Consider the following 461,373-nt stretch of genomic DNA (forward strand, 5'->3'; position numbering starts at 1 on the left):
TCGTGGCTTTCCGCAACATTTAAGCGGTGGTCCACAACAATGACGACATCCACAAGCACCTGATTGCCATGAACACGTGCTCTGAGGTCTTCAATGGATTCGACACCGGGCGTCTCGGCTACCGTGTTCTTGAACGATTCCAGTTTGGTATCGTCAAATCCGTCCGTAAGTGCATGGGAGGCATCAATAAAAATACCCCAGGCCGTCTTGCAGATCAGGATAGCGACAAGCAGAGCGGTACAAGGATCCAGCCACGGCAGACCCATTTGCGCACCGAGTATTCCAGCGAATGCGGCTAGACTTACATAAGCATCGGAACGATTGTCATAAGCGGCGGCTGTTAACGCTTTGTTGTTGATTTTTCGTGCCAGACGGATATTGTAAAGGTAGACGCCGTACATAACGGCTGCACAAGCAAGGGCTGTCCATGCGGCGATCATATCCGGCGTCTCAATCACCGGTGCGCCGAAGGACCTGACCGCTCCAATAAATACTTGTATGCCGACGGCAAACATAATGAAGGATGCGACGAGTGCGGCGACTGTTTCTGCACGGAAATGACCATAGGGATGGTCCTTGTCGGGGGGCCTTCTGGATATGCGTAAGCCGATTAATACGGCTATAGATGCGACAAGATCCGTTGTGTTGTTTAACCCGTCCGCTGTCAGCGCACTTGAGCCGGCGGTGTAGCCGATCCATAATTTGAGCGCGGACAGCGCGATATAAGCGATAATCGACGTCCAGGCGCCTCGCTCGCCTTCTTTAAGTTCGTTATAAGCTTCCAATCCGTCTTCCTCCAAGTGCAGCAGTATTCGGTGAATTCTATCGTAACGGACAGAACCCGTGTGGGTCTAGAGAAACAGTGTTGACCTTTTCCCGAAAACATGGAGAGGGTATAAGAAGTTGGGGAGAGACAACTTTCTTAGTATGGGGCGTTTTGCCGGATTATAGCCGCCTGAAGACGGATAAGGTGGAAGCTGCCGGCAAAATTCATTACAATAAGAAAAGAAAGAAGCCCGGATGCGCTTGGAAATGACATGGCAGAAACGCCGGAAGCGTCCGGTTGAACGCACGGCAGGAGGTACAAACATGAGAAGCAGAACTATTCTAATCTTAACCAGCCTCATACTGGCAGGTATGCTGTTTGGATGCACGGATACAGAGAGGCAGGCGGTTCCGACCCTGACACCGCCGCCGAGCCAGACTCCAACTCCGCCGCCGAGTACTTCACCCGGCGTCGATACGAAGAAAGAAACACCGTCGGAATTCCAAATCCAGACCCGATTGCTGGATTTTCATCTGATTGACGAAAGAAACGGCTACGCATGGGGGGTGACCAAGGAAGCGCTGCGCATGTACCGGACGGAGGACGGCGGCCAGAGCTGGCAGAATGTATCCCCGCCCACAGCGAATGATTTCAAGTTCGCCCCCGGTTACGGCCAGTCCGTCTCTTTTCTGGATAAGCAGCGGGGCTGGGTAGTACGCAGTGACCTTGATAATAAACACGCGACGATCTTTCATACGGAGGACGGCGGCGCGAGTTGGAAAGCTGCCGAGCTGGGGGAAGGGATGAACCCGGTCGTGCTTGATTTCCGGACGCCGCAAAGCGGCTGGCTGCTCAGTATAGCGGACCCGCAGCAAGCCGATTCGGGTCATATCCTCTATGCTACTTCCAATGCAGGCACTACCTGGCGGCGTATAGCGGACTCATCGCTTCCGCAGGGGGGGACAGTCACCGGAATGACGTTCCAGAATGATAAGAACGGCTGGTTATCCATGGAAGTTAAAGGACAGCCGAAGCTCTACCGGACGGATGACGGAGGAATGAGCTGGAACGCCGGTCAAGTCCTGGATGAGAACAAACAAATGCAGGCTTGTGAGGTCGTAGACGTTCTGCAGCCGGTGTTCTTCGGAACGGATCGTTCCAATGGCTGGATTCCGCTGACTTGCCCGAACAGTGATACCGATCAATTCCATGGCTTGTTTACGGAAGACGGAGGGGCAAGCTGGACGTATACGCCTTTTAAAATCCGGACGGAGAAAGCTTCCAACGCGTTTACTCTTCCGTTTTTTCTGAACGATACGAACGGCTGGTATTTGAATAAGAATCTGGTTTATCATTCTTCTGACAAAGGTTTGACATGGACGCCTCTTAACGAGGATAAAATTTTATCGAAGACGTGGAGTAAATATCCGCAACTGACCCAAATGCAGTTTATTTCGGAGAACGTAGGCTGGATTCTGCTGGAAACCAAAGATCAGAAACGCTCGGTTCTCGTCCAGACCAAAGATGGCGGCAAATCGTGGTCTGTTCTCTGATAGATATACATGCAGTTGGATCTCTTCTTCTCAACAAAGAGTCAGTGCCTGCCTGATCTTCGGGTTGTTTTGTTTGACTCCCTGCCGATCAAGGGTAATGAAGCATTAGAAAAGGGAGTGAATCAGTATGAAATATAACCGGCAAAAGCGAGGATTCTACAGCATTCCCCTGACTGCCGCTTTACTAGTTCCTTTATCCCTGTCTGCCTGCAGTTCGAATGCCAGCCCGCCGCCTGAGGCAAGCCCTACACCTGCGGTAAGCGCGACACCGGCACCGACATCGGCACCGGCACCGACTGCATCTCCTTCAGAGACAGCGCCAGCTCCATCGACAACGCCTGATGGAACAGGAAATACGGAGAGCAAGGCTTCATCTGAATTGAAAAGCATCCTGGCTCTGGCCCGTAAGGGTGAGGTTAAGGGTTCGGAGTTTGCAGCCCACATCGACTTATTCGATGAAGTCGAGCGGAAATGGGGCAAACCCGATAAGCAGGAAAGTGCGGGTAAGGGCATGTACGCCACCTATTCTAAAGAGAAGATTACTTTCGGCTTCAATAAGGGCATGAAGATTTTTGATGTGCGTTCCTATGCCGCATCGTTGAATCAATATAATGTAACAGCAGTCAAGCAGGCTCTCGGCGAACCGGCGGATACGACAGTCAACGGTGAAGATACGATCTATACGTATCCGGCAGGTGACTTTCAACTGAAGGTCGTCATTCCTAAGTCTACCGGTCTCGTTGATCATATCTCCGTCTATAGTCCGCAGGATGCCAAGAATAATATGGCCGGTTAAAGATCGAACAGCTTTCACGGGGAGCTGTTTTTTATTTGCGCTGCGGCAGGGGATTTGTCCCTCAAAGGCGAAATAGCTAGAGGCAGGTCATAAGGAGGGCGTCTAACACATGAGATTCGAGAAACGTGACAAATTGGTTATGATTGGTGATTCGATTACCGATTGCGGCCGTGCGCGGCCGTATGGGGAAGGCAGAGTGGAAGCGCGCGGAAGCGGTTATGTGATGCAGACGGATTCGCTGCTTCAATCCGCATATCCTTCGCTGGGAATCCGCGTCATCAATATGGGGATAAGCGGCAATACGGTCCGCGATCTTCAAGAACGCTGGAAGAGCGATGTTCTGGATCTTAAGCCGGATTGGCTGTCGATCCTGATTGGAATAAATGATGTATGGAGGCAGTACGACGCTCCGCTAATGACGGAGAAACATGTATACTTGGAAGAGTACGCAGAAGTGCTGGAGAAGCTTGTATTCGAGACTAGATCACAGCTAAAAGGTCTCGTACTGATGACTCCTTTCTATTTGGAGCCGAACGAGCAGGACCCGATGAGAGCTACGATGGATGCATACGGGGCAGTTGTCCGGCGCATCGCCGAGAAGTATGATACGGTATTTGTAGATACTCAGGCGGCGATGGACCAACTCCTGAAGCACAACTATGCGGCAGCCCTCGCCTGGGACCGCGTTCATCCTAACCAGTCCGGGCATATGGCGATTGCCCGCGCTTTTCTTAACGCAGTCGGGTTTGACTGGCGGGGAGAAGAAGCCTGACGCTGCGTTTGAAGAGAGCGATAGAAATTTGAAGCAACTATAATACCGGAGGTGTAACACATGTCTACTTATTTGGCCCATTCAGAACGTTACAGCACGATGCCTTATAACCGTGCAGGCCGCTCTGGCTTGAAGCTGCCTGCTATTTCGCTCGGCTTGTGGCATAATTTCGGAGGTGCGGATGCTTTTGAGAACAGCCGGGCTATGATCCGTACCGCCTTTGATCTGGGCATCACCCATTTTGATCTTGCGAACAACTATGGACCGCCGCCAGGATCAGCGGAAGAGAATTTTGGTCGCATTCTCAAAAGCGATCTGGCCTCCTACCGCGATGAACTGATTATTTCTTCAAAAGCGGGCTATCTGATGTGGGAAGGGCCTTATGGTGAATGGGGTTCCCGCAAGAACCTGACTGCCAGTCTGGATCAGAGCCTGAAGCGGATGGGACTGGATTATGTGGATATTTTTTATTCACACCGGTTCGATCCCGAAACGCCGCTGGAAGAAACGATGATGGCGCTGGATTCGTTCGTGCGTCAAGGTAAAGCTTTGTATGTGGGCGTCTCGAACTACGATGCGCAGCAAACCGCAGAAGCTGTGCGCATTCTCAAAGAGCTCGGTACACCCCTGCTCATTAACCAGCCCGCCTATTCTATGTTTAACCGCTGGATCGAGAACGGGCTGCAGGATGTGCTGAGCGAAGAGGGGGTTGGAAGTATCGCTTATGTTCCTCTGGCTCAGGGATTACTGACGAACAAATACCTGGACGGTATTCCGGCGGATTCCCGCGTGGCCAAGCCGTCTATCTTCTTGAACGAACAAGACGTCACGGAGGAGAAACTCCGGCAGATCCGGCAGCTGGGTGAGATCGCGGCGCAGCGTGAACAATCTCTCGCGCAAATGGCCCTGGCCTGGGTGCTTCGAGAAGGTCGCGTGACATCCGCTCTGATAGGAGCAAGCAGGCCGTCACAAATTGTGGAGAATGCGGCCGCTGTCCGTAATCTGGCATTTAGTTCGGATGAACTGGAAGCTATCGAATCCATTCTTAAAAAATCATAACGAGTAAACCGGCTATCCTGGGAGGGAAGGCCGGTTTTTTGTTGTCCAGCATAAGTAAACTTTGATCTTACTAGGCTTTGTTAGTAATCTGCTAATAAACAAATAAAAGGCACATTTTAGATTAAAACATTATACAAACATTGAACAAAGTATGCTAAACTAGATCCAAAGAACTAGTTGAAACTAAATTAGGGTTGGAGTGATAGCAGATGAGCCGTTGTCCTTTTCATTTTTTCTCAAAAAAATCCGGCGGGACTGCAACTGGCAGCAGTGAATTGTTAAGTCAGGCGAAGCAGAAAGGGACAGGTGTTCTGGATGTCGGTGCGGATCTGGAGATGGGTCAGCAGGTCCGGATGATCGGGCTTACGCAGGAAGACATGTTGGTCCTTCGTGCCGTGCAGCCTCTTATAGCGGAACACATTGATGTCATCGTGGAAGCTTTCTATCAATCGGTGCTTAACGTGCAGAGTCTCAAGAAGATTATTGAAGATCAAAGTACGGTAGAACGACTCAGACAAACGCTGAGAGAGCATTTGATCGAAATGTTCTCCGGGCGAGTGGATGCCGATTTTATTGCCAAAAGACTTCGGATTGCAGAGGTTCACCAGCGGATTGGACTTGCTCCGAAGTGGTATATGGGCGCTTTTCAGAATCTGCAGAACGCCTTTCTTCAACTCATACATAATTTATTCCCGCATGGCCAGGATAGTCTGCAGCTGATCACCGTTGTATCCAAACTTCTGAATTTTGAGCAGCAGCTTGTGCTGGAGGCTTACGAACAGGAGAATGAGCGTCAGAAGCAAATGCAGTATCAAAGGATCAAGAATGAGGTTAAAAGCAAAATTTCGGACGTAAGCGAAGAATTATCGGCCCTGACACAGCAGACCAGTACCTCCGTACGTGAACTGATCTCAAGCAGCGGAGAAGTGCAGAATTCGTTTCGTCACAGCTTTGATAAATCAAGAGAAACTCAGCAGATGGCGCTTAGGGGTCATGCCAAAATCCGTGATTTGGAGCAGCGTATGGAAACCATTACGTCAGGCGCCCAAATGATGGAGAAATCCGTCGGGCAGTTGAGTGAATCGGCCAGACAAATTCAAACCATTGCCGTGAGCGTGCAGGAAATAGCCAATCAGACGAAGCTGTTGTCTTTGAACGCATCTATTGAAGCGGCGCGGGCCGGCGAGCAGGGAAGAGGATTCGCCGTCGTAGCGGGGGAAGTGCAGAAGCTTTCCGATGATACGAAGCATACGGTCAGCCGTATTTCCGATCTTATCGCGCATTCTAACCGGATTACCGGAACTGTCGCCGGTGCGATCCATGAAGTAAGGGCGCTTGTGGAGAGCGGGCAGAAGGAGGCTTCTGAAGCCCGGCAAGTGTTCGATGGGATCACGGAATCCATGCGGAGCAGTCTCAATGAGACGGAGCGTGTGAAATCCGAAATGGGTTCTCTTGGGGAGATCATTGATCTCATAGGCTCATCTACCGTCAAAGTGACGGAGTCGGCGGACGCCTTGAACAAGGCCGCAAATCATTTGTAAATCTCAGAATCCTGTTAGAGCGTTCAGGTTTACGGTCCAGCTGATTTGAAATCTCTCATTTCTTCCTGTAAAAAATGCGCACGAGTGGTGGAAGGACCCGCTCCTAAGTGTTATGATGGTATTTGACTATTTTAGGCTGTGCCGATTTACAGGAGGGGGAGAAATGATGGGCCGACGCTTTGTCATCGAGTCCGTCCTGGTTGCCATATACGGACAACTGATGGTGCCGAGCCGTCCGGTAGAATATATTCTGCCGTACTCAACACTAGCGGAGTTGTACGAATTGAAGGATAGCCCGGAGCCCGTAATGCCGGATGAGCAGGAAGATGCGCACGTTAAGAGCATGATCGGGGAACTCATTCAATTTTTCGAGGATTCACTCAATAAGAAGAAAATCGAGCGGGCGCTTGCCGTTCCCTGGCGTAAAAGTCCGCCGATTCTGGTCAACGAGATGGTATCGTTTACGATTATTAACTCCGTAGATAACGCTCATTACGGTGAAATATTCGATCCGATTGAAACAGAATTGATTCTTACGGCTATCCACGAGAAGGTGCCGATGCTTACGGATCAGATTGAACTTGTGGACAAAATGATCCAGGGGGAAGTTCCCGTCCAGGTGTTCGATGTTGAAGATTTTGAATTTGCTTTGGAGGATGAGCGTTCATCCGATGATTTTAAGACACTGCTCTAGAACAGGGTCTTCGAGAATCCGAAACAGCTCTTGCAGCCCGGCATGACCGGCTTGCAGGAGCTTTTTTTGATAGGTGCAAGAAATAAAGATTATCCGATCGGAAATGTATGTTTAATGAATAGTTGGATATTGCGAAATTGCAGAGTCTGGCGTAGGATAGAAAGATGAATATCTGTCGGACGAGTCTTATCGATTAGGCATGACGACAATCAACTTGGGGTTTTATAGCAAGGAGGACGCAGCTATGTACAAAGCATTAACGATTGCCGGATCGGATACCAGCGGGGGAGCCGGTATCCAGGCCGATCTCAAAACATTCCAGGAGCGCGGCGTGTACGGAATGACAGCATTAACGACTATCGTAACGATGGACCCTTATAACGGCTGGGCGCACCTGGTATTCCCGATTTCCACGGATGTGCTGGCTCCGCAGCTTGATACGGTCCTGCACGGTGTGGGTGTCGATGCCATGAAGACGGGCATGCTCGGCTCAGTGGAAATCATTGAACTCGTCGCCCAGACGATCGACCGCGAGAAGGTCGGCAATGTGGTTATTGATCCCGTGATGGTCTGCAAGGGCAATGACGAGGTCCTGCATCCGGAGACGGCTGTCAGTTTGCGTGATGTACTCGTGCCGCGGGCGACAATTGTTACGCCGAACCTGTTCGAGGCGGCACAGCTTAGCGGCCGTGAGCCGTTGCGCACAGTCGATGATATGAAAGAAGCGGCTGCTGTTATCAAGAAGCTCGGCGCGGGGTACGTCTTGATCAAAGGCGGCGGTAAACTGCAGCATGAAAAAGCCGTAGATGTGCTCTACGACGGAGAGACATTCGAGCTGCTGGAATCCGACCGGATCGAGACCACGAATACTCATGGAGCCGGCTGCACATATTCCGCGGCGATTACGGCTGAACTTGCCAAAGGCAGATCAGTCCGTGAAGCGGTACTCACAGCCAAGGCATTTATTACCGAGGCTATCCGGTATTCCTTCCCTCTGAACCAGTACGTAGGGCCAACGCGTCATTCCGCGTACCGTGAGCATGTTCTGAATCAAGAATAATTCCAGGAGGGCTGAACATCCGGTGCCGCAGGTTATACCGGATCTGCCCGAAGTGAGATGAATAAGAAAAAATGCCTTGATCCTATAGGATTAAGGCATTTTTCTTATACTTTACGTTTACTTCCGCTTTGGCAATAGTTTGACATACTCATCATTCAGTTCCATAAAGTCCATGATGTAGTCGTAGTCTTTCTTATACTTGCTGAAATCGGCGACTGGTTCCAGTGTCTTGAGATCGACTGCACGTCCGTCCTCAAAACCCTCTCCCGGTACGAACATAATCTCGTTATTAAAGAAAGAGCCGGTCGGCAGGTAGTAACGCATACCGATAATGTTATTCGTTACATTCAACAGATCATGCCCAAACGGTACAAAGGCATTATTGTCGAGTCTAATTCCAAGCAGGTTAGCGACTGTAGGCAGAATATCCACCTGGCCGCCGGTTGTCTCGACTGTCTTGCCTTCCGGCAGAGAAGGCGAATGAATAATGAGTGGAATATTAAACCGTGAAATCTGCGGATCATATTTGATTCCCAGCAAATTATTAACTTCTTCGGGGCTGTTGTCTTGAGGCTGCAAGCCGAAGTGATCCCCGTATATCACAAGCACGGTGTTCTCCCACATGCCATTTGCTTTCAGATTATCAATCAGCGTACCGAGTGCGTAATCCGCGTAATGTACAGTTTCAATATAATCGCCGAGCTGCTTGCCTTTGAGCGAATCAGGCAGCTTAAACTTGTTCTTATCCGCCGGAACTTTAAAAGGATGATGGCCGGAAGTAGCGACGAACTGCGCATAGAACGGTTTCTGCTGTTTATTCAGCTCCACCAGCTGCTCCATACCTGCCCGGTACATTTCTTCGTCCGAAGCTCCGAAGGCGTTAAACTGGTCGTTATTAAAGAATGGCTTGTCGAAATATCGGTCAAAGCCTAATGCCGGATACATCTTGTTACGGTCCCAGAACTTCACGTCGTTGACATGAAACGTATTCGATTCATATTTTAGCGAATGAAGAAGACGGGGCATACTCGGCAGCTCACGGTCGCTGAATCCGGCGGACATGGCAACCGTGCCCGTAGGATAAATCGAAGTGTTGGAGATAAATTCAGCATCCGACGTATTCCCTTGTCCAACCTGCTGGAACACGTTCGGGAAGTAGAAGCTTGAAGAAGTGAGCTCATTAAGAACAGGTGTGACCATCTGATCGTTCACTTCAAGGTTGATCGGGAAGTTCTGCATCGCTTCCATCTGGACGACGATGACATTCTTGCCTTGCTCCGATCCGAAGTAAGCAGGCGCTGCGCCTGAACCCGCTGCGGAACCGTACGGATAGGCAGCTTCTATCTCTTTCAGTTTCTGTGCCACTTCTGTCGTGTTCGCGTAGGTACGTGAATTCTTATCCTTGAGTCCATCCCACAAAGAGATAGCCTGATAGGCAAAGAATCCGAGCTCTTCGCCTTTCTTCAGTTCGTTCTTAGTGCTGGATGCTGCAGCAATCGAACTTGAAGTCAGCAGTACGCTGACGAAGATCAGCGCATAGGCGATAGGTGAAGGCAGTTTGAATTTGGGCTCTGAGAACCGGGCTTTTCTTCTCATCAGGAAGGAAAGGGCTAGTATAACCACAATATCCGCGATGAACAGCAAGTCGATCGGCTTCAGAATAGAACGGACGGACGAAGAAACTTGTCCGACTTGATTTAGCTGCATTAGCGTTGTGTATATAGGTACTGTTCCAAAGTTTTGAAAATAAATGGTGGATGCAAGCAATGCCAAACTGACTAAACCGTTATAAGTCCAGAACAACGTTGTTTTAAGGCGCCCGGGCTTGAACAGCTCGATTAAGCTAGCGACAATAATAACATCAAAGGCGTCTACAAATATTTTATCAAGAGTCAGTTTGTCATAGACCAAGATCCGGAACAGTGCCATTTTGGCAATCAGCATCACGATTGTCCATAGAAACAGACTTTTGTACCAATCTTTCCATCGATTGCTCATGCAATGACTCCTCTCCTAATCGATCTATACCGTTATACTAAAAAAATATTAAGGAATTATGAACGCGGGCAGGCTCGTGCGGTTCCAAAAAGTGGAGAACTTCTTTAAAGGCACGTGAGACGTGCTTTTGTTCTTATCCAAAAAGAGAGATACTAATTTTGTGTAATAGCAATCCTGTTTGACCTTCGTAGCTCGGCCCGTCCATAAAACTCCTCTGCCTATTGTACCTGAAAAGAGGGGGTGATCCAAATAATTCGTGTCGAATTTTGTCGCAAAAAATTTAAGAGACTCGGAACTTTTGTATATTATTCCTTTTTGAGCGAACAATAACCCCCATAGGAAAGGGGTGCTTTGAAGCGTGTGCAGACAATATTCCTTATCAGCCGATTTACAGGAAATTCAAACTTATTTCGGGATTGATCATGTGCCAAGTATGTACAAAGCCCGCTACAATATCTCGCCAAGACAGCATGTACCTGTTGTGCTGCATGCCAACGGACGGCGTATTCTGGATGAATACCGCTGGGGATTGGTTCCATTCTGGGCGAAGGATGCGGTGAACGCCGACGGGATGTCCGCACATCTTAATCCGGCTTACCGCAAAATATTCAGAAGACAGCGGTGCGTCATTCCGTGCTCGGGATTATATTATTGGCAAAGCGAGGGCAAGAAGAAATTGCCAATGAGAGTGGTGCTGCGAAGCCGCAAAGTTTTTGGCGTCGCGGGTCTATATGATATTTGGACCGATCCGCGGGGGAATGAACTGCGGACCTGCACCTTTCTGATGACCGAATCCAATCGTCTGATTACCTCATTCCATAACCAGATGCCGGTTATCTTGAATCAGGATTCTTTTGAGGATTGGCTGCTGAACAAGGAAATCGGGACGGACGAGCTCATACCTCTCTTGAAACCTTACGAAGCGTCCCAGATGGAGGCTTACCCGGTTACCCCCCTGATTTCCAATCTCCAAATGGACCATTCAGGCTGCATTGAGGAAATGAACGTGAAGCTTGCCTGGATAAAAGAATAAGAACAAGCCCGTGCCTTCTCGGACGGGCTTGCTTGGTTTATGAGCCGGCAGCCGGCTGATCCACATCTGTTCGGGGGTGAATAGCGAACAGGGCAAGAGCGGCCGCGATCAGACAAGCAGCAGCCATTACATAGAATATCCAGCCGGGCACCCGGGTCAAGAGCAGGGATATAACGGGAGGACCCGCTGCAACTCCGATAAACCTCATGCTGCTGTAGAAAGAGGAGATCGTACCGCGCTGAGATTTGTCGATACCCGCCGTAATAAAAGCATCCAGACACGGTAGTGCGAGTCCGATGCCGATTCCGAGTAAAGACAGCATGAAAATCAGCATAGGCAGAGATGAAATCATGACATTACTGCCGAGTGTCGCACCCAATGCCAGAACACAGCCTGCGAATGTTAACCACTTCATCCGCTTTTTATGCTGGCCGATGATTTTGCCGGTGATAAACGAGGTGATACAAAGAAGCGATAGCGGAATGGCAAGGACACAACCCTTTAGTATGCCGCTTAGCTTGTATTTGTCTTCAAGCAGCTCCGATAAATAGAAGAGCGAGCCGAATAAGAGGAACATTGCAATGCCGCCGATTGTGAAGATGGCGTAAAGCCAGCGGCCGTTTTTAGAGAAAATCCACTTTAATTCTTTGATAAACACAGGCAACGATACCGGAGGTTGTTCTTGTTCTTTGGATTTTGGCCGGGTTACAAGTGCGGATGGTTGTTTTCCCTGCTCTTTATCAGCCGGATTTGCTGAGGCTTCCTGCTTGGATTTTGTGGCTTTAGCCGGGTTTTTGACCAGGAATGCAACCATCAGGATTGAAATCAGGCTAAAGACCGGAATCGCCAGAAAGGGCAGGAACCAGATAATGGACGCGAGTGCGGAGCCCAGGATGGGGCTGAGTACTTTCCCGCCCGTATTGGCGGTTTCGACAAGACCAAGCCCGCTGCTGACATCGCTCTCACTTGTGAACATGTCGCCCACCAGCGGCATTGCGACCGGAGCAGCTCCGGCTGCTCCTATACCTTGAAGCAGCCTGCCCGCCAAAATAATCGTATAGGGATGGGGCATAAACCAAGCCGCGAGTCCGCAGACTGCTCCCCCGATTCCGGCAATTATCAGGCTGGGAATGATGACAATTTTGCGGCCGTACCGGTCGGAGAGGAAACCCGCAACGGGAATCAGCAGAATGGCAGCAAGCGAATAAGCCGTTATTAGTAGACTGACCTGAAATGATGTAACGGCCAGCTTTTCGCGAATTAATGGCAGAATGGGGATAAGCATTGAATTTCCGAGCGTCATGATTAGAGGAATCGATGCCACGGAAATGAGGTCCCATTTTTTCTTCGCCTCCATACGGCGATCCACGCTCCTCGAGTTGACTTGCTTTGGAACTCCGGTTATCCGGTAGCCGCGAGCTAGAACTACTTTGCTCAAAGGAGAAGGATTTTATGCTTTTCTCAAACCGATTAATCCGGTCGGAATTATGAAGACTTAACTTGATGGCTGCGCACGAAAAAACGTTCCCCGCTGCTTAAAGAAAGAAGCAGCAGAGGAACGTTTTTGCAAGCAAGGCGGCACCCTGCGAATGCCTGGTGTTTGCCGATCCGCTATATTTGCCCGTGTCCGGATGCTTTATCCGGTTCTTCCGGACTTGCCCCCTGTTCAAGCGTTTGTGTACTCAAGCGCTCCAGAATTCTGCGCTTGCGGTACAGCATTTTGCCCGCTTCCGCCACGTCTTTAATGGTGCCGCGGTTGAAATACGCCCCGAACAGCATTCCGGCAATGGGAATCATCTGAAACAGCTTCTTCCATCCGAAGTTATCCCGGTAGGTGGCGATGACTTCCCGCCAGCCCTGGATTTGAGCCGCGGCCTGATTCTGGCGCTCGGGTGCATCATACAGGGCGAGCTTCTCCAGAATGGCTTTTTTACCGACAATGTCGGACGATGAGAACTGGAGGCAATTGATGATAAAAATCCGTTCCTTCTTGTCATTAGGATCATATCCGTAGCAGACGGCTATTTCCTGAAGCACCTTAAGAGAGAGTCCCAGCAGGGACGGGATATCGATTGCCAGTGTGAAAATACCCCCGAAACCGGTAGTAGCCCCTTGAACGGTTGCCATTGCGGAGCGGGATTCCGATAAAGCGTCCGCTGCGCGGTCCATTGCGGCAAGAGGGAGTCTGGACGCTTCCTCGATAGACGCAACCGCAGATTTGTCCCCGTCCCCTTTAATCCGTGTATGCTTGCTGAGGTGTTCCAGACTTCCCCGCTGAGAAACCAGATAGCGTCCGCCAGTTTGAAGATAGCTTCCCATTTCATCAATAAGTTGTCCGATCCGGTCCTGCAAAAATTTTGGTGTTAGTCTGTCCAGCAGCACAAACGGAAGCCGTCCGAGCTTTTCCCAGAAAAATAAGCCTTTCTGATCGTCTTCCCATTTTTCAATCATTTTTAATTCATGAAGGAGCTGTTCCTTAGATTCTTGTTCATTCATATATTGTCTGCCTCCTGTATGTTCACTGATCCATTCTTTTTACTACGCAGAGCGGCAGCTTTTAGATTCATTGCGCAGCGATTTAACTCCGGTACAGATTCATTTTTTGAAAAAAGGGGCGGAAAAGGGGAAGAATTAAAACGATTCTTTCCCTATTTCAGAGCAGAGCTGTCTGGTAAACTGTAGAAACTTAATCCAACAGCTGCAGCTAGAAAAAGAGGAATGACGCATGAAGTTTACAGATTTTCACCCTAACGTACAAATTAGAATCGGAATGCATTTCATGACGGGAATGCTTAGCAACATGGTGCTGCCGTTCATGGCCGTTTATTTTGCCAAAACGCTTGGAACGACGGCCGCGGGTCTTGCCGTTATGGCGAGCATTAGCGCAGGTGTCGTTACCACCTTCATGGGCGGATATTACGCCGACCGGATCGGACGCAAGAAGCTGATGCTGACAGCTGAACTGATCTGCGCCGCAGCCTATATGACGATGGCGCTCGCCAACTCCCCCTGGCTGCAGTCCCCCTATCTGACACTCATCATGAGCGTAGTTGTCGGGGCGGGCTGGGGATTGAGCAGGCCCGCGTCAGATGCCATGCTTATTGATGTAACGGAACCGGACTCGCGGAAGTTCATGTACAGGATTACATACTGGCTGAATAATTTATCGATTTCGATAGCAAGCCTGGCAGGGGCGTTTTTATTCAGTTCTTATTTATTCGAGCTGCTGATAGCGGTAACGGTCATCACGGTCATTTCTTTTCTGTTTACGTGGCTGTACTTATCAGAGACGCTCCAGCCCTATCAGCAGGAACACGCAGTTCGATATTCATCTGCCGTCGGGAGTCCGCTTGCTGTACTCAAAAGTTACCGCCAGGTATTCCGTGACCGCACATTTATGATCTATGTATCGGCCAGCCTGCTGATGGTTTCGGTGGAATTCAATCTGACGGAATACATTGCAATCCGGATGGAGAAAGAGATAGATTCCGTATCGCTTCTTCCCGGCTTGTGGCAGGAAATCAGCGGCCTGGAACTGCTCGGCATACTCCGGACTGAGAATACGATAGCGATTGTCGTGCTGTCCCTCTTTACCGGCTATCTGCTCAAAAAGCGGGCCGATACCAAAACGATGTTTATCGGCCTGTTTCTGAATATTGCCGGTTACAGCTATCTCGTATTCGGCAGCTCGCCATGGGCATTGATCCTTCTGATGTTAGTAGCCACAATCGGAGAATTAATCTACGTGCCGATCAAGCAGGCGTTTCTCGTGAACATCGTGCCGGACCATGCCCGCAGTTCATATATGGCCATTAACGGTATGCTTTACAGCGGGGCACATTTTGTATGTGCGATCAATGTCATTATCGGCGGCTTTCTTCCCGCCTGGGGAATGGGAATTCTTATTTTCTTCACCGGCTGTACCGGGATGCTGCTTCTCGCGACAATTCTTCCGCAATTGTCGCAAAGCTCTGAGCAAGCATCAGCGGGCAAGCTGGTGTCGACAACCTAGCAGCTGTCTACCTCAAGATGATTATCCATACAGCGTCTTTCGACTAGTGTCGGGGGACGCTGTTCTATTTTATTCGTTTACAAAAAAAGGATGAAGCTGTTTAGATGAAGGCCAAGTTATGCCGGGCAATACGGCCCGGGCAGCTGCATAGACTTTCAATAGCGAAGAGAGGAGGGTATGCTGTGCACTATAAGAAGAGGTTCTCGGCACAGGTTAACGGCGCGGCTAGTATCATCGGCGGTACAGATTATCATATTCTTGCGTCATCCGCCGAGCTGGTGCTGCCGGAGCAGAGCACGGTTCTCTATGCAGAACTGATCTGGGGAGGATACAGTCCTTCATACACGGGGGAAGAAGGAATCCCCGCCGAGGACAGCCCGATAATCTTAACGAATCAGGCGGATACGTTCCGTTTAACGGCGGCAGGAAGTATAGACCCCGCGGCTATTGCAGCTTCAAAAGAGGTAAATGAACCGGGAGCAGATGCTGACACCAAGCATTCGTCTATCATCTGTTATGCCGAGGTTACTTCTGTGATCCAGGCTGGTGGTGCAGGTATTTATACGATCGGCGGATTACCTGGTACCGGTGACCGTGCAGAGGATAGGGCCGGTATTACAAACTGGGTGCTGGCGGTGCTTTATCAGCATGATACAAAACCGTTTGGGGAGATATCGCTTCTTGTGAGGGATGAGGAGGGAGTACAGCCGCCGGAGAATCCTTGGACCGCCATCAGCGGATTATGTGCGCCCGCCAGCAGCCTTCTCCAGGGGGCATGGTTAGTGAGTGCAGCAGATATGACACTTAGCTTCGAGGAGAATTTGCCGGTCAGCGGCCGGTTCATGGCGGTAGGCGCAGAGACAGAGGGGCGGGTCCGGTCTTACAGCCTCACAGAAGCACCTTCTAGCGGCACGGTCGTCTTAGGCTCTACGGGGGAGTTTGGATATAGGCCGTACAGCGGTTTTACGGGAACGGATGCGTTTATTTATTCGGTTACAGATAATAATGGAGTGTCTTATTCAGGTTCTGTTACAATCCGGGCAGCCGCCCTCCAAGATGTTCAGCCTGTTAAGGCTCATATTTCATCGAGTGCAGTACAAATTCATAGACCTGTGAATGCGGCGCCCGTCTGCGAACAGGCACCTAAGGACGATTCGGATGTGGAGAGCCCGCCTTGCAGCCTTAATACTCCTCCCGGTAACGGAACCGCAGTTGTAGCTTCTGACGGGTCCTACACGTACACGCCGAATCCGCATTTTAAAGGGATGGACAGCTTTACGGTCAAAATCCGCGATCCGGAAAAAGGAACGCAAACGGCTACCGTCATCGTTCATGTGTCAGCGGAAGCAGACCGTGCCGATCCAGATGAGGCATGGACTGCCGAAGAGGTAGAGGAGAGGCCTTCCGATGAATAGTTCGGAAGTCCCGCCTCGATCTTTTCTGTCGCAAGCAGTAACGCTATTGCCGCTCTTAAGGTAACGCATCCAGTCTAAATAACTTTAATCGTCTGCCGGGATGGTATCGGCAACCATTCTTTCGGGTACACCTTTTCCTGTATGACTTTCGATGGCAACTTATGCAGCTGATCCCGGCAGTATGATTACATAGGAATCTTAAACTAAAGAACGATTTTGTTTAGCCAAATGATGCCCGCCCTACCAAAGAACTAGAAGAAGACCGATCCTAAATATTTTTCCGGTTGATGATATTCATTCCCTGCGGGCTAGAGAGAAATAAACAGGGAGTAAGGAGTCAGCCGGTCCGGTTGCGCGGATAGACGAAAAGCAGTACCTTGGTTTATGCTGTTAAGAGGGTTGTTAAGCTTGGGGATAAACACATTCGGAGGTATTACTTGTGCCATTACCTATTGAAACTATACTTCCGGAGTTGAAAAAAACGCTTCAGGAACGATCATGCGCTGTTCTGACCGCTGAGCCTGGAGCAGGCAAAACTACGCTTGTACCGTTAGCCTTATTGGACGAGCCTTGGCTTATGAATAAACGAATTGTGATGCTGGAGCCCAGGAGACTCGCTGCACGATCTGCCGCCGGATACATGTCTTCCTCTCTGGGTGACAAGGTTGGCGGGATCGTCGGGTACCGGATGCGTTCGGATACCCGAGTCGGCCCGGATACGCGGATTGAAGTCATCACCGAAGGAATTCTGACGAGAATGCTGCAGCATGATCCGGGGCTTGAACAGGTCGGAATCGTCATCTTTGATGAATTTCACGAGCGCAGTCTGCATGCCGATTTGGGGCTGGCGCTCTGTCTTCAGGCACAGTCTTTGCTCCGGGATGATTTAAGAATTCTGATCATGTCTGCGACGCTGGATGCGGATGCGGTATCCATACTGCTGGAAGATGCTCCTGTTCTAAGCAGCACAGGACGCAGCTATCCGGTTGAAACCCGTTATTTGACGCAGCCGGCCAAAGGTCGCATTGAGAATGAAGCGGTTAAGGCTATTTTGTCCGCATGGGCGGACGAAGAAGGGGATATGCTCGTCTTCCTTCCGGGTGCTCCGGAAATCCGGAGAGCGGCAAGAGAACTTAAAGCTAATCTCAGTGAGGCGGATGCAGCTGTCCTGCCGCTCTATGGCAGTCTCTCTCAGGAGGCCCAAGATAAAGCTATCGAGCCTGACCGCGCAGGAAGGCGCAAGATTGTGCTTGCCACCACGATTGCGGAGACCAGCCTGACGGTCGGGGGAATCCGCATCGTTATTGACTGCGGGCTGACCCGTGTGTCGAAGTTCTCTCCGCGCACCGGGATGAGCAGACTGGAGACTGTCCCGGTGTCACGGGCGTCGGCCGATCAGCGGCGGGGCCGGGCAGGACGCCTGCAGCCGGGCGTCTGTTATCGGCTGTGGACGGAGCTGGAAGAAAGCCGTCTGGCGCCGTCTTCCAGCCCTGAGATTGCCGAGGCCGACCTAGCGCCGCTGGCGCTGGAGCTGGCGGCCTGGGGCGCGCAGCCGGAGGAGCTGCGCTGGCTGGACCTCCCGCCGAAGGCGGCTTACCAGCAGGCCTGCAGCCTGCTGAGGCAGCTCGGCGCGCTGGATGCGTGCGGCGCGATCACGCCGCACGGCCGGCGTATGGCCGAGCTCGGGCTGCACCCGCGTCTCGCGCATATGGCGCTGCGGGCGCTGGAGCTCGGCGCAGGCGGGCTGGCCTGCGAGGTGGCGGTGCTTCTCGGCGAGCGTGATATTCTCCGCTCCACGCCCGAAGGACGGGACGCGGATCTGCGGCTGCGCGTCGAAGCGCTCCGCAGTGCGGGTGGGGCGCAAAGGGAGTCCCGCCCTGCTGAGAGCGGCGACCAGCCGGGCAGGAACCGCCTGCCGGGTTTGACCGCTGGCGGCGGGGGCGCGCAGGACGAAGCCGCAGAAGAGCGGACAGCGGGCACAAGCAGAGCGGATGCCGCGTCCGTAAGCCGCCTTCACGCCGAAGCTGCTCGCTGGAAGCGAGAGCTCGGTGTACCCCGCAGCGAGGTTGCGGACGCGGCGCTCACCGGCCTGCTACTCGCTTTTGCCTTCCCGGACCGGATAGCACGGCAGCGCTCGACGGGCCGTTATCTGCTGAGCAGCGGCAGGGGGGCAGCGTTCCCCGATATGCAGCGGCTATCGGCCGCTCCTTGGCTTGTCTGCGCAGAGCTCGACGATCAAGGTGCGGAAAGCCGGATTTATCTTGCTGCTCCCGTAGAGCTGGAAGAGCTGGAAAATCATTTGGCCGAGGCGATAGAGACCGAGATTCGTACCGTCTGGGACCGGGAGGCACAAGCCGTACGCAGCAGAAGGAAGGTCATGCTGGGGTCAGTAACGCTGCGCGAAGGGATGCTTACCCGGCAGGATCCTGAACAGGTTCTGACCGCGCTTCTGCAAGGCATCCGGCTGGAGGGGCTCGCGATTCTCCCTTGGAGCCGTACATCCCGCCAGCTTCAGCAGCGGCTCCAATTTATGGCTTCGGCAGATAAGGAGTGGCCTGAAGTTAGGGATGACCGGTTGCTCTGCACCCTGCAAGACTGGCTGGCTCCGCATCTTTACGGGATGAAAAGCAAGAACGATCTCCAGCGGCTTAATCTCACCGACATTCTCGGCTCCATGCTTTCTTGGGAGAAGCGCAGAAGACTCGATGAGGAAGCGCCGACGCATTACACGGTTCCGAGCGGATCACGCATTCCAATCGACTATTCCAATGCCGCAGCGCCATTCGCATCCGTGCGTCTTCAGGAATTGTTCGGGCTAAGCAGGACGCCGGGGCTATGCGGCGGAAGAGTTCCGCTTACGCTTCACCTGCTCTCGCCGGCGCAAAGACCCGTCCAGATTACGCGGGATTTGGAAAGCTTCTGGCAGAATACCTACTTTGAAGTAAAAAAAGATCTCAAAGGGCGTTACCCGAAGCATTACTGGCCGGACAATCCGCTTGAAGCGGCCCCGACAAACCGGGTCAAACCCAGAAAACCGAGCCCTTAGCCGGGATTCCTGACAAAATAGCGAGGTGTATTTATGAGTACAAATGCGATTGTTCGATTAATTAAGCCCAGTGAACTGGATCAACTGCTTGAGCTGTATCAGCAGTTGAATCCGGATGATCCGGTTATTCCCGCGAGTGATGAACTTACGAAATTGTGGGATGACATGATCCAAGATCCCAAAATGGATTTTGTCGTGGTAGAAGACGGCGGCAGACTTGCAGCCGTATGTGTGCTGGTGAGGGTCAATAATCTGACAAGAGGCGGACGCCCATACGGAGTCATTGAGAATGTGGTGACTCATGAAGATCATCGCCGGAAGGGCTATGGGGGGCTTGTTTTACAGAAAGCGCTTGAACTGGCGAGAGAGGCTGATTGTTACAAAGTCATGCTGATGACAAGTTCCAAAGAAGAGGCTACCCTGCGTTTCTACGAGCAGAATGGCTTTGAGAAAGGGACTAAAACAGCTTTTATTGCTTACATGTGGTAGGAAGCTGAGAACAATAAACGCCTAGAGGACCCGGTCCGGTTGGATACAGAAGGGGAACGAATGCCGGACTGCCAGTAAGGAAATTTGCAAAGGGGTAAGATGTATGACTGTTTTACGTGCCATGCGGAGCCTGCTCTGGGTACTGCTATTGATTCTGGGAGCCTGCTCCAGCGCGAATTCGGCAGCAGAAGAGCAGAGTTCTCCGGTTACCAGAGAACAGACTCCAGTCCCGAAGGTCGAATTAATCGTATCGGCAGCTGCGAGCTTGCGGGATAGCATGGAGGAAATTGGCACTTTGTATGAGAACCAGCATAGCCCTATCAAAATTTTGTTCAATTTTGCTTCTACGGGCTCACTGCAAAAACAAATCGAACAGGGTGCACCGGTGGATATATTCCTGGCAGCGGGAACGTCACAAATGGAGGCGCTGCTCGATAAGAAATACATAGAATCGTCTCAATCCAAGGTCCTGCTGACTAATGAACTGGTTCTCATCACTCCCCGGACCGGACCTGCTAAGCTGAGTCTTCTGGAAGATCTGACGAATCCGGCGGTTACCCGGATCGCCATCGGTGATCCAAAAACCGTCCCGGCTGGAAGTTACGCTCAGCGCGTGATGACCGGAGCGGGTTTGTGGGAGCCTGCAATGGCCAAGCTGGTCTTGGCTAAGGATGTGAGGCAGGTGCTTTCCTATGTGGAGACAGGTAATGCGGATGCCGGCTTCGTGTATAAGACCGACGCGCTTTATTCGGATAAGGTAAATCTTATCGAGCTGAAAGGCCCGGCAGCCAAGGATATCAAAATTGAATATCCGGCTGGAATCGTCGCAAATTCGAGCCACCGCGAGGAAGCGGCAAGATTTTATTCATTTCTGCAGGGTAAAGAGGCGGAAGCTGTCTTTGTGAAGAATGGCTTCACACTGCCGGATGAGTAATATAGCGTTGTCATGGGGAGATTTTTTGGCGCCGCTGTGGCTTTCGGTAAAAATTGCGGGCACGGCCAGTTTGCTTGTTTTTATTCTGGGAACCGGGGCCGCCTATTGGATGAGGCAGTATCGTTTTGCCGGTAAAACGGTCGTGGAGACGCTGTTCATGCTGCCGCTTGTGCTGCCTCCGACGGTAATCGGCTTTGTTCTGCTGATCGTATTCGGAAGAAAAAGCGTCATCGGCCGGATCACAGAATGGTTATGGCAGCAGCCGATTGTATTTACTTGGGGAGCGGGTGTACTGGCAGCTGTCGTAGTGGCGTTCCCCCTCGTCTATCAAACCGCCAAATCGGGCTTTGCTTCCGTCGATCCTAGTCTGGAAGAAGCCGCGAGGTCTATGGGGGGCAGTGAATTCCAAGTTCTCAGGTGGATCACGCTGCCGCTTTCTTCGCATTTTCTTATGACGGGCTATATCCTGGGGTTTGCCCGGGCTTTGGGTGAGTTTGGAGCCACCATCATGATTGCGGGCAATATTCCTCATCGCACGCAGACGGCACCCACGGCAATTTATAGCGCGGTCGATGCGGGAGAGTATGGATACGCCTGGTCGTGGACGGCTGCGGTCCTGCTGTTCTCATTTGCGCTGCTGTGGATCGCGAATCGTCAAGGGCGTGTTGATTAGAACAGGGCTGACTTTGAATGGTTAGAAAAGCCCGCCGAGCTAACCGGACAATGATGAATGAACAACAAAAAGAGTCCTTCCTCTGGCCAGGACTCTGAGCATCTTACGTCGTACGGCTAATCGTTTAATTCGCAGGATCTTTGCGCTGAGGCACTTTCCACTCCGTTCTATCGAGTTTGCGGTGGAGAATAAAGTTGCCCAGTGCCAGCAACAGATTGCTGATGACCGGGATAATTCCTTTGATAAGCTCCGTCATATCTCGCACCCCTCAATAAACATTTCTTAATCTTAGTATACCGAATTTTTACATTTTATGCGATGGGGCAGCTGTGCTCCCTGGAATTGGACCGGTTGCTGCGCGTAAAAGGGAAGGCAGCTGTTTTCCTGACCTGATCCCATAACCTCCCGGACCCTTCAGTTGGCCGGGAGGTTTTCATTTTGATAACAAGGGATGTTCTTAGTCGGGCAGTCAAATCTGGTAGAATCGCACTCGTGAGGTATGGGCTTAGCTCTCTTTCTTTAACTGCGAATCCAGAATGAATGTACCGAACGGCAGGAACGAAGCGATAACCGCCCAGATTACCTTCATAATCGACCAGCGGTGTACGAACGTTACATGCGCCACCGCGGCAAGGAATAGAACAAACAGGAAGCCATGCATTCCGCCTACAATCGTAACCGGAGCGGGCATGTCAGCAAAATATTTGAGCGGCATAGCGATAAACAGAAGGAGGAGATATGAAATTCCTTCTATAAAACCGACTACGCGAAGACGCCCGATGGGTGTCTTGAGCATGTGTATGAAGCACCACCTATATACGAGATATTAGGAAGAATCATTCCCGGTCTATCGTACCATAAGTGGATTGCGGGTTCACTATTCTCAGGAGCAATTGTAGATAAATTGTCTTAAAGTCAATCAAATGCCGGCGCACCTAAAAAGCTTTGTCAGGTATGGATGGGGTGAAGCTCGTAAGCAGACGGGTCAAGAGCTGTCACGAAAGGGCTCAGCGGACCTGCTGAATAGAGATAGAGCCGGTGCATCGCTCTCGTACAAGCGGTGTAAAACAGCTTCCTGTGGCTTTCACGGCTGTAATTGGCTGCTGATGCATCGTATAACAGCACCGCGTCAAACTCGACACCTTTGGCCAAATAAGCCGGTATTACGAGTACGCCTTTCTCAAAAGAAGGCGTATCCTTACGGATCAGCCTCAGGTCGGCGGTACCCATAAGCTGATCATATGCCTGCTCGCTTTCAGCGGCGGTCTTGCAAATGATTCCGATGGAGAGATGTCCCTCCGCACGCAAGGCCGCAATGTCGCCGGTCATCCTCCGGACTAGATCAGCCGATGCAGGAGCCGTAATTACCTGCGGTTTACCGCCTTCACGCTGAAACGGCTCAATCTCCATGCCATCCTGAAGCATGCCGCGCGTGAACTCTACGATTTCCTTGGTAGAGCGGTAACTGCGGTGAAGCACGATTCTCTCGGTCTCTTCTTCGCCGTACAAACCTGCCACGGGTGTCTCGCCCTGGAGAGTCGTGGAGTGGGCGAAGATCGCCTGGTTGAAATCGCCAAGCACGGTCATGCGTGCGCGCGGGAAGAGTCTTTTGAGAAATTCAAACTGAAAAGGAGAGTAGTCCTGCGCTTCATCGACAAGTACATGCCGAACGACCGTATTCGTCCGGAAGCCCTCAATCGTTTCTTGCAGATATAAGTAAGGTGTGGCGTCCTCATAAGGAAGCTCGGTACGGCTGAGTCGCTCAAGCGTGTAAGCGCATATCCCTTCCCACTGCCGGGGCAGCGGCGCACTTTCCGCCAGCCGCTGCATGAGTACCCGGTCTTCGAACAGCCTGCGGTACAAAGCGGGAACATCCACGAAACGCAAGTTTCTCGTTCTTGACCGCAGCGGTTTGAACTTTTCTTTGATGATCATGGCTTTCAGTATTTCTTCTTCCTGCTCTGCATCGTCAAATCCCGCTTCGTCATCCTGCTGTTGGTTACGCAGCTTGGTGTAGGCTTGATGGTAATGTTCGTTGTCCAGAAAGTTCAGCTCTTCCCTGACCCAGTCTGCCTTACGTTCTGCCTGCTCAAGAGCTTTCAGTTCCCGGAGAATCCATTCTTTGAGAAGAACAACCTTATTCGGGAGGCGGATGGAGGGATCATAAGAATAAAACTGGGCAAGTATCTGCTCGTGTGAAATCAGGATGCGGCCTCTGAAGCGGTAATCGCGGAATACCATGTCTTCCTGACGCAAATGATCTCTATAGCGCTGAATGAGATGAAGGAAACCGGCAGAAGCTTTGTATCGGATTCCTTCCATGCGAGCGAGATAATCCGGTTTGTCGGCTTCATCCTGGAGCACATACTCGATCTGCTCGAACGGATCTTCGATGTCGAATTTTCTTCCAAGACGGTGATGCAAGTAATCCTGGAATGTGGTCTGCTGCATGTTCTCTTCACCAAGCTCGGGAAGAACGGTGGATACATAGCTGTTGAACAGCGGATTAGGTGAAAACAACACCATCTGATCTGCTTTTAATGTTGTCCGGTGTTTATAGAGAAGATAGGCGACCCGCTGCAAGGCTGCCGACGTCTTGCCGCTTCCTGCGGCGCCCTGTACGATCAGCATACGGGTGCGGTCGTTGCGGATGATCCGGTTCTGCTCTTTTTGGATCGTGGCTACAATAGTTTTCATCTGAGAACCGGCGCCTTTGCTGAGTACCTCCTGGAGCAGCTCATCGCCGATCATCATGCCCGTATCGAACAGGAACTCGATGCGTCCATTGCGGATGATAAACTGTCTTTTCAGTTCAATATCGCCGCGGATCAATCCTCCCGGTGTATCGTACTCCCCCGGTCCCGGCGGGTAATCATAATACAAGCTGGCAATCGGGGTCCGCCAGTCATAGACAAGAAATGTCTCGCCATCTTCATCCAGAAAGGAGGATACGCCGACATATACACGTTCCGAGCTGCCGGAGCCGTCTTCTTTGAAGTCGATGCGCCCGAAGTAGGGAGTAGGGAGCAGCCGGTTCATCCGGTCCGCAAGCTTCTTCAAATGCCGGTGGGAGCGCTCACGCTCGGACAGAATCTCAGCTTGCTGCTTCATGCTGAGGAAGGTCTCGAGCACATCATCGTCATTCGCAATGTTGACCGTTACTTCGTCCCAGAAGTGCTTCCGGATATCGACGACTTGGTCTTTCAATTGGCCTACATCAGGCTCCAGTTGAAGGAGCTGCCGGTTGAGTTTATCCCGGATCAGATCTACGCGGGCTTGTTCCTTCTTCCATTCTTCAGGGGTGATAGACAAGGTATAATCCTCCTTAATTAGTGTTGAGAAGTATGAGCATGTATGTAAATGCGAGTAGGCCAAGATAATAAGTTGACAAGAGATGGTTGGAGTGGTATACTATATTTGAGATGATTTGTTCGTTTTACTTAAATGAACCAATAGTCTTTTTATTCTAGCATTTAAGATTTGAAAAATCAATCGAAAACCAACAATCGGCCCCAAAGGCCGGTTTTTTTGTGTGGAATAAGGGTAAAAGTAAGTATAGTAATTCCGGTAACCTCTCCATGCAGCGATTTCTCCAGAAGTTGTAATCTGCTGCCGCAAGTCGCTTCAAAGCTGCTTTTTTTGGGGTAAGCAAAGTTAGCAAGGGAATACTGGAGGGTGAGCAGGATGGAGAAGAACCGTTTGCAGCATATTCGCAAAGAAGAAAAGGAATATCACGAGCAATACTATGAAGAGCATGAGCTCTATGAGGAAGATAGCTGGATAGAAGAACCGGATCAAAGGATGCTTGAATATATAGCCAAGCTGAAGACCGGCCGTCCTCTCAAAGCGCTGGATCTGGGGTGCGGCAACGGTCGGAACAGCATTCCGCTGGCGCGTGAATTAAAAGGGGACGGCGGTCGCGTCACTTGTGTCGATTTGCTGGAAAAAGCGCTGGATCAGCTCAAAGATTACAGCGTAGAATACCGGGTGGAGGATGTAATCCGGACGGAGCAGGCCGATATCAGTGTCTATGAAGTTCGTCCGGGTGAATATGATTTCATTCTGGCCGCTTCCTCTCTGGAGCATGTCCGTTCGGAAACCGATCTGGATAATTTGCTTGTCCGGTTAAGAGAAGGTACACGTGACTGCGGGATTAACTATATCAATATGAATACGGGAATAGAGGAGTATGACCTTACAACCGGTGAGAAGAGGGAGACTTTGATCGAGCTGGTGCTCACCAAGGAACAGGCGCTGCAGAAGCTGCGCGGCAGCTACGAGGGGTGGGAAGAGCTGCATGCATCTCACAAACCCATCGAATTTGAAATCAACCGCGGGGAAGCGCCCGTCATGATGAAAGCTGACTGCGTCAGCTTTGCGGTACGCAAACCGGGAGCAAAGAAGAAGCAAGCCTAAGCAAGCTGTGAGCACAAGAGAGTATCAGATAGAAAGGGCCGTTTTCCGGGATAACCGGAAAACGGCTTTTTTGCTTGTTACTATACATCCTCTTCCGATGCACGAACATGGTACTGCGCTTGGGTTATGAATTTGATGAAGAAGAGTCCTGTGCCTGCCTTTCTTGCTCTTGCAGCTGTTCTTGCACGATTAGAAGCGCAGCTTCAAGAAGCGACCCGGCAGTCAGATCCGCGTTCGTATCCGGGTCTGTCTGTTCGCCGGAAAAAATGCGGATCGTACGGGTCCCCGCTAAGCGCCCTGCGGCTGTGTCCGGGGCTCTATCGCCGATGGTATAGCATTGCGGCAAGTGAACCCGGTGCTTCTGCGCTAAGTCGAGAATCATGCCGGGCTCGGGTTTGCGGCACAGGCACCCGGCTCCCGGGCGGTGCGGACAATAGGCAATATCATCAATGACCGCGCCGTCTTTTTCAAGCAGCAGGAGAAGCTGCCGGTGAACCGCATGGAGCTGTGCTGTCGTCATATAGCCGAGCCCGATTCCTCCTTGATTGGTGACGATAAACACCATGTACCCGGCTTCCTTAAGCGCTTGGACCGCTTGGGCCACTCCCGGCAGCAAGAATACATCATCTGCATTATTCACATAATGGACTCTTGGGGACCGGACTTCGTTGATGACCCCGTCTCTATCCAGAAAAACAGCTTTTCGCATATCATTTTGTCCCTCCCGTTCTCCTACTGTAGGATGCTGATCTTTTTCTTTACCCTTCCCACCTGTTTTTTACCACAAGTAAATCTGATTTGCGGTCTTCTCAGAGGGTTAATAGGCTACATAACACGTACCAGCAAAGGAAACGGAGGAACCAAGCATGCAAACGATCTGGAAAGGCGCGATCAGCTTCGGTCTGGTCAATGTCCCCGTCAAAATGTACACAGCTACGGAAGACAATGATATTTCCATGCGAATGCTGCATAAGGAGTATAATGTCCCGATCCAGTATCACCGGACTTGCCCTAAGTGTGAAGAAGATGTGAACTGGAGCGACATTGTCAAAGGATACGAGTATGAACCCGGTCATTTTGTGACTTTTGATAAAAAAGAACTGGAAGCTCTTGCCGATGAAAAGTCAAGGGAAATCCGGATTCTGGATTTCGTGCACCTGGAAGAAATTGATCCGATTTACTTTCAGAAAACGTACTATCTCGCACCGGATGAATCGGGTTCGCATGCCTATAATCTGCTCGTGTCGGCACTGGAGAAATCGGAGAAGATCGGAATCGCCAACGTGACGATCCGCTCCAAAAGCAGTCTCGCCGCAATCCGTGTCATTGACGGTGTGCTGTCTATGGTGACCATGTGGTATGCGGAAGAAATTCGTCCCAAAGAACAGGTCCCGAATCTTCCCAAACAGCAAAAAGCCGACAAGCGTGAGCTGGATATGGCTCTGATGCTGATTGACCAGCTGACGGGGAGTTTTGAACCGGATAAATACGAGGATGATTACCGGGAAAGGCTGCTCGATGCCATCGAAGATAAGGTGGAGGGCAAAGAAGTGAAGGCAGCGCCGGAAGAGAAGAAAACGAATGTGATCGATCTGATGGATGCCCTGCAGCAAAGTCTGAAGCAGATGAAGGGCAATCCGGGAGAAGAAGATGAAGACGAAGGTGAGAAGAAATCCGCCGGCAGTAAAACGAAACGTTCCACCAAGAGCCGTTCCGGTTCTGCTTCCGGTTCTGGAGCCAGGAGTTCCTCCAAGAGCAAAGCGAAGAGTCCCTCCAAGAAAGCGGCTGAAGGAGCAGGCAAAGCGAAGCGCCGAAGCAAAACTGCGGCTAAGAAGACAGGGAGCTGACGCATGGAACGATTCATACCGATGTCCCCGATTCTTTCAACGGACATACCCGAAGGAGATGACTGGGTGTACCAGCTGAAATGGGACGGATTCCGGATCATCGCCCTGGTGGATCAGGGCCGCGTGGAGCTGTTCTCCAAGAAAATGCTGCCTAAAAATCTCAACTATCCCGATCTGGTAAAAGCGCTGCAAAAGCTGGAAGGGAGCTATGTACTGGATGGAGAGGCTGTTATTCTTGATCCAGCAACAGGTAAACCCAGCTTCCAGAAAATGCAGCAGCGCGATAAACTGACGGATATTGGGCTTATTAATAGGTCTGCGCAGCGAGAACCGGTGCATTACATGTTATTTGACTTGATTCAGCTGGGACAGCAGGATCTTCGGCGGGTTTCTTTTCAAGAGAGATTCAAGCTTCTTCAGGAAGCAGCGGCTGGCTGGGAACCTCCGCTCTATGTGACGGATCTGTATGACGACGGGCAAGCTCTCTGGGACTGGGCAGAAGCGAACGCGTGGGAAGGAATAATATCGAAGCGGTTGAACAGCCTGTACCGTTCCGGGAAAGATCACCATGATTGGTATAAGCGTAAAACAGCGCTCCGGCTAGAGGTTCAAGGCGTCGGCGTGCTGGTAAAGGAAGGCCGGGCGGCAAGCCTGGTCATGCGCAGCAGCGGCCGTTATTTGGGCCGTGTCTCTTCGGGTCTGAGCCAGCACTCCAAGCGGAAACTGCTTAGCTTAGAGACCGGGCGCAGTCTGGAGGATTACTTCCAGGCTGTTCCGGAAGGCTTGAAGGGTATGGACGTGCGATGGCTGGAGGAGCCGCTTTCCCTGCTCGTGACCGGACGTGAAATGACGGAGAACGGAATTCTGCGGCATCCTAAACTGCTATCCATCGGAGGGATTCCCTTATGAGTCCGCAACAAGTCGGCACAGTCGAAGTGGACGGCAACGAAATAAGAGTAACGAATCCGGATAAGCTGCTGTGGCCGGAAGCAGGTATTACCAAAGGGATGTATCTGCAGAAATTGGTTCTGCTTGCTCCTTATCTGCTGAGGTACTGCCGGAATCGTTATTTGACGACCATCCGCTATCCGGACGGAGTAGGCGGGAAATCCTTTTACCAGAAAAATGCGCCTTCTCCGCTGCCATCCTACGTACAGACCTCTCAGAAAGAAGGAATTCACTACATCAATCTGGACTCGGTATCCACTTTGCTGTGGCTCGGTAATTTGGCTGCTTTGGAATTTCATCCGTCCTTTGAATACATCGGAGGCGAAGAGCCGGCGGAGTGGGTCCTGGACATAGACCCGAGTACGGAGGATGAGCCCAGGTTGATGGAAGCCGTCGCGATTATCGGCGAGACTTTAACGGGGATGGGTATTGCATCGGTACCCAAAACATCCGGGGCCACCGGCGTGCAGATTATAGTTCCGATTAATTCCGGTTATACGTTCGGTGAGTTGAGGCGGGTCGGTAAATTTCTAGGTGAATATTTGTCGGAGAAATATCCGGCTTTGTTCACGATAGAGCGGCTGCTGAAGGACCGCGGGAAACGGATTTACGTGGATTATGTGCAGCATGCGGCGGGTAAAAGTTTGGCAGCGCCTTACACACCGCGTGGCAGATCGCAGGCGACCGTTTCTACACCGCTTACATGGGATGAAGTCCGGCAGGGTGTGGATTTGAAGCAGTTTACTTTGCTTACCATCCATGAACGCCTGCATAAATACGGAGATTTAATTGCCAAGCAGAAGAAGCAGTCGTTGGATACGATCTTAGAATTCGTCCGTTAAAGACGGTTATAAGAGTCCGGGCTTAAACAGGAAGAACTGCCCTGTTTGTGATGTGTAGAAATACCGGGCAAAGGGTAATACAACTTAATTCAAAAGGGAAGGTGATTAGCATGTCCGAACATAACTCCGCATCTGTGCATACAACCCCGAATCCGGAAGGAGGCTGGGATAACCAGAAAGATGGCAGGAAAGTTAGTCATCACGACAAGAAAGAAGAAGCGCAGGCACGCGGCCGTGAAGAAGCAAAGCGGGATGAAACGGAGCATAAAATCCATAACCGGGATGGTAAAATAGCGGAATCCAACAGCTACGGGAATGATCCTTTCCCCCCAAAGGGTTAATATCCTGTGTTATGAATAGCACGATTAATAGGAACATTCTTTCTTCTAATAAATAGAAGAAGGAATGTTTTTTTGCAATTACAAGTAAGGATGGATGCATTGAAAATTGAAGAGGTCTGTATCGCTTAAATGCAGGACCTAAAAAAAGCTTTGCATATCCGAAAAATCAACGGTAAGTTAGAGTAGAAGGACACAAATCGTGAGGAGTGACAACAAGGATGACAGAGACAAATAAAATGAATGCAGCCCGTCTGGACAGCAATATGAATGTAGTGTGCCAAGCGGACCAGATGGTTAAATGGTGGGATCCACGGCAAGCCCCTTTCCACGTGGCAGGTTTCCCTTGGATGGAGAAGGAAGGAAAGTATCGCCGTCTTCCCGTAGAACCTGCTTGTGAGATTCCGGTCGCTGTGGAGGTTCTTGCGAATTGCACATCAGGCGGACAGGTCCGCTTTTACTCGGACACGAAAGAGCTGCACGTGCGCGTTAAACTTAGCGGTGCGGCTTACCTGAACAACATGACGCCTATGGGCCAGTGCGGGTTTGATCTGTATGTGGGTGAGCCCGGAAATCAACAATACTGCGCCACGGCATCCGTAGGAAGCAGCGTGACGGAGTACACCAGCCGGATATTTACATTTGCGGATAGAGAGCGACGCTTTCACACACTTAATTTTCCGCTTTACCAGGGAGTAGAAGAGCTGTGGATTGGTACGGACCAGGATGCTTCTATATGGGAAGTGCCAGGGTATGACCGGACGGATAAAGTTGTAATTTACGGTACTTCGATTACTCAGGGCGGCTGTGCGAGCAGACCGGGCATGAGTTACCCGAATATTTTGAGCAGGCAGCTTAATATGGAATTTATAAATTTGGGTTTTTCCGGTAATGGCAAAGGAGAGCCTAACGTGGCCAAGGTAATCCGTGAAATTCCCGATCCGGCGCTTTTTGTGATGGATTACGAGGCTAACTCGGGTACTGTGGATATGATGGAGTCTACTTTGTCGGTTTTTCTGGATCTGTACCGTGAAAAGCATCCTGAGGTACCTATTCTTCTCGTATCGGCCATTAATTTTGCTTGGGAATCGTTCGATCCGGAAGTTAAGCAAAGAAAGCTTGATCGTAAGCGGCTTCAGAAGGAAGAAGTGGAGAAGCGGATCGCTGCCGGGGATCGTTATATTACGTTTTATGACGGATCAGAGATGCTTCGGGAGAACTGGGCAGAATGTACCGTAGACGGCATTCATCCGACGGATTACGGATTTATGCAGATGGCGCAGCAGCTTCTTCCGGTCATCAAACAATGTCTGAAATCCTAACAGCGGATGCGATATTATGATCAACATTTGTAATACAAGCCTTAGTCAGGTGCTGAAGTGTGTTTGTGTGACGGCACTGCTTCTTCTGCCTGCCGGATGTATAAATACGGGCGGTTTGTTCCAATCCGAGAAGCCTGGGACGGAGGAGCGTACGGATGCCGGATCACGTATTTCGATTGTGATTAATGATCTGGGAATGACGTTCCCCGCAGGACTGGACGAGAACAATAATCCTTATCTGTCGTACATTGAAGAACATACCAAGCTCGACGTACAGGTGACGATTCCTCCGAAGGATGTCTATGAGGAAAAGTTAAACGTAATCATGGCATCCGGAAGTACGCCCGATATGATTAATTATTCGGAGCAGGTATGGATGAATAATTACGCCAAGCAGGACAAGCTTATGCCTCTTGACGATCTGATCGACCGGTTCGGACCTGATTTGAAGAAGAATATTCCCAAGGAAGCTTGGGACCGGGTTACCGTGGACGGTAAAATTTATGCCATACCAAGCCTGAATACCGTCAAAGGGCTGGAGCTTATGTATGTGCGTAAAGATTGGTTGGATCGGCTTGGTCTGAAACCGCCTGTCACGCTGGATGAATATTATGAGGTTATCCGCGCCTTTACCCAGGATGATCCCGACGGGAACGGGGTCGATGATACGATTGGTCTGACCTTCTCCGATTCCTTAGGGCGCACCGCCCCATTCTTCGGAGCATTCGGAGTCCAGCTTGACCAGTGGATGGACCGGTATGGAGATCTGGTTTACAGCAGTATCCTGCCTGAAACAAAGGAAGCGCTTGCTTTTCTGAATAAGCTTTACAAAGAAAAACTGCTGGATACGGAATTTCCATTAAACCGCTACAACAGCATGATCGATAAAATCATCTCCGGCAAAGTCGGCCTGTTCTCAGCCACTTGGTATGATACGCGCGGTCCGATTGCAGCGAATAAGAAAAGAGATCCGCGGGCCGTGTGGATTCCTCTTGAATATCCAGTCGGCCCTTACGGGGATAAAGGCGTCTATGCGACCGAACTGATCCGTTCCTATAACGTAATTCCGGCTCAAAGCAAACAGGCGGCGGGTGTGATCCGGTTTCTCAATTTCATGGCGGAGGATGGGTATAGAGACCTTAAACTCGGGTTTGAGAATGAAGTGTGGCGGATGGAAAACGGCAAGATGATAACGGATTTTGTCGAGCACGACAAACATTTGTACCGGGGCATGTATCAGTCTCTCATAGACCTGGAGAAACCGGATATATCCAAACAACGGCTGGATTCGCTCGGTGATTTTCAACTCTATGAGAACTTAATGCGGATTGAAGACAATCTAATCCCGAATGCCTTCTACGGATCACCGACTCCCGCTATGAGCAAATACGTGCAGAAGCAGAAGGAACTGAGGGAAAAATTCGTACTTATGATTATGGGTGTCAAGCCGCTGGATCAGTTCGATGGGGTCGTAGAACAGTGGATGAAAGAAGGCGGCGATGAAATGACACAAGAAGTCAATGAGTGGTACCGTGCGCCGGGAAGAGCGCAGGGGGATTAACATGAGCAGAGTGCTGACATGGATAGTCAACCGGTTCCGTCATAACATACAGGTACGTCTGACCTGCTACTTCCTGCTGATTCTGCTTCCGCTTGTTCTAGTCAGTTTGTTTGCCAATGAGCGCTCTCAGGAGATCTTGGTAGAGCAGGCAACTGAGCGCTCCAGACTGGCACTGGACTCCGCAATGGATTATATTGATTTAACGCTCCAGAGTGCGGAGGAACTTTCCACCCTTATATCGACGGATGCCGATATGGTTACCTTACTTGAGCGTAACGGCAAGGAATTGACGCCGGAAGCTATCGTTGATTTTGCGCAGCTGATGAAACAGCTTTCGAATCTCAATTCCATTAATAATATTGCTACGCAAATCTCGGTCTATCACCATTCTTCCAATATGCTTCTATCCAACTATTATGGAGGCAGGAAACTCGCCAGTCTTCCTGAACAAGATTTCATGACCAGAACGGCGCAGTCTAACGGGACAGGCATTCTGTATATGCTGCCGAGTGAAATTGTGGACGGGCAGATTACACTAGGCAAGATGGTGGTTTCGGACAGTGTGACACTGATTCGGTCCATGGATCTGTACAATCCGGACAGGCAGCCGAACGTTCTGCTTATTTCTTTAAATAAGTCCAAACTGCTGAATTTGATTAAACCCTTGCTGCCCTCGGATAACACCCGGATTTTTCTGACCAATAGCGACGGGGACATGATTGTGGGGGTGAGCAAGAACGGTGAAACGAAGGATATCGTCGTGCCCTACGAGCCGGATATGCTGTCTGTCACGACACATTCCCAATCATCCAAATGGAAGCTGACGATGATGCAGCCTGAAAGCGAATTGTACCGCGATACCGAACAGGTGGCCATGTATACCTATGGGATTATCGGGATCAGCATCCTGCTGGCACTATGGATCTCATGGGTGGTTTATTCCGGAATCGCTGCACCCCTGCAGAAATTATCCCATGGTATCAAAAGATTCGGCAGCGGCAAACTGAATATCCAGCTGGAGAATAAACGCAAGGATGAGTTCGGGTATTTGACGGATTCTTTTAATAAAATGGCGCAGCAGCAAAAGCACTTGATTGAAGATCATTATGAGCAGAATTTAAGACTGGCCAGGACTGAACTCAAGTTCCTCCAATCGCAGATTAATCCGCATTTCTTATACAACACGCTGGATTCCATTTATTGGACGGCGAAAAATTACGAGGCAGACGAGATCAGCGAGATGGTGCTCAATTTGTCTAAATTTTTCAGACTTAGCCTGAACAAAGGAAGAGATGTTTTCCCGATCGGAGAGAGTGTATCGCATTTGCACTTCTATATCCGGATTCAGCAAATTCGTTTTCTGGAAAATTTCGAGGTCGAATACCGCATAGACGAGCTAACCCGGGACGTGCCCATTCTGAAGCTGCTGCTGCAGCCGCTTGTTGAGAATGCGATCCTGCACGGGATGGACGGGAAGGAAGACGGCGGTCGGCTCATTATCGAAACCCGGATCGAAGACGGGCTGCTGCTCCTGATCGTCCGAGACAACGGAAGCGGAATTAAAGAGGAAAGGCTGCGCTATATTCAAGGAGAACTGGAACGCCTGAATGGACGCAATTACAAACTGTATTCGCTGGAAGAAGACCAGATAGAAGATCTATTCGGACTCCGGAATGTCATAACGAGGGTTAAGCTGTATTATGGGAAGGAAGCATCCCTATTGATCGATAGTTCAGAAGGAGAGGGGACTCAGACGACATTGAAGCTCCCGCTCAGCAAATGCAAGGACGTCTTCCGGCAGAGTGAACAAACAGAGGATGAAGAGGAGGCGGGAGCATGAATCTAATGATCGTGGAAGATGAGGTAAGACTTCGTAACTCACTAGTCAATAACATTCCGTGGGAAGAGAACGGGATTGAGGTTATTGCGCAGGCGGCAAGCGGGGCGGAGGCTTTGTATCTGTTTGAACGAAAGAAGCCGGATATCGTGCTTCTGGATGTGCAGATGCCGGAAATGGACGGGCTTACCCTTGCCAAAAAGCTGCGCGAGAAAGATGCTTTTATCAAAATGATCATTCTGAGCGGACATGACAATTTCGGATTTGCGCAGCTTGCGATGGAAGCGGGTGTATCCAATTATCTGCTCAAACCGGCAGGCGATGAGGAAATACTGGCCACGGTTCTAAGCGCGGCCGAGTCCCTGCGGCAGGAGCTGGACCGGTGGCACAGCCAGGCGGAGCTGCAGGAGAAGTGGTCGGAGCATCTGCCGCAGCTGCAGACGACTTTCTTCCAGAACCTGATCAGCGGCAAATATGACTTGTGGGAAATCCGCAAGATCAGCCGGGACTATCTGCTGAATCTGGATGAAACCATGCAGTACACGGTGGCGCTGGCCGATGTTGATCCGCTGGCGCTGGATGAGCCGCGCTACAAGAGCGGGGATATGCCTCTGCTGCGATTTTCCTTGCAGTGTGTAGCGCGCGAGTTCCTGCAGAATCACGGCTGCTGGGTCTTCACGGACAGCAACGGGTTCACGCTGATCCTGTTCGCCATGCCGGGCGACGACAAAGCCAACGATGTGATGCTGCGTGTGAATGCGGCCATCGTCAAGCTGCTGTCACAGGTAAAGGAATGCCTGAAAATTACGTGCAGCGCAGGCATCAGCGGGGGAACGGGCAGCCTGGATGAGGTCAGCAAGCTGTACAGCCAGGCTTATCAGGCGCTGCAGGACCGCATCGTGTATGGATCTGATATCGCGATACCTTATCAGGACAAGCCTGCCGGGAGCACGGGTGTACCTCTGGCTAACAATTCGGAGAAGACACTGGAGATTGCGCTGGAGACGAGCGATGAGAATAAGGCACTGGAGGCTCTGGCCGAGCTATGGTCGCAGGGAATGGAGCAATCAGGGACAGTGGCTGAAATGCACGAAGGACTCATGTACTGGTCCAGTCTTATCATCCGGATCATACACAAACAAGGCTGGCGGGTTCAGGATGTCGTGCGTGAGGATTACGTCTATTATCAGGATGTGACCAAGCTGACAACCAAGCAGCAGATCCATTCGTGGCTGGAGCGTACCGTCCGTAAATTCATCGCGCATATGCAGGAGCAGCGCAAAACAACCAGCCATCAGGTTGTCAAAACGATTCTGTCGATTGTAGAAGCGGAAATCGACAGCGACATTACTCTGCACAGTGTTGCGGACCGGCTGTACGTGAATTCCTCTTATCTGAGCCGTTTGTTCAAACAGGAAACAGGCGTCGCTTTCTCGGCTTATGTGCTGGATCGTAAAATGGACCGGGCGAAAGCAGCCCTGCTTGATGGGGCAAAAGTATACGATGCAGCGCGTATTGTCGGTTACCGGGATGTCAGTTATTTCACGAAGGTGTTCCGCAAATATTGGGGCGTGACACCGGGCGAGATGAAGCACTGAGTAGTTACTAGCTAAGTAGTATAAATAAATAATCAGATCTGAGGATTGATTTTGTTCAGTTCAAAAAACTCATAGTGGTACCCTGTAGATGATTTGTGATAACTCATTCATTTACAGAGTATCATCTTGAGTTTTTTTTGCTTAGATATGTATCGCATATATTTTTTTGTTGCATTCTACCAATAAATGCAACTTTTCTCGGAACAAATTCGTTTAGAAGGGGAGTTTACTTAATAGTGATAACTGTACGGGCGAAGTTGAATTTTCTTGTTGCGATCTATTTACTATAAATGGATTATGTTCTACAATGTGTTTTGTATTAATATGTAATTTATTAAATTTAAACAAATCATCGTTTTATATCCCATAACAGTTATGTAGGTGGTGATTTAAATGTTATTTCTAAGAAAAAGATGGTTCAAGACCGCTCTTCTGTTTTCACTTATTATTTGTTCGATTGTATATTGGAATAAGGATTACATAAAAGATTGGATGAATTGGTCTACAGTTAGCAGTGAGATTGAAAATTATGATGTCAACAAAATTACTATTAATCCACTTATGAAATCTAGTATTACTATTAATGAGGAAGACAAGCTTGAGATAGTTAATTTACTTAAAAAGGCTAAGTACGTTAGTAGTAACAGGCAGGGACATGGTTCCACTCCTGACGGGAGTTTAACACTATATTTTCATAAAAAAATACTTTCTTTTGCTTACTATAAAGATTCCCGTGGTCATGTATCTTCTTCTTTTGAACTAAGTCCAAAGTATATTGAAGAAAATTCGCAATTTTGGATAAAAAGCGATGAGCTAGCGGAATTTTTAAATAGAAGTCTTTATGGAAAATAATTATATGTTTTAGTATTATTAAGTTTTATTCAATAGTTGTAAGGAGCTTATTAATGATGAAAAAGGAAAAAATAATATGTATAATTTTGTTATTAATTATTATTTTGACTATATTTAATTTTGAAAAAAAACAAACTATACGTAGTGTTGGTGGAGAGAAAATACCAGATTTGTCGTTGCATAGTTTAGAAGGGCAGGAGAAAAAAATTGTGTTAGGGACGGGTGAGCCAGCAATTATTAATTTTTGGGCATCTTGGTGTCAACCTTGTAAGGAAGAATCATTAATTCTGAACAGATTGTTTTTTAACCACAGAGATAAGATAAACATATATGCTATTAATTTAACTAAACAAGATGATTTAACAAATATCAAAAAGTTTGTTATTCAAAATCAAATTATGTATCCTGTTTATTTGGATAAAGAAGGTTTGAATCAAGAGGGATTTGATGTAAGAAATTTTCCGACAACTTTTTTAATAGATCAGAAAGGCTATATATCTAAAATTTATGTAGGCGTATTTGGTGAAAAAACCATCCTAGAAGATGTCAACGATTTACTGAATATAGGTAAATAAAGCGTATAAGATACACTTGATAACAGGTTATCTATATGTTAAAATTTGTATAAAATAAAAATAAAAGGAAGTGTTTAAAAATATGTATCGATATTCTAACATGAAGATTTTTAAGGTGGTAATTGCGGTGGCGCTGTTAACCTCCTCTGTTTCTTTATTTAACTCAGACATTGCTTCTGCAAAGTGGACGCATGGGTATGTTGGTGTTAGTACTTATTCAAATGGAAATTGCACTGCGGATACTAATCCAAATAGAGCAGGCGGTGCTTATGTACAAAACTTAAAAGATGGGATGGTAGGTAATAATTTAGTAGTAGATACAGGTACGGCATATAAAGATAATTCAGCTTGGGAATCGGATTTAACAGGAAGTTTTGCGAACTCTGTGCAGTTCTTTGCATTTTCGGGTCATGGATATCGTGCCTCTAGTTTTAGTTCGAATGAAGGAGCAGCTGCTCATTTATATACGTTAAATTCAAGTACTTCTTTTCATACAAGTGAATTTCAAGATGCAGCAAACGCAAGTTGGGACGAAATTAGATGGGGATCTAATCAATTAAGATGGGCTACGATGCACCAATGTTATTTTTTAAGTGATGAAGGATCAACAATAAATGATCAAAAGATGTGGGCTATGTTTAATGGTATTCATTTAATAATGGGTTATGGTACACGAATGTATTTAGACTCTAGAGAAGGAAGCCATTATGCTGCTAGATTAGGAGCTGGATGGACCATTAAAGATTCATTCTTTGATGCCGCGGCAAAGTACCAACCCCAATTACCTACTGATCAAACCACAAGTAACCCTTCAGGGAGTGTAGTCGCTAGAGTAAAAGGACATATTAATTTCATTAACGATAAATGGGACAGTTCAACTGTAGCAGCACCAGCATATTCATCAAATAATGCCGGTAGTTTTAGTACGTGGAGTAAAACTATTACAGCTACAGGCAATAAAATACCAGGATGTCCTGCATATTGCTAGTAATGTGTATGATCGTATAATAAAAAAATTTATTGTCTAGGTGTATCATTAGTTAAAATTTTTGTGAAATTAGGAGGTTTTAATTAGAATGAAAAATAAATTGAAATTGTTTATTTGCACATCACTTTTTCTTGGAGCGTCTTTTGGAGTTGTCAAGTATAGTACAAATGCGGAAAACAGCTCTTTGGTGGGTTCAGAAGAGGTTACATCTTATGAAAAATTACCTGAACTGATATTTCCATTACCAGGTGAAGAATTGGCATCAAAAGTAAACTTTAAAACAAGCAATATGAAATTTGCGTCCTCTCAAGAAGCAAAAGTTTTTAAATTCATTAAGAAAAACATTACAGTTAAAGATCTTATGGTTGAAGCAGATAAACTTAAGATTAATGAAGTGGTAAAAAATAAAAGTGATAAATCTTTAGGTGATTTACTCGTAGCTGAGGATGAAAACAAATATTTAGAAATTGAAAAAGATACTGGGGCTATTACTTATCTAAATAAGAAAGCAAAAGAGTCAAAGGTGAGAGGCAATATTAAAGTACCAAGTGATGAAGAATCTATAAAGTTAGCCAAAGAATTTTTAGATAATTTAGGTTGGCTTCCAAATAATTTCAAAGTTGTTGAGGTGACGGAAGATACTGAAAGACCTGCTAATGTTGATGTGACAGAAAAAGGATTCGTGACTAATAAGACAGTTCATTTTTATAAGTTTATTGACGGGAATGTACCAGTGTATGGTGTATCAAGAATACTTGTTGAGATTGGGGATAGTGGTGTAATTGAAGCAGTAAGAAAGTTTCATAAAGATGAGGTAGACCAATCTTCGTACCAACTTAAGACTCCAGAAGCAGCAGTTGAAGAATTAAAACATGGCAATGCCGTCCATAATATTGAACCTGGTGCCGTTGATGCAAACATCGAACAAATTGACCTTGCTTATTGGGAAGATGCGGGAAGCATTGATAATCAGCCATTCTTACAGCCTGTTTACGTGATTAAAGGAAATTATAATAAATTAAATAAGACTAATACAGAATCCTTTAATGCACTAGTTCCTGCTGTTGCCGGCAAATATATTAAAGAAAATATCTCGAGTGTCCAGTCCCCGAGTGATACTAAAAAATAAATGATTGTCTATGGACTAGCCCTTTGAGCATAAGAATGTTCTAGTCATCTATTGGTCACCCCTTGATAGCAGCAGCGGTACGTTCGCAGATCTGATTGATAAGGCAGTCAAGAAGCTTTAATCATTACGCGGGTTATGCAATGACATTCCCTGCACATATATCTACAAGAGGCAGCTCGTCAGCAAATGACGGGCTGTCTTTGTGTTGCGCTTCGTTAAGGCAACATCAAAGTACCACAAATAGTAATGAGAGTCCTCTACTAAGAAAGTCCGGCAAGTTCTAAACTAGATCTATACAAAGCTAGATGAGGGGGAATTCGATGAGACAGTCGGCTTCCGAGGTGAAAGTCTCCAATTCAAAACGCAGCTACGGCCAGCAGCTGAGGTCGGACATTCTGAAAGACTGGGATCTGTATCTGCTGCTTATTCCGGGCATCCTGTTCGTTCTCCTGTTCAAATACACCCCGATGTACGGCCTGATTATCGCATTTAAGGATTTCAATATTTTTGATGGAATGGCGGCAAGTCCTTGGGTAGGTATGGACAATTTCAAGAGATTATTTACTTCCGATGAATTCGGGGTGGTGTTCGTCAATACGCTCATCATCTCTTTGCTCAAAATTTTGATTTTGTTCCCGCTGCCGATCTTGGTCGCTATTCTCATGAACGAAATGAAAAATATGATGTTCAAGCGTACCATACAAACGGTCATTTATTTGCCGCATTTTTTGTCGTGGGTCATCGTTGCGGGTATTTTCATCGATATCCTGTCTGTGAATGGCGGGATGGTGAATAAAGCGCTGGTATGGCTCGGCATGGAGCCGATCGCTTTCTTCATGGAAAGCAGCGTGTTCAGAAGTGTCCTGATCAGTTCGGCGGGCTGGAAAGAAACGGGATGGGGCATCATCGTGTATCTTGCGGCTTTCTCCACGATTGATCCGCAGCTGTATGAAGCCGCCAAAATGGACGGCGCTGGGCGGATGAAACAAATTTGGCACATTACCCTGCCGGGTATTCTGCCGACTATCCTGCTTATGTTTATTCTACGACTCGGATCTGTGCTCGAAGCGGGTACCGAACAAATTATGGTGATGTATAACCCGACGGTATACAACGTGTCAGATGTCATTGGTACCTTCGTATACCGGATGGGTCTTGGCAACCAAGATTACAGCTTCACCACAGCTGTCGGTATGTTTGAATCTGTGATTGCTTTCACGTTAGTCGTCACAGGAAACAGCTTGAGCCGCAGATATCTGCAGCGCGGAATTTGGTAAGAGGGGGTAGAGGATATGAGTAACGGAGCAGCTTATGCCAGCACCAAACCGGTCAAAAGAAAAAAACAGACGCCTTGGCCGGAACAGCTATTTCACTTCGTCAATTATATGGTGTTTATTCTGATCGGCCTGACTACACTTCTGCCGTTTGTGAATCTGATTTCCAAATCACTCAGCAGTGAGTCAGCCGTCATATCTGGACAAGTTAATCTGTTCCCCGTGGGCTTTCAATTAGAAACCTATGCGTATGTACTAAAGAACGAGATGTTCCTGAACTCGTTCAAAATCTCGATCATACTAACCATCGTGGGAACGTTCCTAAGCTTGTTTCTAACGACCATTACCGCCTATCCGCTGTCCAAGCCCAGGCTGCGCGGACGGAAATGGCTGCTTCTCATCTTTATCTTCACGATGCTCTTCAGCGGCGGGTTAATCCCGATGTACCTGCTGATGCAGAATCTGAACTTGATCAACACGTTACCGGTCCTCTTCTTGCCGGCTCTGGTTAATGTGTACAACATGCTCATTATTAAGAACTATTTCGAGGGGCTTCCAGAAAGTCTTGAAGAATCCGCAAAGATCGACGGTGCGAGCAATCTGCGCATTCTGTTCTATGTCATTCTTCCTTTGTCTTTGCCCGTGCTGGCTACGATTGCCTTATTCTTCGCGGTATATTTCTGGAACGATTATTTTGCGGCGATGATCTACATCACCAATCCGAGTCTTAAGCCGATGCAGCTTTTCCTGAAAGAGCTTCTGGTTTCTTCCAGCGGGGAGTTTCTCAAGCAGGGCAATGTGGACGCAGCGATGAACACGACACCACAATCCATTCAGGCCGCTTCTATTTTACTGGCAACGCTTCCGATTCTGGTCGTGTACCCGTTCCTGCAAAAGTATTTCGTCAAAGGTGTCCTGGTAGGTTCAGTCAAAGGTTAACCGGATGAGGGCTGCCGGATGCAGCCTTCTCCTAGATTTTCAGCTTGAAAGGCGGTGAGGCCCCTTTTGTGAGTCTTTCGATTGACCGCGTGATTGGCTTAACTATTAAAGGGAGGTACGACCATGATTAAAAAAGCAGCTTTATTACTTACGGTCGCTGCACTTGGTGTTACAACTGCGGCATGTGGAGGCGGAGGAAAAGACCCGCAAGCGGGCACAGCAACTTCTGCACCAGGAAATGCAAGCGCAACCAAACCGGTTATCCGGCAGTTGCTGCAGTACAGTAACTTTGATCCGAGCAAAGAATATACAGCTAAAGCCATTACAGAAAAAACTGGCTATGAAGTGAAATACGAAATGCTCCCGGCTGAGAATCCGGACGAGAAGCTGAATCTGCTTATGGCAAACAAAGAAGAATACGATGTCATGAAGCTGGGTGCTCCGCAGTTTGAGAAGTTAGCGTCTCAAGGCGCGCTGGAACCGCTCGATGATTTAATCGAGAAATTCGGTCCGAATATCAAAAGCGCCATTGATCCTGCGGCATGGGATAGCGCCAAAGTAAACGGCAAAATCTATGCCATTCCTGAGACGGGTTCCGGTCTTGCCATTGGTGAAGAAACGGTAGTCCGCCAGGACATCATGGATGAGCTCGGGCTGAAAATCCCGACGAACACCGATGAATTCTATACTGTCCTCAAGACCATTAAAGAAAAGAAAAATATTGCGCCTTACACGGGCTCCAAAGATACTAAAGAATCGATTTTCGGCGATATCGGCCCTGCATTCGGCATCACAACCGATTGGGTTGTGCAGGATGGCAAGCTGATTCACCAGATCGAGACCCCCGCTATGAAAGAATTTCTTACTTACATGAACAAGCTTTACAAAGAAGGTCTGATCGATCAGGAAATGCCAATTAACACAAGCGCTAAAGCCATTGAGAAATTTACAAGCGGCAAAGCGGCCGTGTACAGATTGGCTTACTGGAATGCGGGTACAACCGATAAGGCTTTGAAGAAGAATCTTCCTGACGCCAAAACTACAATCGTTCCTTTCATGAAGGATAAGAACGGTAAAACGGCCGTGTTTGCAAAGGCGAACATTTCGTGGTATATCTCTGTGCCAAAAGCATCCAAGAACAAGGAAGAAGCGATTAAATTCCTGAATGCCAAGCTGGACCCGGCTACTCATAAAGAGCTGTCCATCGGTAAAGAAGGCACGCACCATGAAGTGAAAGACGGCAAGTACTATCCGATTCTGCCTATCTTCAACGATGAGCTCAACAACGGAAGTTCTTTCTTGACAGGCGTTGATTACAAGAAATATCCTGATTACTGGAAAGCACGCGTACGTAAAGAACCTGTTCTCCAGAAGTTCTTTGAAGATATTCAAGTAAATGCAAAAGATATTATGGTTACCGATCCGCTAGCAAAAGCTCCTCCAATTGCCGATGTCTCCAAGAACAAGCAAAAGCTCGACAAATTCCAGACAGACAGCATGCTGAAGTTCATCAGCGGATCCGATCCGCTTACGAACTATGATGCATTCGTTTCCAAATGGAAAGCCGACGGCGGGGAAGCTATGACGAAGGCCGCTAATGAGTGGTATAAAACAGCCAAAAAATAATAGTGCTCAGCAGGTGCTTGTTTAGTTAATTCAGCTAAAAAAGAACTCCGCTCGCTCAGCAGCTGCATTGTTGCAGCTGCTGTTTTTTTTGACCGGCAAGCCCGAATTGAATTCTAAATGGGGAAAAAGAAAGGGGATAAAATTTTGAACGCAGGTAATTTTAAGGATTCTGATCCGGATTTAAAGACTCAGACCGCTTCCGGCTCCACGGTGATTTCACCTGTTCTTGCCGCTTATAACAATTCCGAGCAGCCTGCCGATTTAATTGAAGTCGAAGCGGCTCCGGTCGATATCACCATCTCTCTTGAAGGACCACGCCACCGGATTAATTATATTGATCAGGATATTACGGGTCTGGATGATGTATTGGCGCTGTATACCTCTAACTGGGGGGGAGATCTGGTCATTCCGGCAAACAGTGTTGCCGTACAGATAGATACGGCCAGCAGCGTAACGGCTGTCATCAATCCGTCGGTTAACGGCAAGCCTCCCCTATGGGCAGGGCCGGCAACACTGTCTATTCCGGCAGGAGGATATGTACTCGTTGCCCAGGACAGCGGCTATGCCAGTAAAACATTTAAAAAATATTTGGCTGCGAATTTTGAACTCGGAGATACGGTCAAATTACGCAAAAATAATCTTGTGGTCACCGTCAAAGACCTGGTGGACCTATTCGGACCGACTTCGCGTATATCGCTGAATAATTATGCCATGTATACGGAAACCAAGCCGGAAGCGGTTCTATCCGGTACGATCAGCAATATTGAAGACCTGGCAGAAATTGAACTGACTGTGAATGGGACCGTGGTTCCTGTCGAAGCGGACGGTGGATTCCGTTATTCTTATGTCTTGAACCAAGGGATCAATTACGTGGACCTGATCGTTAAGAAAAACGGCGAGGAACAAGATTCGAAGGATCTCGTAATTTTCGGCAGACCCGGGTTCACCTCGGACAAAGAGGTCATTCTGTGGGTGGATCAGGCGGCTAATGCCCGCAAACTGCAGAGCAGCGAGAATGTACGTGATTTTATCAAAAAAGCTGCTGATAACGGTGTGACTTCCATTGTTTTTGATGTTAAAGGTGTGGAAGGATTTGCTTCGTACAAGAAGAATACACTGACAGGCCGGCCTTATGTAAGTGAGATCAAAGCGCCTATGAAAGCCGGCTCAAATCCGGATTTGGATTTGTTGGAAGAATTCGTCCGCTATTCCCGCGAATTCGGTCTGGACATCCATGCGGCTGTTAATATTTTTGCGGAGGGCTCGATTGCGTTCAATGAATTTGCGATCCTGAATGATCATCTGGACTGGGAAGAACGCGTATACAATTCTGCCGATAACGGGCAAATCAAGCGTCAGCGTGAATCGACAAAGCAGGGTGCCGTTGCGTTTATCAATCCTTCCAATGTGGAGGCAAGACAATTCCAGCTCCATACGATTGAAGAAGTTATTCAAAACTACGATATCGATGGTGTTGTTCTTGACCGTGCCAGATATGATAACGAAACCTCGGATTTTAGTGATCTGACGAAGGGTAAATTCGAATCTTTTTTACAAGAAAAAGGAAAGACCCTTGAGAACTGGCCGGGGGATGTGCTGCGTTACGAGAACAAAGTCCGTGTAAACGGTCCGCTTATTTATGAGTGGTGGGAATTCCGTTCCAAGACGATCAAGAGTTTCACGACGGAGGTAAAAGCACTGGCTGACAGCTACGAAGGAAGCAAAGGCAAACCCGTTCAAGTGTCCGCGTATGTTGGTTCCTGGTTTGAACTTTATTACCTGAACGGTGTTCATTGGGGGAGCACGGAATTCCGTTACGATTCCCGCCTCGGCATGAAGGATGAGGATGTGTACACGCCGGGCTATTATGAGAGCGGTTATATCGAGAACCTGGATTTTATCATGATCGGTGCGTACCAGACGACAGGACCTGAGGTTGAGCGTCATATTACACTTGGTAACATCGTAATTAACGGTGAAAAACCGCTTTACACAGGGATTGCCCTGACGAATGTATCGGAGCCGGCTCTTCAGCGCGAAATACTCCAGGCAGGTCTGGATAACACGCACGGCCTGATGCTCTTTGACGCGTCTCAGGTGAATTGGCCTATAACGAATGCGGCTCTGCGTAATCTTCCCTACGTGAAAGATTATCAGCTTGGCGTATCACTGCCGGATCAGCCGGAATCGTTCCTGGAAGGCTCTTACTACGATGTCAATGTCATTGAGAACAATATTAATGTCGTAACGGATTCGTTCGGTTATTCTACCGGCAACAGCCGGTTTGGCGTAGAGGCTGTTATTGACAGCAGCGGTAAAGTAATCAGCGTGCCGAATAAAACCAGAGCCATGAACATGGACTGGTCGAAACCGGAAGAAACGAACAGTGTCATCCCTGAGGGCGGATTCGTACTTACGGCTAAGGACCCCTCGGGTGCCGGTACGAAACGTCAGCTAATCGCGAATTGTTACGAGGTGGGTGATTCTGCGAGGTCGGCAATCCTTAGCGGTCTCTTGGCCTACGAAGGCGTCAGAACCGGGGATGACAATTTCGATATCGAAGGACAAGTGAAAGTGCTTGGTCCCGGTAAAGCGGAAGTTTATGTGAATGGCCGCACAGCGAAAATTAAAAAAGACGGCAGCTTTTCCAGCGAAGTGGATTTGAAAGTTGGCGTTAATGCAATTACGGTGACGGTAAAAGTAGATGGCTTTAAGACCAATGAGAAGAAGTTTGACATTACCCGAGACTAGAATGCGACCAAATCATCTGCACCGATTCCCAGGAGCTTTGTGTCAATGGAAGATTATAATTATCTAAGCAAAAACAGATACCTCTACAGGTATCTGTTTTTGCTTGTAAACACTAGAGCGGTTCTGGACTTTTCCATCTATAGAGCGACAGCCGTTTGATGTTTTATTTCAGGTATGAGATTACGATGGAAATTACCATGCCTAGAAAACCGAATACGAAGAAAAAGGAGCCATAAAACACTTTAAAATTGAACTGGAGCTTTTTCTTATGTTCCTGCATGAGCGCTTCCTGCATTTCCCTGCCTTCATCCCTGTAGTTGATATTTGTATGATTGATTCGAAAGAAATTAGCACCTTTAAGAGATGCAGCCCAAATGATTAGGGAGACGAGAGAAACCAAGAACAAAATATCAGATAGGTTTTGCATCGTGTACACCCCTTTTGAATTCATTATACAGGATGATTATCCAAAAGTTACCTGTTAAGGGAAATAGAAATTATTTTATTGAATTTAATTTCCAAAAAATTATAGGGCAAAGCAAAAAGCTTCCGGTGAACCGGAAGCCTTGTGATAGATAATTATTCTATACCAATAGAGAAGCGTTTCTTATATCTAGTCAAAATAAATTTCTTTGCCCAGTCTGCTTGATTCATAGACGCCGCAGAGGATTTTCATCATTTCTACGCCGTCCTGGACGGGACTGAGCGTCTCTTTCGTGCCTTGGCACACTTCGATGAAATAATCGATCTCATCCTGGAATCCTGCCGCAAAGTCGAACGACAGGTTGTTGATTTGCGGCGTGGTGTTCAGGATCGTGTTGTGCTGCTCCGTGATGAGCGTGAGCTTGGGCTCGAGTTCAGCGCCGCCTTTATCGCCATAGAGCTTCACGGTCAATTCGTCTTCTTTGGCATGCAGGGTGAAGGAAACATCGACAAGCAGCGACGCTCCATTCTCGAAGCGGATCATCGCGTTAGCCATATCTTCGACTGTATTATGCTCCGCATCATAGTCGGCTGCTTTGTAGTAAGCGAGGTTCTCCACGTTGGACCGGTTGCCGAGCTTGGTGTAGGTGTTGCCGCTGATGGATTTTACCTTGGGACGGCCCATGAGGTACCAGCAGAGATCAATGACGTGAACGCCCACATCTATCAGCGGCCCGCCGCCGGAACGTTCGATGTCGGAGAACCAGCCGCCGGGATTACCGAGTTTGCGGATGCAAGAAGCTTTGGCATAATAAACCTCGCCGATACTGCCGTTGTCCATAAAAGAACGGATGATACGCGTATTGGAAGCGTACCTGCGTACGAAGCCTACTTGGAGCGTCTTGCCGCTTTCCTCTACGGCTTTCTCGACCGCAAGGGCTTCCTCCACGGTTTTGCAAAGCGGCTTCTCCACAAGTACGTTCTTCCCGGCCCGCAGAGCCGCTATGCTGATCTCGGCATGAGTATTGTTCCAGGTGCAAATCGAAACCGCGTCGATTTCGGGATCGGCGAGGAGCTCCTTGTAGTCGGTATAGACTTTGGCTGCCTGGTAAATATCTGCTTTTTCGCGAGCACGTTCTTCGTTAAGATCGCATACGGCGACAATGATGGCGCCGGGGTTCTTCTGATAAGAATTGAAATGCATGCGGGAGATGGTACCCGCTCCAATAACACCGATACGGATTTTACTCATACGAGCAGTCCTTCTTCCTGTAAGTAATCAGAGTATGTCAGAGTATGTGTTTAATCGTCTACACAGGGCGGGTGGCAGGCCACTCCAGCTCCACACCCGCCTGAACGAGCATTTGCTGAAATTGTTTCAATTCAGCCTTGCTGTTGCGCAGCTCGCGGGGAGTGATCCCCTTATCGATGCAATAGCTTGCGCAGTAAGCCGCAGCCTCCCCGATGTTCCATTCCACCGGGTGAAGACGGTAGCAGCCGTTGGTAATGTGCGTGACGCCAAGATTCTTGCAGGCGGCCAGCAGGTTGTTCACCCGTACCGGAATGAGACTGCCGAGCGGGATCTGGAACGGCACGGTCGAGACGTCGATATAGGGACGGTTCTCCGTACTCGGGTGAAGATCGATCCGGTAACAGCCGATTCCAACGCTGTCCGGGAAATGCTCTGCTTTGCCGTCCGGGCGGCACTCGGTCGCGACATGCTGCTCCAGTACGGTGAACTCCGCCTTTATGCGCCGGGATTCACGAATATAAGGATACATGGCCAGACCGTCTTCCGTACCGACGACATCCTTGCGCAGTCTCATGCCGGGATAGCCTTGGCCGCCGCCCGGGCGGGGACATTCCGTCTGCATCCAGTAGAGCAGAGAGAGGCTGAGCTGCTTGGCTTCATAAAGGTGGCGTTCTTTCTCTTCCTCCGTCACCTCTATGATCGATCCGAGCCAGTAGTCGTTCTGGGGCCAATTCACCAGGGAAATATTGCTTCTGTAGGTTCCTTCCTCGAACAGTCCGCGATCCGCAATCTGCCGGTATTTGAAGAGGGAGAAGCGTTCCGTTCCCGGGAAAATTTCATAGTGGACAGGCTCCATGGTGGCGGGTCTGACGCCGAGCAGGCTGAGCAGATGATCCGGCCAGAAGTCCGCCCGGTAGGATTTCCAGAAATCATACAATGCAGGCTTCTCGATCGTATGGTCTTCACCTTCGATGTAATCGATGGCAAAGCAGTAGGTGAAACCTTGCCAGTCGTTAGGCAGCGCTTCGCCGGAGACGGCATGCGGTTCGCCTGTCTGTGCTTGAGACTCGGCCCCTGTCACATACTCGACACCTGCCAGAGGCAGAACATCGCCGCATTCTGTAGCATCCAGGAAGTAAGGCGCACTCAGGCGGTATTGTTCACCGGACTCCAGATTCTTGACTGTAACTGAAGTGATGGAGTCTCCTGAAGTTTCGGCTTGCACGGGCACATGACGAGTCCATAAGGATAGCAGACCGCTGTGGATATAAGGAGCCAGCATTTGCTGCAATACAGCTAGAGCTGTTCTCGGCTCATGACACAGACGGCTTACTGACCCGCTGCCGGGATTAAGCTCAGGGTTAGATCTCGCCTCGGAGGTCATTGGAAAATGGTCCCGGTAATAGTCCCGCACGCCATCCCGGAATTGCCGGTAAGTACGCGTACAGCCGAAAGATTCGATCCACGGATGCTCGTCGGGCGGTACAGCCTGGCTTGTCAGCTGGCCTCCGATCCAGGTCGTTTCCTCCGTCATGATCACGGTTTTACCGGACTTACATGCAGCCAGAGCTGCGGCGCAGCCCCCGGTTCCGCCCCCGATAATGATTAAATCAGCCTGCTGAACACGTATCATAGTTATAAGTTCTCCTTTGGAATAGAGTCAATGTTAAAGCGTTTGGACAAGTGCGTTGAAATTATGGATGCTTCTGCGGATGCCTTCCGCTTCATCGCCAAGCCCTTCATATTCGAGTACACAAGCTCCCTTATAGCCGGCTTCTTGAAGCTTGGCAAGAATGACAGGCAGATGAACCTGACCCTCTCCGGCAAAGACACCTTCATAAGCTTTTCCGCTAAGCGCCTTATATCTTCCATCCACTGTTTCTTCGAAATCTTTAATATGTACATGCCCGATAGAAGGAAGCAGAACTTCCAGAGCATGCAGCGGGTTCTCATCAACGAGAAGGAAGTTCCCCGTATCAAAGGTAGCCTTCAGAGCCGGAGAGTTGACACGCTCCAGAATGGCAAGCACCTGATCGCCTTTTCCAGCCAGTTTGCCGTGATTTTCCAGACATAGTGTAATTCCGGATTGTTCTGCGACTCTGGCGGCATCGCCAAGTCCTTCTACAATCCAGTCCAGCGCCATATCAAAAGTATACGCATCGGACAAATTACCGGAGAATACACGCACGACTGATGTGCCTAACTGCCGAGCTACAGCAATTCCATCTGTAATGACGCGGAGCGCTTCGGCGCGTTCTTCCGCTGTGCTTTTGACAAGATCGTTGCCGACGGCATAGCTGGTGATGGTTATTCCGCTCTCCCGGACGTATTCCAGTACTTGAGGAATTTCGTTCTCAGGGTCCTTCCAGAAAACATCGAGCAGTTCAACGCTGCCGATTCCTTCTTTGGAGCAGAAGGCCAGAAAATCGAGTACACTCCATTTCTCAGCCCTGCTTACCCGGTGCAAACTCCACATACTCAAGGAAAGATTCATTTGTGTAGACCTCCAGCGGTGTTTTCTCCATATTTTTAACTTATTAAGATAAGATAGTTCCATTTTAAAAGGAGGCGAGAAGCAAAAGTAGGTCATAGTCATGACCATTTCTGGTACTTTGATGCGGACCTCCGCAGGAAGAGTCCCTTGGCAATTTCAGGCTTGTCAAAGATTAGGAGAGAAGGTGATCGTCTATAATTTTGATCAAGCCGCTGCATAAGATAGGACATCCCAAATAAGAAAGGGTGTTGAGAATGGGTTATGCAGGTATTGGAACTAGCACAGGAGTGATTCTGGTTCTGTTTATTCTGTTAGTTATTATTACGCGTTCTTTCTGGGCTTAATTAAGCATCAGCAATAAGGAAGAAACTCCTGCCGCATGGCAGGATTTTTTATTTTGAAGGGGGAAACGGAGTAGCGTTTTCATACAATAGACTGTGAAAATTTAAAAAGTTGTAAATCCTGTGACAATCGTTTGGTTGTCTCATATAAAGGTTATTTACTAAACAGGAGCGCAACGAACTGTTGAAATTATGCGCTGGCAGGAAGGATTGGCCAAGCTGATTTCCTCATAAACAGAAAGCTCTACATAATTAGCGAACATAATGAAGGAGGCCATAAGAATGAATAAAGACGATCAACGCGAGCCTGTAAATGAGCAAAGCAAGGATAAGCAGCTAGAGCAGTTCCGAGTGGATGACACCGGGCAGAAAATGACGACAAATCATGGTTTGCGAGTAAGCGAAGACGAGCATTCTTTGAAAGCGGGAGTTCGCGGGCCTACCTTGATGGAAGATTTTCAGTTCCGTGAGAAAATGACTCATTTTGACCATGAGCGTATTCCAGAGCGGATTGTCCATGCACGCGGTTTTGGTGCACATGGTTATTTCCAGGTCTATGAACCGATGTCGGAGTTTACAAAGGCGAAATTCCTTCAAGACCCTTCGGTTAAGACGCCTGTTTTTGTCCGTTTCTCGACAGTGGCAGGATCAAGGGGCAGTGCCGATACCGTACGTGATGTACGCGGTTTTGCCACCAAGTTCTATACGGAAGAGGGGAACTACGATCTTGTCGGCAACAACATGCCGGTGTTCTTTATACAAGATGCGATGAAGTTCCCGGATTTCATCCACGCCGTGAAGCCGGAACCGCATAATGAAATTCCGCAGGCCGCCTCGGCGCACGATACATTCTGGGATTTCGTCATAAGCAACACAGAAACGGCACATATGGTGATGTGGGCAATGTCGGACCGTTCGCTTCCGCGGAGCTTCCGCATGATGGAAGGTTTCGGTGTCAATACCTTCCGTTTTGTCAATGACCGCGGTGAAGCTCATTTCGTCAAGTTCCACTGGAAGCCTCTGCTTGGCATGCATTCCCTGGTATGGGACGAGACCCAGAAAATCGCAGGAAAAGACCCGGATTTTAACCGCCGCGATCTGTGGGATGCGATTGAATCAGGCAACTATCCGGAGTATGAGTTTGGCGTCCAGCTGATTAAGGAAGAGGACGAATTTAATTTCGATTTCGATATTCTCGATCCTACGAAACTTTGGCCGGAAGAATTGGTTCCCGTCAAAATTATCGGCAAAATGACTTTGACTCAGAACACGGACAACTTCTTCGCCGAAACGGAGCAGATCGCTTTTCATCCGGGACATGTCGTACCGGGCATTGATTTCTCTAACGATCCGCTGCTGCAGGGAAGATTGTTCTCTTATACCGATACGCAGCTGTCCCGTCTAGGCGGCCCGAATTTCCATGAGATCCCGATTAATCGTTCGATTGCACCGGTGCATAACAATCAGCGGGACGGTATGCATCGTATGGCGATTAACCGCGGACCTGTCAGCTACCACAAGAACTCTCTTGCGGGAAATGCCCCTGAACCGGCTTCCGAGCAAGAAGGCGGCTACGTACATTATGCGGAGAAAGTGGAAGGCCGCAAAATTCAGGCGCGCAGCGACAGCTTCAAGGATCACTTCAGCCAAGCGACCTTGTTCTGGAACAGCATGTCTCCGGTGGAGAAGCAGCATATTATCAACGCGTTCCGTTTCGAACTGGGCAAAGTGAAAACCAAAGAAATCCGTGAGAAGGCTGTTGAAATGTTCAGCCAAGTAGACCCGGAATTGGGCGCGCAGATTGCGGCTGGCATAGGTGTGAAGGCTCCCCAGTTTACCGGTCAACCGGCGGGTGAGAGCGGGAACAAAGCGACGTCTCCTGCACTCAGTATGATGAACACCATTAAGTCTGCCAAAACCCGTAAAGTCGCTGTACTGGCAGGTACAGGCGTAAACGGAGCTGAACTGAATTCAGTCCTGACGGCTTTGAAAGCAGCAGGCGTGACCCCGGAAATTGTCAGCACGCAGCTTGGTCCAATCTCAACAGAGGGCGGCGCTATGTTTGAGGCGGTTCATACGCTTCTCACCAGCGATTCTCTGCTGTTCGATGCCGTATACGTGGCAGGAGGAGCGCAAAGTGTAGATGAGCTCAAAACCGACCCGAAAGCGGCCAATTTTATCCGTGAAGCGTATCAGCATTATAAAACGATTGCCGTCGTCGGTGAAGGGTCTGAGCTGCTTATTGCAGCAGGTGTAGCAGCACCTGAAAGTGCAGCTGCCGTTGCAAGCGGGACCCCGACTGCCGGAGTGCCCGGGATTATTACGGCTTCGGACCCAAGCGATATGAATGCTTTCAACGAAGCATTTATAGCGGCCATTGCCGAACACCGCCACTGGGCAAGACCGATGCATATCTAAATAAGGTTAAATAGCAGGCACCATTTACCCCCGATCAGGGGTAAATGGTGTTTTTTTGTTGGAATGGGAGAGGGAATATTTAAACGGTGTAATACTTATCGGCAGACTGACTATAGACCCTGAACACGAATGGAAATAAGAGATTGACAAAAACTAATGGCATTAGTTATATTGAAACTAATGATATTAGTTTTTGTGAAGGAGAATGATTTATGAGAACGATTCGGGAAGATAAGCTGCTTCAACTCACTTTTATGCCGCGATTATTTCCAGTAAATTGTTACCTGGTGGAGGAGGAGAACGGCCTGACACTGATCGATGCGGGAATGCCTTACAGTGCGGCAGGTATTTTGAAGGCTGCTAGCCGTTTAGGGAAGGAAATAACCTCCATCATCATTTCTCATGCACATGATGATCATGTAGGGGCACTGGACGCGCTCAAGAACAAGCTGCCGGACGTCCCGGTCTATATACCGCAGCGGGAGGCCCGCATTCTTACGGGTGACCGTTCACTACAGCCCGGAGAGCCGGACCTGCCGCTTCGAGGCGGTATTCCGCGAGGGATCGTCACCCGGCCTGACGTCCTGCTGAAGGAAGGCGACCGGATCGGGTCGCTTCTAGCGATTTCAACTCCCGGACACTCACCGGGATTGATGAGTTTCTTCGATACCCGTACCCGGGCACTCCTGGCATCGGATGCAATGCAAACCCGCGGAGGAATTGCCGTGTCCGGTCAGATGCGGGTCTGGTTTCCTTTCCCGGCGATGTCGACATGGAACAAACAAGCGGCCTTGGAGAGTGTAAAGAAACTGCGGGAGTATTCGCCCTCCCTGCTTGCAGTAGGACACGGCCGAATGCTGCATAGCCCGGCTGCAGCCATCGAGCAAGCGATTACGGCAGCAGAGCGTAATCTGGAAGCTGCCGCTGGGAAAGAGGGCCGCGCCGATGTCTCCTAGAATAGGACTTCATGAAGAGTTGCTGCTGCAGACAGCGGCGGAGCTAGCGGATGAGCACGGTTTCGAGGCGGTGACCCTCGCTATGCTGGCGCAAAAGCTGGGTATCCGTCCGCCATCTCTTTATAATCATGTGGACGGTTTGAGCGGACTCCGGTACAAACTCGCACTGCACGGCCTCAGTCTGCTGTATGATTGTATGTCCGAAGGAGTTGCAGGTCTGAAGGGCGATGCCGCGCTATACTCTCTTGGCCGGGCTTATGTGGAATTTGCCCGCCGACACCCGGGATTGTATGAGGCGACGCTTCGGGCGCCTCGTCAAGAGGACACGCATGCGGCCCGCAAAGCGGGGGAAATTGTAGGACTGGTCGTGGGCGTGCTTGGGGCTTACGGACTCAAAGGGGACGATGCGCTGCACGCGACCCGCGGTCTGCACAGTCTCATCCACGGATTTGCATCGCTGGAACAGCACGGGGGATTCGGGCTGCCGCTGGACATTAATGAAAGTTTGCAATTGCTGCTCGCGGCCTTTATTGCCGGAATCCATCGTTATCATCGCTAAAATTTAACAAAATCCGTTATAATGAGAGCGGAACGCGATTTTACAAATTCAAATAAATGGTGGAGATTATAATGGTCATTTACATTGCTTTACTAAGAGGCATCAATGTAGGGCGGCATAACAGAATGAGCATGACCGCTCTCAAGGGCGTATTGGAGGAATCGGGCCTGCGCAGCGTCCAAACGTACATTCAAAGCGGCAACATAGTCTTCGAAGCTGACGAAACGGAGGACAAGGCAGCACTGCAGCTTCGTATGGAAGAATCGATTCATGCGGCATTCGGCTTCTCTATTCCGGTTGTGTTAAGAACAGCAGAAGAATTTGACCGGATTATCCGCTCCTGCCCGTATCCGGTGGACATGTTGCCGGAAGTGGAAGGCGTACATATTTCATATCTGGTCGAAGCCCCCAAGCAGGAGAAAATCCAGGCTCTCCGGGATTGTAAGAACGGGGAAGATGAGTTCCATGTCTCAAGACATGAGGTCTACCTGCTGATCCGCAAGGGACTTAGAGACTCCAAGCTTGCTGTTAATCTTCAAAAATTGGGTGTCGCCGGGACGCTGCGGAACTGGAATACGATAACCAAGCTGGACCAGATGGCTAAAGCTTTGATTTCTCGATAAAAAAGGAGAATTGCAGAACGGACCTATAAGTAGAATTGTGTATTTAGAGGAGTTGTTCTATAAATGAAGGATAACACAGGAATTCATTCAATTGCACCGCAGCCTGAAAAGCAGTCCGAGCAGTCAACAGTGCCAGGAGCGGAGGCCGGGGGGACGCGTGAGCGCTGGCAACGAATAAGAGAGATTGCCGCGGTCTCAACCCGGCTCGGGCTGACATCCTTTGGAGGCCCGGTTGCGCATCTCGGTTATTTTCATGAGGAGTATGTGCGCCGCAGGAAATGGCTTGATTCGGACACTTATACCGATCTGGTGGCGCTGTGCCAGTTTCTTCCCGGTCCTGCTTCCAGCCAGGTCGGCATTGGTATTGGCATCTACCGCGCAGGACTGCTCGGCGGCCTGGCCGCATGGCTCTGCTTTACCTTGCCGTCTGCGCTCGCGCTTGTGTTGTTCGCTTACTTCCTGGAGGGAAGCGGCCTGGCTGGGGCCGGGTGGGTCCATGGCCTTAAAGTCACTGCGGTTGCCGTTGTGGCGCACGCGGTACTTGGCATGGGGCAGAAGCTGGCCTCAGACCGGATACTAGCGGCAGCCGCCGTTGCCGCGATGGCTGCCGCGCTGCTGTGGCCGGCAGCGCTTACGCAGATTATGATCATTGCGGTGTCCGGCGGAGCCGGTTATTTCCTGTACCGCAAGGATCAGGCGGAGCAGCGGACAACGAGCCCGATGCTTGTCGGCAGGCGAGCTGCCGTCGCCAGCCTCATTGCATTCGGTGTCCTGCTGGCGGGTCTGCCTCTGCTCCGTTTTGCAACCGGAGCGGATTGGATCGCCGCTGCCGATACGTTCTACCGTGCCGGAGCCCTGGTATTCGGAGGCGGTCACGTTGTGCTTCCCCTGCTCGAAAGCGAGTTTGCGGCCAGCGGCTGGATCAGCCACGAGAATTTCCTGGCCGGTTATGGTGCCGCGCAAGCCGTGCCGGGCCCGCTGTTCACCTTCGCTTCGTACCTGGGAGCGATGTGGAATGGGGCAGGCGGCGCGCTGCTCGCTACGATCGCTATCTTCCTGCCGGCTTTTCTGCTTGTAGCAGGTGTGCTCCCATTCTGGAGTTCTCTACGGACGAACCCGAACATGTACGGAGCACTCCAAGTTGTTCATGCAGCCGTTGTAGGCATATTGCTTGCGGCTTTATATGATCCGCTGTGGACTTCGGCTATCGTGGGAACAAGTGAATTTATAGTAGCCGTCTGCTTGTTTGTCATGCTTGCACACTGGAAGCTTCCGCCCTGGCTTGTTGTTGCAGCGGGAATTTTAAGCGGTGCTGCTTTTTTTTAATACTTACTGTTTTTCGAAAAAAAGGTTGACCCTCACGTTACGTGATCCCTTATCCTGGGGTTGAAGGGGGAATGAACGTGAAACTTATCGTGGAGAACACACTGGAGCAGTATGAAAAGCTGTTTACTATGCCTGAGCGGCAGAGAACCGATTATTTCCGTTATACGATGATGAAGCCTTTTGAGCCCATGTGGAATTTGATGAACATTCCTTTGAAGGCTAAGCAGCCGGGTGGCTATGATGTGTTAATGGCATGTCAAATGCTTGGTTTCCTGGACGTGGATAAGACAGCAGACGGACTTCGATCCCTGCAAGAGCTGCAGAACCGGCACATTACGCAGGTGGTTTTAAAGACGCTCCATACGTGTGTTGAAGTCATGCACAAACATGACCTTCTTATCGCTGCAAAGGAGCTTAGATTCGGACTTTATTTGGCGGATGAGCAGAAGCTGGAGCTTCAGAAGGGCTACTGCGGATTCGGCGGCATACCCGGTTTTATTCAGGTCACTATTCATCCTAATGCCTATAATGTACCTAGAATACCGGCTGTAATCGCGCATGAATTTCACCATAACATCCGATTTTCTTACATGGACTGGGATTATGGAAATGTGACGGTCGGCGATTACCTGGTTATTGAAGGACTGGCCGAATCTTTTGCGAGAGAATTGTACGGAGATGATTTGTTAGGGCCGTGGGTAAGCTCGATGAGTGAAGCGGATGTAGGGCGGTCTATGGAATTGATTGGAAAGGCGTTGGATGTAAAAGGATTCGGCGAGGTCAGCAGTTATATGTTCGGTGACGAGATCGCCATATCGCAGGGATACCAGCCCGCAGGCTTGGCACCCTTCGCGGGTTATACGGTCGGTTACCGGACGGTTCAATCCTTCATGAAGGAACAAGGATGCACCATTTATGATGCCACCCGGTGCTCTACAGAAGAAATTTTGAAAGGCTCTCGATTGTTTTGACGCTCGAACGGTTCTTCGGGCGGCTGAGAATAAGAATACTTCTGGAGAGCACGGGAGAATCCGACAGTTAGACTTATGTTCATCTTCTGTAGGATGCGGATGAACGCGGGCAGTTTCTGCCCTGCCCGTACCCTTCAGGAGGAGCCATGCCGGCAAGCTTAATCTATGTCCTGCCGCATACTTAGTAAAAAAAGTATTGACTTCCTTATTTTGGGCTGTTAGAATCATTCCAACAAGCACTGACTGACTAGTCAGTTATTTATTTAAATTTTATTCCGACTAATTTGATGCGTTTTAAAGGATATATAATCTTTATGACCGACCAGATAACTGGAGGCACCTTGCATGGCTCGCTTAGCGCGCTGTCGGGTGTCTTTTTTATAGCCAGATTAGTTGCAAAGGGGAACGAGCGATGAAGATATTCAGAGTATCAGTCATTACACTCATCCTGGCTGCCGGGATAGTCAATCTGACGGGCTGCGGCGCTCAGACTGCCGCTGATTCCGATTCCGGTCCAAGCGGGGAGAAAGCGAAATATATTGTGAATTTGGCTAATAACGGCAGTACGGGTCTGATTTTGCTCGCCAAGGAGAAAGGTTGGTTCGAGGAAGAATTCAGCAAAATCGGGGGCGAAGTGAAATGGTCCGAGTTCCCCAGCGGCCCTGCTCTTGTGGAATCACTGGCTGCCGGCCGCGTGGATTTCTCCTGGCTGGGAGACGGCGCAGCCATCTCCGCACAGGCGAATAACTTGCCGGTGACCACGCTGTCTCTGCTTTCCGAAGGCTTGAAGGGGCTGAACATTATCATTGTTCCTGCCACAAGCACCGCCGAAAGCCTAGCTGATCTGAAGGGGAAGAGGATCGCGATCGCGAAAGGGACCACTCTTCATGTCTTCTTCATCAAGGCGATCAAGCAAGCGGGTCTCAAGGAGTCCGATTTCCAGCTTATTCAGCTTCAATCGGATGAGGCGATTGCAGCGTTCGAATCGGGGGCGGTGGATGCCTGGGTAGGCCTGGACCCGTATACGAGCATTCAAATCGCGAAGAACGGGGCACGGGTACTAACCAGCGGTGAAGCGCTGAGGATTCAAGCCCCGGTTCTGACTATAGGGCGTACCGCATTTATCCATGAGCATCCGGAGGCGGCAGCCGCTTATCTCAGAGGGTTCCAGAAAGCGATTGACTATCAGAAGGAACACCGGGAAGAGGTAGTCGCCTTTATTGCCAACACTAAGAAGGCGGACAAGTCAACGATTGAGCTGGTTGTTCAAAATTCCGAATATACGAATTTGCCTATAACGAAAGAAATTTTGGCAATCCAGCAAGCTTCGGCTGACATTCTTCTGGAGTCCGGCTTTATCAAGAAGAAAATCGACGTGACGCAGAATACGGACAGCACAGCAATCGAAACATTGAAACCAACGAAATAACGAAATAAGGAGGGCATTTATGTCTGCATTAGGTCAGTTGAACCCGTCTTCGCCGGCAGCGAAAGCGAAAGGACTGGAAGAGGATATCCATAGACAAGCTGCGCTGCGTAAAGCCTCCTTTAAACGGGGAGAGAAATGGAAAATCGCCCTATGGGGACTCGTGCTGCCGCTTCTCGCACTGGTAATCTGGCAGACGCTAAGCGGACTTGAGCTCGTGTCTCAGACGCTGTTTCCTTCACCGCTGAGCATTGCTAAGGAGTTTGCGGCAATGGTGCAGTCCGGTGAGCTCCTGGGCCATCTGCAGGTAAGCGTGAAGCGTGCCGCATATGGATTTCTGCTCGGGGGCTCGCTGGGGCTTCTGGCCGGACTTCTGGTCGGGCTCAGGAATAAAGCCGAATATATGCTTGATCCTACTTTGCAGATGCTCCGAACCGTTCCTCATTTGGCCATTACGCCTCTGTTTATCTTGTGGTTCGGATTCGGAGAGATGTCCAAGATATTGCTAATATCGCTGGGAGCCTTCTTCCCGTTATATGTAAATACGTTTCTGGGTGTCCGTAACGTGGACTCTAAGCTGTTCGATGTATCCAAAGTGCTGGAATTCAGCCGTTTTCAGCAGATTACGAAGCTGGTGCTTCCTTCCGCACTGCCTAATGTCCTGCTCGGTCTCCGGTTATCTCTCGGCGTCTCCTGGCTGGGGCTGGTTGTTGCCGAGCTGATGGGCTCCAGCGAAGGCATAGGCTATATGATCCAGGATGCCAGGCAATTCTCCCGGACTACCGCCGTATTCGTAGGCATCATTATTTTTGCGGTTGTCGGTAAGCTGGCGGATTCGGTTGTCCGTCAATTGGAAGAGCGGCTGCTGAGATGGCGCGATAATTACAAAGGTTAACTCTCTTCAGCGCCGCTGCCGCTTTCATGCTTACTGTTAACGATACTGTTATCCAAATCAAAGGAGGAGAAGAACATGAGTGAACAAGAACAAGTGAAGGTCACCCCGGCTGCAGGCAGAATCGGTGCTATCATTGAAGGCATTACATTATCCGGTGATTTGGATGCCGGTACAGTGAGTTTTATCCGGGAGCAGCTGCTGAAGCACAAAGTTATTTTTTTCCGGGGACAAAATCATTTGGACAATGCGGGTCAGGAAGAGTTCGCGAAGCTGCTGGGGAGCCCCGTTGCCCATCCGACCGTTAAATCGAAGGAAGGTACGTCTTATGTGCTGGAGCTGGATTCGACTCATGGGGGCCGGGCAAACGTCTGGCACACGGATGTTACTTTCGTAGATGCTTACCCGGCTGCCTCGATTCTCAGAGGTATCGTGATTCCGGAAGCAGGCGGCGATACGGTATGGGCGAACACCGCAGCCGCTTATGAACTCCTTCCGCAAGAGCTGCGCGAGCTGGCCGACAAGCTATGGGTTCTGCACAGCAATGAATTTGATTATGCCGCCAGCAGCAGAGCAGTAAACACGCTCGGCAAAGAAGGAGCGAAGAAGTATCGGGAAAGCTTCACTTCAACGATTTACGAAACGGAGCATCCGCTTGTGCGCGTACATCCGGAGACTTGGGAGAGAACGCTTGTGCTGGGCGGTTTCGCCAAACGAATCATTGGCTTCTCGGTAGCGGATTCCGTTCGTTTAATTTCTCTGCTGCAGGAACACATTACAAGCCTGGAAAACACCGTCCGCTGGCGCTGGGCGGAAGGCGATGTGGCGGTCTGGGACAATCGCGCCACGCAGCATTACGCCGTGAACGACTATGGCGAACAGCACCGGGTTGTCCGCCGCGTGACGATTGCCGGCGAGGTTCCGGTGAGTATCGATGGCCGCAAGAGTGAAACGCGCGTCATTCCCGGTGAGGTGCCGGCTGCGGCTGTGAGTGCGAAATAGGTCTAGCAATGAGTGAGGCTTGTATACAGGCTATGCTTCTGACATGTGCACGAGTCGTATAAAACAAGGTCTGCCGGATTGTAACTTATCCGGCAGACCTTGTTTTACTGTGCTGATAACCAGAGGGAGAGACTTTCGTTCTTATCCAGACTCTCGAAGTGACTAATAGTCGGATTTAATCGATTACCGCCGAATATAATGTAAACGGGATAATCGATTTCAGAGCCGTGATTAGTTAAGGTCAAGGTTGCTTTTCCCGTCATCCATCCATCATCTGCTTCTATATGTACGTCCCTAAATCGGGTAAGATGTACTCCAGTTTGTTTCAGCGATTGAAAGTTGTGATCTGTTGTGGAGTTATTTTTACTCGGCTTAACGTATTGCGAAGCTTCCAGGTAGTTTTCTTGCACTATATCATTCAAATAGTTGTCAGCAATAGATTTTCCTCTGATTAAAGGAAAGACATTGAAAAATACACTATACAGAATAAATAGGAAAACACCAATTCCTACAAACAATGAACGCTTCATTCACTGCCCTCCAATGTAACAGTTGAACTTAAAGGAAGAATATTATTTCCGTTAAGAGTAAATTTACATCAGTCGTGAACTTTTTGTCAAATAAAGGTAATTAATTGCAGGTGAATTCTTAATAAGCATCTTTAACTTTAACAGATCTCTTTCGTAATCAGGTCGATCACCACTCGAAATAATATTTTACTTAAAATAAAGATATTGAAGTATTATTTCATCAGAAATATAATACAAATAACAGTTGTAGTGAAAACGCTTTCTGGAGGAGTATTTCCTTCCTGAATCCATACGCCGAACTCAAATGTAACAGGAGGGGTTAGATTGCGCCGTTCCTTTCTTTATCATCCTCCTCGAACTGGTCTTCTAACCCGTAATTGTCCTGTGTGTAACAGTCTAATAAAAGGTGGTGGCCAACATGTTTCCTTTCCCCAAAATGACCTCAATCCGCGCTAGTTTATTCTGGCGGCATTATGCCAGCTATTTTGTCCTCATCCTGATTCCGGTCATTGTTGCCTGCACCCTTGCTCATTTTCTTGTTGTCCGGCTGATTGAAGACGATGCCCGTAAGTTAAATAGCGTCATTATGGACCGTTTTACCGAGCAGACGGATACGGAATTGGGCGCTCTCAAAACCAATATGATCAACATGCTCAGCACCTCAAATATCCGCAGTTTATTGAAAGAAGCCGGAGATTCCTCGCCGGACAATTATCAGCGTACCGAGCTGATTCATGCTCTGCGGGAGCAGTTGATCAAACTTCAATCGGATGAACTCGTATCGAAAGCCTATTTATATTTTGTCCATTATGATCTGGTGATCGATGCGGATACGCATACAGACAAAGCCTACTATTTTAATTCCCGCTACCCATTGAATGAGGAGGAGAAGACTGCCTTTATTTCCCGTCTGACTCATAAACAAATGATGAATTTCACGGAACCGCAGGGAGCCAGCATTCCCTCTCTGATGAGTTATCCGTTCAATACAAATACACCAGACGTATACCTGGTGGTCAATGTCCAGCAGGATAAACTGCATAATCTCATCGATGTTCAGCAGAACTGGGTGGCGGGTACGGCGATTGTCGGCAATCAGGGGCAGGTTCTCAGCCAGGCGGGATTGACCATGAATGAAATGAACGTGCTTCCGCAGCAGATTATATCCGGCTCCAAGGACTCCGAATTCTGGGTCAGAGGGGAGAAGGCGCTCTCTCTCGTTCCTTCGAAGTTCGATGATTCCTGGTCGTACCTCAATATTATTGACCTGCAGACTCTAATGAAGCCGGCGGAAATTACGCGTATGATCAGCTGGGGCTTCCTGATCTTCTTCTTAATTCTAGGAAGCGTCGTTTCGTATTATTTAAGCCGGCGTATTTATAAACCGATCATGGAGATCAAGGAAGGGCTTGGATCGCACCGGGTTGCAGGAGGACATTTACACAGCGGCGGCAATGATTTTGACGTCATCAAACGCTACTCCCGGCTGATTATGTCAGAGAATGAGCAATTATCGCAGCTTGTAAACGGGATGATGCCGATTGTGCACGAGCATTTTATTACGAAGATTCTGAAAGGGCAGTACCGGGATGCTCTGTCGATCGCGACCTATGCGCAGGAGATTGAATTTACATACAGTCCCAAAGCGTCCCGTACGGTACTGTGCATCAGCTTTCATTATGAGACGGAATTCGAACTGCTCTCCGAATCGTCCAAATCATTCCTTATGGCGGAGCTCAAAGAACGTATTCATCAGCTTGTGCCGTCTACCTTGTGGCTGTGCCAGACCAAACCGGATCAGCTTGCTTGTATTGTCCACCAGGATCCTTTTCTTCACATGAGTCCGGACGAAGATGCCAACATCATCAAGCTGGCGCTGCAGCTGTACGGCAAATATTTTAAAGCAACGATCGGGATCGGGAAAACCGTTCATGCCATTGAAGAGTTGCATATGTCCTACGAACATGCTGCAACAGTCCTGCAGCTCAGAAGGCTTCATTCCGATGTGGAAATTTGCAGCGGGGATAGCATGCCGGACTCCGCGCATTGCGACAGCTTTTTGTCGGTTCAAGAGGTGAACCGCATCCTAAACCAGTATAAGACGAAGGAATACGCCAAGATTCTGCAATCCGCGGTTCATACTCTGGAAGAAGGCATCCGGATGAACGCTACCGCTGTACAGGTGAAATCCTTGTGCTCGGATATTCTGAACACGTGGATTCGAGCGGTAGAAACCGAACGCAAAGATTTTAATGTCCCTTTCTATGCAAGCCTGTTCCAGAAGCTGAACCGGTGCATGACCGCAGAGGAAATGAAAAGCTGTTTTCAGAATATTCATGGGCTCTTATTCCCGGTGAGTGAGAACGAGGACAAGAAAAATAAATTCGCGGATATTCTGACCTATATTCACGAGCATTATGATGAAGAATTATCCATTGAACATTTCGCAAGTACCCTGAATATGTCGATTGGTCATTTCAGCCGGACATTTAAAGAGGAGGTCGGTGAGAAGTATGTGGAATATATTGCCCGGTACCGGCTCAAGAAGGCCAAAGAAATGCTTCTGGAAACCGATATGAAAATCGATGATATTGCCGAGAAAGTCGGGTATTGGGGACGGAATTCATTTATCCGCATGTTTCGTAAATACGAAGGAATTACGCCTGCTAAATTCCGTACGATTCATCAGTAACCCCAATTTTCCGGCGTCTCTTTATTTTCCTGGTAGAGCCGGATTTTCCCGTAACGGCGCGGGTTGCAAAAAAAGAAACAGCCCACAAATATGACCGCTTTACGCCCTGGCAGCGGGTGCATATAGTTAGACCTACGGTGGTCAAACTTTTATGAAAACGCTACCAAAAAAGACAGGGGTGGAGGCTGTGTCCAAAAGTTCTCATCTATGGTTCATGCTCAAGAAACATAAAGCCTTGTATCTGCTGATGCTTCCCGGAATTCTATACTACATCATCTTTAAATACGTGCCGATGTACGGGATCATCATTGCCTTTCAGGATTTTTCGGTAGGCAGAGGAATTATGGACAGCAAGTTTGTCGGCTTGAAGCACTTCATCGAATTCTTCTATGTAACACCGGATTCCTGGAAGCTGATCCGTAACACCGTTATGCTCAACGTGTATGATCTTATTTTCCACTTTCCGGCACCGATTGTTCTGGCGATTCTCTTTCACGAGATCCGCAACAAGTTTTTCAAAGGATTGGTACAGAGCATCAGCTACATGCCGCATTTCTTATCCACGGTCGTAATTGCCGGTATTCTCGTTACCTTCTTATCGCCGACAACCGGGGTTGTGAACCATTTTCTGGTGAAAATTTTCGGGATGGACCCCATTATGTTCCTTGGTATTCCGGAATGGTTCCGGACGATTTACGTCGGTTCGGAAATTTGGCAGAAAGTCGGCTGGGGCACGATTCTGTACCTGGCAGCGATTGCAGGGATCGATCCCACATTATACGAGGCTGCCAAAATGGACGGGGCTAACCGGTTTCAGCAGATGCGCCATATTACACTCATCGGTATGCTGCCGGTCATGATCATCTTGTTCGTTCTGAATCTGGGCCACTTTATGGAAACAGGTTTCCAGAAAATTTTGCTCCTCTACAATTCCATGAACTATGAAACCTCGGATGTCATCAATACGTTCGTGTACCGGCGCGGAATCCTGGATGCCGATTTCAGCTTTGCCACCGCGGTAGGGTTGTTCCAATCGGTGATCGGACTGGTTCTGGTCGTTACCGCTAACCGCATCGTCCGCAAGTATTCCGAGACTAGTCTGTGGTAGGAGGGGAGGAAGCTCGATGAAAATCAAAGAAAGCCTGGGCTCCAGAATGTTTGATATCTGCAACAATATCTTTATGGTGCTGCTTATCCTGGTCATGGTCTATCCGATGGTGTACGTATTCTCGGCCTCTATCTCTAACAATGCGCTCGTAGCAAGCGGAGAAGTACTGCTCTGGCCCAAGGAAATAACACTGATCGCCTACAATAATCTGATCTACAATCCCGATTTGTGGATGAGCTACTGGAATACAATCCGCTACACGTTCGTGCATGTGGTTCTTACCCTTATTGTAACAGCCGCCATGGCTTATCCTTTATCCAAAAAGTGGCTTCCCGGACGCCGTTTTATCCTGCTCATGGCCGCATTTACCCTGTTGTTCAGCGGGGGGATGATTCCAACCTTCCTCGTGGTTCAGAAACTGGGGATGCTGGATACGATTTGGGCCATTGTTCTGCCGACGCTGATCAGTACCTGGTATTTGTTCATCATGAGAACGTTCTTTGAAGCGCTGCCCGAAGAATTGGAAGATGCGGCTACGATTGACGGGTGCGGATCGTTCCAGGTTCTGCTGCGGATCGTGCTGCCGCTGTCGATGCCTGTCCTGGTAACGATAGGCCTCTTCACAGCGGTGAACCAGTGGAATGCGTTCTTCGATGCGCTGATCTATCTGAATGACCGCGATTTGTATCCGCTGCAAATTATGCTTCGCAATATTCTCATTGCAGGAACCAACGTGCAGGGAGAAGGCGATCTGAGCCATCTGGAGACGCTGAAATACGCGATGATTATCATTGCGACGCTGCCGATCCTGTGTGTGTATCCGTTTATCCAGAAGTATTTTATCCAGGGTACGATGATTGGCGGAATCAAAGGGTAGTTACAGATTAGAAGAATCTGTTGCTATAGACAGACGCGTGTGGTTCTCAATCAAAAGGGAGGTAGGAACATGAAAAAGAGACAATTAAGTGTGATCCTGACTGCGTGTATGTTAACGGGGGTGCTGGCAGGCTGTTCCGATAAGGAAGCCGGCGCCGGCGAAGGAGGAGGGACGGATTCCAAGAAACCGGTTACGTTCTCCTGGCTGGCTTATGACAGAGTAGAGGGCAAAATACGTACGGATTGGGAAATTTTCAAAGAAATCGAAGCCAAGACGGGTGTGAAGGTGAATTTTCAGATCGTAAGTCAGGAGGGCCTGACGGAGAAAAAGCAGATTATGATCGCGACCAACTCTACGACGGATTTCATCCAGGTCAGCACCCAAGAAGGGCGGGAACATGGACCGGACAAGATTTTTCTCAATCTGAACGATTATCTGGATAAAGCGCCTAATCTGAAAAGCTTCTTCGACAAATATCCGGAAGCCAAAGCGGTAGCCACCGGTGCCGACGGCGGAATTTATACGGTTCCGGTAATCGAAGGCGATGCGGAAGGCAAAGGCTTTAACTTCATCTGGTATACACGCAAAGACCTTCTGGACAAATATGCTCTCAAGGCGCCGACTACGATGGATGAGTTCTACCAGTTCCTGAAAGCGTTTAAGGAAAAGGAGCCGAACTCCTATCCGCTGATTCCTAATGCAATCGTGGGAGATACGGGACTGTATACCGTGTTCGGTAGAGCCTTTACCGGCATTCACGGCTTCTATAACATCGACCCGGCTACCGATAAATATGCTTTCGCCCCTTATCACAAAGGCTACAAAGATTCCTTGACGTTCTTGAATAAACTATATACCGAGAAACTGCTAGATCCCGAATATTCGCTGCTCACTCAAGCTCAGTGGGAAGAGCGTATCTTGACAGGCAAATCGCTTGTGACTTATTTCTGGAAAGCGGATCTGGAATCCTTGACTGAAAAAGCCCGTAAAGCGGGAAAGGCAGACTACGAACTCGATGCGATTCCCCAAATTGCCGCAGACGGCGTAAAAAATTATCAATTCTCCCGTCCGGTAATCGGTGCGGTCGGTCGGGCTATTTCAGCCAAGGTGAAAGACAAAGACAGAGCGGTCCAGTTCTTGGATTATCTGGTGAGCGAAGAAGGCTCTAATTACCTTTCCCTGGGAATTGAGGGCAAGACTTATACGAAGGAAAACGGTCAACCGATGTTTATGAAGGAGTTCGGCGCTTCTCCTTTCAATACGCTGCGTAAAGACTGGGGCGTCTGGTATGACCTCATTACGCTCGATAATGCCAAATCGCGTGAAGTATGGGAACGCGGGTTAAGCGATAAGAGCAAAGATATTAACAAAAGATACGAGCCATTCATTATTCCGGCTCCCAAGCAAATCGTCAAGACCCAGGAAGAGCTTGAACTGGAGAAATCAAAGCTGAATAACCTTAACAAATTCCTGGAGCAGAAACTGACGGAGTTCGTAACCGGCAAGACGCCGATTAATGATACGACTTATCAGCAGTTTATCGATCAGGCCAAGAAGCTCGGTTCGGATGACCTGCTGAACATGTATAACACCGCCTATACCCGTACCTACGGCAAAAAATAATCCATCTATGGAACGGAGGGAATCCCGTTGACTGAAAGCTTCAAGGTCATTGATGCGGACGTTCACAACGAACAGGACGATGCTGCCCTGGTGCCTTACCTGCCTGAGCCTTGGCGCTCCCGGGTAGCCAGATCCGGTATCGGAATGGCTGGCTCCGGCTACTATTCACCTGTCGGGGTCATGAAGAAAGACGCCATACCGCCCGGAGGCGGGAAAGCAGGCTCGGACCCCGATCTGATGGTGAAGCAGCTCGTAGAGCGGTACGACCTGGAGTATGCCGTCCTGACAGGTGTCATCTACAATATCTCGGCGACACACGACCCGGATTTTGCAGCCGCGATCTGCTCAGCTTACAATGATTTTCTGATCGCCGAGTGGCTGGGCAAACACCGTGCCTTCAAAGGCGCGATGGCCGTCTCTACACTCGACCCTGTGCTGGCGGCACGGGAGATTGACCGCGTCGGCGGGCATCCGGATATCGTAGAGGTGATTATCTCCAGTGCAGCCAGATCGCCGCTCGGGCACCGCTACTATCATCCGATCTACGAGGCAGCGGAGCGTAATGGTCTGCCCGTAGCTATCCACCCGGGCGCCGAGGGTGCGGGCAGCTCGACTGCCCCGACTTCGGTCGGATACCCGGCGAGGTATATCGAATGGCATACGAACCTGTCGCAGACGTTCATGGCTCATCTGGTGAGCATCGTAACCGAAGGCGTGTTCGTGAAGTACCCCGGACTGAGGCTGGTATTGGTCGAGGGAGGGATTGCCTGGCTCCCGCCTCTGATGTGGCGGCTGGATAAGAACTATAAGGCGCTGCGCTCGACCGTGCCCTGGCTGACCAAGATGCCGAGCGAATATATCCGCGACCACTGCTTTCTGACGACGCAGCCTATCGAGGAGCCGGATAATCCGCAGCATCTCATCGACCTGTTCAACATGTTCGACGCGGAGAACATTATTCTGTATTCCAGCGATTATCCGCACTGGGATTTCGATGCGCCCGACATGATCCTGCGCAAACTCAAACCGGAAGCAAGGCGCAAGATTTTTTATGAAAATGCCAAAAAACTATACAACTTATAACAACGGAGGATCCTCATGGCGGTTCACATTGTGCTGGATGCGGCTGATGTTCCGGAAGGCGGACACGTAGTCGTTGAGCTGGAAGGGCGGGAAATCGGCATATACCGGATCGGCGGACACTATTATGCGCTGAACAATTATTGTCCGCATCAGGGTGCGCCCATGTGTGCGGGGTATGTGTCGGGGACCACGATGCCCTCGGATGTATACGAATACGAATATGCGAAAAAAGGTGAAATCGTCCGCTGCCCTTGGCACGGCTGGGAATTCGACATCAAGACGGGCAAATCTTTATTCAGTGACAAGGTAAGAGTAAAATCGTATGAGGTCCAGGTGATGGACGGGAAGATCGGGATTGTAATGGGCAAGTAAACGAAAGTCAGGCTTATGCCGGCCTAACCGAATAAGCGACAAGATGGTTCCTGAATTAGGCGGAACCATCTTTTTTAATATCTGGGACTAGAATCCTTCAAACTTCCATAAAGAAAGGCGAGATCTTTCGCAAACTTTTGCGGTATAATGAAGGAATGTGTTTATGAACGATTTGGAGGCCGCGCACAATTGACAACTTATCCATTTAATTTCGACCCTTCCCGCCCTTTTGTCGAGCAAGCCAGCGACTGGATTACCGATGTTTTTTATGAACATTTACCCGAAGCGGGATTTGAAGTAAGAGATGAACAAATTTTTATGGCCTTTCAGCTGGAACGTGCCTACAAAGAGAAGAAAACGATATTTGCCGAGGCTGGTGTCGGTACGGGCAAAACGCTCGTTTATTTACTGTACGCACTCACCTATGCCAGATATACACGAAAGCCGGCTATCATCGCCTGTGCGGATGAGTCTTTGATTGAACAGCTTGTCAAGCCGGAAGGCGATATCGCCAAATTAGCCCGGCACCTGAACTTTACGATCGACGCAAGACTCGGTAAATCTCCCGATCAATATATTTGCCTGAACAAACTGGATGAAGCGCGTATCGGTGAGGAGGAAGCCGCAGGCTACCGGGATATCTACGAAAGTCTGCCGGAATTCGTCCATTTCACGAACACTCTGCAGTCATTCCATCCGTACGGGAACCGCAAAGAGTATCCGGATCTAACGGACGAGCAGTGGAACCGGATGGGCTGGGATGTGTTCCAGGATTGCCTGGTGTGCAGCCAGAGACACCGCTGCGGACAGACGCTGTCACGGGAGCATTACCGGAAATCAGCCGACCTCATTATCTGCTCGCATGATTTCTATATGGAGCATGTCTGGACCTATGAGGCCCGCAAACGTGAAGGCCAGCTTCCTTTGCTGCCGGATCACAGTTCCGTCGTCTTCGATGAAGGGCACTTGCTGGAGACAGCCGCCCAGAACGCATTGACGTATAAACTGAAGCATACGCTTTTTGAGAACATCGTAACGCGTCTCTTGCAGGGTGAAATCCGTGAATCATTGGCGGTTGCGATTGAAGAAGCCATTGATCAAAGCGACAATCTGTTTGCGCTTCTCGACAAGTGCAGCCACCCGGTAGAGGCATCGGACCGTAAAGATTTCGTGCTGAGTGAGGAACTGATGCGCGAAGTGAACCGGTTCCGCGATGTGATTGATACGATAGAGGAAGAACTTGTCTTCGAGAGCGGCTTATCGACCTTGGACGATTATCAGCTGAAAATCGTGGAAGAGCATCTGGAAATGATCCAGATCGCCCTGGAGCTGTTTAAGCGTCCGGATCATTTGATCTCCTGGGTTACCGAGGACGTGGACGGACTTACCTTGGTTATTATGCCTAAGCGAGTGAAGGAAGTTCTGAAAGAGCGGGTTTTCTCGCAAAAAATGCCGGTGGTCTTCTCTTCCGCAACTTTATCTGTCGGAGGTACTTTTGATTTTATCGCGCAAAATCTCGGAGTGGACCAATATTTGTCCTTCTCGGTACCGTCTCCGTATGATTACAAGGAACAGATGCAGGCGAGCTTGATCCCGGACCCGCTAGCTGCGGAGGATAAGTTAAAGCGGGCGATGGAGCTGCTTAAGCAAACCGGGGGCAGAGCCCTGATTCTGTTCCCGTCTCGTGAGGAATTGTCCCGCTTCAGGAAGCAGATTGAGAGCAGCGGGCAATCCGCCGCATACCGTTTCCTGTATGAAGGTTCCGCCGAAATCAGCCACCTGATATCCGCTTTCCAGAACGATGAACAAAGCGTGCTCTGCGCCGTGACCTTGTGGGAGGGACTCGATATTCCCGGCCCGTCACTGTCCCATGTGATCATCTGGGAACTGCCGTTCCCGCCGAATGATCCCTTATTCGCTGCCAAACGGAAGGATGCCGAGCATCCATTTGAAGAGGTGGATATGCCCTACATGCTGCTGCGTCTCAAGCAAGGGATCGGCCGCTTGATCCGCTCGCGTGAGGACAAGGGCTCCATCTCTATATTCGGCACTAAGCTCAGCCAGGATGCCGTGAAGGAGCAGGTGCAGGCATTCCTGCCTTAGGATGGCTTGAATAACTTGTATTTTTCCTCCAAATGAAACCAAACTTCATGAAATCAGTATAGTAAAAGGTATTCATGATAAGAAGGTAAATCATTAGGGAGGTTCAAAAATGAAAATCAGGTTTTTTCTGACTGCCGCCGCCATTTTTCTACTTCCGGGATGTTCCCTGGTGGACAATCTTGATCAATCTCTGAACTATACGCAAGAAACGTCAGCTTATATCCAGGATGCGGTCCAATTTGCCCAGACCCTTCCGGCCGCAGCGGAACAAGCGGTAACGAACCCGGAGACGGAAGAAGCGATCAAGAAAGATCTTCAAGAAATGAAAGACAATATCGCGAATTTTAACGGAATGGAAGCACCCGGATTTGCCAAAGATATTCATCAGCAGCTGGTCGGATATAATGAGACCTTGATGACGAACATTAACGGTACACTTGAGAACTTGAACAATCCTTCGTTTGATCTGAAGTCACTTACGGATTCTCCTATGATTCAGCAGATTAACGAGATGTCCAAACTGCTCGAGCCGCTTAAACAATTGGGTCAATAAAAAGCATCCGGATAGCTTGCCCGTTATAAGCCTCCGGTATCGCAGGGTATCGATATACGCCGAAAAGCCTGAGAAATCCAAGTTCTACTGGATCTTTCTCAGGCTTTTCTATATTAGCTTACAGAAAATTAATGGAAGATAAACGCTCATGACAGATTCGTCCGCAATCATTGTTTAAGGTTCATAACAGAACTAGTATAAAATGGTAGGATAAGTCTTTAATGAAATGGAGGGAGAAGGAATACGCTACTGAGATTCAAGTAATCCTTTTCGCACCATGATCTGTAACATCTTGACGATATACCCCGTCTGTAGTTAGAGGTGATACGATGAAGAAACTACTCTTTGCCGCATGGATGACTGCGGTCATGTTAAACGCCGCCGCTTGTTCGACTGAACCGGAGTCGAACGCCGAGCCTGTGGGTGTTCCTTCCGCCAGCCCTGCTGCCGAGCAGGATTTCCCGGACCATTTCCCGGACCCGCCTAAGAAATATCCATCCGAAACTGCTGTCCAGAATGGAGACGTTGTATACAACCGGTCCCGGTTAGCCAACCTGGACAAATGGGATCGTTTTCTAAATAATTTGAAGAATAAGAAAGAGGACCATATCCGGCTCGTTAGTTATACCATAGAGGGAGATGCGATTCTGGATGAGCTGAATTTTAACGGGACACGGATTAAGTATACACATGATTCGACAAGAGATAACTTTGGCAGCGGGATTAAAGAAACTACCTTTTGCAGGAGCATGGATATAAAGGCAAAAGAGTTAAAGGATGTTGGGTTGGTTTACGTGCTGAACAACTGCGAATCCGAGGAAATCGGTTCATCTTTTAGATTTTATGCTGCCTCAGACGATAAGAAATGACTCGCGATTGCAGACACTGGAATAGGGAAGAGAGGCGAAGAGCCCCTCTTCCCGGTTACGAGGTTGCTGTCTTATCATGGACAGTGTTCATAACTCGATACCAATACTTGTAAATCTCCGAGTAACCGATTTTTGAATAAAGTCTCAACGCGGGTTCATTATTTGAAACAACCGCTAAATAACTGTACGATGCTCCATTTTCTTTGCCCCATTTTAACAGATGTAGTATCATCTGTTCCGCAAATCCACGGTTTCTGAAATGAATATCTGTCACGATATCGTACAACCCTATGTATTCTCTTTCAATAACGCCAAGACCACACGCTACCACTTGTTCTTCGTAGTAAAGCGATACAAAACCTTTCTTGGTCTTGATACTCGAAAGCATGCGTTCCATAACGTTCTTATTCTCTACATTCACTGTATTGAGCCTGCAAAAATTGTCTAACCAATCGGAAGTCATGAGTTCATTTATGGTGACTGAAGTTAGTTTGGGCTCGTTCAGGTTATCTAACTTCAGACTCTGGACACTTGTGGTGTCAATCAATGAATAACCTCTTGTTTCTAATGTGTCGTCTAGATCTGCCGGGTGAACAAAGGGTGTAATTTTATAGGTAGTTGGTAAATGATTTGCCGAATACAACTTCTCACACTCTTCAATTTTACGATCCAAATTGTTAGTGGAATAATGAATCGGATTGATGGAGTTGGCCCGCTTGGTATATCCATCCGCGAAGCGCAGCACCCATCCATCGTATAGCAGGGTAGATAAGGATTGCCAGTGGTTTAAAGATAGTTCTTCAATTAATTTGTTATCCATAAGTTCCTCCACATCATTTTTGTATAATAATACGTTAATATGAATAAAAATACAATCGAGTGTTGGAGAAACTATGCGAACACGGTTGTTATTTCCTATGGTTTCGTTCTTTGGTATAAGCGGAAGGCGTTTTTCCCGTCATTTTTTTGAATACGCGCTGAAAATAAGATACATCCTGGTAGCCTAGAAATTCCGCAATTTCACTAACTGTGAGCAAAGAATCTATGAGCATATACACGGCTTTCTTTATCCGGACCGAATGGACGTAGTCGCTGATCGTTTGCCCGGTCACACGCCGGAAGAGCATAGCTGCATAATTCGGACTTGTGGAAATACAAGCCCCCAGCTCTTCTTTGGTCACTTTCTCCCGGTAATTCGTTTGAATATAAAGCTTCATCCGCTGAGCGTGCTTTTCAATCTGCGGCGTTACCGGGCCGTTGTCGTGCTCTCTATTTAACAAAGCTATCACTTCTGTCACAATAGCGCTGCTGCGGATGTCGGCATAAGCATCCTTTTCCAGCCATTCGGTGTATGCCCGGCGAACTCGTTCCAGTACAAATTCAAGCATGCCTGTCTTCATAGTGATCCAGGATGTCAGGTTTAAGAGCGGAAGAGCAAGCGGCTGATCCAGCCGTAAAGTAAGCACATATTTATCGTGAAGTATGGTTGGAATACTTTTGGCATAAAAGGCAAGGGACGATGGCAGGAGGAGCAGATCTCCTTTTTCCAGAATCACCTTGTCACCTTCGATCCAGTATATGCATTTACCGTAAGTAACCAGAATGAGCGCTACTTCCTGCTCGGCAACGGAGGTGTTGTCCACATACCAGTCTGTGCCGCGATCGTGCCGGATGTCTCGTATTGTCAGCATCGAATCCACTTCCTAAGAGAGTACTAGAGTACATAGAGTGTATTATAGTTTATTTTCTCCCGTTTCATAACGAATTACAATAGGAGCATCACAACCATTTTAATTGCCAAAGGATGGATACGTACAATGCGCAGAACAAAAATTGTTTGCACCATGGGACCTTCCAGCAGTTCTGTTGATGTTTTGAAAAGTATGATTGCAGCAGGCATGAATGTAGCGAGGCTTAACATGGCCCACGGGGAACTGGAACAGCACAGCGAGCAAATCAAACGGATCCGGCAGGCGGAGAAAGAGACAGGGAGTATCGTTCCCGTTCTGATGGATATCAAAGGGCCGGAGATTCGCATTGGCCTATTGAAAGAGGCATCCTGCGAATTAGCGGCCGGGGATACATTAACATTGACTAGTGACGAAATACAAGGCGATGCGGCAAGAATTTCAGTAAACTACAAAGACCTGCCCGAGGTGGTTAAGCCGGGGGACAAAATACTGATCGATGATGGTTTGATTGAATTATGTGTAACTAACGTAAACGGTACGGAAATCCACTGTCTGATTATTAACGGCGGTACACTTAAGCCGAGAAAAGGCGTCAATCTCCCGGGTATACGGACGACCCTGCCGGGAGTAACGGACCGGGATATCCGGCATATCGAATTCGGGATCGAAGAGAATATTGATATCATTGCAATGTCTTTCGTAAGAAAAGCGGAGGATGTGCTTACCGTGCGGCGGCTGTTGGAAGAGCGCGGCTGCGGGCACATCCAGATCATATCCAAAATCGAGAACCAGGAAGGCGTCGATGAACTGGAAGCCATCGTGGAAGCCTCGGACGGCATTATGGTTGCCCGTGGAGATCTTGGCGTGGAGATTCCGGTGGAGGACGTGCCGGTTATCCAGAAGTGGATGATCGAGACGTGCAGCAAAGCGGGCAAGCCTGTTATTGTGGCTACGCAGATGCTGGATTCGATGCAGCAGAATCCCCGGCCTACCCGCGCTGAAGTAAGCGACGTGGCGAATGCGGTGCTGGAGGGAGCGGACGCCGTGATGCTGTCCGGCGAAACAGCAGCCGGCAGATATCCGGTTGAGTCCGTGCTCATGATGGCAACGGTTGCGGTGAAAGCGGAATCGCTGTATCTCCAGAATGAGCAAAGGATCTCCGTCATGCCTCCTTCCGAGCAGACGATCACCGAAATCATCAGTAGCGCAGCAGTCGGAGCAGCGGCCGCGCTTCAGGCGAAAGCGATCCTGATTCCGACGGAGAGCGGTTTTACACCGCGGATGGTATCCAAGCACCGGCCCAAATCGCCGATCCTGGCGGTAACGCGGAGCGAGCAGGTACTGCGCCGGATGTGCCTGCTGTGGGGAGTCACTCCGCTCAAGGGCGAGACCGTGCAGTCTACCGATGATATGTTTGAGCAGGCGGTTAACAGCGGCCTGCAAAGCGGCTTTCTTGTACAGGGAGACTACACAGTTATTACAGCAGGAGTTCCGATCGGGGAGTCGGGTTCGACTAACTTGATCAAAATCAAGCAGGTATAAAGGGAGCAAACTAGTAGACGATACAGAATCGTCTCAGCAAAAGTTGCGCGACATGAAGCCGCCTTATTTTCCGGGCGGCTCTTTCTTTTGCCTTTTATGCTTCTTCTTTTTATGCTTCTTCTGTATCCGCCCATTCAAAATTATCATTTGCCGGTCGAATTCTCATAATTTCGCCTCACTTTCTTTTATGAGAGTTTTATCTTAATCTTATACACAGGAGTATGGATAATCATTAGAATCAGATGGAGTCGATCATTCTAAAACAGAGCTGGAGTCGGGGACAGATATGAGAATTGAAATCGAAGATACGAGTATAGAGATGAATATAGAATACGGTAATAGAACGAAGATAGCTATTCACATAGATTCGGTAGGTCTGCTGACAGTTAAAGTTCCAAATGGTACAAGTAAAGAGGTCATCGTAAGCACAGTGCAGCGTCACGGGAAACAGATTTTAAAGAAATTGCAGGGTATTGCGGAGGCCAGGGAAACACCTAAAACGAGAGAATATGAGGATAAAGGAAAATTTCTTTATTTAGGGAAAGAATATTTTCTTCATGAGCTGATCGATACGGGTGAGTTAAGTGAAGATGAACTTAAAAAAAATCTTAAGAAGTTTTATTATACAAGCTGCAAGAACATCGTAGAGAAACGAATCCATCAGTATCAAGGGCTTCTGAAAGTGAAGCCTAAATCGATTGAGGTGATAGATTCCAAAACCAAGTGGGGAAGCTGCAGTTCGGGCAAAAAGGTGTGTTTTAATTACCGTTTGGCGATGGCCCCTCTTGAAGTGATCGATTATGTGGTCATTCATGAATTATGCCACCTGATTCATATGAATCATGATCGCTCATTTTGGAGACGCGTGGGAAGTATTATGCCTGATTATAAAGAGAAAGAGGTTTACCTGGCTAGACATGGGCAATTTATGACACTTTAAGGGACTGTCTCAAAAGCCCTCTGAATTTAATACGAAACGCTGAAATTAAGCCGAAATAGCCAAACGGGACGACGCAGAGAAATTTCCATCCAGAATGGCAAAAGAAGTCTGCAAGACCTTTTTTGCCATTCTGGATCAGGCTGTACATGCTCTTTTACCTGGTGATCGAATAGACCGTACCACACAATCTGCCTGTTATCCGGAAAACATCTCCTACCGAGACAGCAGCAACAGGCGCTTCACGGATCAGAATTTCCTGCTGCAGGGCTTCAACATACAGGGGGAAATTCTTTTCTCCGTTATTGAATTGAAATAATCTTGTAACCTGCCCGATGACAACATGTTCGGATCGTTCCCCAATAAGTTTCACAGGTTCATTGGAATTGGATTGTTTCGTTCCTTCGATTTTCTCGACTGCTAAAGGACTATAGTTAACATGCTTCATATACAAAGAAATGATGAGGTTATCGTTTATTTGCGTTAGCTCGGAATAACCGCCTTCGCGGGCAAAATCATTCGGGCAGAAGAATTCAAACTGAAAGCGATAGTCGGTATGAGCGTGTATGACTTCTAAATCTCTTACATTTCCGCCTAGTTTTATGTTTGTTATCGAGCATTCAAACTTATCATTCTGTTCCAAATAGGCTGACTGTTCCACAATTTTGCGATCCAACCATTCCAGATAATGCTCTTCAAATGAAGGACTGATTTCATAGGCTCCTTGTCCGCTGCAAGTATCTATATAGAATATTTTCCCGGCATGTTCACCGCTTACGATAAGAACCTTATAGTACCCGCAGCCATCGTGGTATAAAGTTACGGTGCCTTGCAGAGCTTTCAATACGAGACGTTCATATTCTTCATCTGTAACATCATCATCGATGGCATCCAAGGTATTGTCAAAGCACTTATTGCAGTTGTCCAAACTAAAAGGAAGACTTCTATAGTTATAATCAGTCTCACCGGGCATACAAGATTCCAGACAGTCATTAGCATTCGTTAAGGATAGAGGGAAGGGCTTGGTGCCTGCGGCGCCATTGCCTATGTGGAGAAGGAAGTCCTTATAGCCGGAAGGCAGAATAATGCCGGCTTGCGATTCGAACTGATTCACTTGTTTCTCGGACAGCGCCGGATTCAGCACATAAGGACAATCTCCTTGGAAAAGTTCCCTATACTGCTCCAGCAAGGCAGTTACTTTCAGAATAAATTCGTTTGCTGCAGGGGCTGGTTTTGTTGTGAAAAGTCGTTTGAATTTAGCTATTGATTTTTTTATGTCGAACACCTCACTGAAGAATTTCGCTGTACGAGCATCTTACCATATTCTTCCGAGCGGGGACGATGGCTTTTTCAAGATGGAATGATCTAGTCACAAACTATTGCCTTTTGGTGTGATTGTAATCACTCAGAGCCAATTTGGGGACCTCTATACTTGATTTGTAGGATCTATTCTGCTTGTCGAAAGGGGAAAACCAACCATGCTAAGTGAAAAAACGATCGCTATTATAAAATCGACAGTACCCGTATTAGAAATTCATGGGGAAGCCATTACAAGGCGTTTTTATAACCTTCTGTTTGCTAATCATCCCGAATTGCTGAATGTATTCAATCATGCCAACCAACTGCAGGGCAGACAACAGGCAGCCCTTGCCAATGCGGTTTATGCCGCCGCTGCTCATATTGATCATTTAGAGGCAATTCTTCCTGCCGTTAAGCAAATTGCCCATAAACACCGCAGTCTGGGTATTAAACCGGAAAGTTATCCGATTGTCGGAGAAAACTTACTTGCTGCTATTAAGGATGTTCTGGGTGATTCCGCTACGGAAGAAATTTTGCGAGCGTGGGAAGAGGCTTACGGAGTGATCGCAGCGGCTTTTATCGGCGTTGAGTCAGATCTTTATCAGGAATCCGCACAGCAACCCGGTGGATGGAGTGATTATCGTGCTTTTCTGATTGACCGGAAGGTACAGGAAAGCGATGTAATTACGTCCTTTTATCTCGTTCCACAAGACGGGAAGGCGATTGCAACCTTTGAACCGGGACAATACGTCAGTGTCCGGATGAACATTCCAGGGGAACCCTATACACATATTCGGCAGTACAGTCTCTCTGATGCTCCTGGTAAACCTTACTATCGGATTTCTGTAAAAAGAGAGGATGGGCAGGGAACGGTTCCCGCCGGCAAACTATCGGTTTACCTGCATGACAAAATGCAGGAAGGAGATACTGTCTGGTTGTCTGCGCCAGCCGGTGATTTTACTCTCAGGCAAAATGATGAAAGACCCGTCGTATTAATTAGCGGAGGTGTAGGACTGACGCCGATGTTAAGTATGCTGAATACACTTGTCGAATCAGAGCGCCCAAGGCACATTACGTTCATTCATGCGGCACAGAACGGTACCCTCCATGCAATGAAGGAACATGTAAACAGTCTTTGTAGAGCATATCCGATGTTGTCTGTATTCTATTGTTATGAGAAGCCGACTAGTGAAGATATAGAATCAAACGCATTTGCCAAAGAAGGCTATATAGACTCCGCTTGGCTGAAAACAGTAATTCCCACGGCCGATGCAAACTTTTATTTCTGCGGACCGCGGCCTTTTATGAAAACCGTGCATCATGCCCTTCGTTCCATGAATGTAGCGGCGTCGGATGCCCATTATGAATTTTTCGGTCCAGCCGGAAGTCTTGAGGATTGAGAACGAAGAATCCGGTTTACGGTTTCGCGCCGGAGGCCGACTAACTGGCCGATCTCATCTTGGGTGAGCACATCTGTCAATAAAGCGGGAAAGATCAGCTTCTCAAGCCACTGCTGCAGCTTCATTATTTTGTCCAAGGGAGTAATTTGCGTTAACTGGTCGATCCGCTGCTGCATCATACGCAGCTTGTCCTGTAGCAGAAGAGCAATTTCCCGGGATTTCTCCGGATCCTGCCCTACCGCCTGGTACCACTCATTAGGAGGAATAACATCGATCTCGCATGTTACCAGGGCAATGGCTGTTCCATGATAAGCATTTGGACTTACGAGAGAGTGATGAGGAATGATTTCGTCAGAGACAATTATATTCATAAGAAAAGGATTGCCATCTTCGTGAACCCGGACAATTTTAAGTAAACCTTTCCTGACATGATAGAGCGGTCCGCTTTCTCCTTGGCGGAACAACGTTTCGCCCTTATGCAGCAACATGGCTAACACCTCGGTAATATGGTTTTTTCTGAAAATTACGTGACACTGGCAGTGTAATCGTATCAAATGAAGGACCGGGAAGCAATTTGCAGGAAGACAACCTGTACATGGGTTCCCGGTCCTTTTCGAATTTTACAAGGTAGATAGAGCTGTATGTTTTTGTTTAAAAGGCGTGAAATAAAATATTATATTTTAAGAAAAGCATGAAATAATATTTCATGTTTTTTTATTTTGACGTATAATAGGAAGAGGCCGTTTTAAAAAAAGCTAGATTGTAATCGTTTCCAATACAACTAATGACAAGCGGGGTGACCTGAAATGAACACGATTGAATACAGGCATTACATGCCGGGCGATGAGCAGGAACTTGTATCTCTTTGGAATGTATGCCTGAGTCAAGACCCGATTACTGAGGTGCGATTTCGCAAGCTGGTGCTGCTTGACCCTAACTTTGATCCGCAGGGAATGCGGATTGCGGCTATAGGTGACACCATAGTGGGCTGCTTCTACGCAATCCGGAGACTGCTTCCGATGATAGGCACAGAACTGGAGCCGGACAAAGGCTGGATTCCTTTCTTCTTCGTCCATCCTGAGTTTGGCAGACAAGGAATAGCTGCGAGGTTATTGGCGGATGCGGAAGATTACCTCCGGCAGCATAACCGGGAGAAGATGTACTTCTCAGGCTATGCACCTAACTATATTGTGCCGGGAATCGATCCCGAGGCCTATTCTTCGGGTGCAGCCTTTCTCCAAAAGTCCGCATTCGGACGCTTATATACCGCTGTTGCGATGGATTATTCGCTTGTGGGCTTCGAATATCCCAAGGAAATACGCAGCCTTAAGCAGCAGCGCATCAGCGAAGGGTATTCCTTCTCGGCGCTGACAGACCGCGATCTCGTAGAGTTGATCGAATTTACAACGAAAGAATTTAATCCTGATTGGGGACGCGCTATCCGCGAGGGGCTCCTTCAGAGCTTAAGCATGTCTCAGATTCTGATAGCCAAACAGAATGATAAAATAGTGGGTTTCTGCCTGCACGGTGCTTATGAAGGTGTCCGAGAACGCTTTGGTCCGTTTGGGGTCGATGAAAGCCAGCGCGGTAAAGGCATAGGCAAGATTTTATTGTACGATTGTCTTCATAACATGAGGGCTCAGGGGCTGCATGGAGCCTGGTTCCTGTGGACAGGGGAGCAAAGTCCGGCCGGACAGCTGTACAAAAAAGTCGGATTCAGCGTGACGCGCAGTTTTGATGTTGTCTGCAAGACGCTGTAACGGCAAACATGCACGAATCCTAACTACCCTAAATGAAGCTGAGACAGGAGAGAACAACTATGAATGATACCAATCAGAAGCAGCATATTCTGGCAATCGGAGCACACGCAGGAGATCAGGAGCTGACAGCCGGGGCCGTCCTGGCCAAGTATGTGATGAATGGACATAAGGCGACACTTCTTCATTTGACGCCCGGAGAAAAAGGCCATAAAATTCTGTCCGCAGAAGATTATGCGAAGCAAAAAATCGAAGAAGCGCACACATTCGGAGATACGATCGGCGCCGATGTCCGCTTCCTGGATTACAAAGATGCAGAACTGCCGCTCGACGAAACCGTCAAGTATCAGGTTGCCGATATTATCCGGGAGCTGAAGCCAAGCATCGTGATTACCCATTGGTCGAGAAGCATGCACAAAGACCATGAGAATACGCATCATATTGTACAGGATGCCCGCCTGTATGCAGCGTTAGAGGCTATCAAACGCGATCTGCCCAACCACCGGATTAAGCAGCTTTACTATTCCGAGAACTGGGAAGACATGTACGGGTTTAATCCGGAGGTCTTCATTGATATACCGGAGGATGCTTTTGAGAAATGGATCGCCGGCCTGAACTGTTACGCATTTGCCAGAGGCGAGACCGGCTTCCCTTATATCGACTATTATAAAGCGCTTACGGTCGTACGCGGAGTGGTCAACGGGTTCAAACGCGCTCAGGCTTTTGCCGTAGGTCCGGCGGGCGTGCATCAGCGCCTGCAATATTTTAACTAACAGGCCATCAGATCCTCTAACCGCAGACTAAAGGCCTGTTGCACAGAAGACATAGAGCATATCCTGAGCTAACAAAGACCAGCTTGACAACTGGTCTTCTTTCTCATACGATCTGAGCTGTTGGTGTGTGATAGACAAAAGAAGGAGTTGATGACCGTGGAATTGGATATGCTTTGCACCAAGATGAATCTTGACGCGGTACGTATCCGCAGCGCACTTCAATTGTTAGACAAAGAAGTGGAAGAAGGCAATATACCGGGGGCTGTTATAGCAATAGGCAGGCAGGGACATCTGCTGGAATACGTTACAGGGAAGGCCATGGATAATCAGGTCAGCAAACACGGTGATCTGCCGGCCGCTGCAGATACTTTATACGATACGGCCTCTCTCACGAAAGTTGTGGTTACGCTTCCACTGATCCTTTTTCTCCTGGAAGAAGGAAAGCTGCGGCTGGATGACAAGCTGAGTCTGTTCTTTGAAGAATTCAAAGAAGGGGTCAAAGCGGATATAAACGTGCGGCACCTATTGACCCATACGGCGGGTTTCGTTTCGGCTCCGGATATGTACTCTCACGGATGGACGCGGGAGGAGATCATTCAATTTGTGCTCCGGCAGCAGCCGGTAACAGCTCCGGGAACTAAGGTCGAATACAGTGATGTGGGATATATCATCCTTGGTCACCTGATCGAACGGTTATTCGGGCAGCCGCTTGAACAGCTCGCTTACTCCAGGATATTCTCGCCTCTAGGTATGACGGATTCGATGTTCTGTCCTCCGGAGGAGATCCGGGATCGCATTGCGGCTACCGAACATTATGCTAACGAGGATGAGCCGCGCTGGGGCGTTGTGCACGATGAGAATGCTTATGTTATGGGGGGAATCGGCGGGCATGCCGGGTTATTCTCAACCGCCCGTGATCTTCACCGCTATGCACAGCTGTGGCTGGAGGACGGAGTTTTTGATGGGCACAGGCTGCTCTCCAAGGCTTCGTTAAGAGCATCAATTTACAATTTAACTCCAGGTACCCTAGGTGGAAGCAGGGGACTCGGCTGGGCACTTAAGGGAGATAAGCTGGATGCTTCTGGCGATCTTCTTTCTGCGGCAACTTATGGCCATACCGGCTATACGGGTACCAGCCTTTATGTCGATCCTGAATCCAAACTGACCATCGTACTGCTGACGAACCGGGTGCATTACGGCAGAACCAAATCCGTTGTCCGTCTTCGGGCACTTATACATAATTGTATAGCGAGTGCCGTATTAGACTAACGGCCGCTGCATCGAAGGATTACAATAAAACAACCTCCTGACAAGTCTCAGGAGGTTGTTTTACAGTTTTAGAAGAAACATTTCCCGTTTTATTATCCTTTGGTGCCGGTCATCGCAATCCCTTCAATAAAGTAGCGCTGGAAGAAGATGAACATGAGAATCATCGGCAGGGTAGCCAGAAGTGCGCCGGCCATGAGAAGCGGATAGTCGGTCCCGTACTGGCCTTGGAACGTAGCGATTCCTACGGGCAGCACACGCATACTGTCCGAACTGGTCATAATCAGAGGAAAGAAGAAATCGTTCCATGCCGCAAGAATCGTAAAGATGGCAAGTGCGACTAAAGCTGGCTTAGAGAGCGGCAGATAAATCCGCCAGTAGATACCGAATAAGCTGCAGCCGTCGATTTTGGCCGCCTCATCCAAATCTTTGGGCAGTCCCATAAAGAACTGTCTCAGCAGGAAAGTGCCGAATGCGCTGAAAATCCCCGGTACGATCAAGGCATAGAAGGTATCCAGCCATCTGAACTGCTGCATCAGAATGAAGTTAGGAATGAGCACGACCTGCGAAGGGACCATGAGTACGCTCAGAATGGCAAAGAACAGGATGTTCTTACCCGGAAAGCGAAGACGGGCGAATGCAAAGGCCGCCAGTGAGCACAAGATCAGCTGGCCTGCGGTCCTGCCGGTGGTGACAAGGATAGAGTTCAGGTAGTACCGCCCGAAGTTATTTTTACTCCACACTTTGGTGAAGTTTTCGAACTGCCATGTGCCGGGAAATATTTCCGGTGGAACTTTTAAAGATTCCGGCAGTGTTTTGAGCGAAGTCAGCACCATCCATAAGAATGGGAGAATCATAACCGCGGACCCTAGAATAAGCAGAATATGAACGGCCGCATGGCTGGATTTTACTTTTGCACGGGTAGTAGGGGTCACAGGTATGCCTCCTTATTCGTAATGAACCCATTTTTTCTGAAAATACATCTGGACAAGCGTAATGGTCATCAGTACGACGGAAAGTACCCATGCCTGAGCAGAAGCATAGCCCAAATGGAAAAACTTGAAACCCTGTTCCCATATACTGAAAACGGCGGTGCGTGTATAAGTCAGCATGGATTGGTCTTTGCCCATCATCATGTAGATCAGATCAAAAACCTGAAGCGAATTAATAAATGAAATGATGAGAACGAAGAACAGACTGGGAGAAAGCAGCGGAACCGTAATATGTATGAATTTACGCCAGCTTCCGGCGCCGTCCAGGGATGAGGCTTCATAATATGTTCTTGAAATTCCTTGCAGACCCGAGAGCAGAATAATCGCATTATACCCGATGCCCGACCACACACTGACCAGAATAATGCTAAAAAGAGCGAGTTTGGGATCGAACAGCCAGTTAGGCTGCGGTAAATGAAAGAAGCCCAATAGTTGATTGAAGAGCCCGAAATCCGAGTTATAGAGCCAGCGCCAGACCATACCGATGGCAACCGGCATCGTGACGACAGGGATAAAGAATAACGTCCGATAAATGGGCAGGCCGCGGATCGGCTGGTTAAGCAGAACGGCCACAATTGTCGCACAGACTATGGATAGGGGTACGGAGCCGATTGTAAACAAGAAAGTATTCCACATGGACCGCAGGAAGTCTTCATCCTTTACTAGCGCTGCAAAGTTATCTAAACCGACAAAGCTTGCCCTGGAGAGACCGTCCCAGTCAAAGAACGACAGCACCAGAGAACCGATTGCGGGCACCATGTAGAAGATAGCCAGACCGAGTACGACGGGCGATATAAAAACATAAGCCCATAGAGCTTCTTGTTTGGACATGCTGAAACGTCTTGATTTCGGTAGTGTTTTGGGTTTCATCTTGGTGTCCGGGCCGGTTGCTTGCCTCATTTCGCCACCTCCTTTTCCTTATCCAGAAGGGTGTTCATTTTCTCAGCGATTTTGTCCGTAGCAGCTTCAATAGATTTCATGCCCCGCATGGCTTCCTGTATTTCTTTGGTTTCAACGCTTTGCCATTCCGCAGTATATTTGGAAATAGGATAGGGAGCTGCAAACTCAATACTGTCTACAAACACTTTGAGATTTAAAGATGGAATGGATTTTAACCATTCTTCCTGGGCGCCTTCATAGGCTGGAATACTGAAACCGGATTGGGCCAATTTCATGGAGCCTTCCTCGCCGGCCAGTGTTGTAATGAGATCCCAGGCGGCTTTCTCGTGTGCGGTATTCTCATTAATGGCCCAGCTTAAGCCGTGGACAATACCGGCTTTCTCTTTTCCTTTCGGAAGCGGAGCGATTCCGAGTTTATCCCCGAGCATCTGATGCAATTCCGGCGCTTTAACTGATATAGCCTGTGTCATCGCGGCTTTGCCGGAACCGAACATTTCGACATGTCCTGTCTCCAGCTGCTGGCGGGCATCCGGCGAAATTCTTTCGTCCATAAGCTGTTTCATCCACTTCAAGCCCGCTTGGGATTCAGGAAGATTGAACCCGGATTTGCTTTTGTCTTCATTAATAACATAGCCGCCAGCCTGGTGAATAACGTTATAATATCCGTCCTGATTGGAAATCGGCGCAATAAATCCATAAATTCCTTTATCTTGCTGAGTTAAATCAACCGCGGTTGCTTTCAGTTTATCCCAATCCCAGGTTTCGTCCGGATAAGGAATACCAGCCTGATCGAAAATCTCTTTATTATAAAAGAGACCGACATTATCCAGGAAATAGGGGAGTCCGTACAGTTTATTGTCATACGAATACATATCGGTTAATGTTTGTGTGTAATTATCTTTACTAAGCCCGTCGGCTTCCATAAAAGGACCGAGGTCTTTCAATAAATTAGCGCTTACATATTGATAGAAATTCGGCCCGTTCATCCAGAAAACATCGGGTCCGCTTTTACCGGCCAAGCTCGTTCTAAGCTTACTCCAATAGTCGGTAAACGGCGTATACGTCACTTTGACTTGGACATTGGGGTGTTCTTTCTTGTACCGGATTAAGGCTTCATTCACGACTTCGGACAGATTCTCGTCCCAAAGCGCGAGATCAAGCGTAATTTTACCGGATTCATTGGGATCAGCTTCAGAACTGCAGCCGGCTAATGGCAGTAAGATCAAATGGGCGGACAACAGGAACGTTACAGCCCGTTTGTATGGGATCATATGTGTTCCCCCTTCTGGATGGATGTGATGGTTGAAACTGTTCAATAAATGAATTTTTAGCAAAAAAATTCATCAAAAATATAAATTTAGAATATTTAAACCAAAACATACAAAATGAAACGCTTACATTAAATAAAATATGCCATTCTATCAAAAAAATCGGATTTCAGCAGAGACTTGGAGTATGAAGATTCTAGAGAGAAGAAGCCACGATAGGGGGGAATTATTTGAACAATTAGCTCAGCATTAAAAAAAGCATAGACAAAGTGATAGACAGGCAGTATCATAAAGTCGATTTGAGTAACCAATAATTTCATATTCGTAAGAACGGGTGCAAGCATAAGTATGCTTGCTTAAAAGGGAAGTCCGGTGAGAATCCGGCACGGTCCCGCCACTGTAAATGATGAGCGACTCAACCGAGGCCACTGTGCGTCCAGCATGGGAAGGCAATGAGAAGCGATGACTCATAAGTCAGGAGACCTGCCCGCTCTAGTGAGCTTCGAATCCTTCGGGGAGTGGGGATTTGAAGCACAACGCTGCGCAGTGTACAGGCGATTCTTTATGCAATCGTGCCTTACGGGCGCAGAATCTATTGAACGCATGCAGCCAGCCACCTTCCCAAGGTGGCTTTTCTTATTCACTCTCCACTATACATAGAAAGGGCAGTGAGGAGAACTTTGAGTAAACTTGTCAGGAACAAAAGACTTGTAGCCATTTGGATGACCGTCATGATGGTGTTGTCCCTAGCGGGAATACCTGTTAACGGAGAGGGCCGTGCATACGCCGATGCCGCTTCCGGGACATCCGTTACAGTATCGGTATATGAGGCGGTATATGAGGCCGGGAATCAGATTATTCGGGGCGGCGTGGACAGCGACTGGGAAGCGATGGGGCTTGGACGTGCAGGCCGCGAGATTCCAGCCAGTTATGTGTCCAAATTAACCGATCAGGTTACAAAGGCAAACGGAACTTACAGCAGAGTGACGGATTATGCGCGCACCTCTCTGGCCATAACCGGAATAGGACTTCGCGCTACGGAATTTGCCGGTTATAACCTTATTGAGAAAATTTATACCAGTACGAACATGACCAATCAAGGGAATAACGGGCCGATCTACTCACTCCTTGCCTTGGATGCAGGCCAATATACAATTCCGGCCGGAGCAGCCTGGGATCGGGAGAAATTAGTTAATGAAATTGTGTCCAAACAAAATGCGGATGGCGGTTACGGCCTTGGCGCAGGCAAAAGTGACCCGGATATGACCGCAGTGGCTCTGACCGCGCTTTCCCGTTATACGGATAAGGCGGAAGTGAAAACAGCCGGTGACCGTGCGGTAGAATGGCTGGCTGTCAATCAGAATGCCAAAGGCGGGTATGCTTCCTGGGGGACGGAGAACAGCGAAAGCGTATCGCAAGCTATTATCGGTCTCACTTCTTACGGGATAGACCCGACAAGCGACCGATTTAAGAAGAACGGCATTAGCCTGCTGGATAACCTGATATCCTATCGTCAATCCGATGGCGGATTTGCCCACACTCTTTCGGGTAAAACCAATGGCATGGCGACCGAGCAAGCCTACATGGCCTTGATTGCTTATGATTTATTTACCAAAGGAGAAGGCGGATTCTACACTTTTGTTCCTGCATCTTCACCCGAACCTGAACCGGCAACTCCGGTTCAGGCTCACATTCAAGTAGAAGGGCCTCAAGGGACGATTGCCGGAGGCGAGACGGAGGCCCTTACGGCACTGGAAGGGCTCGAGAATGTACTGACCGCCGATCAGATTCCTTATGTGGTAGATAATACCGCTTACGGGCCTTATTTAAGCTCGGTTAGCGGAATAAATGCAGGGCAGTACGGCGGCTGGGATGGCTGGATGTTTGCTGTTCAAAGAGGAAGCGGCTGGATCTATCCGAGTGTAGGTATGTCGGAATTCAGTCTTGAGGAAGCCGACAAAGTCGTCGTTTATTACGGAGATTCCGACACTCAATTCATCCACTCCGTACAAAGTAATCCTGCCGTTCCGCAGGAGAATCAGTCCTTTACCTTACAAGTTTCTAAAGAAACCCTTAACTGGGTGAGCGGACAAGTAGATATTACTCCTGCAGCGAATGTTGTTGTAACCGTCGGAGGAACTTCCGTCACCACGGACGCGCAGGGAAATGCGGCTTTCGCGGCTGGACTGGCAGCAGGCTCATATGACGGTACGGTTACGGCATACAGGGCTAACCAAAGCCCTGCTGTAGTCGCCGGTAAGTTTAAGCTGACCGTAACAGAGAACCCGGTTACGCCTCCGGTCGGTGGCGGCAACAGCGGCAACAGCGGCGGAGGCGGAGGTGGAACGCCAGTTCCATCCGTTGTGTCGGTCACGTTATCGGTAACGGGCGACAGTGGCACAGGTACCATTCTGCCGTCTCAAACGGTTGAATTATTGGCCAATGATCACGTTTCGGATGTGCTGCTGCGTCAAATCGGCAGTCTGGTTCAATATGTAGGCTCAGGACCGACTTTCTATGTCCAGGCCATCGACGGGCTTGGTGAATTTGACCGTGGTCCTTTAAGCGGCTGGATGTACTCAGTAAATGGTACATTCCCGCAAGTAAGTGCGGGCGATTATCCATTATCGAGCGGCGATGTTATCGCCTGGAGGTACACGACCGATGGAGGGAAGGATATCGGCGCGGGAGACTGGACGAGTAAACCTCCGGCTGGAGGCGGAGGCGGTGCGCCAGGTGGAGCATCGGTTCCTTCAGAAATGACGGATATCTCCAAGCAAATCGACGCGGTCGGGCTGTCTCCCGACAACAAACAGCCAATCGGTCAAGTACGCCAGGCCGCATCCGTCCAGAATGCTTCGCAAATGATGAGCCCGGCTTCCGCTGAGCAGCTGCGTAAGGAATTGGCAGTGAACAAAGTAAATTTAAGTCAACAAATGTCAGCTTCAGGACAGGCGACGATGTCAGATCAGGCAGGGGAGATTTCTCTGCTCGTTCCTTCCGGTTCATTAGCAACTACGCTTACACTGACGGCGCAGAAGATAGAGTCCAGCCGTCCAGAACTTCTATCGGGATTGTACGAATTCGGTCCCGCCAATACCCGATTTGAAAGTCCGGTTTACTTGTCTATCAAAGTGCCGGTCCACGAAGCTAATGTGAACCAGCTGGCGCTTGTATGGCTGGACGAAGTGGCAAATCAGTGGATCCCGGTACCCGCCGTTGTAGATGCCCGTACTGGGATCGTTACAGGCAAAGTAGCTCATTTTACGAAATTTGCCGTCATTGATCGCAGTAAACTCGCTGTTGCACCGACAACCCCGGAAAATCCGGTTACCGAACCTGCGAATAAATATTCAGACGACGCGCAAATATCATCTTGGGCCAGGTCGCATGTATACCAGGCCAGACAACTCAAACTGATGGATGGAGTCGCTGATGATGTTTTTGCTCCGCAGGAATCCATGACGCGGGCGCAGCTGGCGGCGATTCTTGTCAGACTGTTGAAAGATGCTGGCACAAGTAAACTTCCGGCCGCATCAAACAATGTTACATCGTTTCTAGATGTAAGTCCGGGGAGCTGGTATGCGGACATCATTAAGCAGGCGAACGAAATGGGCATCGTCCAAGGTGTTACGGATACCTTATTTATGCCGGATGCGCCAGTAAACCGACAAGATATGGCCATTATGATTGCTAGAGCGTATGGATTGCAGGATCAAGCCTCCAAGGCAGCGTTTGCCGATGAAACGGAGATTCGTTCCGATGCGGCGTCCTCCGTAAATGCCGTAGCGGCAGCCGGTATCATGGAAGGGTACAATGACCGTTTCTATCCGGAAGGTACGGTAAACCGTGAGATGGCGGCGGTTGTTGCTGTCAGACTTTATGAGAAGGCATTGAAATAACAAGAATACGATGAAGGAACGGCGGGGAACTTACCCCGCCGTTCTTTTTTATGATTGGGAAGGAAGAAACAGAATTTACTGAGGAAAAATGCAGCTTATCAGATACGCACACATAAATCCGGGCTTCGCACCATAATCTTTAAGAGAAGTTATAGGGTTATAAATGAACTATATATGCATCATATAAATGGTGTTTAAGCGCTTCCATAAATTATATATAACTCATATTAAAATTATATGATATACTATATACACAACATTAAGGGAGGGAATAATCATTAAAGGCATTGGGATAAGCGGCACAGGCAGAATTGGACGATTGTTAATAAGAAGAATGCTCTCCACGGAATCTTTCACTGGACGTTTAGCGGCAATCAATAGCATTTATCCGGTCGAAACGGTAGCTCATTTACTTAAATATGACACTGTGCACGGGAAATGGGATGCTGCAATCTCCATTCAGGACGGAAAATTAGTCATTAACGGTCAATCGATAGAAATTGCATCTGAGCGCGATCCTGAGAATATTCCTTGGTCCCGGATGGGTGCAGAGATTGTGTTAGATGCAACGGGGAAGTTCAATGAACGTTCAGGTGCCGGCAAACATTTAAAGGCAGGCGCCTCCAAGGTCATAATTACCGCACCCGGCAAAGAGATGGATTTTACCATTGTAATGGGTGTGAATGATCGGCTTTATGATCCTTCCGGCCAGCACCTGTTATCCGCCGCTTCCTGTACAACCAATTGTGTAGCGCCTGTTCTGCAAATTTTAGATGATAAATACGGAGTGAGAAGCGGCTGGATGACAACCGTCCATGCTTTTACTTCGGACCAGAATCATTTGGATAATCCGCATCAAGATTTACGGAGGGCAAGAGCTTGTACGCAATCCATTGTCCCGACCAGTACAGGCGTCGGTACAGCGCTTATGGATGTCCTGCCGCATCTTGCCTCTTCCCTGCAGGGTATTTCGTTGCGAGTGCCGACCCAAGATGTCTCCTTAATTGACTTAACTGTTCAAGTACAACAATCTGCTCAACTGGAAGATGTAAGAAACCTATTCAGACAAGCGGTAAACGGATCCTATCGCCCTTATGTCGCCTATTCGGAGGAACCTCTCGTATCTGCCGATTTTATCGGATGTTCCAAATCAGCAGTCATAGATGGTCAGACACTTGCGGTACAAGGAGATCAGATCAAAGTGCTGGCCTGGTATGACAATGAATGGGCTTACGCTTGCCGGGTTGTAGAACTAGCTAATCTTGTGGGAGAAAGGATGATGGCAGGATGCAAAGTACTGGCCTAATGGAGTGGGGAACTTTAATTTGTAAGCATTGCGGCAGCATCGTCGGATCGATGGATACGGTCAAAATCACGAAATATTACGTGGAATGTAAGGATGAAGCTTGCGTTACGAGCCGTTCCTGTAAGGTACATTCGGGAAAGAAATAATCGTCTTCTATTATTCGACTTGTCCACTGTCGTACTTGGGTACGGCAGTTTTTTTATTGTTAACTATAAAGCGCTTACAACCCTCGGGAATCTGCATTTTTTTATTCCATTTTTTCACTGTGTGTTCTATTATTAAGAGATAGAGGGCATAGTCATTTTATGTCGAAAAGGAGAGTCGGGAATGAGATTCCGCAGCTTGTCCGGGCCTGCAGCCATCGTTTTGCTGCCTTATCTTTTATTTGTTTTTTTGAAAAGTCAGCCAGGCTTGGATGCTGTTTTCGTCATGCCCCGGGGACATTTTTATATTGTAAGCTCCGTTGCCTTGCTCGCCTTTGTCATCGCTCTTGCAGTGGGTGCAGCAGGCCGCAGAATGCGTAACATAAAGGTCATTTTTCTGGCCTTGTCTTTTATATCGCTCGCGGGAATATTTATGGTCCACGGCTTGTCCACTCCGGAACTTCTTCTACATGCTACCCATGTTCCCGGGGTTACGGCCACACTCAGTGTAATTATGGCAACCTTCTGGCTTTGGCTTTCCTCCTATCCTTCCGATAACCGCTTTATCGTATTTTTATCCCGGCATGATAACATGCTCATACCTGTGTGGACGCTTATTTTGGCCCTCTTCGGTGTAACCGTGCTAAGCTACCCTGAGCTGCTGGATTCAGTGCAGACCGGTATCGACTCCTTGAATTGGCTTCTTATAGCGGTGACAGCCCTGTTTAATTTCATTACCATCTATCGATATTATCACTCTTACCTCTATTCCAGGTTCCCGCTTCAAATCGCGATTGTCTATAGTGCAGGCTGTCTTGTTGTATCTCAGTTAATTATGGTCCAGGGGCAGGCCTGGAAGAGCAGCTGGTGGATGTATCATTTTCTGCTGCTGGCATCCATGATTATTATGCTGACGGGTCTGTACAAACAATATGCGGCCAATCAATCGCTAGCCGGTGCGTTGCGCGCGTTATTTACAACAGATCCGATTGAAAGAATTACAAATTCTCTGTCACCCAGTGTCAGAGCGCTTATGAATGCGACCGAGAATAAAGACGTGTATACGGCCGGACATAATTTCAGAGTTACGTTCTATGCACTCAAACTGGCTGAAGAGATGCAGCTCAGCCCGGATAAGCTGAGAGCGCTGGCTCACGGAACGATCGTACATGATGTAGGCAAAATCGATATTCCGGATGAAATTCTTAACAAACCCGGCAAACTGACGGACAGTGAACGTGAAATCATTAACCAGCACACGGTCAGCGGCTATGAGATTTGCCGAAGCCTCGGTTTTATGGAAGAGGAACTAGGCATAATCCGTTCACACCATGAGAAGTGGAACGGTGAAGGGTACCCGGATCGGTTAAAGGCGGATCAAATCCCCTTGATGGCAAGGATCGTATCCGTAACGGACGTATATGATGCGCTGACTTCTAACCGGGCTTACCGGAAGGCTTTATCCCATGAAGCGGCAATGGTTTATCTCCGGAACAATAAGGGCATATTTTTTGATCCGGTTTGTGTAGAAGCGTGGGAACGCGCTTGCCATAAAGATTCTTCCATTTATCTGTAGAACCGGGTCCATATACATAGCACGTACGTTAAGCGATATTCATATAATAAGACAGCAGTTCGTCATAGGACGAACTGCTGTCTTATTGCCGTACAAGACTCTGCAAGATACTGTTCCAGATTTTAATCATCTTCTATCCGACTAACAGAGGCGATTAGAGGGTATGTATGTCTAGGAAGCGGCTGTTCCTGTCAAAGGCAGGACCGTTTATGAAAGCGAGGATTCATACCATGGATAAAACAATTCGGAATAAAGCTTATCATCCTACTAAAAAAGCCGTGCAACACGGAAAAAAAGCTGTTCGTGAGAAGGCTTCATGGATTGATAAATTAGCAAGGATAGGCTATGCGGCCAAAGGTACCGTTTATTCGGCGATAGGTTTGCTGGCTCTATTGGCAGCAGCTGGATACGGCGGCGAGGTGACAGATAAGCAGGGGGCACTGGCAGCAATAGGCTCACAGCCTCTGGGCGGATTATTTTTGTTTATACTCACCGTTGGCTTGACCGGGTATCTGCTCTGGTGCATCGTCCAGGCCTTTGTAGATACAGACGGTGAGGGGAACAGCTGGAAGGGGATTGCCGCAAGGATCGGCACATTGGCAGGAGGTGTCGTATACGGCGCACTCGCTTTTACTGCCTTTCAGACAATGAATCACTCGGCGCAGTCTGCCGGAGGCAAAGAACAAAGCATGACCGCTATGCTGCTGCAGAAGCCTTTTGGGGCTACACTCGTAGCCGCTGCAGGCGCTGCCGTAGCAGGCTATGGTCTCTACCAGATTATCAAAGCTTATAAAGTTTCTTTTACGAAAAGATTCAAGAAGAACGAAATGAGCGCGGCTGTATACCGGAATGCGGTTCGCATTTCTAGATTCGGGATTGCCGCTAGAGGTGTCGTATTCGGACTGGTTGCATTTTTTCTGATCCGTACAGCAGTGCTGTCTGACCCCAGCCAGACAAAAGGTGTGGACGAAGCCCTAGCTGAACTGGCGAAGCAGCCTTTCGGAAATTGGCTTCTGGGCGCTGCTGCGCTCGGGCTGTTGGCCTATGGTTTGTACCTGTTTGTGCTGGCACGTTATCGTAAGACGATAGCTAATCACAGATAAGAGAGATAAAGTGACATGTCTTTTAATGCGGCCGTGAGCTGCCAGTCTGACAAACAAGGACCGTGGAGGTAATTCTCCACGGTCCTTTGCTAGTCAGGCAGGTTTGTTTCTTCTTCTATATTTGTACTGATTCCATTGGTAGTGGACAAAGCAGCCTACACAGAACCCGAGGATAGCTACACAAGCGGCGAGCCCCACCATAACTGAGAATATGAAAGCTAGTGTATTCCAGCCCAGCATATACCCTATTAATGCAGTAAGCAGGAATATAATTGCCAGAAGCTGATTGAATAATTGTTGTCCTTTGTCTTCAGGAATATAGGAGGAAGGCTCTTTTCTTAAAAAGATTTTAGCTGTGCGCATTACAGGATTAAAATTAAAGAAAACACCCATAACACCAGAGATCAGAGGAATAGCTAGAATCCAGTACAAACCTGTAAGTAAGGCGGCAAGAACGGATATAACAATCACCCATTGATTCGCGCGCACCAGTGGCCGGGGAATCGATTGAGAAGCTTCGTGCATATAAACCACCCTGTTCCTATCGGAATATTTTATACATTTATTATAATTCTCATTGCTCTCAATATCCAGACTCTTTTCAAAAAGCGCAAAAGCTCTTGGATAGAATAGGCAACAGATGTTATTATGTACTCTAGCTGACATAGAAAGAGGTTATGAGATGATTGATCATATTGTGCTAGTGAAATTTGGCGAAACAACTACTCAGGAACAGCTTCAAGAAGTGGTTCAAAGATTTAAAGCGTTGAAGGGGCGTTTAAGCGGAATCGTAGATCTTCAAGCAGGCATTAACTTTTCCGACAAGAATCAAGGTTACCAAATTGTCTTGTCTGTCCGTTTTGAGAACCGAGATGCGCTGCAGGCATACGGGCCGAATCCGGATCACCAGGCCGTAGCGGCCTACATTAGAGAAGTGGGCCGTGTAGACAGCATTGTCGTAGATATCGAGTTATAATAATCAAAACGTGGTATTCCAGAGAACCGGCTTCCTAAGAAGAAGCCGGTTTTTTAGTGGGTGCTTAGCGCATTGGTAAAAATTATTTTACAGCTAAGGAATATCATTCCTTTTTTAAATTTCTGTGTTATTATAGAATGTATGTTCTGAAAGGGCTTTCGTGAGAATACAACGTCAAAAGAGGAAAGAGGTGCAGGGTATGAATTTTGTAAGTCGGCTGAGTTGGTTTTTTAAATGGAGGTGGGGGTATTACACGCTGGCTATTGTATTGATGACATCTGTCAGTTTACTTACAACGATCCCGCCCAAGCTTATCGGCAACACCGTTGACCATATCCGTAACGGGAATTTAACGGCTGCCGGATTAAATGAGACGGTTCTTCTGCTAGTGGGGTTGTCTCTGCTTCAATACGTGCTGGCGTATATTTGGATTACAACCTTATTCGGCAATTCCGCGCTTTTAGAAAAGCTTCTGAGAGGGAAACTCCTGAATCACTTAACAAGAATGACACCGGGTTTTTTTCAAAAGAACAGTACAGGCCAGTTAATGGCACTGGCAACCAATGATGTTCTGTCCATTGGACAGACGGCAGGTTATGGAGTAATGACACTGGTCAATACCTTGGTGGGCGCATCTGTGGTCATTATAACCATGATCTCTTTAATCAGCTTTAAGCTTATGATTGCGGCTTTAATTCCGCTTCCTTTCCTGGCACTCGTGATCAGCAAGCTGGGCACCCGGGTAAGGACTCGTTTCCTGTCCGCGCAAGCAGCTTTCGGGCAAATGAACGACCATGCACTGGAATCTATTTCAGGAATCCGCGTGATCCGTTCCTATGTTCAGGAGGAAGAGGACCTTCGTGCTTTTGACAGAGTGACTTCTGAAGTGATGGTTAAGAATAGGCAGGTCTCGTTCTTAAATGCGCTCTTCCAGCCACTTATTTCTTTGATTGTCGGAGTCAGCTATACGATAGGCATCGGGTACGGATCGTATCTCGTCATTCAAGGGGAAATAACACTCGGTAATCTTATTTCCTTTAACATTTACTTGGGTATGTTGATCTGGCCGATGATTTCATTCGGGGAATTCATTAATGTGCTCCAGCGCGGCAGCGCTTCGGCCGACCGCCTGGATACAGCGCTAACCCAAGAGCCCGAGCTGAAAGATGCAGATTCACCGGTCTTCGTCAAGGAGCCCGCATCCATTGAGATGAAGCGGTTAACGTTTACATATCCCACAGCCAAGCAACCGAGTCTCACGGGTATTTCATTCTTTCTCGAACAAGGGCAGACGCTTGGTATTGTCGGTAAAACAGGCAGCGGCAAGAGCACTCTGCTTAAACAACTGCTCCGTCAGTACTCCGTTGCGCCAGATCAGCTATTTATTGCGGGAGTTCCCATTGAGAGCATTGCAATGGATCAGATGAAGAGCTGGGTCGCTTATGTGCCTCAAGAGCACATGCTTTTATCCAAGTCGATCCGGGATAATATCGCTTTAGGCAAACCGGGAGCATCACAGGATGAAATTGCAAGAGCCGTGCAAATGGCTTCATTCGCACAAGATATCGAGCAGATGCCTGAAGGACTCGGGACGATTGTCGGGGAGAACGGCGTGATGCTTTCCGGCGGACAAAAACAGCGGCTTGCGATATCGAGAGCACTGCTCATTGATTCAGAAATTCTACTGCTTGACGATTCTTTGTCAGCCGTGGATGCCCGGACAGAAAGCCGTATTCTTCATCAGCTCAGACTGGAGCGTGAAGGAAAGACGACGCTTATCACGACGCATAGACTATCCGCAGTGAGCCATGCGAACTGGATTCTGGTGCTGGATGAGGGACGGATCATCGAGGAAGGCACCCACGAGGAACTTATGCTGCTGGGGGGCTGGTACAAGAGCCAGTGGGACCGCCAGCAGATGGAAGCGAGTCTTGCCGACTAAGGACAGATCGGAAGGAGGTTTCATTTTGAATAAACAATCTACGGCGAGAAGACTACTCGGGTATGCTCTTGCTTACAAATTCAGGATCATAGGCGCTCTGCTGATTCTATGCTTTGCAGTAGGGGCCGAACTTACAGGTCCGTTTATTACCAAAACCATTATTGACCAGCACTTGTCTGTGAATACGAAGGATCTTATACCCGTTCTGTGGCTTTTGGCTATATATATGGGACTTTTATTGACTGCAAGTGTCAGCAACTTCATTCAATCTTATCTTCTTCAATCTACGGCTCTGCGTATCATTAAGAATATGCGTATGGACCTGATGAAGCATATTCAGCGGATTCCCCTTCGTTATTTTGACAACACGCCAATCGGGCAGGTGGTTTCAAGAATAGCGAACGATACTGAAGCAATCCGGGATTTGTTTATAAGCTTTATGGCGACCTTTGTGGTAAGTACGGTACAGATCATCGGTATCTTCATAGCGTTGTACATTCTTGATGTTCGTCTGGCACTTCTATGCTTACTTCTTCTGCCGCTGTTCATCGTTATTATTCTTATTCATCTCAAATTCTCCAAGAGATATATTACAATTATGCGGGCTCGCCTTAGTGATATGAATGCGATGATTAATGAATCCATTATGGTGATGCCGATTATCCAGGCTTTCCGGCGTGAGAAAGTGACACAGGATGAATTCGAGACGCTTAATAAAGACCGTTATGTGAACCAGATCAAGCAGTTTCGTGTGTTTTCTTTGTCGTCGCGCAACATTGTGGGTACGATCGGCAGTCTGGTTACGGCTGCAGTCCTCTGGTATTTCGGCAGAGAATCACTGCTGACCGCGATCTCGTTCGGAGCTTTTTATGCTTTTATTGATTACTTGGGACGAATCTTTCAACCTATCATTGGATTTTTCGACCAGCTTACTAATGCCCAAAGAGCTTTCGTATCGGCCGATAAAGTATTTGCTATTCTGGATAAAGAAGGCATTGGAATTGAGAAAACCGAACATGTTGAACGTCCGGCCGGCGTAGTCAAATTTGATCACGTTACTTTCGCTTACAAAGCTGGGGAACCGGTACTTAAGAACATTTCCTTTGAAGCACGAAAAGGTGAAACGATTGCACTTGTCGGGCACACCGGCTCCGGTAAAAGTTCAATTATGAACCTGCTGCTTGGTTTCTACGAACCGGATTCAGGAACGATTACCATCGACGGGCACGATATTTCCCGGATATCTAAACAGGCTTTGCGCAAACATATGGCCATTGTCCTGCAAGATCCTTATTTGTTCGCGGGAGATATTAAATTCAATGTAAGCCTGTACAACAAAGATATTACACTCGACCGTGTAAAAAGCGCTGTAGAAGCTGTGGGCGCCGCTTCTTTCATTGAACAGCTTCCGGAAGGTTACGACGAACAGGTTGTTGAGCGCGGGAGTACATTGTCATCGGGTCAGAGGCAATTAATCTCTTTTGCCAGAGCCTTAGCATTCGATCCCTCTATTCTCATATTAGATGAAGCAACGGCCAGCATCGACAGTGAGACAGAAGGACTTATACAGAAGGCTTTGAAGGTAGTCAGTGAAGGACGTACTACACTGGTAATCGCGCATAGATTATCCACGATACGCGAAGCGGATCAGATCATTGTCCTGCATCGGGGAGAGATTGTAGAGCACGGCAACCATCAAGAGCTGATGGCACTTGAAGGCAGATACTTTAAGATGTATCAGCTCCAAAGCGGCCGTAAGGATCCGAATGCAGCGAACAATGTGTCCGGCTCCCAATTATTCGCTTAATCTACACGACTCTTCTATGCTACAATGGCTTATGATCACAAGAAGGAGTGGACAGATGATGAGCGAAGCATTGAATGAGCAAGAGCTTGTGGACTACATAGCGTTGAAAACAAATGCAGCCCCGGCGGCGATTCGACTCGTTTTAAAACACGAGCAAGTATTTCTGAATAGCGCCAAGGCAAATGCAAAAGGCGAAGTGGATATCGATAGCGATGATATCGTGGATTATGTACTAAGCCGGCGGGACGTCAAATTAGACGAATTGACCGTAGAGAGTATTTTGGACACCGAGATGGATTTCTTGATGGACAAAGGCATTGCCGGGTATGTGGATTAAGCTCAGGGTACTGGAATTGACTATCAGAGGGAACAGGATCAAAAGATATCTTTTAGGAAGACTGCCAGTTATTCTGGCAGTCTTTCTTTATGTAGCGTTATGGATAGGTTTTCAAAGTCCGTGAGTACTCATTGTTGGTTTTACAAAGAAATGTAATTAATAAATGTGACGGAGATCAATCTCAAGTGTGTTATGTAGGGAAGGGGGCTGAACAAGCCATCTTGTAACGCAGCGATTATGAAATGATCGGGTATGAAGTTGGAACGTTAACCCTATCCGGTATGAAGATACCTGCAATGAAAAATATGCAGAGAGAGCGACGAGGACTAGGGAATTATATTTACATTTTTTACAAATTATGTAATAATTGAAATGAGTGATGGCCATCCTCCAATAATATTAAAGGAGAGTATTCTGAATGAAAATTTCAAGATTCCTTTCAGCACTTCTCATTACCGCCAGTCTTCTAGGTACTGCTCAATCTGCATCTGCAGCCGAAGAAGTGATAAAGTCTGGCTTTGGAGGAACAGCTCAGCCTGTTGCAGTAGAGTCACTGTCAAAAAGTGTACAGTCACAATTGCACGGCTGGTTTTACCACTATAATTTATCTCCGCAGGCAGGTCTTCAAACAACATATAATTTCTATAAATTCACGGTAACTTATGGCTCTTCATATTATATCGATATCAATCAAACAGCGGCCGGCGACGGTAGCACTCCCAATGTGACTTATCTTGTGTTTAAAGAAAACGGCAGCAATAATGTGGGTTGGCCCAACCTCACAGGTAACGGTTATTTGCCAAGACAATACTTTTACCTTGAACCTGGAACCTATTATTTTGGATACATAAATAACGGTCCAGGCTTGGTCAACATCAATGCAAATGTGTATTATAACTAAACGACTGATGAAACTTGCATGCACTTGATTCATCTAAATCCGTTTTAATCATTTGATCAACCGCAACATCTGCAACATCTTAATCAACGGGATGCCTCTAAAATTCAGACGAGACATCCCGTTGATTATTAAGCTGGTACAATTGAGAAGTGAATGTTTAAATTACTAAAAAGGTCTGGCTTATTAAATAAGCAGACCTTTTTGACATACTGTGGAACAATAACGATGTGAATAACAATCAAAGAGAAAGTACACTCGGATGCGACTAAATGGAATCTTTTTTTATAATCATTTTTTGCCCTACGTATGGTGAATGGTATGTGTTAGGGTGAAAAGAAAAGATGTGACAGATTCGATTGTTTCTTAGCAGGATAACATTTTGTCGCTAGAAAGAGGAATTCCTTAATGAAGCAGAAGTTAGAGGAATGGATCATTGAAGCGGATCTGATTGGTATGCAATCCGTAATGGAAGCGGGCTGGCTAACCTCGGAAGATTTGGTCGCGGTCTATTTGGAGAGGATTCAGCTTATAGATTCTCAGATTAATTCTATCCTGGAAATAAATCCGGATGCTCTGGAAATTGCAAGAGCTCTGGATCATGAACGTCACGAACATGGGAGCCGTGGAAGCCTCCATGGGATTCCAATTCTTCTCAAAGATAACATAGACACAGGTGATCGGATGCATACGAGTGCCGGGTCTATTGCATTGGAGCATTCGTTTGCTGCTCAAGATTCTTTCGTTGCTGCCAGGCTGCGTGCTGCCGGTGCTGTTCTACTTGGTAAGACCAACATGACAGAATGGGCCAACTACATGTCCAATACGATGTGGGCGGGTTACAGTTCACGCGGCGGACAAACGTTAAATCCTTATGGCCCCGGTGAATTGTTCGTTGGGGGGTCAAGCTCTGGCTCCGGCGCCGCGATAGCAGCTAATTTAGCTGCTGCTTCGGTAGGGACCGAAACGTCCGGTTCTATTGTGAATCCAGCCAGTTATAACGCTCTGGTAGGGATAAAGCCAACAGTCGGGCTGGTTTCTCGGACAGGAATTATTCCCATCACTAACAGCCAAGACACGGCCGGACCAATAGCAAGAACCGTTGCTGATGCAGCTATTCTATTAGGAGCTATGGCGGGCGCTGACCCTGCAGACACTGCAACGGAATCAAATCGGGGGAAGACTCACACCGATTACTCACAATTCCTGGATACGAATTTCTTGAAGCAGGCTCGCATTGGTGTGCCCAGAGCCTATTATGAAGTTCTCGACGAAGCGCGCATTGCGATAATGGAAAGAGCAATCGATGTTTTGAGAGAACGGGGCGCTACAATTATCGATCCGGTAACGCTGCCAATGCGAACAGACAGACTGGGAACCGCATGTTATGCGTTACGAGTTCAAGAAATATCTTAATGATTATTTATCGGACTTAAGCGAATCCGTTCCCGTGCATTCCCTTCAAGAAGTCATCGCTTATAATATGAAACATTCCAACCGTGCTTTGAAATACGGGCAGGATGTGTTGATATGGTCGGAAGAAACAAGCGGGACCCTTACCGAAGAGGAATACCTGAACAGTCTCGCTAAAGATCGCCTTCATTCTCGTGAATTAGGCATTGATCACGTTCTCTCCGAGCATCAACTGGATGCGCTGTTGTTCCCAGGAGATGAAGGATATGATCTCGCAGCCAGAGCGGGATACCCGATCATTACGGTGCCGGCAGGATTCGCGGAGACTGGCGTAATTGCCCCAGGCGGGTATATAACGAAAGGACCCTTTGGAGTAAATTTCTCAGGCCCCGCCTATAGTGAGCCTACATTAATCAAACTTGCATACGGATTTGAGCAAGCGACAAAATACCGTTTTCCGCCTGAAATTTAGAGAGTGGGAATAGACCTCGACAATCAATCATATCAGCCATCTGTCCTGCTGAATATCCAAAAGAAGAGTCCTGTTATACAAACAGGACTCTTCTCTACTGCGCGTTTTATGCATTGTCTGGTCGTTTTACTTGAAGAGGCGGTGGTATGAGCCAGCCTTTATCCTTATTCAATTTAAGAATTTTCACACCTATAGCCGTTTTAGTTGCATGATATTTAGCAAACAATGCCCCAATATCTTCTCTGATTGATTGGCCCATTACTTGACTGCATGCGACCAAACTTACAGCCGTATCAGCCGAAATTTTAGCAGCTATTTCAGGATCAGTAAATCTTGCTCCAGCTGGAATGTCTTCCAGTTTAACGGGAGGCCTTTCGGGCAATAGAGGGGCAGGAGAAATTCCATTCTCCGTAAGCAGCTTATCGCACTCTTTACTTTCCAACTCTGCCTGATCAATAAGATCTTCAATTATTTTTTTCAGATCTTTATCGCCAGCATGGTTTAAATAAGCCTGATAGCAGGATATGGCACCTTTTGCTGCCGTCGAAGCTAGCCATACATTACTGATTTCTCCATAATGCATCGGTTCATCTTTTGGATTTCCACTTAAAATTCCCATTGTAGTCTGGCTCCTTTACTTGATTTATATAACAGGGTTACTGTGTCCTAAAATTCTAGATTTCATGCATAGAAACATCTGATCTTCAAAATTCGGTTGTCTTTTGCGAACCAGTGGGGAGTGGGAATTCGTAGAAACTGGATTTAATGCGTCCATATGAGTCGAATGGTATTCGACGCAAGTCCCAAATAGCTGAATCTGGATATGTACGAATTTTACAGTCGGGGAAAAATAAAAACGCTGCCCAATTCCAGGCATCGTTTAAAAGTCATTTCAAACCTATCTACTGATCCATTGGTACCCTTAGGACGTCCAAACCCATCCGCAAGTGGTAGGTGGGAACGGGGAGTAATATCAGGTACAACTGTTCGCTGAACATTCAATATGTGCGCACTCTGAATTGTATTTTTATAAGGAACTCCATTCACATATTTTAAATAAGTAACCTCAGATTCAAACGGGTCTCCGGTTACTGGCGTAACTTCATACTCAAAATTAAAAAGAAAACCATCTATAAAAGCTGGTTTTCTATATAGTCTAATCTTTTATGAATATGCCGTATTCAGGATCTATAATTTGTTTGGTACCTCTTTTAATGATATCCACACTCAAAGATGTTTCTGAATCAGGTAAATCTTTAGTCGAAGAAACCTTTACAAATTTACCGAACTCTGTATAAATAGCGCCTGTATTTTGCTTCGAATAATTCAATTCTTCTTCAGTTATTTTTCTAGGGGCGGTAACACTCTGATTTAAAGCAAAGTTAGTCCTACTAACTGAAACAACACTAATTACCGCAATAGTAACGGATGAGAGAATGAATGATCTTAAAAGCTCTGGTCATCCTAACTGCACCCTCCCTGTATATACAGTACGTCTTAAAAATTCGTTCTAATGTAATCATAGATGAAAAATTAACTTCAAACCCATTATACATTAAATGGTATATTGAGAGGGGGAATTTCGCACAAAACTAGAAGGACGGGAAAGATGTTTTTACTTTGAAGATGAGAAAGAACTGGCAAAAGACCGATTGGACCCGCGGCGCATACTGTTTTGGTATTGAGGATAGACTGTTCCCACGACTCATGCTAGTATATGATTTAACGGCAGGAGGTTTCATTATGGCAAAAACGAAAGTACCAAAGCGCCCAACACGAGATGAATTTGTTCTTGAAGAACTCGGGAATCAGCTCTCAGAAGCTTATCAAGAGAAATCAATAATTGTTCTGACAGTTTGGGGCTGTGAAGAGACAGTCAAAGGTTTGATAACGAAAATGGATTCGAGAACAGGTAAAGTACATATGGAGACCACGGAGGGAACGAATAAGGTTCCTTTTATGGATATAATGCGAATTGATTATCCAAGAGATTAATCTTAACTAATGATGAAATTTGAGCCAGGTGTTATTTATTCATTAGATAAATCCATACCTGTATATAATTATATCAGCCTGGTTAGTTCATACTAATCAGGCTTTAAATTTAATTAAGAGATACATACCATGAGTATATCTGTATTAGTTATCCTGGCAAATATATATTAATAGATAAGAAGAAAAGACTGGCAATTAGCCAGCCTGGATTATACTAATTTTGATAATTCTGAACCCAAACAGTTCCTAATCCTACTCCACTACCAATAATCTGCGCATGATAATCACAAGCGACGCTCATCCAATAATCAGTACCCCCATTAGAGGTAACCGTATAAGAGAGACTTTTTGTTGGTTTATTTGGGCAAGTTTCATAAAGAGTTACTTTTGCTTTGCCTGAAGTAATTTTCCAACCAAAATGTCCATATTGGTTCTGACCCGTAATGAATAATGTATTATCATTTTGCCATCCGGTAATTTGAGTAGATCTAAAATCGTCTGCAGCAAATGCTAAAGATGCTCCAATTAAACTAAAAAACATGGTCAGGATAACAACTTTCTTTTTCATAAAAACCTCCTAAAATTAATTTATTTAAATACTTATGATTTAATGGTAGCATTATGTTTATATGTAATGAATAGGTAATAATGCCCGAATGAAATTAAAGAAATGTAGATTTATATCAAATTATATCAAATTATGATGGTTTATCTGAAATGGTTGGATATATATCAAGAAAAACAGCAGATGAGGATAGAGAACGGAGATTTCCTTCGAAAGTTAGTAGAATTACCAGATGATGAATAAAACAATAATTTAAGTGATTTGAAGTTCTAATGTAGAGTTCCTAGAGAAGCGAATAAAAAAGAAAAATAGAATAGAGATAATGGAATTGTAACTAATGAACAAATGGATGGTATTGCAAGTTATTATCATAAGTTCACAACATTGGATGCGTGTAGTACATAGTCGAATATGTCAAAGAAACAAAGAGGACCGTTCTATTAAAGTTAATTAAAAAATATCCACAGATTACTACTTTGAAAAAATCACTAGAATACTTAGGATTTAAAAAAGATTTAAAAGATAGGGAATTTGAATAAAAAATCCCTTACACTAAAGACGAAATTTGTAATACAGGCTTGAGTTAATTGAGCACATGAACGGGGAAATCAGGTTAGCAACAAATGTATAAGCCTTATGTACAAAGCGCTTATGAGTAATAACCAATTTGAATAAGGGGCGAAATTTATGGCTTTTAAAAGAGAATACGAGTTTGAATTACCGAGAGGATTTGTAGATAGTAATGGGAATATTCATAGAAAAGGAGTAATGAGACTTGCAACAGCCGCTGATGAAATTTTACCAATGAGAGATCCGCGTGTTCAAGGAAATCCGTCCTATTTATCTATAATTCTACTTACAAGGGTGATCACTAGATTGGGCGAACTTCCAATAATTGATGCCAAAGTAATTGAAAATTTATTTACAGCTGACCTTGCATTTTTGCAGGATTTTTATAAGAGAATTAATGAAGGTGGAGATCCGGTATTAACTGCTACTTGTCCAAACTGTGAACATGAATTTATTGTTCCGATTCCAGGTATGTAAAAAAGAGAGGGCTAATTTTCTTAGCTACTTCCTGTGGATCTTAATTTTAGGAGGATTTGATAAACTAACAAGCATTCAGCTATCGAATCGATCTATGTCTAGCTTAGAAAATTGAGAAAGCAGCCCAAGTAACATGTAAATTTGCTTTTCTAGGGTTTTATCAGATTCTTTTATTGCAGCATTGCCGAGTAGAAAGCTTTTAAATCTGGTGTTAAAACGGTTCTATATGTTATTTTTCCCTTACGTATGTAAATACTATCTTTAGCAACAACCCTACCAATTTCTTGTCCATTATTAAATAAACGAATCGCTACGCTACCGGCTGATGTATCGGGGATAAATGGTACAAATAAAGCATCAGAGATTTCACTGTTAAGCTTTTTGATTATATCCTGATTCTTTGTCGAAAACGAACCGTCATGATTGTTAATCTGTATTTCCTGAATTTGATCAAGGGCTATAAGTTCGTCGCCAGTGTTGATATTGCTTGCTATAAAGATAGACATTAGTAGGACAGTGGTTATTAAAAAGATGGTTTTCTTCTTTTTCATATCTTAACCTCCAAAAATCAGGTGAGCGAGGCAGAGCCTCGCACTTATGTTATCTCAGTTCAAAAACAGTCATTATAACGTGGTTATAGTTTCTTCCATAAGCAATTGTGTTAATACCTTTTTGTGCTGCATATTCCTTCAAACCACTTGTCATATTTAAGATATTCGTATTACCAGTACCCGATGCATCTTGGGTGGTTTTCATTGTAGTTCGTATTGCCATTACTACACTTTTTTGGTTTGCAGGCATAAGGTTTCGATAGGCGCTGAAATTATTGGCATATTAAGCAATTATATCAGAGGCTGCGAAAGTAGAGCATCCAGTTGAATTTATGCCGCTATACCTCCATTGATTTATATCAGGAACATTATAAATGTAATTCCTGTTTACGGAGCTATAACCGGATTCCCAAGTTGATGGGTCAACGTCAGTAATTCCATCAGATTCGGAACCAACTTCCTGGATAGTTATTTTCGTTTCATTCCATAAGCCCTTAATATTCTCTGAATCTTCATAATATTGTGTCTCCACTGAATCCAAGCATTAAAAAATCCTTAACAATAGAATGGCAGGTATTTCCTGTCCAAAATCCACTGAAAAGGATCAGCTCATGGACAAGGAGAAATAGCAGTTTATGTTTTATCGGAAAAATTTCAAAAGGAACTTGGGCTTGAATCGATCTCAGCTGCGCTATTCGAGTTTTATGCAACGCTAGTGAAAATAAATATAAAATATAATAATATATAAATTATATCGAATCAATAGATACAGAGAAGCAATTAAAATTTATTGCGATGAGGTATGACCATGAAAGATACAGATATTAAATACCCAATTAATAAAGAGGATCTACCTATGGTATTAACGGCGGATGAGATTAGCAAAGTTTTAGGTTTAGGAAGAAGAGTTGGATATGAACTCTTAAAGGAACCGCCATTTACGGTAAGGAGAATTGGGGAAATAAGTAGAATAAAAGCATCGTAAGATGTAGTTTTCAATTGGTTAAAAGGCACAGTAAGCGGGGCATAAAGCCCTTGCTTTTTTTATTTTAGAGTGTTAATATTTCAATTACAGTTGAGTGTTCCTTGTCAGGAAACTTACAAAAATCGAATATGAACCTTCGGGGTTGGAAAGTCCACTTATCCGAAGTTTAAAGGCTGAATCCCTTATGTATCAAAGGATTCAGCCTTTTTGTTTTGTTTAAAATAGGGATTCGGTAGGAATTTCGGTAGGAAATCATAAATAACAAAAGGTTACTAAACACGGCTAGTTTAGCATCTTCTCAAGAGACATTACGGCCTCGGCTTGAAGATTCGGTACCATGTGAGAGTAACGATCTAGAGTGATTTTTATTGATGAATGCCCCAGTAGTTCCTGGACAACTTTTGGATGTGCCCCAGTGCTCAATAAAAGCGAAGCACAAGTATGTCGTAAATCATGAAAACGTATTGGTCTTGATTCAGTCTTTTCTAATATTCTCAACCAGAACTTGTGAAAATTGCTCCAGCTAACAGGCTGCCCGTTGGATCTGCAAACAATCAAATCATTGTCAATGTAACTCTCTTTTAATTTCCACTTTTCTAATGTAAGTAGTTTCTTATGCTTCTTTAACTCGCCAATAACATAGGGAGGTATTGAAATTGAACGGTATCCTGCATCAGTCTTTGTACCATTTTTTACTTTAGTTTTATAATCTAATATTTTGCTAATTCTAACTTGACCCTTATCAAGATCGACATCCTTCCATTGTAAAGCAAGAATTTCACCGCGGCGCATCCCTGTATAAATTGCTAACACGAAGAGTATCCTTAAACGGTGGTTCATTTTGCTTAAAAACTCTATAACTTCTTCTTTTGTCCAAAAATCGGTTTTACCTTTTTTTGTTCTTGGTTTCGAATCCATGAGATCAATTGGGTTACGTATTATAAGTTCTTTCTTAACAGCAGCTTTGAGTGAAGTGTTAACCAGATTGAATACTTTCTTAATGGTACCATCGGCAAGATGTTTTTCCTTTAATTTTTTAATCATGGACTCTATGTGCGTGGGCTGTATTTTTTGTAGAGGTACATCTCCAAAAACAGGAAAGATGTGATTTGTAAACTGCCCTTCATTAATCTCACGAGTTCTTTCGGAAACATCATGCTTGTGTTTGTACCATTCTAAAGCATACTCGGCATAAGTGATTTTCTTTGGATCAATATGCTGCCCCTTGGCCCACTTCACTCTCGCATCTGCCTCAGCAAGTCGAGCCTCAGTTTTACCAGTAAATCCGTTTTGTTTAATAGTTTTTCTTTTGCCGTTACTGTCCTTGACCTCGAAAGCATAGTAATAATGAACTTTCTTACTTTTTATATACTCGTAAATAGGCATTATCATTCACCGGCTTTCTTAGTAGATTCAAGGTATTTCTTTAATAAACCAGTTCTATTGTCAGAAATAAACATGTTGCAAAGAAATTTTATTGCGTGATCATCACTTTTAAATTGAAAGTCTTCCTTTACTTGATTGAGTAGTTCCCTAGTGTCTTCATAAATGTTAGCGGCTTTTCTTTCCATAAAATCCCTCCAATTGAAATCATTATAGAAGGATTTGATGTTAAATATCAACTTTATGACTTCATTTTAGAAATTTTTGTTTAAAAAACTTTTCTGTTTTATTGCAATAACCTATCAACCATTTGGCTTTAGAGGTGATATATTTATAGCATAGGAAATAAAGAGAGCAGCCCGAGTAAGTGTGGGGCTGCTTTTGTTTGTCGGAAAATAAAGGAAATTAGATCAGCCCCAAGAACTTAACTGTATAAATTACTTGGGGTGAATTAAGCATGCCATTGCAGGAGATTGTAATTTCTTCATTAGCTTCAACCGGCATTGTGGGAATAGGTGCAAAGTTTTTTGTGGATTATCGTTTTAAGAAAAGGTTGTAAGAAGATAAGCAGGTTCTAAATAAGGAATTGGAAAGCCATAAGAAGGAGCTCAATGTGGAGTTGGAAAGTCACAAACAGGTTTTGTCAATCATGACTGAAAGTAGCAAATTTGAGTATCAGAGAATGATGCATGATTTTAGTTTGTACAGAAATAAGAAGCATGAGATTTATCCTGAATTATTTCAAAAAATTATGTTAGGCTATAACAATATACATGAATTACATTATGTGTGGAGTTGGCTAAACTTTAGGAAGTTTAATAAGGAGAAATTAAAGTCAGTATTACTTGCTATGGAATTTGCATCAAGTGAGAAGATTGACATGATTATAGCCGATTGGGAAACAAGTAAAGATGAAATAGTGCAGGATATTAAATTTCATAGTAAATTAAAAGAATTATTGGATTGTAGAGATCTCTTTATGTCTGCCTACGCGTATTATTCTTATAATGAAGTTTTTCTATCTGAAGAATTTATAGCAGCTTATCTTGATTTTTCTTTTCATACCGACAACTACTTCTACTGTATGAGAAAACTCATTATAAAGAGGTGTCTTGGTTTAGATGAAGATGAGAGGGAACCTGAGACTAGAAGCGAAATTGAAAGTAAGGTGAATGAACATTTATCTGCTATTGAAGATATAATCGTTGAATTAAAGAAACTCATTAAAAGAGAACTATCTATAGCAGACTATGATTCCATAAATAAGAAAAAGAATTAATAAGGATGCAGGTGAGCAGTTTGTTGAAGTGGTGGAGAACACAAGATTGGTTCTGGTCAATGGCCTTTTTGGTTTATGCGTTGGGATTTGGCTTTGCTTATAGAGAAATGTTCATGGATTTTATTTCATATGTGTCAACTTTTGTTTCATTCGCTCTAGGTGCTGTTGCAATTTTTATATCAGTCAGAGAAGCGACCAAAACGGATGCGGTTAAGGATGAAATTTATGCTGCTTTAGGAGAACTACGCGAAAGAACGAGCCAAATGGACAATAAGTTAAGTAAGTTTGATCCTACAGTCTTCAATGAAAAGAAGGATCTTGAAATTGATAAAATAACTTCCCAAGTGAAGCAGGAAATAACCGAAAGCTTATCTAAAGAAAAAGGTTTAAGTCTGAGTAATGTAAATGAATTGGTAGCTAAGAAAATAAGTGAAGCAACAAAAGAATTAAAGGAATCTCTTCATTATCAAGATCAGGCACCTTTAGTCCAGGAATTGAGAAAATATCAATATCAAATAAACAAATTGGAAAAAATAATTCTTATATTCTTTCGTGAATCAGGTAAAGTTGTAGATCAAGATAAAACTTGGCGGTACATAACTGAAAATCATGGCTTACAAATATCCAAACACCAATTTACTACAGCATATGTCGGAGCAGTTACCTCTTTCAAAAATATTGATGCAAGGATGATAGAAGGAGGATATTAAGGTTGAAAGCAGTAGTTACTAAAGGTTATTTTTATGGGGGCATTTTCCCAATATACTTTTGCTAGTTTGATATTGGAGGGAAATGTATGTGGGGGAAGTTGAGAGATAAGCTGTTCGTAAATGAATCAGACAGCGAGCCAACAGGTAAATTGATTAGGTTCGGGGTATTGATGATAATACCCGTGATACTGTGGTTCGTTGCTGGTATTGTTACTATGGTTTCTTACCGTAGCGTGCCGGATGGTCCTGGTACGTTTGGTGACATGTTTGGATCGGTCAATGCTCTGTTTTCTGGAATGGCTTTAGCAGGGATTGTATACACCATTTTTATTCAGAAGAAGGAGTTTCAGCTTCAACGTGAAGAATTAAAATTACAGCGTGAGGAGTCTAAATTAACGCGTGAAGTTTTTGTGACCCAGAGGTTTGAAACTACTTTCTTTAATTTAATAAATTTACATCATGATTTAGTGAAGGGGCTTTCATATCAAAAATTAAATGATGGAAATTTTGTATCTGGTCGGGAAATATTTTTGGTTCTTTTAGAAGAGATCACGGATGATTTTGAGAATTATAGCGTTGAGTTAAAAAAAGATCTTATAGAGAACTTTTATAATCGGGTTTTTAAACATTTGGAACATTATCTCAGAAATCTATTTAGAATTATCGACCAGATTGAGGAGGATGGGGAATTAGCGGAGGAAAAAAAGCAACAATATTATTACTCCTTGAATGCACAGATTACAAGTTCTGAAAAGATAATAATTTTTTATATTATATTGTTCATCAATAGGAGTGATTTTGCTATTTCATTTGATAAAGTTGTAAAACTAGAAGAATACCATGATTTATTGTTTTATGAAAATGATAAGAGTGATTTTTTAAAAATAATCTATAGCTAGAATGAGAAGTCAAAAAAGAATCAGTTACTGCTGACATTAACTACACTTGAACCGGCATTAATGAGTACATTAACTACACAAAGAAAAGAAATTAAATTAAATAAAACATACATAGTCATGTCCTCTCGGATCATGACTTTTTGTGTATTCGCTGTAACCATATAAAATCGTTTCTAAGACACTTTTGTTTGCTGACATATAAATACTCAATCTCATAATAAAAATCCGAAAATGAGCATGTTCTATTCGTCTGATGATGGATGTATAGGTATACTTTGGGAAAGGAGTAACAATATGCCTCTAAAATCGAAAAAACCATGTAATACTCCTTTATGCAGAGAGTTAACAACGGAGAGGTATTGCAGTAAGCATAAAAAGACGCCGCAGCAGTTTCAAGACCGTGAGAGAGGGAGCGCACATCAGAGGGGATGCAGTCGAGCTTGGCAAAAGTACAGCAGAGCATTCCTCCAGCTTAATCCGATATGTGTGTGCGAGGGATGGCAGAGATGGGGGTTATAAACTAAATTGATCGAGTTTTTACTAGATCAATAATTGCTAGTAAAAGGTATAAAGTATAAATGATTTCCATTTTTGATAATTTCCTGATATAGTAAGATATGTAAAAAATCATATCAGGAGGTTTTAAATGAAAAGATCACTTGCTCTGTTGCTCTCTATTTGTTTGTTGGCCGTCTTTATTGTTCCTTTTTCTGCTGCTGCCGAAGGAAATGAAAAATCCTCGCCTGTACTTAATGAAAGGATTATCAGTATTTTAAAGAAAAATGATATTGACTTTCAAGTTGTAAATGGTAATTTAAAGTTAGTCGAAACATCATCTAAATCAATTGCTGAAGTCAATAAATTACTTGTCTCTGAATCCAAAACAAGTCTTAATGCAATTGCTGCTACATATTATCCAACACCCTATACACACATGAAAATTTACGATATTTATAGATCCAAGAAGTTCGTTGCAGCAACAAAAACAGCTTTAGCGGCTGGTGTAATCGAATGGGCAAAAGGCGGTTTATTACCTAACCCATACAAAATTAGCATTGCCGCTGCTGGAGGATTTGCCGCTTATTATTTCATCAACACAGATACTGAAAACTTGTACTTTTCTATAAAATACTACTACAGGGAACTCGGTCCAGGTTTTTTTGATCATAATGGTACTTTCATTGGAGACTATGAAATCCTAAAAGAAATCAGAGTTACGAACAGTTCAAGTTATGCAGGAGGAAATCTTGAAACAGATGCAAGAAGATCTTCTATAGTAGAACCTTGGTTCTGAGATGAGGGGATTAAATTTTGAGGTATTTTATTACTTTTACGCTTAACTTTATAGTAGCTTACTTTATCTATGAAGAATCCAGTTATGTTAAACCTCTAATACAATCTGTTTTTATATTAGCTTTGGTTGTTGTAATGGATGTAATTTCGAAAAAGAAAGGGAAAGACTCAAAAAGGTCACTCTAACGAGTGGCCTTTTTTATTTGGACAAGGAGGAATGAACACTGACAAGAGAAGAGCTGGAGAAAGAATTCAAAAGCAGGCTGGATGGGAATCTAGAAGATAATTCCCTACGTATGCAATGGCCTGCAGCGATGATTGAATATCAAGGTGAGAAGGGTATTGCTCTAATGATTGGCGAGAATCTGGCCACCGGAACATGGCTCAGCAGGGATATCATTGTTCACTGGGAAGGTGGAGAACATACTGTCCTCCCAGATGATTTTACACTTGTTAGAGCGGATCTATGGGCCAATCATAATTGATTTTGTTCGTGAAACTTAAATAAGAGGTAAATACTTCCTGATGTCGAAATGTGACATTGGGAGGTGATTACCATTAAAACGAAGACTGTAAGAAATGCAGAGTTAAAAGTTTGTCCAGAGTGTCAGGGGCAGTTGGAGTATCAGAAGATGTGGGATCAGTTATTCGATAGGTATGATAGCAACACCCCATCAATGGACATGGTCATTCAGAGGCTTTACAACGAGGGAGAACCTAAGTATGTTTGTAAGGAATGCGGCTTAGAAATTCTCGTTACCCCGTAAGATCAAATTGGCAGAGAGAAGGATCCGGCACAAAAACAGTGTACGGGTCCCTCTGGCGATTTTTTTTGAGTGCGGGTGCGCGTGAGCCCGAAATAGCGCTAGATTTTATTTTCAAAAATTACTTTCGCTTTCGCTTGGTAGGCAGCCGAACGAGGGCTTTTTTATTTTTCCCTTCGAATTAAGGGGTCAAAAATCAAAGTGGCAGAATAATGGCCGCAAACGAAACGGAGGCGGGGATATTGGCGAAACCCAGGGCGAAAGCCGAAGCGCTACAAGAAAAAGAGATTATCACCTCGGAATTGGCTGCGATCATCGGAAAAACGCCGCAATGGATACGCCAATTGACCCGTGACGGAGTACTGAAACAATCCGGCCGCGGAAAATATGTGCTTGGTGAGGCGGTCCAAGCCTATTGCGAGCATGTGGCCGGGGGGCGGGAAGACGACAAACGGCCTCGTTTTATCGACGAAAAGACTGAGCATGAGCGCATCAAGAAGGAAAAGGCGGCTATGGAACTGGCCGAAATGAAGGGGAAATTGCATCAGGCCGAGGACGTGGAGGCCGTTATGAACGATATGCTGGGCGCCTTCCGGCAGCGGATCAGGGCAATTCCGAAGCGCTTGGCTCCTGAGTTGGCTCTGATCACTGAACAGAAGCAAATTCAGGCCCGAATTGCTGATGTGACGGATGAGGCGTTGGCGGAACTGGCGGATTACAATCCGGATAAGTTTTTGGAGGAACGGCAGAGGGTTGATGGCGATGAGGACAGCTAAAAAGACCAGGGACCTATTCAGGAAGATTGCCCGCGTCGTAGCGCCTCCGCCAAAACTGACAGTTTCACAATGGGCCGACCAACACCGGCGCCTTTCTTCCGAAGCATCGGACGAACCCGGCCAGTGGAGGACAGATCGTGCTCCATATCAACGCGAGCCAATGGACGCTTTAACGGATGACGAGGTCGAAACAATTATTCTCATGTGGTCTTCGCAAGTTGGGAAGACGGAAAACATTCTGAATGTTATTGGTTACTTTGTGCATCACGATCCGTGCCCAATTATGCTCGTCCAACCTACCCTTGAACTTGCTTTAGCCTTTTCCAAGGATCGACTTTACCCAATGACACGAGATACACCGGCTTTAAAACAGCGAATAGGGACGGGGAAAAGTCGAGATAGCGGAAATACCATGTTGCACAAGACGTATCCTGGCGGGCATATCACAATGGCCGGCGCCAACTCGCCGGCCTCTTTAGCATCCCGTCCCATACGCGTGGTGTTGCTCGATGAGGTGGACAGATATCCAACTTCAGCGGGCACGGAAGGGGACCCTGTAACTCTCGTTTCCAAACGTTCTACGACATTCAGCAACCGGAAGCGGGTCATGGTCAGTACACCCACTATTAAGGGAGCCTCCCGCATCGAGAAAGCCTACAATGACAGCAGCATGGAACAGTGGTGCCTTCCTTGCCCTGATTGTGGGGAGTATCAGTCCTTGTCTTGGAAACAAATACGCTTTGAGGATGCAACAATGGCCTGCAAATTTTGCGGGGCTCTTAACGGTGAGTTTCACTGGAAATCTGGAGAAGGAAGATGGATTGCACGGAAGCCAAACCGAAAGGTCCGCGGATTCCATCTGAACGAACTGGCGAGCCCTTGGAAACTCTGGGAAAAGATTATCGAGGAGTTTAAGGAAGCGAAGCGTGGCGGCCCGGAGACGTTGAAGGCCTGGGTCAATACGTCACTGGGCGAATCATGGGAAGAAAAAGGCGAGCAGCTGGACGAAGACGTTCTTTACAACCGGCGGGAAATGTACCATGCCGACGTTCCTGACGGCGTGAAGATCCTGACGGCTGCCGTGGATACCCAGGATAACCGGTTCGAGGTGGAAGTCCAGGGTTGGGGAGAAGGCCACGAGAATTGGCGCATTCAATATCACGTTATTTACGGCGATCTTAAGCAACCGCAGATTTGGAAGGACCTCGACGAGTTTCTAACTCGAACGTGGGTAGATGCCGGCGGCAGAAAGTTTCCGATCGCCATGACGTGTATGGACTCCGGGGGCCATTTTACCAACGAAGTGTACAAGTTCTGCAAGGCGCGGATGTCGCGCCGGATATTCCCTATTAAGGGTGAATCTCCAGGAGACGGGACCTACCTTCCGCTCTACGCGGGGACTTCGACCAACAATATCTATAAGGCTACTGTGTTCCGTCTGGGCGTCAACGAAGGCAAAACCAAAGTCACGAGCGCATTAAAAATTCCAATGGTGAATGAATTTGGTGAAAAGTGCCGTGGATACTGTCATTTTCCTATGGATACTCCAGATAAACAGCGAGGCTTTGACCGGCGGGAATACTTCGAGGGACTGACGGCCGAAGCCCTCCACACCCGCATGAAGATGGGCGTACCATATCAGGTTTGGGTGCAGGTCCGGGCCCGGAACGAACCGCTGGATTTAGCGGTTTATAATCGTGCCGCGATTGAAATCCTGCAGCCGGATCTCGACAACATGGAGCCATTTTGTATGAGAGAGGACACGATCGTTTCCGTGGAGGCGCAGCGGCGTAAACGCGTCGGTGTTGCGAGTCGTGGTATCGAAGTTTGATGAAAGGAGTGATCTATTTGTGACCAGGCTTGAAGGCTTAGAAACTCGTTTGGGATTGTATATCGAAGCAGAAGCAGCCGTTTTAGACGGAGCCCAGACTTACTCAATTGCTGGTAGAACTATCACCCGCGCCAATCTAGCTGAGATTTCAGAAATGATTCAATACCTGGAAAAAGAAATTGCTGCGGAAAAGGCAAAAGACTGCGGCAAAGGAAGGAATAAAGTTATTGGAGTTATTCCACGAGACTTTTAACTCAATACATCTGAGGGGAGGTGAAGAAGATTAATATCGTTGATCACGTTGTTTCGTTTTTTAATCCGGAAGCCGGCATGCGGCGTACAGCTGCCCGGGAAGTGACCAAAGTATTAAACGGATATGAGCAGGGCGGCGCCAGCCATCAGAAAAAGAGCATGCGGGGCTGGATAGCAAGTGCTCTCAGTCCAAAAGATGATATAGATCCTTCCTTGGATACCCTTCGCGGGCGGTCAAGGGATCTGTATATGAACGGTCCCATCGGTACGGCTGCAATAAGAACAACCCGGACAAATGTAATCGGATTGGGACTCAGGCTAAAATCTCGCATTGACGCGGAAACATTGGGCTTAACTCCGGAACAGGCTGACGAGTGGAGCGGGATCACCGAAAAGGAATTTGGATTGTGGGCGGAATCAAAGCATTCGGACGCACTCAGGATGAATGATTTTTATGATCAGCAAGGCGTTGCTTTCCAAGGCATGCTGCTGAACGGCGATTCTTTCGCGGCGTTCAGACAGGGGAAGCGTACACCCTGGATGCCCTATTCCTTAAGGCTGCATTTGTTCGTGGCAGATCGCATTTGTACACCGTTCTCTTCCGGGACTCTAGGGGATGCAGTCGAAGGGACATACAAGAACGGTAACAGGATCATTTCAGGGGTGGAAGTCGATGAAACAGGGGCGTTAGTCGCCTATCATGTCGCGAACTCCTACGCCCGGGAGTATAACACCGGGAAACTTCGTGAATGGGTCAGAATTGAAGCGTATGGTGAGCAAACAGGGCGGCCCAATATTCTGCACCTGATGGATACGGAGCGGGCAGAACAGCGGCGCGGGGTCCCTATGCTGGCGCCAGTCATTGAAACGTTGAAGCAGATCACGCGCTATACAGAGGCGGAGCTGCAGGCCGCGGTTGTGGCGGGGTTGTTCACCGTCTTTGTCAAAACAAAAGGGGCAACGAATGAAAATCCGCTCGGTAGTATGATTCCGCTGGAGCAGCAAGTCGCGTCAACCGATCCGACCTCCTATGAAATGGGCGCCGGCGCTATTAATGTCTTGGAGCCAGGGGAAGAAATCGAGATCGCCAACCCGGGACGGCCAAACGCGAATTTCGATCCGTTCGTCAGCGCGCTTTGCCGGTACATTGGCGCGGCGCTAGAAATTCCGGTCGAATTGCTCCTGAAATCCTTTCAGTCATCCTACTCCGCGTCGAGAGCCGCGCTACTGGAAGCATGGAAGATGTTCCGCATGCGCCGTCAATGGACGGCCAAAGAATTTTGTCAGCCCATCTATGAAGAATGGCTCGCGGAAGCGATCGCACTCGGCCGCATTAAGGCGCCCGGGTTCTTTAGCGACCCTATTATTCGAAAAGCCTGGTCACAAGCAGAATGGAACGGGCCGGCTCCGGGGCAGCTTGATCCTGTTAAAGAAGTGGAGGCTTCCGAACGCAAGATAGCACTGGGATTAAGTACTCGGGAGCGTGAAGCAATTGAAACTAACGGGAGTGATTATTGGACGAACCTTCAGCACTTGGAGATTGAGGAACGCGCCATGCGCAAAGCTGGCCTTTCATCCAATGCAAACATTCCGAAAACGTTAGACCCTGAGAAGGAGGTGAAAAAAGAAGATGAAGAAGACCAATAACTTCTGGCAGTTCAACAGCTTAAGCCCTTCAGAGGGCGAACTGATTTTATACGGCGATATTCGTTCTGAAAAGCCCTGGTGGAGTGAAGGCGATGACGGGGTTTATCCACGCCAATTCAGCAGCGATTTGAACAGTCTAGGAGACGTAGCAAAAATCACCGTTCGTGTGAATTCACGAGGTGGCGACGTTTCCGCAGCAACAGCCATTTATACAAGACTGAAAAGTCATGCGGCCGTTGTAACCATTATCGTCGAAGGCATGGCCGCAAGCGCAGCAACCATCATTATGATGGCCGGCGATGTCGTGAAGGCTCCGGCGGCGGCGCAGGTCATGATTCATGATCCCCTGCTCATGCTGTACGGCATGTACAACGCGGAGGACATGGACAAGATGAAGGCGATTCTAGAGACCTCCAAGAACAGCATCATGAACGCCTACATCAACAAGACCGGGCGGGATCGAGAAGAACTTTCCGCCATGATGACACAAGAAAAATGGATGACCGCGGAAGAGGCGAAGGGCGAGGGATTTGTCGATGAAATTTTGTTTGAGGAGAAGGTCGAGGCATCGCTGACTAATGATAACCGGTTCATGGTGGTCAACTCCGTTGCTCATGACATGACCCAGTTTTCAAGCCGTCCGGACCTGAATAAATCGCCGGCAGTTTCCTTTCCGACAATTCCGCTATTATCCAATAAATCAAAGGAGCGTGTACCGACCTTGGAAATTAAAAATATTGATGACTTCAAAACTGCTTATCCGGATATCTTCAATCAAGTTGTGGCAGCAGCGAAGAAAGATGAGCGCGAGCGTATGAAGTCAATTGACGAAATCTCGAATAGCATCGCGGATGAACTGGTTGCTTCAGCTAAATATGACGAGCCAATGTCTGCCGCTGAACTAGCGCTGAAAGCGATGAAAGCAGATGGCAACAATGGCATTAAGCATTTGGAAAATCGTCAGCGTGAGCTGCAAAACAACGCGCATATTAACCCTGAATCGAATAAGACGAAGGATGATTTGCAGAAGGAACAAGAAGCTCAAAACATCGATTTGATTGCGGCAGCAGCTAATGCAGGCCGCGGAACGGAGGCGAGATAGCATGGCTAATTTGTTCAATGATGATTTTGGATCGACAGAGCCCAGAAACCTGTTTTTTGACACGACCCACCCGAAAGACGTCAAGTCCGTCACGCTCAAAGCCGGACAAGGTATTTTAGAGTGGGGTACGGTGGTCGGCGTAATTACTGCGACCGGCCTGGCGGTCCCCGTTAACAGCACAGCTACGGACGGAAGCGAGCTGGCGGACTCTATCCTCACCGATAGCATCGACACAGGCACAGGCGGGGCAGCTCAGAATACCGTTACTACCGCATATTCGAGCGGATCATTCAATCGCCAGGCTCTAAAGTTCGGCGGAGCAGACACAGCGGAGAAGCACGAAACACGTTTGCGTTCGCTTGGAATTTTCATGAAAGATGTCCAAGAATATTAATCGGGGGTAGATGACTAGATGAATCTGGATCTATATAAAACAATAACAATGCTGCAGGCAGTACGAAAAATGCTGCCACTTCGAAAGTTTTTCACAAGCACGTTCTTCCCGGGGGTTGAAACCTTCGTAACGGAGGATGTGCTTTTTGATTATAAAAAAGGCAAGCGCCCAATGGCTCCTTTTGTAGCGCCTCGTGTCGGCGGTATTACAGTAGCTCGTGACGGACATAAAGCAAAAAAGTATACGGCTCCTAAGATTGCACCGCAGCGGATTTTAACAATTGATGATCTTGTTACACGCGGCATGGGCGAGAATGTTTACAGTCAGCAGACTCCCGCACAACGGCAGGCTCAGCTATTAGGGACGGATTTGTCAGAAATGGACGATATGATTGCACGCCGTATCGAATGGATGGCAAGGGAACTGCTGCTTGGCAAACCTATTTTGGTAAAAGGGTTTATCGATAGGCTGGATCAAGATTATGTTGAGGATGTAATCGACTTTGGCTTTACTAATAAAATTAAACTTGTTGGGGACGCAAGTTGGAAAAGCCCTAATTCCGCTGGTAAAAAATTCGCTCAGTTGAAGCAATGGCGGCTTGAAGTAATCAAAAGTTCGGGTTCGGCTCCTACTATGGCTATTTTTGGACAATCTGCATGGGGAGATTTTTATTCAGATCCGGAAGTGCAAAAAATGCTGAACCAGCAGAATGCAACCTTGGCGCTTATGAATCCAAGCGTAGTCGATGAAGCTCTTACGTACTGCGGTAAACTTCCGGGCCTTGGTCTGGAGCTGTACACGTATGATGATTGGTTTATTGACGATGACAACGTTGAACAACCATATATTCCGGATAATGTTGTAATCTTAGCGCGTCCGAGTTTGGGCAGGTTTGCTTTCGGTGCTGTAACTCAGCTCGAAGCAGACGGCCAGTTCCACACGTACCAAGGCACACGGGTGCCGAAACAGTGGGCTGATCAAAATGCAGATGCGCGCATGATCCGTTTAACCTCGCGACCTATTCCAATCCCTTCAGACGTTGACGGCTGGTTCGTCGCGGAAGTTTCTTAAGGAGGCCATCATATGAACGTAATAGTAAAATACGGTCGAGTCGATGACGGGAATAAAGTTTATCGACCGGGCGAAACGGTTCCGGGTCTTTCGAAAGAAGAAGTGCAGCAGCTAATCGAAGCGGGCATCTGCCAGTATGGCCCGAGTGGGGAAGTCGTAACGTCAGACGAACTCGATGGAGCCAAGGCAGCCGCCGCGGCCATCATGACCGGAGACCTGGGAAATACGCAGGACAATGCTGGTGCCGATAACGATCCCGTTGGACTCGATATCATGTCCCCTGACGAATTTTCCGCGTTGAAACCCGATGGTCAGAAGGAAACTCTGGAGTCCATCGGCATCGAGCCTGCATCTAAGGAAGCGGAAAGGGTCAAGCAATATAATGAGTGGTTCAAGATCCAGGCGGATGATTTAAATGTCTAGGTTTAAGGACAGAATGGCCGCCGACATTCGCGTGTTTATGAACCAGGACGAATTTGCCGAGGTACATGTCCTGGATGACCGTGCCCTTTGGATGATCGTAGAAAATGATGCGCGTGATGGCAAACCTCTTCCTTATGCAGAAGGGGTTTCTTTGCATCAAAAAACGATTCATGTTGACCTGATCGAGCTGAAATACATTCCGCCAGTAGGACAAACAGGTAATTTTGACGGACTGCCATACGTGGTTACAGCCGTATCAGTTGAAGCAACCGAGAGGGATCTTCAGGGCGTGCCGGTGGCTGGCATTATCAAAATCATCCTGGAGACAAACGTCGATGATTGAGATTGACGGAGATATGCAGGCTGCTCAAAAAGCCATCGAGGACATTCAGCGGTTGGCGCCAAAGGCTGTACGCGCTGCACTTACACGGGCGGGCCAGGGCGTCAAGACGGAGGCCGGGCGAAAGATCCGGGAAACGTACACGATCAAGGCCAAAGACGTCACGCAGACCATTAAAGTCACCCGGTTGGGTGATATGGGCCTTCGTTTGTCTTCGAAGGGGTCGAATATCCCATTGATCCGTTTTAAAACGACACCAAATAGCCCACAGTCCGAGCAGCCAAAGGTGCTAAAGGCTGCGGTTAAGAAAGGCAAAAAGAAGCCCGTTTCTGGTGCTTTTGTAGCCCAACTAGGTGGCCATGTTGGCGTTGTAACGAGGGTCGGAAAGCAGAGACTGCCGATCAAAGAACTATACGGCCCGGCCGTGCCAGTCATGCTCGGCAGCGATGGGGTTCGGGAACATCTGGAGGACGAAGCTATCCGCCGAATCTCGGAAAGAATGAATCACGAGCTCAACCGTGTGTTAGGAAGGTGATTACTTGAGTGCGCTTTTACTTCACGAGCTGAAGAAGTTTGTTGAGAGGGCAACGGATCATTTACAGTTCGGGGAGCCTGCCAAAAAAGTAAATATTCATCTTGGCTGGCTGCCGATCAAGGAGGCGCCGAAGGGGGAAATATCTCCGAGTAAGCCCCCACGCATTCCCGATAGCGAATTTCCATATGTCATCATCCGGGTAATGGACGGCGAGGACCGGATGGAGAGCGGGAGCGTTCAAGTGAAGTTTCTTCTCGGCGTTAAGTCACAAGACGGAAACGCCTATATGGATATTTTGCATCTGAAAGAAACGATCCGGCAAGCGTTGCTCCGGACGGAGATCGTCGGGGATAAATTTGAACTGCAGCGACCGCTGAAATGGACGCTGTTCGAAGAACAACCTTACCCCGAGTGGTTCGGGGAGATTATAACAACGTGGACCGTCCCAACGGTTCTCAGGGAGGTGCGATATGAGTAAAAAGGACAGAAACCTGCAGGAAAGCGAGAGAATGGAGATTCCTTCGGACGAAACGGTAATACCTGCGAAAATGGCAGCCGAACAATCAAAAATAGAAGAATTATGGATTTATATCGGTCCAGACTTGCCGATCGGACTCACAAAATACGCGTCCTATCGTGGCGGGAAGCCCACACATATCAAAGATTACCTGACAAGCGTCCCGGATCTGGACGCTTTATTTGTTCCTATTAAAGATTTCAGTCTCATGGCTATTGAGGCCAAACGACAGGGATCATACCTTAACGCGGCCTACACGGCCGTAGAAAACAGATTCGCGAAAGGAGTGTAGACAAAAATGGCAGAACGCCACGGAATTCATACCCGGGAGGTCCCGGCGTCGGTTATCTCGGCAATCTCACCAATTGCTACCATCCCGGTAGTTTTTGGCACCGCGCCGGTGCATCTGAGCAAGCTGGCGGCCGCGCCCGTAAACGTCCCGATTCTCTGCAAGAGTTGGGAGGAAGCTTGCGATGCTCTCGGCTACTCGGATGATTGGGGGGCCTTTACTCTCTGCGAGGCGATGTATTCGCACTATAAGCTTTACAAGCAGGGCCCGGCCGTTTTTATCAACGTTTTGGACCCGGAGACACACAAAACTTCTGTCACTCCAAGCGCGATCACATTGAATACCGGCTTGGCTACCCTACCGGCTAGCGGGATCATCAAAAACAGCGTGATTGTGCAGTCTCAGGACGGTGCGACAACATACAAGCGCGATAAAGATTATACGCTGACCTATGACAAGATCGGCAAGCTTATACTAGCCGTCAAACCTGGGGGCGGGATTACCAATGCAACGCCGACGCTACTGGTAGGATACGACATGCTAAACGGCGCTGCTGTGACGACGATGGATATCATTGGCGGCACCGATCCGGCTACGGGCGCAGTTACGGGTCTGGAGCTTATCAAGCAGGTGTTCCCACGTTTTCAGGCAGTTCCTGGGTTACTACTGGCTCCGGGATTTTCTCATGACCCTACAGTCGGCACTGTGCTTAAAGCTAAGGCCGAGGGAATCAACGGTCATTTCAAGGCAACAGCGCTCACGGATCTACCGGCATCTCTGCAATATACGGAGCTGGCCGCATGGAAACGAGATAACCTATACACGTCCGAGCGGCAAATCAATGCCTTTCCCAAGGTCACAAAAGGTGGCCGCGTGTATCACTATTCAACGCATCTGGCGGGAGCTATCTGCCAGACGGATGCAGAAAAAGAGGGTGTTCCGTATCGGTCACCATCCAACAAAACGATTCAGGTGGATGGCGCTGTTAAGGCCGACGGAACTACAGTCGCGCTCGGCCCGGATGAAGCGGCATATCTCAACAGCCAGGGCATCAGTACCGCACTAAATTTTGTTGGCGGATGGAAAACCTGGGGCAACCGAACAGCTGCCTTCCCGGAGGTCATTGACCCGCAGAATGCTTTTATTGCGGTGCGCAGGATGTTTGATTGGATTCAAAACACGGTCATTCTCACGTATTGGAAGTACGTGGACGATCCTGCAAACAAGCGGATGATCGAAACAGTGACGGACTCGTTGAACATTTGGTTCAACGGCTTGCAGGCGAGCGGGTACATTCTCGGTGGGCGTGTTGAGTTCTTGGCTGCGGAAAATCCGGTGGAAAGCATGATGGACGGTAAGCTTAAATTTCACATTTACGTCACGCCGCCGAGCCCGGCACAAGAAATCGAATTTGCAGTCGAATATGACGCTCAGTACCTGGGCGCGATAGCCGCATAAGGAGGGATAGACGTTGTCTAAAAAAATAAGAGATAAGATCGTAGGTTATACGGTCTATCGTAACGGCAGCCAATACTTGGGCGTCGCAACCGTCGAACTTCCAAGCTTGGAATACATGTCGGAGACAATCAAGGGAGCTGGAATCGCCGGTGAGGTCGAAAGTCCCACCATCGGGCAGTTTGGCTCTATGACGTGCTCCCTTACTTGGAGCACGATGGACCCGGCGGCGCTGGAACTGCTTGCGCCGGAAGCCCATGCGCTTGACTTCCGGGCCTCACAGCAATCGTATAACACTGCTACGGGCGTATATGCGACGGAAGGTGCGAAGATTACTGTGCGCGCCATCCCGAAGACGGCAGAGCTTGGCAGTCTGGAAGTCGGCGCGCCGATGGATGGCTCCACGGAGTTTGAAGTCGTTTATATGAAAATATCCGTTGGGGAAAAGGTAATGCTGGAGTTGGACAAATTCAACTATATATTCATCGTAAATGGCGTGGACAGATTAAAACAGGTCCGGGAACAACTCGGGCTTTAAAAAGGAGAATGAGTGAAAATGAAAAATGAACAAAATAATGTTGAAGAGGCCGATGAGCGGATTTACAAGCTTAGTCGGCCTTTTACTTTCGAGGGAAATGAGTATACAGAACTAACCCTCGATTTTGAAAAGCTTACTGGTAATGATCTGCTTTCATGTGAACGACAAATGCAATTAATTACGGGCGCTTCTGAATATGTGCCGATGAAGCAAATATCGCAGGCATATCAAGCGGTTGTAACAGCACGCGCAGCTGCTGTTCCGGTTGAGTTGATTCAAGCACTCCCAGCGAAAGACTTTTCTAAGGTCACGTTGAGGGCTTCAACTTTTTTGCTCGCTTAGGGATCGTAAACGATGGGGGGGGGACCTTACGTAAGTTGGTCGCCTCTTTTTCGATTGCGACCAAAACGCCTATTCCGTATTGGCTCAACCTCCCGATTGCGGAGCTTTTGGACTGGGCCGAACCGATTCAGGAAGCGCGAGGGGTGAAGTGATTGGCGAAGGAATATGAAATAGCGTTTAAGCTTGGGGCGCAGCTACAGGCCACATTTTCGAAGACATTTGGCAATGCTTCAAAAGCCGTCGAGGTGCTTCAAAAAAATATGAAGGATCTCAGAAAAGAAAAGCCCCCAGACGGCGGATTTGACAAGATGCAGAAGGAAGCTAAATCGACCCAATCTCAAGTTTCCAAACTTGATAAGGAGATGCAGGGCTTAAACGGCACGCTCAAAACGGTTGGTGCTGCTGCTGGCGCGTTTGTTTTGGTGCAGGGAGCATCCGGGGCTATATCCGGCATGACGGGCGCTATCGGTGGATTTGACAGTGCGATGACCAAAGTCCAGATGTCCACCGGTGCGAGCGCCGCAGAGATGGCTGAGCTTAAAGCAGCAAGCAAAAACCTATATAACCAGGGGCTTGGGGAAGATTGGAACGATCTGGCCGAATCCATGAGTAAGGCTAAGCAGGTCACCGGTGAGCAGGGTGCGGCGCTGGAGAGTAGCACTAAAAATGCAGTTATGTATCGGGACGTGTTTGGAGAGGATATAGCTGCATCTGTAAAAACTGCTGATACAATGGTTAAAAATTTCGGAGTGACAAATGATCAAGCGTTTAATCTGCTGGCTCAAGGAGCCCAAAAAGGATTAGACAAGTCTGGTGAGCTTCTTGATTCGGCGAATGAGTATTCACCTCATTTTCAATCACTCGGCTTTTCTGCTAATCAGATGTTCGATACATTTAGTGCAGGTTTGGAAACAGGGGCATTTAATTTAGATAAAGTGGGTTATTCGGCTCACTATAAACTCCTCTTATTGCTGGGACGTCTTAAGTTGATCATAGGTGATGCCGTCAAAGAATTTATTTGGTACACTATGATAAACAAGATAATCAGCAGGGAAGCTGAATGCTGAGAGGGGCATAATTCCATGTTCGATATTTATGTCATCACTAATAAAATTAACGGGAAACGATACGTAGGATATACATCCATTGGATATAAAAAGCGACTATTGAAACATTTGAATGAGTCTGAAAGAGGAAGTTCCAGGTACCTATGCAAAGCCATTCGCAAATATGGGAAAGAAAGTTTTTCGATTGAGAAAATTGATGTAGCCGAATCTCACGGAGAAGCAGTTAAAAAAGAGATTCACTATATTCATTTTTACAATTCATTTGCTCATGCTAAGGACGGTCATGGATATAATGCAACCTTGGGCGGTGAAGGGACAAATGGTATGAACGTCCCTAAAAGTCTTCGGATGAAAATGAGCAGAGTAAAGAAAGAACAAAAAGCATGGGTGGGGGATCGAAACCCTAAGTATAGAAAAGGCTATCTTATCCAAGGGGAAAAACACCCATTGTATGGCAAAACGCACTCCATAGAAAGTAAAGAGAAAATAAGCATTTCTAACAAAGGCAGATTTGCGGGTACTAGGAACCCTGCATCAAATCTCAAGGAATGCTTTTCTCTTGAATGCAAAACTGGAGCGATTGAGCATTTTGCTAGTTTCTTTGAAATGCGAATGTCATTCCAAGACAGAGGGATAAAACTCAATCGTAGTTCAATTCTCGGAATAATGCGCGGCGATGTGGGGTATAGAAGCTATAAAGGCTTCATTTTTTATCGGGAAGACGTAACCGATCCGTTAATTTATTGTGATATAAAGCGTAAATATCAGATGAGAATTACTGAGCCTATTGAACTTCAAGATCATAGACAAGGCAACTCACATCCAAATGCTAAGTCTGTCCTTTGTTTCGCCAAAGAAATATGCAATGGTAGGGTATTAAAATTCGATTCCTGGTACGAACTTAAGCATGGCTTGGAAAAAATCACAGGGAAACAGATAACATACTCTAGTATGTATAAATGTCTCGTAGGTAAGTATAAGCAAACTGCGGGATATAAGGTTTTTAGAAAGGGCGAGACAGATGATGTGATTTTGACTGCTCTATGGGACGAACTTACTCAGCAATCAGAACCTTCAACGACTAGCCGCAAGGCGTAGGGCGCAAGCGATAGGCGCTCGAAACGGGGAGCATCCGAAGCTCTCTTTTTTTTATGCTCGGATGAAGATATAGTCTGGTCTGCACGGAAACATGCAGCAGCTTAAAAGCGGTGCAGGCTTAGCGCGCCTGTATGAACAATACGGACGCTGTAAAAGAATTTAACATCCGATCGAAGGACGGCAGCAAGTCTTCAGGGGAAGCTTTTAAAGCGCTAGGTATGGATGGGGCTAAGATGTCCCAAATCTTCGCGAAAGGCGGACCAGAGGCTCAGGCTTCATTCAAAAAAGTCGTCGCCGCCATTTCGAGCATCAAAGATCCTGTGAAAAAAAATGCAGTTGGTGTGGGCCTCTTTGGTACGCAATTTGAAGACTTGGAAAAAGACGTTGTTGCAGCAATGGGCACTGCTCGAAGTCAATTTGACATGAGCAAGGACACAATGGGCGAAATGTCTAAGATCAAGTTTAACTCTGTGGGCGAGGGATTCAAGCAGATAGGTCGGCAGTTGCTGACCGGTTTTGTCCTTCCAATTGGCGATTTTGCAATTCCGGCCATGCAAAAGTTCAGCGGCTTCGCTTCGAAAGCCATTCCAGCCATTCAAAACGGGTTTGCTAAGATTGGAAGCACCGTTGGTCCTGTAATCAGTCAAATAGGCGGGGATATTGCATGGCTATTCGAAAATGGTTTTGACGGCGAGATGGAGGGCGTCACAGTCAACTATGCTAAGGCTCTGGGGATGAGCGACGGTGATGCTGAAGCGATTGCCATAAAAGTGCGCAACGTTTTTGAGCAAATGACCGGTTTTAAGGATCAGCTAATCGAGGGATGGAAGACCATACTGCCGCATGTGCAAAGCATTTTTGGCTCAATCGGCAGCGTCATTAAACAGGTGGTTCCGGTGGTTGCTAAAATCGGAGTCACTTTTTTTAATGCTGCCTCAAAAATAGTACAGGCGCTTATACCGGTTGTCACTTACCTTACGGGCAAGATTTGGCCGGTAATCTCTCAAATATTTAATTTTCTATCAACTCAAGTTTTCCCAAAACTCATGAGTATCATTTCGAGTTTATTAACTAAGATTTCAGGTATAGCGACATCCATCGGACAGGCATTCACGGCTATATTCAACTTTGTGAAGCCTATTTTGGACGCTCTCTTTATTGCCTTCCAGGTAGCATTTCCAGCGATCAAGGCCGTTGTCATGGCCGCTGTCAGTGCCATAGGCGGCGTTATTAGTGGTCTGCTGACAACCATAGGCGGCGTAATCGACTTTGTAACCGGCGTATTTAGTGGGAATTGGAGTAAAGCGTGGCAAGGAGTCCGGGACATCTTCAGCGGAATTTTTTCCTCATTAGGCTCAATTCTGGCCGCGCCGATTAATGCCGTTATCAACCTCATTAATGAGGCAATCCGAAAGATAAACGGAATTAGCGTTGAAATTCCAGATTGGGTACCGGGCATGGGCGGAGAAAAGTTTGGGGTTAATATTCCCGAGATTCCGAACATCGGAGGATATGCGGACGGCGGCATTGTCAGTAGTCCGGAAATTGCGTGGGTTGGTGAAGGCGGGGACAAAGAGGTCATTATCCCGATCAATAACTCTAAACGCAGCCAAGGACTATATGAGACTGCCGGGCGTATGCTTGGACAAACGCCTGCAACCCCTACAGTACAGGCTTCTGGAGGTGGGGACTTTATATACAGACCCACCTTTATCATCCAAGGAAACGCTGACCAGACTGCACTGCAGCAGATGGATGAGAGGAACCGCAGCGACTTCTCTCGGGAATTTAAAGAGTATAAACGTCAAATACAGCGGGTGAGTTTTGCATGATATATAGCACGATACAAGGAGATACCTGGGATGGTATCTCCTTTAAAATTTACGGGAGTGAGCGTTTTATGACGCTACTTATGGGTACCAATCCTGCACAAACCGGTACAGTGATCTTCTCAGCCGGAGAGCAGCTGACAGTTCCGGACAGACCGGCTGAAGCAGCCGACACGCTGCCACCCTGGAAGCAGGTGGGGCATTGAATGCACGCCGAGCTGAACTGGTGATTGAGTATAACGGCAAAAACGTGTCAAAAGCTTTAGCGGAATCACTTCTTGATTTTTCGTACACCGATGCCGCGCCGGGCTCGCTCGATGACCTTCAGATAAACCTGGAGGACCGTGACAGGAAGTGGCAGGGGGCCTGGTCACCTGCTGAGGGGGACCAGATAAAGGCAGAAATACTCGTAAAAAATTGGAACAAAGATGGTGAGTTACTGCGGCTTCCGTGCGGTACATTCGAAGTTGACTCATTTGAATTCTCCGGACCCCCGGATACCGTTAGTATTAAAGCCGTATCTCTCCCGGTGGGGTCAAACATCCGCCAAGAGAAACGGAGCAAGGCGTGGGAAAAGGTGACTCTCAAGACAATAGCAGCGGATATAGCCAAAAAAGCGAATCTGAAGCTGCTGTATTCGGCACCTTTCAATCCGACCTATGAACGTCTTGACCAAACTGAGCAGGCGGACCTCGCATTTTTAAATGATACAGCCACAAAAGAAGGCATTGCGATTAAGGTTTCCGCTGGGCAGCTCGTGCTTTTTGACGAGAGAGAATATGAGCGGAAGGCATCAGTATTGACAATCAAGCCAGGCATTTCAGATTTGATTAGCTATAAATTTTCTTGGAGCATAACCAATGCTGCATATAGAGCTTGTGAGGTCTCATACACAAGCGGCAAAAGCGACAAGCCTATCAAAACAACATTTGTTCCGCCGGGCGCCCCTGCTTCTGGACCCGTTCTTAAAATTAACGAAGAGGTTAAGGGCCAAGCGGAAGCGTTGCGATTGGCCGAAAAGAGCCTCCGAGACAAAAACAAGGAAGTGGGCCGGGCAAGTTTATCTTTAGCAGGAGACATTCGTCTTGCTGCGGGCACAACTATTACTATCACGGGATTCTATCGTTTTGACGGAAAATACTTGGTTGAGAGTGCCGGCCATAAAGTCGGTAGCAGTGGATTTACAACTGATATCGAGATTCGGAAAGTACTGGGGTGGTAGCGTGAACGTAATAAAAAATTTGATTAAATCTGGAATCGTTTCTTCTGTCAATGAAACCTCCGGATCTGTTCGGGTGATATTTACCGATCAGGATGATCTCGTATCGGATGAGTTGCCTGTCCTATCTTTACATGGAGGTTGGTCATCCGGTGCTGCCCTTCCTGCTCCTGGTGAGCGGGTGCTATGTGTGTTTCCAGGGAATGGCCGTTCAACGGGGTATTGTTTGGGAACCTTTTATACCAAAGACAAGATGCCCCCAGGGAATTCAGATCAGCGCGGAACCTGGTTTGAGGACGGTAGTTACGTCTACTATGATCGGTCTTCCAGCGTGCTGCAAGTTAAAGCGAACGGGCGCGTCCGGATCGAGGGCGACTTAGAAGTAACCGGCAGCATTACCAGGGGAGGAACCGTCTTATGATCGGATCGTTAGGTGAAATGGTCTTCGTGGCGAATGCAGAGACCATTCGAACATTTGATGATTTTAAACGCAGCATCGCAGGACGGTGGGCCAAGCATGACATCCTTAGTAAAAAACCTAAGTCTCAACGCATCGGGCCGGGGCTGGATACGATCTCGTTCACCATGCGCTTTGATGTGCGGTATGGTATCAATCCCCGCAAGGAAATGGATAGGCTTGTGGGGCTGGAGCGAGACGGAAAGGCGATGGCCCTGACCATAGGCGGCAAAGGGGTAGGCGTGGGTCTATGGATAATAACCTCAATCGAGCAGCCGTGGGAAATTATAGACAATCAAGGAAACGTATTAAAAGCCTCGGTAAATATATCACTGGAGGAATACGTATGATTTTCACGGTTGATATGTGGCAGGAGCCCCCTATAAACTTCGCGCCGACCCTGGCCGAAGAGGTCGAACAAAATATTCGGACCATTCTTTCCACGCCTGCGGGGTCAGCACCGTTTGCGCGGGACATTGGAATTCCGACGGAGGTCCTGGACGAGCCTATCCCCATTGCAAAGGCAAGGCTGACAGGGCTTATCATTAGCTCCCTTACAGTGCAGGAGCCCCGGACACAGATAGAAGAGGTTACATTTTTTGAAGATGCTTCAGCCGGCCGCCTGGTGCCGGTAATACGTTACACCATAAAGGAGGGCAGCACATGAGCCTCTACGATTTACCAGATTTAAAGTTTGTAGATGACGACCCCACCGCAACGGTCAACAACATAATAGCCATGTACGAGGCGCTTACTGAGAGCCAGCTTATGCCGGGCGATCCCAGGCGCCTCTTTTTAAATACGCTGGGGAATATCATTGTGCAGCAGCGGGTGCTGATAAACCAGACGGCCAAGCAAAATTATCTACGTTATGCTTCCCGGCCTGTTTTGCAGCACATGGGGGCTATGGTAGGAGTGACTGACCTGCCCGCAGCGGCAGCCCGTACAACGATTAAAATAACACTGTCTACACCGCTGACATCGGCAACCATCATTCCAGCCGGGACCCGGATAGGGCCTCAAGGCGGGGGCGGATCATTATTTTTTACAACTCAGGAGGTCGCAGAGATCAAGTCCGCGCAAGTGAGCACGACAGTAACCGCTCTCTGCTCTCTGCCTGGTATTGCTGGCAATGGGTTTTTGCCCGGGCAGCTCAATGTCCTGATTGATCCGCTGCCCTTTGTGCAGGCCGTGACCAACTTGACGGAGAGCGCAGGCGGAGCAGAGGCGGAGTCCGATGATTCGTTTCGTGAGCGCATTCGCGCCGCGCCGGAATCCTTCTCAACCGCAGGTCCGGAGGGTGCATACGAGTTTTGGGCCAAGTCCGCAAGCTCCGCGATTATTGACGTCGGCGTTGATTCGCCGTTAGAAGGGCGTGTTACAGTGATTCCCCTCCTGGCAGGCGGCGAGTTGCCAACACAGGAAGTCCTGGATGCAGTCAAGGAGGCCGTTAATGATCGACGGGTTAGACCATTAACAGACCATGTGACAGTTGTAGAGCCAGAGACCGTGAGCTATAACATTGAGCTAACTTACTGGGTATCTCAGAGCCGTGCGGCTGACTCTAGCCATATTCAGACGGCCGTCATGAATGCGGTGGATGATTACCGGGTATGGCAAAAATCGAAGCTTGGCCGGGATATCAACCCGTCAGTATTAATCTCGCGCGTTATGGCTGCTGGAGCACTCAGGGTCAATGTGGTTAGCCCAACATATACGGAGTTGACGACATTGAAAGTCGCCCAGGATGCTCAGGTTTCTGTCACATATGGGGGGCTGTCAGATGATTGATATACAGCACGTCAGCCTCCTTGATCTCTTACCGCCAAATCTAAGGCGTGACGAGTCAGTACATGCGGCTGCTCTGGCGCTTGACAGTGAGCTGCAGGTGATAAGTGCGCGGATACGTGAATTATCCATTCTGGACCGGCTGGATATCTTAAGCAATGAAGAAGCGGACGAACTTGCTTGGCAGTTTCATATTGATTTCTACGACCCGAATCTACCGATTGAACAAAAGCGTGAACTGGTCAAGAACGCAATATCCTGGCACAAGCGAAAGGGCACTCCATCGGCGGTGGAAGAGCTGATCACGGCATTATTCGGCGAGGGTCGCGTCGAGGAATGGTTCGAGTACGGCGGGCAGCCGTTCCGCTTTCAAGTGATAACGAACAACCCCGAAGTGACCCAGGCGCGGGCACAGGAGTTTTACAGAGCGGTTGAATCCGTTAAGCGACTCAGTGCCAAGCTTGAACGGGTGATTATCTCTCAGACTGAAAACCTATCGCTCTATTATGGAGCAGTGATTCTTGTTAGCGAAAAAATATCAATCAAGTAGGTGGTTTTGTGTCCACATTCGGGGGCAACGGATTGACTAATAAAGGTATTTCCTTACAAGCGAAGGCGCAAGCGGGAAAGCCGCTAAAGTATACAAGATTTGTGCTAGGTGACGGACAACTAGCCGGGCAATCTATTGCCGCATTAGCAAAAGTAATCAGCGCAAAAATGACCATTGAAGTTAGTAGATTGAAGATGAATCCTCCTAAACAAGCAATAATTGGATTTGTTTTGTCAAATCAAGATGTTGCAAATGGCTTTTATTTTAGAGAGCTTGGCTTATACGCCTTAGATCCTGATGAAGGAGAGATTCTGTACTGGTATGCTAACGCTGGAGAGACTGCGGATTATATACCGCCTGCAAACGGAAGCGACGTAATAGCGAAAAACTTCGATGTTTCAGTGTTCGTGGGCCAAGCTGCTAATGTTTCGGCTATTATTAATAATTCTCTGGTTTATGCAACACAGGACGATTTATCCGACGCGGAACTGCGGATCAAGCAATACACCGATCAGCAAATCGCCGGTCTTGATTTGACCATGACAGGCCAACAGATTTTAGCGGAGCTCACGAAGGTAGACGGGGCTGGAAGCAAACTTGATGCTGATCTGCTGCAGGGGAAAGATCCTTCTGCTTTTTTGGAGAAAGCAACAGGCGGAACAGTAAGAGGTCCAATTGTCATGGACACGACGGGTAACAATGGAAAGCAGCTCTCCGTCAATATGTGGGGCGACCTGAGCGCAAGCAGCGGCGGTCAGACCGTGTGGGGCAATAACTGCTATGTAGACCAGGGCGGCAAGCACCGGTATTCTAATACGCACGCTACCCTTGGTGCGGCTGGAATACGGATCAATTACGGCAACATCGAATTTTTTAACACTGGCCGGATCGCGACGACAGCAGGCGCGGAATTTACACCGGATTGGAAGCCTCTGGTGGCTGCCGGCAAGGTGTTTGCTGACTATTTGGGGGGGCAGCTTGCCTCTAAATACGTTCGGAATAACTATGGCTATTGGCCGGGCAATGATGCAAACACCTGTACAACCCCGGGCTCCTATATGTTTACCAACGGATCAGCAAACACGCCAAATGGAGACTGGTGTACGGTCCTAGTTTTTGGCGAGGGTGCTATGGGAAGGGTTGTCCAGATGGCAAATGTATGGAATTTGGGCAATGACATATTTGTACGTAGATATAACAACGGATGGAGCCAATGGACAAGAATCCAGACGGATGAAAATACTCCTATGACTCGTGTGAGTAACGGAAAATTTGAATTTTGGGATGGGGGAGGATGGAAACGAGTGGGTGCTAATAAAAAATTGCTTTTACCAATTCCCTCTGGGTCTGTTTATTTAGCGTCTAATCCGAATTTTGTGGATGTTTTTAATTATCAGGGTAATTGCCGGATTCGGGATCTGAAATTACAGATAACGGGTGGATCAACGGAGAAATCCACCCGTATTAATTTTTACATTGATGAACAGCTAATGGTAGATACATTTGTAGTAGCAAATAACACTGTCGCTTTTTTGAATACTGTTGGAGATGCCTTTAACTATTTTCGATCTGAAAATCTTGAGTTACCTGTCGGATTTAGTTTCCGTATCGCTATTAAATATAACGTAATAAATGCCACGGGCGCCAGGGTAACCGTAGATCCATTGCTCGAAGTAGATGTATAGAGGGAGGCCATATGAACGTCACCTATTATGAAAGAGATGGGCTGGAGTATCGTAGAGTTGAGTATGAGAACGGATCAGTTGTGGAAAGTGGCGTAGCCGATCGTATTGAGACCATAAGGCTAGACTCAGAAAATGTAGAGGACATATTATTTAAATTCGACAAGGAAACGGATCAATATATAGAACATAGCCGATCTGTTCGCCATTCAGTTCTTCTGCCCGGTCCTAAAAGTAATGAAGAATTGGAAGCAGAAAATAAAGAACTTTCATCGCGACTATCGGACATCGAGCTTGCGCTTGCCGAACTATTTGCAGTTTAACGAAAGGGATCTCACAGAGGTCTCTTTTTTACATCATAAGGAGGGCTACATCATGGCATTAGCAGATTTTAAAATCCGTATTATCGCGAACGCTTGCATAACTCGGTACACCAACGGTGAGGGCGGAATCATAGCCATCGTAAACAGTTACAACCTGGCAAGTGATGACAAGGAAAGCACGCTTGCACACGTATATTCCAAGCGTCCGGATATTAACCCGGAAACTGTAGAAGAAAGTTTGTCAACACCAGCTAAAACAGATGTCGAAGGGCATGAGAAAGGGTAATGATATATAGAAGGAGCTGAAGACCAAATGACTCCTGAAGCGATGGACTACGGGGTACAGATTGACAGGTTGAACCGGGAAAGCCTTCAATATCGGGCGGAGCTTGATTCTCTTAAACAAAGTTCTATTCAAACTGATATGCAAGTACAGTTAATGGCCGCAAATTTAAAAAGCACCGATAATCTAGTCGATCAGGTGCTTAAGAAGTTTGACGGTTTCGAGCAGCGGGTTTTCAGCACATTGAGCGACATTACGCGCAACAATGCGGAGCTGCTGCAGTTTGTGACCCGGGAGAACATTAAGGAGCGCGTTGCCGGCACGAAGGAACGGACAAGCTCTCAAGCAGCTTGGATGAACTTTGCCAAGTATGTGATTGGGGTAACGATTGGTATCATTGTCACTTATCTTTTCAGTAAATAAATATCACGTATAGGGCTTTCCGGCTGCGGTCGGAGAGCCTCTTTATTTTCGAAGGAGGGAAGCCCATGAAAAAGGTTCTGATTGTACTCGAATGTGACCCAGGACACGGCGGCACTGATTCGGGCGCGGTTGCTAATGGATTAAGAGAGAAGGATCTAACGCTAAAAATGGCCCAGTTGATCGGTAAGTATCTTTCGGGGCGTGTAGATGTGCGTTTCACGCGTACCGCGGATAAATACGTGGGACTTTCAGAGCGCGCAAATAAGGCGAACAAGGAGGGAGTTGATTACTTCCTGTCCATCCACTTTAACAAAGGTGGTGGCACCGGCTTTGAATCGTTTGTTTATTTGGGTGCGGACAAGGGGCGGACCGCAGCAGTTCGTTCTAAAATCCACGACAAGGTGGCCGCTGTTTTCAAACGGTACGGTTTGAGGGACCGTGGAAAGAAAGAAGCAGACTTTGCCGTCCTGCGCGAAACCACAATGCCGGCGGTGCTGCTTGAATATGGATTCCTGGACAGTGCCAAAGATTCCGCCCTATTCAAAGATGATAATTTCCTGGACGAATTGGCCCGCGCAACGGCTGATGGTCTGGCGGAAGCGTTTGACCTGCCCGCAGCTGAACCTGCAAACGATCCGCTGCAGGACGCTCTGAGCAAGCTGCAAAAGGCTGGCGTAATTGACTCGCCGGATTACTGGACAGCCAATGCCCGCGCGGGGGGGACGGTCAAAGGGGACTATGCGGCGCTGCTTATCAAACGTTTGGCTGATAAATTATAGGCCTCTTTTAAAAGACAAATAAAAACGCTGTCCAAAATGTATTTTTAGGCAGCGTTTTAATATATAGGTAATATACTGATGAATACAATTTAGTGTGTATGATATACTAAATCAAAAAGGGGGGATGCAAATGTTTAATCGAAAATCTATAGGTGCTTTTATTTCCCGTGGCTTTCGGGAAACAGAAGAAAAAAAGCAAGATTTCGATAATAAATATCAGCAAACCTCAGATCGGATAAGTAATGCTCGTCAAAAGATGATGGAACGGTCAGAAAAACGCAATATCACTCGAAATAAATAGCTACCGGGGAGACAATTATGTCTCCCTTTTCCATTAAATTGACTTCATCAACAAAGCTGTCCATCATTTGGTTTGTAAGTGTTGAGAGCTCCCTAAAATTCCCGTTTTCTTTAAACATATTTAAATCAAAGTCTATAAATTCCCTCGTTAATTTTCCAAGCACCGTGATTTCAATTTTTGAACTTGTCCCATATTTAAAAATTAAATCTTCTGATGTATTTCTTAAAAATTCGGACTTCAGTGGTGAAAAGAATTTTCCTTGTTTCAGGCAGACTTCGGAAGGTAAGGCATTTTGTAGATAACTGGTAAAAAAATCAAATGCTTCAAAAGCTGTTTGTATGCCAGGATCATTTGTCAGGCTTTCATCCGGAGTATCGTTTAGCTTCTCGGTTAAAGACATTAGTTTTGTCATAATATCTTTGTTTACCATTTTACGGATATAGGATACATCAAAGATGCTAAATGTGGCTTTGATTTTAATATACTTGCCTAATTTGTATTTTGAGTATTCACCGTCTGTGCAACAAAGCATATCTGGCCTTGAATCAATATATGACTCAAAGTCATTAAGAGCATTATCATGCAGTTGCGTTGAGATAATTTCTTTTCCGATATCTAATTGGCTTAAGCTATAAGACTCATCTATTTTCTGTTTATTAGTATATTTATAAGTTACCTCTCCAGAAGGAGTAACGAAAAGGAAAGGGATATTAACACTCCCTGTGGAGAACTTTCCACTCACATCATGAGTAGATTCTTCCTGTTTCATGTCTGTGGTGGTCGATGTTTGTTGGTCCGTTATTTCTCTAGTAAAATTTACTGGAAGTCCTTGGTTCACTTGAGCCATGAAAGAGTGCAAAAAAGAAGTATCCAAATATACGATTTCTTTCATATAATCAATCCCCTTTACAATTTAATATTTTTACATCATACATTTTTTAGAACAATTTTCCAACTATATTATAGGAGGGATGCAGATGTCAGAACAGATAACAGAGATTCTAACGCCTCTTGTGCTTGCACTAGTGACCGCCTTGGTGAGCGTTTTAACCGTGGCGATTACCGCAGGCAAGACCCTCGCTATCAACTGGCTACAGGCGCGTACCAGCGCCGCGCAACAGGAGGTAATTGGCCGGATCGCCCGGGAAGCGATGGCCTACGCCGAAAAATATGCCATCCCGAAGGGTGTAGCCAAGCTTGATGAGGCGATGGATTACGCCGCCCAGGAGCTACGGCAGCGAGGGATAAACGTGGACAGTAAAAAGCTGCGTGGCGTGATCGAGGCCGCATGGATGGAGCATAACAAGACCATTGCGCCCAAGACTACCTTAGAGATAACCACAGATATAGCAAAGGTAGAGACAACCTAAATACATCAAACCCCCGTGCCAATGGCCGGGGGTTTCTTTTTATTCAGTAAGAGCCAGCATCTATTAGTTCTAAATTTTACAAACTATCAATGACTTTTTTGTATTTTTCAAAATTGGATTTTTCCATTTTGCCTGGCATCATTATTAATACATCACCCTTAGCGGCCGTGTGAGAAAAAAACATGGCAGATGTCTTGCCGAGTTCATCATAATGTTTTTTGAGCTCTTCTAAATCCTTCTGCTTTTCAAAAATAAATATGCGTCCTGCTGACTTCTCTCCCAGTGAAGGTAAAAAGATACGCTTACCTTCCTTAAATTTCATTGGAGCAAGGCCCATATCTTCAGAAACGATATCCGCTGGGTTCTCTGCTTCTAATCCCGCTTCCTTAAATTTGGACACTACATCATCCGATTTCACAGACGGTTCACTTGAACAAGCAGACCCAAAAACCAACAACATAGCAACAACCAGTAATAACCCGAAACTTTTTTTAAACAACGTGGTGCCCCCTAAATCTGATTTAAATAGCAAAATTAGTCTATCAGATACAGGAAAATAAAACCATACAATATGTAACATTTAATTACCCGTTAATAATTCTAGATAGATAATCAGAGTTAGGTATAAACCACCAAAAATATAAATGAAAAAAAACAGAGCCAATAATAGCTCGCCTAATTCTCCATTCACTTTTCTTCTTTTCATATTAATAGCCTCACTCATTTAGTTTACAGTAATTGTAAACTATTTAACCCTATAAGGTCAAAACGTCCGTTGGAGAGAGAGCATAGTTTGCTCACCACCGCTTACCTGCTTCATCTACCCATTCATACAAATCATCTATACTACAATCAAAGATTATTGCAGCTTCCTTTGATTTGGTCAAAGATAGTTGCCGTTCTCCCTTGATGACTTTGTGAATAAAGGAATCTGAAAGCTTGAGTCGTCGGGCTAGTTGGGCTTGTGTCATTCCGGCTTGCGCCAGAAGTATAGGTAAGCGGCTCCTCTCAATACGGAGCGCCAAAGATGTACCTCCCTGCTGCTGATTATCTGACTTAAATTATACCACGCTTAAGATTTGTTTGACATCGAAGCACTTGGATACACAGAGAAAAAGCCGGACCGAAGAGGGACCGACTGAAGAGAACTATACACGCGAGTATATATTCAGAGAGCGCCTGGTACATTCGTGGATACGGGATTTATTTCTTTGACTTTTTGGTTATTTGGATTTCTCCACTGTGAATTCTATCCAATAATATGGCATCTAGGTATCTTATGAGCTCTTTAATTTTAGTAATATCTCGGTAAAAAATATCTCTAAATATAAATTTAATGCTCGAAACGATCAAGATAAGCCCTGCTGCTGAAATTAAAAACAAAATAGATCTAGAAAAGACAACAGGCATTAGTTGGTCTTTAAAAGAACTTGATATAAGATTATTCCACAACGGAATTAACAATGCTAACCCCAATCCACTGATTAAAAATTTGTAATTGCTTTTGTATTCAATCTCATTTTTAAGATTGTGAATTAATTTTTCCAACTGCTCATTTGAGCCTATTCTTTGCTTTATGTATGACTCTAGCTTTTTAAATCTTTGTCTTTCAAATTCCTTACCGCCCCATATTAACTCTTGCTTACTAATACCATAAACTTTTTTTATGATCCTTTTATTATGTTGGTTTATGATTACAAGGATTATTAAGCAAATTGCTAAACAAATATAGGCATAAATTTGTTGATTTGAAAAAAATGTTAAATACAAACCTATGAAAACTGATGCCATGTAAAAAATAAAATAGGACAATAGTACAAATCTATTCATGTGTTTATAGACTAGTTTCCCCATTCCCAACTCATCTTTATAATATTGAATGACTTCTTCTTGAATCAAGAATTTCGCCCCTATCATGATTTTATAAAATGTAACAAAAAAATTTTATCAAAAAGAGTTAATATAATCCATAACTTTATGAACATTTTGTTATGGTAGAAGATGCCATCTTAACAAAAATTATTTTGAGATCATACAAAATGTGAAATATGATCGGAAGCATGAGGTTCCCCGTTATAAAGTAAAGCCACACCATGACAGCACCGAATCCGAGAGAAGATACGACTCCTGATAGCCCTTGAGAAAAGTGCCCAAGAGCAAAAATTGTTGTGACTATGATAACTGCGATAATCGGAGACAGGCTTAATTTTTCAATGGCTAGATTATACATATACCCTCTGAATATAATTTCCTCCGAAATCCCTATAGATACTGCGACAGGAATATATAGCTTCAACTCAGTAGGAGTAATAGGCAACAAATAATTTTTTTCATTTACTTGATCGCTGACTAAATTTCTAAATTTTGCATTGTACTTTATCAAAAAAAACGGAATGATGGAAGTAATTAGGTAATACAAAAATGTTACTCCTAACAGAATGTCGAAGAGCAAGTTGAAGCTGATGCTATGCTTAACAGTAAAGGGTGCTTGTAGCAAAAAAATGAAAGTAGTTATAAGCAAATTGCAAGTAAGGATTATGAAGTAATACCGCTGCTTATTAAGTGTGGATGGATTCCGCTTAAGTTTACCAAGCTGCACATGACTGGTTAATGGAATAAGTATTAAAACAAGTGTGAGCATAAGCGTATGGAATAACAAAATTACACCACCTTAATTTTTGATAAAGACCCATCAAGTATATTGACTGTAAATATTTTCTTCGTTATGATAAATGTAACATTAATCAAATGAAATTAACAACCATTTTTAGGAGGGAAAGGATAATGCCTAGAGGAGGTAAACGCGAAGGTGCTGGACGGAAGGTACTTGGCGCAACACGAAGGGTATCATTAACTCTCCCGGCAGAATTGTGGGAAGTAATAGACGAAACGGGACAGCCACTCTCCACAGTTCTAAGGCAGATAATAATTGAATCGAAATCATTAAAGAAGAAAATGAATTTGAAATCAATTGAGGAGTCGTGAGGGCTGTGAACTTCGTAATGCTCTTAGAATTTATATCTATAACTATCTTTGTATCATCTTTCATAGCAATGAACTATGCTATTTTCAAAATTCCAATACGAAAAAATATTGAACAAATTTTATTTATCGGTTTAATAGTTGGATCGACTAATTTTATATTTAAAGTGGCGTTGGATAATGAATATTTTATCTTTGCACAGACTCTAATCTACATAATTTTGTTAGTAATATTAAGGAAATATCCTATATATTACGCTTTTGCAGTAGCTACAATCGGATCGTTAATTGTATCCTTCATGGATGCTATCGTTACAATTACAGCACTCCAATTGGAAGTTAGTTCTCTTGAGTCAATGAAAGATAACCTTGCACATGCTATAAGTTTCAACCTGATACTTACCGCTTTTTGTATATTGACTGCATACATAGTAGTTAAATTCAGAATCAGCTTTTCTTTCATGGTCAGTAGATTCAAGTCACTGGATATCGTTTGGAATATACTTTTTGTTGTTGGTAATGTTGTCTTGCAGATCACAGCTAAAGGGCTCCGAGTGAATTCGACACCAGGGTTGCTCATTATTTTTATTGGCGTCATTACGTTAGTTGTTCTTATATATAGCTACCTAAAAAACAAAAAAACATTAATAGATAGACATGGTGGTGACAAATGAATTACGTAAACAAGTATGCAGATTCATTGGCTAACAAGATAAAATCTGCTTATCCAGAAGGATCTTCGGTTGAAGTTAATAGGTTGGGCTTAATCGTAATTTTGAACCAATTAATAGTGATGAGCCTGGTGTTATTAATTTGCTTGTTTACGGGTCATTTTTGGAGCGCGTTTCTATGCTCCATAGTTTATCCGATCCTTAGAGATAACAGCGGCGGATTTCACTTTCGATCATCCACTATTTGTAATATCATTACAGCTACTTTTGTTATTATTGCAGTGCATTCATCCTTCCCATTTTGGAATGCAGGGTTTATTTTGAATTTAGGAGCAGCAATAATATTATTCATTTATGCTCCCAGCGGGATCAAGCAAAGTCGCCTTGATAAAAAATATTATCCTTTAATCAAGCTTTTGGCGGTACTAATCGTAAGTATTAATTTCTTTTTGCAGTGGGAAGTTCTTTCTGTACTTTTTTTTATTCAAGCGTGCACGACTATCACTTTTTTTCAAAAGGTGCTAGATAAATATAATTTATGATATGAGAGGAGGATACGATATGAAGCGAATCGTAGCTATGTTAGCAGATAAACTACTAACCAGGACTGCAAGACAAGTGACGCATAAAGCATGTTGGTGGGGATGTCATCGCCCTGAGGATGTACCACAAGAACTTTTTCAAAAATGATTTTAGAGTCCCTGCCTGAAAATGGCGGGGATTTTTTTGTTTACTCCGAAGTGCAAAGGGAACTATAATTGAGAACGAATGTTCGAAAAGGGGCGATGCGCGTGGAGGAAAAGGAATTAGTTATAAGGCATTCAATTTTACTTATTACGCGAGATGTTGTTGAGCAGAGCCTAGCGAAAATACAACTTGAGAACCTTTTACTAAGACAGTTATACGTAGGAGCTTCGAGGATCGCTTTGAACGAGGTGATCCAAGACATACAGGAGGTACGGAAGGAGTTGGGAAAACGGGGCATCAGAGTATATGAAAATGAAAATTTAAATGGTTCGATGCGCGTTAAATATACTTCTGAGAGCCAGCAAAATGATTTGACATTGAACCGTGATGAGGTCAAGTCGATGGTTAGTTTAAACATACAAAATTATATAGGTGATGTAAAAGAGAAATTTGAAAAGGCCACTGCTTGGTGAAAATGATAGAGTAAAACAAAAAAGACCAGGGATGCTTTCCCATGGTCTTTTTGCACCGATGCTTTCGGGTGACTAAATTATACCAAATGTGTCATTAATGTCAATCAATTTGTGACTTGTAATTCCAAAGTTTTATAAGAGCAAGGCGATGCAGCTTGTTCGCCAATGGTTTCACTTCATTTGTGAGTAGAATATACTGTGTGCCCGGATGAGTAAGATGTCTATTAACGAGCTGCGCGCAGGCGAGGTCTTGAAGTTCTAATTCAATGTTAGCGTTCAGCATGATTCTATAGGTTTTTTCGCCGCTAACGTTGTAAAATCCAGCATAATCCCCTAAATCTTCATAGTGCATTATTTTAATTCCCAAATGCCTAGCAGCAGCAAATGGACTATGTATACCTATTTCTTGGTAAACTCTCTCAATGGACATCCACTGTCCCTCCCTTTATTTCTTTATATTCCATGATAGAGTGGCAAGACCTCCTGTGGGCTGAGTTGTTGAGAGAGCAGAGTTAATCCAGGGATTAGTCAACCACGTATGTACGATCAAAAATAGGCGTTAACATCTATGACAGTTTGTGAAGGTAATATATCACACGTTAATTAGAATTTCTTCCTTTTTTTTCTTCCTCAATATCTTGTAAGAAGATAAATTCCATAAATTTCATAACCTGCTTCATTTTCTCTTCGTTTAGCCCATCCTTAGACCGCAGCATTTCCTCTGTTGATTTCATAAATTTGTTGTACAATAACAATTCCTCTTGAGTGCGACCTTCCAAATCATAGTTATCACCGTAAGGATTTTCTGTTCTGCCGAGCAAGTAGTCAGCGGATACTTTTAATATGTCAGCGATTTTGGCGAGAATATTACTGGGAGGGATATTACGATTGTGTTCGTAACTCGAAAAACTGGCACGTTTGATGCCAAGTTTATCAGCCATATCATCTTGGGTGTAACCCCGGATTAGTCTATATTCTTGTATACGTTCGCCTGTTGTTTTTTTCATGAGTATAATTGACCTCCTCGATATGATACTATAAATATCGTTATTTATACTTGCGTGATTTTAAATGTCGTGTTATATTCGTTTTACCGATAACTGGAAGGAGGTGAAACAAGATGCGTAAGACGAAAAGAAATGTCTCCAGAGTGCCTGTACTGCGCCAACAGTTTAGGGCAAAAAGGAAATTGAGTCACCGTGAGCTGGGTGAAAAGGTCGGGGTCACGGAGGCGACTGTTCGATCTACGGAGAATGGGAGGATTGACCCAAGTATCTTTATGGCTTTTGTATATTCGGTTTATTTAGATACTAAAGTGGAAGACTTGTTCTCCGATATTTTAGAAAGGGCAAAAGCCCATTTGGATATGACCTCATGACAATCTGAAATTAATGCGTATTATCAATACCGTTATTCTTAATCTACTATCAGTATAAAGCGATATTCTGAGTATCGCAATACGGAACGTTTGTTTGTAAAAGTCTTCCTTTTTCAAAGGGGCTTATATCGTTATGCCTATGATGATATTTTAAATGTCGATATATCAATAAACGACACTCCAAGATGCGGAGGTGCAGCGTTTTGAACAAACCTTATGCGCTGAGTTTGATACGAGCTTTGCTGCACGAAATACAGTTTGATGAATCGCTAGAGCCGGAATTTCAAGCAGAGTGCGCCCAAATGCTGAAAGGGTTGGAATCTAAAATATCAACGGACAGGGGATAGAAAAATGACTCTATTGAGATTAAATCAACGTTTAGAGATTCATCAGCATTTGATTAAGCTTTACAGGCTGCTGAGCGCAAACATCCTGCCTGCGGGCGAAGACTGGGTGCTTGGAGAAATTGCAGAATTGGAGGTTGAGTTGGATGCCTAACCTTGATCGTTTTGGAGTAGGCCGCCGTGATCCTCAAGATGTCCCGGAGTCGGCTTATCACTGCCAAGATTGCGATGAAGTTATGGAAATCGGGGCAGCTGCTTGGGAACTATGTGGTGGGATTTGGTGTTCGGATAGATGCTTCGCACGTTCGGTCGGAACCCTTATTAAAGTCGGGGAGCATGACGTATGAACGAAGAAACTGGTGACTTCGGTCTCTTTGTCGGAATGCTCTGGGCGTTGTCTATATACGGATGGGCTGCCCTGATTGGATGGTGGGTGTGGTGTTAGCTAAACGTCTGGTTAGCACGACCAATATGACGCATGACGATTGGCTGCAATGGAGAAGAAGGGGGATAGGTGGGTCAGACGTTGCGCCTATTTGCAACATGAGCCGTTATAGGTCACCAATGGAGGTGTACTTGGACAAAATCGGTGAGATACCTCCTATACCAGATAACCCAAGGATGGAGGCAGGACACAAGCTAGAGCCGCTTATAGCCGAATGGTTTGCTGAGAAAACAGGCTATAAGGTATGGCGTAAAAATTGTATCTTCCAGCACCCGGATCATGATTTTATGTTAGCCAATATAGACCGCTGGCTTCCCGGTCTTAACGCTGGCTTGGAGTGTAAAAACACTTCGGAGTACAGCCGGGATGATTGGTCAGGCACACAAGCACCTGTTGAGTACATCCTTCAATGTAACCATTATATGGCTGTAACAGGCGCAGATCGTTGGTTCTTAGCTGTGTTGATTGGTGGATGGGATCTTCACTGGTGCGTAGTTGAGAGAGACGAGAGCCTAATCGAAAACCTGATCACAATTGAAAGAGACTTCTGGTTTAACGTAATTCTAACCCAGACTCCACCTGAATTCTCACATCAAGATACCTCACGATTAAACGAAATGTACCCCACCTCAGTTTCTACATCAATCGACTTAGAAGAGTCGGCGTATCCTATCATTCAGCAACTACACGAAGCAAGGAAAATAAAAGCCAATGTCCTAGAGCAAGAAGAGACTGCAAAGAACCGGCTTAAAGCAATGATGGGTGAAGCAGATAAAGCTTATTGGCAAGGTGAACTCGCCTTTACTTGGAAGACTACCGCGAGAGGAAGAACATTCAAAGTAATCGGAGGTCGGGGAAATGAGTAAACAAGTTGATCAAAGCGACATTTCTAAGCAGCTTGCCACTAAGGTAAATAACCCTCCTGCAGAAAAGTCAAAGACCGTTTTTGATCTTATTAAGTCGATGGGAGATGGATTCAAGCGCGCGTTACCTGAACACATCGGTCATGAAAGGTTTGTTCGCATAGCTTTAACAATCGTAAAAACAAACCCTAAGTTGATGAAATGTGATGCTATGAGCATCATAGCTGCCTTAATGCAATCTGCTCAATTGGGGCTTGAGCCTAATACTCCAACAAAGGAAGCCCATCTTATCCCGAGATCAAATAAACGAATTGTTGACGGGAAGGAAATATGGGTGGATGAAGCTCAATTTCAAATCGGCTACAGAGGATTGGTGAAATTGGTATGGCAATCGGGGATAGTTTCTGAAATTGATTGCGACATGATTTGTGAAGGAGACAAAATAGTCTACGAAAAAGGGAAAGACGGGACATTTAATCATATTCCTCTTATTGATGGCGAACGTGGTGAGCCTTATGCCTACTATGCCTATGCTGTAACCAAAGATGGTGGCTTTGTCTGCACGGTGATGTCAAAGAAAGAAATTATAAAACACGCACATAAATTCACGAAATCTAAAGATAAAAAGAGCGGAGAACTATACGGTCCGTGGAAAGATGATTTTGATAGCATGGCACTAAAAACAGTATTGATTGCGCTAAGTGATAAGAAGCTTCCTAAGAGTTCAGCACTTCAACAAATGATTGCTCAAGACGGCACTATCAAAAGAGAAGTTAGTGATGACATGTCCGAAGTTGTCGATGTAACGGATTATACCGTGGTGTTAGAGGATGGTGAAGGCGATGTTCCGGCTGAATCCGGCTCCGAAACCAAAGCATAGACGGATTAAGCCAAAGCGTGGCGACCTTACACGGATTACGGATAAGGTCCGTAAAGAAGTTGAGAGGCGCAGCAAGGGACGGTGCGAACGCTGCGGCTGCACAAGGGCTAAACATTGGTTTGAACATGCTCATTTAATTAACGCTTCACAACTCGGCAGCGGCGGTGAGCCTTGGAATATAGCGAAGCTCTGCGGACCGAGAACGGCAACAGGGACATGTCATCAGTTTGCGGACGATACCGCAACCGGACGCGAATGGTGTATGGATTATCGTTTTGAATTGATTGCTTATTACACCGATGGGGCAGGATCCGAAATATGGCCCTATGACGGTCCAAGCGAGAGAAAGTAGGTGGTGGGATGTCTGAGCCCATTATCCCAGGTGGGTGCATCCTCATTGCCCGGCAGATTATCGAAAGTGAGATATGGGAAAAGCCCCCGTTATACATCAAGGTTTGGATCTATCTACTCGTTCAAGCACAGCATAAAAAATACAAGGGATTAGAGCGGGGGCAACTCTCAACTTCCATTCCTGACATTATAGAAGGAGTGTCATGGAAGGTGGGTGCAAGAAGAGAAAGGCCCACAAAAGACCAGGTTTATCAGGTAATTGACTGGATGAGAAAGGCTTCAACGAAACCTCAACGAAGCCCTGACGAAGCCCCTATGAAAGCAACGATGATCACGACAACGAAAGCAACGCAGTCCATGCTCATAACTATTGATAACTACGCGGTTTTTCAAGACATGAGCAGCTACGAAAGCAACGCCGAAAGCAACGATGAAAGCGATGCGAAAGCAACGCGAAAGCAACGGGAACCCAACAATATAAACAAGAATGTAAAGAATGTGAAGAATGAAGATAAAAAACCTTCTTCTCGCAATACGAAAATCACGTATTCCGAGGACAGCACTTATTTTAAAATGGCGGTCTATTTCCATGAGAAAGTTTCTGCTGTTGCCAAGGAAGCTGGACTCCCAGGATTAAGAAGCAATCTGCAGAGTTGGGCAGATGACTTTCGGAAACTTGTTGAGATTGATGAGACTGACAAGCGACTCGCCCAAAAGGTCATGGATTGGGTTGTACAGGATTCCTTTTGGCGAACGAACATCATGTCAGCTAAGAAGCTCCGAGAGAAGTTTCCCCAGTTGGTTCTTAAAATGAACTCCAGCAAACCAGCTGGGAAATCAGATAAAGAGATTGATGCGAGGAATAAGCAAATTGAATATAACAATGCTTTTAGAGAATGGGTGAATGCTGGCAATGACGCAGACAAGTTCGTATTCGAGTATTGAAGAGATTTATGCAGAACAGTCAGTTTTAGGGGCTATTCTCCTAGATCAAACTAAACTTGACGACATTCGTTTCTTGGAGGTCAGGGATTTTTCCCAAGAGCGACACAGATTGATTTACGAAGTTATGCACTATTTGGATGAAAACGATAAGATAGTGGACTTTGTAACAATTACTGAGCGTTTTCAAATGAGGAAGAGATTAGACGATCTTGGCGGGGTATCTTACCTTTCTGAATTAGCGAGTGCTTGCCCTTCAAGCGAGAACATTAAACATTACGCGGAGATTGTCCGAAGCCGCGCTCATCGGCGCCGGGGTTTGGAGCTAGCAGAAAATATAAAGGAAGTAGCTAATGCTGAATATGAAAATGATGAAGATTACTTCTCTGCAGTAGAAGAACTTTTCGATGGTATCCGACCACAAGATGCCAACGAAATGAGAAGCTTTGCTCAGACTAGAGACAAATATTTTAAACATCTTAATAGCAAGGCTGAAAAGATTCTCACAGGGGATAAAAAGGTTGATTCATGGGCGCAGGCATGGCGAGGATGGCTCTGGATCTTAGCCGGGAGGCCATCGGTTGGTAAAACGGCAAGAGCCTTGCAATACGCGTATGGAATGGTAGCTCAAGAGCGAGATGGGAAGATACATGCTGATGCAGGATGTGTCTTGATATGGTCCCAAGAGATGGATGAAAACGAGCTAAAAGACCGTATAGTTTCAAACATAACAGGCGTCAATTACAACAGGCTTATTAATAAGGGTTTCGAGGACGGGTTTACACCAGGAGAGAGAAAGCGAATAGATGAAGCTTACTGCAATGTGGAAAAATTGCCGCTTTATATCTGTGATTCCTCTGGTGTGACGATTGATGAAATCCGGGCTACAGTAAGACGCTTCAAAAAGAAACACGGCAAAATAGCTGCCGTAATCGTAGATTATCTTCAAATTATGAATATCCCTACCCGCAAAGGTGAACGGCAGGATCAAGCTATAGGACGGGTCACTAAGACAGCGAAGCAACTCGCAAGAACCTATAAATTTGTTTTTATTATGCTCTCGCAGTTAAGCCGTAAAAGCGAGGATCGAGACGAACCGAAAATGTCCGATCTTAAGGAATCAGGGGCTATAGAACAAGATGCGGACGTGATCGAGTTCCTTTGGACTAATGGAGAATCCGAACAGGGCCAAACCGTAGTACAGTCCATTTTTGCAAAGGGAAGAAATGTAGGTGTAAACCGGTTCCGGTATCTCTTCAAGTGGTGGGAACAGAAATATGTAGAAGCTCCAGAAAAAGCATCAGGTGATAAGAATGGCAAAAGAAATTATAAATGATGAGCAGTATTTTAAAACGTGCAACTGGCTTATACGCAAGGCAGTTGAGTCAGGGGACCCGCTTATGAGCGAGGCTGAAAAAACTCAGCTGCTTGCCAAGTATGACGATTGGTACGCAGAGGCCCGGAAGTATCGCACACGCACCTAGCCATAACGACACTATGAATAACGGATGTGATCGAATGGACATTGAGAGCACCGTGAAGCAGGCAAATAAGGCGCAGTTATATCAGATAGCCCTAGACATTAGGGAATGTCTTCCAGTTCGTTAAGCGGCCGCCAGAGAGCTTCAGCGGCGCAGATGGTCGCCGACTATGGTTACGGATCTTGTGAGGCTATATCCGAAAATGTTCCCGGAAGAAATTGCTGAGAAGCTTGGGACTTCAACACAGATGGTAGCTTATCAGGCTGAACGCCTTGGTCTTAAACAATGCTTAGAGAGGAGTGCATGGACATGAATTGTTCGGTTCCCGCTTGCGGTGAGATAGCTTCTAAAGCGTTCGCTCTTGCGCCGGTCTGCGAAAAATGCAGGCATAAGCTTCAAGCCGAAGCAGAGAAGTATTACCGGCTTAATTTTAAATGCACAAGCGCGGTAGGTCGCCCAATCTACGAATCTATCATAGATAAAACCGTTTGGGGGTCAAAAAATTGAGATACGTGGGAATTGATCCGAGTACCAAGACGGGGTTCGTGGCGTTAGGAAAGGATGGCGTAGAGGTACTTCGCGCCAAGGAACTAACAGGCGTTGGAAGTGAAGATCCTAAACGGATGGTTTACCTCGTTGATGAAATTATGGACCATCTCCAGCCCGAAGACCAAATTTGCATCGAAGGATTTTCTCACGCTTCTAAAGGGGCATTTGTCGGGCAGCAATACGGAATTGGATGGTTGATACGCGCAGCACTATTTCGGCGGGGCCTTAAGTATATTGAGGTATCCCCAGGACAACTTAAAAAGTTTGCCAGCGGTAAAGGGAATGACAGCAAGGAACACCTGATCCTGCCTATTTATAAATCTTGGGGCTTTCAGCATAAAAGCGACAATGTTCGAGATGGTTACGTTTTGGGAAAGATTTCTTACCACTTAGCTCATCAAACAGAGTCATTGCAGAAATACCGGCGCGAAGTTATAAATGCCATTTTAAAAACCGAAGGAGCGATTATCTAATGAAAACAACCGTGAAAATTAACTTTACTGACTTCAATACCAATAATAAAAATGAACAGGTAATCAAGCTTACGGTTCGTGGCGAATTGTCTGACGAGCAGATATTGACTATTTATAAATTGAAGAAACAGGGTGTTGGCTTCGTGGATCTTTTTTCCGCTCAAACCGACATTGATGATTTCGAGGTAGAGGAAGAGGAAGAAGATCATGATGGGATCGAGTATACGATAAACGGTAATGGGACGGTGGATGCGGATTCGGATCAGGTGAGCATTGATGATGTGCCGGACGAAGCCGCAGCAAAGGTGGAGGAGCAAGCAGACATCATTCTGCCGGACGATATCGACCCGATTGAGCGATTGATTATTATGGGCGAAGCTCCTGAAATAGAGCAGAGCAATGAGATTAATTTTTATGCAGTTCTTCGGCGTAAACATAGCGGCGAGAAGATGGCTGACATCGCAGGGAGCCTTGGCATAGCACCTATCACGCTGCACAGCAAGCTAAACGCACACAAAAACGCCGTAGCCAAGGCGGTTGAGCCAGCAGCTACGGGCAAGAGTGAGGAGCTTCCATTTTAAAAATAAGGAGCCTCTGCTAGTTGTAGGCAGGGGCTCCAAGAAAAATTAATTTGTTCTTACTACAGTGAAAGATGATGTAAACCATTCACCTAAAGGACCATTTGGATTTGCATATTGAAATAATCTGAGCTGTATTCTAAATGTACCCTGTGTATTAACTGATAATAGACTACTTATCGGTATTGAGTGACTGGCTGAATTTGCTATTGTTCCGTGAATTTGAGCACTCCCAGAATGCACCCAGGTACCACTGCTCGTTTGCTTATGAACGTCAATGATGTAGTCAGCCGCACCAGTAGTGGATTTTTCTACTGTTACATTAACATTCTTCGTACCAGGGCCATAGCTAGTAGCATCCGTATAAACCCTTGCCCTGATGTTATTTTTTGTTTGCCATCCAGAATCAGCGCCGATTGCCTGAGGAGTAATTAGTCCTTGCGGTGATACCGTATTTTGTTCCGCAAGAACAACTGAGGATGCCGAAAGCAACAAGGCAGCAGATAAAAATGAGACAAGTGATTTTTTCATATTAACCCTCCTTTTAATGTAAGTCTCTTATATCATTCTTCATATTTACAGAATTACCTTTATTTAGTTATAAAAATTCTCAATACATGGAGGGATAAACAATGAAATACAGAGTAATCAAAAGTTTCGATGGCTGGGAGACTAAAGCTGGCATAGGGGATATCCTTTATCTGGCGATGTGGGAAGGTCATCCGACCCTAATGTTGTACGGGAAGGCTGTGTGTGATGTCGATAGTCCATATGCAGAAAAACACTGTGAAATCATTCCGGAGGGATAAACAATATACCGGCAATCCAGCGGTTATTGAGGGGACGGTGTACGACTAATGAATTGGAAATGTCTGCTTATCGGTCATGATTACGTGTGGAGCATGACCCGGAAAACCAGTTACAAGTGTCGTCGTTGTGGGAAAACCAAACGCTAGTTGGATACAACATAATGAATACGAGGTGTTCGTAGGGTGAAGTTAACAGAGCATGAACAAGCACTTATTCTCGGTTGGATTTACATGATACAGAAGCTTCCAAACTATAAATTTAGCGTTGAAGAAAATGCTATTATCGACAAATTTACCAGCATTGATCAAGCGCCTGAACGTGAAGTTAAACCAAGTTGCCCCAAATGCGGAAATACAGGAATACACTATTGTCGCCCGAAAGCAGTTAGCGATACATCTCAATGAATATTTTGATACCTAACAAGGGAGGCGGCCATGAGAGCACTTAGTTTGTTTAGCGGTGGTGGCGGTCTTGATCTGGCCGCCGAGTGGGCTGGAATCCACACCGTTGCAATGTGCGAAAGGGAACCTTATCCACGAGCTGTGCTCCGGAAACATTGGCCCGATGTTCCAATATACGATGATGTGTGTTCCTTGACGGCATCCAGATTAAAGGAGGATGGGATCATTGGCCCAAGCGGAACAATTGACGTTATTCACGGAGGCTTCCCATGCCAGCCATTCAGCCATGCCGGGAAGCGAGGAGGCACGGAAGATGACCGTTACCTCTGGCCTGAAATGTTTAGAATTATATCGGAAATCCGGCCCACTTGGGTCGTTGCTGAAAATGTTGATGGGCTCCTCTCAATGGAGCAATCCGATAGTCAAGTTGTCATGGAAGACGAAACAACTTTATGCGAAGAGGCGGAAATGGTCCTCGAAACAATCCGGGGAGATTTTGCGAACGAAGGCTATGAGACCATCACAATTGTGCTTCCAGCTGCAGGTGTCGGCGCCCCGCACAGGAGATACCGAATCCTCATTGTGGGCCACACCGAACGCGGCGGATGCGGTAGGGAGTCATGGGGGCGGTCAGGGTCGCAGTCTGCGAACGGACATTTCAAACATGAAGAAGGGTCTATGGCCAACGCCTCGGGCTCAGAGCGCGAACGGTCCGGCGAATCACGGGAATGGTGGGGCGGACCTACAGACCACGGTTCTAGAGCAAACAGGGTTATGGACAACACCCCGGGCAAACGATGCGGAGAAGCGAGGGAACATCGATCCGACGGAACCAAGGAATGGACTCCCGGCAGCGGTCAAGCTTTGGCCGACTCCGGTAGCATCCGATGTTTTCACGGGTGCAATGAAGAGCAGCCAGCAAAAAGAGGGCAGCAAGCACAGTGTAACTTTGGCGCAGGCCGTCAAGATGTGGCCGACTCCAGCAGCTCAAGACGGCAAGAATGCAACACTTCCACCGAGCCAGATCAATCGAGATACAGTGCCCGGGGCGATGATCCGGGCAGGACACGAGGGGCAACTCAATCCGGAATGGGTGGAATGCTTGATGGGCTTTCCGATTGGATGGACCGATATCGACCAAGAAATATCCGATTGCGATCAAACGGAGGAATAGAAGTTCTTTGGCCGGCGGCGATGGGACAACCGCAGTATAGCTGGGAACCGCCACGCGTAGCATCCGGCATTAAGAATCGGCAAGGCCGGTTGAAATTGTTGGGGAACGCTGTATCTCCAGCGCAAGGATATCCGGTCTTTGCATTTATAAGAAAAATTCATGACGAACGATCGTGAATAACGAAGAACATGGAGGGTTTGAAGTGGTAAATAGAACATTAGCCAGGGATTACATTCGCCGCTGGGGAGCAATTAATTTCTGCAAATCTTGTCACCATGTTTCCCCGGTTAGTGATACTCAAAGAAACAGATTTATGCGTTCGGGTTGGCCTGCATGTTGCGGTGAAACGATGGTTTTTATCAATAAGATCGACGATCCTACGCTGGCCGAGCATATGAGCACCGACTGAATACGGAAATACATGGGAGGTTTGAACTTGAACAACGACACTAAATTCACTTATTCCGAAAAATCCATGAGGAAGCATTTTCGGTATTGGTACTTGAAAAATCGATGCGTGTCTCGTAAGACAAAGAAGGCTGTTCTGGGGAAAAAAATAAGCAAGAAGAAGCTTAGGGAACTCATTGGCAATGTCCGAATTGTAGAGAATGCGTATCCCAATCAGGCCGATATCCTGCCATATGAATTTTGCCCGAAATGTGGTTGTACTAATACTAGATCGAGCGGCAACATGGCCTGTTATCCTGAAAGATGGGAACGAGTTTACTGCGCAAGATGCGGTTACCTGGTCATGGAGTCTGATAATAGCCCATATGTGCATGTATTGGAACTAATGTGCGGACCGAATAAATCAGAATTTGACCCGAAGTACTGGGACTGAATATCGAAATACATGGGAGGGATCAGAGTGAAGCCAAATCGAAGCGATAAATATCGCACACTGATCGAAGGAGAAGAACAGTATTTCCGTTACGTGGACGAAGTGATTGATCACGTAGAAACGAATACATGTTTTGAAGTTGACTCACATGATTTGCGAGTTAACTTGAAAGCTCTGAACAAGCACGAGGTATGGGTTCTCAGGGATGATTGCAGTATCCAGCGTGTGTAAAAACCGTTTGAATACGGAAGGACATGGAGGGGAAAGCATGCCTGAATTTGTGATATATCTATCGACAGAATCTATCTCTTATCCGTGTAATGATTATGGATATAGGAGAGGTAAGACATACAATCATGGCGGGGAAACATTTCCGATCACTGACCTGCAAATAACCGACTCTACTAAGAGATATTCGAGTAAAAGACGTGCTGAAAGCATGGCGCGCAAGTTGTTTGACAGATGTGAGCATATCAGTCAGTGGCATGTAAAAGAAACTCAAAAATGAACGAACATTCGTGAATACGGAAATATATGAGGGAGGGAGGTTTATAGATGCAAGAAGCACGTATTTTAGACGCATGCTGTGGCAGCCGAATGTTTTGGTTCGACAAGCAAAATAACGATGTCGTCTACATGGACAATCGTCAGTTACAAGATCAATTATGCGATGGGCGCACGTTAACCGTTAACCCGGACGTGATTGCCGATTTCAGAGATATGCCTTTCGAAGATAACTCGTTTTACATGGTAGTATTTGATCCGCCGCATCTGCTTAAGGCGGGTACCGATTCGTGGTTGGCCAAGAAATACGGACGGTTGGGTCCTGGTTGGAAAGACGACATAAAGCAAGGATTTAATGAGTGCATGCGTGTCCTTAAACCAAACGGGACGCTTATATTCAAGTGGAACGAAGATCAAATCTCAATTACGGAAATTCTCAAGTCAATTGACCACAAGCCACTATTTGGGAACCGTAGGAGTAAAACGCACTGGGTCGTGTTTATGAAAGCTGACGGACAGGACTGAATACGGAGGAACATGACATGTATGGACTGCGGCTAAAAGATGGAACAAAGGTAGCTGGGTTACATTACAAGCCGGCACTTAATGACATCATCCTAATTGACGAAACATGGAAGTGGTACAAGGTGACGGAGATCGTGGGCAGGGTAGCTTATGCTAGGCAGACGATTGACCCTGAATACGGAAGGAAATAGGAGGGCTTAGAGTGCCAGCGAGGATTCGAGCAATAGAAAAAGCATATCTGGATCGAGATGCGAAAAAGACTTTTAAGGTATGGCATCCACAAGTGAAAGTCGAAGGTAAATGGTGTTTCCTTCCTGATGATTCGAGTCGAACAAAATTGCAGGAGGCCGCAGACGAAGTAGCTGCTTTTGAAATGGCGATTAAGGCGATAAAGGAAATTGATGTAAGTATGAATCCCGGTTGAATATTGAAGAACTTGGAGGTGCGGAATGGCGCGGTTGAAGTTTGAAATGTGGAAAGATCGGGATGGAAACATCATGTCACGCTTTACAGACGAAAAGGGCCATAGCACAGATTCTTATTGGAGCAGCCCGCCGGAGTCAATCGACCATGTTGGGCCGGAATACCTGCGGTACAACTATCGGCATCCGAACGTGAGAAACGCCAGGCATCAAGCGTTTGTAAAACGTGAGTTCAAGGAGCAAGTGGTAAAGTTACGGGGCTGAATATCGAGGAACATGAGGTGAAGAAAGTGGAATTGCAGATCGGAGATACCGTTACTCACCCTAATTATCCATATGTTTACGGAAAAGTAGATAAAATTGTTAACCAGTTTGCTTATGTGATTTTCGCATACCCGCATCGTACTTTTCGAGAACGTTTCAAAACCAAAAATCTTCGTAAGATCATGAACACCGACTGAATACGGAAATACATGGGAGGGTTTACCGCTATGAAGACAGCCACTAAACGCGTTCGGAAAAAATTCCTTGCTCGTGCTGCCAAATTACTTGCAAAAGGCAAAATAAGCAGGTTCTACATTCTCCGGGCAAAGAATGAAATAGGCCTGATGTTTGATCGAAGTTATCTGAATATCTTCCGGCCGTGGTGGTATGACCAGTTCGACCGGTGGAGCGAATTGAACTTTAGGGAGGAACACGAGAAGTTTTTTGAAAATGCTGCTGTTGAAATCGAGAAAGAAACGAGAATCAGTCTCGAAAGTCTACAAGAGGCTTATAATCGGCTGCCAAAACGGCCGGAACGCGTACGTAAGTACCGGGAGCCGAAGCCCCAGCCGATCCGCAAGCTGAAGAACCCAGAAGAGTTCAAAATAAGAGTACATGAAAATGGCGTTAAAAAGTTTCTTTCGGTAATCGGGGAAAAGGTCTTCGTTATTCGAGACTATGATTTTTTCATCCGTCATGACGGCACGTTTTGGGTGGTGTCAGATGTTAAGACAGGCGGTGCAGTCTCTAAGTCATGGAGCTATAAGGATGCAGTGGCCGAGGCAAAAAAGCGAATCGAAGAAAATTTCGATCAATATCTGAAAATTTTAGAGAAGCATGGCTAAACATCAAATAGGGGAGGGTTTATATGTACTTTAACAAGGAACAATTGATTCTAATTTGGAAGGCATTTGCTTCAGATAATCGTGAGTACCCATCCGAGGAAGAAGCGCTAATAGCAGATGAAATTCACGATAAAGCAAAGAAAGAGCTTTACAAGCGATATGGGATCATTTGTGAAACGGCTTAAGCAAGCATTTGTAAACATCAAATAGGGGAGGATATCCCTCCCCGCTCTACAACCTATCACCAACTTATCAACTGAGCTATTGCCATGTTTCCTTGTCCTTTTTCGTAATATTGACGTGGGATTTCAAATAAACCAAGCATGTATTCATATGGGTTTTTTTGTAAGGTGTCGTATAATTTACCGAAACTTTCTCGATGTAAGTATATGTACCAACTCTCTGAGTAACCTTCAGGAAAGTCAGGTGTTAGTCTTACCACAAAATATTTCCTTTCTAGATCTGTAAAGCCATAATTATAGTAATCATCCAATTCAATTTTTCCTGACATCGCAAATTTCTGATCTAAGCTATTAGGCATGTTATACTGAACATCTTTTGCTGTTAATACAACATTTTTATCTTTCATTATACCTTCTAGTTTTTCTCTGTTTTTTTGCTTATTTGTTTTCTCGGTTTGCTGTGGTGTTGCTGCCGTTTGCTCCGTTACATTAGCAGAAGCGCATCCAGAACAAATGATCAAAGAACATAAGAACAACTTTTTGTACAATGATTTTTTCATTTACATCCCACCATTTCTATAATTATATAAATATAACTTAATCTGATTCAATTACCGAAAATAAATATAACACCTGGATAATTTTAGGTCTATAGTATTAATTTAAAAATGATGATTAGGTAAAAATATCTATGAAACGTAGCGTTATCAGGCAATAAATGGATCGAAGGTTACCAGGCGAGCGGGGGAGCAAAGATGAAATGGAACAGTTAGCGAATGTAAGCTGGGAGTTATTGTATTATCGCGGGTTTAATGATACTTTTAGTTACGTAATCAGATAGATTGTTACGGAGAATAACAAAGAACGGGGGAGGCAGCTTGCAACAGGCTTTCGACTTGCCCGAATTGGACCGAAAATTAACAAAATTAGCCGTAGAAGATGCTCTTATGAAATATCGGATTTGCAAGTATGTGACATTTGAAGAACGTGAAGCTTCTATTACCGCGGGATATACAGAGCGCCCCTCCGGTCCTACTAACGTCACAAGTGATCAGACGGCTAATATTGCCATATACAACGCAGATGAACCGGAGCGCAGGAGAAGGTATTGTGAGCGCATTGAAAGAGCGGTGAGACGTTTACCCCAACAAGAAAGGTTCTTGGTAGAAGAAAGATATATGACTAATGAAAGTGACTATATCACAGATCAGTCCGTATACAGTTTTAAGTTTGATCCACCTATAAGTCATCCTAAATATGGGGATATACGCTGGAGAGCTTTCTACGCTCTTGCTATGCTGCTTAATATCGCTGTTAAAAAAGATGTTGTTGAAGGAGATGAAATCATTGGAAGAAGTTAAAACGAACTTCGCGATAAAAAAAGAAGATTTGCCACTTGTTCTTAGTGGGGAAATGATTATAAAACTTTTAAATATGGGTCGTAGATCGGGATATGAGTTTTTGCAAAATCCACCATTTGTAGTACAGCGCATGGGCAAGAGGGGGATTATAAAGGCTTCAAGGGACGCTGTATTTGATTGGCTTGAAGGCAAAGAAAGCAGGGGTTAAAACCCTTGCTTTTTTTATTTCTTAATGTTAACATTCCAATTACAGTTAAGTGTTCCTTGGTAGGTTTTTCGGTAGGTTTTTGGTAGGAAACTTAAGGATATCAAATGGATAGGTTGAGACACCATAGGAAATATGGAATTCTCATATACCCAGTGTTATCAAGGGTTTTGGTAACTAAAAGCAAACTAAAAGACACCAAAGAAACTTACAAAAATCGAATATGAACCTTCGGGGTTGGGTGAAATTCCCTACCGGCGGTGAGGATGCTCATGTGTACATGGATGTCTAAGCCCGCGACTCCCGGCTTGTATAGGCCGGGACTGATCTGGTGAAATTCCAGGGCCGACGGTAAAGTCCGGATGGGAGAAGGTGAAGAGCAGCTTGTTAAAATCTAATTTTAACAAGTCTGTTTGGTAATGCCCCTGTTGATTAAATATGACGGGGGCATTACCTCTTTTCAGAAGGTTCAATTCAAGACACCCTTAGGAGGTTTTTGAATTGGAAGATGCGTTAAGATTGAGGAATGAGGAACTAAACGGCAAGTCGTCAGGCAAGGTGAAAGGAATTTGGTATGTGGCTCTGGGAGCCACGCTATGGGGTCTGGATCCGCTATTCCGGATTCTGCTATTACAAAGCTTCACTTCAGCCCAGATTGTATTTATCGAGCATCTGCTTCTCATGCTTTATGCCCTGCCGGTGCTAATCAAATACCGTCATGCTTTGACCGGTAAAATTACTATGGGAGTGGTCGGAGCCCTGTTGTTCGTTTCATGGGGAGGTTCGGCCGTCGCGACCATCTTATTCACATCGGCGTTTGCACACGGAAGTGCGAATGCTGTCCTGCTTTTACAGAAGCTCCAGCCTTTATTTGCTATTATTCTCGCTCGTTTTCTGCTAAAAGAAGCACTGCCATCACGCTTTTTCGGATTTATCTTATTTGCTCTTGCGGGTACTTATCTGCTTACCTTCGGATTTGCTCTGCCCTCGCTCAGTTTGCAGGATTTAAGCGTGCTGGGAAGTCTGCTATCCATCCTCGCGGCTGCCTTGTGGGGAGGTTCGACCGTAATGGGGAAATACTTGCTTCAGAAAGATTTGGATTTCCCTATCGTCACTTCACTGAGGTTTTTACTGGCCGTCCCTTTGCTGTTCGTTATTCTGATAGCAAGCGGAGACGCTTGGACAGGGAATAGGACTGCGGGAGAATGGACATTAATTATAGTCAACTTGCTTTTCCAAGCTTTTCTGCCGGGATTAGTAAGCATGCTGCTTTATTATAAAGGGTTATCCTCAACCAAGGCCTTCTTTGCCGCTATTGCAGAACTTGCCTTTCCGGCGATTGGGGTGCTGATTAACTGGCTAGTTTTTGATAAGCCCCTCACATTCGGTCAACTGATTGGCTTCGTACTCATCTGGTCTACTCTTTGGTTCATGAACCGCAGCCAGCAAGACGAGTCCACAAAAACGGCCAATTCATTAAAAACTGCCCACTGACCCAGAACATCTATTTATAAGATCCATAAGAGGCTGCTGAGCAGTCTCTTTTTTGTTATAAAATGATTGATACTATTTGGAAAAAATGTAAAAATAAAAGTGGTGCCAGAAGGGGGAGATAAAATGGATTTGCCGGCCGGTTCTCTAAAAAGAATCGTAGCTGCTTTACTTGATGCCACGATACTGGCAATTAGCGCTTCCTTAGTACAGGGATTAACAGGATTTGACCTTCACAACGCTTTAAACGGGTATCCCGCCTATATAGTTATGGGATTGTATCAATTCTTATTTCCGCTTTTCTGGGAGGGGTATACTCCGGGTAAGAGAATGATGGGGATCCAAATTGTTGCAATGGACGGGTCACGCGTAAATGTAAAAACGATGTTCATTCGAGCGGTTATTTTCCAGGCGATTCTATACTCATTCACTTATGGAATATTTACGATTATAGGTCTGGCGATGATTTTGATTAGAAGCGACCGGAGAACTCTTCATGATCTGGCTGCGGGTACATATGTCCGGATACCCGATTCGAACTTGACTTTCAGCGATATCCCGCACCAAAGCTAATTAAACGAGCATACAAAAAGCGGTTCTTGCACAGCAAGAACCGTTTTTTTGTATGCAGCAACCCCGTGTTGCATTTCAATTTCACTATGAATCGATGGGGAGTATAACCGTAAATTGAATTTTATTTATTTCAGGGACCTGGACGCTGATACTGCCTTTATAACGCTGAACGAGCTGGCTGACAATAGCCAGTCCAAGCCCTTTATGATTGCCGGATGTTTTGGTGGAATAACCACTTTTAAACATGGCATTAAGGGTGTCCTCCGAGATAGGTTCCGCGGTTGTGTTGGAAATATGAAAAATGAGATGATTTTCTTTTAGCTGACAAGCCAAGTGGACCTCGCGTTTCTCGACATCAAGATGACTCACTTCATCAAAGGCATTGTCGATCAGATTGCCGAGAATTTTTACAATATCGACGGATTTCAAGCCCGAAATACTTTCCAGATCGCCTCCGAGATGATCCAGATCGTACGTGAAATGGATTTTACGCATAAAAGATTGAGTGAGCTTCGAACTGATTAACGATGCCAAAGCGGGATGCCCGACATGGACCATTTCGTTAACTAATCGGGTTTCTTCAACAAGCTCATGAATATATTTCTTGGTTTCATCGAATTTTTTCAATTGCACCATGCAGCTGATCGTCGTGAGATGATTGGCGAAATCATGATTTTGTCCTTTGATGGCTACCATCAGATTGTTCATTTCGTTCGTATAGTTGTCTTGAATCGTTTGTGCTATGGAATCTTTGGAACGATTGATGGCTTTATATAGAGACACAATAAGCAGAAAACTTGCAAGCGAAACGAGTAGAATGATCAGGAAAAAATTAAAGAGTTGTTTATTCAGCGACTCATGGATATGTTCCATATCAGTAACTAACCCAATGACATACGGGAATTGAACCTTCTCGCTTTTAACGGGATAGAACATTTTGAGTACATTCCGGTCGTCAATCTTGGTTGTGTAAGAAACGGGCTTGTTAGAGGATACCGCTTTTTCGATAAAAGCTATATCCTCTGGCGATTTCTTCGTGTATTGCCCGAATAGTATTTTCCGTTCCGAATATCTGAGATTACGCGATTGATTCGTATACGTGTAGAAACTGGGATCATCGTCAGGTTTAGAGAAAGTACGGGGATTAAATCCAGTAATCTCAAGCAAACGGCTGTTGTTTTTGAGCGTTTCTTCCACAATTAATTCTGTTCCGCCGCTGGAATCCAGTTCCTGCAAGGCGCTGCTATTGATCATAGGATTGATAATATAATTGGTGGTGCCATCATAATAGTAGGCGAATTTGTTCTTGGGAGAATCGGGATTGGATGCGGAACCGGACAATTTACCTGTCCAGAAATTTTGGGAAGCCGTCCCTTCCGGCACGGTAACCAGCTCCCCGTTCAGCAGCTGGCTGAGTGCGGTGTGGTAATTACCCCATTCCCTGGTGTTCATGTTGAGTTCTTTGGGTTCAGACGAACGGACGCTGATGATATCGTTTCCTTGCCTCGCAAACAAAGTGATATTGCTTACATGATACAGACGGCTTAATTGGAGAAGCTTCTCATTAGTAATCTCTTCATACCGGGCGGGAAGTGAATTTCTAGCAGCGATCGCGACTTTTTTTAAGGAGTCGGACATTAAGCGGTCTGTCGTTTCATAAGAATATTCGACATGATCTATACTTAATTGGATTTGCTGCGAAACTGTGAAAAGCTCTGATTCCATATTAGTAACCAAGGAATTTTTGGTGGAATAAAAAAATACAGTATTATTGATAACAAGAACAGCCAATACCACGGTTAAAAAAACGATCGACAGATTTTTAATAGACATGTTCAGGTTCCCCTCAAACGAGTATTTCCTACACAATTCTATGATATTCGACGAAATTCTACAATACTCAATATGAGTTTTAGTCATGTAATAATAAGTAATAACCGATTTCAGAAGGATAAAAATGGGTGTGGAGTTAAACTTAATCTGTTTAAAGACCCCGCTGGTATTATTTTACTTTCGCTAAAAATAAGTATATCAGAAATTAGGTATGAACATCGTAAGACTTCTGTTTCCGGTATCGATCAAATGAAGAATAAAAAAAGTGACAAGAATTCTGTCACTTTTCCCAATTGAGTGTAATTTACTTTTTTGCTGTATAAGGTGACCATTGTTTAAGTACCCGCTCCACATGAGGAGCATATACAGGCTTACTGATAAAGTCTTGCATGCCGGCTCTGAGACACATTTCTTTATCCTCTTCTTGCGCAAATGCCGTGACGGCGATAATGGAAGGTCCTTGCTTGTCTGAATGAGAGTAAAGCTGGCTGATTATCGCCGTGGCTTCTAGTCCGTCCATTTCTGGCATTTGAAGGTCCATAAAAATAATATCGTAAACTTTCTTTTTCACGGCGCGCACGGCCTCAGCACCATTCTCGACACTATCAGCCTCATAGCCGAGCTTCCTGAGCAGAGTATGGAGGAGAAGGCGGTTTACAGCATGATCATCCGCTACCAGAATCCTAAGAGGGCCGTATTGCTGGTGCTGTGAAGGCAAACTTGATCTAACACTCAATGACTTATCTTCAAGCTCCAAGTTATTCAGTTCCGATGACGAGTATAGGGAGAAGGGAAGCGCAAAGCGAAAGGTTGAACCTATATTTTCTACGCTCTCGACACCAATGGCCCCGCCCATTAATTCCACCAGCTTTTTGCAGATTGCAAGTCCTAAGCCAGTTCCTCCATATTTACGGTTAATGGTAGGATGAAGCTGTGAGAAGGACTGGAAAAGCTGGCTTTGCTTATCCTCAGCTATACCGATTCCCGTATCCTGAACTAAGAATTCGATAACAATCTCATTTCTATTCGTTTCCGCGGTCAAGTTGACGATTACGGTTATTTGTCCTTGTTCTGTAAACTTAATCGCATTACCGACTAAATTGACTAGCACTTGGCGCAGGATACCGGGGTCCCCTACGATCATATCAGGAATCCGCTCGTCGATCCTACAAGCGATCGGGATGCCGCGTTCAATGGCCCGGGGTGTGAAAAGTTCCAGTACACTATCCAAAACGTGACGGATCTGGAACGCTTCATAGTTTATTTCCATTTTACCCGCTTCTATTTTACTGAAATCGAGAATTTCATTAAGAATTTTGATCAGGGCATAACTGCTTTGGAGAACGATATCGAGATAACTTTGTTGTTCTTCGGAGAGCTCTGTCTCCGCAAGCAGATCGGCCATGCCGACAATTCCGTTCATGGGTGTCCGGATTTCATGGCTCATGATGGCCAGAAACTCGGATTTGGCTTTGTCGGCTTTTTCCGCGGACTCCTTGGCACGAATAATTTCTTTTTCCCCTGTAATATCACGGAAGACGACAACGGCTCCTTTGTGTATGCCTTTATCAACGATAGTTGTCACTGTATATTCCGCTAAGAAGCTGGAGCCGTCCTTTCGCCAGAACACCGCTTCTTTACTATGATAGGAGTGGCCATCCCGGATCGCCCGGAAGATTGCATTCTCTTCTGTAGGCAGCTGAGAATCACATGGGAAAGTCTGCTGCAACATGCCGAGATAGGACTGGCCTATCAACTCTTCAGCTTCAAATCCAAGCATAGCGGCTCCGGCCGGATTAATGAACATGGCATTACCCTCTGCATCAAGTCCGAAGATACCTTCCGATACGGCATTAAGAATGAGGGTATATTCTTGACTGAGCTTTTCGATTTCTTCTATATACTTCTGCCGTTCGGTTATATCACTTGTAATCCCATAAACTCCGACAATCTCGTTGTCCACGATAATAGGAATATTGGTTGAATTGATTTCCACAAGATGGCCTTCTTTATGGATGATGGTCAAATCATAGCTCTGTGGATATCCTTCCTTGGCAAGTCCGAAATGGTACAGCGTCTTTGGAAGATCCTTGGGATGAACGAGAGGTCCCCAATACATACCGATTAATTCATCCAAAGTGAAGCCGGTCAGCTTGTGAAGATTCGGATTGGCCGTTAAATAATCTCCATCGAGATTCATCGAATAAACAGCCGCGGGATTGTGATCAAATAGGGACTTATACCGCTGTTCGCTTTCTTTTAAAAGCTTCTCGGCATGTCGTTGTTCGGTAATATCCCGCGAAATAGAGATAATTTCTTCGATTTGTCCATTCTGGTTATACATGTAGCGGTTCGTTGATTCGAGCCAGATGTACTCACCGTCTTTACGGCGGATGCGGAAAGTGATTGCTTCGCTTTGTGTATCCGCCCTGCCGGACCAGTATCGTTCCACGCTTTTATAATCATCGGGATGAACCAAGGCAAGCTTGTTTAAGCCGATCATTTCGCCTGGTTCGTAACCTAGAATGGACCGGCAGCAGGGTGAGGAGTACGCGATGGTCGTTTGCGAATCCGGTTTGTGCGTACATATCCAGTCTAGCGAAGCTTCTAAGAGAGTCATGTACTTGCGTTCGCTGTCTCGGAGTCTTTCCTCTTCCTTGCGCTGGGCGGTGACGTCAAGAGCCTGCACGAGCAACAGGGTAGAAGCTTGACCGGTGTGCCCGGCCAATAACGATACGTGCAGAGATAACTGGACGACGGCTCCATTTTTGTGTATATATCTGTTCTCCAGATGATAAGGAGAAACATCCGGCTGAGCTAACGCAGCAGCAGTCAGCGGATGAGTTGCAATCGGGTAATCTTCCCGATGGACGAGGTTCTGATCCGCCATCCCGGTTAATTCATCTTGAGAGTAACCAAGCGTTTTACAGAAAAATGGATTACACTTAAGCCAGCAGGCTTCGTCAAGACTGTAAACACCAATGCCGAAAGGGGCACTTTCGTACGCTTGAATGAATAAATTGTCGGAAATGTCATATTTCATAGTATGGAAAGCCTCCTAGGCTAGCTTCTGAACCTTATCATGGTACGCTCAGTATACCTTAATTTCCTGTTCTTTTAATACCTTCCTCATAGGATATTAGGTATAAAAAAAGTGATGAAGCCCAATTAGGGTTTCATCACTTTATTTACCCAGTATCTATCTCCATAATCAGAGTAGAAAAAGGTTAATCAAGCAAATTTAAGTTATGTTGATTGTATTTACTTTAATCATATGGAAGTCAAGATTTTGTCTATGATTCCATATTCCAAAGCTTCTTCCGCTGACAAGAAATAATCGCGGTCCATGTCATTCTGCACTTTCTCTTCGGATTGTCCGGTCCGTTCGGACGTAATCTTGACGAGGCGGTCACGGATACGAAGAATGCGGTTAGCCGATATGGCAATATCGCTTGCCTGCCCCTGCGCACCTCCATGCGGCTGGTGAATCATAATTTCACTGTTCGGCAGTGCGAATCGTTTGCCATGAGTCCCGGCCAGCAGTAGAATAGCGGCGAAGGAGGCCGCGAATCCCGTGCAAATGGTGTGTACGGGCGGCTTCAGAAACTGAATCGTATCATAGATGGCAAAACCGGCTGATGTAGAGCCGCCGGGACTGTTGATATACAAATTTATCTCCTTCTCAGGATCTTCTGCAGCGAGGAACAGAAGCTGGGCAATGATATTGTTAGCTGCGTGGTCATTAATTTCCGAACCGAGAAAAACGATCCGGTCCTTGAGCAGACGCGAATAAATATCATACGATCTTTCTCCTCTTCCGGTCTGCTCTACTACATAAGGGATGGGAATACTCATTTAATCTCCTCCGATTTCGTTGTGTGTACCCGGGTTCGTCTGGTAAACGAATAAGAAACTCTGGAAGATACGCGGGACGAGGCGGAGAAAGGAATATTTATTTCCGGCATCTGCGTATCTTTTTGACTTCTTCATTCGTTAGTTATGTAGAGACTTTTTATGGGTCTTTTGTTAAAAGGGAAGGTTCTGTCTGAATGAAATTACATGCGTATATATAGAGGGATTCAGTAAAAGGAGGGTTCTTAGTGTTCTCAACTAAATGGAATGAAGACGGGTTGACTGGAACCGGCACAAATGGAGGTAAAAGTCTGGAGCAGATGTATGGAGCGTTGACCCGCTATTGCCTTTCAATGACAAGGTCCCACTGGGAAGCAGAGGATTTGGCGCAGGAAACTTGGCTCAAAGCTATGCAAATCGCAGAGGGACCGGGGTTTTCGAACAAGGAAGCGCTTTTGCTGCGCATCGCTAAGAACACCTGGATCGATCAGCTGCGCAGAAAAACGGTACTACAGCGGATCTTAAAGCAGGAAGAAGCCGAGATGACGCTTCCCGATAGTGATTCCCTGGAGATTGAGATGGCCATGCAAGCACTCCTGATTCATCTTTCCCCTCTGCAGAGGACCGTGTTCATGCTCCGTGATGTTTTTGCCCTCTCCATTATGGAGACGGCCCGCCAGCTTCAAACGACGGAAGGGGCAGTCAAAGCGGCATTGCATCGCGCACGGCAATCTCTTGCTTCCGTCAGGGAAGATCTACTTCAGGGGGAACTGGCTCTTCCGCAAGATGTAGGGTTGAGGGAATACCTGAGAGTATGTGCAGGCGTGTATCTATCCGGCGATGCAGCGGCACTTGTGAAGCTGATGCAGCTCGATCTTGCCGAGCCTGCTGTCTCGTGGGGATTTATTCAGTCGCAGAGCCGCCGCACAACGATTCAATTGCAGAGCGGGATATCTTCGCCGCGGGATACTTTCAGTTTGGCGGCCTGATACAGCTTGTAAGCTGTTGACGACAAAACAAACGGACCTTTAATTAAGATCGCCGGCAGGCGGTCTTTTTTCGTATAACATGACATTTGTCATACTCCTATACTGACACTTATGACTACAATGCAAGGGATACTTTCTTTATAATTTGAAATATACTAGACTGTTACATCTGTTCGGTGATATTCCCCGGACATCAGATCGATCGAGGAGGAAACATTCACGATGACTCAATCCAAAGTAACGAATTTGAAAAAAAATGTAGCTCCTTATGAAAAAACAGACACAAAATCAAGTATCCGCCAACTTTTCAATACACTAGTTCCGCTAGTGCTTCTCTGGTATGGTGCCTATCTGAGCTTGTCTGTTTCTTATTGGCTGACGCTTCCTATCGCTTTAGTGACAGCCGGATTTGTCATCCGTACCTTCATTATTTTCCACGACTGCTGCCATCAATCGTTCTTTAAGAGCCGTTTGGCTAACGAAATAATCGGCACGATTACAGGTGTACTCACTCTCTGCCCTTATCAGCAGTGGAAATATAGTCATTCCGTACATCACGCGACAAGCAGCAATCTCGATAAAAGGGGTACCGGTGACATGTGGGTACTTACTGTGGACGAGTATGCAGCTTCTCCGCTGTGGCGCCGAATCGCGTATCGTTTCTACCGGAATCCCATCGTTATGCTTGGTCTCGGACCGGTTGCTATCTTCTTGTTCCAATATCGTTTCAACCGTAAAGGCGCAAAGCGCAAGGAACGCGTAAATACTTATGTTACTAATTTTTCGATCGTGGCTCTGTATGCGCTTCTGTGCTGGGCGATTGGCTGGCAGGCATTCTTAATGGTACAAGGCCCCGTGTTTTTTGTATCCGGCCTTCTGGGCATCTGGTTGTTCTACGTACAGCACCAGTTCGAAGATTCTTATTTCGAGAACGAAGAAGAGTGGAGTTATGTGAAGGCGGCTGTCGAAGGCAGCTCTTACTATAAGCTTCCTAAGCTGCTGCAGTGGATCACCGGTAACATCGGATTCCATCACGTGCATCATCTGAGTCCCAGAGTTCCGAACTATTATCTGGAGAAAGCCCATAACGAAACGCCGCCGCTTCAGAAAGCGACTACCATTACACTACGTAAGAGTCTCCAGTCGCTGCGCTTCCGGTTATGGGATGAGGAAGGCAAGACGTTCGTCGGCTTCAAAGATGTTAAAAAAGTGCTGCACAAAAACAATGCAGCGGCCAAAACGATTAAGAGCAATCCGAGTCTTCAAGGGAAATAATTGCCGGGAGATTGGTTTATGCTAAAATAAAGATAAAACTTACCGGTATAGAAAAAAGGGATGTAGGCCATGCGGAAATGGTTTCAAGTGTTTCAAAAGAAAACGGGCCTGAGTCCATTTGTATGGGTTGTCTTCTTTATTCTTCCGTTTTACTTTATCTTAAGTTCTTCTATGACGGAGATCATAATCGGCATCACGCTCATTATTGTTTTCTTTGTCAGCTACGTACTGTCTGTTATGACGAGAGGCTGGCAGGTCTATTTCTGGACAAGTGTGCAGATTATTATCTCTATCGCGATGACCGTGTTGTTCGGATACTTATATTTCTCTTTATTCCTGGCTTTCTTTATAGGGAATATCCAGAACAAGATCGGATTTATTACGTTCTATACGATCCATCTTGTCAGCACGATCGTATCGATCAATCTAGGGTTTGTTACCAAAAATCCGGTGTTTATCACACAGCTTCCCTTTGTTCTTATCAGTCTGATCGGAGTAATTCTTCTTCCGGTTAATACCTATAACAAGAACAAACAAGAGAAGCTCGAAGGCCAGCTGCAGGATGCGAACAAGAGGATCTCGGATCTGGTTAAGCTGGAAGAACGGCAGCGAATTGCCCGTGATCTGCATGATACACTGGGCCAGAAACTTTCGCTGATTGGGCTCAAGAGTGATCTGGCGAACAAGCTTATGAGCAAGAATCCTAATCAGGCCCGGGCCGAAATTAATGATGTCCGGCAGACTGCCAGGAGTGCTCTCAAAGAAGTCCGGGAAATGGTTACCGAAATGCGGGGAGCCAGAGTAGAGGATGAAGTAGTGCGGGTCAAGCAGATTCTGAAGGCGGCTGATATTGAATTTCAACTGGCCGGGGACCCCAAACTGACAGAGACTTCTCTCATTACAGAGAATGTGATCAGCATGTGTTTGAAAGAAGCGGTAACGAATATTGTCAAGCACAGCCGGGCTACTTCCTGTACGGTTGAGATAGAGCCTTCGCATACGGAGCTTATCGTAAGAGTCCGGGACAATGGTGTGGGAATCTCTACACCTATCGATTATTCCAGGGGGAACGGGATTCGGGGAATGAAGGAACGGCTTGAATTCGTGAACGGAAGTCTGGAGGTTACCTCGAGTCAAGGCACGAATGTGATAATCAAGGTTCCGAATGTCTTTAAACCCGTTGTAAAGGAGGCTCAGGTATGATTCGAATCGTGATTGCCGAGGACCAGCGCATGCTGCTCGGCGCTCTTGCTTCGCTGCTTGAACTTGAAGAAGATATGACCGTGGTCGGCAAAGCAAGCAATGGAGAGGATGCACTTAAGCTGGTGCACCTTCATCAGCCTGATGTCTGCATTATGGACATTGAGATGCCGGCCAAGAGCGGCCTTGACGCGGCCGAAGAATTAAAGGGATTGGGCTGCAAGGTCATGATCTTGACCACATTTGCCCGTTCCGGTTACTTTGAGCGTGCGCTCAAAGCAGGTGTACACGGCTATCTGCTGAAGGATAGCCCCAGCGAGGAGCTGGCAGCATCAATCCGGAGCGTTATGGCCGGACGTCGCATTTACGCGCCTGAGCTGGTGGACGAGAGCTATGTTCAGGAAGCGAATCCGCTGACAGAGCGGGAGAAGGCAGTCCTCGCACTGATTGCCGACGGCAAGAATACAAAGGAGATCGCCAGCGAACTTTATCTGACTACCGGAACTGTCCGGAATTATGTCTCCGTAATACTGGATAAGCTGGGTGTCAGTAATAGAATCGAAGCGATCATGCGTTTTAAAGAAAAAGGCTGGTTTAAATAGTATGGAGATAAAGGACCCAAGGAAGAAACGGGTTCTTTTTTGTGCGTAAATGCGTCTTTCAACTGTTCCGGCTGGAATCACCCCGTTGGATTATCCTATTATTCTATGATTAGCTAGCCTTTACCATAGTATCTTGTATAGGAAGTGATATAATAAATAAGTTATAAACGATACGAACATCTAAAGAAGATTCGACACAGATAAAGAAAGGGAGTTTAGCGCATTATGGCAATTAGAAGCAGACAGGAAGTGCTTGATTTCTTGGCGCGATCCGAAGTAGGCGCAGTCGGTACATCGAATATGGGTTCACCGAGGCAGAGAATGATGCATTTTGCCGCGGACGAAGACTTTAACATATACGTGACCAGTATGAAAGGCGATCCCAAAGTCATCCAATGGAGCAACATCCCGGAGACGGCGATCCTGATTCATCAAGGTGCTACGTTCATGGAGATGGAGGAAACCGAGATTATCGGGAGGGCCGAAGTTCTCAAAGACCGGGAAGACCGGGAGAAAGCAGCCGGGCTGCTGGTCAGCCGGTCGCCGATTGTAGCTCAGATGAAGCAAGGCGATGCACTCGACAAGCTGGAGTTTATCCGGATTCGGCCGTTTACTGTGAAATATCGTTTTGTTCCAGAAATTCTCCAAGGTGAACCGCCGACGGTCTTTGAATTCGAGAACAACCGCATCTCATTCAGTACATGGGACGATGTCAGATCCAGAGCACGTGCGTGGAAAGAAGCCCTACGGCCGTTGTCGCTTACAGCTGCGCTTGTACCGGTCCTGCTGGGGGGAGCGCTGGCGCTTTCGGCAGTTCATGAACTGAACGTGCTTCATTTCATTCTGACATTGATTGGCGCTCTGATGATCCAGGCTGGGACCAACATGATTAACGACTGGAAAGACGCGGATCGTGATGCGGATAATACGACGGGAATGCGTCCGTTTACAGGCGGTTCGCGAATGATCCAGCTCGGATTAATATCGAGGGCCGATATGGGTTTCTTCGGCTTGATGCTCTCGGGCACAGCCGCTTTGATCGGTATTTATCTGGTTGCCGTCAGCGGCTGGGGCCTTATTCCGCTCATCTTGTACGGCATTATGGCGGGACTCTTCTATACAGGTGCCAAAGGCAAGTTTTCCTTTATTAACATGGCTCCCGGTATAGCGGAGCTGCTCATTGCCACGACTTACGGGGTCTTCATGACCCTAGGCGCTTTTTATGTGCAGACCGGCTATTATTCGCTGCAGGCGTTTCTAATCTCTCTACCGGTTGCCTTGTTCATTTCGAACGTCTTATTGATCAACCAGTTCCCGGATGCGGAATCGGATGCCAAGACAGGGAAGAATACGCTGGTAGTCCGTTTAGGAAAACGGAAAGCTAAAAACGTTCTCCTTGCAAGTTTTGTTGCGGGCTATGCGTTAATTGCTCTGCTTCCGATCCTTGATTTCGCTCCTTACACCCTGTACTTTGCCTTCTTATCCCTGCCGTTTGCCCTGCAGGCTATCCGATACGCACAGCGTAACTATGATCTGAATGCAGCTGATCTTATACCGAGCAATGCTCACACGGCGATTAATCATTTGTTCAGCGGGCTTCTTCTTGTCTTTGCTTTTTTATTAACCGAGCTCAGTTTGCTGGTTCCGCTTATTTATTTGGCCGCTTCGCTTCTCCTTATCTTCTGGGTATGGCAATATATTGAGCGGCAGAGAAAAGTAATGAATGATTTCCGTCTTGCGTTCCGCAAATAATCGGTTTCTCAAAAGCACAGCTTCGCTCAAGCAGCGATTGTTGTGCTTTTTTGATTTTTTTCTTATGAATGGTTAGCATGACGATAGGAACTTCCTTGACTTTAGCTATCCAAGTAAGCTATATTGTGGGTAGTCTAACTTATTTATACAACCGTTTAAACTGAGGGAGAGATTTTGATGTCGGTGAGCGTTCTTAACTAACCAAATTCCATAGAAGAGGTTTTGACTTCCATCACAAAATAGTTGTTTAACAACGTTTTTTTGTTGTGGAATTGTAGATGCCTCGGAATTAGTTAAGAACAAACAACGGATATCATGCTACGCCTTAGGTTTACGCCTATTCTTGCGCCCGCATCCGTGCTGTAGTTCAGCATGGATTTTTTATTTGACGGGGGTTTGGTAGGCTGTACACGAAAGAGCGCAGAATGACGATTGTTCATTCTGTGCTCTTTTTATTTTATCCAAAAAAGGAGCGATCCACGTGAATGAGAAAGCATTGCAGCGTCTGGATTACGGTAAAGTGAAAGAAGCGTTGATGGGTTATGCGGTATCGTATCTCGGCAAAAGGCAAATCGAGCAGCTGGTCCCGATGACCGTCACCAAAACGATCCGCAAGAAACTGGATGAAACGGCAGAAGCGAAAACGCTGCTTCAGCAGGGAGCCAGTGTACCGATACCATCCTTGGAAGGTGTTGAGCAGATTCTTGCTTTAATGGGAACCGGTTATGTGTTCAGTGAAAAAGACTTTGTTCATATGCTCCAATTTTTGAACAGCTGCGCACAGCTTATGAAATATATGAGAGCAAAGTCAGAAGCTGCACCCCACGTCAGTGCGTACGCTGCTTCTATGGACGAAATAGCCAAGCTGAAAGCGGAAATTGAACGGACTATACGCAGCGGCAAAATAGTGGATGCTGCCAGTAAGGAACTGATGAAGGTCCGCAAAAGAATAATCCTTATCGAAGATCGCTTAAAGTTGAAGCTGGACTCGTTGATGAGCAAGCACCGCAGCATCCTTCAAGAGAATTTGCTCAGTACGCGCGGTGGTAGATACGTGCTTCCGGTGAAGAAAGAACATCGTAAACTTGTGAAAGGGAGTGTTCTGGATGAATCGGCGAGCGGGCAAACGGTCTATATAGAACCGGCTGACATTGTGAGTTTTCAGTTCGAGCTTGCCGGATTAAAAGCGGAAGAATCACGTGAAGAGATGAAGGTGCTCAGTGATCTGACCGCTTTAGCTGAGCAGTATACGCATGAATTCGGAGTGAATGTGGAAACGGTTGGCATCTACGATTTTCTGTTCGCTAAGGCCAAATACGCCCTGGCGATCGGCGGCTTTAATGTCGAATTAAACGAGAATGGAGTTATCGATCTCCGCGAGGCCAGGCATCCTTTAGTAGGGAAACAGATGATTCCGCTTGATTTTATTATAGGGCGCAGGTACAAATCACTGGTGATCACGGGACCTAATACAGGTGGGAAAACCCTGGCGACGAAGACAGTCGGTTTGCTCACTGTGCTGGTGCAATCCGGTTTGCTCGTCCCGGTAAAGGAAGGAAGCTTGTTCTCTGTCTTTCATCATGTAGCAGTCGATATCGGCGATGGACAGAGTATAGAACATGCGCTGAGCACTTTTTCGGCTCATATCCATAATGTGATCGATATTCTAAAAGTTGCGGATTCCTCGACGCTCGTGCTGATCGATGAAATGGCGTCCGGCACGGACCCCGGGGAAGGCGTCGGATTATCGGTTGCGATTCTGGAGGAACTGCACAGGAGAGGGGCTACTGTCGTCGCGACCACACACTTTACCGAGATCAAAAATTTTGCTGCCGCCACCCCCGGCTTTGAGAATGCCCGGATGGAATTTGACAGAGACACACTTCAGCCATTGTACCGGCTGCGGATAGGGGAGGCGGGACAAAGCTATGCTTTCCTGATTGCACTGAAGCTCGGGATTCCAGAGGAGATTATCGGGCGCTCGCGCGAAATCTCTACGGAAGGTTATTCTCAAGGGGTTAAAGCGAATGATCCTCTGGAGGATACGGGGGGTGAAGGTGGAGGACAAAGTGAGGATAGAGCTGAATCCGATGCTTATTGGAAAAAGATAGCCGCGCGGGTTGCAGTAGTCGAGGAAACATCCCAATCCTCAGAAGATGAGTCAGCAGCAGCTCAAGTTGCAGAGACAGAGATAAGTCACAGCCGGAGCCTGAAAATCGGAGACTGTGTCTACGTATCTGCCCTTGGCCGGACCGGGATTGTATGCGAGACAGAGGATTCGAAGGGTGTTGTCGGTGTCATGATAGAGCGGCAAAAATTTAAAACGAATAAAAACAGCCTTAATTTGCATATCGAGGGATAAGAGCCGTATCCGGAAGAGCAGGACAAGGATATCGTCATGGAATCCAAGATAAACCGGAAAGAACGCAAATAAAGAGCCGTAAAGCATGGAAGTGGCCATACAATGGGAAGAAGCCGAAGGAGTGACAAGGACTTTGTCATTCTTCCGGCTTCTTCCTCCCTAATCTCAAGATCCGAACGTATTCTCTGGGCTCAAAGGATGATGTCGGAAGTAAGCTTGTTTCGGAGCGATAGGACTGTATGGTAATTTGATTAGGGTCAAGCTGGTTCGGGCCCGGAATTGTCGGCTGCCTTCCTGCCCGATCATTCAGAATTCCCCCAGCCGCAATCAGCAGCAGGAAAATTGCTGCACACCAGGCTATTTTACGGTCGGTCATGGGATCACTCCTTTACTGAACAGAGTTTCCCGTATTCTCCCGTTTCATTCCGGAGCTCGTTCCTGCGCCTCATCATTTGTGCTCCGTCTGAGATGAATTAAGATGATTTTCTTTTGACAAAGCATGAGGCAGAGGCTATACTGTTTTTAGCTTGAAAACTTATCAACTCAATATCTTATTTATCGGAGGAGCCTGCCAACAGCGGGCTCTTTTTGTGTTTTTTCAGAAATCCCCCATTCGTTTCGTCCAAGATCAAGTAGTTTTGAAGAAAATTGGAAAAGCTAATACAAAAAAATCTTGCAATAAGGAGGGAGAAAATTGTCTTTGCTGCACATAGCTGTTATCCTGCCTTTCCTGCTGGCAGCAGGTATATGTCTGTTCTATCGTATCCGGCATAATATCCATACAGGGTGGCTGGTTCTTCCGCTGCCCGTGATTTTATTCAGCTATTTCATTACCCGGATTCCTGTTCTGCAGAGTGAGGGAAGCATGACTTCTTCTTTGCCATGGATCCCATCTTTAGGTGTTGAATTCACCGTGTATCTGGATGGTCTCAGTCTGCTGTTTGCATTACTGATCACAGGAATTGGAAGCTTAGTCGTACTTTATTCCATCTATTATTTGGATAAAAGGAAAGAAGCGGTCCATACCTTCTATCTGTATCTGCTCTTATTCATGGGCGCCATGCTTGGTGTTGTGCTATCGGACAACTTAATGGTGCTCTACGGTTTCTGGGAGTTAACGAGTATTTCTTCTTTTCTGCTTATAGCTTTCTGGAATCACCGCGCGAAATCCACCTATGGAGCACTGAAATCCATGCTGATTACCGTGTTCGGAGGTCTTGCGATGTTTGCCGGTTTTATCCTGCTCTACCTGATGACAGGAACCTTCAGCATCCGCGCTATTCTGGAACAAGTGAGTTCTATAACGGAGCATGCGCTGTTCTTGCCTTCCATGCTGCTCATTTTGCTGGGGGCCTTTACGAAGTCGGCTCAATTCCCGTTCCATATCTGGCTTCCCGATGCCATGGAAGCCCCGACACCCGTTAGTGCCTACTTACATTCGGCTACCATGGTCAAAGCGGGCATTTACTTAGTCGCGCGGTTCAGTCCTCTTTATTCCGGTCAGGCGCAGTGGTTCTGGCTTATCTCTTTCATCGGCGTGCTGACGCTGATGTACGGAGCATTCCGGGCCATTAAGCAGACGGATTTAAAGGCGCTTCTTGCTTTCTCTACGATCAGCCAGTTAGGGCTGATTATGTGTTTGCTCGGTCTTGGCTCGGCATCGGCCTATTTCTCGGGCGCGGCGGAATCGCTTTTCTACACGAAGGCGACGATGGCAGCGATCTTTCATCTGATCAACCATGCAACCTTCAAGGGTGCCTTGTTCATGGTAGTCGGCATTGTAGACCATGAGACGGGCACTAGAGATATCCGCAAGCTCGGCGGATTGATGTCTCTCATGCCGGTGACATTCTCTATCGCTGTCATCGGCGCATTCTCGATGGCGGGTCTGCCGCCTTTCAACGGTTTTCTAAGTAAAGAAATGTTCTTTACGGCGGCCTTGAATATCTTGCAGCTCAACATCTGGAACATGGAGAGTCTAAGCATCCTGTTCCCGGTAATCGCCTGGGTAGCCAGTATTTTCACCTTCTTGTACAGCATGCTGCTGGTATTCAAGACATTTACCGGCCCCAAACAGCTGGATCAGCTGCCCCGAAAGCCGCACGAAGCGCCGCTGGGCATGCTGCTGCCGCCCGTTGTGCTGGCATCACTTGCCGTAGTGTTCGGATTCTTCCCGAATCTGCTGTCCTATTCGTTAATCGAGCCTGCTATGGCGGCCATTTATCCGGCGCTGCTGGATCAGGGGGACCGATTCCTTGTCTCGATCAGTTTCTGGCACGGGTGGACGCCTGAAATTTTTATGACCATCGGAGTTATTATCGCGGGCACGGTCCTGTACCAAAGCTATCACCGTCTTCGTCTGCTGAACCGGCCATTATTCGAACGCGTCTCCCTGAATCGGATTTACGACGGGGGTCTGCGTCTTCTTGATCAGGGTTCTCACCGGATTACCCGTACGTATATGACCGGCTCCATCCGGCATTATTTAATTTACATTTTCGTTTTTTTTACAGGTTCGCTCGGATATACCCTGTACCGCTCGAAAGGCCTCAGCTTTGATACGACGAATTATGCGCCGGTTTCGATCTACGAGGCCGTCATTATCATTGTGCTGATCTTATCTGTACTCGCTGTACCTTTTGCAACTTCACGTCTGATGCTTATTATACTGACAGGCGCTGCAGGTTATATGGTCACCTTGTTCTTTGTCCTATTCCGCGCCCCCGATCTGGCTTTGACCCAAATGATCGTAGAGACGGTATCCGTTACGCTGTTCCTGCTCTGTTTCTATCATCTGCCCAAATTGAGAAAAGAAGAGGTTAAGGTGCCGTTTAAGGCTGTCAACTTGGTGATTGCAGCCGGTGTGGGCATTATAGTGACCCTGATCGCACTGAGTGCAAGCAGCAGCCGGTCCTTTGAATCGATTTCGGATTATTTCCTGGACAACAGCTACATCCTGGCCGGAGGCAAGAATGTCGTAAATGTTATCCTGGTTGATTTCCGAGGATTCGATACGATGCTGGAGATTGTCGTGCTGTCGATTGCCTCACTTGGCATCTATGCACTGATCAAGATAAAACCTGAACCCGGGGAACTGTTGGCTGAAAGTCCGATTCCAGACCCTGATCGTGATAAGCATTCCAGGATGTATACGCCTAGAAGCAACGATGTTATTTTGAGAACAGCCTCCAAAGTGGTTGTGTTCATTATTTTAACGTTCTCGTGGTATTTGTTCTTTGCAGGTCACAATGATCCAGGCGGCGGTTTTATTGGAGCCCTGATGACTTCAGCTGCGCTGGTTCTGCTGTCGATTGCTTTCGGGATGAGAATGATCCGCACGATCCTGCCGGTTGATTTCCGCAAACTTACCGCAGTCGGCCTGCTGCTTGCTTTACTTACGGGGATTGGATCGCTCGTATTGGATGTCCCTTTCCTCAGCCATTCATTCGGTTATTTTGATCTGCCGCTGCTTGGCAAAACAGAGCTGGCTACGGCATTATTGTTCGACCTGGGCGTTTACTTAACAGTCGTCGGCATTACGATGACCATCATTTTCACGATAGGGAGGGACAATTAGCATGGAGTTGTACATGTCTTTAGCCATTGGCGTGTTGTTTGCGGTAGGAGTCTATCTGATTTTATCCAAAAGCCTGCTGCGCATCATTCTAGGCACGTCCCTGCTTACGCATGGTATTCATTTATTACTGCTTACGATGTCCCGCTTAAAAACAGGTGCCGCACCTTTGCTTGGAGAAAAAGCGGACAGCTATGTAGATCCTTTGCCCCAGGCTTTGATTCTGACTTCCATTGTTATCAGCTTCGGAGTGACTTCTTTATTCTTTGTGATGGCCTATAAGGCTTATCAAAAACTGGGGACCGATAATATGGAAGAGCTAAGGGGGAATGAGGATGAATAACTTGCTGATTTATCCGCTGCTGATTCCTCTGTGCACGGCTGTTCTTCTCATTTTTCTTCCTACAAGAATAAAGCTCCAGCGCTGGATAAGTTCCATTAGCATTGTCGCTAATATAGCCGCTTCCGGGATGATCGTGGAACAGGTTCGCGCACAAGGCATCCAGACCCTGCAGATGGGAGGCTGGCTTCCTTCCTATGGGATTGTGTTTGTAGCCGACATGTTCGCCGCGCTTCTTGTTCTAACGACTGTGATCGTCAGTGCCGCTTGTCTGTTTTTTGCTTTCCGTACAATCGGTGAGCAGAGAGAGAAGCATTACTTTTATCCCTTTTTTCAGTTCTTGCTCGCAGGTGTATGCGGTTCGTTTCTGACTGGCGATCTGTTCAACCTGTTCGTTTGTTTTGAGGTGATGCTGATTTCCTCCTATGCGCTGATCGTTCTCGGAAGCACAAAGCGGCAGCTGAGAGAAACGCTGAAATACATGCTGATAAATATTTTGTCCTCGACGTTGTTTGTTGCCGCTGTCGCTTACTTATATGGTGTCGTCGGAACACTGAATATGGCCGATCTGTCCAGCCGGGTGGCTGAAGCGGGGCAGGGCGGAGTCATTAATGTGATCGCGATTCTGTTCCTGATCGTATTTTCTCTAAAAGCCGGTTTATTCCTGTTCTTCTGGCTTCCAGGCTCCTACAGCGTGCCGCCGGCTGCCGTGGGCGCCTTGTTCGGCGCGTTATTAACCAAAGTCGGCCTCTATGCACTCATTCGCACCTTTACACTGATCTTCTATCATGATCCCGCAATTACGCATATGTGGATCGGCTGGATGGCAGGAGCGACGATGATTCTGGGCGCCGTTGGCGCGCTGGCATATTCCGACATTTACCGGGTCGTTAATTATAATGTAGTGATCAGCGTCGGGTTTATTGCCCTAGGATTAGCGGCAGCCAACAAGGATTCCTTGGATGGAGCTGTTTTCTACCTGATGCACGATATGATCGCCAAAGCTCTCTTGTTTATGTTAGCGGGGATACTGATTGCGGCAGCCGGAACAAACTTGACGAGAGAGATGGGCGGAATGATAAAACGAATTCCGCTGATCGGATGGATGTTCTTCGTCCTAGCTCTGGCTCTTACAGGCATACCACCGCTCAGCGGCTTCGCCGGTAAACTGCTGATTGTCCGCGGCGGGTTCGGGGAAGGTTTATACTGGCTTACAGGCATCGGTGTTGCTTCCAGCCTAATCGTGCTCTATTCCCTGATAAGGGTATTTATCAAATCATTCTGGGGTGAAGAAAAAGCATCCGCCAAACCGCTGCCCTCGAATATGCGGGCGATGACCCTTCCGGCAGCCGGGTTGTTCATCCTGATAATTTGTATCGGTGCCGGTTCTGAGTGGATATATTCATTGGTCTCGGAAGCGGGAAATACACTGGTAAATCCTGCGATTTATATCGACGCGGTAGTAGGGGAGGAGAAGTGAGATGTCCCTGCAGATTCTGCTTAATCTGATAATCGCTTTTGTGTGGATGTTCTTGAATAATGAATGGTCCTTCCTTTCCTTTACGGTCGGCTATATCATCGGGATTATTCTGATTGGTCTGCTGCGCCGCTTCTGGCCTTACGATTTTTATATGCTAAAAGTGTGGGCCGTTATTAAGCTTCTCCTTTTGTTTCTGAAGGAACTGATGATTTCCAGTTTTACGGTCATCGGTCAAATTATAAGACCCAAACTGGCGATCCGCCCGGGAATCTTTGCTTATACGACGGAACTGGAATCCGACTGGGAAATCACGGTGCTATCCTGTCTGATCTGTCTTACGCCGGGAACACTTACCTTGGATATAGCCAAGAATGGCCGGACGCTGTATATTCATGCGATGGATATCGAGGATGCGGAAATCATTTCCCTGCAAATCAAGCAAACGTTTGAAAAAGCGATTATGGAGGTGACGAGGTAAATGCTGACCAATCTTCTTCTGCTCTCACTCGCTCTTCTGTCCTCAGCTGTACTGGGCTGTATGTACAGGCTCCTTAAAGGTCCTTCGATGGCCGACCGGATTGCGGCACTGGATACCATCGGCATTATTCTCTTGTCAATGATCGCCGTTATCTGTATGCTGCTCCGGACTCAAGCGTACATGGACATTATCCTCCTGATCGGCATTCTGAGTTTTATCGGGACGACGGCCTTTGCCAGATATATTGAAAGAGGCGCGGTCATTGAGAATGGAGATGATACCCTTGATCGGTGAACTGCTGATAGGCATTATCATTCTGGCCGGTGCACTATTAGGCGTACTGAGCGCATTTGGCCTCATCCGTTTGCCGGATGTGTACCTGCGTTCGCATGCAGCCACGAAGAGTGCGACGTTAGGTGTCCTTCTGATTCTGACTGGCGCGTTCTTATACTTCGCGTTCTATCTGGACCATATCAGTGCCAAGCTTCTTCTTGGAATCGTGTTCGTATTTATTACAGGTCCCGTGGCGGGACATTTGAATGCGAGGGCCGCTTACCGGTCTGGAGTGGCTTTATGGGAACGAAGCGTGCAGGATGATCTGAAGCCGGCTCTCAAAAAGTCGCGCAAGGAAAAACACTAAATCATTGTTAAAACCGCTCGCGAGTCTTTATCGCAGCGGTTTTTTTGTGCAGCAAGAAAGAGGGGGAAAGGGACCCGCGCACTCACGATTATTTAAAATGGAGGGTAGACAGGCGGTGAAAGCGGTTTTTTCTAAGAAACTAGGTTTGTAATGATTCTGCAAATATATCGACTATATTTTTAATAGAATCAAAAATGAAGGCTGATTTTGTAAAAACATAAGCCTATTTTCCTATATATTTAGTCGCATATGACTATATGTAATTTTAAACAATGTTCCTATAATTAGGAATAGTAAGAAAATTTTATACAAGGGAGATTACAACAGATGTCACAATCTAACTATCCTTTCTCGAAGAAATTTATGATTCGCACGATCAGCCTGACTTTGGGTGCGGCTTTGCTTGCAGCTCCGATTAGTGCATATGCGGCACAAACCAAGTCTATAACGGAAGCGGTTCCTCTAACGGATTACGAATTTGAAAGCGCTTACCACACAGGGAGTTATCTGGATGTAGGGGAAAGCCGTCTTTTGAGCGATAAACAGATCCGCAAACAGTGGAAAGGAATTGATAAGCAATACTCACCCGAGCGCGCAGTTGAAGCTGTAAAGGAAGCGCTTCCAGAGGCGGAATATGAAGCATTGTTCCCGATGAGACTAGGCTCCAAGGAGTGGCATGAGTTTAACAAAGACAAAAAGAACTATGACCCGAATCAGGTTGACTATTATTCCTATGAGAATTTGATTCAAGCCGTTACCGAAGTAGCCAACATTAAGTACAAAGTCAGCTACCGCAAAGGAAGCCTGACGGCTCAAGAAGTGTTCCGGCTGGATAAGGACAACAAATCGGAGACGCTCGTATCGAGGTCGAGTGACTTCAATGCGCCTGAGAACCGCCGCAAGAAGATTGAATCGCAGGTAGTTGACTTCGGCACGTTCCTGAAGGAAGGAAGCGATACGGACCGCAAGCGTGAATTGGCGGCGTTACTAGCCAACCTGGCTCATGAGACAGGCGGAGGCTGGGATGCGGCACCGGGCGGTCCTCTGCGCTGGGGCTTGTATTATAATGAGAACATCGCGGGCAGAACCGGAGCCAATATGTCCACCTTCGTGGATCCGGACAGCAGCGGGCTGTACCCGGGTGTAGAAGGCAAAAGATACTACGGACGCGGACCGATTATGATGAGCTGGAATTTTAACTATGGCTTGTTCAGTTCAATTATCTACGGCGATAAAAGCGTGCTTCTCAAAAACCCCGAGAAGCTGGCCGCAGACGGTAAACTCGGTTTTATGACCGCCATCTTGTTCTGGATGACGCCGCAGGCGCCTAAACCTTCCGCTCATGATGTAATGGTCGGAAGATGGGAGCCGACGAAAGAACAGGAAGAGAAAGGTCTGAAGCCATCGGGCTTTGGAATTACCGTTATGGTCCTGAACGGCCTGGAAGCCAATTTGGGTGAGACGGACGGCAGTCCGATTAAGCGCCGTGCAGGTCATTACCGGGATATAACCAAAAGAATGGGTGTAGATGTTTCTGCTGAGAAAATCGATACCTTGGGTATGAAGCCGTTTTAATTGTACATAGAATCGCATCGATTCTATAATGGAGAACCCCTTGCACTAAGCCTTTTTGGCTCAGCGCAAGGGGTTTTTGAGTGAGCTAGCGGCAAGAAGATCCGTCTTGACTGCAAGCTGCCGCTCGGCTAATTCAATAAAAGCCTTCAGAGGCGGCGATATCCATTTATCTTTGTGCCAGGCCAATTGAATAAAGAGCGGAGCCACGCGGTTGTTCCACGGAAGTTCTTTCATCCGCTCTTCCTCCAGTTCTTTTCGGACCGCCATAGCCGGTAGTAAAGCTATACCAAGATTTGCAATTACGCATTGCTTGATCGCTTCGATGCTGACGAATTCCAACTTATTTGCCGGATGCACACCCTCTTCACGGAAGTACTCTTCCAGAAGAGTACGGTAAGAGCAGCCGTTCTCTGTAAGCAGCAGCGTTTCGCGGGCAAAATGCAGCGGGGTTAATTCATCTTGAGCAAGCAGCGGATGCTGAGGCGAAGCTACCATCTTTAACTGTTCCTGAGTCAACAGTTTTATAGTCAGAGATTCAGGCGGCCGGGAACCATCCAGAATGAATGCTGCATCGAGCTGTCCGCTGTGCAGCTGCTCTCTTGCACTTGCATCCGAATGAGCCGGTTTGAAGATCAGCTTAACACGGGGAAACCGGGCTCTGAATTCTTGGAGAAGAGGGGGAAGCCGGTAGGTGCACATACTTTCCTGAGCCCCTATGATCAGGGTTCCTGACTGGAAGTCGTGACCCTGTACGGCGATCTTGGCTTCTTCGCTCAACTGGATCATTCTGGCGGCATATTCTCTGAATTGTCTTCCCGCTTCCGTGAGTGCCAGCCGTTTCCCGAGGCGTTCGAACAAGGGGGCTCCAAGCTCTGCTTCGAGTGTCTTTATTTGCGCAGTGACGCTGGATTGGGCGAAGTTTAACTCATGGGCGGTTTGGGTGAAATTCAAAAGATCCGCTGCCCGTATAAAAGTAATCAATTGTTTGATCTCCAGAATAAGACCTCCTGTAATCGTTAAAACCGATTGATTCCATTGAAATAATCATTTCAAACGATTTCTGATTCTATTGTAAAATAAACGGGAACCCGCAACAACCTGAATGCTTACAGAAAGGCAGTGAAGAACGTATGACAGTAGCGGTTATTTATGGAAGCACCCGAACGGATGGCAATACGGAAATTTTGACCCGGCAAGCTGTTCAAGGTTTGCAGACGGAAGTTATTTATCTGAAGGATTATGACATACAACCTATCGCAGACCAGCGGCATGCTGACGGGGGATTTCAGGATGTAGACGATGATTATCCGGCGGTGCTTGAACGTTTACTTCCTCATGACACCGTAGTGTTTGCAACACCTATTTACTGGTACAGCATGTCGGGCAGGATGAAAAATTTTGTGGATCGCTGGTCGCAGACATTAAGAGATCAGCGGTATCCGGAATTTCACAGTGACATGGCCGGCAAAATTGCTTATGTCATAGCGGTGGGCGGCGACGAACCCCGGATAAAAGGACTTCCGATGATCCAGCAGTTTCAGTTCATCTTTGATTTTATGGGGATGCGAATGGACGGATATGTACTAGGACAAGGAAACAAGCCGGGAGAGGTGCTTCAAGACCTGCCAGCCTTAGCTGCCGCCAGGGTGATTCGTGATACGTTGAAGAACAGAGAGGGAGGATAACCCCCTACCGCTTGTTCTGCTGCATGTCATTCGTCTGGAATCGCGAATTAAAGCTGCACAGGCTGCGGATTTTTGCGTGCCTATGGATTTTGCAGTTGTCATCAGCCTGAAGATGGACAATAATGGAGTAGTTAACTAACGATGAAGAGTGAGCATACATAATGAAAAAAAGAAAAAAATATTCGAAGCTTCTAACCCTGTTTACTGTTGTTTTGCTGGCTGTTTTATATGCCATTAATCCGGGCATGTTTCATAACGAACCGGACACAAGCGCAGATATCCAACTCTTTTTCCCGAGCGACAAATATCCTGAGACAGCGAAGCATATCAAGTCGGCCATTTCCAAAGGCTCCTCCAAAATTTGCACTATTGACCGGAAAGGAGCGGAGGAAAACAGAAGGGAGTCCCTTGCCGGTATTGCTACAAAGAAAAATTATGACCGGGATGAATGGCCTATGGCTATGTGCGCTGAGGGAGGGAAGGGAGCGGATATTGAGTACATCTCTCCCAAAGATAACCGCGGAGCCGGCTCTTGGATAGGAAACCAGCTGGATAAGCTGGAGGATGGGACCAGAGTTGAAATCATCGTTAAGTAGTCAGGTAAGGTAAGGAGGCCGATGTGTGAAAAACCGGAATTTTAATTATTATCAGACGTTTATAACGGTGGCCCCTGACAGCACGGCATTAGAAAGCATAACTCCGCCATCCAGGAAGGACGGAAAAACGAAAGCGCTCATTGAGTACGAACTGCTTATCCATCATCCTTATACGTTCACTCAAGAGGACCTGGTCTACGAAGTTCACATCCGGCATAAGGAAATCCCGGAAGAGATTTTACAAATAATAGGGACGGAAATTCGGTACGAGCTGTTCCAGAAATCCCATGCGTGCCTTCGTGCATCCATGCTTGCCAAAAAATATGGATGGGGAATCCATTTTGACGATGCAGGTAAGATTGCTATATATCCGGTTGAATCCTCGGAATACCAGCGCTTTCTGGCCAATGAATCTGGTCATGTTAAAGTTCTTGCCGCTATGAGGAGCAGCCGGGCGAAGACAGATAAATAAAGCAAAAACAGCTTCCAAACCATAGGTTTGTGAAGCTGTTTTTTTGATGATAGGCGGGCTCTGCATTTAAGCTTTCAAGGAAGGCTCGGCTTGGCTGGTGATGGAGGTCTGACGTGTGACAGCGAACAAGGAGCAGATCAGCCCAAGCAGAACAAAGATAGACCCGGCCCAACCGTTATAGAGCACCGAGGAGCCTTGAATGATTAAGCCGCCGACGTAGGAACCGATGCTGATGCCCAGATGGGTAACCGCAGAATTGGTACTGATCAGAATCTCGGAGTTTTCCGGGGAACTGTGAATAATCAGGTTGTTCTGTACAGGAGACAACGCCCAACTGAGGGCACTCCACATAATCATCAACACGAGGAAGGCGGCAAACGGAAGGTTAACCGCAAGCGGCAGAACCAACATCGAGATCAGGAACAGGGAAATGACCGCAATGACTGCGCCGGCAGGGTTCCATTTGTCGGAAATAACCCCACCGAGGCCTCCTCCTGCAACTGCTGCGATTCCGAAGATGCCGTAAACGAGCATCACCATATTAGAGCTGAGACCGAACGTTTCTTGAAGAAACGGGGTGAAGTAGGCGTACAAAGTCAAATGACCTGCCAGAACAAACAAAGTGGCCAGATGAATGGCGACCATTTTGGAGCCTCTGATAGCTTTCAACTGCTGTTTGAGCGGCAGAGGCGGGGAAGGCTGCATCCGGTCCATCGTGAACCACATGGCCGCGATAATAATGCCGGTCAGAATGGCAATGACTGCGAAAACTTCTCGCCAGCCAAAGCTGTTGCCGATGTAAATGCCAAGCGGAATTCCCAGTACAAGCGAAGCGGATATCCCCATAAACACAACCCCGATAGCGCGTCCCTGGTATTCCGGCTTGACGATTCGGGCAGCCAGCGTAGTCGATAAAATAATGATCGCCGAGCCGCTTGCAGCCGCCAGGATTCGTGACAGGAACAGCATGGTGTAATTCATGCTTGCAGCCGCCAGGATATTGCTGAGCAGGAACACAACCAGGGACCACATGTACACCTTCTTACGCTCCACTTTGGCAGTGGCCGTAAGTACAACGGGGGCTGACACCGCATAGACTAAAGAAAATATAGAGATAAGCAAACCGGCTTTGGATAGAGGCACTTTCAGGGCATCGGCAATTAGATCCAGAATGCCTCCCAGAATGAGCTCAGCGGCGCCGACAACAAATGAAGCAATAGCAAACAAATACACTTTTTTATTCATGGTGAAAGTTCTCCTCTATGAAAGTTACAACTATGATAGTAACCTTATTCCGTATTCATTTCAAGAGGAAAATAAAAAGACTGATTTCCTGGACGGAATCAGTTCTTAAACGAGGATATCCTTTTATGGTCTTGAGCGGCTGATTAGTAACGGAGGCGTTTGAGCAATCGATTCAAATAGTCGTGGTGAATAAGCTCCTCATGAAATTGTTTGGTGATGTAAGCCAGAGCCACGTCATGGAAGAAATAATCTGTGAAGACATTCACAAGCTGCGGAGACATCGTCTTAATAGCTTTCCATGCGGTTGCATCCATCTGTGCAAAAATCAGACAGGCTTGATCAACGACAACGAGCTGAGAGGGTTCGAGTTGATCGTGATCCTCCGACGGCTGCAGGATATGAACATTGCGGAGCGTAGTGGACAAGCTTCCAATGGATAATGCTTCGACTTCGACGCCCTCTTGCTCTTTCTTTTCTAATAGAGGAAGATATTGCTCCATCTGATTGTTCCAGGCAGAGATGCGTACGGATACGGCTGCCCCTTCGATCAGCTGCGCGATATTCGCAAGAATAGATATGTCGTCTTTTAAGTTCCAGACATAATCATTAGTCGGGGGAGTCTTGGTCTCATGAGTTTTTAACAACGCAATATCCCGTTCAAACTCAGCGGTTAGTTTTTTAATGACCGTCTCCAGAGGGACCGCGGAGTAGAGCTTTTTTTTGCCGGACATCGTATTGAGAACAAGACCTTTATCCGCCAAACGGTTCAGAACTTCATAAATTTTGGCCTTCGGCACACTGGAGTAATTGACAATGGACGTAGCATCCAGCGAAGCATGTCCAATAAGAGATTCATACACTTGACTTTCATATTGAGAAAAGCCGAACTTCTGTAACATGACAGCCTCCTGAGAGCGAATAAATGATATTTATTAGTATAGCATCTAGCCGACGGAAGTGCTTCGTTATCGCTTGCATACATGTGGAGATAGAGCAAAAGAAAAAATCCGTTACATCCTTGTTTATCAGGATGTAACGGATTTATGAAAGCAAGTGCTGAGACATGGCACGGACTAAATTGGCGCTGCCGTCTTATTGAGCTTTAATCTCAAGCAATTCATATTGAATAATACCCACTGGGGCATCAACTTTGACAATTGTCCCTACCGATTTGCCCATGAGGGATTTGCCCAGCGGGCTTTCGTAAGAAATTTTGTTGTTGGGCACATCTGCTTCAGCAGGCCCGACGATTTTATATTGGAGTTTCTCGGCAAATTCAATATCGTTTAAGACCACAGTGGAACCAACTTTGACACTGGAGGTATCCAAACTGTCGACGTCCGCGACACGGGCCTTTTTGAGCATATTGGTCAAGGTAAGGATTCTTGTTTCCATAAAAGCTTGATCATCCTTGGCCGAATGGTACTCGCTATTTTCCTTCAAGTCGCCGTAGCTGATCGCCAGCTTAATCCGTTCCGCCATTTCTCTGCGTTTGACGGTCTTCAGAAATTCCAGTTCTTCCTCTAATTTATTCATTCCCTCGCGGGTTAAAACCAGTTCATCGTTAGACATTCAGGCAGCTCCTAATTCACGATTTGAATTTCTGTAAAACATTCATACCTCATTGTACACTAAATCGCTTGGTTATGGCGAAAAGTATGCTGGAAGAATCGGCCCGCTTATTGCAGCATAAGAATCTCGCGTATATCTTGCTCGGATAAGGAAGACAAGGCTTCATGGCCGGGCTGGATGACTTCGTCTATCAAATTCTTCTTCCTCTGCTGCAGCTCGTACATTTTGTCTTCTACGGTTCCTTCCGCTACAAGACGGATCACCTGAACCACTTTTTGCTGACCCATACGATGGGCCCGGTCTGCGGCCTGCTGTTCGACGGCAGGGTTCCACCACAGATCGTATAGGATAACTGTATCCGCCCCGGTAAGATTCAGTCCTGTGCCGCCTGCTTTCAAGGAAATAAGGAACAGGTCCCGCTCGCCGTCATTAAAACGGCTGCACAGTTCAACTCTTTGCGGAGCCGGTGTCTGACCGTCCAAGTAGAAGAACGGAATGCCGCGCAAACCGAGTTCCCGTCCGATGAGTCCTAGCATGTCGGTGAATTGGGAGAAAACCAGCACACGTTTGCCGGCGCTTCGGCATTCTTCGACAATTTCAAGCAGCTGTTCGAATTTGGAGGAGCTGCCTTCATAATTGTGTACGAATAGGGCCGGATGACAGCACAGCTGGCGCAGGCGGGTTAGACCGGCCAGGATTCGGATCCGGTTTCTCTGGAAACCTTTCTCGTGCAAATGCTTCAAAGTTTCCTGCTGCAGTTTAGCCAGATAGCTTACATAGAGCTTCTTCTGCTCGGGCAGCAGCTGGGAAGCCTGCAGAGATTCGATTTTCTCAGGCAATTCTTTGAGTACATCCGACTTCAACCGGCGCAGCAGGAAGGGACGAATGCGCTGAGCAACGGATTCTCTGGACAGTTCGGTAAATAATCTTCGTTCAGGGAACAGCTCAGGGAAGACAATGTCAAAAATAGACCACAGTTCCTCAAGCGAGTTCTCCACAGGGGTTCCGGTCAGCGCGAAACGGTGAACAGCCTGAATCTCTTTGACGACTTGAGCCGTCTGCGTGTAGTGATTTTTGAAAGCCTGAGCCTCATCCAGAATGAGCGTATGAAAAGAATGCTTGGCATACCATTCTACATCGCGGCGCAGGAGAGGGTATGACGTAATCACAACATCCGCTTGAGAAGCATTCCTCAAAATTCTGCTTCTTTCCGTCTTGCTTCCGTCCGCAATAACCGCTCGAACTTCCGGCGCGAATTTCGTTAATTCATTGCGCCAGTTATATAGGAGAGAGGCCGGCGAGACAATGATCGCCGGCTGCTGCCGCTCCCGGATCTCTGGCAGCACAGACACCAGGAAGGCAATACTCTGCAGGGTTTTACCGAGTCCCATGTCATCCGCCAGGATACCGCCGAAGCGATAATGCGCAAGTGTCTTCATCCATTGGTATCCGAAAGTCTGGTAGTCGCGAAGTACAGATGAGAGATGTGCGGGCACCGGAAATTCAAGATTGTCCGGATTTCGCATATTTTCCAGGAGCTGCCGGAATGAATGGCCCAGCTTAACGACATTGCGCCTCTCGGGCGCATCGGTCAAGTGGAGTCCGCGCCATACAGGCAGACGAAGCCCTGCTCCCTGCAGATCATCCGGCCGTATGCCTACTTCGTTCAGCAGGCGGACGATTTCTTGAAATTCTGCGCTTTCAAGCGGCAGTAAAGCTCCATCCGGCATCCGGTAGTACCGGCGTTTTTCCTGGACGGATTTCATTAAGCTGCGGATCTCATTCTCCGGAATGCCGGCAATCTCAAACCGGAAATCCAGCCAATCTGTCCGCTCATCCACATTGACCCGTACTTTAGGAGGAGCAGGACTGTTATAGATCCGGGATTTGACGGCCGAGGTCGCGTAAATCCGGACGAGCTTCTCCAGTTGGGGGACGATGTGATAGAGGAAATCATATTCCTCCTCTTCGCCATTTAAGAAATACCCGGCTTCCGTTTTGGCAAACGAGGCTTTTTCCATCAGCTCCAGAATATGTGCTTCCTGATCTCCGTCGCGCATTAGAATGCGTCCTTCGCCGCGCCTTTGTCCCGGGCTCTCAAGCGGGTTAATTACGATATCTCCATATTGAAATTCGAGTGACGCCAGCAGTCTGTCCCTGACCCGGTCCAGATACAGTTTCGCTGTGAGCTGAGTGTGCAGAATACGGTTGGACACCGCAGGCGCGATGCGGACACTTCCAAGCTTCATGAGACCGGGGATAACTTTCTCCATGAAAGGTTCCATCTGCTGCGGCTCTATGCGGATGATATTCTTGCCGGAATGATCCAGCATTTTCTTCAATTCCCCCAGCCTGCTGCAAGCTTCCGTCTGCATCTGGTGCAGCATGCCGTCTGAAACTGCGATGCCGTATGATTCCAGCACCAGAATGGTATCCAGTCCTTGGATTTCCATTTCGTAGCCTGCCGCCTGGGATTCATCAAATTGGAATTGGAGTGGAACCGGTTCCTGGGTTAACTGGATTTCCTCGTATTTCTTATCCTCCTGCTCCAGCTTTACGGAAGGAGCTTCCATGAGCAGGGGAAGAAGAGGTTCCCAGGCATAAGGCGGAATAAGAAGAAGACGGTCCGGAATGGCGCTTTTCGCATGTCCCGTATAGAGACTGGAAGTTTCCCGGTAGATCTGTTCATTGCGGTATATTTGCAGGAGCTGCTGAATAACGGCATCGTCTTCTTTTCTAAAGCTGTGGAGCTTCGGATCGTAAGTGAAATTCTTGGAAAAAATAAATGGTTTTTTTCTTTCGCAGCTTTCCAGGAATTCTTTGATTCTTTGTACGATATACAGCCGCCTGGTGCCGAGTTTGAGCTCTAATCCGAACATAGCCTTCCGGAAACCGTAGGAGAACGTCTTGAGAGTAAACTCCACCTCCAGAGCTTCTCTTGTTTCAAAAAGAGCACGGATACTGCCTGAACGAAGTGGCTTCTCTCCGAAAAGGCCGAGCATATGATCCGTGAGCTGGCGGTCAGAATCCGATGCAGTACCGGATTCAAGTGCGGCAGATGTGAAACGGCTTGTCGCGCTTGCCGCTGAAAGGTCAGGTGCTGCGGCACGAGATTGTAACAGGGACACACCTGCACGGACAGGCGGTTTGCCTGCATGCTGGATCGTCCCTATATTTAGGAGCACGGCGGCGATATGTTCACAGTAATGGTCATAGGAATAAAAAGCAGGGCAAGTACACGTCGCGGTTACATCAGAATGGGAATCGATCCGGACCGTAACCTGGTAGCTTTCTTTTCCTTTGACCGTTCCATTATAGACGCAAGCTTCGGGATCGTAGAGGGTTAGCTCTACTTTTCTCGCTTTGTAATAAGATTCTCCGATCTCAAAAGCGATCCGTCCGCATAACAATTTAATAATTCGCGGGGTTAATACAGCACTCATGGACTTGGATCCTTTCTTGAGTTTCCGATAGGAAGTATATACTCATGATACCAGATAGGGAGGGGGAAAAGAAAAACAGCTCCAGTTTTCAGGGGACAACAAAATATGTAAATTTACAAGTAAGGCCCGGATCGGTATGTAAATACATACGAAGACAGGAAGGGAAATGAGCGGCGGTGTCGAAGAGTAGGTAGGTTGACTGGATTAATTAGAAACAAATGGAATTCGCCTATGGAAAGGAATCACACTATGACTGAAGCACAAAGGAATAAGTGGGGAATTCTTCAGGTTGTTAACATGGGGACCCTTATCTCGACCCTGGATGTAGGAATCGTCAATGTCTCGCTCCCGATTATGGCGAAGCAGTTCTCGGTGTCCCTGGCCCAGATCCAGTGGGTAGCGACTATTTATTTACTGACGATGGTCGTTCTGCTGCCCTTTATGGGCAAGCTGTCCGACCGGATGGAGCGGCGCACGATTTACAGCTACGGTTTCCTCATCTTCGGCATCGGATCGCTGTGCATCGCGATATCACACGGCTTCGCCGCTTTACTGCTGTCACGCTGTCTACAGGGTATTGGCGCGACGATGATTATGGCGAACAGCCAGGCTATAGTCCGCCAGGTCTTTCCCGATCAAGAACGGGGCCGCGCCCTTGGCATCAATGCGGTCGTGATCTCGGTGGGCACGCTCTCGGGCCCTGCACTTGGCGGGCTGCTGCTCGAAATAGCCGATTGGCCGTGGCTGTTCTGGATCAACGTGCCTATTGCGCTTGCAGCCTGCGTCCTCGGTTTCCGCTGGTTTCCGCGCGGAACCGGCGAATCAGTCAGGACGCCGTTTGACTTCATCGGCACGGTTCTGCTCGGGGCTGGAGCCTGCTTCCTGATGATCGCTGCGGAGTCGATCAAGGAGGAAGGCGCTTTCTCCGCGGCGGCCTGGATAGAAGGCTTGATCGGGATCGGCCTTCTAGTCGCACTGTGGCTGCAAGGCCGCCGCATTGATTACGGCATTATAGACCGTGAGCTGTTCAGCCGCCGCAAGGTGTGGGTGGGCAATGCCGGATCGTTCATGATTAACCTGGCACAGACCGCCACGCTCATTCCGGTGACATTCTACCTCCAGAGTCAGCTCGGCTATTCTGCGTGGTCTACCGGAGCTCTGCTCATGCTGCAGCCGCTGCTGATGGGCATTGTGGCTCCGTTTGCGGGCTGGTTCCGCGATAAATACGGCGGAACTTTCCCGATCGCAGCCGGAGCACTGCTCTGCGCTGCGTCCATGTTGTTCGTCGTTCTCGCCCCGGGGGTGACACCGGTCAGTATCGGGCTGCAGCTGTCCGTGTTCGGAATCGGTATCGGACTGTTCCATGCGACGAACAACGCGGAGATCATGAGCGCAGCACCGGCTTCCAAAAGCAGCCTTGCGGGTAGCCTGCTCGCTTTGGTCCGCTACCTGGGCCAAATCGCAGGCATTGGGCTGGCGACGCTGCTTGTCGGCTCTATGGGTCAGCCGGGCGCAGAAATGGAGTCCGTAGGGGTGCTTCTCCGGGTGCTGTTTGGATTATGTTTTGTGTGCTGCCTGCTGGTGGCTCTGTCAGGCCGTCTGCCCAAACAAAAGCAGGATTCGGCGGGTATTTCCGCATAATAATGATAAGTCTATCAAGCAGACAGAGCGCACCAAGATCCAGATTTATACGGATCAAGAAAAGCGCTCTGCTTTGTGGATTAGCGATATCCAATAAACTCCAATTATTCGTGTTAACGATTTTCTAGATGATAAGGAAGGTGTGTGAAAGGCATTGATTCGAAAAATGGCAGCATCTTTGTTACTGATCGCTCTTCTCTATCCTACAAGTACCTCGCAAGCGCTATCCTGCCAGAAGCAGTTGAATATAGCGGAGTCCTATAAAAACTATGATGGTGTTCTTATGGCGACGGTTGAAAATATCGTAAGAAAAAAAGGCAGCAAAGAAGTTCATTTAAAAATAAATCACAGCTATAAAGGCGTTCAGCAGGAATCTTTGCAAGTAGATGAAGATGAAATTTGGAATCGGGTGGAGAGTGGCCAAGACTATCTTTTCTTCCTCAGCAATACAGGGACGGGATGGGAGCATCCGGTATGTTCCGCCACTAAAAAGAAAGAAGAAATGACCCAAGAAGAATCAGCATTTCTTGCGGGCAAAGAATTACCTATCCAACTCCTTCATTCAAGCAGAGAGGTTTCTGACGGAGTCGTTCAGTCAATGCCGAAGCTAGAGAACCTTGAAAATCCTTCAGCAGCATCATTGATGGCAAGTGTGGCTGATCCCGCTCACAAGTGGTTGCCTGCTGCTGCAGCGGGTTTGATAGGAAGTGTCCTTGCGGGAGTAAGCGTGTACTACAAATTGAAAAATGATCGACCCTAAGAGGCGGCACCTTTTTGCGCAGGGGTCCTTACTAGATATCTGCTATAATCTTAAGAAAATACTCGAATAAGGGAGAAAATAAAGGATAATACAGGATAAATGAACAAATTCAAAAGATTCAGAATATTTACAAAAGATAAATAATTAGAGTATTATTTAGTCAAGGAGGTTGTACATCATAAAAATCATGGTTACGCTTACAAGTGATCCTAGTAATCAGAGGTGACAGCGATGGGGCCATAAAAATCGATAGAAGTTTTCAATTTGAGTTTGCCGGGTTAGTGGCAGCTTCGAATTGAACTGTAAATAAGCATAGATCTCAGGAAGGGAGTTGAATCCGTTGGAGCAGAGTTAGCGAAACATGTCCATCGTATGAAATCGAATTCCGGGACATGTGGGAACCCACGTATTTATTAATAGAATGGAGTGCGTTTTAAAAATTGAATAAGTCATTGAAAACATAGGGTCCTGCCGATTATCACAGATAACCGGGGGCCCTATTTATTTTTCTCTGAACATAATGGCTTAAGCCCAATGACTGACCGTCTGCAAAACAAGCTGTATATCCAGTTTGTTTCGAAAGGGTGGGGTGCACGGCTTATCCCCTTGTGGGAGCAAGGGATGAGCGGGAATCCTTATACATAAAAAGATGACTTCTGACAGAATCAGAAGTCATCTTAGGCCTTATAATCCGCTGGGGATTAAGAAATTACTTTCCAGACATCGGAAGTGGCACTTGGCGTTTGACCTTGTGTCCACCATCTAGCTTCATAGTTTACGCCGTTATGCGTAACTTTGTTGCCGCCTACATAGACTGCAGTGGAGCTCCAAGCCGGATAATTGCCGCCAGGAGAGGAACCGTTCAGAGTTGTGAACGATACCGCATTGCTTGCTCCCGAGACGTTGCCTGCTGCGTCAACTGCTTTTACAGTAATCGTATAAGCGGTATTAGGTGCCAGACCCGTCAGATTCAGGCTTGTAGCACCTGTAGTGGAACCGATTTGAGTCGAACCGTTGAATACACGGTAGCCTGTTACACCGACATTGTCGGAAGAAGCGGACCAGGATACAGTAGCGCTGTTAGCTGCAACATTGGATGCTGCTGCGCCTGCAGGTGCAGTCGGAGCTTGTGTATCCGTAGGGCCGCCGCTGCCGCCGCCGAAGTTAACATCAATTACGTTGTAGAATGCGTTTGCAGTATCAGCGATTTCCCAAACAGCCAAGATAACTTGGTATCCGGATCTAGCTGGAACGTTACAAGTATCGGAATAAGAGAAAGGAGGCTGTTTGCCCTTGTAATCCACGGAGCAGAATGGATTCAGATCAAAGGAATCACGAGTCAGTGGAGCATTAGGGTTCCAGCCTGGCTTCGTGATGTAGTATTTCCAGCTAGTTGTTGCATGTGCAGCTGTCAATTTCCAAGTAAAAGTGTTCGTACCGGAGTTAATGTTTACTTTCGTCCAACGATTGGAAGATTGCTCGTCAAGCTTAGGGAAAGTTCCGCCGCCGCTTCCGATTTTGCCGTCAGCCGGTCCAGCTGCCGGGAAACCTTTTGGAAACTCAAGGCTTTGCGGCTCATATACTACGGCACCACAATCGGTATTCTGGCCGGTTTTACACAGGTACGCGCGGCTGGCCGGTCCTTCTACATAACCGTGGGCAGAAGCTTTACCGGAGATCAAGAACATCCCGGCGATCATTGCAACCAGTACGGCTGCTGCAGCCACCCACCTGATCATCATGTGTTGCGGTAAACGTAAATTTGTCGTCATACAATTGGCCTCCTTTTAATGGGTAAATGGGTAATAGAATCATTTGTTGCTCTTAGCAGGCAGTAAACCTTTACCAGCTCCTTTCTGTAGTTTCCTAGACTGCTGATAAATGGGCCAAACTAATGAGATGCAGGCATTCCTCCTTTTGTCGAATCAAGTATTTATATAAACTCTAAAAGAGCTTATACACGAAATTTGTCTAGTATTCTATAAGTACCGGAGTGTTCACATGAAGTACTAGAGGAGTAGAAGGCTTGTATATAAAGCGCTTCCATTTGGGGGCGGAAAACGAATGAATCCAATGTAAATATATGAATATATAGTAAATACAGGGTGATCTGTAATCTAAAGATACAGGAGTTTTTTTCATTTCACAATCCTTATTTTCCAAAATCCTGTAAGATTTTTTTAATCACCTTCTGCCAAAATTCGAGTTATTGTTTATCACTCATCTGTCGGGACAAGTTGAACAAAGGCCAAAAATGCCCTTAATCGCTTATCGCAATTAGGACATTTTGGAAGCGAAATTCTATGGAAGGATAAATTCTTGTATTTTTTCTAATTCCGCGTATTCTTTTGCCAGCTGTTCAATAGATTTTTTATTTTCTCTTAGATCTTTCTCGATTTGGGCAAGAGTTTCTTTCTTCTTTTCGAGAATTTCTGCTGCTTTCGCATATGCAGCTCCATACTTGGGGTCGTCTGTCATCGTTTTATAATACCCTTTGGTTTCCATTACGCGCCTTAAAGAAAGAATATCATCTTCGAGCTTTGCTTTTAAGTCAACTGGGGCAAGTTCCTTTTCTAATTCCCCTACGGCAATTCCGATTTCCTTGACTTTTTTTCCTTGCTCATCAATTTTTAGTTGTTCTTCTGCGGTTTTTGCTTTTGGCAGGCGCTCCCATTTTTCTTGTTCAGATAAAGATTCCTTTTTAAGTTTTTCAAGCTTTTCTTTTTTATCGGTATCTAACGCAAGGGTGTTATTGTTCAGAGAAAAACCGATAGTAAATGCCAATACACCGCATATAGCTGCTGCCAATAAAATTTTTTTGGACTTCATAAATTTACCTCCCGTGTTTATGAGAATTCATTAGCATTCGTATAGTTGATCATTGGTAAGGTTCGTTAGCTCTTTTACGTACTAATCTTCATAGAATAATCGGAGATGTCTTTAGTATCAAGTTATCGTACAAGGAAATTCATATATTTAATTACATTAAATATATAGGGCACTAACTAATAAAATTTACAAATTGAGGGATTGACAGCCTCCTTAAACCAAAGCTATAATCCTAACATACTAAATTCATCGGAATAATAAGTTATCCGCCAGTCAACTGGAGATACGGCCTTTCCTGTAAAGGAATGCTGTGTCTCCTTTTTGTTTAAGCAGGGGGGACCAACTGAAATGAATATAGAGAATATCGAAGCTTTTGCAACCATTGTCCATTTCAACAGTTTCAATAAAGCGGCAGATGCGATGTATGTATCACAACCTTCAATATCCGCACGTATTCAATCACTAGAGAGGGAACTGGATGTGAAGTTATTCGACAGAGAGGGCCGTCATTTTGCTTTAACGGAGAAAGGCAAGCAATTCCTGCCCTTTGCGCATCAAATTCTGAGAACATACAAAGCCGGACGTCAGGAATTGCAGGTCAACCACAGCAGAGGGAATGAACTTAGAATCGGTTGTACCGTATCGGGCGCGAATTATTTATTGCCGGAGATGCTGGCTGTTTTCAAAAGAAAGTTTGCAGGGGTGCGGGTTAAGCTGCTCACGGCTCCGAGCGAAACGATTCTGGAAAAAGTGCTGACCAAAGAGCTGGATCTGGGACTTGTGCGGACAATGACACATCCGGAAATTGATTCCCTGGAGGTGTATGAGGACCCTATCCGTCTATATGTGAACCGCAATCATCCATTTGCTAACAGGTCCAGCCTATCCATACAGGAGGTGAGCAAGGAACCGGTTATATTCTTCGAATGCGGTTCTCTGGATTGGACCCGGATTCACCGGTTGTTCCAAATACTCGATGAGCCTCCGCTCATAGATATGGAGATTGATAATTTGGAGACCGCTAAGAAGCTTGTTTTAAAAGCGCTTGGCATTTCTTTTTTGCCGGATTTGTGCGTCAGGAAGGAAGTGAGGGAAGGTCTGCTCTGTCCTGTAGGTATTCCGCAGCTTACGGGATTGTCCTTGCGCAGCCATCTCATTTCATTAAAAGGACAAGTAACGGAAATCGGGCAATTATTCCTGGAGATTAGTAAAGGGGTTGATTTAAAACTTTTTTCATCTTAAAAAGATCTTCCGCTTCTTATGAGAGCAGTATGAGAGTAGACGGATTACGTTGTTTCTTGTTTACATAAATAGATAGGTCCTGCACTGTCATAAATCCGAGTAAACCTATGTATATTTAATGAATATGTGTCGGTCGTGTTAATCAAACTTAAATACGTGAAAGGCGGATAACGATGACAACCACTAGAAAATTGAAACTTGGAGCCATGATTCACGGAGTAGGCAGCAGCATGTCGGCCTGGAGACATCCCGAAATTCCTTCGGACGCAAGCATATCAATCCGTTTTTATAGAGAACAGGCTAAGAAGGCGGAGGAAGGCAAATTCGATTTGCTATTCATTGCTGACGGGCTGTTTATCAATGAGAAATCAATTCCACATTTCCTTAACCGATTTGAGCCGGTTACGATTCTTTCGGCCCTTGGTATCGGAACTTCGAATATCGGAGTCGTCGGGACGCTGTCTACTTCATACAGTGAGCCTTATACGGTGGCAAGACAGTTTGCGTCTATCGACCATATTACCGGCGGACGTGCCGGATGGAATGTAGTCACTTCTCCGCTTGAAGGTTCTGCGCTGAACTACAGCCGCAAGGAGCATCCGGCTCACAGTGTCCGGTATGAAATTGCGGAAGAGTATCTGGACGTTGTCAAAGGGTTGTGGGATTCCTGGGAAGACGATGCATTTGTACGCAACAAAGAAACGGGAGTTTTCTTTGATCTGACCAAAATGCACCAGCTAAATCATGAGGGAGAGCACTTTTCCGTCCAGGGTCCGCTCAATATTTCGCGCTCCAAGCAGGGGCACCCGGTTATTTTCCAGGCGGGATCATCCGAAAGCGGACGGACGCTGGCAGCCAAAACGGCGGATGCGGTCTTCACCAATTCCGAATCTATTGAGGAAGCGCAGCGTTTTTACCGGGATTTGAAAAGCCGGGCCGTGAGTTATGGTCGTAAACCGGAGGATATTCTGATTTTTCCAGGAATAAGCCCGGTCGTGGGTATAACCGCGGAGGAGGCTGAACGGAAGTATCAGGAGATCGCGGATCTTGTCAGAATCGAGGATGCGCTGCTGTATCTGGGGCGTTTCTTCGATCACTTCGATTTCTCGGTATTTCCGCTGGATGAGCCTTTTCCTGACATTGGAGAGACCGGCAGCAACAGTTTCCGAAGCACGACGGATAAGATCAAGCAGAGAGCTCGCGAGCAGGATCTGACGCTGCGTCAGGTTGCGCTTCAGACAGCTACGCCGCGAACGGGTTTTATCGGTACTCCGGAGCAGGTAGCGGACCGTATTGAAGAGTGGTTCGAAGGTGAGGCGGCGGATGGTTTCATCATTGCCTCCAGTGTTCCGAACAGCCTGCGGGATTTTGTAGATCTGGTGGTTCCGGTTCTTCAGGAACGCGGCATTTTCCGCCAAGAATATGAAGACGATACGCTCCGGGGTAATCTCGGGCTGAGCAAACCGGAGAATCGTTATACGGCAGAGCGGAATCAAACCAACGATAATCGGGTGGAGCCGATTCCCAAAGACCGTACCATCTCTGCATCCTGACAGCACTCAATGGAAAAGCCGATGAACGATGGGAGAATGAACAATGACAATACCAGTAAGGAGACGTAAATACTTTGGAATGGCCGGGCCGGCGTTTCTGACTCTATGTATTCTACTTACAGGCTGCACGGCTTCGACGCCCCCTCTAAGTCAAAAAATAGATCAAAAAGGATTTTCTAAGGGAGATTCCACCAAACGTGGCGGTACTTTCACCTATGCACTCGCCGGATCTCCGACGGGGCTTGATCCTAATGTGGTACCCGCCGCACTTGATTACCGGGTTATGCGCTCTATTTACGACAGTCTTGTCGTCCAACTGCCGGATAAATCGATCCAGCCGTGGCTTGCTGCCGAGTGGAACGTATCTCCGGACGGCAAATCGTATACATTCAAGCTGCGCCAGGATGTTAAATTCCATGATGGCACTCCTTTTAATGCAGCGGCTGTAAAAGCAAACTTTGACCGCGTTGTTAATCCGGCAACGAAGTCACGATTTGCCGTTACCTTGCTTGGCCCTTATGAATCATCCGAAGTAGTAGATGAGTATACGGTCAAAATCAATCTGAAGTCTCCTTACAGCGCCTTCTTGAGTTCCTTAAGCCAGGCTTTCCTTGGAATCGTATCTCCTGCCGCTGCAGACAAGTACAAAGACCAGCTGACCAAAAACCCGGTCGGAACCGGCCCGTTCAAGTTTGTAAGCTGGAGCGAGAACAGTGCGATCACATTGGAACGCAATGCGGATTATAAATGGACTCCGGTCTTGGCGGATAACAAGGGTGCGCCGTACCTCGATAAGCTCATTTTTAAAATCATTCCGGAAGAAGCTACACGCATCGGAAGTGTCCAGAGCGGTCAAGTATCCGCAGGGGAGACGGTGCCTCCCCAGAATCTTATTTCGCTGAAGAACGATCCTTCGGTTAAGCTCTTGCAGGCAGAGTCGGCCGGTATCCCTTTCACGTTGATGCTCAATCAGGATCACACGCCTTGGAATGAGCTTCCGGCGCGTCAAGCGGTGCAGGCGGCGATTGATTTCGAAGCGATTGTGAAGACTTTGTATCTGGGAACCTACGCAAAAGCATGGTCTCCGCTGACTCCATCCGTACTCGGTTACAATTCTGCGCTGGAAGGAGCGGTTAAGTACGATCCGGAGAAGGCGAATAAGCTTCTCGATGAAATCGGCTGGACTCGCGGAGCAGGCGGAATCCGGGAGAAGAACGGTAAGAAGCTGTCGATTCATTACATCGACACCTCACCGAACCGCGAGAAGCGCAACGATATTGCTGCAATGATCCAGCAGCAGTTGAAAAAAGTCGGCATCGCGGTCGAGGTGGAGATTCTGGCCGATACCACGACTGCCCTGATGGTGAAAGGAACCAACGATCTTGTAGGGATCAGTAACGTATCGGGTGATCCGGATATTTTACGGAGCTTTTTCCATACCAATGCCATTCCAGGCTCGGGGAAATGGGGACATAACCATACCCACAAATCCGATCCCCAGATAGACGCGTGGCTGGAGGAAGGGCTGCGGGAGCAGGACCCTAAGAAGCGGGAAGAAGTGTACAAGAAAGTGCAAGCCTACCTTATTGAGAATGCTTACGGTTTTCCGGTATACGTGTTTCCTTATACAGTAGCGGCCGGGAAAGCTGTAAACGGACTGAAGTTTGACTCACTGGGTTATCCGATCTTCTACGATGTAACCCTGTCCGATTAAAATTCTTACAGGGGAAGGAGGAACGCAAATGGCTCTAGCCATCATCCGCAGAATAATCTCGTCCATGCTGGTTATTGCCGGAGCGTCCGTACTCGTCTTCTTTATCTTGTATTTGCTTCCTGGCGATCCGGTACTGATTATGCTGGCCGGCACAACGACTTCTGCAGAAGCGGCTGCCAATCTCAGGCATCAGCTCGGACTGGACCAGCCGGTGTTTATGCAGTTCGTCCAGTATGCCGGTGATTTGCTGAGAGGCGATTTCGGGAAGTCTATGGTGAATGAGGATCCGGTGCTGCCCAAAATTCTGGAGCAGTTCCCCGCAACAGCTGCTCTCACCGCTGCCGGCACATTGATCGCTCTGCTGACTGGGATTTGGCTCGGAGTGTTGTCAGCGGTTCACCGCAGCGGAGTGATTGATCTGCTGGCACGAATAATCTCTCTCTTCGGGATTTCGATGCCGACCTTCTGGTCAGGCATCCTGCTTATTCTGATTTTCTCTGTGCATTTGGACTGGTTTCCGGCGATGGGGTCTGAGGGATGGAGATCACTTGTCTTACCTGCACTTGCCCTTGGCCTCGTAGGTTCCGGATTTATCGTCCGTATGGTCCGTAGTTCCATGTTGGAGGTGATGAATGAACCTTTCATTACCACCCTTCGCTCCAAAGGCCTGCCGGAAAGATTCATCTTGTACAAGCATGCACTGAGGAGTGCACTGAATCCGGCCTTAACGATGATCGGTATACAAATCGGAGAACTGATGGCAGGCGCGGTCGTAATCGAAACGGTCTTTTCCCGCCAAGGGATCGGGCGCCTGCTTGGAGGAGCTATTATGGCCAAGGATCTGCCGGTGGTGCAGGGTGTTGTATTTTTTACAGCGATCATCTATGTGCTGATTAATCTTCTGGTCGACCTGTCCTATACCCTCATTGATCCCAGAGTGAGGCGTGCTTCTTCCAGATAGAAGATGCAGATCCTCTGCAAACGAAGGAAGGGAGTGGAACAATGAAAAGTATGGCTGCAGTCAAGAATCTTGCGCTCGACAAACACGCAGACGGCGGAAAACAATGGCGGAGAAGGGCGCGGTTGATTCCGTTAGCGGATGTTCTGTATTATGCCGCTTTGCTCATTGTAACGGGAATTGGACTCTGCGCACTGGTCCCGCAGTGGATAGCTTCGTATGACCCGACTGAAATGAATGCTGATATTTTGCTGCAGCCGCCTGGACTCTTCCACTTGTTCGGAACGGATTATTTCGGAAGGGATGTCTTCAGCGTCATGGTCTATGGCAGCAGGGATTCACTCTTCATCGGAATCGGCTCTGTTCTGTTGGGAGGGACAGTCGGAGCGATAATCGGCAGTTTAGCCGGGTATGCCGGCGGATGGATAGATACCATTCTAATGCGGCTTATTGATGTACTGATGACCATCCCCGGACTGCTTCTTTCTCTTGCTATTGCGGCAGCCCTGGGACCGAGCTTGTTTAATATCGTTCTAGCCGTCAGTGTGTCGATTGTTCCCAAATTCGCCAGGGTGGTGCGCAGCCAGATTATGAGTGTCCGGTACCGCCCTTTTGTAACAGCCTCTAGGTCTATAGGTGCAGGGAACTTACATATTTTCATGAAGCATGTTATACCGCATACGGTATCGCCGCTGCTTGTAATGGCTGCCATCTCCATCGGTTCTTCCATTCTTGTAGGGTCATCTCTAAGCTTTCTTGGTCTGGGTGTGTTAAAAGAGGTGCCGGACTGGGGGACGCTGCTGTCGCAGGGAAGAGGTTATTTAACTGTCGCCTGGTGGAATGCTACCTTTCCGGGTCTGGCGATTACCTTATTCGTCCTTGCCGTCAATCTTCTCGGGGACCGGTGGCGGGATATTCTTGATCCCAAATCTGCCGTGGAAAAATAGATGAAACCGAACATAAGGGGGAACTGAACATGGGTGAAGCTCTGCTTGAGATCGACCGGTTATCCGTAGATTTTATCAAAGGAGAGGAAACTCTGGCGGCTCTCTCGGATTTAACGCTGCACATAGAGCGGGGGGAAACGGTATGTCTGGTCGGTGAGTCAGGGAGCGGCAAAACGATCCTGTCCAAAGCGATCATGCGGCTCATCGAATATGAGAAAGGCCGAATCACGCAGGGTTCCATTCGTCTGGGAGAAATGGAGATTACTAGCTGGAGTCAGCACAAAATGCGCACGATCCGCGGCAAAAGAATCGCGATGATCTTTCAGGAGCCGATGTCCGCATTTGATCCTGTATTTCCCGTAGGCAGGCAGATCATGGATGCGATTCTCCAGCACACACGCCTTTCCGGAAAAGAAGCGCGTGATCATGCGGTTCATCTGTTGAACCGCGTCGGAATTCCCGAGCCGGAGCTTCGGATGAAGCAGTATCCGGGGGAGCTCTCGGGAGGGATGCTTCAGCGCGCTATGATCGCGATGGCGCTTTCCTGCGGGCCGGAGCTGCTCATTGCGGATGAACCGACAACCGCGCTCGATGTTACCGTGCAGGCGCAAATACTGCAGCTGCTTCAGGAGCTTCAGGAGGAGACGGGCATGTCCATGCTCCTGGTGACGCATGATCTGGGGGTCGCCGCCCAGATGGCCAACCGGATTGTGGTCATGTATGCCGGGAAAATTATCGAGGCCGCCCGTTCGGAGGTCCTGTATGAGAGGCCGCTGCATCCGTATACCCAAGGACTGCTGCGTTCCCTCACAACCCCGCACATTCCCAGAGGAACAAAGCTGCCTTCTATCGAGGGCGCGATCCCGGCACTGGCGGACCTGCCCGGCGGCTGCCGGTTCCATCCCCGCTGTCCGCATGCGGTTCCGCATTGTGTCCAATCGGCGCCCCCCTTGAGAACGTATGCGGACAGCCAGGCAGCCTGCTGGTTGACCGAGGAGCTGGAAGAGGCGCAGCAGGGGGAGCGGGAGTACTTGGAAACGAAGGGGGCGGACCTAGCGCCCGCCGGATTATCTTCTGTGGACAGGGAACGGGAAGCGGTGTACACGGATGTGCCGCTCCTTCATAATAGCGCCCGCCGGAAGGAACTGGTGAATGAAGACTTGCCGGAGCGGGCGGCCGTTTCGAGCTTCTCAGGAACGGATAGGAATCGTATTCCCGTAGAACCAGCCAGGGGAGACTGGCAGTCCGTGAAGCTTCCTGTAATTGAACAAGAAGCCGCCGGATTGGGGGAGATTTTGTTCGATGTCAAAGGGCTTCGCAAAATCTATGAAACGGGAGGCGGCTTACTAAGCCGGGCACGGAGCCGGATTTATGCGGTGGATGGCGTTTCCTTCACCATCCGGGCAGGAGAAACGTTCGGGCTTGTCGGAGAATCAGGCAGCGGCAAATCGACACTGGGCCGGTCTCTGCTAAGGCTGGATAAGCCGACGGAAGGCAAGGTTCTCTTCGAAGGAAAAGACATCGGTCAGCTGTCTTCGAAGGAAATGAGAGATGCCCGGCGTCAGATGCAGGTCATCTATCAGGACCCCTATGGTTCCCTGAATCCCCGCTGGACGGTGGGTGAACTTATTGGAGAGCCGTATGCGGTACACGGGAGCTTCCGCGGACCAGAACGCCGGGAAAGAGTACAACAGCTGCTCCACGCCGTTGGCCTTCCCCGATCGGCAGCGGGCCGGTATCCGCATGAATTCTCGGGCGGCCAGCGCCAGCGGATCGGCATTGCGCGTGCGATGGCGCTGAAGCCGAAATTCATCCTGGCGGATGAAGCGGTATCCGCTCTTGATGTGTCTGTGCAGGCACAGATTCTGAATCTGCTGCAAGAGCTTCAGAGCGAAGAGAAGCTCACGTATCTCTTCATCGGCCATGGATTGAGCGTAGTCCGTCATATGTCGGACCGCATAGGTGTCATGTACCTTGGAAGACTCGTAGAGATTGCAACGAGCGACGAGCTGTTCCGGCACCCTGCTCATCCTTACACGGCTGCTTTGCTGGCGTCTATTCCGTCAGCAGATCCGAGGCGCAGGATGAAGGCAGTACCCTTGAGCGGAGAGATTCCGTCACCTGCTCATCCTCCCTCGGGCTGCCGGTTTCATACGCGCTGCCCGTCGGCTACCGCGTTGTGCCGGGAAATTGAGCCGGCATGGTCCAAGGTAGGTAAAGATCATGAAACCGCGTGCCATCATCCGCTCTGAGTGATCTTATGTGAAATTCGCTCTTCTATCGAATAAATCAATCGCTGAATAGATAAGATCTTTCCAGCGTTGACGCTTGTAAAGGCCGATGATACGATTTATACATTCCTAAAACCAAGAAAACTTATATGAATTAAAGGGAAATCAATGGGCTGATTGGTCAACCAAAAGCCGCTGTTTCGTTTCGTAGGCAGCGGCTTTTTTTATTGTTTTGACATCTAAATTGGAGTTGGAGGGGTTATTGCAATGACTACGACGAATACAAAGACAAAAACAAGAATGATGATTGCATCGGCAGGGCTTGCACTTGCCCTGCTGTCCGGGTGTGCCGCTGATTCGGCTAAAGACACGGCGGCCAAAGCTAATCCGGGAGAAAACTCCCCGGCACCCGCCGTCACAAAAATCGTAGTCGGCACCGGCACGCAGTTTCCGAATATCTGCTTCCTGGACGATAAGGGGAATCTGACCGGCTACGATGTGGAATTGATCAGGGAGATAGACAAGCGGCTGCCTGAGTATGAGTTTGAATTTAAAACGATGGATTTTTCCAACCTTCTGCTGAGCCTTGAAACGAAGAAAATTGATCTGATTGCGCATCAGATGGAAGTCAATGAAGAGCGGAAAGCGAAGTTTCTTTTTAATGACGAGGCTTATAATATTTTCCCCAACAAAGTTGTCGTTCATAAAGACAGGACGGATATCCAATCCCTTGATGACCTGAAGGGCAAAAAAGTGATGGTAGGAGCGACGAGCAATGCGGCGGTGCTTCTGCAAGATTATAACAAGACGAACAATAATGCCATCCAGATCGTATATTCGGGCAGCGGCGGCACGAACGACATTATCGCTCAATTAAAATCCGGCCGCGTAGACGCTACGATTTCTACGGAGTTTGCGGTTAAACAGCGGAATGAGACCATCGATTCCCAGCAGAAAATCGTAGGAAAAGCGATTTCGAATTCCAAGGTTTATTTTATTCTTCAAAAAGAAAGGACAGAGGTGAAGGAGAAAGTCGATGAAGCGCTTCGGGCCATCAAGAAAGACGGAACTTTGAGTAAACTTAGCACGAAGTGGCTGGGGGCCGACTATACGGTCAGCGAGTAGAAAGAGGGAGTGGGATGGGAAAAGCATTTGATATCAGTCTTGTATGGACGTTTCTGCCAAAACTGTTAGCTTATTTGCATGTGACCTTGTTCATTCTGCTGGTCTCCTTGCTGATCGGGGCCGTGATCGGGTTTACGCTCGCTTTGATCCGCTTGTACAAGGTACCGGTGCTTGGAAGAATCGTGACCGTCTATGTATCCTTTATGCGGGGTACGCCTATTCTGATCCAACTTTTCCTGGTTTATTACGGAGTTCCCCAGCTGCTGCTGGGAATCGGCATCGACCTGTCATCCGTCCATGCGCTTGTATTTGTCGTCCTGACCTATGGCCTGCATATCGGTGCTTTCTTCTCCGAAATTGTCCGTGCGGCAGTCGGCAGTGTAGACCGGGGTCAGGTCGAGGCAGCGTATGCAGTCGGTATGACTGGGCCGCAGGCGTTTACCCGCATCATTCTCCCGCAAGCGATGACCATTGCTTTCCCGAACATCGGCAATCTGGTTATTGGCAGCTTGAAAGATACCTCGCTGGCCTTCTCGCTTGGAGTGATGGATATGTCAGGCCGTGCGGACACACTGGGAACGACCAATCATTATCTGGAAATTTATCTTGCCCTGGCCCTCATCTACTATGCGGTCTGCTTGCTGCTTGAGAAACTGTTCTCGGTGGCCGAGAAAAGACTGGGCAGGCACGAAAGTTCCGCAGATCATGAGCCGGGGAACCTGAAGCCGGCCGGGAATGGAAGGAGGAGATTCCGATTCAGCTTGACCCGCTCTTCATCATAGAAGCATTTGTCGATATTCTCCAGGCGCTCCCTTTGACCTTAATTATTTCCGTCGTACCGCTGCTATTTGGTTTTGTGATTGGCATCGGTATCGCCTTGATCCGGATTTATAAGGTGAAAGGAATTCATCATCTGGCGGCATTCTATGTCTCGTTTATACGCGGAACTCCCTTGCTGCTGCACATCATGATCATTTATTTCGGAGTTCCCCTGCTGTTTGACAATCTGGCGGCAACATACGGCTGGAACGTGCGCTCCAGTATCATCCCGCTCGTCGCTTTTATTCTGGTAGCTTTCTCCATCAATTCGGGCGCATACATGTCCGAGGCAATCCGCTCGGGCATTCTCTCAGTCAACCGGGGTCAGCTCGAAGCGGCGTATTCCGTCGGTATGACGACTTGGCAGGGGATGAGGAGGATTGTTCTCCCGCAGGCGCTTATGGGAAGTCTGCCGAATTTGCTGCACAAATTTATCGGCCTGCTGCATGGTTCGTCCCTTGCGTTTACCATTTCACTTGAAGATCTTAACGGCAGGGCCAATATTGTAGCTACTTCCAATTTAAAGTTCCTGGAGGCTTTTATAGCTGCCGCTTTTATATATTGGGGGCTTACCCTTCTGGCCGAACAACTGACTTCTCTGCTGGAAAAAAGGCTTAATGTCTACAACCGTGGGGGAGTGGCGTAATTCAGCAGCTGATTGTGGGTGAAAGTGAAAGTGAAAGTGAAAGTGAAAGTGAAAGTAAACACCTCTTAGCAGATCTCTTACAGGGAAGGTGAGGATAGTAATGAGTGAAACCTATCGTTTGGCGACAACCGAAGATGCGGAGGAGCTGCTTGAGTTAATCTTGAGCGCTTATCAGTCCATACGGGAACTCGGAATAGAGTTTATTGCTGCGCGGGCAGATCTGCAGCAGGTTCGGGAGAATATCACGGAGAACAATTGCTATGTTCTGGAGATTGACGGTCAAATATCCGCCACCATTTCTTTAAAATATTTAAAAGATGTGACGGCTTATCCTTTTCTGTACTGGTTTGCCGTGAGTCCGAAGCTGCAGGCCAGGGGCATCGGAAACAGGCTGCTGCATTACGTCGAACAGACAGTCGTGCGCGATACTCTGCTTGCTTCAGCCGTAACTCTGGCGACTTCGCGCAAACACCCCTGGCTTCTTTCTTATTATGAGCGTAAGGGATATTATCCTTTTTTGGAAAAAGAACTGGGACAGGACGATAAGCTCGTGTTTCTTACCAAACCTTTGCGGGGAGAACGGAAGTCGGAATGGAACGCTGGCAGTGCGCGCAAGGATGAAGTGGAGGCTTAATAAACCAGGGAAATTTATCGTTTGTTGGAGAACGGCAGGCATCTGCGTTCATGATCCCGGATTCCTTACGAAGTGCACCTCCTAGAATAGACATTGGAAACCTATGGTTATTCCGATGAATTCTAGGAGGTGCACTTTTATGGCGATCAGAGGACAAAAATTCAAACGTTTCCATCTGGCATGTGAGTTGATTGGGGCCTGAGTTCCTCTAACGTGTGCCTGCCCAATCCTTTGCCGATCCTTTCGCCGATTACCAGGCTGTTTAAGATTCAATAATTCGATTAAAGAAATTGGTGTTATATAATAGGCTTAACCAAAGGGATACGGGCCTTGCCAAGAGGAGTAGATACTATAACCGATAAGCATCGAGAGCCGCTAATAGCGGCTTTTTCTTATTGTTATCGCATATCCGTGTCCAAATCTAGTAGTTATATGTGCATAAGGAGTGAAACTGATACCGTTTCCATAGAATAGATGGATTAGTTAAGAGCTATTGTACTATTGCAGCCCATAAACCAGTTATCCTATAATAATACTTGGATATATATTCTAGTTATCCGTAAAAATGGATTCGGGAGGGATGTACATGTACACGCAAATTGCTGAGAGAAAAGTCAATCAATTGAAAGCGAGTGGTCAATACCGGGAATTCGTCACGATTAACCGGCTCAACCACAATTATCCGATGGCGCTGGTAAACAAAAAAGCTGAACACCCGGTTGTCGTATGGTGCAGCAATGATTATCTAGGCATGTCACAACATCCCGTCGTACTCGAGGCCATGCACAAAGCGATCGAGTTATACGGCGCAGGCTCTGGCGGATCGCGGAATATCGGAGGCTCTCACCACTATTATGAGGAGCTGGAAGCCTCACTCGCAGAATGGCACGGAAAGGAATCGGCCTTGGTTTTTCCGACCGGATACGGCTCCAATGACGCGACGCTGCAGTGCTTAACAAGGATTTTTCCGGACAGCATCGTATTCTCGGATGAATTGAATCATGCTTCCATTATTAACGGCATTGTGAGCTCAAAAACGGAGAAGGCTGTTTTTAAACATAATGATGTAGCTCATCTGGAACAATTATTAGCTGCGCAGCAGCCGGAACGGCCCAAAATTATTGTCTTCGAATCGGTCTATTCCATGGACGGAGATATTGCACCTATCCGGGAAATAGCGGCGCTTGCTAAGAAGTACAATGCACTTACTTTTCTTGATGAAGTGCACGCAATCGGCATGTACGGTCCCCGGGGTGCCGGAATAGCTGCCGAACTCGGGGTGGCCGGCGAAATTGACTTTATTCAAGGCACGATGGCCAAGGGAATCGGCGTGATCGGCGGTTATATCACAGCCTCAGCGCCGCTCATAGATTCCGTCCGCTCGTTTGCTTCCGGATTTATTTTTACGACCTCTCTGCCGCCGGCTATTGTAGCTGCTTGCAGTGTCAGTGTTGCTCATCTGAAGCAGTCTGATTCGGAACGCAGCGCTCTTCATGCCAAGACGGCTCTGCTGAGAGCAGCATTAGCGGAAGCAGGCATCCCGGTTATGAAATCGAGTGAGACGCATATTCTGCCCGTCCTGGTAGGGGAAGCCGAGAAATGCAAAAGCGCGGCCCGGCGTCTGCTCGATAAGCATGGCATTTACCTGCAGCCGATTAATTCTCCGACGGTGCCGGTCGGCACGGAACGTTTCCGTGTAAATGTGACACCTAACCATACAGAAGCCCATATCCAAAGTCTCGTGGAAGGTTTATCAGAAGTATTCGAGTATTATGACATCCGGCATCTTGTCCTCCAGCCATCCTAAAAAGTCCGTGTGAGTTATAGGAGTGATCACCAATTATGCAGTCATCGTTAACTATTGTAATCAGAAGAGCGCAATGGAGTGATATCCCGAGACTCATTGAACTCAGAAAATTGCTGTTAAGTCAAGGGAATGGGCACTACGTATCGCAATCGGTCGAGGATGAAGAGGCATGGCAGAGCAGTTACCGGCAATGGCTTATGACTCATTTGCATGGGAATCCAAACATCCTCATTGCCGTTGCGGGAGAGAAGGATTCCTCGGATTCAGCGGCTTGCGCGATAGGAATTATTGATGAAAGGGCTCCTATGAAAGGATGTCTGAATGGACGTGTCGGCTGGATTCAGACGGTTGTCGTGGACCCCGGTCAGCGCCGTAAAGGATACGCGGAAAGTATCATGCAGTACATTTTGAATTGGTTCCACGAGGAGGAAGTGGGGAAAGTGGTGCTGCAAACAACCGAAATAGCCAAAAGCTTGTATACAAAGCTAGGATTTGCAGAATCGGGCGAAGATCTATTAATCAAATCCATTTCGTAACGGAAAGGGGGAGTCGACATTCGTGAATGTCCTGATCGTTGGTTTAGGTTATGCCGGAACCCGGTTCCTGCAAGCATTCCAGCATCTCAATAAAAAAAATGCTTATTCGCATCCGCTTGAGCTTGCCTATGTGAACAGAAGTCCCGGAAGGGCAGCCATAAAGTCATTCCGTACGGTTGAAGCTGCACTGGCGGAATTCAAACCGGCCATCGTTGTGGTGAGTGTTAGTGACGGCAACCACATTGAGGTGTTAAACAGCCTGGACGGTTACGAAGGCTTCGTCATTTGTGAGAAGCCTCTGACTAAGCCGAGCGATGATCTTGAGCAGCTCCAGACACGCCTTAAACGGACGAACAGGTTCTGCCTGGATCTGGTGGAGCGGTACTCGGATGCAACCATTGCCCTGAAGAGTTATGTGAACAAGAACAATCTCCGGTTAATACGGGCCAACTTCTACTGGGGCAAAGACCGGATCCACGACTACAGACCGACAACCGGAGTAATCAGTGAAATTATTCATCCGCTTGATCTGGTGCAGTGGATTGCTGATCCGGGTTCGGCACTGAAATTAGAACAAGTGCAGGGCGTGCGTTCGGACTTCTCTATATCGGGTCCGGATGTGCTCGATAGTGCGGCTATTATCGGCTCCTTGAATGGTGCAGCCGTTACCGGCTACAGCAGCTTCGTTAATATTATCAGGAAGCGGGAGGTGGATTTCGTCTTTGCTTCACCAGACAACAAGCTGGTCTATGCCACTGCCATCTATGACACACCCGTCTGGGATAAGGATCAGCTCAAAGTTTGGCAGAAAACCAGCTCCGGGGAGCAAGTGATATTGGATCTGACGACGGAGGTGGATGAAACGGAGGAGGAACTCAGTACGATCCGTAAACTGGTAAGACTTGTAGAGGATGTAACCGTGTATGCAGCCAGCGGCATCGAGCCTTCCCAGCCGTTTGCCGATCTGGAAACTTCAATCAGGCTTCAGAAACTTTTGAATGAAGTCGATCGTTACGCGAAGACAATCGGTCCCGTGCAGTATGTAGTCGGCTCTGAACGGGAGAGTTATTACGACGAGAATAATTTGGAGCGTCTTGGGTGAATAGGATGAAACTAGTAAGGTGATTTACAAGAAGAGGGGGTCGCTATGCAGAAAATATATCTTCTTACCTTAGGCATGTTTGCTCTAGGATTTGATGCTTATGTCGTAGCCGGTCTGCTGCCTGATATCTCTTCTGTCTTCCGAATCAGCGATTCGGAGGCGGGTCAGGCGGTCAGTGTATTCACCCTGTTCTACGCGCTGGCGGCACCGGTATTCGCGACGCTGCTGGCAGGCAAACCGGTGCGCCGGATTCTGGTGTGGGCGCTTATAATTTTCTCCGTGGCGAATGCGGCCACTGCACTGGCGACAAGCTTCTCTCTGCTGCTCGTATCCCGGGCTGTGGCGGGGATCGGCGCGGGCTTGTTTTCCCCGCTTGCTGCGGCTGCGGCTTCATCCCTTGTTTCCGCGGAGAATAGAGGACGCGCTCTGGGCACCATCCTGGGCGGGATGAGCATGGGGACCGTCATCGGAGTACCGGTCGGCCTGCTTATCGCTCAGCAAATAGGCTGGCGCGGGACTTTGTGGACCGTAACGCTGCTGGGCGTGATCGCGCTGATCGGCATAGTTCTGAGATTCCCCAGCTTCCCTGCATCAGCGCCTCCATCCGTACGTCAGCGTCTGGCTATGCTGACGAGCGGAAGAGTGTCGGCTACGGTGGGGATCACATTTGTTACCAGCGTAGCCAGCCTTGGCCTGTACACGTATGCAGCTTCGATTCTATTTGATCTGGCGGAGATCAAGAATATTACGCCCTACTTGTGGGCGTGGGGGATTGGAGGTGTCGCGGGCAGCTTCTCCATCGGCACGCTGATAGACCGGACGGGCAAACCCGCCCTGCTCATGGCCGGCATACTAGCCATAATGACAGCCGCCATGTTCACTATACCGCTGGGCTTGCAGTACTCTCTGCTGGCTTTCCTGCCCTTCGTGCTGTGGGGGGCAATGGGCTGGGCTTCACAGGCACCGCAGCAGCACGTCCTGCTGCAACAGCAGCCCAAACACGGCGCAGCGGCAGTAGCGCTCAACAGCTCCGCCAACTATCTGGGGAGCGCTGTAGGTTCTGCGCTGGGCGGGTTCGTTCTGCTGGCGGGATTGGCGCCTTCACAACTACCTGTTGCGGCAGGCTGCTTAGGACTTGCCGCTTTGGCGGCGCAGATCGTTGTGATCATCACGCAGAAGAAAAGCGCCTCAATCCAAACGGGCGAGAACAAACTGGAAACTTAATGGCATTTAAATGGCAAAACCCCAGCCAATTGCGGCTGGGGTTTCTTGGTGGGTAAGTTCTAATCCGATTCTTTGTAACGAAAGATTCTCCGTACCAACTTATTCACAAGCCCTATTCACAAGCTGTACCAGGAGCTTGCTGCCCACTACATCTGTGAAAGCTTGGTATCACCTGAATTTTAAGTTTATTTCCTTCTCTGCGAATTATTGGATCAACCGGTAATCGTCGATTTTCTCCTCATTCTCCCAAATCTCTACGAACAAGGCATCGCAATTCTCAAAGTCAGCTGGCGTGAGGGACAGTGCTTTGGCCTCATCCGTCCCTACATAGACGTTCTCCATTGTTTCTCCGTCAAAAGAAAGAACCACATATATTTTCATTGTACGGCCTCCTGAATCTTTCCGAAATTATAAGCGTATGTACTAAAGCAAGTATAACAAAAACGCGGGGGATACATCAAAAACAAGGTGACCGCCGACATGTCGTACTTATCGAATTCTAATGATCGCCGGTTGATTTCATTCGTTTTCACGTCTTTCATTCTTCTCCGAACCGATGGCTCCATTCGAACAATATTCAGAGGATTTTCTAACATTTTGGAGGATAGACACTTTTATTATAATGATTTTGTACGCACAGTTATGGTTGACAAATCTTAGCAGCAGCCCGTATGATACTTTTAAATCAATGGAAAGGAGGCCGAAATTCATGTTCTTTATTCCGCGTAATTCTATAACCGTACAGAAGAAAGTCCATTTCATCGGCCTCAACGGGGCCATGTGAGAATAATATCGGAGTTCGCCGGGAGACGGCTCTCCGTTAATTCAGGCACAGACAGCCATGGACAACAGGTCCATGGCTTTTTTGTATTTATTTTTGGGAAAAAGAGAGGAAAGATCCGTCTATGAAAGTAAATTATTACCGTCAGGTGAAGGTTCCGGCGGGAACCGTGCATGTCTATGCAGCACCTTCCTTGTACGAATCGTTAGATTATAAAGTATTCGAAATGGCCAATAACAATTTGCAAATTCCAAACGGCGTATACATGAGTTATACACCGGATGTTCATGTGGGAATCGGGACCTGCATTGGAACGACAGCCGTATGGAACACACACGACGGTTATGTTTCGCCTTCAATTGTGGGGAGCGATATCGGATGCGGCATGAGGGTACATTTAACTAATCTTCATAAGGATGAACTGAAAGAAGTTAAACTGCGTAGAAAGCTGATTAAAGCCATCGAGTCTTATCTGCCTGTCGAAGCGCATGCAAGAGGGCATTTCTCGGATATACGGCTGGAGCATGTGGTCCAAAAAGGTCTGCATGGCCTGCCGAAAAAATATATTCCGGACAGCTATACACCGCGGAAAGCGACTTCTCTCACACATGTGGAATCCAGTAAGTTTCGTTTCGATGAGAATGCCTTAAACCGGTTTCCGGACAATGTGTGGCACCGTTCACACCGTCAGCTCGGTACATTGGGTGGAGGAAATCACTTTGTGGAGATACAGTCCGTAGAAATTGCGTCGGAGAACCGGGAGATCGCCGAAGCGTGGGGATTGTTCGATGGACAAATCATCGTGATGATTCATTCCGGCTCGCGTGCCTGGGGAGGATCGGTAAATCAATATTGCAGTAGTGACATGGTTAAAATGATGCGGGCGGAAGGTCTGGGAACAGCCGATCCGCGGCTGTTATTCGCGCCGCTGTCTCATCCCCTTGGCCGGGACTATGTGGATCTAATGTATTCCGCTCTCAATTATGCGGTCGTAAACCGCCATCTTATCGCTTATGCAGTCCGCGAAGGCTGTAAAGATATCTTCGGCTCCAAATTCGAGATGAAGACTCTCTATGACCTGATGCATAACTACGCATGGGAGGAAGAAGCGGAGGGGAATTCTTACTTCGTTCACCGTAAAGGAGCAACAAGGGCTCTGCCGGCAGGCCACCCGGATAATCCGGCACCTTATCGCTTAACAGGACATCCGGCCCTCATTCCGGGTTCGATGGGGACCTCCTCTTATATTATGGTAGGATCTTCGTCCGGCAAATCGAACTTTCATTCCATCTGTCACGGAGCAGGCCGGATCCGCTCCCGCAGTGCAACGAAGAGACTGATCTCTGTAGATGAATTTGCGTCAGTTATGCGCGTCGGCACAAAGGATGAGATTGTGGTTAACCAGAAATCATTAGAATCCATCCTGGACGAGTCTCCGCAGGCTTATAAAGATGTGGATCAAATAATCGAGAGTGTCGTAGGTGCGGAACTTGCTCAGGTGGTAGCTAAATGCACGCCGATGGCGACGATCAAGGGAGCTTAAACATGGTACAGGCAAAAGAAGAGATAAGTCTAAGCAGGATAATGACCCGAATTTTAAGACATACACCCGAGCAGTTCGGTATTTATCTAACCGAAGATGGTTTCTGCACACTGGATGAATTGCTGCAAGGGCTCCGCTCCCAGAAAAGATGGGGGAATATCGTCATAGAGGATATTTATTCGGTAGTGCGAAATTCTGACAAGCAGCGGTTCGAAATAAAGGGAGAGAGGATCCGGGCAAGATACGGGCACAGTCATGACAAAATCAGCTATACACCGGGCAACCCTCCACCCAAGCTCTACCATGGAACCAATACCAAAGCGGTTGTGAGTATTCTGAAAAACGGTATTTCTTCCATGCAGCGGCAGTATGTCCATCTATCGGAGACGCTTCATTTTGCTGAACTGGCGGGAAGCAGGCGGGGGGAGCTGGTTATTATAGAAGTGGATACGATCCAGGCTGTCCAGCAGGGGAGTGCCTTTTATTACGCCGGTAATGAAGTATGGCTCGCGGATCATGTTCCGGCAGATTGTTGTATCGAAAAGAGGACAGGGAATTAACCTGTTCTTTTTTTGTAAGGAACATTAGCGAAAAATGAATAGTTTTATTGGAAAAATCACAAACTTCTAAAAAAATATACGTAAAGGGCTAACAATCTATCGGAAAAGTTGTAATTGTTCCACGAAATATGGTTAACTATTTAAGTAGGTCTTTAATCCAAGGCCTTCTTTGTCTGGATGCGGCAAGCAAGCAGCATTCAAGACCATAAACTTCTTTGGGGAGATCCAATAAATAGATGAATAAACTACTAAAAGATGCCATGAAAATGCTCCTTCTCACGAGCCGGACTTTCTATATCCCTATTGCCCGTCTGTCCCCGGGTCTAAAAGAAGCCGTGGCTTCCGCTTACTTGTGTATGAGGGCTATTGATGAGATTGAAGATCATCCCGATCTTCCGGTCGCAGTTAAGGTAGAACTTCTGGAAGGAATCAGCAGAATTCTGGAAGAGTCCGGAGGGGCAGACGACTATACTGCGCTTTTCTCGCCTTATAAAGAAGCGCTTCCGCCGGTTTCTTTACGGATTCATGACTGGATCGTGCTATGTCCTAAACTGGCAGCGGGATTCGTCACGAAGAGTACAGCCAAAATGTCCAGACAGATGTCGGAATGGGTGGAAAAAGGCTGGGATATTAAAACGGAAGAAGATTTGGATTATTATACCTATTGTGTGGCTGGTGCCGTAGGCGAACTGCTGTCCGATCTCTGGAAATGGTACGATGGCACAGAGAGTGATCCGGCCAAAGCCGTCGCATTCGGACGCGGGCTCCAGGCGGTGAATATCCTGCGGAACCGGAAGGAAGATATGGTTAGAGGTGTGGATTTCTTCCCGGACCAGTGGAGTCAGGAAACGATGATCCAGTACACCAAGCGGAACCTCATGCTAGCCGATGCTTATATAAATGAGCTCAAGCCGGGCCCGGCACGCAACTTCTGCCGGATTCCTTTTGAGTTGGCGCGCGGTACGCTCAAAGCAATCACTTCCGGCGTAGGCAAATTGAACCGGAAACAGGTTACGGAAATTGTGGACGGGTTGGGAACTACGTAACTTGCCGGCTCCTCACGTCCGAGGCCAAGAGGAACTTGCCCAGTAAACCTTCTGTCAGCGGAGGGTTTATTGGGCTTTTTCCGTATCGAGAGGTTTTTGTTATACTTAATCTGCGTAATCAGAACCGACCAGAGAAAATTCAGCCTTGCACATGCAGGAGTCCGGAGGGAACAACATGACATGGATCGCCAGCCAGGCTTATTATAAAATACAGCGGAAAGTCGACGGAATTGAGCAAAAAACTATCGTCCATGACCGGAACATGTATTTATATAGAGATAGGATAGTAACCCGGTACCGCGAATTTGCAATCGAAGAAGTGTTCGACATGTCCTACCGTCCCATGGGCCGCGAGATGGGTATCTTCTATCTGCATACGAAGCAGGGCGTTTACCCTTATACAGTCAAAGAAGATCCCGCCTTATTTATAGAGGCCTTTAAACAATTTCAGTTTGAATAAAGTGTACAGTCGTTAATACGGGTGGCGAAGAATAGCGATTACTATGATTAGAACTCTTTGGCAGTTAAATTCTATTACATGTTTATCAATATACACGCAGAAATAAACAAAAAGATTTATTCCTCTACCACATTGTAAAGGGAAGACCCGGGAATAAACATATATTCCAAATAGAGTTTCCGTATGACCTTCTGAATATGGAGTTTTCTGACACCTGAAATCAGCTGATTTCAGGTGTTTTTGCGCTCTTTTAGATCCTTTTATGAGAAAAATAAAAAAATGGGGATTGACAGTGAGGTTTTTAACAGGTTAATCTAATAATGCAATAACAAGCATAAATGAACATTTAACGAACATTGAACAACCCCGAAATGCTCGTATAAGAATTTGAATGTGTACATACGAGCAATCCATCGGCGTCACTCCGGTGAACCCTTCACTGCGTTCATGCGAGGGCTAGTGAACTTCATATAGTTGTATCAAATTAACGGAGGTGCAATGAGAATTGGGCGTTGCAACAACAGGTACCGTGCATTCACGCACTTTACGTCTGACTGAACCGCATGTAGTTGAAGAGATGTTGGTGGAGAGAGAGATTCCCGCAGGTTTCGTAGTCGTCAACCCGACGATTGCCAGCATCTGTCATGCAGATCTCCGCTATTACGGCGGCATGAGAAAACCCGAAATTCTCGCCAGGAAATTGCCCATGGCTCTGCTTCATGAAGGGATAGGCACTGTTGTCCAAAGCAATGGGACTGAGCTCGCTCCAGGCCAGCGAGTCGTAATCGTCCCCAACCTTCCGGGGCATCTGCTTCATGATTTGGAGCCGGATCAATGCTGTCCGGCATGCCGCGGCGAAATTCCGGATAACTATTGTACACGCGGCCTATTCCTAGGGAGCGGAACGGACGGTATCGCCCAGAGCCGTTTAGTCCTGCCAGCACCTTGCGTCATACCGATTCCGGATTCCGTCCCGGATGAAATCGCCGTATTGGCTGAATTGTGCAGTGTCTCTTACCGGGCACTCAGAGGAATAAGTCCAGTGCTCGAACATGCGCGTGTTGCCGTGTTTGGCGACGGACCTGTCGGGTATTTAACCGCAGCTATGCTGCACCATGCTTTCGGCTTAGAACGCGACCGGTTGACGGTGTTCGGAGCTGTTAGAGAGAAGCTGGATGAATTCACTTTCGCGGCAACCGAGATGGTTCAGCATTATAATTTTGACTCGGCTGATGGTGTAGACATCGTAGTGGAATGTACAGGCGGTCGTTTCAGCGAGAGCGCGATTAATCAAGGAATTGATCTTTTGAAAGCGGGAGGGCATCTGATCGCGATGGGCGTCAGTGAAGACCTGGTACCCATTAATACGCGGGATATTCTGGAAAAGGGGCTTACGATTCACGGCAGCAGCCGCAGTTCAATCGGTGATTTTGCGGAAGTGATGAAAGTTATGGAGAGTAAGGAGTGTCAGCGTACACTCAGGCAGCTGCTTCCCGATCAGTATACGGTTGTGAGCAAGGCAGACGACTTCGCTGGCGCTATGGAGTCTGCCCTGGCTCACCGGGACTGGAAAAAAACCATCCTCGACTTTCACTGGTGACACAGTGCAAGTCGTAGCATGAATTGTATCATATAACGACGTTTAAGTTAAGAACGAGCAATTAAACGGACTGCACCCGGCAGTCCTTCTCTTTCATTTTATAATGAAAGCGCAATCATTCAAATAAGTTTAAAAATATTGCGATTACTTTAGCTTTACTTATTCTTAAAATGAGCGTAATACTCACAAAACAATTGCTGACTAAACTTGTAATTGAGCATAAATGAACATTTACGAGTGTAAATGAATTACTTTTTCAACAGAGTTCATTCATGCTCAACGTGACCAGAGTATAGAAGTCATTGCAGATGAGAAGGAGGAAATACTCTTGGCATCCATTGAATTTCAGCAAGTTACTCAAGCCTTCGATAAGAATGTCATTATCAAAGACTTGAATCTCACAATCGAAGACGGCAAGTTTACCGTCCTCGTAGGACCGTCGGGCTGCGGCAAAACAACTCTTCTGCGGATGATTGCCGGCCTGGATCCTCAAACAGCCGGTTCCGTTCTGATCAACGGAAAAGATGTCACGCGAATTGCCCCGGGGCAAAGAGGCGTTGCCATGGTCTTTCAGAACTATGCCATTTATCCGACGATGTCGGTGAGGGAGAACATTGAATTCGGACTCAAGAATAACAAAGTACCCAAAGAAGAGCGGACACGTCTGGTTGAGAGCATAAGCGAAACGGTGGGGCTGCGGCCGTACCTTGACCGTAAACCGTCTACGCTGTCGGGAGGCCAGCGCCAGCGAGTGGCCTTGGCGCGTGCCATGGTTAAGAAACCGTCGGTCTTTCTGATGGATGAACCTCTTTCCAATCTGGATGCCAAACTTAGGGTACAGATGCGGATCGAGCTGATTGAAATGCACAAGAAACTAGGGACTACATTCGTCTATGTTACTCACGACCAAGTGGAGGCCATGTCAATGGCGGATACGATCGTCCTGATGAATCAGGGCAAAATCCAGCAAGAAGCGGCTCCAGAAACGATCTACCATCATCCGAGCAATTTGTTCGCCGCCCAGTTCATTGGTGTACCGCCAATGAATATCGGCGAATTGGGAATAGATGGCGTTAAATTCGGTTTTCGCCCCGAAGGTGCGATCTTGTCCAAGGAACAGGGAGAAGCCCACTACTCGGTTCAGGGCGTAATCGCCACAAGAGAGATGCTGGGTTCGGAGACCATTTACCAAGTCAAATCCGGTGATCATTCTTTTATGATCAAATGCACGGAAGACAGGTTCTCGGTTGACGATATCGTCTTCCTGGATATCGGAGCGGAGAAGCTCTTTTTCTTCGGAGAGGATGAGCAGGTAATCAACCGGGATGACCGGCGGTTTGCGGATTATCTGAATGTGCTTAGAGGGCAGAGGCATGGATAAAAAAAGAATATGGGAAGCCGTCCGTCCGTATCTTATGATTCTGCCGGCCATGGCAGGTATTCTTCTGTTCGTCATTTACCCGGTGTTCTATTTGATCAAATTAAGCTTTTATAAGTATAACCTCATGAACAAAGATAAAAGTAAATTCATTGGAATGGATAACTATACCCAGATTTTTTCCAGAGATGATTTCTACACCGCCTTATGGAACACCGTGATCTATACAATCGGAGTCGTGGGCTTAACGATGATCCTATCGCTTCTGATTGCCGTCTGGCTCAATAAAAAAACACGATTTAACGCAATCGTCCAGGCTGGGATTTTTACACCTCATATTATTTCCATCGTATCGGTTGCGCTTGTGTGGATGTGGCTGATGGAGCCTAGTCACGGTCTCCTGAATTATGTCCTGAAAGCGGTCGGACTGCCGGGCTCCCCCTGGCTGCAAAGTTCCGGCACGGCCATGATCTCCGTTATTCTGGTCTCGGTCTGGCAAAATATCGGGTACTATACGCTGATTATTGTAGCGGCACTGCAAAGTGTTCCGCCTACGATCTACGAAGCGGCTGCACTGGATAATGCCAGTAAATTCAAAGTATTTACGAAAATTACGCTGCCGCTTATTTCGCCCCAGCTGTTTTTCATTCTGATTATTATGACTATCGGGTCCTTTAAAGTATTTGATACCGTCAAAATTATGACAGGCGGGGGACCGAGCGGCGCTACGACCACACTTGTCTATTATATTTACGAATTCAGATCGAACAGCATCGGGTACGCGTCCGCCACTGGCGTGATTCTGATGGCGATTATTGCAGTCTTGACCTTCGTGTACTTCCGCTTATTGTCCAAAAAAGTTCATTACCAGTAGCGCCTTAGATTCATCCAGAAGGAGGTGTTCCATCCGTGACATTTGATTTAAAAGTCTTTCGGCACGTCCTGAGCTTTCTATTGAAAGCTGTTGTTCTTCTGTTATTCGTAATCCCGTTTCTGTGGATGATTTCAACGTCCCTGCAAACGTTCGAGGAGACAATGGCGTTCCCGCCGACTTGGATTCCGTCAGTTCCGCAGTGGATTAATTTTGTTGATGCCATGAAGGCAGGGCCTTTTCTGACATATGCTAAAAACTCGGTCATCATCACGTTCTCCATCATTTGCGTACAAATGATGGTGATGATCCCGGCGGCGTATGCATTCGCCAAATATAAGTTCTTCGGTAAAGAAATTTTGTTCGGCATGGTGCTCCTTGCTTTCATGATTCCCGGCCAGGTAACCTTCATTCCCGTTTATCTCATGCTGGCCGATCTGGGTCTCATCAAGTCACTGTGGCCTCAGATTATTCCGTTCATGTCCAACGCCTTCGGCATCTTCCTGCTCCGGCAGTATTTTATGCAAATCCCGCAAGAAATCATTGAATCCGCGCGGCTGGATAATGCGAGTGAATTCAAGATTATACGGAAAATCATGATTCCGATGTCCTTGCCCGCTCTGGCGACGATTGCGTTATTCAGTTTTGTTAGCCACTGGAACGATTATTTCTGGCCGCTGGTTATGACAGATTCTGCAGCGGTCCGTCCGCTTACGATGGGAATCGCCATGCTGCGCGAGACGGAGGGGATCAGCAATTGGCATATTATTATGGCCGGCAACGTGGTGCTGGTTGTCCCGATTCTCCTAGTATATCTCATGGCCTCGAAGCAAATTGTCAAAGCTTTTGTATACTCCGGAATTAAATAAAGCAACTGCCGGAAAACACTTTTCATTCAAATGGAGGGATTTACGATGAGAAAAAAATGGTCCGCACTCATACTGACAGCTGCAATGGTGTCGGGTGTACTCGCAGGCTGCTCCGGCCAGGAGAATCCAGGCGAAGTTCAGGGCAGCGAGAAAGCGCCGACTAATGCGGCAGGGAAGACGACCGTGCAATTCTGGCATTCCTTAGGCGGTAAGAACGGCGATTACATGAGCGGCATGATCAAACGATTCAATGAATCTCAAGATAAAATTGAGGTTGTGGGTACTTTCCAGGGATCTTATGACGAAACGGTCACGAAACTGCAGCAGTCTGTCGCCGCCAAGACCGGACCGGATATCACTATGCTGGAGCGGGCCTACATTCAGATGTTCTCGGAATCCGATGTCCTCGAAGACCTGACTCCCTATATGAAAAAGTCCGGACTAAGTAAGGATGATTTTACGGCAGGCTTAATGGGGCATTCTACTTTTGATAACAAGCTCGTCTCGCTTCCGTTAAATCGTTCCACTCCCATTCTTCATGTAAACAAAACGATGCTGGATGAGAAAGGGCTTGCCATTCCCAAAACATGGGATGATCTGAAGAAGGTAGCCAATGCTCTAGTCATCAAGGAAAATGGCGAGTTCAAGCGTTACGGCTACAGCATGCCTTATGATACGTGGTACCCGATTGCGATGATTTCTCAGGCCAAGGGCAAATTTTTCAACGACGAGGCGACTTCAATCGGATTTAATAACGGGGAAGGCGTCAAAGCGTTTCAATTCCTGAAGGAACAGCAGGCAACGGGAGCACTGTACTATCCACCTGCTCAAGATTCCGGTAATATCGTGAATCAGATGTTTACGAGCGGTAAAATCGGGTTGATGTATCAATCAACGGGTGTGATCGGCAGTCTGAAAGACAGTGCCAAATTCGATTACGTGACCGCTTATCTGCCGATGGATCAGGTGTACGCTAACCCGACGGGTGGCGCCAATATTTCTATGATGGCCGACTCGAAAAGCAAAGAGGCTGCATGGGAATTCATTAACTGGACAATGACCGATCCAAACGGCGGTTTGCAGTTTATTCTGGATACGGGCTATCTGCCATTTACTAAGAAAATGGCTGAATCACAGCAAATGAAAGATCTCTGGGCCAAGGAGCCTAACCGTAAAGTAGCCTATGATCAATTGCAGTATGCGGTTGACACTAACAAGCACGTGGCATGGACTCAGGTCATGCAGGAGTTTTTCAAAGCGATCCAGGCCATCATGTACGATAACAAGAACATTGAAGCTACCCTAGATACCTTCAAGAAAGAGACCGAACGTATTCTGAAATAATATAAATGTGGAGGTGCGGGATGAACAAATTAAACGGAATAGCAAAACGAGTGATCCGCCCGTTGTTTAGCAGAAAGAACTTGGCAAGAACGGTGGCGGGAATAGCCGTCTTGAGTCTGCTGCCGATTCTGCCAGTTCAAGTAACGGCTGTTAAATCGCCCCTGTCATCCAAAATGTTCGTGCTTTCGGAGCCTGCAACCGAACTCATCCGGGAAAAAGCGCTGCATAACGGAACTGTGATGCAATCCTTCGCCTTCGATAATGTAAATCAGCGCATTTATGTGGTTCAGCTTATGGCGGGAGGCCAGCAGCTTCCCGGAGAATCCTCGCCGGTAAGCGGGGCGGAGCGGGATCTCAGAGGTGATCTAACCTTAACTCAGCTGGATATGGCCGGTAACGAGCTCGGACACATGTTCCTGAAAGGATTCGGTCACGGAGTTCAGATCGGTGTGGAGTCCGTGGGCAGTAATGCCTACCTGTGGACGGAAACCGATTCCGTTACTGAGGGCAAGAGCGGTTGGGGGAGCCGGATTGCGAGATTCCCGTTCGAAAGCGGGAAAGTTCTGACACCGGACACGGCGGGTATACAGAAGCATGAACTGATAGAAGGAGCCGACCGTACAACGGTTAATCTTGATTCGGCCAACGGTCTTCTCACGATGCGATACCGCAAAGAGGGCGTATTCCGGTTCGCCGTCTATGACCTGGAGGCGGTAAAGCGCAATGAATATGCGGCAATTGCGGATGTTCCACAGCCGAGTGTCGGGACATTCCAGGGATTTGCCTCCTATGGCGGTTACTTGTACTTGCTGGAAGGCACTTCCTACGGCTCCGCAGGTTCTGTCGCTCCGACCGGGAATACGTACCTGACGTCTGTTGATTTGCAGACGGGCAGAGTTGTAGACAAGCAGTTGATTACAGCCGGATCGGACCTGTCGTTCCGGGAACCGGAAGGTCTGGCTATCCGGATTCCTGATCCGAGTCACTCGCAGAAGGCTCAACTGGGTATCGGCTTCGCATCGAATTTTACTCCAACGAGGCTGGCGAATATTTACGTATTGGACCGTTTGCTGCCTGCTCAAGCGATTGTCAAATGAGCATATGCGTGTGAATACGAGGAAGAGGCTGCCCCAAAAGTCAATGACTAAGGGACAGCCTCTTCCTCGTATTTGATGACAATAAAGGGTTCTTACATATTATGATGATTATTATGTGGAACCCGTTTGTTCATGAGCAAGAATGTTGATGAGCTTACCGAACGGGTCACGGACATAGAATCGTCTAACGCCCCAAGGCTCATCAACAGGCCCATATTCTATTGGAAAGCCAGCTCTCTTCATGCCTTCTAATGCAGCATCGACATCATCGACTTCAATCGACAAGTCGGGCGCAGGCGTATCTGAACCTCCCTGTGAAGCGAAACTAATTTGAATGGTCATCTCCTCGTTTAAACCATAAGTGGTAATCCAACCATAATCCATCATTAAATCAAGGCCGAGCACATCTTGATAGAAGCATTTAGCTTCCGTGATCTCCTTCGTGTTTATATTGGCCACGATTCGTTTGACCTTCATTATAAACCTCCCAGACATAAGCAGATCGTCCTTCAATATAGACTACATTCGATATATAACCGTTCTTTCTTCTTTGATATTAACAAATCCTAGTTAAACAATTCGAACGATCTTATGAGAAATTCAGTAGGTTCGTTACTGGCTTACCGGGCCATCAGAAATCGTTCCGTCCGGATGCATTGCAAAGAGGTAGACTTTCTGATTAACGGGATTCACATAAGATATCGTATAAAGCAGTAATTGTTTGTCTTTCCATGATATAAATAAAGAAGCTCCAACATTCCGATTAACTAAACCTTCTTCATCTACAATGTGATCCGGCAGAGTAGAATGATATCCGTCCTTTTTGAAAAAATCATATTTCCAGAAAGCGTCGGCTCCATTCTCCGAGTCACCTTGATCGTCTGCGATCTTTAATTCTTCTTGTACGAATGCCCGTACTTCATCTTGTGTGATTCCGATATGCAGCTTTTCTTTCAGTGCGTTGATCTGGGTAAGAATCTGTTGATCCCTCTCGGCTTCTGCACTGCCTGGTACGGGAGATTGATTTTTACCGGATGAAGTGATCGCAATAGTCTTGGTCTCCTCATTCCAGCGTACTTGTCCGTCCAATGCTTTCACGACTGCCTCGGTAGGCAAATAAGAGTGGCCGTCTATGATGACAGGAGAGAGTTCATTGCCTTCTCTATCCAAGGGAGTCCAACCCAGACTGTTAACCGTTATCTTGATCGAATGATTGATGTAAGCCTGTATGCTTTCCACACTTCCAGCGGCATAGCAAGTAGCTCCGAATGCTAAGCTGCAGCTCCCTATAACGATCAGTTGTTTCCATTTCAATTTCATTCACCTTCCTGACGATTAATGTTAAACCTGGCAATTGACAAAATGGTATTAGGCAGTTGTATTAATAGATGGAATAAATATACAATAACACAAATGGTTGGATAGCTGAAACAGGTTATGGGCAAGGTATACAATTTCAATGGGGATAATTGGAAAATAAAAGTTCTATCCTGGAAAATTGTTGTTAGAGCCGAGAACGAATTCCTGCTGAAAAGCAGCATTTGCAGGCATACAAAAACCATTTGATTGAGAGCAACTGGTTCAATAAAGGTTTTATATTGGATATTCATTCAACCAAATTAAAGCTTCTTCATCGTTATCAAAAAAATTTATAGATTTTTTTGTATTGGATTGTTGTAAATCATTCATAATCTCCCCTTCTTCAAGGAGAAATGCAATTGCCCTAGAATCATCTCCCTTAGTTGCAATTATGCGTAAAAAGTCATATGAAATAAACGGCTCCACTTGTTTTAATAAAAATTTTCTGGGACAATAATAGACAGATCGTTAGCTGTTCGGCTGCATAATGTAGAAGGGACAGAATTATTAGGTTGGAAAAGAGGATTACGCAATGAATAGAGAGTCCATATATGGATTGACTTTTGATGAACTGGCAGCATGGCTTTTAGAATATGGGCACAAAAAATTCCGGGCCACTCAGGTTTGGGAATGGCTTTACCGTAAACGGGTAACAAGTTTTTCGGATATGACGGATGTGAATCCGGACTGCATTCAATTATTGGCGGATCATTATGTCATCCAAACGCTGGAGGAGCATGTTAAACAGGCATCGGCGGACGGAACGGTTAAGTTCTTGTTTAAGCTGCAGGATGGCAATCTGATCGAAACGGTCTTGATGAGACATAAATTCGGGCTGTCTGTCTGTGTGACGACTCAAGTCGGCTGCAACATCGGATGCAGTTTCTGTGCAAGCGGACTGCTGAGTAAAAGCCGGGATCTGTCCAGCGGCGAGATCGTAGAGCAGATTATGAACGTGCAGCTTCATCTGGATCAGGCAGGCAAGGCTGAACGTGTCAGTCACATAGTCGTGATGGGAATCGGCGAGCCGTTCGATAATTTCGAGAATCTGTCCAAATTCATTACGGTGGTCAAAGACCATAAGGGTCTTGCAATCGGTCCAAGACATATCACGGTATCTACAAGCGGTCTTGTACCTAAGATCATGGAGTTCGCCGATAGTGATATGCAGACCAACCTGGCTATTTCTTTGCATGCGCCGAACAATGAACTCCGGACGCGGATTATGAAGATTAACCGGGCTTATCCGATTGAGAAGCTGATGCAGGCCATCGACTATTATTTGGACAAGACCAACCGGAGAATCACGTTAGAATATATCCTTCTGAAAGACGTAAATGACCAGAGGGAGCATGCACTGGAGCTGGCCGAACTGATTGGCGACCGCCGCCAGCTTGCCAACGTGAACTTGATTCCGTACAATCCGGTAGACGAGCATAGCCAATATCAGCGAAGCACACAGGAATCCATTGATGCGTTCTACGACACGCTCAAGAAACAGGGCGTAAGCTGCAGCGTTCGGCTGGAGCATGGAACCGACATTGATGCAGCCTGCGGACAGCTGCGAAGCAAACAGATTAAGAAATCAGCCAAGGACGAGACGGCTGTGGATCGTGTTGCCAGCCAATAGGACTGCACATTGTCGTAGTGCCTTCGAGGCATAGAGCCACAGAGCACAGAGCATAGAGCCGTAAAGCCACAGAGCGTATCCATTAAACGGGTACGCTTTTTTCTTATTCTATTTTATAAGGAATTTACAAAGACAATAATTATCATTACTAAGAATAAAAATTATTTAACTTTTATAATATAATCTAATATGATATCTTTATATAAGGTATATAAAGAATATATTAGGAAGGAAGTCACACGATGTATATCAGTAAAAAGGCATTTGTTTCATCCATTGTGGCATCAAGTTTATTGTTCGGATCAATGGGGGTATTCGCTGCCGGCGGGATTGAAAAGATTCAGGCTTATTTAAACCACGATATTAAGTTCCAAGTAAACGGAAAGTCATGGGTACCTAAGGACAGCGACGGCGTCAAGCTTGCTCCGGTCGTGTATGAAGGATCTTCCTACTTGCCTGCGCGTGCAGTAGCGGAAGCGCTTGGGGCGGAAGTGAAATGGGATGATGATACCCAAACGATTTATATCAAATCAGGTTCCGGTTCTTCCACTGATGGAATTCCTTACAAAGATGGCGCTGGAAACAGCAGCGGCAGTAGTACTACGACTCCATCCAATCCAGGCGGCAGCGGATCCGTAAGCGTGCCGGCTAGCGGCGGAGCTGATAGACTGCCGGGCGATTTCGATCCGGACAAATCCGCTTCAGACCTGCAGACACAAGCTGTTGCACTGATCAAGCTCTATGGGGAAGCTTTGAAGACCAGCGATATGAGCAAGTTTAATGCGTATGTAGACGGGAATGTGGCGGATAAAAACGGTAATAAATATATGCCGGGCCGCGAGTATTCCAAAAAACTTTTTAAAGACAATGTAGCCAAAGTACAAAAGGCGAACGATGCCACGACTATTGCTAATTATGGCACTGCTTTAACATCCGTTTCTTCCAGTGATGTTAAAATTCCTTTTAAACCTTCTAAATTAGAAGTTGCAAATTTCTCGTATAAATTCAGCCCGAAAGATTGGGATTCTTTTAGTGCGACTACTGTTAATTTTGAATACACCAAGACAGATAGTGGAGATTATGTACTAAGAAGTGTCTCTGTACGTTAATGCCAGAGAAATGTTAGAGAATTACATAAACCTGTTGTTGTCATTGTAGATGACAGGCTCAGCAAAGACCCCCGGTTCACCTTAGGCGATCGCGGAGGTCTTTTTGCTATTGCCCGGGATATGCTTACTTATTAGGCTAAATGAAGCCTATCCTGTTTTTATAGTCGTGTGAGATTGTCACGGCAGGCCTCTAATACCGATGCCTTGCATTCGAGTTCTAATTTGGTTCCATTCTCCTCATAGCTGACTGACTTCACATACGCATGTTCATTGAAATAGGCCACAAGGCGGCTTTGGTCGTAAGGAACCAGAACTTCACACTGGATATAATTCTGAAAAAGATGGCTCCGGATCTGCTGAGTCAGCTCATTGATTCCAGCCGGTTGCGTGGCAGATAAGTACACATCATCGCCTTCCACCGCAGGGTATTCGATATCCGTCAGATCGGCTTTATTATAAGCATAAATCGTACGGACATGATCGGCTCCCAGCTCCTTCAGCGTTTCATTCGTAACCGCAATATGCTGATCGTACTCGGGATTAGAGACGTCCACGACATGAATTAACAAATCGGCTTCTGTCACTTCCTCAAGCGTCGAACGGAACGCTTTCACCAAATGATGGGGGAGCTGGCTTACAAAGCCTACCGTATCGGTTAACAGGAAGGATTTGCGGTCGGGCAGGCTAATATTCCGGACAGACGTTTCCAAAGTGGCAAACAACATATCTTTGGCCAATACTTGCTTGTGCGTCTGAGGATTATAGGTGTCTATCATTGCATTCATCAAACTGGATTTGCCCGCATTCGTGTATCCGACTAGACAAACGACAGGCACTTCGTTCTTGTGGCGCTGTTTGCGCTGGGTCTGACGTCTGGCGACGAGTTTCTCCAGTTCGGTCTGAAGGATCGAGATTCGTTCCTCGATTTTACGTCGGTCAAGCTCAAGCTTGGTTTCTCCGGAGCCTCTGTTCTTGAATCCGGCTCCGCCGCCTTGTCTTCCCAAAGATTCCCGGAGGCCGACCAGACGCGGGAGCATATATTGCAGTTGGGCCACTTCTACTTGAAGCTGGGCTTCTCTGGTTTGAGCTCTTTCCGCAAAAATATCCAGGATTAGAATGGTGCGGTCTATGACTTTACACTCTAAAGATGATTCCAGGTTGCGTATTTGTGAAGGAGTCAGCTCATCGTTGCATATGACCACATTGGCCTCTTTTTCTTCGATAAGGGCTCTTAATTCATCAATTTTACCGGTTCCGATATAATGCGAGGGCACAATACGGCTAGCCTTCTGGCTAAGTTCTCCAACGACCTGGACTTGACAGGCCGCTGCCAAATTGCGAAGCTCCTCCATCGAGTATTGGAAGTCGGAGCGGTTTAAAAGATTTACTCCTACGGTTATTGCATGTTGTTTGATGGGTTCCATCTAGTTATCATCCTCTCATTGGGTTAAACATAACAAAAAACACAGACCACGCGTCTGTGTTGGAAGAGAAGAGGACTTCAGTGTGAAGCGGGAAGGAGTTAGTCCTTACCTGCCAGATAGTGTCTGTTCATACAAGAAAGCAGCGACGACAAACAAGGGAAGAGTGGGACTCTCCTTGATTGTTGTTTGTTAACTGGTATGAAAATGATGTTCCCGTTTTGAAGGTAAAGAATGGAACGGTAAAGTGTCACCGGTTCCTTAGCCGACAAGGGTTACCTCTAAAAGTAGACAGACCTATCCTGAGTCCTCTGTACACAGACAGAGTCTTTAGCGCTATTCAATTAGCCGCGTAAAGTCCAGACCCGGATAAAATCTATCACACGTAACCCCTCCAATTCGATATAGTTTTTTTATCATAACACAAGACAGAGGTACTGTGCATGGCAAGTTAAAGTATAACGATTCTTTCCATGTAAAGTGGCTAAACTGAATTCCATCAAGCAGAGCGTGGACAGGAGATAATTGTCGTATAATGAAGAAAGAAATACCGGGGAGAGCACTTTGTTCGACCGGAGAATTAGAGGTGAAACCGTCATGATGTGGGACTCGCACAGTTCTTTTCTTAGAAGGATGCAAATCATGCGTCCGGATCTTCCTTCTTTAAATCAGTATCCGTTTAATATCGAAGCGCTCAAGCAGATGAATCAATTGGACTTCCACCCTAAAGTGACTTATATTATCGGAGAAAACGGGATGGGCAAGTCGACACTCATGGAATCTATTGCTGTGGCCTTGGGTTTTAACCCGGAGGGTGGTACCAAGAATTTCACATTCTCCACAGAAGCCACTCATTCTAATTTGCATGAGTATATCCGCTTGATAAGAGGGCCGCAGAGGCCCCGAGACGGATTCTTTTTCCGGGCGGAAAGTTATTATAATCTGGCTACGAATATCGAACAGTTAGACCGGGATTTTTCTTTTGGAGCGCCTGTCAAAGATTCATACGGGGGGAAATCCCTGCACGAACAATCTCACGGTGAAGCTTTCTTTGCCACCTTTATACACCGTTTTGGGGGTCAGGGGCTGTACATCCTCGACGAGCCGGAAGCCGCTTTATCACCGCTCAGGCAAATGGCTATGCTGACCCGTATCCATGAATTGGTTCGGGAACAATCCCAGTTTATTATTTCCACGCATTCACCGATCCTCATGGCTTATCCGGATTCGGTTATCTACAATTTGTCAGCAGAAGGGATCGAGATGAAAAATTATGAAGAAACCGATCACTACTTAATTACGAAGCAATTTCTCAATAACCGCGAAAAGATGCTTAAAGAGCTGTTTGACGGAATTTAAGCGGTTGCGGATCTGAATTGAAATGAAAAAACAAGCAGATCCCGAGAGGATTTGCTTGTTTTTGTGCAGCCTTATAGGCTAGTAAAACCATTACTTCACTGGAGCCGCAGCCGGTGTCATTCTAAGTTGTTCATTCATCTTCAGTAAATTGACCGCTTGGAAGGAGAAAGGCGTTTTACTTTGCTTTTTACCAAAACCTGTCTTAACTGGAAACACGGATGATGACCTCCTTTGTATGAGATTCCATAAAGTATATCTTGTGGGATAAATTTCTGTCAATTGAAACTTTTGAACTGGTTCAAGTAGTTCTTAAGTCTGTTAATTTCAGCTGAATAGATGTTTTCTTGCCCATAATAACCTTCCCGTTCACCCGTATGGTCCGCGAATTTACTATAAAGTTTATTCAGATAAGGATGGTCAGCCAGCGCACAGAATTGAATGACCTTCACCTGGGTATTTTCTTCAACCATCACTTGAACTAACCTATGGAATCCTTCCATAAATACTCGACTGCCCCGATAGGCTTTAGAAATAATGACGGAATCGATAAAAGCGATTTCGCCCTGTGGGTGATGTTCGTTATTCCGGTCCAGATAGCGGTAATAGCCCCAACCTATTGTAAGACCTGACGGATCTAAAACAAGCATGATCCTTGAAGCCCGGATCGTCTCAAGAGTATGTACAATGGCATCATAAAGAGTGAAGTGGACGCTGAAATCGTGGCGGTTCCGGATAAAGAAAAGGGTGAATTGAGCCAAGTCCTCGTCGGTTTCACAGATTCGGTATTGTGCTCTCATAGGTTGGATACACCTCCGTGTGATTTATTAAAGAGTCGGCAGTTTGGACCCGGGGTACTGTTTTACCCACAGTTCCCGGTAATAGTCTCCTCTTAGAAGCAGGTCCGGATGAGTTCCTTTTTCCACAATATTCCCATCCTTAAATACGATGATCTGATCTGTATCCCTAATGGTGGATAGATCGTGTGTGACCCATATGACGGTACGTTCCTTGGCAAGCTCGCGGAATGTTTGCTGGATCGAAGCTTGGGAAATCGGATCTAGACCTGAGGTAGCTTCATCTAGCAGCAGGAGAGCGGGATTATTCAAAATCGCACGTGCTATCGCAATTCGCTGGCGCTGCCCGCCTGATAAATTGTTGCCTTCTTCATGGAGAACGGTTGAATAACCGCCAGGTAAACCTATGATGAAAGAATGAATATCCGCTTTAACAGCAGCTTCTATGACCTCATCTAAACTAGCTTGCGGCTTTGTGACACGTATATTGTCCAAGATCGTTCCCTGAAAGAGAAAGGTTTCTTGAAAGACGACTCCGATCTTATTTAAATATGCACCGGGATCCATATCTCGCAAGTTCATTCCATTGATTCGTACAAGTCCTGCCGACGGTTGAAAAAAACCGAGCAGCAGATGAAGCATAGTGCTTTTGCCCGAACCACTGGGACCTACAAAAGCGGTCGTTGTTCCTGCGGGGATCTGTAAGCTGATCTGTTGCAAAGCTGCTTTCTCATTGGGATATTCATATTGAACATGATCGAACTCAATAGTCAGATTCGTGTTTGCGGGTAGTTTGAGTTTCTTTTGGTTGTCATCATGCTCATGCGTAACGGACAAAAACTGTTGTATCCGACTCATGCTTACCGCTGCATCCGTGAATGCGGGGATGGCGAACGTCAGGTTAAAGACGGAGTTGCCCATAGACGTATACATGGTGAAGAAGGCGACTAGTGCACCGAGCGTGATGTGGTCAGTGAGCGCCAAATAAGAACCGAATCCCATAATAATCAGATTGATAATAAGCAGGCTGATCATCGGGATACGCTCAAGCTGGGCATTCATCAGATTTCGCCGATAGTTTGTTCCAAACAAGAGCTGCAGCCTGTCGCTAAATTTGCGGATCGTATAGTCCTGCAGATGGTAACCTTTAATAAGTTTTTGCGCCTTGATATTTTCCGCTAGATCACTGGTGAATAACGCCGTCTGTTCCTTATCCTCTTCATAAGCTTTGCTGGCGCGTCTGCCGAGCAGGTAAGGGCCGGCGAAAATTATCCCGGCGCCGAGCAGAATGCAAAGGGCCATGCTCCACTGTAAGTAGAACAAGAGAGTCGTGCTGATGACAACGACCGTAACGGATTGAATTCCAATCGTCAGCAGGATAGTCATTGCTCGTTCAATAGCAGGCAGATCAACGGAGTAATAGGCCAACAGATCGCCCGAACGTTTTCCTTGTACATACAAGAGATTAACATGCTGCATATGTGCAAACAGCTTCATTCGCAAGTCTCGCTGAATTTGTGCATTTAGTTTAGCGAGAGCGTAGTCGCTTGCGATTCCACAGGAAAAAGCAATGAATCCGGCAGCTCCGAGCGCACTTACAATAAGGTAAAAAGTACGGATATCTTTGGGGAGGACGGCCAGATCGATCATAAATTTGAAGCTTAAGGGTGCCAAAGAAACAAAAGCCAGATCAAGCAGCAGGCATATAAAGAAGACAGAAGCTAGAGATTTGTAAGGACTTATGTAGGTGAACATATTGCGGATGACGAGGACGGCAGGACGCTCTGATTTCATTTTATGTTCCAAAATAGTGCTCGTGGCGGAAACGCATCGCGTATTCGTACAACTCGGAGAAAGAGGCGCGGTATTGTTCCAGTCTGCCATAAATCGTATCCTGCGCCGCAGTTTGTTTAAATAGTTTGTTGAGTAAGGTGTGCAAATCATCTCGTACAGGTGTCCAGAAACAGATTTCGGTTACTTTCCTGTTCAATTGAGCCATGTATTGCATCACATATTGCATAGTTTCCAGAAATAAGCGGGAAGTTCGGTAAGGTTCCTTGATAAACATCGTTTGAATTTGAACCACATTGCTATCTTCATAGTTGTTTTCTCCAGTCCCGAAAATGTATCCGAATGCTCCGACAACCTCATCTTCATCATTAAAGCAAAGGAAGGCTTCTTCTTTTACAAGAATCGGACTGGCCAGGAAAGTAAGTGTCATCGGAAAAGAATAAGGAAGGTTCAATTCGGAGTAATGATCGAGAAGAAAGGTCAAATATTTTTCCTGGTAGGCTTCCGTTGAACAGACAGATATGTGAAAGCACATGGGTGAACAATTCCTCCTAGAGTAAGTTGGTGATTTGTAAAATTATATCATATCTTTAAAGGGCGATAATGGTTTAACTATCACTTCTTTTTTTATAAATCGTTCCTTCATGTTAATATAGATGAAAAAAGATAAAAAGAAGCGTAAAGGAAGCGGTGGAGGAATGTTGTTTTCGCAAAAGCAGGTCAGTGAGATCAGAGAACAGTCACTAAGGATGGAGACAGAAGGTGCAGTGACAGAAAAAGTGCTGCAGCTTATTTATGACCATAAATTGTTCAAACTGTTCGTCCCCCGGGAATTGGGAGGCAGGATGGCTTCCTTGCCGGAAGCTGTGAGCATATTCGTAGAATGCTCCCGAATTGACGGCAGCTTCGGCTGGCTGGTCAATATCGGATCGGGTGGAGGCTTCTTCGCTTCATTGATGGAGAGCCATGTGGCACGTTCGGTCTACATGTCTCCAGAGGCCGTGATCGCAGGAAGCGGTTCTCCATCTGGAACGGCAAAGCGGGTCGATGGCGGCTACATAGTTAACGGCAGCTGGAAATATTGCAGCGGCTCTACACATGCAACAGTGTTCACGGCTAACTGTATCGTAGAGCCGGAAGGGGATGAGCAGCAGGAAGCGCAGCCTGAAATCCGCTCGTTCGTTTTTGCGCCGGAGCAGATTGAGATTCACCGAGATTGGAATGCTTTCGGGCTCAAGGCTACAGCCAGCCATACGATCATGGCGAAAGAAGCCTTCGTCCCCAAGGAGAGGACATTCCTCTTGGCAGAGCTTAAAGGCTATGGAGAGGAACCTGTTTATCAATATCCGTTCCTGCCTTTTGCCCAAGCATCGTTTGCAGCAGTCAGCCTGGGCATTGCCAAGCACTTCCTGGAAGAGGCCAGGGAATTGATCCTTCTCAAAAAGAGGGACGCCCATGTACTGGAGAAGCTGGAGCGGCAGGAAGGAATTTTGAAGGAGAGAGAAGCTATGTTCCTGGAGGCCGTGGAGGAATCCTGGAACGAGCTTCTGCAAGAACAGCAGCTTACCGAGGCGTCTCAACAGGAAGTTTCGGCCGAATGCCTGCTGACTGCACGGACTGCTCTGGCTTGCGGGCTGGAACTGTTCCCCTTCCTGGGGCTCTCTGCCGCCATGCAGGACAGCGCAGTTAACCGCGCGTGGAGAGACTTGCAGACGGCCTGCCAGCACGTCCTGCTGATTCCGGCGGAGTAAAACGAGAACAGGCGGCAACGCTGTAGGGATCGGGGCTTGGATGGCGATTGTTTATTTACCATCAGACAACCAATAAAGCTGCGGGCATATGCCGGCAGCTTTATTGGCTTGAAGGGAGTAAATAGATAGGTTTAGCATATAGACGGCGAGAAGAGGGAAACAGCAATCATCGTTATTTTTTAGGTACAGTAAGCCATAGTTGCCATGTAGATGACAGCAAAAGTTAATCTGCTTCAGAAGTTTATACGAGATGCTGGGTCTGGGTCTGGATTTGCATCTGTCGAATACGAAACTATCTCTTGACACCCAGATAGACAGTGTATACATTTGTATACAGAGATTCTTCATTTACAAAAGATAGAATAAGAGGTGCTGGAATTTGTATGATAGTCAACGGAACAGATCTGGTTCACTAAACGGCCGTTACCTGATGATGCAGGACGGACAAGCAGGAGGCGGGGGCAGCGGATACCGCAGCGAGCATCAAGGGCGTAGAGGCAAAGAGCACAAATGCAGCGGCGCTCAAACTTACAGGAGAGGCCGTGTCCTGTTATTTCTGGAGAAACTGCAGGCCAAAAGAGGCACACTAGCCAGACAGCTTGAGCAAGCGGAATTCGAAGCGATCCGACCTGTGCTCTGTGGAGAATTAAAGGCGATTGATCAGGTCATTGAAGAATATGTCTTATTGTTTGACCTGCAAGAAGATGCTGACAGCTCCACCACACTCCCACGAAATGAAAGGGAGGAGTGATCCAATGCTGCGCCGTTTCTTCTCCTATTATCGTCCTTATAAAGGACTCTTCCTACTGGATTTTACTTGCGCGATCATTGCAGGGCTTCTGGAGCTCGCTTTTCCGCTGGCAGTCAGCAAGTTTATTGACGATCTGCTGCCGGGTGAGAACTGGACGGTTATCGTCCTGGCGTGCCTGGGTCTGCTGGCCATTTATGCGCTTAACACAGTTTTGCAATATGTCGTCACCTACTGGGGACATATGCTTGGCGTGAATATCGAGACGACGATGCGTGAGAAAGTGTTTGCTCATATGCAGAAGTTATCCTTCCGCTTCTATGATAATAACAAGACCGGACATCTGATCGGCCGGGTAACGAATGATTTGAATGATATCGGGGAGGTGGCGCATCACGGCCCCGAGGATGCTTTTATCGCGATCATGACACTGGCGGGTGCCTTTACATTGATGGCTACGATCAACTTGGAACTGGCTCTGCTTACCTTTATCATGATCCCGTTCCTGATCTGGCTCATTCTTGTATTTGGAAGAAAAATGACCCGGACTTACAAACGATTGTTTGGCGATGTCGGTAATTTTAATGCACGTATCGAGGAAAATGTAGGCGGAATGCGCGTCGTTCAATCCTTCGCGAATGAAAGTCATGAGAAAGAATTATTCGCGGCGGATAACGAGCGTTTCCGGGAAACGAAGCTGCTGGCATACAAAACGATGGCTAAGAGCATCTCGATCAACTATATGATGATGCGTCTGGTTACAGTCGTCGTCATGGTCTGCGGGGCCTGGTTCTTCCTGAAAGGGAAGCTGGAACTTGGCGAGTTCATGGCTTTCCTGCTGCTCTCCAATATTTTCTTCAAGCCGATTGAGAAAATTAATGCGGTCATCGAAAGCTACCCCAAAGGTGTTGCCGGCTTCAAGCGGTATACCGAAATTATGGACACCGAACCAGAAGTCGCCGATAGGCCGGATGCTGTTTCCGTTGAGGCGGTTAGAGGTGATATCCGCTTTGAAGGTGTTTCGTTCGGGTATGAACCGGGCCGCAGAATTCTAAGCGGAATTGATTTGACTGTACGCGCCGGTGAGACGATTGCTTTCGTGGGGCCTTCCGGTGCAGGTAAGACTACCATTTGCAGTCTGATCCCTCGGTTCTATGACGTCGAAGAGGGCAAAATTACCGTGGATGGGATCGACATCCGGCAGATGAAGCTGAATTCGCTGCGCAAGCATATCGGAATTGTTCAGCAGGACGTATTTCTGTTCTCGGGAACGATTAGAGAAAATATCGCCTATGGTGATCTGGCGGCAACCGAAGAGCAGATCTGGGAGGCGGCCCGGCGCGCTTCTCTGGAGGAATTGATCTACGGTCTTCCGGAAGGGATGGACACGATTATCGGCGAGCGGGGGGTTAAGCTGTCCGGCGGACAAAAGCAGCGCTTATCCATTGCGCGCATGTTTCTCAAGAATCCGAAGATTCTTATACTCGACGAGGCTACATCGGCCCTGGATACCGAAACAGAGGCTTTGATTCAAAAATCGCTGGCGGAGCTGTCTGCCGGCAGAACGACGCTGGTTATTGCACACCGGCTTACGACGATCCAGAATGCGGACCGCATCATCGTTGTGAATACGGACGGGATTGCCGAGCAGGGCAATCATCAGGAACTGATTGCTGCTGGCGGAATATACAGCAGACTGCATCAAGTGCTGTGAGTACTCCATATAGGGGTCCCCGTCCGTACTCACTCCTGTATCTGTAACAAAACAAGCCTGATATGCGGATCACCGCGTTCAGGCTTGTTTTGTTTCTTGGGTTAATACAGAAACCTCCACAAATAAAAAGTCGCATAAGACTCCCAATTTGTCCAAGCGGCTGATAATTTCAGAATCTCTTCTTTCGTAGGTTTCCTGTCTGCGCCTGTCAAATATTTAATTGCATTATGCAGCCCGACATCATCGATAGGAAAGGCCGTAGGGAATCTCAGACACCGCATCGCGACATAATTAGCGGTCCAGGGACCGATGCCGCGGATTTTGACGAGGATTTTCTCAGCATTTTTGGAGTCTCCGGCGGCTAGTAATTGTTCCTTGGACAATTCCCCCCGGATGATAAGACGGGCTACCCCGATCAGATACTCACACTTCTTCACCGTCATTCTGAGCGTAGTCAATTCCTCAACCGACAAGGCGGCTATGGTTTGAGGAGTGGGGAAAATCCAGTACGTTTCTCCTTCACATTCGACAGGGCGCCCATAGGTTTCGACCAATCGTCTTTTCAAGGTATAAGCGAACGTGAGGTTAATCTGCTGGCCGAGAATACCCCAACAAATTGCTTCGAATAAATCGGGAATGCCGATGGTTCGCAGTCCGTAATACGTATCCACGGCCCTCTCAAGAAGAGGGTCCGATTGTGCCAATTCATAGAAGGGCGCCAGGTCCGTGTCCAGATCAAACCAGTCTCTCACATACCGGATGACTTCAGAGCGCATCCCCTCAGACACCGCTGCCTGTTCACCCAGGAACCGGATCAGCAGCCGATTCTCAGGCGTGGAACTGATCTCTACAACAGCTGTTTCCCCGCCGGCCGGAATCGCTTTGTAGATGCGGCCATTCTCTAAGCGAAACAAGCATTCATTAGGGGAGCGGGACAAGTAGTTCAGATTTTCGGCATAATCAAACTCTTGTGGTGTTTCAAGTTCAAGTTCATTTCTAGGCTCTTTCCAGAGGTCTTGGGACATAGTTGAGTTCAAATTCATTGCCTCCATTCAAGTTTCAAGGGTATACGATTATTTTTGCATAAAAGAAAAGCTTATGATTTCGATATCTTGCGATTCTATTCGTAATTGCGTACAAATGGCTGTTGGCAGGGGTATACTGTGGTGGTAGAGCAGCCAGCCATTCGATTGCCTACAAGGAGGGGAGAGCGATAAGATGCCAGATCCAATTAAAGAAGAGGGTCCGGGTGAGACAGGTCAGGGAATGATGGGTATATCCGATGAACAATGGCGTGCGATTACTCACAACGATCCGGCATACGATCACAAATTTTTCTATGCTGTAAAATCTACGGGGATCTTTTGCCGTCCCTCCTGCAAATCGAGACCTCCGAGGAAAGAAAACGTCCGCATTTACGGGAACGCCGAAGAAGCTCTGGAAGCCCGCTTCCGGCCCTGCAAAAGGTGTAAACCGACCGGTGAACGATTGCCCGACCAAGAATGGGCGGTTCAAATTACTAGATGCATAGAGATGAATTATATGGAGCCGCTCACACTGAACATTCTAGCAGATATGTGTCATGGCAGTCCTTATCATTTACAGCGCACGTTCAAGCGGGTCATGGGCATTTCGCCTATGGAGTATATACAGCAGCAAAGAACGGCCAGGGCTATAGAATATCTGATTCATACAGAGAAGGCAATCCATGAGATAGCCGTAAATGTCGGCATAGCGAACACGCCTTATTTCATCACGTTGTTCAAAAAAAGTACCGGGCATACACCTGCTGAGTACCGCCATAAGCATCGTGATAAGCAAACTTGGGGAGGTAATGAAGAATGAAAACTGGCTGCAATGAAAAGATCTATTGGGGACGGTTGATTCATACGGATTGGAATCTGTATATTGCCGCGACTCAGGACGGGCTTTGTTATGTAGGATCTCTGAATAAACCGTTGGAAGAGTTAACGGAATGGTCGGCTATTCATTACCCGGGAAGCGAGTTTATACAGGATGAGGAGAAGATGGAGCCGTATAAACGGGAATTAAAAGAATATTTGAGCGGGCAGCGGCAGGACTTTACTTTGCCTCACGATTGCAGAGGAACCGCATTCCAACAGGATGTCTGGAAGGCACTTGGCGAGATTCCTTATGGACACACCCAATCCTACTCGGATATTGCCAACCGGATTAACAGGCCGGCTGCCGTACGTGCAGTGGGAACTGCGATCGGGGCGAATCCGGTTCTGATAACCGTGCCCTGCCACCGGGTTATTGGTAAGAATGGCTCGCTAACGGGCTACCGGGGCGGACTAGATATGAAAATGAAGCTGCTTCAGTTTGAAAGCGAACAATCTGTCAGCGAAAGGATGCTGCGAAATGTATAATCGGCTTGCGGAGCGCCTGGCGGCCTTGGACTGGGGGGAGCTGCATCGAACGCTGGACATACAGGGCTACGCGAAGCTGCCCGTGCTGCTAGAACACGATCATTGTCAGGCAATCATAAATACGTATGATCAAGAAGAGTGTTTCCGCAGTACGATTAATATGGCGAGATATAGATTCGGAGAAGGGGAGTACAAGTATTACGCCGCTCCGCTGCCGAATATCCTGCAGCAGCTTCGCGAACGTTTATATCCCCAGCTTGCTATTGCCGCGAACCGGTGGCTGGCATATCTTGGCGGTAAGGGCATTTATCCGGCAAGTCTGGCGGAATTCCTCAGCCAATGCCATCAGCTGGGCCAGACACGCACTACACCGCTGATTCTAAAGTATGACACCGGGGGATACAATTGTCTGCATCAAGATCTCTACGGCGACCTCTCCTTTCCGTTTCAAGTCGTCTTTGCTTTAAATCAGCATGGAACGGATTATACCGGCGGGGAATTTCTGCTGGTGGAGCAGAGGCCGCGTGCGCAGAGCCGGGGACATGCCATCAATCTGGAGCAGGGGGCCGGACTGATCTTCCCGACACAGCACCGGCCTGCAAAAGGAACGCGCGGTTACTATAGGATGACAAACCGTCACGGCGTAAGCACCGTTCATTCGGGAACGAGATATAGTGCGGGAATTATTTTTCATGATGCCAAATAATTTTTTGCTATAAAGTTGGCACTTGACCCGTTCGGTTTGTCCTTGCTATACTTTAGGAACTACAGCCTGTAGTGTAGTTTCTTTTGTGAACATTAACACTACAATGTGTAGTGGAGGTATGGAGAACATGAATATCAAGAAATTCAAGTATGATGAAGTCGGGCTGAACCGTTTTTTTGGACCGCTGGAAGCCAAAATTATGGAGCTTCTCTGGGAAGCGGAAGAATTAAGCATTAAAGAAGTTCAGCAGCGTCTGAAGCAGGACAAGCCTATTAATTTTAATACTGCGATGACGGTGATGAACCGCTTGGTTGACAAAGGGATCTTACAGAAGAGGGCAGAGGGAAGACTGTCGCTGTTTCGGCCCGTTCAGTCCAAGGAGAAGTTTATTGAAGAGCAGTCCAAGAAATTAACAGAGAATCTTCTCGATGAGTTTGGCGGCGTCGTGATCAATCATATGATTGATGTACTGGATGAGGTAGATCAGACTTTGCTGGATAAATTAGAGCAGAAAATCCAACAGTTGAGAAAGGACAACTTATAATGAGGTGGAAGAGAAAGTCTTTTTCTATCCTGGTATTAAGTCTTCTTATAGCACTATTGGTATGGTGCCAGATGGGCATGTACTTGACCCACCTCTTTTTTGGAGTAGATGTCCAAGTAAACTTTTTTAAATTCTGCGTAAGTTTGTTTAAAGAGGAATCGATTTATTACTTCTTTGTCGTTGTTCTCTTGAATGCCATTATTGCATATACTTTCCTGGTCACTTTATTTAAGACTGCCGAGCAGCTATGGCTTTCTGTTAAATTCAAAAAGAAGATCCTGTCCGCCCTTCATCATGATTTAACTCGCGACATCAACGCAAGATATCCCGGACGGGATCAAACGTTGATGATTATCCATCAATCTCAGCCGCTTGCCTTTACGATGGGGCTGCATAAACCCTGCATCATACTCTCTACCGGATTGATTGAGATGCTGGATGAGGATGAGCTGGAGGCGGTTATCGAGCACGAGACTTTTCATCAAAAGAATCTGGATCCCTTTAAGATCTTCGTTCTTAAACTAATTTCTCAGGCACTCTGGTTCATCCCCTTAACCAAATGGTCTTATCATAATTATAAAATCATGAGTGAGTTAATGGCTGATGAATTCGCCATACACAGAACGGGCTCCGAACTAGGATTGAGCAGTGCCCTGTTCAAACTGATTAAGAATGCTTGCAGGAGAGAGACAAACGTAACTCTGGTTCATTTTTCACAGGAATCAGTTAATTATAGATTGCAGCAATTGGTTGAACCGCAGAAAAATATACCGCTAAGACTGGAAACCGCAGCTATTGTTGTTTCTGTTCAGGTTCTGCTGCTTTTATTGGTTATGGTTATGGTGGCCGTTACGTAAATTTTTTTATTAGTTAACACTACATGATGTAGTGTAACAGGAGAGGAGAATGAATGATGAAACAAAACCGGGAGATTGGCGCACTTATTTTGCGTGTGGTGTTGGGTATTACCTTTTTTGCACATGGATTCGATAAATTTCAAGGGGGGATCGCTAACACAGCCGGGTGGTTCGAAAGTATCGGATTGCCTGGCTTTATGGCTTATGTCGTCGCCTTAATTGAATTAGTAGGGGGAGCAGCACTAATTGTAGGACTGGGTACGAGAATTGTGTCGGCCTTATTCGTCATCGTCATGCTGGGAGCTACAATTAAAGTGAAGCTAGCCGGCGGTTTCTTGGGCGGTTACGAGCTTGATCTTGCCCTGATGGCAATCGCCCTTTATTTCGTGTTAAACGGAAGTGGAAAGTGGTCCGTGGATTCTGTACTGCCTTCCCGTAATAAACCTACAAATTAACGCAGCCAAAATAAAAAAGTAAGTTCTTATCTGTCGTATGGATAAGAACTTACTTTTTTTAATTTAGGCAGCGGATGCGATTAACCTCGATTAACCGTGCTCTCATCCATATAAACCAGTTCCCATAAGTGGCCGTTAATGTCTTGAAAACTCCAGCTGTACATAAATCCATGATCGACCCTGTCATTGTAAGCCGCGGCCCCAGCCGCCAACGCTTTCGATACAATCTCATCCACTTGTTCCCTGCTATCTGCGGATAACGCTACAATAACCTCTGTACTCACAGCCGTATCGGTTATTTGTTTCTTGGTGAACGTCTTGAAGAAATCTTCTACGAGCAGCATAACAAATATATGCTCGCTAATGACCATGCATGTTGCATTCTCATCCGTGAACTGGGGATTGAATTCAAACCCGATTTGTGTGAAAAATTCCACGGTTTTGTTTAAATCTTTAACCGGTAAATTAACAAAAATTTTATCTGCTTGTAAAGCCATTCTCAATCACCTCAATGTATAAGATAACTTATTCTACCATTTCCGGAGGGCTAAGAGTTCTTCTCGATTGCTATTGTTATAGGAATCATGGTGACAAAAATGTAAGGCAACCTGAATTGTTTGAAAGGTTAATTGATGGGACCCACCTCACAGTCCCGCTAAACTATTGTTATAGAAGCCGGATCAGGGAGAACAGGACAATTTTCTACTTACAAAATAGGAAACGTGGAGTTTTACATATGCGAATAATTAAGCAAGTTTGTACAAGTGGCGGTACCGATCCTGCCGGTCCCTTGGCCTGTCGTTCTGCTATTCCTCCCGGGTTTGGGGCATGCGCTCTTCATTCTGCCAATCTTTCAGCTGCTTGTTGGAGCCATTGAGGTGATTCTTATATTCCGGGGATGGCGAACAGACCAGCCGACCCGGGAGATATGGTACTATAATAGAAGAAACAGTTTCTAAGCGGATGGTCTGGACCCGTGTATAGAGGAGACACCTGCACGAATACCGCACTATATAGGAGCAAGGAAGGTTCAATCGATGTCATCTACCAAACAACACATTTACCGCTTTAGTGAAGCTCCCATTTGGGATATGCAGCGTTCGTATTATGAAGAGCAGGGGATAAGTGCCTGGCAGAGTAAAGAAGTCCCGCATTATATAACGAATAATCCCCGCATTGGAGCGGCATATGCTGAGATCATCTTCGGGTTTCTGCAGGACCGTGCCAAGCTTGGCTATGGTTCTGAACCCGTCATGATTCTTGAGCTTGGCGCGGGTTCGGGCCGGTTAGCCTCGCATGTTCTCAATGAACTGGACGAACTCAAGGCGTGCGCCGGGTTCGAGCTGCCCTCATACCGCTATGTGATGAGCGATTTGGCAGCTAAGAATCTGGACTACTGGAAGCAGCATCCCCAGCTGAGCGTATTCGAGAAGCAGGGCATTCTAGACTTCGCGCAATTTGATGCGGTACAGGATGCAGAGCTATATTTGACGCAATCCGGCGAATGCATTCGGCCAGGTGATTTGAAGCAGCCACTGCTCATCATCGCGAATTACTTTTTTGACAGTATCCCTCAGGAACTTCTCTATGTAGATGAGGGTTTGATTTATGCATGCGATATTTTGATGCAGATTCCGGAAGGTGAAGCTCCGCTGCCCCCTTCTGAACGGCTTAAGCAGGTGAACCCTGAGTATCAATATCGCAGAGCGGCTGAATATGAGAGGGCCGATTATCCATATTGCAGCGTTATAGAGCTGTACCGGAAGGAACTGGAAGACTCTCATGTTCTCTTCCCGGCTGTCGGTCTGGAATGCCTGCAGCGGCTGAATACCTTATCCCAAGAAGGTTTTCTTCTGCTGACTGCGGATAAGGGCGATCACCGGTTGGAGAACTGGAAATATGCGGAGGCACCTGATCTTGTCCGCCACGGTAGCTTCTCTCTGGAAGCTAACTATCATGCGATCGGGCATGTGTATGCTTGCCAAGGCGCTGAAGTTTTATTCACCCCCCACCGCTATAAGCAGTTAAATGTGGGCTGTGTACTCATGCTGACAGATCCGGATCGCTATGCACATACCCGGCTTGCTTACCGCCGGTTTGTAAATCGCTTCGGTCCCGATGATTTTTTTAGCTTGAAAAAAGGGCTGGATGAGCATTTGAATGAAATGGAGCTGTCCCAACTGTTAGCCTTCTGGCGATTAGGCCATTACGATGCAGAACTGTTTCTTCAAAGTACAGGGCGTATCTCGGAAATGCTGCCGGAGATCGGGGAAGAAGATGCGTATGCCATTCGTGAAGGCATGCAGCAGATGTGGAAAGGTTACTACAAGGTGGAGGAGAGCAGGGATTTGGCGGTAGAATGTGCGGAACTGCTGTTTGAGATGGGTTTATTTGCAGATGCGCTTGAATTCTATGAGCGTTCGTCAGGGGAAAGCCCGGCGGGCACCTCTATCCTGTACAACAGAGCTATTTGCTGCTATGAGACAGGGGATGAAGAGGGAGCCAGGCAATATTCACGAAGTGTTTTAGAACAAGACCCTACGCACGAAGGAGCCTCTTCCCTCAAGCTGCTTCTACAATAGAAGAATAAAAGAGCCGTATGCACACGCATACGGCTTTTTTGAGGTTCATTCTTCGTTTTTTTGAATCTTGGCCGGATTGTTGATTTTGTAAGGCACGGGATGTCTGGTCAGTTTTTTGGCTACAATCTTGGCTTCAAAGGTAATCGTGTCACCGACTTCCAGCTCTAATTTCTTGAGTGTGGCGCTGTGGCTGGACCAGGCTTCGCCAATAACCGTTTCCGGTTCCACAAGGGCAACCGCTTCGTAGATGACGACTTCATCTTCATTATCGGAGAAATGGTTAGGCACCGTTGTGAATTCTTTGACGGTAGCCGTCATTTTAACTTTTTCTTCAGGAAGCTGAAGCTTTGGAGGCTTTTCTTTTTTGGCTCTTTCCTTCTTCGGTGCCGCAGTTTTGGGTTCTTCTATCTTGATTTTCACCGGAGGAGCAGGTGTGGATTCAGATGCTGTCGAAACATCTTCGCTTAGAGCTTCTAGCGCCGGGTCTAGCGGCTCAGCGGCTTCCTCTGCTGCCGCGGCAGCTCTCTGGGTGTAGTTGGACGCTTGCATTTCTTTCAAATAAGAGGGATGGATGCAGTGAAGCTGTTGATTGGGCAACTCAATGACAGCTGTCATTCTGTCGGCATACCCGACAATGCTGCAGGCTACATTCAAACCGTTTCCCTTATAAAAGAAAGGTTTCATCTTGGCTGCTTTCTCCGAAAGAAGGCCCCATTCTTTGCACCGGTCGATCTGTTCCTCTTCGCTGTCGAAAGCATTGTATGTATCGGGACTGATGATAAACGAATAGTTCAAAATTTCTCCGCCTTTCTAGTCAGTTACAAATCTCATACAGAAATTTTATCATTTTTTAGCTTATTTTGCTTCATTGGATATACTGAGGTAAGAGATCATCAGCCTCTCACTCTAATTGCCGCAGCATGCTGACGACACGGTTGACGAAAAGGCCTGCTGCTTTAGAAGTTTGATTCTCTTTGGACGATACAGACCAGAGATAGGAGATCTTCTGGCTAGGCATTTCTAAAGGAATCGTAATTACATCCCCATTCTCATACATCGTATTTGCCCGGAAAGAATAATCGGGTCCGAGTGTTACCGCCATATCCTCTTTGACCGCTTGCAGGATGGCTTCGATATTGTTGCTGGTGAACAGCACGTCTACGGAATCGCCGAGGTCCTTAATGAAATCGATAATGTAGGGATCGTTATAGAGTACGAAAGGCAGATCCGCGAGGGCATCCAGGGACACGGCACGCAGAGAAGCAAGCGGTGATAGGGCACTTACCCCTAAGACAATATTCCCTTTTACAAGGCGTTCAAATAATAAACCTGCGTTCTTCGGCAAATTTCCTTCATTTAATAAGACAAAGCCGATATCACTTTCATCCGTTCGTACATTCTCGAGTACCGCATCCGTGCCATGCTCGGATATTTCAAGCTGTATTCCCGGGAATTCTTTCCTTAATCCGATTAATACATGTATCAGGAGGGAGATCGGACCGGGAATGGTCGCAATTCGAATTTTAGAATCGTTAATCTCGCTATAGCTTTCGGCTTCAGACTTTAATTCATGTATTTGGTTTAAAATGGCCCTTGCTTTGCTAATAATCATGTGGCCTTCGGGCGTCACGACTGCACCGGCACGGGAACGGGAAAAGATGCGGATACCGAGTTCCTGTTCCAAATACGAGATAGACCGGCTGATTCCTGTCACCGTAATATGGCAGTTCTGAGCGGCTTTCGTAAAGGAACCGCTTTTGGCTACTTCAACCAGGTAGGTTAGCTGCTCCAAGTTCATGGGGAACCTTCTTTCATTAACTAAAAGTTAACTTAAGTGAACTATTAGGAAATATAATGAACTTTTAGTATATGTTATGATCAATAGGAGGTCAAATCTTAACCTTTTTTACCATAATACCTTAAATTTAAAGGACGAAATCCTGGAATGACCCGGATGCCCGTGAGTGAAAAGGTGAAGAGGAGGTAAAAGTAGTTAACGACTATCGGATTAATAAGCACCCTTAGAAGCGGAGGATAATGATATGCAAGAGAACACACCCCCTGTAATCCCACAGCCCAAAACGTATGGACCGCTCGGGAATCTTCCCGTGCTCAAATTAGATGAACCGAATCAGTCGCTGCTCAAACTTTCTTATGAGTATGGACCGATTTTCAGACTCGATTTTCCAGGCGGAAGAAGCGATCTATACATATCCAGTCAAGAATTAGTGTCCGATGCCTGCGACGAGTCCAGATTTGACAAGCAGGTCTGGACTCCTTTGCAGAAGGTCCGGGCTTTTGCAGGCGACGGGCTGTTTACAAGTTGGACAGAGGAAACAAATTGGCAGAAAGCTCATCATATTCTTCTGCCCAGTTTCAGCCAAAGGGCTATGCAGGGCTATCATCATATAATGGTGGATATTGCCGTCCAGCTTATCCAGAAGTGGGCGCGGCTCAATCCCGACGAGAGTGTGGATGTCCCTGAGGATATGACCCGCCTGACGCTGGATACCATCGGATTATGCGGGTTCAATTACCGCTTTAACAGCTTTTACCGTGAGCAGCCGCACCCTTTTATCCTCAGTATGGTACGGGCTTTGGATGAAGCGATGGGTCAGCTTACCCGGCTCGGAATCCAGGACAAACTGATGGTCATGACGAAGCGGCAGTTCAAGCGCGACATCGAGACGATGTTTTCACTCGTGGATAAGATTATCGCGGAGCGCAAAGCGAGCGGAGCTGCGGAAGCGGAAGACCTGCTTTCACGCATGCTGACGAGTAAAGACCCCGAGACAGGCGAGGGCCTGGATGACGAGAACATCCGGTACCAGATCATTACCTTCCTAATCGCGGGGCATGAGACGACAAGCGGGCTGTTATCCTTTGCCGTATATTATCTCCTGCGTAATCCGGATAAACTGCAAAAGGCGTATGAAGAGGTAGATCGCGTTCTGACAGATTCGGCCCCTTCTTACAAGCAGGTTCTCGATCTCAAATATATACGCATGATTCTGAATGAATCTCTGCGCCTCTGGCCGACGGCTCCGGCATTCTCGGTGTATGCCAAAGAAGATACTCTGCTTGCCGGTAAGTATCCATTGAAGAAAGGAGAGAATGTCAATATCATCATCCCCAAACTTCACCGGGATCCCCAAGCCTGGGGGGAAGACGTAGAGGCGTTCCGGCCGGAACGCTTCGAAGATCCGAGTCAGGTTCCGCAGGATGCTTTCAAACCTTTCGGGAACGGGCAGCGCGCTTGTATCGGACAGCAGTTTGCCCTGCATGAGGCGGTGCTCGTCCTCGGGATGATTCTTAAACATTTTGAAATCATAGACGCAAGCAACTACCAGCTCAAGATCAAAGAAACGCTGACCCTGAAACCCGACCAGTTTAAAATCCGCATACGCAGCCGCGCTCAAATATCTTGGTCTGTTCAGAATGAAGCGCAAGCGGCAGAGACTTCGGATAAACAGGCCAAGGCATCAGCGGCCGCCTCCATCATTGGAGGAGCGGAACACTTGCCACTCTTAGTCCTGTACGGATCAAATTTAGGTACAGCGGAAGGCATTGCACGTGAACTGGCGGATATTGCCCGTATGCATGGGGTCAGCAGCGAGGTTGCTCCCCTGAACAAACGGTTAGGCAATCTGCCGACCGAAGGGGCTGTACTGATCGTGACCGCTTCCTATAACGGCAAGCCGCCAAGTAACGCGCGTGATTTTGTGGAATGGCTGGAGCGGGTAGAGCAGGATGAACTGCGAGGCGTCAAATATGCCGTATTTGGTTGCGGGGACCGCAACTGGGCCGGAACTTACCAGGATGTTCCCAGATTTATCGACGAACAGCTCGCTCTAAAAGGTGCAACAAGACTATCCGAGCGGGGAGAAGCAGATGCGAGCGGCGACTTCGAGCAGCAGCTGGAGCAGTGGCGGGAGCGGATGTGGTCGGATGTGATGGATGCCTTTGGACTGAAGCTTGATCACAAAGCCGAGAAAGAACGCAGCACGCTCAACGTCCAGTTCGTCAGCGGGATTGCCGTAGCGCCGCTAGCTGAGTCCTATGACGCTGTTCATGCAGAAGTGTTGGTTAACCGGGAGCTCCAGAATCCGGAAAGTGACCGGCACACCAGGCATATTGAAGTGGCGCTGCCTGATGGGGCCACGTACCGAGAAGGCGATCATCTCGGAGTCCTTCCGAGGAACAGCAAAGAGAATGTCAAGCGGGTACTGAACAGATTCGGGTTGAATGGAAACGACCAGCTGATTCTAACGGCAAGCGGGCGCAGCGCGGCGCATCTTCCTCTGGAGCGTCCGGTCAGTCTCTACGATCTGCTCAGTCATAGTGTAGAGGTTCAAGAATCTGCTACGCGTGCGCAATTGCGCGAATTAATCGCTTATACCACCTGTCCGCCTCATAAAAAAGAACTGGAAGCCTTATTAAGTGAGGGAGTGTATAAAGAGCAGGTATTCAAAGCGAGAATTTCTATGCTGGACCTGCTTGAGAAATACGAAGCATGTGAAATGCCGTTCGATCGTTTTCTGGAGCTGCTGCCGCCGCTGAAAGCCAGATATTATTCGATTTCCAGTTCTCCTCACGTCAATCCGGAGAAGGCCAGCATTACGGTAGGTGTTGTAGAAGGACCTGCGCGGAGCGGATTGGGGGAATATCGCGGTGTTGCTTCCAACTACTTGGCTGAGCGTCAGCCGGGGGAAGATATCCTGATGTTTATCCGCACGCCGGAATCCGGATTTCAGCTGCCGGAAGACCCGGAGACACCGATAATTATGGTGGGTCCGGGAACAGGCGTTGCACCTTTCCGCGGATTCTTGCAGGCGAGAATGGCCATGAAGATGAAAGGCAAGCTTCTTGGAGAAGCGCATCTTTATTTTGGCTGCAGGAATGAAGCTGATTTCATTTACCGGGATGAACTCGAGCAGTATGAACGAGATGGAATTGTCACACTCCATACGGCCTTTTCCCGTGCGGAAGGCGCGCCCAAAACGTATGTTCAGCATTTGATGGAGCAGGATTTAAATAAGTTAATCGGTATGCTGGATAACGGCGGAAGGCTCTACATTTGTGGTGACGGCAGCCGGATGGCTCCCGATGTAGAAGCGGTCATCAAGAAAGCCTACCAGAATGAGCATGATGTAAGTGAACAAGAAGCGCAAGACTGGCTTCAGAGCCTTCAAACGGAGGGCCGTTACGCGAAGGATGTCTGGACAGGTATTTGACTGATAAAGAATTAATTTACTAAATAATAGAGTCGGCGTTCTAGCATTAGAACGACTGACTCTTTTTTCGCGCACAGAAAATGGGGTTGTTCAAGGTTGTTATTGAATTTTATTGATTATGAGCAATATACTGGAAATTGATAACCTTGTATAATGAAAGGAATCTAAAGGAAGTTTAAATGAAACCGTACCCACATAATAGAAAATCGTCCTCGCATATGGGTGTATAAGTCTGTTATACTTAAAAATATAAATATTGTTAACAAAATAGACACGAATTTCGTCGAAAAAAAGTAAAATTTTAGAGGTAAAAATCCGATATAGTATTGAAAAGGAGAGGAGTACTTACATGACAACAGTAGCGAATTCAGAATTGGTAATCTCCAGAATCAGCAGTATCATTTCATCCGAGCTGGACCGTGTTAAAAGAGAGAATAATTTCTTCCAGAACTTCCCTAGCGAGAAAAAAGCAGAATCTTTCGAATGGTGCAGCAACCTCTATCATTTGTCGAAACACTTCGGGGAACTGCTCAAACTTAGATGGGAACGTTTCCCGGATGTTGAACATGAAGTATTCTCTACTCATTACGATGAAGAGAAAGATCATGCAGAAATGCTCCGCAAATGGATGATCGGAATCGGATTAGATGATCCTGAATTGCATAAAGCTAATTATGAAACCGAACATTTTATTTCTCTCCAATACCGTGCAGTAGCAGCAATGGATGAGAATCTTTCCCTGCTGATCATCAATAGCACAAGCGAAGGCTTTGCTCATGCTGTCTATCTGCATGCTTATAAAATTCTTCAAGAGATCGGATTCTCCAATCTCGAATACTGGGCGATTCACTGTGAAGCAGATGAAGAACACAGTGATGTCTATCACCTGATCAAAGACATGAGTGTGCAGCAACTGGAAGAAGCTGAGCATCTGGTGAAATATACTTGCAACACACTGGATGTCATGCTTGATTCCTGGCTCAAATAAATTCTGAAAAGAGGTTTTTTTCTCGTGAGTGTTAATTTGAATAATAAGTTTCGTTTCCATTTGGACAGCGTCAACAAAGTATTCTCTTGGCAGGTCGTAGATAACTTAACGGTAGAAGAAGCGACGGAAGCCGCGAGAATTATTCTGGAAACCGTACAAATCAACTCCAAAACGGAGAAAATCAAATTGCTGGTGGACAACCGGTTTATGGAACGCGAAGGTCATCCCATCGTGTTCACTCCTGAAGTCAACAGCATCTGGGAAGAAGCACAGCGCAACGTATTCCCTCATCTGACTAAAGTAGCCGTCCTGTGCAGCGGGTCGATTATGAAGATGCAGATGGACCGGATTTCGAGAAATTCGAATATTTCGGAGATTAACAAAAGCTTCTGGAATAAAGAAGATGCTGTTATGCTCAAAGAAGCTTTCGATTTCCTGGAGATTCCATCCAACGCGCTAGTACAAAGCAAATAAGAACAGAGTAAACAGCAGCACCCTCAGGAACAACGCCAGATACCCGGAAAGGGCTTAAATGGTGGTGAATTCTGGGGGTGTTTTTTTTGATCGCTTTTGATTTTACTGCCTATGGGGGTAGGTTGCATAAAAGCGATACGGGGTAAACAAAGTTAACTGACTTGCTTTTGCATGTCCTGTCAGCTAAGCTGAAGATTGCCGTGAAATGATGATTGGACAGAACTTGCAACTGTGCGCAGGTTTACCTCCACCGGATTTAGTGAATAATTTAAAAGAATTTTGGAAGAAGAGATGTAAAGAGGAGTGAGGCAAAGTGAACAATTCGGAACCGACCCAGGAAGAAATCCAAGAACTATCAAATATTGTTAAAAATTCTGTATCTATGGAGTTAAGAGTGAAGGACTCCGAAGTGGAAGTAAGTATTAAAAAAATGATGAAATACGGATTTGTCTTTAAAAATTCATGGGCTTCTATGAAATTGCCAGAGCACACGGTAATCGAATTTTGGAAAAAAGAATTAATTAAAATGTAAATTCCCATATACATCTAATAAACCGCGGATTGCTGTCCGCGGCTTTTTTGTGATTTTTTAATGCAATCAGAAAGGTAATAAATGTATCCATCCGATATCGTATAACTCCCTTTTCTCCAAGAGAGTCAAAGGAGAACTGAAGGAAGTACAAGGTTGATTGGATTCGTTGTAAAGAAAGGGAGCGAGTCCGTTATGCAGTTTTTAATCTGATAAAGAAGGCTCTTATTAAAAGATAATGCCTAAGGCTGATTCGCAGTCATCGCGGCTAGAACACTTTCCAGTTTGTTATGAAGAATCCACTCTTTCCTTGCCACTTCTTTGAGGGTATCGCGTACACTTGCATTGACCGCCAGGAGGTCGCTAATGGTTACCGGAGGAGGTGTCACACCCGGCAGCGTGCCAAGTACATACTGTAGTTTCTCCCCTTCGGCATTGATTATATGAGCGAGACCGATTTCCTCCAAGGCAATGGAAGCAAGCAGCAGATTAATGGAGGCATCAAAGGTTAGGGTAATGGTTGGGGTTATGTTCGGGATGTTAGCCTGGGACATCTAAATCACTCCTCCGTGATAGTGCGTACAAAAGTAATATATGTGAGGCAGGAGCCTGGGGATACAGGAAAGTTGTGCACGGATCTCCACGAATGAGTTACGTCAACCTGAATACAGACCATACAATACCAGCTGGACTAGTCCCTCCGAGGTTGAGGCCAAGCGTCAAACCGTTTGCCTGGTAAAAGAGACCGATCACATCCCCTGCATTCAGTTGAACATCCCCTGCCAATGTTATGACCCCGTTGCCCAGTATTGTTCTTAAATTTAGCACCAAGGCTACGTTTACGTTTAAAAGAGGGAACAACCCGTTAATTAAATCCGTTGCGGTTGGTGAGGTTCTACTTATTACAAAGGCTGGATTAACCCCTGCCCCTAAAGAGATCGTAACGGTCGCTGACGTCACATAATTGATAGTTGCAGCCATAGAATATCGACCTGTGGCAGGAACGGTATAGTTCCCGGTTGCAGCATTAAAATCTGTACTGCCATAGTAAGGGCTGGTTACGGTCCAGCCTGTTAATTGTGTACTGGCGGATACACTTAATGAAGTCTTGACGGCAGAAAACCCCGTTGCATTAAGACTCGCTCCTGTCGCGCCGGTGCTGCCAGTGGCACCAGTGGCGCCGGTCGCGCCAGTGGCGCCAGTAGCGCCAGTGACGCCGGTCGCGCCAGTGGCACCAGTAGCGCCGGTAGCGCCCGTAGCGCCGGTCGCGCCAGTGGCACCAGTAGCGCCGGTAGCGCCCGTAGCGCCAGTAGCGCCAGTAGTGCCAGTAGCGCCAGTAGTGCCAGTGGCACCAGTCGCGCCAGTGGCCCCGGTAGCGCCAGTAGCGCCAGTGGCACCAGTAGCGCCAGTGGCGCCGGTAGGGCCAGTAGCGCCAGTGGCACCCGTGGCTCCCGTAGCCCCCGTAGCGCCCGTGGCACCAGTAGTGCCAGTGACGCCAGTCGCGCCGGTAGCACCCGTAGCGCCAGTGACGCCTGTAGCGCCTGTAGCGCCAGTAGTTCCAGTGGCACCCGTGGCTCCCGTAGCCCCCGTAGCGCCTGTGGCACCAGTAGTGCCAGTGGCGCCAGTGGCGCCGGTAGCGCCCGTAAGCCCGGTAGCGCCCGAAGCGCCTGTAGCGCCTGTAGCGCCAGTAGCGCCTGTAGTGCCAGTGGCGCCAGTGGCGCCGGTAGCGCCCGTAAGCCCGGTAGCGCCCGAAGCGCCGGTGGCGCCGGTAGCGCCTGTAGCGCCAGTAGCGCCTGTAGGGCCAGTAGCGCCAGTAGCGCCAGTGGCACCAGTCGCTCCAGTGGCGCCGGTGGCACCCGTGGCGCCGGTAGCGCCTGTAAGCCCGGTAGCGCCAGTCGGTCCTTGCGGACCGCCTGAAGCTCCTGTAGGGCCAGTTGGTCCGGTCGGCCCTACCGCGATTGGTATCGACAGAACACTGTCGAGTTTAGTTTGTAAGATGCTTTCGACCTCTTTGACTTCCTCAACGGTCCCCCGAATACTTTCATTTATTTCGAGTAAATCCGAAATTGTCGTTATCGGTGCATTCGCTCCGGGAAGAGTACCTAATACGTACTGAAGTTTTTCACCCTCGGAATTAAGGATATGGCTAAGAGCGAGTTCTTCAAGTGCAATGGAATAGAGGAGGAGGTTTACCGCATCATCTCGAGTGATTGAAATGTCAGGTGAAAAATTAGGGAAGTCGTATTCAGACATATTCGAGCAGCTCCTTCTTACGGCATGGAATAGTGTATGTCTTATCTATAATCTCCGTATAGTTATACCTGCTCTTCCGGGTACAATTCCGCTTCCGCTTATAAGGTCTGGATGAAAGAGGATCTTTGTAGTGATATTTTACAGTCCGGAGAATAAATTAGGTGATAAAAGGGAATGCGCAGGGTGTACTTAATACATGAAAAAAAGTGTGTGTACACGTAACAATACCGTTAAGAGGGAGTGCTGACGTGGAGCGGAAAACGTTGTCGCTTTGTATTATAGTTAAAAATGAAGAACAATGGATAAGGCGCTGTCTTTCAAGTGTCAAAGAATTTGTGGATGAGATGATCATTGTGGATACAGGGTCCACGGATCGCACCCCGGATATCGCCCGCTCGCTTGGAGCGGGCGTTTATTCTTTTCCGTGGAACGGGAATTTTGCGGAAGCACGTAACTACGGAATAATCAAAGCTTCAGGAGATTGGATTCTTTGGCTGGACGCAGATGAGGAAGTGGATGCCGCCCAAGCTCATCATCTGCGCGAAGTGCTCGATCTGGAACACGTCAATATCGCGTGTATAGAGCTCATTAATTTCTATGGGCATTCGCCGCCTCATCCGGATCGTCTTTATCGGTTGGCGCATCATCGTCTATTCCGTAACCGGATAGGACTGCAATTCAAAGGGGCTATTCACGAACAGCTTAACGTGGATGATGTACTGGAGGATTTAACTGATACACCGAATCTGGGCGTTAAAGTCTACCACTATGGATATTTGGAACATGTGACACGAAGCAAATCCAAGTTTCAACGCAATCTCTCCATGCTTCTTAAAGCTTCGGAAGGCAAAGATCCGGATCCTTGGGTCGAGTACCATATAGCAAGTGAATATTATCGAATAAACGATTACCCGCTGACCTTCGAACATGTTAACCGATCTATCGTCCAATTTTTACAGAAAAGGATCACGCCTCCATCCATGCTGTATAAACTGAAGTATGCTTCGCTGATTTTGACTGGAAGCTATGATGGAGCATGGCCTGCGATTGAAAAAGCCATTGCTTTGTATCCGGATTATGTGGATTTGCATTTCTATAAAGGTGTCATTTTGTTGAATAAAGACAGAATTAAAGAAGCGATTGGAGCCTTTGAGCACTGTTTGGCACTAGGAGAAGACAATTTGAATTATCTCACACTCAAAGGACTTGGATCTTTTCAGCCCTACTATTACCTCGGGCAATGCTATGAAAAGCAAAAGAAATGGAACGATGCAAAAGACTCTTATGCCGCAGCGCTCAAACTTTCACCGGATCATCCAGAAGCAAGTTGGGCTTACAGACGGCTGAGCCGACTGGAAGAAGACAGCGTTAAGGAGGAAGAACGGAGCCAGCCATGATTACAATCAGCTTATGTATGATCGTTCGTGACGAAGAGAAGACCCTGGCAAGAATCCTGCAATCCGTAGGAGACATTGTAGATGAAATCATCATTGTGGACACGGGTTCTACGGATAAGACCAAAGAGATCGCTTTTCTTTTCACGGATAATGTGTATGACTTTGTGTGGGTCGAAGATTTTGCCGCAGCTCGCAATTTTTCTTTCTCTAAAGCTACACAATCCCACATCCTGTGGCTGGATGCAGACGACATTTTAAAAGAAGAAGATCGTGTGGGGCTTAAGCTGCTTAAACAAACCTTGTCCCCAGACATAGATCGTGTCACAATGCCCTATAATCTGGCCTTTGACGGAGAGGGTAAAGTTACTTCAAGCTTACGCAGGAACCGGCTTGTAAGGAGGGAATGCGGATTCCAGTGGATAGGGCCTGTGCATGAATATTTGGCCGTTTCCGGAAACTATCTGGACAGTGATGTCTGCATTACACACCATAAGCAGAAGTCTCATACGGACCGCAATTTACAAATTTACCGCAAACGGCAGCAAGCAGGAGAGCAATTCTCAGTACGCGACCTGTATTATTTCGCAAATGAACTAAAAGATCATGCCCTGTACGAGGAAGCGGCCGGTTATTACGATGCTATGCTGAACACGGGTCAGGGATGGATTGAAGATAACATTCAAGCTTGTCTGAAACTATCCGAATGCTATACGCATCTGACCAATCAGACGAAGAGATTTGAGTCTCTGACACGGGCGCTGCGTTATGAAACACCACGTCCCGAAGTGTCTTGCGCGCTCGGAAACTATTTTATAGAGGAAGAGAAGTATGAGACTGCTATATTCTGGTACCAACAGGCGATCAGTATAACCCCTGCTGAAACAATGGGGATGATGAACCGGACCGCTTCTACCTGGTATCCACATCTGCAGCTTTGCTTATGCTATGACCGGATCGGTGAGTATAAGCAAGCTTTTGAGCATAACGAACGGGCGCTTCAAAGCAGCCCTGCCCATCCCAGTATGCTGTATAACCGCAATTATTTTCGGACTGCACACAATCTAGTGGCAAGTGAGTAGTGAATTCATAGGAGGGGGCTGACCGAGTGAACAGAACAAGCATCATCATACTGACTCATAATCAAATCTATCTGACCTATCTTTGTTTGGAAAGTATAAGACGCCATACACCTGAACCGTATGAAATTATTGTCGTTGATAACGGGTCAACAGACCGCACCGTTAAATACTTGCTCGGTCAGCCTGATGTCCTGCTGATTCAGAATGAGACGAATCTTGGCTTTGCCAAAGGATGCAACCAGGGGTATGCAGCAGCGACGGGGGATACGATATTATTTCTGAATAATGATACGATCGTAACACCCGGATGGCTGACGAGAATGTTGTCGGCACTATATAGCGACACTATCATCGGAATGGTCGGTCCTGTAAGCAATTACGTTAGCGGGCGTCAGCAGATTCCTGTCCATTATCAGGATTTCTCCGAAGCGGAAGCTTTCTCAATCCAGCATGCCGCTCAGCATAAAGGGCAGCGGTCGGATGAAAGACGTATTGTCGGCTTCTGCATGCTTGTCAAACGCGAGGTTCTGGAAGAGGTTGGATGCTTCGACGAGCAGTATGGCCTTGGCAATTATGAAGATGATGATTTATGCCTTCGGGTATTGAATAGCGGATATCGCATTCAAATCGTATATGATTCTTTTATTCACCATTTTGGACATATGACGATGGGAATTCTGAACGAATCCAGCTTACATGAACTGCTTGTCCTTAACCGGGAAAAAGCCCGCCAGAAGTGGGGGGCAGATATCCATAGTCTGATATACAAAGAACCGGCGACAATGTCTGTTATCGTACCGATCGGTCCGGCAACTTCATGCCGGCAGTTAAAACAGATGATGGAAAGCGTCAGGCATTTGGCTGATGAATGGATACTACTGGGGAATCAACCTTCAGATGAAGTTAAAGATTATGTATCGGGATTAACATGTCGGGTCATTACCTCAGAGCTAGGGGATTCTGGAGTTCCGGATTGGTCCTATATGCGCTCAGCGGCAACCAAACAATATCTTCTCTGGATGAATCCGGAGGAATGGTTTGCAGGTGCGCAAGCGCGCAGACTTGCAGGAGTGAAGCTGCAATTGGATGGTGACGCTAATGGGATAAGTATTCTGTATAATATGAAGCTCAGTTCAGCGGACAGCGGCCTGGTGACGTTGAGGAGGATACGGATGGTGCGCAGAGAAGCAGAATTCAGCTGGAACGCGGCTATACATGAATTCATCCCGAACCCTGCTGCGATCAGGAATACCGATATTTGCCTAACCTTACAGTAAAGGCACGCCTTCATTCCCGCCAGCTATTCATCTTCACATTCCTCATAACAATCAAGATCGTGATCATGATCTTCTCTGCAGCGGGAGTGGCAGGAATGCTGTTCATAATGATCTTCCATCAGACAGATAATCCGGTCCATTTTATTCAGACCCAGCCATTGCTCCATATTAATATCTTCCAGTAATTTGGAAACGGAATTGTTAAAACGCAAATAATCTTTGGTTTTCACACAATTGGAATGATTGGCATAGTGGACGAAAGCCTGCATTTTCTCGGCTTCGGCGTTGAGTATATGAGCAATTGAAAGTTCATTCATAGCTATGGAACTTAATAAGAGAGAGATTGTCTCTTTCTTCGTAATGGAAATAGTCGGCGTAATATTGGGGATAGATGGCTGGGACATTGAATGAAGACCTCCTATGTAACTTATATTTTTAAATTGTCCCTTTTAGTGTATGGCTTAGCATGATTGTCCTATGTGGGGGCAGACAACTTAACATAGACAATCTTTCCTATCATCCGGCAAGAGGTGAAACGGACTGACTTCTGCTCAGGTTTGAGCATGAGCGCTTCTTCTCTTGCATATGTTTAATATAAAAAAACTTGCGGTAAAGGTTCTGCAACTGCTGGAAGAGGAGGTGTATGTATGAAATACGATGTTGTTCCGGATAAGCTGCTGCTGGAGATGGATGAAGAAGAAGGGCCGAAGACTGGTGACGGGGAAGTAAATTCTGCAATTTTTCCGCAAAAAATGATCAATGATCTCACCTTACATAGTCAAAATCTTTCCAATGCAGATACGTTAAGAGAACTTTTGTGCTCAGCCGCATTGGAGGAAACTGCGATTGCTCATTTAATTCATGCCCAAGCCAATAAAATTGAAGCTTTTACAGGCAGGGACAACAGTTTTCCTACTTCGCCTACCAATCAGCAGATAAATGATTTTCAAAATGGGATTGCACGGGTGTTTGAAGCTATGGTGGAGAAGCAGAAGCAGCTCATTCGAATGATCGAGATCAGCAAACGGCTGTTGGAACAAGATGATTTGAGAGAAGGCTGAGGAGAGAGAATAGAGCGTCCTTATTCTGTCTTCTAAATAGAACTGTAAGGAGATAAGCGTATGTCCCTGCCCGTAGTTCCCAACATTACGCCGGACATTACTTTGACGGCAGAAGATGCTTACAATATGCTTCTAATCTCGATCGCTATGGAAGAAATCGGATTAAGCCACATCATTAATGCGGAAGCAGAGAAGATTCAGTTTGTCCTGGGAACTCTACATGCCTGCTCAGAGCCAGGGACCATGAAGGAAATTATGCTAATCAACAAAGAAGTCCGGGCAACACTGGATACCGTATTGCTGGAGGAAATGCTGTTGTATAGAAAACTGAATACCATTGTGAATATGATGCACAAATAAGAAACAAGCAGGAAGCTTAATGAAAGCTCTGCTTGTTTTCTCATTTAAGTAATCGACACTCCGCCGCTTGCATATCCCGCTATTGTAGTTGCCAGAGCAATTCCCGTAGTCGTTACGGAGAAGACTAGCAAGAGGCGGGTTTGGGAAGCAACAGGAATGCTTAAGCCTGTCGCAATAGCATTAATGACAGTGCCTACTGAAAGTATGCCAGTTAGTGCAGGTAAGGTGACAAGAGCGCCGGCAACCGGGGCGAAGGTGTTGTTAGGTGCAGTTGAGCTGTACAGCTGGGCAGTAATTACAGCCGTTCCAAGTAAAGTGAGTGCCGTAGTAACACTGAAATATCCGGCGATAGATGTGATCGTACCCGCCCGCGGTATCGAATAGGCAAAGTTGAAAGCCGTACCGCCGGCTCCGGTCAAATCAATATTTCCGCCCGTGAGGGAAACACCTGAGAAAGAGTTACCGAATCCGACAAGACTCGTCGTTCCTAACAAGCCGCCTGCAAGCGTTGTTAAGGTAACGGGTGCTCCCGAAGAATAAGGGATTATGGCGCTAGAGCCCGTAGGTCCGGTAGGTCCGGTGACACCGGTTGCCCCGGTAGGCCCAGTTGCTCCTGTCGCTCCGGGGGCAGCGATAAGGGCGTAATCCGGTGATGTTCCCGGTACTCCTGTCGGAGGCGCAGAAATCACAATATAGGTGCCGCCTTCATAAGAGACCACCTGACCCAGCGGGTAGGTCGGTGCTGCTCCGGCATCAAAAGCGGTGATTCCTCCCAGGCCAATCCCGATAGGCCCGGTCGATCCTGTCGGACCTGTCGTTCCGGCAGCGCCAGTGGGACCCGTTGCCCCGGCGGCACCGGTGCTGCCGGTTGCTCCGGCAGGACCTACAGCTCCGGCCAGACCTGTAGGTCCGGTTGCACCCGTGGCTCCTGCCGGTCCGACTGGACCGCCGGCTGGTCCTGTAGGTCCGGCAGGACCAGTCGGTCCGATCAGGACGGAAGAGTTAAGGGCACTCTCCATTTTGGACTGGAGAAACAGCTGATTCCTGGCGGTAGAGTCCAATGTGCTGCGGATGCTCTGGTTCACTGTCAGCAGGTCGCTGATTGTGGCTGGCGGTCCCGTCAGACCGGGCAGCGTTCCCAGCACGTACTGCAGCTTCTCTCCTTCCGCATTGATAATGTGACTTAACCCTAATTCTTCTAGTGCAATGGAAGACAAGATTAAATTAATGGCGTCTTCTCTAGTTACGCTGATCGTAGGGGTTATATTGGGGAGATTTGCCTGCGACATTGAATAAGCCCCTTTCTGAATGGAATGAATAGTTATCTTCAGTTGCATTTTATTCGGGAACAGGCAGGATGATTGTACTGTACCAAGATATGGGCTAGTAGCTGTTCGAACCGATGTACGTGAGATCCTACTGAGATCCTGCACAACCAACAACCGTGAATCATACGATAAATTACTTCAAACTACAGGGGTAAGGGTTAACTATGCACAGCATTAAGGACCAACATCCCACTATGACCGACTGGTCTCTGTAGGTAGGAATTCCATTGTTTATTAAGGAGACGGCCATGCATAGATTTTGGGAAAGATTGATCAAACCGGCGATGGTTGCGGTACAGCCTGGAACAATCGTTGAGATCGGCTCCTTAACAGGACTGACCACGGTAAAATTGCTCGAATATTGCAGAGCTGTGGAAGGGAAATGCATCAGTATTGATCCTTATCCTCAATACGATGTGACCGTCTTTAAAGCGTTCTATAAGGAGAGGTTCGAGGTACTGGAGCAGCTAAGCTTAGAGGCGCTGCCTCAAATCGATTCATGCGACATGCTGTTCATTGACGGGGATCACAATTGGTATACCGTATACCATGAGTTGAAGCAGGCCGAACGGATTGCGAAGCTTCAAGGAAGGTTTCCAGTTATCGTCTTGCATGATACACAGTGGCCTTATGGTCGCAGAGATATGTATTATCAGCCTGATAACATACCGGATGAACACCGCAAGCCTCATGCCAAGAGAGGAATAGAGCCCGGACAGTCAGAACTCCTTGAATTTGGAGGCTTCAATTGCACCGTAGATAATGCCTTATTTGAAAAGGGAGAACGAAACGGCGTGCTGACTGCTGTTGAGGATTTTATGCAGGAAACGGAGTATCCTCTCCAGTTTAAACAAGCACTTTCCAATAACGGTTTAGGATTCCTCTATCCCAGAGATAAAAAAATGGATGCAATCATCTCTTATCTGATAGAAACTTCAGGCTTGTAAGTTAATTGACTAATCTTGACAGATTCTACGCATGCTAATGGATGAGGTGATGATGATGAGTCAGGATCCATCCAGTCCAAATTTCGAGGAAATATATAAGAACTACAGGCAGCAGGGAGCTGTGCATGCAAATGAGGAACAACTTCAGGCAGCTGCGGCAGAAGGACAAGAGTTTATTATTGCTGTGCGAAAAAACAACGATGGTGATATCATAGCCGTTCAAACCTCGTCGGGGCGCGAACTGGACTATGTGACGGCTCTAAGCGAAGCGAAAAACGGGGCACTTGCCAATGTAGATGTGTTCCACCGCTACGGACGCGATATTCTGCGCAGTGAGCCGGATGGCGTTAAAGACAACAATCTGGATAATCTGCCGTTGTTTTAATCATGCACCGAACGTCAAAGAGCCTGAGGAATTCCTCAGGCTCTTGCTTACATTTAAATGGATAACAAGTTCTTTTGAATATCAGTGCGGTCTGTATATGGAATATCCAAAATGATAGAGGGAAGAGTCATTGGAAACCAGCTGGTTTCCATTGGAGTAAACCTGGAATGGAATAATATCGTAATAATGATAAGAGGCATAACCGGTGAACATGTTCTGACCGATAGCCGGTTGAATCCCGCTGATGGTTACGCTGAAGGAACCCGTACTGCTTGTTGTGGTCGATGCAGAATAAACCTGATTATTCAGTTTGGTTTGGATAAGAACGGTAACCGGAGCATTAAACGCTGGTGCACCGGAGGCATCTTGGGCCAAACCTGTGACGGTCATATAGTTCTGAACTCTCCATTTGTTTCCTTGGCCATAATTGATACGCGCACCTGCGTCAATATTCGGATCGGAGGTGATGCTTTGAATATTGACTTGCGTAGGCGTTTTGAATTCATTGAACGCAAGCGTGTAGGGAGCGGAGGCATTCGATGAGTTCAGTGAAACGACTCGCAAGTAATACGTACCCGCACCAAGGGAGGCGTCAACGTTCGTATTCTGATTAACAGAGCCGACTGAACCTAGATTCTGATTGAAAATTTGAAGCTGGTAATTAGTCCCCGCGGCTGTGTTGGACAAATTAATATGAAATTTTTTGGAGGCCGTAACCGTTAATTTGAACCAGTCTGCATCCAGAGTATTATCAATCGTCTGCTGGTTAACGGTGAAAGAGTCGGTCTTCAGCTGTGCATGCCAAATATTATCGTCCGGCTCGGCCGCATCATAGACAGGTGATTGTACGACGGTGAAATAATAAGGATTTACCGCATCGAATCCTGCATAGGCATCCACAGCCAGAAAGTAAATTCCCGCTGGAGCGATCCGGCTTATTTGTTCGTTTGAACCTGGTCCGTAAGAGGAAACTTCCTGCTCAACCAATTGACTGGTAGCAGGATCATACCGGAACAAATACAAGTCATAATCGACTGACGCCGACTGTACGGTCTGAAGGTAGGCCGTCAGCTTGCCGGGCGAGTTCGTTTGGAGAACATACCATCTTTGACCGCTTGCTTCCGATATCTTATCGGAATATACAGCTCCCGTTACGACGGTGGCAGCTGAGCCCGGACTGTCATTAATTGCCGTAGTGACCAGCGAATTCTGAAGTCGTGCCTCCAGCTTACCGGCTTTGGGCGCATCAAGCTGCGTGCGCGGGTCTGCAAGAGACTGCTGCGGCACCTTGCTCTCCACATTAGGCGTCAATTGCTGCGTCTGGTTAACCGGAGCTACAGCTGCTTCCGCTTTTCCACCGAATCCGCTTACCAGTACCGATGCGATAATAAGTGCGGACCCTACAATATTCCTGAACCTCATAAACTCCCTCTCCTTCTCCTATTCAAAATGTGACCGCGGCTGCGGTTATATGTAAGCGTAGTTATACGCCTCATACCAAAATAAACTCTAGTACGGTTTACCGGATATTACTTGTGCCGAATATTACTGGAATCGAAGGGAAAGGGAGACTATCTTTGTAAAGGAATAGGAGGAGCGAGAATGGTGAGAATGCAGCAGAGCTGAAGAGCTATAAGTAGAATTGGAATAGATAAGTTAACCATAATCAAGTAATTATAGCTGAATTCTAGCATGTGGTTTCAAGATATGTCAATGCATTACATTATTGGATTTTTAATAGGACTTATTCTGGTTGATTGTATTAGTTCCCAAAATAAATAAAACATATTTATACCTTTTAAGGATATAATTGTTATTCCGTGAGTCTGATATAATAATTGCGAAAGAAAAAAATGATCTATACTCCATAATTAAATATATAAAAACGCCTGAAAAAGCAGCATGAGCTCGTTTCCCGCTAGTAAGAGAAGGGAGCGGTCTCTGCTTTTTTTAATGATCCGTGATTTAAGCGGAAAACAATAGGTAGAGGGATAACAATGGTCCATATGGACGAACAATGGCTGGAGCTGATCGGCAAGCGGGAACAAGCAAAGCAGGAGGCCATGCTGGACGGTTTTTCGTAAATCGGTAAATGTAAAAAGCTTCCCTGGTTCCAGGCTGGGGCCTGCGCTTTTTCGTCGTTTCGGATTATGAACTTTCGTCAGCCTAAATAGGCAGGGGTCTCGACTTATTTCCTGAAAGGACATACTCCCGTCTATTGGCCTTTAATCTTACTGGGCTGTTAAAATCAGTGGTCCGTCTGGCGTGACTGCGATTGTATGCTCATACTGCGCCGACAACTTGCCGTCGGCCGTTCTCGCTGTCCAACGATCTTCGTCGATCGTGATTCGGAACGTACCTTCGTTGATCATCGGTTCAATCGTAAAAACCATGCCTTCCTTTAACCGAATGCCTTTACCGGCTGCGCCGATATGCTCGTAGCTCGGCTCCTCGTGCAGGCTCCGCCCGATCCCGTGGGCCAGCAGATCGCGTACGACTGAATAGCCATTCGCTTCCGCATGCCGTTGAATCGCTGACGTTATGTCACCGAGCCGGCTACCGGGGAGAGCGCGGGCGATCCCGAGATCTAAGCATTCCTTTGTCACCTTCATTAATTTTTGTGCCTCCGGCCGGATATTGCCCACCGCGTAACACCAGCACGAATCCCCGAACCATCCGCCGTATTCCACGACGATGTCTAGCTTCAGCAAGTCGCCGTCCATAAGCTCCCGGTTCGAAGGAATGCCGTGGGCCACTACATCGTTGACCGAAGTACAGGTTTCGGCGGGAAAACCGTTGTATCCTTTCGTAAACTGCTTGCCGCCCAGCTTGGTGATATGTCTGGCAACAAAGTCATTGATTTCCCGGGTGGTAATTCCAGGCTGGATCAGTTTGGTCACCTCGCGGTAGCAGTCCGCAACGATTTGGCTCGCCGGCTTCATCTCTTCGATTTCCCTAGGTGATTTTAAAATGATCATATTTGTTTATTCGCTCCTTATTAACTTTATAATTTTAAAAACCGGGCGATATCCATGGCCTCCTCATGCAGCTTTCCGCGGCGAAGCGAAAGCGAGGCGCAGCCGACCAAGGCGGCCAGCAGCATTTCCGCGCACTGCAGCCAGTACGGCGGCTCCGCCGTGTTTACGCCGGAAGCGGCAGCTCCGTCCGCTGCATGCTCGTTTTCCAGCAGCACGACCAGCGGCGTGAGCACCTCCCGGCGAAAGGCGGCCGCGAGCGGGGCTGAGCGCGCTTCAGGCAGCCAGGAAAAGCTCTCCCCGGCGAGCTTATGCAGCAGATACAGGGCGTGGTCGTCCGCCCAAAGCTGCATCAGCCGGACGCCGGCGGCGGCTGTGGGGCCAAGCTTTGCGGCAGCGGCTGTTTGCCGGCTTTCGCTTCGGGAATCCGCATCAGCCGAGTTCCCGGTGAAAGCCTCCGCAGCGTAGCCCCAATGCCCGTCCGCTGGAGCCTGCCCTGATGCCAAAGCGCTCGGGACCTCCAGCGGTGCCTCCAGCCATCTCCCGGCCCGCTCCAACGCGTCCCATAGCAGATCGTGGAGCAAATCGCCCTTATTGCTGTAATAATGGTATACCGTGCCATAGCCGAGTTCCGCCTGCGCGGCCACATCGCGGATTTCCAGTAAAGGCCCTTTATTTAAAAACACGTCGGCAGCTGCTTTCCGGATTTGCGCCAGACGCCGCAGCCGTATCTCTTCGTTTTGTTCCTTCGTGCGTGGAGTCATCTCTTCCGTTCACCTCTTTATTTTTGACCTGCTACTATGTCAATATAAACCATCGCCTTGCGAATAACAAGAGATTAGCTCGTGGATTCCGGTTTAACCTAGTAAACGGTGTAGATTCTTTCGACATGGTGGACAAGAAGTTATATTTCAATATGATGAATCGGCTGTCGGATTGAGATAACACCATAATAGAAATTGCTTATATATTTGAAGGTAAAATAAAAGATGAGTAGAACTTCACTTATAAATAAGATTAAACAGAACTATTACAATAATTCTCAGAAGAAATAATAGGGTACATATACTACCAACTTTGATGAATTGTTATACGTATTATTAACAAAGTTTACATTGTAGTTGATGGCTATATATTTTAAATTCATCTTTAGATGATAATAATGCTGTTATTTTTTCGAGGAGTGAATAGTATGCAGACCAACCTTTACTTTGTAAGACATGCGGAATCCGTGTATGCGGCGGGAGCAGAACGCACAAGAGGTTTGACGGAGCAAGGTAAACAAGACGCAGGCAGAGTGAGAAACCTGCTAATGGGCGAGCAAATTGAAATCCTTGTATCGAGTCCTTATGAACGGGCTGCAGCTACCATTCGGGAGTTGTCACATGTATTAAAGATTGAGGTAATTATTGAAGAAGACTTACGGGAAAGGCAGTTAACAGGAGAAGGTTATGAAATCAAATCAGAGCATTTTTATATGTCGAAGCAGAAGCTGTATGAGGAATGGGATTTCTCTTTTCCTGGTGGAGAGTCCAGTAGTCAGGCTCAGAAGAGAGCTGTACATGTCCTAAATAAGTTAATGAATGAGTTTGCCGGTAAACGAATTGTCGTCGGGACCCATGGAGATATTATGGCACTCATGATGAATTATTTTAACCCCCGTTATGATTATGATTTTTGGAGATCGACTACGATGCCGGATATTTATAAGTTAGAATTTGCCGACAAGAAATTGCAGGAAGTAACGAGACTTTGGAGCGAGCGGATAATTTGATTATTCAATAATATTTTGACAAGGTTGATCATGGAGTGATAGATAGATGAGGATTATCTTTTTGGACATTGACGGTGTATTGAATACAGATCGTGCTGTAAGAATGCAGAAAAATAGTAATAAAGACACGATTGATTTCGATCAAGAATCGATGATGAATCTCGCAATGATTTTAAAAGAAACAAATTCATATATAGTGCTAACTTCAACATGGCGAATTCACTACGGTACTGACAGCAGATTGTGGACGGAGCTCATAAGAAATTTTGTTGAATTTGGAATTGAAAAAAGGTTGTTAGACATCACTCCGATTCTAGACAAACATCTTCACACGGAGAACAGATGGAAAGAAATCGAAATGTGGCTGCATGAGAACCAGGAAACTAGATCTATTGAGTCCTTTGTAATATTAGACGATGAGTGGGATATGGGTATCTACACCAAGGATCGTTTTTTGAAGTGTCAAGGGTATAGAGGAATAAGTATAGAATTAAAAGAGAAAGCAGTCGAGCTTTTAAGAACGCCAATAATCTGATGACAAACCTTCCCTTTACCATGGATGTTCCTCGTCCTTAGAGACTCCCGGTTCATTAAGGCACACATACAAGGAAAGTTCATCACATAATTTCAGGAGTTTAAAGTGTTGCTCTATCATGCTTTCGCCGGGTTGGTTCAGTTTCGCTTTAAGACGCTGCTGTCTAGCCCAAGGAAGTTCTGGAAGCAGCCATTGCATTTAAGGCGTTCTCAAAATAGCTATATACTTCATCTGCAATTCCCAGAAACTCTTCAACAAGTACATTACTATCCAAGTAACAAGCATACAGATAATCAACTAAAGCGGAGTCAATCTCACAATAGTTTAATATGGCATTCTTCATCTTAATAATGTCGTCTTGCCATACACCTGTATCTTCTAAAACCAAAGAGTATAATGCACGAATTAATCTCTTAGAGTAACCTTTAATATATCTAGTTTTCATTGTGTTATCACTAGTATTAGAAAGTAAACTATGTATACGATCTACTTCCTCCCTGGTCTCTGTATTTAAGTCTAAAATGAACTCTGGAGAAATAATTATCGGTGGTACTTTTTCACCAACGTCATGACCATACATGCAAACACAAATTATCTTTACCCAAAAACCCCACTCATTTGGTTTACTTAATACATCGTCAATCGAGCAAATTATCGTATCAATCTTAGTTACTACTGGATATTCTTCCAAAAGCCTGTCTTTAATATTTGACAATCTTTCGTAATCGATATCTTTGGGATTTACACATACAATAGTAAAGTCTGCATCTGAGTTAAAAGGTTTAGCAGTTCCTTTTGGAATCGAGCCACACATATAAATGCTATGAATCTTGCCTTTAAATTCGGTAAGTATATTATCTATATACTTATCAACAAAATCCTTATATTCACTTTGTATTACAATTCTATTTATAACTTTTTCTAATATCATATAGACTCCTCCTAAACTAAGAACTTCTTTCGGCTAACGTCTTTTTGCGAACTTCGTAAATTCGTCATGACTAAAGTTATTTCGCGAAATCATTCAACTATCCTGCCAGTTAGTTTAATAATCAGCCTGACGAAATATACCGCAAGATATTTTTGAAGATGCGGTTCATTCTATGACACGATTTGTGAATGGAGAAAGAGAACAATGACTAGATGTTATGGAGTTCGTATGTTTTATGTTAATGGTGCGATTCATGAAGAAGGCATATTTGATTCTTTTGAACATGCAGAAAAATTTGTTAAACAGATCAGGATTTTAAATCCTCATAATTCCATTCTCGATAAAGGGAGAATCCTCATTTTTTCAACCGAATTAAATTCTTTTGAGCCTTGGGAAGAAAAAAATGATCTGGGAGTACGATATTAAAGGTGAATTGTGCAGAACACGTACTAGTAACAACAGTTGGTCTACAAAACAGAGTGGAGTAAGACCTACTTGATAGATTATCTGAGTCCATCCGGGTATTTTACCCATTGTCATGTAGAGGAGGAGGGCATTTTCAAATACGATCTGTCTCTTCCATATGATCTTGTGTTCCTTCAGAATTTATCCGAGCATTACAAAGGTATAAATAAATTAGATGAATTTCAACTAAACTTAAGCAGAAATAAGAAAAGCATCAAAAAACTATTTTGATTAGCAGCTTAAATAAATCTACTAAAACTAAGAAGGTAACAAGAGATGAAACTACTTTTTATTTGCAGCCGCAACAAATGGCGGAGTCTGACCGCCGAAAAAATATTTGATGGTTACAACGGTTACGAGGTTAAATCGGCTGGGACGGAAGAAGGTGCCCGGATTAAAGTGACAGAGGGGCTCATCGGATGGGCGGATACAGTCTTTGTAATGGAAAAGAAGCATACAAGAAGGCTTCAAGATAAATTTTCAGCTAAAGTAAGGAGTAAGCAAGTGATCTGCCTGGACATTCCGGATGATTATAAATTTATGGATGAAGAATTAATCGAGATTTTGAAGTCAAGAGTATCCGATTATTTGGAGGTTCCTGAATAACCCTTTACGGATTTGTCTGCACATCTATGAGAGGAGTATCCCTGTCTATGCCCTTTACATTTGCTCATCCTCTATATGCGGGACCCTTGAAGCTGATCTTCCCCCGGTATTTGAGTTTAACCGGACTGATACTTGGCAGTATGTCCCCTGATTTTGAATATTTTATAGCCCTTGAACCCTACCAGCTCATAGGCCATTCTTTAGCGGGTTTGTTCCTGCAGGCAATCCCGCTCAGCATCTTGCTGGCTTTTGTTTTTCACCACATTCTGAAAATTCCACTCGTTGATCATTTACCAGCCACAGCTCAAATAGAGAATAAAGCGAGGGGACTTCTACGAGATTGGAAATTAAACAGTCTGCGCAAATGGATTGTTTTTCTTTTGTCTGTCATAATCGGTTTTTATTCGCATGTTTTATTGGATGCATTCACGCATTTGTCTGGATGGTTTGTAAGCAGAGTTGGGATTTTACAGAGTACGATCATGAATGTTCCGTTGTACAAGATTTTACAGCACATCTTGTCTATTGCAGGTTTATTGACGGAAGGATTGCTTGTGCTTCTCCTATGGAAAAAAGCTGAACCAATAAACCGGCCAGCTGGGAAACCTCGATCTGCTAAACAGAGCTATTGGATGGTTGTAGGTCTTGTTACTGTAGCTGCCGTAATTGTTAAAGTTACACTTACTAGCAGTACGAATTATATAGGCATACTGGTTGTTTCGCCGATTTCAGGATTTTTTGTAGGACTGCTTGCTGCAAGTATATGGGTTAAAAGGAAAGTTCATAAAGTTAATAAATAGTTGATCTTTCCCTTCCCAAAATAAACCACATAATATAAAATATATTCAAAATGTAAAATAAAATATTAATGACTTTTGAATGGAGAAGAGTTTAACGATGCAATTTTCCTTTGAACTAAAACCGTATAACGATTTTTGGATGAATTGCATTCTAAATGCAGCTTATACCATAGCCGTTACGGTGGACCCCAGTTACAAATATGCGGCTTTAATGAACGATTACCGTTACAAAACATGGGGCGCAGCCATTGATTCTTCATTTATTACACCTACGCTTGATGTGTTGGATTATGAAGAAAATTGGAACGATTTTATTCTGCATCAGGTCATCGCCAAGGAAACGCCTCATACTTTTAAAGATTCTGCTGACTTTCTATCGGAATTAAAAGAAATTATTGCGGACAAACAAATTATAAAATTAAATGTGGATTTATTTTATTGGCTGCCTAAAAATATTGCCTGTAATAAATTTCACATGAGCCATTACGCCATTATTAATGGTTTTGATACTAGGGCGAAGATGTACCACGTTCTGGATGATGATATCGATGGCTACGGCACTCACCTTATTCCGGAAGAAAGAGTCGTTGAAGCCTTTATGAATTCAGGCGCTATGACTGACAAGGAGTTTGGAGGTCCGCATGCTTACATTTATCATCTCCAGGATCAGATTGTGCCTTACCGATTATCTTTACAAGACATACAAAATCATGCAGCAAGATTAAAAAGAGAATTAGCTGATTTTTCTTTCGATGGTTTGTGGGATATTAAAAACAGCGATCGGTTTGATGATTACATACGAATTTCTTTAATTGGAATTAACATTATCTCCAGTCGTCAAGCAGCCAATGGAATGTTAATTCAAGCCATGAATGAATTGGACTTAGTAGATGAATCGTTGTTCCAGGCATTACGGCTTCATGTGAACAAAATACAGCATGGCTGGAAATCAATTAAGCAGATTTTTATCAATAAAACGATCAATGGTGATAAAACGCTGAACCTTCCTCTGATCCAATCTAAGGCCAATGAACTGCTGGGATTAGAAATGAAAATGTGGTCCTTGTTAGTTGAAATAGAGCAAAAAGAAATGATCATAATGGGGCGGGAGAGTTGAAGATGGCAAATGAAGCAGAAGAGAAAATTCTGAGTATATTCAAAAAAAATGATGTGAACGTATCCAAATCGGATTATGACAAGCCGCTTGATGATTTGTGGGGGGTAGATTCCATTTCATATGTTCAAATTCTAGCCGATATTTCGAAAGAATTTCAATTCCAAATTACCGACGAAGATTTTATTCTAGCAGATTTAAATACATTTAATGGTATCATGACTTTTACGAATTCCAAGTTGGTGTCCGTTTAAGCCGTAGGGAATTTCAAAATGTGGACGAAAAGGTGACTTAGTATAAGCTAATCCTTTACAATGGTGTATGGAATGAATTTATTTCATGCTATTGTGAAGGATTTTTTTTCCAAGATTCTTCAATATACAATCTATTAATAAAAGGAATGAAAAGCGATGATAGTCAATTTTGAAGTCAGACAATCCACGATCGGCGATTTGAATGAAGTTGCGGAGATTTTTAACCAATACCGGATTTTCTATGGACAGGATTCGGATGTGGAACGCGCAAGGCAATTTCTATTCGACCGCTATGAGCACCGGGAATCGGTCATTTTCATAGTTCAAGATGTTCTGCAGAACAGATTGGCGGGATTTACACAGCTTTATCCGGTGTTCTCATCGATTTCGCTTGAGCGTTCTTATCTCCTGAATGATCTCTACGTGCAAGAAGAGTACAGGAAACAAGGTGTGGGTCACTTGCTGCTTGAAGCCGCCAGAGACTATACGGCGCAAATGAGAGGCAAAGGGCTTGAACTGGCGACAGCTCTGGATAACGAGCGGGCACAGCGTCTATATGAACAACACGGATTTGTCAAAGACGAGGAGTACTTGCATTATTTCTTGAAAGTATGATTTATTATTTTATCGCGCTGCTGGCGGCGGCGCTAATCCTGCTTTTCAGCAACGTTAGAAATGAAACCAACCGCTGGGCCGCGTTTTTTCTGATGAGCGCTTCTGTAGGAGGCGTTGCGGACACTTTCTATCAGACCGGACTGCCAAGGCTTGGAGATACTGCACAGCTTCTGAATCATACGCTCACGCCTTACGGGGTTTTGGTCTTTTGTATCGTGTATTCGGGTAAAGTATCACGCAAAGCTGCAAGACTCCGGTTAAAAGGGACGCTGGTGCTTCCCGTTCTCTTGATGCTGGCGATCACGCCATTGGTGCCGGTTTTGGAGCTGGATTTCGGCTTACTGCTTCTATGGACGGCTCCATACTATCTGGCATCCTGTTATCTTCTGCTGGCTTCGCTGTGGTCGGAAGAGAACCGCTGGAGGAAGAGGAACCGTCTGATCACCACGATAATTATTGTGCCGACTCTTCTTGCCGTCCTGGTGTTTATTAATATTGCCAAGGTGATCTCGCCGGATTTTGATTTTTTCGGCTACATCTCCGTATTTATGATCTACTCATTTGTGGTTGCCATTCTTGGCGTGTTTCTTTACGGGGTTCTGGGAGTACGGCTCCGGTTTGAGAGAGAACCGCTGGACAGTACGATGAAAGCCGTCAGTTCGGGCACGACTTTGCTCAATCATACGATCAAGAACGAATTGGGCAAGATTGCTATCAGTACCGTTAACTTGAAGCATAGCATCGGTGAAGCGGATGAACAAACACAAGCGCATCTGGCTATGATTGAAAAAGCATCGGGGCATATGCTCGCGATGGTTAACCGTATCCACAGCCAGACGAAGGATATTGTAGTGGAGCCGCATCCGTGCAGACTTGCCGAACTGACAGATGTCTGTGTTTCTGACTATATGAGGCAGCAGGGCAATGGCGCAATCGTAATAGAAAGAAATTTTATGACTCATCCGGTTGTGGTCTGTGACGCTATACATATGAAAGAAGTCATCGGCAACATTCTGGCGAATGCAGGCGAAGCGATGCCGGATGGCGGCACAATCACGATTAAGCTTGAATCAGGCAGCAAAGGTGTTTCCCTGTCGTTTCACGATACAGGTAAGGGAATTCCGGCAGATCAGCTCACGCAGGTCTTCGAGCCGTTCTACAGTACCAAGAACCGGTCACGGAATTTCGGTCTCGGCCTATCTTACGTATACAATGTGATGCAGCAAAGCGGAGGTTCGGTTGTTGTGAATAGCCGGGAAGGGGCGGGTACAGTTGTGACGCTTAATTATCCGCGTAAAAAAATCGCCGAAAGCAGCAGGGAGGCTGAGAATGAGTCACATTAAAGTGCTCCTTGTAGAAGATGATCCTGATTGGATTAAGGCCATGACCGCCTTTCTGAACAGAGAACCGGACATTCTGATAGTCGGCGCAGCATCCAGTCCGGAGGAAGCTATCCGGCTTGCAGGTACTCTTGTATTTGATGTCGTGCTGATGGACATTCATCTTACAGAAATGGGTTTGGACGGAATCTACACGGCTATCGAGATTCATGAGATCCATCCGGCCAAGATCATCATGCTTACGTCGGTAAACGATGAAGAAGTCATCAGACAGGCATTTACGGCAGGAGCTGTAAATTACATTGATAAAACCAGATTTGCAGAGCTTCCTCATGCAATCCGGAGCGCGCATCATCATCCTTTTGCCATGGAGGCGCTGCTTAAGGAATATGCCAGGCTTAAGAGAGAGGAGCAGCTCAAGGAACTGACGGCTGCCGAACGGGAAGTGTTTGAGCTGATTGAAGAGGGCTATACACAGTCCCAGATTGAGAAAAAGCTGGTGAAGGCGGAAAGCACACTGAAGAACCAGGTGAACAAAATGCTCAAAAAACTCGGCGCAGCCAGCAGTAAAGAGGCCGTTGAAAAAGTCAGGCGCAGAGGATTGTTCCGTGGTAAAAAAAGAGAATAAGCGAACCGGATAAAGGCAGGGTACTACAAAACGTAGTACCTTTTTTTGATGCGTTCTATAAAAGATGGTTCTGATGCGGTGAGGAGCGCCGGTTTACAATAGAAGGGAGAGGGAGGGATAACGATGAAGCATTCATATCAGAGGAAGCAAACCATAAGCTCTACTCCCATTATTCTGCTGATCGACGGCCAATGCAGTTTGTGTCATGCCATAACACGGTTTGTTATCCGGCGTGATCCAGGCATGCGGTTCCGCTTCGCTTCCATTCAATCCGCAGCCGGGCAAAAGCTTCTGGCCAGATGCGGATTGTCGCAGAATGATCTGGATACGTTCGTGATGGTGAAAGACGACAACTCCTATATCAAATCCGATGCGGCTTTGCGCGTATTCAAAGAGCTTCGAGGAATGTGGCCTCTGCTGTACGGCGGTATTATATTCCCGCTGTTGCTGCGCGACAAAGTCTATGACGTGATAGCGCAAGGACGTTACCGCTGGTTCGGAAGGAATGAGGCTTGCATGCTGCTGACCGAAGAACATAAGCAAAGATTTCTGGAAGATGAACCCGGGGAGGCTGCCGGCTTTGAAAAGAAAACCGATTTACGTTGAACTTACAATCGGTACAGATCTGGACACGATCTGGAAGCATACCCAGACACCGGAGCTGCACCAGCAGTGGGATCTCCGATTCTCCGAGATCACGTACCTGCCAAGACGCAGCGCGGAAGAACCGCAGCAGTTCCTATACCGCACAAGGATCGGATTCGGGCTCGACATCTCGGGTACAGGAGCCACAAGGAGCTTGATCCGCCCTGCGTCCGGCGAGCGGATCTCTACCTTGAAATTCGGCTCCGGTCAGCATCTGTCCCTGATCCGTGAAGGCAGCGGATACTGGAAGTATACGGAGTCAGAGGTCGGAGTCACCTTTCTGACGCAGTACGGCTACCAGACGCGCTTCGGAGCCGCAGGCCGCTGGTTCGACGCGCTGCTGTTCCGTCCGCTGTTCGGTTATGCAACAGCGTGGAGCTTTGACCTGCTGCGTATCTGGCTGGAGCTGCGCATTCCCCCTGCAGTCACGATCCAGCGGGCGGTGCTTCACTACTTCAGCGTGCTCATGCTTGCGCTGCTGTGGGGGTGGCAGGGCCTGGTTCCCAAGCTTCTGTATCCGGAAGGCGGGGAACTTGCCCTGCTGCAGGCGACGGGCTGGCTCGGCGGATTCGAGCGGCCGGCGCTTGCTCTGCTCGGCGCTGCGCAAATCACAGCCGGCGGGCTGGCACTCTGGCTGCACCGGCGCAGATGGGCGTACACGGCCCAGATCACGGTGCTTGTCCTGCTTGCGGCTGCTGCGCTCATTCACAGCCCGGCGCTGCTGCAAGCCCCTTTCGGACCTGTGACTTTGAGCGGTTCGATGATTGGCTTCTGCCTGCTGGCCTGCCGGTCCACAGATGGAATTCCGCAGGCGGGGCGCTGCAAGCGCAGGCCCGATCATTCTGCGAAGGAGTGTGATGAAACGTGACGTCCATCTATGAGCTGGCGTTAGGCCCTGCTTTTAAGAGCCTGCATCCGCGCATTCAGGAGCGCTTCGGATTCTGCAGCTCCGACCGGACAGCCTCCATTGGTCAAGGAGTCATGGAGCGGATCTGGTTCAGCAAGTGGGCCGCTCTCCCGCTGCTTCTGGGCACAACCCGCCATATCATGTTTCCGCAGGGAGGCAGCGGCATTCCTTTTACGATAGAGAATTACGCTTACCAGGACAGCTATGGCAGGGAAACCGTAACCTGGATTCGTAAATTTAAATTTCCGGGTATGATTCGGCATTTTGACGCTACCATGATCTACAGTTCGCAGCGGCAGGGGATTGTAGATTATTTGGGCAACAAACAGCATCTGGCGGTCGATTTGGAGATAGCGGCAGCCCCAAATCAGGGGATCCGTATCCGCTCCGGCGATCAGCGTTTCTACGAAGGCTGGCTCGGTTTCAGGTTTCCGCGGATATTCACGGGTACGGCGGATGTTTGCGAATGGTATGATGAGGACATCGAACGATACCGCATTTCGGTTGAGGTCACGAATCCGATTCTGGGGACTGTTTTTCAATACAAAGGCACCTTCCGGGCGCATTTTATCGAAACGCAGCCTTCCTTCATTCCACTGGACGTGAAACCGCTCCGGGAGGAATTTCGGGAATAAGTGCGCACATCGGGAACCATTTCCTATTTGAATGGTCTTATTGGTAGAGGTGATACTTTTGGAGCGGCATTACTTGCATGATCTAGCCCCTGGTTACGACCGCGATCAGGTTTTGGCTGATCTTATGGCCGAATATGGAGAGGACGTCTGGAATTTTGCTTATTTTCTTACGCGCAAATCTCATGCGGCAGATGATATTTCCCAGGATGTATTTCTGATCGTCTACAACCGTTTATATACGTTCCGGGGCGAATCTACCGTCAAAAGCTGGCTGCTCAGCATAACCAGGAACAAATCGCTGAATTATTTGAAAACCGCCTTCATTCGCAAAGTAATTCTTGTTGATGTTCTGACAAACCGGCCGGAATCGTCGCCTTCGCCGGAAACCGTCGTTTTCGACCGTATAGCCTCGAAGGAACTGTGGGACTGTGTAATTCAGCTTCCGCTCAAATTCCGTGAAGTCATTCTGCTTCATTATCATTACGGACTGCCGAATAAAGAGATTGCCCTGCTGCTAAAGATTTCTGAAGGAACGGTCAAGTCGCGCATGTACCGGGCCAAGAACAAATTGAGCGCCATGCTGGCCGAACAGCGGGAGGAGGAGTAGTAACATGAAGGATTCTGAATATCTGAAACAGCCTTGGGAGAATAAGCTGAGAGAGCGGCCTTTCAGGAACTCTCATTTTACAGAAGCCATCCAAAGCAAGGTGATGCAGCGCACGAAGCTCCAGAAGAGCAAGCTGCGCTATGCGGGAGCAGCCGTGACCATTGCGGGTTGTCTTCTTGCAGCGGGGCTTTATACTTCTTGGGGCTATATTAACATGGAATCCTTCGGGATCGGCCTAGTGAAACAGGAGGAGCTGCGTGTCCGTCATTCGTATGTGAGAGAAGGAGTGGAGCTGCTTAATGTTTACCCGGATCCTTACTTGGAAGCAGGCCGCAGGATGGGGTACATCTTTAGCTTTACGGAACCATTTGCGACTTTCAAAGGAAAAAGGCTTGCGATTACGGCTGAGCATCCGATTAGCGGCACCAAGCTGTTGGTGTCTCCTGCGCAGGAAATCACAGATGCGAGCTCAGGGTATGGAGGCCTGGAGAGATTTACAACCTCGTTTGGACTACCGTTTGGCGGAATTTGGCGTTATGATATTGAACTGGACGGAAAAGCTTACGCGGACGTAGTTCTTTCGGTCAGCGAGCCTTCGTGGCAGATCAGTCCTGTTTTTCCCTATGAGATTTATTCTTTAAGAGGGAAGAAAGACGAGCTGGGCTTTATCGATGCTCCATTTATTGCAGGCCGGTCACAGAAGTATATGTGGCACTTGTGGAATAAAGGGGAAGCAATCGGGAATTTTCAAGTAAAAGCGGTAAAACAGGGAGAAACGAAGATCTACGATATTTTTTCAACTAATTCTCTAGGAGAAGCTTCGAGTGAAAGGGTTTACCGGATACCATCCCTGATGAAGCTTCCTGAGCCGGGTGTCTGGCGCCTGCTTCCTTATGCCGACGGACAAATGCTGGACAGCATTGTGGTCGAGGTGAAATAATAAGAAGGAGCAGCTTAATTCTTAAAATTTATTAGAAAGAATAATGCTCCTATGATAAACTGTACAGGAATAACCTTATGTAACTGGCGTAACGTGGGGGATACCACGAGGGAGCATAAGGGGGATAGAGCCGTACGCCTGGGCAAAAGTAGTTAATGGTTAATGCCATTAAGTACTTTTTTTGTTTTTATAAGACAAATGGAGGGATTGGAAATGGGTATTGCACTTAAATCCAGGGAACTGGCCAACGGCGTGTCGGCAACGATTATTGAAGAAGTGAATCAATTGAAAGCGCAGGGGATCACCCCTAATATCACCACCATTCTGGTCAAAGGAGATCCTGCTTCCGAATACTATGCCAAAGCCAAAGAAAAGCTTGCGCTTAAGCTGGGTGTACGTTTTACGCTGCTTACTTTTGATGAAGAGGTGGCAGAGAAGGATTTGCTGGAAACAATCCGGCAGCTCAATGATAATCCTGCCGTTCACGGAATTATGCTGGAACTTCCGGTTCCAAAGCACATTCGTGTCCAGAAGCTGTCGGATGCGATATCCCCTCTCAAGGATGTGGATGGGATTTCCTCGGCTAACAAGCTGGCCTGCATGACCGGAGAGAAAGGATTGTATCCGGCAACTCCACAGTCATGTATCCGGATTCTCAAACATTACGGATACGAGCTTCAGGGCAAACATGTGGTTCTGGTCGGCCGGGGGGAGACGGTGGGCCGCCCTCTCATGCAGCTTCTTCTCCGGGAGAATGCAACGGTCACGGTCTGTCATTCGTATACGGTCAATTTGAGCGATCACCTCGCTGGGGCGGACATTGCGATTACAGCCGTAGGAAGAGCAGGACTTATTGAACCATCTATGGTGCATCCGGGTCTCGTTATAGTCGATGCGGGTATTAATGAGACAGAGACCGGTATTACGGGAGATGTGAATCCGGATACGATCAAAGCGGTTCAGGCGATGACACCCGTACCGGGTGGTGTGGGTACGTTAACGACGGTGCTTCTCTTTGAGAATTTAATTCATGCCATTAAATATCAACTGGAGCAGGATACCGAAGAAGAAGTGAGCTTTGACCTGCCGATTCGGAGCTTTTTATCCAAAGCGGCTTCAGGATCACCTACGCCCGGAGGCGGAAGTATTGCGGCACTCTCTGCGGCCATGGGTGCTTCTATGGGTTCGATGGTTGCTAATCTGACACAAGGATCCAAATTCCAGGACGTAAAGGAGCAGATGGTGCAGCTTGTTGAAAAGATGCAGGCGGGAATCCGTGAATCCGAACAGCTTATGCTGCGGGATATTGGTTCTTTTCAATCATATATGGATGCACTGGGTCTGCCGAAAGGAACCTCCGAAGAGAAGACTGTTCGTTCCGAAGCACTTCAGCAGGCTGCTATTAACAGCGCAGAGGTGCCTTATAAGCTGATGCAGCGCTGTGTGGAAATGATGAAGATTCTGGAGGATATCACGGACAAAGCGAATCCGAATGTCATCTCTGATCTGGGTATCGCGATTCTATCTCTGGAAGCAGCGGCTCAATCTGCCTGGCTGACTGTGGAAATTAATTTGAGCAGCCTCAAAGATGAGGAGCGGAGACAAGCTTATCAGCACAGCGGAGAGCAGCTCATTCAGTCTGCGGAAGCAATCAAAAGCAGAGTGATGCAGCGTGTCCGTGAGTTGATTTAACCGGAGCTGAAGTGGGGCGCGGGTGCCAGGTGTCAGATTACAGATTACAGATGACAGATGACAGATTAGTGAAAAAATGCTCATTCATACGCCTCATGACTCTGCATTATGGTTGTCTATCTTGTACGGCGTCAATGATGATGAATAGACAAAGGAGCCTGCTCAATGGATGAGCCGGCTCCTTTGTTGTGATTTAGTCAGCATCGCTTCCGGTAATCTTCCGGATTCATTGATGAATCGAATAGCCGCTAATCGGCCGCCGGTTGTGCGAGGTCATTCGTTGCATATCAGCGGGTTAATCCCGCGGGTGAGCTGAACTATTCATCTGCTGCGGCTGAAACCAGGAATTCTCTCCCGTCCATGTAAGGCTGAAGCGCCTTAGGAATCCGGATCGAGCCGTCTTCCTGCTGATGGTTCTCCAGCAGCGGGATCAGGATCCGGGGTGATGCGACTGCGGTATTGTTCAAGGTATAACAATACCGCAGCTTGCCGCTCTCATCCCGGTAACGGATATTCGAGCGGCGCGCCTGAAAATCATGCAGGCTCGACGAGGAATGCGTCTCGCCGTAAGCGGGGCGGCTCGGCATCCATGTCTCGATGTCGAACTGCTTGTAGGTCTTCTGCGACATGTCGCCGGTGCATACCGCCATGACCTGGTAGGGCAATTCGAGCAGCTGCAGCAGTTCTTCGGCATTGGCCGTTATCTCATGCAGCAGCTGATCGGAGAGGGCCTGATCCGCTTCACACAGCACAACCTGCTCGACCTTGGCGAACTGATGGACACGGTACAAGCCGTGAACGTCTTTGCCGGTCGAGCCTACTTCGCTGCGGAAGCAGGTTGAAGCGGCCGCAAGCTTCACCGGCTCGCGAAGATCAATGATCTCATTGCTGTAATAGGCAATGAGCGGAACTTCCGACGTACCGGCCAGCCAGTTGTCGGAATCGGCAAGCCGGTACGTCTGGTCCTGTCCGAGCGGGAAGTAAGCGGAATGATACATCGCGTCCGTCCGGACCATCAGCGGAACTTCGAGCAAGGTGTAGCTCTTGCTGACCAGCAGGTCAAGCGCAAGCTGTTGAACGGCGCGATGCAGGAGGACACCGGCTCCCTTCAGGTAATAATTGCGCGATCCCGCCGTCTTCACTCCGCGCGGGATATCCATCAGATCATGGAGCTTGCCGAGCTCCACGTGATCTTGCATCGGGAAATCAGCCTCGCGGGGTTGCCCGATTTGCCGGAGAAGCACATTGTCCGCGTCCGAGCGGCCATATGGCGTATCCGGCGATACAACATTCGGGACGAGCAGTATCAGCTGCTCCAGCTCTTGCTGCGCCTTAGCGAGCTCCCGGTCGAGCATAGCCAGCTTCTCATTGATTTCTCTTACATGCAGCTTGATCTGCTGTGCCCCTTCTGCATCACCGCTTGCGACCAAATGGCCGATGGCTTTTGACCTGGTGTTGCGCTCCTGTCTTAACTGCTCCGCATCCTGCTGCAGATTCTTCTTGCGTTCATCGACTGCAAGGAGATGATCCAGCGAAAGGGTAATTCCCTTCCAGTCAGCGATCTTTTGAACCTCATTCTTGTTCTGACGAATCCATTTCATGTCCAGCATCCCGCCGCACTCCTTTTCGCATAAAAATACAAAAAAGCGCCCTCGTCCGTTTGGGACGAGGAGCGCTGTGCTCGCGGTGCCACCCAACTTGACCAGCCAGCTGAGCTGACTAATCCTCTTTGGTTCCGCGGTAACGGGCGGGTCCGGTTAACTTAGGGAAGTGGGTCTTCCCTTGGCGAGAACGCCTCCGAGTTGGATTCTCTTCACAGGCATAATGGGTGTCGATTTAATTGTTAGTAGTATAGCTCAGCAAGAACACTTCTTGCAAGTCTCGTGATTAAAAAGTTTGACGCAGGGCCGTACGCTCTACTTTTGCAGCCCAAGTTCTTTCCACACGGCACTTTCACCTTGGGTCTGATAATGAGAGTCACCATCTAAAAATTTGGTTGTAGAATCGTAATAAAAAACTTGCATTTCGGTTGCTTTTCCGTTTTTGTCCGTAAGAATAAGTTCATCGGGACTTCCTATTGCACTGCTGTTGCCATCAGTCATTTCTTTGGCTTCCTTAATGGCTTTAATAAAGTGGGAAATCTGATCCTCGGTTAAATCTTTAGCGGTGTCTATATTACCATGTTTTTGGGCCGTTACTTTACTAATTTCAGAGGGATTGAAAGTATACGTTTCTTTACAGCCAGTTAAAGCCAAAAGGCAGATTGAAAGTACGAGTAGACTTTTTAAATGCTTGAGATACATGTGGAATCATCCCTTCTATAAATTAATTTAAAACAAGAAAAAATCTCTGGTGATCGTATCTTTTAATATGGGAATCTACATATCCAACCTCTTTACAACCACACAAAAAAACACCCTACCTGATTGAATCAGATAGGGTGCCCCGATATACTAATTGACTGAAGTTCGGGTTGTGCTCGCAGGAGTTGATTTAGATTGAGTGGCGAAGTTCTGAAATTGTCCTATCAGTTTATCGCGTGCATCCTTATTTCTCATCAGATAAGCGGCTCCCAAACCTACGGCTGTAAACATCATTTTTTTATTCATTGTATTTACCTCCTTGTATTTTCAAGATGCTTTCTTATGTTATATATACCCCGGGTGCCCGATAAATAAACGTTTTTATACATGAGTCTTTGGAGGCTGCTGTTTCGTCTACTTACAGGGGGGTGAACATTTTTTTCTTTTTTCCTATGGAGTAGGTATAATGTGTAAGGGACAAACTGCGCCTGAATTTTGACAGAAGATGGAGGCAGACGTGATTTGTAAGAACAGACAGAAGTAACAGTACTGAGGAAAAGGAGATTTTAGTGCATGGATTTTGTAACTATCTTAAAAGCGATCATTCTTGGAATTGTGGAGGGGTTAACGGAATTTGCTCCCGTATCCTCAACCGGACATATGGTAATCGTCGATGATATGTGGCTCCAGTCCGAAGAATTTCTTACAAAGTATGTAGCGAACACCTTCAAGGTCGTGATTCAGCTTGGATCGATTCTGGCCGTCGTCATTATTTTTAAAAACCGTTTCATAGATTTGCTGGGTTTAGGACGATTCCGTAAGGGCACAACAGCTTCAGGAGCAGCTCAGGATCAAGTTCCGGCAGAAGGACGTTTAAAGCTTGCTCAAGTCATTGTCGGCTTAATTCCTGCTGCTGTGCTCGGTTTGCTGTTCGAGGATTACATTGATGATCATTTGTTCTCAACAGCTACGGTGCTGATCGGTCTCGTGATCGGTGCGATCTTCATGATTATTGCCGATAAGGTAGCTCCCAAACAGCCCAAGGTTCAATCGGTTGACCAAATTACATACAAACAAGCTCTGTCCATCGGATTGATCCAATGTCTGTCCTTATGGCCGGGCTTCTCCCGTTCGGGTTCGACGATTTCCGGGGGCGTTATACTTGGAATGAGTCACCGTGCTGCCGCTGATTTTACGTTTATTATGGCGGTTCCGATTATGTTCGGTGCGAGCCTGCTTTCATTAATCAAGAACTGGCAGTATTTCACGCTCGATGCCCTTCCTTTCTTTATTGCAGGCTTTATCAGTGCGTTTGTGTTCGCTTTAATTTCGATGAAATTTTTCCTGAAAATGATTAACCGCATTAAATTAGTTCCTTTTGCGATTTATCGTATTGTGCTTGCCGCAGTCGTTTACGTTGTTTTCTTTTTGTAATATTCGTTGAGTCGCTAAAGAGCCTCGTTTCTATTAGAAACGGGGTTTTTTGCGTGATTTATCCGTACCGCAGTATAATTAAACCAATTTTAAACAGAATGGATCTTGTTCTTAACTTAAATCCACTAATATATAGAGGTGTTCAAAAAGGAAGGATAACTTATTAGGAGGTCCCGCCATTGTCTGTGATCCAACGTTCTGCTGCCAAAATTCTCGCGGTTACATTAGCTGCCGGCTGTTTATTCCCGTCTTTGAGCCATGCTGCTGTTTCCGGTGAAAAGGAAGAGTCCTCGCCAATCGTGAGTTCCGTTGAAAAGTTCAGCAAGAACTGGTCCAAATGGATCATTCAACATGCGTATTCGTTAAGTTCGATTCAGCCGGAGAAGATGGTGAACGGTGCCATCCCCAGCGGTAAATTCAACGATTTAGCCTTTTTTAAACCTCTATTGCTGGACAAAAAGCTTGTGTATCTCGGTGAAAATACGCATGGCGCAGCGGAGTACAATTTGTCCAAAACAAGACTGATCCAATACTTGCACCAGGAGCTCGGTTATGAAGTTCTTGCATTCGAATCAGGAATGGGAGACGCATCTGCCGCTTATGCCAACGCCAAGAAAATAACCCCGGAGCAGCTAATGAAGAACTCGATATTCGAAGTATGGTGGTCGGAGGAAACCTTGCCGTTATTCGCTTATATACAAGAAAGCCTGAGTACGGATAAGCCGCTTATTCTGGCCGGATTCGATATGCAGATTCAATCGCCGTATGCGGCTTTTATCAAGGAATGGCTTTCGGGCAAAGATAGTAAGCTGGCGGAGGCTTTTGTAAAAGCGGATCATGAGCTGGGGGAGTGGGGCTCAGGAAAAGATGAGAAAGGCTATGCGAAAGCTAAACCGGAGCTGCTTAAGACTTATGAAGAAATGAAAGTATTCCTCACCCGGAATGCCGAATCTCTTCAAGCCGTATACCCTGACAATCCGCATTTGCTGAAGATCGCCGAACGTGTCATGGATAACCGGATTCAATTGGTTAATCAATATACGGAGGCAAGCATACGGAGTAACATTGGTTTTGAGAAGCAAGATTTGGAGCCTTTTCTGGAGACCATGCGTCAGCGTGATAAGATGATGGCAGACAATCTGACCTGGCTGTCTGAGAAGCTGTATCCGGACAAGAAAATAATTGTCTGGGGCCACAATAACCATATTCGCAAGAATAATGTCAAAATCATGAATTCTCCTTTTTCAGGTTTGAAGCTGATGGGAGACCTTATGCCCGAGCGTTTGAAAAAGCAGAGTTACGTGATCGGACTGTATATGTATCAAGGCAGGGCTGCTAACAATATGGGGGAGGCGTATGAAGTTGTGAAGCCGGAAGAGGGCAGTCTCGAACATATCCTCCACGAAGCCGGTCATGCTTATACGTTCGTCGATATGAAATACCGGAAGGACCGCCCGGGCACCTCCTGGATGTATCTCCCTCGAGTATCCCTGGATTGGGGATTAATGCCGGAAAGCTTCATTCCTCGTGAGCAGTATGACGGGCTTCTACTGATTGACACGGTCAAACCACCCGCTTATCTAAGAAACAGTAAGTAATAGACGGGACGGGTGATAGAAAGGCGTCTGATATACTCGGACGTCTTTTTGTTTGGCTATGTTAATGCGGTTTTATCCCACAAAAAACAGCCCTTCGAAAAGGCGGTTAATTCAATGATCTTTTCCTGTTAATGGTCCTGCAACCCGAAGCGTTGTTTCCTAGTTTTTCTCTAATGTAACAAGCGAATAAACGGCTCCACCGCCACCCGCACCTGACATAGCACTCGAAGAGACAACCTTCCATCCCTCTTGCAACAGTTGATTTAAATCACTCAAGTTATTCTTCTTTTCAGTAAGATAATAAACTACGATTGCCTTTTGCATGATACACCTCCCTTAAGGAACTCATTATATCATATAATAATAGTTCATAATTCTACCCGGCTTTTTCCTTTAAATCCGCGTAGGGAAACAAGAATTTCAACTAATGAGATAATTAACGCCATTAATTGTTCCGTATTGGAGGAGAAAGAGTATGAATGAATCTATATCTCTATATGAAGCGATCAAGAATAAATCTATAGAACAAGTAAAACTTGCAGCGGAGAAGGCGGATCTGAACGAACGGGACAAATTCGGACGGACTGCACTCCATTATGCAATCACGCAGAAATCCAATGGTGAGATGATCGAAACCCTGCTTAAACTGGGCGCCGATCCCGAAATCCGGGACAAGCTTCATGAAACTGCACTGAGTAAAGCGATCAAATTCCAGAACAAAGAAGCGGTGGAGCTATTGCTGAATGAACTGCATTCTCTGGATCATCCGAAGGGATTACGGCATACTTACTGGTTCCAGGCAAGGCATTATCCTTCGCTGGCAGATACCATGCTGGCAACGAAAGGGTCCGTCAGACTAACTCTGAATGAAGCGGAGAAAAATCTGCTCGATGAAATTCTGTTCTCTGATTCAGAGAAACAGGAACAGAAATGGAGGGAGCTGTGCACACCGGTGCTGCTGCATGCATGGGTTACGAATTTTAACTGGGACGACGATCTGGAGCCTATGCATGGTGTAATCGAGCATCCGGCTTGTCTGGAAATTACCGCAATTGAAATGTATGATCTCGCTGACGGGGATTATTGGAGAAGCCTGGACGAAGTCCAAGAGGAGTATCAGGACTCGTATCGTTCTCTGGTAGACAAGATTGCAGCGAGATTTCCTTCCGTCCTCGAATAAGCCTAACTGATACAAGCATACAATTGTACAGAGGTGGGGCGTGTGAGTAAGATTAACGAGCAGATTGATCAATTCCCAGTGGCAGAGGATACCAAATTTATGCTAAAAGAGCTGGTTTCCCGCAAAAGGAAAACAGACGGACTTAAATCTAGAAGAAATGGTTTAACGCTCCTGAATGGAACCTTGATTATTGTTTTGATGTTCTGGTTAATCAAGGTAGCTTCATCCGCTTCGTCCGGTAATGTGTTTAGCCTGATTGGCTATCTGGGTTCCAGCTCTGCTTCTGTGATCTTTATTCTGCTGGCCGTATCCCTATTCGCTTATTCGGGATCTTTGTCCAAAGAGTATAAAAAACAGAAGCAAAAGTATGAGGATCTGAGAGCGGAGACACTCCTGAAATTAACCGCTTCCTGGAAATCGAGGGAGGATTCGAAGCTGCGTGATGAAATTACAAAACTGTTAAAAGATCAGATGGATATCAATCTGAGGTTCTATAGTTGAGAAAATCGAGAACAATTTTAACGGATGATAACCCTCTGAAACTGCTGCTGAGCGGCAGTTTTTTAGTTTCATAATCCAACCCTATCCCTTATACTATTAAAAATACTAATTGATTCCAAAACTACTGAAGGAGCAGTTAATCGACATGACTCATGAGAGGGAAAACCGGATTCAGTCGGAAGAGGAGCTGCGTGAATTACTTGGCTATCCGAATCCGATTGTCAGCAGCATGACGATTCACAAGCTAGACCCCTACTGCCGCAATTACATCAGTCAATCCCCGCTGTTATTCATATCTACTTCAGATGCAGACGGGAATTGCGATGTGTCCCCGCGAGGAGATGCAGCGGGTTTCGTGCATATCGTGGATGATCATAATCTGGTAATTCCCGAGCGCCCGGGGAACAGACGGATGAACTCCTACCGGAACATTTTGTCCAATCCGCATGTGGGCCTGATATTCCTGATCCCCGGGCTGGAGGAGACGCTCAGAATGAACGGAGAGGCGTATTTGACCCGGGACCCCAGACTACTGAAAGTCATGGAGGCGCAGGGTAAAATACCTAAACTGGCCATTGGCGTCAAGATTCAGGAGTGTTTTGTTCACTGTGCCAAAGCATTTAAGAGATCTAAATTGTGGGAACCGGATTCTTGGCCTGCCAGTCTGCCCTCTATCCCGGATATGATCGCTGCTCACGTGAATAAAGAAGATGTTACGGCAGAAGATGTTGCCGGGGCCCTGAAGGAAAGTTATGAGCGGCGGATGTATTGATGCCGGGGCGGCCGGGTTATTCTATGGCAGCAAATAAATATAGAATTGAATGAGGAGGCACATTTTCGATGGAAGTGAAATTTGGCTCTTATACCATTAGTGATCAGAAAGAACGGTTGGATATTGATGCTATTGCAGGCTATTTGGCTAAAAGTTACTGGGCTAATAACCGGTCACAGGAAACGATCGCTAAATCAATCGAAAACTCGCTTTGTTACGGAGTATACGACGCAGAGAAGCAGATTGCTTTTGCCAGAGTGATTACAGATGATGCGACCACGTATTATCTTTGCGATGTCATCATCAATGAAGCATACAGGGGACAGGGGATTGGGACCAATCTCGTCCAGACTATTGTAGAATCCGAACGCTTACGCGGATTGAACGGTATTCTGGGAACACTGGATGCGCATGGATTGTATGAAAAGTTTGGTTTTGAGAGAGTGCCTGACCGGTTTATGAGAAGGGCTTCAAACGGGTGAGGATTGTATTCTGAGAATGCAAAAAAATAAGAGAGTATGGATCGGCACAAGGGCTTAAACTGCACCACCTCATACTCTCCATTAAAGGAAGTTCAAATATTAAATGCTGAAAGAAAAGATGTTGGGAGGATGGGACGATGGAATTTAGAACGAAGTATGCAAAAGAGATGAATGAAATAAAGGCGGATGTAGAGTTTAAAAACACGATTATTACTAGAGCCACATCAAATGCAGCTGGTATACAAACAGTCGCCCATAGACTTCGGAGTAAGGTTGGAATAATTATTGCTTCTAGCGTGATTCTGCTCATCCTTATCCTTACCATAGAAACTCCCATAATTTTTAAGGAGGGAGAGAAAGAGAGCAATGTCTTATCTAATTTGTTTCAAGGTTTTGCAGTCACGGCTTATGCGGCAGACGGTACTTCTGTAATAGTGAGTCCTGATGTAGAATTTCCAATTGGTCAATACTCATTGATTATGAGTAATGTACCCGGTTTTCCTATAACTATTACTTGTCAGAATGCGGACGATATAAGTTTACGAGCCTCAGAGGGGATGCTGTTATCGTGGTATCCTTCTGTTTCAAAGATAGAGCGATTAGGCAAGGAAGCAGCATTTAAGTCAGGCACAACAATTTATTGGACTCCATTGGTTGAAGGCAGTCGTGCACAAAAAGCCATACTTGAATTAACCGCTTATAAAGATAACAAAAAGCTGGGCAGCAGGTTGATTGAGATATCGACGGAAGATCACATCATGTATAAGGGTAAGTTAACTTCTAAATGACAACAAGTATGTTAAATGACAACAAGTATGTATGCCTGGCGAGATTCTTTTATGCGCCGCGTGCTGTCATGACTCCATTCTTCGAGATCTACCGACCCCGATTGACAACTGGTGGCCGGCCAAGATAACCGGTACTTATGTGAGGATTACATTTAGAAGGTTTACTGATTAATGGCTGCATAAGCTAAACAAAAGCTGTCGAAACGGGCGAAAGTAGGAGCAGGCGGCAGAACTATTGCGGTCGTAAGAGTACAGGCAGTGATCGTATCGTAATAAGCAAATCTCTGATAAGTGGGTTAAAGTAATAGAGAAAGAATGAATGGAGGAGAACAAGTGTCAGAGGCGCTGCTTGGGCTTGCTGAGTATCCCATGGTAAAAATTCCAGCCGGTGAAATTCAATTAAGGGATGACCGGAAAAAGACTACATGGACGGTAGAGCTGCGATCTTTTTTGCTTGCACCAGTTCCGGTTACGAACGAGTTATATTTCTCGATTTCGAACCGGACAGTCGAACCTCATGAACACCTTCAGAATCCGGTTGTGAATGTCTCTTGGAATGATGCCGTTATATTTTGTAATAAATTATCTCAACACTCGGGTCTGACCGAATGTTACTCCGTAAGTGATGATGGGGAGAGCATTGTATGTAACTGGGAAGCGGATGGCTATCGTCTTCCTACCGAAGCGGAATGGCAGTATGCGTGTAAAGCAGGAATTGCCGGGTATCAGTACGGTGAGCTTGAAGAGATAGCCTGGTATCGTGAGAACTCGGAAGGCAGGGTACACGAGGTAGGCCGGAAGCTGCCGAATGCGTGGGGGCTCTGCGATATGTTAGGAAATGTCTGGGAGTGGTGCTGGGATTTATACGATGTCCGTGTCTATGGCACCTACAGAGTTTTCCGCGGTGGAAGCTGGGCGGAAGAGAATAGGGGCTGTGGAGCCACATGCCGCCGCCGCAGTCACCCTACATTTGGAATTGATGATCTCGGTTTTCGACTTGCCAGATCCATGTAGGCCGTTCCGGTTGTTTGCTGACAGTTGATGCCAATGCCAAAAACACCTCCAAAGTTTGTCCCCCATATCTTAAGACATGAAGGCATCCTCTTGAAGGTGCTCTGATTTATCTCACGTTCAGGGTTCAGTCCCCCATGCTCTCCGGCGGTTGTTCACTAATGATTCAACGCACGATTGCTTTGCTTGTCAAATACGACAAAGAGAGCAAATACGAGCAGGATGGATCCAGTGAATACGAAGCCCTCCAATATGGTGAAGGGCAGCCAGCCTATCACAGATGATCCGGCAACGACGCCGAGAGAGAAGAAGGCGTAGAAGTATCCATAAGCTTTACCGCGCAGCTCGGCGGTCGTAGCTTTTATAAGCATGGTATTAATAGAAGGGAACAAGAATGCAAAGCCTACTCCATATAAACCTAATACGAAGTAAAGGGATAAGGTGATCGTCGATAGGCTGATAAGCAGTTGACTAAGTCCCATTAAACAAAGACCGATCGCCATTGTCCTGGCCGGGGCCACACGATCGAATATGCGATTAGTCGGAAGTACGAATACCAGAACAGCAATTATTCCGAAAGTGCTCATTAAGGTGCCGCTTAACTTCGAATCATATCCAAGCGCCTGAACATGCAAAGGCAGCAAATAAGCGATCACGCCTTGCGAGAACATTAAGAAAAAAGCCCCGCCATAAGCCTTTAATATTCCCAGATTAAAAAGCGAACCTGATGTTTGAATGATAGTGTCGTCTTTCACTTTCTTAGATAGCTTGAGCTTGCTGAGAAAAATAGCCGAGAGGATGGTTAACACAAATCCCAAAATAGCTACACAAGTAAAGACGAACGGTACGGAAGTTTTGCTTGCCATAATTCCGCTGAAAGCGGGACCGATAATGGCGGCTAGTCCCACAAAAGTACCGGTGAAGGCTACTTTTTTGCCCTGCTGATCATTTCCCGTTGTATTCGCAGAGAATGTAAACGCAGCAGGGACAATTAATCCCGAAACAAAGCCATGGATGATCCGAACCCCTATTAATAAATAAGGTTGATCGACAAAATGATAAAGCAGCAACGTAATACTGGTTAAAACCAATCCGACCATTAAAATCTTGAAAGGTCCGATCCTATCGGTCATAATACCGGATAAAATATTGCCGATTGTATTGGTTAACGAATATAGACCCACAACAAAGCCTGCAATAAACGCGCTGGCACCGACGGAAGTCGCGAACGTGCTCATGACCGGCAGTTGTGTAAATAAATCGATAAAAGAAAAGAACACGATACTGTACACGATCAGCGCGTAATTAAAAGGCTTTACTTGATATTGAGCCTGCGCCTTCTTCAGCTTCCAATCGAGCAAGAAATTACCGAATGGGATGAAAGCTGCCGCGATTGCTGCCGCAGGCCAAAACAGGCTCCAATTAATCCGGATTGCGGCATAGAGTATAGCTAGTGCATACAGAGTGAAAATCCCCCCGTGAATGCTGCCTACAATCGTAACAGCTTGATCAATCCCCCAGATATATTTCATGGGCATAGCGATGCCTAGCAAGACTAATAATGAGATCCCGTCTAGAAGACCTGTTATACGTAACATATGAATCGGATGTATCCGCACTTGTTAAGCTCCTTATTTATATTTTGAACTGATTACTCTATCCTAACATTTTATTAGCCGAGTAAAACAGGATAGATTTGCCGGAGGAAAAATTCTATGACTAGAAAGCGTTTGCATTTCATCTGATCGGTCACAAATGCCGCAGTTTCCCAAGAACCCGCTTCATGTGGCGAATTTTAAAATTTTTTGGCATGTGTCGGATGCCCGCAAAGAAGTGGCCGGCAGTCATGAAATTCCGGCAAAACGGGTATGTATGAAAAATAAAATAGATTACGAAAGAACATGTCCTGTACTTCGATATGCGCGGATAAGCGATGGCAATAACCTTGACCATCTGGTCAAGGTTATTGGGATTTCATCTATCAAAATGTTGTTTCAAAAGTTCTCTAAATTTTACACTGTCAATCTTCTCTTTCATCACGTTACCATGCTCCCGGATTGTTAGTGAAGTGTCCGATAGAGTTACGCTCCCTAGTTCTGTCTGTTTCGTTATCAAGGGGTGTGTATTAAAAGGAGATTCCGGATGCTCGGCGATAATTTTCTGGACGCTGTTAAATTCCGATACATCCGCAACATGCAATCCGGAATGGAATGCATATCCGATCTTCCAATCGGTGTCTTTACATCTCAATTTCATATCAAGAATAGCGTCTCCATACTCGCTGTTTACTCTCCTAATCCGAAAATCCCCATTCATGGACGTTATGATTTCTCCGTTTAGAGGAACGGGCTTTAGCGGCAAATTGCCTCCGAATCCCGTATCAACCAGATAAATTTGTTCATTATGAGTCAGCAGGATAGTTGCGTGAGTTCTTCCAAACGGGGCATAGTTGCGGGTGTCGTGATTGTACACAGTAGCTCGCGTGAGAACAGCGTCAAAGCCCTGATCGATTAAAAAGAAATAGAGAATCGTGTTTAGTTCATAACATAAGCCGCCTTCTTGCTGTACGAATATTTTATTTATTAAGTTTTCTTTAGTAATCTCACGTGTTCTGTTCTCTATAATACTCAAATTTTCAAAAGGGATATTCCTTGGCATTAATTCGAGGATGCTGGCTAAGCTGCCGAAAGTAATCGGTTCATGAGCCGGAAATCCGATTCTTTCACGAAACCGTGTATTTAACTCACTCATTAGTCATGCCTCCGTTATGTACTTGAAATTATTCTTTTCGCTTTTACTACGGAAATTGGGGAATTCGTTCGCGAACCTCTACCGGTATCTGAATAATAGAGTGTATTCAAGCTGCGGACAATATTCTATTAAGTTAACTGTACCGATACAGTTAAGAAATGATTTATAATAAATAAAGATGAGGGGGGAGTTATCTGAGAAAATACATGTCATTTCTTTCCGATCTCGAGCAGAAAATTACGGAAGGACATTACGGCCCCGGTCAGAGGCTGCCTTCCGTCCGCAGTGCGGCGAAGCTCTATGGATGCAGCGTCAGTACTATTACACGAACCTATGCGGAACTGGAGAAAAAGCATGCCATTTATTCGGTACCGCAAAGCGGATATTACGTGGTAGGTAAATCGGAAGAAGAATCGGACATAAAAGAGAGTACCCCAATTGATTTTGCCTCGGCGCTGCCGGATATAAATGTATTTCCCTATTTGGACTTCCAACATTGCTTGAACAAGGCGATTGATACCTACAAGTCTCAATTGTTCACGTATGGGGATGTGAATGGGCTGGAAAAGCTCCGGTACACGCTATCCTCGCATTTGGCGGGCGATCAAGTGTTTGCGGACCCCAAGCAGATCGTGCTAACGTCGGGAGTTCAGCAGGCACTGGGTATTTTAGCGAAGATGCCGTTTCCGAACGGGAAATCGGTTATCCTCCTAGAGCAGCCCAGTTACGATATTTATATGAGGTTTCTTGAAGAGGAAGGCATACCGGTATGCGGAATTGCCCGTACAGCGGATGGGATTGATTTGCATGAATTGGAAGAGAGATTCAAATCAGGCGGGATTAAGTTTTTCTATACCATGTCCAGGTATCATAATCCACTCGGAACCACGTACAGCGTTCAGGAGAGGAAAACGATAGCCCGGCTGGCCGGCAAATACAACGTGTATATTGTAGAGGACGATTATATGGCTGATTTGGGCGGAAATCTGAGGTTTGATCCGATCTATGCATACAACCGGACTTCTCATGTCGTTTATTTGAAAAGCTTCTCGAAGATCGTTTTTCCGGGCTTACGGCTGGGCGCGGTTGTATTGCCGGAAAGCTTGCTTAAGAGGTTCCACGACTGCAAAAGATATGCGGACACCTCACTATTATCGCAAGCGGCACTTGAAGTGTACATCAAGAACGGAATGTACGAGCGCCATAAGCACAAAATATCCGGCCAATATAAGGAACGAATTCGCGCTTTGAATGAAGCGGTCGAGCGGTACAATGAGAAAGGTATTATTGGAGTATCTAACGTTAATTCGGGTATGTACATACAGTTTAAACTGCCGCAAACCGTAAACCTTGAACGGCTGATCAAACGGCTCGCAGCGAGAAACATCCGGGTTGTCTCCGGGAAAGGATTTTATTTAACCACGTACCTGAAGCGGGAAAAGTTTCTGCGGATTAGCGTGTCACGTGCGCAGCCGGCTCAAATCGACGATGGAGTCCGTGCAATCTTCGAAGAGGTGGGGCTTGAAGTATCCAGTCCTCACTTAACTTAATTACTTCTGCTTTGATTGGAATCAAAGCGCATTTCAATTCCCTTCGTTCTGATACAGCGGGGCAATGCGGTCTATCCGGTTCGTCCAGATCCCGCCCGTAAAGCCGCCGGGGAGGCGCTCTATATCTTGGGGAGTATCAAATCCGCTTGAGAAATCGCTGCCGCTCCCTCCGACAACAATAACGCGGGTGTTAGCCCGATCCATCCGGTTCAGCAACCGGTCCGGCCATCCCCACAGCCAAGGGGCGATTTTCTCGGGTATGTGCAGCTGCGTATTCTCGCAAGCGGAAGGTACATATCCTGTCCACCCGGCAGCCAGGTAGGGCAGCAGACAGCTTTTCATCGTTGCCAGAGACATGACCCGGATACCGGGGAGGCTTGATTGAAGGGTGCCGATAGGCTCATCGCCGCCGTACACGGTTAGCTGTTGCAGGCGATTATCCGGCAAAGTCTCCAGATAACGGGCTAAATGACCCCCTTCTTGCGGGTCATTGCTTTTTATATGAATCAGCAATGGCTTATCCGGAAAATAGGCAAGAACTTCTTCAAGCGACGGCATTAATCCTATTCCTTTTCCTCGAAACGGATAGGTCTGTCCTTGATCTGCGGTATACCCGTATCCGATGTCCATTTTCTTTAATTCCGCCAGAGTAAAGTCACCGACCTTGCCTTGCACGTTGGTCCGGCAGTCCAGTGTCCAGTCGTGAAATACGGCAAATTGTCCGTCTTTGGTAGGCTTGATATCCAGTTCAACGATGTCTGCCCCGGCTTCAAAAGCAGCTTTCATAGATGGAATCGTATTCTCGAGGAAAGGATGCTCAGGTTCATAAATCCGTTCAGCCGTACAGGTATCACCCGTGATTCCCTCCATCGAAAAGGTCTGTGCAAGACCACGGTGAGCGAGAAGAAGAGGGTCTCCGCTGCGCTGTTCCGTAAACAAAGAACTATTATTCAAATAAATAAAGACGAAAAGCAGAAGAAGAAAAAGTGCGAGCTTGCTCTTGATTATACGTATGAATCGTTTCACTCTTAATTCCCTCCGTAATCCAACCACCATTTCTTCTACTATAACGTATTGAAAAGAATAAATCAGGCACAGAGACGATACACAATGGATTCAATCGTTTACGTGTCACAGAGAACAGATCCAATCAAGGAGGTGCATTCAAGTGACATTGCAGCAACTGAAATATGTGATCGAGGCGGCAAACCGGGGATCAATGAATGAGGCGGCGAAGCGCTTATTTATCTCACAGCCCAGCTTGTCGAGTGCCATCAAAGATCTGGAGGAAGAGCTTCAGATTGTGATTTTTGAACGGACGAATAAAGGGATTTCCCTATCCGTGGAGGGGGCGGAGTTTCTGGGGTATGCCAGACAGGTCATCGAACAGGCCGAGCTGCTGGAAAGCCGCTATCTGGGCGCCAAACCCTCTCCGCAGCATTTCTCGGTGTCGACGCAGCACTATGCTTTTGCGGTGAATGCCTTTGTGCATCTGGTTAGGGAATACGGGCAAGAAGAATACGAGTTTGCTTTGCGTGAGACCAAAACATCTGAAATTATCGAAGATGTGAAAAGTATGCGCAGTGAGATCGGAATCTTATATCTTAATGATTTCAATTCGAAAGTCATCCATAAGCTTCTTAAGTCCGCCAGTCTTGAGTTCCACAGTTTATTTACGGCGAAGCCTCATATCTTCATCAGTATTCATAATCCGCTCGCCAAGCAATCCATGGTAACCATCGATCAGCTGCATCATTATCCGTACTTGTCGTTTGAACAGGGAGAATACAATTCCTTTCATTTCTCCGAGGAAATTCTCAGTACGCTTTCACATCCCAAAAGCATCCGGGTCAATGACCGGGCTACGCTCTTTAATCTGCTGATCGGATTGAACGGATATACCATCTCTACCGGAGTGCTCAGCTCTGATTTAAATGGCAATGACATTATTCCAGTTCCTCTGGACTGCGACGAAACGATTAAAGTCGGCTGGATTTGTCATAAAAACATCGCGTTGTCCAAGCTTGCCCTGACTTATGTAGAGGCCTTGAAGCAAGCCACGGCTAATTAATCTACTTGTTATAGCCTTAGGTTATATCTAGATATAGTTATTTGGAGTTACGTTATAACTGAACATTCGTGATATCTTTCTAGTAACAAATAGGAATGACAAAAGGAGATAACACGAATGAGCAATCTAACGCATACGGCATCACAAAGAACGGTAACACCTTTCAGATATGATACGGTTGGCAGTTTTCTGCGTCCCCAGGCGCTTAAGGAAGCGCGGAGCAAATTCCAGAATAATGAGATCTCTGCCGGTGAATTGAAGAGGATTGAAGATGAAGAGATTATCAAGCTGGTAGAGAAACAAAAGTCAGTCGGGCTAAAAGCAGTTACGGATGGCGAGTTTAGACGCTCCTGGTGGCATCTTGATTTTATGTGGGGCCTGGACGGTGTGGAAAAGGCGCTTGTCGAGAAAGGTTATCAGTTCCAGGGAGTTGAGACCAGAGCGGAGACGGCCCGTTTGACCGGCAGAATCGGATTTTCCGCACATCCGTTTGTCGAGCACTTCAAATTTCTGAAAAGTGCTGCTGGTGAAGAAATAATCGCACGCCAGACAATTCCTGCACCTGCGCAATTTCTGGCCGAGCTGCAGCGTGCAGAGAACAAAGCGAGTACGTATGCTTACTACAGCAGTACGGATGAGCTCGTAGCGGACATCGCGAGCGCCTACAATGCCGCCATCCGCGCTTTCTACGAAGCAGGCTGCCGCAGCCTGCAGCTTGATGACTGCACGTGGGGAATGCTTTGCGATAAGAATTACTGGGAAGCCAGACAAGAGGAGGGGATCGAGGCAGCTGAAATCGCGAAGCTCTATGCACGTGTTAATCAAGAAGCGATCACAGGCCTTCCCTCCGATCTCATTATTACCACTCATGTGTGCCGCGGGAACTACCATTCCACCTGGGCATCCTCGGGCGGTTATGAGCCGGTAGCGGAAACTCTTTTTGGAATCGATCACATAGACGGTTATTATCTGGAATTCGATACAGACCGTGCAGGTGATTTTGCACCGCTGAAATATCTGAAAGATCAGCAGGTTGTGCTCGGACTGTTCTCCTCCAAAACAGGCGAGCTGGAAGAGAAGAAGGAAATCATCGACCGGATCAGGGAAGCTGCGAAGGTCGTGGATCTTAATCACATTTGTTTGAGTTCGCAATGCGGATTCGCTTCCACGGAAGAAGGCAATATTTTGACGGAAGAAGAGCAGTGGAACAAACTTGCTTTCATCAAAGAAATTGCCGAGGAAATTTGGAAATAAGCGGGACATTCCAGCATTAACTTGTTAACTCAGCTGTATAGGTCGGAAGGCAAGGACTCTTGAGCAAGATTTTCCACAGTCCCACCGAAATCCCAAAACCACGCTATTGAAGCGTGGTTTTTGTTCTGGCAAGAAGACTAATCATATCCCAAATCCCGCTGAATCCGATCATCCGTTAAAGCGAAAAGATAGTGAGCAGCCCCGATCAAATGGCGAGAATGATTTTGCGGTTATTATCCTTGTCCAAAGGAAAATAGGAATCAAATATGTTAAATTAAATAGTATGAGTTTATTGGAAGACGTTGTCTTTATAACCAGCAAGATTACCGGCAGAAGGAGGTTGCTATGGGTCATTCATTAAAAGCTTCGGATCTCGAAAAAATGATTTTTAATAAGAAATATTGGCAGTATACCGGTGGTGATGTGGATCTTTTCGTAAAAGGGAATGAAAAAGGGCCGGATGGGCATTATCTGGCAATGGCGCAGGATATTGTTTCGAATATGGATACTCATATGGAATCTGCGGTGGGTTTCCTCAAGAACTTCTTAAAGCTGGAAGGCGAGTGGTCTCTATATACCGCAGACTTCGGTTGCTGCTACAGCTCCGTATCGCATGATTTCGAGTTCACGATTGAATTCGAGGAGCCGGGAGATCCTTATAAATTCGTCTATACCTATTTTGTGGTGAGTTTTGATATCCAGAAATCCGGAAGGGAACCCTATGTGAAACCGCAGCGCATTGAAATCGGTTTCAGGTAATCCTGAATTTTTAACCTTAGGTTAATAAAAATTGATTTAAAGCAGGAATTTGTCCTATACTGTTGTAATAATTAAAGACAAATAGCCGGGAGGATTGTTATGACTTTTGAATCCAATCTTGATAAATATGCGGATCTTGCCGTGAAGGTAGCGGTAAACTTACAGCCGGGGCAAGACTTATGGATTAACGCGCCTATTCATATGCCGGAGTTCGTGCGGCTGATCACGCGCAAGGCTTATGAGGCGGGAGCCAAACATGTACATATCGAATGGCAGGATGAAATTTGTACTCGGATTAAATACGAACATGCGCCAGAGGAAGCATTCGAAGAATATCCAGCCTGGAGAGTGAAAGCACTTGAGGATAATGCTGAGAACGGCGGCGCTTACCTGTTCATTGAATCCGGCAATCCTGAGCTGCTGAAGGATGTGGACGGCAAACGCGTTGCAGCCTTCTCCAAATCAGCAGGCACGGCACTGGCCAAATGGAGAACTTATATGACCTCTTACAAGATGACCTGGTCAATTATAGCCGCGCCTTCGGCAGAATGGGCGAAGAAAGTATTTCCTGGCGTAAGCGAAGAAGAAGCTATCCGTGCTTTGTGGGAGGCGATTTTCAAGGCAACCCGGGCAGATCAGGATAATCCGGTGAAGCTCTGGGGAAATCACAATGATGTTCTTAGCAGCAAGCGCGAAGAGTTATCTGCCAAGCAGTACAAGAAGCTACACTACCGGGCTCCCGGAACGAACCTGACTGTCGAATTACCTCACAACCATATTTGGAGAGGCGGAACGGCTAATAACGCGAAAGGCGAAATCTTCAATCCGAATGTTCCGACGGAAGAAGTGTTCGTATCCCCTCATCGGGCAGGTACAAGCGGAATCGTCCGCAGCACGAAGCCTCTGAGTTTTCAAGGCAAGCTGATTGAAAATTTCTCCTTAACATTTGAAAATGGCCGTGTTGTAGACTTCCAGGCGGAGAAAGGCTATGACGCTCTCAGTACGATGCTTAACATCGATGAAGGTGCACGCTACCTGGGCGAAATTGCACTGGTTCCGGACGATTCTCCGATATCGAACTCTAATCTCATTTTCTATAACACATTGTTTGATGAGAATGCCTCCTGTCACCTGGCAATCGGCCGCTCATTCGCCTTCTGCGTAGAAAACGGCACGTCGATGTCGCCCGAAGAACTGCATCAAGCGGGACTTAACGATAGTCTGACGCACGTCGACTTTATGATTGGATCACCTGATATGGAAATTGACGGAGAGCTTGCGGACGGTACGCTGGAGCTGATCTTCCGCAGCGGCAACTGGGCGGTTTAATCCGGCTTCGTAATGTCAAAGACAGATAACTCTGCAGAACAGGAGAAGCCTGATGAATCAGGCTTTTCTTCTTGTGCGGATCCAAATATAGGAGGGAAACTATTGCCCCGTAACCCCGAGAAAGATCATCAGCTGAGAGAGCTGAGGAAACAACAAATTTTGCAAGCTGCCTTACAGGTTTTTTTCCGTAAAGGGTACAGCGGCGCCAAGGTAAGTGAGATTGCATCGGAAGCTGGAATCAGCCATGCGAATCTGTACAACTTTTACAAGTCCAAAGATGAGATGTACGAAGCCCTGCTGGATTATGTACAGGATTTCTATGGTCAATTGACTATCGAAGCTTCAAGGCAGTCCGGCTCTGCGAAAGAAAAGCTGCTTTGGCACTGCCGGCATCTGCTTAATTCCTCCGTCAAAGCTGAATATATTTATCTCATTGTGCAGACGCCTTCTTCAGATTCCATACCGGAGAACATCCGGACCAAAGCTGCTGCCAAAGCCCGTGAGAACTTGGAGCCGTTAATCCGGATCATGCGGGAGAGCCATACGGAAGGTAAGGCCGTGTCAGATCAGCCCGAAATGATGGCGTTATGTTATTTGTCTTTGATCGAGGGCTTGGCGGTAAGCCGTTTTCGCGGATTCGGAGAGCTTTGCCAACCGCTGCCGGAGGAAGTCGTGCGTTTCTTTATAGCCGATTAAAGGCTGTCTGATGAAATAAAAAAGAATTGACAGAGCTGTTGCCGCTTGTTAAAATCAGTGCACAGGCTGACAGATTGATCGTTCTGTATTTTTTTAAATCATTATTCCTAGTTATCTTATAGGGATATATGAATATTGAGGATCCACCAGATCACTGGAGATTCAACGAATGGTTAATCGTTGTGTCTCTTTTTTTATACCCAAAACCAAATGAGTCTGGAGGAATTGAGAATGAGTGAAACGATTATTGCCGTAGAACGTCCATTGAATCTGCCCTACCGCAAGAGGGGCCGTACCGGTCCATACGTGCTAAACCGTCTGCCGGCGGGAACTGAGGAGAAGCCCTACACTTTATTTACTGTAAAACCGCTCGGTCCGATTATCGGAGCAGAAATCGAAGGCGTTGATCTGAGGATTCCGCTTACAGATGAATTGAAAGAAGAATTGAACCGGGCGCTGCTGGAGTGGAAAGTGATTTTCTTCCGCAATCAGCCGATTACATCGGAGCAGCATTTGGATTTGGCCCGCAAATGGGGGGATCTGGAGACCCATCCTTTTATCCCGCAAGGAGATGTGGAAGAAGTCGCGCGTTTTACTAAGAACGAAAAAGCGGTCGGCTACGAAAACGTCTGGCATAGTGATGTTTCGTGGAGGCTGAACCCGGCACTCGGCGCGATTCTGCGCCTGGTTGAAGCGCCGCCTGCCGGAGGGGATACGCTTTGGGCTGATATGGGGGCTGCTTATGATAATCTGCCGGATGAAGTCAAGGAGCGCATTGAAGGGCTTACTGCCATTCACGATTTCACCCACGCCTTTGGCCGTCACTTGCCGGAAGAAGCGCTCGCTGCGAAACAAATCGAGTTTCCTGCAGCGGAGCATCCTGTCGTCCGTACTCACCCGGAAACCGGGCGGAAGACATTGTTCGTGAACACGGCCTTCACAACTAAGATCGTAGGTTTGGAGCAGGAAGAAAGTGAAGAACTGCTGCAATATCTGTTCAAGCAGGCACATGCTCCTGAATATCAAGTCCGTTTTCATTGGGAGCCGGACTCCCTCGCTTTCTGGGATAACCGTGCGACTCAGCATTACGCGGCTTCCGACTATTTCCCGAACCGCCGCCAAGTAGAGCGCGTTTCCATTGTGGGGGACCGTCCTTATTGAACAAACCAGTCCAATTAAGCAGAGCTCCAAAGCGGCTGCCGGCGGACGATCTGACCACTTTACAGCTTACTAACTTAATAGTATGAGAGCAGATCAGATCGCAGCCTTACTTAAGTGAAAATGGATAGAGCTTAAAATAAAGTTTGCTTTTAAATACATACAGGTAACCAGAGTTGACAAGGAGGTATTCTTTATCATGAGTGTCCAGAAGAATAGCGCGCAGACATCTTTTCAGGGTGTAATCGGCCGCACGGTTCAGGATTCCGTCCCCTGGTGGCCAGAGCGCCCGAAAGCTCCCGAAGGCGCGCCCAACGTGGTATACATCGTGCTCGACGACACGGGATTCTCGCACCTGGGCTGCTATGGGTCGGATATTTCGACCCCTAACATCGACAAGCTGGCCGAAGGCGGTCTGCGCTACAGCAACTTCCACACGACGGCGATCTGTTCGCCGACCCGGGCCAGCCTGCTGACCGGCCGGGACGCCCATTCCGTCGGGCTGTCCTTCGTAGCGCTGAGCGACACGGGCTACCCGAACAACCGGAGCCGCATCAGCCGCGACTCCGCTCTGATCAGCGAGACGCTGAAGGCGAGCGGCTACAGCACATTTGCCGTCGGCAAATGGCATCTCTTGCCCGGCGATGAAATCAGCTTCGCCGGGCCGTTCGAAGATTGGCCGCTCGGCCGCGGATTCGAACACTACTATGGCTTTCTCGGCGGCGAGACGAGCCAGTGGAATCCGGAGCTCGCTATGGGCAACGAACGGATTCCGCAGCCCAGACGTGCCGAAGAAGGCTACCATCTGACTGAAGATTTGACGGATAAGGCGATCGACTATATCCGGAAGCAAAAGTCAGCGGCACCGGAGAGGCCGTTCTTCTGCTATCTGGCATACGGTGCGACACACGCGCCGCATCATGCGCCGCAGTCGTATATTGATGCATACAAAGGCAAGTATGATAAAGGATGGGACGTTGTACGGGAAGAGTGGTTCAACCGTCAGAAGGAGCTGGGGATTATTCCGGCCAATGCCGAGCTGCCGCCTAGAAATCCCGGCATCCGTGCTTGGGCGGATCTGAGCGCAGACGAGCAGAAGCTGTTCGCCCGGATGCAGGAAGTATTCGCCGGATTTCTGCAGCATCTGGATGATCACATCGGTCGTCTGGTCGGCTATCTGGAAGAAATCGGTCAGCTTGATAACACCGTCATCGTTCTCCTGTCGGATAACGGGGCCAGCCCGGAAGGCGGTCTGCTCGGTTCGTGGAACGAATGGAAGAACTTCAATCTCGGGATGAGAAATGATGACCTGGCCGGAGAACTGGCCCGGATCAACGAGCTTGGGACACCGGCCGCCTACAACCATTATCCGCTCGGCTGGGCTCAAGTCGGCAATACGCCGCTCAAATGGTACAAAACTTTCGTGCACGCGGGCGGAGTGAAAGACCCGCTCATTATCCATTATCCGAACCGGATTAAGGATGGAGGCGGCATCCGCAGCCAGTATCATCATGTATCGGATGTAACACCGACTGTTCTGGATCTCATCGGCATCGAGCCTCCCGAATCCGTGAACGGATATGCTCAGCGTCCTCTGGACGGAGTGAGCCTGCAGTACACATTTGATTCCGAAGAGGCACCGACCCGCAAAGAAATTCAGCTGTATGAAATGGTAGGCAACCGCGCGATCTGGCAGCAGGGCTGGAAAGCTGTCGCCAGGCATGTGCCGGGCACTTCATTCGAGGAAGATGTGTGGGAACTGTACCATACCGACGAAGATTTCTCCGAGAACCGGAACTTGGCGGATAAGCACCCGGAGAAGTTGCGGCATTTGATTGACCTGTGGTGGTCGGAAGCCGAAACCCGGGGCTACCTGCCGCTGAACGGGACCTATTATTTATCACGGGGGGACAATGACGCCAGGCGGACTGGACAAAAACTTACCCGCACTTATTATCCGTCGGATTTTGGACTGGATGTCGCATTATCGCCTAATACCCGCAATCAGAACTATTCCTTCACCGCTTATGTAGAAAGGGAATCCGTGCAGGATGAAGGGGTGCTTGTCTCTTTTGGAGGCAGATTCGGAGGTTATTCCCTATTCGTGCAGCAGAATCGCCTGATCTTTCACTATAACTATCTGGGTGAGAAGCATACGGTCATTACATCGGAGCTTGAAGTCCCTGTCGGTGCCGCCAGATTGAGATTTGAGTTCCTTCAGGCACCGGAAGGCGGAGGCGGTACAGGACGGCTGTTCATTAATGAAGTGAAAGCCGGAGAGGGAATTATTCCTCAAGTGGCTTCGATGGTAGAGGGTCCCGGTGTGTTCAGTGTCGGAGAAAATGAGGTCACTCCGGTAAGTCTGGTCTATGAGGTGCCGTTCCGGTTCAGCGGACTGCTTTACAAAGTAGATTTTCAGGCCGAGAGTCTGAACTTCGATGAAGATCAGAAGCTCCAGCTCGAGCTTGCCAAAGATTAAGCGTGGAAGAAGAGTCTACCGGACCGCTGGAGACTTCATGAACTCAAGGGGACGGTGACTCGGATGAAATCAATACCTAAACGATATGTCCTGCTCGGGACACTTTGGTTTATTTTTATGATTAATATGCTGGACCGCGGGCTGACGACTACCTTGCTCCCGCTGATTCGCAATGATCTGGGGTTGTCCCTTTTTATTACGGGTCTGGCCAGCTCAAGCTTCTTTATAACCATTATTATCGGGAATATGTTCGGCGGTTACTTGTCAGACAAATGGGGAGGACGCATTATCCTCAAAGTCATCACAATTGCGTTCAGTGTCGTGACGGTGTTTACCGGAATGATCCAGAACACCGTCCATTTTATCGCGGTACGGCTCAGTCTCGGATTGTTCGAAGCCCCGGATATATCGGCTTCTCTAGGTCTGATCAGCCGGTGGTTCCCAGCCAAAGAAAGAGGAAGAGCGACGTCGCTTCTGATGACTTCTGCCGTGCTTGGCGGCATCCTTCCCGTCGTAATTGCCATTCCGCTTACTACGTATTTCGGGGACTGGCGTCCGGTGTTCTACGTGATGATTATTCCCGGTCTTCTTGCAGCATGGGCGGTATGGAAATTCGTCTATGACAGCCCGGAGAAAGCTCTTGCCCGTGGACGCTTATCACAAGAAGAATATGCGCTGATCACGGAAGGTGCGCTGGCGTCCGGACTGCCGGTGCAGGCTCCGAAAGTCGATCGGAGTGTTGTGGTACAGCTTATGAAAGACCGCAACTTCTGGTTTGCGATCCTCCTTATTTTTGCTCAAATCTCACTTGGGGTCGGTTTTGGATTATGGCAGTCTACCTACTTAATGGAAGGACTGCATTTTACACTGGCTCAGATGGGCATGATTGCTATTATTCCTGGGATATTCTCGCTGCTGGGTATTCTCTTGTTCGGTTATCTTCATGACCGAAGGCCCGGTATAGGCAGCCGCTGGGTACTGCTGGTCAGTTTTGCGGCATCTGCGGGCGCGCTTTTCTTGCTGTCGCTAGTGGAGTCCGCGTCCCAGCTGGGTCTGCTTGTAACGGGAATGGCGATGCACGGATTCTTTATGACAGCGAGTATGGTGCCGATCAACATCTATTTTCAGAAAAGATACGGAAGCGGCATAGTCGCCACGGCTTACGGTTTGTCAAACGGTTTGGCTCAAATCGGAGGCTCGTTCCTGACACCGATTGTGGCGGGCGCACTGATCATCCAGACGTCGGCAGGACTAGATTTCAGTCTTGTGTTTGTTCTATTCATCGGCATTGCACTTACCGGTGCTTTGACGTCACTCTTCCTCACGGAAAAGCCGTTTACGGTAACGACTCATCAACCGAACGACTCCAGAAATGTAAGTAAGGAAAGCGTGCCCGTATAGGCTTTACTTCATTTAACTCCGTATACATCAGCGTTTGCTGCTGTATACGGAGTTTTTTGCGTTTGCGTGATAGTTTGATACGGATTTAAATAATGATAAGATAAAAAGACTTGTCCCATAAGGAGATAACTTGTTATGTATAAAATTCTAATTGTTGAAGACGATTCCAAAATTGCCGGACTCCTGCAATCCCATATCCAGAAATACGGAGATAGGGCAGTGGTCGTAGAAGATTTCGATCATGTACTCCAGCAATATAAAGAAACAGATCCGCATCTGGTGCTACTTGATGTTAATCTTCCTAGCTTTGACGGCTACTACTGGTGCCGTCAGATCCGCTCTCTATCTACATGTCCGATCCTCTTTATTTCCGCGCGCAGCGGAGAGATGGATCAGGTCCGGGCCATTGAGAACGGGGCCGACGATTACATAACGAAGCCCTTTCACTATGAAGTGGTTATGGCCAAAATTCGCAGCCAGCTTAGGCGGGTATACGGTGACTATGCGGCCCGGATGGAAGAGAGGAAGGTAGAAAATTCCGGCCTGATTCTGTATCCCGAGCGTATGGTACTTCAATTAAAGGAACAGGTCATTCCGCTGACCAAGAAAGAAAGTATTCTGATGGAAACGCTGCTTGAGCGCTGTCCCCGCGTTGTCAGCCGCGAAGCAATCTTGGAGAAGTTGTGGGATGATGCCTTTGTGGATGATAATACACTGAGCGTTAACATTACGCGGATTCGTAAGAAACTTCTAGAATTTGGCATTGAAGATGCCCTCGAAACCGTTCGCGGAGTCGGGTACCGGCTCAATATTACTTGGAAGGATGAATCCGGGCTATGAAATTATTTTGGCGTGAGCATATTCCGCTCATTATCATGGTCCTTCTCCAGTTATTTCTAGTGCTTCTTGTATACCGATATGACGGTTATACCGATCTAAGGACTGCTTTGTATGCCGTATTTCTAGGTTTATGTTTATTGGCCGCTTATATGATCTACCGATATTTCAGCCACCGGATTTTCTACGAGAGGCTGTCAGTTCCACCCACATCCTTGCAGGATTCCGTACGTAAGGCAGAATCTGCTGCGATGTCTGCTGCTCTGAACGAGCTCATGGAGTCGCAGTACCGGCATTATCAGCAAGAGTTAAAAAGCTGGGAGCGCAAGCAGCAGGAGCATTTGACCTTTATGAATCAATGGGTTCACCAGATGAAGACTCCCTTGTCCGTGATCGAATTAATCGTTCAAGAAGAGGACGACCCGCGCTTCTCCAGTATTTCGGAAGAGTCAGACCGGTTGAGGCGGGGACTCGAGATGGTGCTTTATATGGCGCGGCTGGATACGTTTGAGCAGGATTTTCATATCGAGAAGATATCACTGCGCGACCTGGTGAAGGAAGTTGTGCATGAGAATAAGCGTTATTTTATCCGGAGCTGTGTTTATCCGGATATTCAGGTGGAAGCGGGGCTCAAAGTGGAGACAGATGCGAAATGGCTCCGGTTTGCCCTGCAGCAGTTGCTCACCAATGCCATCAAATATTCGGCGGGAACACGTACGAAGGTGTCAGTAGCGGCTTACCCGCAAGGGCGTGAGGTTATCCTGGAAGTTCGTGATCTTGGCCCTGGAATTCCGAAGCAGGATCTGCCTCGTGTCTTTCATCCGTTCTTCACGGGTGTTAACGGCCGTAAATTTAAAGAATCTACCGGTATGGGTTTATACTTGGTCAAGCAGATTCTGGAGCGGCTGAACCATACCATTGTGCTGGAATCGGAAGCAGGCACAGGAACCACAGCACGCGTTGTATTCCCCTACGGATACCTGGATTAGGACGATGAAGGATTTTCTTCATCGTCTTTTTTTGTGTGGCCAATCTTACAACTCTGTCACCTATATGAAAGGATGGACGATAGGAGAAACGGGAATGCTGGTTTACACTAAGACAGAAGAGAGAGCAATCAGAAGGATCGACTGAAACTTTAGAGCAGAAGAACCACATAAGAACTGGGAGGCAGTCGTACATGGAGATACTTAAAGTCCGTGATTTAAGCAAAATTTATAAAGGGATGATTTCTTACGAAGCACTTTCCAATATAGATTTGACGATTAACAAGGGAGAATTCGTAGGTATTATGGGACCTTCGGGCAGTGGTAAAACAACGCTGCTGAACCTGGTGTCTACAATCGACAGTCCGACATCCGGGGAAGTACGGATTAATAATGAGAACCCCCACAAACTATCCGCCGATAAACTGGCGATGTTCCGGCGGCGCGAACTGGGTTTTGTGTTTCAGTCCTTTAATCTGCTCAACACGTTGACCGTGAAAGAAAATATCGTTCTGCCTCTGACTTTGGATGCAGCTGATCTGAAAGAAATGCAGCAACGGGTCGCACTTATAGCGGAGAAACTGGGAATCAGCGGCATCCTGGATAAAAGAACATACGAAATATCCGGCGGACAAGCGCAGCGTACCGCAATTGCCCGTGCTCTTATCCACTCACCCAAGCTGGTACTTGCGGATGAGCCGACAGGCAACCTGGATTCCAAAGCGGCCCGTGATGTTATGCAGCTCCTGACCAAGCTGAATAGAGAAGATGAAGCGACCCTGATGCTCGTAACGCACGATGCCATGGCGGCAAGCTATTGCAACCGGGTTGTCTTTATAAAGGATGGACGCTTGTATAATGAGATATATTGCGGTGACAGCAGAGAAGCTTTTTACCAGAAAATCCTGGATGTGCTTTCGTTAATGGGAGGGAATGGGAATGACTTTTCGACAGTTCGCGTTTAACAATATTCTGCGCAACAAACGAACTTACATTGCCCATTTCCTAAGCAGCGCGTTCTCGGTCATGATCTTCTTCACCTATGCGCTTCTGCTGTTCCATCCAAAGCTGCAGGGAGAACTGGCTTCAACAAGTGACACGATGAGCTCACTCGGGACGATGGGTATGAAAATTTCGCAGATTCTGATCTTTATTTTCTCGTTCTTCTTCTTGCTGTACTCGGTCAGCGCTTTTCTCAAGAACCGCAAAAAGGAGTTTGGACTCCTGATGGTGCTGGGCATGTCCAGGCGGCAGCTCAAAAAGCTGGTCTTTATGGAAAATATGATCATCGGGATCGCTTCCATGGTTGCTGGAATCGGGACCGGATTAATTTTTGCCAAGCTAATTCTGCTCATCAGCGCCAAAGTGCTATACCTCACCAGAGGACTGCCTTTTTATATACCGCTTAAAGCCATAGGAATGACAGCGGGTGCGTTTTTAGTCCTGTTTCTGCTAATTTCTTTATTCACATCGGGAGTGGGGAAATCCGGCAGACTCGTAGATTTGCTTAAATCCGAAGAGAAGCCGAAGCCGGAACCTAAGGCGTCTGTGAAGCTGTCTTTTCTTGCCCTTATCTTTATTGTGCTGGGATACGCAATGGTCTTCCTGTTCGCCGGAAAACGAATTTTCTCCTTTTCCTTACTATTCGGCGGCGTGTTGTTTACGATTCTGGGAACCTATTTCTTGTTTGCACAACTGAGTGTGTATATCATTCGCGCCCTCAAAAAGAAAGAGAACATTTTCTACCGCAAAACGAATCTGTTAACTTTGTCAGAGTTGTCTTACCGGATGAAAGACAATGCGATTATGTTCTTTATGGTCTCCATCGTATCATCAGTTGCTTTTACGGGAATCGGTACGTCTATGGCGATCGGCGATCCGGGTCTTGCCTCGATGCAGAATCCGTATGCTTTCACTTATGCCACGAAACTCGGGGATGCTAGAGAAAAGAAACATGTCCAATTAATTGAGACCGAGTTGTCAAAAGCGGGTTTCGAATCCGAGACGCTCAGCGCAGTTCCAAAGTATAGCGAAAACGGAATTACAATAATTCCTCTCAGTGATTATAACAAAATGGCTTCCGCTCTCGGCTATCAGCCGCAGACACTCGAGGAAGAGAACCAAGCTCTTGTGACGCCAGCAGGGATTAGTCAGAAAAATGATTATAAGAAATCCCCGCCTTCTGTCGATACCATCGAATATGACAAAGAAGGAGTCGTGACGGGTTTTCAAGTCAAGAAAGTTCTTACGGATCTGGTCTTTCCTTATGGGGCAGGAGTCATGATCGTAGTTACGGACGCAAATTATGCCAAAGCCGTTCTAGATGAATATGCTCAGCGTTATTATGTATTTCAAGTGCCGGGTTGGGAGAACTCCATCGAGGTCGCGAACAAAATTAACGCACTCATTCCACTGGACCGGAACGGCGACTATAATTACAGTGCGCTGGTATCTGATTGGCTGTCCTCTAAGCAAAAGAATGGTATTTTACTTATTGTCAGCGTACTGGTAGGGATTGTATTCTTCACCTTCGCGGCAAGCTTTATCTACTTCCGGTTGTATGCGGATTTGGAGCGGGATGAGAAGCAGTATCAAATGATAGCGAAGGTAGGCCTCAGCAGGAAAGAGCTTCGTACAACAGTTACCCGGCAGCTTCTGCTGATCTTCTTCCTGCCGCTAGGAATGTCACTCATCCATAGCATCGTTGCTTTTATCGCTCTCCAGCAGCTTGTTGATTACTCCTTATTCATGAGTTCGCTCCAGATTTTCTTATCTTTCACTGCTGTTCAGTTCATTTATTTCATCTTAATCCGCTGGCGTTATTTGCAGCATATGTACAGCAAAATAGCGTAATTCATTTTATATCTATTTCATTCTAGGAGAGGTGCAGTATGTTCAAAAGAATAAGTATAGGGATGATGGCGGTACTGATATTACGGTGATCGGTGCCTGTTCTCTGTTCGGTAAGCAAGAAGAACCCCGTAACGGAATGGTTGTTATAGGCGAGGAACAGCCGCTGAAGGAATTTGCTGAGCAGAATAAAACGATCATTCAAACGCAGGAAATGTTCAAAATAAAAACTTCAGACCTTAACGGCAAGAAAGCACTTATTATGGATAAGACCACAGCGGAAGCCATCGTAAAACAAGGCGGTATTCTATGAAAAGCCATAATAATGACGATGTCTGGAGATCCGATCCGGTTAAGAAATTGCCTGACTTCGATAAAGCGAAGGCACTATTGTTTGCACATACCAGCCTAAAAGATATTACTACACTAAATGTGGATGATAAAAAGCTGGATGTCGAATATGCCGGCAACTCCTGGTTTGGACATGTAAGAAACAAGGTAGTCATGTAACTGATTCTCGTGGTAGACGATGCGGTTATTAAAGAACTCACATCGACAGAAGCTTATATGGAAGTCTTGCGTATGAAAGCAGCGTACGGCGTTACGAAAGATGGCTGGATGGAACCCGCTCAGACGGATGCTCAGTATTTAAAGCTCAACAAGAGTGGAGTAAAATGACTAAAAACTTTAAAGAGAAGGTATTATACCTCGATGGCGTATAACTGATTCCAAATAATAGTTTCTTAAGAAACAAGCTGAATCTCTCTAGTAAAAGAGGTGGACAGCTTGTTTTTTTGCTGCACCCAGGCATACATAGATGAGAGATCGAATTCATCACTGATGAACAGCCTCGTTGCCGAAGTCAGTCAGATTGTTCCCATTCTTGAAGATTAATGTCGAGTAAAGAAGGAAAATGTTATCGGTCCCAAGAATGCAACAAGATAAGCCATTAACTATTGAGCAGTAAAAGAAAAAGGGGAGAGTAAGTTTGAATTCAGCGGGTCATTCAGATAAAAGTGTAAATCAATCTCTGAAGATCGGTGCACGGATTCTCAGAGAGGATCAAGCAGGGGTAATTCTGCCCAGCTACAGCAAAATGAGGGAGCAGATCGGACATTTTCGCTCGGATGCCAAGAGCCGCAGAGATGCAGATGAGAGTAATGACAATCCGATTCTGATGCGTTATAAACAGGATTTCAGAACGAATTATGACAATGTGATTTCCCTTCTAGGTGAAAGGGGCTCCGGCAAATCCTCTGTGCTGCTTACTTTAAAGTATCATCACACGAAGGATTTCGCGGATACGGATTTAATTTTTCCGCTCATCGCACCGGATCAGATGAGCAAAGCCAGCGACACGCTGGGATGGCTGCTCAGTTTTCTGCAAGAGGAAATGACAACCATTGATGCCTTGCTTCAAGCCGACCGTGAGAAGACTGACCGCTGGTCGCAAGATACTTTTTGCAATAAAGAAACCAAAAGCGAGCTTCAGAAAAACTACCTGGATTTGCAGAAAGCTTATTTGCTGCGGCAGGATACATATGCGGCCATTGTCCGTCGCCGCGATGAAGGTGTCTACGAGCACATTCAGGACAGCCAGAAAATAGTCAACTGTGACCGAGGGCTGATGGAAAAGTTTCATACTTTCGTCGATTTGCTTCTCGAAACGAAATCACAGCTGCTGAGCAAACAAGGTAACCATCAGGAGCCGATGATTCTAATCTTCTTCGATGATGTGGATATCAGCTCGGGACGCTGTATGGAAGTATTGGAAACTGTACGGACGTTCTTGTCGCATCCGAATGTGATCGTATTTGTTTCCGGTGCATACAGTGTGTTTCTAGAGGCAGTGACCATTCATATGCTGCATGACGAGAGGGTGGACTCCGGAAGCTGCGACAGGGATTTCGCACCCCAGGTGGGCGAAGCTGAGCGAAGCGCTCTTGTGCGCAGACAGGAACGAAGCCGGGAATATTTGAAGAAAGTGTTCCCGCCCGCATTCCGTTATGAAATGAAGAATCATCTGTCCGAGCAGGAGAAAGCGGATTTCGCCTATTATTTCGACGACAAACAAGAAGAAGAGGCCCCGACTTTTCTGGACTTGCTGAGCGGGGTCCGCGGCAGTACGGGCATGACGCTTGGTGAGCGATTTACCGAGACGGGAACAACGGTTACTGATGGAGATGAGGATAAGGGAGTTCAGCGGAGTCAGATTCCCGTTACGTATTTCCGGGTATTCGATCACAATCCGCGCGGACTAATCAGTCCGTATTATTTCCTGTATCAGCGCAAAGACAGCGCTTGGACGGGAACCGATGTGATCCGGTTTATGGAAGTGATTTTACATGCGAACAGTCAGCTTTTGGATTATCAGAAGAGAATCAAGGACATCATCCGGATTGAATTTGATGCCGGAGGAAAGCTTCTGGACAAGGAACGGACGTTTATCGATTATTCGCTGGTGCATGGGGACAGAATGGTCATTCTCACCAAAGAAGAATCGGTTTTCCGTGAAATGGCACGGCAAGATCTTACCCTCTTGCTTCTGGCAGATTTATTGGAGAAAATGCTTGGTTTATTTGAACCCCGTTTTGCTATAGCGGATCACGTGAAGGCCAAGCAGCTGGCGAAGCTCTTAAACCGGATTTATGGTTCCAAGCTGTTTCCGCAGATATCGCAAGTCCGGCAGCTGCTATCTATTCATGAGAAATTAACACCGCTGCTGTCGATCGTCAGAAGACAAATGTTTGATGTTACATCAGATACGCATTTTCTGGAGAGAAAATATATCGAGAAAGTGTCGGAAGACAAAGGATTGCATGCTTTTCTAAAACAAAGCTACGGTGAAGACAACAGCTGGCTGGATGAGAAGATTTCCTATATCGGTCAAATCGGCCGGACAGACCAGGAAATCTATGATTCCATTGTAGGTCATATTCATTTGAATACGCCATTTTGGGACAAAGAGATTTACAGCGAGATCGTACCCGATCAGGAATTGATTTTGAGGATGAATTTAGAACAAATAAACGAAGCGATGACTCGAATCTCGCAGCAGCCTATTGACCCTGACAAAACGATCACAACTATAATATCCGGAATGGACATCCTTTCTCTTTTTGAACAGGAATATCAAATCGAACAAGAGATAAATCAAGTTAACGAGGAAATAACAACACTTACCGGCAGGATTCAAATTTTGAATCAGTCAAGGTGGCTTCGCCATGCAGACAGCTCTGTGAACGATAAGAAAAATTCTTTACTCAGTAAGATTGAAAAGCGCATTAAAAAGAACGAGCAGCTGCTGAGTAAATTTAAAAATATTCAAGATACGGAGCAATTGTTATTTACGTATTTTAACGAAGAGAATATAGGCATTGATAGTTTTGATATCGAAATGGCAATAAGCAGTAATAACGACAGTAATGCAGATTTGGCTGAGAACTTCTTGGAGCATGTGGATGGTATGTATATTACCTATTTCAATCCGATAGTGGTCTTAAAAGAATTTCTGAATATTTACCAGATCAAGCAATTTATTAAACAAGAATCCATCGATTTTATCGCCTTAATATTCAATGATCCGGAAGAACTCGACCACTTATCTGAGGCGGAACAAAGTTCAATCTCTAATTTTTTTGAATTAACGCATGAATTGGATCTGTTAAAGAAACTGCTTCCTCCCGCATTTACAACAAACGTTAACGAAGTACATGATATTAAGCTGGAGATTAGTGAGGCACAGTACAAGCTTGAGAAGCTGAAAGACCAGAAAGGCGATGTCTTTGCGGAAATGGAACAATACTCCAAAAGTTTAATCGCTAGCAACAATGGACCATTAAATGAAGCGCTGCATGACTGGTATCAAACCAGAACTTACAAGAACAGAAAGAAGGTATTAAGTGAATTTGCCTCCATCTATTTAAATAATGAGAACTATCAATTTTACTTATCTTATAAAAATTTATTCGATGGAAACAGTGCGATTGAAAATTTATCTGCACAAGATACGGTTCGAATCTGGCAAGGAATTGCTCAGAATGTCGAGTTTTTGTTAACCCAAAGAACTCAATTTTATCGTTCTTTTAATGCTCAAAAGGAGTTTTGGGCTGAAGTGTTGGAAGGTATAGATCAAGAAAACGGAAAACTTATTCCTTCCGTTTCCCTGTACGTAAAAGCCTTGTATGAAATTGAAATGCTCCGTATTAAGGCGGACGAAGAAGCTCTAGGCAGTATTGCTTACTTCAGGGAAGAAAAAAGACAATTAATTGAAACGGCTTCCAAGAACCATAGCACCTTCGACCTTTATTTAAAACAAAAGCTGGTCCGCTCATGAGGATTGCCTATGTTTAGAAACAAAATGGACTTGCGAATCAAAATGGCCATTCTCCCATTTACCGACTTCCAATTCTACAGACGCGATTATATAGCTGAAATCGGACAAAGCAAATCGACTCCGGAATATAAGAATTATATGAAGAAAACATTCATCAAAGACTTGCTGCCCGCGCTTCACCAGACGGAACGCGTTGAGCAGCTGGATGAAATCGAGCTGCTTGCCGAGAAGTTCTATTCCTACCGGAGTGTGACGGAGTGGACAGAGAGGGGGGCGCAGCCGGAGCGGTTTTATATGCAGCGGCTTAAAGAATTAAGCCGGTTGTTCTTAACCCACCGCAACGGCAAGGTAGCGTTAAAGTACTGGGAAAGCACGGATGAGAAGCAGAATGCCAACAGCATGTTCTCCGCTTACCGGGGGATCTACAAAGTAGCGTTGTGGAACTCACTTAACCGTATGATGTGCACCGACCTGATGGTCATGATTTACCTGTTGTCGAACGGACTGGAAGACGAGCATGTGCTGGGTGCCTATCATGCCCTTGTGTACCTGCCGGACACGCAGCTGGAGCGGGTGCTGGACAAAGGCGTCGCGGAGACGCACCTTCATCTGTCCGCAAGCGGCCAGTTTAGTTTGAACTGGCAGCAAATTATGGCCCCGGTCAGGTCCGGCCAGAGGAAAGCCGACGAGCATCATACGTATATCGACCGCCTAACCGGCCGGGATCCTGATCTTCAGCTGTACACGCTCGCGGCTGCAAGCGTCCGTCTGCTGCTCGGGTCTTATCTACAGAGCATAGAGGGCCACCGGATTACAGCCAATAGGATGCTGCCGGATTATTTACAGGACCTAGACTCGGTTGGTAAAACCGGCGCTGGCGGGATTAAGCCGTTCATTCGTCTCGTTGAATTCTTCTACGCAGGTTCAAATTTAAAAGAACACGGTTATGACGAGAAGTCTCTGCAAGAGTTATTCGAGGATGTAAGACATGAATTAACAGGCGGGACAGCCCGCAGCGACCAGCCTCACCGTCTATGGTCGGAACGAATGGCGGCTATGGACAGCCTGTACCCGATCTTTGGCGCTCACGCTCATACATCCCTGGAGAACCTGCTCTTATTCCGCTCTCTGAGGTATATGCTGCAGCAGCCGGCTGACAGGTTGTTCACGAAGCTGTTCTGGCAATATATCCGGATCAAAAATCAGCAGTTTACGAGAGCGGTACAGCGTAACCATATCCGCGGATTGCCTTATTTCCTTGACTATTTCGACAAAGCGACGGATCGCAAAATAAGCGAAAACAACTTGGAATACTATGGATTTATGCTCCATCATCAGCTGCAAAATCCTCATTTGAAGAAGCTTGAAATCCGGATTGCGCCACCAAAGAAGGGCAGCGTCCAAGAGATGAAAACAGAGGCAGCCGGCAAACTGCTTTCTTTTTTCAAAGCGTACCAGCAAATTTTGGAGGAAAAAAACGAGGCTCAACAGGGAGGTTTTGCCCCTCTTGCAGGAATTATTTATCACTTCATTAAAATGCCGGATGAAAAACATCAGGAAAAATGCTGGTTCGATTACAGCGAGCAGGATAGAAACAAGGAAAAGCTAAGCTTCAAAACGAATCAGATCAATTATGAACGGCAGATGATTGCGGTCAGAGAACTAAGGGAACACATACCCGGGCTCGCAGATTATATTGTCGGTATTGATGCGGCTAACCTTGAAACCGCTGCGGAACCATGGGTGTTTGCCCCGATCTTCCGTCAGGCGCGCAATAGCGATACGCATAAATTGGTGTACCCGGGCTATCCTCTGCGTAAAATTAGCAATCTGGGTCTAACCTACCACGCTGGAGAAGATTTCAGACATATGCTGACAGGGCTTAGGCATATCCATGAGGTTATCGATCATTTTCAATTCAGAGCCGGTGATCGGATCGGGCATGGGATGGTACTCGGAGTTGAGGTCCGGAAGTGGGCGCTTCGTAACCGGGTAGTGATTCTGCCAAGAGTGGAGTATCTGGAAAATCTCTTGTGGGTTTGGGGGATGTGCAGAAGCGGCCACAAGTTGACCGATGTGGATGTCGCAGCGCTGGAACATAAAATTGTCTTATTGGCAGAAGGGATCTATCCTTCCACGAATGGGATTACCGTTTATCTGCTGTGGAAAGCTTATCAAAGTAAGTTTGCATGGATAGGAGAGAGTATGAACAAGGTCGACGATTCAACGCGGGATGCCTGGTTCTGCGAGCAGCTAAGTCCCGGTATCCAGTGGACGGAAGATATGCTCCGCCATACATATCATTGCAAGTGTTTTATGAACCGGATGCAGGAGCCGATCGAAGTGGAAATCACTTCTTATGAGGAAGTCCTCATACATGAGGTTCAACAAATTGTTCTTCGTAAAGTAAGTTCGGATGGGATAATTATCGAAACGAACCCGACCTCCAACGCCGCGATCGGGGAAATTGAACATATTTTTGAGCATTATATTCACAATTTAAACCGCAGAGGTCTTCCGGGCAATCAGCAGCCGGGGGATAGCGTCATGGTTTCGATTAATACGGACGACCCGGTCGTATTCAATACGAACATCGATAATGAATTCGCCTATATATTTTACTCCCTGCACGAAAAAGGATATGCAAGGGAAGACATTCTCGGCTGGATTGATCATGTGAGAGAGATGGGGCTGACGAGCAGCTTTATAGAAACCAAACAAATCCCCATCCCGAATCTTATCAGGGAAATGACAGCAATTATCAGCAGTCTTGAGGAATACCTATACGGATCTTAAACTAAATAGCGGCTGGCTAATTCTCCTTTGGAGAATTACAGCTGCTATTTTTTATGTGCTTTGCCCTTCTTACAGCACGGATTATCAAGAATCCGCATGTAACTTCTAATAAAATGAAGGAGTCAGCGAATAGAAATAGATGGGGGAGCGCACGATGGATGTTTATGAACGGATTCAGCAGTCGGTTCAATACATAGAGAGTCATCTTCAGCAAGATCTTCAAATAACCGACATTGCCTCAAAAGCGTTTTATTCCGCTTTTCATTTTCAGCGATTGTTTCATTCTATAACGGGATTCTCAGTGCATCAGTATATCCGGAGGAGAAGATTAACGGAAGCGGCTGTCAGCTTATTGGAAGACAGGAACTCTATATTGGAAATTGCTTTATCTTATCAGTACGGCTCACAAGAAGCATTTACCAGAGCATTCCAAAGTATGTTCGGGCTGAGTCCGGCCCAATATCGTCAGGCAAGCTTCAGAAACGGACAATGTCAGCAAGCGATCAACCTTCTGGATTATAAAACTAAGAGCGGAGGAGATTTCTATATGTATAAACCCGAATTCGCCGAGCTGGATTCGATCCGGATAATAGCCCGAGAGTACCAGACGAATCTTAACAATGAGAAACATTACAAGGAGATACCGGGATTCTATGAGGATTTCGGAAGAAAAGAGTCTTATTTGAACATTCCCAATCAGGCAACTCCGGGCATGGCTTACGGGATATCCGCGCATTTTCAGGACAACGGTGATTTTACCTTTATGGTGGGTGAGGAAGTCTCTTGCTATGAATCCGAACTGGCAGAAGATTTTGTCCGTTTTACCATACCGGCAGGCAAATATGCCAAATTCAAAGGAGACGGACCCGCGGGACATGTTGCCGATATCCGGAATTTTATCTATGGAACTTGGTTTCCGAATTCCAATTATGAGCGGAGAGAAGGACCGGATTTCGAAGTGACCGACGTGATGCGCTCCTGTCCTGAACATATGGTCATAACAATTTACATCCCGCTTCTTTAGCGGAAAGTTAGAAGGAGAGATTATCGATGTCCTCTCCTTCAACGGCGGGTACAGTTAGCCGGCGGAACTTATACTTGTCCTTGCGCGGCAGGGAGAGTAATATCGGCGGTCGTACCGATCCCCAATTCACTCTGAAAATCAATCCGGCCTTCATGAGCCGCTAGTATTTTGAAACAGCTCATAAGGCCTAAGCCAGTCCCGCGCTCTTTAGTCGTATAGAAAGGTTCCCCGAGTTTGGCAATGCGGTGTGCCGGAATCCCTCTCCCTTGATCTTGTATACGGATATGGACGGAATCTACTTCCCGCGTTACCTCTACGGTAATCGTGCCGCCACTGGACATTGCTTCGATAGCGTTTTTCAATAAATGAATAAAGACCTGTTTTAATTGAATTTCAGAGCAGTATACAAGCGGACCCCTTTCCGTGGTAGCGGGAAGCAGTCGGATCTTAACATCCCGGAGGCTGGCTTCGGAATTCAGCTGCAGAATCGTTTGGCTTAGCATCGTTCTTACATTCATGGCTTGGAAATTAGTGGTTTGAGGATTGGCAATCATCAGAAATTCATTCACGATATAATCAATCCGGTCGATTTCGGCCAGCATGACTTCATAGAATTCGCGCTTTCCCTGGTAACCGGACTCTAGCAGCTGAAAAAAACCGCGCATCGTCGTCAGCGGATTCCGGATTTCGTGAGCAATGCCCGCAGCCAAATGACCTACCATATTCAGTTTGTCGGTCTTAATCAGATGGTCCTCCGATCTTTTCTGTAAGGTAATGTCACGGGAAATACAAGCGTATGCAGAGACAACGCCGGACTGGTTCCTGACAGGAAAGACAGTTAAGCTTATATGGATGATCCGCCCGTCTTTACGCTGTCGCTGCGTTTCATAGCCCACTACGTATTCGCCCCGGTCAATCTTGGTGAATAACTCGTCGAACTCGGCAGTTTTAAAAGAAGGTATAACAGGAAGAGGCTTCCCGATCAGTTCGGCTTCCTTCCATCCGTATGTTGCCTCGAACGCCCGGTTTAGACGAAGGACCCTCCCTTGCGGATCGGAGATATCCATGCAATCATAACTGGACTTGAACAACCATTCAAAAACATCCAGCGAATTCATCGTTTTCTCTGCTTCCGGATAGAGTCTGTGTAGAAGTTGAAGTTGGTTCTGTTCCGTAATACTCACTTCTTGAATCTGTACCAAGTATACAACCGTTTCTCCATCCGTTACCGGAACCGTGCTGACCTGCTCTAAGCGCCAATACTTCTCCTTGGAGTAATGGCGGATGACGGGATGAAAGTGAGTGCTTTCTCTAATTAACCTGCTCCAAAAATCCCCCGCAGAATCATCCTCCATAGTAAAAATCTTTTGCAGCGGCGTTGCCGCTAATTGCAATAGACTGTATCCGGTCATTCGGATAAAAGAAGCATTTACCAGAATCCATTCTCCGTGATGGGATATAAACGCTAATCCGATAGCCGCATTATGAAAAGCGTGTGTACAAAGGGGATCAGTCGTAATCAGGCTGGAATAGTCAGGTTTGGATTCGGGCAAGGATGGTCACCTCGGGAAATAGTTATAGTTTCAAAATTCGATAACAAACGAATAAACCCTTTTAACAAATGTTGACAAGAATGATTTTACTGAACAGAACGCCCCTGACCCGCTTCCCATTACAAGCTCTGGATAAGAAAAAGACCATGCCACGAGTGGTATGGTCTTCATGTATTAAGTGATGAAACTAGCCGATTTATGCGAGATGCCCGTCCAGAATTCCTGCGGGTATTTTTTGAAGTTATTTCTCGTCATCAAGAAACTTCTTAACTACCCGGTAAAACCCGTTAAGATCCGTAGAATGAATATCATGACCGCACTCTTCAAAGACGGCCAGTGTAGTGCGTGGTCTTCTTGTGGTCATAAGTTCGGCCTGCTGTAAGTCCAGTGCAAAACTCTTGCGGCCGTGAATCAGCAGGATAGGACAGGCAGAGGAGAGCCAGTCGTCCCACCACACGCCGTTAATGTGCTGTTGAGAAATTCTCATTCCTTTCAAATCAGTCCGGAACCCCCAGCCTTTGTCATCTTCAAAGACACTTTCGGAGAAATAATCGATGGCTTTAAGACCCGCCTGCTTGAGTGACTCTCTTAGATCGTGAAGGGAAGCGGAGCGGCTTGGAAGCTGATCGGCAAAGGATAGATCGGCGTTAATCTCTACGCCGATGTCCTCTACGATAACTGCCTGGACCAAACTCGGATAACGAGAGGCAAACTGATAAGCGTTAACGCCGCCTAGTGAGTGACCGAGCAGAGTTACAGGTTGTCCGCCCAGTTCACCGCGGATCAGATTTAGAATATCTTCCACGTAGCTGTCTCTTGAATAATCCCGATCGGGGGGATGCTGACTCCAGCCATGTCCACGCTGGTCTAATCCGATAACATGCCGGTCTGGAAATCTGGCGGCTACTTCTATAAAAGTTCTGGCATCATTCATATGTCCGTGCAAGAGCAGCAGTATGTTTCCCTCTCCGCCGAAGTCAAGATACGAAAGCTTAAGGCTGCCCGAGTTAAAATACTTTCTTGTCGCGAATCGGTTATCCTGAGAATGTAACATGTAAATTCCTCCTCTTCATTTCACCTAACAGACTGGACTCTTAACGTATCTTAACAGATAATAGTGACAGGAATTGTCATAATTAAAAAATGGAGAATGCCATGTCCAAATCGAAAAGACTGATGGAGTTAATGATGGCGGTCAATCAGAAACGCAAGTTTACGGTGAGGGAACTTGCGCAAGAGTTTGGCGTCTCGCAACGAACAATCCTGAGGGATTTACAAGAATTGAGTGAACTTGGGGTGCCTTTATACTCGGAAGTGGGACCTCATGGCGGCTACCGGATACTGAAGGAGAGGCTGCTGCCTCCAATCGCTTTTTCTGAGGAAGAAGCCTGCGCGATCTTTTTTGCCATTCATTCGCTCCGGCATTATTCCTCACTTCCTTTTGAAGCGGAATCGTCTTCGGCATTAAGCAAATTTTATTCGCGTATGCCGCATGATACCCGGGACCGTATGGATCAAATGAAGAACCGCGTTGATTTTGTAACCCCATACAGACAGGCAATCTCACCGCATTTATCTTTTCTGCTTACCGCAGCCATTGAGCAGAAATTTATACGCATCGATTACGAGTCCAGGCAGAACCGCTCAAACAGGGATATCCAACCGGTTGGCATATACACAAGGCAAGGACTCTGGTACTGTTATGCCTATTGTTATCCAAACGCTGATTATCGTGTGTTCCGGTGCGACCGGATTCATTCTGCCGTTTCTTCGGACTTAGAACCGGTGGATCTCCGGGAGGTTCACCTGGAGAACAGGGATCTGAAGAACCTGGCTGGGCAAGAAAGGCAAGATAATCTCACCGTCTATGCGGAATTGACCCGAGAGGGCGTTCAGGCGTGCGAAGCGGAACCGTGGCCGGAACCCGTGCTCCATACCCGGCAGGATGGAACCGGCTGGCTGGAAGGGAATGTTGCGAAGAAGGACCTTCCGTATTTTGCGAAGTTTTTCATCGGCTTAGGCAAGGAGGCAAAAGTGACGCAACCTCCGGAACTTCTGGACTGTCTCGGGCAGTATCTCGCTGATCTCAGGGCCCAATATATGGACTGACCAGATATGCGACCAGAGAGATGCCATTCATATTCTCCTTGTCCCCCCTAGCAGGTGCTGGTAAGATCAGGTTATTAGAAGGGAGCTCCTCTCTATTCAGGCGAACTTTATTCAAGCTTCCCTCCAGGAAGGAGGAATTGGTATGGGATCTTTAGATGGAAAAATTGCGATTGTCACAGGTGCAAGCCGTCGCCAGGGAATAGGCGCTGCGGTTTGCCGTTTACTGGCGCAGGATGGGGCCGATATCTTTTTTACCCATCTGTCTACGTATGACACAAATGTAGCCCTCTATGAGGTTGATGAGAACTGGCCCGATGTCTTCACGGGCGAGCTGCAGAAGCTCGGGATTCGAGCGGGGCATATGGAGCTCGACATCTCGCAGCCTGATGCGCCCGAGAAGCTATTGAACAAGGTGGAGGCTGCTTTCGGGGCGCCGCCTACTATTCTTATCAATAATGCCACGTACAGTGTAGATGCGGATTTCCGTGAGCTCAGTCCGGCCATACTGGATGAGCACTGCGCGGTTAACGTGCGGGGAACTTGCATGATGTCCGCTATGTTCGCACGCCGTATTGAGGGCAGACATACAGGCCGTATTGTGAACCTGGTTTCCGGCCAGGATAAGGGCCCCCAGCCTGGAAACCTGGCCTATGTGGCGACCAAGGGAGCCATTTCCGCATTTACACGCTCTCTTGCAGCCGGTCTGGCCGAGCACGGAATTACGGTAAATGCGGTAGACCCGGGACCGACCGATACGGGTTGGATAAGCGATGATCTGCGGGCGCAGCTGCTGCCTCAGTTTCCATTGGGCCGTCTGGGCGTTCCGGACGATGCGGCTCGTCTGATTGCTTTTCTCGCAAGTGAAGAAGCCCGCTGGATTACCGGGCAAATCATCCATTCGGATGGAGGTTTCAGGTAACTAACAAGAGGACAGGAGCCTGTTATATGAACAACACCCGTGATTCCTTAACACCTCAAGTACAAGCGTATTTGAATAGAATAGGCTACGCAGGTCCTATCGACGGTTCAGCCGAAGTGCTTGCTGATTTGCAGGAATGCCATCTCCAAACAGTTCCTTATGAGAATTTGGATATTCTAAACAGCATACCCATATCGCTTGAACGGGGGGCGCTTTATGATAAGATCGTCATGCGCCACAGGGGAGGATACTGTTTTGAACTCAACGCTTTGTTCGGATGGCTGCTCCGCGAACTGGGCTACGCCGTTACGGACTTCATGGCCCGCTTCTGGCGCGATGAGACGGATACGCCTCCTAAGCGGAGGCATCATGTGCTCCAAGTGGAGGCGGAAGGACGCCTTTATTTGTGTGATGTAGGCGTGGGCGGCACAGTTCCCCGCAGACCTATCCGGATGATTGAACAATTGGAGCATCCGCAAGGGGAAGAGTGCTACAAATTGGAGCGGCACGCGGAGTATGGCTGGATGCTGCTTGAACTTCATCGCGGACAGTGGAGAAGACTGTATTCTTTCACAGAGGAGCCGCAGCTCCCCAAAGATTTTCTTATGGCTTCTTTCTGGTGCGAGCATGCGCCGGATTCGATTTTTACCAAAGAAGCTATGCTTGCCATGCGGACACGTGAAGGCCGCAACACCGTTGCCGGTCAAGAATTTCGTATTTTCTCGGGAAAAGATGTACATTGTTTTACCCCGCAGACTCCGGAAGCCTATGACGAAGCACTGCACATTTACTTCGGTATCCCGTTAGCATCCAGATAAACCGGTAGTCTACTCCTTGACTGTCAGCTTTCATTACAATCCTATAAATTTGCAAACTGCTGACTTTCGGGTTAGCAGTTTTTTTGATAGGAAAAATCAGGTTTCGTCAAAGGTTCTATAAAAGTTAGAACTGATCTGTTTGGCTGCTCTTTGATAGAATCAGAAGTAAGAGTTGGCAGTCTCTATACAGCTCTGAAGAGGGGGAGAGATATGACGGATCAGAACTGGACGGCGAAATATGCAAGGGGCGTGTTTTCAAAATTAGCTGCTTCGGGTTCGCTTTTTCTCCTCTATGGGATCGTAATCATTTTTACTTCCGGATTTGATTTGGTTGGAGTTTCTGAAGCGATCCGTATGAGGGTCTGGTGGGCAATTTTTTTTGGATATGCAAATGGTTTTTCCCTTATAGCGGATGTGATTATTTGGAGAACACCAAGCGAACGGAAACAAATAGCGAGCCTTCTGCTTTATATTTTGGGAGGATTCGCTCCGTTCTTACCTTTCTTATCCGATAATGTTTGGCTGTTTATGTTTGCAGGCATCTTGGGGGTAGGAAGCTCTTTAATCTATTATGGCATTCTTAAATTATGCGAGAGACTCAAATTCCGGGAGATTGCCTCAGGCTCCCTACTCATTCTTGGTTTGTTAGTGGCGGCAGCCCGGACCGATTTTACAGTCACCGAGGAATGGACCGAAGTCAGGTCGGAGACGTCTTACGAAGCTGAGTTCACTTATTTGAACGGATACAAAGCAGTGCCGATCGATATAACTAAAGGGCAAGAGCTTGAATTCACGATTACATGGGGAATGGCAAATGGAGGCAACGGATTTCATGTGCTTGATGAAAAGGACCGATATGTGGGGTTGGAGAATGCAGACGACAAGAAGTATAAAATACGGGCAGGACGAGATCAGCGATACCGTATCATTCTAACGGGAAAGAAACTGAAGGGCAGTGTCCGAATAACATGGACGATACAACCGGCTTCTTCAAGCAGCTGAACGTACACGAGCATTAAGACTGCGCTTAACGCGGTCTTTTTTGCGCTGCAAGAAAACTCCTTCAAATTATGGCTTTATGTCTAAAGAAGGGCGTATTTTTGAGTGAATGTGTCGCAATTTATCTCGAACAAGATTATGATAGGGATATATATACTGGGATGGGGGTTTAATATGCATAGCGCATCAGATGGACAGAATGATTTTTACGAACAGCTTTATTTATGCGCTCCCATGGGTATCGCTAAGTTATCTACAGACGGCCGTTTCCTGCAGGTCAATCCCGCTTTATGCCGGATGCTCGGTTATGAGGCGGACGAACTGCCCGGGAGTCATGTCCGGAACCGCGCAGATATGAATGCTTTTATACCCGTTAGCTCAATGGACATTAATGAAAGCATTTCTCATAAAAGGCTGGAATTTGAACTGCTTCACAGAGAGGGCCACTCCGTTCGATTAGCCGCAGAGCTTACGCTCATAAGCGGACAGGAGGAGGGGGCAGACTCTTACTATATAGCTTACATCCGGGAAACCGGCGGGACTGAAGCAGTCGGGTCCCCTGAGAATCATCAGCTGTACGAGCTGATCGCTAACCAAGCCCACGAGATGATTTATATCTCATCGCGGGAAGGGATTTGCCTGTACTGCTCCCCTTCGGCTACAAAGGTTCTCGGGTATCGTCCGGAGGACCTGATTGGGCGAAATAACTATGAACTTTTTCATCCTGATGATCTCAAAATTATTCAAGATAAAACCAAGGATAGTGAGTCACTGCTCCAATATCGCTTCCTTCATAAGAATGGGCACTATTTGTGGCTGGAAACATCCTTCCGGTTCGTAACGAGTAATCAAGGCGAGAAGAATTATGTTCTGGCGGTCGGACGTGAGGTAACCGAGCGGAAGCATCAGGAAGATATTCTGGCTGAAGCTATGCGCGTAGCAGCTGTCGGAAGCTGGGAATGGCGGGTGCAGGAGAATCATGTCACGGTATCGGATCAAGTTTACCGGATCTATAACCGGAGCAGGAGGGCAATGGACGGACGGCCCTTTGAGCTCTCTGATTTCGTCGAAGAGAATGACAGAGAGCCGTTAAAGGCACTGGTGCAGAAGGCGTTGGAAGGGCATGATCTGAGCTACGAATACCAGTACGTAAGGAAAGACGGAAGTGTTCAATACCTTCATCTGCGCGGAGTCGTTTCATTTGATGAGAACAGCAAGCCGATCCGGATGAACGGGACGGTACAGGACGTTACGGATCGCAAACATGCAGAGTTCAAGCTTCAGGAAACGATCGAAAGATATACATCGCTTAAAAAATACAACCATGATGCAATCTTTTCTCTCGATCTGACCGGTCATATCATGAATGGGAATGTAATGGCGGAGAATCTGACCGGTTATAAGATAAGCGAACTCTCCGGAACTAGTTTCTCCGAGTATATCGGTGAGAATCAGTTGAAGCTCATTCTGAGCGATTCTCTGCAGGACAGTTCCCTCCAGAACCAAATTGAATGGATCAAACATAAGAATGGACATGTGGCGGAAATTCTAAGTAACATTGTCCCGATTATTATTAACAATATTAAAGTTGGCTTCTATGTGATTGCCAAAGATATTACGGAACAAAAAAAGCTTCTGATTGCCAAGGAAGCGGCCGAAAGCACGAATAAAGCCAAGAGTGAATTCCTGGCCATGATGAGTCATGAAATTCGCACGCCGATGAATGGCGTAATCGGGATGACGGATCTCCTGATGGAAACGACAGTTCTGGACAACCAGCAGATGGAATATCTTGATATTATCCGTAAGAGCGGTGATGCCCTGCTGAAGATTATTGATGATATTCTTGATTTCGCGAAGGTGGAATCCGGTAAGACCATTTTGCAGGAAGACGCTTTTGATCTTCGAAATTGCGTTAGTGAAACTGTGAGCCTGCTTTCTGCCAAAGCCGAAGAAAAGCGGCTCAAAATTAGCTGGCAAGTATCTTCTGATGTTCCCAAGCAATTGATCGGAGACTCTGACCGGCTCAAACAGGTATTGATAAATCTGATCGGGAATTCCATCAAGTTTACGTATACGGGCGGGATTGGGGTGTCCGTCATCAAGCTTGACCAGGATGCGGAGAAGGTTAAACTCAAATTTGTCGTTAAAGATACGGGTATCGGTATTCCGTATGATCAGGCAGACCAACTCTTCGAGCCTTTCTATCAGCTCGGGAACTTTATGACCCGCAAATTCCAGGGGACAGGCCTCGGACTGGCGATAAGCAGGAAGCTTGTCGAGCTGCTGGGCGGTGAGATCTGGCTGGAAGAATCGAGCGAATCGGGAGCTTCTTTTGCGTTTACCGTCCGGTTAAAAGCCGTTCAGGCGGAGCCTCTTGCATCTACCGGCGATTGCGGGTCAGAAGCGGAAGAACATCAGACCAAGAAGCTGAATATCCTCGTGGCTGAAGATAATGAGACGAATCAATTTGTGCTCCGTAAAATGCTGGAGAAGCACGGGCACCGCATCCAGGTGGCAAGCAACGGGAAAGAAGTGCTGCATGCTGTGGCTTATGAATCATTCGATCTGATCTTCATGGATGTGCAGATGCCTGTGATGAACGGGCTGGAAGCCGCTCAAATGATTAAGGATACGATCCATGAGGACAAGCGTCCCGTGATTGTGGCTGTAACCGCGAATGCACTCAAAGGGGATCGGGAATCATACCTCCAAGCAGGAATGGATGATTACATCGCTAAGCCGATCAAGAGTCAAATGATTGCGGATATCATTCAAAAATATTTCTGAACATGATAACTCTGTTCGTATAGTAAGACAGAATAATGGCAAACAAGTAAAGACGGCCCTTTTCAATGACGTGATGTCAGAAGCGGCCGTTTTTACTTTTTCGTACACAATGACATTCTGGACTATAAATTCAATATGACAAAGGTTGTCATATATCTCCGGTATAGTTAAAGGAGAAGTGCGAAACTCAGAATGGAGTGAAACCATGGAAGCCAGGCAATCATTACGGGGTAAAGTGGCGATAGTCGCAGGAGCTACGCGGGGAGCGGGGAGAGGGATCGCGGCTATGCTGGGCGAAGCCGGGGCAACCGTGTACTGCACAGGCCGCAGCACTAGAGGGAACCTCTCCAGTATGAATCGGTCTGAGACTATCGAGGAGACCGCCCATATTGTAACAGCGGGCGGAGGCAGAGGGATTGCGGTCCGGACCGATCATACGGTAGAATCCGATGTGAAAGCATTATTTGACCGGGTTCAAGAGGAACAGAACGGACAACTCGACCTGCTAGTTAATGACGTCTGGGGCGGAGATCCTCTTACAGAGTGGGGCACGCCGTTCTGGCGGCATTCGCTGGATAACGGTTTACTCATGCAGCAAAGAGCGGTTCACTCGCACATGATGACGAGCTATTACGGTGCCCCTATGATGACGGCCCGTAAGCAGGGGCTCATCATCGAGATTACAGACGGGATAGATTACCGGTACCGGGGGAATCTGTACTACAGTCTGGCCAAAATAGCTGCGATTCATCTTGCCGCCGCCATGGCCGTGGATTTGAAACCTTACGGGGTAACTTCCGTGGCTCTTACACCGGGATTTCTCCGTTCCGAAGCGATGCTTGATCACTTTGGCGTAACGGAGAGTACATGGCATGAAGCGGCTAAGATTGAGCCGCATTTCCTTATGTCCGAAACGCCGGTATATATCGGCCGTGCCGCTGCGGCTCTGGCTGCGGATCCGCAGGTCCATGAGAAAACAGGGCAGGCGCTTAGTACATGGGGACTGTCTGAAGAATACGACTTTACCGATGCGGACGGGAACCGGCCCCACTGGGGCAGGTACGCCGCCGAGAACGGGTTCTAAGAAGACACGCGGCCGGTTTTACTACCCCAGAACGAGCCAAGAAGGAGTGAGCCCGATGAGAGCGGACAGGCTTATCGCCATTCTGCTGGCCTTGCAGAATAGAGGCCGTATGACTTCCCGCGAGCTGGCAGACAAGCTGGAAGTATCCGAGAGGACCATTCACCGGGATATGGAAGCACTCAGCGCTGCAGGAATCCCGGTGGTGGCCGAGAGGGGAAGCCATGGCGGATGGACCTTGCCGGAAGGTTACCGGACGAATCTGACCGGAATGAAAAGCGGCGAGATGAAATCGCTCATGCTCGCTCATCCGTCCGGTCTGGTCCATGACCTCGGGATGAGAGGAGCTTTCGACGATGCGTTCCAGAAGCTTCTGGCGGCCTTCCCATCCTCCCTGCACAGGGAAGCGGAGCTTGTAAGGCAGCGCATACACATAGATGGCGCAGGATGGCGCCAGCCTGAAGGACAGCTGCCTTACCTGTCTCTTATACAGGAGGCCATCTGGGAGGAGAGACTTCTGCGTATCCAATATCGACGCGGGGATGATATTGTGGAGAGGATCGTTGAACCATTGGGCCTTGTCGCCAAAGGAAGTATCTGGTATCTGGTGGCCTCAGTAGAAGACAGTACGAGGACCTACCGTATTTCACGATTAGCGGATGCGGCTGAGCTGAACGAGACGTTCGTACGTCCGGAGTCTTTTGATCTAGCCGCTTACTGGGAGGAATCGACCGCTGCTTTCCGTTATAATCTGCCTCGTTATCCGGCTCGTCTGCGGCTTAAGGAACGGACGCTCCAGCGTTTGGCGGCTCAGTGGTATGTGAATGTTCTTCAATCTTCGCTTGCTGAAGACAACTGCCTGATAGTGGAGGTAGAGTTCCGCACTTTGGAGTCGGCATGTGAAATTGTGCTGGGCCACGGGCGGAATATTTATATAATCGAGCCGCCGGAGCTGAGGCAGCGCGTTCTTGAGGAAGTGAGAGCCATAGCATCTCAATATGAATAAGGGAGAAAGATGAATAAGGATGCCGCCATATAATGGCGGTTTTTTGTAGTATTTTTAGCGTATAGTTCATTATATCGACTTAATTATTCCTTATTATAAAGAGATATTATTGTTTTTATGAAACATTTGTTTCGTTATAAACTTTTTCCGGTTAAGTTCTTAATGAATTTGATCTATACATAGAAAAGGTTGTGACAACGTGAGGAAGAAGCAAATCATCTATTCCACCCTTATTACAGCGATGTTGATGGCATCGACAGCATGCGGGAATGGGAACCAGGCAGGAGAAGCCGATTCAGACAAAGGTGCAGCGCAAGAGAGCAGTAAGCCAGCCGCTTCGGTATCGCCGTCTCCAGCCCCATCCAATACACCTGCTGCCGGGAACAAGGATACTGTTCTCAATCCGAACATAGCGGAGCAGTCTAAAGGCAAGGTAGAGGTTGTGTATACAAACAGCAAACCGGGATATACCCATGATATGAACGGGTTTAAAGTCAATATTGAAGAATATCAAATTGTTAAGGTTACGGGCATGAGCAAGGAGATGGCCATCCCTTTTAACGATCAGACGGACGGTTACGTGGTGACCGCCAAAGTAAACATGGATAACGGTACAGGCAAGGCTATGTATTATCCGACGAATAAGTACCGCTTGCAAGTCACGAGCTCGGATTTTATATCGGCAGATTTGAACCGGACGTTCGTTAAGAAAGAGGATCAATTGAAATCCAAGGTCGAAACAGAGGCCTCGAAATATGGAGCAGGCGAGAAGCTAACAGGTTATGTTACATTTACGCTGACGAATGATGAATTTGATGCGCTCAAAAAAGTAAAACCCAAGTTCGTAATTGAGGGTGGCGCTGCAGATAACAAGGAGTTCAAAGGCAGTTTCAAAGGAAATGCCACATTTGACTTTATTATTGGGGAGGATCAGAAGCAGGAGGCGGAAGCTTACTCCAAATTTTACCCAGACCGTTTGGTAACGGATAATATGGCGGATAAGAAGATGATTTTCGAGAAAGCGGGCATGAATGAAACCAAACAGCTAAGCGGTGTCAAAGTAACGATTGAAGGCGTCCAGTATACGGAAATTACTCCTACGCCGGATAACAAAGAACGCTTCAAGAACTTCGGAGACAACGGAATCGTGGCACTTACTGTCAAAATCAAGCTCGATAACCAGTCAAGTGAGAATTTGCTTCTTAACAGTATCGGTTCCAAAGTCCGGATTGATGAGAATCGCGGCAATGTGCTGTCTCAAGGCGGCGTAGAACCAAGCGCACCTAGTGAGCTTGCAGCGGGAGCACAAGGGGAGAAGCTGCACGTATTCCTTATGAGAAAAGACGAATTTGAGACGTTCAAAAAATTCGAACTGGAATTCGGACCGTTCCGCGGCAAAGACGGCAAAGATATGTTCAACAAAGAGACGGTCCAATTCACTCTTCCCAGATAAGAAGTAATGCCGAAGCTGAAGCTTGCGGCAGAGCCGTATAAGAATAACGATAGGACGGGAACTTGAGTGTAAAAATTAAAAGCTTCCGAACCGGATTATCCCCGGTTCGGAAGCTTTATTTGTGTCTGCTGACGGCTATATATCACCGGCATTTCGAAACTCGATTTTTTCGATCTTCATAACAGAAATACCGGAAGGCGTTTCAATCGAGCATACTTTTCCGACAGCTCCCAGAAGCAGACAGCTTCCGATCGGAGAGAGGAAAGAAATATAGTTGTTATTCGGATCTGCTTTGGATGGGAAAACAATCGTAAATGAATCGGTTTCATGATCGTCCATATACCGGACAAGGACCCGGCTTCCAATTAAAACACGGGAATGAAGCATTTCTTCATTAAATTCTTGCATCAGCTGTGTTAACTCAAGGCAATAATCCATTAGATGCTGCCGGGTTGTAGTGCGGATTTTGGACTGATTAGGCGTATAAAGCTCCAGAAATGTAGTCAATTCTTCGTCAAAATAGACCAACTGTTGAATAAGCTGCGTTTTGGCCCCTAATAGACTATGGTTCATAGAAGATTTCACCTTCCATTCTCAAATCCATTTCAACCGGCTGTGCATGACAAACCCTTTCCATTCTTGTTTCCTCCTCATGAACAAATAAGACTCCTCCAGGGAGCCTCTACTTTTATAGTATCAGAATCGGGTTGAAAAGCTATCTTTCATTTTCGACAAAAAAAATAGGTCTTTAATATTTCTAAAACTAATTGAAAGCTGGAAAAAGATAAGCTACAATGAAAAAGTAGTTACCAAAGGTTGTAAACGAGGGGAATGATAAGCAGAATTAATAAAGTTTTCTAAGTAGTCTTATGAAAACGTTTACAGCTTGTCCGAATTACAGGCATCTTACTTGAAAAAGGAGAGAATTAAAATGGAATTTTTGAGAACAAACCGCTATGCAGCAGGGCTTTTGCTGATATTGAGGCTCTATCTGGGATGGAAATGGATGACCGCAGGCTGGGGCAAAATTACGGGTGGATTTGATGCTTCCGGCTTTATTAAAGGTGCGGTTTCCAAGCCGGTTATCGACAAAGCAACGAATGAATTGGTATACCCGACGTATCATGCTTTTCTAGAAAATGTTGCATTACCTGGTATTGGCGTGTTCAACAATCTCGTACCTTGGGGAGAATTTCTTGTCGGATTAGGTCTAATTTTGGGTGCATTAACGACCGCTGCCGCGTTCTTCGGACTGTTAATGAACTTCATGTACATGTTTGCGGGAACAGTGAGCTCCAATCCATGGATGATACTTCTTGGTGTGTTCGTAGTAGCTGCTGGCGCAAATGCAGGTAAGTTCGGCGTCGATTATTATTTACTGCCATACCTGCGCTCCAAATTCGGAAGAAAAGCACGAGTATCCGGTGTCTCCGATCGTTCTCCTATTATGGATTCATAGAAGTCTTAGTTTGACAATGATTGTATGGTTATGGGTAGTTACTGACCGGTTAAACCGGTTTTACAAAAGGGTAAGCACCTGCAAGGCCCGTTGGCCTTCTTTGTAAGCAGGTTGGACTTTAATGCGTCACATTACAAAACTTAAAAAACCTCCCCGGAAACGGGGATTTTTATTTTGTCTGCCATCCATATCGCCCTGCAATTATACTCTGCAAATTGGGGATAGTTTGTTCATTGATTCCGTGTCGGACTAGCTTGTTTGATGAATTGATGTATTCCTTGTGTTAAAATGCGTAGAAGTGGGTATAGTCCATTGACTGTACGCACTTTTTTCTTTGTAAAACGTTTTAAAATTGGTAAATTGGTTTGTTTTACGAAGAGAGCACAGAATAATCTTAAACGGTGTAGCGGCATAATCCGCGATCAGGAGGTTAAACAGTGAATATTATAATTAGGCAAGAGCAAATTGAAGACGTTAACGAGGTCTGCCATGTAGTTCACAGAGCATTTGAATCTGCCGACTATTCAGACCATGATGAGCATAATTTAGTAAACAGGCTTAGGAATTCGACGAATTATATCCCGGAGTTGTCTCTTGTAGCTGAATACGAGGGCAAAATCGTGGGTCATATTCTTTTTACAGAAATAAAAGTAGGTAACCAAGTTCTGATTACCCTTGCACCTGTTGCCGTATTACCTGAATTGCAAAGCAAAGGCATAGGGAAGAAGCTGATTATGGAAGGCCACAGAATAGCCGCACAGCTTGGTTATAAGGCTTGCGTTGTGCTGGGTCACGATAAGTATTATCCGAAGTTTGGTTATAAGAAAGCGAGTCAATATGGTATAGAAGCGCCATTCGAAGTTTCTGACGATAGTTTTATGGCAGTTGAGCTTATTGAGGGCGGTCTTGCGGATGTCCATGGCGTTGTAGAATATGCTAAACAATTTTTTGAAAAGTAGATTACGTTTTACGACAAGAACAGAAAACGGGCACAACAAGTCGATGAAGAATATAGTAAACAAACGGGAAACGAAAGTGGAGCAGCTGCAGCGGCAGTTGCTCCACTTTTCATTCATAGAAGGAATGACCTCTTTGCTTGAAAAGTATACCGCTGTTTATTTGATTTGGGAGTCATCTAGAAAAGGAAAACGTTACAATAGTATTGAATTTCCTACTATCAAGTGATGTATTCTATGAAGATCAATGACCATTTATTGTGGGGCAGCGAGAGGGGAAAAGTGATGGTTACAGGTGTCATATTTGATTTAGACGGGACTCTGCTGGACAGGAATCTTTCACTGCTTCATTTTATCGATGCCCAGTATGACAGCTTGTTCAAAACGTATATGGAGAGCAAAGATGTTTTTATAAAACGATTTATTGAATTAGACCACAGGGGATACGTCTGGAAAGATAAAGTGTACCAGCATCTTATCGCAGAGTATCGTTTACCCTATACATGGGAAGAGCTGCTGGACGATTATCTAAACGGATTTCCAAAGCACGCCCTATCCTTTCCGAATACTATACCGCTATTAGATGCCTCAAGAAGAAAGGTTATAAGCTGGGTATGATTACGAATGGATTTAAGGATTTTCAGTCAGCAAATATAGATGCTCTTGGAATTCGCTCTTTTTTTCATGACATTCTGATCTCAGAGCAGGCGGGACTTCGCAAACCGGATCCGGCTATTTTTAGACTGGCGGCTGAAAAACTGCAGGTTAAGCTGCAAAACTGTGTATATATCGGCGATCACCCTGTGAATGACGTTGCTGCGAGCCGGTTTGCAGGTATGCGAGGGATTTGGAAAGAGAACATCTGCTATCCGGATGATTTTGAGTATGATGGAATCGTAAGAGAATTGCTTGAGATTGAACCTATTCTGGACAAATGGAACTGCACAAATTTAATTGATTAGATTAATGATTAATACCATTAATTAATATTATATGGAGTAAATACGTATGAAAATAATCGGCACTATTTTAGCATGTTTGCCGTCCAGACAGCACTTTAAATAAACAGGAGGAGTTAAATTGATTACAATCGGATTTGTCAGGCATGGTAGTACGCAGTGGAATAAGGAAGGAAGAGTTCAGGGGAGTTCGGACATTCCGCTAGATAAAGACGGGTTGGATGAAGCTTCTCTACTCGCTGAACGAATCAGTCATGAACAATGGGATCGGGTCTTCTCCAGTTCTCTCCTGCGTGCGCTGCAAACCGCTAACAAATTAGCTCTCCATACCCGAGAAACTAAGGTCCATTTAGATCTAAGATTGCGGGAAGCAGGCGGGGGACTAATTGAAGGAACAACGGAAGCGGAACGAGTGGCCAAGTGGGGAGTAAATTGGAGAGAGCAGGATCTTGGGATAGAAAACGCGGAAAGTATGATCTCTAGAGGTACTTCTTTCTTAGATGAAATGTCTGCCCAATATGCCGGACAACATATATTGATCGTCAGCCACGGGTCTTTTATCCGTACGATGCTTAGAAAGCTTGTACCGGATACAGGCAGGGATACGGTTTTGGATAATACGTCTTTGTCTGTCCTGCGCTACGATCTCTGTACTTGGAGCTGCGAGCTGTATAACTGCACCCGGCATCTGATTGGGCGGGAGACGGCTTATGAAGGGCCATCCCAGGAAACGGAAAAAATCGTACGCTAAACAACGCGTTATATGAAAAACCCGATCCTAAAGGCATGACTGAGGAAAGACGAGGCACGATATAATTTTCATAAAACAATTGGCTTAACTGAACTCCTGAGATATTGTCGCTCACGATTTGTAACTCCTTTCAGCAAGTGGGTGCCAACTAAATATAGACTATCTATCTCGGATTTGAAAAAATCAAAGATTAGCTCATGTCTGTTATTTTTGTCGGGAGGATGGGCAAACGGGAAATTGGCTTTTTATATCCATTATTGGGCAGACTAGCAATAGGTGTATTCTTTAATATTGCGTAAGGGGCTCGAGACTAAATGGAATTATTTATCATGGTGCTAATGCTGCTCATGCTCATTGGCTTGTCCAATGTCATCAACCGATTTATTCCGTTCGTTCCGGTGCCGCTTATTCAGATCGCACTTGGAGTGGCGGCAGCCTATATGCCTGGGTTATATCATGCGCCTTTGAATCCCGAATTGTTCCTGGTCTTGTTTATTGCGCCGCTGCTCTTTAATGACGGGAAAATCACTCCGCGTGACGAACTGTGGAAGCTTCGCGGTTTCATCCTGCTGATGGCGCTCGGACTGGTATTTGCCACCATCCTAATTGCGGGCCCGTTTATTCACTGGCTTATTCCGGCGATCCCTCTGTCGGCTGCGTTTGCTCTCGCGGCGATCTTATCGCCCACGGATGCGGTAGCTGTCGGTTCTCTATCCGGACGAGTCAAGCTGCCCGGCAAAATCATGCGTCTGCTCGAAGGGGAAGCGCTGATGAATGACGCATCAGGGCTGGTTGCGTTCAATTTTGCCATCATGGCGACCGTGAGCGGGCAATTCTCACTGCCCAAAGCAATCGGAAGCTTCATTGTTATAGCCGCTGGCGGACTGCTCATTGGTGCGCTGCTTGGCTTCCTTATCATTTGGCTGAGGGTGTTCCTCCGGCGCCTCGGTATAGAAGATGTAACGCTGCACATGCTGCTTATCATTCTTACACCGTTTCTTATCTACCTGGCGGCCGAAGAGTTTCATCTTTCCGGTATCCTGGCTGTCGTAGCGGCAGGAGTCGTTCATGCGGTAGAGAGAGATCGGCTGGAGTCGAGTTCCTACCGTCTGCGTGTCGTATCCGACAGCACCTGGTCGGTCATTCTTTTTTCCCTGAATGGTTTTGTGTTTCTTTTACTCGGACTCGAAATACCAGGTGTTGTGGTGAAAATATGGGAGGACCCCGCTTACAGAAACGGACAAGTAATCGGTTATATTTTTGTGATTACTGCCGTGCTGATGACGCTCAGGTTCTTATGGGTATGGGCCACAGACCGGGAGATCCGTTCGGCGCTGCTGACCGCCCTCTCTGGAGTCCGTGGAGCCTTGACACTATCGGCAGCATTCTCCATACCATTGATACTGGCGGATGGAAGCCCGTTCCCCGAGCGGAGTCTGATCTTGTTTATATGTGCAGGTGTCATCCTGCTGACTCTCATTTCGGCCAGCGTGCTCCTTCCCCTGCTGACTCGAAGGTCCGAAGAATCGGGCACCGATACCCGGGACCGGACTGAAGAAGAACGCAGTGCGCGAATCCAGGTGCTCAGTGCAGGGCTGCGGTCGGTACGAGAAGAGATGGACGATGAGAATACACCGGAAGTGCTGGAGCTGATTTCCGACTATAACCGCCGTCTGCAGCAGACGAGATTGGAAGGCAAATCAGACTTCGGGGAAGGCTGGAAAGCTGCAGTCGGCATCCGTCTCGAGGCATTGAAGGCGGAACGAAGAGTCGCAGAAGAGTGGCTGCTGGACAAGAGAATCTCACAGGAGCTGGCAGACAGATTCCGATCTTCTCTTAGCCAGATGGAGCTGATCCTGACGAACCGGCTGAAGGTAAAAATTCTGCTGATTCTGGCGAGATCAGCCTTGTCCCGAATGCTTAAAAGGAGCAGGAAGGAGTTAATGACGCCTTCGCATCCAAGCTGGGATACGTTCAAAGCATTGAAATTGGAGGCAATTAACGCGGCCATTGATCAAATGAAGCATTTGGTGACAAAAGAAAATAAGGATACGGTACATAGTGTCATTGCTGATTACCGTGATATGGAGCTGTATCTACAGAACGACAGATACCGGGGTTCTTCCAGGAGCAAGCCCAGCTTGAAGCGCAGGGAGCTCGAACTGAAGGCGATCCAATCCGAAAGAAATGAAATTCAAAGAATGTATGAGCAAGGAGATATAGATCGTAACCTGGCAGGTGTTCTGAGAATGAATGTCAATTACCGCGAAGCGAGTATGTTTGCATCCAAAACAGTTCATGCAGATGTTTAAATCATGGACAGTTATTCATTATAGGAGTCCGCAAGATTAGCTTGCGGACTTTTTTTATTTGTTGAATGCTTCAATACAATTCTACTATAGTCCATCCTTATACAAAATTTAAGGAAAACTATGGAAGTGGTTCTGATATAATAAGCAGGTGCGCTAATTAGAATTAATAAACAGATTAATCCATGGATTAGTTTGTTGCGAAAGGAAGCAAAATCATGGGAATTAAAGCGGTATTATTTGATTTTGACGGAACATTAGCGGATACACTGCCACTTTCATTTGCAGCATTCCGTTCCGTTTTTTTGAATTATGAGAACCGACAGATGAGCAACGAAGATATTATACATACGTTCGGACCGACTGAAGAGGGGATTATCGAACTTCATATTAGCGATAAAAAGTCCGTAAAAACGGCCATCGAACATTATTATGAAGTATTTGAGAAAGATTTTGATCAATCGGTCAATCAACCGCAAGCAATTATGGAACTGATTGAAGAATTGACCCGGTCGGGTATTAAACTGGGGATCATAACCGGGAAGAGCAGAAGGTGCCTCGATATTTGTTCTGTTAAATTAGGACTGGAAGGGAAATTCGTGCTTTCTATTACGGGAGATGACGTTGTGAAAGCCAAACCCGATCCGGAAGGAATCTTAAAGGCTATCCGGCAAATGGGGCTTACAAAAGAAGAGGTTATCTTTGTAGGAGACAGCAATGCTGACATGACGGCCGGGAAGCTGGCAGGTGTTGTTACAATAGGCGCCCAGTGGTTCGGAACTGTTCAGAATCAAGAATTGTCACCGGCTCCGGATCATGTATTAACAAGTACGTTTGAGTTGATTAAGCTGGTGAAAACGCTTAGAACATAACCCCATCATTTTATTCCCACAAGTAAAAGTAAAAATGTCACAAAACAGACTAACCAAATATATCCAAATACTGCTATACTAGTCTAGCTTTGAGAAACAGATATACTAGGGGGCAGGAAAAGATTTATGTGGGATGCAATAGGAATAATTGGAATGTTAGCTTGCCTAGTTCTGCTGGTCTGGGCCGTCATTTCGTTGGTTAAGCGTAACGGAAAGGCTAAAAAAATGTTTATAGGTTCGGCTGTTTTATTCATAGTCATGGTGATTGGGGCTGTGAATTCATCTTCATCCAAGCCGTTAACCAATCCGCCTGCGGCTCCGGTTATTTCGCCGTCGGCTGTGCCGACGCCAACGGCTGAAGCCGCTGCGACACCAACAGTGCCAGCAACATCGACACCAACCGCGACACCTGCGTTGGAGCCGGCATCTACCGCAGCCGCTGAGCCAGCTACGGCATCGGCGGCGACGCAGGCACCTGTACCGTCAGAGGCGGCACCTGTATCTGCAGCACCAAAGCAGGAGTCTCCTAAAGAAGCCGTAAAACCGGCATCGACCGCCGCACCGAAGCCAGCAACGGGCAAGCCGGCACCAACACCCAAGCCAGAATCCAGCACTGCAAATGTGTCTTACAAAAACTGCACAGAGGCAAAAGCGGCTGGAGCCGCTCCTCTTTATGAAGGCGATCCGGGCTACAGCACGAAGCTGGACAGAGACCGTGATGGAGTTGCCTGCGAGAAATAACACTAGGACTGGCCCGGAAAGGACGGACTCCCCTTACAGTAGACAGGTTAGATAACATAACCTGCTGCTTTAAGGGGATTTTTCATGTCATTATTTTTTCATGTCATTGTTATGATATGGTTTTTACAACAATTTACTAGGAAAGAGGAGATCACTTGAACAAGCCGGAGCAAGACGTTCTTCTTCGTACGGAGAGATTCGTACAACAGTGTCTGGTTCGCGACAGCAGCGGTCACGACTGGTGGCACATACACCGCGTCAGACAAATAACCCTAAGTCTTGCCGCGCAAGAGGGAGCGGATTCATACGTATGTGAACTGGCGGCCTTATTACACGATGTAGCGGACGAGAAACTTAATGATTCCAAAGAGTCCGGCCTTAACAAGGTTAGATCTTGGCTGGAACAAAACCAGATTGTACCTGATCAAATAGACCATGTCATGGAAATTATATCGACCCTGTCATATAACGGAGGATCCAATCCGCCTATGCGCACGCTTGAAGGCAGGGTTGTTCAGGATGCGGATCGTCTGGATGCTCTGGGGGCCATCGGGATTGCGCGTACTTTTGCCTATGCAGGTTATAAAGGACATCCCATGCACGATCCGGACACAGCCCCCAGTGCCTTAATCGATGCTTCGAACTACAGAACAGCAAAAAACGGAACGGCTGTACATCATTTTTATGAAAAGCTTTTTAAAATAAAGGACACTATGAATACGACTTACGGCAAGGAGCTGGCTCTCGAAAGACACGAGTACATGGAGCAATTCCTTAATCAGTTCTATAAAGAATGGGAAGGGGAGTAGCAACCATACGGGATCAACCACACGAACACAATCGCCAGATAGAATCAAACTATTATCGTATAGTTATAATCAAATACTAGGAGGATATAAGCTTGCTCGACTATTTATCCATACATGCGCAAAAAGCCTATCGTGAAATCATCAACATCACCGAGCATCCGGATCTGTTATTTTCAAACGACCCCGCATTACTTGCTTCTGAATATGCGTACAATTCAACTTATTTATTCGGTTTTAATCGCTTAATCCGTAAGAATCGGTTAACTACACCCATCCTTGCAGCTTCATTGAACGGTTTAATGGATGGGATAGAGAGCTACTTGCGCCGCTATTACACAGCCAAAGCTTTTGTTATAACCGTTAGTGCTGATCCGCTGGTTCCGGCTTTTAAATTGTCCGTTGTTTCTTATTATGAAGAACGTCATCAGTTAGACGGGCTTGTTTCTTTGGAAGAAGTTGTAGAGTGGTATAGGGCGAATGCCTGCTGGGATGGAATCAAGATCGTGAGTGAAGAAAAGCCGATTAATGGAATTTTTTGCGAAGATACAGAGGAGGCGAAAACGGAAATTATTTATCCTAGACATTGTAGAGTCTTATAGTTAACATAATAAATATTATGTTAACTATAGTTTAGAATAAGTCATTAATTTATGTGTTGTAACTTGGCTGCTATCTGGAGAGTTATATTTTCACTCAAATAACACTCAGATTTAGCTTTTGTATTAGATATTCCTGGCGCTGTGGCATTGCCTCAATTTGGATTATAAGATATTGCGGGAGCTAATGAAAAATGGAACCACTACATGAAGGATTTTTATTCTTCCATACAAGTATTTGAAGGAATCGCTGACTTGATGAGCCAGTTAAAAAGCGAAAGCGCCGTTCAAGGGATTGTAACTTCATAAACGACAGAAGAATTGAACAATGATTTTGTCCCATTCGGACTGACCAAATATTTATCACACATTGTTTGTGCAGACGATACACAGCGGCATAAACCTAATCCGGAGCCTTTGCATACATTTTTGGGAATTGGCTAATGCCGATCCAGTCACCTTCATTTATGTTGGGGATACAATTTATGACTATGAATGCGCGCGGGATGCTGGTGTAGAATTTGGGTTAGCTCTATGCGGATGTAAAACCACTCCGACCCTACTATAAAGCATCAGAATTCACTTATAAACCTGATTATATGATTCATAGTGTATTGGAATTTATAGACCTTGCTACACCGCAGGCAAGCCAATAGAGAAAAGAGGGCTGATCCCCCGGGCTACGTCTTAATCTAGTGTTCGTATTCTTACTTATATTTCACTCTCACGGCCGCTGAAAAAGTAATTTCGCCGGGTTCAATAGGGGTAACGACCGATGCGCTTTGAGTAAAAGCGACCGCTTTGTAAGGGACGGGGCCGCCTGCAAGAGTGATTTCTTCAACCTCACCCGGAACGGGAGGTAAAGAGACACCAAGCGTTCGTGCGACGGTTGCGGCTTTGTGCTTGGCGTTCACAATAGCGGTAGATAAAGCTTTGTTCTCATATTCTTCCGGCTTAGCTGCGGCAAAACGGATGCTGTTCACCGTATTGGCACCATTTACTACAGCGGTGTCCACAATCGTTCCTGTCTGTCCGATACGATCTGTTGTAACTTGTAGGAGATGAGTTACTTTGTAGCCCCGGAAAGTTTGCTTGCCGTCCTGGAAATCATACTGCATATCGATCCGGAAATCTTCTGTCTGAATGTGTTCACCGGGAATACCTAACCCCTTCAAAGCGTTGATGATGCGGGTCATGATGGCGGCATTCTCTTTTTGTACTTGGCTGAGTACCGTTCCTTCCGATATCGCACCCAGCACTATGAGGGCCCGGTCCGGTACGGCTGTAATTATTCCCTGACCTGTGACCTCTATAATGGGAATCTTGCCCGCTTGAACGGAGTCAGGGGGATGGGGCCGGTAATCCGGATAAGGATTCATACGGGATAACTCCTTTCATTTCATTGAGTTTTACATTTACTATATGGGGGAGCAAGTTTCTTTATTCGGTGACCGTACTATTTCTGCTTGAATGGAAAATAATACGGTCAGAGCTGTGAAGCAGAAGCGGCACATTGGAAGTATTACCTGAACCAAACACAAAAGAGCTCCGGCTCAACAATCAGCTGGAGCTTTTTCTGCAACATAAAAGTCTTAACTTCGAATTAGGTTTAAAATTTTTTCAGTTATATTATGAAACCCGTTTGGTAGTGATAGCTCTGTTATTGAGAAGACGAAAATATTATCTTTTGTTGTTTCTAATCCTTCTGGGAGATCATCGTAAGTTATAAGGAAATTAGGAACTGCTTCATATCGGGTAAGTGTTTCGCTTATGTTTAAAATCAGCATATGTGAACCATTTTCATTAACATATTGGCATCCGAAAGTTTGAGCCCAGTACCAAGATTGGAATAGGTGCCAAGTACTCTCACTATTGCTTTTATCTTTAAATAAATGATTATTGAAAATACTCGATCCGGCATTACAAGAAAAAGACGCATTCAGCATTTTAAGCTGTGTGCGTCCTTTAACAAGTGAAGCTACTTACGGAGTCGAATATCAGAACGAAAACGCTTCGATGCATAGGACCCCAAATGTACTTTATTGGGTACAAATGTTTATGACCAATAAGAAATCCCATCCATTTCAACCTTGCAGGACCATGACTGCCTCACCACCGGTATCCTCTTCTCCGGTCAACCGGAAACCGAATGATTCATATAATTTCATTGCGGGGAAATTTTCCTTGTGGACACTCAAGTAGATTCGCTTACATGAATATTCTTGGCGGATCTGCCGCAGCAGCATGGGGAAAATCTTCCTTGCATAGCCTTTCCCCTGGAAGTGGTAATCAATCATAAATCTGTCCAGCCATACCTCGCGGCTCATCAGATCCAGCCCGTACATCGCATACCCGATTAATGTGTCTTCATCATAGATCCCGATGGAAACCCAATTTGTTTCAAACTGGGATTCCGCCAGGGAATAAGCATTGGATTCAATAAAAGTCTGTTGGTGTCCGGCGACGGTCAGCTCAGCTACACCGCGCCAATTCTCGGAAGTAACCTCTCGGATGCAGAGGCTCATAAATTTCATCTCTCTTCGTTTATTTTTAAAGTAGTTTGTGAATATTTCTTTGTCCGGCTTTCATCAAATAGAAAAGAATGAAACCGGCAAGGAGGAGTGCGCAGCTCACCAGATAAATCGTCTTAGGGACGGTAAAGGTATCTGTCAGCACCCCGCCGAGGAATGGACCGACAATCATACCGACCGCGTGGAACATGTTGAAAAGCGAATATGCGGCGCCATATGAGCCAGCATTGCCGCCGGAGTCGACAATCGTGCCGAGCGTTGACAAGGTCGGGGACAGCGCGAAGCCGACGCTGGCGCCGACCAGCAGCATGGCTCCCGCCTGCTGCCACATCGTCTGCGAAACTGCGATAAGAGGCATGGATGCGGCCAGGCATGCCAGACCGATCAGCATCAGATATCGCGGGTTCCAGCGGTCCGCCAGCATGCCGGAGAGGGGCGCCACGGCGCCGTATGCGACCGACATGACGGCGAAGAGCAGCCCGATCATGGACGGGCTGGCGGCCACGCGTTCGGTCAGGAACACAGGCAGAATCGGTTCCAGCAGCGTGAGGACCGTTTCGGCCGTCAGGACGACTCCGGCGATGAACAGCACGGACCGGTTGCGCAGCAGATAGAGCGCATTGGTTTTTTCTTCCTGGATACGCGGCGGTTCCCGGAGCAGGAAGAAAACCAGCCCGATGCACACCACCGTCAGTCCTGCTGCAAAATAGAACGGCATGGCATAGCCGCCGAAGTCCAGCAGCCAGCCCCCGAATGGAGCGCCGAGCAGAGTGCCGAGGGACATGCCGGTTAAGGCTGTCCCCATAGCTCCGCCGCGCATCTTCGGAGGAAAAAGGTCGGCCAGCAGCGCGAGAGCGGCTGTCCATGTGGCGGCTGCCGCTATTCCCTGCAGGAACCTGGCGCCGATCAGCATCCACATGGTTTCCGCATACGCGAACAGCAAGGTAGATAGGGTCATCCCCGCCAGGCCGATCAGAATGGGCTTTTTCCGTCCGATTCTATCCGATAAGGGCCCGAGAATAGGGGTGAAAGCAAACAATGCGATGGCATAAGAGCTGAACAAAATGCCCGTCAAAGTAGAAGATGGCTGAAGCTTCTGAGTTAAATAGGGAGTTACCGGTATAATAAGACTATAGAGCAGCATGTCTATAAAAAGGATGGCAATGACCAGACTTAGGCCAGTCAGCTGGACCCGGGTCATTTTATAACGCGAAGACATTTTCTTTTCACCTCAATCAACGTGTCTAACAAGCAAAGTTATATTAATTAGTCTGTCTTAGAAAAGGCGGTACACCGGAAACTAAAATTGTTTTTATAGTTTTCGCGGTCAAAAAAGAAAGAATAAAAGCGGATTTATCTTTTATTCTCCGGGATAAGGCCATAAAGCAGAATATCAACGATCGATAGTAGAGCTTCGGAGACCGTGATCTGATTTTCCTGGTAAAAACGCTGATCGAGAGTCGAATTGGTGCCGTCAATAATCAGTTTCATGATTAAAGAAACGTTGATATCAAGCATTTCTTTCTGCTCAATGGCTTCCGTGATTAAGAGGCGGAGCGCATTCCAGTCGTCGGTTAATTCGTTGTCGACCTTGCTCCACTGCTGGGGGTAGTAACGCTTCATCTGATCGAGAATGCGCAGATCATAGAATTCCCAGTGGATCGGGAGTACTGTAATAACCCCTCTAATCTTCTCGATTAGGGAAAGATTCTCATCCTGAATAATACGGTCGGTTATTTCATTGCGGTCAGCTATGGATTGATCAATAATGGCATCGAGAATATCAACTTTAGCATCAAAATGTTCATAGAGCGTGCGTTTGCTGATTCCAAGTCTTTTGGCGAGATCATCCATTGTGAACTTCATGCCGTTCAGATGGATTTCTTCAATAAATGCCGTCATAATCCGATGTTTCATCTATCAATCCTCCCTTGATCTGGAGAAAAAACTCAAAACACTATTATAGTTTTCATATATACAAATCTATTCTAGCTTATATTACTGCCAAGTTCAACTACAGGGTAAATTTACCTGATACAATATTAGTGAACAAGATCAAGACACTTGAATTATCAAACAGGAAAATGCCTATAGACCGCGAATACTCCTAATCAAGGTACTAAACATCCCTGTTCGGATATTTCAGCATAAGAAAGGAATCTGCCACTTCTATGGATACCGTTACACACGCTTTGTTCGGCTTAACCCTATATGGCGCAATCGACAAAAGCAAAATGTCCCAGTGGGATAAACGCGCGCTTCTGTTCACGACTGTCATCGGCTCTGAAATTCCCGATATTGATGTAATCTCTCAGGCCTGGGATACGACCGGCCGTTATCAAATGTGGCATCGGGGAATCACTCATTCCGTGTTTCTGATTCCGGTATGGGCGGCTATGCTCGTGATCTTCACCAAGCTGTTCTGGGGCCGTGCGAGCCTGAAACTGTTTGGGGTGGGGGCCCTTGCCGTCTTCATTCACAGCACGAGTGATTTGTTTAATGCTTGGGGAACCGGTTATCTCGAACCGGTATCAAGCACAAGAATTACCTTCGGTACGATTCCGATCGTGAGTGTAACCTTCTGGCTCATCATGCTGGCCGGACTGCTTACTGCACGTCACAGCCGGGGAAAATGGGCGCCGCACCGCATTTTCAAAGTGGTCTGGCTGCTTATTGCCCTTCATGTTGGCATTCAATCGGTTCAAGGTTATATGCTGTACCAGCAGGCCCAGACCAAGTACGAGCAAGTGGCGTTGTCCGCGGATTTTGTGCCGGGCGTGTTTACGATTATCGGGAAAACAGGCGATCAAGTGGAGTTGACGAAGGGATCCACATGGGCCGGTCAACGGACCGTTGCTTCTCTAAAGTCAAGCGAGAATGCCGATTTGGGTGAACTGTTTACCGGTAATCCCAAAGCGAAAACCTTGCAGGAATGGTCTCCGTTCGTCGTGGTGGTAGATGATGGGAAAAAGCTGGGTATCTATGATCCCCGTTTTTACCGGGATGGTCAGTCCTTCTTGTTCGAAAGTATAGAACGTTCTGCAGCCAAATAGGAAGCGGAGCGGATAGAACATCACTAATCTGAAAAATACCCTTACCTTTGTGTTACAAAGGCGGGGTATTTTTATTTTTACCGGTCGGATAATCTGTATGTCAGCAATTCTTAGCTCACTATGTATTCCATAATTTGGAACAATGCTTTGATTTGAATTATTCCATCGTGGGGTTCCGCGCTTAACAATTTGAGCAGCCCGCCAGAACTATGATGGTTTTTAGCTGGGAAGACAGTTTTGCAACTTCGGTTCGACAAGTATGGGAACACAGAATAAAGTGTTTTCCAACCTCACGACTAGGAATACTGGATATTAAAGCTTGCACAAAAGGATGGGCATGGTGTATAGTCATTCCTAATCATACCAATCATACATAACCCCATATTTGTGGGAACAGGTGCGAAGCCAAACGGCTTAGCTTAAAAGGGAAGTCCGGTGAAATGCCGGCGCGGTCCCGCCACTGTAACAGATGAGTCCGGGTAAAGGCCACTGATCGATAAGATCGGGAAGGCACCCAAGGACGATGATTCTGGAGCCAGGAGACCTGCCTGTTCTGACAACACTGCTTCACCTACGGGAGATAGGGAGGTGTTAAAGATTCCAACCACTGCGCATTCATACAGAGGGTGTCTTTATCCTTGTCTTATCGGATAAAGTCACCCTTTTTTTATTTTCATCGGAGTTCCAGATCATTCATATTTCAGGAGGTAACATACATGACTAAAGTTAAGAGCAGCAGCTTGGGCTACCCGAGAATCGGGGGCGGGCGTGAGTGGAAAAAGGCACTTGAAGCATACTGGTCCGGCAAAATTAACGAAAGCGAACTTTACAGCCGTTTGGCGGAAGTCCGTCTCGCAAGCTTGAAGATTCAGCAGGAGAAAGGGATCGATTTGATTCCGGTTAATGATTTCACTCTCTATGACCATATGCTGGACACTGCAGCTATGTTCGGATTAGTTCCGCAGCGATTCAGCAGCTACAAGGGCGGCGTGGTGCCGCTCGATATATATTACGCAATGGCAAGAGGTGCCGAGGGTGCGACAGCCTGTGAAATGACCAAATGGTTCAATACCAATTATCATTACATTGTTCCTGAATTAAACGGAGCGGAGCCTGAGCTTGTCGAGAACAAACCGCTTCTGGCTTACCGTGAAGCCAAAAAACGGCTGGATATTGAAGGTAAACCGGTGCTGGTCGGTTTGTTCACTTTCCTGAAATTGTCCAAAGGCTACAAAGCAGAGGAAACGGATGCTTGGATCGACAAGCTCCTTCCCCTGTACGAACAAGTTCTGCTGCAATTGCAGCAGGAAGGAGTACAGTGGGTACAAATCGACGAGCCGATTCTCGTGACTACACTTTCAGAAGAAGATCTTACAAGGGTTGAGCGTATCTACAATCAGCTGGGAGCAGCCGTTCCCGGAATTAAGATTCTGCTTCAAACGTATTTCGAATCCGTGGACGCGTACAGCAGAATTGTACAACTTCCTGTCGCAGGAATTGGCCTCGATTTCGTGCACGGAGGCGAGCAAACGCTGAGGTCTCTGGAGAAGGAAGGATTCCCGCAAGATAAGGTGCTCGGAGTCGGTCTGATTGACGGCCGAGGCATATGGCGTGCGGATTTATCCGCTAAACTCGGCGTTCTGGAGCGGGTGTTTAAAGTTGTAGCGAAGGAGCAAGTCCTGATCCAGTCTTCCAGCAGCCTTCTTCATGTGCCTGTCTCCACCTCGTATGAAGAGAAGCTGGAGCCAGTCCTGAAGGATGCGCTTGCTTTTGCGGATGAGAAGCTGGACGAAATCATCTTGCTTGCTAAAGCCGCATCGGAAGGAGCGGACGCCATCCGCACTGAGCTCGAGCAGAACGGACAAGCCCTGGCAGCTCTGCAGACATCGGCGGCGCGCAGTAATAAGACCGTGCAGGCAGCTGCGCTTCAGCTTAAACAGCAGCCGGCCGCCCGGCGAGAGAGCTTCGCTGAGCGCAGGACAGCGCAGCGTGAGCGCTGGCAGCTGCCGCTTCTGCCGACTACGACGATCGGGAGCTTCCCGCAATCGCCGGAGGTTAGGCAAGCCCGTGCCAAGTGGAGAAAGGCGGAGTGGAGCGACGCACAGTACCGCGATTTTGTCCGTCAAGAAATTAACCGGTGGATTCGCATTCAGGAGGAAATCGGTCTGGACGTCCTCGTACACGGCGAATTCGAGCGGACCGATATGGTTGAATTCTTCGGAGAGAAGCTGGACGGATTCGCTTTCACACAGAACGGATGGGTGCAGTCGTACGGTTCCCGTTGTGTGAAGCCTCCTGTCATTTACGGTGATGTGGCTTACACCAATGCGATGACGGTGGATGAAACCGTCTACGCCCAGTCTCTGACGGACCGTCCGGTCAAGGGGATGCTGACAGGTCCGGTGACGATCCTGAACTGGTCGTTTGTCCGGGATGATCTGTCACGGGAGCTGGTCACCTACCAGATCTCACTCGCGTTAAGCCAAGAGGTAAAGGCACTGGAGCAGGCCGGAATCGGTATGATTCAAGTGGACGAACCGGCACTGCGGGAAGGTCTGCCGCTCAAAAAGCGGGATCATGCGGAGTACCTGAACTGGGCCGTTGATGCATTCCGCAGCTCTACCTCGGATGTGGAATCCACGACCCAAATTCACACGCACATGTGCTACTGCGAGTTTAACGATATGGTCGGGTCGATCCGGGATCTGGATGCGGATGTTATATCCATCGAGACCTCCCGCAGCCATGGCGAACTCATTCACAGCTTCGAGGAACACACGTATGACAAAGGAATCGGTCTAGGCGTCTACGATATTCACTCTCCAAGGGTTCCTTCTGCCCAAGAGATGGTCAGCATGATTCATCGCGCTCTGCGTGTCCTTGACCCGGAATTGTTCTGGATCAACCCCGACTGCGGCTTGAAGACACGAGGCAGCGAGGAAACGATCGCGGCCCTGCGCAATATGGTGCAAGCGGCCAGTGAGTCAAGAGAAAGTCTTACTGTGACGAACTAGTCGGCTGTACGGATTTACGGATAGATTTTCGTGTAAAACAGGGCACCTGAACAGGGAACCTTATATAAGAACGAATAGGTCAGTGTATTCCGCTTAGCAAAAAACACACAAAAAAGGGCTTGGATTCAGGCCCTTTTTTGTGTGTCTCTTTTTACTCCAGGGGAGTGCCGTCTTTCCCCGGAACGATCCCTGCCTCTGAAATCAATCAATCATTCTGTATCAAACCGACTTCTTTACAAAGCTCGATCAATTGAAGCACTCCTTAGAACTGCGGGCGGTTGCATCCCTGAATGCTGAGGAGTGCATTTTTAGTGATTCGTTGGCTGTTTCTATAATCTGATGCTTTCGGTCCGTGAATCCTGCACGGGCGAATTTCTTGCTGCACTCGTTTAGGGTAGTACATGTGAGACTCGGTTCATAAGCAAATAAATCCCAATCTGCTGCTGTGCTGGCCACAGCAGCGGATTGGGATTTTGCCGGTCCGGCAAGCGATAGGAAGGCTGTTGGAACCGACAGCAAGGAGAGAAGGTCACGTCTTGGAGCGAAGTACGCTCTCGATGACTTGCTTCATACGTCTCCCGGAACGGTTCCATGACCAACGAAGCATGTCTTTACGGCCCTGCATGCCTTTTTGGCGGCAAAGCCCGGGGTTCTCATAGGCAAGACGCATTTGCTTTCTGAGGCTCGCCAGGTCAGCTTCAGCCCACCGTTGTCCCTGCTGTGCGAATAAGAATTCGAATTTTTTCGAAATGGAGTGTTTCATGCTGGCAGCCGTCGGACGCAGGTTGTAATCAACGAGGAAAGAGTTGCCGTTGTCGACAAAATCCATGTGTCCGCCCCAACCCGTAGCAATAACGGGAGTCCCGCTTGCCAGGGATTCAAGAAAAGGAAGCCCTACACCCTCGCCGCGGGTAGGAAGGACGAAAGCATTCCCTCTGGTATAGATGCCTTTAATTTTACGGCGATCGGCTCGGCCATTCATGATATATAGGGACGCCGTTTTCTTTGTAATCCCGAGCTCTTTCTTATATGCGCGGATCTGACCTTGTATGTTCGATCCGCTTCCGCTTGTCTTGATTAGTAAAGCCGCACGATCAGCTGAGGAGAATTCTTCCCAGAAAGCCCTTAATAAGGCTTCCGGATTCTTCCGGTGCTGAAAAGTAAAAACGGATACGAACACAAATGTCTGCGGAAGAAGCGGGAGTGATAATTTAGGATTTGCAGGTGTAAATTTGTTTGTATGCACGCCATGAGGGACGATGAATACAGGAACCTTGACTCCGCTGTCCCGCAGAGCTTTCTGGTTCTGGTAAGAAGGAACGCATACGGCATCAAACCGGTTAATATTCGGGAACCAGCTGCGTGGGATTTTAGTCGTTTCCCAAACCGTATTAAGCAGGAGTACATCGCTGTTTTGACGAGCTTGATGGATATTTAACGTATTAGGGTGACCGTGATGTATCAACACGCGTTTTTTGCCCGGGGCATAGCCTTTGTGAATTAATTGCTCCAACTGATCCGTCCTCTTACGGAATTGGCCGCTTCCGTGTTTCCTGGACTTGATTTTGACATCGACTCCTTGGCGGTGAAGAGCAAGGGCATACTCTCTGCTTGCAGTGTTAATTCCGCTGGAATTCCTGACAGCTCCATTCCAGATCACCTGATAACTCCTCACAATAACCCTCCTTTACTTACTCTATGCACACATAAGCCGGGAGAGATGGGTCGTAGTCGTTAAGCTTATGCAGCAGGATGCGTCATTCCGAACTCATTGTTCTATCACATCAAATGAAGCGTATGTAGGCTCCATTGCTCTGGCTTAGCCCTATACTATGCACTTGATATGCCGATGGAAGCGGCGGATGGAATCTCTTATCAGAAGGGGCTGTACGTACGACGCGGGGATAGAAGAAGGGAAGATGCGGCGGAGAAATCTCTAAGAAGGTGCGGCCTAAATGAGATGTAAGGAAACCATGGGAAGCAAGGCTGATAAAACAGCTGAACGAGTCGATCCGGACAGAAAAAAGCCCGCTGATGTAAACATCAACGGACTCTGTGGAACGTCTTAGCGGTTCTTATAGAATTCCTCAGCTTTAACAATAAAGCCCTTTTCTTCTTCAGGAAGCTCTTCATCCCAGAATACAGCGCCTACCGGGCAAGCAGCCTCACAGGCTCCACATTCGATGCAAGTATCGGCATCGATGTAATATTGGTCTGGACCTTCGGCGATACAATCCACCGGGCATACGTCAACACAATCAGCCGCTTTCTCATCAATACAAGCCGAAGCAATTACGTAAGTCATTTGAAATCACCTTTCCTTTGCGGGTTGTCGTTTCTAATTTTATTGTACTAAGAATTCTATAGACAAGCCAACTGTTTAAGAACCTTCTCAGCTAACTCGTCAAAAATTTTGCGCTGCTCGGTATGCTCCGGATAAACCGAGGAAGCCGTTTCCGCTTCGTCCGGCTGGGCTGCGCCCAAGGAACGAAGCGGGATTTGGGCCAACAGTTCAGTCTCCATCTGTTTAGCAAGTGCGGCGCCGCCGCCCCGGCCGAACAAATCGTGCCGGATTCCGGCCGGGTCCGTGAAATAAGACATGTTCTCAACGACACCCAGGATCGGGTGGTTCGTCTGCCGGGCCATTTCACCGGCACGGGAAGCGACATGCTGGGCGGTGGGATGGGGAGTGGTCACCAGAATTTCGGCGCAATGCGGAATTCTCTGGTGCACATCCAGCGCGATATCACCTGTACCCGGGGGCAGGTCGATCACGATGATATCCAGCGGTCCCCATTCTACTTCGTTCAGGAAGGTCGTGAACATCTTCGCCAGCATAGGCCCGCGCCATACAACAGGCTTATTGCCGGCTACGAAGAACCCGGTCGAGATCACCTGGAGTCCTTCACGCTCAATCGGCATAATCCGATTGTTCTGCTTCTGCGGCCGTTCCTCGATGTTCATCATGGATGGGATACTGTGCCCGTAAATATCCGCATCAATGACACCGACACGCTGGCCGGATCGCGCAAGCGCAGCAGCGAGGTTAACCGTCACCGTGGATTTGCCGACGCCTCCTTTGCCGCTGGCTACGGCAATAAACCGGATGCCGGATTCTTCAGAGACGATGGAAGCGTAAGCAGGCATCGCGGGTGCTTTATGTACAGGAGGCTGTGCGGGTTTGTTCAGCCTGGAATTGACGATTTCTTGTCGTTCCCGGGGAGATACCTCTTTGAACCGTACATGTACATCGGTTATTCCTTTCGGGCTTAGTGCTCGTACAATCTGATCCTTGTACCACTCCTGTTTATCAGACATATCCGTACTAAGAGTGACTGTAAGTGCGGCATAATCCCCGCGAATCATAATGTCACGGATAAGTCCCAAATCAGTAAGAGGCAGTTGATGCTCTTCATCTGTCAGATGAACAATAGCAGAGATAATATCTTCTTTATTCATGTTTTATCACCTTCTGTCAGCTCTGTCCTTGACCGCCCCTCCCGATCAGTCTTATACCGATGTTCCTGCAGTCACCAGATGCAAGTCGGCCATCCCGATAGTTATTTAACAGGTCAGATAACGGATCGGAATAATCGGGATGTGCATTCGGACCTTCATTGACTGAAGGCCTTATAACTTTGAGTTTACCACGCTTGCCGGCGCTGTGCTAGGTCCCGCCGCTGTCAAAAAAAGAAAGCAGGAAGGAGCCGGGCAAACGAATACGGGCGTTTCTTATGTAAGTTAGCAAGTTATTTTGTGCAAGAAAATCAGGCAGGAACCATCGGCAGAAGATCTATAGCCGGAATCGGATCGACAAGTGCGGAAGCTGATAGGTTAGACCAACCTCCTCGACTAACAAAGTAGCATAATAGGGTAATTGTAGAACACTAAAGATTACCTAGTCAACAACCACATAGAGCCGATGATTAATAATTTCTGGTGAGCACTTGACATCTGGGTTAAGGGTTATAATAATTAATATACGAATATGTATAAAAACTCCCGGAAAGCACCTAAATCCGGTTTCTATTGAATGGAGGTCACAGGCGATGGATCTGTTTGCTCAAATGGGAGGAGAACGGACAATTCAACGTATTGTTGAAGCTTTTTATCCGAAAGTACTCGAAGATCCGCTGCTTGCTCCCTTATTTCCCGAAGATATTTATCCCGTAATGGAAAAGCAGAACCTATTCTTGACGCAGTTCTTCGGAGGCCCCCCTCTGTATACGTCTGAATTCGGACATCCGAGAATGAGGGCACGTCATATGCCTTTTCCTATCACGCCCAGGCACGCGGATGCATGGCTGGATTGTATGAGAAGGGCACTGGAGGAAGTAGTTCCGGATGAGGACCTGCGTCAGGCTCTATTAGAACGGCTGTCCGTCTCTGCGCATTTCTTTGTGAATACGGATGAACAGGCTACCTGACTACAAGCTTTTCTTTTTTTGAAAGAAAGGTCCGTAGCATAAATGCAGCAGGGATTGTAAAATAGGACTTAAATACAAATGAAGGAGCAATTTCAGATGAAGTTAGTTGGTATTTCAGGTACTATTATCGGTGCCAAAACCGAGATTGTAGTAAGCAGCGTGCTGGAGCAGGTTAAGAAACACTATCCCGAAATCGAAACGGAACTTCTGGATCTTAAGAATTTCGATGTCCAGTTCTGTGACGGACGTGATCCTTCTCAATATACGGGCGATACGAGAGCGGCTATGGATATGATCGAATCCGGTGATTTTTTCTTGATCGGAACTCCGATTTACCAAGCTTCCATGTCAGGCGTGCTCAAAAATTTATTCGACTTGATTCCTGTTACAGCGCTGCAGCAGAAAGTAGTTGGTTTTGTAGCAACGGGCGGAACCTACCAGCATTACCTGGTGATCGAGAATCAGTTGAAGCCGATTGCAGGATTTTTCAGATCTTTTGTGGCGCCTAGCTACGTCTATGCTCATGACGATCATTTTAATGAATTTAAAGAATTGACCGATCCGGACGTACTCGCAAGAATCGAGAAATTAGCTCATGAGCTCGTTTTTATGCAGCAGAGATTGAAGTCCGTGGAATAGAGAGTGAGTGCTATGATAGAGTTAAAAGGCCGCAGCATTGTTAAAGAGGTTGAGCCTGTCATCGGCTCTACTATCCTGGAGCTAGCGAGAGAGCATAAAGTCGACTGGGGTTTTAATTGTACGCGGGGAACTTGCGCACGATGCCGCTGTCACGTTAGCGAGGGCATGGAGCATTTAACGGAACCGGCGGAGATCGAACTCGTCCGGCTTGAGCCCGAAGAGATTGAAGAAGGCTTCCGGCTTTCTTGCCAAGCCAAAGTTCTGAGCGCAGGAATGGTTAAAGTGAGGCACCGTCCGTATTTTTAAAGCGAATGTACGAATTATACTTAAATTTCTTAATGGTTGCGTTCAAATTCAAGATACCCAGGTATTTCAACTTTGTTGAGATACCTTTTTTGGTTCTGTTCAGAGGATGCGGACTGCTGCCGATAGTTTCCAAAACAAAAAAGGATACGGACAAATCATCCCGCATCCCTTTAGAACCGTACGAACGGAACATTACAACTCCTGAAGCCGGATTCGGAAGGTCGTTCCCTGGCCCAATATACTGTCGATCTCAATTGTACCGTGGTGCAGATTGATGATTTTATGCGCAATAGACAAACCGAGACCACTGCCGGAACCCGGACGCTGGCGGGCTTTATCCGCTTTATAGAACCTGTCGAAAACATAGGGGAGATCCTCCTCGGCGATTCCTGCTCCGGTATCACGGATCGTTACCGTGCAGCTAGCCGCCGTGTCTGAGGATATATCTTTTTGAATACAGACAGAAAGTGTCCCCCCCAGTTGTGAGAATTTGATGCTGTTGGTGATCAAGTTAAACCAGACCTGATGGAGAAGCTGCGGATCTGCCGTAATGACGACCTCGGGGAGATCAAGATCCAGCACGATCTGTTTCTCCGCCCACTGCCACTCTGTTGTGATCAGAATTTGGCGGATTTGTTCATCCAGCCGGAAGGATTGGGGCTTAACCAGATTGGTTTGTTTGTCCAGAGCGGCAAGTGTCAGCAGCTGTTTGCTGAGTGACGAAAGCCGCTTGCTTTCTTCCTCGATAATGTGGAGATAGCGCGTCTTCTCCTCCGGATCCGCTGTTCCCGTCAGAATCGCATTCGCAAATCCCTGGATCGATGTAAGGGGAGACTGGATCTCATGGGACACATTCGCTACGAATTCAAGACGCATGTCGTCGAGTTTCTTCAAAGATTGGGCCATTTGTGCAAAATGGCGGGCAAGATTGCCAATTTCATCTTTTCTTGAGACGTCCATGACCATGTCATAATTCCCGCCGACGATCTCATTGGTAGCTTGAGTCAGTTTTTTGACAGGCTTAACAATGTAGCGAGTGAAGATAGCAATAAACAGAGTGCTGAAAATAAACGTTAATACAAACAGAAGAGCGACGATCACCCGTACTTCTCCAATTTGCTGCTCTAAATTAGGACGTACGAACAGAGCATACGTCGTATCGCCGGCCTGGATTGGAATACCTATACTGTTGCGCAGGCTGTTCTCGAAGAAGCCTGTGATCATAAGAAAATGCTCTTCTTCCTTTATGCCGTTGTAGGTTTCACCGCTTAGAACTCGCTCGATTGCTTCAGTCGCAAGTTTAGTGTGCTTGAACGGTTCCCCGTAATAGGTTCCCGACAACTTCTCATCTACCGTATACAATTGGAAGCCCAGGTTTGCAATCCGGGTCAAGTAATTGGCAAGCTCAAGCTGTGGAGTCTGCTCGTACAACTGCTTAATCTCTTTGGAAATGTTCAGGATTTTCCGTTCATTATAGTCTTTAAGCTGGTACATATAGAAAGCGTTAACGGCTGCCAGCGCAAGGATACTGCTGAGCATGGCAATGAAGATATAGGTAATCACGATCCGGATATATAACGTTTTCATGAAGATTGGGCCTCCAGTTTGTATCCCAGACCCCGCACAGTAGTGATGACGAAATCATCTCCGCGGTCTATGAACCGTTCCCGCAATCGTTTGATGTGGACATCGATCGTACGGCTGTCGCCTTCATAATCCGAACCCCAAATAAGCCCGAGCAGCTGTTCCCGTGTAAAAATACGCCCGGGATGGCTCGCCAGCTGCGCCAGGAGTTCAAACTCTTTGAGGGGGATGACTCTTTTGTCGTCACCGCATAGGATTTCATAACTCTTCCGGTCAATTTGTGTCTGGCCCAGCTGGATAACAGCGGATGAAACCATCTGATACCTCCGCAGCAGGGCTTTGATCCGGAAAAGCAGTTCCTTGGGCTCAAACGGCTTGACCAGATAATCGTCCGTTCCGGATAGGAACCCCTTCTCCTTGTCTTCCAATTCTCCTTTGGCTGTTAACATAATGATGGGAATATCATAAAATTTACGGATCTCCTTGCACAGCTCCCAGCCATTTTTGGCCGGCATCATGACATCGACAACGGCCAAATGGATTTGTTCTTGTTCCAGCAGGAGCGAGGCATGTTCGCCATCCACGGCTTCTTTGACGGAATAGCCTTCCTTCTTCAAAAGGAAACGCAGCAGTTCACGGATATGCGGATCGTCATCCGCGATAAGGATTTGAAGTCTCACCATTCACACCTTCTCCAGTCCAGTAAGGATCCATTTGCAATGAACAAACCTTAAACGAATCCGGACGAAATTTCAAGTGAATGAATAGTGCCGGTGGTTTGGCGATTCAAGCAGAGGACATGGTCACCCTTTTTTCTCATAAAGTCTGTCTTTATATTTCCCGTAATGCTCAATATGGATGTCCACCTTAATTTCATTCAGACTGTCCTTCTTCAGCGGAAATTCTTTCTTGTTATAAATTCTTTTCCATACATGCGGATGACCTCTGTACAAGGTTTTGCTTAACATGTACACATCGACTTTTTTGAGAATAGCTTTGTTGTACGTGGTTCTGATTTCATCTTCGATGACTTTCTCCGCGGCTTTTTTAAGATCATTCTCCGATATATTCTCACGGAGTTCATTTACATAAGAAGATAGCTTTACTTCGATGTTATAACGGACTTCATCTCCTTCAATGAGCGGTGTTATTACAAATTTGGGATTCTGTACCATTAAGGCAGCGAAAGGCTTATCATTCGGAACATTAATGGGGGAACGGCTTAATTTGGTCTGCAGCCAGCGTGCTCCCAGAAGATCCGATATTGGCATCCATGCGGTGTACTCCAGATCGTTGAAAAAATAGGCGCCATCGATATCAAACATCCCTTTATTCGTAGTATCCTCTGTCCAGATTCCGTTGCGAATAGAAAGCGAAGGCAGCAAAGTGGAGTTGCCCGCTTCATTTAACTGGGCAATAAATTTAAACCCGTATACAGGAAGAATTAATGATTTTTGGTCATAAAATTGCCCCGGTCTTGCCAATAGGGACTCCAAAGGTGAGAAGTTTAATAATGATTTTAGGGATAGAAGTTTAGTCGCGGGTTCGTTTGTGCCATAGATAAGCACGTTAAAGCGGATTTGATGGAACCGGTTCATTTCATCGTAAACTTCTCTTAAACCTCTTTTCATCATATTCTCGGTCACGACGATGGCTTTGAGATGGCCCCAGAAAACTCTAAGTTGAGATGTCGCGTAGAAAGTAGTCATCGCTTCCGTTACGGTTGTTCCTTCGCTCTTCCCGATCCAAATAGGAACTTCTTGCCCGATTTGTGTCGATTCATTCTTCGCGATATTGGAGAAGTTGAGAAACTGTGCATGAATGACATATTTATCCTCGACATAATCAATGACCAATGTTGTAGCGTAAGCCATCGTCTGGAGATCCTTGGAGCTCCAGCATCCTGTCAGCAAAGTGACAAGAAGCAGGAGGAGCGTACCTGATTTATGAATTTTCACGGCTATCACCCTCCTGGTGATCGGGATCTTGCGGATGCAGAATCGGGGGTCGTTTGGTTAACAAAGGCCAGGGAAGACGAAGTATGCTTGGTATCATTTGTTTGAAAAAAGGCGGCGAAAATGGAGCGAGATAAGGAACGCCAAACGATCTAAGCCTGGACAAATAGAACACTAACAGCACGCTTCCCATTATGACCCCAAACATGCCAAGAAGAGCACTGCAGAAATAAAGAAAAAACCGAAATATACTTACCGTGGAGCTTAAATTCTGGTTAACGAGAGTCGCTGAACAGACGGTGGTGACGGCTCCTACAACGACTACGGAAGGAGAGACCAGACCCGCACGAATAGCGGCATCCCCAATAATAAGACCTCCGACTACGGTTAAAGTCTGTCCGATGGAGCTAGGCAAGCGTACACCTGCCTCACGGAAAATTTCAAGCAGGACCAGCAGAACAAATAACTCGATCTGGGCAGAGAACGGCAGCCCCAGTCTGGCTGTTGCAATGGTTGCCAGAAGACGGAAGGGGACCTGATCCGGATGGTATGCAGTTAATGCTACCCAGAGGGCAGGCAGCATAATGGTAAGGAACAGACTGATAAGACGGATAATCCGGGCAAACGTTGTATAAAGGAAGTTGAAATGAAGATCCTCTGCTGACTTAAGTTGAAGAAAGAGAGAAGAAGGGCCTACCGTAATCATGGGGCTTCCATCTACCAGAACTGCGAATCGGCCATTCAGAAGAGCACTGACAATAAAGTCCGGGCGTCCTGTGTTATCCACTAGAGGAACGACTGAATACTTATAGTCCACAATCAATTCTTCGATCTGATTGGAGCTGTAAATACCGTCTGTATGGATGCTGTTCAGCCTTTTACGAATTTCTTCTAGAATAGGTGGAGAAATAATATCATCGATATACATTAAACCTACTTTAGTTCTGGTCCTTGTTCCGATTACAAAGGTTTCATTGCATAAAGAACTGCCGCGGAGTCTTTTACGGATCAGTGCCGTGTTAATCACGATATTCTCGACAAAACCGTCTTTGGGCCCTTTAATCGATATTTCGGTGGATGATTCTTCAGGCGAACGCTGCGGAAGTTTACTGATATCCATGAGGAAAACAGCATGAATCTCAGGAAATATGATCATGATTTCTCCAAGAAATAAGTGGTCCGTCATTTTTTCCAGGTCGATTTTGCCTTTAAAATGTGTAAGCGGCAGACTTGCATAAATATCAAGACCATGAAGAAAAAAACCCCCTTCCGCCTTGTACAATCTTTCAAGAGCAGGAAGGATAGTAATCCCGATTATGCTGCTGTCGCATGTCCCTTCACTGAAGACCAGAATCACTTCTGCAGCGTCCTCATCACCGAAGTAATGCGTCAAGATGACCAGATCCGCATATTTCTCAAACATTTTTTTGAGCTGCTGCTCGCTCCAGATATGCAAAGAATTGTCCTGCGGCATTAAACATTGTCCTCCTTTTTAGACCTGGAAAAAATGGATATTGCGAGCCAAATAAGGGCTAATGCAACCATTACGAAGAGTGTAATTTGAAAATAATAGGCACTCATAAAGTTATAGAACTTGATTTGATTAATCGGCAAAATACTTATGACAAAATAACAGATTGCCATCCCGATGATGAAGCGTTTGCGCACTTTGGTGTTAGGCAAGGGAAGCAAATCAGCGAGTAAATAGAGCGACAAACTGATGCGGATTGCCGTCCCGGCAAGCCATTGGTAGACAGAAAAGAAATCGACATGCTCAATAAAATCACCGACGGTTACAAGTCTCCACTGTTCATAAGGAGATTCCGTTTGTTTGGCTGCTTCCATAGGACCAAATTCTGTTATCGCACCTAATAGAGGACCTAACATAATATGAAGCAGAATGAGCGCCAGCACAAGCAAGTACCAAAGCTTCACCTGTGCTTTCAGATGATGCTGCAAAGCGATCAGCAGAATCAGTTCCGTCAAGCCGCCTCCTGCGGATAACATGCCTTCAAAGACAGGGCCTGGACCGTATTCAAGAATAGGTCTTAATAACCCCCATTCTTTCTCCGGGCTGTTGGCAATCGCAACAAAATAACCCAATACGACTACAAAAGGAAGAAAAACCCCGGCCCCTATTGCAATAGCCCTGATTCCGGATACAGCTGCGTAACAGCAGATGAAGATCAGGACAATGGATAACACCATCTTGGGTGTAGATGGCAAATAATTGGTAACTGTCCATACGGTCGTATGAAGTAGTGTAGTGGCACCCATCAGGAACACCAGAATATATAGCGGCAAGACCAGAATCCAGGAGATAACCGGATTTGTTTTATCGGCAAGCCAGGGTTGAAGTTTCTGCTGCCCGGATTTCTTCATAATGGTGTACAGCAGGATGCACCAGAGAGCAAGCGGGATCGCAATAAAGAAAGGGATCAGCCAGGCATCCCTCCCCGAAGCGTCCAGAACAACCGGATTGATAATGACGTGACTCGTCAGTCCGTTGACCAGCAAAAAGATCATTGCCAGCTGAAAAAAAGAAATTCTGCCATGTGATATATTCATTGGAAGACCTGCCTTATTAGGAGTCTTTGCATGTGGATAGGTGTTAGATAGGATGTACCAGACGTGGGTATTTTATGAATAAAAGAATGGTATCCCATTGATCTCGAGATCTGACCTGCGCAGCGCGGAATGCAAACAGGCAACCAAAGTATTGGCTGCCTGTAAATGAGATGTCTATTTATGAACCGGTGGAACGGTAGTGACGAACCCCGAAGTGCCAGATCATCAGACAAGGAATGAGGAATAGGAATCCGGCAAGGGGAGCAAGCATATGAAGGAGAGCATTCCCGTTATTTTTGTCTACAATATATAAAAGAGGGTAGTAGTTGACTAATCCGAATGGGATGATGAAAGTGAAGAATCTGGACACCCATTTCTTATAAATATCGAGCGGATACTGAGCCATTTCTCTTCCGCCATCCGTAAAAATATTGGCAACTTCAAGTCCCTGGATCGTCCAGAAAGAAAGAGTGGCCGCCAGAATGAAGATGCCCGAGAAGATGAACACTCCGCTTGCGATCATGAATACCAGAGTCAGCACCTTGAGTATTGTCCATTCGACAGGCAGCTGGCTGACCGCCCACATCAAGACGAGAAGACTCTGAACCAGCCTGCCGAACCGGGTGAATTCAAACTTGGAGCCGAGTACTTGAATGACCGTGCTGCGCGGGCGCACCAGTACTCTGTCGAATTCCCCGTTCACAACCATAGACGAGAAGGAATCGAATCCGCGGGCAAAACACTCTGCAATCGCAAAAGCCATATGAATAACCGAGAAGCAGAGGGCGACTTCCGGGAACGACCATCCTTTAATTTGTCCGAATCGCTCAAACAGGAAGTATACACCGGCAAACATGGAGAAAGGAATAAAAAATTGGCCAAGAGTAAGCAGCCAGAATGAAGTCCGGTACTGCATTTGAGATTTGATCAAAATATTCAAATATCTGATAAAAAGTTTCACTGGGCTATCCTCCCTGCACGACAACTCTTTTAAGCGCTCTGCTCATCGCATATTTTCCAAGAACAACTAGGGCTGCAAGCCAAACCGCTTGGATGGCGATTCCCATTAAGGCACCCTGCATAGGGATATGTCCGGAATAGACCCGGAATGGGAAGTCTGCCGTATATCGGAACGGAAGTAAGTTTACAATCGACTGCAGCCACCCGGGCATGAGAGGAACCGGGATTACGGCCCCCGCAAAAAACTCCCCGATTACAGCGAACATAAGTAAAGAACCCATCGGCGACATCGTCACAAAAACCGAGATGTAAATGAGCATCGAGATGGCAATAACAACGAATAGTCCCAGTACTAACGAGACAACGAAAAGTATAAAAGTGAAAACATCAGGCGGAAGTGTCATCCGGTAAGGCTCCGGGAGGAAACAGGCCACGATGAGTATCGGACAACTGCGCAATAAAGCACTGGCCAGCCTCTGGGCTAGAAGCTTAGCGTACCAGAACGAATAAATCTGAGCCGGGCGGCATAATTCATACGCGATATTACCGCTCGTGATCAACTGAAACAGTTCGTTGTCCCGGAACCAGAGCATAATTAAAGCCAGAAAAGCTTGCTGGAGCCATACATATGTAATGAGCTGCTCGAGAGAAATGGGCTGTGCTGCGGATGCTTGGCTATAGAAAGCTTCGAATACCATAATGATAATAAATCCCCAGAAGAACTGGGTTGCGATACCGGCGAGTGCTGCTGCGCGGTACTGCAGGCCTGTGTACAGCCGGAGCTTGAAGACAGATGCGTAGGCTTTCATGACAACTGGTACTCCTTATACAGTTCGACGATCATATCTTCAATGGGCTGTGCATCAACCGTTACATCCAGGAGTTCCACCTGGTTGGAGAGGCAGGCAATGACATCCGAAATCTGTGCATGCTGCGTATCCACCTGAAGGACTGCTCGCTCGGGCGACCATGAGATTAGAGACGCTCCCGGAATATCCAGGGTGGCAGCGTGCTGTCTGTAATCAACTGTAATGGTTTTACGGGCTCCAAACCGGCCGCGGAGTGTATGGATACTGCCGTCATACAATAAGCTTCCTTTACCGATCAGTATAATTCTTTGCGCGAGCGCTTCAATGTCATTCATGTCGTGGGTAGTCAATACGATGGTCACGTTTTTTTCTTTGTTGATCGTCTGAATAAACTTGCGTACTGCGATTTTGGAGACGGCGTCAAGCCCGATCGTCGGTTCGTCCAGGAAGAGAATACTGGGGCTGTGCAGGAGAGAGGCGGCGATTTCGCAGCGCATGCGCTGGCCTAAGCTCAGCTGGCGTACGGGTGTATGTATAATGCCGGACAAATCAAGCGTTTCTATAAGCAGCGAAAGATTGCTGCGGTATTCGGTATGGGGCACACTATAAATATCCTTCAGTAGTTCAAAGGAATCCATCACAGGGACATCCCACCACAACTGTGACCTCTGTCCGAATACGACTCCGATATGTTTGACATAGGGGACACGTTCCAGCCATGGCGTGTATCCCATAATCGAGCAGGAACCTTGGTCCGGTACGAGGATTCCGCTCATGATCTTGATTGTGGTTGACTTCCCCGCACCGTTGGGGCCGATGTAACCGACAATCTCTCCGGGCTCAATCTGGAAGGAAATATCCCTCAAGGCCTCTATTTGTGTATATTCTCTGTGAAAAAGAGCTTTGACTGCTTGTTTTAAACCTGTTGTGCGCTGGGCCACTTTGAAAGACTTGCCTAAACCATTTACATGGATCACAGTTAAAATCCTCCATCTTTTTTAGTGAAAGGAAGAAAATATTACCACTCCGATGTAAGGGCTGTCAATCCTTTTCTGAAAACAGATCGAACTTGGTGATTTAATTGACAATGATAATCTTTATCAACTAGAATAGGGATAATCATCTCATAAGGAAGTGGTCTTCATGTTTATTCAAACCCGCAGTATTGTTGTACAAAAAGGCTTTGCCGATCAAGTTGTGGAACGTTTCAGCAAAGAGGGTCTTCTTGATCAGAGAGAAGGATTAATCGACATTAACGTTATGGTTAACCGGATCAGTAAAGAAAATGAAGAGGTGCTTGTTATGATCCGCTGGGCGTCTCTTGAAGATTGGAAGAATTGGGAGAAGAGCCCTGAACATATCCAAGGACACAAAGACAAGAAAGGTCAGCCTAAGCCGGAATATATGATCAGCATGAATGTGAATTCCTATGAACTGAAGAAAACCAAAATCGGTCCGGCCGGAAAGTAAAACATTCCTGCTATGATTATGCATAACAGCGTGGACTCTATCGGGTTGGCGCTGTTTTCTAATAAACCGCAAGTTCGTGGGGGCCGGCTCTGATCGTGCAGGATGCAGCGGAATTCCTCCATTAGAATGAAACTTATAAAGTCAACCGGATGGACATCGGCTGGCTTTTTTTGGCTTTACTTTCATCCGATGATTCCAATACAATTAGGATTACTCAAAAAATCACGGAGTTTGATACAAATATCCTCTCTGGACCGTCTTACTTATAGCTGCAGCAGAAAGGAGGCTTACCGATGGGAATTCCGGAATCCGATTCATTTCAAACTGTATTTTACGAACACTATCCATCCGTAAGAAGAAAGCTGCTCGGGCTCGTACGAAGTGAGGCGGCAGCCGATGATTTGGCGCAGGATGTGTTTATCAAATTATACCGTAATCCGCCTGAAGATCCTGCTTCGCTTGGGGCTTGGCTTCACAGGGTCTTAACACGGACGGCCTACGATTATATGGATAAGCTTGCAAGAGAGCGCAGACTTCTGAATAAACAAGAACAAACCTATGAAGCGGTTTCGCCCCCTTCAGGGGAAGAAACGGTACTAAGGAATATGGACCAGCAAGAAGTACGTGATTGGCTGGAAGAGCTGAGTGAAAGGGACCGTCAAGTGCTGCTGCTCCGTTATTCCGGCTACAGTTATCTGGAAATTGCGGAAGAACTGCACGTGCGTCCCCCTCTGGTGGGAACCATGCTGAACCGGGCGACTGCGAGGTTGAGACAAACGGCCGCGAGAGTACTGGCACAGAAAGACTAAAATCCACAACTGACGCACATAAAACCGCATTCAATTTCAAGGAGATGATGAGATGTCTGATAATCGTCACAACTCAGATGAGAAGAATAAGCAGACGGATGAGGCTTGGAACCGGATCCGCAGCGAACTGGCTGATGAACCCGCCAATCCAAGATGGCAGACTTGGAATCAAGAGCTGAAGCGGGACCACGAGTCTCTTCACGAACATGTATCCGCTCAACCGGAAAGCAAAGCGAATCATGAACATGCATTCTCACAATCGATGGCTGAGGAGGACTCCTTCGATCAGCAGTCTATTCCGAAGGTCCGGCGGACATCATCCTTCACACTCTCGGGAAGGAAAAAGAGAAACCGCAAGTGGGCGGGATTGGCCGCTGCCGGTCTTCTCTTCGGCGTAATTCTCGCTACACCGACCGGGAATAACGCGCTGGCTGCTATACTCGGCCAGTTCCGGGTGCAGGAGGTTGCGGTTGTCCAAGAGCAAGATGTGAGAGCGATTTACAACGAATTCAGAGGCACCGGACAAATGCAGGAAAGTATTACGAAATATGGCGTGCTTAAGACCGATCATGGATCTTTGACAGGGGAATTCACGCAGCTGGAGGCTGAGAAGAAACTAGGCTACAAGATCGGTCCTAAGGATGCGAAGTTATTATCGGATAAAGTAAACATTAACGCTTCGTCCACTTTTACTTTCAACCTGAATGTCAAAGAAGTGAACGAAGTGTTGCAGCGGCTTGGCGCTAAGAAACTTCTTCCCGAGTCCGTGGACGGCAAAGAAATCAAAGTCTACTTTCCGGAGAGTGTCTTTATCCATCTGCCGGCAGATAAAGACGGGTCCGCGAGCCTGACTCAGCAGAATGTGCCGGTCGTAACAGTAGATCCTTCACTAAAGCTGGAAGAAGCGGTCGAAGCGGTTATCCAGTTCCCTCTCATGCCTGATTACCTGAAGAACAGCTTGAAGCAGAATCAGATTCTGTCGGGTACGATTCCGATGCCGCTCGTCTCCAATCAGAATACGGAGAAGATTATGATTCACAATACACCGGTTACCTTACAGCTCAAGGGTCAGAACGACTTTTTCCAGGCAACCTGGATTAAGGACGGCCAGTTGTTCAATTTTCAGGGAAGAGGCTTTTTGAGCGAGAGAGAACAATTAGTCAACAAACTCAAGGAGCTAATTCCTTCATGAGTTCATTAACCGCCGCAATAAGATCCGAAGGACTAACGAAGGAATATAAGAACGGCCGCGGCTGCCGTGAGATTACCATTCAAGTCGGTCAGGGGGAAGCCTTTGGCTTCCTCGGACCCAATGGGGCAGGTAAGAGCACGTTCGTCAAAATGATGGTCGGGCTTATATCACCTTCACATGGTGAAGCTTCATTGCTCGGATATCCGATCGGCAGTTTGGATGCAAAACGTCAAATCGGATATTTGCCCGAGCTTTACCGATATCAGGAATGGTTGACCGGAGAAGAAGTGGTCCGGCTTCACGGCAAATTGTGCGGTTTGGAACGTTCCGCCCTGCAGCGGCGTATTCCGCAGCTGCTGGAGGAAGTAGGAATCGGGCTGAGAGGAAAGGACCGGGTCAAGCATTATTCGAAGGGAATGCAGCAGCGTCTGGGCTTAGCGTGCGCGCTGGTTGCTGATCCTCCTATCGTATTTCTGGACGAGCCGTCTTCGGCGCTCGATCCGATTGGCAGAAGAGAAGTGAGAAGAATTCTCGCCGGTTTAAAGGAACAGGGCAAGACGATTTTTCTGAATTCACACTTGCTCGAGGACGTCGAGGCATTATGTGACCGGATGGCCCTCCTTAATAACGGTCAAATACTAAGACACGGTACCGTTGCAGAAATGCTGCAGAAGCGCACATTATGGCGGTTCAAAGTAGGCGGATTCACACCGGCTGTTCTTCCTTGGCTTCATGAGGTATCCGGTTATGAAATCAGGCTTAGCGATGAAACCGGCACAGCCGATAACAGGAATACGGTACGGTCTCCCTCCGATTCCTCCTCTCTGGCTGAAACGGTCTGGCTGGAAGCGGAGTTGGATCAGGAGGATCAGGCAGGCTGGCTGAACCATTTAATCATTGAACAGGGAATGACCTTATATGAGGCCGGCCCTGTTAAAGAGCGTTTGGAAGAATGGTTTATGGACGCCCTTACAGGTCTTAGCCATAGAGGTGAACGGGAATGTACATAATTGCCGCCATGACATGGAAAGAGATGCTCCGCAAGCGGGTCTTGCTGCTGACGCTGTTAATGACGGTTGTTTTTTTACTCGGGTTCTGGTTTATTGCCGATACCATCAGTATGGATTTAAACGTTAACGAAACAAGTGGTGAAAAAATCATCGAGAGATTTGAGCGGGGCGTTTTTATACTCATACTTGGTTTCTTTTTTGGTTCGTTTGTTTTGGCTTTCCTGGCCATTTTCAGCTCATTCTCCGTTATTTCGGGCGAGGCGGAACTGGGTGTTATGCAGGCGCTTATGCCGCGTCCTGTTCCCAGATGGAAGTGGTATACGGGACGATGGCTTGGTTATGTTTCACTCGGAATTTTATATGCGTTTATTCTATTTGCAGCGATTCTATTGATTACCGATTATCACGCTACGGTTCCGCGCCAGGCGGTCGTGCTTCTGCAATCTTTTCTGCTGTTTAGTTCCGTTGTGCCCCTCTTGATTTCCATCTCCATGCTAGGTTCCGGAATTTTCTCGGCCATCGGCAACGGGGTATTAATGACCATGCTTTATGGAGGGGGCTGGCTTGGAGGCATGATTGAGAAGGTAGGGGATATCATGCATCTGGCCGTTCCGGTGAAGAAGACGTTATCTAATCTGTCGGTAATGCTATCGCTTGTGATGCCCGCTGACGCAATCCAGAAGAAAATGGTGTATGTGCTGTTCAGTTATAATGAATTCAAAGACAATTTCATAGGCAATGGAAGTATCTTTAGCTTATTTATCGGGGGACAGGTGCCTTCGACAGCTTTTATTGTATATGCTCAAATTCTGACTTTAACTGCTTTTATCGTTGGGATGCTCCGGTTTAACAAGCGGGATTTATAAGAACGGGTTGATCAATTCGGTTCCAATAAATGACCATCTTTCCCCCTATACAGTGACTTATAAGCTTCTCAGCTGCTTAATTCACTTTGGGGGATTTTTGCCTTGTTGCCTGCAAACGAACGTTCTGATAGGCTGAACTTACATAATGTTGACAGGAGGATATCATGAAAAGTAAGCTTGAGCCCCCGAAACTCCCGCAAAACTTAACGGTTTTCTCCAGACAGGCGTACTCGCTGCAGACCAAAGATGAATTCAGCCAAGGCAGCATAGAGGATATCGTCATCGATGGTCAGAAAGCGACAAAAGTCTCTTTTGATCAGGTTGCCTTTAAAAATGTAACCGTAATGGAATCTTCGTTGATGCAAAGTGAATTCATAGATGTTATTTTTGAGAAATGCGATTTGTCTAATGTGAATTTCACGGATTCAATTATACATCGAGCAGAGTTTATTAATTGCAAACTAATCGGTACTGATTTTACCCGATCGCGATTTCAGAACGTCCGATTTCAAAGCTGCATGAGCGAATATGCCACGTTCCGGTTCGCTAATCTTAAACAGGTCTGCTTTGAAGACTGCGCTTTAAATCGTGCAGACTTTTATCATTCTACTGCACAAAATCTCTCATTTGGCACTTGTAAAATGGATGAGGCCATTCTATCGGGTACCCGTTTAAACGGAATAGATTTGAGTGATTGCGAATTCGATAGTTTGCGCGTTGAAATTGAAGACTTGAAGGGCTGTATAATATCGGCAGCACAGGCTTCATCCTTTGCAGGTCTTCTGGGTTTAGTGATTAAGTAGAACTAAAAGTATAGGTGGGTCAGGAGAGCAGACATAAACTTTTAAGAGAATGAAAGAGAACGTTTCAAGGAGTGTGTTGGTTTGTTTCAGCGAGGACTTCCGGCAGTCATCTTAGGTATGAGCCTGCTCTATATTTTTGTAATTCCTTCGGAACCATTGGCGGTTAAACTGCTGTTTAAGCTGATTCCTATGGTTCTCATTCTGCTGTATGCCAGGCGGGTGCAGCATGGACGACCGGGTCGCTATTCCTTACTCATGATGGCCGGATTGTTTTTCTGCATGATGGGCGATGGTCTGCTTGTCTGGTTTGTCGTCGGACTTACCGCCTTTCTTATCGGACATCTGTTCTACACAGCGGCTTTCCTTACACGCTGGCGCTTTACCTTTCTCCGCTTGGCATCTGTTATTCCAATTGTTCTCTTTGGACTGTACATGGGACACGAGCTCCGGCAAGCCCTGCTCCTCTCAGGCCAAACAGAGCTGATCATTCCCGTGCTAGTCTACATATCGGTTATCTCCCTTATGGGCTGCTCCGCTGTAATGACAGGCAGTGTATGGGCAATAGCCGGCAGTGTTCTGTTTATCGTCTCCGATTCGATTCTTTCATGGAACATGTTCATAGAGGGAGTTTCGCATTCCGGAATCTGGATCATGTCAACGTATTACACAGCCCAATTTCTGATGGCACGAAGCATCGGGGCTCAGCACGCAGAGCTTTAGGGAATAATGATTTTTAATAGCGCGCCCTGTAAATTCTGATGGTAATTAGAATGATACAGGATGTCAGCAGCCTGATGTGCCAGGCTGCTTTTTTACGATTAAATACGGGAATCTATGAAAGTAATCTCACTTAAGAAGAGAATCCGTGTACGGATTTAGCTGCTCAAGAAACAATCAGATAGCTTGTAATATACATTCCAATCCATTTATGGATAAAATTATCCCTACATAAGCGTAATCTTCCCCTTGTTAAAAATGCTTGTGTACCCAAAACTGAAAGCATACGAAGTTGAGACGGCGGTATAACCTCCGACTACCGGAGCTTATATACAATTCTAAGCGGAAAGGAGTGAAGGGATCCACTATCCACTGTAAACAGGACCAAGAAACCAAATAGCGAAAGGAGTTTTTTTAATGCACGTAAAACATGCGTTCGGAAAGAAATTACTCCCCTTCCTGCTGCTGGTCGCCTTAGTATTCAGCATTGTTCCGCTTAGTCCCACCCCTACTATGGGAGCGGTTACAAACTGGGCTCCCAATACCGCTTATAAAGCCCAGGACCTGGTCACTTACAACAATGTAACTTATGAGTGTGTGCAGCCGCATACCTCCCTTAATGGCTGGGAACCGCCTAACACGGGTGCTCTTTGGAAAAAATATACGGCCCCGGGTCCCACCCCAACCCCCAGTACAAGTCCGACCCCGACTCCGAGCACAAGTCCAACACCTACTCCAAGTACCGGTCCTACTCCTACTCCAAGTACCAATCCGACGCCAACTCCAAGTACGACTCCGAGCCCGACTCCGGATCCCGGCACTGGCCCTGCTGCCTGGAAATCCAATACGGCCTACAAGTTAGGCGACCTTGTGACTTATAACGGCAAAACCTATAAGGTTATCTACGCACATACGTCCCTGCCGGGCTGGGAACCTACGAATGCGCCAACTCTATGGAAGCTGGAGAGCGGAACGGGGCCTAACCCAGGCACACCGGACCCGACAACTCCATTCTGTGCGCCAGACTGGGTAGCGACCAAGATCTACTCCAAAGGGAAAATTGCAGGCTACAAAGGAAAAGCATACCGAGCAAAATCGGATGTGCATGCAATTGCCCCTGATGATACGATTTATAACCTGTGGGAAGTAGCCGGAGTAGTCAACAACGACCTGTGTCCGGTATCAATCCCGAACAACATTAACTATGGAGAACCTTCCATCGCTACCGGTAACGCCAAATCCGGCCTTCTTAATCCGACCGGCGCCATCTCCGCTTCGCATCCGGTGTCGGGAACGGGGAGCGGCGGGGTGCGCGGTGGAATTGATCCGGCCACTGACCCTGGCGGCAATCATCCCGGATTCAATGCGGATACAGGCGGACGCGTATCCAAGCTTGCGCCAGGCACACTGCCGCTTCAGCATAATACTTACGACATCACCTCGGGACAAGAGGTCGTTGAATATTTAGGCGACTGGGCCATTTACGGCCGCCGTTTTGATTTCAACAAATTGCCGGTCAAGAACGTGAACCGGCTGGTATACGGCTTCTCGGGAGTCTGCTTCCCGGCCGCAGTGAACACGCAGGACCCTGGACTTCCCATTACGGCTCCTGCATCTGTCAACCGCACCTGCAAGCAGAGCAAGCTGCCTGATGGCGCCATGGCCATTGCGGATTTTGAAGCCGCTTTCCTGCGCACGCAGCCGGGTCAGACCGGCGGCAAGGTAACCGGCACCGAAAGCATGTACGACTTGGATCCTAAAGATGTGGCGGGTGTCTTCGGCGTCCTCTATAAGCTGCGTAATGAGAATCCGCATCTGAAGCTGGATCTGTCTGTCGGAGGGTGGACGCTCAGTGAGGGCTTCCCTTGGATGGCGTCTGATCCGGTAAGACGCAAAGCTTTCGTCGATTCCATCGTCCGTTTCCTTGAGCAGTTTGATTTCGATGGTATCGACATCGACTGGGAATATCCCGGCTCAGACGGAGCTGTTCCGGGAATGTCACGTCCCGACGATCCTCAGAACTATGTCCAGCTGCTGAAAGAGCTTCGGGCGGGAATGGATTGGCTCACCAAACGTACCGGCAAGGAATATCGCCTGTCCAGCGCGATCCCGGCAACGGAAGACAAATTGAAAAAAATCAATTGGGTCGAAGCAAGCAAATACCTGAATCGTCTCTACGCCATGACTTACGATCTGAGCGGTGCTTGGGAGCGGAATCTCGGACACCATACTCCGCTTTACAGTAATCCGAATTCCAAGGATGCTGACGGCAAACCCGTCGATCAATCGTTGGATAAGACCGTCAGGCTCCTGAAGGGATACGGCGTGCCTGCGAATAAAATCATGATAGGAATTGCCAATTACCACCGTGCCAAAGCGATTAAAAACGGGGACATCACAGAATACAAGAATGGTTTGGTCGGTAAATCCACGTTCGGCGATCTCAATGCGACAGGCAAAAATCTGCTGCTTGGTATTGCGGGCGTCGGGTCATGGGAAGCAGGGGTTATTGAGGGCTATGATCTTTATCAGAACTTCCTGGATAAAGATCTGAAGCCTAGGAATGGCTATAAGCTCTATACAGACAAAGCATCCAATGCGGATTTCATTGTAAATCCGGTCGGTTCCTTCCTGACAATCGAGACGCCGCGTACCGTCGCACTGAAAACTCAGTACGCCAAAGATAACGGCCTTGCCGGGATTTTCGGATGGCAGCTGGAGCAGGATAACGGCTACAACCTTAACGCACTCCATCATATTCTCGGGAACAGACTGGTAACCGATATTTCCGACGGCAAACCAAAGGATCAGATAGCGGTGTGCGGGGAGAATGTAACGGCTGCCGAATGTGAACAGCTGAATCAGAGCCTTAAGAAGTAATAATTACTGCTAGGAGCTTACTCATCCAAGGCCGTCTCTTCCATTTAATTGTGGAGAGGCGGTTTTCTCCTTATAGGGGTCTGAATCCGTTATGTTGAAAGCATTCCTCTTCAAGCGGGTTTTTTGCTATAATGAAAGAGCAACGAAAAAGGCTGACGCACGCAGCTGTAAGCGTGTGCACCTAACGAAGACGAGGGAGCATACGGGATGTTGACGATTCGTAATCTTAGCAAATCACTGCAATCAGGCCAGGAGGTCTTATCCAAAATAAGTGTCCAAATCGATGAAGGTGAGCTGATCGGCCTCGTCGGGGGAAGCGGAAGCGGCAAGACAACGCTGCTCAAATGCATCGCATTGAAAGAAAAATGGGATGAAGGCCAGTTCATTTACCAGGACCGCGATATTACTTCGCTTGGCATGATAGAGAAATTTAAAGTTAAACGAGATTGGGCCTATGTGGAAGAAAAGGCCCCGCTGGATCTCAAGAAATCGGCGGTCAAGAATGTGCTGCAGGGGCGCTTTTATGAGAAATCTGCACTGCGTGTACTTACCGGCACCCATGCCAGAGACGAGCATGTACTTGCGATGGATTATCTGGAGAAAGTTGGCCTGCTGGATAAAGCGGAGATGAAAGCGCAAGATTTGAGCGGGGGAGAGCGCCAGCGTATTGCTATCGCCCGGGCACTCGTGCAAGGCGCGAAGATTGTCATCGCGGACGAGCCTGTCTCCGGTCTTGATCCCGACTCGGCGAACAGCGTGCTAAGCGATCTCCGCGATCTCTGTAAACGCGAGAAGGTCACAGTCATCGCCAGCTTGCACCATCTGGAGTTCGCGGAGAAATACGCAAGCCGGATTTGGGGCATTAAGGAAGGCAGAATTGTACTGGATATTGCCGGCCGCCGACTGACCTCTATAGAGCGCAATAAGATATTCGATTAATATTTTTCGACATTCTCTCGTAAAAAAGATAGGAAAATTGAGACATACATGATACAATTTCTTTTAATGCAGTAAAACGGTAATGCACTTATCAGATAGAAGCAGGAGGAATCATCAATGGCTAAAAAAGGCATGAGAAGTGATATGATCAAAAAGGGGTTCGACCGGGCTCCTCACCGCAGCTTGCTGCGGGCAGCAGGTGTAAAAGAAGACGAGTTCGACAAACCGTTTATCGCGGTTTGCAACTCTTATATTGATATTGTTCCAGGCCATGTACATCTCCAGGAATTCGGTAAAATTGTAAAAGAAGCGATCCGCGAAGCAGGCGGCGTTCCTTTTGAGTTCAATACAATCGGTGTCGATGACGGAATTGCCATGGGCCATATCGGCATGCGTTATTCTCTGCCAAGCCGTGAGATTATTGCTGACTCCCTCGAAACGGTCGTATCCGCTCACTGGTTCGATGGAATGGTCTGCATCCCGAACTGCGACAAGATCACGCCGGGCATGATGATGGGCGCTCTCCGTGTTAACATTCCGACCATGTTCGTAAGCGGCGGTCCGATGAAAGCCGGTAAAGACAGCAACGGCCGTTCCATCTCGCTGACATCGGTATTCGAAGGCGTAGGCGCTTACCAGGTTGGTAAAATCGACGACAAGGCTTTGCTTGAGCTTGAACAATATGGCTGTCCGACTTGCGGTTCTTGCTCAGGCATGTTCACGGCTAACTCGATGAACTGCCTATGTGAAGCGCTGGGGCTGGCAATGCCGGGTAACGGTACGATCCTTGCCGTAGCTCCGGAACGTAAAGAATTTGTCAAAGAATCCGCGAAACAGCTGATGAAACTGATCGAGCTGGATATCAAACCGCGTGACATCGTGACAATTGAAGCCATTGACAATGCTTTTGCGCTGGATATGGCAATGGGCGGGTCTACGAATACCGTTCTGCACACCCTGGCTCTTGCACACGAAGCGGGCTTCGAATACCCGATCGAACGTATCAATGAAGTGGCTAACCGTGTACCGCATCTTTCCAAAGTCGCTCCGGCATCCGATTGGCATATCGAAGATATCCATGAAGCTGGCGGCGTCAGCGCCGTAATCAACGAACTGCTGAAGAAACCGGGAGCTATCCACGGTGACCGCATCACCGTAACAGGCAAGACACTTGCCGAGAACGTAGCCGGCTGCGAGATTCTTAACCATGATGTTATTCATGGTCTGGACAATCCGCACTCCGAGCGCGGCGGTCTTGCGGTTCTGTTCGGTAACTTGGCACCGAACGGCAGTATCATCAAAGTCGGCGCAGTTGATGCATCTGTCGGCGGACGCCACGTTGGCCCTGCGATCTGCTTCGACTCGCAGGATGATGCTCTCTACGGCATCGCGAACGGCCACGTCAAAGAGGGTCACGTAGTCGTTATCCGCTACGAAGGACCTAAAGGCGGCCCTGGTATGCCGGAGATGCTTGCTCCGACTTCCCAGATCGTCGGAATGGGCCTCGGCGCCAAAGTAGGCCTGATCACTGACGGCCGCTTCTCGGGAGCTTCACGCGGAATCAGCATCGGTCATATCTCTCCTGAAGCAGCGGAAGGCGGCCCGATCGCTTTCGTTGAGGATGGCGATATTATCGAGCTGGATCTGATCAACCGCAAGATTGAACTGCAAATCAGTGACGAAGAGATGGAAGCGCGCCGTAAGAACTGGAAAGGCTTCGAGCCTAAAGTTAAAACCGGCTATCTTGCCCGGTATTCAAAGCTCGTAACCAGTGCCAGCACCGGCGGCGTTATGAAAATTTAATCGGACTACATCCCTATATACATCCAGTAGAGTCCCGGGTTTGCCGGGACTCTTTTTATGCACTCCATCCGAAAGAATGGTTAGAATTAATCTTTACCGTTTTATTAATTGACTGGGAGATATTTGGTAGGCTATACTTCTGTAATAAAAAGAGAAGCAGTTCTTCCGTATAAACGGAGAACTAAGATTGGAGACTCCATTATGTCAATGAAAGACCGAAGTTCACCACTGGTCATACTCATGATCAATATGTTTATCGCTATGCTGGGTATAGGGTTAGTCATTCCTGTCTTACCCGATTTTTTAAGAGAGTTTAATGCAGGAGGCAAAACTGCTGGATACTTAATCGCCGCCTTCGGATTAACCCAGTTTGTTTTTTCACCGATTGCAGGAGAGTGGTCCGATAAATACGGCCGTAAGAAAATGATTGTAGCCGGATTGTTGCTTTTCTCCATTTCCAATCTTCTGTTCGCTACCGCATCACAAATTTGGCTGCTCTATGTCTCACGGCTCATTGGCGGTATTAGTGCGGCGGCCATGATCCCGTCTATGATGGCTTACATTGCAGACGTTACGACGGAGGAGAAGCGAGGCAAGGGGATGGGGCTTCTCGGCGCTGCGATGTCGCTCGGCTTTGTAATCGGGCCGGGTATCGGCGGTTTCCTGGCGGATCTGGGTCTGCGTGCGCCCTTCTACGTATCTACCGCAGTAGGAACCTTGGCTTTGATCGGTTCCGCCCTGCTGCTTCCTGAATCTCTCTCACGGGCACAACTGAAAGAGAACCAGAACAAAGTCGTCGTGAAGGAAAATATTTTTGCACAGATGGCCAGATCGTTCTCGGCACCTTACTTCATTCTGCTGCTGCTCGTTTTTGCGATGACGTTCGGCCTGGCTAACTTTGAAGCGGTGTTTTCCCTCTATGTCGACAAGAAATACGCTTATTCGATACGTGATATTTCCATCCTGATTACATTTGGTGCTTTGGTGGGAGCTATTATCCAAGGCCTGCTGATTAACAAACTGATTACCAAGTTCGGAGAAAAGAAACTGATTAATGTCACGCTCCTGTTATCCGCGCTTTCACTTGTTATCATGCTGTTCTCAGGAAACTTCTGGTATGTCCTGATCATTACAATGCTGTTCTTCACGCTAACTTCTGTCATGCGCCCGGCTATCAATACATTAATCTCCAAAATGGCAGGGAATGAACAAGGATTTGTAGCCGGAATGAACAACGCCTATATGAGTCTCGGGAATATTTTCGGACCTGCGATTGCAGGAATATTGTTTGATGAGCATGTAGACCTACCTTACTTGTTTGGGGCATTAGTATTGATCATTTCATTCGGTGTCTCAGCAGCCTGGACCAAAAGAAGCAAGTTAAGTCCTTCCGTGAATGAAGGCTGATCCGTTTCATACAAATAAGCCGTCCACAGCGCCGGCTGTCTAGCATTTAGAGCCAACCAGAACAATTCTGGTTGGCTCTTTTCATACTAAATGGAGTAAATTTGATTATTAAAAGAATTTGTTGGAGAAAAAGGGGATTACTAAAAACATATCGAATTAGTACACTGGGACAATTTACCTAATTAGCGAGGGGAAGATACAAATCAACAGTTTACATAATTAATAATATGTTAATAATAAGATGTTAAATTTATGCAAGAAGGGTGGGATAAGCGTTGGATCGGAGTCGCAGTTGGTGGATCGGGACAATCGGGGCCATTCTCGTTGCCGGGAGTATGCTGGGTTATCTCACCTATACCAAAAGCCTGGATTTCAGATTAAAAGTATCCGATGGGGATACGCTTACGCTGGAGCATATGGAAAGAACCTGGAAAATCCAGCCTGAATCTACAGTAAAGCTTCTCGTTAATTCAGAGTTAGAGTCTTTATTAATTGATTTTCCTGTGATATCCGGTTATTGGACTCTTAATGTCCGAAGTCCTGAACTCATGAAGGGTGAGGTTCGAGCGGATATTTCAACACTGAATACAGGAAATCGGTATAGGGATGAAACTTTGAAAGATTGGGTTTACTTTTATGTGAAAGCGTATCCGGAAGTAACGTTTCAACTCGATAAGGTGGAGAATTGGAATCGAAGCTGGATAGAAGGCAAACCTAATACGATGAGTATTGAAGGTACATTAACGGTTCGTAATGTTTCTCAGAAAGTCATATTTCCAGTGGAGGTACTGCACCGCAACAATCAAATTTATGTGAATGGAACAGGTGAAATTAATATTCAAGATTTCGGGATCACCAATATTCTAGATCCGGAATCCAAAGAAATCAATGAAACTAAACTTAGTGTACAGTTTGTACTAGGCGAAGGGGATACGCTTACAAATTAGGAGACGTGAGACCGTTCTCGCACATATTTTACGACCCATCGGCGCTTGACCTATACCAAACTCCGGTTTCGTCCATACCGTAATAATATCAGCAGGGATGGGAGCGAATAAGATGAAGATCGATTTGGGATGCGGCTCACGCAAACATCCTGGCTTTATCGGACTCGATAGAATTTCACTGCCAGGTGTTGATGTAGAGTGCGACTTGAACACGGGGATTCCTTGCGAAGATCATTCGGTCGACTTTGTTATGGCAAGCCGATCACTGGAATACATGGATGATTTGATGGGGATCATGCGTGAAATTTACCGGGTATGCAGGCATAAAGCTATCGTTTGTATTTTGGCCCCGTACGCACATACCTCTTACCATTTGACTAATCCGTATTTCCGTTCTTATTTTGATGAGCATCTTCCCCGGTATTTAACGGACGAAATGTATTTGTACAACCCAATACAGCAGAATCAATATATCATCGAACCTCTTGCAGGCGGTGATAGGGAAGGCAGAGGCGGGATTGATTTCAGACTTCTTCAATGTGAATTTTATTATATGCCGCCGTACCAGTCCCCAATTTATGATGAGGAAGACAAGCGCGCGCTAAGACAATCCAGTCTCAATGTAGTGGATGAAATCTTGTATTATTTTGTCGCAGCTAAAGAACCCATTACAGCGGAGGAACTGGAGGAGTTGGCTCAGCATACGTATTTGGAGCCTTTGTGTTTGACCGAACGGCGTGTACGCGATAGAGAACTTGCCGCAGATTCTGCAAACAATTCGAGCCTTTTCCAGCATGATTCCGGCTCAGTGCTTCCAGTGCAGAAATCAGAATTTTCGGGTATTGAACCGGTAGGAAAGAACCGGAAAGGAAGGAAGTCCAAAGCGGCAGCTAACAAAATGAATGCCAAAATGAGAAAAAAGACAACCCGTAAGGCATGAACTCGCCAAGGGCTGTCTTTTGATTTTGTCTGGCGGGAATCCCCTCTTACTTGAGTATGTCTTCCTCCAGTATGGCGTAAATATAGTGATCCTGCCATTCACCATGAATTTTGACATTTTTACGGGCAAGGCCTTCTCTTTGGAATCCGGCTTTCTCCAATACTCTTATGGAACCCTTATTACGCGGCTGCACACCCGCTTCAATCCGGTGAAAACCGGCTTCTTCGAATGCGAAGTTCACGATTACACGAACGGCCTCTGATACGATTCCTTTGCCGTTATACTTCATGTCCAGACAGTACCCCAGCATGCATTTCTGCAAGGGCCCGCGGGCCACCTCGAATAAAGAAATATCTCCAATCAGCTGATCCGTTGCTGCCGCAAAAATACCGAATGAATACCGTTCATCCGCTTCTCTGGCTTGCGTCCAGAGCTCGATATTCTTTCGCTGCTCTGCCGCTGTATAGTAAGATTCGTTACGGGTAGGGGTAAAGGGATCGAACAGGTCACGATTGCGAACCATCAAATCACTTATTGCATCCGCATCTTCCAAAACATACGGTCTCAAAAAGAATTGACTTCCTCTATAATGCATGGTTAATCCTCCTTGAAGTCTAGGCATGCTGCTTGATTATCATATTATTAATATAGTTAATTATATAGAGCGTTAATTAAATTATTTCCATATACCGCATACTTTAAGCATCTTCTTTGCGTTTGTCGATGGCTTCTTCCATGGTTTTATCGGTTAGATGCGCATAGATCTGAGTCGTATCGGAAGAGGCATGTCCCAGCTGTTCCTGTGTTTTGTAGAGATCATTCTGCAGGTAATAGTCCGTTGCAAAAGAATGCCGCAGCTTATGTACGCTCAAGAATGGCTTGCCAAAGCGTTTAGCATACTTAATCACCATTTCCTGGATTGCCCGTTTGGTCATGATCTTTCCTTCTTTTTGACCATTGGGAACGGTGAGGAAAAGAGCCTTTTCTTTCTTGGGACAGTTATAACGGGTTTCCCGGAGCTGCAAATAGCAGGCGAGATCATCGACCGCTTCCTGCCGGAAAAACACCCGTGTCTTGAATGAACCGTCGTTGTTCCCTTTACGGTACACGTAGACGGTTCTTTTTTTCATATCCAGATCATCGATCGTCAGATTTACGACTTCAGAAACACGCAGACCGGAATGCAGAATAAGACTAACGATGCATGCATCACGCGTTTTATTAAGCTCATAGGCATATAAGGCTTGTTTGTTCTTGGCGATATCCTGTTCATACCCGCTCCGAATATAATCGATAAAATCAAAAATCTCATTCTCTTGAAGTAATTTTCCCTCAAGTTTGCCCGCAAGGTCTTTAGCTTTATTCGTACGTTTAATCTCAATTTTGGCCATCACATTCCGCTTTAACAGCGGATAATAATGTTCATCTTCCGCAATTTGGCTCAAGTAATGAAAAAGTGAACGCAGCGACGAAATTTTGCGGTTGATGGTGATTTTAGTATTAGCCTGATCTTTCTTCGTAGCCAGAAAAGCCCTGTAGTGATCAACGCTTTCCATATGAAGCTTTTCTAGATCATCCAGGGGGATATGGGTCATCTTCTCCGCTTGGGTTAAACCCTCGGCCATAAGCCAGGACAAGAACATATCGTAATCCCGTACATATTCGAGCAGGGTAGAAGGAGAGAGGTCCGGTAGTTTATGGTTAATAAATTTTTCTATATACCAGGGCATAGCAGGTATTCTTTTATCGAGTTCTTCTCTGTCTTTTTGTTTTTGAATATTCATGTGCTGCACCTCAATATAGGGAACTGGATATACGTGAAAAGGAAAAGATAAATAATTAGCTACATAATAATTATTATGTAAACTATTTTTCGTATCTGCATGAATGCATTTCTATAAACCTGTATTCCTATTATAAACGAAACTGCGGGCGCAGGGCATTCTGTTTGCAGCAGCTGTATTTCGGTTATTGGAAAGTAGCTCTTGTAATGAAGATGCTGCTACAATAAGGAAAGCGGGGTCAATTCTATGGACTACCTGTATATGAGTATTAAATTAACTACCGGCTGTATATGAGTATTAAATTAACTACCGGTTTTATCGGCTTATGGGCCATAACACGACTCCTCGGCAAGAAAGAAATTTCTCAGTTAACGCCATTTGATTTTGTATCGGCTCTCCTGCTCAGTGAGCTTGTGGGTGATACCATCTATGATAAGGAAATTAAATATGTAGAGCTGCTGTATACGTTAGCATTCTGGACGGTACTTTCTCTCGTATTCGAAAAAGTTACCCAGCGTTACAAAAAACTCAGGAAAGCGCTTGAAGGCAAACCTGCCGTCGTGATTGAGAATAGAATTCTTCAGACGGACCGGCTGAAAACGACCCATTTGGACTTGGAACAGCTGCTAATGCTGCTGCGGGAGCAGGGCATATTTTCTATGCACGAGGTTGCCTATGCCATTTTTGAAAATAACAGTTCCATTAGTGTTCTTAAAAAATCTTCTTACGAATCCGTCGTTAGAGAGGACCTCAAGCTGCCTAAAGAACATGCCCAACTTCCGGTACCACTAGTAGAAGAGGGGAAGGTCAAGCACAAGGAGTTAGATAGAATAGGTCGGGATGAGGCTTGGCTTAGCGAGCGGCTTCGTTTGAACGGATACTATAAAATCAGTGAAGTTTTCTATGCGGAGTGGCACAACGAGTACGGCCTTTATGCGAGCGGATGGGGCAGATAAGGGGGAGTCACAATCAAATGAAATGTGTAGGTTTTGCACCAGTGATAGATAAGAACAGCTCTATACTTCTTCTGGGTTCGATGCCTGGAGAACAGTCATTAACGAAACAGCAGTACTATGGGAATCCGCGCAATGATTTCTGGAAGCTGCTGGCCGCTCTTTATGGAGCAGAAATTCCTGAACGTTATGAAGAGCGGATGGAATGGGTGAGCATCCGGGGAATTGCACTATGGGATGTGCTTGCTGCTTGTGAAAGAGCCGGGAGCTTGGATTCGAACATCCGGGAAGCGGCCAGTAACGATTTCGAGGAACTATTCTCACGATATCCCCGTATTAGAACTGTCTTATTTAACGGAGCGGCGGCCGAGAAGCTGTTTAATCGTTATACCTTGAATGCTGCGCAGCTTAAAGAAGACCGGACTTTTGTACGCCTGCCCTCATCCAGTCCCGCTAACGCAATTGGGTGGCAGCGGAAATTGGCAGCTTGGCAGGAACTCTGGCCAAACAGACCTGCTGATTTGGGATAAAGAAATGAACATGTATTGAAAGTCTGAAATTGAAAGTCTGAACAAAATACTGAAAAGGCCCGGAGGCTTTGACTAACGTCAAAATCTGCCGGGCTTTACTTGTTACTTTTTATAAAGAAGCGCGATAAATGGCTAATACATCTTCTCGGTCTAATCGTTTAAAGTTGCCGAATGGACCGTTAAAAAGCGTGCGATCTACCATCACATCGAAATTCTTGTCGTCGATCTTATAATCCGCAAGACGGCTTGGAGCGCCAATGGATGTCCAGAAGTCACGCAGGGCCTGAATGCCTTCTTCCGCCACCTGACGATCGCTCTTACCGGCCGGATCAATGTCGAACACATGAACAGCGAATTGTTTGAAGCGGCCGACATTCTCACCCAGCACATGGTTCATCCAATTAGGGAAGAGGATCGCCAGACCGCCTCCGTGCGGAATATCATATACCGCAGACACGGCATGCTCCAGATTGTGCGTAGCCCAGTCGCCTTTAATCCCCATTGCCAGCAAACCGTTAAGCGCCATGGTTCCACTATATAGGATGATTTCACGGTGCTCAAAATTCGTTGGATCTGCGATCAGCTTGGGGGCTGTAGAAATAACGGTCTTCAGAAGCGCTTCGGCAAGTCCATCCTGAACCGGTGCGTGCGGGGTATGATGGAAATATTGTTCCAGCACATGAGACATAATATCTACCATTCCATATACGGTCTGATCTTCAGGAACCGATGCCGTAAATTCCGGATCGAGAATCGAGAATTTCGGGAATGCGTAGGAAGATCCCCAGCCGAGCTTTTCCTGGGTGTCCCAGTTCGTAATAACCGAACCGGAATTCATTTCGGAGCCGGTAGCGGCTAAAGTAAGAACGGTGCCAAATGGCAGTGCATCCTCAGGCAAAGCCTTCCGCTTCACGAAGTCCCACATGCTGCCTTCATATTTGGCACCAACTGCTATTGCTTTGGTACAATCGATGACACTGCCGCCGCCTACTGCAAGGAGCACATCGATTTGCTGCGCTTTGCAGATTTCTACACCGCGTTCTACTGTACTGAGACGGGGATTAGGCTCTACGCCTGACAGCTCATGGATCTCGGCTTCCATTCCTTTCAGAAGCCCCGTAACCTGATCGTAGACGCCGTTACGCTTAATACTGCCACCGCCATAGACGAGCAGGACCTTATTGCCATATGCGGACAGTTCCTTAGGAAGCTGTTCCAGCTGACCGCGGCCAAAGATTAATTTAGTCGGATTATAAAATATAAAAGGATTCATTATTCTACTCCTTCTGACTATACGAATTGGCGATTCCGCCGGATTAGTTCCCTTCTATTGTAGCGCATGGATGCAGGGGGATTCCAGCAAACGCTTTGGTCGAAGGAGGCAACCGTATTACACAGCGGCCAGCTCTACATCAATATTGTTGCGGGTTGCCCGGGAATAAGGACATACTTGATGAGCTTCTTGCAGCAGCTCTTCGATTTGACTTTGCTCAAGACCTGGGACAGACAGCTGAAGTTTGGCTGCAAGTTGAAGACTGCCATCGTCATTTTTACCAATTGAAATTTCTGCTGTAAGCTTACCGTTATCTACCGGAATTCCTTTTTTCTTGGCTACCAGTTCAACGGCACTCAGGAAACAAGCGGAATAACCGGAAGCGAACAATTGTTCGGGGTTCGTTCCAGGGCCACCATCTCCACCCATTTCCTTTGGCATGCTGAGCTGCAAATCAAGTTTACCGTCTGGAGTAGCTACCCGTCCTTTGCGTCCATTTTCAGCAGTTGCACTTGTCGTATACATGGTTTTCATGAGAAAAACTCCTTCCGGATAAGGGATTTTGTTATAATAAGTCCTCTATTTCTTAAAGCAACGAAAGAATGTTGAAACTTACTGTCAAGGGCCAGCCAGCTGAGAGAGCAGGAAAATGCCCGAAACACGGAGTGGGGAACATGTGTTTGATTTTGGTTTATTTAGGGCTATATCGGATCTAGATGCCTGTCCTTGGCGATGAGACCAGCAATTGATATATAAGGTGTAAGGCATTACTGCAACAGTGTAATTTGCCGCCATACCCGATCAAGCGGGCGTGAGCAGCATTGACATGATGAGCGCCGGATAGGCGTAAGATAGAAGAGGCTTCCGGGCAAGATAAGAATCCGATACACAACAGCCTAAACATTTTGTTTCTTACTCGAACAGGAAGACTCTCTATAGTATTTCAGAAAGAGGGACAATTATGTACGGCAGTAGGATTATCACCTAGGCGGATGTGAGGAAACAAAGTGATCGTTATGTGCTCATATGGGTATAATTATTAATATAAGCTCATTTTGAATAAGCTCAGTTGAAGATTCTCCGGCCCCGCTCGCGATGGTTTGCACAAGAAGTAATTTCCAAGGGAAAAAGAGGGGTATTCTTTTTGCTATTTTGCTCGTATTCAGGCATAATGACACGTGGGACGCTTGATTCAGCACCCAAATCACAATTTTCTTTCGAATAGTATACTTAATATGAATGAATCAAGCAGGCACGGACGGGGGGCTGTTAAAATGGAACAACGCATAGGGGAGCGGTACGTGCTTTTTGAACCGGTTCATCCTTTAGCGGATGGCGTCATGTATGCAGGGAAAGACCTGTCTTTGCATCGGGATGTATTTCTTCTTATGGTTGAGAAAACTGGAGACGATTTTGCTTCGGATTATTTGCGCGTACTGGGACAAGCGGCGCAATTTTCGGACGAACGTTTTTTTCATATTCTAAATGCGGGTGTTACAGATCATCACTTGTATGCTGTACTTACCGCGCAGAAAGGAAATCCGCTGTTAGCGCGGCTTGGCCGCCACCAGATGAGAGGCAATGAGGTCTTAGCCGCTATCTTTGAACTGGGTAAAGGCATGCAGGAAGCCATGGAAGAGCAGATCTCGGGGTACTCCGTTACAGCAGAGAATATGTGGCTGACCGAGTATAACGGGCTTAAAGTGATGAATTACTGGTCACCGGGTAAGTTAGTCCAGCGTGGATCACTCGGATTGTGCACTTTGTTGTACCAGATATGCACACATTCGAGACAGGCGCCAAGCAATTTTGAGCAATATCAGTCGAATTTGATTCCGAGTCTGGATGGACTAACTTCCGCTCAGAAAGAGGCTTTCCTTGCTTTGGCAAGACGTGTCTTCAGAGAAGAAGTATCGCTTTCTTCGTTTACCTTTAACCTGCGGGAGATTATAGCGCTGGAGAAGAATGAGACGGCTCCGCCGAAGCAAGTATCATATACCGCCGCTCCTATCGTGGAGCGTGAAGCTTCAACGGCGAGGGAGGATGCGCCAAGCCGGGAGAATGTGCCTCCGCGCAGGAGCGCACCTGCCGCTCCGTATGCAGAGCCCGCACGTGAAGAAGCAGCGGCGGTTAGAACACGAAGCCCGCAGCAGAGGACTCCCGTAAAGGAGCGGGCGGAGGAGGATGTGCCCAAGAATCGGATTGCGCTGAGCCGGACGATTTGGGTGCTGGGAACAGCCGCAGTGCTTTTACTCGCCATTGCAGGCTTTATGTACCTCGGCCTGCCCGATGCGCCTGAGCAGCAGGCAGATCCGAATCCGGCGGCAACGCCTGCGCCTCCGGTTCCATCGCCTACAGTGAATACAACTTCACCGACACCGACCGCGACGCCAACTGAAGCAGTAGCGGGTGAGGTGCCGAATCTTGTCGGGTTATCACAGAGCGAAGCGGAGAAGCTCGCCGTTGAAGCAGGGATGAGATATAAATTTTTCCTGGAGCCAAACGAACAGGAAAAAGGAAAGGTCTTCAGACAGGAACCGGGTCCCAATACTCCGGCTGCCAAGGGAGACACGATAACCTTCTGGGTTAGCAAGGGTACTTAGTTCCCAGGACTGAAATCATAAGCGATCCGAAATATGATAATTTAACAACAACGGGCTGCCCTCTAGATCGAATTGATCTGGAGGGCAGCCCGTTTATTTTGTCCACTCTATAAGTGGCCCCGCAGCAAAGGATTTTACCCCTTCAAAAGACATATGAGTCCTTTCGGATTAAGTGGTAATCGATTACCATTATTGTAAAATAAGGTTAAATAGAGAAAGGACAGAGGCGAGTGGAAAAGGAATGGTCGGTATGGGGCAATGAACGCAATATCTTCAAATTGCTTACGCATTCAGAAGGATCCTCTGTCAATATGCTGGAGATCCTTTTGCAGGACAAACTATCTTTTCGTTTAATCGACCATCAAGTTATACCGGGTTCAGGGATACAACCAGATATTCAATCTGTCCTAAAGACTACAGAACCGGTCATCCGGCGTGTCAGTGCTTGGACCTACCGGAATGAACTTATTGCTTACCAGCAGCTGCTTGCTCCCGCAAATGTCGTGCTTGAATCTGAAGAACAGGATGGGGCCGGTGAGCCTCTGGAAAAACAAATTGATCATCTGGAAACTCAGAGGAAAATTGTCTACACCGGATTCGAATCCAGTCAGACTGCCTCGGGGTACTTGGATCCCATTAAGCTGCCTCAAGATCTGTATCCTGTTAAGGAGACGCATCTGATTTCCAGCGGCTCCGTATGTTTTGTACTCAAGGAGCTGTTCGATGCCGAATTGATTCTGCGTCAGATAAGATTGCAATTTCGCAAAGAAATTTTTATGTAAGATATTCTATCTTATAAGGAGAACCTGCAAATAAGGAGGACCTGCAAAAACCCGCTTATTCAGCGGGTTTTTTGTTGCTGTCAAAATTATTAACGGTATGAATTATCCGTGATAACTACCGGAGGGTTCGTTTAAAACCCACTCCAGCATCATCGTCATATCTTCTAATTTCTCGATTTGAATTGTAAGGACAGAATTCTCTTTATCCTTGTCAAGCTGCTGCTGAATAAATTGTTTCTGTTTAGTTAACTCCGTTAATTTCCTTCTCACTTGATCCGCCGTCCGCATGAATTTTACCTCCCATTCCTTCTTCTTGAATTCCATGATAACAAATTATTCGAATATGGCATAATACCAAAAGATCAGACTGTCGTTTAAAGACGAATAATCGCATATTTCATAGAAATTTTGCATAATAACTCGAAACCTCGTTTTGAAACTGGGTAAAATAAGGTATGATCATGTAGGGTTCTAATACTTGGATGTTCGGGAACACTAGTTTACGGAGGTTAGTCATCTTGGAAATTATGCAGCATATCTACTCCTTAATCCCTATACTGAACTTGCTGTTTGCCGCAGCTGTGGTTTTTTTGGAAAGAAAGAACCCCGGCGTAACTTGGGCCTGGGTAATGGTTCTCGTTTTTCTACCGGGCTTCGGATTTTTTCTCTACTTGGTTTTTGGTCAGAACCTGAGCCGCCGAAAAATCTACAAACTGAAAGAATTTAATCAAAAAGACATTGAAGCGATTATTGAAGGGCAGCGGCAAGGTTTCCGGGAAAGTGAAATTCAATATAAAGATCCGCTTATGGCGGATTATCAAGATTTGATTTATATGAATTTATCCAGCAGTGCCGCCGTCTACACGCAGGATAACGAAGTGGTTACCTATACCGACGGGGATCGTAAATTCAATGCTTTGCTAGATGCCATACGGAAAGCTACTAATCATATCCATCTCATGTATTACATCGTGAAGGACGATCGGCTGGGACAACGGATTCTTGAAGCGCTGACGGCCAAAGCAAGAGAGGGAGTTAAGGTACGATTCCTGTATGACGATATCGGGAGTGTCTGGCTGCCTAAATCTTTCTTTCGTCCGCTGGTTGAAGCGGGTGGCGAGGTAGCCGTCTTCTTCCCTTCGAAAATCCCTTACCTGAACTTCCGGTTCAATTACCGTAACCACAGGAAACTCGCAATCATAGACGGGGCAGTTGGCTTCATCGGGGGATTCAATATCGGGGACGAGTACTTGGGGCTTCTCCAGCGCTTTGGATACTGGCGTGACACTCATTTGAAAATTGAGGGAAGTGCGGTTCTCCAAATGCAGGCGCAGTTTTTTATGGATTGGAACCTTGCTTCGACAAACTCCGTTAAACCCGAAGCCCGCTATTATCCGCGTATTCCTTTCAACGGACATGTAGGGGTACAAATTGTATCCAGCGGTCCGGACAGTGAATTGGAGCAGATTCGCAACGGGTATCTCAAGATGATTTATGCAGCCAAAGAGAGCATCTATATCCAAACCCCTTATTTTATCCCGGATGAGAGTCTGATGACAGCTGTTAAAATGGCGGCCTTGGCGGGTGTGGACATCCGCATCATGATCCCTTCGGTTCCCGATCACAAAATGGTTTACTGGGCTACAACATCTTATCTGGGGGAACTGCTAAACCTGGGCGTGAAAGGATTCTTATACGAAAAAGGCTTCCTTCATGCAAAAACGATTGTTATTGACGGCAAAGTAGCTTCAATCGGAACAGCTAACGTTGATATCCGCAGTTTTAAGCTGAATTTTGAAGTGAATGCTTTTATTTACGATACGGAAACCGCTGCGCGGCAGAAGAAGATTTTCGAGAAAGACATGCTTGACTGCTCGGAATTCACACCCGCTATGTTCCGGAACCGCTCGCTGCCGGCCAGGTTTAAAGAATCGCTAGCCCGACTTATCTCTCCGATTCTATAGAACTGAAGACTATAGATCTGAAGTTACCGGATTTCTTGCTATACAGTGCGGCGACACGGTGACCGGGGAGCAAGAAGCCTTTTAATGGGATCACAAAATTAAAAAAGCCATCCGATTACCCACAAGATAGGGGAATAGATGGCTTTTTTGCTATGGAACGAATGTTATACATCAATGGGATTACCGGTTCTGTTCCTGGAAAGGACGCTCGAGAAGCAGCGGCCACCAATTAGCCCATCTTCGCGAAATCAATGTCCATGAATATGACTGTATACCATATCAAGATTAATCATTAAAAGCAAGGAGAATATGATTCGTCTATTGACAATCAAGTTCATCTCTTGTATGGTTAATTACATTAGCAACTAACCATGTAACCTGTAAGGATTGGAGGATACCTAATGGGCTTTATGATTGATGACAGCCGGCCGATTTTTGTGCAGATAGCGGAGAAAATAGAAGATGACATCATGGAGGAGCGGCTGCCGGAAGAAACACAAGTGCCATCAACCAATCAATTCGCCGCCTATTATCATATTAATCCTGCAACGGCGGCAAAAGGTGTAAATTTACTCGTTGATCAAGGTATTTTATACAAGAAGCGGGGGATCGGTATGTTTGTCGCAGAGGGTGCACGAACTGTTTTGATGGAGAAACGCAAGACTGAATTTTATGAGCAATATGTCATTACAATGATCAGAGAAGCGGAGAAGCTGGGCATTACAACCGATCAATTAACGGATATGATCCGCTCAGGAGGCAAACTATGATCAATCATGCTGTTGAGGTTAACCGTCTGACGAAGTCTTTTGACAATATAACGGCCGTCCAAGATGTAAGCTTCAAGCTAGAAAGTAATAAAATCTATGGGTTTCTTGGCAGAAACGGAGCGGGTAAGACGACGATCATGCAGATGCTCACATCCCAATCGTTTGCAACGTCCGGGGACGTAAAAATATTCGGCGAAGATCCATACGAGAACTACGATGTGCTTCGGCAAATATGTTTTATCAAAGAAAGCCAGAAATATCCGGATTCTTTCCGTATTAAAGATGTATTGAAAGTATCCCAGGAAATTTTCCCGAATTGGGATGAGGAGTATGCGCTGAAGCTTATCGAGGATTTCCAGCTTCCCTTGAACCGCACGATGAAAAAATTGTCACGGGGTATGCTATCGGCTGCCGGGATAGTTGTTGGGCTGGCCAGCCGTGCTCAATTAACGATCTTTGATGAACCTTATCTCGGACTTGATGCGGTTGCACGGGGGCTGTTCTACGATCTGCTGATTGAAGATTATGCGATGCATCCCCGAACGATTATTCTGTCTACCCATCTGATAGACGAAGTCAGCAAGCTGCTTGAGCATATCATCCTGATAGATAAGGGCCGGCTTTTATTGAATGAAGATGCGGATGCTTTGCGCGGACGCGCCTATACGGTTGTAGGAAGCACTTCTTCTGTCCAATCCTTTATTACCGGTAAAGAAGTCATACACCTCGAACCGTTCGTATCTATGCTCTCGGCTACTATAATGGGGGCGTTAAAGTCTGAGGAGAGGTCACTGGCGGCTGAAATGGGCCTGGAGGTATCTCCGGTATCGCTGCAGCAGCTGATTGTCCATATGACGAAATCTAACCTCGACGAAAGGGTGGGGAACGGAAGATGAGCAGAATTCAGGGGGCTTTGAATATCCATCTCAGGCAGATCACAGGGTGGGTATACGTTCCGTGGGGTATTCTATTCGCTAGTTTCTTGGTTAACTACACAATCAGTCTGGCGTTCACCAGCAAGACGGGTTTCTATACAGGCGGCATTTCTTCGATAGTTGTCTATATGTTTGTTGCAGGAATTATTGCGGTTACACAGACTTTTCCGTTTGCTTTAAACTTTAGTATCCGGAGGAAGGACTATCTTCTTGGCACGATTCTCATGATAAGTATTGCAAGTTTTATTACCTCTATCATTTTGATGCTTTTGTCCGGAATGGAGGTATGGACGAATTCGTGGGGGACCCAGCTGCACTTTTTTAATCTGCCCTATTTGAACGATGGTTCCCTGTTTCAGCAAATGATTTTATATTTCCTTATACTGATAAATTTGGGTATCCTCGGATTCGGTGTAGGAAGTATTTATCAGCGGTTTGGCGGTAAAGGAACTCTTCTCTTTTTTGCCGCCTTATTCATTCTAAGTTCACTCTTGGTTTTCATAATCTCACGCCAAGAACTCTGGATATCGTTATTTCAATGGCTGGCAAGTCATTCCGCTTTCGAAATAAGTTTAAGTACTATTCCTCTGACACTCGTCTATGCCATGATTACTTATTTATTGCTTCGCAGATCAGGTGTGCGTTAATAAGGTAACATATTATTTATTATGTAACTAACGATCCGTAATTCATTAGCATTAGCTATGGATGGGAGCTGGGTTAGTCCCTAATCAAATAAAGGCCCAAGCACTTAAGAGTGCTTGGGCCTTTTGAATTGGCAGACCTACTGGCTGCCGCTTGCAATTTCTTTCTCCGCGCTGTCTTCGATAATCATTTCCACCTTGCGGATGCGGTTCTTGCTGACTTCACGTACGATAAAGTGAAGTTCTTCATAAATATATTTTTTACCCATCTTAGGCTCGGTCATACGGCTGTAGAGCCAACCGCCCACGGTGTCAACTTCTTCGTCATCAAAATTCTTGCCCGTCAGGTCACTTAATTCATTCAGGGAAACTTTACCGTCGAGCAGGTAGCAGTTTTCATCAAGTTTCTCGATATCGATACGTTCGTCCGCATCGAATTCGTCCCGGATTTCTCCGACGATTTCTTCCAATATATCTTCGATGGTAATGATACCGGATGTTCCGCCATATTCGTCAACCAGTACGGCTATATGAACCCGTTCTGACTGCATTCTCTTGAGCAAAGACTTGACTGGCGTTACTTCTGACACCGTAAGAACCGGATGAACCAGCGTTCTGAAATCAAGTTCGCGATTAATCTCAAGTTCCAGGAAGAGCTGTTTGGTGTTAATCATGCCGACAATGTTATCTTTACTGTCTGTTGCGATCGGAAAACGGGTATATTGTTCTCTACGGATAATTTCCATGTTGTCTTGCAGGGATAGATTAGTGAACAAACAGATCATGTCTGTACGCGGAACCATAATTTCTTTGGCCAGCATTTCATCAAATGCGAAGATACGGCTTACATAACCATATTCGGTTTTGTTGATTTTACCGTTCTGGAAGCTCTCGGAGAGAATGATCTGAAGTTCTTCTTCCGAATGGGCGTCTTCGTGCTCTTTGGCAGGCTTCATTCCGAACAATTTAATAAGGGCATTCGCAGACCCGTTAAGGAGCCAGATGAACGGATACAAGATTTTATAGAACCAGATAATAGGCTTAGCAACCAGGAATGAGATGAATTCAGCTTTTTGAATCGCCCATGATTTAGGTGCAAGTTCGCCGACTACGACATGAAGATACGTCATCGAGACGAAAGCAACGGTATAGGAAATCAAATGACTGAGATCAGGACTGAGATTCCACTGATCGAAAAGAGGTGTCAGTATTTTCTCTACGGTTGGTTCACCGAGTGTACCGATACCCAGAGCGGTCATCGTAATACCAAGTTGACATGCGGATAAATAACCATCCAGGTTGCTCGTTACTTGCTGTACAGCTAACGCGTTCTTACGTCCTTCGAGAACCAATTGATCGACCCGGCTGCCCCTTATTCTAATGATGGCAAACTCTGTCGCAACGAAAAACGCGGTTAAAAAGATTAAAACGGCAACCAAGAAAAGATTTAACCCTATACTGCCCATACTTCATCGTCACAATCCTTTATGTATAAAATATAAGTTCTTATGAACTAATATAACGAACTTAGCGGAACCTGACAAACTCAGTTTTTACCCCTCACAGGCAATGAAAGAGGATATTTTCTAAAAAATCTGATTATACATCCATTTTTCATGGGATATCTGGTCTTTACAAGCTAAAGGACTAGGCGTATGATAAGTTCATATGAACTTGAAATTAAAAGTACGGAGGACCATCTATGGAATCTTTTACACTGACACGAAAAGAGATGGCTTGCCTATTACTCTCTTTAGACGGCCGACACCGCCACAAACCCATAGAGGTTCTGCAACATGCATGGATGAAAAACCATCGCTATGACATGGAGAAGGGTACAGCGTTGCCTGCCTTTTTATCAACAACATTGCCTCCGGTCATTGAGAAACTAATCAAGGGCAATGAGATCAAAGGATTCTCCCTACAGGAGATTGCAGCCCTTGGCCAGCTTATCGAATATTCTCAACTATCCATCACTTCCATGCAGAACTGGGTGAAAAGAGACTTCAAAGAATTTTTTGATTCCCCCAAGGTGGGCAAAAAATATTCACTGAATCAAGCGGCGCTGCTGTTTATAATCGATGACCTCAAATCCAACCTTGATTTTGTATCTATACGCAAGCTGTTTGATATTATACTCGGCAAGCCCAATATCGATAGCGATGACTTAATAAGTCCGATGAAACTCTACAGCACATACACGGCTATGTTCGAAGAACTTGACGCCAACAACGACCAACTGCTGGATACAGTGGGTCACGATCACGGTAACCGAAACCATGATCTGCTCGCCGAGAACGTGATTAGATCATCGGCAGAGAAGTTCGCCGCTCAGATTACGGATGTGACTGAGAAACAGAAGGAAGAGATTCGCAACATCTTGTTTATCGCGGTTATCTCGATTCAAACCTCGTACTTTCACACACTTGCCAGACGCTATTTCAATGCAACCTTATTCCTATAGAAGTAAGAATGTGAGGAGTTGTTCTATAGAACGACTCTTTTTTTGTTGTGCATGTCCAGGGTGACTTCTACACAAACTAGCCACTATGCAGGACGTTCAGCTCCAGGCTGATGGCCGGTGTGTATCCTGAATCCCGGAAGGAAGATCCTCGTGCTCCTTAATTTGTTCTTGGTCGCGCTTCTTATTATTTTGACAGCCTTCTTTGTCGCCACCGAATTTGCTATTATACGCGTTCGTCCCAGCAGGGTCGATCAGCTGGTTCTTGAAGGCAGAAAAAATGCGATTGCCGTCCAAAGGGTAACAAGCAACCTGGACGGGTATTTATCCGCTTGTCAGCTTGGGATCACCATTACAGCGCTCGGTCTGGGTTGGCTGGGGGAACCGACGGTAGAGAAAATTTTGTTCCCGCTATTCGACCGTTTCGGGATTAGTGTAAACATGAGTCACATTTTGTCATTCGTCATCGCCTTTGCCCTGATCACCTACCTGCATGTGGTGCTTGGAGAGCTGGCACCGAAATCTCTGGCGATTCAGAAGGCCGAACAAGTTTCTCTTCTGCTGGCGCCTGTCATTATCGTTTTCTATAAAGCGATGTACCCGTTTATTTGGGTGCTGAACGGTTCCGCGAACGGGTTTATTAAAATGTTCGGCGTCCAGCCGGCAAGCGAGCACGAAGAGGCTCACTCGGAAGAAGAGATCCGGATCATACTGTCCGAAAGCTATCAAAGCGGCAAAATCAATAAAGCGGAGTACGGATACGTGAACCGTATTTTTACATTCGATGACCTGCTGGCCCGTGAAATTATGGTGCCGCGCACCGATATGGTGTGCTTATATGCGAATAAGTCTTTTCAAGAAAATCTGATGATCATTAAAAGAGAACAATATACACGCTTTCCGGTTGTTCTGGAGAGCAAAGACAATATTATTGGGCTCGTGAACACCAAACAATTTTTTCTGCGCTATGATAACAATCCGGACTTAGATTTTAAATCTTTGCTTCAGCCTGTTCTAACGGTTCCTGAGGTTATGCCCGTTAAAACCTTACTCAAAAGAATGCAGCTGGATCAAGTTCATATGGCCCTTCTTCTAGATGAATATGGGGGGACGAGCGGACTAATAACCATTGAAGATATTCTGGAAGAAATCGTCGGTGAGATCCGGGATGAATTCGACCAGGACGAGAAAATTGAGATCGAGAAGCTTGGAAGCGATCATTACCTGGTTCAAGGCGTGGCTCTGATAGATGAAATCAATGCCATGCTGGGCATTCATCTTGAACATTCGGTTGTGGATACGATTGGCGGCTGGTTCTATAATCACTATCCTGATCTGGAGACGGGCGTGGAGTGGCGGCATGGAGATTGGGTTTTTATCGTTAGAGAAAAAGACAAACACCGGATCCGGAAAATAGAAATTGTGAAGAAGATACAATCCGATCCAAATGAAGCATTGACACATCCAAGTGAAGCTGGTAACTTGTAAGTAATCTCATATCCCTCAAAGGGGAGTAGCTTATAAATGCTTAGTCGTCATTACGTGGCCTTTCAGCCTCCGGCTCTGCATTCGACGTCCTATTGATGAACGTTGTTAGCGAGACCTTTGCCTTTCGGCATTGGTCTTTTACGGGTATAGCAGCCTTTGCCGGCACACCGGCGGAGGCTGCTTTTTGTTTTATTAGCGTAGATCCGAGGAAAGGAGGAGGGGAAGGAACTGAACCTGTTTTCTTCCCGTGAAATTATCTTGAAGCAATATGCAACTTATGAACGGAGTGAGACACTCAATGCTTCAATCTTCAACTAATCGTTTGAATGAGAAAGCACTCGACTTAGCGGCTGCCAGGCATCAGGCGATTCTTAGTAACATTGCTAACGCAGATACACCCGGTTATAAAAGTAAATATGTTTCGTTTGAGGAAGAATTGCGGAAAGCAACTGGAGACACGAAAGAATTAGAAGGAATCCGATCACACAAGCTCCATTTCCCAATTCCAGGCCGTGAGGATTCAAGCCTTATTCAGACGAAAACTACAGGGCCTTTCGTGTTTAACAACAACGAGAATAGCGTCGATGTAGATAGTGAGATGAGCTTGCTTGCCAAGAATCAGCTTTATTATTCCTTTTACGCGGATAGAGTCAGCGGACATTATAAGAAAATGAACGGAATACTCAAAAATTTAACTTAGCTTATTTATTGAGCCTCCGGTCAGGGGGCTTTTTTTCTTTATAGAGGAATAAGTACTGATGCAGGTGCAGCATCAGTGCTTATTTGCAAGCGGCAAGCTGATAATTTTAAGGTATGGAGGGGAGATGCGTGTATACACACCTTCTCGGCGACAGGTGCAAGAAGGGCTGTCCACCGTCTGTGGAGAGCCCTTCTTGTATGAAGAACTAACTTATCTAACTTTGAGCCCAGATCTAACTCTGTACTCCGTTAGCCCGCCCATAAATAGACTTGATGCCCATCGGTCCCGTCTTCAGGCCGAATCTGGACAATTCGGCCCGCTCGTCGAACGCCAGCTTCTTACAGTTAGTGCAGCGTGAAGCTTCCAGCAGTCTCAGCGCATAGGGGATAGCTTCTCCTTTGCGGGTAAACAAATTCTTATCCCCAATACTTTCGCTTAACCCGCTGGTGTCAAGAATACGTCTGACAGAAGGATTGACTCCGCTGAGCAGCAGTGTTCCCTTGCTTGTCTTTATGGCTTGATGCACTTCAGACAACGCAGCTTCTCCAGTCGTATCCATATCGGATACATCATCCATTCGCAGGACAAGGATCGGTTTGGGAGCGCAGCGAGCGAGGTGCTCCTGAATCGAGTCCTGGAATACCGCAGAGGTGCCGAAGAATAACGGTCCCTCTATGGTGAAGAGACTGATCTGGGGGCAGGGGCAGCCCGGTGCCTCTGATTTGGTAATCAGAGGCACCGGTGCAGGAAGAGAACCTTCTACATTCAGCGTGCCGCTGATCCTTTTAATAAACAGTACGGCAGCTAGAACGAGTCCGGCTCCTACCGCTGTAGTCAGGTCGGCAAAAACAGTCAGCAGGAAAGTCTGACCCAGCACGATCGAGTCCCCTGAGCGAGTCTTCAAAACATGCCGGAACTCATGACGTTCGCTCATGTTCCAAGCGACAACCATCAAGATAGGAGCCATTGCTGACAATGGAATATGTGAGGCGTAGGGAGCAAAAAGAAGCAAAACCAGAAGCACGACTGATGCATGAACCATTCCCGAAACGGGTGAGGCAGCGCCGTTTTTAATATTCGTAGCGGTACGTGCTATAGCCCCGGTAGCCGGTATACCTCCGAATAGAGGGGTCACGATATTAGCGATACCCTGACCAATCAGCTCTTTATTACTGTTATGCTTGTCCCCGCCCATGCGATCGGCTACCATGGCCGACAAGAGAGATTCAATCCCGCCGAGCATCGCAATTACAAGTGCGGCCGGCATAAGACCTACAATGTTGTTCCAAGTGAGGTCTGGCAATTTGAAGTTAGGCAGTTCGCTAGGGATATTCCCATATGCGGAACCAATGGTATCGACTTTGCCTGAAAAGAAGAAAACCGCAATCAAACTGGCTGCAATAAGACCGACCAGCGCACCGGGTATTTTGGTAGTCAGACGCTGCGTGAGAAGGATAACACCGAGACAGAGTAGGGCTGTGGCGACGCTGTACACATTGATGGTCCCGAGATTCAGAGCGATTTCATGCATATTTTCATGGAAACTCTCTTTCTTTTTCACATTACTAAGACCAAGGAAATGAGCAATCTGACCACTGAAAATAATAACAGCGATCCCAGCCGTGAATCCGATCGTAACCGGCCTTGGAATGTAACGAATGATTGATCCCAGCCGAAAAATACCCAAGAATACAAGGATGATCCCAGCCATTAAACCCGCGATAAGAAGATTTTCATAGCCGTGCTGCATAACGATCGCGAATAGGACTGGAACAAAGGCCCCCGTAGGGCCGGCTATCTGAAACTTTGAACCTCCGAGCAGAGATACGAGCAGCCCCGCAATGATCACCGTGTAGATTCCATATTCCGGACGTACTCCCGAGGCAATTGCAAAAGCCATACCAAGCGGTATAGCAACAATTCCCACGATTAATCCGGCAGCAAGATCTTTTTTCAGATTACCTGCTGTGTACCCCTGGAAACGGATATCTCTAATCACAATTCACCCCGCCTTTCATTCAGAGTCTGGATAGAAATCCGATTCGTATTATGGGCTACCCGAGCACCTTCCTTCGGCAAAATAGGCTGTCCTTCCACGACAACGTCAAGCTGCCCAGTGGAGGGATGAATAACCAAACCATGAATGGGGATCGAATCAGGAAAAAGCGGGTGAGAACGGATCATATGAACACTATTGGCGATACTGTCCTCGATGTTTTTAAATCCGGTTAGCCAGCTGTCAAGATCAATACCCGCATAAGTCAATGTCTCGATATGGTCGGCCGGTATGCCATGCTGTAGAGCGCTTTCAAGAATAGGGGCGCTCTTCAGATTCGCCATACCGCATTCATGATGACCGATGACGTAAACTTCTTGCACCTTCAGTTCATAAATGGCGAGAAGAATACTCCTCATAATGCTCCCAAAGGGATGTGACACGACTGCGCCTGCATTTTTGATTACTTTGGCATCCCCGTTTCGAATTCCAAGTGCTTTTGGAAGCAGTTCGAGCAGCCTCGTATCCATACAAGTAAGAATGACCATCTTGCGATCCGGATACTTTGTTGTCTGAAAGGGGGTGTAGTGCTTTTCCTCGACGAAAACCCGGTTGTGCTTCAAAATCTCTTTAATACTTGACATGTAAAATAACCTCCTCTCAATTTTTTACCGAAAACAACGTTGTTATTTCCAATAATAGTTATTTTACAGGTTTATGTTAATTTAACATCAAAGGATTCGTAAACAATAAAATTCAACGATAAATGATACTATTCAATTCGTGAAACATTATCACTCGAAGCTAGTTCAATATCATAAACGCTGATAAATACTGATAAAAAGCAATAAACAATAGAAAAATGAAGAGTTAATATAAAAGAAGAACTTAGTCTTCTAGACTTAGATAGGTGGTAAGAAGAGACATGAAGAATTTCGAAATTCTAAAAAAGTTACACTAAACTTGGAAATATAACAGGTTAATTGTAGTAATTATAAATTAATACTAGGTGTATTGTTTAGTGTTAAATGGGCTTCTAATTCTATTTTCTTTTACTTTTTTGCTGTTATATAAGCTTCATGACGATTGTTAATGACTACACTTTTGTTCATAAATTGCATTAACGCCACAGGAGAAGGGTCCAAAACAATACATCCAGACATATTTCCTTATATACTTATTCACAAAATCCGTATTTTGTACATATGTATGTAAAAGCTCTTAAAGCCTTAATAATTCAAACTTTTGACCATACTAACTTATAACCTGTTCATTTCCTTGTGCTTTCTGCATGCAAAAAAGGCTTCCCCAATTACAATAATTGGAGAAGCCTTTTAAGTGTGTGCACAGGGTACGATATTACACTTGATTATCGCCCATTTCTCTAGTTTCCGAAGTATAGATTCCCTCTCGATAAAAGCTTCGAGACAGACGAAGATTCATAGCAAGAAGTATAATCGGGACAGCACACACGATTACCATTGTCTGTATTCGCACAACATCGGCTAAAGGACCAAAGATGGCCATGCCGAGGGGCATGAACCCGCTAAACATGACATGCAGCAAGCTGAAAACCCTGCCCATCATCGAAGGCTCAACCTTTTCCTGTACCAGTGTGTAAACCGATGTTTGAGCCAACGGTATCGTAAAGCCGATAAAGAACATGAGCACTACGAAGAGCCAAAAGTCGTTTGTGAATCCAATCGCAAATGATGTTGCACCATAAACCAGTATTCCAAAGAAAAGGGTCTTAACTTTGTTCTTAAATCCGCCGGTCGCACCGAGCAGTAGGCCAGCAAGCACGGATCCGGCAAAACCAACCACTTCACTCACAGTCAGGAACATGATATTGTCGCCGAAGGTTCGTTTAATCATGAGGGCTGCGAGGAATCCCGAAGGAACGCACAGGAAAATGTACAGACCGTAAGTCGCGAACAGCTTTCTTAAAAATCTGTTATTCCATGTGAAGCGGAGCCCCTCCCTCATTTCTTCAAATGCAGATGTTTTCTCTACCTTGGGAACAGGCTGATGTGTTGGTATTTTTAGAGTCGTAAGGATACCGATTCCGATAATGGCAGTCGCAACGTCAATAAAAAGGATGTTGTAGATCGGGCCGATAGCCATAATCGCACCTGCCGCTATAGGGGAAACAAACTGCACGATGGACTGGATCGTGCCATTGTATCCGTTTATTCGGGAAAGCTTTTCCTGGGGTACGATTTGCGGAAGGGCAGCGTTTACTGCCGGGGAATGAATTCCTCCACCAAGAGAACGGATGGCCGATACGATAATGATTACAGGCAGAGCCTCATTGCCGGTGTTACCCGACATCATAAACAGAGCGAGCAGCAGAGTTGTTATTGCAATAACCCCATCGGATAGAATCATGATTAATTTGCGGTTGTATCTATCCGCCCATACTCCCGCAATGGGTGAGATCAGCATTTGGGGCACGAATGAAGCCAATGTCAGAATCGTAACCCAAATCCCTGACGAGGTTTCCAGCGTCACATGCCAGATGATTGCCATCTGAACAAGTTGGGAGCCGAATAGTGAAATGCCCTGCCCGAACAGAAAAACCGCAACTCTTCCCTTCCAGCCTCGAGATTGTGTTTTATCAAGATTCATGTTGTTGTACCTCCTACCAAACACCACAAAAATAATTGCTTAAAAAAGTATACATCCAGCATTTCAACTGGTGGCATAATGGAGACTTATTCACGTTCACCGTTGATTCCGTTTGTGCTTCGCTGAATGGAACTAAGGATGCCTGTAAGTTCTCCGTGATAGGTCAGTGTAAGCTTATGCATAGCCCTTGTGCATGCAATGTACAGCAAGCTCCGGTCATATTCCGATTGATAAATATCAGAGTTTACGGAAGGAACAATTACTTCATCAAACTCAAGACCTTTGGCCATATATATAGTGGTGATGGTAATCCCGTTTTCAAATTTTGAGCTGTCGGAATTCAGGATGGAAACTTCATGTTTCTTTTTCAATTCTCGGTAGAATTTATCTGCTTGAACGATTGATCTGCAGACAATACCAACTGTTGCTAAACCACTGCTTCTAAATTCCTCAAGCCTATCGTCTATCACAGACAGTTCAGAAATCCAATCATCACATTGGATAATCTCCGGTTCCTTTCCATGTCGTTCTATAGGCTCAATGCTGTTGTTTTGTATATTCTGAGCAAATTTGATGATTTCAAAGGTGGATCTGTAGCTTTTCGTGAGTGTTACGTACTCTGTATTTTCGTAGAGCTTAACAAAATCCTCTCGTGAAATGGAGTTATAAGGGTTAACGGATTGACCGAAATCACCCAAAATGGTTTTCCTGCAACGAAACAGCTTGTTAATAACCGCATACTGCACCGGTGTGTAGTCCTGCATCTCATCAATCACGGCATGTTTAATGTCATCATATCCCTGTATCCCTTCAAAAAATATTATTAAATAGAGATAAGGATATACATCCGTCGCTTCTAATTTATTTTTGCTTTTAAGCGAGAATAAATCCGGTCTTTTGATATATTCAAAAAAGCCATTATAGAATGACAAAGTACTATCATAATGTAACATTGAAACTAACTTTTTTATAACCTCTTTTTTTCCGGGAATGTTTCGCTTCGTTCTGGTTTCCGATTTTATTTTCTCAAGCATGTTTCCAGCGATTTCTTCCATCCTTTGCAGAATTGGCCTTGCTTTCAGAGCATGATATCTCGTTTGGATAAAATCCTTTGAAATGGCAGTTTGTCCAAAAGAACAATCACGGGGGAAGAAAAGATGATCATCCGCATACTCAAGGTACTCATCCAAAAGGGATAGGAACTCCATTGAGGACTTGAATTGAATTCGTTCCGCCAGCTTTTTGTCATTCCCTTCAAGGGTCAGTTCAATCTGCTCGGCAAATCTTTCGAAATGGATGGAGTTATTCAGTATCTCCGCCGCAATATTCTCAAACCCCGTTTCTCTCACTGGCTCTTCGCCCAACTCCGGCAGTACGTTTGAGATATAGTCGGCAAATACCCTGTTAGGGGAAATGATCATAATATTCTGAGCTGCTAATCGGTCCTTGTACTTGTATAAAAAGTAAGCTATCCGGTGCAGGGCAATGGATGTCTTCCCCGATCCGGCGACGCCCTGAATGACCAAGACATTGGCTTTTTCATTTCTGATAATCTGATTTTGCTCTTTTTGGATGGTGGCAATGATATTTTTCATTTTTTGATCCGAGGTATGGCTCAATTCTTTTTGAAGCACCTCGTCACTAATACCGATTGAGCTCTCAAGAGCATATTCCATAATGCTGTTCTTAATCTTAAACTGCCTTTTCAGGGTCATTTCACCTTCGATCTTTCCCAGAGGAGCATCATAAAAGGCAGGCCCAAGCTCAAAATCGTAATACATCCCGGATATCGGGGCTCGCCAGTCGCATATCAGCATATTGCCTTTTTGATCAACATAAGAAAACCGTCCAATATAGAACGGCTCTGCTCCGCCCTCATCATTAGGCCTGAAATCAATTCTGCCGAAATAAGGCGAATCCATTAACTTTTCGATCATTTCTTGCCTTTTTACGGTGAATTCACCTAAGTTTACATTTCGGCCAATCGCCTGCTCGTTTGAAAAAATCTCCATGGAATCCATATTACTTCTATTTTTCCAAAGATCTTTCATGGATTCCTTAAATTCATCTTCATATCTGGAGACCGTTTGATTCAATTCCTCTAAAGAATCCTCCAATTTTTCCATGATCATGTTCAGATGCTCTATTTCATCAGATAAAATGACTGTCATTGTTTTACTCCTAATTTTGATGTTATTCGACATTGCCTTTCCTTATGGCATCAAGTATTTTCAGCATTTCCTGTGCATCCGCTTCTGCCATGTCGAGTGCAGTAATATACCGATCCGTAGCGAAAACAATGTCTTCCTTTTCACTTGGCGTATCAATAGCTTCTCGTATATTTCCTTCTCCACGATCCAGACGATTCAACATGCGCAGAATGGACATCATGGAATAATGGGCATTCCGAAGGATAGAGATGATTTTCAGCCGGCTCATTTCCTTTGAACCGTATCTTCTATATCCGTTGGCATTCCGCGGCACCTCAATCAAGCCGTTTCTCTCCCAATCCCGCAGAACGTCTTTTGTGATGCCGAGAGCGTTGGCAGCTTCAACTCTGCCATTGAACACAATCGTTTCTACTGATTTTTTGCTGTTCTCAATGATATTATGCGCGATGCTGATTGCTTCCTCAGCTCTGACTTTTTCTATCCGCAAATGCTCTAAATAGTTCAATGTCCTTTGATACGCCCCGTCAATATCATCCGCTGCCGCAATCTTCACGATTTCATAGACTTCCTGCCTGAGCCTGTCACTGATAATCTCCACGCGGAAGGCAGTACGCAACAGCCGAAGCTGTTGAAGATGTCTGTCATTAAAGATCCGGTAGTTGCCTTCAGTCCTTGGTATCGAAGGAAGCAGTTTCAGCTTTTCATAAAGCCGTATAGTATTGGGATGGACTCCTACTAATGCTGCTATTTGAGCGGTTTTATACAGCATGATGAAACCACCTCCTTTTCTTTAGATATGGCAGCAAAAACTTTAAGCGCTAGAGAATCATGCCTGACAAAACCCTGTCTGTGACTGAGATCATGATTTCCTCCAGCCGCAGCAGCCAACAAATTTGATCGTGATGAACATTTATCTTTCCCCTCCTTACAAGCTGCGTTGCCATGCTAATATCATGAAAAACATAACATCAATTTATACAGTGGTGGTATAGTGGAGGGTTTGAAATAGAAATTACTTCAGGGAACCATTCACCTTGCTCACGTTGGTACCTGGAGAATCTTTCGTCACCCTTTGGAAAAAAACAGAAGAAGCCGTCCATTCGGAGACGGCTTCTTCTTCAAAGATGCAAAATCCTATTATACAGGTTTTAACATTCCTTCAGCATATAGAGTGTCAAAAGTATTTACAGCACCACCATGTTCTACAATTTTTCCATCTACTACCTTATCTATATCGACCCCAGTGAAAGTGAGTTTTTTATTTGTCGGCTTCATACCGATCCATTCACCCTGCCCGTTAGCCACCGTTGATGAAATTATATCGGGAATGTAACATTGTTCTTGTCATCTGTCGGGAATGTTATCAAGTTCTTGTCATTGTGCTTTAACAAGAACTTGATAACATAAATAAAAAAAGCCGCTTAATCAGCGGCTTCTAATGCTACTATTTTTTTATCACCCGACAATTGGTGTCGTCGTTCGTGTCACACACTATATAGCCCTATTTCTCATGGTTAAAATAATATTTTGGCGGAAAGTAGCCCGCTATCTTGGAGCGCGATATCGCTTAGCCGATGGGCGTTGGGGAGCCCATTATTGTTTCCAAGAACATCGGGCCCCCGCAGTTAAACAAAAAAAGCCGCTGCTACGCGACTTTTAAGCATCTATATTCTTGTCATCCGACAATCCTTGTGCGCTCTTTTCTTTTAAAAAAATAAGTAAAAAAAGGCAATCGATTCAAATCAGATCGGCTGCCTGTCTTTTTAAAGTCTTTTGCTCCAAGTATCTTTTAACGGTACTATACGGTTAAATACAAGACGGTCAGTGGTTCTACAATCATACTATCTAAGCAAAAATAGCCATGACGTAAAAACTGGAATTTGTGTTCTGGACGATCTTTTTCAACAAAAGGTTCCATTAGTACGTTAATTATGGTAACCATCGAGTCTGGGTTGAATCTTCGCTGTCCTTCGGGATTTCTTGGTGAATTAGCAGTTTCTCATAAAGATGGATATCAGCCTTAATCGCGTGCTCCTCAGAAACCCAGTGGATCGTTACGCACCCTTCAGCCTCACTTCTGCATTCAGACTAAGTCGGTGAAAGCCCTTAGATGGTTCCTCCATAAAATCGTCTCGCTCGATATAAATTGTTTTAGAAAAAGGGACTTCTCTTTTCCCTAGCGCCTCGTTTTCACTGTTGTTTTCAATCAATAACATCTCCACGTCATCCTTCGGATAGTTGGTAATAACCACCTTTAGAGGTTGCATAACAGCCATGATGTTATCAGTTTTTTCTTTTAAATCGTGCCTGAGGCAATGATCCAATTTCCATATCGCTTAGTTAGCATATTTACCAGCATTGTCTAATCCTCCATCCTTGGTTGAGTCCCGCTCCCCGACCTTTCCTTATGAAAAATCCTTTTTATATTGGACGGCTAGGTAAATCCCACTAGCTAAAAATGCCAGCGTATATTTGAACAAGAAAAAGATGGTCCACATATCGTCTTTAGGAAAAATCATGTCACATAGAATAATTGCCAACAGCATACAGTAACTGCTTTTCAAAAAGATTATATTTGTCCGTTCGTCGTCTTGCCCAATCTTCTTATAAAATACATAGGCAAAAATCGCACTACCCATAAGCAGTAAAAAACCAACTCCAATGAGAATATTCCAATTTCCCGTAGATTGTTCAGCCCAGGACTTTAAAGGGGAAAAAATTGCGTTATGGATATCTGAGATAGACTTAGTTATCATTTTGATCATTTCCTTTCATATAAGTAAAAATATCGTTTACATCAACATTAAAAAAATCGGCAATTCGAAAAGCTAACAGCAGAGTCGGAACATAATTTCCTTTTTCCATTACGAAGATGGTTTGTTTGGAAACCCCGACTTTCTCTGCTAATTCTTGCTGAGACATTCTGGCAAGTACACGATATTCATAAACCTTATTTGATATCGAATCGCCAAAATCTTTCTTCATGATCATCACCTCTTGAATCAAATTATAAATTCAATTTTTACAAAAGTAAAGTAAACTTATACAAAAACATCTAATATCTTTACTTTAGTTTAGATTACTTTGATCTAACAAGAGCCAGAATGCAGAAAGAACCTAACGAAATTCATGATTCCGTCAGGTTCACATATCGATTTGGTGTGATTTATCGTTTTTGGTGGTGCATTTTATGATATTCAGTAGTGCGAAAAACGGTTAGAGTGGTGCAATCGGGTGATAATATTCACATGACGGTCATTTCTTGAAAAGCAAGTTTTAATGCAAAGATTCAAGCTGATCTTTGATCTGCTAAAGTTGAGTTACAAAATAACCCTTTCTAATGATTTGTTCTCCTTACTGGCTATGAACCGTAAGGATATCACACATTCGTTTAATTGGGTTATTTTTCCTTGTGACAATTTTCTACAAGAACTATTCACTGTCTAGTAAATAATATGTACCATTTTTTATCTCTATTTGTTAACATTATTGTATTCTAAACTATTGGTAATATATTAAACTTTATTCAACAATAGCTAAAAGGGGAGCAGAAGATTTGAAAAAATGGTTGGTTGGTATCAGTGCAGCAGTGGTTTTGCTGGCGCCGCAAGGCAGCATCTTTGCTACAACTTCGAAAAACATGCAGGTTTATTTTAACAAGGTAAATATTGTCGTGAATGGACAAGCTTCGGCTAGTAATACCATTTTATATGACGGCAGTACATATGTTCCGATACGAAACATCGCAGAAATGATGAAGGATTTACCAGTCACTTTTTACCCGAATGAAAAAATAGCCAATATCGGCACAATCCCAGTGGGGCAACAAGAGCCAGGCGTCCCTTCTGTGCAGACGGATAACTCCAAGAATGATGTACGGGAACAAAAAAGGGATACGGAGATTAATGCGGTTTTTGACACGATAACGCTCATGGTGAATCTCCAAAAAGTAGAAGCCAACAACTTTTTGTATAACGGACGAACCTATGTCCCGCTCCGAGCCGTTTCCAACATTCTAGGATTAGGTGTTGCATATGATGATGCTACCGCTACTGCCTATATCGGCACTGTTCCTGAGGGAATAACGATTAAACCTTCAGACTCCTCCAAGTCCCCTGAAGCAAGCGGCATGTATCACATACCTTCGCAAGGTGAGATGAACGGCTGGAACCTGCTGAAAGGACACCCTTACGAAGATATGACGGAGATTTATTATCAAGTCAATGGCAGCATGATTCTCACACAGGTTAAAGACATCCGCAATATGGACATGGACGAATTGATCACTTGGGTCGACGATGATGGAAGGACAATAAGAAATACAAGGAGAGATATTCACAAATTCTTCGGATCGTTCAGCAACCAATATACGTCGAGCTGGTTTTCCTCCAAATTCGGCGATGTGTATACAGATTATTTGAAAGTAAGTGCCTTAAATGCGGATAATCTGGTTGATCAATATTTATATGAAACCGGACAGATGGAAGTTCCCGAAAGCCAAATTACCCTAAAACCGGATACTCCAACTATCGAGGCAACTCCAAATTCAGGATATAATAAATATGGGGATGGAACCGTCGTATTCTACGCGTATGATCGATCGGGCACTTATAAAGGGGAGTTCATTGACTCAGACGATAAATACTACGTCAAAAATGCAGATAAAAATTCCCAACCTCCCAAGCTGTCCGACGGGTGGATGTCTTTAGGAATCCTGCAGAACATCTATCAAGTAAGCCATCAAGATACACAAATCGTAATCAAGCAGGGAACCGAAGAAGTTGTACGTCTCCCTCTCCCATCCAATTGGAATCAAATTGACGTAAGAGAAACCACCTCGGGCAACATTCGGATCAAAAAGTATGATAACGGCATCAATAAACAAATTACCGAAACCTGGATTGATGAGGACACTTTGAAGGAAAAGACCGGGGTTAGATTCGCTTTCACCGGTAAAACAGGCGTTGACGATTATGCCCTTATCGCCCCTACAAAGAATTCCACAGAAAAGCAGATCACGTTGGAATTGAAGCTTCCAAGCCATTGGAATACAAGCTCCTCGGGAGATGCTACGGAAATTAACGGATTGCATATCAAAAAAGAAAACGGGAAACGTTACTTTTTGGTGAAGGATTTGGAGAAATTTAATTTTATTACCCCCATTAAAGAAAGCAAGGACTTCACCGTCTACTTTAATGTCGATGACTTGACTGCCGCTGGACTTCTTAAATAACGCATTATGCGATTGCTTTCGATTTTTCTTCTAATTCAAAAAGGGGGCCTCTTCTAATAGAGGCTCTTTTGCTGATTTATCCGTTACCCCGTCACTTTTCTTTCCCTTTAAATAAGGCAGTAGGTTTTTCATAGGGCTTTAACCTGTTCTCAATATTATTTAAGTCTCTTTAAACAGGTGGGTAACTCCTTACCTAAGAATAAGAAAACGGCATTATAGATTGATTATGGAAGCCTCGTCACCAAGCGATTAAATCACGGCTGTTCCACAGTAAGCGTTGTTGTCATCGTCGACGTACCCATATACGAGCAAGTTGTCCCGGACAGCCAAGGCAGTACGATATCCCTCGGCGATTCGCTTGGGCTCCGAGTCCCAGTTAATGACAAACGTCTCTTCATGAACTTGTCCCGAACGGAAATAGATGGAGCTGCCCTTCTGGTACATCAGATAGACCCTTCCTGTATCATCAAGGGCTACGGACGGAAACATGCCTTCCATGCTCGTTTCGAAGGCTTGATAGTTGATTGTCCCTCCCGAAACAAGCGCAGTGGCAATCACCATGTTTGAATCAAACAGATTGTTTGAGAAAAAGGCGGATACCATCAAATGTTTGTTGTTTAAGGCAAATCTCGGAGAGATCGCCCTCATTCCCATCGGCAGGTCGTGAACACTTCCCCACTGTACGATATTCCCTACTATGGACCCGACCAAATAATGCAGCAGCATAAGATGGCTATCGGTCTGGAAAAGCGCCACTACTGTGCCTTCATTATTGATACGGATGCAGGGATTGCCTCCTCCGTAGGTGTCATCATCCATACCTACTCTTATCGATTTCTTGTAGTCGATGACGTTCTTATTCGCCGTTCCGATATGATACCACATCTGTGTCGTGAAAGGACCGTCCGATTCGTGAATTTCAAGAAGCTTGCCGCTTCCGCTTACCGCAATGGACGGATCCATACCGTCGTCGTAAGTATTGGGCTTGTCGCTCCACCGGAGCTGGTTATCCGCTTCCGGCACTCCATAGCTGCTCATCAAACTGCTGCTGCGGCGGGCCAACCATGCGGCAACCACCGTGTAATCGGGTGCGATCGCGAAATCAAGGCTTGCCGCTCCGCTTGCAAATTTTTTGGCTTCGGACAAAGAAATAGACATCCTACAAAATCCCCCTAAATTTGAATGGCAACCGTTTTATAAATACATGTAGTTATCACTGGATGAATAAGATATTTATCGGTTTTTTGTCGTAATTTCTTAGATGTTTTTTGTAAAAAACAATTCGAAAGAAATGGAGCTTCTGTCAGCGGAATTTACTTTACACTAGGAACGCATAGTTTTCGTGCACATAGAGTAGGGAGAATTTTTATGCAATTGATTAAGGTGCTATTCCCCTTATGGAAAAGACAGAGAATATAAGATGACCAAAACCATAAGAAATAATGCCCCGAAAAAGAGTGAATATTTACATATTTCTTGTATTTTCCTCATACTTTTAATGTTCATTTCCTTCTTCCGTGCTTTCAAAAGAATATTCCCCGAAATGGAAAAAAGACAAATGAAAATATTACTCTAAAGAACTAAAGCTGCAGCTGTCATTGCAAATATTTATGCAAGTGATCCGGAAAGTTTCTTACTTGAAGCGTTGGTTGCCTCTCTTTAATAGACGTTTCAATTTGAACTATATAATATGCTGATTGAGCAAATTCTCAATCTCTTGGGACTAAACAACGTCCTTCTTTCCAAAACCCCGTAATGAACAATATAAAGACAAAGCAGCTCGCACTCTCTCTCAATGATCATTCTTAGATCGTACAGTTTCAACTTATTCAACCCTTTCCGCAATAATATGGAAAGATAATATTTCTGTTTCTATGACCTGTGTTCACGGATCATTACTTTTCTATTAACAATTTCAGATTAAATAAAAAATTACCTCCTGAAGATAAAGATAAATGCTCCGGCATCTACCCCATATAAGAGCAATGTTTAAACTCAGTCCCCATCTTTCACATTAATCTCATAGTTTTGAAATCTAATTTTATTATTATCTAACTGGTTCATATCCTCTTTCAACATAGCAAGCGAATGTCATCTATGGAAAATTATAGACTACAGAACTCAAAAGTTTAATATTGTCTAACTAAATTGAACTTTTCGCATCGCAGACACACAAGGAGTATATATCAAGCAAGATAAGGACAAAACTTAAATGTGATGGCGAATTATCCAATAATTGAGTAGCTCCCATCTGTAATATTTTCTTAGATACAGATAGTTTTTTGTACTCAAAAGTACAATGATAATTGACCTTATAATGTTCTGCTATACACAGCATGCTTAATCTACACTAGAGTATGAACGAGGTGTAAGCATATGAAATCCAGCATAATGAAGTTGGTAGGTAATAAAATCAGACATTATAGACTTCAGCAAAAAATGACACAAGAACAGCTCGCGGAAGCTATTGATACATCTGGTACATATATAGGACGTTTGGAACGCGGGGAACAAAATATGCAGTTACTGACACTCGAAAAAATCGCTTCTGCCTTACATATCGATGTTTCAGCTCTTTTCAATATCCAAGAAGCACAAACAAGTGAGCAGTTTTTCGATGCAAAAAATAACCAGGTATTGTGGAATATCATACTCCTCTTAGAAAAACGTAGTAAATCCGATCAGCAACGTGCTTATCGTGTCCTTAAAGAAATGTTCACTCCGTAAAACTTAATAACTCGATACTCTTTAACCCCTTGATTTGATACCAGGGCTTCTTGTTTTATATTTGCAAGGAACCATAGGTACGACTCCGGTTCACATTTTTTATCTTCTTCTCCCTCTCATCTATCCCATTAAGCTTAAAAATGTGGTCTTTTATCTGGAAAATCTAAAAAATAAGTCGAAATTAAAAAAATAGTCGAATAGAATATAAGGAAACGGTCTTATAGACAGGCTCCTAAATAATGGATATCTTTATATGCAGCTGGCCAGCTAGTGTTGCAGTTGCATATTTCTCATTAAAGGAGCGTTATTGAATGAAACCTTTTAAAGTAATCAGTACTTCTGTTCTTGCACTTGCTCTAGGACTAACAGGTACTATTGTTTCCGCCGCAGATACGAGCTCTAGTATCCCAGTTTATTTCGAAAATGGGATCAAGAACGATTTGACTCCGGAAGAACTTAAATCACTCACAAGCAATCTGGGTCCGACAGCGACAAAAGTGACGATAATGGATTCAACGTCAAAAGTAGCTAAAAAGGTATCGTCCAAAATTGCACCTTCCGGAAACGCATGCGAGCCTGGTTATTCTTATACCGACACAACTAAAACAGGCTCTTATGTTTTCAAATTAGCAGAAGCGGGTTCAAGATATATAAATAAAACTGGATCTAATATAACCTTTACTTCAACTATTGGTACAGCCAAAACTATATCTGGAGAAGGGAGTGCTTCTGGAGCATTTGATTGGAAAGTTATTGAAGCAGAAGTGGGATTTAAAATTTCGGGTTCCTACACTTGGACCACATCAGAAGGTATCTCTGTTACGGTCCGTCCCCAGTATCAAGGTTGGATTGATTACGGAACATCAAATGATTATTGGTCAGGTTATTATACCTACGTTAGATCAGATTGCACAGAAGGTAACAGTTTCTTCTTAAAAGTCAATGGACCACGGTATAAAGCGACTGTAGCCCACGAAACGCGGGTTTACTAAATGATTGAAGAGACTTATTCACTCTAGTGATATAAGTCTCTTTACATCCATATTCACAAAAGGATGGTACTCGATGAAGCATGAATTACAGAAACTTGTTTTGTCTCTTGCTTTATTTCTTGTTGTTCTACAAGGCTGCAAAGAACCTGGCAATGAAGTCGCCCCTGTAACACCTACTGATAGCGTGCCTCCAGTAGAAACTGTAAGTCCTTCTCCGGAGGGCACAAGTCTAAAAGAACTTGTGATAAAAGATGGATCGGCCGGTCAGAACATCCTGGATACTGCATTGGAGCAAGTCGAATGGAAATTAACCAATGGAGAAGATGTTCGTCCATCTAAAGCCGATCTATTGCTGCATTACAATATTGGACCTCAGGGAATCGTTGCTTTAAAAGTTCCCAAGAGCGGTCAGACTCAATACAACGTTGTGGTTCTTACAAAGCCCGACTCAAAATGGACCATTACTAGTGTTCTGGATCTACCTATAGTGAATGTTCAGAACAATAAACAAGGATTGGCGCTTCCGTTAAGTGAATTTGTAGTAGGGAAGCAAAAAATTACGGATTCTGATATCTGGGCTTTTGCTAGTGATACTAAGCTTGTTATAATTGGGTTATATCCGGCAAAAATATTCTCAGCTCCTGAGGGAGCAGAGAATATCGTAGTCAATAATCACAACGCATGGCTAATAACGACAGAAGGTGTTCCGGCAATTTATTATATTGAGAATGATAAATTAATTGGGATAACTGGAAATATAAATAAAGAAGAAATAAAAAAATTAGCCAGCACTCTCCCACCGGCAAACACAGCCTCTTTCCCGGCCGTTAAACCATAAAGCTCTTGCTTGCTGCTTTCGTTGATGATCTTTTAGTGGCCATCTTTTTTCTAAAATACACAGCTACTAATTGTTCAAAGACAAGCCAGTTAAGCCGGTCGTTCTATAAGACCTGTGGACGATGGACGGAACTGGCGAGGTCATCCGGATCAGCCGGTGAGATACAAAAAGAGCAGGAGGATAACCTTACTGCTCTTTTGATTTATTCATCGCTTTATCAATTCAGTTTTCTTCCTTGCCTGCATATAAACTCATTCTACCTGTCTTATGTTCACCGAACCTTTTGTCATTCATGTTCAATTCTACTTAGTATCCACTCTTGTAATGATAAATTGTTCTCCTCCGCCTGGCGGACCAGTTCTTGCTTCTTGGCTTCAGACAGGATATGGTGATAGGTAATAAGCCGGTATCAATGAGCGTGCCGAGTAGACTTGACACTCCCCCGATTGCATCGAGAGAACATAACAAAGCTCTTGGGATGTTCTAACCAGGTGATAATAAAGATCATAAACAAAAGAAACCCAAGCACCTTCCCCTGATGGTTTTAGCAGTCAAGCCTTATTATCCCGCTTCTACTTGCTCTCATACTGTTATGATCAATAGTAATTGAGAATTAACTTCAATTACGGAAAACCATATGTGTTCTTGTCCTAATACGGCAAATGATATAAGTTCTTTTCACTGACTTTTGACAAGAACTTATATCGTAAAAAAGAGTCGCTGCTACACGACGTTTAAGCATATATGTTTCTGTCACCCGACATTAGTCGTCGACCTCCGCGCCGCTGCCATATGATTTTTAACTTTAGTTTTCTATAACTTTTAGAATGGAACTCATATGTTATCTCCTGTTTTGGGGTACATCTTGAATCAGTCCCAAGACCCCTCATTTTTTGAGGGTCATTTCATTTTTAAGAGGGATGTATGAATGAGGATCATCAAGACATAGCAGGAGCTTGTCATTCTGCGCCGGGTTAGGGCACTTCTGGCGGCACTCCTCAAAGAAGAAATTCCTAAACAGACTTATTTGCTATACACTGATAGAATGTCCTTCTAACTTCATTTTCCCTCGGATTATTATCCATATACCCGCCAATTTTGTTCATAACATAGGCATAGCCAACAGTGCAATCGGGATCTGCAAAGCAAAAGGACCCCCAGCACCTGGGTTTCTTTTGATGAAAAAATAAAAAGCGGCCGTTTCTAATAACTTGCTGCCGTGGCCTAGAACTATTCCACTGAAACCAAAAAAAGCCGCGATGTACGCAGCGCTTAATGGGATAATATTCCTGTAAATCGATATATGATTTGGGGCATAGTGAGTGAGGCCTATTGGCTTCTGGACTCTTTTCGTTTATAAATTTAAAACGTGTTATAGATATTTTCACATTCTTCGGCGGTCGGTTCATAAAAACAGTGCTTCTTCCATCGCCCCGCGAACGGCTGATTGTACCAAGTCGGAGGACATGGACCGGGATTTTCAAACGATCCCGGACGGAAATACCACAAGGAGAATTTACCCGGCCAACTCCGCTCCCCATTCACGGCACGCCGAGCCAAACGGCGGTCCCTGTCTCTCGCCTTCTGATAATACAAACCATGCTGCAAGGCTTCGAATGCATGCGGCTGGTTGATCATTTGAGGAATTGTCCGGATTCCTTTAAAATCAGAGCAATTTCCTCTTATTCGGTTAATGCCGACATTTCCGACAAGCAACATGCCCTTTTCGCCTTCGGCCTCCGCTTCTGCTCGAAGCAACCTTGCCAACATATCAATATCCTGGTCCCTGGCTTTTACGACTGCCATTCCGCTCACCTCTTTAGATTTCTAGACTCATCATATTACGAGTGAAGCGGATGTGTTACTGCCGTGGGGCATGCGAATTCCACTACTCCTCTGTTTTGGTTTCGAATTGCAGTTTTCTGATTCTTCTTCCTGCAGACGTATTAGTTACTCAATACGTTGCTTTTGGAGAAAACTGACCTTGATTCTTTAAAGCATTGTCAAAAAAACGAAGGATAAGTTCATTTTGAGTTTCAATCGCATAATATTTATCGATATTTGCTTTTCTTCCTTTTTGCAGCAGGTTTGCCAATATAGGCGAGAATAACGGTAGATCGGTTAAACTTAAATGTTTTGCGCCTTTAAAATGAACGTTGTATGCACCTTTAAAAGTTTTATTCGAAATTCTATTCGAGATATACGAAGAACTGCTGTCGAGCTGTATCCACACATCATCCGAATAAATGTTAAGAAGCGGGATGGTGTAAGCTTCGGATTTTGCCATTAATTCGTTTGTAACTTGATCATATACAAGCTCACTAAAGAACGGAGCATCTATATTTACTACGGCGTCAATGTCATCGCGTTCTCTGCTCAGTGCTAAGCTTGCCGCTCCCCCCATAGAATGACCGAACACGCCTATTTTCTGTGTATCGATGCGTTCATATACAGAATCTTTTTTTTGCTCGGCTTGTTCCAGAATCGTGTCCATGACAAAATCCATATCATCCGTTCGCAACTTCATCCATTTTTGAGTAAGCTCGAAAAACTCACCAAGCGAATAAAACCCTTCTTTATTTGCATTGTTGACTTCTTGCATGTACTCAGGATTAATCGTCACGACCTTGCCATCCTCGGATGCGGTATAAAAAGAATGATAGGGATGGTCAATCGAAGCAACGACATAACCGTGGCTCGCAAGTTCTGTGAAGGTAGAAGTGTTGCTTGCTCTAATACCGAATGCTCCATGGGAGAACACAAGCAAAGGATATGTTCCGTCCGCCTGTTCAGGATACCAAAATTCCACGTTAACAAACCGATTGTCTTCCTGATCCGTAAATTCTTCGATACGATTCTTGTCCATATAGCTGTAAGTGGCGGTTGCCACTGCATACGGACCTGTCACTTGCGGCAGCCTATGCTGTGGAAAAAGGATAACAGGAACAAGGGTAACGACTACGGTCAGTGCTAACAAGAGGAATTTCCATATCGCAGAAAAAACTTTGTAACGCGGGGTGTATGTTTGCGTGCGCAGAAGTGCAACCATTTCCTTGAACGCTAATAGAAAGAGCAAGCCTGCAAACAGTCCCCAAGTGTAATCCCACACGACAACTTTCACCAAGATCAGCATAACGAATCCTATAAACATTGCGATTCTCGTCCAGCTCTTTATCTTGCTGCGGCTTTGCCTGGTTGCAATGGAATGAACGGCAATTGCCAGCTCAAAGACCAACGTAACAACAAGTATTAAAATCTGCATAAGACTTCTCTGCTCCTCCTCCAATTTTTTATGAGTTCATCATAATAAATGGCCGAGCAGGTGTATACGCATAAACGATAAGCTGTAGCTGAGAGCCAATAGGTTGTAAAAAATAACGCTACTTACGCTGCGAATACGATTTTATTTAGGAGCGGTTTGGGTATCTTCTAAACCTCGTTTTTAAATGTTTTCAGTCTTTCATTGATCTTTTGAGCTTCCTTTTTGTCATTCTTATACGTCAGTAGGCGAACGATAGCGTATACTGCGGCAATTTCCAAAGCCAATAATAGGATATCGAAGGTGCTGTATACGAAATTCAATAGGACGGCCAGAGAAATTAATAGAGCTTCCAGAAAAAAGAAATGTAAAATCACTCGGATGCGCATTTTATTCTCGCTTATCGCATGCGGCGTATATAAAATGATTCCGGTCAAAGCACCCAGAAAAGAGAACGCCATAATTGTAAAAATCTTCTTTAATTCGAAACTTGCACCGGGAACATAAATTTGCCGCAAAATAGCGATGATTATTATGATGGAGGCAAATATAAGTAAGAAATCTCTAATCATTTCTTTTATGAGCTCGGAATACTTCATATAGTTCCCCCCTTCTATAACCCAAGCATATGTTTAAGTATGGGCACATACTGCCGTGATATGACTACCTTTTCCCCGTTATCCAATAATGCATGAAAACGGCCACTGATCGACGGATGAACACTGGAAATCTTAGCTATATTTAGAATGGTCGATTTGGAGGCGCGAAAACAATGTTTCTCTTTGCAAAGTTCCTCCAGTTCATAGAGCTTTTGTTTGACTTCATGGACGGTGTTCTTGCCATACGCAAACACTTTCCCGTCAACAGCTTCAAAATAATAAATATTACTAAGTTTGATGCGGCTGATCTGATCCTCCTGATAACCAAGTATAATAAGCGTTTCGGTTTTTATTCTATTAACGAGCTCATACATTTCTTCGTCTATTTGGTGACACCGGATGCGGATCTCCTCTTCTTCTGTATGGTTTATGACTTCGATGGAAATTTTGATAGAAATCACCCTCGGAAATTCGAATTCAATCTTGTTAACTTGGAAATTGTTTCATCAACTAGGACAATTTTCTCATGTATAGGGTCATTTAGAATCATTGCATCTCCTTTAGCCCCTATGAATTTGAACAAAGGAACACCCTTTCATGCATTAACATGAAGTTCTCATTTCATATAATTGAGAAATTGTATGGTCAAGTCTTTCTTTAATGAGAATCGCATTTGCATAACGAGCTGGAATACCTTCATAGCTATAATAAATACCTGCCAACCCACCGGCAATGGCACCGATCGTATCCGAGTCACCGCCTAGATTTGCTGCCTTCTGCACGACTTCTTCAAAATTGGCTGTATGAAGCAAAATATAGAGAACCCATCGGAAAGTATGTACGATAAACCCGCTCGGCGGACAATCCGGCAGCGCTTCTAAATGTTCTTCGTATTCACTTCCTTTAACCTCAGCCTTAATAGACGTTCCTAAGTCTTCCCCTTGCAGTAGACGGTGAGCGATTCGATTGTACATGACGCAGACTTCGGCACACCTGGGATCATAATGCGTCATTCGAGACTGCATGATCGTCACTCGATCGAGATCGGCTAGCTCCTTATAAGCCAGCGCCACCGGCAGGCACCGCATGAGCGATCCATTCCCGGCGCTTTGCCCCAAGTCCATATGAGCAACAAAAGCTGTTTCAAACCAGTCTCCTTCATATTTTCCAAAAACATGACGAATGATGTTTCCTATATCTTTCGGCCGCGTTCGGTACCATTCCATAAAAAAATGCCCGATCGCTTCTACAGGCTCCTCCGCATTTTCAAGTATCCCGTCAGCTGCGCCAAGCGTCATCATCGTATCGTCGGTTACTTCTCCCGGTTCCAGGTTCCATACTCCGCCACCGATGATTTCCGTCAAGTAACCATACTTTTCCTTGATCTCCCGCTCCGTCATAAATTCAGTGGTTCCGCCAAGAGCGTCTCCTACAGCCACACCATACATTCCACCCTTGATGCGGTCCATTAACATATTATCCATTTCACTCCCCCGTTCTGTCCCTACTTACTTAGAAAATAATGTAACATTTTTTATAGCAGATGATAAGAATAGATTGCAACAATTCAATACTTTCTCTTTTTGCCAACAAATATGAAAAAGGACAACATAATGCGTTGTCCCTAAGTTCAAACCTAACCTTCTTAATTCGAGGGATGGATCCCTAATATAGAAGAAATAGACCTTGTGATAACTGCTGGAAATGTGCCTTTAGATCGGAATAATTTCATGGATGACAGGTTTCAAGGGTCCCGACCACTCCAGCTTGATCTCCAGAACATGCGCATAGTCAGCAACATTAATGAGGTTGTAGGCTTGAGATAGCTGACCTACTTGATGCCATCCTTGCTCATCTCTGATGGATACCTTTGCATTAGAGATTGCCGTCGGACTTTGCAAAACAAGAATTTGACTCAAATCAGTATACTTGAACACCTTATAATTCATGATACCTGTCAGCAAATTACCCTTAGGAGTGTAGTAGGAAGATAATTTATGATCAGCTGCATAAATGGCTTCATGATCCGAATCACCCAGGGGCTGCGCAGAAACAAAGGGACTTTCCGTTCCCGGCTTGGCAATACCCTCATTGACCAAAATTTCATTCAGTGCAAGCCAGCCTGGTCTATCAATCGTCGTGTATAATCGGATGTATCTGGCAGGTTTATTATTAACCTGCACTCTTTTATATCGGTAGGGAGCGACGTGTTCAGGGAAATTCAGACTTCGATCCGACGGATTGTTAAAAGTATGAATCGTCTCCCAGTTGACTCCGTCAACGGAAAGCTGAAGAACTCCCTCCCGGAAATAGTCAATTTCACCATCGTTGATGACAACGCCGGCATTCTGCACATTCACTATACCACCCAGATCTACTTGAACCTTTCTTCCCGGGGTCTGACGTCCGTTAAACCATACCTTTCCATCTATTTTCCCGTCATAGACGGCTGCCAACGTACCCGAATAAATACCATCATAATTATGCGTAACTACAGGATCAACGAACTTTTGGAATATCACCTGCAAGCTAGTCAAGTTAAAGGTTATCGGCTGCTGGGATTTATTAATGAGCCGCAAATAGGCTGCACTTGGATAAGAACTGCCTCCCGGTGTCACCTCCTGCCATTCTACCCCGTTCTTGGACGATTCGAGTACAGCTGAGTTATTGGAACGGCTCAAGGTCAGCCCTGAAATATTTTCAATAGTGGGTAACTTGATCCCGACATACTGATTAAATTGCAGCGAGATATTGTTTAAATTCGATAGTTCAACGGCTCCTTCTGAAGAGATAACGGCTGCATCGTTTAACGAAGGCACATTCGTATATACCCCTGCTTTTCCATTGCCCGCATTTACGGTATATTCTCTTACCGCTGTCCACAGATCTGGTTTTCCTCCCGGAATTCCGGCATGCGTCAAGCGATATCTGACATATCTGGCGTTTATATCAAGTCCCTTGACCACGACGCGGTAACCTGAACGTTCCGCTCCGATCGCGGTCCAATTCTGCTTATCCGATGAGTATTCTAATATTCCCTTTTGAAAAATATCATGATCCGTATCTGTTCTACCTTGGATGATATCAATATCGCTTACTTTGATCGATTTGCCAAAATCAACGCCATACCAATCCCCATTCTTTTGAAGCGTCTGATTATAAAAATAAGTACTCGCGTCTTCATCCACCATATTTTTCAATGTCGCAAATGAGCCGAAAGAACTGATCGGAATCGGCTTGATATACGCCGGATCTAAAGAAGCATAAATACTCTGGTCCAGCTTCTGAATCAATTCATTTGCAAAGGGGACTAAACGCTTGGTACCCGCTTCAACCACTAAAGACTGATCGTTAAGCACATTTCTTGTGAATTTCTTCGATTCAGACATGGCTTGTGTCGCTTTGGCAAGTCCCTCCCATGCTGCGTTAAGGTTATTGTTCTGCAAGGCCAGGACGGATTGAACCGCATATTTATCGGCCAGTACAACTTGGTTCAGGCAGTTGAGCCAGGGCTCGATCTCTTCCTTTAGGTTCAGATTCTGATTCTTTGCTTTGAATCCTTGAATCGCGTTTATAATACGATCAAATTCTCCCAGTAGGTCCGCCCCAATCCCGGAATCGGAAGCTCCGCTCGAATAGGCGCTTAAAAAAGCTTCCAGCTTGGTTTTCAAATTCTCCGATTCACCAAATACAACACCGCGTCCATTCGGCGAAGGGTCGCTCATGTGATAAGCTATCGTGTTATATTCGGATGCAGCCTCAGGGGCGATATACTTGAAGGAATCAAGCCAACTTTGCTCACTATTGAACGCATCCACATTCCATGTGTAATCCGCTACTCCGAACAGCGCTATCTTGGAAAGCTCCGACTGTTCCAGCGGATTAGAGACGATACCCGAAAAATTATGAGTTCCCGGTTGTAACATCTCCACTTTCCCTAATAAAAGCTCGTTCTTCTTATATCCGTTAACCGGATAATTTAACCAGATGTAAGGGTCTCGGCCGATTTCATTCTTTACCCACTGATTATCCGTGGTGTTCACGCTTCCGATGACATCTTTTCCCGTCCACATGATTTCGACATTTCCCGGGACAGCTTTTAAGGCTTGGAGATAGGGCTTTCCACTAGTTCCTGTCCAGGCCTGATTGTAAAAGGGAGGACAATAGATTAATGGTTTCGCATCCCCTTTTGAGGTCACCCAATTGGCTACATCGGTAACAAGCTTCACATGCTTATCTTTGTCCGTCAAGGATTGCGCCGTGCTGATATCATCCATAAACAGTCCAAATTGACGAACCCCGACACTGTATAGCTGCTCCAGCTTAGTTAATAACGTTTGCAGCTCGGAATCATAATTGTTCCAATTGATCATGCTGAAGCCGGGATGAATCGCCCAAATGAAATGCGTCTTCGATTCACGTCCTACATCCACTAATTGCTTCACCTTCGCCAACTCTGCTGCCGGATACAAGGTCCGCCATGCCGAATTATGGTAAGGGTCATCTTTAGGAGCAAATATATACGAATTCATTTTGAGTTGGCCGCCGAACCGCATTAAGTTCATACGATCCTCATGAGACCAAGGAATGCCATAGAATCCCTCGATGAAACCTCTCCACTTGGCGTCGGCATAATCCTCATACTTCACCGTTAATAAGTCTTTGCCAGGAATTTGATCGAAGATCATCTTTAATGTCGCCAGCGCATAATAGGCGGCGGTTGATCCCCCCAGGACAGCTATAGTGCCGTTAATTTCAATATTCTTATCTATTGATAGTACATAGGCATCTTTTTTGGTAAAAAGCGAGGCATCATAAGAGATATTATTCTTAAAATAGGAGTCTACGGTGCCGTTTGATCCTTCCGTTCCGAGCAGAATATTCGTTTTGTTCGGAACAACCGTGTTAGATTCGGTCGCATGAATCGATTTGGAATCCAGGATCTGATAGAGGAAATTACGTGTGTAGATATCGATCCCATTTTCAATGACAAGATACACCTCATCCGTCACAGTAAAGTGATTTCCCAAGTACGTCTGCTTGTGAGGGATTGGATAAATTTCATAAGGTTCCTGATTCGGTGCAGATGCTTCCACGGTCTCGGTACCTAACCCATTGACTACTCCTCCTACAATCATAATTACAGTAATCATGAGGCTAAGAAATCTTTGCAGCATGCTCGAATCACTCCCTGGTTCTATTTAATTGCAGCTCCAATAACTCAGCATACTCTACTTTTCCAATAAATATGATCGGATTTATAAGTGCAATAATGCAAAGCCCAACTAAGATTCACTGGCGACTTCGTCGCACTGAATCAAACTCAACCATTCCGTGGATTTCCTCCCGCATCGAACGGATTAATCTACTTCTAGGCTAATTCACCTGCCCGCAAGCATTTTGGGAAATGCTAAAAAGAGCAGCCTAAGCATGCTCTTTTGTTGGTCTATTCTCTTATCATCTTACAGAAGTTGCCAAACGCTAAAATCGAAAAGGACAGGGTCACTAGGCTGGATCAGATTCGCCAGTTCTGGCAATAAAGGGCCCAAAATTTATATGCTTCATTCGGTTTAGAACAGAACATACTTCATGAATTCTTGGTAATTCAAGCCATCTTTCGAAACCGGGAAAAAAGGAAGAAAATACAAGATCTACTCCCTCCCTCTCCATATCTTCTAGAGCTTTTTTGATTTTTTCATAAAGTAAGATGTGGCGTTCCTGATTACTTATTGCGATTTTTCGAATTAAAAAAGCAATAGCTGCAAGCTGGGCGGGTGATGTGATATTGTAAAGCCCTCTGATGTCTATTTGTTCGTCACCTAACATCATGTACCCCATGGTTGAAACGATCAGCTTCTCCGTACCACTGCCTTGCGGGTAGCTCGAAAAGCGATCGGTTATTATTTTTCTTTCTATCTCCCATTTTGTAAAGGAGATCCGTTCGCGTGGTTTGTCCGGTTCGCATAATTTTTTGGCTTCCTGGGTTACGTTTTTGGGAACAAAATTGTCCAGTAGAATGATTTGATCGGCAACGGATAAAAATTCACCGCTACCTCCAATAACAAGGACGGAAGACACGCCAACCGCCTCATAAAGCTCCCTGACACGTTCCGTAAAAGGTGTAATGGGTTCGCGCTTGATTAATGAGCGCATTTTGATATCTTGGATCACAAAGTTCGTCGCGCTTCTGTCTTCATCAATAAGAAGAAGCTTGCACCCGAAGTTGATGGCTTCCATAATATTGGCGGCTTGAGATGTGGAGCCAGAGGCGTAGTCAGTCGAAAATTGTTCAGCCGATCCATTGGGTATCCATTTTATAAAAGGCGTAATATTGATGTTTTTTATGGGACGGCCTTCCTCCGCGGATATTTCCATTGCACTTTGATCTGTAATCACAAGTTCTCTTCCGTCGCCTATGATGTGATTGTAAATCGCCGAATTTAGAGCATCCAGCAAGGTGCTTTTACCCGAATAACCGCCACCGGTAATGACCGTCACACCATGCTTTATTCCCATTCCCCGCAAACCGCAAATTTCAACTTCATCCTCTTCCGGGGATGTAAAAGGCAAGGCATTCTCCAGTGGCCCGCTGTCGTCTTTATTTCTCGGCAAAATGCTTCCATTAGCAATAAACGCGCAATAATCGCTGGTTTTCAGCCAGTCGCGAATCCTATTTTGTTTTTTTGACAGTACGCAGGCAGCATTTAATTTGATGAGATCAAACTTGACTATAAACTTCTCCACTTCTTTTGGAAGCATTTTGCAGAGCATACGCATAGCTTTATCATTATTCCTGAATGGAAGTTGAACGGTAATCATTAAGCATAGATACCATTTTTCCGAGATGACTTCGACATTAGATGCATTACGCTGCAGCACCACATTGGTTGGACGAAAACAATAATAAGCACCATTTTCTTTATCGGGACGTGACCGGTTATAAATCAATTCATTTAATGCCACAATATGAGGTACCCATTCTCTTAATGCAAAATCGGAAAGAACCACTTGATCCCTATTTTCATCTAGGCCGAGACGATCAAAAGGTATTTTTATGATGATGCATGGTTTATCCAGTGTGAGTTTATGTGTCCGTTCTATGCAATAGGCGACATCATGATTCCAATAGGTCGGGTCGGGTTCATAAATCATCCCATATGAGGACTGTCCGGATTGTAAGGAGCGAAAATATTGAGCGAGTCTTTTAATAAAGCATCATCCTTTCCTGTTGGGCAGGTGGTGAAAAAACGGTGAATAGCGGGAAGCGATGTCGCAGTTGAAGCGAGTTCTCAAGAAGGGGGGCCCCTATCCTTTGGAAAAACGTAACGACGAGATAGTGCGACTCCCAATCTCCGAGTATGAGTCTGCTCAAACATAAACCGGCGGTGTTTGATTTTTTTCGCATAAAACAAATTGCTTCCTATGTCATTTAATTTCAACCTTATTCCCCCAAACCATTAATCACTATTATTGCCTTGACCGACCTTTTGTCTAAAAAAATAACAGCCACTCCATAAGTGGCTGTCATAGACCGGCAAAAGCTTAAACGCTCCTTCTGCCTAAATATAAAAGCCCTGAGAGTGAATCCTACCCTCAAAGCCTAATGTGTTCGTAAAAAATAACTAAAAAGAAAAAGGAGGATAAGACATGTATTTTTTTTGTTTTTTCATTGTCCTCACCTCGTTATGGTTTAATTTTCCAGCTATATCACTATAACATTAAGAACATCCCCAATACAGGGAAAGAATAATTATAATTAATTCACATGAGTGCGTACTGTCCCTCCAACCGGTTCTCAACGTACATTAATGCCACTTTTCGCCTGCAAGGACGGCCTTTTTCATAAAACCTTAAAACAGCACTGATCTTTCTATGACAAATGACAGGTATGGTAAGGAATGTAAAATAAATTCCGTTAACCGAGGAGGATATGATGTCACGAAAAACGTTCCTCTCCGCCGCCCTGTCCCTGTCGCTTCTTGCCGTCACAGTAGTTCCTACCGCAGTCGTCGCGAAACCCGGCAAAGAGAAGCCGCTTCTCACTTTTCCAGTGATCAGCGATATTCACATCCAGTCCTGGGATCCACGGTCGCATCAAAAGTTCAAGGCCGCCTTGTCCGACCTCCGGACGATCAATCCCGAGGCGGATGCGCTCGTGATCAACGGAGATCTAACGAACGGCATGCCGGCGGATTACGCTAAGCTTAGCGAGCTCATGATAGAGAATGCGCATCCCCGCAAAGTGTTCTACACGATGGGCAACCACGAATATTACAAAGCATGGATAGACAAGAAGGGCTCATGGAACGCGGATGCGTTTCCGAACGGTGAGACGGAGCAGGCATCCATCGGACGGTTTCTGCGTTTCTCCGGCGGCAAAAAGGTTTATGGCGATGAGGTCGTGAACGGCTTTCGCTTCATTTTCCTCGGCTCGGAGCAGTACCGGCAGTCGGACCCGGCTAACCTGGAGGATGCCTGGCTATCGGCGGAACAGCTCCAATTTCTTGAAGCTTCCCTGCGCAAAGGAGCCGCCAGCGGCAAACCCGTCTTCGTCTTCCTCCATCAGCCGCTTCCAGGCACGGTATCCGGCACAAACTTCTGCTGCGTCAATAACCGGGCGATCGTTCAGCATGAGGAGTTGACAAAAATCCTCTCCGCATATCCCCAGGCGATTCTTTTCTCGGGTCATACCCACTGGGAGCTTAAACTGCCGGGCACCCTCGTCCGAGACAAGTTTACGATGGTGAACTCGTCTTCTGTCATCCAGCCCTGGACCGACAACGGAAACGGAGGCGAAATGCTTACGGGTCCGGAAGAAAGCGAGGGACTCTACGTCGAAGTCTACAAGGACAAAGTCAGCATTAAGGGACGCGACCTCTACCGGAAGCGCTGGATTCCCGAAGCCGACTTTACGATCCCCTGGAGCGTGAAAGATTAACAACTCGCTCTCCCGATCCACAGTTTTGTTGTGATTCCGCAGCATGCCTTCCCGCCTGCCGTCGGGAGGGCTTCCCGTTATCCGTTTCCCCAAAGGCAAGCTCCCTATGTTTACAAGCAGATGAAATCGCCGCAATGGTATACTGATTAGGTCATATCCGGCACTTCCTACACGCCTGTCCTAAAGGAGAATGGACATTTTGCAGCTGCTATTTGAAGAAACCGGTCCCGATCGTGCGGTCCGCGTTTACGATACAAATGAACTATACGGTGAAAAAGGCCGCTTCCGGGTCCTCGAATTCGGCAACGATGCGATACAAGGCGCACTTGATCTGAACCGTCCCGGGCGCATCCTGTTCGAATACCCCCGAGCCCTCATCCATCTCATGGACCTGAACCGGCCGGCTTTCGAAAATGTATTTATGATCGGCCAAGGGATCGGGACTTTGCCCGGCCATTATCCGCAGAAGCGGTTTACTGTAGCGGAATACGATCCGTTGGTCGCCGAACTGAGCCGAACCTATTTCGGATACGATCGCAATCCTATCCACCTCGGCGACGGTCGTGAGATTCTGAGCGAGGAACCCGCAGCATCGTACGATTACGTAATCCTTGACGCTTTTACCGAACAAGGTACCCCCCGGCACTTGATCTCCCGGGAATTCTTCCGGCTTAGCCGGGACAAACTCCGTACGGACGGCGTCCTTCTGATGAATTTGTTCGGCAAAAGCGTGCACGACAAACAGATCGGCGCTGTTTACACGACGCTTGGTGATGCTTTTACTTGCCGAAAAGCGTTTTATCTGCCCTCGGAAGGATCCCGCGACACGCTCAATATTCTTTTGGCTGCAAGCAACGGCCCCCTAACCTGTCAAACCCGCCATATGGCCGGTTTTGTCGAATTTCAACCGGAACAGGGATATGTGATAGCGGATCGTTTGTAACTACTTTGAGACCATTCTTTACGCGATTTGGTTTATGATGAAAGTAACAGCACGGCCGCACGTTTTAAATCGGTCCAGCGGGGTAAGAAACAGTACGAACATCCCATTCTAAATCATTTCCGCAAAGGGGTTACACACATGAAAAAGATGGCCTTTTTCACAACGCTCATGATAGCCATGCTGGCTTTCGTCACTTCCGCCCATGCAGTCGGTTCCGAATATACGCCCGTTCCCCGCGGCGAAGACACTGTAACCGTTATGATCTCCTCCATCGGACAGAGTAACGGCGCTCTCACCCTTCAAGGAGACCGGATCGAATGGTACGAAGGCGAAGAAGCCGACCGGAAATTCGTTGAGCACGAGACGGACATCGGCGACATGACGCATGCCCCCGACGGCTACTATATCGTTGACGATCAACAGAAGCTCGAAACTTTCGAGATCGATCCCAATGTCCAAGTCCTTATGCAGCTTTACGATCGTGACGGGACTTACAAAGGCATGGACATCAAGTGGAACGAAGAAGTTACGCTAGGCAAGTTCTTGGACATTTATCACAACAACGGCCTGCTCGACGTAAGTACGTTTCCTTTCCATTTAACGATCAAAGACGGTAAGGTCGTGAAAATCGTTCAGCAGTACATTCCATAACCTCGCTCGGAAGAGCGGAACGGATTATACGTAAAAAGGACCTGACAAAAGTCGGGTCCTTTTTTATTCGAACTAATTAAATTGCTTTATGATCGGGACAGATAATGTATGTTCCCCAGCCAACATCATGTAGCCACGGGCAAAAGTCTCTTGAGTCTCCTCAATCGCTAGCTTACCCACTCATTATTTCCTCGCCACAATCATGAAACGTTTCGTGTTGGTCTTAATTCCCTTCTCCGTTTGATTCGCCTCAATAAAATTTTGAAGTATTTCAAAATCATAATCAGTTTGCCCGAAGTTAGGGATAACGGGAGTGTATTTCAAAAAGAAGATCAAATCCTCACCCGTATGGAAGTACTGCGTTGCATCATATTCATACGACTGAATATCAGTAAAACCAGCTTCAGCTAGTTCGGTAAGGTACTTATCCTTTAAGATCCCTTCATCCGTTCCAAAACCCTGCCCTCTGCCGAAAGCTTGTTTAATGTTTAATTTATCATTTTCGCAAACTTGTTGAGTTAAGAATACACCATTATTCGCCAGCACTTTTGCAACTTCAGTTGCATAAAACTCACTGTGCCGGCAGGACACTACATTAAAAAAGAACATAGGAAAGGTAATATTTTCAGCTTCCATTTGTAATACACGAATATTTGTTTTAGTTGAATTTTTTAAGTTTTCAGCAGCGGATTGTATCATTCCATCTGAATGATCAATGCCGACAAGAAGCAAAGCAGCATCGGCTATAGATAATAAAGCTTCCCCACCGCCTGTACCAATATCAAGCAATAGGTCGGAATGATTACATCTTTGAGTAACTTCATGAAGAAAATTCCATTGTTCACCTTCAGAAGTAGTTTTTATTTTACTAAAGTCCCAACCGTTTAATTTTCCAACCTTGTCGTAAAAATTCCTGTACTCAGACTTGTTCATACTATTTCCTCCATTTTTAAGTGAATGTATTAAACCAAGTGCATGAATAGGACTAAATGAAAAATTCATTTGTTCCGGCATTCAAGCAGAACGAGTTTCCCTTGGCTTAAATTTAGGATATCGGCTCGACATCGTTCAAAGACTTAGCTTAGTTTCATGAGACCAAAAGGACAGAAAAACCCCTTTGTCAGCTGGTACGCGTTTTACCCAGCCCGTAAACTAGCTACTTCGAACGATACGGAACAACATCCAATTCACCTCATTTGGAAGAAAGTTACTACAATTATATATATTTATTGCACGATATTCAAGCTGAATTCAACATAGCTGCCAGTTAGCTCAACGAGCTTCCAAATGAAGCGCGGCTACTATTCCTCATTTTTTGGAATCCTTCGAACTCGTCCACCCTCGAACCGTCCTCCAGCTTTCGACTCTGACGAACTTGAGAACGCAGTCTTAATCTTTGAACTCTCTGAAACTCTTTTTCTTTCCTTGGAACTATCCGAAACCTTTGAGAATGAAATTTTGTCCTTGCGGATTGATCAAAATTACTGTCAAAACCTTTTTTAAGGCAGTCCGTGTACCATCCTACAAAGCTACCAAAAATGATAAAATTCTATTTTTTAAGTGAATAGTCTTTAATTCCTATGGAATTTACTGGTCTTGATGTATAATATCAATGTGTAATACTAATTTTATAGGATAAAGGTGGGAGATTTATGATGAAGAAGTTGCTTTTGTCTACCAATCTTATGTTTAAAAGCGTAACTGTAGCAACTAGTATAACGGTACTCGCGCCCGTTACGATGGTAATGGCGACGTCCCCTGTGGCGGCTCAAGCTTGGCAAAGTAATAAGGCATATGTAGCCGGCGATCTTGTAACGTACCAAAGTAAAACGTATAAAGCCAAATGGTGGTCCTATGGCAGCATACCTTCTTCGTCGGACGCATGGCAATTAGTCAACACGGCTCCAGTAGATACGCAAGCGCCTACAACACCATCCGCATTGACGAATACAGCCAAAACGGCAAACTCGATCACACTCACGTGGGGAGCCTCTACCGATAACGTTTCTGTAACCGGATACAATATTTATCGCAACAATGTAAAGGTGGGCACTACTGCATCGTTAACGTATACCGACAGCAATCTCCAGCCAAGCACGACTTATGCTTATACGGTAAAAGCTGTAGATGGCGCAAACAATGAATCGGCAGGTGCAGCGCTGTCTGCACAAACTACTGCCAGTGAAAGCCCCGGCCCGGTTTTGAACGTTGGACAAAGCCGCGTCTTGACGATTGGACAGATCAACACTTCCTGGCAAGGCATCAATGAGCAGTATAGTCCTGACAAAGCTACGCAAGCGGTTACATCTATTCTGCCTCGCGCAGAGTACGAGTCACTCTTTCCTCGTCGCGCTGGAACGCCGGCTTGGCACGCCATTGCCCAGAATCAAGATTACTATAGAGCTGAATTAAGCGACTATTACTCCTATGACAATTTCATCGCAGCAGTTCGTGATACAGCGAATATCAAATACAAGGAAGTATACCGTACAGGCAGCCCGTTAGTGAGAGAACTGTATCGTTTGGATAAAACAACCAAAACCGAAACTTTGATCCATCGTTCAGCGGATTTCAACGCCCCTGGGGAAATTAACAAGCCATTGATCACCCGGATTGTCGATTTCGGAACGTTCCTCAAGGAAGGTGTAGAGAAAGACCGCAAACGCGAGTTTGCAGCCTTCATCGCTAACATCGCCCATGAGACAGGCGGCGGTTGGCCGACAGCTCCGGATGGCGAACTAAGATGGGGATTGTTCTTCAACGAAGAGCGGAGTTATGTCAATTCGGGTTCAATCGGCTACATTGCCCCTGAATATACAGACTACGCGCCTGTTGCCGGCAAGTCTTATCATGGACGCGGTCCGATCCAGTTGAGCTGGAACTATAACTACGGACTCTTTAGCTCTATCATCTACGGAGATAAAAACGTATTGCTGAACGATCCAGACCGAATTGCAGACGATGGCCGTCTCGGCTTTATGACTGCGATGCTCTTCTGGATGACGCCTCAAGATCCTAAACCTTCCGCTCATGATGTCATCGTTGGCAATTATGTGCCGACTGCCGCACAGCTGTCGAAAGGGCTTGTACCAGGATTCGGGACAACCATCATGGTCATCAACGGTGGACAGGAAGGCAACCTCGATGAAACCGACAATCGGATTCGCCGTCGCGTCGCTCACTACACAGAGCTTGCGGCGAAGGCAAACATTGATATTACAGGCGAGAAGCTGAACACACTGGGCATGCAGCAATTCTAAGTGAAAAGAACCGTATGCCGTCTTTGGACGGTGTACGGTTCTTTTGTATGTGGCGTATCATGGTTCCGTTATTCAGGCTCATATGCAGCAAAAACCGTCGGTCCTGGGACGGAAGCTACCCGCTTTGACATAGGTTCTTGTCATCCGGCAATGCTATAGTGAGAAATCATTAACACCTTTTTTATAGGCATATTTCAAAGTGTAGGTTTCCTTTTTCCCATAAGGCATAGTAGCAATTTTTATACGAGTATAATCAAGCCTGCTTTCTCTTATAACTCTTTTTACCAAGTTGATACACCGCTCTTCTTCTGTAGTGACACAATATATATTAAGAGCATATTTTTTGGGGGCTGAGATGCACTTCCCCATTTCCGATCCATCAACATAGCCGATACCAGCATCTGCTAGAGATATCTCTAGGTATTCCACTACTTTATCTCTTAGCCATTGGTCACGTTGGCTTCCATTTGCACTTTTCAACGGATACTGTAGCACCAGCCAAAACTTTTCACTCATTTTGGATTCACCAGCCCATCTAGAGATGATATGAAGCTCCGCTCCTGCTGCAGTGCTCCTCATGATAAACATGGCAACTCAATTTCGGATAGTATGACCCACTATAATCTTCCATTGGTTATCGATTTTCTTTACAGGAAATGATATTTCCCTCTCCTTATCGTCTTCTATTAAACTCACCATTCCCAAATATTCCGTTTCGCTGATTAGTTTTAATTCTTTAATAGAGGTATTCTTAATGTTTTGATTGATGCTGTTGTATTGATTTTTCTGTTCTTCTTTATCCGGGAATCGAATATCGTCGGTCAGCTTCACCATTGTTTCAACATCCTTGTTTTCCAATGCTTTCAGGTAGTCAGTTAAATGATCTTTCACCTGTTGTTCCGATCTTGACTGACTTGAGCACCCCATAACCCCGATAACTGCAATTAAAGATACGGTTAATAAAAATAGACGGATGAAATTTCTGTTCAATCTGGTACTCCCCTTTAATTTCAGTTCGTTTATGGTTTTGAAACAGCTCTGACCTTTCACCTAATAAATCTGGTCAACGGATAGATCATATGGATTTTCTGTTGAACCTTCAGGATAGTTGTACTTTATAGAAGGATACTTCAATGGAATAACCTCCAGTCAAAATTTTCAAACTCATAGCTAACGCAAAGGCATTGATCGAAAATGTAAATGATTACAGCCTGGAACAGCGCTATAAGAATGAGGCTGTTGTTTTCTGCTTCTCTTTTAGACAACAATTCACTGTGGTAGGAGAACGGTAGTAGATTACGGTATTAGAATGGGGTTTCACCTGTTTCAAGAAGATTAGAAGAGTACAAAGAGTATATGATATATCCTAAATTAGACCCTATGTTTATGCGGGGCCAATACTTTTCATTAGTAAAACAATTGGAGAAAGAGGGAACGCCATGAATCAGGCAAGAGCAGAGGAACTCGTGGATACATTTCTGCGGAACGATCATCTGGACGGAGATGCTTACAGTGGGGTGGAGATTCAAGAAGTGATTTTTTTGATCCATCACGCCAAGAGTTTAGCAGCTAGTCAACCCGTCAGGAGTGAATGGTTGAATACCCGGATTCAGGAGCTTAATGACAGAATAAAAGAAAAGATTAAAGAGGCTGAGGCACTGTACATAGCTTTTGACAAGCAGACCAACTATCCCTATGTGGATGCGGAGGGCCGGGTTTGGGTTTTCTCGAAGGAACAGTATACAGCAGAAGTAAAAGACTACTTCCTCCAGCAATTCATATTGCTTGAAATGAAGGAGATTAGCGGGAAGGAGATCATGGAGACAATCGGTCTGCTTCATATCATGGGCCTTCCAACCCTCCTCATTGATAACGGTCAATATTATATCGAGGTGAAACGGGATGAGTTGATGCCGCCAATGAATTGGAGCGGGACGCCTGAAATACAAGTTCCGGTGACCAACCCCGGTCTGCAGCAGGCGATGATCCTGTTCTTCCAAACGATGAACGTCAGACTACACACGGCGGATAACCAACAGCGTCTTCAAAGGCTGGAAGCGCGCATGCTGGATGAAATTATAGGAGCGCGGTACCTCCTGCCTATCCAGCTGGTAGAACAGGACTCTTCTTCCACTGACAACCAAGGCAGCAAAATCTTAAGACAAGGAGATCGTATTCTGACAGCTGTCCTGGAGGACGACAATGATTCCAAATGGCTGCCGGCCTTTACGGACTGGTATGAGTTCGAGAAGGCCTATGATAAAGAGTTATGGAGCAGCAATGTGGCTACGTACGAGGATCTTGCTGCAATCTCCAGTGGCATGACGGGAATCGTAATCAATTCGCAGGGCCTTGGGCTCAGGCTCGATTCCAGAAACCGGGCAAAAATTGAAGAATACCGCAGAGAACGAAGCGAAGCCTCAAGCAACACAGTCACAGAGGCTGCAGTGCCTGAGGAACCGGCTGTTCTGCTGGTCGATCCGAAGGAATATCCCATGCAAATGATCGAATCTCTCAAAGCTTATATGAAGACGCAAAAAGGCATTCAAAAAGCATATTTGCGGCAGAAAATTCGGGGAAACGAGCAGAGCTATCTGCTTATTGTGGACGCTACGGGCGGGAAAGAGCAAATTTATAACGGGATTGCAGCGGCTGCTGCCCATTTAAATGGAATCGCCCTCGAAATCGTCGGTATGGACGATTGGATTGAAGATGGGAAGGACATCGAACCCTTCTATAAGAGGAAGCGCTTTGGTTTATTTTAAGATCTCACCGCCGGGCAACCGATGATGAGTTCAACGAGGTGTTTTTCAAATTCAAGACATTTGCGAAGCCAACATTAAATAAAAGTTTCACGACCCCGAACTTCAGATAAGTTTAGGGTCGTTTCTTACGTCCAACAATATGAAATGGTGAAGGAATACCATAAGCCTATGTAATGATTTGACCGCTTGCAATGATTCCTATATAGGAATCAGAAAATATAGAAGATGAGACCTTTGCCCTCGGCTGCAGTTTGGCTGTAGAAACGCCGGATTTCGTTAAAATGCTGAAGCATGTAGGCAAAGAATGCGTCCTCATCCTCATCTGTAACAGTGCCAGGCTCAAGAGGATATACCTCATCCTTGACCATGGACTGGAAATCATAGCGCGAGCGGAGCTGCTCTTCATCCAGCTCAGATATAGCCTGAAGCGCTTCTGCAACTTGCTCGGCGCGTAAGGAGAACGCACCGAATGAGCCAAAATCGATCCCTTGGTCTGAAGTCAGCGGAACAACATAGCCAAGAGGGGCTTTTCCATCCGAAATATCTCCACACAGCAAGTAGTGAATCGCCTCCCAGGATCTATCAATGTCCAGTCCGGGATAATCGTCTATTTTCAAACTCTTCAATGCAATGCCGCCTGCTGCGACTTGCTGCACCAGGTTGTCATCCATAGCAAAGTAATATCCGCGCATTCCCATGTAATCAGCCTTCTTTCCTTTTTTTAGGAGTGACAATACTGCCCTATCAAAATGTAACATCCGGGAATGATGTATTTCAAGGAACATTATCGTGTTTGCCGCCAGGACTTCTTTTCACTGGATATTGTATGTGTTATGGCCCTCATAAAGCAGATATAATCCGCAAAAGTAAGCTTCGCCAGGTCCGATACGGAGGCAGTTTGCGTACAGCTGAGTCGTTCTCCATGCTGCTCCTGCGGATGTGCATCCAGGATCCTTCCGTATTTACTTAATCGAATGTAATGCTTAAAAGCGAAAAAAGCCGCGGATTCCGCGACTTTTTATACGTGTATGTTTTTGTCCTCCGACATGTCGGAAGATGAAGGGAGAAATGCTAACGTTTGTTTGATGACGGATAATATCACTTCTGATTCGTCTAGCGACACTCATTATTTGCTGAGAGGTCGACCTGTAAAAACTTATCCTTACTTCCACTCCGTAATACGGCCAATAGGAAGACGAGTAGTCCTACGCGGCTCTTTAGCAGATTTACCTACAGAAATGAGCATAACCGGAACATAACGTTCCTTCTCCATACCAAATGCTTCCGCAATTCGGGATTTGTCATATCCGCCGATCGGGTTTGTATCATATCCACGAGCACGAGCAGAAAGCATAAGCTGCATGGATACCAGACCGCTGTCAATAAGAATCATTTCGCGAAAAGCTTGTGCTGGCATACGTCCAAAAAGATCCGTATAGTTCGCCAGTATTTGATCTTTAATCTCTTGAGGATAGTACCCTCTTTCTACATCAGAACTCATAATTTCGTCTGCATTATCAAAGGCGTTCATATCTCCGAAAACTGCAATGACTGCAGAGGAGGTTATAACTTGATTTTTGTTACCTGGTGCCAGCTCTTCAAGTGTTGATTTACCTTCTGGGCTATCAACGACAAGAAATCTCCAAGGCTGAAGATTAACGGATGACGGCGCCAAAGTCGCTTCTTCCAATATTTCAGTCATTTCCTCACGGCTGATTTTGACCGTTGGATCGTACATACGTACAGAGCGCCGAGATGTAATAATTTCTTTAAAATGATTGTGTAAAGCGGTAGTTTCAGTCATGTTGTTCTCTCCTAGTTCTATAACGAATGGCTCTTACTTGTTTCTTTCATTTGTTGGATCTGGCTGTTCAACTTACGCAATGCTTGAATAAATCCAAGCCGTTCTGATTCCGTGAGGTCTGCCTGCAGTTCCTTCAGAAATCGATCTTTCTCCTCTTTAAACATCGCTACTTTACTTTTGCCTTCTTCGGTTAGCTGAACTAATGTAATCCGGTTATCTCTTTCACACCTATTTCGCAGAAGGATTCCTTCCGCTTCCAATTGCTGTACATGACGGGTCACCGCAGCAGGATCAATAGACACAGCCTTCTGCAGATCCGATTGGCTAATTTGGCCACCTGTCAGTTTGCAAAGGAGTTCGAGCCGATTGGGACTAACGCCAGCACATCGTTCAAACCGGGTTGCAATATGCTTGTTTACATGCATGAGCAAGTACAGCAGGTCATCTGTATGACATGTAGAGATGATAAAAACCTCCTTCAATTCATTGACCCATCGAAAGTTGATGGGTCAATCATATATCTTTATGGACAGAAAATCAAGTCCCTGACTTCAAAGCTACTTACACAAGGAGGAATCTATAAATTCACACGGTATCATTTCCCATTCGCGCTTTTTTCAGTCTGCTCGGATCATAATAGCCAATTCCGTCTCCCGCCATAAACCAGCGAGCAGTTGTCCGCTTTCCCGAGACGGGCGTCCCAGGCCTGCTCGCTTAGCTTGTAAAAGAGCCTTGACCGAATCCGGTCAAGGCTTTTTTACAGTATAAGCCGGCCATCGCCGCCTATGATCGCCGCCTATGTTCGTTCGCCGCGCCCTTTATGCCGGTTATGCTCAGGCGTGGATTTACTCGGCGTTCGAAGACTATATAAAGTCTTAGACTTGCCGCTGTTAATCTGAAACTAACTCTTTTATCTTACGAATCTCAAATATATTACTTCCCATCCAAATGATAAATTAGTTGTACGACTCCTAAGGAGAACGTTCTGGTACTAACGATTTTTAAATTCAATCTCTGTTTTATATCCACAAACAGCGGTTTTCCTTCTCCCAAAACAACAGGGTGAACAGATAATCTAAATTCATCAACAAGACCTAAATTAATGAAAGTTGTTATAAGACTTGCTCCGCCATATAGCCAGATGTCTTTACCAGGCTTATTCTTTAATATATTTATTTCTTCAAGAATATTATCATTTATGAATATTACTTGATTATCCGTCCCTTTTTGTGTCCGGGAAAACACATATTTTTCTTTACTATGGACCAATCCCCAAATTTCTTTTTCAGTATCATTTTGTTCAGTTCCTGGTGTAAATTGCCCCCATAAATCATAGCTTTTTCTTCCATATAAAATAGCATCAATTTGATTCAAGAAATTAATAAACCCCATCTCAGAATCCATAATACACCAATCAAGTTCCCCGTTTTTCCCTTCAATAAAGCCATCTAAAGAAACTGCTAAATCTAAAATTATTCTTCGTTTCATGATTTGTTACTCCTTTCGTTAATCTATCACCTATTATAGACCTCAAATATGTCACCTTATGTCATATTCTTAAAAGAGAAAATATCTGTTTAACAACAATCCTGTCCGCATCTTAAAAATCAACGGATAGCACACTCTTGTTCACATACAAAAACACCTTCAAAATTGTCCTCCACATCTTACGACATGGAAACATTTTTTTGAAGGTGCTTTTTTGTCTTATGCTATGGGATTATTCCACAGTGAAAGTCGGCCTGAACTTGCGCTTTTTTTCTATGCACAACTTGCATGTTCCTTGCATGGGTCAACGGTAACATCATGTGCATGGCAAGCTGCACTAACCATCCGATGACAGCGGCTGTTCTCCATACCGCTCCAGTACCTGGTAAATCGCATCTGTTCCGAACCCGATCGCTTCTACAGGAATGCGTTCATCCGCTGCATGAATCAGTTTGGTGAACTGCATGTCCTTAGGCAGAAGCATTGGCAGGAAACCGTAGGTTTGAATGCCGAGCCTCGCAAACAATCTTCCATCGGTTCCTCCGGGCAGCAGCATCGGCACGGGAACGCCCTCCTTATCCGCTTCTTTCAGCACATCGGACAACAAACCGAACATCCCCATGTCGGGAGATGCGGCGCAGGGGTCATAGCGCAGCACTTCCAGCCCGATCGAATCATTAATCGCGAATCGTCTCAGTTCGTCCATAAATTGCTGCGGAGTGACGCCCGGCAGCGTTCGGCCATCCAGCTCAACCGTAATTTCGCTTGGATGAACGTTGATTTTCTCGCCGCCGCGAACGACGGTCGCGCTGACCGTGTTACGCAGAAGCGGGGCGAACGTTTCGCCTTTTTTCCCCAGCAGCTTCAGGATGAAGCCGCTGAGCCGTTGATGCAGCAGCCCTTTCAGCAGCAGCGCCGGCAGCAGCGGCAACGCGGCGGACATGCCTTCAATCATCAACCGGGCTGCCGGGGTCGCACATATCGGCAGCTTATTTCTGCTAAGAGATTGAAGCATGTTCCCCAATTGCTCCATGCAGTCAGCTTCTGACTTACCCATGGAGCCGTGGCCTCCCTCTCCTCGAATCGTCGCTTTGAGCCAACATAACTGCTTCTCCGCCACCATAATCGGATAAAAGGTTTTCCCCAGCGCATGAAACGAGAAGCCGCCGAATTCACCGAGCGCATACTTTACGCCCGCAAAATAATCGGCATGCCGCTCTACGAGGAAGGAAGCCCCGTATTCGCCCCCTGCTTCCTCGTCGCTGACAATCGCCAGAATGAGGTCGCCGCGCAGCGGTAGCTTGCGGACATGTGCGCGGAGGAAAGCCGATACGAGCATCGCAACGCCGCCTTTCATATCAAGAGCGCCCCGCCCCCAGACGAAGCCTCCCTCAATGTCGCCTCCAAACGGGTCACGGCTCCAGGCCTGCATATCGACGCCAACGACGTCGACATGCCCGTACAGCAGCAGCGGCGGTGCCTCACCGCTGCCCTTTATCCTGGCCAGCAGATTGGGCCGGTCCGGATCAAGCGCAAGGATCCGCGTCTCAATGCCCGCATCCTCAAGCAGTTGCCGGATATACATGATACATGCGGCTTCCTCGCCCGGCGGATTTGTTGTATTGAATTGGATCAATGCCTGTAAAATCTCAACGGGAGACGGCAGCTTCGCAGTGCGCCCGACTCCTTCCTGTTCCCATTCGTCACTGGCCAGCCGGATACCCATGACCCCGCTCCTTCCTATAATGAAATGCCCGCGTAGGATCGGTCGGCAATACAATCGCCTGGCAAGCTGCACAGGCCGAACTCATCGCGCAGACAGGAAATTGACGTAACGCCTTTACGCGCCTGCGACAAGCGTGGTCCAGAACGCTTTTTCCTTCGCGAACAAATCGTCCGCCAGTGCCAGCTCTCTGCCGCGTTCGAAGTCCCCCGTTACAAAGCGGTCCTTCACCAGATCCCATCCGTTCCTCACTGCGCCAAGCTGAACGGACAGCGATTCATGCAGCGCTTCACCGATCAGCCTCTTCTCCTGCAAGGAGCGGAGCAGCAGCATGTTGGCGATATGACGATTGCAAATGATGTTGACGCCGACAAGTCCATAGGTCAAATGTGCTTGCTTCTTCTCCGGGTCGGAGTCTACATTCCACATGCCCTCTACTGAGAACTCGCCAAGCTCCCTCGCCAGCCTCTCAGCATTTTCCACCACTTCAGCCAGTTTTAACTCGTAGGGCTGAACCTTCTCTTGAAGGTTATAGACGTAGAAAGCGGGTCCCAAATAATTAGGGTTCACGTTGTATTCCGAGTTGCCGTAAGCTTTGAGCAGCCTTTCCTCCGGCACCTCGTGCTCCTCGTAGCCCGCAAGCGTATCGTCAATGACGTAAAAGACACCGCGCTCCTGGTCGTATCCGTTAAACAGCGAATAATGATACCAATGGAACTTTTTCCAGGCCATGCTGCCCGGCAGCCAGTCATATAAATCGACGTTTACGCTCAAGTTGCGTCCACCTGTAAGCATCGCCCTGATTTCCTCCAGCACTGTCTCCTTACTGCGGAAATGACCGGGCTCGATATAGCGGATCACCTGCGACAGCGGGAATCGGGCCGGATCGTCCATATAATACAGTGAGTCAATTGTCGGATAGCGGAAGTCTTTGTCCGTTGCGGCCTCCCAAGGGTAGTAACGGTAAATGTTCAAATACGCCGCATCCTTGTAGCTGGGATCTTCCGATACTGCAATGGAAAACGCTTGGTTCAGCATGCAGTTCATCCAAAACTCGTTAAACGGTTTCCTTTTCATGGACAGCTTCATTGTTCGCCGCCTCCTTAGGCTCTGAATGTTGGTTCAAGCAAGCTTGTTTTCCGCAAGCAATGCACTGATTTTTTGGCTTGCTCCCTTATCGACCAGCGCGCGCATGATCGCCGTGTAATCATCCGTTAGTGCCCGGGCGGTTTCTTCTTGGAAAAGGCTTGTCGCATATTCCAGCGCAAAGCTGATCTTCCCGTCTTGCTCCGCCGCTTCAAGAGTCAGATCGAATTTACTGACCCCCGGATCGAACTCTTTGGGATCGAATTCAATGCCCCCCGAACGATAAGCGACGCGATCAATATTTTGCAAAATAAACATCGTATCGAACAGCGGATTACGGCTGCGGTCCTGCTCGATTCCAAGCATCTGCACCAAATCCTCAAACGGATAATCCTGGTGCTCAAGCGCCCGAAGGACATCCTCATGCAGCTCGGACAAATAATCGCCAACTGTCCGGTACGATTCGGGGAAACTGCGAATCGCAACCGTATTGACGAACATTCCGAGCAGTCCTTCCAGCTGAGAATGATTACGGCCCGCTACCGGCGTACCGATAATGATATCTTCCTCACCGCTCCATTTGCTCAACAGCATCGAATAAGCCCCGAGCAGCACCGTATACAACGTCGTGCCGCGCTCGCGCGCAAACGCCTTGATCTTGAGCGTCAGCTCCTCATCCAGTATGAAGGTGAATTGACTGCCCTCGAAGTTTTGCAGTTCCTGCCTTGGCATGGCCGTTGTGAGCTCCAGCTTCGGCAGCTCCCCTTCAAATGCCTCCAACCAGTAGCGCTCATGCCCCATATAGGCCTCGCTGCCAATCCGTTCTTCTTGCCATACTGTGTAATCCCGGTACTGGATGTCCAGCTCCGGCAGCTCGCCGCCGCCGTACAAAGTGGTCAGTTCCTGCAGCAAGACGCTGACGGAGACACCATCGGTTATAATATGATGAAAATCCAGCAGCAGCAGATGGCGCTCCTCGCCAAGCGAAATCAAACCGGCCCGAAACAGCGGGAGACTGCCGAGATCAAACGGACGGATAAAGCGCTCCATCAGTGAGCTGATACCGCCGAACAATCTTTGGTCTCCACCTTCCGCGAGCAGTTTGCCCGCCGCCATCCTCAGCTTGGCGCCTCGCTCCAGCGTAAATACCGGCTCCGCATGCACGCGCTGGCGGAACTCGTCCTCCTCGTGATGGAACGTCGTTCTAAGTGATTCATGGCGGCGTATCATCACAAGGAAAGCTTCCTCCAGCCGCTCCACATCGAGCTTGCCTTGCATATGCACGGCAAACGGCACATGGTACATCGTTGCTTCACCCGAGATCAGCCCCATCATAAATTGGCGGCGCTGCGCCCTCGACATCGGGTAATACTCGCGGTCCGGCTGCTTTGGAATGCGCGCGGCCGTCACGGTTCCGCTAGTGTCCAGGTGGGCTGCCAAACCTTCCAGAGTCGGATTCATAAAAATATCGCGCAGCGGCATTTGGATGCCAAAGCGTTCCGCAATGCGGCTGACCAAGCCCGCAGCCTTCAGGGAATGGCCGCCAAGCTCGAAAAAACTGTCCTTGGCGCCAATGGCATCCGTACCGAGCAGCTGCTTCCAAATTTCCGCCAGCTTTCGCTCGGTATCCGTCGATAGAGGAACAAACTCTCGTTTGCCCGCGTCGGCCGGTCCCGGCTTCGGCAGCGCCCTTCTGTCGATTTTGCCAGTCGGTGTAAGCGGAATCGCATCCAGAACGACCATGAAGGCAGGAACCATATAGGAAGGCAGCTTATCCCCGAGATATTCGCGCAACTGCGCGATCAACCTTCCGGTTGGCACGGAGCCGCCTTGCTCCGCATCCGCTGCCGCGGTGTTCTGCATGACGACATACGCGCAAAGCGCATATTCCCCATCCTCTTCCTCAAACGCGGTGACTACCGTTTCCTTCACATCCTCATGGCGAAGCAGCAACTGCTCAATTTCACCGATTTCAATCCGGTGCCCCCTGATTTTCACCTGGAAATCGCGGCGTCCCGCATAGGCAAACTCCCCATTTTCAAGCCTGCGCCCAAGGTCGCCCGTGCGATACACGCGCTCGCCCGGTGCATACGGATTCGGCACAAAAGCGACATCCCACTCGGGATGGCTGAGATACCCGCGCCCGACGCCCGGCCCGCCGATGCAAATTTCGCCCGTTACGCCTGTCGGCTGCAGCTTCAGTCCTTCGTCAAGTACCATCATGACAGAACCTAGAATCGGCGTGCCGATCGAAATGTCCTCGCCCTCAGTCACTTCTCGGATCGAGGTCCACACAGTCGTCTCCGTCGGACCGTACAGATTAAACAATCTGGCTCCGGTAGCGGCGCGCAGCCTGCTAAGCACATCGGACGTCAGCGGCTCCGCCCCGATCATCAATATACGCAGCTTTTGCAAGCCGTCCGTTTCGTTTCGCTGATTCATCCACCATTTAAAGCGCGATGGCGTTATTTGCAGCACATCGACGCCGTGAGCGTCGATCAGACCTTGCAGCAAAGCGGCGTCGCCCCGTTCCTCTTCGCTCGCGAGTACAATCCGCATACCCAGCGTGAGCGGAAGCAGATTTTCAACGACAAAAATATCAAAGGAGACCGATGCCATCGCAAGGATGCTCTGGCCCTTCTCAAACGGAATCCGATTTCGGAAGCCGCTGATGAAATGCGTCAGCCCTCGATGCTCGATCATTACTCCTTTGGGCCGCCCGGTCGATCCTGACGTATACAGTACATACGCCAAATGGTCCGGTGTGTGGACAAACTCAGGATTGCCCCTGTCAGCCGTATACAGCTCCGGATCGTCCAGATACCACTTCGCGACGGCTTTCGTTACGACCCCCGCATATGCTTTTTCTGTAAGTAAAAGCGCTTCGCCGCAATCCTCAAGCATCCAGTCGATCCTCTCTTTCGGGTAAGCGGGATCAATGGCGACATACGCGCCTCCGGATTTCAGAACACCCAATATGGCGACAAGCAGAAGCGGGCTGCGGGATGCCATCAGCGCAACTATGCGCTCAGGCCCCACACCCTTCTCACGCAAGGAATGGGCAAGCCGATTTGCGCGTTCGTTTAGCTCGGCGTACGTAACCGTATCAGCGCCGAATTGAATGGCCACCGCATCCGGCGTACGCGCCGCCTGGCGCTCGACTTCCTGTACAAACCCCATCCATTCCGCCGTTGCTTGTGCGGAAGCCGCCGCCGCGTTTCCTTGTCGGTCCGTCATGCCTTTATCAGTTCGAATCTCCATCCTGCCACTGCTCCCCTCTCTACTCGCGGCCTGTTCCGGCATACCTCCTCCGGCCAACATTGCCAGCAACTGTTCACGTTCGCTTTCACTCATCAGCTCAAGCTCGCCGATCGTGCGCCCCTGCGATTGGCACATCTCCCGCACGAGTGCGGTATAGCTTTCCGCCATGCGGCGCGCGGTTTTCTCATGAAACAAGTCCGTTGCGTATTCCAGTTGGAATTCGATTTCCGCTTCGCGCTCCACCGCTTCCAGAGTCAGATCGAATTTGCTTGTCCCTGCCTCGAACGGCATTTCGCCAAAGACGAGGCCGCCTCCCTCCATTACAGGCCTGTCCATATTTTGCAAGACAAACATGGCGTCAAACAAAGGATTGCGGCTTCTGTCGCTATCTGCCTTCAGCCCTTCGACCAGTTCCTCGAAAGGATACGTCTGGAGCGAAAGCGCCTCTATGACGTGGTGATGAAGCTCCGCCATATAGGCACCTACCGTCTTGTCTCTTTGCGGCCTTGTCCGCAGCGCCAGTGTGTTGACGAACATGCCCATCATGTTATGCGTATCGGCATGCTCCCTGCCGGCGGCGGGAGTGCCCACAATCACTTCGGACTGCCCGCTGTATTTGGCCAGCATCACGGCAAAAGCGCCCAGCAGCACCGTATACAGCGTCGTCTTCGCTTCCCGCGCCAGCTTTCGCGCCTCCGCCGTTGTCCGAGCGTCCAGCAGGAACGTATGACGGCGTCCTTTGTAGCTCGGCAAAGACGGCCGCGGCCGATCCGTCGGTAACTCCAGCACAGAAAGCTTGCCTTCGAAAATTTCCATCCAGTACCGCTCATGCTCCGAATAATCGGCATTTGCAAATCCGGCTTCCTGCCACACCGCATAATCGCTGTATTGCACGCGCAGCTCGGGCAGTGCTCTTCCGGCATACAGCTGTGACAGCTCATTCACCAGTAATCCGGAAGATACCCCGTCCGTAATAATGTGATGGATATCCAGCAGCAGCAAATGATCTTCCTCATTCAACCGCAGCAGCCCCGCCCGCAGCAGCGGCAGCTTGTCCAGATAAAGCGGGCGCTGGAAGATTTCCATCAGCCTCGTCACTTCGGCGCCGTCCGGCGGTGTTCCCAGCAGCGTTTCGTCCCTGGTCAACGCTGCAGGGTCCAGCGTCTCAAGCTTGAACGCATACGGCGGATGAACCATTTGCCGGAACTCATCATTTGTCATATGGAAGGTCGTCCGCAAAATTTCGTGTCGGCCGATCAGCGCTGTAAACGCGTCTTCCAGCCGCACAGCATCGAGTCTGCCCTGCAAGCGGAGCGCGAACGGCACATGATACATTGTGGCGTCACCGGCCAGCAACTGCATCATATATTGGCGGCGCTGGGCACGCGACATCGGATACCAATCACGGCGCTCCGCCTTCGGGATCGGCTCGGCCGCTGAAGCGGCGCCGTCCCGATCCTTCAGCCAGGCAGCCATTTCCGCAATGGAGGTGAGCTCGAATATTAGACTGAGCGGAACCTCGGTGCCCGTCGCCTGCTGCAGTTTGCCTGCCAGCACCGCAGCCTTCAAGGAGTGGCCGCCAAGCTCGAAAAAGTCGTCGTGAATGCCGATTGGTCCGGCAGTACCGCCCAGCACTTCCTCCCAAATAGCCGCTAGGAGCTCTTCCATTTCGTCTCGCGGCAGTTCAGGCCTTCCCCGCTCCCGAAGCCCGAAATCCAGCTCCGGTAAGGCACTCCGGTCCACTTTCCCGTTCGGAGTCATAGGTATCGCGTCAATAGCCGCGATATAAGCCGGAATCATGGCCTCCGGAAGCTTTTCTTTCAGTTTTCTTCGCCATTCCCGCGAAGGGATCTTGTCCGAAGCGACTACATAAGCGCACAGCTCCTTGTCGCCGTTTGACTGCTCGTGGACAACCACAACCGCATCCTCCACCTCGGGGAGGGAAATCAATTGCGAGCGAACCTCGTTCATCTCAATCCGCACGCCTCTAATTTTTACCTGTTGGTCCGCCCGGTCCACATACATCACGTTGCCGTCCGGCAACCACTTTGCAATATCGCCGGTGCGATACATGAAGCGGCCCTCGTGGTAAGGATGCGGTAAAAAGCGCTCGGCTGTCATATCCGGCTTGTTCACATAACCGTCGGCAAGGCCGCTGCCTGCAATATACAGCTCCCCGGCCGCACTCATAGGGGCAAGCTGGCCGCCATAACCGAATATATAAATTTCGACATTGTGCATCGGTCTCCCAATCGGCACATAGCCGCCGAGATAAGCGCCCGGCTTGTATGCGTACATATTGGAGCAAACTGTCGCCTCCGTCGGGCCGTAACCGTTAATAATCCGAATCTCGGGATTAAGCTTCGTATAAAGCTCCAGCGTTTCGTCTTTAATCGGCTCTACCCCAACGAGCATTTTGTTTAGTGTAATCTCAGGGGCCGATTGCTCCAAAATCCGCGCAACCTCTTTCAGCAAAGACGGCGGCAAATAAGCGAATGTAATCCGCTCCTCCGCAATCACCTCGGCAATTCGCCGCGGATCAAGCAATTTCGGCTCCGGGTAAAGGACTGTGCAAGCCCCGAACATAAGCGGCATAAACAGCTCCGCTACGCTAACGTCAAACGATATGTTGGTCAGGCTGAGGCATCTGTCTCTCTCCCCATATTGCCCATCGAATAACGTCTTGAACGAATGTCCGAAATTGTAAAAGCTGCGGTGCGGTACAATGACTCCTTTCGGCTGACCCGTAGAACCGGAAGTATAGATGACATACATCGGATCGCCGGCATCCTGCGGCCATACCGAAGCGGAATCGTCTACACTGGAGAACAACGTTTCATCCGCAATGTCCAGCACCTGTAAGGAGGCCGGCACGACAGCCGCGGCTCCGGTACGCGCGCCGTCCGTGAATACCAGCTCCGCGCCGCTGTCTTCGAGCATATAGCGGATGCGCTCCCCGGGATAATGCGGATCTACAGGCATATAAGCGCCTCCGGCTTTCATAACGGCAAGCATAGCGGTTAGCATCGGAATGGAGCGCTCCGCCATGATGCCGACTACGCTGCCGCGTCCCACACCTTTGGTGCGCAAGGTTCGCGCCAGCGCATCGGTGCGGCGATCCAGCTCCCGATAGGTCATGGATTCACCGCGGCAAGATACGGCCGGGAGGCCCGGAACGGCCTCCGCTTGTTCCTTGAAGCATTCATGCAGACAGCGCGGCGGCGGAAAGTCCGCATCGCGTCTCCCCAGCGCCAATATTTGCAGGCGCTCCTCTTCCGTCAACATCTCCGCTGCGCCGAGTGCGGCGTCGGGACGGAGCGTCACGCTGCGCAGCAGCTGCACATAATGCCGCATGAACCGCTCGGCTGTGGCCCGCCGAAACAAATCAGTATTATATTCCACGACAAGCCGCAATTCCGCGCCATCTTCCACAGCCTGAATCATCAAATCGTATTTGGCCGTGCCATGCTCAAAGCGGTGGTGACGATACGACAATCCCGCAGAGGAAGCGTTTGGAATACTCAAGTTTTGCATGATGAACATCGTGTCAAACAGCGGACTCCGGCTGGCGTCCCTTCTGTCTATCCATTGCGCGATTTCCTCGAATGGATAATCGGCGTGGGCGTAAGCCCCAGTCGCTATCTCTTTCACTTCGGACAAAAAGGCTCTGAACGGTTTGTCGGCGCGCGGATATGCGCGCAGCGCAAGTGTGCCGGTGAACATGCCCGCGATCGCTTCCAGCTCGCGCCTGTTTCGTCCCGCAATCGGCGTGCCGATGGCAATGTCCTCGGCCCCTGTATAGTGGGCGAGGAAAGTGTAGTACGCCGATAACAGCACCATAAAGGGTGTCGCGCCCGATTCGGCTGCGAGACTGCGCACAGCCGCCGTCAAACTGGCCTCGACGTATACGTCGAACGTTTCGCCACGATTGCTTTTGACGGGCGGACGCGGGGCATCGGCCGGAAGCGTAAGCAGCGGCCAGTCTCCCAGGCATTGCTCGCGCCAATACCGTTCGGCGTTGCCGCAGAGCGGCCTACTCTCCTGCCATACCGCATAATCCTTGTATTGCAGCGTCAGCGGCGGCAACGAATCTCCCTGATATAAAGTCATCAGGTCAGACAAAAGAATGCCCGCCGACATGCCATCGGATGCAATATGATGCATATCAAGAAACAGCACATGGCGCTCCGGCCCCAGTGTCAGCAAGACTGCGCGGAGCAGCGGAGCCGTATCGAGCCTGAACGGCCGGAACAAGCTTCGCAGCACGCCGTCCGCTTCCGCTTCATCCGCCTCCATGCGAATCAGGCGGAAAGGAACGGAGGCGTGAATGCGCTGCCTGATTTCTCCGTCGATGACTTGAAAGGTGGTGCGAAGCGTCTCGTGACGCTCTATGATGGTTTGCAGGACGGCCTCCAGCCGGTCAGCATCAACAGCCCCGTCCAAGTGCAGGGATTCGGGTAAATTGTAGCTGCGATCATCCGGCATCGCCTGCTGCTGCAAATACATGCGCTTCTGCGGCGATGAAACCGGATAATGCTCTTGCGGAGCCGCCTTTGGAATCGGCTCCATCGTATCGCCGGACAAAGATTCGGACGCTTGGCCTGTCAACGGCCCGACATATTCGCCGTCCGATCTTGTTCCGTCACAGTCACCATCTGCCGCTTGCCCGTCATGACCGATGTTCGCCTCATGGCCGCCGTTCCCGGCAGCCGCCCCTTGTTCATCGTGTCCAGCGTTCGTTCTTTGTGCTGTCGCTGCGCCGCTTTCCCTGAGCCTCCGCTCGATCAGCGCCGTGAACGAAGGCAGATCCGCATGCCTCAGCAAATCCGCCACTTGAATGCGGACGCCCGCAAGCTCGCTGAGCCGGTTTACAATTTTGAGCGCAATAATGGAATCTCCGCCTAGTTCATAAAACCCCGCATTCGCAGGCAATTCGTCATAACCGAGCAGCTCTCCCCAGGCATCAGCGGCATGCTGCTCCCATTTCAGACCGGAGCGCTCCCCGGTTAATGCAACGCCGCGGCGGCGCTGACTCGTCTTCCCGCCGCTCTGCTCCAGCGCGGCTTGCCATCTGGCAAACGTCTCGTTCATTTCTTGTCCAAGCTCTTCGGGAATATCTCCAACGAGAGAATACCCGCTCCAGGCCGCAAATGGCGTATGAAGCGCCGCTCCGGCGATCGCATCCTCCACCCAGCAACGGTGAGAATCGAACGGATACGTCGGAAGCGGCAGCCGTTGGCGGCGTTGTCCCCGGTCCCGGTATACCGCCTTCCAATCGATCTCATATCCTCCCACGTAACGTTGGCCCAGCTCCTGCACTCCCATTTCTCGTTCGTTTAAAACGGGTTGCTGCCGTATATTCCCGGCCGTATCCGAATCGACCGTCCCGAAACGGACGTTCGGCAGCGTAAGGCCGGTAAGGCCGCTTTCGGCTACGGCACGCAAGGTCTCGGCAAGCTCTTCCCAGCCGCTTACCGTAATCGCCAGACGATACCGATGGGCTCCCCGGCCGACGGCCAAGGTATAGCAAAGGTCGGCCAGGCTGCTGCTCTCATCGCCGCGATGCTGCAGAGCCCAATCCCGCATCAGCAGCACGAGGCGCTCCAGCGCCGTCATGCTGTGCGCGGACAGGCAGAACAGCTCTGCTCTGTCCGAACGACCCGAAGGCATGCCGGGGGGAGCCTCCTCCAGTACAACATGGCAATTGGTCCCGCTCATGCCGAACGCACTTACTCCACATCTTCTTGCTTCACCGTCCGTCACCCATGGCGTCAATTCGTCATTGACATAAACGGGCGAATCCACAAACGAAATGTTTCGGTTCGGCGAGCGGTAATGAAGAGTCGGCGGAAGCTGCTTGTGGACAAGCGACAAGATCGACTTGAGCAACCCCGCAATGCCGGCGGCATGATCGAGATGGCCGATATTTGTTTTCAGCGAGCCAATGGCGCAAAATTGCCGTTTATCGGTATATCTCCGAAAAGCGCGTGTCAGCCCGTCGATTTCGATCGGATCGCCCAGCGAGGTTCCCGTGCCGTGCGCTTCCATATACGTCACCGTCTCGGGATCAATGTCCGCATCCTGCCAAGCCCGCGCAATGACGTCCTCCTGAGCGAGGGCGTTCGGAGCGGTAATGCCGACCGAGCTGCCGTCCTGATTCATCGCGCTGCCTTTGATGACGGCATATATAGGATCGCCATCCTCCTGCGCGCGGGACAACGGCTTGAGCAGCAGCGCAATCACGCCGTCGCCGATGCCTGTTCCGTCCGCCGAGTCGTCGAACGTTCTGGCCCGGTTGTCGCTTGACTCGATGCCAAGCCGTATGCCCGTATCCAGCGGCAGCACGTTAATTTTGACGCTGCCGGCAATCGCCGCCTCGCATTCGCCGCTGCGGATCGATTGGCATGCCAGATGGACCGCTACCAGCGAGGAAGAGCAGGCGGTGTCCACGCTGATCGCCGGTCCGCGCAAGTTAAGCAAATACGAAATCCGGCTCGGTATCATGGAGCTCAAATTGCCGGGCGCCGCCATGGACAAGGCATCCGGGTCCAGCGATTCGATGATTCGCTTGTAATCATGCAGCGCGTCCGCGTTGTAGCCGACAAAGACGCCGGTGCGCGAACCATGCAGTGCATCTCCGCCATACCCCGAATTCTCAAGCGCGCCCCAGGCTGTTTGCAGGAACAGGCGCTGCGCCGGACTCATCAGCGAGGCTTCCTTGGGCGAAAGCCGGAAATAAGAATAGTCAAAACCTGAAATGTCTTCGATATACGCCCCGTCGAAAAAGGAAACGGAGCCGTATTGTGCCTCCATGCGGCGCAAATACGGCTTCAATTCCTCCTTGCGGGAATCCGGAAACCCGCCTACGAGGTCCTTGCCGCTCCGTAGAAGTTCCCAGAAGGCTTCGTGCGTATCTGCGCGCGGCAGCTTGGCGGATATCCCGACAATCGCAATATCTTTGAGAGAAACATTGGAGACGGAGCCCCCGCTTTGCCCCTTCCGTCCGGATGTGTCTTTTTTGGTATCCAGCAAATCCAGTTGAAACATGGCGCCCTTCCCCCTAGCTAGTAATGGAATCGCTGACGAACTGTTCTTTTTCAGCCCTTCCGCCGCTCCCGCGCAGCAGCAGCAATACATGCGCGACGATGCCGAGTCCGCTGATCAGGGCTAATAATCCAAGCGTACCGGACTGCCAATCGCCCGCCCATTGCAGCACGATATACAAGGTGCCTGTACTGCACACATGGGCCGCAAGTGACCCCCAAAGCGAATGCGAGCCGGCGCGAACGGCACCGTATACGATTGCGCCCAGCGCTGCAAATGCCCCAATCGTCATATTCATAAATACAGCGCCGAATAATACGGCCTGGAGCAGAACCGTCCACGGAACGGAAAGACGTTGACGCAGAGTATGGAACAGCATTCCTCTAAAAAGCCATTCCTCCAGCAAAGACCCCAGCAGTAAGCTGCCGAGCACAAAAATCATCAAGCTGCCGCCGGTGACAAAAGCGACCAGATCCGAAAATGCAGGAAAGTTGGCTTTTATCCACGGAAGACGGGTGAACGCGGCGATAAACAAACCGAGCCAGACGCCCGTCCCTGCGGAAAGCAGCAACGTTCCGCCGCGCACAGGAACAACCCCCAAGTCCTTGAGCGAAATTTTTTGCCAGTGAAGCAGCAGAAGATAGACGGCAAGCACGATGATATTAGATACAATCAGCACTATGCCGGAATTGCCTTGGATCCAGTCTTTCAGCCCGGGATCGCCGACCCAGTTGTAGAGCGCTTGATTGACAAGCATCACAATCGCCGCATATATGATCAAATATAAGACTGTATTTCCCGCTATCCGTACTCCCTTCACGCCGACGTCACCGCCTTGGAAGACAGCGGCGTCAAGATCGAAGAGCGATGCTTGAACGCAAGGAATATGCCAATCGCAATCATGATGGCCGCTACAGCCATCCAGGCGGACATGACGGTAACGTCGGTCGTCTCCGGCCCGTAATGCCAAAGCAAGTACTGGCTGCCCTGACAGGCGACTTGCGCGGCAATCGGCGCCCAGATGGATTTAAACCAGACATACAAGAGCGCAAATATAACGGCGCCGAGAAAACCATACAGCGACAACGGAATGTCTCCGAAAAAAAACAACGCCCCGTACAACACGCCCTGAATCACAATTGCGATCCAAACCGGGAGCACACGTCTGAACTCATTCATCAGAATGCCTCTGAACAACGTCTCCTTGTAAATATTTCCTAGGATCAGGAAGATCAGAAACACATACCATTCCGCGCGGTTCAGGTAATCAAACAATTCGCGGAACTGGTACTTGTCCGATGCGATGGCCGGAAGCCGGGAGAAAGCGACTGTAAACAGCCCGGCTCCAAGTCCGATCCATAAAGCGATCGCCACCGATTTGCCCCCCATTACGCGGAATTGGGCCGCTTTAAACAAATTTTCTTTGAATATAAACTTCCAGGCCAGCAGCATGAGCGGCAAACCTACCATATCGTTCAAAATAATAACGGTTACCGTGTTCTGTTCAAACCACGTACTTCTGGGGTATACATAATCGAAAAATAATGTCGTAACGGTAAAAAACCATGCAAAATACAGGCCGATAACAACGGCCACGCGAGCCAGCATCATTCTCCACGCCGTCATGCGTCAGACCCCCTTTTGTGCTGCCGACGGCGTGTCAGCCGTCAGCGCTTGGCCGGCGCGTGCGCCGATGCCGCCGTTGCCGGAGGTCCGCCAGACATAGACGGAGCCTCCAATCAATGCAGCCAGACAGAGTGCTGTAATGATGTAAAGCGAAGTATCGCCCAGCTTGTCAAACCATTCGTAGAACCCGATGTATTTAAATAAAAAGATTGTGCTCATGGCCGTATTCTGTACCAGAATAGGCGCCCACAGCGATCCGGTGCGCAAATACAGCGATCCGTAAATCAGGCCCGAACCGATGCTGATGACCGAAAGCACCGCGCTCGGCTGGAAGTAGGCATAAGCCGCTGCTTGCAGCACCAAGGCCACATATACCGGCATAACTCTGCGAAGCTCGTTGAAAATAAGGCCCCTGAATAATATTTCTTCAAATGCCGGGCCGATCAAACCGGCGCCCAGAATGACGTACCAGATCGAATCCCCCCTGATCAGATCGTTGACAAGCGCGGGAATGGACGGGAACTGCTGCGCAACATCGTCAATAACGATAAGCCCGATGCTGAACACGCTTGCGGCAAGACCCAGGCCAATCATCAACAAGACACGCGAGGCGCTCAGCCGTTTGAAGCCCGATGCTCGGAACAGATTTTTTTCCGCATGGGGCCAAATCCATCCTTTGATAAGAAAGACGAGCATGTAAACAAGCGTAATCAGCGTGAACAGAACGACCATAAACATGGCCGGGTTGCGATCCAGAAACTTGGCGAAGGACAGCGTCACTTCGTAATTGTAAGTAGATCGAAGCAGATAGAGCAGCGCATAAAAGACCCCGAGATAAAGTGCGATATTCCCTATCGTGGTCAACATTTTTTTCACAGGAAAGCTCCTTTCTCCTTCGTCAGATGTATTCTCAGGTCAGGCACTACCCGACTTGGCTCGTACTATGCTCCCGAGACAGCGCTGCCCGTTGCGGCACGATATTGCTCGACCACGCTCGACAGCAGCTCCAGATAAGCGGAAGCCCAATCCAGTACCGCTTCCTTGCTAAGGCGCCGGGCGTTATACGTCCATACCCCGCCAAGCTCTGGCCCTTCCGCCACGTTAGGTGCGGCAGCGCCATCCATATACAGCACAACATCGAATCGTTCCAATAGCGCCTCCCGTTCCTTGAAACCATGCTGCGCTGCTCCTGCATATAACGGGAACAAGGCAAATCCGGCTTTATCTTGCGGCTGCTTTTTGATTTGCCGCGCGGTATAACATTCTTCCGAATCTGTCCGTTTGGCGGCATGCCGCAGCAGCGTATCGAAATCGCGCACCTCCGCAAAGTCGATTTCATTCGGGGCAATCAGCCCTTTGTCCGTCATTGCCGGAAGCACAAGACGGCTCATACCCGACTCGCCGCGCCAAAAGTACAGATATACGGCATAAGCCGCGGCTTCAACGGTCACCGAGCGGGATGCGGCAAGTTCCGCAAGCCCTTCCGCAACCGCCTGGTCCAGTTGAAACTGAACGCTGCCGATACGCTCCGCTGCATAGCCAGTGCTAACGCAGTCGTCTGCCATAGGCAGACCGCTCCAGCTCCAGCTCGCAAGCTCGCGATTTCTCGACTCCAGATAAGCCGCAAGCGATGCGATCGTCGGATAGGTGAATAAATCCGTAACGCCGAGAGCGCCGGGATATAATTCCTCCAGCCGTTGATGCGCCCGTACCAGCAGCAGTGATTCTCCCCCAACGTCAAAGAAACGATGTTGGGTGCCGAAGTCGTCCCTTTGCAGGATTTCGCGCCATACTGCGGCAATTGCCAGTTCGATGTCGCTTACCGCTTCGACAAACGGAGTGCCGCTATCCGCCGCAGGCTCAGGCTCCGGCAGTGCCTTCCGGTCGATTTTGCCGTTTGGAGACAGTGGCATGGCCGGCAGTTCCGCCACGGCCTGTGGAACCATATAATCCGGCAGCCGCTGCGCTGCAAAATCCCGCAATTCCTGATGATCGATAGCTTCGGAGCAAACGATGTACGCGCATAAATATTCGCTTCCGCTTGCGGCGTTCCGCTTCATGACCACCGCTTCCGAAATCCCCGGATGACTGAGCAGCATATGCTCGATTTCTCCGCATTCGATGCGCTGGCCCCTTATTTTTACTTGATGGTCCATTCGGCCCAAATATTCGATCGTTCCGTCAGGCAGCCATCTGGCAAGGTCTCCTGTCCGATACATCAGACTGTCCGCCGCAAACGGATTAACGACGAACTTTTCTTCCGTCAAATCGTACCGGCCGATATAACCGCGTGCCAGGCCCGCGCCGGATATGCACAGTTCCCCGGCAATGCCGACAGGCTGGAGCTTCATCGCTTCGCTCACGATATATAGCGAGATATTGTCGATCGGTTTACCAATCGGCACCTGGATCGGAATATCACCGTCAGAGCAATCGTAATAGGAAACGTCAACCGTCGCCTCGGTCGGGCCGTACAAGTTCACAAGCCTGACATCGAACGGAACTCCAATCCGCTCACGGAACCGCCGCACCTGATCCGCAGTCAGCGCTTCGCCGCTGGCGAATACATGACTCAGACTCTCCAGTCTGGCCTCGCCGCGCCTCAAGCCGGGATGTTCCAGGAACAGGTGCAGCATGGATGGCACAAAATGCATCGTCGTTACGCCATGCCGCGCAATCGTATCCATCATAAGCGCGGGGTCCTTTTCGCCGCCCGGAGGCAGCAGGACCAGCTTGGCTCCAGCAAAGCTCCACCAGAACAGCTCCCAGACCGATACGTCGAAGGTAATCGGCGTTTTCTGCATAATGACTCCGCTTGTGTCCAGTCCGTATCGCTTCTGCATCCAGCCGATCCGGTTGACGATGGAATGATGCTCGATCATGACCCCTTTCGGCTGTCCGGTCGAGCCCGAGGTATACAGCACATAAGCAAGCGAACGTGAATCATGGAGCTTCTCCACAGGAAAGTCGTCTCGTTCCTGCGCCAGCGCTTCATGAATGTCCATAAATGGCAGGAACACCTCCAGCCCTTGCGGGGCTTCGCCCTTCGTCAAAACAAGCTTGGCTCCGGAATTGTCCAACATGTAGCGGATTCGCTCCGGCGGCAAGCCTGGCGCAACAGGCACATAAGCACCGCCTGCCTTCAGCACGCCAAAGATGGCAATCATCATCTCCAGGCTGCGATCCATCACAACGGCCACGCGTTCCTCGCGCTTGATGTCTTGCTTTCTGAGCGCCTGAGCCAGCCGGTTCGACCTCCGGTTCAATTCCGCATACGTCAATGCTCCGTCCTCCGACACAATCGCAACGGCCTGCGGCGTTACCGCCGCTTGTCTTTCGAGGTAAACCTCTACCGTATCTCCACTTGCATACGGCACGGTCGTGCGATTGAACGCTTCGCTCTGCTTCTGCGAAGCCGCGTCACCCTGCAGCCCGATTCTTCCAAGCGAACGATCCGGTTCGGCCAGTGCAAGACCAACAATACGCAAATACCATTCCGCCATTCTGCGTATGTTGTCTTCTTTAAACAGTGCCGTCGCATATTCGATCGTCAAGTCTGCGCCTTTTGCGCCCTGATCCGCAATCTCAAACGTCAAGTCCAGCTTCGATACGCGATTGTCCGGCACTTGCGCCTCGAATTGCAAGGCGTCCGCCGCCGTTTGTCCGGCCTCCCTATGCTGCATAACAAACATCGTGTCAAACAACGGATTGCGGCTAAGGTCGCGCGGTATATTCAGCATCGTCACCATATACTCAAAAGGGAGCAAGCCGTTATCCAGCGCGGCAAACACAGTTTCTTTGAGCTGTTCGGCGAACGCTCTGAACGGCAGTTCGCCGGATGGCCTGCTGCGAATCGGCAGCGTATTGACAAACATGCCGACCAGAGCCTCGGTTGAGGGATGGAAGCGGCCGGCGATCGGCGTGCCGACGATAAGATCGTCTTGCCCTGTCATCAGATGCAATAACGTATGGTAGGCTGTAAGCCAGATATGGAATGGCGTAACACCCCATTGCTCCGCCGCCGTTCCGATTCCCTCGACAAGCTCCGCCGGAATCGGCAGTGCAAGCTTGGCGCCGTGGAAGCTTTGTTCAGGCGGACGCGGATAATCGGTCGGCAGTTGCAGCACAGGAAGCATACCCGTTAGCTGTAACGCCCAATACTGCTCTTGCCGCTCTCTCGCCTCCGAAGCCATCCACTCCTGCTGCCAAACGGCGGCATCCTTATAGTGAATTGGCAGCGGCTGCAAGGAGCCGCCGCGATACAATTGCCCAAAATCGCTCGCCATCACATTCATGGACACGCCGTCGGCGACGATGTGGTGAATGTCCAGCAGCAGCGTATGCCGACTTTCGCCGTCTGTAGCGAGAAACGCCCGAATTAAGGGAGCTTTTCGCAAATCGAACGGGCGGACGACCGATCGGGCAAATGTATTCAGGTCCGCAGCATCCATCAAGGCATGTATGGCGAGTTCAAACGAAACCCTCTCATGGACACGCTGTACTGGCTTGCCGTCTGCCCAGTCAAAACTGGTGCGCAGCGGTTCATGGCGGTCAATCAACCCTTGAATCGCCTCGCGAAGCCTCTCTTGATCAAGCTTGCCTGTCAAGTTCAAAGCGAGCGGAAGATTGTAGGCCGTACTGGCGGGATAAAGCTGTTGCAGTACAAACAGCCTGTTCTGCGCGAGCGACAACGGATAGAACGGCCGGCTTTCCGCCCGGGCAATAACCGTGGCCCGCATGGGGGCCGCGTTGTCGATGCGGGCCGCCATTTCCCGCAGCAGAGGAGCGGCGAACACATCCTTCATCGCGAATGCCGCTTCATACCTCTGCTCGATCAAGCCTGCAAGCTGCGCAGCGCGCAAGGAATGGCCGCCCATTTGAAAGAAATGGGCTTCTCTCCCGATCGCCGCTCCATCGTCCGGCCTGCTTGCGGCCAGACCGAGCACCTCCAGCCAAAGCTCGGCAAGCCGATGCTCGGTCGGTGTAGCCAGCGCCTCGCCGAAAGCCGCCGGTTCAGCGAGCCGGGGCTGCGGCAGGCTGCTGCGGTCTGTTTTGCCGCTCGGACTCATCGGAAACGCTTCCATAGCAACAAAATATGAAGGAATCATATACTCCGGCAGCAGTTCCTTAAGTGCCGCCCGAAGGCTCGTTTCCTCTGGAGTCTCCCCGTCCGCGGTCACGAGATATGCGCAAAGTGCCGGCTCTCCCGTTTGGTCCGTCACTGCCGTGACCACGGCATCGCGAACTTCCGCCTGCAAGAGCAGCGCGTGCTCGATCTCCCCGCATTCGATGCGGAGGCCGCGCAGCTTGACCTGATGGTCAAAGCGACCCAAATATTCAATATTGCCGTCCGGCAGCCACCTTGCGCGATCACCGGTCCGGTATAGCTTCTCTCCTGCGGCAAACGGGTTCGGAATAAAGCTTTGCTCCGTCAAATCCGGCCTGTTGCGATATCCGCGCGCAAGACCGGCACCCGCGATGCACAACTCGCCGGACACGCCGATCGGCTGCTTTCTCATCCGCTCGTCCACAATGTAGAGACGGATGTTATGAATTGGCTTGCCGATCGGAATTGTACCCGCCCCAGTGTCCGGGCAATCGTAATAGCTGACATCGACCGTCGCTTCCGTCGGGCCGTACAAATTAATGAGCCGGCACTTACCGCCGCCGCGCTCCATCAGGCTGTAAAAACCTGCGACATGCGCGGGCTTGAGCGCTTCGCCGCTTGCAAATACGTATCGCAGGGAACAAAGCTCGCCGCTTCTGCCGCTGTCCGCCGCATAGGGCAAAAAGATGCCCAGCATGGACGGCACAAAATGCATAACCGTAACCGCCTGCTCCTCAATCGCGCGAAGCATGGAGGACGGCTCCTTCTCCCCTCCGGGCTCCAGCAAATAAAGCGAAGCGCCGGCAAAGCTCCACCAGAACAGCTCCCATACGGAAACGTCGAACGTAATCGGTGTTTTTTGTAAAATAACGTCGCGCTCATTCAACGGATAAGCCGTCTGCATCCAGTCCAGCCGGTTGATCGCCGAGCGGTGCTCCACCATAACACCTTTGGGTTTGCCGGTGGAGCCTGACGTATAAATGACATACGCCAAATGCTCGGGGCCCGCTTGAGGCGACAGGTCCGTTTCTTCTTCGCCCTTCGGCAGCTCCGATACAGAGGCAGCCGCAAGCGCGTTCAGATCGAGCGTTTCTCCATGGAAGGCCGGGAGCGTATGAATCCACTCCGTTCCCGCCAGAAGTAGCCTGGCCCCGCTATCTTCCAGAATGCCGCGGATCCGCTCGGGCGGATGCTCCGGATCGATCGGCAAATAGGCTCCTCCCGCCTTGAGCACCGCCATGATCCCAATCATCATGGACAATGAGCGCTGAGCGGCAATCGGCACAATCGTTTCGACCGAAACCCCCTTGCCTCTAAGCACGGCAGCCATACGATCGGCGCTATCATTCAGCTCTCGGTACGTCAGAGAGCCTTCGGCCGACCGCACCGCCGGGTAGTCCGGCCACCTCTGGGCGGACTCGGCGAACCATCCGTGAATCGTCTTCTCCGCCGGATACGAATGTCCCGTATCATTCCATGTCGCAAAGGCGGCTTCTTCGGCAGGCGTTGTCATTAATACGTCGCCACAGGTAAGGTCGGGGCTGGCGGCCGTTTGCTCCAAAATGTAAAACAGCCGATCCGCCAACCGCTCCATCGTGCCTTTATAGAACAATCCCGTATTATACTCCAGCTCCGCCCGCAGACCGCCTTCACCATCGCCGTACAGATCAAGCTTGAAGTCCAGCTTGGATGTTTCGTGGCTGACTGGCATAGGCTCCATACTCCAACCGTCGCCGCTGGCCGCCAGCTTCTCGTCTTCAAACTGATTGTGAACGATCAGCATCGTATCGAACAGCGGGTTGCGCGACGGGTCATGCGGATACAGGGCCGATTCGATCATGTGCTCGAAGCTGACATCGCCGTGCTCGTATGCGGCGAGCAAACGCCCGTGGGTCTGACCGATAAACGCCAGGATCGGCAGCTCGTCGATCACCCGCATCCGTATCGGCAGAAACTGGTTGAACATGCCGATCATCCGCGCCGTGTCCGGGTGAGTCCGGCCTGCCGCCAACGAACCGATTGCAAATTCCGGCTGATGCGTCGTTCCCTTGAGCAACAGCGCGTACGCCGCAAAAAGCAGGCTGTTCATGCTCGCTCCGGCACTTGCGGCCGTTTCTTTCAACCGTGCGGTTAGCGCCGCAGGAATGTGAAAGATGTACGTATCGCCGGCAAAAGTCTGACGGTCACCGCGCGGCCGGTCCAACGGCATATCGAGCGGCGCCGGCGGCTCTGCAAGCTGCTCCGTCCAGAACGCCCGGCTTGCCCTGGCCCGTTCCGAGCCGGACTGTCGATCCTGCCAAACGGCATAATCCTTGTAATGTAGAGCGGGTGGTGCAAGTTCCTCGCCATCGATTAAACGGGTCAACTCTTCCATGAGCAGCTTGACGGATATGCCGTCGGCTGCAATGTGGTGAATGTTGAGCAGCAGATAGGCCTCCGCTCCTTCCGATTCGGGCCGGCAATAACATGCGGCGAGCAGCGGCGCTGCGGCAAGCCGGAGCGGCCGGAAAAACTCACTCAAGCATTCCGGAAGCGTCGTCTCCGCGAGCTCCGCCGTTTGCAGAACAAAGGCGGCCGAATCGTGCACAATCTGGGCCGGAACGCCGTCGATCCAATGATAGGAGGTCCGCAGCGGCTCATGCCGTTCGATCAACTTGCGAAGCGCCGTTCCGATTCTGGTCTCATCCACAGCACCAGACAGTTTAAGCGCAAGAGGAATATGGTAGGTTAGTCCGATATCAGCCAGGCTCTCCGCCAAAAACATGCGCCGCTGCGGTGGGCTGAGCGGATAGGATGCGGCTTTCGGCGCATCCACAACAGGTTCGTACGCTTCCTTGGCAGCCCGGTCGATCCAGGCTGCCTGCTCTCTGATCGTCGGCAGCTTGAAAATTTCCTGAAGCGGCATACGCACCCGGCAATGCTTGTAGATTGCCGAGGTCAATGCGGCAGCCTTCAGGGAATGACCGCCATGCTCAAAGAAGTGGTCAAGCGCGCCAACCTGCCCCGAATGAAGAACTTCTTGCCACAACCCTGCGACAATGATCTCCGTATTTGTGGCGAGCGCTTCATATGGGACCGTGCGCTCCGGCGCAGGCAGACGTTTTTTGTCCACCTTGCCGCTTGCGTTCAGCGGCAGCTTCGTGAGCTGCACATACGCGGCGGGAATCATAAATGCCGGCAGTTTGCCTCTCAGTTGACTCTGAACACTCGCCTGTCCTTCTGTTTGCTCCGCAACGATATAAGCGCATAAATACGGCGAACCGTCATTCTCGATCAGCGCCACAATCGCTTCTTTGACGCCCGCACAATCCAGCAGCCTGCTTTCGATTTCGCCCAATTCGATCCTGTAACCCCGCAGCTTGACCTGACTGTCGATCCGGTCCAGAAACTCCAAATTTCCGTCAGGCAAGCGCCGTACCAGGTCGCCGGTTCCATACACGGTTTCGCCTTCCCGGAACGGATGCGGCCGGAACTTTAACGTGGTCTGTTCCGGCAAATTCACATAGCCGGATGCGACACCGTCCCCTGCAATCCATAGCTCGCCCGGCACCAAGTCCGGCTGCAATTGGCTCTGCTCATTCAGCACCAGTGTTTCCGAACGCGCGATCGGCGCTCCGATCGGAACGGTGGCCGTTCCATGTCCTTCCCATGTCTCCGTGACCCTATAGCAGGTAGCGAACACCGTGGTTTCCGTAGGGCCGTAGACATGCAGCAGCACGCCCGGTCCAAGCGCGTGAAGCGCTTTGCGGATATGCGGCACGGAAGCCCGCTCTCCCCCAAATAAAATATGGCGCAGGCCGCGCAGCGACTCCAGCCCATGATCGACCAGCGTATTGAACAGTGCCGTCGTCACAAAGAATACGGTTATGCCTCTGCCCTCAATTAGCTCGGTCAGCCGCACAACGTCGGCAACCTCTTCCTCCCTGACCAGCGTCAGCTTCGCACCGTTCAACAGCGCTCCGTACAAATCGAACGTTGAACCGTCAAAGGCGTAGTTGGAAAGCTGCAACAGCGCATCGTTTTCCGAAATGCTTACATAATCGGTATGGACGGCAATCCGTGACACATTGCGATGCGTGGTCATAATCCCTTTCGGCTTGCCCGTCGAGCCGGACGTGTACATGATATAAGCGAGATCGTCCGCCGATCCGTCGATGTCCAGATCATGGGCGGACTCGTCAGCCCATTTCGTATCGAGTCC

Annotated in this window: 427 protein-coding genes, 5 pseudogenes and 4 riboswitches (2 of these 436 cut by a window edge); of the genes and pseudogenes, 300 read left to right on the forward strand and 132 right to left on the reverse strand. The window is 47.1% G+C overall.

The features are described 5' to 3' along the window. On the reverse strand, positions 1-785 hold the 5' portion of the coding sequence (locus tag AR333_RS12475; protein ID WP_068775677.1) for a cation diffusion facilitator family transporter. The gene continues 85 nt to the left of window position 1, outside the view; the window shows 785 of its 870 coding nt (coding positions 1-785); the start codon lies at positions 783-785; the stop codon falls past the left edge of the window. A 304-nt stretch (positions 786-1,089) separates the two neighbouring features. Here AR333_RS12475 and AR333_RS12480 point away from each other — a divergent pair, with 304 nt between their 5' ends. The 7 genes from AR333_RS12480 to pdxK all read left to right on the forward strand — a co-directional run bounded on the left by AR333_RS12480 (position 1,090) and on the right by pdxK (position 8,241). Further along, a complete protein-coding gene (locus AR333_RS12480) occupies positions 1,090-2,319 on the forward strand; it encodes a YCF48-related protein (protein ID WP_068775678.1) in 1,230 nt (409 codons plus the stop codon). Between the two features lie 127 nt (positions 2,320-2,446). Then, complete coding sequence (locus tag AR333_RS12485) at positions 2,447-3,115, forward strand: YjgB family protein (RefSeq protein ID WP_068775679.1); 669 nt, start codon at positions 2,447-2,449, stop codon at positions 3,113-3,115. 109 nt (positions 3,116-3,224) lie between these two features. Continuing rightward, positions 3,225-3,887 (forward strand): SGNH/GDSL hydrolase family protein, encoded by a 663-nt coding sequence (locus tag AR333_RS12490; protein ID WP_068775680.1) that lies wholly within the window; start codon positions 3,225-3,227, stop codon positions 3,885-3,887. Between the two features lie 60 nt (positions 3,888-3,947). Then, positions 3,948-4,946: an L-glyceraldehyde 3-phosphate reductase gene (mgrA, locus tag AR333_RS12495; RefSeq protein WP_068775681.1), complete on the forward strand. Its 999-nt coding sequence runs from the start codon at positions 3,948-3,950 to the stop codon at positions 4,944-4,946. Between the two features lie 209 nt (positions 4,947-5,155). Further along, positions 5,156-6,487 carry a globin-coupled sensor protein gene (locus tag AR333_RS12500; protein WP_068775682.1) on the forward strand — a complete coding sequence of 444 codons (1,332 nt, stop codon included), beginning with the start codon at positions 5,156-5,158 and terminating at the stop codon, positions 6,485-6,487. A gap of 166 nt (positions 6,488-6,653) precedes the next feature. Next, positions 6,654-7,181, forward strand: a complete 528-nt coding sequence (locus AR333_RS12505) for an ADP-heptose synthase (RefSeq protein WP_068776095.1) — start codon at positions 6,654-6,656, stop codon at positions 7,179-7,181. 244 nt (positions 7,182-7,425) lie between these two features. After that, positions 7,426-8,241, forward strand: a complete 816-nt coding sequence (gene pdxK / locus AR333_RS12510) for a pyridoxine/pyridoxal/pyridoxamine kinase (RefSeq protein WP_068775683.1) — start codon at positions 7,426-7,428, stop codon at positions 8,239-8,241. A 117-nt stretch (positions 8,242-8,358) separates the two neighbouring features. On the opposite strand, the gene AR333_RS12515 is transcribed toward pdxK, so the two are convergent. Then, a complete protein-coding gene (locus AR333_RS12515; RefSeq protein ID WP_068775684.1) occupies positions 8,359-10,239 on the reverse strand; it encodes an LTA synthase family protein in 1,881 nt (626 codons plus the stop codon). Between the two features lie 358 nt (positions 10,240-10,597). Here AR333_RS12515 and AR333_RS12520 point away from each other — a divergent pair, with 358 nt between their 5' ends. After that, positions 10,598-11,272 carry an SOS response-associated peptidase gene (locus AR333_RS12520; protein ID WP_068775685.1) on the forward strand — a complete coding sequence of 225 codons (675 nt, stop codon included), beginning with the start codon at positions 10,598-10,600 and terminating at the stop codon, positions 11,270-11,272. 37 nt (positions 11,273-11,309) lie between these two features. Here the strand turns inward: AR333_RS12520 and AR333_RS12525 are convergent, their stop codons facing one another. After that, entirely contained in the window at positions 11,310-12,629 is a 1,320-nt protein-coding gene (locus tag AR333_RS12525; RefSeq protein WP_068775686.1) for an MFS transporter, read from the reverse strand. A 254-nt stretch (positions 12,630-12,883) separates the two neighbouring features. Continuing rightward, positions 12,884-13,768: an EcsC family protein gene (locus AR333_RS12530; RefSeq protein ID WP_068775687.1), complete on the reverse strand. Its 885-nt coding sequence runs from the start codon at positions 13,766-13,768 to the stop codon at positions 12,884-12,886. Between the two features lie 229 nt (positions 13,769-13,997). Here AR333_RS12530 and AR333_RS12535 point away from each other — a divergent pair, with 229 nt between their 5' ends. From AR333_RS12535 to modB, 6 genes are all read left to right on the forward strand, one after another. Further along, positions 13,998-15,284 carry an MFS transporter gene (locus AR333_RS12535; RefSeq protein WP_068775688.1) on the forward strand — a complete coding sequence of 429 codons (1,287 nt, stop codon included), beginning with the start codon at positions 13,998-14,000 and terminating at the stop codon, positions 15,282-15,284. A gap of 182 nt (positions 15,285-15,466) precedes the next feature. Next, positions 15,467-16,699 carry an Ig-like domain-containing protein gene (locus tag AR333_RS12540; protein ID WP_068775689.1) on the forward strand — a complete coding sequence of 411 codons (1,233 nt, stop codon included), beginning with the start codon at positions 15,467-15,469 and terminating at the stop codon, positions 16,697-16,699. 439 nt (positions 16,700-17,138) lie between these two features. Continuing rightward, positions 17,139-19,745 carry an ATP-dependent helicase HrpB gene (gene hrpB, locus AR333_RS12545; protein ID WP_068775690.1) on the forward strand — a complete coding sequence of 869 codons (2,607 nt, stop codon included), beginning with the start codon at positions 17,139-17,141 and terminating at the stop codon, positions 19,743-19,745. A 33-nt stretch (positions 19,746-19,778) separates the two neighbouring features. Then, positions 19,779-20,234, forward strand: a complete 456-nt coding sequence (locus AR333_RS12550) for a GNAT family N-acetyltransferase (protein ID WP_068775691.1) — start codon at positions 19,779-19,781, stop codon at positions 20,232-20,234. Positions 20,235-20,337: 103 nt separating this feature from the next. Further along, the gene (gene modA / locus AR333_RS12555) at positions 20,338-21,168 is read left to right on the forward strand and encodes a molybdate ABC transporter substrate-binding protein (RefSeq protein WP_068775692.1); all 831 of its coding nucleotides are present in this window, start codon (positions 20,338-20,340) and stop codon (positions 21,166-21,168) included. Further along, positions 21,161-21,841: a molybdate ABC transporter permease subunit gene (modB, locus tag AR333_RS12560; RefSeq protein ID WP_156430893.1), complete on the forward strand. Its 681-nt coding sequence runs from the start codon at positions 21,161-21,163 to the stop codon at positions 21,839-21,841. The genes modA and modB overlap by 8 nt, the downstream gene beginning before the upstream one ends. A 124-nt stretch (positions 21,842-21,965) precedes the next feature. On the opposite strand, the gene AR333_RS25610 is transcribed toward modB, so the two are convergent. The 3 genes from AR333_RS25610 to helD form a co-directional block, all read right to left on the reverse strand. After that, on the reverse strand, positions 21,966-22,097 hold the full coding sequence (locus AR333_RS25610; protein WP_301336120.1) for a hypothetical protein: 132 nt from the start codon (positions 22,095-22,097) through the stop codon (positions 21,966-21,968). A gap of 249 nt (positions 22,098-22,346) precedes the next feature. Further along, complete coding sequence (locus tag AR333_RS12565) at positions 22,347-22,637, reverse strand: DUF3817 domain-containing protein (protein ID WP_068775693.1); 291 nt, start codon at positions 22,635-22,637, stop codon at positions 22,347-22,349. Between the two features lie 152 nt (positions 22,638-22,789). Beyond that, complete coding sequence (gene helD / locus AR333_RS12570) at positions 22,790-25,153, reverse strand: RNA polymerase recycling motor HelD (protein WP_068775694.1); 2,364 nt, start codon at positions 25,151-25,153, stop codon at positions 22,790-22,792. Positions 25,154-25,525: 372 nt separating this feature from the next. Between helD and AR333_RS12575 the strand changes: the two genes are divergently transcribed. Continuing rightward, positions 25,526-26,257: a bifunctional 2-polyprenyl-6-hydroxyphenol methylase/3-demethylubiquinol 3-O-methyltransferase UbiG gene (locus tag AR333_RS12575; protein ID WP_068775695.1), complete on the forward strand. Its 732-nt coding sequence runs from the start codon at positions 25,526-25,528 to the stop codon at positions 26,255-26,257. Positions 26,258-26,381: 124 nt separating this feature from the next. Here AR333_RS12575 and AR333_RS12580 read toward each other — a convergent pair whose 3' ends face one another. Beyond that, positions 26,382-26,966 carry an HAD-IIIA family hydrolase gene (locus tag AR333_RS12580; protein WP_068775696.1) on the reverse strand — a complete coding sequence of 195 codons (585 nt, stop codon included), beginning with the start codon at positions 26,964-26,966 and terminating at the stop codon, positions 26,382-26,384. 157 nt (positions 26,967-27,123) lie between these two features. Between AR333_RS12580 and AR333_RS12585 the strand changes: the two genes are divergently transcribed. The 16 genes from AR333_RS12585 to AR333_RS12660 all read left to right on the forward strand — a co-directional run bounded on the left by AR333_RS12585 (position 27,124) and on the right by AR333_RS12660 (position 46,684). After that, entirely contained in the window at positions 27,124-28,104 is a 981-nt protein-coding gene (locus AR333_RS12585; RefSeq protein ID WP_068775697.1) for a Ku protein, read from the forward strand. 3 nt (positions 28,105-28,107) lie between these two features. Continuing rightward, the gene (locus AR333_RS12590; protein WP_068775698.1) at positions 28,108-29,013 is read left to right on the forward strand and encodes a DNA ligase; all 906 of its coding nucleotides are present in this window, start codon (positions 28,108-28,110) and stop codon (positions 29,011-29,013) included. Further along, positions 29,010-29,894, forward strand: a complete 885-nt coding sequence (gene ligD / locus AR333_RS12595) for a non-homologous end-joining DNA ligase (protein WP_068775699.1) — start codon at positions 29,010-29,012, stop codon at positions 29,892-29,894. The genes AR333_RS12590 and ligD overlap by 4 nt, the downstream gene beginning before the upstream one ends. A gap of 110 nt (positions 29,895-30,004) precedes the next feature. Continuing rightward, complete coding sequence (locus tag AR333_RS12600; protein ID WP_068775700.1) at positions 30,005-30,235, forward strand: DUF2188 domain-containing protein; 231 nt, start codon at positions 30,005-30,007, stop codon at positions 30,233-30,235. A 218-nt stretch (positions 30,236-30,453) separates the two neighbouring features. After that, positions 30,454-31,554: an SGNH/GDSL hydrolase family protein gene (locus AR333_RS12605; RefSeq protein ID WP_084783630.1), complete on the forward strand. Its 1,101-nt coding sequence runs from the start codon at positions 30,454-30,456 to the stop codon at positions 31,552-31,554. Between the two features lie 16 nt (positions 31,555-31,570). Further along, the gene (locus AR333_RS12610; protein ID WP_068775701.1) at positions 31,571-33,115 is read left to right on the forward strand and encodes an extracellular solute-binding protein; all 1,545 of its coding nucleotides are present in this window, start codon (positions 31,571-31,573) and stop codon (positions 33,113-33,115) included. 1 nt (position 33,116) lies between these two features. Further along, complete coding sequence (locus tag AR333_RS12615; protein ID WP_068775702.1) at positions 33,117-34,955, forward strand: sensor histidine kinase; 1,839 nt, start codon at positions 33,117-33,119, stop codon at positions 34,953-34,955. Next, positions 34,952-36,550, forward strand: coding sequence for a response regulator (locus AR333_RS12620; protein WP_068775703.1), 1,599 nt, complete (start codon positions 34,952-34,954; stop codon positions 36,548-36,550). Before AR333_RS12615 ends, AR333_RS12620 begins: the two co-directional genes overlap by 4 nt. Positions 36,551-36,943: 393 nt before the next feature. Continuing rightward, positions 36,944-37,402 carry a hypothetical protein gene (locus tag AR333_RS12625; RefSeq protein WP_068775704.1) on the forward strand — a complete coding sequence of 153 codons (459 nt, stop codon included), beginning with the start codon at positions 36,944-36,946 and terminating at the stop codon, positions 37,400-37,402. 53 nt (positions 37,403-37,455) lie between these two features. Further along, positions 37,456-37,977: a TlpA disulfide reductase family protein gene (locus AR333_RS12630; protein WP_068775705.1), complete on the forward strand. Its 522-nt coding sequence runs from the start codon at positions 37,456-37,458 to the stop codon at positions 37,975-37,977. A gap of 127 nt (positions 37,978-38,104) precedes the next feature. Next, the gene (locus AR333_RS12635; RefSeq protein ID WP_172798847.1) at positions 38,105-38,965 is read left to right on the forward strand and encodes a DUF6345 domain-containing protein; all 861 of its coding nucleotides are present in this window, start codon (positions 38,105-38,107) and stop codon (positions 38,963-38,965) included. An 88-nt stretch (positions 38,966-39,053) separates the two neighbouring features. After that, on the forward strand, positions 39,054-40,094 hold the full coding sequence (locus AR333_RS12640; protein WP_068775707.1) for a hypothetical protein: 1,041 nt from the start codon (positions 39,054-39,056) through the stop codon (positions 40,092-40,094). A 320-nt stretch (positions 40,095-40,414) separates the two neighbouring features. Further along, positions 40,415-41,371, forward strand: a complete 957-nt coding sequence (locus AR333_RS12645; RefSeq protein WP_068775708.1) for a sugar ABC transporter permease — start codon at positions 40,415-40,417, stop codon at positions 41,369-41,371. 15 nt (positions 41,372-41,386) lie between these two features. Continuing rightward, positions 41,387-42,307, forward strand: coding sequence for a carbohydrate ABC transporter permease (locus tag AR333_RS12650; RefSeq protein WP_068775709.1), 921 nt, complete (start codon positions 41,387-41,389; stop codon positions 42,305-42,307). Between the two features lie 123 nt (positions 42,308-42,430). Then, complete coding sequence (locus AR333_RS12655) at positions 42,431-43,933, forward strand: extracellular solute-binding protein (RefSeq protein ID WP_068775710.1); 1,503 nt, start codon at positions 42,431-42,433, stop codon at positions 43,931-43,933. Between the two features lie 144 nt (positions 43,934-44,077). Beyond that, on the forward strand, positions 44,078-46,684 hold the full coding sequence (locus AR333_RS12660) for a family 10 glycosylhydrolase (RefSeq protein ID WP_068775711.1): 2,607 nt from the start codon (positions 44,078-44,080) through the stop codon (positions 46,682-46,684). Between the two features lie 163 nt (positions 46,685-46,847). Here the strand turns inward: AR333_RS12660 and AR333_RS12665 are convergent, their stop codons facing one another. The 4 genes from AR333_RS12665 to AR333_RS12680 form a co-directional block, all read right to left on the reverse strand. After that, positions 46,848-47,111, reverse strand: coding sequence for a hypothetical protein (locus AR333_RS12665; RefSeq protein ID WP_068775712.1), 264 nt, complete (start codon positions 47,109-47,111; stop codon positions 46,848-46,850). Positions 47,112-47,297: 186 nt separating this feature from the next. After that, positions 47,298-48,359 carry a Gfo/Idh/MocA family protein gene (locus tag AR333_RS12670; protein WP_068775713.1) on the reverse strand — a complete coding sequence of 354 codons (1,062 nt, stop codon included), beginning with the start codon at positions 48,357-48,359 and terminating at the stop codon, positions 47,298-47,300. 58 nt (positions 48,360-48,417) lie between these two features. Then, positions 48,418-49,992 (reverse strand): FAD-dependent oxidoreductase, encoded by a 1,575-nt coding sequence (locus AR333_RS12675; protein WP_084783632.1) that lies wholly within the window; start codon positions 49,990-49,992, stop codon positions 48,418-48,420. A 33-nt stretch (positions 49,993-50,025) separates the two neighbouring features. Beyond that, complete coding sequence (locus tag AR333_RS12680; RefSeq protein ID WP_068775714.1) at positions 50,026-50,853, reverse strand: sugar phosphate isomerase/epimerase; 828 nt, start codon at positions 50,851-50,853, stop codon at positions 50,026-50,028. A 254-nt stretch (positions 50,854-51,107) separates the two neighbouring features. On the opposite strand from AR333_RS12680, the gene AR333_RS25390 reads away from it, so the two are divergent. The 10 genes from AR333_RS25390 (at position 51,108) to AR333_RS12725 (ending at position 61,367) form a co-directional block, all read left to right on the forward strand. Continuing rightward, a complete protein-coding gene (locus AR333_RS25390; protein ID WP_253735823.1) occupies positions 51,108-51,197 on the forward strand; it encodes a YjcZ family sporulation protein in 90 nt (29 codons plus the stop codon). Positions 51,198-51,476: 279 nt separating this feature from the next. Further along, a complete protein-coding gene (locus tag AR333_RS12685) occupies positions 51,477-53,612 on the forward strand; it encodes a catalase (RefSeq protein ID WP_068775715.1) in 2,136 nt (711 codons plus the stop codon). Positions 53,613-53,824: 212 nt separating this feature from the next. After that, complete coding sequence (locus AR333_RS12690; protein ID WP_068775716.1) at positions 53,825-54,568, forward strand: MBL fold metallo-hydrolase; 744 nt, start codon at positions 53,825-53,827, stop codon at positions 54,566-54,568. Beyond that, positions 54,558-55,127: a TetR/AcrR family transcriptional regulator gene (locus tag AR333_RS12695; protein WP_068775717.1), complete on the forward strand. Its 570-nt coding sequence runs from the start codon at positions 54,558-54,560 to the stop codon at positions 55,125-55,127. The genes AR333_RS12690 and AR333_RS12695 overlap by 11 nt, the downstream gene beginning before the upstream one ends. Positions 55,128-55,198: 71 nt before the next feature. Then, positions 55,199-55,750 (forward strand): DUF1697 domain-containing protein, encoded by a 552-nt coding sequence (locus AR333_RS12700; RefSeq protein ID WP_068775718.1) that lies wholly within the window; start codon positions 55,199-55,201, stop codon positions 55,748-55,750. Between the two features lie 63 nt (positions 55,751-55,813). Beyond that, positions 55,814-57,076 (forward strand): chromate efflux transporter, encoded by a 1,263-nt coding sequence (chrA, locus tag AR333_RS12705; protein WP_084783633.1) that lies wholly within the window; start codon positions 55,814-55,816, stop codon positions 57,074-57,076. A 71-nt stretch (positions 57,077-57,147) separates the two neighbouring features. Then, the gene (locus tag AR333_RS12710; RefSeq protein ID WP_084783635.1) at positions 57,148-58,047 is read left to right on the forward strand and encodes a DUF2268 domain-containing protein; all 900 of its coding nucleotides are present in this window, start codon (positions 57,148-57,150) and stop codon (positions 58,045-58,047) included. 412 nt (positions 58,048-58,459) lie between these two features. Continuing rightward, positions 58,460-59,476, forward strand: a complete 1,017-nt coding sequence (locus AR333_RS12715) for an aliphatic sulfonate ABC transporter substrate-binding protein (RefSeq protein WP_068775720.1) — start codon at positions 58,460-58,462, stop codon at positions 59,474-59,476. Positions 59,477-59,495: 19 nt separating this feature from the next. Next, complete coding sequence (locus tag AR333_RS12720; protein WP_068775721.1) at positions 59,496-60,368, forward strand: ABC transporter permease; 873 nt, start codon at positions 59,496-59,498, stop codon at positions 60,366-60,368. A 75-nt stretch (positions 60,369-60,443) separates the two neighbouring features. Further along, the gene (locus tag AR333_RS12725) at positions 60,444-61,367 is read left to right on the forward strand and encodes a TauD/TfdA family dioxygenase (protein ID WP_068775722.1); all 924 of its coding nucleotides are present in this window, start codon (positions 60,444-60,446) and stop codon (positions 61,365-61,367) included. Between the two features lie 104 nt (positions 61,368-61,471). Here the strand turns inward: AR333_RS12725 and AR333_RS12730 are convergent, their stop codons facing one another. Then, entirely contained in the window at positions 61,472-61,897 is a 426-nt protein-coding gene (locus tag AR333_RS12730; protein WP_068775723.1) for a hypothetical protein, read from the reverse strand. Between the two features lie 418 nt (positions 61,898-62,315). Here AR333_RS12730 and AR333_RS12735 point away from each other — a divergent pair, with 418 nt between their 5' ends. From AR333_RS12735 to AR333_RS12775, 9 genes are all read left to right on the forward strand, one after another. Continuing rightward, positions 62,316-64,589, forward strand: a complete 2,274-nt coding sequence (locus AR333_RS12735; protein WP_068775724.1) for a helix-turn-helix domain-containing protein — start codon at positions 62,316-62,318, stop codon at positions 64,587-64,589. Between the two features lie 187 nt (positions 64,590-64,776). Continuing rightward, on the forward strand, positions 64,777-65,697 hold the full coding sequence (locus AR333_RS12740; protein WP_068775725.1) for a sugar ABC transporter permease: 921 nt from the start codon (positions 64,777-64,779) through the stop codon (positions 65,695-65,697). 16 nt (positions 65,698-65,713) lie between these two features. After that, positions 65,714-66,574, forward strand: coding sequence for a carbohydrate ABC transporter permease (locus AR333_RS12745; protein WP_068775726.1), 861 nt, complete (start codon positions 65,714-65,716; stop codon positions 66,572-66,574). 69 nt (positions 66,575-66,643) lie between these two features. Beyond that, the gene (locus AR333_RS12750; protein ID WP_068775727.1) at positions 66,644-68,197 is read left to right on the forward strand and encodes an extracellular solute-binding protein; all 1,554 of its coding nucleotides are present in this window, start codon (positions 66,644-66,646) and stop codon (positions 68,195-68,197) included. Positions 68,198-68,218: 21 nt separating this feature from the next. Further along, positions 68,219-69,280, forward strand: coding sequence for an amidohydrolase family protein (locus tag AR333_RS12755; RefSeq protein WP_156430897.1), 1,062 nt, complete (start codon positions 68,219-68,221; stop codon positions 69,278-69,280). A 15-nt stretch (positions 69,281-69,295) separates the two neighbouring features. Continuing rightward, positions 69,296-69,652, forward strand: coding sequence for a Rieske (2Fe-2S) protein (locus AR333_RS12760; RefSeq protein WP_068775729.1), 357 nt, complete (start codon positions 69,296-69,298; stop codon positions 69,650-69,652). Positions 69,653-69,841: 189 nt separating this feature from the next. After that, positions 69,842-71,755: an ATP-dependent DNA helicase gene (locus AR333_RS12765; protein WP_156430898.1), complete on the forward strand. Its 1,914-nt coding sequence runs from the start codon at positions 69,842-69,844 to the stop codon at positions 71,753-71,755. A 109-nt stretch (positions 71,756-71,864) separates the two neighbouring features. Then, the gene (locus tag AR333_RS12770; protein ID WP_068775731.1) at positions 71,865-72,308 is read left to right on the forward strand and encodes a DUF6376 family protein; all 444 of its coding nucleotides are present in this window, start codon (positions 71,865-71,867) and stop codon (positions 72,306-72,308) included. Between the two features lie 329 nt (positions 72,309-72,637). After that, entirely contained in the window at positions 72,638-73,177 is a 540-nt protein-coding gene (locus AR333_RS12775; protein WP_068775732.1) for a DUF4362 domain-containing protein, read from the forward strand. Between the two features lie 55 nt (positions 73,178-73,232). On the opposite strand, the gene AR333_RS12780 is transcribed toward AR333_RS12775, so the two are convergent. Continuing rightward, on the reverse strand, positions 73,233-73,997 hold the full coding sequence (locus AR333_RS12780; RefSeq protein WP_068775733.1) for a GNAT family N-acetyltransferase: 765 nt from the start codon (positions 73,995-73,997) through the stop codon (positions 73,233-73,235). Between the two features lie 88 nt (positions 73,998-74,085). Next, entirely contained in the window at positions 74,086-74,868 is a 783-nt protein-coding gene (locus AR333_RS12785; protein ID WP_068775734.1) for an AraC family transcriptional regulator, read from the reverse strand. A gap of 126 nt (positions 74,869-74,994) precedes the next feature. Here AR333_RS12785 and pyk point away from each other — a divergent pair, with 126 nt between their 5' ends. Both pyk and AR333_RS12795 read left to right on the forward strand, forming a co-directional pair. Beyond that, positions 74,995-76,410, forward strand: coding sequence for a pyruvate kinase (pyk, locus tag AR333_RS12790; RefSeq protein ID WP_068775735.1), 1,416 nt, complete (start codon positions 74,995-74,997; stop codon positions 76,408-76,410). A gap of 286 nt (positions 76,411-76,696) precedes the next feature. Further along, positions 76,697-77,350: a M48 family metallopeptidase gene (locus AR333_RS12795; protein WP_068775736.1), complete on the forward strand. Its 654-nt coding sequence runs from the start codon at positions 76,697-76,699 to the stop codon at positions 77,348-77,350. Positions 77,351-77,504: 154 nt separating this feature from the next. Here AR333_RS12795 and AR333_RS12800 read toward each other — a convergent pair whose 3' ends face one another. Beyond that, positions 77,505-78,491 carry an SMI1/KNR4 family protein gene (locus AR333_RS12800; protein ID WP_253735824.1) on the reverse strand — a complete coding sequence of 329 codons (987 nt, stop codon included), beginning with the start codon at positions 78,489-78,491 and terminating at the stop codon, positions 77,505-77,507. Positions 78,492-78,825: 334 nt separating this feature from the next. On the opposite strand from AR333_RS12800, the gene hmpA reads away from it, so the two are divergent. Beyond that, positions 78,826-80,046 carry an NO-inducible flavohemoprotein gene (gene hmpA, locus AR333_RS12805; RefSeq protein WP_068775737.1) on the forward strand — a complete coding sequence of 407 codons (1,221 nt, stop codon included), beginning with the start codon at positions 78,826-78,828 and terminating at the stop codon, positions 80,044-80,046. Here hmpA and AR333_RS12810 read toward each other — a convergent pair. Next, the gene (locus AR333_RS12810; protein WP_068775738.1) at positions 80,007-80,534 is read right to left on the reverse strand and encodes a Crp/Fnr family transcriptional regulator; all 528 of its coding nucleotides are present in this window, start codon (positions 80,532-80,534) and stop codon (positions 80,007-80,009) included. The genes hmpA and AR333_RS12810 overlap by 40 nt on opposite strands. A 318-nt stretch (positions 80,535-80,852) precedes the next feature. Here AR333_RS12810 and AR333_RS12815 point away from each other — a divergent pair, with 318 nt between their 5' ends. From AR333_RS12815 to AR333_RS12825, 3 genes are all read left to right on the forward strand, one after another. Continuing rightward, complete coding sequence (locus tag AR333_RS12815) at positions 80,853-81,806, forward strand: GNAT family N-acetyltransferase (RefSeq protein ID WP_156430899.1); 954 nt, start codon at positions 80,853-80,855, stop codon at positions 81,804-81,806. Positions 81,807-81,865: 59 nt separating this feature from the next. After that, a complete protein-coding gene (locus AR333_RS12820; RefSeq protein ID WP_068775739.1) occupies positions 81,866-82,576 on the forward strand; it encodes a PIG-L deacetylase family protein in 711 nt (236 codons plus the stop codon). A gap of 156 nt (positions 82,577-82,732) precedes the next feature. Then, positions 82,733-83,845 (forward strand): serine hydrolase, encoded by a 1,113-nt coding sequence (locus AR333_RS12825; RefSeq protein ID WP_253735825.1) that lies wholly within the window; start codon positions 82,733-82,735, stop codon positions 83,843-83,845. 92 nt (positions 83,846-83,937) lie between these two features. Here AR333_RS12825 and AR333_RS12830 read toward each other — a convergent pair whose 3' ends face one another. Genes AR333_RS12830 through AR333_RS12840 form a run of 3 tightly spaced genes read right to left on the reverse strand, consistent with a single transcriptional unit; the run spans position 83,938 to position 87,005 of the window. Then, a complete protein-coding gene (locus AR333_RS12830; RefSeq protein ID WP_068775741.1) occupies positions 83,938-84,777 on the reverse strand; it encodes a carbohydrate ABC transporter permease in 840 nt (279 codons plus the stop codon). Positions 84,778-84,789: 12 nt separating this feature from the next. Further along, positions 84,790-85,734 (reverse strand): carbohydrate ABC transporter permease, encoded by a 945-nt coding sequence (locus tag AR333_RS12835; protein WP_253735826.1) that lies wholly within the window; start codon positions 85,732-85,734, stop codon positions 84,790-84,792. Then, positions 85,731-87,005, reverse strand: a complete 1,275-nt coding sequence (locus AR333_RS12840) for a sugar ABC transporter substrate-binding protein (RefSeq protein WP_068775742.1) — start codon at positions 87,003-87,005, stop codon at positions 85,731-85,733. Before AR333_RS12840 ends, AR333_RS12835 begins: the two co-directional genes overlap by 4 nt. A gap of 312 nt (positions 87,006-87,317) precedes the next feature. Continuing rightward, positions 87,318-87,508: riboswitch (cobalamin riboswitch) on the forward strand. Positions 87,509-87,682: 174 nt separating this feature from the next. Between AR333_RS12840 and AR333_RS12845 the strand changes: the two genes are divergently transcribed. The 5 genes from AR333_RS12845 (at position 87,683) to AR333_RS12860 (ending at position 95,032) form a co-directional block, all read left to right on the forward strand. Next, positions 87,683-90,904, forward strand: coding sequence for an S-layer homology domain-containing protein (locus AR333_RS12845; RefSeq protein ID WP_068775743.1), 3,222 nt, complete (start codon positions 87,683-87,685; stop codon positions 90,902-90,904). Positions 90,905-91,178: 274 nt separating this feature from the next. After that, positions 91,179-92,210 (forward strand): type I glyceraldehyde-3-phosphate dehydrogenase, encoded by a 1,032-nt coding sequence (gene gap, locus AR333_RS12850; RefSeq protein WP_068775744.1) that lies wholly within the window; start codon positions 91,179-91,181, stop codon positions 92,208-92,210. Next, positions 92,210-92,356, forward strand: a complete 147-nt coding sequence (locus tag AR333_RS25395) for a GapA-binding peptide SR1P (RefSeq protein ID WP_301336124.1) — start codon at positions 92,210-92,212, stop codon at positions 92,354-92,356. Before gap ends, AR333_RS25395 begins: the two co-directional genes overlap by 1 nt. 181 nt (positions 92,357-92,537) lie before the next feature. Continuing rightward, on the forward strand, positions 92,538-93,929 hold the full coding sequence (locus AR333_RS12855; protein ID WP_068775745.1) for an HD-GYP domain-containing protein: 1,392 nt from the start codon (positions 92,538-92,540) through the stop codon (positions 93,927-93,929). A 230-nt stretch (positions 93,930-94,159) separates the two neighbouring features. After that, a complete protein-coding gene (locus AR333_RS12860; RefSeq protein WP_172798848.1) occupies positions 94,160-95,032 on the forward strand; it encodes a DUF1206 domain-containing protein in 873 nt (290 codons plus the stop codon). Between the two features lie 93 nt (positions 95,033-95,125). On the opposite strand, the gene AR333_RS12865 is transcribed toward AR333_RS12860, so the two are convergent. Next, positions 95,126-95,557, reverse strand: a complete 432-nt coding sequence (locus tag AR333_RS12865) for a DUF4395 domain-containing protein (protein WP_068775747.1) — start codon at positions 95,555-95,557, stop codon at positions 95,126-95,128. Positions 95,558-95,714: 157 nt separating this feature from the next. Between AR333_RS12865 and AR333_RS12870 the strand changes: the two genes are divergently transcribed. The 6 genes and pseudogenes from AR333_RS12870 (at position 95,715) to AR333_RS12895 (ending at position 102,877) form a co-directional block, all read left to right on the forward strand. Continuing rightward, a complete protein-coding gene (locus tag AR333_RS12870; protein WP_068775748.1) occupies positions 95,715-96,008 on the forward strand; it encodes a Dabb family protein in 294 nt (97 codons plus the stop codon). A 199-nt stretch (positions 96,009-96,207) separates the two neighbouring features. Further along, a complete protein-coding gene (locus tag AR333_RS12875) occupies positions 96,208-97,950 on the forward strand; it encodes an ABC transporter ATP-binding protein (RefSeq protein ID WP_068775749.1) in 1,743 nt (580 codons plus the stop codon). A gap of 25 nt (positions 97,951-97,975) precedes the next feature. Beyond that, entirely contained in the window at positions 97,976-99,757 is a 1,782-nt protein-coding gene (locus AR333_RS12880; RefSeq protein ID WP_068775750.1) for an ABC transporter ATP-binding protein, read from the forward strand. Between the two features lie 58 nt (positions 99,758-99,815). Beyond that, complete coding sequence (locus AR333_RS12885) at positions 99,816-100,094, forward strand: hypothetical protein (RefSeq protein ID WP_068776103.1); 279 nt, start codon at positions 99,816-99,818, stop codon at positions 100,092-100,094. Positions 100,095-100,512: 418 nt separating this feature from the next. Then, positions 100,513-100,995: a hypothetical protein gene (locus tag AR333_RS12890; RefSeq protein ID WP_068775751.1), complete on the forward strand. Its 483-nt coding sequence runs from the start codon at positions 100,513-100,515 to the stop codon at positions 100,993-100,995. A gap of 405 nt (positions 100,996-101,400) precedes the next feature. Further along, positions 101,401-102,877 (forward strand): annotated as a pseudogene (locus tag AR333_RS12895) (amidase family protein). A gap of 106 nt (positions 102,878-102,983) precedes the next feature. On the opposite strand, the gene AR333_RS12900 reads toward AR333_RS12895, so the two are convergent. Then, entirely contained in the window at positions 102,984-103,496 is a 513-nt protein-coding gene (locus AR333_RS12900) for a DUF3231 family protein (protein WP_068775752.1), read from the reverse strand. A gap of 1,124 nt (positions 103,497-104,620) precedes the next feature. Between AR333_RS12900 and AR333_RS12905 the strand changes: the two genes are divergently transcribed. Further along, positions 104,621-104,872: a YolD-like family protein gene (locus AR333_RS12905; RefSeq protein ID WP_068775753.1), complete on the forward strand. Its 252-nt coding sequence runs from the start codon at positions 104,621-104,623 to the stop codon at positions 104,870-104,872. A gap of 214 nt (positions 104,873-105,086) precedes the next feature. On the opposite strand, the gene AR333_RS12910 is transcribed toward AR333_RS12905, so the two are convergent. Beyond that, entirely contained in the window at positions 105,087-105,440 is a 354-nt protein-coding gene (locus AR333_RS12910; RefSeq protein WP_068775754.1) for a hypothetical protein, read from the reverse strand. Between the two features lie 684 nt (positions 105,441-106,124). Between AR333_RS12910 and AR333_RS12915 the strand changes: the two genes are divergently transcribed. Further along, positions 106,125-106,484, forward strand: coding sequence for a hypothetical protein (locus AR333_RS12915; protein WP_068775755.1), 360 nt, complete (start codon positions 106,125-106,127; stop codon positions 106,482-106,484). Between the two features lie 170 nt (positions 106,485-106,654). Here AR333_RS12915 and AR333_RS12920 read toward each other — a convergent pair whose 3' ends face one another. After that, positions 106,655-107,035, reverse strand: a complete 381-nt coding sequence (locus AR333_RS12920) for a hypothetical protein (RefSeq protein WP_068775756.1) — start codon at positions 107,033-107,035, stop codon at positions 106,655-106,657. An 808-nt stretch (positions 107,036-107,843) separates the two neighbouring features. On the opposite strand from AR333_RS12920, the gene AR333_RS24985 reads away from it, so the two are divergent. Then, positions 107,844-108,020, forward strand: coding sequence for a hypothetical protein (locus tag AR333_RS24985; RefSeq protein ID WP_172798849.1), 177 nt, complete (start codon positions 107,844-107,846; stop codon positions 108,018-108,020). 282 nt (positions 108,021-108,302) lie between these two features. Here AR333_RS24985 and AR333_RS12925 read toward each other — a convergent pair whose 3' ends face one another. Next, on the reverse strand, positions 108,303-109,406 hold the full coding sequence (locus AR333_RS12925; protein ID WP_172798850.1) for a site-specific integrase: 1,104 nt from the start codon (positions 109,404-109,406) through the stop codon (positions 108,303-108,305). 2 nt (positions 109,407-109,408) lie between these two features. Next, complete coding sequence (locus AR333_RS12930) at positions 109,409-109,591, reverse strand: hypothetical protein (RefSeq protein ID WP_068775758.1); 183 nt, start codon at positions 109,589-109,591, stop codon at positions 109,409-109,411. Positions 109,592-110,016: 425 nt separating this feature from the next. Between AR333_RS12930 and AR333_RS12935 the strand changes: the two genes are divergently transcribed. The 36 genes from AR333_RS12935 (at position 110,017) to AR333_RS24635 (ending at position 137,659) form a co-directional block, all read left to right on the forward strand. Continuing rightward, on the forward strand, positions 110,017-110,682 hold the full coding sequence (locus tag AR333_RS12935) for a hypothetical protein (RefSeq protein ID WP_068775759.1): 666 nt from the start codon (positions 110,017-110,019) through the stop codon (positions 110,680-110,682). A gap of 23 nt (positions 110,683-110,705) precedes the next feature. Beyond that, the gene (locus AR333_RS12940) at positions 110,706-111,392 is read left to right on the forward strand and encodes a hypothetical protein (protein WP_068775760.1); all 687 of its coding nucleotides are present in this window, start codon (positions 110,706-110,708) and stop codon (positions 111,390-111,392) included. 86 nt (positions 111,393-111,478) lie between these two features. Beyond that, the gene (locus tag AR333_RS12945) at positions 111,479-112,291 is read left to right on the forward strand and encodes a putative phage abortive infection protein (RefSeq protein WP_068775761.1); all 813 of its coding nucleotides are present in this window, start codon (positions 111,479-111,481) and stop codon (positions 112,289-112,291) included. 646 nt (positions 112,292-112,937) lie between these two features. Further along, a complete protein-coding gene (locus tag AR333_RS12950) occupies positions 112,938-113,585 on the forward strand; it encodes a hypothetical protein (RefSeq protein WP_068775762.1) in 648 nt (215 codons plus the stop codon). A gap of 295 nt (positions 113,586-113,880) precedes the next feature. Continuing rightward, positions 113,881-114,069, forward strand: coding sequence for a hypothetical protein (locus AR333_RS12955; protein WP_068775763.1), 189 nt, complete (start codon positions 113,881-113,883; stop codon positions 114,067-114,069). Between the two features lie 521 nt (positions 114,070-114,590). Then, a complete protein-coding gene (locus AR333_RS12960; RefSeq protein WP_156430901.1) occupies positions 114,591-115,124 on the forward strand; it encodes a hypothetical protein in 534 nt (177 codons plus the stop codon). Continuing rightward, a complete protein-coding gene (locus AR333_RS12965; protein WP_068776104.1) occupies positions 115,111-116,955 on the forward strand; it encodes a phage terminase large subunit family protein in 1,845 nt (614 codons plus the stop codon). The genes AR333_RS12960 and AR333_RS12965 overlap by 14 nt, the downstream gene beginning before the upstream one ends. Before the next feature lie 19 nt (positions 116,956-116,974). Next, positions 116,975-117,208, forward strand: a complete 234-nt coding sequence (locus tag AR333_RS12970) for a DUF6148 family protein (RefSeq protein WP_068775765.1) — start codon at positions 116,975-116,977, stop codon at positions 117,206-117,208. 20 nt (positions 117,209-117,228) lie between these two features. Then, positions 117,229-118,854, forward strand: a complete 1,626-nt coding sequence (locus AR333_RS12975; RefSeq protein ID WP_253735827.1) for a phage portal protein — start codon at positions 117,229-117,231, stop codon at positions 118,852-118,854. After that, a complete protein-coding gene (locus AR333_RS12980) occupies positions 118,838-119,956 on the forward strand; it encodes a head maturation protease, ClpP-related (protein ID WP_068775766.1) in 1,119 nt (372 codons plus the stop codon). The genes AR333_RS12975 and AR333_RS12980 overlap by 17 nt, the downstream gene beginning before the upstream one ends. A gap of 1 nt (position 119,957) precedes the next feature. Then, positions 119,958-120,350, forward strand: coding sequence for a head decoration protein (locus AR333_RS12985; RefSeq protein WP_068775767.1), 393 nt, complete (start codon positions 119,958-119,960; stop codon positions 120,348-120,350). 18 nt (positions 120,351-120,368) lie between these two features. Further along, positions 120,369-121,421, forward strand: coding sequence for a major capsid protein (locus AR333_RS12990; RefSeq protein ID WP_068775768.1), 1,053 nt, complete (start codon positions 120,369-120,371; stop codon positions 121,419-121,421). Positions 121,422-121,433: 12 nt separating this feature from the next. Beyond that, positions 121,434-121,844, forward strand: a complete 411-nt coding sequence (locus tag AR333_RS12995; protein ID WP_068775769.1) for a hypothetical protein — start codon at positions 121,434-121,436, stop codon at positions 121,842-121,844. Beyond that, a complete protein-coding gene (locus AR333_RS13000; protein WP_068775770.1) occupies positions 121,837-122,187 on the forward strand; it encodes a hypothetical protein in 351 nt (116 codons plus the stop codon). Before AR333_RS12995 ends, AR333_RS13000 begins: the two co-directional genes overlap by 8 nt. Further along, the gene (locus AR333_RS13005) at positions 122,180-122,719 is read left to right on the forward strand and encodes a phage tail protein (RefSeq protein WP_068775771.1); all 540 of its coding nucleotides are present in this window, start codon (positions 122,180-122,182) and stop codon (positions 122,717-122,719) included. The genes AR333_RS13000 and AR333_RS13005 overlap by 8 nt, the downstream gene beginning before the upstream one ends. A gap of 4 nt (positions 122,720-122,723) precedes the next feature. Continuing rightward, complete coding sequence (locus AR333_RS13010) at positions 122,724-123,197, forward strand: hypothetical protein (protein ID WP_068775772.1); 474 nt, start codon at positions 122,724-122,726, stop codon at positions 123,195-123,197. After that, the gene (locus AR333_RS13015; protein ID WP_068775773.1) at positions 123,190-123,528 is read left to right on the forward strand and encodes a hypothetical protein; all 339 of its coding nucleotides are present in this window, start codon (positions 123,190-123,192) and stop codon (positions 123,526-123,528) included. The genes AR333_RS13010 and AR333_RS13015 overlap by 8 nt, the downstream gene beginning before the upstream one ends. Positions 123,529-123,534: 6 nt before the next feature. Then, entirely contained in the window at positions 123,535-124,983 is a 1,449-nt protein-coding gene (locus AR333_RS13020; protein ID WP_068775774.1) for a phage tail protein, read from the forward strand. Positions 124,984-124,996: 13 nt separating this feature from the next. Continuing rightward, a complete protein-coding gene (locus tag AR333_RS13025) occupies positions 124,997-125,518 on the forward strand; it encodes a phage major tail tube protein (RefSeq protein ID WP_068775775.1) in 522 nt (173 codons plus the stop codon). Positions 125,519-125,536: 18 nt separating this feature from the next. After that, on the forward strand, positions 125,537-125,860 hold the full coding sequence (locus tag AR333_RS13030; RefSeq protein WP_068775776.1) for a phage tail assembly protein: 324 nt from the start codon (positions 125,537-125,539) through the stop codon (positions 125,858-125,860). Between the two features lie 152 nt (positions 125,861-126,012). Further along, on the forward strand, positions 126,013-126,927 hold the full coding sequence (locus AR333_RS13035; protein ID WP_068775777.1) for a phage tail tape measure protein: 915 nt from the start codon (positions 126,013-126,015) through the stop codon (positions 126,925-126,927). A gap of 15 nt (positions 126,928-126,942) precedes the next feature. Then, positions 126,943-128,025 (forward strand): GIY-YIG nuclease family protein, encoded by a 1,083-nt coding sequence (locus AR333_RS13040; RefSeq protein WP_068775778.1) that lies wholly within the window; start codon positions 126,943-126,945, stop codon positions 128,023-128,025. Between the two features lie 131 nt (positions 128,026-128,156). Further along, positions 128,157-129,857, forward strand: a complete 1,701-nt coding sequence (locus AR333_RS13045; RefSeq protein ID WP_068775779.1) for a hypothetical protein — start codon at positions 128,157-128,159, stop codon at positions 129,855-129,857. Positions 129,858-129,925: 68 nt separating this feature from the next. Continuing rightward, the gene (locus tag AR333_RS25615; RefSeq protein WP_301336121.1) at positions 129,926-130,060 is read left to right on the forward strand and encodes a hypothetical protein; all 135 of its coding nucleotides are present in this window, start codon (positions 129,926-129,928) and stop codon (positions 130,058-130,060) included. Further along, positions 130,057-131,076 (forward strand): phage late control D family protein, encoded by a 1,020-nt coding sequence (locus AR333_RS13055; RefSeq protein WP_068775781.1) that lies wholly within the window; start codon positions 130,057-130,059, stop codon positions 131,074-131,076. The genes AR333_RS25615 and AR333_RS13055 overlap by 4 nt, the downstream gene beginning before the upstream one ends. A gap of 1 nt (position 131,077) precedes the next feature. Further along, positions 131,078-131,494 (forward strand): phage baseplate assembly protein V, encoded by a 417-nt coding sequence (locus AR333_RS13060; protein ID WP_253735828.1) that lies wholly within the window; start codon positions 131,078-131,080, stop codon positions 131,492-131,494. Further along, positions 131,491-131,880: a phage tail protein gene (locus tag AR333_RS13065; RefSeq protein WP_068775782.1), complete on the forward strand. Its 390-nt coding sequence runs from the start codon at positions 131,491-131,493 to the stop codon at positions 131,878-131,880. Before AR333_RS13060 ends, AR333_RS13065 begins: the two co-directional genes overlap by 4 nt. Further along, positions 131,877-132,197 carry a GPW/gp25 family protein gene (locus AR333_RS13070; RefSeq protein WP_068775783.1) on the forward strand — a complete coding sequence of 107 codons (321 nt, stop codon included), beginning with the start codon at positions 131,877-131,879 and terminating at the stop codon, positions 132,195-132,197. The genes AR333_RS13065 and AR333_RS13070 overlap by 4 nt, the downstream gene beginning before the upstream one ends. Then, positions 132,194-133,321, forward strand: coding sequence for a baseplate J/gp47 family protein (locus AR333_RS13075; RefSeq protein ID WP_068775784.1), 1,128 nt, complete (start codon positions 132,194-132,196; stop codon positions 133,319-133,321). Before AR333_RS13070 ends, AR333_RS13075 begins: the two co-directional genes overlap by 4 nt. Continuing rightward, on the forward strand, positions 133,314-133,868 hold the full coding sequence (locus AR333_RS13080) for a phage tail protein I (protein WP_068775785.1): 555 nt from the start codon (positions 133,314-133,316) through the stop codon (positions 133,866-133,868). Before AR333_RS13075 ends, AR333_RS13080 begins: the two co-directional genes overlap by 8 nt. A gap of 32 nt (positions 133,869-133,900) precedes the next feature. Beyond that, positions 133,901-135,553: a phage tail protein gene (locus AR333_RS13085; RefSeq protein ID WP_068775786.1), complete on the forward strand. Its 1,653-nt coding sequence runs from the start codon at positions 133,901-133,903 to the stop codon at positions 135,551-135,553. 11 nt (positions 135,554-135,564) lie between these two features. Next, positions 135,565-135,873 carry a hypothetical protein gene (locus tag AR333_RS13090; protein WP_068775787.1) on the forward strand — a complete coding sequence of 103 codons (309 nt, stop codon included), beginning with the start codon at positions 135,565-135,567 and terminating at the stop codon, positions 135,871-135,873. Positions 135,874-135,925: 52 nt separating this feature from the next. Then, positions 135,926-136,159 (forward strand): hypothetical protein, encoded by a 234-nt coding sequence (locus AR333_RS13095; protein WP_068775788.1) that lies wholly within the window; start codon positions 135,926-135,928, stop codon positions 136,157-136,159. Between the two features lie 27 nt (positions 136,160-136,186). Continuing rightward, positions 136,187-136,579: a hypothetical protein gene (locus tag AR333_RS13100; protein ID WP_068775789.1), complete on the forward strand. Its 393-nt coding sequence runs from the start codon at positions 136,187-136,189 to the stop codon at positions 136,577-136,579. A gap of 65 nt (positions 136,580-136,644) precedes the next feature. After that, complete coding sequence (locus AR333_RS13105) at positions 136,645-137,358, forward strand: N-acetylmuramoyl-L-alanine amidase (RefSeq protein ID WP_084783641.1); 714 nt, start codon at positions 136,645-136,647, stop codon at positions 137,356-137,358. Positions 137,359-137,488: 130 nt separating this feature from the next. Continuing rightward, positions 137,489-137,659 carry a hypothetical protein gene (locus AR333_RS24635; protein ID WP_156430902.1) on the forward strand — a complete coding sequence of 57 codons (171 nt, stop codon included), beginning with the start codon at positions 137,489-137,491 and terminating at the stop codon, positions 137,657-137,659. On the opposite strand, the gene AR333_RS13110 is transcribed toward AR333_RS24635, so the two are convergent. Further along, the gene (locus tag AR333_RS13110; RefSeq protein ID WP_068775790.1) at positions 137,643-138,551 is read right to left on the reverse strand and encodes a hypothetical protein; all 909 of its coding nucleotides are present in this window, start codon (positions 138,549-138,551) and stop codon (positions 137,643-137,645) included. The genes AR333_RS24635 and AR333_RS13110 overlap by 17 nt on opposite strands. Positions 138,552-138,636: 85 nt before the next feature. Between AR333_RS13110 and AR333_RS13115 the strand changes: the two genes are divergently transcribed. Beyond that, the gene (locus AR333_RS13115; protein ID WP_068775791.1) at positions 138,637-139,029 is read left to right on the forward strand and encodes a phage holin, LLH family; all 393 of its coding nucleotides are present in this window, start codon (positions 138,637-138,639) and stop codon (positions 139,027-139,029) included. Between the two features lie 76 nt (positions 139,030-139,105). On the opposite strand, the gene AR333_RS13120 is transcribed toward AR333_RS13115, so the two are convergent. The 4 genes from AR333_RS13120 to AR333_RS24990 all read right to left on the reverse strand — a co-directional run bounded on the left by AR333_RS13120 (position 139,106) and on the right by AR333_RS24990 (position 141,448). Then, entirely contained in the window at positions 139,106-139,528 is a 423-nt protein-coding gene (locus AR333_RS13120; protein ID WP_068775792.1) for a hypothetical protein, read from the reverse strand. Between the two features lie 298 nt (positions 139,529-139,826). Beyond that, complete coding sequence (locus AR333_RS13125) at positions 139,827-140,054, reverse strand: helix-turn-helix transcriptional regulator (RefSeq protein ID WP_068775793.1); 228 nt, start codon at positions 140,052-140,054, stop codon at positions 139,827-139,829. A 178-nt stretch (positions 140,055-140,232) separates the two neighbouring features. Then, complete coding sequence (locus AR333_RS13130; protein WP_068775794.1) at positions 140,233-140,928, reverse strand: hypothetical protein; 696 nt, start codon at positions 140,926-140,928, stop codon at positions 140,233-140,235. Positions 140,929-141,004: 76 nt separating this feature from the next. After that, positions 141,005-141,448: a CPBP family intramembrane glutamic endopeptidase gene (locus AR333_RS24990; RefSeq protein ID WP_172798851.1), complete on the reverse strand. Its 444-nt coding sequence runs from the start codon at positions 141,446-141,448 to the stop codon at positions 141,005-141,007. A gap of 571 nt (positions 141,449-142,019) precedes the next feature. On the opposite strand from AR333_RS24990, the gene AR333_RS13145 reads away from it, so the two are divergent. From AR333_RS13145 to AR333_RS13155, 4 genes are all read left to right on the forward strand, one after another. Further along, a complete protein-coding gene (locus AR333_RS13145; RefSeq protein WP_068775797.1) occupies positions 142,020-142,685 on the forward strand; it encodes a hypothetical protein in 666 nt (221 codons plus the stop codon). Next, positions 142,682-143,224, forward strand: a complete 543-nt coding sequence (locus AR333_RS13150) for an accessory gene regulator B family protein (protein ID WP_068775798.1) — start codon at positions 142,682-142,684, stop codon at positions 143,222-143,224. The genes AR333_RS13145 and AR333_RS13150 overlap by 4 nt, the downstream gene beginning before the upstream one ends. Before the next feature lie 19 nt (positions 143,225-143,243). Then, entirely contained in the window at positions 143,244-143,372 is a 129-nt protein-coding gene (locus AR333_RS24640) for a cyclic lactone autoinducer peptide (RefSeq protein WP_172798852.1), read from the forward strand. Between the two features lie 68 nt (positions 143,373-143,440). Beyond that, complete coding sequence (locus AR333_RS13155) at positions 143,441-143,842, forward strand: hypothetical protein (protein ID WP_156430904.1); 402 nt, start codon at positions 143,441-143,443, stop codon at positions 143,840-143,842. 100 nt (positions 143,843-143,942) lie between these two features. On the opposite strand, the gene AR333_RS13160 is transcribed toward AR333_RS13155, so the two are convergent. Together AR333_RS13160 and AR333_RS13165 are read right to left on the reverse strand one after the other, a co-directional pair. Next, positions 143,943-144,272, reverse strand: coding sequence for a hypothetical protein (locus AR333_RS13160; RefSeq protein ID WP_068775800.1), 330 nt, complete (start codon positions 144,270-144,272; stop codon positions 143,943-143,945). 169 nt (positions 144,273-144,441) lie between these two features. Beyond that, a complete protein-coding gene (locus AR333_RS13165; protein ID WP_068775801.1) occupies positions 144,442-144,849 on the reverse strand; it encodes a helix-turn-helix domain-containing protein in 408 nt (135 codons plus the stop codon). A gap of 113 nt (positions 144,850-144,962) precedes the next feature. On the opposite strand from AR333_RS13165, the gene AR333_RS13170 reads away from it, so the two are divergent. The 11 genes from AR333_RS13170 to AR333_RS13215 all read left to right on the forward strand — a co-directional run bounded on the left by AR333_RS13170 (position 144,963) and on the right by AR333_RS13215 (position 152,129). Continuing rightward, positions 144,963-145,220 carry a helix-turn-helix transcriptional regulator gene (locus tag AR333_RS13170; RefSeq protein ID WP_068775802.1) on the forward strand — a complete coding sequence of 86 codons (258 nt, stop codon included), beginning with the start codon at positions 144,963-144,965 and terminating at the stop codon, positions 145,218-145,220. 351 nt (positions 145,221-145,571) lie between these two features. Continuing rightward, complete coding sequence (locus AR333_RS24645) at positions 145,572-145,718, forward strand: hypothetical protein (protein ID WP_156430905.1); 147 nt, start codon at positions 145,572-145,574, stop codon at positions 145,716-145,718. Continuing rightward, the gene (locus tag AR333_RS13175; RefSeq protein ID WP_068775803.1) at positions 145,711-145,911 is read left to right on the forward strand and encodes a hypothetical protein; all 201 of its coding nucleotides are present in this window, start codon (positions 145,711-145,713) and stop codon (positions 145,909-145,911) included. Before AR333_RS24645 ends, AR333_RS13175 begins: the two co-directional genes overlap by 8 nt. A gap of 124 nt (positions 145,912-146,035) precedes the next feature. Continuing rightward, positions 146,036-146,875, forward strand: a complete 840-nt coding sequence (locus AR333_RS13180; protein ID WP_253735851.1) for a YqaJ viral recombinase family protein — start codon at positions 146,036-146,038, stop codon at positions 146,873-146,875. Then, positions 146,868-147,752, forward strand: coding sequence for a recombinase RecT (locus AR333_RS13185; RefSeq protein ID WP_084783648.1), 885 nt, complete (start codon positions 146,868-146,870; stop codon positions 147,750-147,752). The genes AR333_RS13180 and AR333_RS13185 overlap by 8 nt, the downstream gene beginning before the upstream one ends. Beyond that, entirely contained in the window at positions 147,715-148,104 is a 390-nt protein-coding gene (locus tag AR333_RS13190) for a hypothetical protein (protein ID WP_068775805.1), read from the forward strand. Before AR333_RS13185 ends, AR333_RS13190 begins: the two co-directional genes overlap by 38 nt. An 8-nt stretch (positions 148,105-148,112) precedes the next feature. Then, positions 148,113-149,048 (forward strand): hypothetical protein, encoded by a 936-nt coding sequence (locus AR333_RS13195; RefSeq protein ID WP_068775806.1) that lies wholly within the window; start codon positions 148,113-148,115, stop codon positions 149,046-149,048. Further along, positions 149,008-150,381, forward strand: a complete 1,374-nt coding sequence (locus tag AR333_RS13200; protein WP_253735829.1) for a DnaB-like helicase C-terminal domain-containing protein — start codon at positions 149,008-149,010, stop codon at positions 150,379-150,381. Before AR333_RS13195 ends, AR333_RS13200 begins: the two co-directional genes overlap by 41 nt. Then, entirely contained in the window at positions 150,359-150,529 is a 171-nt protein-coding gene (locus AR333_RS24650) for a hypothetical protein (RefSeq protein ID WP_156430906.1), read from the forward strand. The genes AR333_RS13200 and AR333_RS24650 overlap by 23 nt, the downstream gene beginning before the upstream one ends. A 509-nt stretch (positions 150,530-151,038) precedes the next feature. After that, entirely contained in the window at positions 151,039-151,548 is a 510-nt protein-coding gene (locus tag AR333_RS13210) for a hypothetical protein (RefSeq protein ID WP_253735852.1), read from the forward strand. Further along, positions 151,548-152,129 carry a hypothetical protein gene (locus tag AR333_RS13215; protein WP_068775809.1) on the forward strand — a complete coding sequence of 194 codons (582 nt, stop codon included), beginning with the start codon at positions 151,548-151,550 and terminating at the stop codon, positions 152,127-152,129. Before AR333_RS13210 ends, AR333_RS13215 begins: the two co-directional genes overlap by 1 nt. A gap of 45 nt (positions 152,130-152,174) precedes the next feature. Here the strand turns inward: AR333_RS13215 and AR333_RS13220 are convergent, their stop codons facing one another. Continuing rightward, positions 152,175-152,657, reverse strand: a complete 483-nt coding sequence (locus AR333_RS13220; RefSeq protein WP_068775810.1) for a hypothetical protein — start codon at positions 152,655-152,657, stop codon at positions 152,175-152,177. 101 nt (positions 152,658-152,758) lie between these two features. On the opposite strand from AR333_RS13220, the gene AR333_RS24655 reads away from it, so the two are divergent. From AR333_RS24655 to AR333_RS24675, 8 genes are all read left to right on the forward strand, one after another. Further along, positions 152,759-152,935: a hypothetical protein gene (locus tag AR333_RS24655; protein WP_156430907.1), complete on the forward strand. Its 177-nt coding sequence runs from the start codon at positions 152,759-152,761 to the stop codon at positions 152,933-152,935. Positions 152,936-153,118: 183 nt separating this feature from the next. Continuing rightward, positions 153,119-153,340, forward strand: a complete 222-nt coding sequence (locus tag AR333_RS24660; RefSeq protein ID WP_156430908.1) for a hypothetical protein — start codon at positions 153,119-153,121, stop codon at positions 153,338-153,340. 30 nt (positions 153,341-153,370) lie between these two features. Continuing rightward, positions 153,371-154,687 (forward strand): DNA cytosine methyltransferase, encoded by a 1,317-nt coding sequence (locus tag AR333_RS25400; RefSeq protein ID WP_084783650.1) that lies wholly within the window; start codon positions 153,371-153,373, stop codon positions 154,685-154,687. Between the two features lie 692 nt (positions 154,688-155,379). Beyond that, on the forward strand, positions 155,380-155,583 hold the full coding sequence (locus AR333_RS13235) for a hypothetical protein (protein ID WP_068775813.1): 204 nt from the start codon (positions 155,380-155,382) through the stop codon (positions 155,581-155,583). Between the two features lie 324 nt (positions 155,584-155,907). Beyond that, positions 155,908-156,381, forward strand: coding sequence for a class I SAM-dependent methyltransferase (locus tag AR333_RS13245; RefSeq protein WP_068775815.1), 474 nt, complete (start codon positions 155,908-155,910; stop codon positions 156,379-156,381). Between the two features lie 202 nt (positions 156,382-156,583). Continuing rightward, positions 156,584-156,805: a hypothetical protein gene (locus tag AR333_RS13250; RefSeq protein ID WP_068775816.1), complete on the forward strand. Its 222-nt coding sequence runs from the start codon at positions 156,584-156,586 to the stop codon at positions 156,803-156,805. Between the two features lie 489 nt (positions 156,806-157,294). Further along, entirely contained in the window at positions 157,295-157,912 is a 618-nt protein-coding gene (locus AR333_RS13260; protein ID WP_068775818.1) for a hypothetical protein, read from the forward strand. Between the two features lie 23 nt (positions 157,913-157,935). Then, a complete protein-coding gene (locus AR333_RS24675) occupies positions 157,936-158,097 on the forward strand; it encodes a hypothetical protein (RefSeq protein WP_156430910.1) in 162 nt (53 codons plus the stop codon). 56 nt (positions 158,098-158,153) lie between these two features. Here the strand turns inward: AR333_RS24675 and AR333_RS13265 are convergent, their stop codons facing one another. Then, positions 158,154-158,654: a hypothetical protein gene (locus tag AR333_RS13265; RefSeq protein WP_068775819.1), complete on the reverse strand. Its 501-nt coding sequence runs from the start codon at positions 158,652-158,654 to the stop codon at positions 158,154-158,156. Between the two features lie 318 nt (positions 158,655-158,972). Between AR333_RS13265 and AR333_RS13270 the strand changes: the two genes are divergently transcribed. The 4 genes from AR333_RS13270 (at position 158,973) to AR333_RS13285 (ending at position 161,724) form a co-directional block, all read left to right on the forward strand. Next, positions 158,973-159,455 carry an ArpU family phage packaging/lysis transcriptional regulator gene (locus tag AR333_RS13270; protein WP_068775820.1) on the forward strand — a complete coding sequence of 161 codons (483 nt, stop codon included), beginning with the start codon at positions 158,973-158,975 and terminating at the stop codon, positions 159,453-159,455. Further along, positions 159,442-159,663 (forward strand): hypothetical protein, encoded by a 222-nt coding sequence (locus AR333_RS13275; RefSeq protein ID WP_068775821.1) that lies wholly within the window; start codon positions 159,442-159,444, stop codon positions 159,661-159,663. The genes AR333_RS13270 and AR333_RS13275 overlap by 14 nt, the downstream gene beginning before the upstream one ends. A gap of 220 nt (positions 159,664-159,883) precedes the next feature. Then, positions 159,884-160,038, forward strand: a riboswitch (FMN riboswitch). Between the two features lie 141 nt (positions 160,039-160,179). After that, positions 160,180-161,154: a DMT family transporter gene (locus AR333_RS13280; RefSeq protein WP_253735853.1), complete on the forward strand. Its 975-nt coding sequence runs from the start codon at positions 160,180-160,182 to the stop codon at positions 161,152-161,154. Positions 161,155-161,277: 123 nt separating this feature from the next. Further along, the gene (locus AR333_RS13285; RefSeq protein ID WP_068775823.1) at positions 161,278-161,724 is read left to right on the forward strand and encodes an RDD family protein; all 447 of its coding nucleotides are present in this window, start codon (positions 161,278-161,280) and stop codon (positions 161,722-161,724) included. Positions 161,725-161,808: 84 nt separating this feature from the next. Here the strand turns inward: AR333_RS13285 and AR333_RS13290 are convergent, their stop codons facing one another. The 3 genes from AR333_RS13290 to clpP form a co-directional block, all read right to left on the reverse strand. Next, positions 161,809-163,557, reverse strand: a complete 1,749-nt coding sequence (locus AR333_RS13290) for a sensor histidine kinase (RefSeq protein ID WP_068775824.1) — start codon at positions 163,555-163,557, stop codon at positions 161,809-161,811. A 304-nt stretch (positions 163,558-163,861) separates the two neighbouring features. Beyond that, positions 163,862-166,600, reverse strand: a complete 2,739-nt coding sequence (locus AR333_RS13295) for a PAS domain S-box protein (protein ID WP_068775825.1) — start codon at positions 166,598-166,600, stop codon at positions 163,862-163,864. Positions 166,601-166,827: 227 nt separating this feature from the next. Beyond that, positions 166,828-167,412 carry an ATP-dependent Clp endopeptidase proteolytic subunit ClpP gene (gene clpP / locus AR333_RS13300; protein WP_068775826.1) on the reverse strand — a complete coding sequence of 195 codons (585 nt, stop codon included), beginning with the start codon at positions 167,410-167,412 and terminating at the stop codon, positions 166,828-166,830. Positions 167,413-167,657: 245 nt separating this feature from the next. On the opposite strand from clpP, the gene AR333_RS13305 reads away from it, so the two are divergent. The 6 genes and pseudogenes from AR333_RS13305 to AR333_RS13330 all read left to right on the forward strand — a co-directional run bounded on the left by AR333_RS13305 (position 167,658) and on the right by AR333_RS13330 (position 175,661). Further along, the gene (locus tag AR333_RS13305; RefSeq protein WP_253735830.1) at positions 167,658-168,398 is read left to right on the forward strand and encodes an RNA polymerase sigma factor; all 741 of its coding nucleotides are present in this window, start codon (positions 167,658-167,660) and stop codon (positions 168,396-168,398) included. Between the two features lie 222 nt (positions 168,399-168,620). Further along, positions 168,621-169,673 carry a fatty acid desaturase gene (locus tag AR333_RS13310; RefSeq protein WP_068775827.1) on the forward strand — a complete coding sequence of 351 codons (1,053 nt, stop codon included), beginning with the start codon at positions 168,621-168,623 and terminating at the stop codon, positions 169,671-169,673. A 69-nt stretch (positions 169,674-169,742) separates the two neighbouring features. Further along, positions 169,743-170,876 (forward strand): sensor histidine kinase, encoded by a 1,134-nt coding sequence (locus AR333_RS13315; protein ID WP_068775828.1) that lies wholly within the window; start codon positions 169,743-169,745, stop codon positions 170,874-170,876. Next, positions 170,873-171,475 (forward strand): response regulator transcription factor, encoded by a 603-nt coding sequence (locus AR333_RS13320; protein WP_068775829.1) that lies wholly within the window; start codon positions 170,873-170,875, stop codon positions 171,473-171,475. Before AR333_RS13315 ends, AR333_RS13320 begins: the two co-directional genes overlap by 4 nt. Before the next feature lie 225 nt (positions 171,476-171,700). After that, positions 171,701-173,227, forward strand: coding sequence for a prenyltransferase (locus AR333_RS13325; protein WP_068775830.1), 1,527 nt, complete (start codon positions 171,701-171,703; stop codon positions 173,225-173,227). Positions 173,228-173,708: 481 nt separating this feature from the next. Next, positions 173,709-175,661, forward strand: a pseudogene (locus AR333_RS13330) (DNA mismatch repair protein MutS). A gap of 64 nt (positions 175,662-175,725) precedes the next feature. Here AR333_RS13330 and AR333_RS13335 read toward each other — a convergent pair. Then, the gene (locus tag AR333_RS13335; RefSeq protein ID WP_068775831.1) at positions 175,726-175,965 is read right to left on the reverse strand and encodes a hypothetical protein; all 240 of its coding nucleotides are present in this window, start codon (positions 175,963-175,965) and stop codon (positions 175,726-175,728) included. A gap of 318 nt (positions 175,966-176,283) precedes the next feature. On the opposite strand from AR333_RS13335, the gene AR333_RS13340 reads away from it, so the two are divergent. The 7 genes from AR333_RS13340 (at position 176,284) to AR333_RS13370 (ending at position 183,676) form a co-directional block, all read left to right on the forward strand. Further along, the gene (locus tag AR333_RS13340) at positions 176,284-179,166 is read left to right on the forward strand and encodes a Na+/H+ antiporter subunit A (protein WP_068775832.1); all 2,883 of its coding nucleotides are present in this window, start codon (positions 176,284-176,286) and stop codon (positions 179,164-179,166) included. Position 179,167: 1 nt separating this feature from the next. Then, positions 179,168-179,506, forward strand: a complete 339-nt coding sequence (locus tag AR333_RS13345; protein ID WP_068775833.1) for a Na(+)/H(+) antiporter subunit C — start codon at positions 179,168-179,170, stop codon at positions 179,504-179,506. Further along, positions 179,499-180,983, forward strand: a complete 1,485-nt coding sequence (locus AR333_RS13350; protein ID WP_068775834.1) for a Na+/H+ antiporter subunit D — start codon at positions 179,499-179,501, stop codon at positions 180,981-180,983. Before AR333_RS13345 ends, AR333_RS13350 begins: the two co-directional genes overlap by 8 nt. 1 nt (position 180,984) lies before the next feature. Continuing rightward, positions 180,985-181,461 carry a Na+/H+ antiporter subunit E gene (locus tag AR333_RS13355; RefSeq protein WP_068775835.1) on the forward strand — a complete coding sequence of 159 codons (477 nt, stop codon included), beginning with the start codon at positions 180,985-180,987 and terminating at the stop codon, positions 181,459-181,461. Continuing rightward, on the forward strand, positions 181,462-181,755 hold the full coding sequence (locus AR333_RS13360) for a Na(+)/H(+) antiporter subunit F1 (RefSeq protein ID WP_068775836.1): 294 nt from the start codon (positions 181,462-181,464) through the stop codon (positions 181,753-181,755). It abuts the gene before it with no gap. Further along, positions 181,730-182,101: a monovalent cation/H(+) antiporter subunit G gene (gene mnhG / locus AR333_RS13365; RefSeq protein WP_253735854.1), complete on the forward strand. Its 372-nt coding sequence runs from the start codon at positions 181,730-181,732 to the stop codon at positions 182,099-182,101. Before AR333_RS13360 ends, mnhG begins: the two co-directional genes overlap by 26 nt. Positions 182,102-182,428: 327 nt before the next feature. Continuing rightward, positions 182,429-183,676, forward strand: a complete 1,248-nt coding sequence (locus AR333_RS13370) for a chitinase (protein WP_068775837.1) — start codon at positions 182,429-182,431, stop codon at positions 183,674-183,676. A gap of 60 nt (positions 183,677-183,736) precedes the next feature. Here the strand turns inward: AR333_RS13370 and AR333_RS13375 are convergent, their stop codons facing one another. Next, positions 183,737-184,672 carry a LysR family transcriptional regulator gene (locus AR333_RS13375; protein ID WP_068775838.1) on the reverse strand — a complete coding sequence of 312 codons (936 nt, stop codon included), beginning with the start codon at positions 184,670-184,672 and terminating at the stop codon, positions 183,737-183,739. A 134-nt stretch (positions 184,673-184,806) separates the two neighbouring features. Here AR333_RS13375 and AR333_RS13380 point away from each other — a divergent pair, with 134 nt between their 5' ends. The 3 genes from AR333_RS13380 (at position 184,807) to AR333_RS13390 (ending at position 186,429) form a co-directional block, all read left to right on the forward strand. Further along, entirely contained in the window at positions 184,807-185,361 is a 555-nt protein-coding gene (locus AR333_RS13380; protein WP_068775839.1) for a flavodoxin family protein, read from the forward strand. A gap of 161 nt (positions 185,362-185,522) precedes the next feature. Beyond that, complete coding sequence (locus AR333_RS13385; RefSeq protein ID WP_068775840.1) at positions 185,523-185,957, forward strand: NucA/NucB deoxyribonuclease domain-containing protein; 435 nt, start codon at positions 185,523-185,525, stop codon at positions 185,955-185,957. Positions 185,958-185,982: 25 nt separating this feature from the next. Further along, positions 185,983-186,429, forward strand: a complete 447-nt coding sequence (locus AR333_RS13390) for a DUF6157 family protein (protein ID WP_068775841.1) — start codon at positions 185,983-185,985, stop codon at positions 186,427-186,429. A gap of 66 nt (positions 186,430-186,495) precedes the next feature. Here the strand turns inward: AR333_RS13390 and AR333_RS13395 are convergent, their stop codons facing one another. The 4 genes from AR333_RS13395 to AR333_RS13410 all read right to left on the reverse strand — a co-directional run bounded on the left by AR333_RS13395 (position 186,496) and on the right by AR333_RS13410 (position 192,689). Further along, positions 186,496-187,674 (reverse strand): MFS transporter, encoded by a 1,179-nt coding sequence (locus AR333_RS13395; protein WP_068775842.1) that lies wholly within the window; start codon positions 187,672-187,674, stop codon positions 186,496-186,498. A 143-nt stretch (positions 187,675-187,817) separates the two neighbouring features. Next, on the reverse strand, positions 187,818-188,573 hold the full coding sequence (locus AR333_RS13400; RefSeq protein ID WP_068775843.1) for a TrmB family transcriptional regulator: 756 nt from the start codon (positions 188,571-188,573) through the stop codon (positions 187,818-187,820). Between the two features lie 193 nt (positions 188,574-188,766). After that, positions 188,767-189,246 (reverse strand): transcription elongation factor GreA, encoded by a 480-nt coding sequence (gene greA, locus AR333_RS13405; RefSeq protein WP_068775844.1) that lies wholly within the window; start codon positions 189,244-189,246, stop codon positions 188,767-188,769. Between the two features lie 107 nt (positions 189,247-189,353). Next, positions 189,354-192,689 carry a DEAD/DEAH box helicase gene (locus AR333_RS13410; RefSeq protein WP_068775845.1) on the reverse strand — a complete coding sequence of 1,112 codons (3,336 nt, stop codon included), beginning with the start codon at positions 192,687-192,689 and terminating at the stop codon, positions 189,354-189,356. A gap of 249 nt (positions 192,690-192,938) precedes the next feature. Between AR333_RS13410 and AR333_RS13415 the strand changes: the two genes are divergently transcribed. Continuing rightward, a complete protein-coding gene (locus tag AR333_RS13415; protein ID WP_068775846.1) occupies positions 192,939-194,330 on the forward strand; it encodes an MFS transporter in 1,392 nt (463 codons plus the stop codon). Positions 194,331-194,484: 154 nt separating this feature from the next. Then, the gene (locus AR333_RS13420) at positions 194,485-195,090 is read left to right on the forward strand and encodes a hypothetical protein (RefSeq protein WP_172798853.1); all 606 of its coding nucleotides are present in this window, start codon (positions 194,485-194,487) and stop codon (positions 195,088-195,090) included. Between the two features lie 701 nt (positions 195,091-195,791). On the opposite strand, the gene AR333_RS13425 is transcribed toward AR333_RS13420, so the two are convergent. Continuing rightward, a complete protein-coding gene (locus AR333_RS13425) occupies positions 195,792-196,862 on the reverse strand; it encodes a lytic polysaccharide monooxygenase (RefSeq protein ID WP_068775848.1) in 1,071 nt (356 codons plus the stop codon). A gap of 529 nt (positions 196,863-197,391) precedes the next feature. Then, entirely contained in the window at positions 197,392-197,919 is a 528-nt protein-coding gene (locus tag AR333_RS13430; protein ID WP_068775849.1) for a hypothetical protein, read from the reverse strand. A 348-nt stretch (positions 197,920-198,267) separates the two neighbouring features. Here AR333_RS13430 and AR333_RS13435 point away from each other — a divergent pair, with 348 nt between their 5' ends. From AR333_RS13435 to AR333_RS13500, 14 genes are all read left to right on the forward strand, one after another. After that, positions 198,268-199,161, forward strand: coding sequence for a LysR family transcriptional regulator (locus AR333_RS13435; RefSeq protein ID WP_068775850.1), 894 nt, complete (start codon positions 198,268-198,270; stop codon positions 199,159-199,161). A 173-nt stretch (positions 199,162-199,334) separates the two neighbouring features. After that, positions 199,335-200,714, forward strand: coding sequence for an LLM class flavin-dependent oxidoreductase (locus tag AR333_RS13440; protein WP_068775851.1), 1,380 nt, complete (start codon positions 199,335-199,337; stop codon positions 200,712-200,714). 43 nt (positions 200,715-200,757) lie between these two features. Beyond that, complete coding sequence (locus AR333_RS13445) at positions 200,758-202,428, forward strand: ABC transporter substrate-binding protein (protein WP_253735831.1); 1,671 nt, start codon at positions 200,758-200,760, stop codon at positions 202,426-202,428. A 28-nt stretch (positions 202,429-202,456) separates the two neighbouring features. Continuing rightward, positions 202,457-203,389: an ABC transporter permease gene (locus AR333_RS13450; RefSeq protein WP_068775853.1), complete on the forward strand. Its 933-nt coding sequence runs from the start codon at positions 202,457-202,459 to the stop codon at positions 203,387-203,389. 41 nt (positions 203,390-203,430) lie between these two features. Beyond that, on the forward strand, positions 203,431-204,333 hold the full coding sequence (locus AR333_RS13455) for an ABC transporter permease (RefSeq protein ID WP_068775854.1): 903 nt from the start codon (positions 203,431-203,433) through the stop codon (positions 204,331-204,333). A gap of 29 nt (positions 204,334-204,362) precedes the next feature. Next, positions 204,363-206,585 carry an ABC transporter ATP-binding protein gene (locus tag AR333_RS13460; RefSeq protein ID WP_068775855.1) on the forward strand — a complete coding sequence of 741 codons (2,223 nt, stop codon included), beginning with the start codon at positions 204,363-204,365 and terminating at the stop codon, positions 206,583-206,585. Between the two features lie 246 nt (positions 206,586-206,831). Next, positions 206,832-207,689 carry a transporter substrate-binding domain-containing protein gene (locus AR333_RS13465; protein WP_253735832.1) on the forward strand — a complete coding sequence of 286 codons (858 nt, stop codon included), beginning with the start codon at positions 206,832-206,834 and terminating at the stop codon, positions 207,687-207,689. A 14-nt stretch (positions 207,690-207,703) separates the two neighbouring features. After that, the gene (locus AR333_RS13470) at positions 207,704-208,471 is read left to right on the forward strand and encodes an amino acid ABC transporter permease (RefSeq protein ID WP_068775856.1); all 768 of its coding nucleotides are present in this window, start codon (positions 207,704-207,706) and stop codon (positions 208,469-208,471) included. Next, a complete protein-coding gene (locus tag AR333_RS13475) occupies positions 208,444-209,154 on the forward strand; it encodes an amino acid ABC transporter permease (RefSeq protein WP_068775857.1) in 711 nt (236 codons plus the stop codon). Before AR333_RS13470 ends, AR333_RS13475 begins: the two co-directional genes overlap by 28 nt. 100 nt (positions 209,155-209,254) lie before the next feature. Continuing rightward, positions 209,255-209,788, forward strand: coding sequence for a GNAT family N-acetyltransferase (locus AR333_RS13480; protein ID WP_068775858.1), 534 nt, complete (start codon positions 209,255-209,257; stop codon positions 209,786-209,788). 586 nt (positions 209,789-210,374) lie between these two features. Further along, a complete protein-coding gene (hemA, locus tag AR333_RS13485; protein ID WP_068775859.1) occupies positions 210,375-211,595 on the forward strand; it encodes a 5-aminolevulinate synthase in 1,221 nt (406 codons plus the stop codon). Between the two features lie 35 nt (positions 211,596-211,630). Beyond that, positions 211,631-212,131 carry a GNAT family N-acetyltransferase gene (locus AR333_RS13490; RefSeq protein ID WP_068775860.1) on the forward strand — a complete coding sequence of 167 codons (501 nt, stop codon included), beginning with the start codon at positions 211,631-211,633 and terminating at the stop codon, positions 212,129-212,131. A 22-nt stretch (positions 212,132-212,153) separates the two neighbouring features. Continuing rightward, a complete protein-coding gene (locus AR333_RS13495) occupies positions 212,154-213,233 on the forward strand; it encodes a Gfo/Idh/MocA family protein (protein WP_068775861.1) in 1,080 nt (359 codons plus the stop codon). A 45-nt stretch (positions 213,234-213,278) separates the two neighbouring features. Further along, positions 213,279-214,457 carry an MFS transporter gene (locus AR333_RS13500; RefSeq protein ID WP_068775862.1) on the forward strand — a complete coding sequence of 393 codons (1,179 nt, stop codon included), beginning with the start codon at positions 213,279-213,281 and terminating at the stop codon, positions 214,455-214,457. A 204-nt stretch (positions 214,458-214,661) separates the two neighbouring features. Here the strand turns inward: AR333_RS13500 and AR333_RS25000 are convergent, their stop codons facing one another. Then, positions 214,662-214,838, reverse strand: coding sequence for a hypothetical protein (locus AR333_RS25000; protein ID WP_166542108.1), 177 nt, complete (start codon positions 214,836-214,838; stop codon positions 214,662-214,664). A 524-nt stretch (positions 214,839-215,362) separates the two neighbouring features. On the opposite strand from AR333_RS25000, the gene AR333_RS13510 reads away from it, so the two are divergent. From AR333_RS13510 to AR333_RS13555, 10 genes are all read left to right on the forward strand, one after another. Next, positions 215,363-216,781 (forward strand): RtcB family protein, encoded by a 1,419-nt coding sequence (locus AR333_RS13510; RefSeq protein WP_068775864.1) that lies wholly within the window; start codon positions 215,363-215,365, stop codon positions 216,779-216,781. A gap of 2 nt (positions 216,782-216,783) precedes the next feature. After that, positions 216,784-217,341, forward strand: a complete 558-nt coding sequence (locus tag AR333_RS13515; RefSeq protein ID WP_068775865.1) for an RNA 2'-phosphotransferase — start codon at positions 216,784-216,786, stop codon at positions 217,339-217,341. Between the two features lie 236 nt (positions 217,342-217,577). Continuing rightward, positions 217,578-218,387, forward strand: a complete 810-nt coding sequence (locus AR333_RS13520; RefSeq protein ID WP_253735834.1) for a squalene/phytoene synthase family protein — start codon at positions 217,578-217,580, stop codon at positions 218,385-218,387. A 175-nt stretch (positions 218,388-218,562) separates the two neighbouring features. Next, entirely contained in the window at positions 218,563-218,847 is a 285-nt protein-coding gene (locus tag AR333_RS13525; RefSeq protein ID WP_068775866.1) for a hypothetical protein, read from the forward strand. Between the two features lie 505 nt (positions 218,848-219,352). Next, positions 219,353-220,447 carry an alcohol dehydrogenase catalytic domain-containing protein gene (locus tag AR333_RS13530; RefSeq protein WP_253735835.1) on the forward strand — a complete coding sequence of 365 codons (1,095 nt, stop codon included), beginning with the start codon at positions 219,353-219,355 and terminating at the stop codon, positions 220,445-220,447. A 328-nt stretch (positions 220,448-220,775) separates the two neighbouring features. Next, a complete protein-coding gene (locus AR333_RS13535; protein ID WP_068775867.1) occupies positions 220,776-221,828 on the forward strand; it encodes an ABC transporter ATP-binding protein in 1,053 nt (350 codons plus the stop codon). Beyond that, positions 221,821-222,699 carry a carbohydrate ABC transporter permease gene (locus AR333_RS13540; protein ID WP_068775868.1) on the forward strand — a complete coding sequence of 293 codons (879 nt, stop codon included), beginning with the start codon at positions 221,821-221,823 and terminating at the stop codon, positions 222,697-222,699. Before AR333_RS13535 ends, AR333_RS13540 begins: the two co-directional genes overlap by 8 nt. A 125-nt stretch (positions 222,700-222,824) precedes the next feature. Continuing rightward, positions 222,825-223,565: a carbohydrate ABC transporter permease gene (locus AR333_RS13545; protein WP_253735857.1), complete on the forward strand. Its 741-nt coding sequence runs from the start codon at positions 222,825-222,827 to the stop codon at positions 223,563-223,565. A gap of 45 nt (positions 223,566-223,610) precedes the next feature. Next, positions 223,611-224,909, forward strand: a complete 1,299-nt coding sequence (locus AR333_RS13550; protein ID WP_068775870.1) for an ABC transporter substrate-binding protein — start codon at positions 223,611-223,613, stop codon at positions 224,907-224,909. Positions 224,910-224,929: 20 nt separating this feature from the next. Continuing rightward, on the forward strand, positions 224,930-226,006 hold the full coding sequence (locus AR333_RS13555) for a hypothetical protein (RefSeq protein ID WP_068775871.1): 1,077 nt from the start codon (positions 224,930-224,932) through the stop codon (positions 226,004-226,006). A gap of 111 nt (positions 226,007-226,117) precedes the next feature. On the opposite strand, the gene AR333_RS13560 is transcribed toward AR333_RS13555, so the two are convergent. The 3 genes and pseudogenes from AR333_RS13560 to AR333_RS24280 form a co-directional block, all read right to left on the reverse strand. After that, entirely contained in the window at positions 226,118-226,483 is a 366-nt protein-coding gene (locus tag AR333_RS13560) for a VOC family protein (RefSeq protein ID WP_068775872.1), read from the reverse strand. A 135-nt stretch (positions 226,484-226,618) separates the two neighbouring features. Further along, a complete protein-coding gene (locus AR333_RS13565; protein ID WP_068775873.1) occupies positions 226,619-227,326 on the reverse strand; it encodes a stalk domain-containing protein in 708 nt (235 codons plus the stop codon). 273 nt (positions 227,327-227,599) lie between these two features. Next, positions 227,600-227,740 (reverse strand): annotated as a pseudogene (locus AR333_RS24280) (STAS/SEC14 domain-containing protein); the annotation flags it as partial. Between the two features lie 157 nt (positions 227,741-227,897). Between AR333_RS24280 and rlmN the strand changes: the two are divergent. Together rlmN and AR333_RS13575 are read left to right on the forward strand one after the other, a co-directional pair. Continuing rightward, entirely contained in the window at positions 227,898-228,995 is a 1,098-nt protein-coding gene (gene rlmN, locus AR333_RS13570) for a 23S rRNA (adenine(2503)-C(2))-methyltransferase RlmN (protein WP_068775874.1), read from the forward strand. 242 nt (positions 228,996-229,237) lie between these two features. Then, on the forward strand, positions 229,238-230,104 hold the full coding sequence (locus tag AR333_RS13575; RefSeq protein ID WP_068775875.1) for a stalk domain-containing protein: 867 nt from the start codon (positions 229,238-229,240) through the stop codon (positions 230,102-230,104). 158 nt (positions 230,105-230,262) lie between these two features. Here the strand turns inward: AR333_RS13575 and hflX are convergent, their stop codons facing one another. After that, a complete protein-coding gene (hflX, locus tag AR333_RS13580; protein WP_068775876.1) occupies positions 230,263-231,528 on the reverse strand; it encodes a GTPase HflX in 1,266 nt (421 codons plus the stop codon). 594 nt (positions 231,529-232,122) lie between these two features. On the opposite strand from hflX, the gene AR333_RS13585 reads away from it, so the two are divergent. Then, the gene (locus AR333_RS13585; protein ID WP_068776113.1) at positions 232,123-232,884 is read left to right on the forward strand and encodes an AAA family ATPase; all 762 of its coding nucleotides are present in this window, start codon (positions 232,123-232,125) and stop codon (positions 232,882-232,884) included. A gap of 90 nt (positions 232,885-232,974) precedes the next feature. Here the strand turns inward: AR333_RS13585 and AR333_RS25620 are convergent, their stop codons facing one another. From AR333_RS25620 to AR333_RS13600, 4 genes are read right to left on the reverse strand one after another with little or no spacing between them, the layout of a single operon-like run. Further along, a complete protein-coding gene (locus tag AR333_RS25620) occupies positions 232,975-233,100 on the reverse strand; it encodes a hypothetical protein (protein ID WP_301336122.1) in 126 nt (41 codons plus the stop codon). Between the two features lie 59 nt (positions 233,101-233,159). Next, positions 233,160-233,681 (reverse strand): hypothetical protein, encoded by a 522-nt coding sequence (locus tag AR333_RS13590; protein WP_068775877.1) that lies wholly within the window; start codon positions 233,679-233,681, stop codon positions 233,160-233,162. Between the two features lie 27 nt (positions 233,682-233,708). After that, positions 233,709-235,484 (reverse strand): ABC transporter ATP-binding protein, encoded by a 1,776-nt coding sequence (locus AR333_RS13595; protein WP_253735836.1) that lies wholly within the window; start codon positions 235,482-235,484, stop codon positions 233,709-233,711. Beyond that, positions 235,474-236,004 (reverse strand): hypothetical protein, encoded by a 531-nt coding sequence (locus AR333_RS13600; protein ID WP_068775879.1) that lies wholly within the window; start codon positions 236,002-236,004, stop codon positions 235,474-235,476. Before AR333_RS13600 ends, AR333_RS13595 begins: the two co-directional genes overlap by 11 nt. 163 nt (positions 236,005-236,167) lie before the next feature. Here AR333_RS13600 and AR333_RS13605 point away from each other — a divergent pair, with 163 nt between their 5' ends. From AR333_RS13605 to AR333_RS13615, 3 genes are all read left to right on the forward strand, one after another. Further along, positions 236,168-237,220 carry an acyl-CoA dehydrogenase gene (locus AR333_RS13605; RefSeq protein ID WP_068775880.1) on the forward strand — a complete coding sequence of 351 codons (1,053 nt, stop codon included), beginning with the start codon at positions 236,168-236,170 and terminating at the stop codon, positions 237,218-237,220. A 379-nt stretch (positions 237,221-237,599) separates the two neighbouring features. Then, positions 237,600-237,971 (forward strand): hypothetical protein, encoded by a 372-nt coding sequence (locus tag AR333_RS25405; RefSeq protein ID WP_253735837.1) that lies wholly within the window; start codon positions 237,600-237,602, stop codon positions 237,969-237,971. Between the two features lie 4 nt (positions 237,972-237,975). Continuing rightward, positions 237,976-239,682, forward strand: a complete 1,707-nt coding sequence (locus tag AR333_RS13615; protein WP_068775881.1) for an ABC transporter ATP-binding protein — start codon at positions 237,976-237,978, stop codon at positions 239,680-239,682. A gap of 101 nt (positions 239,683-239,783) precedes the next feature. Here AR333_RS13615 and AR333_RS13620 read toward each other — a convergent pair whose 3' ends face one another. After that, on the reverse strand, positions 239,784-240,707 hold the full coding sequence (locus AR333_RS13620) for a DNA-3-methyladenine glycosylase (RefSeq protein ID WP_068775882.1): 924 nt from the start codon (positions 240,705-240,707) through the stop codon (positions 239,784-239,786). A gap of 193 nt (positions 240,708-240,900) precedes the next feature. On the opposite strand from AR333_RS13620, the gene AR333_RS13625 reads away from it, so the two are divergent. The 6 genes from AR333_RS13625 (at position 240,901) to AR333_RS13650 (ending at position 244,634) form a co-directional block, all read left to right on the forward strand. After that, positions 240,901-241,527 (forward strand): bifunctional transcriptional activator/DNA repair enzyme AdaA, encoded by a 627-nt coding sequence (locus AR333_RS13625; RefSeq protein ID WP_156430911.1) that lies wholly within the window; start codon positions 240,901-240,903, stop codon positions 241,525-241,527. Beyond that, entirely contained in the window at positions 241,524-242,072 is a 549-nt protein-coding gene (locus AR333_RS13630; protein ID WP_068775883.1) for a methylated-DNA--[protein]-cysteine S-methyltransferase, read from the forward strand. Before AR333_RS13625 ends, AR333_RS13630 begins: the two co-directional genes overlap by 4 nt. Continuing rightward, positions 242,065-242,778: a 2OG-Fe(II) oxygenase gene (locus AR333_RS13635; protein ID WP_068775884.1), complete on the forward strand. Its 714-nt coding sequence runs from the start codon at positions 242,065-242,067 to the stop codon at positions 242,776-242,778. Before AR333_RS13630 ends, AR333_RS13635 begins: the two co-directional genes overlap by 8 nt. 127 nt (positions 242,779-242,905) lie before the next feature. Beyond that, positions 242,906-243,322 carry a BlaI/MecI/CopY family transcriptional regulator gene (locus AR333_RS13640; RefSeq protein ID WP_068775885.1) on the forward strand — a complete coding sequence of 139 codons (417 nt, stop codon included), beginning with the start codon at positions 242,906-242,908 and terminating at the stop codon, positions 243,320-243,322. Further along, on the forward strand, positions 243,322-244,179 hold the full coding sequence (locus tag AR333_RS13645) for a M56 family metallopeptidase (protein WP_068775886.1): 858 nt from the start codon (positions 243,322-243,324) through the stop codon (positions 244,177-244,179). Before AR333_RS13640 ends, AR333_RS13645 begins: the two co-directional genes overlap by 1 nt. Positions 244,180-244,235: 56 nt before the next feature. Beyond that, positions 244,236-244,634, forward strand: coding sequence for a DoxX family protein (locus AR333_RS13650; protein WP_068776116.1), 399 nt, complete (start codon positions 244,236-244,238; stop codon positions 244,632-244,634). A gap of 80 nt (positions 244,635-244,714) precedes the next feature. Here AR333_RS13650 and AR333_RS13655 read toward each other — a convergent pair whose 3' ends face one another. Next, positions 244,715-245,131, reverse strand: coding sequence for a VOC family protein (locus tag AR333_RS13655; RefSeq protein WP_068775887.1), 417 nt, complete (start codon positions 245,129-245,131; stop codon positions 244,715-244,717). A 540-nt stretch (positions 245,132-245,671) separates the two neighbouring features. On the opposite strand from AR333_RS13655, the gene AR333_RS13660 reads away from it, so the two are divergent. Beyond that, the gene (locus AR333_RS13660; protein ID WP_068775888.1) at positions 245,672-247,216 is read left to right on the forward strand and encodes a tetratricopeptide repeat protein; all 1,545 of its coding nucleotides are present in this window, start codon (positions 245,672-245,674) and stop codon (positions 247,214-247,216) included. A 45-nt stretch (positions 247,217-247,261) separates the two neighbouring features. On the opposite strand, the gene AR333_RS13665 is transcribed toward AR333_RS13660, so the two are convergent. Then, positions 247,262-248,011 (reverse strand): hypothetical protein, encoded by a 750-nt coding sequence (locus tag AR333_RS13665; protein WP_068775889.1) that lies wholly within the window; start codon positions 248,009-248,011, stop codon positions 247,262-247,264. Positions 248,012-248,117: 106 nt separating this feature from the next. Further along, entirely contained in the window at positions 248,118-249,014 is an 897-nt protein-coding gene (locus AR333_RS13670; RefSeq protein WP_068775890.1) for a LysR family transcriptional regulator, read from the reverse strand. Between the two features lie 244 nt (positions 249,015-249,258). Between AR333_RS13670 and AR333_RS13675 the strand changes: the two genes are divergently transcribed. The 4 genes from AR333_RS13675 to AR333_RS13690 all read left to right on the forward strand — a co-directional run bounded on the left by AR333_RS13675 (position 249,259) and on the right by AR333_RS13690 (position 254,444). Continuing rightward, positions 249,259-252,450, forward strand: a complete 3,192-nt coding sequence (locus AR333_RS13675) for a bifunctional cytochrome P450/NADPH--P450 reductase (RefSeq protein ID WP_068775891.1) — start codon at positions 249,259-249,261, stop codon at positions 252,448-252,450. Between the two features lie 349 nt (positions 252,451-252,799). Next, positions 252,800-253,438 (forward strand): iron-containing redox enzyme family protein, encoded by a 639-nt coding sequence (locus tag AR333_RS13680; protein ID WP_068775892.1) that lies wholly within the window; start codon positions 252,800-252,802, stop codon positions 253,436-253,438. Between the two features lie 24 nt (positions 253,439-253,462). Continuing rightward, positions 253,463-253,912 (forward strand): hypothetical protein, encoded by a 450-nt coding sequence (locus tag AR333_RS13685; protein WP_068775893.1) that lies wholly within the window; start codon positions 253,463-253,465, stop codon positions 253,910-253,912. 313 nt (positions 253,913-254,225) lie between these two features. Continuing rightward, positions 254,226-254,444 carry a hypothetical protein gene (locus AR333_RS13690; protein WP_068775894.1) on the forward strand — a complete coding sequence of 73 codons (219 nt, stop codon included), beginning with the start codon at positions 254,226-254,228 and terminating at the stop codon, positions 254,442-254,444. A 239-nt stretch (positions 254,445-254,683) separates the two neighbouring features. On the opposite strand, the gene AR333_RS13695 is transcribed toward AR333_RS13690, so the two are convergent. Further along, complete coding sequence (locus tag AR333_RS13695) at positions 254,684-254,995, reverse strand: hypothetical protein (protein WP_068775895.1); 312 nt, start codon at positions 254,993-254,995, stop codon at positions 254,684-254,686. A gap of 97 nt (positions 254,996-255,092) precedes the next feature. Then, positions 255,093-256,694, reverse strand: coding sequence for a collagen-like protein (locus AR333_RS13700; RefSeq protein ID WP_216638975.1), 1,602 nt, complete (start codon positions 256,692-256,694; stop codon positions 255,093-255,095). Positions 256,695-256,942: 248 nt separating this feature from the next. On the opposite strand from AR333_RS13700, the gene AR333_RS13705 reads away from it, so the two are divergent. The 3 genes from AR333_RS13705 to AR333_RS13715 are packed head-to-tail and all read left to right on the forward strand — an operon-like array spanning position 256,943 to position 260,447. Further along, the gene (locus tag AR333_RS13705; protein WP_068775896.1) at positions 256,943-258,091 is read left to right on the forward strand and encodes a glycosyltransferase family 2 protein; all 1,149 of its coding nucleotides are present in this window, start codon (positions 256,943-256,945) and stop codon (positions 258,089-258,091) included. Next, positions 258,088-259,170, forward strand: a complete 1,083-nt coding sequence (locus tag AR333_RS13710; protein WP_068775897.1) for a glycosyltransferase — start codon at positions 258,088-258,090, stop codon at positions 259,168-259,170. Before AR333_RS13705 ends, AR333_RS13710 begins: the two co-directional genes overlap by 4 nt. A 26-nt stretch (positions 259,171-259,196) precedes the next feature. Next, positions 259,197-260,447, forward strand: coding sequence for a glycosyltransferase family 2 protein (locus AR333_RS13715; protein ID WP_068775898.1), 1,251 nt, complete (start codon positions 259,197-259,199; stop codon positions 260,445-260,447). A gap of 23 nt (positions 260,448-260,470) precedes the next feature. On the opposite strand, the gene AR333_RS13720 is transcribed toward AR333_RS13715, so the two are convergent. Beyond that, positions 260,471-260,851 carry a hypothetical protein gene (locus AR333_RS13720; protein WP_068775899.1) on the reverse strand — a complete coding sequence of 127 codons (381 nt, stop codon included), beginning with the start codon at positions 260,849-260,851 and terminating at the stop codon, positions 260,471-260,473. A gap of 243 nt (positions 260,852-261,094) precedes the next feature. Here AR333_RS13720 and AR333_RS13725 point away from each other — a divergent pair, with 243 nt between their 5' ends. Both AR333_RS13725 and AR333_RS13730 read left to right on the forward strand, forming a co-directional pair. Then, the gene (locus AR333_RS13725; RefSeq protein ID WP_068775900.1) at positions 261,095-261,508 is read left to right on the forward strand and encodes a hypothetical protein; all 414 of its coding nucleotides are present in this window, start codon (positions 261,095-261,097) and stop codon (positions 261,506-261,508) included. 60 nt (positions 261,509-261,568) lie between these two features. Further along, a complete protein-coding gene (locus tag AR333_RS13730) occupies positions 261,569-261,868 on the forward strand; it encodes a hypothetical protein (protein ID WP_068775901.1) in 300 nt (99 codons plus the stop codon). A gap of 44 nt (positions 261,869-261,912) precedes the next feature. Here the strand turns inward: AR333_RS13730 and AR333_RS13735 are convergent, their stop codons facing one another. Further along, positions 261,913-263,157 (reverse strand): exosporium glycoprotein BclB-related protein, encoded by a 1,245-nt coding sequence (locus tag AR333_RS13735; RefSeq protein ID WP_084783659.1) that lies wholly within the window; start codon positions 263,155-263,157, stop codon positions 261,913-261,915. 287 nt (positions 263,158-263,444) lie between these two features. Here AR333_RS13735 and AR333_RS13740 point away from each other — a divergent pair, with 287 nt between their 5' ends. Together AR333_RS13740 and AR333_RS13745 are read left to right on the forward strand one after the other, a co-directional pair. Next, positions 263,445-264,143, forward strand: a complete 699-nt coding sequence (locus AR333_RS13740) for a class I SAM-dependent methyltransferase (protein ID WP_068775902.1) — start codon at positions 263,445-263,447, stop codon at positions 264,141-264,143. Positions 264,144-264,198: 55 nt separating this feature from the next. Beyond that, a complete protein-coding gene (locus tag AR333_RS13745; RefSeq protein ID WP_068775903.1) occupies positions 264,199-264,528 on the forward strand; it encodes a DUF3892 domain-containing protein in 330 nt (109 codons plus the stop codon). A gap of 81 nt (positions 264,529-264,609) precedes the next feature. Here AR333_RS13745 and AR333_RS13750 read toward each other — a convergent pair whose 3' ends face one another. The 3 genes from AR333_RS13750 to AR333_RS13760 all read right to left on the reverse strand — a co-directional run bounded on the left by AR333_RS13750 (position 264,610) and on the right by AR333_RS13760 (position 268,267). After that, positions 264,610-265,950 carry a hypothetical protein gene (locus AR333_RS13750; RefSeq protein ID WP_068775904.1) on the reverse strand — a complete coding sequence of 447 codons (1,341 nt, stop codon included), beginning with the start codon at positions 265,948-265,950 and terminating at the stop codon, positions 264,610-264,612. Between the two features lie 809 nt (positions 265,951-266,759). Continuing rightward, on the reverse strand, positions 266,760-267,506 hold the full coding sequence (gene map / locus AR333_RS13755) for a type I methionyl aminopeptidase (protein ID WP_068775905.1): 747 nt from the start codon (positions 267,504-267,506) through the stop codon (positions 266,760-266,762). A 26-nt stretch (positions 267,507-267,532) separates the two neighbouring features. Further along, on the reverse strand, positions 267,533-268,267 hold the full coding sequence (locus tag AR333_RS13760) for a TetR/AcrR family transcriptional regulator (RefSeq protein WP_068775906.1): 735 nt from the start codon (positions 268,265-268,267) through the stop codon (positions 267,533-267,535). Between the two features lie 428 nt (positions 268,268-268,695). Between AR333_RS13760 and AR333_RS13765 the strand changes: the two genes are divergently transcribed. Then, positions 268,696-269,277 carry a histidine phosphatase family protein gene (locus AR333_RS13765; RefSeq protein ID WP_068775907.1) on the forward strand — a complete coding sequence of 194 codons (582 nt, stop codon included), beginning with the start codon at positions 268,696-268,698 and terminating at the stop codon, positions 269,275-269,277. Positions 269,278-269,338: 61 nt separating this feature from the next. Beyond that, positions 269,339-269,812 (forward strand): HAD domain-containing protein, encoded by a 474-nt coding sequence (locus AR333_RS13770; protein ID WP_156430912.1) that lies wholly within the window; start codon positions 269,339-269,341, stop codon positions 269,810-269,812. Between the two features lie 15 nt (positions 269,813-269,827). On the opposite strand, the gene AR333_RS25755 is transcribed toward AR333_RS13770, so the two are convergent. Both AR333_RS25755 and AR333_RS13775 read right to left on the reverse strand, forming a co-directional pair. Continuing rightward, positions 269,828-270,010, reverse strand: coding sequence for a DUF3891 family protein (locus AR333_RS25755; RefSeq protein WP_156430913.1), 183 nt, complete (start codon positions 270,008-270,010; stop codon positions 269,828-269,830). Continuing rightward, the gene (locus tag AR333_RS13775) at positions 269,976-270,743 is read right to left on the reverse strand and encodes a nucleotidyltransferase domain-containing protein (protein ID WP_068775909.1); all 768 of its coding nucleotides are present in this window, start codon (positions 270,741-270,743) and stop codon (positions 269,976-269,978) included. The genes AR333_RS25755 and AR333_RS13775 overlap by 35 nt, the downstream gene beginning before the upstream one ends. A gap of 204 nt (positions 270,744-270,947) precedes the next feature. Here AR333_RS13775 and AR333_RS13780 point away from each other — a divergent pair, with 204 nt between their 5' ends. The 15 genes and pseudogenes from AR333_RS13780 to AR333_RS25420 all read left to right on the forward strand — a co-directional run. Further along, positions 270,948-271,169 carry a hypothetical protein gene (locus AR333_RS13780; protein WP_172798854.1) on the forward strand — a complete coding sequence of 74 codons (222 nt, stop codon included), beginning with the start codon at positions 270,948-270,950 and terminating at the stop codon, positions 271,167-271,169. A 315-nt stretch (positions 271,170-271,484) separates the two neighbouring features. Next, positions 271,485-271,814, forward strand: coding sequence for a low molecular weight protein tyrosine phosphatase family protein (locus AR333_RS13790; protein WP_068775912.1), 330 nt, complete (start codon positions 271,485-271,487; stop codon positions 271,812-271,814). A gap of 47 nt (positions 271,815-271,861) precedes the next feature. Then, positions 271,862-272,614, forward strand: a complete 753-nt coding sequence (locus tag AR333_RS13795) for a DUF4184 family protein (RefSeq protein ID WP_068775913.1) — start codon at positions 271,862-271,864, stop codon at positions 272,612-272,614. Positions 272,615-272,711: 97 nt separating this feature from the next. After that, complete coding sequence (locus tag AR333_RS13800; RefSeq protein WP_068775914.1) at positions 272,712-273,731, forward strand: hypothetical protein; 1,020 nt, start codon at positions 272,712-272,714, stop codon at positions 273,729-273,731. A gap of 2 nt (positions 273,732-273,733) precedes the next feature. After that, the gene (locus AR333_RS13805) at positions 273,734-273,982 is read left to right on the forward strand and encodes an acyl carrier protein (RefSeq protein WP_068775915.1); all 249 of its coding nucleotides are present in this window, start codon (positions 273,734-273,736) and stop codon (positions 273,980-273,982) included. A 156-nt stretch (positions 273,983-274,138) separates the two neighbouring features. Continuing rightward, positions 274,139-274,597, forward strand: a complete 459-nt coding sequence (locus AR333_RS13810; protein WP_068775916.1) for a GNAT family N-acetyltransferase — start codon at positions 274,139-274,141, stop codon at positions 274,595-274,597. After that, entirely contained in the window at positions 274,594-275,940 is a 1,347-nt protein-coding gene (locus AR333_RS13815) for a HAMP domain-containing sensor histidine kinase (RefSeq protein ID WP_068775917.1), read from the forward strand. Before AR333_RS13810 ends, AR333_RS13815 begins: the two co-directional genes overlap by 4 nt. Further along, positions 275,927-276,565 (forward strand): response regulator transcription factor, encoded by a 639-nt coding sequence (locus AR333_RS13820; RefSeq protein WP_068775918.1) that lies wholly within the window; start codon positions 275,927-275,929, stop codon positions 276,563-276,565. Before AR333_RS13815 ends, AR333_RS13820 begins: the two co-directional genes overlap by 14 nt. Before the next feature lie 123 nt (positions 276,566-276,688). Next, positions 276,689-277,171, forward strand: a complete 483-nt coding sequence (locus tag AR333_RS13825; RefSeq protein ID WP_068775919.1) for a thiol-disulfide oxidoreductase DCC family protein — start codon at positions 276,689-276,691, stop codon at positions 277,169-277,171. Then, entirely contained in the window at positions 277,146-278,078 is a 933-nt protein-coding gene (locus tag AR333_RS13830) for a DoxX-like family protein (protein ID WP_156430915.1), read from the forward strand. The genes AR333_RS13825 and AR333_RS13830 overlap by 26 nt, the downstream gene beginning before the upstream one ends. Then, complete coding sequence (locus AR333_RS13835; protein WP_068775921.1) at positions 278,075-278,752, forward strand: DUF4166 domain-containing protein; 678 nt, start codon at positions 278,075-278,077, stop codon at positions 278,750-278,752. Before AR333_RS13830 ends, AR333_RS13835 begins: the two co-directional genes overlap by 4 nt. Before the next feature lie 73 nt (positions 278,753-278,825). Further along, positions 278,826-279,359: an RNA polymerase sigma factor gene (locus AR333_RS13840; protein WP_253735838.1), complete on the forward strand. Its 534-nt coding sequence runs from the start codon at positions 278,826-278,828 to the stop codon at positions 279,357-279,359. 4 nt (positions 279,360-279,363) lie between these two features. Further along, positions 279,364-280,299 (forward strand): DUF4871 domain-containing protein, encoded by a 936-nt coding sequence (locus AR333_RS13845; protein WP_068775923.1) that lies wholly within the window; start codon positions 279,364-279,366, stop codon positions 280,297-280,299. A gap of 69 nt (positions 280,300-280,368) precedes the next feature. Continuing rightward, positions 280,369-280,450, forward strand: a riboswitch (ZMP/ZTP riboswitch). Between the two features lie 62 nt (positions 280,451-280,512). Beyond that, positions 280,513-281,373, forward strand: a pseudogene (locus AR333_RS25415) (bifunctional 5,10-methylenetetrahydrofolate dehydrogenase/5,10-methenyltetrahydrofolate cyclohydrolase); the annotation flags it as partial. Positions 281,374-281,400: 27 nt separating this feature from the next. Continuing rightward, positions 281,401-281,991 (forward strand): annotated as a pseudogene (locus tag AR333_RS25420) (cyclodeaminase/cyclohydrolase family protein); the annotation flags it as partial. 317 nt (positions 281,992-282,308) lie between these two features. Here AR333_RS25420 and serS read toward each other — a convergent pair. The 3 genes from serS to AR333_RS25010 form a co-directional block, all read right to left on the reverse strand. Beyond that, positions 282,309-283,601, reverse strand: coding sequence for a serine--tRNA ligase (gene serS / locus AR333_RS13855; RefSeq protein WP_068775924.1), 1,293 nt, complete (start codon positions 283,599-283,601; stop codon positions 282,309-282,311). Positions 283,602-283,907: 306 nt separating this feature from the next. After that, positions 283,908-284,294 carry a hypothetical protein gene (locus AR333_RS13860; protein WP_068775925.1) on the reverse strand — a complete coding sequence of 129 codons (387 nt, stop codon included), beginning with the start codon at positions 284,292-284,294 and terminating at the stop codon, positions 283,908-283,910. Between the two features lie 150 nt (positions 284,295-284,444). After that, the gene (locus tag AR333_RS25010) at positions 284,445-284,600 is read right to left on the reverse strand and encodes a hypothetical protein (RefSeq protein WP_172798856.1); all 156 of its coding nucleotides are present in this window, start codon (positions 284,598-284,600) and stop codon (positions 284,445-284,447) included. Between the two features lie 267 nt (positions 284,601-284,867). Between AR333_RS25010 and AR333_RS13865 the strand changes: the two genes are divergently transcribed. Then, positions 284,868-285,728 carry an undecaprenyl-diphosphate phosphatase gene (locus AR333_RS13865; RefSeq protein ID WP_068775926.1) on the forward strand — a complete coding sequence of 287 codons (861 nt, stop codon included), beginning with the start codon at positions 284,868-284,870 and terminating at the stop codon, positions 285,726-285,728. 185 nt (positions 285,729-285,913) lie between these two features. Continuing rightward, the gene (locus tag AR333_RS13870; RefSeq protein WP_253735860.1) at positions 285,914-287,326 is read left to right on the forward strand and encodes an erythromycin esterase family protein; all 1,413 of its coding nucleotides are present in this window, start codon (positions 285,914-285,916) and stop codon (positions 287,324-287,326) included. A 159-nt stretch (positions 287,327-287,485) separates the two neighbouring features. Here AR333_RS13870 and AR333_RS24685 read toward each other — a convergent pair whose 3' ends face one another. Next, a complete protein-coding gene (locus AR333_RS24685) occupies positions 287,486-287,650 on the reverse strand; it encodes a hypothetical protein (protein ID WP_156430916.1) in 165 nt (54 codons plus the stop codon). A 151-nt stretch (positions 287,651-287,801) separates the two neighbouring features. On the opposite strand from AR333_RS24685, the gene AR333_RS13875 reads away from it, so the two are divergent. From AR333_RS13875 to AR333_RS13900, 6 genes are all read left to right on the forward strand, one after another. Further along, the gene (locus tag AR333_RS13875) at positions 287,802-288,506 is read left to right on the forward strand and encodes a DUF4274 domain-containing protein (RefSeq protein ID WP_253735839.1); all 705 of its coding nucleotides are present in this window, start codon (positions 287,802-287,804) and stop codon (positions 288,504-288,506) included. Positions 288,507-288,548: 42 nt separating this feature from the next. Continuing rightward, positions 288,549-289,007, forward strand: coding sequence for a DUF2663 family protein (locus tag AR333_RS13880; protein WP_068775928.1), 459 nt, complete (start codon positions 288,549-288,551; stop codon positions 289,005-289,007). 145 nt (positions 289,008-289,152) lie between these two features. Beyond that, the gene (locus tag AR333_RS13885; protein ID WP_068775929.1) at positions 289,153-289,779 is read left to right on the forward strand and encodes a pyridoxamine 5'-phosphate oxidase family protein; all 627 of its coding nucleotides are present in this window, start codon (positions 289,153-289,155) and stop codon (positions 289,777-289,779) included. A gap of 68 nt (positions 289,780-289,847) precedes the next feature. Then, positions 289,848-290,261, forward strand: coding sequence for a GNAT family N-acetyltransferase (locus tag AR333_RS13890; RefSeq protein WP_068775930.1), 414 nt, complete (start codon positions 289,848-289,850; stop codon positions 290,259-290,261). A gap of 137 nt (positions 290,262-290,398) precedes the next feature. Next, complete coding sequence (locus AR333_RS13895) at positions 290,399-291,049, forward strand: hypothetical protein (RefSeq protein ID WP_068775931.1); 651 nt, start codon at positions 290,399-290,401, stop codon at positions 291,047-291,049. A 315-nt stretch (positions 291,050-291,364) separates the two neighbouring features. Then, positions 291,365-292,063 (forward strand): SUMF1/EgtB/PvdO family nonheme iron enzyme, encoded by a 699-nt coding sequence (locus tag AR333_RS13900; RefSeq protein ID WP_068775932.1) that lies wholly within the window; start codon positions 291,365-291,367, stop codon positions 292,061-292,063. 155 nt (positions 292,064-292,218) lie between these two features. On the opposite strand, the gene AR333_RS13905 is transcribed toward AR333_RS13900, so the two are convergent. Then, positions 292,219-293,679, reverse strand: a complete 1,461-nt coding sequence (locus tag AR333_RS13905) for an MFS transporter (RefSeq protein ID WP_068775933.1) — start codon at positions 293,677-293,679, stop codon at positions 292,219-292,221. Between the two features lie 355 nt (positions 293,680-294,034). Then, positions 294,035-294,811: an arylamine N-acetyltransferase gene (locus AR333_RS13910; protein WP_068775934.1), complete on the reverse strand. Its 777-nt coding sequence runs from the start codon at positions 294,809-294,811 to the stop codon at positions 294,035-294,037. Positions 294,812-295,005: 194 nt separating this feature from the next. Between AR333_RS13910 and AR333_RS13915 the strand changes: the two genes are divergently transcribed. Further along, positions 295,006-296,361: a PLP-dependent aminotransferase family protein gene (locus AR333_RS13915; protein ID WP_068775935.1), complete on the forward strand. Its 1,356-nt coding sequence runs from the start codon at positions 295,006-295,008 to the stop codon at positions 296,359-296,361. 33 nt (positions 296,362-296,394) lie between these two features. On the opposite strand, the gene AR333_RS13920 is transcribed toward AR333_RS13915, so the two are convergent. Beyond that, positions 296,395-297,387 (reverse strand): glycerophosphodiester phosphodiesterase family protein, encoded by a 993-nt coding sequence (locus tag AR333_RS13920; protein ID WP_068775936.1) that lies wholly within the window; start codon positions 297,385-297,387, stop codon positions 296,395-296,397. Between the two features lie 142 nt (positions 297,388-297,529). Between AR333_RS13920 and AR333_RS13925 the strand changes: the two genes are divergently transcribed. The 17 genes from AR333_RS13925 (at position 297,530) to AR333_RS14000 (ending at position 320,337) form a co-directional block, all read left to right on the forward strand. After that, entirely contained in the window at positions 297,530-298,432 is a 903-nt protein-coding gene (locus AR333_RS13925) for a LysR family transcriptional regulator (protein WP_068775937.1), read from the forward strand. A 117-nt stretch (positions 298,433-298,549) separates the two neighbouring features. Continuing rightward, entirely contained in the window at positions 298,550-299,686 is a 1,137-nt protein-coding gene (locus tag AR333_RS13930; protein ID WP_068775938.1) for a 5-methyltetrahydropteroyltriglutamate--homocysteine S-methyltransferase, read from the forward strand. Positions 299,687-300,031: 345 nt separating this feature from the next. Next, positions 300,032-300,445 (forward strand): hypothetical protein, encoded by a 414-nt coding sequence (locus AR333_RS13935; RefSeq protein ID WP_068775939.1) that lies wholly within the window; start codon positions 300,032-300,034, stop codon positions 300,443-300,445. Between the two features lie 99 nt (positions 300,446-300,544). Further along, positions 300,545-301,774, forward strand: a complete 1,230-nt coding sequence (locus tag AR333_RS13940; protein WP_068775940.1) for an aminopeptidase — start codon at positions 300,545-300,547, stop codon at positions 301,772-301,774. A gap of 102 nt (positions 301,775-301,876) precedes the next feature. Beyond that, the gene (locus AR333_RS13945) at positions 301,877-302,470 is read left to right on the forward strand and encodes a TetR/AcrR family transcriptional regulator (protein WP_068775941.1); all 594 of its coding nucleotides are present in this window, start codon (positions 301,877-301,879) and stop codon (positions 302,468-302,470) included. Positions 302,471-302,701: 231 nt separating this feature from the next. After that, a complete protein-coding gene (locus AR333_RS13950) occupies positions 302,702-303,631 on the forward strand; it encodes a TauD/TfdA family dioxygenase (protein WP_068775942.1) in 930 nt (309 codons plus the stop codon). 196 nt (positions 303,632-303,827) lie between these two features. Next, positions 303,828-306,107, forward strand: coding sequence for an arylsulfatase (locus AR333_RS13955; RefSeq protein ID WP_068775943.1), 2,280 nt, complete (start codon positions 303,828-303,830; stop codon positions 306,105-306,107). Between the two features lie 63 nt (positions 306,108-306,170). After that, positions 306,171-307,508 carry an MFS transporter gene (locus AR333_RS13960; protein WP_068775944.1) on the forward strand — a complete coding sequence of 446 codons (1,338 nt, stop codon included), beginning with the start codon at positions 306,171-306,173 and terminating at the stop codon, positions 307,506-307,508. Between the two features lie 135 nt (positions 307,509-307,643). Further along, positions 307,644-308,348 carry a response regulator transcription factor gene (locus tag AR333_RS13965; protein WP_068775945.1) on the forward strand — a complete coding sequence of 235 codons (705 nt, stop codon included), beginning with the start codon at positions 307,644-307,646 and terminating at the stop codon, positions 308,346-308,348. Continuing rightward, a complete protein-coding gene (locus tag AR333_RS13970) occupies positions 308,345-309,334 on the forward strand; it encodes a HAMP domain-containing sensor histidine kinase (RefSeq protein WP_068775946.1) in 990 nt (329 codons plus the stop codon). The genes AR333_RS13965 and AR333_RS13970 overlap by 4 nt, the downstream gene beginning before the upstream one ends. Before the next feature lie 191 nt (positions 309,335-309,525). Further along, a complete protein-coding gene (locus AR333_RS13975) occupies positions 309,526-310,296 on the forward strand; it encodes an ABC transporter ATP-binding protein (protein ID WP_068775947.1) in 771 nt (256 codons plus the stop codon). Further along, a complete protein-coding gene (locus AR333_RS13980; protein WP_068775948.1) occupies positions 310,271-312,184 on the forward strand; it encodes an FtsX-like permease family protein in 1,914 nt (637 codons plus the stop codon). The genes AR333_RS13975 and AR333_RS13980 overlap by 26 nt, the downstream gene beginning before the upstream one ends. Positions 312,185-312,215: 31 nt before the next feature. Beyond that, positions 312,216-312,494 carry a lipoprotein BA_5634 family protein gene (locus tag AR333_RS24285; protein ID WP_084783663.1) on the forward strand — a complete coding sequence of 93 codons (279 nt, stop codon included), beginning with the start codon at positions 312,216-312,218 and terminating at the stop codon, positions 312,492-312,494. Continuing rightward, positions 312,491-312,691 carry a lipoprotein BA_5634 family protein gene (locus AR333_RS24290; RefSeq protein WP_084783665.1) on the forward strand — a complete coding sequence of 67 codons (201 nt, stop codon included), beginning with the start codon at positions 312,491-312,493 and terminating at the stop codon, positions 312,689-312,691. The genes AR333_RS24285 and AR333_RS24290 overlap by 4 nt, the downstream gene beginning before the upstream one ends. A 478-nt stretch (positions 312,692-313,169) precedes the next feature. Continuing rightward, the gene (locus tag AR333_RS13990; protein WP_068775949.1) at positions 313,170-316,517 is read left to right on the forward strand and encodes a hypothetical protein; all 3,348 of its coding nucleotides are present in this window, start codon (positions 313,170-313,172) and stop codon (positions 316,515-316,517) included. 9 nt (positions 316,518-316,526) lie between these two features. Next, a complete protein-coding gene (locus AR333_RS13995; RefSeq protein WP_068775950.1) occupies positions 316,527-319,313 on the forward strand; it encodes a hypothetical protein in 2,787 nt (928 codons plus the stop codon). A gap of 154 nt (positions 319,314-319,467) precedes the next feature. Beyond that, positions 319,468-320,337 (forward strand): effector binding domain-containing protein, encoded by an 870-nt coding sequence (locus tag AR333_RS14000; RefSeq protein ID WP_068775951.1) that lies wholly within the window; start codon positions 319,468-319,470, stop codon positions 320,335-320,337. 68 nt (positions 320,338-320,405) lie between these two features. On the opposite strand, the gene AR333_RS14005 is transcribed toward AR333_RS14000, so the two are convergent. Next, on the reverse strand, positions 320,406-321,890 hold the full coding sequence (locus tag AR333_RS14005) for a PAS domain-containing sensor histidine kinase (RefSeq protein ID WP_068775952.1): 1,485 nt from the start codon (positions 321,888-321,890) through the stop codon (positions 320,406-320,408). 241 nt (positions 321,891-322,131) lie between these two features. Beyond that, positions 322,132-322,944, reverse strand: a complete 813-nt coding sequence (locus AR333_RS14010) for an alpha/beta fold hydrolase (RefSeq protein WP_068775953.1) — start codon at positions 322,942-322,944, stop codon at positions 322,132-322,134. A 101-nt stretch (positions 322,945-323,045) separates the two neighbouring features. On the opposite strand from AR333_RS14010, the gene AR333_RS14015 reads away from it, so the two are divergent. From AR333_RS14015 to AR333_RS14050, 8 genes are all read left to right on the forward strand, one after another. Then, entirely contained in the window at positions 323,046-323,999 is a 954-nt protein-coding gene (locus AR333_RS14015) for a YafY family protein (protein WP_068775954.1), read from the forward strand. Between the two features lie 142 nt (positions 324,000-324,141). Further along, positions 324,142-324,918 carry an SDR family oxidoreductase gene (locus tag AR333_RS14020; protein ID WP_068775955.1) on the forward strand — a complete coding sequence of 259 codons (777 nt, stop codon included), beginning with the start codon at positions 324,142-324,144 and terminating at the stop codon, positions 324,916-324,918. A 26-nt stretch (positions 324,919-324,944) separates the two neighbouring features. After that, positions 324,945-325,736 carry an arylamine N-acetyltransferase gene (locus AR333_RS14025; protein ID WP_068775956.1) on the forward strand — a complete coding sequence of 264 codons (792 nt, stop codon included), beginning with the start codon at positions 324,945-324,947 and terminating at the stop codon, positions 325,734-325,736. A gap of 210 nt (positions 325,737-325,946) precedes the next feature. After that, positions 325,947-326,738 carry a hypothetical protein gene (locus tag AR333_RS14030; RefSeq protein ID WP_068775957.1) on the forward strand — a complete coding sequence of 264 codons (792 nt, stop codon included), beginning with the start codon at positions 325,947-325,949 and terminating at the stop codon, positions 326,736-326,738. 171 nt (positions 326,739-326,909) lie between these two features. Continuing rightward, positions 326,910-329,525 (forward strand): PAS domain S-box protein, encoded by a 2,616-nt coding sequence (locus AR333_RS14035; protein WP_068775958.1) that lies wholly within the window; start codon positions 326,910-326,912, stop codon positions 329,523-329,525. A gap of 205 nt (positions 329,526-329,730) precedes the next feature. Further along, positions 329,731-330,609: an SDR family oxidoreductase gene (locus tag AR333_RS14040; RefSeq protein WP_068775959.1), complete on the forward strand. Its 879-nt coding sequence runs from the start codon at positions 329,731-329,733 to the stop codon at positions 330,607-330,609. Positions 330,610-330,664: 55 nt separating this feature from the next. Next, a complete protein-coding gene (locus AR333_RS14045; RefSeq protein WP_068775960.1) occupies positions 330,665-331,612 on the forward strand; it encodes a YafY family protein in 948 nt (315 codons plus the stop codon). Positions 331,613-331,811: 199 nt separating this feature from the next. After that, the gene (locus AR333_RS14050) at positions 331,812-333,065 is read left to right on the forward strand and encodes a DUF5068 domain-containing protein (RefSeq protein WP_068775961.1); all 1,254 of its coding nucleotides are present in this window, start codon (positions 331,812-331,814) and stop codon (positions 333,063-333,065) included. 135 nt (positions 333,066-333,200) lie between these two features. On the opposite strand, the gene AR333_RS14055 is transcribed toward AR333_RS14050, so the two are convergent. Continuing rightward, complete coding sequence (locus AR333_RS14055) at positions 333,201-333,638, reverse strand: GreA/GreB family elongation factor (RefSeq protein WP_068775962.1); 438 nt, start codon at positions 333,636-333,638, stop codon at positions 333,201-333,203. A gap of 352 nt (positions 333,639-333,990) precedes the next feature. Here AR333_RS14055 and AR333_RS14060 point away from each other — a divergent pair, with 352 nt between their 5' ends. From AR333_RS14060 to AR333_RS25760, 11 genes are all read left to right on the forward strand, one after another. After that, a complete protein-coding gene (locus AR333_RS14060) occupies positions 333,991-334,524 on the forward strand; it encodes a DoxX family protein (protein ID WP_172798874.1) in 534 nt (177 codons plus the stop codon). Between the two features lie 437 nt (positions 334,525-334,961). Beyond that, the gene (locus tag AR333_RS14065) at positions 334,962-335,483 is read left to right on the forward strand and encodes a GNAT family N-acetyltransferase (RefSeq protein ID WP_068775964.1); all 522 of its coding nucleotides are present in this window, start codon (positions 334,962-334,964) and stop codon (positions 335,481-335,483) included. A gap of 234 nt (positions 335,484-335,717) precedes the next feature. After that, entirely contained in the window at positions 335,718-336,098 is a 381-nt protein-coding gene (locus AR333_RS25425) for an HAD hydrolase-like protein (RefSeq protein ID WP_253735840.1), read from the forward strand. Then, complete coding sequence (locus AR333_RS14070; protein ID WP_253735841.1) at positions 335,984-336,442, forward strand: HAD family hydrolase; 459 nt, start codon at positions 335,984-335,986, stop codon at positions 336,440-336,442. The genes AR333_RS25425 and AR333_RS14070 overlap by 115 nt, the downstream gene beginning before the upstream one ends. Before the next feature lie 118 nt (positions 336,443-336,560). Next, positions 336,561-337,190, forward strand: coding sequence for a histidine phosphatase family protein (locus AR333_RS14075; protein ID WP_068775965.1), 630 nt, complete (start codon positions 336,561-336,563; stop codon positions 337,188-337,190). 314 nt (positions 337,191-337,504) lie between these two features. Beyond that, complete coding sequence (locus tag AR333_RS14080) at positions 337,505-339,502, forward strand: Na+/H+ antiporter (protein ID WP_068775966.1); 1,998 nt, start codon at positions 337,505-337,507, stop codon at positions 339,500-339,502. A gap of 215 nt (positions 339,503-339,717) precedes the next feature. Then, positions 339,718-340,371, forward strand: coding sequence for an HAD family hydrolase (locus AR333_RS14085; protein ID WP_068775967.1), 654 nt, complete (start codon positions 339,718-339,720; stop codon positions 340,369-340,371). Between the two features lie 153 nt (positions 340,372-340,524). Continuing rightward, positions 340,525-341,112, forward strand: coding sequence for an excalibur calcium-binding domain-containing protein (locus AR333_RS25175; RefSeq protein ID WP_216638976.1), 588 nt, complete (start codon positions 340,525-340,527; stop codon positions 341,110-341,112). 155 nt (positions 341,113-341,267) lie between these two features. Further along, positions 341,268-341,921, forward strand: a complete 654-nt coding sequence (locus AR333_RS14095) for an HD domain-containing protein (protein WP_068775969.1) — start codon at positions 341,268-341,270, stop codon at positions 341,919-341,921. Between the two features lie 92 nt (positions 341,922-342,013). Beyond that, positions 342,014-342,520, forward strand: a complete 507-nt coding sequence (locus AR333_RS14100; RefSeq protein WP_068775970.1) for a hypothetical protein — start codon at positions 342,014-342,016, stop codon at positions 342,518-342,520. Between the two features lie 318 nt (positions 342,521-342,838). Then, positions 342,839-342,961: an HAD hydrolase-like protein gene (locus AR333_RS25760; RefSeq protein ID WP_084783668.1), complete on the forward strand. Its 123-nt coding sequence runs from the start codon at positions 342,839-342,841 to the stop codon at positions 342,959-342,961. 263 nt (positions 342,962-343,224) lie between these two features. On the opposite strand, the gene AR333_RS14105 is transcribed toward AR333_RS25760, so the two are convergent. The 4 genes from AR333_RS14105 to AR333_RS14120 form a co-directional block, all read right to left on the reverse strand. Further along, positions 343,225-343,896 carry an SIMPL domain-containing protein gene (locus AR333_RS14105; protein ID WP_068775971.1) on the reverse strand — a complete coding sequence of 224 codons (672 nt, stop codon included), beginning with the start codon at positions 343,894-343,896 and terminating at the stop codon, positions 343,225-343,227. A gap of 705 nt (positions 343,897-344,601) precedes the next feature. Continuing rightward, positions 344,602-345,042, reverse strand: coding sequence for a GNAT family N-acetyltransferase (locus AR333_RS14110; protein WP_068775972.1), 441 nt, complete (start codon positions 345,040-345,042; stop codon positions 344,602-344,604). Between the two features lie 25 nt (positions 345,043-345,067). Next, positions 345,068-346,267 carry an MFS transporter gene (locus AR333_RS14115; protein ID WP_068775973.1) on the reverse strand — a complete coding sequence of 400 codons (1,200 nt, stop codon included), beginning with the start codon at positions 346,265-346,267 and terminating at the stop codon, positions 345,068-345,070. Between the two features lie 134 nt (positions 346,268-346,401). Further along, positions 346,402-346,965: a TetR/AcrR family transcriptional regulator gene (locus tag AR333_RS14120; RefSeq protein ID WP_068775974.1), complete on the reverse strand. Its 564-nt coding sequence runs from the start codon at positions 346,963-346,965 to the stop codon at positions 346,402-346,404. Positions 346,966-347,219: 254 nt separating this feature from the next. On the opposite strand from AR333_RS14120, the gene AR333_RS14125 reads away from it, so the two are divergent. Beyond that, positions 347,220-348,101 (forward strand): metal-dependent hydrolase, encoded by an 882-nt coding sequence (locus AR333_RS14125; protein WP_068775975.1) that lies wholly within the window; start codon positions 347,220-347,222, stop codon positions 348,099-348,101. Positions 348,102-348,479: 378 nt separating this feature from the next. Next, a riboswitch (cobalamin riboswitch) is annotated at positions 348,480-348,668 on the forward strand. A 149-nt stretch (positions 348,669-348,817) separates the two neighbouring features. Further along, positions 348,818-351,115 (forward strand): 5-methyltetrahydropteroyltriglutamate--homocysteine S-methyltransferase, encoded by a 2,298-nt coding sequence (gene metE / locus AR333_RS14130; protein ID WP_068775976.1) that lies wholly within the window; start codon positions 348,818-348,820, stop codon positions 351,113-351,115. A 529-nt stretch (positions 351,116-351,644) separates the two neighbouring features. Here metE and AR333_RS14135 read toward each other — a convergent pair. The 3 genes from AR333_RS14135 to AR333_RS14145 all read right to left on the reverse strand — a co-directional run bounded on the left by AR333_RS14135 (position 351,645) and on the right by AR333_RS14145 (position 354,574). Next, on the reverse strand, positions 351,645-352,790 hold the full coding sequence (locus AR333_RS14135; RefSeq protein ID WP_068775977.1) for a glycosyltransferase family 4 protein: 1,146 nt from the start codon (positions 352,788-352,790) through the stop codon (positions 351,645-351,647). Between the two features lie 390 nt (positions 352,791-353,180). Beyond that, positions 353,181-353,420, reverse strand: a complete 240-nt coding sequence (locus AR333_RS14140) for a 4Fe-4S dicluster domain-containing protein (protein WP_068775978.1) — start codon at positions 353,418-353,420, stop codon at positions 353,181-353,183. A 56-nt stretch (positions 353,421-353,476) separates the two neighbouring features. Beyond that, complete coding sequence (locus AR333_RS14145; RefSeq protein WP_068775979.1) at positions 353,477-354,574, reverse strand: Mrp/NBP35 family ATP-binding protein; 1,098 nt, start codon at positions 354,572-354,574, stop codon at positions 353,477-353,479. A gap of 590 nt (positions 354,575-355,164) precedes the next feature. On the opposite strand from AR333_RS14145, the gene AR333_RS14150 reads away from it, so the two are divergent. The 3 genes from AR333_RS14150 (at position 355,165) to AR333_RS14160 (ending at position 356,487) form a co-directional block, all read left to right on the forward strand. Beyond that, positions 355,165-355,542: a globin gene (locus AR333_RS14150; protein WP_068775980.1), complete on the forward strand. Its 378-nt coding sequence runs from the start codon at positions 355,165-355,167 to the stop codon at positions 355,540-355,542. Positions 355,543-355,638: 96 nt separating this feature from the next. Continuing rightward, the gene (locus tag AR333_RS14155) at positions 355,639-356,181 is read left to right on the forward strand and encodes an NADPH-dependent FMN reductase (protein ID WP_068775981.1); all 543 of its coding nucleotides are present in this window, start codon (positions 355,639-355,641) and stop codon (positions 356,179-356,181) included. Between the two features lie 12 nt (positions 356,182-356,193). Further along, complete coding sequence (locus AR333_RS14160; RefSeq protein ID WP_068775982.1) at positions 356,194-356,487, forward strand: 2Fe-2S iron-sulfur cluster-binding protein; 294 nt, start codon at positions 356,194-356,196, stop codon at positions 356,485-356,487. Positions 356,488-356,679: 192 nt separating this feature from the next. Here the strand turns inward: AR333_RS14160 and AR333_RS14170 are convergent, their stop codons facing one another. From AR333_RS14170 to AR333_RS14205, 8 genes are all read right to left on the reverse strand, one after another. Then, entirely contained in the window at positions 356,680-358,074 is a 1,395-nt protein-coding gene (locus AR333_RS14170) for a cell wall metabolism sensor histidine kinase WalK (RefSeq protein WP_068775984.1), read from the reverse strand. Beyond that, entirely contained in the window at positions 358,071-358,751 is a 681-nt protein-coding gene (locus AR333_RS14175; protein ID WP_068776119.1) for a response regulator transcription factor, read from the reverse strand. The genes AR333_RS14170 and AR333_RS14175 overlap by 4 nt, the downstream gene beginning before the upstream one ends. 123 nt (positions 358,752-358,874) lie before the next feature. Continuing rightward, entirely contained in the window at positions 358,875-360,029 is a 1,155-nt protein-coding gene (locus AR333_RS14180) for a Ger(x)C family spore germination protein (protein WP_068775985.1), read from the reverse strand. Further along, on the reverse strand, positions 360,016-361,500 hold the full coding sequence (locus tag AR333_RS14185; RefSeq protein ID WP_068775986.1) for a spore germination protein: 1,485 nt from the start codon (positions 361,498-361,500) through the stop codon (positions 360,016-360,018). The genes AR333_RS14180 and AR333_RS14185 overlap by 14 nt, the downstream gene beginning before the upstream one ends. After that, entirely contained in the window at positions 361,500-362,594 is a 1,095-nt protein-coding gene (locus AR333_RS14190; RefSeq protein WP_068775987.1) for an endospore germination permease, read from the reverse strand. The genes AR333_RS14185 and AR333_RS14190 overlap by 1 nt, the downstream gene beginning before the upstream one ends. A 178-nt stretch (positions 362,595-362,772) precedes the next feature. Continuing rightward, positions 362,773-363,555, reverse strand: coding sequence for an ABC transporter permease (locus tag AR333_RS14195; RefSeq protein WP_172798857.1), 783 nt, complete (start codon positions 363,553-363,555; stop codon positions 362,773-362,775). 4 nt (positions 363,556-363,559) lie between these two features. Next, positions 363,560-364,363, reverse strand: coding sequence for an ABC transporter permease (locus AR333_RS14200; RefSeq protein WP_068775988.1), 804 nt, complete (start codon positions 364,361-364,363; stop codon positions 363,560-363,562). After that, on the reverse strand, positions 364,360-365,340 hold the full coding sequence (locus AR333_RS14205; RefSeq protein ID WP_068775989.1) for an ATP-binding cassette domain-containing protein: 981 nt from the start codon (positions 365,338-365,340) through the stop codon (positions 364,360-364,362). Before AR333_RS14205 ends, AR333_RS14200 begins: the two co-directional genes overlap by 4 nt. Positions 365,341-365,506: 166 nt before the next feature. Here AR333_RS14205 and AR333_RS14210 point away from each other — a divergent pair, with 166 nt between their 5' ends. The 13 genes from AR333_RS14210 (at position 365,507) to AR333_RS14270 (ending at position 380,146) form a co-directional block, all read left to right on the forward strand. Further along, on the forward strand, positions 365,507-365,833 hold the full coding sequence (locus tag AR333_RS14210) for an antibiotic biosynthesis monooxygenase (protein WP_068775990.1): 327 nt from the start codon (positions 365,507-365,509) through the stop codon (positions 365,831-365,833). 293 nt (positions 365,834-366,126) lie between these two features. Continuing rightward, positions 366,127-366,642 carry a sigma-70 family RNA polymerase sigma factor gene (locus tag AR333_RS14215; RefSeq protein ID WP_068775991.1) on the forward strand — a complete coding sequence of 172 codons (516 nt, stop codon included), beginning with the start codon at positions 366,127-366,129 and terminating at the stop codon, positions 366,640-366,642. 52 nt (positions 366,643-366,694) lie between these two features. Next, positions 366,695-367,834, forward strand: a complete 1,140-nt coding sequence (locus tag AR333_RS14220) for a hypothetical protein (protein ID WP_068775992.1) — start codon at positions 366,695-366,697, stop codon at positions 367,832-367,834. After that, positions 367,831-368,844, forward strand: a complete 1,014-nt coding sequence (locus AR333_RS14225; protein WP_068775993.1) for an ABC transporter ATP-binding protein — start codon at positions 367,831-367,833, stop codon at positions 368,842-368,844. The genes AR333_RS14220 and AR333_RS14225 overlap by 4 nt, the downstream gene beginning before the upstream one ends. After that, positions 368,835-369,710 carry an ABC transporter permease subunit gene (locus AR333_RS14230; RefSeq protein WP_068775994.1) on the forward strand — a complete coding sequence of 292 codons (876 nt, stop codon included), beginning with the start codon at positions 368,835-368,837 and terminating at the stop codon, positions 369,708-369,710. Before AR333_RS14225 ends, AR333_RS14230 begins: the two co-directional genes overlap by 10 nt. Before the next feature lie 164 nt (positions 369,711-369,874). Next, entirely contained in the window at positions 369,875-370,513 is a 639-nt protein-coding gene (locus tag AR333_RS14235) for a pentapeptide repeat-containing protein (RefSeq protein ID WP_068775995.1), read from the forward strand. A gap of 81 nt (positions 370,514-370,594) precedes the next feature. Next, positions 370,595-371,233: a lysoplasmalogenase gene (locus AR333_RS14240; RefSeq protein WP_253735842.1), complete on the forward strand. Its 639-nt coding sequence runs from the start codon at positions 370,595-370,597 to the stop codon at positions 371,231-371,233. Between the two features lie 414 nt (positions 371,234-371,647). Further along, complete coding sequence (locus tag AR333_RS14245; RefSeq protein WP_068775996.1) at positions 371,648-374,110, forward strand: glycosyl hydrolase family 18 protein; 2,463 nt, start codon at positions 371,648-371,650, stop codon at positions 374,108-374,110. 207 nt (positions 374,111-374,317) lie between these two features. Then, a complete protein-coding gene (locus tag AR333_RS14250) occupies positions 374,318-375,049 on the forward strand; it encodes a phosphonate ABC transporter ATP-binding protein (protein ID WP_068775997.1) in 732 nt (243 codons plus the stop codon). A gap of 117 nt (positions 375,050-375,166) precedes the next feature. Then, entirely contained in the window at positions 375,167-376,852 is a 1,686-nt protein-coding gene (gene ilvD / locus AR333_RS14255; protein WP_068775998.1) for a dihydroxy-acid dehydratase, read from the forward strand. Positions 376,853-377,053: 201 nt separating this feature from the next. Then, entirely contained in the window at positions 377,054-378,259 is a 1,206-nt protein-coding gene (locus AR333_RS14260; RefSeq protein ID WP_068775999.1) for an MFS transporter, read from the forward strand. 275 nt (positions 378,260-378,534) lie between these two features. Then, a complete protein-coding gene (locus tag AR333_RS14265) occupies positions 378,535-379,206 on the forward strand; it encodes a YceI family protein (protein ID WP_068776000.1) in 672 nt (223 codons plus the stop codon). A 112-nt stretch (positions 379,207-379,318) separates the two neighbouring features. Next, entirely contained in the window at positions 379,319-380,146 is an 828-nt protein-coding gene (locus tag AR333_RS14270; protein ID WP_068776001.1) for a methyltransferase domain-containing protein, read from the forward strand. A gap of 46 nt (positions 380,147-380,192) precedes the next feature. Here AR333_RS14270 and AR333_RS14275 read toward each other — a convergent pair whose 3' ends face one another. Together AR333_RS14275 and xerS are read right to left on the reverse strand one after the other, a co-directional pair. Then, positions 380,193-380,741 carry a GNAT family N-acetyltransferase gene (locus tag AR333_RS14275; protein ID WP_068776002.1) on the reverse strand — a complete coding sequence of 183 codons (549 nt, stop codon included), beginning with the start codon at positions 380,739-380,741 and terminating at the stop codon, positions 380,193-380,195. A 103-nt stretch (positions 380,742-380,844) separates the two neighbouring features. Beyond that, a complete protein-coding gene (gene xerS / locus AR333_RS14280; RefSeq protein WP_068776003.1) occupies positions 380,845-381,930 on the reverse strand; it encodes a tyrosine recombinase XerS in 1,086 nt (361 codons plus the stop codon). Between the two features lie 290 nt (positions 381,931-382,220). Between xerS and AR333_RS14285 the strand changes: the two genes are divergently transcribed. Together AR333_RS14285 and AR333_RS14290 are read left to right on the forward strand one after the other, a co-directional pair. Beyond that, complete coding sequence (locus AR333_RS14285; RefSeq protein ID WP_253735843.1) at positions 382,221-382,886, forward strand: DUF421 domain-containing protein; 666 nt, start codon at positions 382,221-382,223, stop codon at positions 382,884-382,886. Between the two features lie 17 nt (positions 382,887-382,903). Further along, positions 382,904-383,413, forward strand: a complete 510-nt coding sequence (locus AR333_RS14290) for a DNA-deoxyinosine glycosylase (protein ID WP_068776005.1) — start codon at positions 382,904-382,906, stop codon at positions 383,411-383,413. Positions 383,414-383,522: 109 nt separating this feature from the next. Here AR333_RS14290 and AR333_RS14295 read toward each other — a convergent pair whose 3' ends face one another. Both AR333_RS14295 and AR333_RS14300 read right to left on the reverse strand, forming a co-directional pair. Beyond that, positions 383,523-384,686 (reverse strand): iron-containing alcohol dehydrogenase, encoded by a 1,164-nt coding sequence (locus AR333_RS14295; RefSeq protein WP_068776006.1) that lies wholly within the window; start codon positions 384,684-384,686, stop codon positions 383,523-383,525. A gap of 117 nt (positions 384,687-384,803) precedes the next feature. Beyond that, the gene (locus tag AR333_RS14300; protein ID WP_068776007.1) at positions 384,804-385,220 is read right to left on the reverse strand and encodes an organic hydroperoxide resistance protein; all 417 of its coding nucleotides are present in this window, start codon (positions 385,218-385,220) and stop codon (positions 384,804-384,806) included. A gap of 740 nt (positions 385,221-385,960) precedes the next feature. Here AR333_RS14300 and AR333_RS14305 point away from each other — a divergent pair. Together AR333_RS14305 and AR333_RS14310 are read left to right on the forward strand one after the other, a co-directional pair. Further along, positions 385,961-387,289 (forward strand): Stk1 family PASTA domain-containing Ser/Thr kinase, encoded by a 1,329-nt coding sequence (locus AR333_RS14305; protein ID WP_068776008.1) that lies wholly within the window; start codon positions 385,961-385,963, stop codon positions 387,287-387,289. 230 nt (positions 387,290-387,519) lie between these two features. Further along, entirely contained in the window at positions 387,520-388,071 is a 552-nt protein-coding gene (locus AR333_RS14310; protein WP_068776009.1) for a hypothetical protein, read from the forward strand. Between the two features lie 102 nt (positions 388,072-388,173). On the opposite strand, the gene AR333_RS14315 is transcribed toward AR333_RS14310, so the two are convergent. Next, the gene (locus AR333_RS14315) at positions 388,174-388,359 is read right to left on the reverse strand and encodes a hypothetical protein (protein ID WP_068776010.1); all 186 of its coding nucleotides are present in this window, start codon (positions 388,357-388,359) and stop codon (positions 388,174-388,176) included. Positions 388,360-388,598: 239 nt separating this feature from the next. Between AR333_RS14315 and cls the strand changes: the two genes are divergently transcribed. From cls to AR333_RS14335, 4 genes are all read left to right on the forward strand, one after another. After that, positions 388,599-390,035, forward strand: coding sequence for a cardiolipin synthase (gene cls / locus AR333_RS14320; RefSeq protein WP_253735861.1), 1,437 nt, complete (start codon positions 388,599-388,601; stop codon positions 390,033-390,035). Positions 390,036-390,436: 401 nt separating this feature from the next. Then, positions 390,437-390,805, forward strand: coding sequence for a GntR family transcriptional regulator (locus AR333_RS14325; protein WP_068776012.1), 369 nt, complete (start codon positions 390,437-390,439; stop codon positions 390,803-390,805). Continuing rightward, positions 390,802-391,701 (forward strand): ABC transporter ATP-binding protein, encoded by a 900-nt coding sequence (locus tag AR333_RS14330; protein WP_068776013.1) that lies wholly within the window; start codon positions 390,802-390,804, stop codon positions 391,699-391,701. Before AR333_RS14325 ends, AR333_RS14330 begins: the two co-directional genes overlap by 4 nt. Continuing rightward, the gene (locus AR333_RS14335) at positions 391,698-392,387 is read left to right on the forward strand and encodes a hypothetical protein (RefSeq protein ID WP_068776014.1); all 690 of its coding nucleotides are present in this window, start codon (positions 391,698-391,700) and stop codon (positions 392,385-392,387) included. Before AR333_RS14330 ends, AR333_RS14335 begins: the two co-directional genes overlap by 4 nt. Before the next feature lie 137 nt (positions 392,388-392,524). On the opposite strand, the gene AR333_RS14340 is transcribed toward AR333_RS14335, so the two are convergent. Further along, positions 392,525-393,850, reverse strand: a complete 1,326-nt coding sequence (locus AR333_RS14340; protein WP_068776015.1) for a hemolysin family protein — start codon at positions 393,848-393,850, stop codon at positions 392,525-392,527. Positions 393,851-394,086: 236 nt separating this feature from the next. Here AR333_RS14340 and AR333_RS14345 point away from each other — a divergent pair, with 236 nt between their 5' ends. The 3 genes from AR333_RS14345 to flgB all read left to right on the forward strand — a co-directional run bounded on the left by AR333_RS14345 (position 394,087) and on the right by flgB (position 397,033). Further along, positions 394,087-394,848 carry a DUF1836 domain-containing protein gene (locus AR333_RS14345; RefSeq protein ID WP_068776016.1) on the forward strand — a complete coding sequence of 254 codons (762 nt, stop codon included), beginning with the start codon at positions 394,087-394,089 and terminating at the stop codon, positions 394,846-394,848. Between the two features lie 150 nt (positions 394,849-394,998). Then, on the forward strand, positions 394,999-396,333 hold the full coding sequence (locus tag AR333_RS14350; RefSeq protein ID WP_068776017.1) for a hemolysin family protein: 1,335 nt from the start codon (positions 394,999-395,001) through the stop codon (positions 396,331-396,333). 298 nt (positions 396,334-396,631) lie between these two features. Beyond that, positions 396,632-397,033, forward strand: a complete 402-nt coding sequence (gene flgB, locus AR333_RS14355) for a flagellar basal body rod protein FlgB (protein WP_068776018.1) — start codon at positions 396,632-396,634, stop codon at positions 397,031-397,033. 232 nt (positions 397,034-397,265) lie between these two features. Here flgB and AR333_RS14360 read toward each other — a convergent pair whose 3' ends face one another. The 11 genes from AR333_RS14360 to AR333_RS14395 form a co-directional block, all read right to left on the reverse strand. Then, positions 397,266-399,032 (reverse strand): SulP family inorganic anion transporter, encoded by a 1,767-nt coding sequence (locus AR333_RS14360; RefSeq protein ID WP_068776019.1) that lies wholly within the window; start codon positions 399,030-399,032, stop codon positions 397,266-397,268. Beyond that, the gene (locus AR333_RS14365; RefSeq protein WP_084783669.1) at positions 399,029-399,673 is read right to left on the reverse strand and encodes a carbonic anhydrase; all 645 of its coding nucleotides are present in this window, start codon (positions 399,671-399,673) and stop codon (positions 399,029-399,031) included. The genes AR333_RS14360 and AR333_RS14365 overlap by 4 nt, the downstream gene beginning before the upstream one ends. Before the next feature lie 715 nt (positions 399,674-400,388). Continuing rightward, complete coding sequence (locus AR333_RS14370; protein ID WP_068776020.1) at positions 400,389-401,657, reverse strand: MFS transporter; 1,269 nt, start codon at positions 401,655-401,657, stop codon at positions 400,389-400,391. 86 nt (positions 401,658-401,743) lie between these two features. Beyond that, complete coding sequence (locus AR333_RS14375; protein WP_068776021.1) at positions 401,744-403,828, reverse strand: 3'-5' exonuclease; 2,085 nt, start codon at positions 403,826-403,828, stop codon at positions 401,744-401,746. A 22-nt stretch (positions 403,829-403,850) separates the two neighbouring features. Further along, positions 403,851-404,597 (reverse strand): MerR family transcriptional regulator, encoded by a 747-nt coding sequence (locus AR333_RS14380; protein ID WP_068776022.1) that lies wholly within the window; start codon positions 404,595-404,597, stop codon positions 403,851-403,853. Positions 404,598-404,965: 368 nt separating this feature from the next. Further along, positions 404,966-405,133 carry an ester cyclase gene (locus tag AR333_RS24300; RefSeq protein WP_301336123.1) on the reverse strand — a complete coding sequence of 56 codons (168 nt, stop codon included), beginning with the start codon at positions 405,131-405,133 and terminating at the stop codon, positions 404,966-404,968. Positions 405,134-405,626: 493 nt separating this feature from the next. After that, complete coding sequence (locus tag AR333_RS25765) at positions 405,627-405,770, reverse strand: hypothetical protein (protein WP_367584469.1); 144 nt, start codon at positions 405,768-405,770, stop codon at positions 405,627-405,629. Next, the gene (locus AR333_RS25430; RefSeq protein ID WP_367584491.1) at positions 405,758-405,880 is read right to left on the reverse strand and encodes a hypothetical protein; all 123 of its coding nucleotides are present in this window, start codon (positions 405,878-405,880) and stop codon (positions 405,758-405,760) included. The genes AR333_RS25765 and AR333_RS25430 overlap by 13 nt, the downstream gene beginning before the upstream one ends. A gap of 2 nt (positions 405,881-405,882) precedes the next feature. Next, the gene (locus AR333_RS25435) at positions 405,883-406,104 is read right to left on the reverse strand and encodes a hypothetical protein (RefSeq protein ID WP_367584470.1); all 222 of its coding nucleotides are present in this window, start codon (positions 406,102-406,104) and stop codon (positions 405,883-405,885) included. Positions 406,105-406,233: 129 nt separating this feature from the next. After that, positions 406,234-406,584, reverse strand: a complete 351-nt coding sequence (locus AR333_RS14390; RefSeq protein ID WP_068776024.1) for a hypothetical protein — start codon at positions 406,582-406,584, stop codon at positions 406,234-406,236. After that, the gene (locus tag AR333_RS14395) at positions 406,574-406,813 is read right to left on the reverse strand and encodes a helix-turn-helix transcriptional regulator (RefSeq protein ID WP_068776025.1); all 240 of its coding nucleotides are present in this window, start codon (positions 406,811-406,813) and stop codon (positions 406,574-406,576) included. Before AR333_RS14395 ends, AR333_RS14390 begins: the two co-directional genes overlap by 11 nt. 571 nt (positions 406,814-407,384) lie before the next feature. On the opposite strand from AR333_RS14395, the gene AR333_RS14400 reads away from it, so the two are divergent. Then, complete coding sequence (locus AR333_RS14400) at positions 407,385-409,061, forward strand: copper amine oxidase N-terminal domain-containing protein (RefSeq protein WP_068776026.1); 1,677 nt, start codon at positions 407,385-407,387, stop codon at positions 409,059-409,061. Positions 409,062-409,310: 249 nt separating this feature from the next. Here AR333_RS14400 and AR333_RS14405 read toward each other — a convergent pair whose 3' ends face one another. Beyond that, a complete protein-coding gene (locus tag AR333_RS14405; protein ID WP_068776027.1) occupies positions 409,311-410,219 on the reverse strand; it encodes a hypothetical protein in 909 nt (302 codons plus the stop codon). Positions 410,220-411,437: 1,218 nt separating this feature from the next. Between AR333_RS14405 and AR333_RS14410 the strand changes: the two genes are divergently transcribed. From AR333_RS14410 to AR333_RS14420, 3 genes are all read left to right on the forward strand, one after another. Further along, positions 411,438-411,788 (forward strand): helix-turn-helix domain-containing protein, encoded by a 351-nt coding sequence (locus tag AR333_RS14410; protein ID WP_068776028.1) that lies wholly within the window; start codon positions 411,438-411,440, stop codon positions 411,786-411,788. 311 nt (positions 411,789-412,099) lie between these two features. Further along, entirely contained in the window at positions 412,100-412,780 is a 681-nt protein-coding gene (locus AR333_RS14415; RefSeq protein WP_068776029.1) for a hypothetical protein, read from the forward strand. A gap of 73 nt (positions 412,781-412,853) precedes the next feature. Next, positions 412,854-413,618 carry a hypothetical protein gene (locus tag AR333_RS14420; RefSeq protein WP_068776030.1) on the forward strand — a complete coding sequence of 255 codons (765 nt, stop codon included), beginning with the start codon at positions 412,854-412,856 and terminating at the stop codon, positions 413,616-413,618. Positions 413,619-414,980: 1,362 nt separating this feature from the next. Here the strand turns inward: AR333_RS14420 and AR333_RS14425 are convergent. From AR333_RS14425 to AR333_RS14455, 7 genes are all read right to left on the reverse strand, one after another. Beyond that, positions 414,981-415,424 carry a cell wall hydrolase gene (locus tag AR333_RS14425; RefSeq protein WP_068776031.1) on the reverse strand — a complete coding sequence of 148 codons (444 nt, stop codon included), beginning with the start codon at positions 415,422-415,424 and terminating at the stop codon, positions 414,981-414,983. A 148-nt stretch (positions 415,425-415,572) separates the two neighbouring features. Next, the gene (locus tag AR333_RS14430) at positions 415,573-416,880 is read right to left on the reverse strand and encodes an alpha/beta fold hydrolase (RefSeq protein ID WP_068776032.1); all 1,308 of its coding nucleotides are present in this window, start codon (positions 416,878-416,880) and stop codon (positions 415,573-415,575) included. A 167-nt stretch (positions 416,881-417,047) separates the two neighbouring features. Next, positions 417,048-417,476 (reverse strand): DUF3021 family protein, encoded by a 429-nt coding sequence (locus tag AR333_RS14435; protein WP_068776033.1) that lies wholly within the window; start codon positions 417,474-417,476, stop codon positions 417,048-417,050. A gap of 14 nt (positions 417,477-417,490) precedes the next feature. Beyond that, positions 417,491-417,937, reverse strand: coding sequence for a LytTR family DNA-binding domain-containing protein (locus AR333_RS24315; RefSeq protein ID WP_253735844.1), 447 nt, complete (start codon positions 417,935-417,937; stop codon positions 417,491-417,493). Positions 417,938-418,078: 141 nt separating this feature from the next. Continuing rightward, positions 418,079-418,960: an ADP-ribosylglycohydrolase family protein gene (locus AR333_RS14445; protein WP_068776035.1), complete on the reverse strand. Its 882-nt coding sequence runs from the start codon at positions 418,958-418,960 to the stop codon at positions 418,079-418,081. A gap of 228 nt (positions 418,961-419,188) precedes the next feature. Further along, positions 419,189-422,653, reverse strand: a complete 3,465-nt coding sequence (locus tag AR333_RS14450) for a beta-N-acetylglucosaminidase domain-containing protein (RefSeq protein WP_068776036.1) — start codon at positions 422,651-422,653, stop codon at positions 419,189-419,191. A 328-nt stretch (positions 422,654-422,981) separates the two neighbouring features. After that, complete coding sequence (locus AR333_RS14455) at positions 422,982-424,628, reverse strand: P-loop domain-containing protein (RefSeq protein WP_068776037.1); 1,647 nt, start codon at positions 424,626-424,628, stop codon at positions 422,982-422,984. Between the two features lie 781 nt (positions 424,629-425,409). Between AR333_RS14455 and AR333_RS14460 the strand changes: the two genes are divergently transcribed. The 3 genes from AR333_RS14460 (at position 425,410) to AR333_RS14470 (ending at position 428,008) form a co-directional block, all read left to right on the forward strand. Beyond that, positions 425,410-426,414: a metallophosphoesterase gene (locus AR333_RS14460; protein ID WP_068776038.1), complete on the forward strand. Its 1,005-nt coding sequence runs from the start codon at positions 425,410-425,412 to the stop codon at positions 426,412-426,414. A gap of 190 nt (positions 426,415-426,604) precedes the next feature. Then, entirely contained in the window at positions 426,605-427,357 is a 753-nt protein-coding gene (locus AR333_RS14465; protein WP_172798858.1) for a spermidine synthase, read from the forward strand. A 138-nt stretch (positions 427,358-427,495) separates the two neighbouring features. Then, on the forward strand, positions 427,496-428,008 hold the full coding sequence (locus tag AR333_RS14470; RefSeq protein WP_068776040.1) for a hypothetical protein: 513 nt from the start codon (positions 427,496-427,498) through the stop codon (positions 428,006-428,008). A gap of 183 nt (positions 428,009-428,191) precedes the next feature. On the opposite strand, the gene AR333_RS14475 is transcribed toward AR333_RS14470, so the two are convergent. After that, the gene (locus AR333_RS14475) at positions 428,192-428,941 is read right to left on the reverse strand and encodes a class I SAM-dependent methyltransferase (RefSeq protein ID WP_068776041.1); all 750 of its coding nucleotides are present in this window, start codon (positions 428,939-428,941) and stop codon (positions 428,192-428,194) included. 719 nt (positions 428,942-429,660) lie between these two features. Here AR333_RS14475 and AR333_RS14480 point away from each other — a divergent pair. Next, positions 429,661-431,268, forward strand: a complete 1,608-nt coding sequence (locus AR333_RS14480; RefSeq protein ID WP_068776042.1) for a glycoside hydrolase family 19 protein — start codon at positions 429,661-429,663, stop codon at positions 431,266-431,268. Positions 431,269-431,421: 153 nt separating this feature from the next. Here AR333_RS14480 and AR333_RS14485 read toward each other — a convergent pair whose 3' ends face one another. Together AR333_RS14485 and AR333_RS14490 are read right to left on the reverse strand one after the other, a co-directional pair. Beyond that, a complete protein-coding gene (locus AR333_RS14485; protein WP_068776043.1) occupies positions 431,422-431,784 on the reverse strand; it encodes a hypothetical protein in 363 nt (120 codons plus the stop codon). Between the two features lie 78 nt (positions 431,785-431,862). Then, positions 431,863-432,258 (reverse strand): hypothetical protein, encoded by a 396-nt coding sequence (locus tag AR333_RS14490; protein ID WP_068776044.1) that lies wholly within the window; start codon positions 432,256-432,258, stop codon positions 431,863-431,865. A gap of 449 nt (positions 432,259-432,707) precedes the next feature. Between AR333_RS14490 and AR333_RS14495 the strand changes: the two genes are divergently transcribed. Beyond that, positions 432,708-434,033 (forward strand): enhanced serine sensitivity protein SseB C-terminal domain-containing protein, encoded by a 1,326-nt coding sequence (locus tag AR333_RS14495; protein WP_172798859.1) that lies wholly within the window; start codon positions 432,708-432,710, stop codon positions 434,031-434,033. Between the two features lie 209 nt (positions 434,034-434,242). Here AR333_RS14495 and AR333_RS14500 read toward each other — a convergent pair whose 3' ends face one another. From AR333_RS14500 to AR333_RS14550, 11 genes are all read right to left on the reverse strand, one after another. Next, on the reverse strand, positions 434,243-434,731 hold the full coding sequence (locus tag AR333_RS14500) for a YfbM family protein (protein ID WP_068776045.1): 489 nt from the start codon (positions 434,729-434,731) through the stop codon (positions 434,243-434,245). 464 nt (positions 434,732-435,195) lie between these two features. Continuing rightward, complete coding sequence (locus AR333_RS14505; protein ID WP_068776046.1) at positions 435,196-435,837, reverse strand: nitroreductase family protein; 642 nt, start codon at positions 435,835-435,837, stop codon at positions 435,196-435,198. 17 nt (positions 435,838-435,854) lie between these two features. Beyond that, positions 435,855-436,319, reverse strand: coding sequence for a MarR family winged helix-turn-helix transcriptional regulator (locus AR333_RS14510; protein WP_068776047.1), 465 nt, complete (start codon positions 436,317-436,319; stop codon positions 435,855-435,857). A gap of 451 nt (positions 436,320-436,770) precedes the next feature. Beyond that, positions 436,771-437,325 (reverse strand): dihydrofolate reductase family protein, encoded by a 555-nt coding sequence (locus tag AR333_RS14515; protein ID WP_068776048.1) that lies wholly within the window; start codon positions 437,323-437,325, stop codon positions 436,771-436,773. Between the two features lie 337 nt (positions 437,326-437,662). Further along, positions 437,663-439,051 (reverse strand): M20/M25/M40 family metallo-hydrolase, encoded by a 1,389-nt coding sequence (locus AR333_RS14520; protein ID WP_068776049.1) that lies wholly within the window; start codon positions 439,049-439,051, stop codon positions 437,663-437,665. A gap of 114 nt (positions 439,052-439,165) precedes the next feature. Continuing rightward, positions 439,166-440,137, reverse strand: coding sequence for a hypothetical protein (locus AR333_RS14525; protein WP_068776050.1), 972 nt, complete (start codon positions 440,135-440,137; stop codon positions 439,166-439,168). Positions 440,138-440,170: 33 nt separating this feature from the next. Beyond that, positions 440,171-450,442, reverse strand: a complete 10,272-nt coding sequence (locus AR333_RS14530; RefSeq protein ID WP_068776051.1) for a non-ribosomal peptide synthetase — start codon at positions 450,440-450,442, stop codon at positions 440,171-440,173. Positions 450,443-450,455: 13 nt separating this feature from the next. Beyond that, positions 450,456-451,259, reverse strand: coding sequence for a CPBP family intramembrane glutamic endopeptidase (locus tag AR333_RS14535; RefSeq protein WP_068776052.1), 804 nt, complete (start codon positions 451,257-451,259; stop codon positions 450,456-450,458). Beyond that, the gene (locus tag AR333_RS14540; protein ID WP_068776053.1) at positions 451,256-452,065 is read right to left on the reverse strand and encodes a CPBP family intramembrane glutamic endopeptidase; all 810 of its coding nucleotides are present in this window, start codon (positions 452,063-452,065) and stop codon (positions 451,256-451,258) included. Before AR333_RS14540 ends, AR333_RS14535 begins: the two co-directional genes overlap by 4 nt. Before the next feature lie 3 nt (positions 452,066-452,068). After that, on the reverse strand, positions 452,069-452,932 hold the full coding sequence (locus AR333_RS14545) for a CPBP family intramembrane glutamic endopeptidase (protein ID WP_253735864.1): 864 nt from the start codon (positions 452,930-452,932) through the stop codon (positions 452,069-452,071). 74 nt (positions 452,933-453,006) lie between these two features. Further along, on the reverse strand, positions 453,007-461,373 hold the 3' portion of the coding sequence (locus AR333_RS14550; protein ID WP_068776055.1) for a non-ribosomal peptide synthetase. 3,786 nt of this gene lie beyond the right edge of the window; the window shows 8,367 of its 12,153 coding nt (coding positions 3,787-12,153); its start codon lies off the right edge, out of view — the gene reads right to left on this strand; its stop codon occupies positions 453,007-453,009.

Source organism: Paenibacillus sp. FJAT-26967, from assembly GCF_001541095.1.
Classification (GTDB): domain Bacteria; phylum Bacillota; class Bacilli; order Paenibacillales; family NBRC-103111; genus Paenibacillus_F.

Bases quoted from the DNA above. Each gene is read 5' to 3' on its own strand.
- AR333_RS12480 (WP_068775678.1), top strand. From the start codon at position 1,090: ATGAGAAGCAGAACTATTCTAATCTTAACCAGCCTCATACTGGCAGGT.
- AR333_RS12485 (WP_068775679.1), top strand. From the start codon at position 2,447: ATGAAATATAACCGGCAAAAGCGAGGATTCTACAGCATTCCCCTGACT.
- AR333_RS12490 (WP_068775680.1), top strand. From the start codon at position 3,225: ATGAGATTCGAGAAACGTGACAAATTGGTTATGATTGGTGATTCGATT.
- mgrA (WP_068775681.1), top strand. From the start codon at position 3,948: ATGTCTACTTATTTGGCCCATTCAGAACGTTACAGCACGATGCCTTAT.
- AR333_RS12500 (WP_068775682.1), top strand. From the start codon at position 5,156: ATGAGCCGTTGTCCTTTTCATTTTTTCTCAAAAAAATCCGGCGGGACT.
- AR333_RS12505 (WP_068776095.1), top strand. From the start codon at position 6,654: ATGGGCCGACGCTTTGTCATCGAGTCCGTCCTGGTTGCCATATACGGA.
- pdxK (WP_068775683.1), top strand. From the start codon at position 7,426: ATGTACAAAGCATTAACGATTGCCGGATCGGATACCAGCGGGGGAGCC.
- AR333_RS12515 (WP_068775684.1), bottom strand. From the start codon at position 10,239: ATGAGCAATCGATGGAAAGATTGGTACAAAAGTCTGTTTCTATGGACA.
- AR333_RS12525 (WP_068775686.1), bottom strand. From the start codon at position 12,629: ATGGAGGCGAAGAAAAAATGGGACCTCATTTCCGTGGCATCGATTCCT.
- AR333_RS12530 (WP_068775687.1), bottom strand. From the start codon at position 13,768: ATGAATGAACAAGAATCTAAGGAACAGCTCCTTCATGAATTAAAAATG.
- AR333_RS12535 (WP_068775688.1), top strand. From the start codon at position 13,998: ATGAAGTTTACAGATTTTCACCCTAACGTACAAATTAGAATCGGAATG.
- AR333_RS12550 (WP_068775691.1), top strand. From the start codon at position 19,779: ATGAGTACAAATGCGATTGTTCGATTAATTAAGCCCAGTGAACTGGAT.
- modA (WP_068775692.1), top strand. From the start codon at position 20,338: ATGACTGTTTTACGTGCCATGCGGAGCCTGCTCTGGGTACTGCTATTG.
- modB (WP_156430893.1), top strand. From the start codon at position 21,161: ATGAGTAATATAGCGTTGTCATGGGGAGATTTTTTGGCGCCGCTGTGG.
- AR333_RS25610 (WP_301336120.1), bottom strand. From the start codon at position 22,097: ATGACGGAGCTTATCAAAGGAATTATCCCGGTCATCAGCAATCTGTTG.
- AR333_RS12565 (WP_068775693.1), bottom strand. From the start codon at position 22,637: ATGCTCAAGACACCCATCGGGCGTCTTCGCGTAGTCGGTTTTATAGAA.
- AR333_RS12575 (WP_068775695.1), top strand. From the start codon at position 25,526: ATGGAGAAGAACCGTTTGCAGCATATTCGCAAAGAAGAAAAGGAATAT.
- AR333_RS12580 (WP_068775696.1), bottom strand. From the start codon at position 26,966: ATGCGAAAAGCTGTTTTTCTGGATAGAGACGGGGTCATCAACGAAGTC.
- AR333_RS12585 (WP_068775697.1), top strand. From the start codon at position 27,124: ATGCAAACGATCTGGAAAGGCGCGATCAGCTTCGGTCTGGTCAATGTC.
- AR333_RS12590 (WP_068775698.1), top strand. From the start codon at position 28,108: ATGGAACGATTCATACCGATGTCCCCGATTCTTTCAACGGACATACCC.
- ligD (WP_068775699.1), top strand. From the start codon at position 29,010: ATGAGTCCGCAACAAGTCGGCACAGTCGAAGTGGACGGCAACGAAATA.
- AR333_RS12600 (WP_068775700.1), top strand. From the start codon at position 30,005: ATGTCCGAACATAACTCCGCATCTGTGCATACAACCCCGAATCCGGAA.
- AR333_RS12605 (WP_084783630.1), top strand. From the start codon at position 30,454: ATGACAGAGACAAATAAAATGAATGCAGCCCGTCTGGACAGCAATATG.
- AR333_RS12610 (WP_068775701.1), top strand. From the start codon at position 31,571: ATGATCAACATTTGTAATACAAGCCTTAGTCAGGTGCTGAAGTGTGTT.
- AR333_RS12615 (WP_068775702.1), top strand. From the start codon at position 33,117: ATGAGCAGAGTGCTGACATGGATAGTCAACCGGTTCCGTCATAACATA.
- AR333_RS12620 (WP_068775703.1), top strand. From the start codon at position 34,952: ATGAATCTAATGATCGTGGAAGATGAGGTAAGACTTCGTAACTCACTA.
- AR333_RS12625 (WP_068775704.1), top strand. From the start codon at position 36,944: ATGTTATTTCTAAGAAAAAGATGGTTCAAGACCGCTCTTCTGTTTTCA.
- AR333_RS12630 (WP_068775705.1), top strand. From the start codon at position 37,456: ATGATGAAAAAGGAAAAAATAATATGTATAATTTTGTTATTAATTATT.
- AR333_RS12640 (WP_068775707.1), top strand. From the start codon at position 39,054: ATGAAAAATAAATTGAAATTGTTTATTTGCACATCACTTTTTCTTGGA.
- AR333_RS12645 (WP_068775708.1), top strand. From the start codon at position 40,415: ATGAGACAGTCGGCTTCCGAGGTGAAAGTCTCCAATTCAAAACGCAGC.
- AR333_RS12650 (WP_068775709.1), top strand. From the start codon at position 41,387: ATGAGTAACGGAGCAGCTTATGCCAGCACCAAACCGGTCAAAAGAAAA.
- AR333_RS12655 (WP_068775710.1), top strand. From the start codon at position 42,431: ATGATTAAAAAAGCAGCTTTATTACTTACGGTCGCTGCACTTGGTGTT.
- AR333_RS12665 (WP_068775712.1), bottom strand. From the start codon at position 47,111: ATGCAAAACCTATCTGATATTTTGTTCTTGGTTTCTCTCGTCTCCCTA.
- AR333_RS12670 (WP_068775713.1), bottom strand. From the start codon at position 48,359: ATGAGTAAAATCCGTATCGGTGTTATTGGAGCGGGTACCATCTCCCGC.
- AR333_RS12675 (WP_084783632.1), bottom strand. From the start codon at position 49,992: ATGATACGTGTTCAGCAGGCTGATTTAATCATTATCGGGGGCGGAACC.
- AR333_RS12680 (WP_068775714.1), bottom strand. From the start codon at position 50,853: ATGAATCTTTCCTTGAGTATGTGGAGTTTGCACCGGGTAAGCAGGGCT.
- AR333_RS25390 (WP_253735823.1), top strand. From the start codon at position 51,108: ATGGGTTATGCAGGTATTGGAACTAGCACAGGAGTGATTCTGGTTCTG.
- AR333_RS12685 (WP_068775715.1), top strand. From the start codon at position 51,477: ATGAATAAAGACGATCAACGCGAGCCTGTAAATGAGCAAAGCAAGGAT.
- AR333_RS12690 (WP_068775716.1), top strand. From the start codon at position 53,825: ATGAGAACGATTCGGGAAGATAAGCTGCTTCAACTCACTTTTATGCCG.
- AR333_RS12695 (WP_068775717.1), top strand. From the start codon at position 54,558: ATGTCTCCTAGAATAGGACTTCATGAAGAGTTGCTGCTGCAGACAGCG.
- AR333_RS12700 (WP_068775718.1), top strand. From the start codon at position 55,199: ATGGTCATTTACATTGCTTTACTAAGAGGCATCAATGTAGGGCGGCAT.
- chrA (WP_084783633.1), top strand. From the start codon at position 55,814: ATGAAGGATAACACAGGAATTCATTCAATTGCACCGCAGCCTGAAAAG.
- AR333_RS12710 (WP_084783635.1), top strand. From the start codon at position 57,148: ATGAACGTGAAACTTATCGTGGAGAACACACTGGAGCAGTATGAAAAG.
- AR333_RS12715 (WP_068775720.1), top strand. From the start codon at position 58,460: ATGAAGATATTCAGAGTATCAGTCATTACACTCATCCTGGCTGCCGGG.
- AR333_RS12720 (WP_068775721.1), top strand. From the start codon at position 59,496: ATGTCTGCATTAGGTCAGTTGAACCCGTCTTCGCCGGCAGCGAAAGCG.
- AR333_RS12725 (WP_068775722.1), top strand. From the start codon at position 60,444: ATGAGTGAACAAGAACAAGTGAAGGTCACCCCGGCTGCAGGCAGAATC.
- AR333_RS12730 (WP_068775723.1), bottom strand. From the start codon at position 61,897: ATGAAGCGTTCATTGTTTGTAGGAATTGGTGTTTTCCTATTTATTCTG.
- AR333_RS12735 (WP_068775724.1), top strand. From the start codon at position 62,316: ATGTTTCCTTTCCCCAAAATGACCTCAATCCGCGCTAGTTTATTCTGG.
- AR333_RS12745 (WP_068775726.1), top strand. From the start codon at position 65,714: ATGAAAATCAAAGAAAGCCTGGGCTCCAGAATGTTTGATATCTGCAAC.
- AR333_RS12750 (WP_068775727.1), top strand. From the start codon at position 66,644: ATGAAAAAGAGACAATTAAGTGTGATCCTGACTGCGTGTATGTTAACG.
- AR333_RS12760 (WP_068775729.1), top strand. From the start codon at position 69,296: ATGGCGGTTCACATTGTGCTGGATGCGGCTGATGTTCCGGAAGGCGGA.
- AR333_RS12770 (WP_068775731.1), top strand. From the start codon at position 71,865: ATGAAAATCAGGTTTTTTCTGACTGCCGCCGCCATTTTTCTACTTCCG.
- AR333_RS12775 (WP_068775732.1), top strand. From the start codon at position 72,638: ATGAAGAAACTACTCTTTGCCGCATGGATGACTGCGGTCATGTTAAAC.
- AR333_RS12780 (WP_068775733.1), bottom strand. From the start codon at position 73,997: ATGGATAACAAATTAATTGAAGAACTATCTTTAAACCACTGGCAATCC.
- AR333_RS12785 (WP_068775734.1), bottom strand. From the start codon at position 74,868: ATGCTGACAATACGAGACATCCGGCACGATCGCGGCACAGACTGGTAT.
- pyk (WP_068775735.1), top strand. From the start codon at position 74,995: ATGCGCAGAACAAAAATTGTTTGCACCATGGGACCTTCCAGCAGTTCT.
- AR333_RS12795 (WP_068775736.1), top strand. From the start codon at position 76,697: ATGAGAATTGAAATCGAAGATACGAGTATAGAGATGAATATAGAATAC.
- hmpA (WP_068775737.1), top strand. From the start codon at position 78,826: ATGCTAAGTGAAAAAACGATCGCTATTATAAAATCGACAGTACCCGTA.
- AR333_RS12810 (WP_068775738.1), bottom strand. From the start codon at position 80,534: ATGTTGCTGCATAAGGGCGAAACGTTGTTCCGCCAAGGAGAAAGCGGA.
- AR333_RS12815 (WP_156430899.1), top strand. From the start codon at position 80,853: ATGAACACGATTGAATACAGGCATTACATGCCGGGCGATGAGCAGGAA.
- AR333_RS12820 (WP_068775739.1), top strand. From the start codon at position 81,866: ATGAATGATACCAATCAGAAGCAGCATATTCTGGCAATCGGAGCACAC.
- AR333_RS12835 (WP_253735826.1), bottom strand. From the start codon at position 85,734: ATGAGGCAAGCAACCGGCCCGGACACCAAGATGAAACCCAAAACACTA.
- AR333_RS12840 (WP_068775742.1), bottom strand. From the start codon at position 87,005: ATGATCCCATACAAACGGGCTGTAACGTTCCTGTTGTCCGCCCATTTG.
- AR333_RS25395 (WP_301336124.1), top strand. From the start codon at position 92,210: ATGGAGTGGGGAACTTTAATTTGTAAGCATTGCGGCAGCATCGTCGGA.
- AR333_RS12855 (WP_068775745.1), top strand. From the start codon at position 92,538: ATGAGATTCCGCAGCTTGTCCGGGCCTGCAGCCATCGTTTTGCTGCCT.
- AR333_RS12860 (WP_172798848.1), top strand. From the start codon at position 94,160: ATGGATAAAACAATTCGGAATAAAGCTTATCATCCTACTAAAAAAGCC.
- AR333_RS12865 (WP_068775747.1), bottom strand. From the start codon at position 95,557: ATGCACGAAGCTTCTCAATCGATTCCCCGGCCACTGGTGCGCGCGAAT.
- AR333_RS12870 (WP_068775748.1), top strand. From the start codon at position 95,715: ATGATTGATCATATTGTGCTAGTGAAATTTGGCGAAACAACTACTCAG.
- AR333_RS12875 (WP_068775749.1), top strand. From the start codon at position 96,208: ATGAATTTTGTAAGTCGGCTGAGTTGGTTTTTTAAATGGAGGTGGGGG.
- AR333_RS12885 (WP_068776103.1), top strand. From the start codon at position 99,816: ATGAGCGAAGCATTGAATGAGCAAGAGCTTGTGGACTACATAGCGTTG.
- AR333_RS12890 (WP_068775751.1), top strand. From the start codon at position 100,513: ATGAAAATTTCAAGATTCCTTTCAGCACTTCTCATTACCGCCAGTCTT.
- AR333_RS12900 (WP_068775752.1), bottom strand. From the start codon at position 103,496: ATGGGAATTTTAAGTGGAAATCCAAAAGATGAACCGATGCATTATGGA.
- AR333_RS12905 (WP_068775753.1), top strand. From the start codon at position 104,621: ATGGCAAAAACGAAAGTACCAAAGCGCCCAACACGAGATGAATTTGTT.
- AR333_RS12910 (WP_068775754.1), bottom strand. From the start codon at position 105,440: ATGAAAAAGAAAGTTGTTATCCTGACCATGTTTTTTAGTTTAATTGGA.
- AR333_RS12915 (WP_068775755.1), top strand. From the start codon at position 106,125: ATGGCTTTTAAAAGAGAATACGAGTTTGAATTACCGAGAGGATTTGTA.
- AR333_RS12920 (WP_068775756.1), bottom strand. From the start codon at position 107,035: ATGAAAAAGAAGAAAACCATCTTTTTAATAACCACTGTCCTACTAATG.
- AR333_RS24985 (WP_172798849.1), top strand. From the start codon at position 107,844: ATGAAAGATACAGATATTAAATACCCAATTAATAAAGAGGATCTACCT.
- AR333_RS12925 (WP_172798850.1), bottom strand. From the start codon at position 109,406: ATGCCTATTTACGAGTATATAAAAAGTAAGAAAGTTCATTATTACTAT.
- AR333_RS12930 (WP_068775758.1), bottom strand. From the start codon at position 109,591: ATGGAAAGAAAAGCCGCTAACATTTATGAAGACACTAGGGAACTACTC.
- AR333_RS12945 (WP_068775761.1), top strand. From the start codon at position 111,479: ATGTGGGGGAAGTTGAGAGATAAGCTGTTCGTAAATGAATCAGACAGC.
- AR333_RS12950 (WP_068775762.1), top strand. From the start codon at position 112,938: ATGAAAAGATCACTTGCTCTGTTGCTCTCTATTTGTTTGTTGGCCGTC.
- AR333_RS12955 (WP_068775763.1), top strand. From the start codon at position 113,881: ATGCAATGGCCTGCAGCGATGATTGAATATCAAGGTGAGAAGGGTATT.
- AR333_RS12965 (WP_068776104.1), top strand. From the start codon at position 115,111: ATGAGGACAGCTAAAAAGACCAGGGACCTATTCAGGAAGATTGCCCGC.
- AR333_RS12980 (WP_068775766.1), top strand. From the start codon at position 118,838: ATGAAGAAGACCAATAACTTCTGGCAGTTCAACAGCTTAAGCCCTTCA.
- AR333_RS12985 (WP_068775767.1), top strand. From the start codon at position 119,958: ATGGCTAATTTGTTCAATGATGATTTTGGATCGACAGAGCCCAGAAAC.
- AR333_RS12990 (WP_068775768.1), top strand. From the start codon at position 120,369: ATGAATCTGGATCTATATAAAACAATAACAATGCTGCAGGCAGTACGA.
- AR333_RS12995 (WP_068775769.1), top strand. From the start codon at position 121,434: ATGAACGTAATAGTAAAATACGGTCGAGTCGATGACGGGAATAAAGTT.
- AR333_RS13000 (WP_068775770.1), top strand. From the start codon at position 121,837: ATGTCTAGGTTTAAGGACAGAATGGCCGCCGACATTCGCGTGTTTATG.
- AR333_RS13005 (WP_068775771.1), top strand. From the start codon at position 122,180: ATGATTGAGATTGACGGAGATATGCAGGCTGCTCAAAAAGCCATCGAG.
- AR333_RS13015 (WP_068775773.1), top strand. From the start codon at position 123,190: ATGAGTAAAAAGGACAGAAACCTGCAGGAAAGCGAGAGAATGGAGATT.
- AR333_RS13020 (WP_068775774.1), top strand. From the start codon at position 123,535: ATGGCAGAACGCCACGGAATTCATACCCGGGAGGTCCCGGCGTCGGTT.
- AR333_RS13030 (WP_068775776.1), top strand. From the start codon at position 125,537: ATGAAAAATGAACAAAATAATGTTGAAGAGGCCGATGAGCGGATTTAC.
- AR333_RS13040 (WP_068775778.1), top strand. From the start codon at position 126,943: ATGTTCGATATTTATGTCATCACTAATAAAATTAACGGGAAACGATAC.
- AR333_RS13045 (WP_068775779.1), top strand. From the start codon at position 128,157: ATGAACAATACGGACGCTGTAAAAGAATTTAACATCCGATCGAAGGAC.
- AR333_RS25615 (WP_301336121.1), top strand. From the start codon at position 129,926: ATGACGCTACTTATGGGTACCAATCCTGCACAAACCGGTACAGTGATC.
- AR333_RS13065 (WP_068775782.1), top strand. From the start codon at position 131,491: ATGATCGGATCGTTAGGTGAAATGGTCTTCGTGGCGAATGCAGAGACC.
- AR333_RS13070 (WP_068775783.1), top strand. From the start codon at position 131,877: ATGATTTTCACGGTTGATATGTGGCAGGAGCCCCCTATAAACTTCGCG.
- AR333_RS13075 (WP_068775784.1), top strand. From the start codon at position 132,194: ATGAGCCTCTACGATTTACCAGATTTAAAGTTTGTAGATGACGACCCC.
- AR333_RS13080 (WP_068775785.1), top strand. From the start codon at position 133,314: ATGATTGATATACAGCACGTCAGCCTCCTTGATCTCTTACCGCCAAAT.
- AR333_RS13090 (WP_068775787.1), top strand. From the start codon at position 135,565: ATGAACGTCACCTATTATGAAAGAGATGGGCTGGAGTATCGTAGAGTT.
- AR333_RS13095 (WP_068775788.1), top strand. From the start codon at position 135,926: ATGGCATTAGCAGATTTTAAAATCCGTATTATCGCGAACGCTTGCATA.
- AR333_RS13100 (WP_068775789.1), top strand. From the start codon at position 136,187: ATGACTCCTGAAGCGATGGACTACGGGGTACAGATTGACAGGTTGAAC.
- AR333_RS13105 (WP_084783641.1), top strand. From the start codon at position 136,645: ATGAAAAAGGTTCTGATTGTACTCGAATGTGACCCAGGACACGGCGGC.
- AR333_RS24635 (WP_156430902.1), top strand. From the start codon at position 137,489: ATGTTTAATCGAAAATCTATAGGTGCTTTTATTTCCCGTGGCTTTCGG.
- AR333_RS13110 (WP_068775790.1), bottom strand. From the start codon at position 138,551: ATGAAAGAAATCGTATATTTGGATACTTCTTTTTTGCACTCTTTCATG.
- AR333_RS13115 (WP_068775791.1), top strand. From the start codon at position 138,637: ATGTCAGAACAGATAACAGAGATTCTAACGCCTCTTGTGCTTGCACTA.
- AR333_RS13150 (WP_068775798.1), top strand. From the start codon at position 142,682: ATGAATTACGTAAACAAGTATGCAGATTCATTGGCTAACAAGATAAAA.
- AR333_RS24640 (WP_172798852.1), top strand. From the start codon at position 143,244: ATGAAGCGAATCGTAGCTATGTTAGCAGATAAACTACTAACCAGGACT.
- AR333_RS13160 (WP_068775800.1), bottom strand. From the start codon at position 144,272: ATGTCCATTGAGAGAGTTTACCAAGAAATAGGTATACATAGTCCATTT.
- AR333_RS13165 (WP_068775801.1), bottom strand. From the start codon at position 144,849: ATGAAAAAAACAACAGGCGAACGTATACAAGAATATAGACTAATCCGG.
- AR333_RS13170 (WP_068775802.1), top strand. From the start codon at position 144,963: ATGCGTAAGACGAAAAGAAATGTCTCCAGAGTGCCTGTACTGCGCCAA.
- AR333_RS24645 (WP_156430905.1), top strand. From the start codon at position 145,572: ATGACTCTATTGAGATTAAATCAACGTTTAGAGATTCATCAGCATTTG.
- AR333_RS13175 (WP_068775803.1), top strand. From the start codon at position 145,711: ATGCCTAACCTTGATCGTTTTGGAGTAGGCCGCCGTGATCCTCAAGAT.
- AR333_RS13180 (WP_253735851.1), top strand. From the start codon at position 146,036: ATGACGCATGACGATTGGCTGCAATGGAGAAGAAGGGGGATAGGTGGG.
- AR333_RS13185 (WP_084783648.1), top strand. From the start codon at position 146,868: ATGAGTAAACAAGTTGATCAAAGCGACATTTCTAAGCAGCTTGCCACT.
- AR333_RS13190 (WP_068775805.1), top strand. From the start codon at position 147,715: ATGTTCCGGCTGAATCCGGCTCCGAAACCAAAGCATAGACGGATTAAG.
- AR333_RS13195 (WP_068775806.1), top strand. From the start codon at position 148,113: ATGTCTGAGCCCATTATCCCAGGTGGGTGCATCCTCATTGCCCGGCAG.
- AR333_RS13200 (WP_253735829.1), top strand. From the start codon at position 149,008: ATGCTGGCAATGACGCAGACAAGTTCGTATTCGAGTATTGAAGAGATT.
- AR333_RS24650 (WP_156430906.1), top strand. From the start codon at position 150,359: ATGGCAAAAGAAATTATAAATGATGAGCAGTATTTTAAAACGTGCAAC.
- AR333_RS13215 (WP_068775809.1), top strand. From the start codon at position 151,548: ATGAAAACAACCGTGAAAATTAACTTTACTGACTTCAATACCAATAAT.
- AR333_RS13220 (WP_068775810.1), bottom strand. From the start codon at position 152,657: ATGAAAAAATCACTTGTCTCATTTTTATCTGCTGCCTTGTTGCTTTCG.
- AR333_RS24655 (WP_156430907.1), top strand. From the start codon at position 152,759: ATGAAATACAGAGTAATCAAAAGTTTCGATGGCTGGGAGACTAAAGCT.
- AR333_RS25400 (WP_084783650.1), top strand. From the start codon at position 153,371: ATGAGAGCACTTAGTTTGTTTAGCGGTGGTGGCGGTCTTGATCTGGCC.
- AR333_RS13245 (WP_068775815.1), top strand. From the start codon at position 155,908: ATGCAAGAAGCACGTATTTTAGACGCATGCTGTGGCAGCCGAATGTTT.
- AR333_RS13260 (WP_068775818.1), top strand. From the start codon at position 157,295: ATGAAGACAGCCACTAAACGCGTTCGGAAAAAATTCCTTGCTCGTGCT.
- AR333_RS24675 (WP_156430910.1), top strand. From the start codon at position 157,936: ATGTACTTTAACAAGGAACAATTGATTCTAATTTGGAAGGCATTTGCT.
- AR333_RS13265 (WP_068775819.1), bottom strand. From the start codon at position 158,654: ATGAAAAAATCATTGTACAAAAAGTTGTTCTTATGTTCTTTGATCATT.
- AR333_RS13285 (WP_068775823.1), top strand. From the start codon at position 161,278: ATGGATTTGCCGGCCGGTTCTCTAAAAAGAATCGTAGCTGCTTTACTT.
- AR333_RS13290 (WP_068775824.1), bottom strand. From the start codon at position 163,557: ATGTCTATTAAAAATCTGTCGATCGTTTTTTTAACCGTGGTATTGGCT.
- AR333_RS13295 (WP_068775825.1), bottom strand. From the start codon at position 166,600: ATGAAATATGACATTTCCGACAATTTATTCATTCAAGCGTACGAAAGT.
- clpP (WP_068775826.1), bottom strand. From the start codon at position 167,412: ATGAGTATTCCCATCCCTTATGTAGTAGAGCAGACCGGAAGAGGAGAA.
- AR333_RS13310 (WP_068775827.1), top strand. From the start codon at position 168,621: ATGACTCAATCCAAAGTAACGAATTTGAAAAAAAATGTAGCTCCTTAT.
- AR333_RS13315 (WP_068775828.1), top strand. From the start codon at position 169,743: ATGCGGAAATGGTTTCAAGTGTTTCAAAAGAAAACGGGCCTGAGTCCA.
- AR333_RS13320 (WP_068775829.1), top strand. From the start codon at position 170,873: ATGATTCGAATCGTGATTGCCGAGGACCAGCGCATGCTGCTCGGCGCT.
- AR333_RS13325 (WP_068775830.1), top strand. From the start codon at position 171,701: ATGGCAATTAGAAGCAGACAGGAAGTGCTTGATTTCTTGGCGCGATCC.
- AR333_RS13335 (WP_068775831.1), bottom strand. From the start codon at position 175,965: ATGACCGACCGTAAAATAGCCTGGTGTGCAGCAATTTTCCTGCTGCTG.
- AR333_RS13345 (WP_068775833.1), top strand. From the start codon at position 179,168: ATGGAGTTGTACATGTCTTTAGCCATTGGCGTGTTGTTTGCGGTAGGA.
- AR333_RS13350 (WP_068775834.1), top strand. From the start codon at position 179,499: ATGAATAACTTGCTGATTTATCCGCTGCTGATTCCTCTGTGCACGGCT.
- AR333_RS13355 (WP_068775835.1), top strand. From the start codon at position 180,985: ATGTCCCTGCAGATTCTGCTTAATCTGATAATCGCTTTTGTGTGGATG.
- AR333_RS13360 (WP_068775836.1), top strand. From the start codon at position 181,462: ATGCTGACCAATCTTCTTCTGCTCTCACTCGCTCTTCTGTCCTCAGCT.
- mnhG (WP_253735854.1), top strand. From the start codon at position 181,730: ATGGAGATGATACCCTTGATCGGTGAACTGCTGATAGGCATTATCATT.
- AR333_RS13370 (WP_068775837.1), top strand. From the start codon at position 182,429: ATGTCACAATCTAACTATCCTTTCTCGAAGAAATTTATGATTCGCACG.
- AR333_RS13380 (WP_068775839.1), top strand. From the start codon at position 184,807: ATGACAGTAGCGGTTATTTATGGAAGCACCCGAACGGATGGCAATACG.
- AR333_RS13385 (WP_068775840.1), top strand. From the start codon at position 185,523: ATGAAAAAAAGAAAAAAATATTCGAAGCTTCTAACCCTGTTTACTGTT.
- AR333_RS13395 (WP_068775842.1), bottom strand. From the start codon at position 187,674: ATGAATAAAAAAGTGTATTTGTTTGCTATTGCTTCATTTGTTGTCGGC.
- AR333_RS13400 (WP_068775843.1), bottom strand. From the start codon at position 188,573: ATGTTACAGAAGTTCGGCTTTTCTCAATATGAAAGTCAAGTGTATGAA.
- greA (WP_068775844.1), bottom strand. From the start codon at position 189,246: ATGTCTAACGATGAACTGGTTTTAACCCGCGAGGGAATGAATAAATTA.
- AR333_RS13410 (WP_068775845.1), bottom strand. From the start codon at position 192,689: ATGAGTGCTGTATTAACCCCGCGAATTATTAAATTGTTATGCGGACGG.
- AR333_RS13415 (WP_068775846.1), top strand. From the start codon at position 192,939: ATGACTGAAGCACAAAGGAATAAGTGGGGAATTCTTCAGGTTGTTAAC.
- AR333_RS13425 (WP_068775848.1), bottom strand. From the start codon at position 196,862: ATGACGACAAATTTACGTTTACCGCAACACATGATGATCAGGTGGGTG.
- AR333_RS13430 (WP_068775849.1), bottom strand. From the start codon at position 197,919: ATGAAGTCCAAAAAAATTTTATTGGCAGCAGCTATATGCGGTGTATTG.
- AR333_RS13435 (WP_068775850.1), top strand. From the start codon at position 198,268: ATGAATATAGAGAATATCGAAGCTTTTGCAACCATTGTCCATTTCAAC.
- AR333_RS13440 (WP_068775851.1), top strand. From the start codon at position 199,335: ATGACAACCACTAGAAAATTGAAACTTGGAGCCATGATTCACGGAGTA.
- AR333_RS13445 (WP_253735831.1), top strand. From the start codon at position 200,758: ATGACAATACCAGTAAGGAGACGTAAATACTTTGGAATGGCCGGGCCG.
- AR333_RS13450 (WP_068775853.1), top strand. From the start codon at position 202,457: ATGGCTCTAGCCATCATCCGCAGAATAATCTCGTCCATGCTGGTTATT.
- AR333_RS13455 (WP_068775854.1), top strand. From the start codon at position 203,431: ATGAAAAGTATGGCTGCAGTCAAGAATCTTGCGCTCGACAAACACGCA.
- AR333_RS13460 (WP_068775855.1), top strand. From the start codon at position 204,363: ATGGGTGAAGCTCTGCTTGAGATCGACCGGTTATCCGTAGATTTTATC.
- AR333_RS13465 (WP_253735832.1), top strand. From the start codon at position 206,832: ATGACTACGACGAATACAAAGACAAAAACAAGAATGATGATTGCATCG.
- AR333_RS13470 (WP_068775856.1), top strand. From the start codon at position 207,704: ATGGGAAAAGCATTTGATATCAGTCTTGTATGGACGTTTCTGCCAAAA.
- AR333_RS13480 (WP_068775858.1), top strand. From the start codon at position 209,255: ATGAGTGAAACCTATCGTTTGGCGACAACCGAAGATGCGGAGGAGCTG.
- hemA (WP_068775859.1), top strand. From the start codon at position 210,375: ATGTACACGCAAATTGCTGAGAGAAAAGTCAATCAATTGAAAGCGAGT.
- AR333_RS13490 (WP_068775860.1), top strand. From the start codon at position 211,631: ATGCAGTCATCGTTAACTATTGTAATCAGAAGAGCGCAATGGAGTGAT.
- AR333_RS13500 (WP_068775862.1), top strand. From the start codon at position 213,279: ATGCAGAAAATATATCTTCTTACCTTAGGCATGTTTGCTCTAGGATTT.
- AR333_RS25000 (WP_166542108.1), bottom strand. From the start codon at position 214,838: ATGAAAATATATGTGGTTCTTTCTTTTGACGGAGAAACAATGGAGAAC.
- AR333_RS13510 (WP_068775864.1), top strand. From the start codon at position 215,363: ATGAAAGTAAATTATTACCGTCAGGTGAAGGTTCCGGCGGGAACCGTG.
- AR333_RS13515 (WP_068775865.1), top strand. From the start codon at position 216,784: ATGGTACAGGCAAAAGAAGAGATAAGTCTAAGCAGGATAATGACCCGA.
- AR333_RS13520 (WP_253735834.1), top strand. From the start codon at position 217,578: ATGAATAAACTACTAAAAGATGCCATGAAAATGCTCCTTCTCACGAGC.
- AR333_RS13525 (WP_068775866.1), top strand. From the start codon at position 218,563: ATGACATGGATCGCCAGCCAGGCTTATTATAAAATACAGCGGAAAGTC.
- AR333_RS13540 (WP_068775868.1), top strand. From the start codon at position 221,821: ATGGATAAAAAAAGAATATGGGAAGCCGTCCGTCCGTATCTTATGATT.
- AR333_RS13545 (WP_253735857.1), top strand. From the start codon at position 222,825: ATGATTTCAACGTCCCTGCAAACGTTCGAGGAGACAATGGCGTTCCCG.
- AR333_RS13550 (WP_068775870.1), top strand. From the start codon at position 223,611: ATGAGAAAAAAATGGTCCGCACTCATACTGACAGCTGCAATGGTGTCG.
- AR333_RS13555 (WP_068775871.1), top strand. From the start codon at position 224,930: ATGAACAAATTAAACGGAATAGCAAAACGAGTGATCCGCCCGTTGTTT.
- AR333_RS13560 (WP_068775872.1), bottom strand. From the start codon at position 226,483: ATGAAGGTCAAACGAATCGTGGCCAATATAAACACGAAGGAGATCACG.
- AR333_RS13565 (WP_068775873.1), bottom strand. From the start codon at position 227,326: ATGAAATTGAAATGGAAACAACTGATCGTTATAGGGAGCTGCAGCTTA.
- rlmN (WP_068775874.1), top strand. From the start codon at position 227,898: ATGAATAGAGAGTCCATATATGGATTGACTTTTGATGAACTGGCAGCA.
- AR333_RS13575 (WP_068775875.1), top strand. From the start codon at position 229,238: ATGTATATCAGTAAAAAGGCATTTGTTTCATCCATTGTGGCATCAAGT.
- hflX (WP_068775876.1), bottom strand. From the start codon at position 231,528: ATGGAACCCATCAAACAACATGCAATAACCGTAGGAGTAAATCTTTTA.
- AR333_RS13585 (WP_068776113.1), top strand. From the start codon at position 232,123: ATGATGTGGGACTCGCACAGTTCTTTTCTTAGAAGGATGCAAATCATG.
- AR333_RS13590 (WP_068775877.1), bottom strand. From the start codon at position 233,681: ATGAGAGCACAATACCGAATCTGTGAAACCGACGAGGACTTGGCTCAA.
- AR333_RS13600 (WP_068775879.1), bottom strand. From the start codon at position 236,004: ATGTGCTTTCACATATCTGTCTGTTCAACGGAAGCCTACCAGGAAAAA.
- AR333_RS13605 (WP_068775880.1), top strand. From the start codon at position 236,168: ATGTTGTTTTCGCAAAAGCAGGTCAGTGAGATCAGAGAACAGTCACTA.
- AR333_RS13615 (WP_068775881.1), top strand. From the start codon at position 237,976: ATGCTGCGCCGTTTCTTCTCCTATTATCGTCCTTATAAAGGACTCTTC.
- AR333_RS13620 (WP_068775882.1), bottom strand. From the start codon at position 240,707: ATGTCCCAAGACCTCTGGAAAGAGCCTAGAAATGAACTTGAACTTGAA.
- AR333_RS13625 (WP_156430911.1), top strand. From the start codon at position 240,901: ATGCCAGATCCAATTAAAGAAGAGGGTCCGGGTGAGACAGGTCAGGGA.
- AR333_RS13630 (WP_068775883.1), top strand. From the start codon at position 241,524: ATGAAAACTGGCTGCAATGAAAAGATCTATTGGGGACGGTTGATTCAT.
- AR333_RS13635 (WP_068775884.1), top strand. From the start codon at position 242,065: ATGTATAATCGGCTTGCGGAGCGCCTGGCGGCCTTGGACTGGGGGGAG.
- AR333_RS13640 (WP_068775885.1), top strand. From the start codon at position 242,906: ATGAATATCAAGAAATTCAAGTATGATGAAGTCGGGCTGAACCGTTTT.
- AR333_RS13645 (WP_068775886.1), top strand. From the start codon at position 243,322: ATGAGGTGGAAGAGAAAGTCTTTTTCTATCCTGGTATTAAGTCTTCTT.
- AR333_RS13650 (WP_068776116.1), top strand. From the start codon at position 244,236: ATGAAACAAAACCGGGAGATTGGCGCACTTATTTTGCGTGTGGTGTTG.
- AR333_RS13655 (WP_068775887.1), bottom strand. From the start codon at position 245,131: ATGGCTTTACAAGCAGATAAAATTTTTGTTAATTTACCGGTTAAAGAT.
- AR333_RS13660 (WP_068775888.1), top strand. From the start codon at position 245,672: ATGTCATCTACCAAACAACACATTTACCGCTTTAGTGAAGCTCCCATT.
- AR333_RS13670 (WP_068775890.1), bottom strand. From the start codon at position 249,014: ATGAACTTGGAGCAGCTAACCTACCTGGTTGAAGTAGCCAAAAGCGGT.
- AR333_RS13675 (WP_068775891.1), top strand. From the start codon at position 249,259: ATGCAAGAGAACACACCCCCTGTAATCCCACAGCCCAAAACGTATGGA.
- AR333_RS13680 (WP_068775892.1), top strand. From the start codon at position 252,800: ATGACAACAGTAGCGAATTCAGAATTGGTAATCTCCAGAATCAGCAGT.
- AR333_RS13695 (WP_068775895.1), bottom strand. From the start codon at position 254,995: ATGTCCCAGGCTAACATCCCGAACATAACCCCAACCATTACCCTAACC.
- AR333_RS13700 (WP_216638975.1), bottom strand. From the start codon at position 256,694: ATGTCTGAATACGACTTCCCTAATTTTTCACCTGACATTTCAATCACT.
- AR333_RS13710 (WP_068775897.1), top strand. From the start codon at position 258,088: ATGATTACAATCAGCTTATGTATGATCGTTCGTGACGAAGAGAAGACC.
- AR333_RS13720 (WP_068775899.1), bottom strand. From the start codon at position 260,851: ATGTCCCAGCCATCTATCCCCAATATTACGCCGACTATTTCCATTACG.
- AR333_RS13725 (WP_068775900.1), top strand. From the start codon at position 261,095: ATGAAATACGATGTTGTTCCGGATAAGCTGCTGCTGGAGATGGATGAA.
- AR333_RS13730 (WP_068775901.1), top strand. From the start codon at position 261,569: ATGTCCCTGCCCGTAGTTCCCAACATTACGCCGGACATTACTTTGACG.
- AR333_RS13735 (WP_084783659.1), bottom strand. From the start codon at position 263,157: ATGTCGCAGGCAAATCTCCCCAATATAACCCCTACGATCAGCGTAACT.
- AR333_RS13740 (WP_068775902.1), top strand. From the start codon at position 263,445: ATGCATAGATTTTGGGAAAGATTGATCAAACCGGCGATGGTTGCGGTA.
- AR333_RS13745 (WP_068775903.1), top strand. From the start codon at position 264,199: ATGAGTCAGGATCCATCCAGTCCAAATTTCGAGGAAATATATAAGAAC.
- AR333_RS13750 (WP_068775904.1), bottom strand. From the start codon at position 265,950: ATGAGGTTCAGGAATATTGTAGGGTCCGCACTTATTATCGCATCGGTA.
- map (WP_068775905.1), bottom strand. From the start codon at position 267,506: ATGATCATTTTAAAATCACCTAGGGAAATCGAAGAGATGAAGCCGGCG.
- AR333_RS13760 (WP_068775906.1), bottom strand. From the start codon at position 268,267: ATGACTCCACGCACGAAGGAACAAAACGAAGAGATACGGCTGCGGCGT.
- AR333_RS13765 (WP_068775907.1), top strand. From the start codon at position 268,696: ATGCAGACCAACCTTTACTTTGTAAGACATGCGGAATCCGTGTATGCG.
- AR333_RS25755 (WP_156430913.1), bottom strand. From the start codon at position 270,010: ATGCAATGGCTGCTTCCAGAACTTCCTTGGGCTAGACAGCAGCGTCTT.
- AR333_RS13775 (WP_068775909.1), bottom strand. From the start codon at position 270,743: ATGATATTAGAAAAAGTTATAAATAGAATTGTAATACAAAGTGAATAT.
- AR333_RS13780 (WP_172798854.1), top strand. From the start codon at position 270,948: ATGACTAGATGTTATGGAGTTCGTATGTTTTATGTTAATGGTGCGATT.
- AR333_RS13790 (WP_068775912.1), top strand. From the start codon at position 271,485: ATGAAACTACTTTTTATTTGCAGCCGCAACAAATGGCGGAGTCTGACC.
- AR333_RS13795 (WP_068775913.1), top strand. From the start codon at position 271,862: ATGCCCTTTACATTTGCTCATCCTCTATATGCGGGACCCTTGAAGCTG.
- AR333_RS13800 (WP_068775914.1), top strand. From the start codon at position 272,712: ATGCAATTTTCCTTTGAACTAAAACCGTATAACGATTTTTGGATGAAT.
- AR333_RS13805 (WP_068775915.1), top strand. From the start codon at position 273,734: ATGGCAAATGAAGCAGAAGAGAAAATTCTGAGTATATTCAAAAAAAAT.
- AR333_RS13810 (WP_068775916.1), top strand. From the start codon at position 274,139: ATGATAGTCAATTTTGAAGTCAGACAATCCACGATCGGCGATTTGAAT.
- AR333_RS13815 (WP_068775917.1), top strand. From the start codon at position 274,594: ATGATTTATTATTTTATCGCGCTGCTGGCGGCGGCGCTAATCCTGCTT.
- AR333_RS13820 (WP_068775918.1), top strand. From the start codon at position 275,927: ATGAGTCACATTAAAGTGCTCCTTGTAGAAGATGATCCTGATTGGATT.
- AR333_RS13825 (WP_068775919.1), top strand. From the start codon at position 276,689: ATGAAGCATTCATATCAGAGGAAGCAAACCATAAGCTCTACTCCCATT.
- AR333_RS13845 (WP_068775923.1), top strand. From the start codon at position 279,364: ATGAAGGATTCTGAATATCTGAAACAGCCTTGGGAGAATAAGCTGAGA.
- serS (WP_068775924.1), bottom strand. From the start codon at position 283,601: ATGCTGGACATGAAATGGATTCGTCAGAACAAGAATGAGGTTCAAAAG.
- AR333_RS13860 (WP_068775925.1), bottom strand. From the start codon at position 284,294: ATGTATCTCAAGCATTTAAAAAGTCTACTCGTACTTTCAATCTGCCTT.
- AR333_RS25010 (WP_172798856.1), bottom strand. From the start codon at position 284,600: ATGAATAAAAAAATGATGTTTACAGCCGTAGGTTTGGGAGCCGCTTAT.
- AR333_RS13865 (WP_068775926.1), top strand. From the start codon at position 284,868: ATGGATTTTGTAACTATCTTAAAAGCGATCATTCTTGGAATTGTGGAG.
- AR333_RS24685 (WP_156430916.1), bottom strand. From the start codon at position 287,650: ATGCAAAAGGCAATCGTAGTTTATTATCTTACTGAAAAGAAGAATAAC.
- AR333_RS13875 (WP_253735839.1), top strand. From the start codon at position 287,802: ATGAATGAATCTATATCTCTATATGAAGCGATCAAGAATAAATCTATA.
- AR333_RS13885 (WP_068775929.1), top strand. From the start codon at position 289,153: ATGACTCATGAGAGGGAAAACCGGATTCAGTCGGAAGAGGAGCTGCGT.
- AR333_RS13890 (WP_068775930.1), top strand. From the start codon at position 289,848: ATGGAAGTGAAATTTGGCTCTTATACCATTAGTGATCAGAAAGAACGG.
- AR333_RS13895 (WP_068775931.1), top strand. From the start codon at position 290,399: ATGGAATTTAGAACGAAGTATGCAAAAGAGATGAATGAAATAAAGGCG.
- AR333_RS13900 (WP_068775932.1), top strand. From the start codon at position 291,365: ATGAATGGAGGAGAACAAGTGTCAGAGGCGCTGCTTGGGCTTGCTGAG.
- AR333_RS13910 (WP_068775934.1), bottom strand. From the start codon at position 294,811: ATGAGTGAGTTAAATACACGGTTTCGTGAAAGAATCGGATTTCCGGCT.
- AR333_RS13930 (WP_068775938.1), top strand. From the start codon at position 298,550: ATGAGCAATCTAACGCATACGGCATCACAAAGAACGGTAACACCTTTC.
- AR333_RS13935 (WP_068775939.1), top strand. From the start codon at position 300,032: ATGGGTCATTCATTAAAAGCTTCGGATCTCGAAAAAATGATTTTTAAT.
- AR333_RS13940 (WP_068775940.1), top strand. From the start codon at position 300,545: ATGACTTTTGAATCCAATCTTGATAAATATGCGGATCTTGCCGTGAAG.
- AR333_RS13950 (WP_068775942.1), top strand. From the start codon at position 302,702: ATGAGTGAAACGATTATTGCCGTAGAACGTCCATTGAATCTGCCCTAC.
- AR333_RS13955 (WP_068775943.1), top strand. From the start codon at position 303,828: ATGAGTGTCCAGAAGAATAGCGCGCAGACATCTTTTCAGGGTGTAATC.
- AR333_RS13960 (WP_068775944.1), top strand. From the start codon at position 306,171: ATGAAATCAATACCTAAACGATATGTCCTGCTCGGGACACTTTGGTTT.
- AR333_RS13965 (WP_068775945.1), top strand. From the start codon at position 307,644: ATGTATAAAATTCTAATTGTTGAAGACGATTCCAAAATTGCCGGACTC.
- AR333_RS13970 (WP_068775946.1), top strand. From the start codon at position 308,345: ATGAAATTATTTTGGCGTGAGCATATTCCGCTCATTATCATGGTCCTT.
- AR333_RS13975 (WP_068775947.1), top strand. From the start codon at position 309,526: ATGGAGATACTTAAAGTCCGTGATTTAAGCAAAATTTATAAAGGGATG.
- AR333_RS13980 (WP_068775948.1), top strand. From the start codon at position 310,271: ATGACTTTTCGACAGTTCGCGTTTAACAATATTCTGCGCAACAAACGA.
- AR333_RS24290 (WP_084783665.1), top strand. From the start codon at position 312,491: ATGAAAAGCCATAATAATGACGATGTCTGGAGATCCGATCCGGTTAAG.
- AR333_RS13995 (WP_068775950.1), top strand. From the start codon at position 316,527: ATGTTTAGAAACAAAATGGACTTGCGAATCAAAATGGCCATTCTCCCA.
- AR333_RS14000 (WP_068775951.1), top strand. From the start codon at position 319,468: ATGGATGTTTATGAACGGATTCAGCAGTCGGTTCAATACATAGAGAGT.
- AR333_RS14010 (WP_068775953.1), bottom strand. From the start codon at position 322,944: ATGTTACATTCTCAGGATAACCGATTCGCGACAAGAAAGTATTTTAAC.
- AR333_RS14015 (WP_068775954.1), top strand. From the start codon at position 323,046: ATGTCCAAATCGAAAAGACTGATGGAGTTAATGATGGCGGTCAATCAG.
- AR333_RS14020 (WP_068775955.1), top strand. From the start codon at position 324,142: ATGGGATCTTTAGATGGAAAAATTGCGATTGTCACAGGTGCAAGCCGT.
- AR333_RS14025 (WP_068775956.1), top strand. From the start codon at position 324,945: ATGAACAACACCCGTGATTCCTTAACACCTCAAGTACAAGCGTATTTG.
- AR333_RS14030 (WP_068775957.1), top strand. From the start codon at position 325,947: ATGACGGATCAGAACTGGACGGCGAAATATGCAAGGGGCGTGTTTTCA.
- AR333_RS14035 (WP_068775958.1), top strand. From the start codon at position 326,910: ATGCATAGCGCATCAGATGGACAGAATGATTTTTACGAACAGCTTTAT.
- AR333_RS14040 (WP_068775959.1), top strand. From the start codon at position 329,731: ATGGAAGCCAGGCAATCATTACGGGGTAAAGTGGCGATAGTCGCAGGA.
- AR333_RS14045 (WP_068775960.1), top strand. From the start codon at position 330,665: ATGAGAGCGGACAGGCTTATCGCCATTCTGCTGGCCTTGCAGAATAGA.
- AR333_RS14055 (WP_068775962.1), bottom strand. From the start codon at position 333,638: ATGAACCATAGTCTATTAGGGGCCAAAACGCAGCTTATTCAACAGTTG.
- AR333_RS25425 (WP_253735840.1), top strand. From the start codon at position 335,718: ATGAAGATCAATGACCATTTATTGTGGGGCAGCGAGAGGGGAAAAGTG.
- AR333_RS14070 (WP_253735841.1), top strand. From the start codon at position 335,984: ATGGGAAGAGCTGCTGGACGATTATCTAAACGGATTTCCAAAGCACGC.
- AR333_RS14080 (WP_068775966.1), top strand. From the start codon at position 337,505: ATGGAATTATTTATCATGGTGCTAATGCTGCTCATGCTCATTGGCTTG.
- AR333_RS14085 (WP_068775967.1), top strand. From the start codon at position 339,718: ATGGGAATTAAAGCGGTATTATTTGATTTTGACGGAACATTAGCGGAT.
- AR333_RS25175 (WP_216638976.1), top strand. From the start codon at position 340,525: ATGTTAGCTTGCCTAGTTCTGCTGGTCTGGGCCGTCATTTCGTTGGTT.
- AR333_RS14105 (WP_068775971.1), bottom strand. From the start codon at position 343,896: ATGAATCCTTATCCGGATTACCGGCCCCATCCCCCTGACTCCGTTCAA.
- AR333_RS14110 (WP_068775972.1), bottom strand. From the start codon at position 345,042: ATGAGCCTCTGCATCCGAGAGGTTACTTCCGAGAATTGGCGCGGTGTA.
- AR333_RS14115 (WP_068775973.1), bottom strand. From the start codon at position 346,267: ATGTCTTCGCGTTATAAAATGACCCGGGTCCAGCTGACTGGCCTAAGT.
- AR333_RS14120 (WP_068775974.1), bottom strand. From the start codon at position 346,965: ATGAAACATCGGATTATGACGGCATTTATTGAAGAAATCCATCTGAAC.
- AR333_RS14125 (WP_068775975.1), top strand. From the start codon at position 347,220: ATGGATACCGTTACACACGCTTTGTTCGGCTTAACCCTATATGGCGCA.
- metE (WP_068775976.1), top strand. From the start codon at position 348,818: ATGACTAAAGTTAAGAGCAGCAGCTTGGGCTACCCGAGAATCGGGGGC.
- AR333_RS14140 (WP_068775978.1), bottom strand. From the start codon at position 353,420: ATGACTTACGTAATTGCTTCGGCTTGTATTGATGAGAAAGCGGCTGAT.
- AR333_RS14145 (WP_068775979.1), bottom strand. From the start codon at position 354,574: ATGAATAAAGAAGATATTATCTCTGCTATTGTTCATCTGACAGATGAA.
- AR333_RS14150 (WP_068775980.1), top strand. From the start codon at position 355,165: ATGGATCTGTTTGCTCAAATGGGAGGAGAACGGACAATTCAACGTATT.
- AR333_RS14155 (WP_068775981.1), top strand. From the start codon at position 355,639: ATGAAGTTAGTTGGTATTTCAGGTACTATTATCGGTGCCAAAACCGAG.
- AR333_RS14160 (WP_068775982.1), top strand. From the start codon at position 356,194: ATGATAGAGTTAAAAGGCCGCAGCATTGTTAAAGAGGTTGAGCCTGTC.
- AR333_RS14170 (WP_068775984.1), bottom strand. From the start codon at position 358,074: ATGAAAACGTTATATATCCGGATCGTGATTACCTATATCTTCATTGCC.
- AR333_RS14185 (WP_068775986.1), bottom strand. From the start codon at position 361,500: ATGCCGCAGGACAATTCTTTGCATATCTGGAGCGAGCAGCAGCTCAAA.
- AR333_RS14190 (WP_068775987.1), bottom strand. From the start codon at position 362,594: ATGAATATATCACATGGCAGAATTTCTTTTTTTCAGCTGGCAATGATC.
- AR333_RS14200 (WP_068775988.1), bottom strand. From the start codon at position 364,363: ATGAAAGCCTACGCATCTGTCTTCAAGCTCCGGCTGTACACAGGCCTG.
- AR333_RS14210 (WP_068775990.1), top strand. From the start codon at position 365,507: ATGTTTATTCAAACCCGCAGTATTGTTGTACAAAAAGGCTTTGCCGAT.
- AR333_RS14215 (WP_068775991.1), top strand. From the start codon at position 366,127: ATGGGAATTCCGGAATCCGATTCATTTCAAACTGTATTTTACGAACAC.
- AR333_RS14220 (WP_068775992.1), top strand. From the start codon at position 366,695: ATGTCTGATAATCGTCACAACTCAGATGAGAAGAATAAGCAGACGGAT.
- AR333_RS14225 (WP_068775993.1), top strand. From the start codon at position 367,831: ATGAGTTCATTAACCGCCGCAATAAGATCCGAAGGACTAACGAAGGAA.
- AR333_RS14230 (WP_068775994.1), top strand. From the start codon at position 368,835: ATGTACATAATTGCCGCCATGACATGGAAAGAGATGCTCCGCAAGCGG.
- AR333_RS14235 (WP_068775995.1), top strand. From the start codon at position 369,875: ATGAAAAGTAAGCTTGAGCCCCCGAAACTCCCGCAAAACTTAACGGTT.
- AR333_RS14245 (WP_068775996.1), top strand. From the start codon at position 371,648: ATGCACGTAAAACATGCGTTCGGAAAGAAATTACTCCCCTTCCTGCTG.
- AR333_RS14250 (WP_068775997.1), top strand. From the start codon at position 374,318: ATGTTGACGATTCGTAATCTTAGCAAATCACTGCAATCAGGCCAGGAG.
- ilvD (WP_068775998.1), top strand. From the start codon at position 375,167: ATGGCTAAAAAAGGCATGAGAAGTGATATGATCAAAAAGGGGTTCGAC.
- AR333_RS14260 (WP_068775999.1), top strand. From the start codon at position 377,054: ATGTCAATGAAAGACCGAAGTTCACCACTGGTCATACTCATGATCAAT.
- AR333_RS14270 (WP_068776001.1), top strand. From the start codon at position 379,319: ATGAAGATCGATTTGGGATGCGGCTCACGCAAACATCCTGGCTTTATC.
- AR333_RS14275 (WP_068776002.1), bottom strand. From the start codon at position 380,741: ATGCATTATAGAGGAAGTCAATTCTTTTTGAGACCGTATGTTTTGGAA.
- xerS (WP_068776003.1), bottom strand. From the start codon at position 381,930: ATGAATATTCAAAAACAAAAAGACAGAGAAGAACTCGATAAAAGAATA.
- AR333_RS14285 (WP_253735843.1), top strand. From the start codon at position 382,221: ATGAGTATTAAATTAACTACCGGTTTTATCGGCTTATGGGCCATAACA.
- AR333_RS14290 (WP_068776005.1), top strand. From the start codon at position 382,904: ATGAAATGTGTAGGTTTTGCACCAGTGATAGATAAGAACAGCTCTATA.
- AR333_RS14295 (WP_068776006.1), bottom strand. From the start codon at position 384,686: ATGAATCCTTTTATATTTTATAATCCGACTAAATTAATCTTTGGCCGC.
- AR333_RS14300 (WP_068776007.1), bottom strand. From the start codon at position 385,220: ATGAAAACCATGTATACGACAAGTGCAACTGCTGAAAATGGACGCAAA.
- AR333_RS14305 (WP_068776008.1), top strand. From the start codon at position 385,961: ATGGAACAACGCATAGGGGAGCGGTACGTGCTTTTTGAACCGGTTCAT.
- AR333_RS14315 (WP_068776010.1), bottom strand. From the start codon at position 388,359: ATGCGGACGGCGGATCAAGTGAGAAGGAAATTAACGGAGTTAACTAAA.
- cls (WP_253735861.1), top strand. From the start codon at position 388,599: ATGCAGCATATCTACTCCTTAATCCCTATACTGAACTTGCTGTTTGCC.
- AR333_RS14325 (WP_068776012.1), top strand. From the start codon at position 390,437: ATGGGCTTTATGATTGATGACAGCCGGCCGATTTTTGTGCAGATAGCG.
- AR333_RS14330 (WP_068776013.1), top strand. From the start codon at position 390,802: ATGATCAATCATGCTGTTGAGGTTAACCGTCTGACGAAGTCTTTTGAC.
- AR333_RS14335 (WP_068776014.1), top strand. From the start codon at position 391,698: ATGAGCAGAATTCAGGGGGCTTTGAATATCCATCTCAGGCAGATCACA.
- AR333_RS14340 (WP_068776015.1), bottom strand. From the start codon at position 393,850: ATGGGCAGTATAGGGTTAAATCTTTTCTTGGTTGCCGTTTTAATCTTT.
- AR333_RS14345 (WP_068776016.1), top strand. From the start codon at position 394,087: ATGGAATCTTTTACACTGACACGAAAAGAGATGGCTTGCCTATTACTC.
- flgB (WP_068776018.1), top strand. From the start codon at position 396,632: ATGCTTCAATCTTCAACTAATCGTTTGAATGAGAAAGCACTCGACTTA.
- AR333_RS14365 (WP_084783669.1), bottom strand. From the start codon at position 399,673: ATGTCAAGTATTAAAGAGATTTTGAAGCACAACCGGGTTTTCGTCGAG.
- AR333_RS14370 (WP_068776020.1), bottom strand. From the start codon at position 401,657: ATGAATCTTGATAAAACACAATCTCGAGGCTGGAAGGGAAGAGTTGCG.
- AR333_RS14375 (WP_068776021.1), bottom strand. From the start codon at position 403,828: ATGACAGTCATTTTATCTGATGAAATAGAGCATCTGAACATGATCATG.
- AR333_RS14380 (WP_068776022.1), bottom strand. From the start codon at position 404,597: ATGCTGTATAAAACCGCTCAAATAGCAGCATTAGTAGGAGTCCATCCC.
- AR333_RS25765 (WP_367584469.1), bottom strand. From the start codon at position 405,770: ATGGTTACCATAATTAACGTACTAATGGAACCTTTTGTTGAAAAAGAT.
- AR333_RS25435 (WP_367584470.1), bottom strand. From the start codon at position 406,104: ATGGCTGTTATGCAACCTCTAAAGGTGGTTATTACCAACTATCCGAAG.
- AR333_RS14390 (WP_068776024.1), bottom strand. From the start codon at position 406,584: ATGATAACTAAGTCTATCTCAGATATCCATAACGCAATTTTTTCCCCT.
- AR333_RS14395 (WP_068776025.1), bottom strand. From the start codon at position 406,813: ATGAAGAAAGATTTTGGCGATTCGATATCAAATAAGGTTTATGAATAT.
- AR333_RS14405 (WP_068776027.1), bottom strand. From the start codon at position 410,219: ATGTCTATTTCTTTGTCCGAAGCCAAAAAATTTGCAAGCGGAGCGGCA.
- AR333_RS14410 (WP_068776028.1), top strand. From the start codon at position 411,438: ATGAAATCCAGCATAATGAAGTTGGTAGGTAATAAAATCAGACATTAT.
- AR333_RS14415 (WP_068776029.1), top strand. From the start codon at position 412,100: ATGAAACCTTTTAAAGTAATCAGTACTTCTGTTCTTGCACTTGCTCTA.
- AR333_RS14420 (WP_068776030.1), top strand. From the start codon at position 412,854: ATGAAGCATGAATTACAGAAACTTGTTTTGTCTCTTGCTTTATTTCTT.
- AR333_RS14425 (WP_068776031.1), bottom strand. From the start codon at position 415,424: ATGGCAGTCGTAAAAGCCAGGGACCAGGATATTGATATGTTGGCAAGG.
- AR333_RS14430 (WP_068776032.1), bottom strand. From the start codon at position 416,880: ATGCAGATTTTAATACTTGTTGTTACGTTGGTCTTTGAGCTGGCAATT.
- AR333_RS14435 (WP_068776033.1), bottom strand. From the start codon at position 417,476: ATGAAGTATTCCGAGCTCATAAAAGAAATGATTAGAGATTTCTTACTT.
- AR333_RS14445 (WP_068776035.1), bottom strand. From the start codon at position 418,960: ATGGATAATATGTTAATGGACCGCATCAAGGGTGGAATGTATGGTGTG.
- AR333_RS14450 (WP_068776036.1), bottom strand. From the start codon at position 422,653: ATGCTGCAAAGATTTCTTAGCCTCATGATTACTGTAATTATGATTGTA.
- AR333_RS14455 (WP_068776037.1), bottom strand. From the start codon at position 424,628: ATGATTTATGAACCCGACCCGACCTATTGGAATCATGATGTCGCCTAT.
- AR333_RS14460 (WP_068776038.1), top strand. From the start codon at position 425,410: ATGTCACGAAAAACGTTCCTCTCCGCCGCCCTGTCCCTGTCGCTTCTT.
- AR333_RS14465 (WP_172798858.1), top strand. From the start codon at position 426,605: ATGGACATTTTGCAGCTGCTATTTGAAGAAACCGGTCCCGATCGTGCG.
- AR333_RS14470 (WP_068776040.1), top strand. From the start codon at position 427,496: ATGAAAAAGATGGCCTTTTTCACAACGCTCATGATAGCCATGCTGGCT.
- AR333_RS14475 (WP_068776041.1), bottom strand. From the start codon at position 428,941: ATGAACAAGTCTGAGTACAGGAATTTTTACGACAAGGTTGGAAAATTA.
- AR333_RS14480 (WP_068776042.1), top strand. From the start codon at position 429,661: ATGATGAAGAAGTTGCTTTTGTCTACCAATCTTATGTTTAAAAGCGTA.
- AR333_RS14485 (WP_068776043.1), bottom strand. From the start codon at position 431,784: ATGAGTGAAAAGTTTTGGCTGGTGCTACAGTATCCGTTGAAAAGTGCA.
- AR333_RS14495 (WP_172798859.1), top strand. From the start codon at position 432,708: ATGAATCAGGCAAGAGCAGAGGAACTCGTGGATACATTTCTGCGGAAC.
- AR333_RS14500 (WP_068776045.1), bottom strand. From the start codon at position 434,731: ATGGGAATGCGCGGATATTACTTTGCTATGGATGACAACCTGGTGCAG.
- AR333_RS14505 (WP_068776046.1), bottom strand. From the start codon at position 435,837: ATGACTGAAACTACCGCTTTACACAATCATTTTAAAGAAATTATTACA.
- AR333_RS14515 (WP_068776048.1), bottom strand. From the start codon at position 437,325: ATGAAACGAAGAATAATTTTAGATTTAGCAGTTTCTTTAGATGGCTTT.
- AR333_RS14520 (WP_068776049.1), bottom strand. From the start codon at position 439,051: ATGGGTATCCGGCTGGCCAGTGACGAATGGGAACAGGAAGGAGTCGGG.
- AR333_RS14525 (WP_068776050.1), bottom strand. From the start codon at position 440,137: ATGAAGCTGTCCATGAAAAGGAAACCGTTTAACGAGTTTTGGATGAAC.
- AR333_RS14530 (WP_068776051.1), bottom strand. From the start codon at position 450,442: ATGTTTCAACTGGATTTGCTGGATACCAAAAAAGACACATCCGGACGG.
- AR333_RS14540 (WP_068776053.1), bottom strand. From the start codon at position 452,065: ATGACGGCGTGGAGAATGATGCTGGCTCGCGTGGCCGTTGTTATCGGC.
- AR333_RS14545 (WP_253735864.1), bottom strand. From the start codon at position 452,932: ATGTTGACCACGATAGGGAATATCGCACTTTATCTCGGGGTCTTTTAT.